Raw genomic sequence first — 453,376 nt, 5'->3', positions numbered from 1 at the left:
GACGACAACGTGCTGGGTGAGATCGGCAACGGCTGGCATCAGGTGACCGCCGAGTTGTCGTTCGAGCGCAGCGGTCCCGAGCGGATCCTGAGCACCGCAGCGCTGCTGACCGCGCTGATCCGGGTACTGGCCAGCCAGGACGACGTGGACGACCACACCGCGGCGGCCGTCGGTGATCTGGTGGCTCGGCTCATCTCGCTGCGTCAGCTGTCGGTGTCGGTGGCGCGCGAACTGGCCGAAGGTAAGGCCCCGGTGAACGAGGCGGCACTGGTCAAGGACCTGGGCACCCGATTCGAGCAGGAGTCGGCGGAGTTGGCCGCCGACCTGTTCTCCTACGTCGATTCGGGCGTGCCGGGGCGCGATCAGGTCGCAGCACTGCTGGACGTCGCACGACTGCACACGCCACTGTTCACCCTCCGGGGCGGGACCAACGAGGTGCTGCGCGGCGTCGTGGCCCGAGGGATGGGGTTGAGGTGATGAGCGCTTGCGCGAAGAACGGATGGCACCGATGAAAGCTCTGACCGGCGGGGTGTTCGCAACATCGCACAGCACAGACGATTTCGCTGAACTGCGGCAGCTCGCCGAAGATATCGGCACCCGCAGTTTCGATGAACGCATCGGCCACCGGTCGCTGCCCGACGCCTTCGACACCACCGCCTGGCGGCACCTGGAGGAAGCGGGGCTGACCCGCCTGACCAGCGATCCCGAATCAGGCGGCAGCCCAAGGGAACTCGCGTTGGTCCTGCGCGCCCTGGCGCGGCACGCGGTGACGGTGCCGGTGGCCGAAACCGACGTGCTCGCCGGCTGGCTGGCCGCTACGGCCGGGCTGACGGTGCCCGGCGACGGCCCGCTCACCGTCGCCCTGGGCGATCACGGGGTGTCGGCGATCACCGGTGTGCCGTACGCGTCCGAGGCCGGCGCCGTGGTGTTCGCATTGCGCGACGGCTCAGCACTGCGGGTGGCCGTCGCGCACCCGGGTGAACTGACCATCACCGCAGGACACAATGTCGGCGGTGAAGCCCGCGACACCGTGACCGTGCCCGAGCTCGACTTCGTGACCGTGGACGCCGCGGCCGAACTGGAGCGGCGCGGGGCCTGGGCGCGCTGCGTACAGGCCCTCGGTGCGCTCGACGCGGCGGTCGAGAACTCGGTGACCCACACCCGTGACCGCGAACAGTTCGGCCGGCCGCTGAGCGCCTTCCAGTCGGTGCAGCATGCCCTGGCCTCGATGGCCGGTGAGGTCGAAAGGGCACGTGCAGCAGCCGAACTCGCGGTCGCGGCCGTCGCCCAGCACGGGTTCGACAGCCCGCAGGCCGAGTATGCGGTGACGGTGGCCAAGGTGGTCCTGGGCCGCGTCGTCCCGACCGTCGTCACCGCGGCGCACCAACTGCACGGAGCAATCGGCGTCACCATTGAGCATCGGCTATGGCTGGCCACGATGCGGGCACGCAGCTGGATCGACGAATTCGGTGATACCGCAACCTATGCCCGCCGACTGGGTCGGATAACGCTGGCGGCAGCCCGGGACGGCGATCCGTGGGACGTGGTGGTCAGCGGCTGGGCCGGCTAGCGATCAGCTGCCGGTCCAGTTCGGTGTGCGCTTCTCGGCGAACGCGAGCGCACCTTCCTTGGCGTCGTTGGAGGCGAACACGGGCGCGAAGAGCTTGGCTTGATTCTTCCACTGGTCCTCGGGCGACCAGCCCCGCGACTCAGTGATGATCTGCTTGGTGACGGCCACCGCCAACGGACCGTTGACGGTGATCCGCTCGGCGAGCGCGATCGCTGCTTCCAGCGCGTGACCCGGCTCGGCCAGTACGTTGACCAGTCCCAGCTCGTGAGCACGTTCGGCGGGCAGGTTATCTCCGGTCAACGCCAACTCCATGGCGATCTGGTAGGGGATGCGCTGGGGCAGGCGCAGCAGACCGCCGCCACCGGCAACCAGTCCACGCTTGACCTCAGGAATGCCGAAGGCCGAGTTGTTGGCCGCGACGATGAGGTCGGTGGCCAGTGCGAGCTCGGTGCCGCCGGCCAACGCATAGCCCTCGACAGCCGCGATCAGTGGCTTGACCGGGGGGCGTTCGGTGAAGCCCAGGCCGCGGCCCTCGGCCACGACATTCTCACCGCGAACGAAGGCCTTGAGGTCCATGCCTGCGCAGAACGTACCGCCGGCACCGGTGACGATGCCCACGGATAACCCAGGATCGTCGTCGAGCTGGTCCATGGCAGCCGCCAGACCATTGCTCACGGCACCATTCACGGCGTTCTTGGCCTTCGGCCGGTTGATGGTGATGATCAGGATGCGGCCGCTCTGCTCTACGAGGACGGCGGGCTCTTCGGTAATGGCGTTATCGCTCATGCCGCTGATGGTAACCAGCGGGATTCACGCGTCGCACTCAGGGCGGTACGATCGGAAACTAGAACACGTTCCATTTCCTCCAGGAGGCCGGTATGGGCGCGCGCGAGGCGACCCGCGGCGACACCGCGAAGTGGGATCCTCAGCTGGTCGAGCGCACCATGTCGGTCCTTCGGCCGTTCCTGCGGCTCTACCACCGCAGCGAGGTCCGCGGCTTGGAGTCGTTCCCGCACGGCGGCGCCCTGGTGGTCAGCAACCACTCCGGCGGCCTGTTCGCCATGGATGTGCCGATATTCGCGCTCGGGTTCTACGACACCTTCGGCTACGACCGGCCGGTCTACACGCTCAGCCACGACATGCTGATGACCGGTCCGACCGCCGACTTCTTCATCCGCAACGGATTCATCCGCGCCAACGCCGCCAACGCCGAGCAGGCGTTGCGTTCCGGCGGCGTGGTGGTGGTGTTCCCTGGCGGTGACTACGACGTCTACCGGCCGACGTTGCAGGAGAACAGGATCGACTTCGACGGCCGGACTGGGTACGTCAAGGCAGCCCTCAACGCCGGGGTGCCGATCGTTCCCGCTGTCGCCATCGGCGGTCAGGAGAGCCAGCTGTACCTGTCCCGCGGCACCGGGCTCGCCAAGCTGCTGCGCCTGGACAAGATCCTGCGCAGCAAGGTGCTGCCCATCTCGTTCGGCTTCCCGTTCGGGTTGAGTGCCGTGCTGCCGGTCAACGTGCCGCTGCCCACCAAGATCGTCACCCAGGTGCTCGAACCGATCGACATCGCCGAGCAGTTCGGTGCCGAACCCGACATCGACGCCGTCGATGCGTACGTCCGCCGCGTCATGCAGCAGGCTCTCGACGAGCTTGCCAAAGAACGCCGGCTGCCGGTGATCGGCTGATGAACCCCCTGCCGCGGCTCACCGCCGTGGGTGCCGCTGTCACCACGCTGGCCAGGGCCGGGTTCCTGACACCGATGCGCCCGGACCGGACGCTGCGGATGATCGCGGCCGCCCGTGACGAAGGTCTCTCCATCACAACGGGTTTCGCCACCGCGGCAGCGCGGTACCCGGACCGCCCCGGCCTGATCGACGAACTCGGGACGTTGACCTGGCGGGAGCTCGACGCCGACTCCCATGCCCTGGCCGCCGCGCTGCAGCATCTACCGGGCGGCACACCGCAGGTGGTGGGGGTGATGTGCCGCAACCACCGCGGCTTCGTCGAAGCACTGATCGCGACCACCCGCATCGGCGCCGACGTGCTGCTGCTCAACACGGCCTTCGCCGGTCCCGCGCTGGCCGAGGTGGTCAACCGCGAAGGCGTCGACACCGTCATCTACGACGAGGAGTTCAGCGCCTCGGTGGACCAGGCCCTGGCCAACCAACCGGCCGCGCGGCGCATCCTGGCCTGGACCGACACCGCCACCGACGCCCCCACTGTCGAGGCGCTCGTCACCACCCACCGCGGCCAGCGCGCGGCGAAGGCAACCCGCACCAGCAAGCTGATCCTGCTGACGTCAGGAACCACCGGAACACCCAAGGGCGCCAAACACTCCGGCGGCGGGGCGAGCAATCTGGTGGCGATCCTGCGCCGCACCCCATGGCGCCTGGGTGAGACGACGGTGGTGGTGGCGCCGATGTTCCACGCGTGGGGGTTCTCCCAACTCGTGTTCGCCTCCGCGATGGCGTGCACCGTGGTGACCCGGCGAAAGTTCGACCCCGAGGCCACCTTGGCGCTGGTCGACGAGCACCGGGCCACCGGGCTGTGCGTGGTGCCGGTGATGTTCGACCGCATCATGGACCTGCCCGAGGAGGTGCTCGACCGCTACAGCGGCCGTACCCTGCGGTTCGCCGCCTGCTCGGGCTCCCGGATGCGCCCCGACGTGGTGATCGCCTTCATGGACCGGTTCGGCGACGTCATCTACAACAACTACAACGCCACCGAGGCGGGCATGATCGCGACCGCCACACCGCGGGACCTGCGGGCCGCCCCCGACACCGCGGGCACCCCGGCCGTGAGCACCGAGATCCGGATCTACGACGCCGAGTTCAACGAGGTACCCGCCGGAACCGTGGGCCGGATATTCGTCAAGAACGACACCCAGTTCGACGGCTATACCTCGGGCACCACCAAGGACTTTCGCGACGGCTACATGTCGTCGGGCGATTTGGGCCGGGTGGACGCAGCCGGGCGGTTGTTCGTCGTGGGGCGCGACGACGAGATGATCGTCTCCGGCGGCGAGAACGTCTACCCGATCGAGGTCGAGAAGACCTTGACCACCCATCCCGAGGTGGCCGAGGCCACCGTGCTCGGCGTCGACGATCAGCAGTACGGGCAGCGGCTGGTGGCGTTCGTGGTGCTCACCGAAGCCGCCGTCGCCACCCCCGATGACCTGAAAGCGCACGTCCGGGAGAACCTGGCCAACTACAAAGTCCCGCGGGAGATCACCATCCTGACCGAGCTGCCTCGCGGCAGCACTGGCAAGATTCTACGTAATGAACTCCTCGCCCTCCGCACGCCTGATCGCTGAGCTTCGCCGACCGCGGCCGCTGCTGCGCTCGATCGTCGAACTGGCCAATGCCGCCAACGGATTTCGCCCTTTGGCCCGCCGGGGCTACCCGACTCTGGCGGTATTCTGGGTTGGCTGGCCCACCTCGGAGTTGCCGGCGTTCTACGCCGCCGGGTCGATGCTCGACGCCGCGCGCCGCGGACTGCGCGGCGACTTCCGTGGCCGGCGCGGCCTGGTGGCGCTGGGGCTGACCGCGCTGTCCTGGGGGTTCCTGGCCGCGATCCAGCGCCGCAACCTCACCACCCCGCGCCCGGTACTGCGCGCGGCCTTGGTGGACGGTCTCGGCGAAGACTTCGCCGATGTCCTGGACACCCTGCCGACCACACCGTCGCCGACGGGGCGCCCGACGGCGTGGCGCACCACCTGGTCGCGCCGAAAGTTCGTGGAGAAGACCAATATCGTCACCTACGGGCCGCACGGGCGAGCCAACCTGGCCGACGTGTGGCGCCGCCGCGATCTGCCCACGGACGGTAAGGCTCCGGTGCTGCTGGAGGTGCCGGGCGGCGCGTGGGCACTGGGCTGGCGCCGCCCGCAGGCCTACCCGCTGATGAGCCATCTGGCCGACCGCGGCTGGATCTGCGTGGCGATGAACTATCGGGTCAGCCCCGCCCACACCTGGCCGGACCACATCGTGGACGTCAAGCGGGCGTTGGCCTGGGTCAAAGACCACATCGCCGAATACGGTGGCGACCCGAATTTCGTTGCGATCACCGGTGGTTCGGCCGGCGGTCATCTGGCTGCGCTGGCGGCCCTGACCCAGAACGATCCGCAGTACCAACCGGGTTTCGAAAGCGCCGACACCTCGGTGGTGGCCGCCGTACCGGTCTACGGGCGCTACGACTGGTACACCACCCGCGGTAGCGGACGCCGCGAGTTCATCGGCTACCTCGAGCGGCTGGTGGTCAAGCGCCAGTTCAGCCGATTCCGCGACATCTATGTCGACGCCTCCCCGATCCGCCGGTTGCGTCCTGATGCCCCGCCGTTCTTCATCCTGCACGGCGAGCATGACTCGCTGATCCCCGTGGTTGAGGCCCGCGAGTTCGTCGAGGAACTGCGCACGGTGTCCCAGTCGCAGGTGCTCTACGCCGAGCTGCCCGGCGCTCAGCATGCGTTCGACATCTTCTCCACGCCCCGGGCACACAGCTCCGCCGAGGCGGTCGGCCAGTTCCTGTCGTGGGTGTATGCCAGCCGGATGCCGAAGGGGGACAATACCGATGCGTGAGCGTCTCCGGCAGGTGCGGCGCATCAGTGTCCGGCGAATCCTCGGCTTCGGCGCGGTGCTCGCCATCATCGTCGCCGCCAGCGTCAGCGGCTTCCTGGTCAGCAACAGCAACACCGACCAGGTGACCGACTTCGGTGACTTCGACAACCCGAACCGGGTCGAGGTCACCGCCTGGATCACCAAGATCGACACCGCCGGCCAGGCCTACTCGATGACCGTCACCGATGTCCGCCCGTTTGGCTCACTGGCCGACGACTCAGGTAATTTCGCCAAGGACGCCACGCTGTTCACCAACGCAGTCGGCAATTGGCGCGACCCGATCAAGGCCGGTGACTCCGCACCCGATGTCGAACAGCGCATGTTCATGACCGGGCATGTCACCAATTACCCCTTCGACCGGTATCAGTCGACGATGGAGCTGCACGTCATCGACGGCGACGGCACCGAACTACCGACCGCCGTCACGGTGATGAACACCGATTTGTTCTTCCAGATCGACACCGCCAAGGCCACCTCCTCGAGCGGCGGCACGCTGATCCGGCTCGGCATCCACCGCAGCGCACCGACCCTGGTGTTCGCGGTGTTCATCATGGTGCTGATGCTCGGTCTGTCGGCCGCCGCGGTGGCAGCCGCCTTTTACGTCCTGCACTGGCGGCGGGGGTTGATCTTCCCGGCGTGTTCGATGATGGCCGCCATCCTGTTCGCCCTGATCCCGCTGCGCAATGCGGTTCCCGGCAGCCCACCGATCGGCTCGATCATCGACTTCGGATCGTTTTTCATCGCCGAGGCCATCATCTCGATCTCGCTGATCACCAGCGTGCTCCTGGGGTTCCGCCATCAGCTGAGCATCGAACGTACCGACACCACCGAATCGATCGACGAACCCGGGGAGGCCCACAGCCAGACCCCCGCCGCCGAGGCCGATGACCCCGACACAGTGGTCCCGGCCTGACGTCAGGCCTGCGCCATTGCCGACTCGACCACGGTCAATTCGTCGGAAAGCCCTGCCGCCAAACGTGTTTGCGCGAACGCCGTCAACATCGCGTCGGTGATCTCATGGGGATCGCCGACGGTGGCCCCATCGGTGAGCACCGAGATGTTGAGCTGGTCGACGTAACTCCACACCGTGATGTTCACACCGCTGCCCGCTGTCAACGGACCCACCGAGTAGATCTCGGTCACCTGCGCTCCGCCGACCCTGCCGCGCTGGCGCGGCCCGGGCACATTGGAGATCGGCAGGTTCATCACCTTGTTCTGACCGTCCTTGGCCGACAACCTCTTGAACAACGCCTCGGCAGGTGCAGGCGGAAGATATGCCGCCCACCGGCTGATGAGTTCCGGCCCGACCAGCTGGTGTGCTTCCTTGGCGGTGACGGCCGCGTCGTGGGTGTGGCGCACCCGTTCCAGCGGGTCGTCGATCTCGACCGGCAGCGCCACCATCATCCCGGTGAAATAGTTGCCCGACACCCGATCCGGATCGAAGTTGAAACTGACCGGCACCGAGGCCAGCAGCGGATGGTCGGCGACACCGTCGTAGCGCAGCAGCAGAGTCCGTAGCGCACCTGCGGCGGTGGCCAGCACGATGTCGTTGATCGTCACACCAAGGTGCTTGCTGGTCTCCTTTACCTCAGCCAACGCCAAAGTTGCTGTTGCAAAACGTCGTTCGGGCGTCAACACATGGTTGAGGAAAGACGGCGGCGGAGTGAACGGCATGGTGAGTTCGGGCGAGAGCTTGCGCGAGCTACGCCGGACGCGAGCCAGACCGTCGGCGGTGTACTTGATCGTGGCAGGCACCCGCGCGATCTGGCGCAGGTGGTCGGCGAAGGCCGACCGGATGAGCTCGCCACGCTGGGGTTGGGGGTCGGTGCGGTAGGCCTGGCCCGGGTCCGGACCCTGTTGCAGATCCATGCCGCGCGCCATCAGATTGCCCGATGCCACGCCGTCGGCCAGTGCGTGATGGATCTTGCCCACCACCGCGATACGGCCGTTGGCCAGCCCCTCGACGAAGTACATCTCCCACAACGGCCGGCGGCGATCCAGCGGCGTGCTGGCGATCTGCCCGATCGCCTCGTCCAGCTGGCGGCGTCCGCCCGGCTGCGCGACCCGCCAACCCCTGATGTGGTAGTCGAGGTCGACGTCGCAGTGCTCCCGCCACATCGGGTGGTGGAACTTGAACGGAATGTCCACCAGCTGGTAGCGGAACGGGTCGAGCTTGTAGAGCCGCCCCCGCAACACCTCGCGGAACTCGTCCACGCCGAAGGTCCGGCCGCCGAGATCCTCCAACTCGATGACCGCCACCTTGAGGGTGTGCATGTGAACGTTGGGGGCCTCGCTGTACAACAGCACCGCGTCCCAGCCGCTGAGCCTTTTCACCGCTGCACCTCCACACCGGACAATCTCGGCGACCGCTCAGATGACCTCTCGGGCAGCCATCCTGGTTCGGTCACGGTGAATGTGGTTGAGGAACAAGCCGATTGCGGTGGCCGCCGAGCCGGTCCGGGCACCGTCGACCATGTCGAAACCATGCCCGGCACCGGGCAGCTCGACGTAACTCACCGGGGATCGCGAGACCGCACGCAGCCGCTCGACGAATCCGCGGGCCTGGTCGACCGGAATGACCGTGTCGGCCGATCCGTGCAGCACCAGGAACGGCGGCGCCTCGGAGTGCACCCGCGCGATCGGTGAGGCACTGCGGAAAACCTCACCGTGCTGGTCGAGCCGCTTGTTGACTACCACCCGCTCCAGGAACTCGACGAACCGGATCCGTTCGTCGGTGGACCTGTCCTCCCAGTCGTAGCGGCCGTAGATCCCGACGACGGCGTCGACCGAAGTGTCCGAACCCTCCGGTAGGTGTGCCTGATAGTGCGGGTCGTCGATGGACAGACCGGCGAGCGCGGCCAGGTGGCCACCCGCCGACGCACCGGCCACCGCAACGAAATCCCGATCGCCGCCGAAACGGTCGACGTTGGCCCTGGCCCAGGCGATGGCGGTCTTCACGTCGTGGATGTGGTTGGGCCACGGGTGGTGTGGGGCCACCCGGTAGTCGATCGACAGGCACACCCAGCCCTTGGCGGCCAGATGCGCCATCAGCGCGTACCCCTGCAGCATGCGGGTACCGAGCACCCAGGCGCCACCGGGGATGAACAGCAGCACGGGCGCGGGCTCGACAGGCAGGTGCTTGCGCCGCCACACGTCGAGCCGCTGCGCCGGATGGTTGCCGTAGCGCACCCCGGAGCGGTAGAGCAGCTTGCGATGCTCGAAGGCCTTCCACAGCGGTGGCATCCGGTCCGGTGCCGGCCAGTCGATCTGCAGATCCTCGGCAGCCACCACACCGCGCAGCCCGGCGTCGGACACCTCGTGGGTACTCACCCGCTGCGACTTTCGGGTTTGCCCGGCTCCCGGGGCCAGCCAGGACCGGGCGGTCGACTGCATGAAGTCCGGCAGATGGCGGTAGCCCCAGACACTCATCGCGGTCGCGGCGCCCAGCGGTTCGAGGTGCCGCCCGATCACCGGCAACTGGGCGGTGGCCACACTCATCGCCAAGGCGTAGTCGGCGGGCCCGGCTTCGAGCATCCAGCTCAGCCGGTCCCACGGTCGTCCCGTCATGGCGCGAGCGTACCCGCAACTCCCCGGCCGGAAACGGTAATCACACCGAACCGTTCATCTTTGCTGCCGCCGGCCATCCGGCCGCCAGGTCCGTGTGGTCCCTTGGCTTACCCAGCACGGGGGTGTTTGCCGCGATTGGTGATTCCGAGCCGCAGGAGGCCCGCTGCTGGCCTACACTTTCGGTCGACCCCCGGGAGGTCCAGATGGCCACAGCTGCCGACACCGTTTACGTCGGCGGTGACATCGTCACCGTCGACGACACCAACCCTTCGGCGCAGGCGCTGGCGGTACGCGACGGACGCATCGTCGCGGTCGGCGGCCATGACGAAGTGCTGGCAGGCCAGCAGGGACCCGACACCCGGGTGGTCGATCTGGCCGGTGCGACGCTGCTGCCGGGGTTCCTGGACCCGCACAGCCACTACATCAACTCCCTGACGGTGGCCAACCAGGTCAACGTCTTCTCACCACCGGCCGGCCCCGGTGCCGACGTCGGGGCGATCATCCAGGAGCTCAAGAAGTTCCGGGACTCGCAGCGGATACCGCGTGACGAGATGATCGTGGCCTACGGCTACGACGACACGCTGATGCCGGGCGGGCGAGCCCTGCACAAGGAAGATCTCGACGCCGAGTTCCCGGACAACCCGGTGGTGGTGGGCCATGTGTCGATGCACGGAGCGGTGCTCAACTCCGCGGCGATGCAGATGTTCGGCATCACCGCAGACACCCCCACACCGCCCGGCGGGGTGATCGTCCGCAAGCCGGGATCGACCGAACCGGATGGCCTGGTGATGGAGACGGCATTCCTGCCGATCTTCGCCGCCATGCCCAAACCCACTGCTGCACAGGAAATCTCTTGGAGTCGAGCCGGTCAGCTGCTGTACGCCGCCGCGGGTATCACCACCGCACACGAAGGCGCCACCCATGCCGCCGATGTGGAGCTGATCTACCGGGCCGCCGAAGGCGGTGCGAATCTGATCGACGTCGTCGCCTACCCGTTCATCCTGGAACTCGACGAGGTGCTACGCAGCCATCCGCCACAAGAGTTCGGCCGCTACCGCAACCGGGTCAAGCTCGGCGGGGTGAAGGTGACGCTGGACGGCTCACCGCAAGGGCGCACCGCCTACTTCAGCACGCCGTACCTGACCGACGGCCCGGACGGTCAGCACAACTGGCGCGGTGAGCTCGGGTTCTCCCAGGACACCGTCAACGGGTGGTTCAAACAGGTCTACGACCTGGGGCTTCCGTTGGATATACACGCCAACGGCGACGCCGCCATCGACGTCGCACTGGCCGCCCACGAGTTCGCCGCCGCCGACGACCTGCGCCGCGACCGGCTGACGGTGATGGTGCACTCCCAGTTCGTACGGCGCGACCAACTGCAGCGTTATGTCGACTACCGGATCATCCCGTCGTTCTTCACCTCACACGCCTTCTATTTCGGTGATGCCCACGTCCAGTTGCGCGGCCCTGAGCAGGCGCACTTCCTGTCCCCGATGCGGGCGGCGATCGATCTCGGATTGCAGCCCACCAACCACACCGACTTCGTGGTGACGCCGCTGGATCAGATGTTCGTGGTCTGGACGGCAGTCAACCGGGTATCGCGCAGCGGGGCGCTCATCGGTGGCGATCAGCGGGTCACCCCGCTGGAGGCGATCAAGGCCATCACGATCAACGCCGCCCGCCAGTACCGCGAGGCCGACCAGAAGGGCTCGCTGGAAGTCGGCAAGCTCGCCGATCTGGTTGTGCTGGAAGACAATCCGCTGACCGTGGATCCGATGGCCATCAAGGACATCGGTGTGGTGGAGACCGTCAAGGAGGGGCAGACCGTCTACCGCGCCGCTACGGCGTGAGCAGCACTTTGACGTGCTCGCCGGAGCGGGAGGCGACGGCCGCATAGCCCTCGGCAGCGCGATCCAGCGGCAGCCGGGTGGTGAAGATGCCGTCGACGGCGAGGCGGCCGTTCTGCAGCAGCGGGATCAGTTCGGGCCAGGTCTGCTGCACCGGCGCGGTGGTCCAGCGCACGGTCAGGCCGCGCACCAGGGACGCCAGCGCCGGGAACGGGTACGGGTTGAGATTGTGCACCCCGATCACCGAGACCGTGCCGCCGGCGCGCACCGTCGCGATCGAATCGTCCAGCGAGGTGTCACTGGCCACCGCGTCGATCACCGAGTCGGCCCCCAGGCCCCCGGTGGCCGCCATGACAGCGGACAGAGCGGGCGGCGGAAGCGGTATCGCACCCAGAGCCGCAGCCCGGTCCCGGCGTTCCTGAACCGGGTCGACAGCGAAAACTTGTGCGGCACCGAGGAATAGCGCGCTGCGCACCGCACACAGACCCACCGCGCCCAGCCCGACCACCACCGCGGTGCCACCCAACGGGATATCGGCCCGCTTGGCGCCCGCCCACCCGGTCGACAGATTGTCGGTGAGCAGCAGAGCCTGTTCGGTGCCGATGCCCTCGGGTATGCGCAGCAGTTGGAAGTCCGCGGCCGGGACGGCCAGCAGTTCGGCCTGGGCACCGCCGAGACCGCCGGAGCCGAAAATCTGCGGGCCCGACACACACCGGGTCGGGTCCTTGGTGGCGCAGCCGATGCAGCCGCCGCATCCCGCTACCGAGGACACCAGGACCTGGTCACCGACCTTGACCGTCCGCACATCCGGGCCGACCTCGACCACGGTGCCGACCGCTTCGTGACCGAGCGAGACGGGCGCGAACAACGGGTAATCCCCCTCGTAGAAATGCAGGTCCGAGCCGCAGATCGCGGTCGCGCTGACCTGGACGATCGCAGCGTCCGGTCCGGGAAGCACCGGGTCGGGCCAGGTGTCCACCCGCACCGACCCGGGGGTCTCGATGAGCACCGCGCGCATGGGAGTCTCCTAGTTCCTCACGACGAACTTCGACCAGTCGGGTTCGCGGACGGCGCCCCAGAACACCGGCAGCCGCCAGGGACTCACGGTGTGGATTTCGCCGTCGGCGTTCTTGAAGTACGAGTGCTTGATCGACGGGTGCGCCCACACCATGGTCTTGATCTCGGCCTGGTGGCGGCGATGCCAGTCGTCGGTGGCCTCGGTGGTGGGCTCGATGGAATGCAGGTGCTTGCCGATCAGCTCGGCCAGGAGCAGGTTGACGTAGCGCATCTGCAGTTCGGAGTTGAAGATCAGGCTTCCACCGTGCGCCAGATGGTTGCCGGGGCCGTAGAGCATGAAGAAGTTAGGGAAGCCCGGGACGGTGACGCCCAGATAGCCCACCGGACGGGACCCCCACGTTGTGCGCAGGTCCACCCCGTCGCGGCCGGTGATGGTCAGCGGATACAACACCTCGGTGGCCCGAAAACCGGTGGCGTACACGATGACGTCCACGTCGTGGGTGACACCGTCGGCGGTGACGACTGCGGTCGGGGTGATCCGTTCGATCGGGGTGCGAACCAGCTCGACGTCGGCGCGGCGCAGGGTCTTCAGCCAGGTTCCGTTGTCCTGCAGGGTGCGCTTGCCGGTGGCCGGATAGTCCGGCAGCACCTTGGCCAGTAGCTCGTCGTCTCCGTCGACCTGGGTGGTGATCCAGTCGCTGAACATCAGCCGGGCCATCGCGTTGATCTCACTGACCGCGTAATCGGGGTCATCGGGATGGGTGTAGCCGGGATCCGAACGTGCTGCGTCCAAACCCTTGTCGGCACCGGGCCACATCAGGATGAACCGGTACCAGCGGCCGTAGAACGGGAGGTGGTCCATCGCCCAGCGCACGCCTTCGGGAACGCTGTCGTGGTACATCGGGTTGGGGAACATCCACTGCGCGGTGCGCTGGAACACCGTCAGATGCTCGACGGTATCGGCGATCGCGGGGGCGATCTGGAATCCGCTGGCACCGGCCCCGATCAGGGCGACCCGCTTGCCGGCGAGGTCGACGGTGTGATCCCAGGCCGCCGAGTGGAACGCCGGGCCCGCGAAGGTATCTGCGCCCTCGATGTCGGGGATCTGTGGCCGGTTGAGTTGTCCGACCGCGGTGATCACCGCGCGGGCCCGCAGCTGCGACTCGGCACCGTCGGGGCCACGGACCGTCACCAGCCAGCTGCCGTCGGCGTCGTTCCAGACTGCCGAGACCACCTCGGTCTCCCAGCGTACGTTGTCGTTGAGCGCATGCCGATCGAGCACCGACTCGAAGTAGGCACGCAACTCCGGCTGTTCGGCGAAGTAGTGCGACCAGTTGTTGGACGGCTCGAAGCTGTAGCAGTAGAAGTGATTGGCCACATCGACGCGCGCGCCGGGATAGCTGTTCTCCCACCATGTTCCGCCAGGACCGGCGTTCTTCTCGATCACGGTGAACCCGATGTTGGCCTGCTTGAGCCGGATCGCCGCGAGCAGACCCGACTCCCCGCAGCCGATCACGACGACCGGGAAGTCGGCGGTGGCGGCGGGATCCAGTGCGGCGGGGCGCCGCGGGTCGACGCCCTCGAGGTCCATCTCCTCGAGAACCATCGGCTGGTATTCGGCGTCGACGTGTTCGCACGCCGCCCAGTCGAGCATCTCGCCGATCAGCTCGGAGCTCAGCGGCACCGGGCCCGGGCAGCCGCGGTCGCGGTAGTCGGCGATCACGGGCAGGGCCAGCGCGCGGGCCTTGGCCTTGTCCTCCTCGGACATGAAGCCCTGCACCTCGTTGAGGAACAACCCGGCCTGGTGGAACTCGCGGATGTAGCGCGGATCGCCGGTGATGTGCACCAGCGACAGCAGCAGGGTGGGAATGCTGACCTGCTCCAACGCCGCGGCGATCTCCTCGTCGGACGACGTGAACGGTTGGCCGGCATAGGGATTGCGGGTCATACCGGGTCCTCTCACCGCCTCCGCAATTACGCTACGCGGAGTTCCGTAATAGCGGACCTCACGATACGTCGCGGCCCACCGGCGAGCAAGGGCCGTCTCACCCGGGGGCAGCCGCGACGGCGTTGCGACCGCGGGCCATACTCGACAGGTGTCCAACACTGACATCCATCACGAACTGCGCAGTGCCGCGCGGTTCGTCCCCCGCAAGCTCATCTCCGGCCTGACGACGCCCGCCCTGCGCAGGATCACCGGGCTGATGCGCGTCGACAACGACGGTGTCGAGGTGCTGACCCTGCCCTCGGGTGTCGGGGTGCGGCTCTACCGGCCCGCCGGCGCCACGACCACCACCGGTGCGCTGCTATGGATTCACGGCGGCGGCTACGTCATCGGGACCGCCGCCCAGGACGACGCGCTGTGCCGCCGGTTCGTCGCCGCGCTGGGGATCACGGTGGCCTCCGTCGACTACCGGCTGGCCCCCGAGCATCCCTACCCGGCGCCGCTGCAGGACTGCTACACCGCGCTGACCTGGCTGGCCGACCTGCCCGGCGCCGATCGCGACCGCATCGCGATCGGCGGGGCGAGCGCCGGCGGCGGCCTGACGGCGGCCCTGGCACTGCTGGCCCGCGACCGCGGCGAGGTCGCCCCCGTGTTCCAGGTGCTGGTGTATCCGATGCTCGACGACCGCACTGTGGGCGAGCACCTGCACGACCCCGGTCACCGGTTGTGGAACGCCACCAGCAACCGCTACGGCTGGCAGTCCTACCTCGGCGGCGCCGACCCGCAGATCGCCGTCCCCGCCCGCCGTGCCGACCTGGCCGGTCTGCCCCCGGCCTGGCTGGGCGTCGGCACCCTGGACCTGTTCCACGATGAGGATCTCGCCTACGCGCAACGGCTGCAGGACGCCGGTGTGCCGTGCGAGGTGCATGTGGTGCCCGGAGCCTTCCACGGTTTCGACGGGATCGCCCCCAAGGCGTCGATCTCGCGGGCGTTCTTCGACAGCCAGTGCGCCAGCCTGCGGCCGCATCTCTCATGAGCACCGTGACCCCCACACTGAGCACCGAACAGCGCGACCTCGGCGAGGCGGTGGCCGACCTGCTGGCCAAACGCTCACCGGAGAGCGAAGTACGGCGACTGATGGCCGACGATCGCGGTCATGACCCGGCCGTGTGGGCCGAGCTTGCCGCGATGGGCATCCCGGGGCTGGTGATCCCCGAGGAGTTCGGCGGTGCTGGGGCTGGTGCCGCCGAACTCGGGGTGGTGTCCGAACAGATGGGCGCCGCGCTGCTGTGCGCCCCCTTCCTATCCTCGGTGCTGACGGCGAACCTGCTTGTCGCCCTGGGCGATTCGGAAGAGAACTCCGACGCGCTGCCCAGGATCGCCACCGGGGAGCTGATCGCCACCGTGGCGCACGCTGAGCCAGGTCACGCCCGGCCGCCTGCCGAGTCGGCCACCACCGCGACGGCGAATGGCGCGTCCTGGCGATTGTCCGGCGCCAAGACGTACGTGCTCGACGCCACCGCCGCACAGCGCTTCTACGTCCTGGCCGGCACCGGGATCTTCGCCGTCGACCACGATGCGCCCGGCCTGGCGGTCAGCCCGCTGACCACCGTCGACCAGACCCGCAAGCAGGGCAGGCTGACACTGGATCAGACACCGGCCCGACTGGTCGGATCCATCGACAGCGGTTCTGCCGCACTGGACGACGCACTGGACCGCAGCTCGATCGCACTCCTCGGTGAGCAGGCCGGTGCCTCGATCCGCGTGACGCAGATGGCCGCCGACTACGCCAGGACACGGTTCCAGTTCGGTCGCGCGATCGGCAGTTTCCAGGCCATCAAGCACCTGTGCGCCGACATGCTGCTGGAGGCGCAGTCCGCGCTGTCGGCGGCCCGCCACGTGGCAGCGGCCTTCGACGCCGCAGATACCCACCGGATCGCCGATCTGGCTCTGGCACAGGCGTTCTGCTCTGATGCGTTCGTGTTCACCGCGGCCACCAACATCCAGGTACATGGGGGCATCGGGTTCACCTGGGAACACCCGGCCCACCTCTACCTGCGGCGGGCACGCACCGACGCCCAGATCTTCGGCGACCCGGCCTGGCATCGGGAACGTTACATCCGGCTACGGGAGGCGCAGTGATGACCGACGACGAGGTGCGCGACGACATCCGCGCCTGGCTGGCGGCGAACTGGGATCCGGCGATGGCGCGCGGCGACTGGGCGCAGCTGGTCTTCGCGGCCGGACTGGCCGTGCCCAGCTGGGAACCGCAGTGGTGGGGCCGCGGCTTCACCGATCGCCAATCACGGATCGTCGCAGCCGAATTCGCCGCCGTTGGCGCGCCGGGGACGGGTCATGACCGGTCCAATCTGTTCGCCACCACGCTGCACGACCTGGGTACCGAGGAGCAGAAGCACCGGCTGATCCCGCCGTCGATCCGCGGCGAGAGCAAGTGGTGCCTGCTGTACTCCGAGCCGGGCGCCGGATCGGATCTGGCCGGCCTGCGAACCAGGGCCGACCGCGATGGCGACGAGTGGGTGGTCAACGGTCAGAAGGTGTGGACGTCGTTCGCGAAGTCCGCCGACTACGGCCTGCTGGTCGCGCGAACCGACTGGGATGTGCCCAAGCACAACGGAATCAGCTTCTTCATGTTCCCGATGCGCCAGCCCGGGGTGGAGATCAGGCCGATCCACCAGATTACCGGCGAGTCCGAGTTCAACGAGGTCTTCATCACCGGCGCACGCGTACCCGACGCGAACCTGGTGGGTGAGCCGGGCGGCGGCTGGTCAGTGCTGCAGGTGGCGCTGGCCTACGAGCGCCGCCTGATGGGCGACCTGGCCCGGACCTCCCGCTCGGCCAAGAAGCCGCAGGCCGACAACGACAGCCTGATCGGGATGGCACGCCAAGCCGGCACTCTCAGCGATGCGCACATCCGCCAGGAGATCGCCAGGGTCGAGGGCTACGCGGCGGTCAACCGGTGGAACACCCAGCGCGCCAAGGCGACCAGTGACCGCGCCGAGGCCGCGACCCTGCTGGCGCTGGGCAAGATCGCGATGTCACGGATCCTGCACGAGACCGCACGGGTGCAGACCGAGATCGTCGGCCCGGAGTCGATGCTGAGCGGACCCGACCACCCGATCGGTGACGCTGTGACGTTCCGCGCGCTGAACGCCTACTTCACCTCGATCGGCGGGGGCACCGACCAGATCCAGCGCAATATTGTCGGCGAGCGGGTGCTGGGTTTGCCCAAGGAGCCCGAGCCATACCGCAGCACCGCGTTCCGGGATCTGCCGACTAGCTCCTGACTTCGTAGAGCCGGCCGCCGATGACGGTGGCGGTGACGAGGTCGGCGTCGAGTGCGGCCAGGACCTCGCCCGGCGGGGCGGCCAGTACGCACAGGTCGGCCGGCTGTCCGGGCTCGATGGTGCGGGGTCTGTCCGGCTGGTCGGCATGCCCGCAGAACATCGCCAAAGCCGCTGCGGGCGTGACACATTCGCTGGAGTTCAGCACCGCCCCGGCGCCGGTGGTGCGGTGCACCGCCGCCCGCATCGCCGCCCACGGATCGGCACCGCCGAACGGCAGATCGGTCGACAGCGCCACCCGCACCCCGGCGCTGCGCAGTGAGGCCAGTCGCCACAGGCCGGGCTGGTCGTGCGCCGCGACGTCGACCAGGTACTGATCGCCGCGTTCGGCCACGAAGTTCGGCTGGGTGACCACCACCGCATCGAGCCGGGCAAGATCCTGCAGGCTCTCGACAGGTACCACCGCGGCGTGCTCGATGCGGTCACCGGGACGGCACCCGGCAGCCTCCAGCGCGGCCAGTGTCACCACGAGTTGGCTTGCCGTCACACAGTGCACGGCCACCGGCCCCTCCCGGTGCCGGGCCGCGATCCAGTCGGTCAGCTCGTCGAGGTCGAGTGAGTCGTCGTGCAGGATCCGCTTACCGGGGGCCAGCCAGTGCACGTGCTGGCGCAGTTCGCCGTGCCCGTGGGCCTGCGTGAGCGCGACGACGGCGTCGGCGTCGAGATCGGGTGTCGCGTCGGTGACGCCGGTGACACCGTAGGACGTGAGCCGTTGACTCAGCGGGGTCAGCGGGGTGTCACGGCGGGCGACGGCCTGCGACCAATCGTCATAGCTGCGCAGCCTGCCGTCGGGATGGTCCGGCATGCCGACGGTGGCCAGGCCGGCGGAGTTCAGCATCCACAACACCCCGCTGCGATGCTGGATGCGCACCGGAACCGCGGGCAGCAGTTCGTCGAGCACCGTGCGGTCCAGCGGCCCGGCCACCGACTCGTGATAGCCGACGGCCCGGATCCAGCCGTCGGAGCCGACGGTGGCCGCCGCCAGTGCCGCGCCCAGCCCGGCCCGGCCCGACACGTGCGCATGGTCGACCTGGACGGAGTCCAGCGCCGCGGCCGCGGCCCGCAGGTGGACGTGGTGGTCGTGCAGGCCGGGGATGAGGGTGCCGCCCGCGGCGTCGAACACCGACTCATGCGGCCGCGGTGCCAACGACGGGCTGACCGCATCGATCCGGTCGCTGATGCGGATGTCGACGGCGCGACCGTCTAGCAAGGTGGCGCGCTGAATCAGCATGGCGCAACGCCCTTCTGGGCCACCAGAGCGTCGACGCGGGCATTGTCATCCCCGAGCCCGGCAGCCGGCGGTGCCGGCGGCGGTGGCTGCGGCGGCGCGGCCTCGCAGCCACCCGCGGGCTCGGCGGGCAGCGCGGCATACGTGGCGGCCACCTGGGACATCACCACCTCGATGAGCTCACCCCCGCCCCGCGACAGCGAATCTGACACTGCCACAGCAGTTTCCAGACCGGTGAGGGGGTCGGCAATGGCGTCACCACAGAACACCGGCCCGGTGCCGCTGGCGCCCACCAGCCCACCGGCCACGGCGGCGTCGTCCCCGAAGGCGACCCGCGGCGAGTCGGCACCATGGCCGGTGATGCGCACCCAGACCCGTCCCGGTGGCCCCGCCAGGGCGTGCGGGCTCAGTCCCCGGCGTGCGAGCGCCCCGGGCCGGGATCCTTCGATCACCACGTCCGCGGCCGCCAACAGCGCCTTCAGCCGAGCGGCGTCACGGTCGAAATCGATGGCATACGAGAGCTTTCCCTGGTTGATCCAGTCGTAGAAGAGTCGATCCCCGGCCCGGGTGCCATCAGGGCGGTGCGGGCTCTCCACCTTCACCACGGTGGCACCGGCACTGGCCATCAACTGTCCGCACAGCGGGCCTGCCCACATCGAGGTGAGGTCGGCGACCAGCAGGCCGGCCGCGGCCCGCGGCGATGACGCAGGGCCGAGCGGGGTGTTTCGCGGCGGGCCGGGCGCCGTCTCACCGAGGCGGGCTACCGGCAGGTCGAGCAGGACGGCGCGCTCGAGCACGGCGTCGCTGGCGTGGGTGCGGGCCCATTCGGTGACGGTGGTCCACGGGTCGGTGGGAACGTCGTCAGCCTCGACGAGTGCGGGGACGGCTCCGATGTCGTCGGGGCGCGACAAGGTCAATGCACACCACCCGTCGGCGGTGGGCAGCAACCGGGTCGCGCCACCGGCCGAGGTGCGGCCCGCGCGATGCAATCCCCGCAGCGCGGCGCGGCCGGTGAGCAGGCAGCCCGCATCGACGCGCAGTCGCCAGGCCGCCGACAGTCTGGCGGCCAGACTCTCGGCGCGGGTGGCCACCGCCGCCCGGGAGTGGTCGGGCGGTCCGTCGGCGAACCCCGTGAGCCAGGCCAGCCCGCTGGCGGCCCAGCCGGTCGAGGAGTCGTTCACCGACTCATTGTCCCGCCCCGCCCCCTTTTCGCCCCGCCCCGCTTCGCCGAAACCGACGAACGGGTGCACAACTGCGAGAGCCGACGTGCACAACGTCGATCTCGGCGTCGGACCTCAGAAGTGCAGCGCGCGAAACCGCCAGTCCAAGACCTGCCGATCCTCGCCGCCGGCGGCCACCGCATAGACCACCGATCGCAGCCGCAGGATGCCTCCCCGCTCACCGGGCAACTCTTCGGCCGCTTCGACGTGCAGATCGCTGTAGAGCGTGTCACCTTCGTGGACCGGCCCGGTGTGGTCGCACGACTCCCAGTCCAGCACCGTGGCGAGGTTCGGCAGCAACCGGGTTGCCTGGGCGAGCGCCAACCCGATGGTGTGACCGCCATAGACCAACCGCTGGCCGCCGACACGCGAATCATGATGTGTTGCAGCAATATTCAACGACAGGCGGGCAAGTTCGGGGGCAGAGCTGACGACGTCTCCGGTACTGCGCAGCACCGATCCGGCGATATCGGGGTAGAAGTGCGGCCCGGGCACCCGCTCGCGGAAGGCCACCGCGTTCCAGTCGGCGGTCGGGTCGGGCGGGGACGCCAGATCTGCGCCGATCTTCGACAAATCGTCGGCATGTCCGGTGTCGGACGCATCGGGGCTCAGCGGCAGCATGGCGCAGCGGTAGAAGTCCAGCACCAGCCGGCCGATCTGGTCGATGGTGGTCATCCGCAGCGCTGCCAGACCTGTCAATGGCCGCCCCGGTTTGACGCTGTTCTGCCGCAGCCCGACCACCTCGGTGCGGGTGAACAGGGTGTCACCGATGACCGGATACCGATAGAAGGTGAGCCCGCGGTAGAACAGGTTGGCCTTGACCCGCTGCGTCACCAGCGTGCTCTGGCCAATGGCCACGTCACACACCAGCGCCGGGTGTGCCAGCGGTCCGGTGGCCCCGACGACGGCGTGCGCGAGTTCGGCATCCAACGACAGGCGCATCCGGTCACCGAGGATGGCTTGGTGGGAGGCCGCCGCACCGGACGTCAGCGTCATCGACGGCGCCCAGTCGAACACCTGACCCACCACGAGGTCGTCGAAATAGGGGCCGCCCGCCTCGCCTGCGCCAATATGGCCGTACAAAGTCACAGTCGCACATGCTGGCAGTTCTGCGCGCGGCATGTCAATATGGCCGTACATTTCGAGGCAATGGAGCGTATCCCGATGACAACCCTCAGCGATGAAGAGACGATGCTCGTGGACACGGTGCGGGCGTTCGTCGACCGCGACGTCAAGCCCGCCGTCCGCGACATCGAACACGCCAACACCTACCCCGAGGCGTGGATCGAGCAGATGAAGCAGATCGGCATCTACGGCCTGGCGGTCAGCGAGGAATACGGCGGCTCTCCGGTGTCGATGCCCTGCTATGTCGAGGTCACCCAGGAACTGGCCCGCGGCTGGATGAGCCTGGCCGGCGCAATGGGCGGGCACACCGTAGTAGCCAAACTGCTGGAGATCTTCGGTACCGAGGAGCAGAAGCGCGCGTACCTACCGAGGATGGCGACCGGTGACCTGCGGGCGACCATGGCGCTGACCGAGCCCGGCGGGGGTTCCGATCTGCAGGCCATGACGTGTGTGGCCCGCCGCGACGGCGACCACCTGGTGATCAACGGCGCCAAGACCTGGATCAGCAACGCCCGTCGCTCAGGGCTGATCGCTCTGCTGTGCAAGACCGATCCGCAGGCCAAGCCGCGTCACACCGGGATCTCGGTGGTCCTCGTCGAATCACCCACCGACGGTCTGACGGTCTCCAAAGACCTGCCCAAGCTCGGCTACAAGGGTGTCGAGTCTTGCGAGTTGGTGTTCGAGGACTGCCGGGTGCCCGCGTCGGCGATCCTCGGTGGTGAGCCGGGTAAGGGCTTCGCCCAGATGATGAAAGGCCTTGAGACCGGCCGCATTCAGGTCGCTGCCCGCGCCCTCGGAGTGGCCACCGCCGCACTCGAGGACGCGCTTGCCTATGCACAGGACCGCGAGAGCTTTGGGCAGCCGATCTGGAAACACCAGGCGATCGGCCACTACCTCGCGGATATGGCCACCAAGCTGACAGCGGCCCGCCAGCTGACCCGCCACGCTGCCGAGCAGTACGACAGCGGGCAGCGCTGCGATATGGAGGCCGGCATGGCCAAGCTGTTCGCCTCCGAGGTCGCCATGGAGATCGCGTTGAATGCCGTGCGCATCCACGGCGGCTACGGCTACTCGACGGAGTACGACGTCGAGCGCTACTTTCGTGACGCACCGCTGATGATCGTCGGCGAGGGCACCAACGAGATCCAGCGCAACGTCATCGCCGGGCAGCTGGTGGCCCGCGGAGGCATTTGATGCCGACATCAGACGGGCGAGGCATCTGATGCCGACATCAGACGGGCGAGGCATCTGATGCCGACATCAGACGGGCGAGGCATGTGATGCCGACATCAGACGTGGGAGGCATGTGATGCCATGAAACCCGAACCGGCGTATCAGGTTTTGCGGAGACGGTTGCGTGAGGACATCGCTGCCGGGGCCTATCCCGACGGTGTCCGGCTGCCCACCGAGTCTGAACTGGTCGCCGAGTACGGGGTGTCCCGCCAAACCGTGCGTCGCGCGTTCCAGGACCTGGTCGCCGATGGCGTGGTGTACCGGGTACCCGGGCGGGGCACCTACGCCACCGGCCGGGGATACTTGCGCCAGCTGGGTTCGATCGAGGACCTGATGAATCTGTCTCAGGACACCACTATGGAAGTGCTGCAGGGCCTTTCGCGGCGGGTCGATGTCAACGCGGCAAGCCGACTGGGCCTGGACCACGACGTGGTCTACACCGTGGTGTTCCGCCGTTTCCACGACGGTGTCCCGTTCGTGCTCACCACGGTGCACCTGCCCGAGCCGGTGGCCCGCCTGGTCCTCGACTCCCCCGCGTTGATCACTGGAGCTGTCGGCACCAACACCGTCATCGGGGTCCTGGAACCCCACCTCGGTGAGCCGATCGACCAAGCAGCACAGCTGATCACGGTCGCACCGGCTGAACAGTCGGTGGCCGACGCGGTGGGTTGCGACCCGGGCCATGCCATGCTTCGGGTCGACCGGCTCTACTCCGATACCAGTGGCACTCCGGTCGAGTTGTCGGTGAGCCATTTCCTGCCCGAGCAGTACACCTATCGGGTCACCCTGCGGCGCTCGAGCTAGTTGCTGTGCGGTGGAGGGTGGGCCTGAAAGGGTTGGTACCACCACCATTGGGCGCGTTCGCCGGTCGGGCCGGGGTAGGACGGGACATCCGGTGGCGGTCGGGTGGGTGTGTGGGCAATCGGCGCCTCGGTGAGGGGATCGCCGTCGCTGTCGGTGATGACGAGCTGGTCGGCGGGGCCGGTGATGGTGATGGTGCCGTTGTGGTGGGCGCGGTGGTGAAACGGACACAGCAGGACCAGGTTCGACAGCTCGGTGGGTCCGCCGTGTTCCCAGTGCACGATGTGGTGGGCGTGCAGGCCGCGGGTGCTGTTGCAGCCGGGTACCGCGCAGGCCCGGTCGCGGTGTTCCAGCGCGCGGCGCAGCCGGCGGTCGACGGTGCGGGTGGCCCGCCCGGCCCCGATGGGCCGGCCGTCGCGTTCGAACCAGACTTCGCAGGTGGCATCACAGGTCAGGTAGTGGCGCTCGGCATCGGGCAGCAGCGGACCGAGATGCAGTGCGGCGGCGGACTTGTCGATGTCGAGGTGCACGACGACGGTGCTGTGCTGGCCGTGCGGGCGGCGGGTAGCTTGCGCGTCCCAGCTGTCGGTGACCAGTTGCAGGAAGGCGTCGACAGTGGTGGGCAATGGCGGTGTGTCGGGTGTCGTGGTGGGGTGGTCGCGCGTCCACTCGCTGACCAGGGCGTCGAGGTGCGCCTTAAGGGCGGTATCGAACGTCGCGGCTTCGTCGTGGGGCAGGGTGATACGCCAGCTGGTGGTGGTGTCGGTACTGGTGGTGGTAATGCTGCGTTGGGGCTGCGGCCGGGGATCGGGGTCGGGTCGGGGTTCGAGGCGGATCGCGGTGCGCAACTGGTGGACGGTGGCGACCGCGGCCAGCTCGGCGTAGTGCTCATCGGAACCCTCACCTGCACCGGCGGCGATGACGGCGACCTGATCCAGCGACAGCCGGCCCTGCTGCAATTCGGTCACGCAGCGGGGGAAGTCCTGACTGCGGTGAGCCACGGTGGCGATCGCGTGGGCGTTGGCTGATGTCGCCCCCAGTTTCCAGGCCACCAGCGCGGCCACCGAGCGCGCCCCGGTCGCACCCCACAACTCCTCGCGCTCGACCTCGGCCACGATATCCACGATCCGCCCGTCGATCGCATTGCGCTGACCAGCCAACTCCGAGAGCTCCGCAAACAGCGCCTCAAGACGCTGCTGGGGTGTGGTCACCACCATCGACGAGGACATGACCACATCCTCGCATCACCCACCGACAAGTTTGTGCGACCGACCGTCAGGCAGAGATCTCGTCGACCAGACCCCAGTTCAGCGCGGTCACCGGCTCGATGGTGCGGCCGGAGAGCACCAAATAGGCTGTGCGCCAACGGCCGATCCGACGGGTGACACTCAGCGTTCCGCCAGCACCCGGCAGTAAACCCAATTCCAGTTCCGGCAGTCCGAGGACCGCATCGGGATGGCAGGCCACCCAGCCGCAGAAGGCCGCCATCTCCAATCCGCTACCCAACACCTGGCCGTGTATCTCGGCCCGGCAGGCCCGCCCGAGGCGGCGAGTCAGCTCGTCGAGCGCCAGCGCCGGGCTGTGCCGGGTCCGCGCCAGGTGTGCACTCGCCGGATCGTCGAAGGCGCCGAACTCAGCCAGATCGCCACCGCTACAGAACGACGGGCCGTTGCCGCCGAACACCACTTCGTCGACGGTGTCGTCCAGCAGCGCCACCGTCAGAGCCTCCAACAGCAGCGCCCGGGCGTCGGTGGAGAACGCGTTGTGCCGTTGCACCCGGTTGAAGCGGATGTGCAGGGTGGATCCGGTTCGCTCGGCCACCACCGGATCCGGTATCGCAGGCACCTGCTTCGGACCACGTTCGACGAGCCACCGGGCGAACTCTGGGCCGGACTGCAGCGTCGAGTAGGCCAGTGATTCGGTGACGATCGCCGGGAACGCCGGTCCGTCGACGTCGACCGCGCGCAGGACGTCGTCACAGACCGCACTGGCATGCGGCCAGCGGCGACAGCGCTGCTCCAGCTCGGCCACGGTGTCGGCGATCGAGTCGACCGCCACGAACCGGCGATCCTCGTGTTCACGATCGGTGAGCGCGAATGTGGCTATGTCAAGCCAGAATTCAGACTCCGGTGTGGCGGATTCGCCCACCGCGACCACCACTCCGGGTACCCCCGCCGGCCCGATCGGGGGTGGGTCTGCCAGGTCGACGAGCAGCATATGACCCGGGCGCTTACCCGGTGGTTGCCGGCGTCGAGTACTTGGTGATCAGCTCCTGCTTGTACAGCTTGCCGGTATCGGTGCGGGGCAGCTGCGGCTCGAAGGAGATCGACCGCGGGCATTTGTAGTGCGCCAGCCGGTCACGCAGCCAGGACAGCAACTCCTCGGCCAGCTCGTCGGAGGCTTCGGCGTGGTCGACGAGTTGGACCACCCCTTTCACGCTCTGTCCCATCTCGTCGTCCGGGATGCCGAACACCGCGGCGTCCATCACCTTGGGATGGATGACGAGCATGTTCTCGGCCTCCTGCGGGTAGATGTTGACGCCGCCGGAGATGATCATGTGGTGGCGGCGGTCGGTGAGGAACAGGTAGCCGTCCTCGTCGACATAGCCGATGTCGCCGACGGTCATCCAGCCCTTCGGGTGACGCGACGACGCCGTCTTCTCGGCATCGTTGAGGTACTCGAAGGTGTTCTGGCTCTCGAAGTAGATCTCGCCCGGTTCCCCCGCGGGCAACTCGTTGCCCTCGTCGTCGAGGATGTGCAGGTTGCCCACCATCGGCTTGCCCACCGACCCGGGGTGTGCCAGCCACTCCTGCGCGCTGATCAGCGTCGAGCCGATGGCCTCCGAGGAGGCGTAGTACTCGTCGACGATCGGGCCCCACCAGTCGATCATCTGCTTCTTGACCTCGACCGGGCAGGGCGCGGCCGCGTGCATCACCCGCTCGAGGCTCGACAGGTCGTAGGAATTCCGCACGCTCTCAGGCAGTTTGAGCATTCGGGTGAACATCACCGGCACGAACTGGCCATGCGTGACCCGGTGTCGCGCAATGGCATCCAGAGTGCCCTCGGCATCGAACTTCTCCATGACGACCACCGGGACACCGGCTGCCTGCATCGTCATCGACCATACCGACGGCGCGGTGTGGTACAGCGGCGCAGGGCTCAGATACACGCCGTTGGGGTTCATCCAGAACGAGACCAGCATGGTCATCAAACCGGGCGCCTCGGCTGGTGGCAGGTGTGAAAGTTCCCGCTTGATCCCCTTGGGCCGGCCCGTCGTCCCCGACGAGTACTGCAGCAGGTCACCCTCGATCTCGTCGACGATGGGGGTAGTCGGTTGGCCGACAACACATTCCGGGTAGCGGAGCCACCCGTCGACGTCGTCGTTGATGACGATCAACAGCTCCGGCAGACCCTTGGGCAGGTGCTCGCCGAGCCCCGCGAGCACCGGCCGCAGCGCGGCCGATCCCACAATGGCCTTGGCCGCGCTGTTGTCGATGATGTAGGCGGCCTCCGCCGCGGTGAGGTGCGTGTTGATCGGCACGTAGTAGAGGCCGCTACGACGGGCCGCCCACATCACGGTGTGGAAGTGCTCGTTGTTCTCCAGAAGGATGGCCACCGAGTCGCCTTCACGCAGGCCGGCCTGACGGAACAGGTGGGCCAGCTGATTGGCGCGCGCCTCCATCTCACCGAACGTGACGACCGTCCCGGACGGATAGAGGATGACGGCGGGCTTGTCCGGGTTGGCTTCGGCGTGCTCACGGATCTGCATGCGTGCACTTTACGGCAGCCATTTTTGACGGGTGTCGACTGGTGTTCAGGAGAAGGTGACCGTGCCGTCGTCGAGGCTGTAGTAGCCGGTGACCACCTTCAGCTTGCCGGCGTCCAGGGCCGGTTTGAGCTCCTTGGATTGCAGGATCTGATCGCGGGACTGATCGGCGTTGGCCTTGATGGCGCTGGTCAGCAGATCGGGACCGGAGTTCTTCTCCGCGATAGCGACCGCCGGGGTGATCGCGGTGACCAGCGCTTCGATATCACCGTGCGGCAGGGTGTGCGTCTGCAGCGACTCCAGGGTCGCCGACACCGCGCCACAGTTCTGGTGAGCCAGCACGACGATCAGCGGGGAGCCCAGATGCCCGACCGCGTACTCGATGCTGCCCATACCCGCCGGGTCGACGATATTGCCCGCCACCCGCACCACGAACAGGTCCCCAAGCCCCTGGTCGAAGACGACCTCGGGTGGTAGCCGGGAATCCGAGCAGCTCAGCACGATCGCATACGGCGACTGCGCCTTCGACAACGCCAACCGGGCGTCGGGATTCTGGTCGGGATGCATCATCCGGGACTCGACGAACCGCAGATTGCCCTGTTTGAGCTCGGTCAGCGCCATATCCGCGTCGGAGATGTTGGCCCGGGGCGACTCGGTGGCGAACGTCGGCGAGGCCGGCACCGTCACCGTCGTCGTACTCGCCGTCTGGGTGGACGACCCGCACGCACTCAATGCGGCGGCCGCCACCGACGCGCCGGCCACCCCGAACCAGGCTCGCCTGGACAATCCGTTGTTCACGATCAGCACCCTCCTCGACCGACTTCGCCATGAGGTTAGCGTGGCAAAGCCGAATCGAAGGGTGATTCACCCCGCGAACGGCGCCCGAACCGTGGCCAACAGGTGTTTCCGGTTGATCACCAGACCAGCGACCGCCAGGATGCCGTACACGCCGCAAAGAATCATGCGGCCGTGGGTGGAGGTGATGGGGAACTGAATCATGAACAGCGCCAACAACATCCACGCGGTGTTCCGGTGGAAACGCAGAGCCAGGATCAGCGCGATACCCATCATCGTCTGGGTAGCGGTCAGCAGCACCTCTTCGATCTGACGGCCGTCGAGCACCAGAGCGGTGCCGCCACCGCCGGCCATGTACGCGATCGGCAGCGAGCCGACCAGCAAGGTCCATTGGTTGACCTTCGACGAGATCAGGGTGGCGATGGCCGCCGTGCCCTTTCCGCGGGCGGCGAAGATGATCGCGATGATGAACTCCGGCGCCTCGGACGCCAACGGGGCCAGCCACTGCACCAGGAGGAAACGATCCACCCCGAGCTGGGTACCCGCGCCGATCATGCTCTCCGCGAAGGGTTCCGCGCACGCCAGGATCACCCCGGCAGCGATCACGAACAGAGCGACCACGGTGGTCCGCCGGGCGCGGTCGGGAAGCGCTCCGACGGCCGCGGCGGTGCCGATGAGGTCAGGCTCCTCGACATCCCCGCGGGTCAGCTTGTAGAGGTAGAAGCCGAACCAGGCCAGCAGGGCGATGCCCAGGGTGAGCGTGATGCGGCCGGTGGCCGGAATGATGAATGCCGCGATACCGGCGATCAGCAGGAAGCCCAGTTCGACGCGATTGCCCGGCTCCAGCATCAGCGTGGTGGTCTTTTTACCCGTCACGCGCCGGGCGACATACAGACTCACCAACACCACAACGGGCCAGCCGATGCCCATCAAGAGCCGGTTGGATCCGGTCATATTGGCCGCGGCGTACTGGGTGTACTCGGCATGCTGCCCGGCGGTGAAGGCGTAATACAGGTCGACGGCGTACTCCGGGAGCACGGCGATCAGGGCCAGCACCGCGATCGCGAAGCCGCCGGAGACGTCGACCTGCGCCGCCTCGGCGGCCCAGGCCAGCACGAAACTGGCGGCGACGACCGCGGCGCCGTAGATCACCAGCGAGAGGACCGGTTCCAGATGCAGGCCGCCGAACCGGACGACCATCGCGGGCGCGATCAATGCGGCGGTGAGCAGGAAAGACCGCAGCAGAACGCTGCGTGGCGAGCGAGTCGGGGTATCCCGGTTGGAGGACAGGATGCTGGTCATGGCGGTTCCTCGGCTCAGGCGACCCGAGGCGACGCAGCGCGAGACTTCGGGTCGACATAGACATGTCGGCCGAAGGTCTCGCTCGCCGGATCAGAACCCGGTGGATGACCGGGCGGCACTGCCGCCAGTATGTCGACCATCCGCTCTGTGTGGCCTGCCGGCCACCAGAGGAACTACTCCCCTTCGCTGACGCCAAGACTAGCCCACCCACCGCGGCCCGGCAACTTCACAACCCTGGCAAATAACTGATCTGCAGCGGTCGAAAGACCTGATCAGGGCGCTGAAACTAAAGTTTTCGGCTACCCTCAACCGACTCGTCTGCAAACCCCTCCCGAAGAGCAGCAAGCCCCGGCACGCCGTGGCGTCCGGGGCTTGCTGCTCTTCGGTCGGATCAGTCCGCTTCGGCCAGACGCTGCTTGAGCGCCTCGAACTCGTCCTTCACGCCGGTGGGCAGCTTCTCGCCGATGAACTCGAACCACTCCTCGATCTGCGGCAGCTCCGCCCGCCATTCGTCGGCGTTGACCTTCAGCGCGTCGAGCACGTCAGCCTCGTCAACATCCAGACCGGACAGGTCCAGATCCTCGACGCCGGGCACGATGCCGATCGGCGTCGACTTGCCGTTCGCCTTGCCCTCGACCCGGTCGACGACCCACTTCAGCACACGGCTGTTCTCGCCGAAGCCCGGCCACAGGAAGCGGCCGTCGTCACCGCGACGGAACCAGTTGACGAAGAAGATCTTCGGCATCTTCGACTCGTCGGCATTCTTGCCCAGGTCCAGCCAGTGCTGGCAGTAGTCGCCGGCGTTGTAGCCGAGGAACGGCAGCATGGCCATCGGGTCGCGGCGGATCGCACCCACCTTGCCCTCGGCGGCGGCGGTCTGCTCGCTGCCCAGCGTGGCACCGATGAACACCCCGTGCTGCCAGTCGCGAGCCTGGGTCACCAGCGGCACCGTGGTCTTGCGGCGGCCGCCGAACAGGATTGCCGAGATCGGCACGCCCTGCGGATCGTCCCACTCGGGTGCCAGCGTCGGGCACTGCGACATCGGCGTGCAGTAGCGCGAGTTCGGATGGGCGGCCGGGGTGCCGGATTCCGGCGTCCAGTCGTTGCCCTTCCAGTCGATGAGGTGCTCGGGCTCGCCCTCGAGGCCTTCCCACCACACCCCACCATCGTCTGTCATCGCAACGTTGGTGAAGACGGTGTTGCCGGCGGCGATGGTCTTCATCGCGTTCGGGTTGGAGCTCCAGTTGGTGCCGGGCGCGACACCGAAGAAGCCGAACTCGGGGTTGACGGCGTAGAGCTGGCCGTCCTTGCCGAACCGCATCCAGGCGATGTCGTCACCGAGGGTCTCGGCACGCCAGCCGGGGATGGTCGGCTGCAGCATCGCGAGGTTGGTCTTGCCGCACGCAGACGGGAATGCCGCGGCGATGTAGTACGCCTTGTTCTCCGGGGAGATCAGCTTGAGGATCAGCATGTGCTCGGCCAGCCAGCCCTCGTCGCGCGCCATCACCGAGGCGATGCGCAGCGAGTAGCACTTCTTGCCCAGCAGCGCGTTGCCGCCGTAACCCGAACCGTAGCTCCAGATCTCGCGGGTCTCGGGGAAGTGGGAGATGTACTTGGTGTCGTTGCACGGCCACGGCACGTCGGCCTGGCCGTCCTCCAACGGAGCGCCCAGCGAGTGCAGCGCCTTGACGAAGAATCCGTCGTCGCCCATCTTCTCCAGCGCGGCCGCGCCCATCCGCGTCATCGTCCGCATGGAGACCACCACGTACTCCGAGTCGGTGATCTCGACACCGAGCTTCGGATCGTCGGCACCGAGCGGGCCCATGCAGAACGGCACCACGTACATGGTGCGACCGCGCATGCAGCCGCGGTACAGATCCGACATCAGGCTGCGCATCTCGGCCGGGGCCATCCAGTTGTTGGTGGGCCCGGCGTCGATCTCATGCTCGGAACAGATGAAGGTGCGGGACTCGACGCGCGCGACGTCGGAGGGTTCCGAACGCGCGAGGTAGGAGCTGGGCTCCTCGGAATCGCTCAACGGGATGAAGGTGCCGGCCTCGACCAGCTGCGCGGCCAGCCGCTGATACTCCTCCTCGGAACCGTCGGCGAACACCACTCGGTCGGGCTGTGTCAGTTCAGCGACTTCCTGGACCCAGGCCAGCAGGCCTGCGTGCTTGGTCGGTGCAGTATCCAGACCGGGAATGGTCGCTGAGGTCATCGGTATCTCCTGCTGAGGTTTCTTGCCAGGATGCAGGCCTTATGCCGCAATAGCGGAGACTTTCGTCCCTACAAGAAGGTTAACGCGGGTGAGATACCCACGGTTAATCCGGATTATGTCCGATCACTCACAGGAACGATTCAGAACGTCCCATTATCGATCAGTTCATCGATTCAGTACTGCCGCCGGCCGCCCAGCTCGGCTGCCACGACGGCGGACGCCCTCCTGATCGCCGGCCGTCGCCGATCCCGCTCGGCGACGGCATGCGCCCGCGCCAGGGCATGGGCGCGAATCTCCCGGTCGACGGCGGCAACGGCCTTCTCCACGTCGGCTGCCCGCTGCGCGTCGCGCCCGGCGGCCGCAGAGCTCAGCACGGCGTCGGCGGCCAGTACCCGGGTGACGACCCGCTCCTCCAACGCGGCCCGCAGCCCGGCAACCACCTCGGTCACCCACCTGTCGAGCAGGGCGCGGTCATGTAGCAGCCCCCGGATACCCACCACCCATACCGCAAGAGCGACGCCGAGCAGGGCGGCACCCGCGGCCCCGGCTGCCGCCCACTGCGGGGCCACCCCGGCGAAGAACCGGCTGACCGTGAGCGCGACCCCGAGGCCGAACCCCGCACCGAGCAGTGTCGTCAACCGGGTCTCCAAACGCCGCGACCGCAGCGGCGGCGGGGCCACCTCGACCACCGGGACGGGATCTGCCGGCAGCTCGACAGGAAGATCCAGCTCGCGGCTGACGTCGAGGAGATCCCGCGTGATGCCCTCGTCGACCTCACCCACCACCTCATCGACCCGGGTGCGGACGTAGTCGACGAACGGTGCGCGCTGCCGTCGGCCCAGTGCCGCGACGTCCTCCTGCAACTCCGTGCGCACCGAGGCACACCGGTTGCGGGCGAAATAGCTCAGCTGAACCCGGGCCTGCTGGACCTGGCTGCGCAGGGCGACCGCGTGCCCGGTCTTGTCGATTCGCCGCTGGCGCAGGAGCTCAGACCGCTGTTCGCGCAGCGCGGCCAGCAGGGCCTCCCGGCCCGCGCCGTCGGCTGCACGGTCGAGCCGTCCGGCCAACGACGCCAGTCGACTATCCCAGGCGCGCAATCGATTTCGCCGATCCAGGTTTGGATCGGCAAGGGCCTCACCGAGGGCCGCAACGAGGTCATCGACAACGGGTTCGCCGAGTTGCGGCGCGGCCGCGGCACCCACCCACGCGACATCGCGGTAGCGCGATGCATGGGCGGCCAGCAGCCCGCGGTTGGTCTCGAGCACCTCACGCCACGTGCGGTGCACATCGATCTTGGAGACCACTGGAATCACCGTGTCGGTATCGGCGGCAGCGGCATCGAGAAGTTCGCAATCCGATCCGGTCAGCGGAGCGGTCGCCGAGACCACGAACACCACCACGGCCGGGGCCTGTCCGGGACCGAGGTCAGCGGCTTCGACGACGGTGTGCGAGGGCAGCCGGCGGCGCAGCGCATCGGCGACACTCGTGCTGCCCGCCAGCCAGGGGCCGGTAACCAGCACGACGTCACGGCGGGTGATCGCCGGCGCGGGCAGGTCGGGATCGACCGCCCACACCAGGGAGTCGACATCGTCACTCACGCGGGTGCCCGATGTCGCCGGCCCGGCGGCTCCGGGATCCCGCCCGCGCGCTCCCACAACCGCAAGCTGCCGCGCACGATGTCCGCACTGCAGCTCCGGTGCAGTTGGGACACCGGGCCGCATCCGTAGCGCTGCCAGCTGACCGCGCGGCGCAACAGTGCCGGCGCGGTGGCGGCCTCGTCCACCCGAAGGCCGTCGGCCTCCACCACGGCGATCGCCGCGGCCATCCGAGCGGCGACCACCGCGTCGTCACCGCACCGGTCCGCGGGAATCCCGTCGAGGAGGCGGCGATAACGACCGGCCGCCGCCAGCCGGGTCACCGTCGTCACCACATCCTCGACGGCACTGGCCTGCCGCAGCACCGCACGGATCCCGGCCGCGTCGGCACCGTCACGCAGCGCCCGCACGGCGTGGGCGATACCGAACAGGTCCAGCGCGGCCAGCAGCCGGGCACGATCATCGGCGGACACGCGGTGGACACCGGCCACGAAGCCGTCGGTGCTGCCCAGGTTCGCCGGTTCGGTGGTCAGCACCTGCAGCGCCGCCAGCGCGCGAGCATCCAGCACTGCGTCGTCGAGGGCGGCCAACGCCGAAAGACCTGCCAACGGCAGCAGCGGCACGCCGACCGACTCCTGCTGCGCGCAGCGCCGGGCGGCCGCCGCGACCGGGCCGTCGCCGCCGAACCCCGTCAGATCCGCCTTGTTGAGCACCGCGACACAGGGCCGGCGCCGCGCAGCCAGGAACGTCCGGTCCTCGGGTTTGAGCGTCTCGGCCACCACATAGACCTCGACGTCGGGCACCTGATCGGTCGACACCACTTCGAGACCTGCTGCCACCAGGACGCGCGAGACGGTCCGGCGACCACATCCGGGGCGGCCGAACACGGCCACCCGCGCCGCCCCATCGCCGTCGCCCGCCATGCCGGTCATGGTGGCATCAGCACGACTATGGCGCGAGCCACTACCAGGCGTAGGCAACTGTTGGGTATCAATCTGCACCACGGTGCGGGTACACCCCGGTTTATGAGCGACGATGGACGGATGCATGCGCAGGGTGGCTCAGCCGCGCCCGAAACCCTCGGGCCGGCGCACGGCTATCCCCGGATCACCAGCTTCCGCAACCGCCGTTCCAGCCTGACCGAAACCCAGCAGGAGTTGTGGGACCAGCGTTGGCCGGAGGTCGGCACCCAGGCCAGATACGGTGACGAGCCCGCCGGGCTGCTCGACACCGCGGCCTGGTTCGGCCGCCAGGCACCCGTGGTGCTCGAGATCGGCTGCGGAACCGGAACCTCCACCCTGGCGATGGCGAAAGACGAACCGCAGCTCGACGTCGTGGCCGTCGAGGTGTACCGCCGTGGACTCGCACAGCTGCTCAGCGCGATCGACCGGGAGAACGTCACCAACATCAGACTCGTCCGCGGTGACGGCGTCGAGGTCCTGGAGAACATGGTCGAGCCCGGCACGCTGACCGGGGTGCGGGTGTTCTTCCCGGACCCCTGGCCGAAATCGCGCCACCACAAGCGCCGGCTGCTCAAGACCGAGACCGTGGCGCTCATCGCCGACCGACTGCGCCCGGGCGGAGTGCTGCACGCCGCTACCGATCACGCCGGGTACGCCGAACAGATCGCCGAGGTCGGTGACGCCGAACCGCTGCTTCGCCGCGCCGAACCCGGCGAACTGTTGCCGATCTCGGTGCAGCGACCGACCACCAAGTACGAGGGCAAGGCCCACGACGCGGGCAGCGCCGTCAGCGAGCTGATCTGGGTGAAACGGCCATGAGTGTGATGGAAGACACCGCGGGGGTTCCGGACGCGGACCTGCCACTGCCCGGCAGCGACGAGACGGCGCCGGCTCCCCGGCGGGTGCTGCTGGTGTGGGACGCCCCCAACCTCGACATGGGGCTGGGGTCCATCCTGGGCGGCCGGCCGACGGCGGCGCACCGGCCCCGCTTCGATGCGCTGGGCCGCTGGTTGCTTGCCAGGACCAGCGAACTGGCCGCCGGATCCCCGGAAATCGCGGTGGAGCCCGAGGCCACGGTGTTCACCAACATCGCGCCGGGCAGCGCCGACGTCGTTCGCCCGTGGGTGGAAGCGCTACGCAATGTCGGATTCGCGGTCTTCGCCAAACCGAAGATCGACGAGGACAGCGACGTCGACAGCGACATGCTCGCCCACATCGCGCTGCGCCGCAGTGAGGGTCTGGCGGCCGTCCTGGTCGCCTCCGCCGATGGCCAGGCCTTCCGGGCGCCTCTGGAAGACATCGCCCGGTCCGGCATCGAGGTCTCGGTGCTCGGATTTCGCGAACATGCGAGCTGGGCATTAGCGTCGGATACCTTGGAGTTCGTCGACCTGGAGGACATCCCTGGTGTTTTCCGGGAGCCGCTGCCGCGAATCGGCCTAGATTCGCTACCAGAACAAGGGGCGTGGCTACAGCCGTTCCGGCCGCTGTCCTCGCTGTTGACATCGCGGGTCTGAGTAGGAGAACCCGATGCGCAGGTCGCAGAAGACTTAGTTAGGAGATTACGTGTTCGCCTGGTGGGGTCGGACTGTGTATCGCTACCGATACATCGTGATCGCAGTCATGGTCGCGCTGTGCCTGGGTGGCGGCGTCTACGGCGCCAGCCTCGGCAAGCACGTCACGCAGAGTGGTTTCTACGACACCGGTAGCCAGTCGGTGCAGGCGTCGCTGCTCAGCGACGAGGCCTACGGCCGTGATCGCACCAGCCACGTCGTGGCGATCCTGACCCCGCCGAACGGCGAGAAGGTCACCGATCCGGCGTGGCAGCAGAAGATGGTGTCCGAGCTCGACGCGGTGGTCAAGGACAACTCCGATCAGATCGTCAGCTGGGTCGGCTGGCTGCGCGCCCCCACCAGCACGTCCGAGACCGTCCAGCAGATGAAGACCGCGGATCTGCGGCACACCTTCGTCAGCATCCCGCTCAAGGGCGATGACGACGACACCATTCTGAAGAACTACCAGGCCGTCGAGCCCGCGCTGAAGAAGATCAACGGCGGCGACATCCAGCTCGCCGGGCTCAACCCGCTGGCCAGTGAGCTCACCGGCACGATCGGTACGGACCAGAAGCGAGCCGAGATCGCGATCGTCCCCTTGGTGGCGGTCGTGCTGTTCTTCGTGTTCGGCGGTGCGGTCGCGGCGTCGCTGCCTGCCATCGTCGGTGGTCTGACGATCGCCGGGGCACTGGGAATCCTGCGGCTGACCGCGGAGTTCGGCCCGGTCCATTTCTTCGCCCAGCCGGTCGTCACGATGATGGGCTTCGGCATCGCGATCGACTACGGCCTATTCATCGTCAGCCGGTTCCGAGAAGAGATCGCCGAGGGCTACGACACCCCGGCCGCGGTACGCCGCACCGTGATGACCTCCGGCCGCACGGTGGCCTTCTCCGCGGTCATCATCGTCGCGTCGTCACTGCCGCTGCTGTTGATTCCGCTCGGCTTCCTCAAGTCCATCACCTACGCGATCATCGCCTCGGTGCTGCTGGCGGCCTTCCTGTCCATCACCGTGCTGCCCGCGACGCTGGGCATTCTCGGGCGCAACGTCGACGCGCTGGGCGTGCGCACCCTGCTGCGGGTGCCGTTCCTGGCGAACTGGACCTTCTCCCGCAAGATCATCGACTGGTTCGCGGAGAAGACGCAAAAGACCAAGACCCGCGAGGAAGTCGAGCGCGGGTTCTGGGGCCGGCTGGTCAACGTGGTGATGAAGCGCCCGATCGCGTTCGCTGTGCCGATTCTGATCGCGATGGTGCTGTTGATCATTCCGCTGGGCCAACTCGCCCTGGGCGGCATGAGCGAGAAGTACCTGCCACCCGACAATCCGGTGCGCCAGGCGCAGGAGCAGTTCGACAAGTTGTTCCCCGGCTTCCGCACCGAACCTCTGACGCTGGTGATCCGCAGCGACGACGGCAAACCCGTCACCGATCAACAGCTCGCGGATATCCGCGCCAAGGCCGAGACGATCCCCGGGTTCACCGGTTCGGACGACCCGGCTTCGATGTGGCAGGAACGGTCGGCCCAGTCCGACGGGTCCAAGAACCCGTCCGTCCGGGTGCTGCAGAACGGCCTGGTCAACAGTGGTGATGCCGCGAAGAAGATCGACGAACTACGCGCGCTGACACCACCGCACGGCACGCAGGTCTACGTCGGCGGCACGCCCGCGCTGGCGCAGGACAGCATCCACAGCCTGTTCTCCAACCTGCCTCTGATGGTGCTGATCCTGGTCATCACCACCACCATCCTGATGTTCCTGGCGTTCGGGTCGATCGTGCTGCCGATCAAGGCCGCGTTGATGAGTGCGCTGACCCTGGGGTCAACCATGGGCATCCTGAGCTGGATGTTCATCGACGGCCACGGGGCGGGGCTGATGAACTACACCCCGCAACCCCTGTTCGCGCCGATGATCGGCCTGATCATCGCGATCATCTGGGGTCTGTCGACCGACTACGAGGTGTTCCTGGTGTCCCGCATGGTGGAAGCCCGCGAACGCGGGATGTCCACCGCCGAGGCCATCCGGATCGGCACCGCCACCACCGGCCGGCTCATCACCGGTGCCGCACTGGTGCTGGCCGTGGTCGCCGGGGCGTTCGCGTTCTCCGACCTGGTGATGATGAAGTACCTGGCGTTCGGTCTGCTGATCGCGCTGCTGCTGGACGCGACGGTGGTCCGGATGTTCCTGGTGCCGGCGATCATGAAGCTGCTCGGTGACGACTGCTGGTGGGCGCCGCGCTGGATGAAACGCCTGCAGGTCAAGATCGGCCTCGGCGAGACACACCTGCCCGACGAGCGCAAGCGCCCCGTCGTGCGGGAACCGGCAGAAGCACTGGTGGGCGCGGGAGCACCGGTGCCGACCCGCTCAGCTCCCGATCCGACCCATCCGGACGGCCGGGCGGCTCCCCGGGCGGTGGGACGCAGCGACTATCAGGCTCCGCCCGCGCCGCAGGAGGCTCCGTCGGCTGCCGGTACGGCCCGGCTGGCCGACCCGCAGGGCGTACCGGCCAACGAGGCTCCGACCACCCGGTTCGCGGTGGCCAAGAACGCCGTTCGCTCGGCGATGAACAATGCCACCGCCGCGGCGCGGTCCAACCGGCCCGTGCCGCCGCCGGCACCGGACCGCGAGATCGAGTCGTGGCTCGGCGAGCTGCGCGGCAAGACCCCGCCTGCCCCGGCCACCCCGCAGCCCTCGGCCGAGCCGACGAGAGCCCTGTCGACCCCCGAGGACGCCACCACGGCCATTCCCGCCAAGGCGATCCCCCGGGATTCGGATTCCGCCGACGACGTTCCGGCGTCGATCTCGGCGGAGGAGACCCGCGCGATCCCGATCAGCCGCCCCGAGTCAGGTGACTCCGAGGTGGCCACCGAGAAGCTCAACGCCCGCGGCAAGAAGGAGGGCGAGGATCGCCCCCGTCGCGGCGGTGGGGTCAGCGCAGCCGACCTGCTGCGCCGCGAGGGCCGGCTCTAACCCCATTCCCGCCCAAACCGACGTTTGGGCGGGAAAGACCAAGTGGCGCACGCCATTTCGTCGATCTCGGCGAGCCCAAGTTGGTGAAGCTCCGTGCGTCTCAGTCGGTGGAGCTCGGCGGTACTTCGTCCGGTTTGGCCGCGATCACCACCGCATCGTCGGCGTCCTCGAGTTCGGCGGCCTCCTGCTCGGGATCGTCCGCGATCAGCACCCGGATGGCGCTGTTGAGGAACGCCACCAGCGGGACGGACAGCAGCGCGCCGACGATGCCGGCCAGCACACCGCCTGCGGTGATAGCCAACACGATCGCCAGTGGATGGATCGCGACGGCGCGGCCCATCACGAACGGCTGCAGGATGTGCGCCTCCAACTGCTGGACCGCGACGATCAACCCGAGTGTGATGAGGGCGTAGACGAAGCCCTTGGCGAGCAGGGCGACGATGACGGCCAGCAGACCGCTGACCACCGCACCGACCAGCGGAATGAAGGCGCCCAGGAACACCAGCGAGGCCAGCGGCAGAGCCAACGGGACACCCATGATGGCCAGGCCGGTGCCGATGCCGACGGCGTCGACCAATGCCACCAGGAACGTGGCCCGCACATAGCCGATCAGCGAGCCGAAGCCCGCCTTACCTGCCGCTCGCACCCGTTCCCGGGGTCCGCGGGGCACGATTCGGGTGACGAACTCATAGATGTTGCGTCCACCGTGCAGCAGGAAGATCAGTGTGAACAACACCAGGAACGCGCCGGTGATGATCTCGGTCAGGGTGGCAGCGGTGGACAGCGCCCCCGTGGTGAGCTTCTCCTGGTTGTCCCGCAGCGCCTTGATCGCGGTGTTGCCCGCGTTGTCGATCTGTTCGCGGCTGAGGTGCGCGGGCCCCTCGATGAGCCAGTTGCGCAGGCTGTCGATGCTGCGGGTGACCTGTTCGACCAGGCTCGGCAGGCCCGAAACGAATTGGCTGACAACGAAAGTCAGGATGCCACCGAAAATCCCGAACCCGCCCAGGATCACCAACGCCACCGCACCGCCGCGCGGCGCACCACGCCGATCCAGCCAGTCCACCACCGGCAACATCAGTGCGGCCACCATCGTGGCCAGGGCCACCGGCACGATGATCACCTGGAGTTCGGCGACCAGCCACAGCAGTACCGCGATCACGCCGCCGATCACCAGCAGGCGCCACGACCAGGCCGCGGCCTGGCGGATCAGCGGGTCGACCGCGTCGTCGTCTGAAGTTGGGCTCGCCGGCATGCGGCCAGCCTAATGGTCGACGGAGTCGGCGCCCGCGCAAACCGAACCGGCTCGACGATCGACGGAGTTATAGACGCCGGGGAAAATTAGACCTATAGTCCGTTTTGCCGGGGGGCGAGGTCAGACCGTCGGTGTCCGGGTTGAAGTGGATCCCAAACGGGGGGGGAATTGGTTGATGGATACTGCTGTCTCGAGAACCGCCCATGTCGGTGGGCGTCGTGGTGGCCCGACGAAGAGCGGCATGCAGCTAAGCCGAGTCGAGTATGGCCTTGCGGCACTTCACAAGTCGTACGCATGGACCTGGCTCGGCGCGTCGGCGGTTGCCCTCGGGGTCGGCGCCGCCGTCGCCTCGATGCCGGTGGCATCGGCCGACAGCGCCGGGGCGGGCGGGTCCAAAGGGCCGTCGGCATCGAGCAGCTCGTCCACGGCCGGTCCGTCCAGGGCGACCGGAGGTGCGGCATCGCCGAAAACAGCCCAGAAGGCACGCTCTGCGAACAGCGATCCGAGTACACCCGCAAAGCGGACGGCCACCTCGGGTAAGAAGGCGACCGAGGTAGCCGCGAGCGCCGCTGCCACCACGAGTGCCGACTCGGCGATCGTGACATCGAAGCCCGCAGCTGCCTCGGCGACCGCCAAGCTCTCGACGTTCACCGCCCCCACACCCGAGAGCATCATCCGGATCTTTGTCGGCGACGGGACGGCGGCGAACCCCAATGCCGGAATTCTCGCCGGCAACGGCTACTCCTGGACCGCAGAGACCTGCGCGGCGGGCACGGCCTGCAATGGCGGCAACAGCGGAGTTTTCGGCAACGGCGGCAACGGTTTCAACGGCGGCAACGGCGGCAGCGCCGGCTGGTTCGGTGACGGCGGAGCCGGCGGCGCCGGGGTCGCCACCGTCAACGGCGGCGCAGGCGGCAACGGCGGCCGCGGCGGTCTGATCGCCGGTAACGGCGGCGCGGGCGGCGCTGGAGCCCAGGTCGAGGCGGGGTCGACGGGAGGCCGGGGTGGTTCGGCCGGCCTGGCCGGCAACGGTGGTGTCGGCGGCGACGGCGGCCGGTCGACCGGGTCCTACCACGGTGGGAACGGCGGCCGCGGCGGCAACGGCGGGGTGTTCCTGGGCGATGGCGCCGACGGCGGAGCCGGTGGTGCCGCGATCCAGAACGGGCAGACCGGCGGTGCCGGCGGCAACGGCGGTGACACCGGACTGTTCACGATCTGGGGCACCAATGGCACCGGTGGCGCCAGCGCCGGACATGGCGGGGCCGGCGGCGGCGGCAGCTTCGGCGGCCGTGGCGGTGACGGCGGCAACGGCGGCCTGTTCTCCCTGCTGGCCTTCGGCGGTAACGGCGGCGCAGGCGGCAACAGCCCGACCAAGGGCGTCACCGCCACCGACCACGGCGGCAACGGCGGCAACGGCGGACACGGAGGGTTGTGGGCCGGCAGTGGCGGCAACGGGGGCAACGGCGGAATCGGCGGCGGTGACGGTGGAGACGGCGGCAACGTAGGTCTGCTGTCGGTGTTCGGTGCCGGTGGCGACGGTGGCGCCGGTGGACTGGGCCAGGACGGCTACGTCGGAATTAACGGCGCCGATCCCGGCAAGGTCCCCGGCAACTCCATCAACGGCACCGCAGGTTCCCCCGGTGGCGCGGGCGGCTCGGGCGGTCGCGGCGGCAACGGCAGCTGGATCCTCGGTTCCGGCGGCAATGGCGGCAGTGGCGGCCCCGGCGGTGACGGCGGTCAGGGCGGAACCGGCTACTCACCCAGCCCGGACAGCATCGCCCCCGGACTGCTCGGCGGAAACGGCGGAGACGGCGGCGCCGGTGGCCCCGGCGGGGCAAGCGGCGGCGCGCCAGGTACCGGAGCAGTGTTCTTCGTCTTCACCGCCAACGGCGAGGCCGGCGGCAGCGGCGCCGGCGGCAAGGGCGGTAAGGGCGGTAACGGCGGAAACGGCCTCACGTCGACCGATGAGACGGTCGGCGGCAACGGCGGAAACGCCGGCAACGGCGGCCCGGGCGCGGCCGGCGGCCAAGGATCCGACGGCGGCAACGGGGGCGCCGGAGGTACCGGCGGCACCGGTGCATACGGCACCGCTCAGGGTGGCAACGGCGGCAACGGCGGCAATGGCGGAACCGCCGGCGACGGTGGCGCCGGCGGCCAGGGCGGTATCGGTGGATCCGCCGGCGGTGGCGGCACCGGTGGCAACAGCACCGTCACCGCGGGTAACGGTGGCGCCGGCGGCAACGGGGGCGCCGGCGGAAACGGCGGGGCCGGCGGGCAGGGCGGTGCAGCGGGTGAGGGCGCCGACGGCGGCACACCCAACGGGGTGACCGGTGCGAACGGCGGGCGCGGCGCCAACGGGTCTCCCACGGCGGGTGCGGTCACGGCAGCAGCATCAGCGGCGGCCGCCAGTCCGGGATCGGTATCGGCGTCGGTATCGGCATGGGCACATTCCCTCGCGGCGGGGCCGGCGGCGTTCCTGTCCGAGATCGGCCGTCAGATCGGCTACATCTTCTTCAACCGCGCTCCCAGCCTGACCTTCGACGTCGGCGGCCAAGGCACCGGGCCGAACAAGCAGATCGTCGTCACCGCAAACGGTTTCGGCAACAACGGCTACCCGGTGACCTACACCGTCACCGAGCAGCCGAAGTACGGCACGGTCGTCGCGGGTGAGCAGCCAGGCACGTTCATCTACACCGCGAACGACGCGCTGATCAATCCCGGCATCACCGACTCGTTCACGGTGAGCGTCGACAACGGGACCCAGGCGCAGCTGCCCGGGATCGCCGGAATGATCCAGGGACTGCTGCACTCCCTGGCCATCATGGTCGGCGCAGCGAAGCCCGACACCATCGCGGACACGGTCAACGTCACGGTCGCCGGCACCGGGGTGTACGGCAATGCTCAGCAGGCCAAGCAGTTCTGGGTGAGCCAGAGCTACTCCAACTGCCAGATGCAGGCCGCGGCAGCCGCGGTCATGCAGGCCCTCGGACTGACGCCCCCGGCAGATATCGAGGAGCAGTGGGTCACCTGGGCCAAGACCACCGACAGCGTGGCGCGGCCCGGCGACAAGATGTACCTCGACGCCAACACCGATATCGGTGTTGCGACCGAGGACGCCATCGCGCTGATGGAGCAGCACTACAACGTGACCGCGACCCGCACGCTGTACGACGCCACGCAGGCCGGCGGTCAGGTGGCGCTGCGCGATCTCCAGGCCGCACTAGCCGAGGGCAAGGCGGCGATGATCGCTTATCCGGTCGCGATCGTCTGGACCGGGGCCGGCGTCGGATTCGTTCCGCAGGCGGACACCAGCTACACCCAGGCCGATCACGCAGCAGTGGTGACCGAGGTCGACCTTGCGAACGGACTGGTGTACGTCAATGACAGCTCCATGACCGACAACCCGCCGGCGGGCACCACCCCGCGGCCGAATGTCGGCCAGGGCAAGGCCCTCCCGATCGGCGTGTTCATGGCAGGGTGGCAGGTCGCCAACTACGACCTGACGATCGTGTCGGCCAAGACACCGACCACGTAGTCACCCCAACCGCAGACCCGACATCCCGCGACGGTATCCGTCGCGGGATGTCGTGCACCGTTACCCTGAACTGCGATGTCCTACGACGCGCCGGTCGACGCCGCCCGCGAGGAACACGAACCCACGGCCCGCGGGAAGTGGTGGTGGGTCCGGTGGGCGGTGCTGGGCCTGGCGCTGATCGTGCTGGCCGTGGAGGCCTCCCTGGTGTGGGACCAACTGGCCAAGGCGTGGATGAGCCTGCTGTCGGCCAACTGGTGGTGGGTGCTGGCCGCGGTGGCGGCCGCGGTGTTGTCGATGCACAGCTTCGCTCAGATTCAGCGCACCCTGCTGCGCTCGGCCGGGGTGATCGTTCACCAGTGGCGTTCGGAGGCGGCGTTCTACGCAGGTAACGCGCTGAGCACCACCATGCCCGGTGGCCCGGTGCTGTCGGCGACCTTCGTCTACCGTCAGCAGCGGTCCTGGGGCGCCTCGCCGGTGGTGGCGTCCTGGCAGTTGGTGATGTCGGGCGCGCTGCAGGTCGTCGGGCTGGCGCTGCTCGGCCTCGGCGGTGCATTCCTGTTGGGCGCCAAGAACAATCCGTTCTCGCTGCTGTTCACCCTCGGCGGGTTCGTCGCACTGCTGCTGCTCGCCCAGGCGGTGGCGACGCGTCCCGAACTGATCGACGGAATCGGCGTGCGGGTGCTGGGCTGGGTGAACTCGGTGCGGGCCAAGCCGCCGGAAACCGGCCTGCGCAAGTGGCGCGAGACCCTGGCCCAGCTGGAGTCGGTGAGCCTGAACCGTCGTGAACTGGGGGTGGCGTTCAGCTGGTCCCTGTTCAACTGGGTCGCCGATGTCGCCTGCCTGGCCTTCGCGGCGTACGCCGCCGGCGGCACACCGTCACTGGCCGGCCTCACGGTCGCCTACGCGGCGGCCCGCGCGGTCGGGTCGATCCCGCTGATGCCCGGCGGGCTGCTGGTGGTGGAAGCCGTCCTGGTCCCCGGTCTGGTCTCCAGCGGCATGACGCTGCCCGACGCCATCTCGGCGATGCTGATCTACCGGCTGGTCAGCTGGATTTTCATCTCAGCGATCGGCTGGGTGGTGTTCTTCTTCATGTTCCGCACCGAAGGCGCGCTCGACCCCGACCCCGTCTTCGACGAACTCGCCGCTGCCGACGACTCCGCCGAGCAGCGCCGCCCCACCGACCCGACCGACACCGCCCTACAGGGGCCGCTACCACCCCCTGATCCCGGGACCGACGACGACCGCCTTCGCTGACCAGACCTGTGTTTGAATTCAACAATGCAGCAACGGGGCCGGGTGGTGTGCGCTGCGATCAGCATGGCCACGCTGGTGGCCCTGACGTCTTGCACCGATACCACCCGGACGACGGTCACCGTGCCGACGACGCCAACGGGGACCGCGGCACGCACCTCGGCGGTCAAGCAGCCCGCGGCCTTCACTCCGGTCACCGGCTCGGTGATCGCGGCCCCGGTCCCGGTACGGGCCACCGACGGCAAGACCCATCTGGCCTATGAACTCGCGCTGACCAACATGCTCGGCCAGGAGGTCACCGTCAATTCAGTGGACGTCATGGGCGCCGACCGCACGCTGCTGTCGCTGGCCGGTGACTCGCTCGGTTACTGGATGCGGGTGGCGGGCAACCCCGGCGCACCGACCACCAAGGTCGGCCCCGGGCAGAGCGCCCTGATCTGGATCGATGTGTCGATCGACTCGGCGGCCGGCAGTGCGGTACCCGGCGAACTGACTCACACGCTGTCGGTCTCGGTGGCCAACCCGTCGCCACCCCTGCTGCCGCCGACCCTGCGCGAGTCGCTGGCGCCGACACCGGTACAAGACCGCAAAGCGGTCGCGATCGCGCCACCGCTGGCCGGCCCGAACTGGCTGGACGGCAACAGCTGCTGCGCGATGACCGACCATCGGATGGCCGTCAACCCACTCAACGGTGGACTGTGGGTCGCCGAACGGTTCGCCGTCGACTACGTGCAGTTGCAGCCGGACGCGCGGATGCTCGTCGGCGATCCGACCAAGCTGTCGAGCTATCCCTATTACGGCGCGGCGATCCACGCGGTGTCCGACGGACCGGTGGTCGCGGTGGTCGACGGCCTGCCCGACCAGGTGCCCGGCAAGAACCCCACCGGTCTGACGTTGGACCAGTACGGCGGCAACTACATCGTCCAGGACATCGGCGGCGGGAACTACGCGTTCTACGCGCACCTGAAGCCCGGCAGTGTTCGGGTCAAGGTCGGCGAGGCGTTGACCTCCGGGCAGACGATCGCCGAGCTGGGTAACAGCGGCAATTCCAGTGCGCCACATCTGCATTTCCATGTGATGAGCACCCCCGACCCACTGTTGTCCGATGGACTTCCGTTCGTACTCAACGGATTCCGGTTGGTCAATCGAGTGGCATCGGCCGCCGACATCGATCCCCTGCTGGCCGGCCAGCCTGCGGTGCTGCAGCCTGGTTTCGAACCCTCTCAACAAGCCTCCGTCGGCCCACTGGTACTGGATGTGATGACGTATGGAAACTCGTAGCGAAAGCCGTTCCACCGCAGCAGCTTTGGCGGCAGATGTGCTTCTGGTCGTGGTGTTCTGCACGATCGGCCGGCGTAGTCACGCCGAAGGGCTGACGGTCAGTGGCATCGCCGAAACAGCATGGCCGTTCCTGTCCGGCACGCTGGTCGGCTGGCTGTTGGCGCGGGCGTGGCGGGCGCCGACCGCTGTTGCGCCAACCGGTGTGATCGTCTGGGTCTCGACCGTTGTCGTCGGAATGTTGTTGCGCAAGGCCAGTTCCCAAGGCGTCGCCGTCAGCTTCATCGTGGTGGCCTCTGTGGTCACCGCGCTGTTCCTGCTGGGCTGGCGCGCCATCGCGGTGCTGGTCGGCAAGCGCCGCGGCTAGGAGGCCCGGTCCGCCGTGGTGACGGGTTGCGCCGTCGTCGACACTGTCAGGGTCGCGCGCAATCCGCCCAACGGTCCGTCGGACAACGCGATTCCGCCGCCGTGCAGCGCAGCCTGCTGAGCGACCAGCGCCAATCCGAGGCCTGACCCACCCACGGCCGCGGTGCTTCCCCGGGAGAAGCGCCCCAGCACGGCGTCATGCTCCTCGGCGGGCAGGCCGCGGCCGTTGTCGTCGACGGTGATGACCAGATCCGGTTCGCGGCGGCGCGCGGTGAGCACGATGCGGGTCGCTTGACCGTGCGTAACGGCGTTGCGCACCAGATTGTCCACTGCCAGGCGCAATCCCGCGGGCCATCCCCAGATGGTGCCGGCGTCGTCGGCCTCCACCGTGATGTCGACCGCGGTATCGGCGCGCATGTTCTCCCGGGCCACCCGGTCGAGCATCTCGGCGACGTCGATCAGTTCGCGATCCTCTTCGCGGGCCAACTGCCCGGATGCCAGCTGCCCCAGGGCGGTGATGATGGCCTCCACCCGGCGCTGCGCCCGGGACAGGTCGGCCACGACTTCCGCGCGTTCCTCGGCAGGCAGATCGTGGATACGCAGGGTGTCCAGATCGGCCCGCATCGCGGTCAGCGGGGTCCGCAACTCGTGCGCGGCGTTGGCGGCGAAATCCTGGGCGGCCTGCAGCGAATTCGTGGTTGCCACTTGGGCATCGGCGAGCCGGCGCAGCATCTGGGCCATGGCCTCCGACAGGTCCTCGGCTTCCTTGGCACCGTGCACGGGCTCCATCTGCTCGGTGCCCTTGCCGAGCCGGCGGGTCTGCTCGGTGAGCCGGCGCAGCGGGCGTACCGCGGGGCCGGCCAGCAGCCAGCCCAGACCGGCCGCCACCAGCAGCGCGATGGAGCCGACGAGGATGTACATCGGAATTCGCGCGCGGCTCAGCAGGATGTTGTCCTCGCGGATGGCGATCGAGACCAAGACGCCGCCGGCCTGCTCGACCGGCACGGTTCGCACCCGGTAGTCCACCCCGTTGACGTCGACGGTGGCGGTGCCCGGCGGTAGCGGCGGCAGTTGGAAGCCGCGCTGGAACATCACCTGTCCGGTGGAGCGGGACCGTCCCGTGGTCAGGACACCGTGCTTGGGGTCCTGGAGTTGCTCAGGGTACATGCTGGCGTCGACGATCGATTCCAGACGCTTGTCCAGTTGTGCCGCATCGTTGTTCGCGAGCACGAAGGAGGTCAGAACGGCCAGCAGCGCCACCACGATCGCGGCGGCCAAGGTGGCGGCGATCGCCACCCTGGTGCGCAGGGACGTGCTACGTCCGGGCCACCTCACGGCCTCACGGCTCCGCCCGGAGCACGTACCCGATCCCGCGGACGGTCTGGATCACCCGCGGCACCCCGTCGCGTTCGAGCTTGCGCCGCAGATAACTGATGAACACGTCGGCGACATTCGTGTCGACGTCGAAGTCGTAGCCCCACACCAGTTCGAGCAACCGTTGCCGGGACAACACCACGCCCGCGTTCTCGGCGAGCACCGCCAGCAGATCGAATTCCCGCTTGGTGAGCTCGACCCGGTCGCCGTGGACGAACACCAGCCGGCGGGCGGTGTCGATGGTCAGCGGCCCGATGGTGACCGCGTCGGATCCCTCGGCGGAATGACCGGCCCGGCGCAGCAGAGCGTGCAGCCGGGCCACCAGCTCACCCAGATCGAAGGGTTTGGTCAGATAGTCGTCGGCGCCGGCCTCCAGACCGGCGATCCGGTCGTTGACCGTGTCGCGGGCCGAGAGCACACAGATCGGGATGTCGTTGCCCAGCGCTCGCAGCGCCGTCACCACGGCTACCCCGTCGAGCTCGGGCATCTGGACGTCGAGAACCAATGCGTCGTGATTCTCGGTCGACAACAGCCGCAACGCCTCCTTACCGGTGGCGGCGACCCGAACGTCGAAACCGGAATGCCGCAATCCGCGTGCGACGGAGGTTCGTACGTCCGGATCGTCGTCGACCATCAGGACGGTGCGGCCTGCACCTTCCGGCACGGACTGCTGCGCTACCCGCACCGCGACTTAGTTGGCGGGCAGATCAGGGCCACCGCCACAGCGGTTCTTCAGGTCTACCAGCGGCTGGCGGATGCCCTGCAGATCAGCCTTCACCGAAGGGTTGTAGTCCAGGTACTTCTGGACCTCGCTGCGGATGGTGTCGCGCGGGGCGCCCTCGAGGCCGGTGAAGAAGGCGTTCACATCCGGGTGGGTGAACAGGTAGGCCGAGGTCGCGGCCGAGACGCCGGCGGACACTCCGGCCAGGTCAGCGGCGGTGCAGTTGGGCGGCGGATCAGCCAACGCCGAGGGAGCCGTGCCGACCAGCATCGCACCGGCGACAGCGCCCATGCCGATCGTTCCGACCATCGCGCGACGGGCCAGACGGGCATTACGCAACATTCTCGGACTCCTTTGAGGGTTGAGCGAGGCCGTATCAGTACCGGCTACCACTGCAGGAAGCTAAGCAGAAACCCTGCCGACTTTCCCGTCTTGAGCTTAACCAATCGTGAGAATGTGCGTCGGGCACGACGCAGCGAGGTCGTGGACGCGCCGCCGGGGCCCGGTCAGCGGGTGCTCGACGCCGCCGGGCCGGGCAGCGGCCCAGCGCCCACCGGCACCGCCGACACCGCCGATGTGGCGGGCGTGACCGCGACCGCCTGCGCGGGGGTCGCGCCGCCGGATTGGGCGGTCTGCATCAGTCCGAGCAGTTGGGGCAGGCTGACCGGCAGCTTGCACTGGGTGGACAGACCGGTCAGCGGTTGCTGGATGGCCTGCAGATCCTTGGCGGCCTGCGGATTGGCGTCGAAGTAGCTCTTGAGCGCGACCAGGGTCTGGGGGCCGGCCTGTTGCTGGGAGATGGTGGTCAGCGCCTGGTTGGTCTGCGGGTGCGCGTCCAGGTAGCTGCCGGTGTTGTTAGCGACGGCGCCGACGGTCTTGGCGATCTGGCTGGCTGCGCACGGGTCGGGAGCCGCAGTGGCCGACGTCGGCATCGTCGCCAACAGCGCACCGGCGCCGAGCGCACCGAGAGCGAGCACGCTGCCCAAGCCTCGGCGGACACCGACGGGCGAAGCGGGGATGGGCCAGGGCATGTGGGGCTCCTCACGGTTCGACGATCCGCGCTGCCGTGAACATGTCACGACCGCGGTACTCCCCGACCCGGTACTCGGCCACCGCACATCCTGCCATCGGGCGGGCACGGCAGCCACTTCGCCCGCCCCGGCCGACCTGTCAGACAGGTCTCGATCCAGCCAATTCTGGATTTCACGGCAGGTCACCGCATAGCTGCCTGCGGTAGGCTCGCAGCCACGAAACCCGGGGAGAATGCGGGGAGATCGCCATCCAGCAGTTCATGATGCGTCTGAGCAGCACCCTGCGCAGATTCCGCTGGCTGGTCTTTACAGGGTGGCTGTTGGCCCTGGCGCCGGCCATCTATCTGGCGCTGACTCAGTCCCACCAGCTCACCGGCGGCGGTTTCGACGTCGCCGGGTCGCAATCCCTGCACGTCCAATACCAACTCGAGGACCACTTCCCCGACCAGGGCGCCTCCCCGCTGGCGCTGGTGGCCGCGCCCCGCGCCGACGCGTCCTACGAGGACATGAACAAGGCGGTCGCCCAGCTCGAGGCCGCTGCCAAACAGGTGCCCAGCGTCGCGCTGGTGCCCAATCCTGCCCAGCCCGCACCCGCGCCGGACAAGCCCTACGTCGTCTCGCTGCGGCTCGACTTCAACAACACCGGTGCCGTGGACGTCGCGCGGCAGCTGCGCCAGAAGATCGGGGTCCAGGGTGACCAGCCCGGACAGACCGCGAACGGCCGGGTCCGGCTCTACGTCATCGGCCAGGGCGCGCTCGGTGCGGCGGCCCAGACCACCACCAAGCACGACATCGCCGAGGCCGAGCGCTGGAATCTTCCGATCGTCCTGATCGTGTTGCTGGCGGTGTTCGGGTCGCTCGCCGCCGCCGCGATCCCGCTGGCGCTGGCCGTCGTCACCGTGGTGGTCACCATGGGTGTGGTCTACGCCCTGTCCACGATCACGTCGATGTCGGTGTTCGTCACCTCGACGGTGTCGATGTTCGGCATCGCCCTGGCGGTGGACTATTCGCTGTTCATCCTGATGCGCTTCCGCGAGGAATTGCGCGCGGGCCGCGACCCCCAGCAGGCGGCTGATGCCGCGATGGCGACCTCCGGCCTGGCGGTGGTGCTGTCGGGTCTGACGGTGATCGCCTCCCTGACCGGCATCTACCTGATCGACACCCCGATCCTGCGCTCGATGGCCACCGGCGCGATCCTGGCGGTCGCCGTCGCAGTGCTCACGTCCACCACCCTCATCCCGGCGGTGCTGGCTACCTTCGGCCGGTCGGCGGCCCGGCGTTCACCGATACTGCAGTGGTCGCGCCGGATGGATGCCACCCAGTCCCGGTTCTGGACCCGCTGGGTGGGTGAGGTCATGCGCCGGCCGTGGTTGTCGGCGTTGGCGGCCACCGCGGCATTGCTGCTGATGGCCGCGCCGGCGTTCTCGATGGTGCTGGGCAACAGCATGCAGCGGCAGTTCCCGTCCTCGCACGAGATCCGCGGCGGGGTGGCGGCGGCGGCCGAGGCGCTCGGCCCCGGCGCGCTGGGTCCGGTTCGGGTGCTGGCCACCTTCCCCGGCGGCGGTGCCTCCGAGCCCCAGCACGCGGCCGCTATCGAGGCCATCAGCGGCGAGATGGGCCGGGCGCCCAACATCGTGTCGGTCTCCCCGCCGGTGTTCTCCGACGACAATCGCAGCGCGTTGATCTCGGCGGTGCTGTCGGTGGATCCGGAGGATCTGGGTGCCCGCACCACCATCGACTGGATGCGCACGCACCTGCCGTCGGTGCCGGCGGCGGCCGGGGCGCAGATCGACGTGGGCGGGCCGACCGCACTGATCAAGGACTTCGACGACCAGGTCTCCCAGAAGCAACCACTGGTTCTGGTCTTCGTCGCCCTGATCGCGTTCGTGATGCTGCTGATCTCCATCCGGTCGGTGTTCCTGGCGTTGAAGGGCGTCCTGATGACCGTGCTCTCGGTGGCCGCGGCCTACGGCAGCCTGGTGATGGTCTTCCAGTGGGGCTGGCTGGAGGGGCTGGGCTTCGAGCAGATCACCTCGATCGACAGCACCATCCCGCCGCTGGTCCTGGCCATGACGTTCGGCCTGTCGATGGACTATGAGATCTTCCTGCTGACCCGGATCCGGGAGCGCTATCTGCAGTCCGGTGACACCCGCGATGCCGTGGCCTACGGGGTGGCCACCAGCGCCCGCACCATCACCAGCGCGGCGCTGATCATGATCGCTGTGTTCATCGGGTTCGCGTTCGCCGGTATGCCGCTGGTCGCCGAGCTGGGAGTGGCGTGCGCGGTCGCGATCGCGGTCGATGCCACGGTGGTGCGGCTCATCCTGGTGCCGGCGCTGATGGCGATGTTCGACCAGTGGAACTGGTGGCTGCCGGGGTGGCTGGCCCGGATCCTGCCGTCGGTGGATTTCGAGAAGCCGCTGCCCAAGGTGGACCTGGGCGATCTGGTGGTGATTCCCGACGACATCTCGGCGCTGGTGGCGCCGTCGGCCGATCTGAAGATGGTGGTCAAGGGCGCCGCCCGGCTCAAGGACCTGGCGCCCGACGCCATCTGCGTCGCCGACCCGATGGCCTTCACCGGCTGCGGCGCGCTGGGCGGCGAGCTGGCCGGGCGGGTGCGGGGCAGCGACGACGCCACCCGCCAGGGTCCGCAGCGCATCCCGGCCGCCGGCACCGCCACCGTCGAGCGCAAACCGATCCGGTCCTACCTGGCCACCAGGACCGCCGCGCCGCGCCCGGTGCACCCCGTCACGATGTGGCGCGGACGGCTCGCCATCGCACTGGAGGCGCTGGAGACCGACGCCGACACCGTCCACCCCGGGGTGGCGCGGCGCAGCCCGGTCGAGACCACGAACGTTCAGCTCCCCACCGGTGACCGGCTGCAGATCCCGACCTGCGCGGAGACGCTGCGGCTGCAGGCGTTCCTGATCCTGTGCCGCAACACCCGCGCCGACTTCGCCGACTTCGCCGATCTGGTCGATGCGATGGATCACCAGGCCGCCGCGGTGGTACTCGCCGGGATGGACCGGTATTACTGTTCACAGCGTTCTGAGCAACAATGGATGGCAACCCAGTTGGTGCGCACGCTCGCCGACCCCGCTCCGTCCGATGACGGCGAACGCTGGGCAGGCGACGAGGGCACCGCCGAATGGGAGAAGGTCAGGCAGCGTTGCCTTTCGGTGGCAGTGGCGATCCTGGAGGAGGCGAGGTGACGGTGGCAGCGGATTCCCGCCCCGGCGCCGTTCCCACGCCCGGTGCGCCCGGAGCGTTCGACGACCGGCCCGTTGAGTTCTGGCCGACGGCGTCGATCCGCGCGGCGCTGGAGAACGGGGACATCACGGTCTGGCAGCGCATCGTGGTCGCGGTCAAGCGCGACCCGTTCGGCCGCACCGCCCGGCAGGTGGAAGAGGTGCTGGAAACCGCCCAGCCGTACGGCATCTCGAAGGCCCTCTCCGAGGTTCTGGTGCGGGCCCGCAATCACCTGGAAGCCAACGAACGCGCCGAGGCGGCCCGCCACGTGCGGCTGCTGCTGGACCGGTCCGGGCTCACCGAGCCGGAGTTCGCCTCCCGTATCGGTGTCGCACCTGCCGATCTGACCACCTACCTCGATGCCAGCGTCAGCCCGCCGGCATCGCTGATGATCCGCATGCGCAGGCTATCGGACCGGTTCGCCAAGATGCGAGCCCAGCGAGCCAACGGCGATAGCTGACGCGGCAGTGTGGTCCAACCCGGATTCGGCTGCGCTGCAACAGATTCTGCGATCCACTCGCACCGTTGCCGTGGTGGGCGCATCCAGTAACCCTGCTCGGCCCAGCTACGGCGTGTACGACTATCTGGCGCGTCGCAGCCACTACGAGCTGTTCGCCGTGAACCCGACGATCACCGCCGTCGGCGCCGCGGCCGCCTATCCCCGGCTGGCCGACCTGCCGGTGGTACCGGACATGGTCGACGTTTTCCGTCGCGCCGAGGAACTGCCCGCCGTGCTGGCCGACACGCTGGCGCTGGATCCCCGCCCGAAATACCTATGGCTGCAACAGGGATTGTGGGACGAGGACCTCGCGCGCGCCGCCGAGGCGGCGGGCCTGCAGGTCGTGATGGACCGCTGCCTGAAGGTGGACTACGCCCAGCTCATCGGGAGTTGATCGGGGCGACGTCGAGCACCAGCCACGTGCCGTTCTGCTTGGCCAGTCCGACCCGCAGTGACAGCACCGCGGTATCCGGTGGCTGCCCGGGCTGGGTCTGTGTCCCGCGCATCACCACCGCGACACTAGCCGCCTCGGGGCCGAGCGCTTCCAGTCCGGCCGAGATCGTCTGCGCCTGCGCGGTGACGTTGCGTTTGGCCAGATCCGCTGTGGCCTTTGCGAATTCGTTGCGATAGGCCTCAGCTCGCTCAGGTGCCATGAACGAGGCCGCGCGGTCGATCGAGGCTGTCGGCGCACCCGGGGTGAACGTCGCGGTGGCCTCGGCGACGGCGGTGGCAATCCGCACCACGTCGGCGGTGTCGCTGCGGAAGTCCCGATCGGGCACCGTCCAGCGGGTGTATCCGACGGCCAAGGCCGCCACCACCGTCGCGGCCGCCAGGGCGACCACCGCCAGACGCAGGCCGGGCCCGTCGTCGTCGGTGCCGACAGTCACCGAATCCCGCCGGTAGAGAACGGCATTGACGACGACACCCTGCACGATGAGCAGGCACAGCATCGAGCAGACCGACACCCACCACAGCGGCCAGCCCAGCACGACGCCGATCGCGAGCAGAGCGGCGATGGCCGTCAGCGGCGCCAGGATATCGAAGGCCAGCACCCTGGCCAGGTTCCTCATCGCAGCGACTCCAGCCGCGAGATCATCAGTTTGCCGTCGACGTCGGACACGCCGAGGCGCAGGTTCCACCGCACCGTGGTCGGCTTGTTACCGGCATTTTCACTCACCGAGGTCGCAATCACGATGACGTTGTCGGTGCGCTGGACCAACTCGGGCGGCAGTGGCTGGTCTGGCGGACGCGGCCCGCCCGCCGGATCGAGCGTGTGGTGGACGGCCTCGATCGACACCGACTCGATCTGGCCGGTGGTGCGCGCCTGCAGCGTCTGCATCACTTTGCGGTACGGGGCCATGGCGGCTTCGAAGTCGGAGTTCAGCCCTCCGACGGTGCCGTCGTGCAATTTCTGCAGGCTGGCGTCGACGTTGTCGACGTTCATGTTGATCAGCACGCCGGTCCAGTCCGCGGCCGCAGCCAGCACCCGGGTCTGATAGCCGCGCTCGTCGGTGGCGCTGCGGTGATCCGACCAGACCACAGCGCCGAGTACGACCGCGACGACACCGAGCACCGCCAGTACCGCCGAGGCGATGCCGTAGCCGGAGAACACCCGGGCGGTGGTCGCCCCGCGTTGCGACGTCGTCTGGTCGGCCTCGGGCATGCAGGGCAGGCTACCGGGCCTGGCTGCGGGGGTGTGAGCGGCCACACGATGGCGCCGACGAGGGTCGTCGAGGTCTGGTAAGGATGGTTGGGTGACGGTAGAAACTCTGCGCTCGGGCATCGACCTGTCCCATGTCGAATCGGACGTGCGTCCCCAGGACGACCTGTTCGGCCACGTCAACGGCCGCTGGCTCACCGGCTACGCCATCCCGGCCGACCGCGCCACCGACGGTGCGTTCCGCTCGCTGTACGACCGCGCCGAGGAGCAGGTCCGCGAGCTGATCACCGAGGCGGCGGAATCAGGCAGCCAGCCGGATACCGACGAGCAGCGGATCGGCGACCTGTACGCGAGCTTCCTCGACGAGGACACCATCGCCAGCCGCGGGGTGACGCCCCTGCTCGAGGAACTGGCGGCCATCGACGCGGCCGCCGACCCGGGGGCGCTGTCCGCGGTGATCGGTGCGCTGCAGCGAAGCGGTGTGGGTGGCGGGGTCGGCGCGTATGTCGACACCGATTCCAAGAACTCCTCGCGCTACCTGGTGCACCTGACCCAGTCCGGGCTGGGCCTGCCCGACGAGTCCTACTACCGCGACGAGCAGCACGCGGCCATCCTCGGCGCCTACCCGGCGCATATCGCGGCCATGTTCGCGCTGGTGTACGGCGGCAGCGCGGTGGACCACTCCCCAGCTGCCGCGCGGATCGTGGCACTGGAAACCAGGATCGCCGCGGCGCACTGGGATGTGGTCAAGCGGCGCGACGCCGACCTGACCTACAACCTGCGCCGGTTCGCCGACCTGCCCGACAGTGCGCCCGGTTTCGACTGGGCCGGCTGGATCGCAGGCCTGGGCAGCACCCCGGATGCGGTGGCCGAGTTGGTGATCCGCCAGCCCGACTATCTGACGGCCTTCGCACAGCTGTGGTCGGAAGCGGACTTCGCGGACTGGAAGGACTGGGCCCGCTGGCGGTTGATCCACGCCCGGGCCGCGGTGCTCAGCACCGCCCTGGTGGAGGAGGATTTCAGCTTCTACGGCCGCACGCTCAGCGGCACCGAGCAGATCCGGGATCGCTGGAAGCGCGCGGTGTCGCTGGTGGAGGGCATCATGGGCGATGCCGTCGGCCGGTTGTATGTCGAACGGCATTTCCCGCCGGACGCCAAGTCCCGGATGGACGAGCTGGTGGCCAACCTGCGCGAGGCCTACCGGGTCAGCATCAACGACCTGGAGTGGATGACGCCGCAGACCCGGCAGCGGGCGCTGGCCAAGTTGGACAAGTTCACCGCCAAGATCGGCTACCCGAAGAAGTGGCGTGACTACTCGTCGCTGGTGATCGATCGAAGTGACCTGTACGGCAATGTGATTCGTGGTGCCCAGGTGGCCTCGGACCGCGAGCTCGCCAAGCTCGGCGGCCCGGTGGACCGCGACGAATGGTTCATGACCCCGCAGACCGTCAACGCCTACTACAACCCCGGGATGAACGAGATCGTCTTCCCGGCGGCGATCCTGCAGCCGCCGTTCTTCGACGCCGAGGCCGACGACGCCGCCAACTACGGCGGCATCGGTGCGGTGATCGGGCACGAGATCGGGCATGGCTTCGACGACCAGGGCGCCAAGTACGACGGCGACGGCAACCTGGTCGACTGGTGGACCGATGAGGACCGGGCCGAATTCGGTGCGCGGACAAAGAAACTCATCGAACAGTACGACGGCTATGTGCCCCGCGAACTCGACGGTGATGCCCACGTCAATGGTGCGTTCACGGTCGGTGAGAACATCGGCGACCTGGGCGGCCTCTCGATCGCTCTGCTGGCCTACCAGCTGTCGCTGGGCGGCAAGGAAGCCCCGGTGATCGACGGACTGACCGGGGTGCAGCGGGTGCTGTTCGGCTGGGCTCAGGTGTGGCGGACGAAGTCCCGCGAGGCCGAGGCGCTTCGGCGGCTGGCGATCGACCCGCACTCGCCGCCGGAGTTCCGCTGCAACGGCGTGGTGCGCAATATCGACGCGTTCTACGAGGCGTTCGAGGTTGATCCCGACGACGCGCTCTATCTGGATCCCGACCGTCGCGTCCGAATCTGGAACTGACGCATGGACGCCTGGGACGCCATCCGCGCGCGGCGCAACGTGCGCAGCTACACCGAGGAGCCGATCCCGGACGCCGACATCGAGCGGATTCTCGAGGCCGGCCGGCGATCACCGTCGGCCCGGAACAACCAGCACTGGGATTTTGTGATCGTCACCGATCCCGCAGCGCTACACGAGCTTTCGACGGTGTGGGTGGGTGCCGGCCACATCGCCGGGGCACGCGCGGCGATCGCTCTGGTCATTCCGGATCCACCCGACGAGCGCAGCAAGCTCATGGACCAGTACGACCTGGGTCAGGCCACCATGGCGATGTCGATCGCGGCCACCGAATTGGGTGTCGGCACCGGGCACTCCGCGGTCGGCGACCAGGACAAGGCGCGGGCCATCCTCGCGGTACCCGACGATCGTCAGGTGGCCTATCTGCTCGGGCTGGGTTATCCGGCCGATCGGCCGCTGGCCCCGATCCGCAAGCCGGACCGCCGGCCGTTCGACGAGGTGGTCCACCGCGGCCGCTGGTGAGTCGGCGCCGGTCAGGCGCGGACAGCGGCTTCCCGGTTGGCGGCGTCGACGATCGACCGCAGTAGGCCCGGCAGGACCGCGTCCACCTCGTCGGCCCGCAGCCGCTGCTGGATGAGCCCGCCGCAGGCCCGGCGCTCGAGCACCCCGGCCTCCCGCAGGATCTTGAAATGATGGGTGGCGGTCGACTTGTTGATGCCGTCGTAGAGAGCGCTGCATTTCAGTGGCACGCCGGCATTGAACAGCCGCCGGACCATTTCCAGCCGGATCGGGTCCTGGAGCGCCGCCAGCACCTGCGGAAGGCCCGCAACGGGATGGCACTCCGGCTCGAGTGCCTCGGGTTCACCCACGTTGTGTCCTCCGCCACGCCAGGTTTGATGCTTATCGAACCCAGCGTACTGTAGACCGAGTTCGATGATCATCAAACATACCTGGGAGTGGACATGACGTGCCTCGGCGAATCACCGACCACCCACGTCGAAGCTCAGCGGTGGGCCTACCCGCTGCTGCTCGTCCTGTCTGGGGTCGCCCTGGGCGTCTCCGGTCTGCCGGCACCGCTCTACGGCATCTACGAGGCCAACTGGCACCTGTCGCCACTGGCCACCACCATCGTCTTCGCGGTTTACGCATTCGCCGCGCTGGCCGCGGTGCTGGTCTCCGGGCGGATCTCCGACGTGGTGGGCCGCAAGCCGGTGCTCCTGGGCGCACTGGTCGCCCTCATCATCGGGTTGGGCATCTTCCTGGTCGCCGACAGCATCGGGATGCTCCTGCTGGCCCGCACCATCCATGGCGCCGCCGTCGGTTCCATCGTGGTGGCCGGTGCGGCCGCACTGCTGGACCTGCGCCCCCAGCACGGCGTCCGGTCCGGCCAGCTCAGCGGGGTGAGTTTCAACATCGGTATGACCGTGGCGATCGTCGGCTCCTCGCTGCTCGCCCAGTACGTGGCACATCCATTGCGCACCCCGTATGCGGTGGTCGCTGTGGTCTGCGCGATCGTGGGCGTGGGTGTGGTGGCACTCCGGGAAACCCACGCCGATCGTACCGGCGGCCGGATCCGGATCAGCAAACCCTCTGTGCCCCAAGCAATTCGGGAAGACTTCTGGTTCGCCGCGCTGGGCGCGATGGCATCCTGGTCGGTGCTCGGGGTGTTGCTCAGCCTGTACCCGTCGCTGGCCGCCCAGCAGACCCACATCCACAACCTGGTGTTCGGCGGCGGAGTCGTCGGGGTGACGGCGTTCTCCGCGGCGATGGCCCAACTGGTGGCCACCCGGTTGCCGGCCCGCCATTCGGCGGTGATCGGCGATGTCGGGATGGCCGTCGCGCTGCTGGTGACGATCCCGGTGCTGATCACCCATCGCTGGCCGCTGGTGTTCGTGGCGGCCGCGCTACTGGGTGCGACCTTCGGCCTGGGCTTCGGCGGATCGTTGCGCCACCTGTCCGACGTGGTGCCCTCCGACCGCCGCGGCGAAACGATGTCGGCGTTCTACCTGCTGGCCTACACCGCGATGGCGCTGCCGACGATCGCCGCCGGCTGGGCAGCCACCCGATGGGCGCTGGCCGATGTGTTTCCCTGGTTCGCCGTGATCGTGGCGGCGGCGTGTCTGGCCGCGGCGGGCGTCGGGATGGTCAGTCTGCGCCGTCGCACCTAACCCGTCACCACCCGCCCGCCCACCACAGTGTGGACGGGCAACAGGTCGCGAAGCTCGTCGATGGTGGCGGTGGTCGGATCGACGTCCCAGACAGTCAGATCCGCCAGCCGCCCCACCGTGAGCGAGCCCCGCAGCGCAGCCTCGCCCGTCAGTGCTGCGGCATTGACGGTGTGCAGCCTGATCGCCTCGTCGACGGTGATGGCGTGCTCGGCGCCGCGTACCCCCGTGACCGTCTGGCGAGTCACCATGCCCCACACCGAGTGCATGGCTCCGTAGTGCCCGACCGGGTAGTCCGAACCGGCGGTGACCAGCGCGCCCTGGTCGATCCACTGCCGGGCCGGGAACAAGGCGTCCACCCGCTCGGGGCCCCAGTAGGTGTCCTCGATGCGGGCGGTGTCATGCAGCAGCGGGTGCTGAATTGTCACCGGAATTCCCAATTCGACAGCGCGCGAACGCAATCCGTCATCGGCGAAGCCACCGTGTTCGAGGACGAGCATATGGGGTGGCAGCCCGGGATGGCGGTCGAGCAGCGCGGCGTACAGGTCTAGCAGTGTCTCCACCGAACGGTCGCCGTAGGCGTGGGTGCCGATCCGCCAGCCGCGGCGCAGCACCCGGTCCATTGCCTCGAGCAGTTCGGCGGGATCCCAGGTCAGATGGCCGAAGAACGAAGGGTCGCAGGCATACGGTTCCCGGGTGGCCGCCGCCTCGATGCCCCCGTCGAAGAGGAACTTCACTCCCCACACCGACAACCAGGGATCGGCGCGATACCGCCACTGCTCCATCTCGTCGAGCAGGGCGTCGACGTCATCGGCCCGGGTCATCATTGCGGTGGCGATGAGCGCCCGCACCCGGACCCGCAGAGCACCCTGCTCCGATGCCTGCCGAAGCACGTCGAGGTCGGCGAGCGAGACCATGCAGTCTCGCACCACGCCGATGCCATGGTCTGCGTAATCCCCAGTGGCGCAGCGAAACCCCTCAATCCGATCGGCGACGCTGGGGCTGGGTTGCAGGCGCAGGACCGGGGTGCAGGCATTGTCCTGCAGCCAGCCGTCGAGACGCCCGTCGTCGGCCCGTCCGATCTTGCCACCGACGGGGTCTGGAGTGTGTTCGTCGATACCGGCCAACTCCAGCGCGCGATGGTTGACCACGATGTTGTGTCCACCGCGCATCACCAGCACTGGATGGTCCACGGTGGCGGCGTCGAGCTCATCTGCGGTGGGGAACCGGCGCTCGGCCAGGTTGATCTCCTGCCAGTTCGCCGTGCTGCGAATCCACTGTCCCGGCGGCGTCTGCCGAGCGCGCTCGCGGATCAGCTCGACGAACTCGGGGATGTCACCCGCCAGGTGCACCGGCACGTCTGCCGCACTCGAGGCGGCGAGCACCAGGTGGGTGTGGGTGTCGTCGAACGCCGGAAGCACCACTGCCCCGGGACGGTCGATCACCACCGTGTCAGGCCCCGCCAGTGGGTCGAGGTCGGCACGGTGTGCGGCCAGCGCGACGATCCGGTCGCCCTTGACGGCGAGTGCCGACACAGCGGGCTGCCCCGGCACCAGGGTGTGCACCGTGGCAACGCTCACGATCAGATCCGCTGTCATGGACATATTTCACCCTCTGCTGGTCGGCGCCGGCGTGGTGATCTCGCCGATCAGCCAGGGCAGCGCGTCGGAGAACGCCCGCTCGGCGAACTGCCAGGTGTGGTAGCTGATGATGCGGTGCACCTCGCAGGTGATGCCCACACTGCGCGCCACCCCGCACAGGTCGTCGGCCGCACCGGCTTCGTCGGAATCGTGGAACTCATCGTGGCCGCCGAATCCCAGCGGCGCGTCGGACTGCGGCCGGTGGGATCCCCCGAAGGACGAGGTGCCGTCGGCCGGCTTGACGGTGTCCTCGAACCACCCGGCGACGCCCTCGTACGGTCCGTGCTTCTGCATGACGGTGCGTGGATCGAACCGGTCCCACGCGGCGGCGTCGCCGCCGTAGAGCCGATCGATCGTCTGGTCCTTGGTACCCGAGGTGGGGCCGTGATCACCGGCGATGTCCTCGAACGTGCTGAACAGATCGGGGTGCATGACGGTCAAATCGATAGCGCAGGTACCGCCCATCGACCAGCCCACCACCGCCCAGTTCGCAGCTCGGTCGGAGGCACCGAAGGTGTCGACGACGTAGGGCCGGACGTCCTTGGTGAGATGGTCGGCGGCGTTGCCGCGTGGGCCGTCGACGCACTCGGTGTCATTGTTGAAGCGTCCACCGGAGTCGACGAACGCGAAGATCGGTGCCTGCCCACCATGACTACTGGTGTACCGGTCGATGATCGGTAGGGCGTTGCCGGTGCGAATCCAGTCGGCGGGGGTGTTGAACTCACCGGCGATCATCATGATCACCGGCAGCTTGGGTGGGGTCGGTCCGGCGAACCACGCCGGCGGCAGATACACGTACTCATTGCGGTGCGCGAATCCGCTTGCCTGCGAGCCGGTGTCGATCTCGACCAGCTTGCCGCTGGTTTGCACCGTATTACGCAGGCCGGGCAACTCCGCCGCGTCGATCTGGTTCGGCAGCGGGCCGGCAGTCAGGGCACCCCAGGCGGTCTGGACGCTCGGGTAGTAGCCCACCCACTGATTCAGCGCGATCAGCGCCGACATCGCCGTCAGGGGAACAGCCAGTACCGACAGCCCGCGCCGCCACCAGGAACTACCCCGCCACCCCACCACGGCCACGGCCACACTGGCCACGAAAAGGCCCGTCCAGATCCATAACTGGAGTGGTGCGGGATCCGATGCCAGGCCTTCAGAGTTGACCAGCGTGCGCGCCGCCAGGGCACCGATCACCCCGACCAGCACACACAGTGGTAGCCACAGCAGCCGCCACCGGCGGGTACGCCACCCGACCACGGCGACCAGCGCGAGCAGTGCGACGGCGTCGATGGTCAGCGGCAGCCAGCCGCCCAGCAACGAGATCCCATGGGTGTACTGGCTGAAGTCGGGCGCGGGAAGCTGTGGCAGAGGTGTCGGGTCGGCCGGCGGCGGCTGCGGCGACGGAGTTGGCGGCACATCACAATTGTGAAGTCCGTTGCTGTGTACCAGCTTCGAGGATCAGGTGGCCTCAGGCCAGCTGCCACTGCCAATCGTCGGCACCGTCGGGGGTGTTGTAGAGACCGACGGAGTTCTTGACCACGATCGGGTCACCGCTGCCGAAGTTGTCGTAGAACCATTTCGCGTTGTCCGGGCTCAGGTTGATGCAGCCGTGGCTGACGTTGCGCTTGCCCTGGTCGGCCACCGACCACGGCGCGCTGTGCACGAATGCGCCGCTGTTGTCGATCCGCACGGCCCACTGCACCTTGAGCTTGTACCCCTGCGGGGAATCGACCGGAACGCCGTAGGTCGACGAGTCCATGATGATGTCCGGGAACTTCTCCAGCACGTAGTAGGTGCCGTTCTTGGTCTCGTGCTTGCCGTCCGGCTTGCCCATCGACACCGGCATGGTCTGCACCACAGCGCCGTTCTTGGTGATGGTCATCTGGTGGGTCTTGTCGTCGACGGTGGCCACCAGGGCATCACCGACCCGGAAGCTGGACTTGGCACCGCTGGCGTCGATGTTGACCACGGTGTTGGCCGGCCAGAACGAGTACGGCCGCCAGCGCACCTGGGTGTCGGTGGTCCAGTAGAACGCACCGGGCACCGAGGGCACCGAGGAGATGTGGATGGCGGACTCCGCGAGTGGCCGGTTGGCGATCGGTCGCGCGAAGTTGATGATGATCGGCTTGGCCACACCCACGACAGCGCCGTTGACCGGGTTGAACGACGGCGGAGCGAACACCGGGTCACCGGTGTAGGGCAGCGGGTTCTGGCCCTTGACGGTGCCCGCGGGCGCGGCCTGGGCGGTAGCGGCCGGATCGGTTGCCGGCGGCAGCGCCAGCGGATCGACGGGCGGGGCCAGCGCCGGATCGGCAGGCGGAATCGCCGGATCCGGCGCCGGGGGCGCGTTGACCACGGCGGGGTCGACGGGCGCCTGGTCCGGATCGGCCAGCGCCGACCCGCTGCCCAGACTGATTCCGGCAGCCACCCCGACCACGCACAGCGTGGCCGCAACGGCCGCCTTCACCCGCAACGCCATACCAAACTCCTCAGATCAGGACTCAAGCCCAGTGTCGCACAGCACGCTGGGTGGCCAACCTTGCGTCGCGGGCCAGCGAACATCCCTGCCGGCCCGGTCGACGCGCTGAACTGTGCCGATCGTCGCTCCCGGGGCGAGCAGCGTTACTTTTCGCTGGTGGTCGGGCTAACTGCGAAGAGCCCTCGGCTCAGCACCACGGCCAGCAGCGCGCCGAGGATCAGCGCTGCCGACGCAGTCACCATGGCGACGATCCCGGCGTTCTGGAAAATCAGCCCACCCGCCAGCGATCCAGCCATGATGCCCACCTGGAACGAGGCGACGTAGAGCCCCGAGGCGCCGTCGGGATCCTGCGGGCTGTGCCGCATGGCCGCCGATTGCAGCATCGGTGGCATCGCGGTAGCTGCTGCACCCCAGACCACGATGACGGCACTGCCGGCCAGCATCGTCCCCACCGTGTTCCGGTCGGCCATGCCCAAGGCGGCAAGTGCGACGAACACCAGGCTCAGCACAGCCAGACAGCCCACGACAGCGGCCTTGGGCCGGCGGTCCCCCGGCCCGGCGAGCAGCGCCATGGCGGTGAGTCCGGCGATTCCGTAGCCCGCCAGCAACCACGCCAGATGTGGACCGTGGACGCCGACCACGTCACGAATGATCGCCACGATGAAGGTGTAGGAGATGAAGTGGCCGGTGACCCCCACCAGCGTCAGCAGGCTCAGCGCCAGCAGCCGGCCGTTGCGGTGGTGGCGGATCCCTCCTGCGTACAGCTGGGCACCGCCAGTCGTCGCCATCGGCGGCAGCACCAGCCGTGCCGCCACCGCCACCACCACCGCGGCAGCGGCCAGCGCCCCGACGGCAAGCCGCCAGCCCCATAGCTCGCTCATCGCGGCGGTCAATGGACTTCCCACCACCAGGGCCAGCCCGGTACCGACGTACACGGCCATGGTGGCGCGTCCGGCATAGCTCGCCGGAACCAGACGCACCCCGATCGGGGCGATCACCGACCACATCAGTCCGTGGGTCAGCGCACACAGGATCCGACCGGCCGCCAGCACCGCGAAGGTGGGGGCCAGCGCCGAGATCACCTGGGAGACGGCCAGTGATGCCAGCGTGAACAGCAGGGCTCGCCGCCGGGGCCAGGCGGCAGTCCAGCGCACCAGGGGCAAGGTGGCGACGGCGGCAACCAACGCGTAGCTGGCGAGCAACGTACCGACCACGGCCTCGCTGACATCGAGGTCGCGGGCGATCGAGGACAGTGCGCCCACCGGCGTGATCTCGGCGGTGACGTAGACGAAGGCCGCGGCGGCGAGGACCGCCAGGGCCAGGGTGACCCTAGGTGTCCAGGGAGTCGCCCGCGGTCGCGCCCCCCGGGGCCCGCGCGTGCGTTGGGGCATCGAGGGCACGGCCTCACGGTATCGGCTGCCGACGCCAAACCCGGTGAGCGCACTCGGCGTTGCCTGCGTCGATGCGACCGGAAGGTCAGCCGGTAGCGCTCAGGACCGCACCAGGCGAGCGATCGCGGCCGAGGCCTCGGCCAGCTTCTTGTCCGCCTCGTCGCCGCCCTCGGCGACCGCGTGGCTCACACAGTGGCCCAGGTGCTCGTCGAGCAGGCCGAGGGCCACCGACTGCAACGCACTGTTGACGGCACTGATCTGGGTCAGGATGTCGATGCAGTACTTGTCTTCGTCGATCATCTTCGCGATGCCACGAACCTGGCCCTCGATCCGGCGCAGCCGCTTGGCGTAGTTGTCCTTGGCTGCCGAATAGCCATGCGCGCCAGTCATTTACCCTCCCAGCATCTTCTTCATCTGGTCGATCTCAGCCTGCTGAGCGGTGACGATGCTCTTGGCCATGCTGATCATGTCGGCGCTGCGGCCCTTGGCGATCTCGGTGTTGGCCATCTCGATGGCCCCCTGATGGTGGCTGATCATCGACTGCAGCCACAGGGTGTCGAACTCCTGGCCCTTGAGGCTGCCGAGCCTGGCCATCGTGGCGTCGTCGACCATGCCCGGCATGCTCATGCCACCGTGGTCGGGCATGGTGTGCGGATCGACGTCCCACTGCAGCAGCAGTGCCTGCATCGCGGTGATCTCGGGCTGCTGTTCACCGGAGATCGTCGCGGCCAGCTGGGTCACCGCCGGGTTGGTCGACCGGTCGGGGACCATCGCGGCCAGCTTCACCGCCTGCTCGTGATGAGGGATCATCATCTGCGCGAACATCACGTCATCGTCGCTGTGTGCGGCAACCTCCTCGGTGGTGCTGGCGGCCGAGGAGGAGTGCCCAGCGTGGTCGGCGCCGCCGCTACAGGCGGACAGCGTGACGGCGGCGGCGAACGCGGCAAGGCCCGCGGCGATGCGGGTGCAGGTGGACGTCATGGCACCCACCGTACCCGATACCCTCCCGGGGTATCGATAAGGATTTTGTGGCCACCCCCCACCACGGCATACTTGACCGGTGAGCGAAACGCCTGATCTCAAGCCCCGCAGCCGCGACGTCACCGACGGACTGGAGAAGGCCGCAGCCCGCGGCATGCTGCGCGCGGTAGGCCTGGGCGACGACGACTTCGCCAAGCCGCAGATCGGGGTGGCGTCGTCGTGGAACGAGATCACCCCGTGCAACCTCTCGCTGGACCGGCTGGCCAAAGCGGTCAAGGAAGGCGTGTTCGAGGCCGGCGGGTATCCGCTGGAGTTCGGCACCATCTCGGTGTCCGACGGCATCTCGATGGGCCACGAGGGTATGCACTTCTCCCTGGTGTCGCGCGAGGTCATCGCAGACAGCGTCGAGACCGTCATGCAGGCCGAGCGTCTCGACGGCTCTGTGCTGCTGGCCGGCTGCGACAAGTCGCTGCCCGGCATGCTGATGGCCGCCGCCCGCTTGGATCTGGCGGCGGTCTTCCTGTACGCCGGTTCGATCCTGCCGGGCAGGGCCAAGCTGTCCGACGGCACCGAGATGGACGTGACCATCATCGACGCGTTCGAGGCGGTCGGCGCCTGTGCCCGTGGCCTGATGCCCCGGGAGGACGTCGACGCCATCGAGCGTGCGATCTGTCCGGGTGAGGGCGCCTGCGGTGGCATGTACACCGCCAACACCATGGCCAGTGCCGCCGAGGCGCTGGGTATGTCGCTGCCCGGCAGCGCCGCCCCGCCGGCCACCGATCGGCGCCGCGACGGGTATGCCCGGGCCAGCGGTCGCGCCGTGATCGAGTTGCTGCGCCGCGGCATCACCGCCCGAGACATCCTCACCAAGGAGGCGTTCGAGAACGCGATCGCCGTGGTGATGGCGTTCGGCGGCTCCACCAATGCCGTGCTGCACCTGCTGGCCATCGCCCACGAGGCCGGCGTGAAGCTGTCGCTGGAGGACTTCACCCGGGTCGGCGCCAAGGTGCCGCACCTGGCCGACGTCAAGCCGTTCGGCAAGCACGTGATGTTCGACGTCGACCGCATCGGCGGCGTCCCGGTGGTGATGAAGGCTCTGCTGGATGCCGGCCTGCTGCACGGCGATGTGTTGACGGTGACCGGAAAGACCATGGCCGAGAACCTGTCCGGCATCAACCCGCCGGACCCCGACGGCAAGGTGCTGCGGGCCCTGAGCAACCCGATCCACCCGACCGGCGGCATCACCATCCTGCACGGGTCGCTGGCCCCCGAGGGTGCGGTGGTCAAGTCGGCCGGCTTCGACTCCGATGTGTTCGAGGGCACTGCACGGGTTTTCGACGGCGAGCGCGCCGCGATGGATGCACTGGAGGACGGCACCATCACCAAGGGTGATGTGGTCGTCATCCGCTACGAGGGCCCCAAGGGCGGCCCGGGCATGCGGGAGATGCTGGCCATCACCGGTGCCATCAAGGGCGCCGGCCTGGGCAAGGACGTGCTGCTGCTCACCGACGGCCGGTTCTCCGGCGGCACCACCGGGCTGTGCGTGGGGCACGTGGCGCCCGAGGCCGTCGACGCCGGCCCCATCGCCTTCGTCGCCGACGGCGACCGGATCCGGCTCGACGTGGCCAACAAGACCCTCGACGTGCTGGTCGATCCGGCCGAATTGGATTCGCGCAAGGCCGGATTCACTCCCCCGGCACCCCGCTACACCACCGGCGTGCTGGCCAAGTACCGCAAGCTGGTCGGCTCCGCCGCCGGTGGGGCCGTCTGCGGCTAGGCCGCGTCGGAGCCCGCCGACCGCTTGGACCCGCCCACGCTCTTGTGGGTCGACCCGCTCGAGGAGTCCGCTGAACCCTGCGCCGACTTCTTGCCCGGCTTGGCGGCCTTGGTGCTCCCGGTCGAGGGTGCCGGAGTTGGTGCCTTGGTGTCGGTGGTCGTCGAGGGCTTGGTGTCATCCGACGGTTCGGCGGTGTCGTTGGAGGTCGCTTTGACCTCCGGGGTGGATGGTTCGACGGCCGGTGCCGGTGTGGTCACCGGGGTGGCGGCGGCGGTGGTGGCCTGCTGGTCGGCGTAGCTGATGCCCAGATGGTTGCCGTCGACGACGAGTGTCGGCGCGGGCTTGCCGAAGCGCAGGATCGGGAACGCATCCTGGAAGCCGACGACCAAGGCGCGCAACACATCTCCAGGCACCTGCGCCCATTCCTGGGCGGTCAGCGGGGCCTGCGACAGGAACGGTGTGTAAACGTTGGAGGTGGTGAAGGAGCGGGTGTACAGACCACCGCTGGTGGGCGTCTGGACGTCGGTGTAGCCGGTGTTGACCAGGATGGTCAGGGCCGGCTGCAACGCGTCGGCCAGCGGTGTGCCCAGGTTGAGCGGGAAGCCGAGGGCCTTGGTGACGGCGTTGATGATCCGCACCGGCAGGCGAAGCGGCTCGAGCAGTGGCAGGTCTTTGGGCAGCAGGGTGCCGTACCAGGCCTGACCGTCGGAGATGGGCAGGATGCCTGCACTCAGCCTGCTGAGAATGCCCAGCGTTCCGGCGATGTTGACACCCGCGGTCGTCAGATCCAAACCCTTGAGATCCACCCCGCCGAGCAGGTTGGTCGGAATCGCGGCCAACGCTGTGTTCAGCAGCGAGAAGGGGTTCAGTGTCGCTGGGAAGTCCGACAGCGGATCATAGGCCCAGGTCAGGTCGAGGGTGGCCGTGTTGAGCCGGATCCCCGGTGTCGAACTGTTGTCCGAGGTGTACACACCGGCGTCCGGAACCGAGGTGTCGACGCCGAACAGATTCAGCACGGGACCGAAGCGGCTCATGATTCCGCCGTTGGGCCGCAACAGGTTCCGCACGAATAACAGCGCCTGGCTGGTCATGTTGGTCGGCTGCACCATCGGGCAGTTGTTCGGGTTGAGCTGCAGGCAGGGCGGCCGGGTCTGCCGCTCCTTGGCCGGCGCGACGAAGGGGTCGTAGCCGGCCGGGGTGTTGCCCTGCACACTGGCGATCTCATTGCGGTAGGCCGTGATGAGGTTCACCGCTCCGGTACCCACACCGAGCGTTGCCGGGAATTCGTTGGGCGTCGAGCAGGTTCCGCCTGTCTTGCACACCACCCGGTCGTAGGTATAGGCACCGGTGATCACATTGGCCAGCCCCCGCTTGAGGAAGCCCAGCGAGTTCACGGTGTCGTAGAGGGCCTGCGGGTTGTTGTCGACGGGACCGTCGAGCACCAGGGTCAGGTTGATCTGCCCGACGACCGGCGTGGAGGGGTCGGTGACCTGGATCGGTCCGATGCTGGCCACCCCGAGGCCCGCCAGGATGCTGGCCAGCGGGCCGGTGGTGTAGACGTCCTGCAGGATGTCCACCGAGGTCGGGTTCGGGTCATCAGCCAGGGCCGTCGGGGCGGTGGGCCCCAGGGCCAGCGCCGCGGCCGTCCCCGTGGCGATCCCGACCATCGCCAGCTTGGCCGCCACCTTCGTCGAACGTCCCGACAGTGTGCCGATAAACGCGGTAGCTGACATATCCCGACCCCTAACGCCAATTTCTCAGGCTCTGCTCAGGAAGATAGCCCTCGATAACTACCGGCGGGTCAATTTGGCCACGGTGGGTCGCAACTGGTGACTATTGGCCCGTGAACTGCGCATGAACCGCAGCGAGGAAACCTGCCAGGTGGTTCATCTCCTGGGCACAGTGCACCATCAGGTCGCGCGGGTCCGGCAGTTGCCGCGCCGCTACCGGGCGAATCACCCGGTCGGTCAGCCGATTGCCACCCCGCACCGCAATGTGGCGCCCACCCATCCAGAATCGCGATCTCATCTCACTGCCGTCCGCCGTCGGCCGGATGTAGTGCACGAACCAGCCCACGTCGACCGGCAATTCGGCGGAGCCGAGCCGCGCACACACCGCGATGCCGTCACCGAGCGACGCCTCGTCGATACCGAGCCGCACCGGTTCGACGAACGTGATCGCCCCCTTGGTGAAGGCCGAGCCGAGGTACTCCTGGATGAGTGACGTCCGGCCGACATAGCTGCCATCCGGGCCGCCGTCGGACCAGCGTGCGCTGACGTGGGCCCGCGGATGCCACAGCTTGTACCGCCGCGAGTCGCTGCCATGCCAGGCGAACCACCAGGTCCACATCTGCGGGGTGACCCCGGGCATGTCGGTGCGCGCCGAAGCCTGGATCCCGCCGTCGCGCAGGAACCCGTATCCGTTCTCGGTCTGCTGATATCCGGGCTCGAGAAGGGTTGTCGCGGAATCGAAATCGAGCAATGCCTCGTGCGCCTGCGGGCCGTGCTCCAGCGCGGTCACGATATGGGCCGGAAGCGGGGCCATGTCGGGGTTGAAGAATTTCCCCCAGGCCGTGTTCGCGTCGCCGGGGCGGTAGCCGAGATAGTCCTGGCCCATCAGAGGCGTCCCATCCAGCTGTGGAACCGTCCTTCGGGGTCGTATTGGGCGCGCACCCGGTCGAGCCTGGCCATGTTCTGGTCGGTGACGAACCTGGCGGGCCGCTGGCCGAGGTTCTCATCGGCCAGTTGCACACCGGTCTGCAGGTGCTCCATGTTCGCCATGTTGGAACGTGCCCAGTCCGAATACTTGTCGTCGTCAGCGGCGTCCTTCCACACCGTGTAGAGAGCCAGATAGATCTCGTCCTCGAGGCTGTAGGCCATATCCTGGCGCTGCGGCGATGGCCCCCAATTCAGCCAGAGGAAGTGCGCCGGGTGCGGCGGCATGGTCTCGAAGATGTGCCGGATGCCGGGCAGTAGGTCCTCGGCCGGCGCCGAGGTCCACATGTTGTCGGTGGCGTACCGGTAGCCGGTCGGGTAGTTGCTCATCACGCCTTCGTAAGCGGTGGGCAGATCAATCGGGGCGTACGGGACAGCGATGGTCGCCTTGTCGAGTACCGGGCAGGTCTGCAGGATCGCCAGCGCCTCGATCGCCTCGGCCTCGTCATCGGCGAACACCGGTGACGCGACGGTGATGCCCGGTGTGCTCAGGCCCAGGGCCGGAATCTCCCGGGCGGCCAGCATCTGGAACTCCACCCGGCGGTCCACCTCGGCGCTGATCGAGCGCGCCCAGGTGTAGACCTCGTCGACGTAGTCGGTCGGGTACACGTAGATGGCGTTGCCGCACACCGCCGGCTTGGGATAGAGCTTCAGGTGGAATGCCGTCACCACCGCGAAGAATCCCGGCCCTGAACCCCTTGCCGCCCAATACAAGTCGGCGTGATTCTCGGCGTCGATGTAGATCTGCTCGCCGTCGGCGGTCACCACGTCCAAGCCCAGGACGCTTTCGCACGCCGGTCCCCACACCCGGCTGTTCCAGCCATAGCCACCCTGCAATAGGTAGCCGCCGATCCGCACGCCCTTGCAGTGTCCGGCCGGGAAGAACAGATTCAGCTCGTCGAGTTCGGCGGCCAGGATGCTGCCGCCCTTGCCCGGCCCGACTACCGCGCGCCGACTGCCTGCATCGACGACGCAGCTGTCGAGCCTGCTGACGTCGAGCAGGACACCACCGTCGCGGACGTGATTACCGGCCCAGCTGTGCCCGCCGGAGCGGACCCCGATTTTGTGTCCGTGGGCTCTGGCATAGCGCACGGTGGCCACGACGTCGTTGGCGTCGACGGCCTGGACGACGAGATCGGGGAACCGCTGTGGTGTTCGGGCGTTCCACACCGTGGCGCAGCGCGCGGCCTCGTAGCCGTCGTCACCGCGGAAGAAATGCCGCCCGTCCGGTAGTGACCCCACGAACTTCTCCTCGTGATTCGTAATGCGGATCTGTAAGATCCGATATGCGGCACGATACCGTGGATGTGAGTCGTTGGGGAAGGGACTGCGCATGACTGATTCGCAGGTGTCCGCTGTGGATGCCGGCCGGCCGGCCACCGCCCGGGACGACGGGATCCAGGTGCTGCGCCGCGCCGCGGCCGCCCTCGACGAGATCGCGACGGCACCGGGCCGGTTACGCCTGGTCGACCTGCACACCCGGCTCGGCCTGGCCAAGTCGACCACCCGCCGACTGTTGGTTGGGCTGACGGAGATCGGGTTCGCCGCCGTCGACGAGGACGGCCGCATCATCCTCGGTGACCGCCTGCTGGGCCTGGCCAGCGCCAACGCCGCCCACATCGCCGCCGCGTTCCGCTCGACGCTGGAACGGGTGGCCGAGGACACCGGCGAGACCGTGGACCTGTCGATCTACCGCGGCGGGCAGATGCTGTTCGTCGACCAGATCGAATCACCGCACCGGCTGCGGGCGGTGTCGGCCGTCGGCGCGCGGTTTCCGCTGTTCGACACCGCCAACGGCAAGGCGGCACTGGCCCTGCTGGACGACGCCGAGCTCGGCCAGGTACTCGAACCGCTCACCGCCGGGCGGGCCGCCCGGTTGCGCACCGAGATCGGCGAGATCCGCACCGGCCGAATCGCATTCGACCGTGACGAACACACCGAAGGTATCTCGGCGGCCGGGGTGGCCGGCAGGGCCGCGGGCGGCAATATCGTCGCCATCTCGGTGCCGGCCCCCACTGATCGTTTCGTCGCCCATCAGACTCGCATCGTGGCCGCGCTGCGCGACGCCCTGGACTCACCGGCCTGGCTCGGCTGATCTGCGGGCTTGCCAGCGAGTCTGCACCGGGGGCAGAGTGAGCTTCGTGAGCCGCACCGCATTGCGAATCTGCCCGATCTGCGAGGCCACCTGCGGGTTGGTCCTGACCGTCGATGACGACGCGGGGCGGATCGACTCCGCCCGCGGGGACCGTGATGACGTCTTCAGCCACGGTTTCATCTGCCCCAAGGGAGCCAGTTTCCCGGAACTGGACAACGACCCGGACCGGCTGCGGGCCCCCCTGGTGCGCCGCGACGGCGAACTGGTCGAGGCCTCCTGGGACGAGGCGTTCGCCGCCGCTGCCGAAGGACTGCAGCGCGTCATCGCGGCCAGTGGGTCGCCGTCGGTAGCGGTGTATCTCGGTAATCCCAGCGCGCACACCATCGCGGGCTCGCTCTATGCCCCTGGTGTGGTGAAGTCGCTGGGCACCAAGCAGGTGTATTCGGCGAGCACCCTGGACCAGATGCCCAAGCACGTCTCCTGCGGTTACCTCTTCGGCAATCCGGTGGCCTTCACCATCCCCGATCTGGACCGCACCGACTACCTGGTCATCATCGGTGGAAACCCGTTGGTGTCCAACGGTTCTCTGGCCACCGCGGCTGACTTCCCCGGAAAGCTCAAGGCACTGCACAAGCGCGGCGGGCGCCTGGTGGTGATCGATCCGTCGCGGACCAGGACCGCCGAACTCGCCGACCGTCATCTCGCGGTACGTCCGGGCACCGACGCTGCACTGCTGTTCGCGGTCGTCAACGTGCTGTTCGACGAGGATCTGGTGGAGCTGGGCCGCCTGACCGACCATGTCACCGGTGTCGAGCAGGTGCGGGCCGCCGCAGCCGACTTCCCGCCGGAGGCCGTCGCCGCGCACTGCGGTATCCCCGCCGAAGACATCCGCACGCTGGCCCGCGAGATCGCCGCTGCGCCGAGTGCCGCGGTGTACGGCCGCATCGGCACCTCCACGGTCGAGTTCGGCACCCTGACCAGTTGGCTGGTCGACGTCGTCAACATCCTGACCGGCAATCTGGACCGGGCCGGCGGTGTCATGTTCGCCAGCCCGTCGATCGGCTCGGCACCCCGGCCGCCGCGACCGGGCCGCGGGTTCGCCACCGGCCGCTGGCGCAGCAGGGTGTCCGGCCACCCCGAGGTGCTCTCGGAGATGCCGGCGGTGGCACTGGCCGAAGAGATCGAGACCCCCGGCCAGGGGCAGGTGCGCGCGGTCATCACCATCGCGGGCAACCCGGTGCTGTCGGCACCTGACGGCCCCCGGTTGAGCGAGGCGTTGGACACCGTCGACTTCATGCTGTCGGTCGATCCCTACCTCAACGAGACCACCCGGCACGCCGATGTCATCCTGCCGCCCCCACCGCCTACTCGCACAGCGCATTTCGACGTGGCACTCAGTGGCGCCGTGGTACGCAACAATGCGCGCTATTCGCCGCCGGTGTTCGCTCTGGAAGACGGCAGGCCCGACGAATGCGAGATCCTGGCCCGGCTGGCGCTGATCGTCCTGGGGATGGGGCCGGCCGCCGATCCGTCGCTGGTCGACGACCAGGTGATCGGTGCGACCCTCGGCAAGGAGGTCAACGACCCGCACTCACCGGTGTCCGGCCGGTCGGTGGAGGAGTTGACGGCGATGCTGCCCGCCGGCCCCGGTTACGAGCGGCGGCTGGACATGATGCTGCGGCTCGGGCCGTTCGGCGACGGGTTCGGCGCCACCCCGGACGGGCTGACGTTGCAGAAGCTCAAGGACGCCCCGCACGGCGTCGACCTGGGAGCGCTGACGCCGCGGGTCCCGGAGGTTCTCCGAACCGCCTCGGGCACCATCGAATTGGCGCCCGAGCAGATTCTGGCCGAGGCTCCGCGCCTGCACGCGTCGCTGACCTCGGAGCCTGGCTTCCTGCTCATCGGACGGCGCCATCTGCGCTCCAACAACAGCTGGATGCACAACCTGCCCGCTTTGTCGGGCGGCACCAATCGCTGCACCCTGCAGATCCACCCCGACGATGCGGCCCGGCTCGGGCTGGAGGACACCGCGGTGGTCACCGGACCCGGCGGCAAGCTCGAGGTGCCGGTGGAGATCACCGACGCGATCCGGCCCGGTGTGGTGTCGTTGCCGCACGGCTGGGGACATGACGAACCAGGTACCCGGTTGTCGGTGGCCGCCCAGTCGCCGGGGGTGAACGTCAACGCGCTCAACGACGGCACCCTGCTCGATCCGCTGTCCGGCACCGCCGTCCTCAACGCACTGCCGGTCGAGGTCTCCCGAGCGGGCTAGTAGAGGACGCGCCGGATGTTGTCCTCGCAGTAGCGCTCTTCGAGCTGGGCGTCGGTCCAGTCGGTCCGCACCGCCTTGGCCATCTGAGCCACACTCGGCAGAGCGGTCGGGTTCCAGGTCTCCGGCTTCCAGGCGTCGGACCGCAGGAATGCTTTCGGGCAATGGAAGAACACTTCCTCGATGTCGATCTCCAGCACCAGCAACGGCCGCTTACCCTGCACGACCATCGTGTCGAAGTAGTCGGCGTCAGCCAGGATGCGGGCCCGACCGTTGATCCGCAGGGTGTCGCCGCGGCCGGGGATCACGAACAGCGTTCCGACCTGCGGGCGCTGCAGCACGTTGAGATAGCCGTCCACGCGCCGGTTGCCGGGGCGTTCCGGGATGGCAATCCTATGGTCGTCGATCACGTGGACGAAGCCCGCCGGATCGCCCTTGGGCGAGACGTCGACACGGCCGTGCTGATCGGTCGTCGCGACGAACACCAGCGGCGAATGTGCCAGCCAGTCCCGCTGTACCGGCGAGAGCCGGTCCTTGACCTTGTTCGCGACATACTGGTCGGGCTCACCGATGATCGCTCGGAGTTCGGCGACGGTGGTGATCTCCTGGGGCATGGCTCGATTGTGCCCGCTGCGCCGGTATTGCGGTCGGCCACCTCGCGGTAGCCGTCCGCGGCGGCGCGGCGCTACTTCACCAGCGCGATGGCGAATCCGTCCCAGCCCTTGAGGCCGACCGTCTGGATGGCGGCGGTGTCCAGCTGCGGATGTCTGCCCATCATCTCGAGCATGTCGCGGACCGCACGGGCCTGCAGATCCTCGACCGCCGGATCCAGGATGCGGCCGTTGCGGATGACGTTGTCGACGACGATGACGGTGCCGGGCCTGCCGAGGTCGACGGCCCACTGCACATAGGCGCTGTTGTTCTCCTTGTCGGCGTCGATGAACACCAGATCGAAGTCACCGGTCAGGCCCGGCAGCGTATCCAGCGCGGCGCCGACGACGACCTCCACCCGGTCGGCGACCCCGGCGCGGTCCAGGTTGCGGCGGGCGACCTCGGCGTGGCGGGGCTCGTACTCCAGGGTGACGACGCTGCCTTCGGCACCGACGCCGCGGGCCAGACAGATGGTGCTGTATCCGCCGAGCGTCCCGATCTCCAGCACGCGGCGGGCCCCGCTGATGCGCACCAACAGGTACAGCAGGTGTGCGGTCTGCGGCGAGACCTCGATGGGCGGTAGGCCGGCGGCGTTCGTGTCGGCCAGCGCCGCGGCCAGCGCCGGATCCTGGTCGAGCAGCGCCCGATCCAGCAGGGTGTCGACGGGCTGCCAGTCCTGGGGGCCGATCGATGCGCTCACGCCGACCACCGTATCGGGTCCGGCCCGCCTCAGCGCACCCCCTCCTTGGCGTAGACCACCCGCAGCACGTGGCCGACCTCCGGCCCCATCACCACGGCGGCCAGTTCGCAGAACGTCGCGACGAACCCGGGACCGTGCGCCGGACCGCCGCTGTCGTCGAGGTGGTGGGCGATCTCGTGCAGTAGGACCAGTTCGCGCATCGCCCAATCCGCGGTGGTGCGGTCCGGAACGGCGATTGTGGCTGTGCCGTCGCGCTTTTCGTAGTGGGCGGCCGTCGCGGCCCGGCGGGGCCGCACCCGCAGCGGCTCCGGCCGCGGCCATCGGGCCGTCACCGCGGGCAGGGCGAGCACGTCGTCGACGTAGCGCTGGGCGGATTCGATGGAGCCGAACTTGCCCTCCGGCGGCAGGGTCAGCTGGGTCCCGAAGAACTCGATGGCACGTGAACTGTGTTCGGCGGCCCGGTCGAAGAGCGTCCGGACGAACTCCTCGGCGGCGTAGACGAGGGCGCGTTGGCTGTCCCGGATGCTCACCACGGCAGCCGGCGGCGCGCCTTCGGCAGTTCGGGACTGGATCCCAGCCGGGCATTGCGGCCGGCGCGGTCACCGGCCCGCCGCGCCGCAGACGAATAGCCTGCCGACGCCCGGCTGGCCTGCCAGGTGCCGCGCGCCTGGGAGGTCTGACGGTAGTGGTCGCGCAGCTCGACTTCCTTGTTGCGCAACGCAAGTGCGGTCCCCGGTGCGGTCTTGTGGTCCTTGGTGGCCTCCCGCTTGGCGTCCTCACGGGCTTCGGCCAGCCGCTGCCCGACCCGGGCGCCGAATGCGAGCTGGAAGTTCAGCCGCGCGGTGATGGTGGGCGTGGGCTTGTGCGCCCCGCTGGACAGGTAGAGGTCGCACGCGCGCACCATCTGCACCACCAGGCTGGCGTAGAGGGTATGGCTGGCGTCGATGTCCTCCGGGAACCCGTAGGCGTAGACGAAGGTGGAATTGGAGGCCACGTCACAACGCACGTCGTTGGCCGCGGCGATCCCGGCGAACAATTGGACGTAGGTGCGCAGACCGCGGCTGCCGGGCTCGCCGATGGTGATGGTCCGCTGGATGGGCACCTGCGCGGCGGTCCGGGATGCCGAGTGTGCCCGTGCCACAGCAAGATCGATCGATGTGGCGGTGGCCAGCCGCTGCGCGGCGGCCATGAAGGCCTCGGCCTCGTGCGCGTTGTCGGTACCTTCGGCCTGGCGCAGCAGCGCGGCGATCCGCGCGAGCATCTTGTCTTCGGTCATGACGGTGAACCTAGGCGCGAGCTACGACGGGTCACGCCCGGTGACGCCGCGCGAGGCGGGCCCTGCGGGCGGTACTCCCCAGACCGGAATTCGTGCACAGGGCAACACTAGTCGGCTACTTGGTGACGAACTGGTCGAGCGCGGCCGTCAGTTGTGCCGACAGCGGGCCGCCCTTGGCGTAATTGCCGACGTTGTCGCTCGGGTCGTCGCGCAGCACGTGGTTGACGCCCTTGAGCCGCACGAACTGCAGCGCGGTGTGGGCCAGGGCATCGGCCAGCGGTTGCATGTCCGCGCAGTTCGCCTGCGCGTCGGAGTCCGAACAGGTCAGCAGTACCGGGGTGCCCGCGGGAATCGTGGCCGCCAGCGCCAGCGGATCGATCGCATCGGCTTCGGCCACCGCTTTGACGTTGTCGGGGTTGAGGATCGCGGACAGACCCTCGGGCAGCTTGGCCGGCACAATGCCCGCGGTGCGGGTCTGGTTGACCGCCGCGTTCCATGCGGCGATCACCTGGTCGGCCTGCTGTTGGGTCTTCCGGCCGCTCTTGACCTCGGCCGCCATATCGCCCTTGACGCGGTCGGTGATCAGGTCGAGGTAGCGGCCGCCGAGCGGCTGCAGCAGCCCCAGCGCGTGGATCTTGGGTGCACCGTCAGAGGTGTCGTCGGCCAGCGTCATCGCGTGCACGGTGCCTTCGCCGAGGCCATAGACCGAGATGCGGTTCTTGTCGGTCCCGGACTGGCCGGCCAGGAAGCGCACCGCGGCCTTGGCCCCCGCGGAATAGATCGCACTGCCCACATCGGCCGGGTGCCCGGCGTAGGGACCCAGCCCCGTCTGCCCGGTGCCGACCTTGTCGTAACGCAGCGAGGCCACCCCGTGGTCGGACAGGTACTCGGCGAGCTGGCGCATGTTGCCGATGGGGCCGGCCACATTGTTGTCACCGTTGCGGTCGGTGCGTCCGCTCTCGGAGATCAGCAGCGCGGCCGGGGCGGCCCCGCTGCCATGCTGGTGACGGTAGGTGCCGTGCAGGGTCAGACCGTCGGCGGTGAAGGTCACCTCGTCCTCGACCCAAGCGTGCCCGGTGGAGTTCGACGAACACCCGGCGACCAGCGCCAGCGCCGCCACCGCCAGCGCCACCCGGCGCAGCAGCCTCACAGCCGGGCCTCGATCCAGGCGGTGACGTCGTCGAGCACCCGCTCGCGCTCGGGTTCGTTGAAGACCTCGTGATAGAGCTCGGGATAGACCTTGAGGTGGACGTCGGCCGAGCCGACACAATCCACCAGCAGCTCACTGCCATCGGCGGGCACCAGCTTGTCCTGGGCGCCGTGCACCACCAGCAGCGGGGCGGTGATGCCGCGGGCCCGCTGCGGCATGGTCTCGCCGACCTTCACCAGTGCCTTGGCGATACCGGCCGGAATCTTGCCGTGCCACACCAGCGGGTCGGCGTTGTAGGCCGCCACCACCGCCGGATCGCGGGAGACGGCGTTGGCATCGAGCTGTTCGACGGGCAGGTTCGGCAGCAGTGAGCCGACGGCCTTGCCCAGGAACACCTTTGCGGGCGGCACGTCCTTGTGGGCGGCGACGGCGGGCCCGGACAGCACCATCAGGTCGTACTCGCCGGCGTGCTCGACACCGTAGGTGAACACGATGCCACCGCCCATGCTGTGGCCCAGCGCCACCCGCTTCACTCCGGGCACCTCGGCCGCCGCGGTCTTGGCCAGGGTATCGAAGTCGCCGGTGTACTCGTCGATCGAACGGACCTGCACCCGCTTGCCGCCGGAGCGGCCGTGGCCGCGGTGGTCCAGGGCGTAGGTGACCAGACCGGCCTGTCCGAAGCGCTGGGCGACGTGGTCGTAGCGGCGGGCGTGTTCGCCGAGGCCGTGGGAGAGCACCACCACGCCGCGGGGCTCGACATCGGGTGTCCACACGTCGTAAACGATCCGGACACCGCCGACCCCGTCGAATGTCCGCTCGGTGCGGGTTGTGACCATCAGGGCAGCGTAGCGGGGCGCCGATCGGCGGTCCCGACGGCTGTCGGGGGTGGTGCGTAAGCTCGGGATCGTGAGCGTGCTCGCACGAAGTCTTGACGAGTCCGACGACGACTTCCTGGCCCAGGCCGAGCCGTATCGGCGGGAGTTGCTGGCGCACTGCTACCGGATGACGGGGTCGTTGCACGACGCCGAGGACCTGGTGCAGGAGACGTTCCTGCGGGCCTGGAAGGCCTACGACAAGTTCGAGGGCAAGTCCTCGGTACGCACCTGGCTGCACCGCATCGCCACCAACACCTGCCTGACGGCGCTGGAAGGGCGGCAGCGCCGGCCGCTGCCCACCGGCCTGGGGGCACCGAGTTCCAACCCGACCGACGAGCTCGTCGAGCGCGCGGAGGTGCCCTGGCTGGAGCCGCTCCCGGACCCGGCCAACGACCCATCCGAAATCGTCGGTTCCCGCGAGTCGATCCGACTGGCGTTCGTCGCCGCACTGCAGCATCTGTCCCCACGGCAGCGGGCGGTTTTGGTGCTGCGTGACGTTCTGCAGTGGCGGGCCGCGGAGGTCGCCGAGGCCATCGGGAGTTCGACGCCGGCGGTCAACAGCCTGCTCCAGCGGGCCCGCGCCCAGCTCGACGCCGTCGGCCCGAGCGAAGACGACCAGCTGTCGGCGCCGGAGTCACCGGAGGCCCGTGAGCAGCTGGCCCGCTATATCGCGGCGTTCGAGGATTACGACATCGAGCGCCTGGTCACGATGTTCACCGACGAGGCCATCTGGGAGATGCCGCCGTTCGTCGGCTGGTACCAGGGCGGCCCGGCGATCGGCGATCTGATCCACCACAACTGCCCGGCCAGCGGAGCTGGGGACATGCGGCTTTTGCCGCTGACGGCCAACGGCCAGCCGGCGGCCGCCATGTACATGCGCCTGCCCGACACCGGCGGCCGGCACGTGCCGTTCCAACTGCACGTGCTCGAACTGCGCCCGGGTGGGGTGTCCCATGTCGTGGCATTCCTCGACACCAGCCTGTTCGCGAAGTTCGGCCTCCCCGAGGTGCTGTAGCCGCGAAAGCGCTACAGCTGCAACGACTCCTGGGCCTTGCGCAAGGTGGCTGCCGAGGCCTGCAAACCCAGTAGCTCGTTGACGGCCAGCGGCACCTGCAGCACGTCGCCCGCTCCGGCCGCCGAGATCAGCGTCGGTAACGACAACGCGACATCGGTGATCTCGTAGGTGCCCCGCTGCACCGTGGACACCGGCAGGACCCGATGCTGGTTGCCCAGTACCGCCTCGATGATGCGCGCGGTGGACAGCCCGATCGCCAGGTTCGTCGCCCCCTTACCCTCGATGATCTCGTAGGCGGCGTTGACCACCTCTGCCGAGATCCGGGCCCGGATGGTCTCGTCGAACACCGGAGCACCCTGGGCGCGGAACTGCTCGGCGGGCACCCCGCCGATCGACACACTCGACCACAGCGAGATCTCGGAGTCGCCGTGCTCGCCCACGATGAAGCCGTGCACGTTGCCCACCGCGACCCCGGCCCGCTGGCCGATCAGAAAGCGAAAGCGGCTGGAGTCCAACACCGTTCCCGATCCGAAGATCCGCCCGGGCGGTGCGTCCACCGCCTTCGCGGCGGCAAAGGTGACGATGTCCACCGGGTTGGTGACGAAGACGATCACCGCTCGCGGGGACTGCTCCAGGAGTTGTGGCGTGAGCTGTTGGGCCATGGCCACATTGGTGGCCGCCAACTCCAGCCTGCTCTGGCCCGGGTGCTGTTTGGCCCCGGCGGTCACCACCACGATCGCCGAGCCGGCGGTGACGTCCACCTGGTCGGCGCCGGTGACCGTGCAGTGCGGGACGAACTGGCTGCCGTGGTTGAGGTCGAGGACCTCGGCGCGCACCTTCTTGAGGTTGGTGTCGTAGAGCGCCAGCGCACCGGCCGAGCCGCGGATCAGACAGGCGTAGGCGATCGCGGTGCCCACACTTCCCATTCCGACGATCGACACCTTGCCCGCGGGATGTTCAGTCACCCCGTCATTGTTCGTGTCTTCACCACGAGTGGCCACTTGCGGCACGGAATTCCGCGGAAGACGTGTCACAAGTGGCCACTGGCGGGACGTGCCGTCAGTCGATGCCGACGATCTCCTGCGCGATCGCGGCCACCCGGGTCTGAGCCGCCGAGACCACCCGCTGACGCGCCTTGTTCGCCTCTTCGTAGGCGATGATTACCCGCAGGTCCGCCGGATCGGTGAGGTCCTTGACCGCCGCGATCGCCTCGTTGAGGTTCAGCTCGTCATACCCGTCGATCGGAAGCTCCTCGGGCTCGAGCACACCGGTGGCGGCGCGCATCGAGTGCAGCGCGTCGGCGGCCCCGTCCGCTCCCTCGCGTCGGGTGACCCGCTCAGCCGTCTCCAGGGCGGCGTCGCGCGAGGCCGCGGCGGCCTTGACCGCCACCTCACCGGCGTGCGCCCCACGGCTGATCAGTTCGTCGACGGCGGGCCGCGCACCGCGCAGGGTGTGCAGCGCGCGGTCGGCACCGCGGACCGAGGAGATCAGCGGCCAGTTGGCCATCCGTACCGCCAGCCCGGTGATCACCTGGATGGGGGTGCGGCGCAGCGCGGCGGGGCCACCGAGGGCGTCCTCGGCCAGCACCGTGGTGAGCCAGTCGACGGTCGCCGAGTGGGCGGTGATCAGCCGATCGGCGAGCGCCTCGACATCGGAGCGCTTGGCCGCAACGGCCAAGGCCTTGATATAGCGCGCCCGGTCGAGCAGCTGGCCCTCCAGCGCGAGGTCGCCCAGCAGGGCCTCGTCGAAGGGCTGGGCCTGTTCGGTCAGCGCCTTGACCGCCGCGGCGGCCCGGCCGAAGAACGGGCCGATGACGTCGGGGAAGCCGCCGAGGTCGCGGATGGCGCCCTCGATGGCCTCGGCCCGCTGGCGGCCGTTGTCCGCGTTCTGGCTGAGTTCGCGACGGACCGCCTCGGTACGGGCCTGGGCGACGCGCGTCTCGGCGATCTGGATCTCGGTATTGGTCAGGTCGAGTGCTGCGCGCAACTGCGCGAGCAGTGTGGTGTCGGGCATGCTCATTGTGGGTTCTCCCCTCATGCGTTGACGGATCGAGTCGGCGCGGGGTCTGCACCTACTAGGCCTCTACCCGATCGTTGCGGCGGCTACGCGCGTTTGCAGGGGGTCACAGTTGAATTACGGGATACGTCACGATTTCCTAAGGGACAACACGGATTGTTAAGCGCCCTTAGGGGAATTCGGTTGCCGTGACGGTGCACTCACCCGTCGCCGGCAAAACTGCGGTCAACATCACCGGCAGGTCTGTAACGCCGACAGCTGCACCGGTGATCGCAAAACGCACCGGGTTTTGCTGCAAAACCTCAGGGGTACTTTGGCTTTCAGGACGGGGGAAGAGCAACCGATTCGCGAATCGGAGGAAGAAGTGATCATGAAGTTCAACGGTATTTCGCCGGTCAACAAGACCGCGGCCGTGTGTACCGGTGTCGTGGCGGGGGGCCTGGCGGTGGCGATGCTGAGCGCGCCGATGGCGTCGGCGGCACCGGATTGCAGTGGCGCCGGGGTTGCCAACACCGTCAGTTCCGTGACGGGTTCGGCCCAGCAGTATCTGGCCACCCATCCCGGTGCCGGGCAGGTACTGACGGCGGCGGCCGGCCAGCCCCGGGCGCAGGCCGCGGCGAATGTGCGCGGTTATTTCACCGCCAACCCGCAGGAGTATTACGAGTTGCGCGGCATCCTGGCCCCGATCGGTGAGGTCCAGCGTGCCTGCAATGTCACGGTGTTATCGCCGGATCTGTCGTCGGCCTACAACGAGTTCATGGCCGGCTGACCAGCCACCGGACGGTCCGCCGCCACGGCATCTGCCGTGGCGGTGGATTGCCTCAGGACGCCAACCTGGCCAGCACCGTACGGGTCAGTTCGTCGAAGGCCCGCAGCTGGCTCGGGCTCATGCCGTCGAAGACCACCGATCGCACCAGCTCCACGTGTCCGGCTGCGGCTGTGGCCAGTGCGCGCCGGCCCGTGGCGGTGATGTCGACGACGGCACCGCGGCGGTCCTGGTCGCTGCCCTGGCGGTCGATCAGGCCGCGGGTTCGCATCCGGGTGAGCTGGTGGGAGAGCCGGCTCTGCTCCCACCCCAGTTCGCCGACCAGCTCGTAGACGCGCAGCGGGCCCTGTTCGGACAGTGCCACCAGCACGTCGTAGTCGGCCAGCGACAGTCCGCAGTCCGCCTGCAGCTGGCGGTTCATCGCCGTCTGCAACCCCGTGACCATGGCCAGGTAGTTGCGCCAGACCTGCTGTTGGACCCCGCTCAGCCAGCGCTGCGTCATGTCCACCAGCCTAGCGGAATAGATGACATGTCATACATGTTGTCGAGGGCATCGCCGGCCACCTAGGCTGGCAACGACCCAAGGGGTGATGACATGGCCGCGACAGTCGACATCAGACGTGCCGCCGACCGCGCCGCGACGAAGATCTCGTGGCTGGACTCGAAGCACTCGTTCTCCTTCGCCGACCATTACGACCCGGCGAATACCCACCACGGGCTGCTGCTGGTGAACAACGATGACATCGTCAAACCGGGTACTGGATTTGATACCCATCCGCACCGGGACATGGAGATCGTGACCTGGGTGCTGCAGGGCTCGCTGGTGCATCAGGACTCGACGGGGCACTCGGGTGTCATCTACCCCGGCCTGGCACAACGGATGTCGGCCGGCCGCGGCATCCTGCACTCGGAGAAGAACGACTCGTGGACACTCACCGGCGACGAAAGCCACAGCGAGCCGGTGCATTTCGTTCAGATGTGGGTGGTACCTGACGAGTCGGGCGTGACACCCGGCTACCAGCAGCTCGAGATCGACGACGAACTGCTGCGCGGCGGGCTGGTGACCATCGCCTCCGGAATGCCCGAGCACCGCGACGAGACCGCCATCGGCATCCGCAACCGCTACGCCGCCCTGCACGGCGCACGGCTGCAGGCCGGCGACTCGGTACAGCTGCCCGAAGCCCCGTATCTGCACCTGTTCGTGCCGCGCGGGACCGTGACGCTGGAAGGTGCCGGCGAACTCACCGACGGCGACGCGGTGCGCTTCACCTCATCGGGCGGCCAACGCGTCACCGCCACGGCTCCCGCCGAGATCCTCGTGTGGGAGATGCATGCCGGCTTGGCGGGCTAGCCTGCGCTGCGCCGCCGCCCTAGCGGTGGCGCTGAGCTGTGGCTGTGCCCCACCGGCGCCGCCCGCGCCGAGCGCGTCAGCGCCGGCCGGGTTGGCGCCGGTCACCGTCACGGTGCCTGCCGACTTTTCGCAGGCACCGTTGGACGTGCCTCGCCAGGCCCTCATTCCCCAGGGCTGGACCATGTCGGTGTGGGCCCGGATCCCGAAGGCTCGATTGGCGGTCTGGGCGCTCGACGGCTCACTCCTCGTCTCTGTCCCCTCCGACGGTTCGGTGCTGCGCCTGGCTCCCGAGGGTCCGCGGGCCCGGACGACAACCCTGTTGGACGGCCTGAACCAGCCACACGGTCTGGTCTTCGACGGCGCGACTCTGGTTGTGGCTGAAAGCAATCAGATCGACACGTTCCACTACGCCGAAGGGGCCGCCACCGACCGCCGCATCATCGCTGCAGATTTGCCCGACGACCGGAGCCCGGAACTCGGCGGGTCCTACGCCCATGCACTCAAGAGTGTGGCCGTCGGTGGTGACGGCGCGGTGTACTTCTCGATCGGCTCGACGGGCAACATCTCGGCCCAGGACCGCACGGCCACCCCGCCGCGGGCGACGATCATGCGGATCCCGCCCGGCGGTGGCGCCCCGGCAGTCTTCGCGACCGGGGTGCGCAACGGCACGGGTCTGGCTGTGGCACCGGATGGTTCGGTGTGGACGGCGGTGAACAACCGCGACAATGTGGCTGACCCCCGACCGGGACCGGATTATGGTCAGGTCATCGCCGGCTACGTCGGCGACCATCCGCCGGAGTCGATCGCCAGATTGTCTGCCGGGCGCGAACTCGGCTGGCCCTACTGCAATCCCGACGTCGACGGTGCACCGCGGTTCGTTCGCGACGTCCAGACCAACGCCGACGGTGGTCGCCTCGACTGCGCGGCCGTGGCGCCGGTGGAGCAGAATCTGGGGGCGCATTCCGCACCGTTGGGGCTGAGCTTCGTCGACGGCACCCTACCGGCGCCGTACGGCAGTGGCGCGCTCATCGGGGTGCACGGCTCCTGGAACCGCACTGTGCCGCGCGCCCCCGAGGTGTCGTTCTTCGGTTGGCGTGGAGCCACTTTGGGACCGCAACAGACCCTGGTGGGTGGATTCCAGGACGACGCAGGCGACCGGTGGGGGCGCCCGGTGGCGGCCGTCGCCGGACCCGACGGCGCGGTGTACATCACCGATGATTACGCCGGTGCGGTGTACCGGCTCGCGCCGCCGGGCCGATGACCAGTTAGCGGTGAACCTGGTCGCGCCGTCCCGTCACCGCAAGGTAGATCGCGATCAACACCACCGCGACCACGATACCCACCAGGAACGGGATGATGGCGAAACCGCCGTTGGAGTTGGAGTATCCGACCTGGTAGCTGATCCAGGATCCCAGGAACGATCCCACCACTCCCAGCAGGATCGTCATGATGATGCCGATGTTCTGTTTGCCGGGCATCACCAGTCGCGCCAGGGCGCCGACGATCAAGCCGACGACGATGGCTCCGATAATCGTTCCGATCATTGCTGCTCCTCGGGTTCGGACGGCCCCAGGCGGGATCCGCGCGAAGCACGGGTTCCCATTCCCGGGAATCGATAACCTCCCGGCATCACGGAATCGCGCATCAGCAAAGACCCGCGACCCTGTTGTGACAGCCCCGGGCCCGAACCGTCATGCGATTGTTACGAAAGTTGACTGTGTGGTTGCTGTGGCTAAAGTGAATGTTGCTGTAGTCGATGTCACTCACCGAAAGGGCAACTGTGCCAACCCCAGTCGCCACTGCTCGGCGTCTCGCCGCCAGCGTCATGGCGACGATCGCGTGCCTGACGCTGGCCGCCACCACCGGCGCCCCCGTCGCGGCCGCCGACGGCCGTGACCAGCTGGCCCAGGCAATCGCGACCACCCGGGGCAGCTACCTGGTCTACAACTTCGGCAGCGGCTACCCGGCACCGATGCTCAATGCCGCGGGCAACTGGTACGAGATGACCAACGGCGGTCATCTGATGACCATCAAGTCCGCGTCCCAGCGCCTCACTCCCCGGCTGCTCGTCGATACCCACAGCGGTTACCAGGCGCGCTGCGAGAGCACGGCGGGTGCTCGGACTCGTGAGGGATTGGTGCAGGCATCCGAGACCTATTCCCCATTGCAGGCCTGGCAGGTACTCGGTCAGCCGACCATTGCGATCAACGCGAATTTCTTTGACGTCCGTTCCCAGCAGGCCGGCTCGTGGAAGACGACGGGGTGCAGTTCCCCGCTGGGCGCCTACGTCGACAACACCCGCGGGCAGGGCCGCGCCAACGCGGCCGTCACCGGCACCATCGCCTACGCCGGCAAGCAGGCGCTGTCGGGCGGCGACGAAGTGTGGACAGCGCTGACCACCATGATCCTGCCGGTGGCCGGGGCTCCGTTCGTCGTAACGCCCAAGGCGCCCAACGACTATGACGCGGCCACCCCGGTGGTCCAGGGGTTGATGGACAAGGGCACCCGGTTCGTTGCGGTCAGTGGCCTCAAACTGCTGGCACCCGGTGATACCGGGCAGATGAACGACCCGGGCCCGAGCGCCGCGCGCACCGCTCTGGCGTATGCCCGCGACAAGGACGAGATGTACATCTTCCAGGGCGGAAGCTATACGCCCGACCAGATTCAGGATCTCTTCCGCGGCCTAGGCAGCGACACCGCGATCCTCCTTGACGGCGGCGGGTCCTCGGCGATCGTGCTGCGCCGTGACACCGGTGGGATGTGGGCCGGTGCCGGTGTGCCGAAGGGCTCCTGCGACACCGTGCAGGTGCTGTGCGACTCGCGTGAGCGTGCCCTGCCGAGCTGGTTGGCGTTCAACTAACGGACCGCGGGCGACGGCCGTTTTTGTCGGTGGCCGCTGCCATGATGAGGCCATGTCTTCGACGGCAGCGGCGGTGAGTCCCAGCGAGCGTCTCGACGTGCTGTTCGGGGAGTTGGCGGAGCTGGCCGGTCAGCGCAATGCGATCGACGGGCGCATCGTCGAGATCGTCGCCGAGCTGGATCGCGACGAGCTCTGTGGCGCCACCGGAGCGCGCTCGGTGCCGGCGTTGGTGGCCTGGAAGCTTGGATCGTCATCGGCCAACGCCCACGCGATGTGTGCTGTGGCCCAACGATTGCCGGAATTTCCCCGCTGTGCACAAGGCATGCGCGAGGGGCGGCTCTCGCTCGATCAGGTGAGCGTCATCGCTGCGCGGGCCAGCGCCGGCTCCGATGAGCACTACGCGCAGCTGGCCGCGGTCGCGACGGTCCACCAGCTGCGCACCGCGATCCGACTCGAACCCCGACCTGAACCAAAATCCCCCGCTGCGCCCGAGCGTTCGATCACCAGCACCAGCGACGAGTGGGGCAGCTGCTGGCGAATCCGGCTGCCCCATGACGAGGCTGCGATGTTGGCTGCCGCTGTGCAGTCGCATCTGGACGCGATGGTCGGCGAATGGAGGCGCGACCACAGCACCACCGCGTCAGCGGGTTCACCGCCGCCGACCACGGTTGACGCGTTCCTGCGTCTGGTGGCCGACGGTTGGGACGCCGAGTCGGCTCGCCGCCCGCACGGGCAGCACACCACCGTGGTGGTGCATCTCGACGTCAAGGATCAAATCGCCGCATTGCATCTGGGTCCCCTGCTCAGCGAAGCCGATCGCCGGTACCTGACGTGCGACGCCACCTGTGAGGTGTGGTTCGAAAGGGACGGTGTGGTTGTCGGCGCCGGCCGGGCGACCCGCACGGTCAATCGGCGGCTTCGTCGGGCACTCGAACACCGCGACCGGTGCTGCGCGGTGCCGGGGTGCAGCTGCACCCGCGGCCTGCATGCGCACCACATCCGGCACTGGGAAGACGGCGGCCCCACCGAACTGACCAATCTGGTATTGCTCTGCCCGTATCACCATCGAGCCCACCATCGCGGGTTGATCACCATCACCGGGCCCGCCGACTGCCTCGTCGTCACCGATCACGCCGGCCGGGAGTTGACAGGAGGATCACTGGCCCGCCCACCCGAACATGGGCCGCCGGTTGTCCCGCCGTGTCCCGGACCGACTGGCGAGCGTGCTGACTGGTGGTGGTATCAGCCGTTCGAGCCACAGCCACAGCCGCCGCCGTCGGTGAACTAGTGTTGCCTCTGCACTGAAAACGTCTCGCCGACAGGGGTTGTCAGCGCCGCGCCCCGGTCAGGCGGTCCCCGATCCCGTCGCCCGCGGGCCGTAGCGGAAGACCGCCAGACTGGTCGCCACCACCGCCGCCGTCAGGCCGATCACCGGTGCCACCATGAACCGGGACAACGTGGCACCGACCGCCGCACCGGCCAGCATCGTGAATACCACGCTGAGGCGCAGCTTTTCACGTTCACCCCGTCCGCCGGCCAGCCGGCTCTCACTGCCGATACCGACGATCGTCGAGGTGAGCACCGTCGTGCTGAGTTCCTGGATGCCGAACTGGCGGGCAGCGGCGTTCTGGGCACCGAAGGTGATCGCCAGGCCGGCGATCAACACCAGCTTGCCGTTGTCGTGATAGTCCAAGACACCGGTGCCGGCGAGAACCGCCAACACCGTCAACAGCACCACCTCGGTGCCCAGGGCGGCAGTGAGCCAGACCCGCACCTCGTAGTCGAGATGACGGGCGAAGCGCCCGCCGATGACGGTGCCCAGCACGAAGCTCGCGAATGAGATGACGGCGGCGGTCATGTCGACGCCGGAATGCGGCACGAACCAGAAGCCCAGGAAGATCACGTTGCCGGTCATGTTCGCGACGAACACATGTCCGAGCGCGAGCACGCTGATGGCGTCGATCATTCCGGTGCCGAATGTCAGCAGTAGCAGGGCGACGACGGTGGCACGTTCGGAGACGGGTGAGGCGACGGCCATCAGGCAAGTATCGCCGTCAGATCTGTGGTGTGAGATCCAGGGATGTCACCGTGGTCATCTTGTTCACCAGCCAGTCGCCGCCCTTGCGGGTCAGCTGCAGTCGGTAGGACAGGTAGCGCATCGACGGGATGTTCTTGCTGAGCGGACTCGTCGACGTGGTGTTCGTGTAGACCAGCGCGGTGGCCTCGTCGCCACGCAGCGACTCGACGGCCGTCCCCACCACCTGCGTGGTGTTGGTGACCTTGGCCTGCTTGTTGGTCGGAACGATCGCGTCGACGTATTTGCGGTACTGGTCCTGGAAATCCCCGGAGAGAAACTTCGCCGAGCGGTCCGGCAACCTGTCCATGTCATCCGGGGTGTAGGTCCACAGCGTGGTGATGGCCTCGGCCGCAGTCCTTGCGATGTCGAGTTTGGTGGCCACGGCCGCGCGATCGGCGAGATACGGCTGCACGGCGGCACCGGCGAACGCGCCGGCACCGACGAACAGCGCGGCGGCGATTCCAACGATAATCCCAGCCCCCTTGCCCGCCACCCTCTTTCGAGGCGCGGACGGCTCGTCGGCGACGGTGTCTTCGATGGCGGGGTACTCACCGAAGAAGTCCTTGGCTGGCGCCTCGTCGGACGCCTGGTCGGTCAGATCACCTGCAGCAGGTTGCTGATCTTCCACTGCTGTCCTTCCTTGGTCGCGGTGACCACCCACCGGCTGCCGTTCTCGATCTTCTTGCCGTCGGGCATGGTGGTGGTCGTGGTCGCGGCGACGACGACGTCGGCGCTGCCATCGGAGTTCCATCGTTCGATTCCGAGATCCTGGACGCTGCCGGCCGTCGGCTCCGCCCTGGCCACCTGGATGACGATCTCGTTCATTTTCTCCTGGTACAGCTTGGCGAACTGCCCGGTGCCCTGTGCCAGCACCTTGTTGGCATAGTCGTTGGCGTGGAACGGATCTGGCGAGGTGTAGTCGGTGACGAACCCGCGCACGAAGCTCAGCACGGCCACGTCCCGCACCGCATCGTGGCGCTGGGTCTGCCGATCCACCAGCATCAGGGCGCTGGCGGTGATCGCCCCGATGATCGCCACCGCCACCAATCCGCTCACCAGCGCCAGCACCCAGCGGCGCGGTCGCGGCGCCGGTATCCCGAAGACGCTGTCGCTGCCCGGTTCGACCTTGCGGCGCGGACTCATCGGCCCTGCCCCTGGCCGGTGGGATTCGGTTTGGCCAGCACCGAGATGTTGGACACCCGCCAGCGGCCGTCGGCGGCCTTCTCGAAGGTGGCCCGCACCGTCGCGGTGATCAGCCGTTGCTTGGGCGCCGCGCCGCGCTGCCCCTGCATCAGCAGTAGCATCACCGCGGAATTCGGCGTATTCGTGAGGACGGCGCTATTGGTGACCCAGTAGTCGTTGTCGACGGGACCCGCCTTGCGGACCGCATCCTGCTGGGCGACCAGTTGCGGCCGATAGGCGTCGGTCACCAGGTCGCGGGCGCGGGCGAAGTCGGCGTCTACGCTGGCCGCGTCGTAGCTGAGCATGTTCTCGACGATCTTGGGTCCCTGGGCGGCGATCTGCGCCCGGGCGGTGTCGGTCGCATGGTCGTGGCGGTACACCGTCAGATAGTTCAGCCCCGCAGCGGTCAACGCGATGACGGCCGCACCGGTCAGCACGGCGCCGGCCAGCCACCGGCGGTCGGGGCGCTCCCCCATGACACGGCGCACCTCGGTACGGGTCAGGAAGTCGGCGAAGGTTCGGCCGCGCGAGTCCCACAGCGGCCACAGCCAGCCCACGAAGACCGGAACGGTGTCGAGCAGATGAGCGATATCGCGCAGCAGCAGTCGCCACGGTCCCACCCGGGCGCCGGTCCGGGTGACGATCGTGATCCCGAACAGCGAGCGGCCCAACGTGGTGCCCCGCAGCGAGGGCAGCACCCAACGGTTGATCGCCGCCGCGAGGAAGACCAGCCCTGCGGCGCTGACCGTCAGCCACCACAGCCAGCCGCGCAGCGGAGCCGACCAAGCGACGAGCATCAAGGTTGCCAGCACGCCGACGGGAACCAGCACGTCGACGCCGAAGGCGCCGGCCCGCGCGCCCCATCCGGCCTTCTGCACGGCTGGTACGTCGGCGAGCGTGTCGAGGAACTCGGCGCTGACCTCGATATCGTCGCCGTCGGTCACCGTCACTTACTCACCTGGGCGAGATCGGCGATCTTGTAGGTCCCGTTGTCGGGCATCATCTTCACCCGCAGCCGGTAGCCCTGCTCCTGGCCCTGGGCTTCGGTGTTGGAAACCTTCACCCGAAGGGCCACAAGCACATCCATCGACCCGTCGTCATTGTGGCGTTCCACCGCGGCACGCATGTTGGACACCTGGACCTGAACCTTGGCGGCCTGGTAGGCGTCGACCAGCAACCCGCTGTACAGCGTGGCCTGCGCGCCGAATCCGCCGGTGGCGCACTCGATGATCTTGCGCTGGCTGGCTTCCATCGCGCTGGCGTCCGGGGCCTGCGTGGCCGTCACGCAGTCCACCGCCGCAGCGACGGCAGCCTGCTCGGCCCGCGCAGTGGCGACACTGCTCTGGTGGGACCGCAGGGCGAAGTACCCGCCGGTCGCCACACCGGCGGCCGCGATCAGGAGAACAACGCTGACCGCGACCAGCCAGCCTCGACTGGCCAGCCGGGACGCCTGCGGTGGCGCCGCCTCAGCGAAATATGATTCCGCCGCCTGCGAGGCCTCGTCGTCGCCGGTGGCCGATTGCGACGACTCCTCAGCCTCGCTGCGCTCGGCATCGTCGCCCGGCGGGGGGGTCAGCCGGCCGGAGCCAGCATCTCCTTCCATCCGTCGTCTCCTGTACTGCTCGAGTTCTTGACGCTGTACTTCACACCGTCAGGACCGACCAACTCACCGCTCTGCGGGTTATAGACGGCCGCGTTGCCGGCTGCCGGCGTGTAGGTGCACGGATTGGGTTGCTGTCCGTTGCATTGGACCGTCCCCGTCCCCGGCGGTGTCAGCGGGTCGCTGGTGACGGGGTTGGCCGACGGGGGCGGCAGCAGGTCCGCCGGCAACGGGTTCATCCCGTTGTTGATCGTCGGTGCCGGTATCACCGTACCCGGGTTCACCGGCTGGTCGCATCGAGCGGCCGGCGCCGGGCAGGTCAGCACCTGGTTGGGGTCGCCGTACCAGGGGTTGGTGCCCAGCGGCGTGTAGGGCTCGTTGCTGCGGCACTCCTCTGGCGTCGCGGCCCGCTTACCCGGGACGTCGACGCAGGGGAAGTTCCGCGCGCCGCGCACCACGTTCGCCGGGGTGTCCTTGGGGATCTTGCAGTACAGCCCGTTCTCCACCGGCTTGCGCGACAGATCCGCCGGGGCACGCCACTGGCTGGCCGGCAGGAAGCCGGTCAGACACGGCGGCGGCTGGTTGATCGTGAGCGCGAAGTCCAGCGCGGCCTGGTGCGGATACGGTGCCGACACCGCCTGGGCCACCGAGGCGCCCTGCGGCAGCAGCACCAGCGCCTGCTCCACGCCCTTGTTGTAGCGCTTGAGCATGTCCAGGATGATCTCGAGGTTCGCCAGCGTCTGGGGCAGCGCCTCTCGGACATCGCTGAACACCGCGGTCACCGCATCGGCGGTCGGGCCGGCCTGACTCAGCCCACTGCGCAACGCCTGATCCTGCGCAGCGGTCTGCGAGGCGATGGAGTTCAGGTTGGCCGCCCACTGCGAAATCGCACTGGAGGAGTTCACCTGGCTGTCCACCACCGGCGCCGAGTTCGCGATGATGTCGTTGACGTCGGCGATGTTCGTCTTGAAATCACCGACGATCGCCTGCGTGCCGTCGACCAACCGCTGCAGCGACGGGCCCAAACCGCCCACCGCCAAGGCGGTTTCGTTGAGCAGCACCGGAATCTTGTCGGCAGGCAACGCGGCCAGGCCCTTGTTCGCCGCGTCCAGCGCCGGCCCGATCTCCTGCGGGACGGTGCTCTTGGTGATCGTCTGTCCCGCCGCGAAGTACTTTCCGGCGTTGCCGCTGTCCGACACCAGATCCAGGTACTGCTCGCCGACCGCCGACACCGAATGGACATTGGCGGAGGCATCGAGCGGGATCTTGTACTTGTCGCTGATGCTCATCGTCGCGCGGACACCGGTCTCGGTGGGCTCGACGTTGGTCACCCGGCCGATCGTGACACCGCGATAGGTGACGTTGGCGGTGGCGTACAGGCCGCCTGAGGACGGCAGGTCGGCCTTCAGCGTGTACTGCCCGACACCGGCCAGCGTCGGCAGGCGCAGGAAATACACGCCGAGCACCAGCAGTGCGACCACGGTCAGCACGCCGAAGATGACGAGCTGCGTCTTGATGAAGCGGGTCAACATCTACTCGTCACCCCTCACTCGCCGCGCTCGACATACGGTCCACCCTCAGCCATGTTCGGGTGCGGCGTGAACCGCACATCCGGGATCATCGTCTGCGGGTCGCGACCCCACGCCTGCTCGAGAGCACGCAGCATTCCGGAGACACCGGTACCGGTCAGGAATGCATTGTCGATCGAGGACAACGTCAGGTCGAACGTGGCCGAGGTGTTGATGTAGTCACCCCGGATCACCTTCGGGATGTTGTCCACCGGGTACGGCGCGGTGATCACCAGCTTGAGCGCATCGAGCATGTACGGCCCGGCCTTGCCCAGCTGCTTGAGCGGCCGCTGCAGCATCTGCAGGTTGGTGTCGAGATCAGCCCGTGCCGCCGACAGCGTGTTGGCGGTGACATTGCTGAACCGGCCCAACGCTTCGACGGCGCCGGTCAGCTTGTCCCGGGAATCCGCGAAATACTTGATCAGCGGCGGGAATTCGGTCAACACCCGATCCAGGGTGTTGTTACGGCTCGCCACGATCTGCAACAGCTCGTTGGTCGAGTCGATGGCCCGGGTCAGGTCCTCGCGCTGCGCGTTGAGCTGCTGGGTGAAGGTGTCCAGCTTGCCCAGGAAGTCGCGGATCTGGTCGGCGTTGCCCGACAGGATGTTGGCGACCTCGGTCTGGATCACTTCCAGGTTCGGGATACCGCCGCCGCGCAGCACGGTGGCGATGCTGGCCAGGGTGCGCTCGGTGGTGGGGAACGATTGCGAGTTCTTCAGCGGGATGGTCGCACCGTTGCGCAGCGGCTCCGGCGACGGATCGGGCGGCGTATCCAGCTCGACATGCTGAGTACCCAGCAAGCTCGTCTGCCCGATGCGCGCAATCGCGTTGGCGGGCAACTTGACTCCCGGCTGCAGATCCAGTGTCAGCGTCGGGATCCAGTTCTTCAGCTCGATCGACTTCACCGATCCGACGAAGACGTCAGCCACCCGGACGCGGCTGTTGACGTTGAGCGCCAACGTATCCGGCATCTGCACGTAGACCGTCATCTTGTCTTTGCCGCTGCCGGGGCCACCGGGCAGCGGCACGTTGGCGATACCGCGCCAACCGCAGGACGTCAGCACCAGTGCCGTGACGATCAGCACCAGAGCGCGCCAACCGTACCGGCGCGTCGAACTCATCAGCGCGCTCACTGTCCGCCCCCCATCTCAGCGGGCAGCGCCGGGCCGGCCGGAGCCGGGGCCGCGGGACCCGGTGCGGGACCGTTGATCTGCTGCGAAACCGGCAGCGGTCCGGGGATGACACCCGGCGCAGGCGCCGGTGGCGGCGGCGCACCGGGGTACCACGGCGGCGGCAGCGGGTTGTACTCGCTGTAGGAGTTCGGCGGGGCGCCACCGGGCGGGCCGGCAGGGGGGATCGACGTCGGGTCGGGTCCGCCCATCAACGCCGCCAACGAGTCCGGGGTAAGCATGTTGGCGGTGAACGCCTGCACGTCGACACCCTGCATACCGGGGGCCACGATCCAGCCGGCCTCGTGGTTGCCGTGCGAGAACAGCGTGTCACGCGACCAGATACCGGGCACCGTCGTGTCCTTGTACCCCGGCGGGGGCTGCAGCCGCGGCTCGGAGTAGGCGATGTACTTCGGCAGCGTCTCCGCTGTCGAGAACTGGTTCACACCGAACGGCGGAAAGTTGAACTTGATCGCGTCGAGGATCGGCGCGAGGTACTGCGCGCACATCTCCGACGAATCCTGGTAGCCCAACCGGCTGCCCGCCTGGATCGCGCTGCAGAGGAACTGCATCGGGTTGGCGAAGCTGGCCACCGTCGGGATCGCGACCAGGGCCCCATGCGTCGGGTGATAGATGTTCTGCAGGTTGGCCGCCAGCGTCGGGTACACGTGTAGCACCGTCTCGATGCCGTTGCGGGCGTCGGGCTGCATCAATGCGTTGGTGGTGTCGGCAAGGTTGTTGATGTCCTTGCTCAGCACAGAACCGTTGTCGTTGACGAACTTTCGGGCCGTCGTCAGCAACGAGTTGATGTCGCGGACCGCGTTGGCCACTTCCTGGTCGCTGCCGGTGAACGAGTTCGTGAACGTGGCCAGATCGGAATTGAGTGCCACCAACTGCTGGTCGCTCTTGTGCAGCGCATTGACGAACAGCGCCAGGCTCTTGAGGACGGCGAAGAAGTCACCGCGGCCCTCGTTCAACGCGGTCACCGCGTCGGACAGCGCCCGGAAGGTCTTGTTGATCTGCTCGCCCTTGCCCTCCAGCCCGTTGGCGAAGGACTCGAGTGCATCACCGAACGGGCCCTTGGGCTGGTCCTTGGTCGGGCCCAAAGTGGTTACCAGTTCGGAGATCTGGTTGCGCAAGTCGTCCCACTCCACCGGCACCTGGGTGCGCTCGATGGGGATCACCGCGTTGTCGGCGAGCACCGGACCGCCGGTGTAGGCCGGCGCCAGCTGGATCACCCGCGAGGCCACCAGGCTCGGGTTCAGGATCGTCGCGGTGGCGTCGGCGGGCACCTTGTACTTGTTCGCGTAGTGGAAGGTGACCTTCATCTTGTCGCCGGCCGGCTCGATCTTGTCGATGTTGCCGACCTTGACGCCCATGATCTGGATGCGGTCGCCCGGGTAGAGCGCCAGCGCCTCGGAGAAGTACGCCACCACCGTGTTGGTGGTCATCTTCTTGTAGAGCTGCCAGCCCACCAACGCCCCGACCAGGCCGAGGATCACCGCGAGGGTTCCGATGATGACCGACATCCGGGACATCTTCGGCAAGCCCAGGTTGCGCACGTTGAACACTGTCGACATCGCTTAGGCTCCCCCTCCCTGATCGACGGGCGCCAGGTCACCGACCGGCGGCACCTGCGGACCCGGTCCCGGCGGCGGGATCGGGCCGACGAGCGCGTTCGGCGGCGGGGCGTATCCCGGAATATCGGTCGCCGGTCCCGGTGTCGGGGACACCGGCACGGTGCGCGCCCCCGGCGGTCCCGGCGCCAGCGGCGCGGCGGGCACGCCCTGTAGGGCCGGCGAGAGCTCGCCAGGGAAGGCAGCACTTGGAACGCCCGGGCTGTACCCCGCGGCGGGGTTGGGTGCCGAGATCGGCACGTCGGCCGACGGGTACCCCGGTCCGCCGAACGGTCCCTGGGTCAGGCCGGCGCATGGCAGCGGGTTGCCGGTGGTCGGGATGCCGTCCGGAGGTGGGGTGTACGAGCACGGCGAACCAGGGCCGACCGCGGGGCCCGGATGGTCGGGGGTGCCCTCCAGCGGGGTCGGCGCCGGCGGCGGTGCGCCGTTGGGTTGACGCTGGCCGTTGGGGTCGGGGAACCGGAAGGCCGGCAGACCCGCGTTGCGCCAGAACTCCTCGGGATCGATGCCCCGCTTCTTGAATGCGGCGTCCACCCACGGCTGCAGGATCTGGTAGGGCACCAGGTTGACCACCAGAACCTTGAAGTAGGGCCCCGAACCGATGGCTTCGGCCAGCGCACCCATGAACTTGGCCGCGGTGATGAACACGTCGGCCAGGTCGTTCTTGTGCTTGGCCAGCTGGGTGCTGATCGTATCCAGCTGTGTCAGAACATGATTCAGGTTCGGGTTGTCGTTGACGAACCCGGTGAACTGCTGCGAGATCTTCGAGATGTTGGTCAGCAGATAGTCGATGGCGCGACCACGCTCGTTGACCGCGGCCAGCAGGCTCTGAGCGTTGACAGCCAGACGGTTGATCTGCTCGCTGCGGTTGCCGAGTACGGCGGCCACCTTGTTGGCGTTGGCCAGCAGCTGCTTGAACTGCTCGTCGCGCTTGCCGATGGTGTCGGAGAAGCGGGCCACCCCGTCGAGTGCGGCACTCAGATGCGGATAGGTCTGATCGATGGTCTCCGACAACACGTTCAGCGACTGCTTGACGGTCTGCAGATCCCAGCCCTGGGCGGCCTTGGTGACGTCGAAGACCGCGTCGTAGATCTGGTAGGGCGTGGTGGTCTGGCCCACCGGCAGGACACCGCGCGGCTTGAGGACCTTGTCGCCGCGCGGTTCGACCTCGATGGCCCGCTTACCCAGGATCGTCTCGGTGCGGATGGCCATCCTGCTGTCCGTCCCGATCTGCATGTTGCCCAACGAGAATCCGACCAACACGTGATCGCCTTCGATGGCCAACGACTTGACGGAGCCGACTTCCATACCGGCGATCCGCACCTTGTCGCCGGGGTTGATCCCGGCCGAGTCGGTGAACTGGCCGTAGTAGGTCGGCTGCGCGAACAACTGCGGGATGCTGGCGAAGCTCTGACCGACTCCGACCACCAGCACCACGATCAGGATGCCGGCCAGGCCGTTCTTGATCCGGTTCGGTGTCTCTAGCGTCCTCATTGCGGGGTGCACCTACCCGTCGGCTGCTGGGTGATCTTCACGGTGCGTACCGGGCCGCCCGGTTGCAGGCCGTTGAGCTTGAGGTTGATGTCGCACAGGTAGAAGTTGAAGAAGTCACCGTAGATACCGCCGGCGCGGCCGATGATCTTGATCGCCTCCGGCAGCTTGGTGAGCAGATCGTCCAGCTTGGCCTGGTCGTCGACCAGCGGCTGCTGCACGGTCTCGATCTTGGCGATGGTGTCCTTGAGCAGCGGACGGTCGTCGGCGAGCAGATCGCCTAGCGTTCCCGAGGCATTGCTGATGTCGGCGATGGAGTTGGCCAGCGGATCGGACCGGTTCTTCAGCCCGGTGATCAGCACCTCCAGGTTGTTGACCGTCTGGTCGAATTCCTTCTCGTGCTTGACGGTCGTGGCCAGCACCGTGTTCAGGTTGTTGATGACGTCGCCGATCGCCTGGTCCCGGTCGGCCAGCGCCGAGGTCAACTGGGCGGTCTGGTCCAGGATGTCGTTGATGGTGCCGCCCTGGCCCTGGAAGACGGTGACCAACGACGACGCGATGGTGTTCACCTTCTCCGGATCCAGCGCCTTGAAGAGCGGCTTGAAGCCACCGATCAACGCATCGAGGTCCAGGGCCGGTTGGGTGCGCGAGACCGGGATGAACCCGCCGGCCGGCAGCACGCGGTCGGCCCCTTCGCCGGTGCCGCGCTCGAGGTTGACGTAGCGGTTGCCGATCAGGTCCTGGTAGCGGATCTGGGCGGTGGTGGACTGGTACAGCGGCAGCGTCCGGTCCACGTTGAGGGTGACCAGGACCCGGCGGCCACCGTCGACCAGCTTGATGTTGGAGACCTTGCCCACCTCGACGCCGCCGGCGCGGACGAACTCACCGTCGCGCAGACCGCTGGCATTGGTGAACTCCGCGGTGTACGGCGTGGTCCGGTCGAACCGGAACTGCCCGAAAACCACCACGATGATCGCGGTGAACAGCAGCAGCACGAACGAGAATGCTGCGAGTTTGACTGCGGTGCCGGTGATTTTCATGGGTTGATCGTGTTCTCCCCGACTTGGCGTCCCCAGACGTACTCGGTGAGGATCGGCTGACCCAACTCGAAGTGGTTGTACGGGGCCAGCGAGGCGCCGTCGTCGACAACCAGGTACGGCGCAGGCCAGAAGTTACGGTTCACCTCTTGCCAGCAGCCGGGTGCACCGCCCGGACCGCCGTGCCCGTTGACCCGCGGCAGGTTGTCGGGGTACACGTACGGGTTCGGTGCGCCGAGGAACTCGGTGACGGTGTTGAGTGAATACCCGTTGCCGCCAAAGGAATCCAGGGCCAACGGCAGCGCGAGAGCCTCATTGCGGATCTGGCAGTACAGCTGCGGGCTGTACTTGTCGAGCACCGTGGTGGTGGGTACCAGGTCGGCTTGGCCACGGACGAAATACGGTGCACCACGCTCGAATACGTCGCCGCCGGTGTTACCGAACCCGGTCGCCGCCAGCAGCGCGGCGTCGAGATCGCCCTGCTGCTGGTTGAGGCTGCGGGCGGTGGTCACCGAGTTGTCCAGGAAGTTCCAGAAGTCCGGGCTTGCCTTGGTGTAGACGTCGGCCAGATTCGCCAATTGCCGGATGTTGGAACGGATCTGCGGCATCTGCGGGTTGATGTCGTCGAGGATCGCATTGCCGGCCAGGATCGACTGGCCGAACTTGGTGCCCAGACCGTTGAGCGACTCGGCCGCAGCACTGAGGGTGAGGTTCAGCTTGACTGGATCGACCTTCTCCGAAATCGAGGTCAGCGTTTCGAACAAGGTGTTGAACTCGGTGGTCACGTGGGTGACGTCGATGACGTCGGAGCTCGAGATGCGGGCCTTGCTCGGGTCTTTCGGACTGGTGAAGGCCACGTACTTGTTGCCGAACACCGTGCTGGCCTTGATCTGGGCATCGACATTGGCCGGGATCAGCTTGACGAACCGGGGCTGTACCTCGAGGTTCAGCTTGGCCCGCTGCTCGCCGTTCTCGTTGACGGCCGAGATCGAGGTGACCCGGCCGACCTCCACCCCGTTGTAGGTGACCTTCGACCCGGGATCCATCACCAGACCGGCCCGGTCGGAGATCATCGTCAGTTCTGTCTTGGGGGTCAGCTTGCCGCGGAACTGCGCGTAGATCAGCGCGGCCAGCAGCGCGGCGATGACGAGGAAGACGATCCCCGCGAGCTTGATCGGGGGGCGGCGCGAATCGTTCAACGGATGTGACGGCATGGCGCTACACCGTCAGGTTGAAGTTCGGGTTGGTGCCGTAGAGCGCCAACGAGGCCAACAGGACGACGGTCGCCACCGCGACCAGGGAGGCCCGCATCGAAACACCCACGGCCTCACCGACACCCACCGGACCGCCGCTGGCGTTGTAGCCGAAGTAGCAGTGGTTGATCATCACGAACACCGCGATGATGATGGCCACCACGAACGACCAGAACACGTCGTCCGGCCGCAGGAACGTGCGGAAGTAGTGGTCGTAGGTACCGGTGGACTGGCCGTAGAACACGGTCGTGGTCAATTGTGCGGCCAGGAACGACAGCAGCAGCGCCATGGCGTACAGCGGGATGATCACCACGATGCCGGCCAGGATGCGCGTCGACACCAGGTAGCTGATCGACTTGATGCCCATCACCTCGAGGGCGTCGATCTCCTCGGCGATGCGCATGGCGCCCAGTTCGGCGGTGGCGCCGGCGCCGACCGTGGCCGCCAGCGCGTGGCCCGACACCAGGGGCGCGACCACGCGGACGTTGACCAGCGCGGCCACGAAGCCGGTGAACGCCTCGACACCGATGTTGCCCAGCGATGCATAACCCTGGATGGCGATGAGGGAGCCGCCCGAGAGGGTGACGAATCCGACGATGGCGATGGTGCCGCCGATCACCGCCATGGCGCCGGTGCCCATGCCGATCTCGGCGATCAGCCGCAGGGTGGCGCGCCGGTAGTAGCGCAGCGCATGCGGGATCTGGCCGACCGCGGTCACGGTGAACCACGCGACCTTGCCGACGTTTTCGGCGAACCGCCCGGGTGCCGAGGCCCATTTGGTGGCGGAGCTGTATGCGCGGGGGTAGCGGCTGCGCAGCACTGCCGATGTACTCATCTCAACGCCCCGTTCCGAACCGGACACCGATGGTCGTGAGCACGACGTTCACGGCGAACAATGCGACGACCGACAGCACCAGCGTCTCGTTCACCGCGGTGCCCAGGCCCTTGGCGCCGCCGGACACCGTCAGGCCGCGATAGCACCCGACCAGGCCGGCGATGAGGCCGAAGGTGAGGGCCTTGACGATCGAGATGACCACCTCCGGCAGCCCGGTGATCAGGGTGAGCGTGGAGACGTAGGCGCCGGCCGAGATGTTCTGCATGTAGACGCCGAAGATGAAGCCACCCACCAGGCCGACCGCGATGACCGCGCCGTTGAGCAGAACCGCCACAAAGGTGGAGGCCACCACGCGGGGCAGCACCAGGCGGTGAATCGGGTCGATACCGAGCACCTCGAGGGCGTCGATCTCCTCGCGGATGGTGCGGGCTCCGAGGTCGGCGCAGATGGCCGTCGACCCGGCACCCGCGACCACCAGCACGGTGACGATCGGGCCGAGCTGGGTGACCGCGGCCAGCGCCGCACCCGCACCGGAGACGTCAGCCGCGCCGAACTCGACCAGCAGAATGTTGATGGTGAAGATGATCAGGATCGTGTTGGGGACGGCCACCGCAATGGTCGGCAGGAACGTCACCCGGAACTGGAACCACGCCTGAATGATGAATTCGCGCCATTCGAAAGGCCATTTGGTGGTGGCCTTCGCCGTGAGCACGCACATCCGGAAGAAGCCGCCGACGGCGGTGAGCGGGGCCCGCAGCCGGTCCTGAACGTAGGCCGACACCCCTGTCGATGTCGTCACCGGGAGACCCGCTCTACGACAACAGGTTCGTCGTCACGGCACAACGGCAGCATGCCTGGCACAAACCCTCCTCGCCCCGACCCGCAACCGGTGACCAGTGCCTCCCTACTCATGAGTAGTAAGGCGGACCACAGGAATGTACCCGATGACAAGCGGGGAGTGGACCGCATCGGCACTATTAGCCCCCCGTCGTCATTTATCGGAATCTTTCGCATCGGTAAACGTGTCATCGGTCAGCCGGGATTTGCTGTATCCGAATCGGTTTCGCCGACGCTGTCACCACCGCCCCTGGCGCCGAACCGGATTCGCAGTTCGGTCTTGAGAACCTTACCGGCCGGATTGCGGGGTAACGCGTCAACGATTTCCACCGCCTTCGGATGCTTGTAGCGGGCCAGGCGGTCGTTGAGGAAGTCGGTGAGATCAGCCAGCCGGAGCTCGGCTGCCGAGATCGCGGCGACCGCCACCGGAACCTCGCCCCACTTCGGGTGCGGCCGGCCGATGACGGCGACTTCGACGATCGCCGGGTGGGCTGCGAGGGCGTTCTCCACTTCCGCGCAGTAGATGTTCTCGCCGCCGGAGATGATCATGTCCTTCTTGCGGTCGACGACCCAGACGTAGCCTTCGTCGTCCATCCGGACCAGATCGCCGGAGTGGAACCAGCCCCCGGCGAACGCCTCGGCCGTCGCCTGCGGGTTGTTCCAATAGCCGGCCATCAGGGTGGGGGCGCGGTAGACGATCTCCCCGACCTCGCCGACGGGGACGTCGTTCATGTCCTCGTCGACGACCCGTGCGGCAACGGTCGGGATGACCTTGCCCACCGAGCCCAGCTTCCGGATGGCATCCTCGCCCAGCAGCATGCAGGTGACCGGTGACATCTCGGTCTGGCCGAAGGCGGCCAGGATCTTGCTGTCCGGGAACGTCTCGGCCATCTGGCGAAGCAGGGTGTCCGAGGCGGGGGCGGCGCCCCAGGACAAGGTCCGCAGCCGGACGTCGCGCGGAGCGGCCTGCTGCGCGGCGCACACCGCCTGCCACTGCGCCGGGACCAGGAAGATGCCGGTGACCTTCTCGGCAGCCAGGACGTCCAGCAGCTCCCCCGGATCGAATCCGCCCAGCGGGTGGATGACCGTCGGGGTGCCCAGCAGCAGTCCACCCAGCATGTTGCCGATACCGGCGATGTGGAACAGCGGGACGCCGATGAAGCCGACGTCGTGGTTGATGTCGGGGCCGGTGGTGTACATCGACGTCATCGCCTGGCCGGTGAGATTGGCGTGGGTCAGCACCGCGCCCTTGGGGCGTCCGGTAGTGCCCGAGGTGTACATGATCAAGGCGGGGTGGTCGTTGGGGATGTCGACGGCCGCGGCCGGCTCCCCGACTTCGGCGACCAGGTCCTCGTAGCCCAGGACGTCGGCCTCGGTCGCGGCCCCGGCCACGATGACGGTGGCCAGTTCCGGCGCCAGGTTACGGACGGCCCTGGCGACATCGGCCAATACCGGTTCGGTGACGACAACGGCCGCTGCACAGTCCTGGACCAGGAACGCTAGTTCGGGCGGGGTGAGGCGGAAATTCACCGGCACCGCGATGGCGCCGAGCTGGTTGGCGGCCAGGGTGACTTCGACGAACTCGGGCCGGTTGAGCATGAGGATCATGACCCGGTCCCCGAAGCGGACTCCGCGCCGGCACAGGGCACCAGCCAGGCCGCTGACCCGCTGCTCCAACTGGACCCAGGTGGTGGTCTTGCCCATGAACCGGATGGCAGTGGCGTCGGGCTGCATGAGGGCGTGCCGCGCCAGCTGGTTCGTCCAATTCAGGCGCCGGGACAGATACGGCTGCTCAGTGGCCTGCTCAGTGGTCGTGGTCAACTGTGTGGTCACCTCGTCCTCTGCTGTCCTGAAGTTCCGTTTCGCCCGGCGTGAACGTCGGGTGAACGCCGTATCGAAGAGGCCGACTATCGTTATATTTGATCAAATCTGATGTCGTCCGCGTCACACTATTGGTTACGCGCCGCCCACACAAGTCCGCGGAGGTCACGTGAACGCACCGACTTCCGCAGTACGGTCACGGCGCCGTTCACAACTGGCAGATGAAGTCGCCCAACACCTTCGCGACGCGATCATGACGGGCACGCTGCGGCCGGGAACCTTCATCCGGCTCGACGAGACGGCCGCCCAACTCGGGGTGAGCATCACCCCGGTGCGGGAGGCATTGCTGACGCTGCGCGGTGAGGGGATGGTGCAACTCGAACCCCGCCGCGGTTACGTGGTGGTACCGCTGACCAGGCAGGACATCACCGACATCTTCTGGCTGCAGGCAACCATCGCCAGGGAGCTGGCCGCTACGGCGATCGAACGGCTCACCACCGAGCAGATCGACGAGCTCGACGAGGCCAACACGCGCCTGGCACAAGCGATCGCCGACGGTGACCCGGCAGCCATCACCGCTGCCGAGTTCGCCTTCCACCGGTTGTTCAACCGATCCACCGGACGAGTCAAATTGTCCTGGTTCCTGCTGCACGTCGCGCGCTACATGCCGCCGCTGGTCTACGTCACCGACCCCACCTGGGGGCACGACACCGTGCACAACCACCAGCAGCTGATCACCGCACTGCGCCGCGGTGATCGCGACACGGTGGTACAGATCATCGAGGACGAGTTCGCCGATGCCGTCAATCGACTGGTCGAACAGCTGGAGAGCAGCGGGATCTGGCGCTGAGCGGCGTCAGCCGGCGGCGAGTTGCTCGGCGCGATCCTTGAGGTTGGCGGCCAGGTGCTCGAGCACGTCGCTGGTCAGCTTCTTGACCATCATGGCGGGCACCGGCATCGAGGTCTCGACGTCGAGGTCGACGGTCAGCAGGCTGGCCGGCCCCATCCCGACCACCGAGAACAGCTGATCCTGCTTGGTGAACACGTCACCCTGCTGCAGCACCGTCTGGATCTGACCGTCGCCCGGGTAGTAGACGGCCTGGATGAAGGTGCTCTCGTGGCCCTGGATGACGGTGTCGATGCGCAGCTGGCTGGGGCGCCCGTCGTCGTAGCGAGCCAGGATGTAGACGGCCTTGACCTCGTCGTTCCATTGCGGATAGGCCTCGAAGTCGGCCACGATGCCCAGGATCGAAGCGGCGTCGGCATTGACCTCTAGGGTTTTGGAGACGAGCGGCATCGGCCGATCATATCCAGCTCAGACGCTCGCTCTAGCCGCGCGCCTTGCCTGCTGCGGTGTGGTTCTCCGGCGCGCCCAGTGGTGACTCCACCCGGGCCTTCTCGTCCCGGATCAGGCCACGCAGCAGCGCGGTGCTGAATTCAGCGGCGATCTCCTGTGCGCTGCGCCGGCCGTCGGGCCGCAGCCAGCGGTAAGCCCCCAGCGTCATGCCGATGTAGCCCAGCGCCACCACGTGGGAGTCGCAGTCGTAGAACTCGCCACTGGCGATACCGCGCTCGATCACCCCGGTGACATGCTCGAAGACCTGGTTCTCCTTCTCCCGGACTTCGGCGACCTGCTCGTCGGTGAACCACTCGGAGATGTAGGGCTGCTCCTGGAAGTACACCGCCGCACCCTCGGGGTCCTCGGCGATGTTGGTCAGCAGGCGCACCGTGTATTGGTAGAGCGCCTCGCGGGCGGTCCAGGACGGGTCGTCGTGGACGGCGACCAGGGTTCGCTGCGCGGCCCGTTGATAGATGTCGAACAAGATCAGCGACTTGCTGGCGTAATAGTGATAGACGGTGGCCTTGTTCAGGCCCACCACATCGGCGACATCGTCCATCCGGGTGCCGTGGTAGCCCCGCGCGGCAAAGAGCTTGGTGGCGACGGCCAGCAGCTCTTCGCGCCGGGTCATCCCGTTCTCGGGTGGCATGGTGTCCTCGCTTGTTCCTACTCCGACCGCGGCCGGCTATCTATCAACTAGTTGGACAGTTTAGGCAATGCCCCTGACCTGTGTTGCAGCACGGCCCATCGGGCTACACTGCCGGACAGGCGGAGCACGGTGCCGCAGTGAAACGGTGGTACCGGTGCGGAAAGGTTCAGGTATGGATCCGAATCCTGATTACGACGCGAGTGACGAGGTCGAGTACTTCTTCAGCTGGCTGCCGTGGGCGCTGCGCGGCGTCTACCCACCGCCCGCCTACCCGCCGGTGTAACTGGAACCTCGTGAATTCCTGCCGCCTGCCTTGACGGCCGGCCTGCGGGCGATGATCGCCCGCGATCCCCACGAACCGCACCGTGCGGCAAGCTCGCTGGAATTGCTGTTCGACCTGGTGTTCGTCGTCGCCGTGTCCCAGGCTTCCGGCGCCCTGCACCACCTCTGGGAAGAGCAGCACTTCGGGCACGGCTTGGTCGCCTACGCGATGGTGTTCTTCGCCATCTTCAATGCCTGGCTGAACTTCACCTGGTTCTCCAGTGCCTTCGACACCGACGACTGGCTGTACCGCTTCGCCACCTTCGTGCAGATGGCCGGCGCGCTGACGATCGCCGCCGGAGCCCAACGGGCCATGGTGGACAACGACTTTCGGGCGATCGTCGTCGGCTACGTGATCATGCGCGTGGCGGCGGCCGCGCAATGGACGCGGGCGGCCATCAGCGATAAGCAGTCCCGCGGCACCTGTGTGCGCTACGCCGTCGGGATCGTGGTGGTCCAGTCGCTGTGGGTGACCTGGTCGATCACCGGCGGCCCGGTCTGGCTGTTCGCGGTGCTCGCGGTGGCGGACCTCTCGGTGTCACCGATCGCCGAACACTATCGGCCCACCGCGTTCCATCACCACCACATCGCCGAGCGCTACGGACTGTTCACCCTGATCGTTCTCGGGGAATCCATTCTCGCCAGCGCGAATTCGATCATCGGAAGCCTGTCGGACACCGATGCACGAAGCGGCCTCATCGCCTGCGCGGCGTGCTCGCTGGTCATCGTGGCGGCCATGTGGTGGATCTACTTCGACCGCCCGCAGCACGACCAGCTGATGACGTTTCGCAGAGCCTTCTTCTGGGGCTACCTGCATTACTTCATCTTCGCCGCGGCGGCCGCGTTCTCAGCCGGGGTTGAGGTCGCGGTGGCCGAGAACCTCGGCGAGAGTCGCCTGCCGCACGGCCTCGCCGGGTTGACGTTGACGATCCCGCTGGCGGTCTTCATCCTGGCCACCTGGCTGGTGCTCGACGCGGTACGCCGGGACACGGTGCAGGCGATCGGGACGCTGGCGCTGACCGCGGCGATGGTCGCCACCGCGTTACTGCCCTACCCACCGGCTGGGGCGGCGGCCGTTATGGTCGCGTCGGCCGCACTGGTCAGCTGGCGCCACCGGATCCAAGACGGCGTCCGCAACGGTGCCGAGAATGGTGTCGAAAACCGCTAAGCCGCGGCTGCTTTCACGGCCCGTCCCACTTCCGAGCGCAACCGGGTGTACTCCGGTGAGCGCCGCAGCTCATCGGGATCGACGCCGCTACGCGGTAGATCGACCGGCAGATCCAGTGCCACCTGACCCGGACGGCGGGTCAGCACCACGATCCTGGAACCCAGGAACGCTGCCTCGTCGGCGCTGTGCGTGACGAACACCGTCGTGCGTCCCGACTCGGCGCTGACCTGACGGACGTCCTCCTGCAGACGTTCGCGGGTCAGGGCGTCCAGCGCGGCGAACGGCTCGTCGAGCAGCAGCAGGGAGGTTTCGGGGCGTTCGGAGGCCAGTGCCCTGGCGATCGCCACCCGCTGCTGCTGGCCGCCGCTGATCTCCCAGATCTTGCGGTCACCGATGGCTTCCAGCCCGACCCGGTGCAGCAGTTCGTCGCGCCGTTGCGCCCGGCGTTCCCGCGGCGTGCCCGAATACTTCAGCGCCAGTTCGATATTGCCGCCGACCGAGCGCCACGGGAACAGCCGGGGCTGCTGGAAGACCACGCCCGCGGTCTTCCCGGGCACCGGCTGCCGGCCGGATACCGTCAACTCGCCCTCGGTGGGCGACTCGAAACCGGCGATCAGCCGAAGCAGTGTGCTCTTGCCGCAGCCCGAGGCACCGACGAGCACCAGGAAGGACCCGGGTTCGACGGCGAGGTCGATCGGGCCCAGCGCCGTCGTCGTGCCGTATCGGTGCTGGACACCACTGATGTGGATGCCGCCGTCGGTGTGAGCGGCCGACGGGGCGGGTGCCTGGGCACCGGCCACCGTCTCACTTGGTGATGACATCCGGTAACCCCTGGGTGTAGATGGCGTCCTGGAATGTCTTGAGCGGTGCGGCAGCCGGGATCTGCTTCTGCTCGGCGAGGAACTGCGAGGCGCTCTCCAGGTTGGCCGCCACGTTGCCCGGGTTGCCCTGGGTGCCCAGCCACTGCGGCGATGCCACCTCTTGCGGGGTCAGGTACACGCCCTGCTTGAGCTGTCCCTCGACGTCGGCGGGCGACAGCCCGATCTCGGCGCCGATGGCCTTGGCCGCCGCGGCCGGGTCGTCATGGATCACGGTCAGCGCCCGAGCCTGCTGCTTGCGCCAGACGTCGACGACCTCGGGGTGATCTTTGGCGAACGAGTTGGCCACCGCGGCGAGGTCGAGGGTCGGCTTGCCGTCCTTGGCCAGCTGGCGGCTGGTGATCAAGTCCTTGCCGCTCTTGCGCAGCTGGTCCAATGTGGGCAGCCAGGTGTAGGCCGCCGCGATATCACCGCGCTCCCAGGCCGCCAGGATCGCCTGCGGCTGCAGGTCGATCAACTGAACGTCGCTGGGCGACAAGCCATTCTGGGCCAGTGCGGCCAGCAGACTGTAGTGCGCGGTGGACGCGAACGGGGTGGCCACCCGCTTGCCCTTGAGATCGGCGATCGAGTTGATGCCGCTGCCGTTGCGGGCGACCAGCGCCTCGTTGTCGCCGGCGACGTCGAGGACGAAGGCCACGCTGTAGGGAATGTTGAGCGGGGCGGACAGACCACGCGCGACCGGGCTGGAGCCCAGGGCGCCGAAGTCGAGCTCCTTGGCGATGAACGCGGTGTTCACGTCGGCGCCGGAGTCGAACTTGATCCACTTGATGTTGTAGTCCGGCAACGCGTCTTCCAGCCACCGGTTGTTCTTGACGATCAGGTCTCCGCTGGGGAAGGTCTGGTACCCGATGCGCAGCGTCGGCTTGCCCGCATCGTTCTTGCCGTGATCGACCGAGCATCCCGCCATCCCGATCATGGTGATCGCGGCGAGTGCGACGGCGGCAATTCTCCTCAGCTTCATACCTTTCCTCTCCAGGGGACGGCGCGACGCTCGACCGAGCGCAGCAGACCGTCGATCACCAAACCCGAGATGCCGATGGCGAAGATGCCCACGAGCACCACGGGAGTGTTGTTGTAATTGCTGGCGTCCTTGACCAGGCCGCCGATACCGGGGATTCCGTTGAACAATTCGGCGGCAACCACCGACGAGTAGGCCATGCCGACCGCAAGGCGGATGCCGGTGAAGGTCTCCGGCAGAGCGGACGGGATGACAATGTCGCGCACCACGTCACGCCGTGATGCGCCGAGCGCCCGGGCAGCCTCGACCAGGCTCACCGGCACGGCCACCACGGCCGCGGTGGTCGCGACTGCTGCAGGTGGGAGCGCGGCCAGCGCCAGCAGCGTGATCTTGGGTGCCTCGTCGATACCGAGCCAGATCACCAGCAGGAAGAAGTAGGCCAACGGCGGCAGCGCCCGCAGGAAGGTCAGCCACGGCTCCAGCACGCTGCGCACCCAGGGGATCGAGCCCATGGCCAGGCCGAGCAGGACACCGACCGCAACGCCGATGACCACGCCGACGAACACCCGGCGCAGGGTCATATAGAGGTGCTCCCACAGCAGATACCCCGCATAGCCGCGGACGCCATCATGGGTGGTGGAGACGTCGATGAAGGCGTGCCACACCGTGCTCGGATAGGGGACGAACGTCTGGTTCCAGATCTCACTGGCCGCGGCGAGTTGCCAGACCACGAAGAACACCAGCACCGACAGCAGGGGCAGCCCCGCCCGTTTGGCCACGCCCAGCCACCTGGCCGAGGACTGCGGATCAGCAGCGGCCGGCCGAGCCCCGCCATCAGGGGTCACGTCAACGAACACAGACACCCGGACACTGTGACGACGAACTCACAGGATGGGAATGGCTGGGCTCAGCGCGAGTGAAAGTCCGCGCAGCCCGGCGGCTAGGCTCACCACCTTGTGACTGAATGGACGACCACCGCCGCGCGGCCCGATCCGGCGCGACTGCGGCTGGACAGCTACCCCGTCATCGACACAGTCCAGGTTCGCTACGCCGATCTCGACACCAACGGCCATGCCAACAACCTGGCGCTGGAGTCGATGCACGAGAACGCGCGAGCTCTGATGAACCGCCTCCTGTTCCCCGACGCCTATAACGTCACCACCCGCGAGTTCCGGCTGGTGAACTCTCAGAACGCCGTCCATTTCCTGGCCGAGGTGCACTGGCCGGCACTGGTCACCACCGGAGCCGGAGTGGGGCGGATCGGGCGAACATCCTTCGTGCAGTCCACCGCGCTGTTCGTCAATGACGCCTGTGTCGGTGTGGCTGACACCGTGCTGGTGCTGCTGGGAGACGACGGCCCGGTGCCATTCACCGACGACGACCGCGCCAAGCTGGCGACCCTGTCTCTCGGTTCGCCGAGATTGACGTAATGGCTTGAACTACTTGACTTTCCGCGCCCGTTCGTCGGTTTCGGCGCAGACGGGCGGCTTCACAGCTGGTTCGGTGGTTCCGCCTCGGGCATCGTGACCACCGTGGTGGCCCCGCCGCCACCGGTGTGGGCGAATCGGACCGAACCGCCCATCTCCTCGATCCCGACCACCAACGACGCCAGCCCGATGTGGCCGTCGGCCACCTTGCTCTCCAGCACCGAAGGGTCGAAGCCCACTCCGTCGTCGACCACCCGCAGTACGACGGCACCGGCCACCCGGTGCACATCCACCTGTACCCGGCTCGCGCGAGAGTGCTTGTGCGCGTTGGACAGAAGCTCGCGCGCGGCTCGGTAGAGCAGGGCCTGGGCGCGAGGCTTGCCGACCTCGTCGATCTCGCAGTCGAAGGTGACGTCCCAGCGTTGCTCGTACTGCCGCACCAACTCCCGCAGGGCGGGGCCCAGCCCGACCTGGGCCAGTACCTGCGGGTGCAGGGTGGTGACGGTGTCGCGCAGCAGGGTGACCGTTTCGCGCAGCGCGGCATCGACCCGATCGAACCCCTCCCCGGTGGGGTTGTCCCGCAGATCCTCGAGGTCCAGACGCGCCGCCAGCAGGTTCTGCAACGGACCGTCGTGCAACTGTTCGGACAGTTGCCGGTTGTTGCGTTCATCGGCCTGCATCGATTCGGCCACCAGCCGCCTGCGTACGTCCAGCAGGGCACGCACCCGGGACCGTCGCTTCGACAAGACATAGCACAGCGCGGTGGTCGCCGCGGCGAGCCAGAGCAAGCAGCCGACCTGAACGTAGACGACATTGGGCAGGCCCACGGTGTCGTCGCGCTTGGAGTAGACGATCCAGGCGAGCAGGTAGCCGCCAGCGGCGCTCAACCCCAGTGCCGCAGTGAGTTCGGGACGGTCCAGGAAGGCGACCGTGATCGGCACCAGGAAGAACACCGGTAGCAGCCACACCGTCGCCCCGCCGGAGACCAGACACAGCACCAGCACCACGAGGACGTCGACGGCGGTCGAGGCCACCCCGAACCACCACCGGATCGGGATACGCAGGACGACCACCAGCCACACCACCGCGAAGGCCGCGTAGAGCAGCAGCACAGCGCCGTACACGTCGGGCAGCCAGTGTTCGACGTCCTGGATGTAGACCAGCAGCGCCATCAGGACGATCAACGGCAGACGCAGGACTGCGGCGACCCGGACCGGCTCGGTGGTCAGGTAATCGAGCATCTGGGCGACCCCGCGCGGCACGTTACTCCAGGAGTCCGCGGCGCATCGCCTCAGCGACCGCGGCGGCCCGGTCGCTGACGCCCAGTTTCTCGTAGAGGCGCTGGACGTGGGTCTTGACCGTCGAGGGCGCCAGGAACAGTTCCTCGGCGATCGAGGGGATGCTGCGCCCGTGGGCGATCATGCCGAGCACTTCGCGTTCCCGCGCGCTGAGCGCGGGGCCCGAAGGTTCGGCGCGGCGACGGATCTCCACGGCCAGACCCGAGGCCAGGCGCGGCGCGAGCACGTCACGGCCCTTGGCGCAGTCGAGCACGGCATTGACGATTTCCGAGCGTGTCGAGTCCTTGGGCAGGTAACCCGCGGCCCCCTGCTGCAGGGCGTGGTAGACGATCTCGGCTTCGTCGTGCGCAGAGACCAGAAGCACCCGGGTAGCCAGTTCGTCGCGGACCACCGCCGCGGCCACCTCGGCACCGTCCATCCCCGGCATCTGATAGTCCAGCAGCGCCACATCGGGCTGGTGCTCCTTGATCAGCGACAGCGCCGACGGGCCGTCCTCGGCCTCGGCGATCACCTCGATCTCACCGCTGCCGCCGAGAGCCCGGACTAGGCCGTCGCGGAACAGTGGGTGATCGTCACCGACGACAACGCGCACCTTGCGGTTCTGGGACATGGCGAGAGCTTCGCACAGGTTCCCCCGATCGGGGGACAAACACTTCATCACCCGAAGGGCCCGGTCGGCGGACAGACCGCGGAGCGTGGCCGGGCGATAGTCGAATCACAGCCGAGAACGCCCGGCACCGACAGCAAGGGAGACGGACATGGACCGCACATTCGCTCGCAGCTTCGCCACCGTCCTGGCCGGGCCCACGCTCGCGATGGGCGTCCTGGCCAGCGCTCTTGTCATCGACACACCGGCGGCCGCCGACACCATGGGCCTGAGTACCAGCGCTGCCGGCACCCCGTCGACCCCGACGCACCTGGTCACCCTCACCATCTGACCCGAAAGGCCACACGACCATGAACCGCAGCACCAAAATCCGCCTCGCCACCTTCCTCGCCGCGCCCGTCGCAGCCTGTGGAATCTTCACCGGAACGTTCATCTCCGGCCAGAGCCACTCGACCAACCTGGCCGACTACGGCGCCGCCGGCACCGCGCACATCGGCATGGAAGCCGCCCAGGGCGCCGGTGTGCGCCATCAGCACAACGGCGGGGAGGAGTGATACCTCAGTGCCCGCAAGCACCCGCGAGCACCCGCGCACACCGAATGCCATCAGCCACAAACAATTACACGAAACGAGCGAAGAAATGACACTGACCATCACACATCCGGCCATTCGGTTCCTGGCCGCACCCGTCGTTGGTGCGGTGATCCTCGGCGGCGCTGCACTGGGCCTGGCGAGTGTCGCCGCGGCCGAGACCGGCGGGTCGACATCGACCAGCGCGGACTCCGGGCGGGGCCCCGGCGGCGGTATCAAGTCACCTGCGCAGCGGCCGCCCGCATCGCCTGCCCGGGGTGGCGGAGAGTCCGCACCGCCCGTGCCCGGTCCGAGCGCACCCATCAAGCCGAAGTCCGTCGCTCCGGCCTCGCCCACCGACCCGGCCGCCAGCACGCAGCGCGGCATCAAGGTCGGCGCGGTCCCGTCACCGATGCCCACCACGATCGACTCCAACGGTGTGCCGATTCCGGTCGGCCTGACGCCGGTCGAGGTACCCGCGCCGGTCGAACACAGCCCCGTGGAGAACTCCCCGACCTCGGCCAAGGTAGGTCCCGGCGGGACCGGACTGACACCGGTCAAGCCCCCAGCCCCGTCGACCGTCGGATAGGAGGTGGTGACATAGCGACCTTGACCCCACACCCGGCGAGGCCCTTCCTTTGGTCATGAGGGAGGGCCTCGCCGGTGCGTTGACGCGTGTCATATCGTGGCGGCATGGATTTCGCCATGTCCGCCAAGGCGGCCGATTACCACAAGCGCGTCACCGAGTTCATGGTCGAACACGTCTTTCCCGCCGAGAAGTCCTACGACGAGTACCGCACCGCGGCCGGCCCGCACGATTTCACCGTTCCCCCGGTGGTCGAGGAGCTCAAGAAGCTGGCCAAGGCGCAAGGGTTGTGGAACCTGTTCCTGCCGCCGGAGTCCGGGCTGACCAACCTCGAGTACGCACCGCTGGCCGAACTCACCGGCTGGAGCACCGAGATCGCCCCCGAGGTGTTCAACTGCGCCGCCCCCGACACCGGCAACATGGAGACCCTTCACCTGTTCGCCACCGAGGAGCAGCGCCGGCAGTGGCTCGAACCGCTGCTGGCCGGCGAGATCCGCAGCGCCTTCTCGATGACCGAACCAGCGGTGGCCTCCAGCGACGCCCGCAACATCCAGACCGCGATCACCCGCGACGGTGACGACTACATCATCAACGGCCGCAAGTGGTGGACATCGGGCGCCAACGACCCGCGCTGCAAGATCCTGATCGTCATGGGCCGCACCAACCCCGATGCCGCCTCCCATCAGCAGCAGTCGATGATCCTGGTGCCGGTGGACACCCCCGGGGTCAACATCCTGCGCTCGACGTCGGTGTTCGGCTGGCAGGACCAGCACGGCCATGCCGAGGTCGTCTACGACAACGTCCGGGTACCGGCGTCCAATCTGCTCGCCGAGGAAGGCATGGGCTTCGCGATCGCCCAGGCGCGGCTGGGTCCCGGCCGTATCCACCACTGTATGCGTGCGATCGGGGTGGCCGAACGGGCACTGGCACTCATGACCGAGCGCGCCCGCACCCGCATCGCCTTCGGTAAGCCGCTGGCTGAGCAGGGCGTGGTCCAGCAGCAGATCGCATTGTCGCGCAACGAGATCGACCAGGCTCGGCTGCTGTGCCAGAAAGCGGCCTGGACCATCGACCAGCACGGCAACAAGGAAGCACGCAACCTCGTCGCCCAGATCAAGGCCGTCGCACCGCAGATGGCCTGCAACGTCATCGACCGCGCGATCCAGGTACATGGTGGCGGCGGCGTCAGCGACGACTTCCCGCTGGCCCGGATGTACGGCTGGCAGCGAGCGATGCGGATCTTCGACGGGCCCGACGAGGTCCATATGCGCAGCATCGCCCGAGCTGAAATCGGCGCTGAGCCAAGCGCTTTGGCTGCAGCGGTGACCAAAGGGTGAGCGCCGCGCAGCTGTCCGGCGCGTGGAACTTCCGCGACGTCGCCGAGAACACGGGAATCCGGCCGGGCTTGTTCTTCCGGTCCAGTGAGATCAGCAGGCTCGACGACGCAGGACGAGATGCCTTGCGTAGCTTGGGCATCACCGATGTCGCCGACCTGCGATCACCGGTCGAGGTGGAACGCCGCGGCCCGGGCGCGGTACCCCAGGACGTGACGGTACACCTGCTGCCCTTCCCAGATCTGTCCCATGCGCCCACGACAGCGCCGCACGAGACGGCGTGGGAGAAGATCATGGGCGAGGCCACCCCGGACGACGACGTCATCGCCGCCGGGGAGAAGTGGATGAACGACGAGTATGCGCGCTTCGCCACGCTGGCCGGCGCACGTCGTGCCGTGCACAGGATCGCGACACTGCTGGCCGACAACCGGCCGGTGCTGGTGCACTGCTTCGCCGGCAAGGACCGCACCGGATTCTCCATCGCGGTCGTGCTGGAGGCCATCGGCGTTCCGCGCGATGCCATCGTGACGGACTTCCTGCGCAGCAATGACGCGGTGGGCCGGCTTCGGGATCGGATCATGGAGTCGGTGCGCAGCCGCGAGGGCATGACACCGGAAGTGGCGGCCTTCGCCGAGTCGCGGCTGCCCGACGGTGTGCTCGGCGTCAAGGAGGAGTACCTCGCCACGGCGCGACACGTCATCGACGAGGAGTACGGCGGGCTGCCGGGTTATCTGGAAGCCGCCGAGGTCAGCGCCGACGATCTGGCTCGGCTGCGCTCGGCGCTACTGGGTTAACACCAGACCGGCTACCCACACGGCGGTGGCCAGCAGAGCTCCGGCGAGTTCGACGCCCACCGACAACAGTGCACCCTTCACGGCGTGCACGGTGGCAGCCCAGGCCCGGATGTGGTCCCGGCGCTGGACCAGTTCGGCGAGGTAGACGCCAAGGACGAAGCCCAGCAGCAGCCCAGCCACCGGGACCACGAAGAACCCGATGATGCCCCCGACGGCGCCCACGGTCAACGTCCACCCGCCGACATCGGCGGCCCGCATCCGGCGCACCGGCCAGATGTATTTGATCAGCAGGCTGGCCCCGATGATCGCGGCGACCACCGCCAGCACCACCCACGACACCAGGGTTCGTTCGACAACCGCCCATACCACGATGGCGGCGAGTACCAGCAGCGTGCCGGGGAGCAGCGGCACGATGATGCCGACCAGGCCGACGGCGATGGCCAGCCCGACCACAACGACGCCACTGACGCTCACCCGACCGAGCCTAGGGCCATATCGCCTCGCTTCCCCGGACGCCTGTCCTAGGCTCAGGCCGCCGGGGTACTGCGTCCACGGGTGAACGCCGCCATTTCATACACTGGCGTTTTCCGCCCGGCCTCGCCCACGACCAACCAGATCGGATCGCATCGATGCTCATCGGGATTCCACGCGAGTCTCTAGCGGGGGAGACGCGCGTCGCCGCCACGCCACAAACCGTCGGACAGCTCATCAAACTCGGCTATGCCGTACTGGTCGAATCCGGTGCAGGTGTCGCGGCGAGCTTCTCCGACGAGGCATTCGTCGAGGCCGGGGCCGGTATCGGGACCGCGGCCGAGGCGCTCGGCGCCGATATCGTCCTCAAGGTCAACGCGCCCACCAGTGCCGAGATCGCCGCACTGCGCGACGGTGCGACATTGATCAGCCTGATCTCCCCCGCCCTGAAACCCGAGCTCGTCGAAGAACTGGCCACCCGCCCGATCACGGTGCTGGCCATGGACGCGGTACCGCGGATCTCGCGAGCCCAGTCCCTGGACGTGCTGTCCTCGATGGCCAACATCGCCGGGTACCGCGCCGTCGTGGAGGCCGCGCACGCCTTCGGCAGGTTCTTCACCGGCCAGGTGACCGCGGCGGGCAAGGTTCCGCCGGCCAAGGTACTGGTGGTCGGCGCTGGTGTGGCCGGCCTGGCGGCGATCGGCGCCGCCGGCAGCCTCGGCGCCATCGTGCGCGCCACCGACCCGCGTCCCGAGGTCGCCGATCAGGTCAAATCCCTTGGTGGAGAATATCTTTCCATCGAATCCCCCGAGACCGAGGTTTCGGCCACCGGCTACGCCAAGGAGATGGGTGACGACTACAAGGCCCGCGAGGCGCAGCTGTACGCCGAGCAGTCCCAGGATGTCGACATCATCATCACGACGGCGTTGATCCCGGGCCGGCCGGCACCGCGCATCATCACCGCCGACATGGTCGCCTCGATGAAGTCGGGCAGTGTCATCGTCGATATGGCCGCCGCCAACGGCGGCAACGTCGAGGGCACCGTCAAGGACCAGGCCGTCGTCACCGACAACGGCGTGACCATCATCGGCTACACCGACCTGGCCGGCCGGCTGCCCGCCCAGGCATCGCAGCTCTACGGCACCAACCTGGTCAACCTCCTCAAATTGCTGACCCCGGAGAAGGACGGCACGCTGGTGCTCGATTTCGACGACATCGTGCAGCGCTCGGTCACCGTGGTCCGCGACGGCGAGACCACCTGGCCACCACCACCGGTACAGGTATCCGCCGCCCCGGCGCCGGCCGCGAGCGCCGCTCCGGCAGTGCAGCACGCCAAACAACCGATGACGATGGGCCGCCGGCTCGGCCTCACGTTCGGCGCCGCCGCCGTGCTGTTCCTGCTGATCGCGTTGTCCCCGGCCGCCCTGCAGGTGCACCTGACGGTCTTCGCACTGGCGATCGTGATCGGCTATTACGTCATCGGCCACGTGCACCACGCCCTGCACACCCCGCTGATGTCGGTGACCAACGCCATCTCGGGCATCATCGTCGTCGGCGCGCTGCTGCAGATCGGCCACGGTGACGTCATCGTCACGACATTGGCGGCCGTGGCCATCCTGCTTGCCAGTATCAACATCTTCGGTGGCTTCGCGGTGACGCGTCGCATGCTCGCGATGTTCTCGAGGAGTTGAGTTGTTTACATTAGAGACGGCCGCCACCGCGGCCTACGTCGTCGCGGCCCTGCTGTTCATCCTGGCGCTGGCCGGGCTGTCGAAGCACGAAACATCGCGGGCCGGAAACACATTCGGCATGGCCGGCATGGTGGTCGCGCTGGTCGCCACCATTGCGCTGGCCCTGGCCCGCCATATCGAACCGCTCGGTCTGGGCCTGCTGATCGGCGCCATGGCCATCGGTGCCGCGATCGGATTGTGGCGTGCCCGCGTCGTCGAGATGACCGGTATGCCCGAACTGATCGCGCTGCTGCACAGCTTCGTCGGCCTGGCCGCGGTGTTGGTCGGCTGGAACGGCTACCTGCACGTCGAACATGATCTGGGCGGCGCCGAGGCCGCGGCCCTCGACAGTCAGGGCATGCTCGGCATCCATTCCGCCGAGGTCTTCATCGGCGTGTTCATCGGCGCCGTGACCTTCACCGGATCGATCGTCGCCAACCTGAAACTGTCCGCGCGCATCAAATCGACGCCGCTGATGTTGCCGGGCAAGAACTTTCTCAATGTCGGCGCACTGGTGTTGTTCGTCGCGTTCACCGTCTGGTTCGTCATCGAACCCCAGCTGTGGCTGCTCGTCGTCGTCACGGTGCTGGCGCTGCTGCTGGGCTGGCATCTGGTCGCCTCGATCGGCGGTGGCGACATGCCCGTCGTGGTGTCGATGCTCAACAGCTATTCCGGTTGGGCTGCAGCAGCTTCAGGCTTCCTGCTGTCCAACGATCTGTTGATCGTCACCGGCGCCCTGGTCGGATCTTCGGGTGCCTACCTGTCGTACATCATGTGCAAAGCGATGAACCGGTCGTTCATCTCGGTCATCGCCGGCGGCTTCGGCATCGAAGCAGGGCCGGCCGAGGACAAGGACTACGGCGAACACCGCGAGATCACCGCCGAGGGAGCCGCCGAACTCTTGGCGTCGGCCAGTTCAGTGATCATCACCCCCGGCTACGGCATGGCGGTGGCCCAGGCCCAGTACGGCGTGGCCGAGCTGACCCGCAAACTGCGCGAGCGGGGTGTCACGGTGCGCTTCGGTATCCACCCCGTCGCCGGTCGGCTGCCCGGACACATGAACGTGCTGTTGGCAGAGGCCAAGGTGCCCTACGACATCGTGCTCGAAATGGACGAGATCAACGACGATTTCGACGACACCTCGGTGGTGCTGGTGATCGGTGCCAACGACACGGTGAACCCGGCGGCGTCGGAAGATCCGGGCAGTCCGATCGCCGGCATGCCGGTGCTGACGGTATGGAACGCCGAAAACGTCATCGTGTTCAAACGGTCCATGGCCTCCGGTTACGCCGGCGTGCAGAATCCGCTGTTCTTCCGCGAGAACACCCAGATGCTGTTCGGCGATGCGCGAGACAGAGTCGACGACATCAACGCCGCGCTATAAGACCGTGCGGTGAGCCGCCGCGTCCCGACGTGGTCGGTGCCGATGTTCTTCATCGTCGGCGCGGTGTCGCAGTATGTCGGTGCCGCGCTGGCGGTGTTCCTGTTCACCACGGCCGACCCTGCCGCGGTGGCGTGGCTACGCGCAGCGGGAGCCGCCGTCGTGCTACTCGTGTGGCGCAGACCGTGGCGTCAGCGCTGGACGCGCCGCGGGCTCGGCATCGCCGCCGGTTTCGGGGTTGTCACCGTCGGAATGAATGTGGCGTTCTTCGAGGCGATTTCACGTATCCCGCTCGGTACCGCGGTAGCGATCGAATTCATCGGACCCGTCGCGGTGGCGACGCTCGGCACGCGGCGCCCCCGTGATGTCCTGGCCGTCGTACTCGCGGCAGGCGGGGTGGCGCTCCTGGCCGGAGTACAGACTGGTGCCGACACGGTCGGGGTGGTCTTCGCCCTGGCCGCCGCGGCGTTGTGGGCGGGGTACATCGTGCTCGGCAAGCGGGTCGCCGAGGGGGGTTCGGGGCTGGGTTCCCTGGCCATCGGGATGGCTGTCGCGGCCGTGCTGCTGGCGGCTCCCCTATTGGCCGGTCAGCTGCACACCGATGCACGCGTGCTTGCCGATCCCCGGACCTGGTTGGTGGGACTTGGAGTCGGCGTGCTGTCCACGGCCGTGCCCTACGGGCTCGATCAGTTCGTCCTGACGCTCATCCCCCGGGCCCGCTTCGCCTTGCTTCTGGCCCTGCTGCCCGCCACCGCCGCCGGTATCGGCGCGGTCATGCTGCATCAGTGGCCCACACGTACCGAACTCGCGGGCATCGCCTTGGTCATGACGGCGCTGGTCATCAGTGCGCAAGACTCGGTTGCCGAGGACACCGGAAACTAGAGTCTGTCGGCCAAGTCGTGGAGATCCGTTGCGACGACGTCGAATTCGCCGGACTCGAACGCCACCCGATGGCGCCCCGGTTGTCCCCATTCCAGCGGCCGGTCGACATAGGCGGTCCGCAGCCCGGCGTCGCGGGCGGCCCGCAGGTCGCTCGGATGCGCCGCCACCAGCATGGCCTCATCGGGTGCGACGTCCAGCATCTGCGCGCAGCCCAGATAGGCCTCGGGATCGGGCTTGTAGTGACCGAAGATCTCGGCCGACAGCACGCAATCCCACGGCAGGCCCGCGTGTTTGGCCATATCGGTCAGCAGCGAGACGTTGCCGTTCGACAGCGTGGTGATGGTGAAACGTTCCTTGAGCCGGTGCAGGCCCTTCACGGCGTCGGGCCACGGAGCCAGCCGATGCCACGCACGGTTGAGATGGTCGACGTCGTCCTCGTCGGCTTGGATTTCGACGTCGCGGAGCAACTCGTCGAGGATTCTGCGGTGCAGATCATCCAGCCGGGTCCATGGCAGCTCACCGCGCCGGACCAGGTCCATCGCCGGGCCATAGCCGGCCCGCCAACTGTCGGCAAAGCTCGACCAATCTCGTTGCACGCCTTGGCGATTGCCGAAGCGTTCGAGCTCGCCGATGATGCTGGAGCGCCAGTCGACGACGGTGCCGAACACGTCGAAGGCCAGCACGCGGATCATCGACGACCCCGCGTGCCGGCCCACGACGCCGACATCACTCAGCCGAGTGTGAAGGAGGCGTGCTCGGCCGCCGACAGGTCGTCGATCTCCGACCAGTTCGCCGCGACGTCGTCGACGCTGGGCACATGGTCGAAGGTGACGCCCTCGTTCTGGAACAGCGCGGCGCGCTGCACCTTGCCACCGCCGACGATGAACACCGAGCCGGAGTCCGGCACCTCTTCGGTGCACAGGTAGCCGACCACCGGCGCAACATATTCGGGGGTGAGCTTCTTGAACACCTCGGGAGGCAGGATGTCCTCGGTCATCCGAGTGGCGGCGATCGGTGCCAGGGCGTTGGCCTTGATGTTGTACTTGGCACCCTCCTGGGCCAGCGTATTGATCAGGCCGACCAGGCCGAGCTTGGCGGCGCTGTAGTTGGCCTGACCGAAGTTGCCGAACAGGCCGCTGGTGGAGGTGGCGACGACGATGCGGCCGTAGCTCTGCTCGCGGAAGTGCGGCCAGGCGGCCCGGATCACGTTGTAGCCGCCGTAGAGATGGACCTTCAGCACCGAATCCCAGTTCTCGAACGGCATCTTGTGGAAGGTGCCGTCGCGCAGGATGCCCGCGTTGCTGACGATGCCGTCGATCTTGCCGAACTCCTCGAGCGCGGTCTTGACGATGTTCTCGCCGCCCTCGGGCTCGGCGACGGAGTCGTAGTTGGCGACCGCGCGGCCACCGGCGTCCTTGATCTCCTGGACGACCTGGTCGGCCATGTTGTGGCCGGCGCCGGTTCCGTCGCGCGCGCCGCCGAGGTCATTCACCACGACGCTGGCACCTTCGCGGGCCAGTGTCAGCGCGTACTCACGACCCAGACCACCACCGGCTCCGGTGACGACGATGACACGATCTGCAACTCCGGGCATGAGCTTCCCTTCTCCGGCGATTGGTAGCCCGGCCATCGTAACCAACCAGGCGGTTGGTGTTCGGGCCGGTCTCGGCCGCCGATTGCGCCGTTGGTCAGGCGCTACGTTCGGCGACGACGAAAGTGGCGAACTCGTTCGTGGTGATCTCGATGGGCAGGTCCGTCCAGCGTCCCAGCCGCTTCATCTCTTCGATCGACGGCACCCCGGAGGCTTTCCAGCCGTGCTGGGTGAGCCAGTCCGTCAGCTCGGCCCGGTGCGGATCGTTGTAGGTCAGATCGCTGATGTCGATCTTGCGCTCGATGCCGAGCTGATCGGCGATCTTCTCGAAGCGGCCGCGGAATTCCTGCCGCCGGCTCTCGTCCTGGTGCTGGACCGCCTCGGCGGAGACCCGGCTTCCCGGTGCGCTCAGGGCGGTGATCTGTTCGAAGAGCCGGTCCTGGGCATCGGCCGGCAGGTACATCAGCAGGCCCTCGGCCAGCCATGCGGTCGGCTGGGCCGGGTCGAACCCGCGCTCTCGCAGCGCCGCCGGCCAGTCCTGGCGCAAATCGATCGGTACCTCGTGCAGCACAGCGGCGGGTTGGACCCCGTGGGCGGCCAGCGTCTGCGCCTTGTACTCGAGGACCTTGGGCTGGTCGAGTTCGAAGACGTGGGTGCCCGCCGGCCAGTTCAGCCGGTAGGCGCGCGAATCCAGGCCCGAGGCCAGGATCACGACCTGCCGGATACCCGACGCGGCAGCCTCGGTGAAGAACCGGTCGAAGAAGTGCGTGCGCACGGCCTGGTAGTTGCCCATGTGGGCAAACATCGTCGCGGCCTCGGCATCGGCGGCAGCCAGCCGCTCGGCCATGGACTCGTCCAGCATCGATTCCCACATGCCGGTGCCGGCCCCGCTGACCAGGATCCTGGCGTAGGGGTCGTTGATCAGCGCGTCGGGTCGCTCGCTCTCACCGGCTCTGGCGGCGGCCACCATCACGGCGGTCGATCCGACGCTGGTGGCGATATCCCAGGTGTCGTTGTCGGAGCGCAGGTTACTCATGGAGTTCGTTCCCTTCGGACAGCATCATCCCAGTTCAAAACGGGTATAACCAATGCTACCGAAGGGTTCGGCCGACTCAGGAACAGTGCGTGTGGGGCTCACGCACGATCGGCGACACGCCACATCTGCCCGTCGAGCAGGTTCAGGAACTGGTCCATGATCGCGACCAATCGATCCTGGTCGCCCACGAACCCGGCATAGAAGCCCAGCCCCCACATCACCGCCATCAGCATCTCGGCGGCCGAGGGCACGTCGATGTCCGGACGGATCTCGCCGGCCTCGATCGCATCCTTGATCGCCGAGGTGACGAACCCGCGGGTGAAGTTCATCGAGTCGTTGTCATCCTGGTTGAGGTCGGGATGACGCTGCGATTCCAGCACCGAAGTCACCAGGAACGCCGCGACCGAACGGTCCTGACCCTGGGCGGCCACGGCCGCCCGGATGAACGCGCGCAGCCGGTCGGGCAGGGTGCCCTCCCGCTGCGAATACGTGACGGCGGACTCGACGAGCAGCGCGTTGGTCTGCTCGACGACCTCTTGATAGAGCAGACGCTTGCTGGCGAAGTAATGGTTGATAGCGGGGCGGGTCAGATCCGCGCGAATAGCGATTGCCTGGAAGGTGGCAGCGTCATACCCCAGTTCGCTGAACACCTCTCGGGCGGCGCGCAGGATGCGCTCGCGCGTTTCCGCCGCCTTAGCTGCGGGCGGTCTTCCTGGACCCCGACTTGCTGTATGCGGCACAGTCAAATTGTGCCATAAGTAACGCCGTCAATTGATGGTCGGCGTCATTTGTTTGAGGCTTTCACATGAGATTTATGCTCAAAATCGGTCGCATTCTTGAAAGTTGTTGGTACGCTTGCCAATTCAGATGACCATTACGGGCATACGGTCCGATATTCATAAATTACTTACCTCGATGTCGGTTTCCCCGGCATGCCTGTGCCGCACGAGAATTCGCTATCGAGAGCTAATTCTGGCGTCAATTCCCGATAGCCTGCGTCAGCGAGCACCGGTGCAAGTTTGCCAGGAACGTCATTCAGCGAGAAAAGGTCACATGACCTTTCGCATGATCTTCTTCGCCCGCTCGCTGTACGGCGGATACATCAGCCCCGGATCCGGCTTTGCCGGCTTGGCCAGCACCGCCCGCCGGTGGCTGAGCGTCTCGAAGCCCCACTTGCCGTGATAGGCACCTATTCCACTGGCGCCGACCCCACCGAACGGGAGCTGCGGCACCAGGCAATGGACCGCGACGTGGTTGATCACCGCGCCACCCGACGGCATCCGGTCCACCAGGTCACGGGCCTGCCGGGTGTTGGCCGTGAACACATACAGCGCCAACGGCTTGGGCCGGGAGTTGACGAACTCGACAGCGGCCTGCGGGGAGTCGACGGACAGGATCGGCAGGATCGGCCCGAAGATCTCGTCCGACATCACCGGGTCGTCCGTTGGCGGGTCGACAACCACCGTCGGTTCGATGCTCAGCGCCGACCGATCGGACCCGCCGCCGGTCACGACCTTGCCACTGGTCGCGCTGATCAGCGATACCAGACGATCGAACTGGCGCTCATTGACGATCCGCAGTGACGGGTCCTGTTCACCGGCCCGGAACTTCGCGATCGTGGCGACGATCTTGTCGGCAAGCTGGGCGGCGATCTTGCGGTCGGCCAGCACATAGTCCGGCGCGATGCAGGTCTGCCCCGAATTGAGCATCTTCGTCCAGGCGATGCGGCGTGCGGTGACGTCCAGATCCGCGTCGTCCAGCACCACCACCGGGCTCTTGCCACCCAGCTCCAGCGTCACCGGCGTCAGCGTCGGGGCCGCCGCCGCCATGATCTTGCGGCCGATTTCGGTTCCACCGGTGAACAGCGCATGATCGAAGCCCTGGGCCATCAGCGCCTGAGTGGTGCCCGCATCGCCCTCGACCACCCGGATGGCGTCGGTGTCCAAGTACTGCGGAACCAAGCGGGCGATCAGCTCGGAGGTGGCCGGCGCCAGTTCGGAAGGCTTGATGACCGTGGCGTTGCCTGCCGCGATCGCCGCGACCAACGGGGCCATGCACAGGTAGAAGGGGTAGTTCCACGGGCCGATCACCAGGATCACCCCGAGCGGGTCGTACTGCACCCAGGCGCGGCCGGGAAGCTGGGCCAACGGAAGGCCCTGGCGCTTGGGCTTGACCCACTTCTTGAGGTGCTTGCGGGCGAAGGCAGCCTCGGCCTTGGTCGAGCCGATATCGCCGAGCCACGCGTCGAACGCGGGCCTGCCCAAGTCCCGGGCCAGGGCCTCGGCGATCTCGGGCTCACGCTCGTCACACATCCGCTCGATCGCCGCGAGCTGCGCGGAACGCCACGACAGCCCTCGGGTGCGGCCGCTGTTGAACACCCGGCGCACATCGGCCAGGACACCGGCGGCGTCGCCTTCGGTGGCGGGGTCACTCGTGATCTGGACAGTCATGCCGTCTCCTCGACTAGATCCTTGCTCACAAGCTTGCCCCATCATCGGGTGGACGCAACACCCCACTCAATCAACTCCGGGTATCAACTCGATCGTCGCGGCCATACCACCGGCGGGTGGCAACTATCGTGTCCAGAATGGCCACCGTCGCCACCCGCGAGGCGTACTTCGAGATCGGCCTCGAAGTGCTGGCCGACCGTGGCTTCGGCGGACTGAAGCTGGCCGAGGTGTGCAACCGGCTCGGCGTCACGACCGGCTCGTTCTATCACTACTTCGCCAGCTGGCCGGCCTACAGCCGGGAATTGATCGCCTACTGGGTGCAGGACCGCACCGTGCGGATGGCCGAGGCGTTCGGCGTGGTCGACGATCCGCGGGAGCGAATGCAGGTGATCATCCGGGCGGTGCTGTCGCTGCCGCACGGGGCCGAGGCGGCGATCCGGTCGTGGAGTTCGGTGGACCCCGAGGTCTACAAGGTGCAGGTCGAAGTGGACAAGGAGCGCTTCCGGGTGTGCTTCGACTACGCCATGGACATCGTCGGCGACGCCCGGCAAGCCGAGGTCTTCGCCGACTGGTGCGTCTACCTGCTGGTCGGCTACGAGCAGGCGACGCTCCCCAGGGACCCTCGCATCTACGAGTGGATCAGCAATCAGATGCTCGACGCGCTGGACTCCGGGAAATTCAGCACCGTCCCGCCGCAATGACTCAGGTGAATGCAGCCGAGCAGGCCGGCCCGTCGGCCGACAACCACGTCTTCGCGGTGTTGCGTGAGCGGCTCTACGGAGCGATCTCGTGTCTGGCCACACTGGCGGTCCTGGCCCGCTACACCACCGGTGACACCAGCGCGTGGGCCCGCCTCCTCGACGTCGCCGTCGCCACCGGCGGTTTGTGGGCCGCCAGCCTGTTCGCCGACTTCGTCGCGCACCTCGGGGTGTACGAAGGCCGGCCGAGCCGACGGGAAGTCGGGGCCATGCTGCAGGCTTCCGGGCAGATCCTGCAGGCCGCGGTCATCCCCGCCGGAATTCTGGCGGCGGCCGGCTTTGGCCTGCTGAAGACCTATACCGCGATGTGGGTGGCGATGTGGGCCATCGTCGCCGAACTGGGACTGATCGCCCTGTTCGCCGTCCGCAAGACCCAATTACATTGGTGGCAAAAGCTTTTGACGGGGGTCCTGCTCGCCTCATTCGGCGCTGTCGTGGTCGTGATCAAGATGCTCGCACACTGACCGCGCGCACGTTCTACGATCCAGCCATGTGGACGCCGGCTGCCCTGTGGAGCCGGATGGTCAGGCGGATCCGGACCCGCGATCCGGAGAACGACGGTGCTCGACGCGCACTGCGGGCCGCCATCGTCATCCCGATCGCGGCCGCGGTCAGCTTCACCGTCGGTGGTGGCTCCCAGGCCCCGCTGTTCACGATCTTCGGTTCGATCGCCCTACTGATCGTGGTGGATTTTCCCGGCAACGTGAACGCCCGCGCGCTGGCCTACACCGGCCTGGGCTTCAACGGCGCGGTGTTGATCAGTATGGGGACGTTGGCCGCCCAGATCCCCTGGCTGGCGATCTGCCTGACGTTCGTCATCGGTGCGCTGGTGAGCTTCTCGGGGCTGATCAGCGAGATCGTCGCGGCCGGCCAGCGCGCGACGCTGCTGACGTTCGTGCTGCCGATCTGCACTCCGGCGGGCCCGCTCGGGGAACGGCTGCTGGGATGGGCCATCGCGCTGGCCATCTGCGTGCCCGCCGCACTGTTCCTGTTCCCTCCGCGCCACCACGGTGACCTACGCCGGCACGCCGGTGCGGTGTGCCGGGTGCTTGCCGATCGGATCGAGGGCAGTGTCGACGGTGCCGCGGTCACCACGGCGATGGACGCGTTGCGCGGGAACTTCCTGGGCGCCGCCTTCCGGCCGGTGGCCCTGACCGCCGGCAGCCGCGCGCTGGTCCGCGTGGTCGACGACCTGCAGTGGCTCAGTGACCGGGTCACCGGGGACACCGGGCGCCTGCTCGGCCCGATCGCCGCGCCGTCGGTGGCGGCACTGCGGTGTTGCGCGGCGGTACTGGAGATCTCGCGGCCGGCCGATCGCGCCACCGCCCGGGCGGACCTCGATCGGGCGGTGGCCGTCAACCGGCTGATCGCGATCACCAGCTACCGCGACGACATCGACGATCTCCTCGCCGAGCCCGACGACGACGCCGCCGTGGAGCTGGGCCGCACGCTGCTCAGCCGGCGCACGATCGGCGCCACCGTCGGCGTCACCGGGCGGCTCATCGCCAGCGCCGCAGCCGCCGACGCCCGCCCGGTCTGGGCCCGGGTGCTGGGCACGCAGCTGCCGGAAACCGGTGTGTCCGATCGGCTTTACTCCGCGGCAGCCTCGGTCACCTCGCTGACCAGTGGCTCACTGCTCACCGGGGCGGTGACGGTCCGCAACAGCCTGCGAACCGGGCTGGGCTTGGCGTTGGCGGTGCTGGTGACGTTCATCTTCCCGGTCGAGCACGGATTGTGGGTGGTCCTCGGCGCACTGTCGGTGCTGCGCAGCAGCGCCCTGACCACCGGTACCAGCGTGGTGCGCGCCGTCGCGGGCACGCTGGTCGGCTTCGTGTTGGGTGCCGCTGTCATCGGAGTGCTCGGCGTCGACCCTGCCGTGATGTGGATGTTGTTGCCGGTGGTGGCATTCGGGTCGGCGTATGTGCCCGAGATCGGCTCGTTCGCCGCCAGCCAGGCAGCCTTCACGATGATGGTGCTGATCGTGTTCAACCTCATCGTCCCGACCGGATGGAAGGTGGGCCTGATCCGGGTCGAGGACATCGTCGTCGGCGCGATGGTCGGTGCGCTGGTCTCGATCCTGCTCTGGCCGCGCGGCGCGACGGCCCAGATCCAGTCCGTCATCGACGCCGCGTGCTCGGTGGGAGCGCGGTACCTGACGGCCGCCGTCCGCCGCGTTACCCGCGGCGCCTTCGAGGCGTCCGAGGACTTGGTCGGAGCCCTGAGCTACGAGACGATCACCGCCAGCCGGACATTGGATGACACTGTGCGCCATTATCTTTCCGAGAGCGGCGGGCAGACCGACTCGCGGGCGCCGGTGGTGCACGCGTCCAACCGGGCGTTTCGGCTGCGCGCGGCGGCCGACCTGATCGCCGACATCGTGCCACCGCCGCTGGGGGTGTACCCGCGCACCCGGGAGGTGCTCGAGACCCATACCGCCACCGTGTGCGCCCGCCTGGACGGTAGCGACCCCACCGCGACGCTGCCACCGATCAGCGACGCATTCGTGCGGGCTCTGCGCGCCGAGGCCGGCTCCGGCGACCTCGCGGTGTCGGCGGCCCTCCCGCTGGTGACCGCGGCGGCCAGCATCGGCGAGCTCGAGTTGACCTACCCACCTGCGCTGGCCGCCGAGCCGGCACCCGCGTAGCCAGGTGCTACCCGCGGCCGGCCCGGTGCGGCATCAGAGCGCCGGGCGGGACCACCCCGAACCGGCCGGCGTTGAAATCCTCGAGCGCCTCGATGATCTCCGACTTGGAGTTCATCACGAACGGCCCATAGTGGAACACCGGCTCTCGAATCGGCTTGCCGCCCAACAGAAGGACCTCCATCGCCGGTCGATTCGCATCCTGGTCTGAATCAGCCGCCACCGTGATGCGGTCACCCTTGCCCAGCACCGCGAGTTGCCCCTGCTGGATCGGGCGGCTGGAGGTTCCGACCGTGCCCCGACCCGAGAGCACGTAGACCAGCGCATTGAAGTCGCTGGGCCATCCCAGGTTCAACTGGGCACCTGCCTCGATAGTGCTGTGCACCAACGTGATCGGGGTGTGCGTCACGCCGGGTCCGGCCCAGCCGTCGATATCGCCCGCGATCAATCGGATCAGTGCCCCGCCGTCGGCCGACGACAACAGCCGCACGGCGCCACCCTCGATCGACTGGTAGCGCGGTTCGGCGAACTTGTCGCTGCGGGGCAGGTTCACCCACAGCTGGATTCCGTGGAACAGGCCACCGCTTTCGACGAGTTCGGCAGGTGGCGTCTCGATATGCAAGATGCCGGCTCCCGCGGTCATCCACTGGGTCGCACCGTCGGAGATCAAGCCGCCACCGCCGTGCGAGTCCTGGTGGGCGAAGCGGCCGTCGATCATGTAGGTGACGGTTTCGAAGCCGCGGTGCGGGTGCCAGTCGGTGCCCCGGGGCTCACCCGGGGAGTACTCGACCTCGCCCATCTGGTCCATGTGGATGAAGGGGTCGAGGTCGGCGGCGCTCACGCCGGCGAACGCGCGGACGACGGGGAAGCCTTCACCCTCGAATCCGCGCGGCCCGGTGGTGATCGATCGGACCGGTCGTTCGGTGTCGGCCGGGCCGGCCGCGCTCACCCGGGGCAGGGACAACGTGTCTGCGGTAACTGCTGGCATGACTGACTTAACCGGACCACGGTCCGATTAATTCCGTCAGCCCAATACCTCCAGGGCAACGGCTCGCGCTTCGGCTGCGCTCGCGGTGCCCAGCACCGCCGCCGCGGCATCCCGGCACTGCTGCAGCGTGACCGTGGCCAGCTTCGCGCCGACGCCGGTGACCGCGGCGGCGGCCGCCGAGAGCGACGTGACACCCAGGCCGGTGAGCACACAGGCCAGCAGCGGATCGGCGGCGGCTTCACCACAGACCCCGACCGGCTTGCCCGCGGCGGCACCTGCCTTGGCGGTGTGGGCCACCAGGGCGATGACGCCGGGCTGCCACGGGTCGGTCAGCGTGGCCAGCTCGGCCGACATCCGGTCGGCGGCCATCGTGTACTGGGCCAGATCATTGGTGCCGATCGAGAGGAACTCGACGTGCTCGAGAATCCGGTCGGCCAGCAGTGCCGCGGCGGGCACCTCGATCATCACGCCGGGCACCAGGTTTCGTTCCCGCGCCCGCTCGGCGAAGTGCTTGGCCTCGTCCGGGGTCGCGATCATCGGCGCCATCACCCACGGTGAGTTGCCCGAGTTCGCGGCGGCCGCGGCGATGCCGTCGAGCTGGCGTTCCAGAACCTCCGGATTGAGTGCGGCAATCCGGATGCCGCGCACCCCAAGGGCCGGGTTGGCCTCGTCAGGATGTCCGACGAACTTCAACGGCTTGTCCGAACCGGCGTCCAGCGTGCGGATCACGACCTTGCAACCGGCGAAGGCGTCGAGCACCTCACCGTAGATCGCGGCCTGCTCGTCGACCGTCGGCTCGGTGTCGCGATTGAGGAAGCACAGTTCGGTGCGGAACAACCCGATCCCCTCGGCCGGGGTCTCCCGCGCCGCGCGGGCCGCCGAACCGTCCTGGACGTTGGCCAGGATCGCGATGGGATGGCCGTCGGCGGTCGCACCGGGGCCGGACCAGCCCGCCATCGCGGCGGTCGCCGCGTCGGCCGCCTCGACAGCGGCGGCTGCTTCGGCCGGGTCCGGGGACAGGGTCACGGTTCCCCGGATGCCGTCGATCAACACCGGGGTGCCCGGCGCCACGTCGTCGAGACCACTGACCGCCACCACGCACGGGATGCCCAGCTGGCGGGCGATGATCGCGGTGTGGCTGGTGGGCCCGCCCAGGGTGGTGGCCAGACCGACCACCAGGGTGGGGTCGAGCCCCGCGGTGTCGGCGGGAGCCAGATCCTCGGCGCACAGGATCGAGGGCTGCGCCGGGGCGGGCACGCCCGGCTCGGGCAGGCCGCTCAGCTCGGCGATCACCCGGTCGCGGATATCACGCAGGTCGGTCACCCGCTCGGCCATCAGCCCACCGAGCTGGGTGAACAGCTCGACGAATTGGGTGACCGCCTCCGCGGTGGCGCGCACCGCGGGCATCCCTTCCTTGATCCGCTTCTCCGCCGCGCCCAGCCAGGCCCGATCCTGGGCCAGCGTCGCGGTGGCCGCCAGCACTTCGGAGGCCGATCCGGTGGCGGCCGCGGCGCGCTCACGCAACCGGTCAGCCACCGCTGCCGCAGCGGTGGTGAACCGGGCCGCCTCGGCGTCCCGCTCGCCGTCGGGAAGCTGGCCGCCCGGGTCCAGATCGTCGATCGCAGGTAGCCGACCAGGGCGAATGACCGGCGCGAAGCGCACCCCCGGGACCACCGGGACACCAGTCAGAACAGCGCCCGCGGGGGCGTCGAGTGAAACAGACCGGGAAGAGACTGACATGTGAACCAGATTACAACAAACCGTTGACAAGTCAACACGAACGGGGGTAAAACAACACAAAGCAACATAAACTATGGCTCAGATCCCACACAAACGGAGAATCGTGTACCCCGAAGAACGTCAGCAGGCCATCGCGGCCAGGGTGCTGTCGCAAGGGCGGGCATCGGTCGCCGAACTGGCCCAGGCCTACGACGTCACCACCGAGACGGTGCGTCGCGACCTGGCCGCCCTGGACCGGGCCGGGCTGGTACGCCGCGTTCACGGCGGCGCCGTCCCGATCCGCGCCCTGCATGTGGTGGAACCCGGCGTCGACGAGCGGGAGGTCACCCGAGCCGACTACAAGGAGTCCATCGCCCGGGCCGCGGCCGAATTCCTCCCGCTGCCCGGTGCCAGCGTGCTGTTCGACGCAGGCACCACCACCGCCCGGGTGGCCGGCATGCTGCCCCCCGACCGCGAACTGGTGGTGGTGACCAATTCCGTACCCATCGCGGCGAGGCTGGCCACCATGCCGTCGATCACCCTGCAGTTGTTGGGCGGGCGCGTGCGCGGACTGACCCAGGCCGCCGTTGGCGAACAGGCCCTGCGGGCGCTGGACACCCTGCGGGTGGACATCGCGTTCATCGGCACCAACGGCATCAGCGTGCGCCACGGTCTGTCCACCCCGGACAGCGATGAGGCGGCCGTCAAGCGGGCCATGGTCCGATGCGCGAATTATGTTGTAGTGGTTGCTGATTCATCGAAAGTCGGGCGCGAGGAGTTCGTCAGCTTCGCCCCCATCGGCAGCGTCGACGCCCTGGTCACCGACGCCGAGATCAGCGCCGCCGACCGAAAAGAGTTGTCCGAGCATGGCGTCGAGGTCGTGCTGGCAGGAGGGGAAGCATGATCGTCACCGTCACTCCCAACCCGAGCATCGACCGCACCCTCACGCTGCCCACCGAGCTGGTCCGCGGCGCGGTGCACCGAGTGCGTTCGGTGTCCAGCGAACCGGGCGGCAAGGGGGTCAATGTCGCCCGCGCGCTGACCCTTGCCGGACTGGACACCGTGGCCGTGCTCCCCGCGGCCGAACATGATCCGATCATCACGGCGCTGCGCGCCAGTGGCGTGCCGTTCTACGCGGTACCCATCGAGGGCGCAGTGCGCACCAACCTGACGATCACCGAATCCGACGGCACCACAACAAAGATCAACGAACCCGGCGCGGTGATCGACGAGCAGGCACTGGCCGCCCTGAGCCGGGCCGTCCTGGAACGGGCGGCTTCGGCACGCTGGGTGGTGCTGTCCGGCTCACTGCCTCCGGGTATGCCCGATCACTGGTATGCCGACGTGGTGGCCGAGCTGAAGGCCTTCGACTGCAAGGTCGCGGTGGACACCTCCGACGCGCCGCTGGCCGCGCTGGCCGCCGCCTTCGACCGGGCCGCCCCGGATCTGATCAAGCCGAACTCCGAGGAGCTCGCCGGGTTGGCCGGAGTCGATGCGCATGCCCTGGAAGATGCTCTGGTGCAAGGCAATCCCGACCCCGTGGTCGACGCCGCTCACCGGTTGATCGAACGCGGCGCCAGGACCGTGCTGGCCACCCTCGGCGCAGCCGGCGCGGTGCTGGTCAACGAGACCGGTAGCTGGCTGGCCACCCCTCCCCCGATCACGCCCAGGAGCACCGTCGGCGCCGGTGACTCCTCCCTCGCAGGCTACGTGCGCGCCGACGTCGGCGGAGCCCAGGCCCCGCAACGACTGCAGATGGCCGTCGCCTACGGCAGCGGCGCGGCCGCCCTGCCCGGGTCGGCGCTGCCCTCCCCCGCGCAGATCGACCTCGACGACGTCGCGGTCACCTCGATCGCCCCCTACCCCACTTCGCCCGCCCGCCCTTAGACACAGACAGAAGGCATAGAACAAATGACCAACCCCGTGTCCATCATCAGCACCGACCTGGTGCTTCTCGACGTCGACGCCGGCAGCGACAAAGAGGCGGTCATCGATCGGCTCGCCGGTCTACTCGCCGGCAGTGGGCGGGTCAGCGACCGCGAGACGCTCAAGGCCGCGGCCCTGGCGCGCGAAGCCCAGTCGGCTACCGGACTGCCTGGCGGGATCGCCATCCCACACTGCCGGTCGGCCGCGGTCGGTAGCCCGTCGATCGGGTTTGCCCGGCTCTCCCCGAAGGTCGACTTCGGCGCCCCGGACGGACCGGCCGACCTGGTGTTCCTGATCGCCGCACCCGACGGTGCCGGCGCCGAGCACATGAAACTGCTGTCCAGCCTGGCCCGCGCCCTGGTGCGCCCGGACTTCGTCGCCTCGCTGCGCGCAGCCGCCTCGGCCGACGACGTGGTCGCGCTCGTCGACGCGGTGGTCAACCCCGACGGAGCCTCGGCACCGGCCCCAGCCCCGGCCACCGCACCCACCCCGAAACCCGCTGCGGCTGCGGCCAAGTCGATCGTCGCGATCACCGCATGTCCCACCGGCATCGCGCACACCTACATGGCCGCCGATGCGCTCAAGCTGGCCGCCGAGCGAGCCGGGGTCAACCTGGTGGTCGAAACTCAGGGCTCCTCCGGCAGCACTCCGGTGGGTGCGGACACCATCGCGAAAGCCGATGCCGTCATCTTCGCCACCGACGTCGGAGTCAAGGACCGTCCCCGCTTCGCGGGTAAGCCGGTGATCGCCTCCGGAGTCAAGCGGGCCATCAACGAGCCGGACAAGATGATCGCCGAAGCCGTTGCCGCATCTGATAATCCGAACGCCCCCAAGGTCGAGGGCAGCGCGGCGGCGGCCGACAGCGGGGCGCCGTCCGGCGACGTCGGCTGGGGCACCCGGACCCGGCAGATCCTGCTGACCGGTGTCAGCTACATGATCCCGTTCGTGGCGGCCGGCGGCCTGCTGATCGCGCTCGGCTTCCTGTTCGCCGGCTACGACATCGCCAACAAGCCCGAGGGCAAGACCGATTCACTGGCGCACATCATCGCCACCACCAACTCGCTGACCAACCTGCCCGCCGGCGGCTTCACCCAGTACCTGGGCGCGGTGCTGTTCACCCTCGGCGGACTGGCCTTCGGATTCCTGGTACCAGCGCTGGCCGGCTACATCTCGTTCGCCATCGCCGACCGGCCCGGCATCGCACCGGGATTCACCGCGGGCGCGGTGGCGGTGTTCGTCGGCGGCGGCTTCATCGGCGGTATCGTCGGCGGCCTGATCGCCGGGTTCGCCGCATTGTGGATCAGCGGTTGGAAGGTGCCGCAGTGGTTCCGCGGACTCATGCCGGTGGTGATCATTCCGCTGTTGGCCTCGCTGATCGTCGGCCTGCTGATGTTCTTCCTGCTCGGACGCCCGCTGGCCGCCATCACCTCGGGTCTGACGAACTGGCTCAACAGCCTGACCGGGGCGTCGGTGATCCTGCTCGGTGTGATCCTGGGCCTGATGATGTGCTTCGACCTCGGTGGCCCGGTCAACAAGGCGGCCTACGCGTTCGCCACCGCCGGACTCAACGTCGCCGACCCGGCCTCGCTGCGCATCATGGCCGCGGTGATGGCCGCCGGCATGGTGCCGCCGCTGGCGATGGCGCTGGCCACCACGATCCGACCGGGGCTGTTCAGCGAGCCGGAGCGGGAGAACGGTCGCGCGGCCTGGCTGCTGGGTGCCTCGTTCATCTCCGAGGGTGCCATCCCGTTCGCCGCGGCCGACCCGCTACGGGTCATCCCCTCGATGATGGCCGGCGGCGCGGTCACCGGAGCGCTCATCATGGCCTTCGACGTCACGCTGAAGGCTCCGCACGGGGGCATCTTCGTGTTCTTCGCGATCGGCAACCTACTGTGGTTCCTGGTGGCGCTGGCTGCGGGCACCGTGGTCGGTGCGCTGGCCGTGGTCGGGGCCAAGCAGTTCGCCAGCCCGAAGTCCGAGCACGACGCCGACGCCGCCCTGGCTGCGGCCTGACACGGCCTGACCGATCGCCCAAACCGACGTCTGGGCGCCGATGTTCGAGTAAACATCTCCATAACGTCGAGTTCGACACAACCGAAGGGGAGTTCATGCACACCAAGACCGTCATCGTCGGCTCGGCGATCGGACTGCACGCCCGGCCCGCGGCGATCATCTCCGAAGCCGTCGTCAAGGCCGGTGTTCCGGTGTCGCTGTCACTGGACGGCGGTGAGCCGGTGGACGCCGGTTCGGCGCTGATGATCATGACGCTGGGTGCCGGCAACGGTGCCCAGGTCACCGTGGCCTCCGAGGACGAGGCGACGTGCGCGGCGATCGCCGAACTGGTGTCCCAGGACCTCGACGCCTGACCTGCAGCGGCCCGGGTCTCGCCTGTCGCGAGCCCGGGCCGTGTCATATCCGCACGGTTCAGGCCAGACCCTTGAGCATCAGGTTCCAGTACAGGAATGGCAGACCGTACTTCTTGAGGTACCAGTAGGCGCGGTGCGGCGTGACCGGATCGAAGCCGGGGAACGACGGCTTGAGGTTCAAGTCGTAGTCGAACTCGGCCAGCAGCATGTCATGCGAGGACGTCACGATCGGGCATGACGAATATCCATCGTACGAGCCCGGCAGCGGGCGCCCGTCGAGGACGGCGTCGATGTTGTCCACCACCACCGGAGCCTGCTTGCGCACGGCCGCACCGGTCTTGGCGTTCGGTGCGGACGCGACGTCACCAAGTGCGAACACGTTGGGGTAGTGCACCTGCTGCAGGGTGTACTTGTCGACCTCGACGTAGCCGGCAGCATCGCCGGTGGACAGCGGGCTGCGCTTGATCCAGTCCGGCGCGGACTGGCGCGGCACGACGTGCAGTACGTCGTAGGGCAGCATGGTGTCGCTGCCGCTGGGGCCCACCGCGGACACCGTCACCTTGCGGGCGTCGGCGTCCACCGCCGTCAGCTCCGATTCGGTGTGCAGCGTGATCCCGTAGTCGGCGATCACCCTATCCAGGCTGTCGGCGATGCCCGGAATCCCGAAGATCCGCGGACCGGGCACCACGAGGTGGACGTCGATATCGCCGAGCATCCCCTGCCGACGCCAGTAGTCCGATGCCAGGTAGGCGATCTTCTGGCCTGCGCCAGCGCATTTCACCCCGCCGGTGGGCATGGTGAAGACCGCGGTGCCCGACCGGGTGTTGCGGATGAACTCCCACGTCTTGGGCGCCAGATCGAACCGGTAGTTCGACGACACGCCGTCCTTGCCGAGCGTGCCCGCCAAACCATCGGTGGCCTGCCAGTCCAGTTGGATACCGGGAGCCACCACCAGGACGTCATACTCGTAGGTCGATCCGTCCGAGCAGGTGACGGTGTTGTTGTCGGGGTCGAAGCTGTCAGCCGCCTTATGAATCCAGTTGGCGCCCTTGGGTATCACCGAGGACTCGGCCCGCTCGGTGGAAGCCGCCTTGGCCTGACCACCCCCGACAAGCGTCCACAGGGGCTGGTAGTAGTGCTTGTCCGACGGCTCGATGATCGCCACATCGGTGTACCCCTTGCGCAGCAGGCGCGCGGCTACCGTGATGCCGGCGGTACCGCCGCCGACGATCAGGACCTGATGTTTGGCTGTCGTGCTCATGAAGTATCTCGTTATCTCTCAGGCGTTTTCGCTCAGGCGTTCTGGACTGCTTCTTCCCAGGCGCCGTAGCCACCCAGGACATCACTGACATCGGCGAAGCCCCGTTGGCGCAGCAGGCTCGCCGCGACCGACGAGCGGTAGCCACCGGCGCAGTACACGACGGTCGGCTTGCGCGGGTCGAGTTCACCGATCCGGTCCGGCAGCTGACCGACCGGGATGTTGATCGCGCCGGGGATCATCCCGGCCGCCGCCTCGCCCGGGTTGCGGACATCGACGATCTGCAACTCGGGCACGTCGGCCATCCGCTCCCCCATGGCGTTGGTGGTCAGTCGTGATGCGACCTGGACCTCACCCGGGTTGTCCAGCATCACCTGGTACGGATCAGTGAGGTAGCCGACCACCCGGTCGAAACCGATTCGGGCCAAGCGGTTCTTGCCCTCCAACTCCAGCCCCGGCTCGGTCAGCAGAACGATGTCGACGTCGGGCTTGACCACCGAACCGGCGAACTCGGCGTAGCGGCCAGCCAGTCCGATATTGATCGCCGCCTCGAGGTGGCCGAGCGCGAACTCTTCCGGCGAGCGGCCGTCGATCAGCATCGCCCCGGCCCCCAATGCCGCCTTGACCTGGTCGTAGGTCATCGGTGCGGGCACGGCGGTCTCGTCCAGCAGGTCGCGGTCCTTGCGATTGAGGATCGCGTCGTAGACGAAGTACCCGGGTGCCGGCGGCTGCCCTTCGGTGACCATCGCCATGAAGGTCGCCTTGTCCGAGGCACGCAGGGCGTAGTTGGTCCTACGCTGCTCGCCCATGGTGGACCACAGTTCGGTCGACAGGTTCTTGCCGCAGGCCGATCCGGCCCCGTGCGCGGGATAGACCCGGGTGGTGTCGGGCAGCGGCATGAGCTTCTGGTGCAGGGAGTCGTAGAGCTTGTCGGCCAGCTCCTCACGGGTGAAGCCGATGGACGCCAACAGATCTGGGCGACCGACATCGCCGATGAACAGGGTGTCGCCGGTCAGCACACCATAGGGCAGCACATCGTCGGCATGTTCATAGATGACGATGCTCAGCGACTCCGGGGTGTGGCCGGGGGTGTGCCGGAACTCCAGCGCGACATCGCCGAGCGAGTAACGCTGGCCGTCCTGCACGCCCATGAAGTCGAACTCGGGCTGCGCCACCGATGAGTAGACGATCTTCGCGCCGGTGGCCCCGGCCAGTTCCAGATGACCGGACAGGAAGTCGGCGTGGAAGTGCGTCTCGATGACGAGTTCGATCGTCATGCCGAGTTCCGCTGCGTCGGAGAGGTATTCGGACACGTCACGCTGCGGGTCGACCACGACGGCCCGGCCGGTGGTCTCGTCCCCGATCAGGTAGGACGCATGTGACAGGCAGTCCAGGTAGTACTGGTTGAACTTCATTTCGGTGTTCCTTTCCGGAGTTCGGTGGGTGTGTCAGGCCAGCGCGAGAAACAACTTCTCGAGCTCACCTTCGGTCAGTGGGGTCTTGTCGCCGGTGTCGGCTCCGGTGGCGCACTGGCGCAGCCCGGTGGCGACCATCTTGAAGCCCGCCCGGTCGAGGGCCTTGGATACCGCCGCCAGCTGGATGACGATGTCCTTGCACTCGCGGCCGTCCTCGATCATCGAGATCACCCCGGCCAGCTGGCCCTGGGCCCGGCGCAGGCGGTGCAGCACATCGGTACTGCCGGTCTGGTGGTCGGTCATCATGGTCTCCTGGTTCGTGGTGGGCTCGCTCATGCCGCCACCGTCCTGCGCGAGTGGCCGATGATGCGGCGCAGCGGGCAGGCCGCGTAGTGGGTGCAGGCGAACATGACCGCCGCGGCAACTAGAGTTAGTGCAGCGCAGACCAACCCGACGGCCGGATGGATCTCCTCACCGAGGATCACCGAGGCCATGGCGAGGACGAACCAGCCGAATCCCTTGCGGAGCAGTTCCGGGTCGACTCGGCCGGCGAACCTGGCACCGATCAGGGCCCCGGTGACCGCGGCCGCGGTGACCATCCCGGCCAGCGGCCAGTTGACCTGGACGCTGGACAGGTAGCCGGCGAACCCGGCAGCGGAGTTCATCGCGATGATCACCAGCGACGTGCCGACGGCGACCGGCATCGGCAGACCGCCCAGCAGCACAAGAGCGGGCACCAGCAGAAAGCCACCGCCGGCACCGATCAACCCGGTCACCAGGCCGACGCCCAGTCCCACCGCAGCGATCTTGGCCAGCGGCAGGGTGGGATGCGACGAGGTTCCGGCGGCGTTCTTGCGGCCGCGCAGCATGGCGATCGCGGTGGCGACCATCATGACCGCGAATCCGATCAGCAGAACGGTGCCGGGGATGAACGCGGCGATATGGCCGCCCGCGTACGCGCCTGCCATCGCGGTGGTTCCGAACAGCACGGCGGTGCGCCACTGGACCCGGCCGGCCCGGGCATGTGAGAACGCTCCCACCAGGCTGGTGGTGCCGACCACCAGCAGCGACGTGGCGATAGCCTGCTTGGCTTCCATTCCGGCGACGTAGGCCAGCAGCGGCACGGTCAGGATCGATCCCCCGCCGCCCAGCAATCCCAGGGAAATGCCGACGAAAACCGCCAGAACGACTGTCGCGATGACCATCGTGGTCGCCTCCCGGAATGCCGTGTCATATACCCTTGGGGGTATCGGTCTCTCCCACGATAGATACCTAAGGGGGTATATTCAAGTGATATCAGTCATACCCATGGGGGTACCGGACGACAAGGGTCTTTGGTCCCCGTGCAGGGGACTGGGACCGGAGCACTGAAGAAAGGCCGATTGCCCAAGTAACATGCCGCTATGGCCGCGGCGGACCTCACCAGCGACAGCACGGCCCTCGGAAGGCTGGGCGCCTTCCTCCGCAACTCGGGCTATCTGCGCAAGTGGCTCATCCTCGGGATCGCGATCGGCATCATCGCCGGGCTCGGGGCGGTCGTGTTCTATCTGGCGCTGGAGTACACCGGCCAGTTCCTCATCGGCTACCTCGGCGGCTACCAGAAGCCGCAGGCCATGGAGGCCGGCGGGGGCACCGGGTCCAGCGGTTTCGTCCGGCCGTGGGCCATCCCGCTGATCGTCTTCGGCGGCGCACTGGTGTCGGCCCTCCTGGTCGCCAAGTTCGCCCCCGAGGCCGAGGGCCACGGCACCGACAGCGCCATCGAAGCCGTGCACACCGACCCGCGGTCCATCCGCAGCCGCGCGGTCGTGGTCAAGCTGCTCTCCAGTGCACTGACCATCGGCTCCGGCGGCTCGGGCGGGCGGGAAGGCCCGACCGCCCAGATCTCGGCCGGCTTCGGCTCGCTGCTAACCCGAGTCTTCAACCTGTCCGACGACGACGGTCGGGTCGCGGTGTCGCTGGGGATCGGCTCGGGTATCGGCGCCATCTTCGGCGCACCCTTGGGCGGCGCGGTACTGGCGGCCTCGATCGTCTATCGGGAAGACTTCGACTACAAGGCCCTGGTGCCGGGATTCCTGTGTTCCGGAACCGCCTACGCCATCTACGGATCGATCATGGGCTTCGCCCCGATGTTCGGCTATGTCGAGCCCGACTATCGCTTCGACCCAGCCCAACTGGTGTGGTTCGCCGTCATCGGAATCGCCTCTGCGGCAATCGGTTACCTCTACGCCAGGATCTTCTACGGAACCGTGTCACTGACCCGGCGGCTACCCGGCGGGAAGGTCGTCAAGCCGGCGATCGGTGGCCTGCTGGTAGGCCTGCTCGCGCTGGTGATCCCCCAGGTTCTGGCCAGCGGATACGGCTGGGTGCAGATCGCCACCACCCGCGAAGGGCTGATGACGATTCCGCTGTGGATCGTCCTGGTGCTGCCGATCGCGAAGATCGTGGCGACGTCGCTGTCGATCGGCACCGGCGGATCCGGCGGCATCTTCGGCCCGGGCATCGTCATCGGCGCATTCGTCGGCGCGGCGATCTGGCGGCTGGCCGACCTGGCCGGCGCCCCTGCGCTTCCCGCCGGTCCTGCGGTGTTCGTGATCGCCGCGATGATGGCCTGTTTCGGCAGCGTGGCGCACGCACCCCTGGCGGTGATGATCATGGTCGCCGAGATGACCGGCTCCTTCTCGGTCATTCCGGGTGCGATGGTGGCCGTGGGTGTGGCGTATCTGATCATCTGCCGCACACCGGTATCGATCTATCAGGCGCAGCGGCTCAACCGCGAAACCGCCGCCGCCGAGCGGGTGACGATCTCGTCGCCGGAAGTCCTGCGCACCCCCGACGACGACTCGCAGAAGTAGGCCGCGGCACTTCGCAACCGTAGTTCCACCAGAGAAAGGCTCACTGTGCCCAGATCCCGCAGTTCGCATGCCGTATCACTCACCGAGGGTGAGATCGTCGAGGAGAACGACCTCGGTTCCATCCGCCGGGTCACCGCCGACAACTTCCCGATCCTGCGCGGGCTGTCCATCAAGCGGGTGGTGATCAACCCCGGTGCGATGCGCACCCCGCACTGGCATGCCAATGCCAACGAGCTGACTTACTGCGTCTCGGGTACCGCATTGGTCTCGGTCCTGGACAGCTACAGCAAGTTCTCCTCGTTCGTCGTGACCGAGGGCGAGATGTTCCACATCGACTCCGGCTCGCTACACCACATCGAGAACATCGGTGAGGACGTCGCGGAGTTCATCATCGCGTTCCGCAATGAACGCCCCGAGGACTTCGGGCTGTTCTCGGCGTTCGGCGCGATGACCGATGCGGTACTGGGCAACACCTACGATCTGGACGCCGCCGACTTCACCAAGATCCGGCGCAGCACCACCGATCGTCTGCTGGCCAAACGCACCGGCGACGCCGTCGTCCCGTCCACCGCGTATTTCGGCGACCCGCACAAGTTTTCGCTCGAGGCACAGTCGCCCGCGATCAGCGCGGCCGTGGGCTCGGCACATCTGGCCAGGGTGCAGTACTGGCCGGCACTGAAGGATCTGTCGATGTACTCGCTGCGGATCCGCGAGGACGGGATGCGCGAACCGCACTGGCATCCGATCACCGCTGAGATGGGCTACGTCCGAAGCGGATCCGCCCGGATGACGGTGATGGGGCCCGACGGGGAACTCGACACCTGGTATCTGAACCAGGGCGACGTGTACTTCATCCCCCGCGCCTACCCGCATCACATCGAGGTCATCGACTGCCCCGGCTGGCACTTCCTCATCTTCTTCGACCAGCCGATGCCAGGGGACATCGGCTACCGCGCCTCGATCAGCGCCTACTCCCGCGAGGTGCTGGCCGCGACATTCAACGTCCACATCGACGATCTGCCGAACTTCCCGTTCACCAATACCGACCCGCTGATCGTCACCCGCAACAACCCGGTGGACGAGCACGCCCTCGGAGAGCACTGATCACAGCGGGAAGATCACCTTCTCAGCACGATTCAGCAAACACACGTGCGATGAGCGGTACTTGCGTGTCATTCTCACTGCACTCACTGCGCACAGGCGCAGAGCGACAGTAGGGGTTCACCATGGCAGCTCCAACGATGGCACACCGGCTGGCGGCCGAGTTCGTCGGGACGTTCTGGTTGGTTCTCGGAGGTTGCGGCGCAGCCGTTTTCGCGGCTGACCCGGCCGAGGACAAGTCCGTTGGCATCGGTTTCCTCGGCGTGTCACTGGCATTCGGTCTGACCGTGCTGACCGGCGTGTACGCCTTCGGCGTGATCTCCGGCGGCCACTTCAACCCTGCCGTCACGCTGGGTGCCGCACTGGCCAAACGAGTGGAGTGGAAGGCACTGCCCGCCTACTGGATCACCCAGGTCCTCGGCGGTCTGGTGGCCGGTGCCGTCATCTACCTGATCGCCAAGGGCAAGCCCGGGTTCACCGCGACCGGCCACCTGGCCGCCAACGGCTACGGTGATCATTCACCGTTCGGCTATTCGCTTGCCGCCGTGGCGATTACCGAAATTCTCCTGACGTTCATCTTCCTGCTGGTCATCCTCGGCGCCACCGACAACCGGGCCCCGAAGGGCTTTGCCGGGCTGGCAATCGGGTTGACGCTGACCCTGATCCACCTGATCTCCATCCCGATCTCGAACACCTCGGTGAACCCGGCCCGCTCCACCGGTGTCGCGTTCTTCAACGGCGACGGCGCACCCGCCCAGCTCTGGGTGTTCTGGTTGGCACCACTGGTCGGCGCGGCCATCGCCGGAGTGCTGTACCCGCTATTGTTCGGCCACGGCGAAGAACTCGCCGACCGGCCGGTGCGCGACGACGCACTGGAACGCTGAGCCACATCGCAAAAGCCCCGCACCGAATGGTGCGGGGCTTTTACGACCAGCCGGTCAGCGTGCGGCGCCGGCCGCGCCCTTCTCGGTGGACGTGCCTTCGTGGGCCAGTGTCCCGCCAGCGTTCTCCAGGTGCGCGCGCACGAACCACTGGAACTTCTCCAGTTCGGCGGCATGGCCGATCAGGATGTCCTGGGTGACCGGATCCAGCTCCTCGGTGGTCGAGATGCCCTTGCGGACGTCTTCGATCACCCCGTCATAGACCAGGTCGAGGGCGGCCAGATGAGCCTGTACGGTGTCGCGGCCCACCGAGTAGTCGTCCCACGTGCGGTCCTTGAGGATCGCACCGGGTGTTCCCTGCGGCGAGGCACCCAAGGTGGCGATCCGCTCGGCGACCTCATCGGCGTAGCCACGGACCAGCTCCACCTGCGGATCGATCATCTCGTGCACCCCGATGAAGTTGGGGCCCACCACATTCCAGTGCACGTGCTTGAGGGTCAGGTGCAGGTCGTTGTAGGTGCTGAGCTGCTTCTGCAGCAGGTCGGCGACCTTACGGCCCTGCTCTTCGGTCATACCGGGAACGGTGAACTTCGAACCCATGTGTCGCTCCTTCGTCATCGCTGTCGCAGCGACGCATACCCGGGTTCGCGGCGAGGTAATCACCTCGGCCGGCGGCGTCACAAATTGCTGATGTGCTGCACGGGCAGCCGCGCGCCGCGACGCGGTTCGTAGGCCAGACCACTGACCTCCAGCAGTCGGACCGCCCGGTAGCGATGTGGCCGAACCGGTTCCAGCAACTCCACCATCTGCGTGTCGTCGACGGGGCGCCCGATCAATGTCCAGCCGATCATCTTGGACATGTGGTAGTCGCCGATCGACAGGGCGTCGGCATCCCCGAACGCTCGCTGGGCGGTCTCTGCCGCCGTCCACACCCCGACACCGGGCAGCGAGGTCAACGCCTCGCGGGCATCGATGGCCGTGCGATCGGCCAGTCGCTCCAGGGCATCGGCGCGCTGCGCGCATCCGTTCACCGTGCGGGCCCGGCCGGGGTCGACGTTGGCGCGGTGGAATTCCCACGACGGGATTCGCCGCCACACCTCGGCCGACGGCGGCACCCGCATCCGCTCGGGCGCCGGTCCCGGCGCCGGCGTGCCGAACTTCGTCACCAGCAACCGCCAGGCGCGGAAGGCGTCGGCGCCGGGCACCCGCTGCTCGAGGACGGCCGGGACGAGGGCCTCCAGCACCCGGCCGGTGCGGCCCAACCGCAGGTGCGGTACCCGCTGCGCGGCAGCGGCGATGACCGGATGGTGTGGGGTGAAGTCACGGGCGTCATCCTCGGCACCGAGCAGCGCTGGCAGCGCCTCGACGAATTCCTCGGCACCGGCACCCCACGCCTGGCAGCTGACCGCATCGGCAGCCGCCCGCATGATGCGCGCCGTCACCGGACCGCTGGACTGCAGACTGGTGCGCCAGATCGCCCGCTCGGCATCGACTTGATAGCAGGGGTCGCCGGGGCCGCGGCGCTGCGGGGCCAGCGTGTGACCCGGGCTGACCGGTCCGGGGAATCGGACGGTGCGCTCGACGGCCAGCACCGTCAGTCGGGGTCGACGGTGATATCGGCCTTGTTCGGGTAGAAGGCCAGATGACCGGCGATCGCCGACACCGCGGGGTAGGGCTGCTCGTAGACCCAGACCGCGTCCTCGACCGTGAGGTTGCCGACCGTCACATTGTAGTAGCCGGCGTCACCCTTGAACGGACAGTGGGTTCGGCTTTCACTGCGGTCCAACACCTTTGGGTCCACATCGCTGATAGGGATGTACTGCACGACAGGGTAGGACGCTTCCTGTAGACCGAGTGCGGCGCGGGTGTCCGCGACCAGTTCACCGTTGACCCGAACCCGGACCCGACCGGCGGTAGGGGTGATCGTGATCGGGTGCTCGGCCGTCGGCTCTCTCATTCTTCGAGTATGCGCCGCCCGGGGCTGCCTGCGTGGCGGTTACGGACGACGGGCGATGGCATCGGCCACGACCGCAATGGGCGATGTCGTGGAGCGCCCGCTTTCCTCGTGCCGGTCGGCCACCTTGTAGGCCGTATACATGCCGCGCACACCGATCCAGCGCAGCGGCTCGGGCTCCCAGGTCTTCGAGTGGTGACCTACCCATGGCAGCGCGGTCAGCGGGGTGGACCGTTTGAGCACGAGATCGGCCAGCGTACGGCCGGCCAGATTGGTGGCAGTCACACCGTGACCGACGTATCCTCCGGCCTCACCGAGCCCGGTGATCGGGTCGAAGTTGACACCAGCAGACCAGTCCCGCGGAACTCCGAGTACACCGCACCAGCCGTGGGCGATCGGCACCCCGCGAGTCTGCGGCAGCGCGGTGTTGAGCACGCCGGTCAGATAGTCGATGGTGCCCTGGCCTACCGCGCCGTCCTTGTCGATCCGGGATGCGTACCGGTAGGGCACCGCGCGACCGCCGATGGCGATCCGGTCATCAGCGGTGCGCTGGGCGTAGAAGAAGCCGTGCGCCAGGTCGCCCAACGTCTCGCGGCCCTCCCAGCCGATCTGCGCCCAGATGTCCGCCGCGATCGGCTCGGTGGCGATCATGGCGCTGTTCATCGGTAGCCAGCGCCGGCGCAGTCCGGCCATCCGGGCGGTGAACCCTTCGGTGGCCCGCAACACGATCGGGGCGCGGACCACGCCCAGAGCGGTCTGGGCACGCCCTTGCTCGATGGTCAGCACCGGCGTCTGCTCGTAGATGACGACGCCGAGGCGTTCGACCACAGCGGCGAGTCCGCGAACCAGTTTGGCGGGCTGGATCCGGGCGCAGTGCGGGTTGAACGAGCCCTGAACCACACCGTCGACCCGGATGCGCTGCGCCGCTTCGGCACCGGTCAGCAGCTCGATGCCCTCGGTGCCCCACTCCCGGTCCTCCTCGACCTCGGCGCGCAGCCGGCGGGCCTGGGCGGGGTTACGAGCCACCTCGAGGTTGCCGCCCTTGACGATGTCGGCGTCGATGTTCTCCGCGGTGGTGACAGCGATGACCTCGTCGACGGCGCGGTTGAGCTCCTGCTGCCAGGCCACGACACTGGGCCGGCCGTACTTCTTGGCCAGCAATCCCCGATGGCCGGGCGCCAGGCCACCGAGCCAGCCGCCGTTGCGGCCGGACGCACCGAAGCCGGCGAACCGGGCCTCCAGGATGGTGATCCGCAGCGAAGGGTCGGCCTTCTTCAAGTAGTAGGCGGTCCACAGACCGGTATAACCGGCGCCGACGATGCAGACGTCGGCGTCACGGTCACCGGGCAGCGGAGGGCGGGGCTGGGGAAGTTCGGAATACCAGTGCGAGACGGCGCCGTTGATCGTGGCCATGAGCGTCAATCCTGTCAGCCCGGGCTGCGCACGTCTAATGACTTAGCTGCGCCCAGGAAGGCCCACTACAGTGTGGCAACGTTGCCAGCCCAAAGACCGGAGTGTTCACCGATGACCTACGCACGCCGCATGCTTGCGGTCACCTCGGCCGCCGTCCTGGCGACGTTGGGGGTGCTGTACGCCCCGGCCGGACCGTCGCGAGCCGATGATCCGCTGCCGCTGCCACCGGTCACGTTGACCACGACCTCGGGCGCTCCGTTGCAGAACGGCGGCACCTACGGCGTGGGCATCGTCGTCGTGGCGCACTTCGCCGGCCCGGTGGATCACGCCGCAGCCGAACAGGCGCTGGCGGTCACCACCGCACCCGAGACAGCGGGAGCCTGGCACTGGGTGAACGACCGCACCGCGCACTGGCGTCCGCCGCAGTACTACGCGCCCGGCACCGGCGTCACGGTCGGTGCCGTCGACGCCCCGCTGGTGAACTTCACCATCGGCGCCTCCCACGTCTCGATCGCCGACGACACCACCAAGCAGGTCACCGTCTTCGACGGCGGCACCCTGGTGCGCACCATGCCGACCTCGATGGGCCGCGGCGGCACCGAGAAGGTCGGCGACAAGACGCTGAGCTTCTGGACCCAGCCCGGCACCTACACCGTGCTCGACAAGAGCAACCCGGTGATCATGGACTCCTCCACCTACGGGCTGCCGATCAACAACCACCTGGGCTACAAGGAGTCGATCGCCTACGCCGTGCGGATCAGCACCGACGGCGTCTACCTCCACGAGCTCGACGCCACGGTATGGGCACAGGGCAACACCGACACCAGCCACGGCTGCCTGAACCTCAACGGCGACAACGCCAAATGGTTCTACAACTTCTCGGTGCCCGGCGACGTCGTCGAAGTCCGCCATACCGGCGGGCAGCCGCTGCAGCTGTGGCAGAACGGCGACTGGAGTGTGCCGTGGGATCAGTGGGCCAACTGACTCACTGAACCACCAACTGCCCGTGCATCATCGGGTGGTACTTGCAGTGGTAGGCATAGCTGCCCGGTGCGCTCGGCGCGGTGAACGTGATCGTCCCGCTGCCGTCCACCTCGGCGTCGAATGCGCCACCGCTATCCGCGGTGACGCTGTGTTCGGCACTGTCGTTGTTGACCACGGTCACGGTCGCGCCGGGGGCCACGGTCAGCGGCGGGCCGAATCGCATGCCGGAGATCGTGATGGTGGGTCCCGTGGCGGCCGCAGCGGTGGAGCCGGCCGACGTCGCTGAGGACGCCGGCAGCGTCGAGGTCGTGGTGCTGCCTGACGAGCAGGCCGTGACGAAGAGCAGCAGAGCGAAGACGAGGGCGGTGAGTCGTGTCATACGCGCGACACGAAGTGACACCCGTGCCGGTTCAGTCCGCCCGCGCGGCTTTGGCCTGCCGCTTGGCCTCGCGTAGGCCGACCCAGAACCGGGCGGCTTCGCGTACGGATTCCTCCACCGGCCGGGGCTGCCAGCCGAGCTCGCGAACGGCCTTGCTGTGGTCCACCGGCCCCTCGGCGCGCATCAGCCGCAGCGACGCCAGCGACAGCCGTTCGTCGGTGCCTTTGAGTGCGCCCTTGATGGTGCCGATCGTGGCCAGCGCGTAGGCGACCGGTAGCGCAATGGTCCGGCCCGGCGGCGCGACGCCGGCCTCCTGCGCGGCGATGCGGGCGACGTCGGCGTTGCTGATCAGCTTCTCCGAGATCAGGTAGCGCTCGCCGACGCGGCCGTGTTCGGCGGCCAGGATCATGGCACGTGCGGCGTCGTCGACACCCACAGCCTCCAGATCGATGCCGCCCATGACGAACGGCAGCTTCCCGAACGCCGCCCCGGCGATGATCGCTCCGTGCGGGGTGCGCCCCCAGTCCCCGGCGCCGTAGGTGGTGGAGACACACATGGCGATGGCGGGCAGGCCGTGCTCGCGGGCGTAGCGCAGAACGAGTTCCTCGGCCTGCACGCGGGAGCGGACGTAGGGGGTCAGGCCGCGGTCGACGATCAGGTCGGACTCGCTGACCACCCGACCGCGACGGCGGCCGACGGTGACGTAGCTGCTGGTGAAGATGAAGCGGTGCAGGTTCGCGTCCTTGGCGATCTCCAGCACATTGCGGGTGCCTTCGACATTGGTGCGGAACAGCGGCGCCGGGTCGCGCAGCCAACCGCGGGCGTCGACCACGCAGTAGTACACGTCATCACACCCGGCCATCGCCGCCCGCAGGGTGTCGTCGTCCCAGATGTCGCCGACGAACCGCTGCACATCGAGGTCGTCGATGGCGATGGTGTTGGCGTTCTCCCGGACCATGACGCGCACCTGGTGTCCGTCGGCCACCAGCTGACGGGTGACGTGCGAGCCGAGAAAGCCATTGGCTCCGATGACCAACTTGGGCGCGCTCACTTCTTGCCCCCGTACTGCTCGAACCAGGCGGCGGCTTCGTCGTCCAGGGTGCCGAGTTGCTTGGCCTTCTTGCACCACGCGATCCCGGCCTGGACGAACTTCAGCGGGTTGTAGATGTCCTCCTGCCGTGACCACAGACCGTCACCGGCGTAGGTGATGATCGAGATGTTGGTGGCGGTGATGATCGTGCCGTCGCCGGGATCGCGCATCGGGTTGTCCAGCTCGCAGATGATCCGGCCGGTGTCCTCGTCGATCACCGACCACAGCGACGGAAAGTCGGTCATGTAGCTGCCCGGAAACGTGCCCATCGTCTTGGTGATCCAGGCCCGCACCTCGGCACGGCCCTTCATGGTGCCCATCGCATGCTCGATGTAGTCCACGTCGGGGGTGTAGTGCCCGACCCAGGCGTCCCAGTCGCGGGAGCGGGCGGCCCGGTCCACGGTGTCCTCGAAGGTTGCGAAAGCGTGGGTCAGTTCTGCACGGGAGAATCGCGGCACAACACCAAACTAGAACAAGTTCTAGTGGACATGTGGCGAACCGTCCTGATTCCGGCGGTTGCGGTCCTTGGCGACGTACAGCTCCGCGTCGGCCTGTGCATACAGCGCGGCGATGTCGGCGCTGCCGCCGGGCTGCGATGCCAGCCCGATGCTCGCATCAGGGGTCCGTTGACGAGCTTCGGCGACGAACCGTTGCGCCGACGAGGCGTCGCGGTCGGCGATACATGCGGCGAACTCGTCGCCGCCGAGGCGCGCCAGCACCGCATTCTTCGGCACCAGCTCACGCCATTGGCGCGCCCGGTTGACGAGGTGCTCGTCGCCCGCCAAATGCCCGAACGTGTCGTTGATCTGCTTGAAGCCGTCGAGGTCCAGCACGATGACCGAGATCGTCGACTTCGGTGACCGCAGACGCGTCAGCAGATCCCGGGTGGCGATCTCCCACCCGGCCCGATTGAGCACACCGGTGAGCGGGTCGGTGCAGGCACTGGTCACCAGGGCCCGCATCACAAGCCCGAACGACTCCCCTGCTCCGACGATGGCGACGACCCAAATCAGGTAATCGATACCCAGTTTGCGGCCCGGGGAGACGGCCAGGGCCACCACGGCGGCCACGGTGAGAAAGCCGATCAGTACCCATGCACGCCGGGGTGGGTAGAAGGCTCGCAGGTACATGGCCAGGAACATCGGCGCGATCAGGCAGGCAAGTTCGGCAGCGATCGAGATGTGGAACGCCATCACCACCGGCGTAGCCAGAATGGCAGCCCAGGTGGCCGGCGCCGGCGTGTTCGGCTTGATGGCCAGCCAAGCGAGCGCCGCGATACCCAGCACGATGGCAACCACGCCACCAATCGGATTCGCATACGTCAGCTCTGGATGCAGCGGCCAGATGGTGAACACCACGCCATAGACGTAGAGGAAAGTCGTGAGGCTCAAGTAGATCCGCAACAACCGGATCTGCTGTACGCCGTGAAAGTCACCGCCCGACGAGCCGAGCAGCTTTACCCGATACACGGGGTTGCGCTTCTCGCGGGCGTGGGAGGGCAGATCGGGCAAAGCCGCATCGCGTCAGACTCCCCTGCTCAGAACCGGCCACGTTGCCGACTGTCCATTGTGGCATCGCAGCTTTCAGGTCGCAGCGTCAGTTCTGACGGATGTGTGACGCAGGAACTATCTGACCAACCATGGCGGTTGATACGGGCATGGCGTTTGACTATCACCGCAACCCCGACGCCGTGAACGCGCTGTCTCCCGAGCAGTACCGGGTGACACAGCGCAACGGTACCGAGCGGCCCTTCACCGGCGAGTACTGGGACAACCACGACCCGGGCATCTACGTCGACGTCGTCTCCGGCGAACCGCTGTTCGCCTCGGTGGACAAGTTCGACAGCGGATCAGGCTGGCCAAGCTTCACCAAACCGATCGAGCAGTCCAACGTGGTGACCAAGCGGGACTTCACGCTGCTGATGCCGCGCACCGAGGTGCGCTCGGCGCACGGCAACAGCCACCTCGGTCACGTCTTCAAGGACGGTCCCCGCGCGGCGGGAGGGTTGCGCTACTGCATCAACTCGGCTTCGCTGAGATTCATCGGCCTCGACGACCTCGAGGCGCAGGGCTATGGCGACTACCGGCGGCTGTTCACGACCGCCGAATCGAAGGGAGACGATGTGACTGACACGAAGACCGCGATCCTGGCGGGCGGCTGCTTCTGGGGCATGCAGGACCTGATCCGCAAGCAGCCGGGCGTGGTGTCCACCCGGGTCGGGTATACCGGCGGCCAGAACGACCACCCGACCTACCGCAACCACCCAGGACACGCCGAGGCGGTCGAGATCGTCTACGACCCGGCCCAGACGGATTTCCGGGCGCTGCTGGAGTTCTTCTTCCAGATCCACGATCCGAGCACGAAGAACCGGCAGGGTAATGACGTCGGCACCAGCTATCGCTCGGCCATCTTCTATCTGGACGACGAGCAGAAGCAGGTCGCGCTCGACACCATCGCCGACGTCGACGCATCCGGACTGTGGCCGGGCAAGGTGGTTACCGAGGTGACGCCCGCAGTGGACTTCTGGGAGGCCGAGCCCGAGCATCAGGACTACCTGGTGCACTACCCCAACGGCTACACCTGCCACTTCCCGCGGCCGGGCTGGAAGCTGCCCAAGCGGGCGCAGGTCTAGCGTCGAAGCCCGCCTCGAGTGTGCGGTTTCATCCGCAACACGCCGCCGCGGGCGTATCGGGACGCACATTCGAGGCGTTAGACCCCAGCGGCCTCAGCGGCGGTAGACGACCACCCGGCCGCCCCGTTTGGGGACATAGGCAACGCCGCGGTTGCGCCACTTCTCACCCGGAGCATCGGTGGTCTGGATGGTGAAGTGGCGCAACACTGTTCGCAGCACTACATCCATCTCCATGGTGGCGAACGCCGCACCGATACACCGCCGCGTACCACCGCCGAACGGCACCCACGCGAAGGTGTTCGGCTTGGCATCGAGGAAGCGCTGCGGGTCGAACCGAGCAGGATCGGGAAAAATCTCTGGGTTCTCGTGCAGTTGACTGAGGCTGACCATGATCGAAAAGCCTTGCGGGATGCGCCATTCACCGAGTTCGTAGCTCGGGGCCATGACGTGGCGGCCGGAGAAGTCGATCACCGTGCGGTTGCGCTGCACCTCGAACAAGGTGGCCTGCCGATAGCTGTTGTCGTCGGTGGCGGCCTCGGCGACAAGCTGCCGCAGCACCTCCGGATGCCGGGAGATCCGCTCGAACGCCCACGACAGCGTGGACCCGGTGGTCTCGTGGCCGGCAGCCAACAGCGTCAGCAGCTCGTCGCCGATCTCGCTGCGGGTCATCGGCGAGCCGTCTTCGTAGGTGCTGCGCAGGAACAGCGTCAGGACGTCGTCCCGGTTCTCGAATCCCGGGTCCTGCCTTGCGCGGGTGATCAGGGTGTCGACCAGGCCCTCGTACTCGCGGCGGTACTCGGCGAGCCTGCCCCACGGGGTGAACCGCCACTCCTTGGCCGGGGCGGGCATGACCGCCAGCCGGGAGCCCAGTGTCACCCACTTCGGCAGCAGCGCCCGCAGCTGCTCGAACTCCGCACCCCCGGCACCGAAGATCGCCCGGATGATGACATTGAGGCTGATGCGCATCAACGGCTCGAGGGTTTCGAACTCTGCGCCCTCGGGCCACGACGCGATCTCGCGCAGCGTCTCTTCCTCGACGATCCGCTCGTAGGCCCTGATGCTCTTGCCGTGAAACGGCGGGGTAAGCAGCTTGCGGCGCACCCGGTGGGCGGTCCCGTCCAGACCGAACACCGAACCGGGGCCCAGCAGCCGGCTGAGGTTGGGCTGGATGTTGTAGAGCAGCTCGGGGCTAGTGGTGAAGATCTGTTTGGTCAGCGCCGGGTCGGAGACCACGACGGTCGGGCCGAACACCGGAACGTCCAGGGTGAAGCAGCGCCCGTACCGGCGGGTCAGCCACTGGACCGATGGCCGCCGCTGGGTCAGAAAAGCCGTCTTGAGCAGGGGGTTTGGAATGCCCGGCCGGGGCGGCAGCTTCGGTTCCGCAGTACTGGGAACGTCGACGGTGGGCGCTTCGCTCATGACTGTCCGGCCTCCCGGGATGGCGTGGTACTGCGTTGTACCACTGGCTTGTCGGGTACGGTACTCGTTGGTACCAACCCTGACAAGTACCTGTGCGGTGAAAGGAGTCCAGGTGAGCGCGCCCGCTGCCGAGGCCTCCCCGGACTCCGCGCGCGACGGCGGGTTCCGTAGACGCCTGCTCGACGGCCTGGCCGTGTCGATCGACGAGCGCGGCTACCGGGACAGCACCGTCGCCGACATCGTTCGCCATGCCCGCACGTCCAAGCGCACGTTCTACGACCAGTTCGCCACCAAGGAAGAGTGCTTCGCCGAACTGCTGATGGACAACAGCGCCCAGATCGTCGCCACGATCCGCAAGGCGGTGGTGCCGGATGCGCCGTGGCACATCCAGATCCGTCAGGCCGTGGTGGCCTACGTGGACACGATCGAGGCCAGCACGGCCATCACCCTGAGCTGGATCCGGGAACTGCCCGCACTCGGTGAGAGCGCGCGACCGACACTGCGCCGCGGGTTCGGCGGGTTGGTGACGATGATCGTCGACCTGACCGCCAACAGCGGGTTCCGCGACGCGGGCATCGACCCGGTGTCCCCGGAGGCCGCAGTCATCCTGGTGGGCGGCCTGCGCGAGCTCACCGCCCAGACGGTGGAGGACGGCCACCCGGTCAGGACCATCCTCGAACCGGCCGTCGCCGCGTCGATGGCGATCCTCGGTCCCAAACCTAAGGTTTGAGAAGGACTTTGACCATACCGTCGGCCTTCTTTTGGAAGGTTTCGTAGGCCTGCGGCGCATCCTCGAGTGGCAGCCGGTGGGTGGCGAAGGTGTCCACCCCGAGCGGGTCTCCATCGGTGAGCAGCCCCATGATGTCCGGGATCCAGCGCTTGACGTTGGCCTGTCCCATCCGTAGCTGGATCTGCTTGTCGAACAACACCATCATGTTGATCGGATCGGCCGCACCGCCATACACCCCGGACAGCGAGATCGTGCCGCCGCGGCGCACCAGGGCGATCGCAGTGTGCAGAGCGGCCAGCCGGTCCATCCCGGCGTTCCGCATCACCGCGCGGCCCACCGGCGCCGGCAGAAAACCGGCCGCGGTCTGGGCGAACTCCGCGACCGGCGACCCGTGGGCTTCCATCCCGACCGCATCGAGCACTGCGTCGGCTCCGCGACCGTCGGTGTGGGACAGCACGCGGTCGACGAGATCATCTCTGCGGGCATCGATCACGTCATCGCAGTAGGGGCGGGCCCGATCCAGGCGGTCGGACACCAGGTCCACGCCGATGACGCGGTATCGGTTGCGGTGCGCGGCAATTCGGCATGCCATCGACCCGATCGGGCCCAAGCCCAGGACCACCAGGGTGCCGCCGTCGGGGACCGCGGCGTAGTCCAGACCCTGCCAGGCGGTGGGCAGCACGTCGGACAGGTAGACATAGCGGTCGTCAGGCCCGTCAGCCGGCACCTTGATATGGGTGTAGTTGGCGTGCGGTACCCGGAGGTATTCAGCCTGACCGCCGGCGACTTCGCCGTAGAGCTTGGAGTAGCCGAACAGTGCAGCACCGGTGCCCTGGTCACGGTTCTGCGTTGTCTCACACTGACTTTGAAGTCCGTGACCGCACATGAAGCAGTGCCCGCAGGAGATGTTGAACGGGATCACCACCCGGTCGCCCACGGTAAGCTGGTCAACGTCGGCGCCCACCTCCTCGACCACGCCCATCGCCTCGTGTCCGAGGATGTCACCGGGCGACATGAAGGCCCCGAGTACCTCGTAGAGATGCAGATCAGAGCCGCAGATATTGGTACTGGTCACGCGAATGATCGCGTCGGTCGGCTCCTTGATCTGGGGGTCGGGCACGGTGTCCACCGAAACGTTGCGTCGGCCGTGCCAGATCACTGCGCGCATGTACTGCCTCCTCGAATCGGGTCGGAGGCCGCATGCCCGTTGGGTCTGTTCTCAAACCTTGGGCAGGACGAACGCGAATGGGCGCCCGAAGCCGAGCCCGTGCACCCGCCCGGCACGGATGTCGTCGATCGGCACCGACACCAGGGCGCCGCTGGACGGCTCGTAGCACCGCATCGCCGGGCCCCGGATCTCGGTCAGCAGCACCCAGTGCCGCGGCAACGCCGAGCCGAGCAGCATCGCCACCGGCCAGCCGGCCGTGACCGCGTCACACACCACGGGCACGGTCTGCGGACCCGCCGGGCGCCATCGGTAGCGCACGCCGCGGGCGGCACTGTGCGCGGTCATCGCGCGCGCCATACCGGCCGGGGTGGTGCCCAGTGCCCTGGGCCACACCGTGTTCACCATGCGATGCACCCGGGCCTGCTCGGCGTCGAACCACCGCTGCGGGTGCCCCGATCGCAGCGGAGCGCCGTACGCATCGTCGATCAGCGCACCGGCCATCACCGCCACACTCGGTCCGCACGTGACGCCGTCGCGCTGCCGCGGCCACATGTCAGTCCGGTGGCGGGAAACCGCCGGTGGCCACCGGTCCCCAGGTCTGCGGCGTCACCCTGATCAAGCACTTGCCCTGGTCCACCATCGCCTGGCGGTACTGCGCCCAGTCCGGGTGCTCCCCGGCCACGGCACGGAAGTAGTCGACCAACGGCTCGACGGCGTCCGGCAGATCGATGACCTCCGCGGCCCCGTCGAGCTGGACGTAGGGCCCGTCGAACTCGTCGGAGAGCACCACCACGCCGGCGCGTCCGGAGCGGCGGATGTTGACCGCCTTGGCCCGCCGCGGATAGCTGGCGATCACCACCCGGCCCTGGTCATCGAGCCCGCCGGTCACCGGCGAGGCCTGCAACGATCCGTCGGCGCGGAAGGTGATCAGCACCATGCGGTGGCGCGGACGGATGAACTCCAGCATCTGCTGGCGGTCCACGGCATCCGCCGTCGCGTACTTGCGCGCCATATCCGCCACTCTAACCACGAGACCGGACCGGGGGCGTAGTTTGTCACTCGACTGGAGGAAGGACTACCGATGGTTGCGACGATGCGGGCGGAACGGTTCTACGCCGATACGAAAGCTGTTGTTCTGGAAGATGTTCCGATCCCGGAGCCGGGCGAGGGCGAGGTACTGGTCAAGGTCGCCTTCTGCGGCATCTGCCACTCCGACCTCAGCCTGATCAACGGCACTTTCCCGGCCCAGCGCCCGGTGGTCACCCAGGGGCACGAGGCCTCGGGGACCATCGCCAAGCTCGGGCCCGGCGTCACCGGCTGGTCCGAGGGAGATCGGGTGGTGCTCGCCGCCGGGCGGCCGTGCCTGCAATGCCCGAACTGCCGGCGCGGGGACCTGGCCAATTGCCAGTGGATCCAGCTGATGGCCTTCGCCTACGACGGCGCGTGGGCCGAGTACACGATCGCCCAGGCGGCGGGACTGACCCGCGTTCCCGACAATGTCCCGCTGGATCAGGCCGCGATCCTGGCCGACGCGGTCTCGACACCGTTCGGCGCGGTGGTACACACCGGCAAGGTGCGCGTCGGTGAGTCGGTCGGAGTGTGGGGTGTCGGCGGGGTCGGCACTCACATCGTGCAGCTGGCCCGCCTCGTCGGGGCGGTGCCGGTGATCGCCGTCGACATCAACCCGGTGGTCCGCGAGCGCGCCCTGGAACTGGGTGCCGACTATGCGTTCGACTCCCGCGACCCGGAATTCAAGGACAAGCTGGCCGCGGCCACCGGCGGACGCAAGCTCGACGTGGCGTTCGACGCCGTCGGGCTGAAGGTGACCTTCGAACAGGCGCTGGACGCGCTCACCGTCGGCGGCCGCCTGGTCGGAGTCGGGATGAGCGCCGAGTCGCCCACGGTGGGGCCGACGTCGATGTTCGGGCTCAGTCAGAAGCAGGTCCTCGGCCACCTCGGCTATCAGAACGCCGATATCGAGACGCTGGCCGCCCTGGTATCGCGGGGCAGGCTCGATCTGAGCCGGTCGGTCAGCCAGGTCATTGCGCTCGAGGACATCCACGAGGGCATCCGGGCACTCGAGCATGCCGAGGGCAATCCGATCCGGATCGTGGTGGCGCCTTGAACAGACATGTGACGGGCAGCGCTGCAGAGGCGGCGAGCGCCTGCGCTCAGCTGTAGCAGGGGCCGCCTCCTGGCGGGCTGCAGGACGCCGGACCCAATTCGATCCAGCTCAGGTCCATCCACGGCGGGGACAACCAGGTGCGATCCGCTTCGATCACGAAGCGCAACGGCCCGCGCTCACAGTAGGTCCGGCCGTCCGGCGTCGCAGCGCAGGTGGTGCCCTCATGAGTGACCGAACTGCGCGGTGCGAGAACCTGGACGGCCGCAGTGGCAGGAAATCTCACGTCCATCGACCAGTCGTAGTGCACCGCACGGTCACCGTCGATCCAACCGATGTGACTCACCCCCGGCGGTGCGCCAGGGATGTTGCCTGCGCAGCCGAAACTACCGAGCCCCCAGATTCCGCAGTTCTGTCCGGTGGGGGCGATGAACCAGATGCCGCCGGGCTGAGCGAACTGCAGGGGGTCGAGTTTGTCGTAGTACCGAATGTCGGGGTAGGGGCTGGCGCCCGGATCCTGTTGATTTGGTTCGGCGCCCGCAATCGGGGTGCCTGCCACCCCCGCCACCAGTGTGCCGACGAGAGCAACCGCGGCACTCCAGGCCGCCATCGGTGGTGGGCGCAACCTCGCCCGTATTCCCAACATCGTCGGTGAACTCCTAGGTGATTCTCGACGTGTTGCCATAGCAGGCTGCATCGCCGATGTCGAGCGTGTTCTGACAGAAAACCTTGCCCTGGTAGATGACTCGCACGCTGACCCATCGATTGGGTCTGGCGTCGGGACGCCAGTCGGCGCGAACCTGCGCGCCGTAGGGAGGCGCTGACTGCGGGTCCGGCATGGTGACGTCGAGCCGCCACGGAAGCGGCGCGTTGGTGATCGCCACCCGGCCCTGGGCGTCCTGGTATTCGATGTTCGCGACGCCGATCGAATCGGAGACCACTTCATAGGTGACGGACCCCCCAGCCTGAGCGCAGGGCGCGGTGAGCGATGCCGCGGCGACCGCGGCCAAGAAGACGGCCACCGTCCGCGCCGGGCGGCCTACCCGCATCACGGTCCCACCAGGACCGCGGTGACGAGGGTGTAGCCCGAGTCCGCGTCGTAGATCATGCTGGTTCCCATCCGGTTGTAGCTGCAATCCGGGATAGCGGCGAACCCCTGTACGAGCAGTCCCTTGATGGCGTCAGCCGGGCTCTGCGCAGCACCCAGCAAGGCGAATGTCTTACTGGCCGGGATTCCAAGGTCTTTCACGATGGCATCCGGGTGCTGTGCATCGGCTGGCACCGTATCGGCGTGCTGGGCCAGGTAGTCCCTGGTCGACCGATTGATGATGTCCGCCGCGTGCGCCACCTGCTGGTCCGGACCGAACTGCCCACACGGCGTACCTGCTCGCGCCGACATCAGAGCCTGGTCGAGGACTGTGCCGGGATCGGCATGTGCCGGTCCACCGGCCAGAGCCAGGCCGGACGCCGCCAGCCCTAGAGCGAGCGCAACGCGCCGACCGAGGCCGCAGCTGGTGCCGGCTCGGGTCTTCATCATCGGATCACCCTCGTCGGTGTGGGGCGGCCTCACGTCTGACCACAGACGTCGGAACGGTTGATCTTGCTGCCCCAGTGTTGTGCCCGCAGGAACGATGGCCCGGAGAACCAGGTCGGCTGGTGCGCTTTCAAGCCGTTGCTGACATTCGAGAGTTGTTGCCACAGACCGTAGAACGCATCGCCCTGGTAGATGGGGAAGTACATGTCACCCGCATGGTCGTAGCTCTGGGTCAGTGCCTGGGCGCGGGGCGCCAGGTAGTCCAGGGACTGATCGATATTGCCCAGGACGATCTGCAGGTCGCCGGGAACCGCACCGGCGTTGAAGTCGCCGTTGTTGCGAATGATGGTGTTGTTCAGCCGTTCGATCTGCAGTTTCAACACCCTGTATTGCTGATTGAACCACTGGCACATCTCCCCTTCGGCGGTGATGTCCGCGGGGGTGACGTATTGGCGCGATTGATCGAACGGAAACGGGAACTGCGGTTGCCAATTGTCGGCCACCGGGACGACGACCGGCAGCGGAACCGGCGCAGGTGACTCGCCCCAGGGGTCGTCGTCGGCGCCCGCCACACCCGACGACGCGAGCGCCGGGCCCAGCACGAGGACGACCAGCGTGACGAGCCAAGCCGGTATCGTCCGGCCACCCGGGCGGCCCGGGTCTCGATTCACAGCAGACATGGGCGTCGTTACTTCCCCAGCGCCGAATCGATCCCGCCGACGTCGGTGATCTCCCAGTTCTTGTTGCTGTCAAGCGTCACGCTGTACGTCGCGGTCGACTGCAGGCCTTCGGGAGCCTGGACCGTCTTGGTCAGGACGCTGACGAAAGAGTCCACCACGTAAACGCCACCGGCATCCGAACGAACCTTGGCGGCCAGCGGGCGCGCGCTGGACTTCCACTGCAGCGGCGCCAAAATCTGCTCCATCGAATCGGCGGCCTTGCTCAGCTTGTCCTTCAGCTCGGGCGAAGTCCCGTTGACCAGCTTCACTTTCCAGCCGTTGAAGTCCTGGAAGTCCATCTGGGCGGCACTCACCGCGTAGGTGATCGCGAGCTCTTCTGCGTGGGTGCGGTCTGCGGCCGCTTTGGATTGCGCATCGAGCTTGTGCTGGGCACCGATGTAGAGCCAGGCGAGCACACCGACCGCAGCGACCAGCACGGCGACCACGAGGCCTACAACGGCGCCGCGCAGCGAGATCGATAGCCGCCGGCCGCCGCCTTCTGGCCGGCTGGTTGCGGCGGGCTCGACAGCCGGCTCGGGAGTGGGTGCCGACTCACTGTCCTGGTCGGCGGGTGACGGGGTGTCGACCCGGTCTTCGATATCGGTCGTTGACATGGGATTTCCTTCAATCTGTCTGGTCTGCAGTCATTTTCGGCGTTATTGGTCGGGAACTTTGACGTGTAGCGTGATCGCACCGTCCTCGGGGATGCCCGCGAGTACGTTCGACAGCATCTGCCCGGTATCGATGTTCATCAGGGCGCCGCCGATACCCTGGAACTGCGGGGTGAGCGCCTGGGTGAGCACCTTGATGTCTCCCCCGCGGCTGTCCAGGAAGTCCTGAATGCGCTGCAGGAACTTGCCGAACAACTTCATGTTGCGTGGGTTGTCCCACACCACGGTGCTCATCATCGAATGGAAGGTTGCGCCGAGTGAGTCGCCTGCACTGCCCACCTCGGGACCCAGCCGGGCCAATGTCGGGCCGACCCAGCCGGCGTTCTGCAGCAGAGTCTGGGCGTTGCCCAGTACCCGCTGGCCGTCGCCATTCATGCTGCCCACCATCTGATTGAGCAGCTGGCTGGCGCGAACCAGATTCGGCAACGTCTCCTCTGGGTCCGGCAAGGCCTCATCGGCCTCCTTGGTGATGCTCGAGAGTTGTTGCGGGTCTGACTGATTCAGGACCCTGACAACGCTGGTCGCCAGCTCCGAGATCGACGGCGGCACGACCACCCGTTCGGTCGAGATCCGTTGGCCGTTGGTGAGCATCGGACCGGAGTCGGTATGCGGTATCAAGCCGATGTAGGTCTCCCCGAGAGCGGAGAGGTTGTCCAACCGGATATCGCTGTCCACCGGAACACGCTGCCGCCCATCCACATAGAAGTCGACGGTGGCCTGGCCCAGGGTGGTTTCGACCTTGGTCACCTTGCCGACGCTCACGCCACGCAGCAGCACGTTGGATCCGACGACCAGACCCTTGACATCCGGGACGTCCATCGACAGGTTTGTCCGGTTGTCCGGTGACCGGAAGTGGAGATGGAGCGATGCCAGATAAGCAGCGGCGATCGCGATAATGAGCCCCATGGCGCCGAACGACAGGGCGTTCTTGACGGCTCTCATGGCATCGCTCCGATGACCCGCATGACGTCCTGGATGTTGTCGATCATCTCCTTGCCGTCGGGTCCGGTGATCGAGGTGATGTTGATCGCCGGATTCTTGTCCACCGGCAGAAAGTCCTCGTAGAACAACCTGCGCCAAGCCGGACCCTCGGCCTCGAAGTTCCACTTGCTCTGCTGCACCGCACCGAGTGCGTCGGCCAGCGAGTTCAGCAACGGCACCAGCCAGAAGCCGCCACTGTAGATACTGCCGATCGAGGGGAGAACGGTGCCGATGTAGGAGCCGGTCTGAGAACCTCTATCGAAGCCCAGCATGCCGTCCGGGCTCAACCAGTACTTGTATTCGGGCAGATGCGCGATGACCGCGGCGACGGTGTTCGACGTACCCTGTAGCCAGGTATCCACCGTGTCGATGTTGTTGCGCAGATCGGCCAGATCCGTGGTCACCCGGCTGGTCATCGCGCGCAGGTCTTCTCTGCGTTGTGGCGTGACGTTGTTGAGCCCGATGATGGTGTTCTGGATCCGCTGAATCGACCCGCTGCCAACGAAGTTCGCGAGATTGGCAATGGTGTCCTCGAGTTGCGGTGGAGACGTGGTCTGAGAAAGGGGTACTCTCGCGCCGGGACCGATCGCCGGAGTGCCGGTACCCTGCTCACCTTGCGGGCGCTCCAAGGCCAGGTACGTGTCACCGAGCACCGTCGACTGCTGCAAGGTCGCATGTACGTCTGAGGGCACGGAGACGCCGGAGTCGATACGCGCCGTTACATCGACGTGATCAGCCCTCAGATCGACGTGGTTGACGACTCCGACCGTGGTGCCGTCCTGGACGACCTTTGCACGGTCCGGCAGGTTGAGCACATTGGCGAATTCCAGGATGACGTCGTAGCCGCGGTCCCTGTTCTGGCCTGGCTGCGGCAGTGCATTGACGTTGAGCGCGGCGCAGGAGGTCAACACCAACGCCGCCGCCACGCCCAGGGCCGTACGCCTGATGAGGGTTGCTGTACTGATCATTTGCGGCTCGCTTGCATCACGACGTACTGCAGCAACGAGATGTCGACTGCGTAGGGTTGGCCGTTGACGTCGGCGCAACTGCCCGGCATCTGCGCGTTCATCAAGCCGCACAGCGCCAGTCCGTCGTGCGACTGCACCCGGAACATTGGCGGCCGGTAGGCGATGTTGAACGGACTGAACTGGTGGGCGTTGTAGTGGTTGGCGATGGTGTTGATCCACCACGGAACCGGGTTGAACTCGGCCGCAAGGGCGTTCGCGTGCGGGCTGAGCTTTCTGGTGGCGTCACTGACGGTGTCCAGAGTCAATTGGGTCTCATCTCCCAGCCGGGATTCCAGGACCGACACCATCTCGATGACGGCGGACAACGTTCCCAGCGGTGCCTTCCCGCGTGCGTCGCCTAGCCGGGCGGCACCGTCCATCGCCTTGTCGAGATCCGGCGTCGTGGTCACACCGTCGAGGAGTACCTCTTTCATCGGGCCCCGCATCTCAGTCAACGAGGTGGTCAGCTCGGCCAGATTCTGCACGATCGACCCTATGTCACCAATCGCGCGGTCCGGATTGTCCACCAGCGCAGATACTTTCGTTACCAGTGCGCCGGTGCGTGCGCCATTGCCCTGCGCCAGCCGGTTGACTCCGGCGATAGTGTCACCGATGTTGCTCGACCCGTCCGGATTGATCGCCTTGAGGAAGGTGTCAGCCGAGCCGATGACTTCTGACAGCGACTTCGGCGACATCGACCGTTGCAGCGGCACACAGCCATTCGGCTCCAGCTTGGGCCCGCTCCTGTAGTTACCGACCAGTTCCAGCGAGCGGTCCGCGACGATCGACGGCGACCGGATCACGGCCTTCACATCGGCGGGCAAGGAACGGTTCTCGGTGACGGTGAAGTCCACCCGGACGTCGGTGGCGTGCGGGGTGATCGAGGTGACCGTCCCGATCGGGTAGCCCATCTGGGTGACCGGATTGCCCACGTAGAGGCCGACGGTATCCGGCATGACGGCGCAGTAGTCCGTCGCCGCAGGACGGGCAGCTGAACCGCAGGAGGACGCCGCTGCGGCGGTCAGCGCCGCAAGCACTAGTGCGGCGGTCCCGTTACAGATTCTTCGAAAAGCGCTGTACACCATCAGCATACGCTCCCCGGAACCGGGATGCACAGATCGGTCGCCAACAGTTCTGGCTTAGCGTTCTGCGCATCAAGAACTCGTTCGATCTTGTCTCGCACCCGCCGCAGTCGAGGAATGATCCGGCTGTTGTTGTCCACCCACCGGCGGAACCTGTCCTGCCAGTCCCGCACCTTCTGGATGAACTCCTCGCGATTGTTCACCCAGAACTTCGACAACGGTGCCAGGACGGACTCGCCGATGTCGCCCATGCCGGCAAGTGCTGCGCCGAAACCCTTGCCGTACACCGTAAGTGTCTGCTCGATGATCGAAATCTTTGACACCAGCTCTTGGAGTCGGCCCCGGTAGGCGCTCAGGGCTTGGATGTACTCATCGGACATGTCGAGGATCTGGGTGATCTGCCCGCGTTGCCGATCGATCGTGTCGGCAAGGGCATTGCCGGCATCGATCACGGTCGATAGCGTCTCGGTGTTGGTCCCGCTCAGGCCTGCCTGGATCTGATCCAGCGACTGCCGGATCGGGCGCGGATTGATCTCCTGGGTGACTTTCGTCGAGTCGGTCAGCGCCCGCATCAGGTTGTAGGGAGTTTTGACTCGGCCTGCGGGGATCGGGTTTTCGCCCAGTGGCCGATCGCCAAGCGGGATCAGGTCGACGTAGTAGCCCCCGACGATAGTCAGCATGCGGATGTCGACCTGGGACTGGTCGCCGACGAAGGTGTTCTTGTCGACGGAAGCTTGCACTCTGATCCGATCCTGCTCCAGAGACAGCGAGGTGATCTTGCCAACCGGGATGCCCGCCACTCGCACACTGTCACCGGATCGCACCGACGCGGCATCGTTGGTGTAGAACACCACCTGCCGGTCACCGGGTGGCCTGATGTAGACGTAGCCGGCGACTATTGCCGTCACCATGAGCATCGACAGCGCTATGACGCCCCAAATCAGGGGGTTGTGAATCCATTTCACCGATTGCACAGGATCACCCGTTGCCCGTTGAGGAGTACGTCCAGGGATTGTGGTAGCTGAGCAGGACCGTGGCTACACGGCAGCGGTTGATCAGGCGGCGCCGGATCGGAGATGTTATCCCACACGACCGGAACACGCTTGAATGCATCGGAGTAGTCGTCGAAGACGGTGATGGCGCGGTCCAACCCGTGATCGATGTCCGCCCCACCCGCCTTGCTGAATCCGGCGTTCTCCAGCAGCCGAACAGCGGCCTCGGTGAAGCCGGGTCCGTAGAGCTGCGATTTACGGAACTCGTCGAGCACCTTCAGTGCCGAGTCGATCGGGCGATTGGCCCACTCGATAATCTGGATCACGTCTTTGGAGTGACCGCCGAAGGTGTCGGCGATGGCGGACAGGTTCTGCATGAGGGTGGCGACCACCTCTTGCCGGTTGGCAGTGAACTCGGTGAGTTTGTGGATGCTGTCCAGCATCGGTCCGAGGCCGGATCCGTCACCGGAGAGGAAGTTCGCCGCATTGTCGGTGAACGTGTCGATGTCTTGCGGGCTCAGCGTGGCCATGACGGGCTGCAGTCCGTTGAACAGCGTGGTGATGTCGAAGGACGGCCGAGTCATGGCGAGCGGGACCTCGGTTATCGTCTTCGTGCCCGGCCCCGACTCCACTGGCGCGGATACGTCGATATAGCGCAAACCGGTCAATGCCTGGTATTTCACCGCCATCCGGGTGGCCGGCGCGACCGCGTACCGCTTGTCCATGCTCAGGTTAACGACAGCAATGGTCTGACCGGATTCCCGTGATAGCGAGAGGGATTCGACCTTGCCGACCCGGACACCACGAACGCGTACGTCGGAGTCGACATGCAGACCGGAGACGTCGAGGAATTTGGCGGTGTACTGCTCCGTCTGCGCGGCGACCGGTTGTCGGAGCACATTGACGACGAGGATGAACACCACTGCGGCGAGCGCGGCACTCACGGCGAACCGCCAGAGGGCGCCCATGGGCTTCATTACTGTCCTCCCATCGCGTTGATCGGGGCCTGCACACCGGGGAGGTTGTCGAGCACTAGGTGCACCTGCAGAGCGCGCTGCTCGGGGGAACCCGCGTAGAGCTTCTCGAACCGGGTGCGAAGTTCGACCATCGTGTCGGCCATCCCGGCCGGGGCGATGAGCCCAGGCACCGTGTCGCTGAGTGTCTTGACCAAGCCCACCGCCGGCCGCAGATCACCGGGGTGTGAGGACAGCAGCTTTCCGACCGCTCCGAAGAACGAGTTCGCCAACAGGTCCAGCGTCGCACGCGACCTCGTCTGCCAGAATTCCTCTGACTGGCGCTGTCCGGGCCGAATCCCGGAATCCGGGCTCGGCAGACCGTACTCGCCGCTGACGTTGAACGTGACGAAACCGCCTGCGACACCGTACCCGTGGCCGGCGCGGGTTGCACCGTCGACGAAAGACGGGAAGGCAACCGCGATCCCGGCGGTGTTGCGCAGCAGTTGCTCGGTGCTGACTGTCTGGACCTTGGTGACCGCCTCGGAGACCGTCACTACGGTCTCGAGCAGCGGGTTGAGGGCGTCGGTGTAGCGGGTCGCACGGTTGATGACGCTGATGAGTTCCGGGGTGACGACGCCACTGGTGACCTCACCGAGACGGGCGAGAAGCGCCTGGAGGGTGAAGTTTCCACGCGGTGTCGGCTGAATCCGTGATCCGTTGCGCAGCGCACTTCCACCGTCACCGGGGATCAGATTGACTGCGGTGACGCCGAAGTAGTTGGCCGGCCGGAAGTCGACGTCGACCTTGTCGGTGAGCCCGGATGTGGGGCGGGCCTGCAGATCGGCGACCAACTGGACCCCGCCTTGCGGAAGGCTGGAAACCGTCGATACCCGCCCGACCGTGACGCCGTGCATGACCACCGGGGTACCGGCAGCAACGCCCTGGCCGACATAGGGCAATCCGATGGTAACCGAATAGTGGGCGGCCTTGTCGTCCTGCCGGAACGGGTTGATGGCCACCATCGCGCAGACGAGGGCGATGCAGACCGCGCCGATCAACCCGATGATCGTGAGGCGACGAGTTTCGTCGTCGGCCGTCATCCGGAACAACATGCTCTCCTCCTAACCCGTGAAGACGAACTGAGGGCGAAGACCCCAGAGCAGGACTGTGGCCGTGAAATCGAGCACCATGATCGTCACCAGGCTCGCGCGGATGGCACGTCCCGATGCCTCGCCCACACCGACCGGTCCACCGGAAGCGAAAAACCCGTAGTAGCAGTGGATGATGGTGACCGCCGTGCAGTACAGCGCCGCTTTGGCCAACGAGTAAGCCAGATCGGTCGGCGTGAGGAACTGGACGAAATAGTGGTTGTACGTGCCGCCGGGCTGTCCGTAGAACTTCTGGATGATGGTACTCGCGGTGACGAAGCTGACGACCAGCGTCAACAGATATCCGGGAATGACGCAGAGCAGTCCGCCGATCACCCTCGTCCCGACCACGAAGGGAATGGCCCGCAACCCCATGGCTTCGGTCGCGTCGATCTCGTCGGAGATTCGCATGGAGCCGATCTCGGCCGTCATCCGGCATCCCGCTTGTGAGGCGAACGCCACGCCGGCAACCAGAGGCGCCATCTCTCGAACATTTCCCCATCCGCCGATGATGCCGGTGAGTGATCCGAGTCCGATCAGATTGAGTGTGGCAAAGGATTCGATGGAAACGATTGCGCCGACCGTGATTCCGAGGATGGCCAGGACGCTGATCACGCCGCCGTCGACGACGATCGATCCGCGTCCCCAGGCAAGGTTGTTCATCACCTGCAGGGTCTCGCGCCGGTACTTGCGCACGGTGATCGGCAGCAGCCAGAACGTCTGGCCGATAAAGGTGAGCCACTGGCCCGTGGTGCGAAATGGCTTCCCTAGCAACATACTTTGTTTGGCGAGTTCGCCGCGGTATTTCGAGGGGACTGCGGCTCGGTCCCGGGTCGCGGTCATGTCAGGCCACCGCCATCGGGAAGAACATCGTCTGTAACTGGGTGATCGCCAGATTCACCACGACGATGAGCAGGACGTTGAGCACCACCGAGGCGTTGACCGCATCGGCGACGCCACGGGGCCCGCCTTTGGCCTCCATCCCCCGTTGCGAGGAGACCACCGCGACGATCCCGGCGAACACCAGGCCCTTGCCCATCGTGAACCAAACGTCGACCATCTTCGCGAACGCGCCAAAGGAGAGCCAGAAGCTGCCCGGAGTAACCCCGTTGACGACGGTAGCGATCACGAACGCCGCTCCGACCCCCATCGCGATAACGATCACGACCAGGATCGGTGTGATGAGAAGCAGAGCCAGGAAGCGAGGAACGACGAGCCGGCGGACAGGATCGACGCCGAGGGTTCGCAGCGCATCGAGTTCCTCGCGGATCGCACGCGCGCCGAAGTCGGAGGCGATCGCCGCGGCGGCGGCTCCGCCCATCAGTAGGCCCGCAGTAACGGGGGCGCCCTGCCGCAGGACCGCGACACCGGTGGCGGAGCCGACCAGCGAATTGGCCCCCACCTCGTTCACCAGTCCCGAAAGCTGCACTGCGACCATCGCTCCGAATGGGATCGCCATCAGCACCGCCGGCAACGCCGTGACCTTCAGCAAGGTCCATGCCTGAGTGATCAATTCACCGAACGGCAGCTTCAACGTGAATGTGTCGACGATCGAGTACCGCACGATCGACGCCGCCAGCATCACTGCACGGCCGGTCGTCGCCGCGCTCTTGACCGGAACCGCGACCAGTCCTGACAGCAGCCGCGCCAGCCGCCCACGTCCCCGGGCTTGGCGAGCCTGAGGCGCCGAGGTGCCCACCAATGGGGGATCGAGCACCGCGACGGATCCGGTCTCATCCCGCCCCTGGCGCCGATCTTCGAAGTGATTGGTCAAGTTTTTCATCCTCCGCCACAGGCGAACCCGGGCATGGTCGTGATGTTCGTGCGCCCGAATCACGCGGGCAGCCTGCTCGTCTAGAGGGCAATCTCCGGGCGGTCGCCGAACCGGACGCGCATGGGCTCACTACGCCTGCCCGGCGTGAGCATGTGCCAACGAAGCGGAACGGACACATGAACGCCGAGCGCAACAGTGCCCGTGAAGCGGTCTGTCACCGCGCCGGGGGCCGGTTGTCGACTCATGTGAGGCACCTTCCTATGCGTGCGAGACGGATGCAGCCGCGCCGGTCAGGGCGGGCACCCATGGGCCAGGTCACTGCATGGCCGCGATTGTGGGCTGACTCACGTTAACACGCTATCCAGACAATGTGTATGCAAAATCTAAAATAGATTAAGTGGGCGGACGCGTAATCTCGTGCGGGTGATCCAACCCCGTCGGACAGCTGGGCGCCATGACAATGGCGAGCCCGACAGCGGTGAAGTGGTCGAACAGATTCTCTCGGCCACGCTGCGGCTGATGCAGGACCAGATGTTCGACGACATCAGTGTCGCCAACATCATCTCCGAAGCCCAGCTGTCTCGGACGACGTTCTACTTCTACTTCGCCTCGAAATTCACCGTGCTGCGGACACTGCTGGAGCGGGCGGTGGACGACATCTTCGAACGAGTACAGCCCTTCCTGGCCCAGTCCGAGGGCGATACGCCCATGGAGGCACTCCAGCGCAGCCTCAGCTCGGTGACGGTGGCATGGCATCGTCACCGCCCGGTGCTGCGCGAGATTGCGCACCACTGGCACTCCGATCCCGAACTCCACACGCTGTGGCTGGACGTGGTCGAGCGGTTCGTCAGCTCTGGAGCTGAGGTCATCGACCGCCAGCGAGAGGCGGGCCAGATCACCTCGACAGAGCCGTCGAGAAATCTGGCCACCATCCTCTTCTGGAGTACCGAACGAATCCTCTACATCGCGGGCCTCGGCATTGAACCCATGCTGAGGGACGAAGAGGCAGCATTGGGTTTGCTGGAGACGTTGTGGCGCGGGATGCTCTATGGCTGACCATCACGGCTCGTCGCCGAGCGCGGCCACTGACACGAGCAAAGCTCCCCCGCCGCCCGGCAGCACGCGCATTCTGCTGGGCGACAATCCCTTCGACGTCGCACCGACCCTCGACTTGCTCCACGAGGTCCGCATGGACGTGCCATCCTGGAGCGAGACCCAGTTCTTCCAGGTGTGGAGCCCGGACAGCAGCGCCGGGGTCTTCGTTCACACCGGCCGTTGGCCCGGCGACCTCGACCTGTGGTGGGCGCAGGTGATCGCCATGCTGCCCGATGGCACCCTGCTGGTCGACCGGTCCTGGGGCCGAGCCGTCGACAGCAGCGGCCCTGCCACCGGCAATCTCCGTGTCCACTGCCAGCAGCCACTGAAGAACTGGCGAATTCGCTTCGATGGCGCCGGGGAGCCCAGCGACCTGGCCACGATGGCAGGCGGGCCCATCGGCAGCACTCACGCCAGGGCCTTCAGCTTTGACATCGAGCTTCAAGCGATCGCACCGGTCTGGGATATGCACGGCGCGCTGGGTATCCATGATGTGGGCTGGGCATCGCGCCACCACACCCAGGGCATGAGATCCCGCGGGGTACTACAGGTCGAGGGCCTGAACCCGATCGAGCTCAGCGGTGTGGGTTGCCGGGACCATTCAAGTGGGCCCAGAATTCTCACCGACGTCGGCGGCCTGCAGTTCTTCGTCGTCGTCTTCCCGGAAAGCGGCCGGGTGGCAAATGGTTTGGTCAATTGGCGGCGGTCGGGGGAAGTGGCGCATCGGGTGTACACGATTCAGCAAGCCGGCCGCTGCGAGATCGGCTTCGACGTGTCGGTCACCGGACTTGCCGAGTTGAGCACCCACGCACCCCATAACGTCGTCGTGGAGATGCGGGGTGCGTCGTCCCATCTCTACCGGGCGCAGTGGCTGCACGGTTACACCCTCACCCTGCTGGAACCGAATCTGAACGTCAACGGTGCCGTCGTCGACGCCCAGGACGATCCGCTGTTCATCACACAGGGGGCATTCCGGGTTGTCGCCGATGACGGCGAGATCGGTTGGGGCGTCGTCGAGCGGGACTACCGGCGGTCGATGCTCCCGGCACCCCAGCCGCGCTGACACTGCGGGATCACCGACACGCCGCTACAGCTCCGTGGCTGCTTCGTAGGCGCGGATGAGCCTGCGTAGAGCTGTGCGGTAACGAGTTCCAGCGTCCTGTTCGACGAAGTGCCGCTGGACATGGTGCAGCGCTGGCAGTGCCTGCTCACGGTCGCCGAATTCGCGCCTCCGATAGACCTCATGGAGTCGTTGTGACTGGCCGGGGAGAGCCGCCCCCAGGGTGAACTGGGCCAGCACCACCATCGCCTCGGCTGCCAGATCCGCAGGAAGGCCGCCGTCGACCAGAAGAGCAACCACATTGTCTGCATGCGTGTGGAATTGACGTTCGGCAACGACCTGAGTGGCCACAATCGTCGCGACGGCCGGAGAGGCCACCAACAGCTCGTACATGTTCGTGAGGAAGTCGAACAGCGACGTCTGCCACGCGCCGTCGCGGGCCGGCGGTGCCAGAGTCGCCAGCGCAGTGTCGGCCACCAATTCGAGCACCTGCTCTTTGTCGGACACATGCCGATACAACGCCCGCGGCGTGCACCCCAGCCGGTCGGCCAGCCCGCGCATGGAGACGGCATCCAGACCATCGGTGTCAGCGATGGAGCGAGCCTCCGCAACGATCGCGTCCAACGACAGGAAGTTACGGTAGCCACGCTCGGTCGACTCACTCATGCGGCGGCTCCGGAATACAGGTCAGTTAGGCTGGCTTCACAGTGCCACCTCACTGTCGCGCGAGACAAATCCAGTCGGATCCGGTGGCGCGAGTACAGTGACGCAGCCGGACGCGCCGTCGACTCGAAGGAGATCACCGGTGCGCAGAATCGAGGTGCCGTCGTGCGTCCCGATGACGCAGGGAATCCCCATCTCACGGGCGACAATAGCCCCGTGCGACGACGTCGAACCGATGTCGATCACTGCACCGGCTGCCAAGTAGAACGCCGATGCCCACGAGGGATCGGTGGTACGGCAGACCAGGATCTCCCCCGGCTCCAGATCGTCGAGGTCCTCAGCACTGGCCAGGACTCGCGCCCGTCCTTCGACGACACCGTGGGCCGCCCCGATCCCCGTCACCGAGGTCGCGCCGGATCGACCGCGCTGTGCCCGCACGACGGGAGTCGGTGGCCCCACCCACGCATCGGGTACGTCGATCTGTTCGTATGCGGCCCGCAGTTCGCGCCGCGCAGCCACCCGCGCGCGGGCGTCGGCGGGTGGCACGCCGCGAATCTCGTCGATGGTCAGATAGAAGACATCCTCGACCACACCGATGGCCCCGCATGCCACAAGTTGCCGACCACGCACCCGGCAGGCCGCACGAGCACCATCAAATGCCTTGGCCAACGCTGCCTTTCCCTCTTCGCGCAGCGGAATGAACACCGCGCCCAGCCGCACCAGCAAGCGACCCAGCGGACGCTTCCACGGCGGCAAGGCCGCCAGCAGTTCCTGCTCGGCTGCTTCGCGCGCACGCCCGCGTGCTGCCGAGGCTGCCGCCGGGTCATCCCGGCCGGGTGCATTCCGGTACTTGTCGAGCAGTCGAGACACCAGCTCCGGCTGTTCACGCCAGGATGGATTGGAGACCTCGATCTCACCGGCGCAACGGAATCCGTAGTCGGCGAGGAAATCCTCGAGGGTGGCCCTGCCCTGCGCTACGTCGACGAGCGAGGTGACCAGACTGGTCTCGACCATGTTCCCGTAGCCGGTTGACAGTTCCAGATGAAGCCCCGGCCTGCCGATCGACTCCGCCATTGCCGACAGCGCATCGAAGATACCCTGCGCGACGAATGTTGCGCAGACGTGCACCCGCATCGCGTACTCGAGCATCTCCAGCGCTTGCGCGAACTGCGCGTCGATAGGCCGCTTCGCGCCGATCGAAGACGTTGCCATCCGCCACCACGTGTCCACCTCCTCGGCCATCGTGGCCAACCGCCGTGGAAGCCGGGCGACGGCCACGGGCGCCTTGGCCGCGATGAACGGGTACCTCCTGCGCGACGATGCGCCGGCGGCGTCGGTGCGCGACGAGCCGAAGATCTGCTCCTCGAAGGCCGCGCCCGAACGACCGGGAATCAGATCGCTCATCCGACGAAAGTAGTTGATGCTGGCCGTATATCGACCGAAGAACACCGTTGACGACGATTCCGCAGGCGTATCGGCCGTCTTGACGTCGACGCGCCGCAGTACACCCAGATCGTGGAATGTGCCGTTGACGGCACGATCACTGACCGGCAACCACAGAGTGGCTCCGAGCGGACTCATGACGCCCTGGTAGTTCTCCCGTGTGTTGATCGTCGACCACGCGTCGTGCGGCCCGGACTCACGATGCATCGGATTCGGTGAGAACAGATCGACCGTCATCAGACGCCTACCGCCTGCCGCCGCCAAACCTCCAACAGCCTGGCATTCTGGCCGGGTGTGCTTCCGTAGGTGGCGATTTCGTCAGCGCCGGCGTGCGCGAACTCGCGCAGCTTGGCGGCGCACTGCTGGACAGTGCCCAACGCACACGTGGCGTTCATCCAGTCATCCGGCACCAGTTGGGCGGCGTCCATCAGTTGGATGCGATGCAGTGCGGTGTCGATCAGTTCGTCGGTGGTGTCGTGCGCCCGGGTGAGGAACTGCCGAAGCCGGTTCACCGGTTCCTGGCTCCAGCCGTTGACGCGGATCAGTGCTGCGCCGTATTCCGGCGCCTGCAAATAAGTGACGGCTCTCGCATGGGCCAGGGCGCGAGTCTCGGCCTCGCTCAGATCGGGAGCGGTCACCACACACTGGACAATGCGCAGCGAGGCGGGGTCGCGTCCGATCACCTCGCACGCATGGCGCAGCCTACCCACCGAGCTGGCGGTGGCTTCAGGTGTCATCATCGGTGGCAGGATGACTCCGTCGAAGGCTTTCGCCACGGCCGCAGCAGCTTTCGGCAGTCCGAAGGTACCGTAGAAGATCTTGGGGGCCGGACCGTGATAGATGTCCCCGAGCTTGATCTGCTCGTGGCGCCCCGCCGGGCCGTCATAGCTCACCACCTCGCCGGCCCACAGGCGACGCAGGATGTCGACGTAGTCGACGATGCCATCGAAACCGGCGGTCTGCAGCCCTTCGTGGCGCAGGTACGCATGATCGCCACGGCCAAGCCCGAGCAGGAATCGCGGACCGGCGGCGGCCTGCATGGTCGCACCGAAAGCCGCCATGTGGAGCACGTGTCGACGGGCGGGTGACACCAGCCCGGTACCCAGACCGATCCGCTCGGTGCGCGCACCGATCGCACCGAGGACAACACCGGCTTCCTTGAGGTTCCAGCGTTCGGAAAGGTAGACGTTTGCGAACCCGAGCTTCTCGGCCTCGACGCCGTCGTCGATACCCTGCCGCACCGTGCGGGCGGCGGTCTCGTTGGCGAGGACTTCCGGCAGCTCTGACACCACGCGCCCGGCGATGACGTAGGCGCCGAGATCTGGTGACCTGCTCTCGTTCTGAGTCATGGCTGCTGACCGTTCAGGTTCAGGGCCACATGTGGGGCATCCTCGAGAACCTCGACCGTCCCGTTGTCGCCGTCGACCTTGACGAACTGGCCGTCGGCGATCGTACGGCTACCCGTCTCGGTGCCGCACACGCAGGGAATGCCGAGTTCGCGGGCGACGATCGGGCCGTGGCTGAGTAGACCGCCGTGATCGGTCACGACGGCACCCGCCACCATGAACAGCGGTACCCATGCCGGGTCCGTGGTTTCACATACGAGGATGTCGCCGTCGTCGAGTTCGACCTCGTCGGGGTCGCTGACGATCCGGGCTCGTCCGGTGGCCACACCGCCGCTGGCGGCCACCCCGGAGATCACCTCACCAACACGGAGCCGGGTCGACGAGGCACCTGCGAGTGAGACGATCTCCGGTGAGCCCGTCCACGATTTGGGCAGGCGCAGTGACTGGCGGACACGGTACCGGGACGCGCGGGCGACTACGAGTTCCGTTTTGTCCCCGCTGATCCCGTCCATCAGGTCGCGATAGCTCAGATGGAACACGTCTTCGGGCTCGGGGATCACCCCCCGGTCGACGAGGAGGGTGCCCATCCGGCGGGACGTCGCCCGCGCCACGTCGAACGCGATCAGATAGCCGGCCTTCCCCTGTTCACGCAGGGCAAGGTAGCGCGTGGCGATCTTCACCAGCGCGCCAACCGCTACTCGCTTGGCCGTCGACATCCCGGCAGTGAGCTGACTCAGCGCTTCTTCGCGTCGCGCGGCCTGCGCGGCGCTGCGGACGCGGGGTGCGCGTGCGCTGTCTGGCGGGATCGCACGGTAGTCGGCCATCCGCGCAAGGATCGGACTGGGGTCCTCACGCCATGTCACACCGGAGATCTGACCCTCATTGGGGCCGTGATAGCCGTGCCGGTCGGTGAATTCGCGCAGCGTGACCATGCCATGGGCCAAGGCCCACAGGTCGTGGGCGACTTCGTTCTCGTCGGTGCCCACACCAGAAAGCAGCGCGGCCTCCAGTCCATCATGGCCGGCCGCCTTCGCGATATCGGCGACCTTCTCAGCCAGCGACGAGCTGAGCATCGCCACGCCCATGTGGATGCTCATGATGTCCTCGAACCGTTTCCTGGCGTCGGCAAGGGCGGCGCGGCACTCGTACTGATCGTAACGATGTACTGCCCTCAGTCGGTCGAGCCGCCAGCGCCTCAGCTCGGCGAACATAGCGTCGTGTCGGGTGGGGGTTCGCAGTGCCCAGCGCGGCGCCTTGGCCAGTATGTAGGGGTACCGCTCGCGCGTGTTCTCGTCGACAGTTCCCTCCCGGACGAAACCGAACAATTGCTGCTCGACCGCACTCGCAGTGGTTCCGGGCATGCGGTTGGCGATGTCACGGAACTTGTTGATATTGCCTGCTCCCCAACCGTCGAAGACCGACCAGAAGCAGTCTTCGACGGTATGGGGCACCAGCAGCTCGTCGGCCGAGTACACCCCGAGGTCGAAGAACATTCGGCGAAACGCCATCTCCATCGGTGCGAACACGAAGCTCATACCCAAAGTGGTGAAGACACCCGGAAACGCCTCCGCGACATTGCCGGTGGTCCAGGTGAGCTCACTGTCGGGATCCACCGTGTCGAGACAGTCCAGCATGGATTCGACGGTCGTCACGACCGGTCTCCTTGCTCGGCTGCTCGCTGTTCCATCAGTGCAACGAGACCCCCTGCAGTATCGGCACTTCCGATGCTGTCGCGCAGCCATCCTTCGAAGGTGGCGAGGTCGTCGTCATCGGCAGCGAGGGAGGGCTGCACCGGGAGTTCCCCCAGGTACACCGTGCCGGTGTCGGCATCGACGGTAACGACCTCGCCGGCTAGGGCGGTGACGGAATCGGGTCCGCAACCCACCACGCAGGGCACAGCCATCTCACGGCACACCACCGCGGCGTGCGAGGTCGATCCGCCGATTTCGGTCAACACCGCGACCGAGACCGACATCGCAGCCACGTCGTCGGGATCGGTGGTCTGCCGTGCCAGCACCACCGGCCGGCCATCATCGGCGAGGGCCTCTGCTTCGTCGGAGTCGGTGACCACCACGCCGGTGGCTATCCCGGGACAGGCTGGCTTCCCTGCGGCAACGGCGCTGCCGGCGTGGCTGGGATCCAGCGACGGACGAAGCAGTGCGCGAACCTGATCCAGGGTCAGGCGATCCAGTGCATCGCTTCGGGTGATGAGCTGTTCACGCTCCAGTTGAACAGCGAAGCGAAGCGCCGCCTGGGGCGACCGCTTGGCCGCCCGCGACTGCAGCAACCACAACCGGCCGGACTGCACGGTGAACTCGATGTCCTGGACGTCGCGGCCGTGGCGTTCCAGTACTGCCGCAGCAGCAAGGAGATCCCGATGGACCTCGGGAAGAACGTCGCGAAGATCATCGAGATGGCGCGCATCGTGTCGACCCGAGACCACGTCCTCACCCTGCCCACGCGGCAGCCACTCGCCATAGGGTTCCGGCCTGCCACTCAGCGGGTCCCTGGTGAACAGGACACCCGTGCCGGACGCGTCATCAAGATTTCCGAACACCATGGCCTGAACGGTGACTGCGGTACCGCCCTGCTCGGTGAGCCCGCGCGCACGTCGGTAGGACTGGGCGCGCTTGGAGTTCCACGAATCGAGCACCGCTCGTACAGCGAGTTCCAATTGCAACCACGGTGATTCGGGAGCCGGTGCACCGACTACCTTCGCGAACTGTTCTTCGAACCTGCGGCGGGTGTCGGAAGCGTAGGCCGCATCTGACGTCTCGTCGGCGAGCACCCGCTCGATTGCCGCGTTGATGCCGAGATTCAGGATGGTGTCCATCATTCCCGGCATCGAGTGGGCCGCACCCGACCGTACCGACACCAGCAACGGCTGCTCGACGGATCCGAAGCGACGTCCGGTGTGTTTTTCCAGAATCGCCATCGCAGAGGCGATCTCGTCAAGAAGTCCGCCCGGCAACTCACGGTCGTTCTCGTAGTACTGCCGGCACACGTCGGTGGTGATAACGAACGCCGGGGGGACGGGGATACCGAGGGACATCATGTGCTGGATGCTCCAGGCCTTCCCGCCGGCTTGCTCCCTGGTCAGCTGACCGGAGCCACGGAGTGCGTGGACGCGATTGGTGGTCTCGGCGAGAGCGCTCATTCGGCCCGACCCGCTGCCGCCTCTTCGGCACGGGACAGCCCGGCCAGGCCGATCAGTTCCTCGTGAAGCTCGAACCACACCGTGTGGTAGCTGTCGGCCAGCGGCTTGGCGAACCACGAGTGGTCGCCGTCGGCGATGCGGGCCAACGCCGACCCGAACCGTCCGGGATAGTGCGACAGTCGAGGAGCGACCTCGACGATCCGCGCCAACAGGGGTTGGAAATCCCTGTCCAGCCAACCCAGATCGACGATCACGGCCTGGTCGTACTCGGCGTCAGTGTGATCATTCGGAGTATCGGCGGTCCTGAGCTGCCAGCGCGTCATCAGCGATTTCAGAGCGCTGTTGTGCTTGTCGAACTCGTGATACAGCCGCTCCAATGCCACCTGGTCGATGCTCGCGCGTTCCACGGCGAGCAGCTCTTCCAGCTGCGCGCGCCCGGCGGGCGTCAGCTTGAGGCGCCCACGCAGTTCCTCTGCCAGCTCGGCCCCGGTCAACCCCTCGACGATGTCCTGGACACTGTCGGTCCCCAAGCCGGTGGCGGCGGTCAGCTCCGCAACCGGGACCCGCCCCTTTAAACGCAGTGCCTGAAGTACCCGAAGCCGGTCGGCAGTCATGGCCGTCCTCCTTACTGTCTCGATCCGAATTGGTGAAATACGCTGGTGGGTCAGAAGACCCGATGCACAATGCCCTGTTCGACGAAACCCGCTCCACGGGCGTTCGCACAGTCGAGCGTCATGAAGTCGTCGTAGGTGCCGAAAGCCGGACCGTCGGTGTCCCGGCCCATCGGGACGAAGAAGCCCGCCCTGCGGGAACTCATTTCGATGATCTCGACGCGACCGTCGGCAAGCGTGAGGGTGCTGGACAGGAACTGCGCCGCCGCGTTGCGCCTGAACTTGATGTCGGTGATCAGCACGGCCCCCGAGCCGTCCACCCAGTATCCGTCGGACCGCAGGTCGCCGTTGGTACCCAGAAACTTCATCGCCGAGACGAAAGTGCTGTCGATAACGCACACCAGACCGGCGTACTCGAGCCATTGCGCGGATTCATCGCGGAAACCCCAGGTGCGGTCCCGCATCCCGGTGGCGTTCACCGTCCAGCTTCGCCCGCCGGAATCGATCGTCCCCTTGAGTGTGCAGGCCTGTTGGAAGTGCTGCAGGGGCTTTCCCGGCACCAGCGGAGGGATCAGGTCGTTGAGGCTGAAATCAGCAGGTGTCCACAGCGGCGCATTGCCGAGTCGGGCGCTGACGTCCGGGTGATCGACGGTGATCGTTCCGTCCAGGCCGAAGGAAATCGATTCGCTGTCAAAGGATCCGACGGGGAGTTCTTCGATCACCTCGATGTTCTGGCCCTGCAGATACACCGAGAATCGCGCGCGGCGCGCCTTGGCGTCATTGGGTGACGTCGAGACATGGAAGCTGCCATAGACCTCCCCGTCGACATCCCAGAACGACAGGTAGGCATTGTCTTTCCAGGTCGGCTCGCCGGGTCCGGCCCCATCGGCATGCACGGCGGTGGACAGCGGTCCCCAGGCCTGGACGCCGCCCGCGTACTCGGAAGGGGAGCTGATGGTGCTCGTCACTGTGATGACTCCTTGCTGGTTGTGGATTGCGGATTTCGTTCGATGAGTTCGACGGTCCCTGTCGAACCGTCGACGCGGATGATGTCCCCAGTACGCAGTGCGCTGGTGCCCGACCCGGTGTTCATCACACACGGGATGCCCAATTCCCTTGCCACAACTGCGGCATGGCTCATCAGGCCACCGATGTCGACCACCAGCGCCGAACTGAGGAACATCAACGACACCCATGACGGGTCGGTGGTATGCGCGATGAGGATGTCGCCGTCCTCGATGTCGGCATCCGCGGGGTCGGTGACCACGACCGCCCTGCCTTCTGCGACACCCGCGCAGGCGCCGATCCCGGAGAGGGCGTCGACGTCCGCGGACTGCCCGGTATCGACGATCTGTGGCTCGGGCTGACCGGTCCAGGCGCTGGGAAGTGTCATCGCCTGGTAGCGCCCACGGAGCGCCCTGCGTTCGGACACCACCGCCTGCAAGTCGGTCGCGTTGTCGCCGACCGCCGCACCTGTCAGCTCCTCGACTGTCAGGAAGAAGGCATCATCAGGTTCTGCCAACCGCCCGGCCTCGACCAGGATGGACCCGATCCGGCGGGCAGAGGCACGTAATACGTCCAGGCACTGCAGGTAGGCCACCTTCCCGGTGCCCCGCAACGGAATGACCCGCCGGGCGATGGCCAGGACGGCGCGGGCCCGGGCCCGCCCGATCGGCCCGAAGGCTGCCAGCAGGGCTCGTTCGGCCGCGTCCCGCTCCCGCCGGTGCGAGGCAGCGTCGGCATCGGGCGACTCCGAGTCGGGCCTGGCCCGGTAGCGGTCCAGCAATGCCTGCACAGCCGACGGCTCTTCGCGCCACACGCGGGTCGCGAGCTCGCCCTCACCCGGGCCGTGGTATCCGTGCCTGCCGAGGAACTCGTCGATCGTGAGTGCCCCACGCGAGGTGGCCCACAAGTCGGCCAGAACGGCACCCTCCTCGTGCGGAGCGCCCCGCAGCAGCACCGCGGGATCAACCCCAGCGGTCGCACACACGGTGGCCAACTGCTCCTGCACTGGCTGGATGGTGGTGGCCGAGATGACGGCCTGGGCTGCGAGTGCGTCGAAGAACCGGTCGCGGGCATCGGCACCGAGCCGTTGTGCAGCAACCAATTCCAACTGCGGCATCCGGCTCACGGCGGTTCGCCACCAAGCGTCGGTCTCGGTCCGGAGCCGCCGGATCCGGCGGCCGATGGTGGCCAGCGTTCGGGGATAGTGGACAACGATGTGCGGCAGCCGCCGCTTGGACGGTCGGCTCTGGAAGTCGGGCGGGACGAACCCGAAGAAGTCACGCGCGAGCGCCTCCCCCGACTGCCCGGGAATCAGGTCGCCGATCTCGCAGAGAAAATCGACGCGTACGGCCATCCGGCCGCAGAAGGTGTTGGTGATGCGCTGACTGTCGTCTTCTGGGATGGTGCCGCGAGCTGCGGGCAGCGCTCCCATCGCGACGAAAGGCTGCCGCAGACCCAGCTCGCTGGCAGGCACCCACACGCTTGCGCACAACGGGGTCATGACGCCCGGCACAGCTTCGGCGAGGTTGATGGAGCTCCACGTCGCGGTGGCCGGCGACCACCCGTGCAGCACGTTGGACTCGATGTGATGCAGTGCCGCATCCGGTGTCATCGAGACTCCAATCACGTTTCGAATTTAGAATAAAATCGAAGTATACGATGTGGACATGCCTGCGGCAAGCATCTTGTCTTGCCTGCTCATAGGTGCAATTTGCGGTCAGGGCACGCTGCGCGCATCGGCCAGACAGCACACACCGCCCGCAGTGACTAGGCTGGCGCCTTTCCGGCATGAGGAGGCGACATGTCCGCCGAGGCGCCCTCACCCGCCGCGCCCCAGGGCCCGGCCGGCCACATCCGGCTGACCTCACACAGCGGCGCCGACGACGCGCCGCCGATCCAGTGGGGCGCATCGACCGGAACCGAACGGGGTCCGCTGGTCGGTACGACTACCAACCGCCGCCACCGCAACGTGATCGGGGCACACAGTGGTTCCTACGGCGTATACCGCGCTCTGGCGGTGGCCGCCGGTGCGCTGTCGCGCGAGCATCGGGCCGACCTGACCAACACCGCACCGACCGACGTCATCGGGCCGTACCCGCAATGGAGCAGGCCGGGTGCGATCGTCAGCCTGGACCCGTGGGGCGCCATGGTCGCCGACGTGTTCTCCGCAGAGCTGGCCGCCGGCCACGACATTCGGCCGACCATCGCCGTCACCAAAGCCCATGTGATCCTTCCCGAGATCACCGAGGCGATCGACCGAGGACGCCTGCACCCCGACGGCCGGGTGCTGCTGCCCGGCGGGGCTGCCCTGGTCACCAAGGCCGCGATCGAGCCCGTGTGGTACCTACCTGGGGTCGCCGAGCGCTTCGGATGCAGCGAGGCGCACCTGCGCCGGACGCTGTTCGAGGAGACCGGCGGCATGTACCCGGAACTGGTGACACGCTCGGACCTGGAGGTCTTCCTTCCGCCGATCGGCGGCCAGACCATCTACATCTTCGGCGCACCAAGGGATTTGGCAGATCCGAGCGTGGAGCTCACTGCGCGTGTACACGACGAGTGCAACGGGTCGGATGTGTTCGGTTCCGACATCTGCACCTGCCGGCCGTATCTGACGCATGCGATCGAGGAGTGCATCCTCGGCGCTCAACGCGGCGGCGTAGGGCTGATCTCCTACTCCCGCAAGGAAGGCCGCGCACTCGGTGAGGTGACGAAGTTCCTGGTCTACAACGCCCGTAAACGGCAGGAGGGCGGCGACACCGCCGAAGGATACTTCGCCCGCACCGAATGTGTTGCGGGAGTGCAGGACATGCGTTTCCAGGAGCTGATGCCCGACGTCCTGCACTGGCTGGGGATCACCCGCATCCACCGGCTGGTGTCGATGAGCAATATGAAGTACGACGCGATTATCGGCGCCGGGATCGAGGTGGGTGAACGGGTCAACATTCCCGACGAACTCATCCCGCCCGATGCGCGCGTGGAGATCGACGCGAAGATGGCCGCCGGGTACTTCACTCCCGGCCCGGTGCCCGACGCGGACGAACTGAAGAAGCCCAAGGGGCGGGGACTGCACGGGTGAGGTCGGCAACCGAGGTCGATACTCCGGCGGGAGCGGCGGCAGCACTGCTCAGCACAACAGCCGTTCGGGAGCGGGCGCGACAGCTGACCGAGCGGGCCCGCGCGGGTGAATCCGCGTGGTTCACCATCGACGACGACGCCCTGGCCGCCGCGGCCACTGAGGTCGCCGACGTGACCCGCGGCAGCTATCCAGACCTGCAGATCCCGTTGCACAGCCGGTGGCGGCACATCCAATCGGCAGGTGTGGACCGCAAGGCGGCTCTCGACGGGATGCTGGCCGGCCTCGACGCCCGGGCCAGGGCTCGCGCGCTGGTCGACCTCACCGTGGTCAGCGTGCTCCTCGACGCCGGCGCGGGGCCAGCCTGGAGCTACCACGAGCCGCAGACGGGCCTGCGACTGAGCCGATCGGAAGGGCTGGGAGTGGCCAGCTTTCACGCCTTCATCGACGGCATGTTCTCCAGCGACCCCGACGACCCGCTGCGAGTCGACGCCCGCGGCCTGGCCGGGTTGACCGAACAGCGATTGGCAGAGGCATTCCAGGTCGACCGCGACAACCCGCTGGTGGGCCTCGGTGGCCGGGCGGCGTTGCTGCACCGGCTGGGCCAGGCGCTGACGAGTGCGCCGGCCATCTTCGGCGCCGACGGCCGCCCGGGTGGGCTGGTCACCGCATTGTGCCCGTCCGGCCACCACCGCGTCGCCGCCCACGACATCCTCGCTGCGGTGCTGACCCTGCTGGGTGGAATATGGCCCAGCGGCAACAAGATCGGTGATGTTCCGGTGGGTGACTGCTGGCGGCATGCCGCTGTGACCGGTCCCGGCCTCACCGCCGGCTGGGTGCCGTTCCACAAGCTGTCGCAGTGGCTCACCTATTCGCTGCTGGAGCCGTTCGAGTGGTCGGGTGTGACGGTGACCGGCCTCGACGAGCTGACCGGCCTGCCGGAGTACCGAAACGGTGGGCTTTTCCTCGACACCGGGGTGCTGCGCCTGCGGGATGCTGCGGCTGCACACCGAAGTTACCGCGCAGCAGACGAATTGGTGGTCGAGTGGCGGGCCTTGACGGTCATCCTTCTCGATGAACTGGCACCACTGGTCCGCGCCCGCCTTGGCGTCGATGCCGAACAGATGCCGCTGGCGTGCGTCCTGGAAGGTGGCAGTTGGGCAGCGGGCCGCGCACTGGCGCAACGGTTACGTGATGGCTTGCCGCCGCTGACAGTCGTCAGTGACGGCACGGTGTTCTAGGGGCAGACCATGCACAACGTCCATGTTGTCGACCACCCGCTGGTGCAGCACAAGCTGACGCTGATGCGACGAAAAGAAACTTCCACCAACACATTCCGGCGGCTGGCCAATGAGATCTCCACCCTGATGGCCTACGAGGTACTGCGCGACACCCCCACTCAGCAGATCGCCGTCCACACCCCGCTGGAAACCACCACAGGCACCGTGATCGACGGCAAGAAGCTGGTGTTCGTCTCGATCCTGCGGGCCGGGACCGGAGTGCTGGACGGGATGCTGACGGTGGTGCCGGGTGCCCGGATCGGGCACATCGGGTTGTATCGGGACCCGAAGACCCTGGTCGCTGTGGAGTACTACTTCAAGATGCCCAGCGATCTGCATGAGCGCGAAGTCGTCGTGGTGGATCCGATGCTGGCCACCGGGAACTCGGCGGTCGCGGCGGTGGACCGGCTCAAGGAGTTCGCACCGCGCTCGATCAAGTTCGTCTGTCTGCTCACCTGCCCGGAGGGCATCGCCGCACTGCAGCTCGCCCATCCCGATGTGCCGATCTACACCGCCGCGGTGGACCGGGCGCTCGACGAGCACGGCTATATCGTGCCGGGACTCGGGGATGCCGGCGATAGGTTGTTCGGTACCAAGTGAATCACCAGCTGCCATGCGCCATTCAAGTGGATGTAACCCGACCGCCCTAGCTTCGCGGCATGTCGCAGATGGATCGACGCACGCTGATGCGTGCCGTGGCGCTCGCCGTCGTCGCCGCCGGTACCCGCTGTGCGCCGGCCAATGCCAGCCCACCGCCGCCGCCGACCGGACGGGTGCCGCAAGGCATCGTCAACCGACTTCCCGGCGACGGCAATCAGCTCGCCCTGACCATCGATGACGGCACCAACACCGCGGTCGTCGCCGCGTTCGCACAGTTCTGCCGCGACAGCGGGGCTCGGCTGACGTTCTTTCCCAACGGTGTCAATCCGTCGTGGACGGTCAACGCCCCCGCGCTGCGGCCGATGGTCGATTCCGGCCAGATCGTGCTCGGCAACCACACCTGGAGCCACCCCAACCTGACCCGGGTGGGAGCGGGCGCGGTGGCCGATCAGATCCAGCGCAACGCCGACTTCCTGCGCAACACCTACGGTGTCGACGGCAGACCGTTCTTCCGGCCGCCCTATGGTGCGCGCACCCCGGACATCGACGGCATCGCCGGCGATCTCGGCTACCCGACGATCACGTTGTGGAGTGCAACCATCGGCGATTCCAAGCCGGTCGACGAGCAGCAGCTGATCGGTTTCGCCCAGCAGTCGTTCCAGCCGCAACAGATCGTGCTGGGCCATGCCAATCTGCCGCCGGTAACGCACACCTACGCCCAGCTGCTCGACATCATCAATCAGCGTGGGCTGCAGACCGTCACCCTCGCCGACGTCTTCGCATGACCGGCAGCACCCACAGCGTTCCTTCAGCAAACCGACAGTCACAGATGGATCAATGGTGATGTGACAACGACGTTTACCGCCGCAGTGGAGCATGACGACGCCGCGGTGGTACCCGCACCGGTCCGAGCGTCGCGATCAGAACGAGCCGGCCTGGCGGCGCTGCTGTTGGGCACCGCTGTGCTCTACCTGTGGCATATCACCGTCAACGGGATGGCCAACCAGTTCTATGCGGGTGCCGCGCTGGCCGGCTCCAGGAACTGGAAGGCCCTGCTGTTCGGGTCCCTGGATCCGGCGAACTTCATCACCGTCGACAAGCCGCCCGTGTCGCAATGGGTGATGGGCGCCTCGGGTCAGCTGTTCGGGTTCAGCAGCGCGAGCATGCTGGTGCCCGAGGCGCTGATGGCGGTGGCCGCGGTATGGCTGGTCTACGCGTCGGTCGGCCGGGTCTGCGGTCCGCGGGCCGGCCTACTGGCGGGTGCCGTGCTCGCGCTGACCCCGGTGGCGGCGTTGATGTTCCGGTTCAACAACCCCGATGCCGCCATGGTTCTGCTCATGACGGCAGCGGCGTACTGCACGGTGCGCGCGCTCGAGCGGGCCAGCGGCCGCTGGCTGGCGTGGGCCGGGGTGGCGCTGGGATTCGCGTTCCTGGCCAAGATGCTCGAAGGCCTTCTCCTGGTGCCCGCGGTGGCACTGGCGTATCTGGTCGCGGCACCCACGGACCTACCGCGTCGGGTCCTGCACCTGGTGGGCTCGGCCGTTGCGTGCATCGTCTCGGCGGGCTGGTTCGTCGTGCTGACGCTGGTGTGGCCGGCCTCCGCGCGGCCCTACCTCGCCGGATCGACCGACAACAGCTTCATGAACCTGGTGCTGGGCTACAACGGATTCGCCCGGGTAGCGGGCCGCAACCACGACATCTTCGGGGCCCCGGATCCGCTCGGCTCCTCGGCCGGTGATCAGCTTCAAAGGACCCACCTGGGCGGCTTCGGCGGCCAGCAGGAAGGGCTGGGCAGGTTGTTCTCGGGGGAGTTCGGCTTCGAGATCGGCTGGCTTGTCCCGACCGCGCTGCTGTCCATCGTGCTGGTACTGATCTCGCGCGGCCGGGTACCGCGCACCGACCCGGTCCGCGCCGCGACGCTGTTGTTCGGCGGCTGGCTGGTGATCAACGGGCTGGTGCTCAGTTACATGAAGGGGATGGTCCACCCGTACTACTGCTTGTCGCTGGCCCCTGCGGTGGCCGCCATGATCGGCATCGGCGCCCACGAGATGTGGGCCCGCCGATCCGGTCTGCTCGGCCGGCTGGGCCTGGCGGCGCTGATCCTGGTGACCGGTGTCTGGAGCTGGTGGCTTCTGGGCCGAAATCCGGCCTGGTTGCCCGCACTGCGGTGGACGGTCCTCGGTGCGGCGGTGCTGGCCGCGGCGGCACTGGCCTTTTCGGCGCGGTCGCGGCGACGGGTGGCCATGGTGTCGGCCGCAGTAGCGGCCGGGGCGCTGCTGGCCGGTCCGGCCGCCTACGCAGTGGCCACCATCGGCACCGCCCACCACGGCGGCAGCCCGACGGTCGGGCCCCCGCGACCGGAGACCGCAGCCATGTCTAAGGCGTTCGGCGGGCCAGTCGAAAACCCGCGGCTGGCATCGCTGCTGCGTGCCACCACCACCAGGTGGTCGGCGGCGGTCATCGGATCGTCACCGGCCGCCGGTCTCGAATTGTCCAGCGGCACAGCGGTGATGGCGATCGGTGGATTCACCGGTCACGACCCGGTCCCGACACTGCACCAGTTCCAGTCCGACGTCACAGCCGGATTGGTTCGTTATTACGTCGTCGAGAAGGATTGGCGGGGCCGGCCCAACAATTGGCCGCAACCCGGTAAGCACGCGGCCATCACCGACTGGGTCACCGCGACGTTCCCGGTGACCCACGTCGGTGATGCCGATGTCTACGACCTGTCCCGGACGAAGTAGTCAGGCGGCCCGCGCCAGTTCGGTCGCGGCGTTGCGTACCCGTTCCGGCACAGCCAATTTCACGATCTTGCGCACCACGGTCGCGAACTGCTTGGGCAACGGCCCGGCGTTGTACGGCACACCGTAGCGGCGGCAGACTTCACGCACCTCCGGGGCGACCTCGGCGTAACGCCTGGCCGGCAGATCGGGGAACAGGTGGTGCTCGATCTGGTGTGACAGGTTGCCCGACAGGATGTGGAACAGCTTGCCACCGGTCAGATTGGCCGAACCCAGCACCTGGCGGAAGTACCACTGCCCACGGGACTCGTTGCGGGTCTCCTCGATGGAGAATTCCTGGGTGCCCTCGGGGAAGTGCCCGCAGAAGATGATGGCGTAGGACCACACGTTGCGCATCAGGTTGGCGGTCATGTTACCGGCGAACACGAACGGCGCGAACGGCCCGGCCAGAAGCGGGAAGGCGACGTAGTCCTTGAGTGTCTGCCGTCGGGTCTTGCGCCAGATCTCCTGCAGCACTTCCCGTTTGTCGGCCATCGAGATCTCGCCGGCCCGAATCCGGTCGGCTTCCAGTTCGTGCAGTGCCACCCCGTACTGGAACAGCACCATCAACAGGAAGGCGTACAGCGGGTTGCCCAGGTAGTACGGCCGCCACGGCTGGTCGGGGCTCATCCGCAGGATTCCGTAACCGATGTCGCGGTCCATGCCGACGATGTTGGTGTAGGTGTGGTGGGAAAAGTTGTGCGAATGCCGCCACTGGTTGGCCGGGCATGCGGTGTCCCACTCGAAGGTGCGGCCGCACAGGGCCGGATCACCGGTCCACTCGTACTGCCCGTGCATGACGTTGTGGCCGATCTCCATGTTGTCGAGGATCTTCGACAGGCCCAGTAGCGCGGTGCCCGCCAGCCAGGCCGGCGGAAAGATGCCGGCGAACAACAGTGCGCGGCCCGCGATCTCCATACCGCGCTGGGCCTTGATGACACGGCGGATGTAGTCGACGTCGGCCTGGCCGAGGTCGGCGATCACCCGGTCGCGGATCGCGTCGAGTTCCCGGCCGAAGGCGTCGGCCTGCTCCGGTGTGAGCGTGATGTGTGGCTGAGTCATGGTTGTCCCCTTTCGGTTTACAGGGCCAGTTCGACGTCACCGACGGGCACGGACACGCAGATCTGCACGTCCTCCTCGTCAGCGGTCGACACTGCGCCGGTGGTCAGGTTGCGCACCGCGCCGCGGTGCTTTCGCAGGGTGCAGGTATGGCAGATGCCCATCCGGCATCCGCTCTTGGGCGTCAGGCCGGCCTCCTCGGCCTGCTCGAGCAGCGGACGTCCGTCGTCGGGACTCTCGATTCCGCTGTCGCGGAAGGTGATCCGTCCGCCCGACGGAGCCTCAGGGACGACGAACGGGGTCGGGACGAAGCTCTCGGTGTGCACCGGGGAGCCGGCCGGGGCACAAACACCGCGGACGGCCTCGATGAGCGCCGGCGGTCCGCAGACGAACACCGCGTCCGGATCGGGCATCGCGATCCGAAGATGGTCGTCGTCGAAATGCCCGGTCAGCTCACCACCCGGTGAGCGGGTGTAACCGTGCAGCACCCGGAACGGCACGGCCGCCAGCTCGTCGCGGTAGTCGGCGTCGGCCGGCGTGGGCGCGTAGTGGATGAAGGCGACCTCACCGTCGAACCCTTCGGCGTGCAGGGTGCGCAGCATGGACATCACCGGGGTGATACCGCTGCCACCGGACACCAGCAGGATCCGGTGCGGCCGCTGCTCGGGCAGGACGAAGTCGCCGGCCGGGGCGGAGAGCTCCACCACCATGCCGGGCCGGGCCCGGCGGAACAGGTGCTCGGAGACCACCCCGCCGTCGTGGCGGCCGATGGTGAGTTCGATCAGTGCCGAGCCCTCGGCATTGGCGGGCGAGTAGCAGCGGGTGTGACGCCGGCCGTCGATCTCGACGGACAGGTTGACGTACTGGCCGGCTCGGTGGCCGACGACGGCTTCGTTCGGAGCGAGGACGAGGGTGACGCTACGCGGTGTGGACCGGCGCACGTCGACGACCTTGGCCCGCGCGTCGGTGGTCCAGGTGGGGTCCACCAGCTCGGTGTACCGGTCCACGCCATGCGGCCCGGTGAGCAGATCGACCAGCGGCGAACGGAGCACCTTCTTGGTCAGTGTTTCAGTGAACATATGTACACCGTGAATGCTGAAACCCCACGTCGTCAAGGGATCGAGCCAGTCTGTGGTAGGGTTCACACCAGTGAACAGTCGTACGCCGAAATCTCGGCACGAGCGGTCGTCACGCAGTTCGGCGAAGGGAACCCCCTCCCGCGAGGAACGCAAGGAGGCCACTCGCCGGGCCATCATCGATGCCGCGCTGAAGCTGCTCGACGAGCGCAGCTTCAGCGGTTTGAGCCTGCGCGAGGTCACCCGCGAGGCGGGGATCGTGCCGGCGGCGTTCTACCGCCACTTCGACTCGATGGACGCCCTCGGGCTGGTGTTGATCGACGAGTCGTTCCGCACCCTGCGGGAGATGCTGCGCAGCGGGCGCGCCGGAAAACTGGACCCCAATCGCGTGATCGAGTCGACCGTGGAGATCCTGGTCGCCGGGGTCACCGACCGACGCGAGCACTGGCGGTTCATCGGCCGGGAGCGGTCCAGTGGCGTCACCGTCCTGCGCTACGCGATCCGCACCGAGATCCGGCTGATCACTTCGGAACTGGCCACCGACCTGGCCCGGTTCCCGGGTCTGAACACCTGGAGCACCGAGGATCTCAACATCCTGGCCAGTCTGTTCGTGAACGCCATGATCATCATCGCCGAGGCGATCGAGGACGCCGCCGACCAGGCCGCGCTGGAGGAGATCAAGCGCACCGCGGTCAAGCAGCTGCGGATGATCGTGGTCGGCGTGGCCGGCTGGCGCAGCGACCCCGACGGCGACGCGGAGCGGCCCGCCGAGACTGACCCTGTGCAGGAGAACCCCCACCCGCCTTCGCCGTGAGGTCAGCCTCGACGCGTCGACCTACCGCTGTGGTGCGGCCGTCGGCTTGATCGGCGCCGGTAGCGCGGAGTGACCCATCAGGTAGCGGTCCACCGCCGCGGCAGCAGCGCGCCCCTCGGCGATCGCCCAGACGATCAGCGACTGGCCGCGGCCCATGTCACCGGCAACGTAGACACCCTTCACCGAGGTCTCGAAGTCCTTGCCGCGCGCCACATTTCCGCGCGCGTCAAGTTCCACCCCGAGATCGGTGAGCAGGCCCGGCCGCTCCGGCCCGACGAAGCCCATGGCCAGCAGCACCAAGTCGGCCTCCAGCTCGAAGTCGGTCCCGTCGACCTTCTCGAACTTACCGTCCTTCATCACCACTTCGTGGGCGCGCAGGCCGGTGACCTTGCCCTCGTTGCCGAGGAACTTCTCGGTGTTCACCGAGAAGACGCGCTCGCCACCTTCTTCGTGGGCCGAGGACACCCGGAACATCAGCGGGTAGGTCGGCCACGGGGTCGACGCGGCGCGGCTCTCCGGCGGGCGCGGCATGATCTCGAACTGGTGGATACTGGTCGCACCCTGCCGGTGGGCCGTGCCCAGGCAGTCCGCACCGGTGTCGCCACCGCCGATGATGATGACCTTCTTGCCCTTGGCCGTGATCGGCGGCTGACCGTCCTCGTCGAGCACCGGGTCGCCGTGCTGAACCTTGTTGGCCCAGGGCAGGTACTCCATCGCCTGGTAGATGCCCTCGAACTGGCGGCCCGGGATCGGCAGGTCCCGCCAGGCGGTTGCCCCGCCGGCCAGGACGACGGCGTCGTACTCACCCTGTAGCTGCTCGACGGTGATGTCGACGCCGACGTTGACGCCGGCCTGGAAGGTGGTGCCCTCAGCCTCCATCTGCGCCAGCCGGCGGTCGATGTGGCGCTTTTCCATCTTGAACTCGGGGATGCCGTAGCGCAGCAGCCCGCCGATGCGGTCGGCACGTTCGAAGACGGTGACGTCGTGGCCGGCCCGGGTCAATTGCTGGGCAGCCGCCAGCCCGGCAGGACCGGAGCCGACGACGGCGACCTTCTTGCCGGTGATGACATGCGGGGGCATCGGGACGACCCAGCCCTCGTCGAAGGCGTTGTCGATGATTTCGACTTCAACCTGCTTGATGGTCACCGGATCCTGGTTGATGCCCAGCACGCAGGAGGCCTCACACGGCGCGGGACATAGCCGGCCGGTGAATTCCGGGAAGTTGTTGGTGGCGTGCAGCCGCTCGATCGCATCGCGCCACCGATCCCGGTAAACCAGGTCGTTCCACTCCGGGATCAGGTTTCCTAGCGGACAACCGTTGTGGCAGAACGGAATCCCGCAGTCCATGCAGCGCGAGGCCTGGTGCTCCAGGGTGTCATGGGAGAAGTCCTCGTAGACCTCTTTCCAGTCCTTGAGACGCAGGTCCACCGGGCGCCGGGTCGGCAGTTCGCGGTGGGTGTACTTCAGGAAGCCGCTCGGGTCAGCCATGAGCCGCCGCCATGATCGCCTGGTCGACATCCTCGCCGGCGGCTTCCGCCGCCGCGATGGCCTGCAGCACGGACTTGTAATCCCGCGGCATCACTTTCACGAAGTTCCCTACCTGTCCGGACCAGTCGGCCAGAATGCGCTGGCCGACAGCCGAATCGGTGGCTTCGGTGTGCGCGGCGACGATGGCGCGCAGCCACTCGATGTCGGAGTCGTCGAATTCGTCGAGGTCCACCATCTCGGTGTTGAGGTTGGCGGGCAGCTTGCCCTCCGGGTCGTAGACGTAGGCAACGCCACCGGACATGCCGGCCGCGAAGTTGCGTCCCGTCTCACCGAGGATGACCACCCGGCCGCCGGTCATGTACTCGCAGCCGTGGTCACCCACACCCTCCACCACCGCGTGGGCGCCGGAGTTGCGCACCGCGAACCGTTCGCCGACGGTGCCGCGGATGAAGGCGGTACCACTGGTGGCACCGAACAGGATCACGTTGCCGCCGATGATGTTCTCTTCGGCCACATAGTCACTGGGCACACCCTCGGCCGGCCGCAGCACGATCCGGCCGCCCGACAGGCCCTTGCCCACGTAGTCATTGGCGTCGCCGTAGACCCGCAGGGTGATGCCCTTGGGCACGAACGCCCCGAAGCTGTTGCCTGCCGAACCGGTGAACGTGATGTCGATGGTGCCGTCAGGAAGACCCTGGGCGCCATAGGCTTTCGTCAGCTCGTGGCCCAACATCGTGCCCACGGTGCGGTTGGTGTTGGCGATCGTCGTCGCGAACGCCACCGGCGTACCCGAATCGAGTGCTTCGCGGCTCATCACGATCAGCTGCTGGTCCAACGCCTTGTCCAGACCGTGGTCCTGGCGCGAGCTGCAGTACAGATCCTGGTTCATGAAGGCCGAATCCGGTTCGTGCAGAACCGGAGTCAGATCCAGCTTGCGGGCCTTCCAATGCTCGGCGGCCTGCGTGGTGTCCAGCGCACCGACCTGGCCGACCATCTCGTTGACGGTACGGAAGCCGAGCTGGGCCATCAGTTCGCGGACTTCTTCGGCGATGAACATCATGAAGTTCTCCACGAACTCCGGCTTGCCGTTGAAGCGCTCGCGCAGCAGCGGATTCTGGGTGGCCACACCCACCGGGCAGGTGTCGAGGTGGCAGACCCGCATCATGATGCAGCCCGACACCACCAGCGGCGCGGTCGCGAAGCCGAACTCCTCGGCACCGAGCAGCGCGGCGATCACCACATCGCGGCCGGTCTTGAGCTGACCGTCGACCTGCACCACGATCCGGTCGCGAAGACCGTTGAGCAGCAAGGTCTGCTGGGTCTCGGCCAGGCCGAGCTCCCACGGTGCGCCGGCATGCTTCATCGACGTCAGCGGCGTCGCACCGGTGCCGCCGTCGTGGCCTGAGATCAGGACCACGTCGGCGTGCGCCTTGGACACGCCGGCCGCGACCGTGCCCACCCCGTTCTCGGAGACCAGCTTCACGTGGACGCGGGCCTGCGGGTTGGCGTTCTTCAGGTCGTGGATCAGCTGCGCCAGATCCTCGATCGAGTAGATGTCGTGGTGCGGCGGCGGCGAGATCAGGCCAACGCCCGGCGTCGAATGCCTGACCTCGGCCACCCACGGATACACCTTGTGACCCGGAAGCTGGCCGCCCTCGCCCGGTTTGGCACCCTGGGCCATCTTGATCTGGATGTCGGTGCAGTTGCTCAGGTAATGCGACGTGACACCGAACCGGCCGGAGGCCACCTGCTTGATGGCGCTTCGCCGCCAGTCACCGTTCGGGTCGTGCTCGAACCGGCTGGTGGCCTCGCCACCCTCACCGGAGTTCGACCGGGCACCCAGGCGGTTCATCGCGATCGCCAGCGTCTCGTGGGCTTCGGCCGAGATCGAGCCGTAGCTCATCGCGCCGGTGGAGAAGCGCTTGACGATCTCACTGGCCGGCTCCACCTCGTCGATCGAAATCGGCTGGCGCACACCTTCTTTGAACTTCAACAGGCCACGCAGCGAGGCCATCCGCTCACTCTGGTCATCGACCAGCTTGGTGTACTCCTTGAAGATGGAGTACTGCCCGGTGCGGGTGGAGTGCTGCAGCTTGAACACCGTGTCCGGGTTGAACAGGTGGTACTCGCCCTCACGGCGCCACTGGTATTCACCGCCGACCTCGAGCTCGCGGTGCGCGCGCTCGTCGGGACGGTCGAGGTAAGCCAGCTGGTGGCGGGTGGCGACGTCGGCGGCGATGTCGTCGAGGTCGATACCGCCGACCGGGCAGCTCAATCCGGTGAAGTACTCGTCGAGCACGCCCTGCGAGATGCCGATGGCCTGGAACAGCTGCGAGCCGGTGTAGGAGGCCAGGGTGGAGATGCCCATCTTGGACATCACCTTCAGCACGCCCTTGCCAGCCGCCTTGACGTAGTTGGCGATCGCCTTGTCGCGGTCGATGCCCTCGATCACGCCTCTGTCGATCATGTCGCTGATCGACTCGAACGCCATGTACGGGTTGATCGCGGCGGCACCGAAGCTCACCAGCGCGGCCATGTGGTGCACCTCGCGGACGTCGCCGGCTTCAGCGACCAGACCGACCTGGGTGCGGGTCCGGGTGCGGACCAGGTGGTGATGGATGGCCGAGACGGCCAGCAACGACGGGATCGGTGCCAGGTTCTCGTTGGACTCGCGGTCGGAGATGATCAGGACCTTCGCACCGTCGGCGATGGCCTTCGACGCTGCGTCACGAATGTCGTCGAGCGCCCGACGCAGACCCTCACCACCCTTGGCCACCGGGTACAGACATCGGATGACCGCCGAGCGCATGCCGTGCTTGCGACCGCGGACCTCGTTGTCGGGGTCGAGGTTGATCAGCTTGGCCAGCTCGTGGTTACGCAGGATCGGCTGCGGCAGCACGATCTGGTGGCAGGACTCCGCCGTCGGGTTGAGCAGGTTGCCTTCGGGACCGACGGTGCCCTTCAGGCTGGTGACGACCTCTTCGCGGATCGCGTCCAGCGGCGGGTTGGTGACCTGGGCGAACAGCTGCTGGAAATAGTCGAACAGCATCCGCGGGCGCGCCGAGAGCACCGCGACCGGGGTGTCGGTGCCCATCGAGCCGATCGGTTCGGCACCGGTGCGCGCCATCGGCGCCACCAGCAGGTTGAGCTCCTCGTAGGTGTAGCCGAACGCCTGCTGGCGCAGCACCACCCGGTGGTGCGGCATCCGCACGTACGGGCCTTGCGGCAGGTCGTCGAGGTGGAACAGCTGCTCGTCGAGCCACTGCTGGTACGGCTGCGCGGCGGCCAGTTCGGATTTGATCTCCTCGTCGGAGACGATGCGGCCCTGCGCGGTGTCGACCAGGAACATCCGGCCGGGCTGCAGGCGCATCTTCTTGACCACCGTGGCCGGATCCAGGTCGAGCACACCGGCTTCCGAGGCCATCACCACCAGGCCGTCCTCGGTGATCCAGATGCGCGAGGGGCGCAGGCCGTTGCGGTCGAGCACGGCGCCGACGACGGTGCCGTCGGAGAAGCAGACCGAGGCCGGTCCGTCCCATGGCTCCATCAGGGAGCCGTGGTACCGGTAGAACGCCCGACGGGCCGGGTCCATCGATTCGTTGCGCTCCCAGGCCTCCGGGATCATCATCAGCACCGCGTGCGCCAGGCTTCGACCGCCGAGGTGCAGCAGTTCGAGAACCTCGTCGAATCGGGCGGTGTCCGAGGCGCCGGGGGTACAGATCGGGAAGATCTTCTCGACGTCGGTGCCGAATATGTCGGTCTTGATCAGTGCCTCGCGGGCGCGCATCCAGTTCTCGTTGCCGGTGACGGTGTTGATCTCACCGTTGTGGGCGACGCGGCGGAACGGATGGGCCAGCGGCCAGGACGGGAACGTATTGGTGGAGAACCGCGAATGGACAATGCCCAGAGCGCTTTCCATCCGATCGTCTTGCAGGTCCAGGTAGAAGGCCTTGAGCTGCGGGGTGGTCAGCATGCCCTTGTAGACGAAGGTCTGACCGGAAAGGCTTGGGAAGTAGACAGTTTCGCGTCCGGGGCCGTCCTGGCCGGGCCCCTTGGAACCCAGCTCGTGTTCGGCGCGCTTGCGGATCACGTAGGCCTTGCGTTCCAGGTCCATTCCGGAGGCGCCGCCGATGAACACCTGGCGGAAGGTCGGCATGGCGTCGCGCGACAGCGCGCCCAGCGAGGTGTCGTCGGTGGGCACGTCGCGCCAGCCCAGCACCTGCAGGCCCTCGGCCTCGACGATCTTCTCGACGGCCTCACACGCGGTCGCCGCGTCGCGGGCGGACTGCGGCAGGAAGGCGATACCGGTGGCGTAGGAACCCTCGGCGGGCAGATCGAAGTCGACGACGGCGCGCAGGAAAGAGTCCGGAACCTGCAGCAGGATGCCCGCGCCGTCACCGCTGTGCGGCTCGGCACCGGCGGCACCGCGGTGTTCGAGGTTCAGCAGGGCGGTGATCGCCTTGTCCACGATGTCGCGGCTGCGCCGGCCGTGGATGTCCACCACCATGGCGACACCGCACGCATCGTGTTCAAATGCGGGGTTGTACAGCCCGACACTCCTGGGCATTCGCACCTGACCCTTCACAAGCATTATTTGCGCGACAAGATCGTCAAACGTCGCCGCGCCCCGTCAGGGGGTCCTCCGTGCGTCGGTGAACGGCGGCCCTACTGTGGTGTCAACAAGTTGTAAAACGATATGACAAACACGCCCTGACATGCCAACTTAGTAGAACCTAAGTTGCTGTTGGCCGCCTTATTGGCCGACTTTCGGGCGTAGTGCGCTCACAGCGACGGAATCCGTCGTCTACGTCGCGTTTTGACGGCCAGTTGCCCCGCACGGATGGTCTACCGCTGCCGAGGTCGTCAATTGCTCAGCCACCCGATTGTTTGCTGTGAATGCGGGGCCGCGGGGCCGCCGGTGCCAAACACCACACGTGGTCTCCCATCTGTGCTGGTCATGACGGCAAAGTGGCTCGATCCGGGATTTTGCACAAAATCTGGGTGGATTCTTAAGAACACCTGGACGCCGACCTGGGGAATTGCGCGGGTAGTGATACTGAAGCAGTCCCTGAGCACACGAGAGAGACGATGACCGACCGCGACGATGTCGACCGCGAACGCTTCCGGCAGGCTCCCCCACCGGGCCCTGCGGGTGCCACCCGACCGCCGATTCCGTCCGGACCGCCGACGGTGCAGATCCCCCGGATCGATCCGCGCTCGGCCCCGTCTCGTCCCGATCTGGCGCAGCCGCCCTATCCGCCGCTGCCGGCGCCGGTGGCTCGCCAGGCCGCCAGGCCGAAGCCGGGTCGGGGCTGGCGGCGTGCCGTGCATTCCGCGACGTTCGGCCTGGTGAATCCCGGGCCGTCGCGCACCGAACGGCGCGCGGCCGCCATGGAGGCCATGGTCGCCGCACCGTTGCGGGGTCACTACAAGATCGGTGTGCTGGGCAAGGGCGGTGTCGGCAAGACCACGGTGTCCGCCAGCGTGGGTTCGGTACTGGCCGAATTGCGCCGCGGGGACCGGGTGGTCGCGGTCGACGCCGACACCGCGTTCGGCAGGCTGGGCAGCCGGATCGACCCGCGCGCCGACGGTTCCTACTGGGAACTGGCGAAGAACAAGAACCTGCAGTCCTTCGCCGAGGTGCTCACCCGGATGGGCAGCAACTCGGCGGGACTGTTTGTGCTGGCCGGTGAAAGTGGCAGCCGGCGCGGCATTCTCGATCCCGCGATCTACCGCGAGGCCACGATGCGTCTGGATCGCCACTTCACCATCTCCATCGTGGATTGCGGGTCCACGATGGATGCGCCGGTGACGCAGGAGGCGCTGCGCGACATGGACGCGCTGATCGTGGTGTCCTCGCCATGGCCCGACGGGGCGTCGGCTGCCGCGCAGACCATGGAATGGCTTGCCCACCACGGCAAGACAGGTCTGCTGCAGCGCTCGGTGGTGGTGCTCAACGACTCCGACGGCCACTCCGACAGGCGCACCCACGGGACGCTCGCCCAGCAGTTCCGGTCCCGCGGCCAGGCGGTGGTGGAGGTCCCGTTCGATCCGGGCCTGCGTCCGGGCGGGGTGATCAACAGCACCACCGAGATGTCCGTCCCGACCCGGCAGGCGTTCGTGGAAGTGGCCGCCGTGCTCGCCCAGTTCTTCGCCACCCTTGCGCATCGTGGACCCGACGTCCGCTAACTGGATCGGCCCGGGCACCCGTGTCGACGGGTACGTCGTCGAAGGGGTCATCGGATCGGCGGGTATGGGCACGGTGTGCGTTGCCCGGCAGTGGGATTCGCGTCGAATCGTCGCTCTCAAGGTGCTCAACGCCGAGGTTTCGGCGGATCCGGCCTACCGCCGCCGGTTCATCGAGGAGGCTCGGTGGGCGCAGTCGCTGCACCACCGCAACATCGTGGCGGTCTATGGCCATGGCGAGACCACTGACGGCATCCTGTGGATGGCGATGCACTATGTCCCCGGCACGGACGCCGACCGGGAGTTGCGGGCCGGACGCATGCCACCGCAGCGGACGCTGCACATCATCGGCGAGGTGGCCACCGCACTGGACCACGCACACGCCCATGGGGTGGTGCACGGCGACGTCAAACCACCGAATTTCCTTCTGGGCCAGGGCGAGCGGGTGCTACTCGCCGATTTCGGCCTGGCCCGCAGCACCGATGACCGCACACCGGCGGGCCGGCACGGCACGGTGCTGGCCAGCGCCGCGTACGCCTCGCCGGAGATGCTGCGCGGGCTGGTCGTGGACCGCCGCGCGGATGTGTACTCGCTGGGTGCCGCGCTGTTCCGGCTGCTGACGGGTAAGCCGCCGTTCTTCGACGCGGCGTCCAAAGATGCTGTGGTGCAGGCACACCTGCGCTCCGAGGTGCCGCGGGTGACGCAGTATGCGCCGTGGCTTCCGGCGGCGGCCAACGAGGTGATTGCCACCGCGATGGCCAAGGACCCGGCGGATCGCTACCGTAGCGCCGGCGAACTGGCCCACGCCGCGCTCAGTCTGCGCTGACCAGGTTCAGAGTTCCACCGGCACATGCTTTTCCGCGCAGGCGGCCAGTACCGCGGCGGTGATGTCCTGGGTCCGCAGGGTCTCCAGATCCTCCACGGTCACCGAGCCCCGGTTGGTCCGGTTCTGGGCTGCCACCCGGGAGTCACGCAGCCGCTCGGCGCGCTCGACCACGTTGCGGGCGAACCGGCCGTTCTGCATGACGTCGATCCCGTGGGTTCCGTCAGGTGCCAGGTAGGCCCGAAGATTGCGGCAGGCCGTGTTGAGTGCGTCCCGGGCGGCGGGGTCGATCACGGTGGCACGGGGCGTGCCGTAGCGCACCGCGATTTCGACGATCTCGTCCGGACTGTAGGACTCGAACCGCAGCTTGCGGTTGAACCGACCGGCCAAACCCGGGTTTACCGTGAGGAATTCGTCGACTTCCTTCTCGTATCCGGCGCCGATGAAGCAGAAGTCGAAGCGATGCACCTCGAGGGCCACCAGCAGTTGGTTGACGGCTTCCATCCCGATCATGTCCGGCCGGCCGTCGTGATGCCGCTCGACCAAGGAGTAGAACTCATCCATGAAAAGGATCCGGCCGAGCGAACGACTAATCAGCTCATTGGTTTTCGGTCCTGACGACCCGATGTGTTCACCGCAGAAGTCGGCGCGCTTGACCTCGATGATCTCGGGATGCCGGACGATGCCCAGCCCGGCATAGATCTTGCCCAATGCCTCTGCGGTGGTGGTCTTTCCGGTACCGGGCGGGCCTACGAGCAGCATGTGGTTGGTCTGGTTGGTCACTGGCAGACCATGGGCCAGCCGGAGCGCCCGCACCTCGATCTGGTCTTCCAGTTCGGCGACCGCACGCTTGACCTCGGACAGACCCACCTGGTTGTTGAGCAGCGCACGACCCTCGGCGAGCAGTTCGGCGCGACGCTCGGCGTTCTCCTCCTCGGCGCGCTCCTGCTCGGACTGTTCGGTGCTGACGTCCCACTTGTTGCTGCGGCTGTTGATGGTGTCCTCGTCGGTGACCACCAACTGCAGTCGCGGGTCGGCCAGCGCCTGCTTGGCCGGTTCGATCAGGACACCGTTGATAGTGGCCTTCGACAGCCAGATCTGCGCCTTGTCCTCTTCGGCCAGCTGGCGGTGGGCCATCCCCCGCGCGTAGGCGAGATCGGCAGCGATCAAGGGGAATTCGAGCGGATCGATCGCGGTGACGGCGGTGTCGAGCAGGCTGTGCCGCCTGGCTTCGGCGGCCCCGGAACGATCGGACCGGAGCTCGACCCGGTCAGCCCAGTCCAGGGCAACCCGCGCCTGGCCCAGGTGGGCGGCGGCATGGGCGGCCAGTGCGTTGGTTCCGGCTGTCACCGCCGACATGATGATGGCCTGCGGGGGAAGGACTTTGGCGGCCTCGGCGATCACGTCGGGCCAGCGCTGGGTGGCGAACATCAGATAGGCACGGATGTACTGCTGCCACTGATGGTTCTCCCAGCTGTCGAGCAACGCCGTGTCCGCGAGCACGGCTTCGGCCTTGTCGAACTGCTTGTCGTCGATCAGTGCGCTGGCCAGTGCCAGCCCCGCATGCGAGGCCTCGGTGACGGTGATGGACAGGTAGGGACCGGCTTTGATCGGCGCGGCGAGCCGGACGCCCAGCCGGTTACATTCCCGATGCAGCCGGGCACCGTAGGCGTACAGCTGCTGCAGGGTATCCAGGGCGTCATCGCCGGCAGCGATCCGGCCCAGCCAGGCGTCGGCCATCGACGGGTCGGTGGCGGTGGCCTCACGGAACGAGCGCAGCGCGGTGCCCGGGTCAGCGTCCAGTGCGGTCATCGCCTGGTCGAACAGGCGGCGAGCGGCGGCGGTCGAAGTGCTGCTGGTCATCGGCTAGTCCGCCGGTTCCAGTTCGGCGGACCGCAGGCTCGTTGGTTCGTTGGACACGTAACGGTTTTCAGCACGGAACAACTCGACCTCGACGTAGTGAACCTGCCCGGCGGCGCTGACCTCCACCATGGCTGGCCCGGTCTGGGTGATGACGACGTCGGCCGACCCGCGGGGTGCCTCCCCGGGGGGACCGATCGAGATCACGGTGTTGGGCCGCGGAGCGGGCGACACCGTTCCGTCCACCACGCTGACGGTGGTACCCGACATCGGCCTTGGCTGGTCGCTGACCGCGATGTGCGGCATGCGCACGCTGTCCCACCGGGCCAGATCGCGGGTATGCACGGTGATTCGGTCGCCGGCACCGGCGGTCCGCACGACGATCCGTTTGGCGATGGCATCCTCGGCGGCGATGTGGACCCGGCTGAACTCGCCGGGGTCACCCATCGGCAACAACAGCCGATCACCGGCGGCGACCTTGCCCAGCAGCACACCGGACGGGCCGACGGGCAGCACAAGGCTGGTCGGGAGGCGGCCGCGGGTGATACCGCGAAGTTCGGGGCGCGGCCCGCACATGTTGGCGGCGACAGCGGCGGCCTGTTCACCGGGTAGCGTTCTGAGGGTGACACTCGGCGGGGCGGTGGGCGGTTGCGCGCTGCGGACCGTGATGGTGGCCGTTGCGGTGCCGTTCGGGAAAAGGGTGATGTTCTGGATGATCCCGTCCGCGCGTAGCGACCAGGCCTGCGCCAGCACGTCGGCGCTGATGTCCCGGGGCTGGTAGGCGTACGTGGTCAGCCATCCGCCGTCACTGCGCGCCGAATGCCAGCGCTGGTTGTGCGGTTCCAGGGCGCTTCGCCCGAGGCGGCGCTCCAGCTCGACCATATCGGTGGCCGTGGCCACCTTGGCCCGAATCCCGTTGCAGCGCAGACCCGCTGCGATGCGCTGTGCCGCGGCGAGAGCGGCGGTACCGACGGTGGTGCGCCACTGCAGGGGATCGGCGTTCGCCAGCGCGCCGAGCCGGATCACCAGCCAGGTCTCACGCTGACCGGCGTAAGGCGAAGTACCGATCAGGGTGTCATATACGCGGGGGTAGTCACCGGTGCTGCGCCGCCGCGACCCCGCGCTGACCACGCTCAGCGATTCGATGGTCAACCCCAGGCTCTGGTGCATGGCGGGAAGCAGTTCGGTGACGTCGACCGTATTGCGGGTTTCGGTCGACGTCGATCCGGTGAACGTCGTCGGGGCATGGGCCTTGCCGAGCAGCTGGACGGCGACGATTGCAACGCCATCCTGGAAGCGCACCCCACCGCCGGAGCGGTCGTTGGCCACCGTCACCGGTTCGGCCAGACCGATCGGCCGGTTGCGCCGAAGATACAGCGACGCCCACGACCACAGCGGCTGGCGCCGCCACGGGATGGCGAACAGGATCAAACCGATAGCCAAACCGATTCCGGCGCCGAGGAATCCACCGACGATCCAGCCGAGGAATCCGAACAGCAGCACCGCGACGATCACAGCGAGTTGCACAGTCTGGCGTCTCATCGGGCCCGCCTCGCCCGGCCGATGATCGCGGCCAGCAGAACGGCTGCCACGACCGCACCTGCGAAGCCCAGCGCCACATTCCTGGCCCGGTGGTCCGGGATGGCCGGCGGTGCCGGTGGTGGCACCACCCGGGTCTTCGATCCGGGGGCCAGAGCGTCGCCCGGCGGCACGTTGAAGGTCAGTGCCGCAACGGGGTCCACCACGCCGTAACCGACCTGGTTGTCGACGCCGCGCGGCGGATTGTGGGCGGTCTGCAGGATCCGGTGGATCACCTGGTTGGCGGTCAGGTTCGGGTACTTGGCGCGCACGAGTGCGGCGACGCCGCTGACGTAGGCGGCCGAGAAACTGGTGCCCCAGAACGGCATGTTCTTCTCACCGGGTCGCACCGGCGGGTACGCGTTGACGGGGCCACCGGTCTGCGGCGACAGGCCCATGATGCCGACCCCGGGGGCTGCAGCGGCGACCCACGGACCGGCCAGACTCTTGGTGATCGGGGCCCCGGCATTGTCGACGGCCCCGACCGAGAGGACGTAATCGGAGAACCAGGACGGCGACGACACCGTCCTGACCTGATGCCAGTCGCGGGGGTCGTTGGTGTCCAGTGGATCGAACGACGGGTTCTGCGCGCACCCGTCCTCGCCCTCGTTACCGGCGGCCGCGACGATCACCGCGTCCTTGACCGTCGCGGCATACCAGACCGCCGCACCGAGTGCCCGCTGGTCGAGCGGGTCAGCCGCCGGGACGCAGGCCGTGACACTGATGTTGATGACCTTGGCGCCCATGTTGGCGGCGTGCACGATCGCGCTGGCCAGCGTGGCCACGGTGCCGGCTTTCCTGCGCGCGTCGTTGTCACCCGGCGACGGGTTCTCCGGCTCGTAGGCGCGCGAGGACTGCCGAATCGAGATGATCGTGGCGTGCGGCGCCACCCCAGCCACACCGTCGGGCGCACCGGGCGCCGGCGGAGGAACCTCGGGATCATCCGGACCACCGGGGTCGACATCGCCCGGGCCGTTGGACGGCTGGTCCGGGGGTGGCGGGGGTTCGGCGGGTGGCGGCGGTGGGGGTGCCGGCTTGGTCTCGGTGACCGTCACCGGGGTCGGTGGCGGTGGCGGCGCCGGTGGTGCTGGCGGCGCTCCCGGTGGCGGGGGCGCCCCGTTGACCGGGGGTGGCCCGGCAGGCGGCGGGAACGCCGGGGTGGCGGGCATGGGTGCGGGCATGGGACTGCCTTGCGGCGCAGCGGCAATCAGCGAGGCGACGATGGTGCCATGGGAATCGCAGTCCATCAGGCCGTCACCGCCCATGATGTAGTCACCGCCGGGCACGACGGGCAACCGCGGATTGGGATTCACCCCGGTGTCGATGACCGCGACCGTGACGCCGTTGCCCGTCGAGTACTTCCACGCCTTGCTGACGTTGAGCATGGTGAAACCGGGGGCAGGCAGCGACACGTTCGGATCGGCCACGGTGATGGTGCGAGCACAGATGTTGCTCTGCCGCATCGGCTGGTCGGGCCGCGGGGGGCCGTCCGGCGGGACGAGGGAGGGATCTACCGACGGCGGTGGAATAGCTTGGGCTGAAGGAACATTCGCGACGATACCAGTGAGCATGATGACCATCGCCGTGGCGGCGATCCGCTGGCCCCGGGGCGCATTCATCGCATCCGGACCCAGGTGAACAGTCCACCGATCCACGCGGCCAGCGGGAAAGCTGCCACGATCGCTGCCAGTTCCAGCCACTCGGCCAGCATCCGGACCAGCGGGGTGAACCGGGTCACCGGCACCAGCAGCGCGGCGGCCAGTCCGGCGCCGGCGAAGGCGATCAGAACCAGTGCACCCCAGAGCAGGGCGGCGCTCGAATCAGCAGGTGCGGCCAGCACGTAGCGTGCCACTCCGACGCAGAATGCCGCTGCGCCTCCGCATACCAGTGCCACCGCCTGGCGCTTGTCGGCGAAGGCGCGGCCCCGGCTGATGAAGATGAGCACGAACAGTGCGGCCAGCACGGCGGCGGCGGCACTCTTCGGCTGTCCCGGCATCAGCGTTGCCCACACCGCGGCAGGCAGGACGAGGGCTGCGGCCACACAGATACCGGTGAGCACCCCGTTGGCGCGGACTGCGGCGGCGGTGATGACCTCGCCGCGCGGTGTGGTGTCCGGGTTCGGCTCGTCCTCGGCGTCCTCGTCGACGGGGGTCACGGTGTCGACCGGCAGACCATCGCTGCGGCGGAACAGATCCCGTCCGGTGATGGAACCGAAGTGCGGCGGCCGGATTCGGGCCGCCCACAGTGCGAACGTCGGACCCAGCGTGAGCAGCAGGAGCAGCCCGATCAGCGTCAGCATGCCCAGCCACTGGCCGGGGATGGGGCGCCACATCCGGGCGAGGGCGACCAGACCGGCCACCGCGCAGAGCGTCACGATGGTGGCCGCGACGGTGACGTGCCGCTGGGTCATCGCGACGACCGCGCAACTGAGCACCGCCACTGCCAGTCCCGCGATGAAGACGTGGGCCGCACCGACCCCGCCGGGGGCAGCCGCGGCGAAGCCGACGGCGAGCAGGGGAACTGTGAGCCAACCGAATCCGCTGAGCAGATCGCTACGGGCCGGCCACCAGCGCCATACCGAGAGCGTTCCGACGGCGAACAGAACACCGATCACCCCGGTGACAACGGCCGGGATCAGGGATTCACTGTGCAGCCGGGTGTGCACCGCCAGCCCCAGCACCGTCAGCGCGATCATCGCGACAACGGCCAGCGCAGTATGGGCGGCGGTTTCAGCCGTCACCGGAGCGAACAGCCGCTTGCCCACCCGAGCCAGCCCGGTGGACAGCGACTCGTATTGCGGCTCGAAGGAGTCGCCCTCCTGCGCCGGTACCAGCACCAGCGTGGCGCCGTCCTCGACACCCAGTTCGTCGAGGGTCTTGGTGACGTCGAGCCGAGTGCCGTTGGCCCGGTGCAGTTCGTAGGCGACGCCGGGGTCCAGTGCCGTGACACCGCGTCGCTTCAGATCCTCGTTGAGCAGCTCGACGACGTTGTCGATGAACACCTCGACGGGTACGGAAGCCGGATACACCTGGGAGACAAGGTGTTCGCCGGAGATGACCGCGATGGCACAGCGGGCCGGAAACGAGACCTTCGCCATCAGCGGGGCCTGTCGGCGTCCGGAATGTACTTGTCGGCCAGGGCCGCGGTGATCTCGAAGAGCCGCAGCCGGGTGTTCTTCTGCAGTTCGTGCTGGGTGTCGATGATGCCGCCCTTGGCCAGATGCGCGTCATAGGGCATGAATTCGACGGTGGCACCGGACTGGCCGAATCGCTCGGTGAGGTAGGCCCGGGCGTCCTTGTCGTAGTTGTTGCGGCTGTCGTTGAGGATCACCATGCTGCGTGACACCAACTCGTGGTAACCCATCGACCGCAACAGGTCAATCGCGCGGGTGACCGGCAGCGAGGTGTCAGCGGTGAGACCGGAGACGAACACCAGGGTGTCGCAGGCGTCGAAGACCGCCTTCATCACCGGGTGTTCGAGGTCATCGGAGGTGTCGACGAGGATCACGTTGTGCGTCCTGCGCAGCCGGGACAGCACACCGGTGAACATGGCCGGCACCAGCGGCCGAGGCTGATCCGACACTCGGTTTCCAGCCAACACGTCCAGGCCGATCTGGTTCTGCCCCAGGTGTTCCCGGATGTCGGCATAGCCCTGTACGTCGGTGTCGTTGAGCACTGCCGAGTAGTCGCCGGGGGGCGCCTCGTCGATGCGGCCTGCCAACGTGCCGAATCCGGGCGCGGCGTCGATGGCCACCACGTTCTCGGGGCGGCATTCGCGGAAGATCGCACCGACACTCGCGGTCATCGTGGTCTTGCCGACACCGCCCTTGCCGGAGACGAACCCGATCACATACTGCTTGCGGATGTGTCGGCGGATGCGCTCCCGAAGCTCGCGGTAGTGCCGCTCGGCCGGTGATTCACCGAGGTTGATCGTCTTGAACGAGATGGTGTACAAGAACTTTCGCCAGCCCGAACCGGGCGGGATCTTGCGCGGTGCCACCATGTCGGAGATCCGCAGGGTCCCGGATACCGAATCCTGCTGACGGTGCTGGCCGCCGAAGGGATCCCGGCGCTGCGGTTCGCGGGGGTCAGCGGAATGCCCCGGCTCATTCCAGGGATTCGTCACTAGACAACCTTTCTGTGGGAGTACCACTCGTCCTCGGCCGGCAGCCGACGGACCATTTTCTGCACCGCTGTGGCGATGTTGCCCGCTGAGCCGGGGCTGACGATCATCCACGACTGACCGCCGCGGCTGACATGCTCGGACACCAACCGGCCCTGCGGGGTGTCGATGATGGTGACGGCGCCCTGCTCGATGTGGGAGCGGGCCGGACCGTCGGACGCGCCGGCCTGAATGGCAACCACCGAAGCCTGCGCCGAACGGTCGGTGTCCGCGGCCAGGGTCAAGGTGGAGATCTGATCGCTGTCGAGCCGCTTGTCCATCAAATAGGCGCGCAAACTGGCCCGATCATGCACGGATGCAAGCAGTTCCGCGGTGTCCAGTGTGACGGGCCGCAGCGATGCGGGCTTGAGCTCGCCGCACAGCTGCTCGATCTGGGAGTTGATCAGCACGCCGGCCGACTCCTCGGAGGTCGCGGTGCCGGCACTGCTGAGGCGCACCAGGATGCCGGTGCGCTCCAGCACGACCCACCACTGGGCGAAACGGGCGAGCAGCACCCGCTCCGGTTCGGTCTCGTGGGCGGGCGTCTGGGCGTAGACGAGCAGGGCGACGTCACGGCGGGAGAGCACGGTGAGCCACTCCAGCACCGCATCGTCCACCCCGCCGGCATCGGTGATCACACCGGCAGCCCGCAGTTCGTCGGCGACCGGGTGGGCCAGCGCCATCTGTTCGGTCTCGACGCTGGGCAGGTGCGGCCGCAGGCCGAGTTCGGGTGCCAGCACCTCGATACCGGATAGCACCTGCAGCACCCACAGGCCGTCCACTGTCGTCGTCAACATAGCTTTCCCCAACGCAGACAGCAGGGGCGCACCGAGCGTGCGCCCCCACCGGCTGACAGTTGTCCGGTTAGAAGAGGTTGCCCATCATGAGGTCGGTCTGATGGGCGCTGTCGTTCACGCTGCTGATGGTCGAGCCGTGCTGGTTCATGGTCTCGATGAGGCCCTGCAGGCCCTGCAGCATCTGCATCTGCGCCTCGTGGAACGAGGTCGCCGCGCTGCCCTGGAAGAAATCGGCAATCGCATTGGTGCGCTGCTGGATATCGTCGTGAATCTCCATCAGCTGAGCCGAGCGGGATCCGACCTCGGAGGCGAAGTCAGCGACGCCGCCGTGGTTATAAGTGATGTTGTCCGACATGGGAGATGTCCTTCCGTGAGAGGTCTGGGGGTCAGGCGTTGGCGGCGAAGCTGGTGAGGCTGTGAGCGGCGTCGGCCTCGTGCTGCTCCATCATCGAGGCGGCCTGGCTCAGGCCGTGGGCCAGCCGGGTGCCGCCGGTGATGGTCTGCTGGAGGTCGTGGTTGATCTGGGCGGCGGTATTGACCGACGCCAGCTGCGCCTGCCCTCCCCAGACCGCCGAGCCGATGCCCTCGTGGCTGGACAGATAGCCATTGGCGATGGCGGTGGCGTGCTCGAGTGCGGACTCGATGGCCTGCTGGGTGCTGCGCAGCACCTCCGGTGTGACGACGAGTGTCATGGTCTAGTTCCCTTTCGGTGACGTTTTGCTGATGATCGGACCCCTGGCGGGGATGTGGATGAGTATCGAGCGCTGGCGAACGGCTGTCACTTCACCCTCTGGCAAACGATGACGGTCGCACCCCCTTGACCCAGTTCATTAGCTATACCGCGAATCACGTTGATCGTCCCGTTCCAGGACTATGCGGGCGCGGCCCACTTCCTCTTTGCTGTCTTCGCCCTTGCCGTGGCCGAGCATGCCGGCGTGGGCCGGTGACATCGGCATTGCCGAGCCGCCCATGCCCGCTGAGGTGGGTCCGCGCAGTTCTGCGGAGCTGAGCAACCCGGTCTTGAGTGACGTGGGCCTGCCGGCATTCTCGGGGGCAAAGCTGCTGGTCGGCCGGGTGTAGCTGGTGAGTCCGGCACCGGGGAACCCGCCGCCACCACCACCGCCACCACCTGCGGCGCCGCCGGCTCCGCCCCCGAAGCTTGGCGCGCCCGCTTTGACGAGTTCGGCGGCCGGCATCGCCGCGTCTCCGGCCTTCATCCCGTTGAACATGCCGCCGAGGGAACCCATCATCGACTGCGGCAGGCTCGAGAGTCCCTGGAAGGCCTGCATCGGGGCCTGGAACATGCCCATCAGCGGCTGCATGGCACCCATCGCGGCCTGCATGGGTTGCATCATCATCGAGCTCATCTGACCCATGTCGCCAGCAGCCGAAGCCGGTGCAGCGGCCGTCTGGCCGGCCATCTGGGTGACCTGCCCGGTGCCCTGCGTTGCGGCCTGCATACCGGTGGTTCCGGCGGCTTGGGCTACTGCGGCCGCTGCCGTGGCCGGCGCGGCGGGTGATGCTCCCAGCGGTGCAAGCGGCGGCGGGACGGCCAGCGCCGCCACCAGCGCGGCCAACGCGGCGCCGTAGGTCGCACCGGCGCCGGCATTGTGCGGCCAGTGCTCGCCGAAGTACTCGGTGTCCAGCGCCACGATGGCCGGGGTCAGCGCACCAAGGACGGCCGGGTTCGCCGCGACGTCGGCGGCCTGCTCGGTGCGATTGGCGATCGACACCTCGGCCGGGATCATCGACGAGACCGCGGTCTCGTAAGCCGCGACCGCACTGGCCGCGATCGGCGGCTTCTCCTGCACCCAACCGGCCAACAGCTGCAGCGCGGTATTGAGACCCGTAACCGCACTCATGGAACTCGTACCGCCAACGCCCTCGAAGTTCAGCGCCGTCACCGCCGTATTCAGCTGGGACAGCGAAAACGACAGTTCATGGCTGACCATCAGGGCCTGCCACGCCGCACCGTTGGCCATGGTCGTCGACGTGCCAGCCGCCCCCGGCCCGACGAGCCGCAGGTAGTTGGTTTCAGGCGAAAATGTCGGCCAGGCGTCTGCCATCGTGTCGCCTACCCCCCCAGCAGACTATTGTTGAGGACATCAGTCGCGTCGTAGGTGGCTGCCGCAAGATTCTGTGAACCGGCAAACATCCCGCGGTTGGCCAGGTGCTCGCTGGCGGTGCCGATGTAGGACGCGCCCGCGGCATTGAGCGCCGCGGCGAACTGCACGGAATCCAGGTCGGCTCCCATCGGCATCACACCGACCAGTGCCTCCGAGGCTGCCGAGGTGGCGGAGCCCATTTCGGCGCTGATACCCGTCTCGGTGGCCGCCGACGTGCCGACTACGGCGGAGTTGACGTTCATGACCATGTTGCTCTCCTCCTGGTAATTACAGGGCGCACCTGCAATATCCTCGTATTGTAGAGTGTGCTGGCGGCCTATGTCGACTTATGCTCACAGGTCTCACAGCTAACACGCGGATGTCATTCAGTCCGGTGTTCCGACCAGCACTCCTTCCATCACTCCGTCCGTGGTCACCAGCAGGCCGCGACCCGGCGGAAGTTGCTGAGCGCTGGTACGGCCGAACACCTTGACGGTCTGCGGGTCGTTGTCCATGAACAACGTTGGCGCCCGCGAGCCGGTGAGCTTCTGCAGGAACGGGCTCATCGCTGACACACCCGCCCAGTTGCCCGGCAGCCGGGCGGCGATCACGTGCAAACCGATCTCCCGGCTGCGTTCGATCAGCGGCCACAGCGGCGCCGTAGCAGCAGGCTTGCCGACGGCCGCGGTGGTGCGCAATTCCTGCTCGTCGTCGATCAGCACGTAGTGCTGTGGCCCGGTCCAGGTGGACCTGGTGAGCAGTTCCTCCTGGCTCAAGCCCGACGGAGGAAGCCGGTCGCGCATCATCTCGGCCAGTTCGGCCAGCACCGCGTCGATATCGTCGGGGGTGTAGGCATAGGCGCGAACATGTGGTCCCCGGACCTTGCCGATCAGGCTGGTCTTTGGGTCGATGATGGTGATCTGCGCCTGTTCCGGCGACAGCCGTGCAGCGATCGACTGGCCGAACGCGGCCAGCGTGCTGGTCTTGCCGCACCCCTGGCGGCCGACGACCAACAGGTTGGGAGCCAGGCGGCTCGGCAGCGCCACCGACTGCAGGGCGCTCTCCCCCATCGCGAACGGGATGTCGAGCGCGTCGCTGTCGGCGGTCGCAGCGTAGGCCGCAACGATCTCACGCAGCGCGATGCGCTCAGGCAGCCGAGCCAACGTCTCGACCTTGCCGGCGCCGGTCTGGGCGGCGATGATCGAACCGATCTGGCGCGTGCTCACCCGCGCGCCATCGGGCCCGACGATCTCCGGCACGCCGACCAGAAGCTCCTGGCCCAGGCGGGTGACGCCGAAGCCGGGCCGGTCCAGTGTCTGTCGGGCGGCACGGCGATGATCCATTCCGGTCCCCATCTGGGTTTCGTCCGGATTGCTCAGTCGCAGTTGAATTCTCGCGTTGGCGACGTTCAGCAGGGCCTGCTTCTGCCCCACCAGCCAACCACTGGCACTGGTGGCCACGTGGACCCCGTAGGACAGCCCCTGGCGGGCGATGGCGATCGCACGATCGCCCATCGCGTTGTCCTTGTCGTAGAGGTCACCGAAGTTGTCGATCACCAGGAAGACGTCACCGAACTTGTCCTCGAGGTCGGTACCGCCGCCACCGCCCGCGCCGAAGCGCCGCTCACGGAACTCCGAGATGTCGATCTGGTAGCGCTTGAACGAGGCCTCGCGGGCTCGGATGATCCCCTCTATGGTGGCCAGTGTGCGCGACACACCCTCGGTGTCGGTCAGGCTGACCACGCCGGCCACATGCGGCAACTCTTCGACCGGGTACAGCGAAGCGCCCATGCAGAAGAACGTCACCCGCTCCGGCCGGTACATCAGTGCCGCGGACGTCATCAGGGTCATCAACGTCGTGGACTTACCGCGCTGCGCGGTGGCCACCACCATGATGTTGTCCATCTCCGCATCGATCACGTGCACCCGCTGGGCATGGTCTTCGGGGTAATCCTCGATACCGACCGGGAACACCAGTCCCGGGTTCTGCCCGTAATCCGTCCACCACGGCTTGCCACGCCACCGTTGCACCAGCGCGTCCGCGGTCTCGCTGACCTCCAGCGGAGGCAACCAGATCTGGTGCGGTGCCCGGGCGGGATGGGAGACCAGCGACTCGCGGATCACGTCGAGCAGCTTCTTCTTCTTGAAACCGTCTGCGTGATAGACGAATTCGTCGGGCTCCTCCGGCGCGTCAGCCGACTCCAGCGCTGCGCTGTCCTCCACCGACAACGGTTGGTACTCCCAGGTCAGCGGTCGCGGCTGGGTGAAGCTGACGTCGACGGTCGTGTCGGTGGCCACCTGCTTCTTGGGCACCACGAACGGCGCCGAGACGTAGAAGCAGCGGAACTGTTCCAGGTCGCGTGGTCCGACCTTGAGCAGGGCGTAACCATTCTGCTTGGACGGCAGGTGCAGCGCGGCATCGCTGCCGATGACATCGCGTGAGTCCTCGGCGGTCTCGGCACGCAAAGCGACGCGGAAGGCGATGTTGCTCTTGGCCTTGCTCAACGAGGACAGGTCCAGGCGCTGACCGCCGAGGGTAAAGAAGACGTTGCAGCCGCGCCCTTCCTGACCGATGTGGATCACCAGATCGATCCACTCCGGATGGTTGTGGAACAACTCCAGGTATTCGTCGATGATGACGAGCAGGATCGGCACCGGCTCCAGATCCCGGCCGGCCAGCCGCATCTCTTCGTATTCGTTGGCATCGCGCGCCCCGGCATCCTTGAAAAGCCGATACCTGCGGGCAATTTCGCCGTCGATGGCCTTGCGCATCCGTTCGGCCAGGTGGCGGTCGTCCTTGCCCAGGTTGGACAACGAACCCGCGACGTGCGGCAGGCCTTCGAGGTCCTGGGCCGCCGACTCGAACTTCATGTCGACGAAGATGACGTTGAAGGTCTCCGGCGAGTGGGTCAGCGCGATCCCGTTGCACAGCGACAAGAAGTACTCGGATTTACCCGAACCCGACGTGCCGATCACCACCGAGTGGAAGCCAAAGCCACCGAAGTCCTTGGCGCGCAGGATCACATGCTGCAATTCGCCGCCCGGCTTGACGCCGACCGGGATCATCGCCCACCGCGGGTCGCCGCGGCCGCGGCTTTCTGCCCACAGCCGGTCGACGTCGAGTTTGCGCGGATCGTTGATTCCCAAGGCACGCAAGAGCTCACCGCCTTGGCTGTCCGTCTCGGACAGCTCTCCTGCGGTCATCGGCGACCACCGGGCCACGGCACGGGCATAGCGGTCGGCGGTGCTCTCGGCGAGCATGTCGGCAACGGCGTAGAAGGACTTCCGGTGGTTCAGGCGGCCTTCACGTAATTCGAAACGTTCGTCGTCGTCGGAGAACCCGACGCCGATACCAGGCCGGGTGGCCAAGCGCAGCACCGTGATACCGGCCATGCCCTTCTGCCCGGTGACGCCTTCCCACTGCTCGGGGGTGCCGACGTTGTCGTCGACGATCACCCAGTGCGGGCCCAGCGCGGATCCGGCAGCGGCCGCCTCCATCGGTGAGAGCATGGTGGTCGGGCTCGAACCGCTCGGCGGGGTCCACGGCCCGCGGCCCTTGCGGTGCAGCTCCGAATCGAGCGCGTCTTCGAGTTCGGTCGGCGAGGTGAACACCAGCCGGCGCATGCCGCAGGCGTCGAACATCTCGTCGTGTTGGTTATGCGGCAACCACACCAGCCACGACCACAGTTCAGGGTGACGGGTGACCACCATCAGCTTGATGTCACTCGGGCTGTGGTAGACCGCCAGCGAGCACAGCACCGCACGCATGAAGGCATGGAGTTCGGCGGGATCCTCACCGACAAAGCTGAAGCCCGGCTTGGAACGCAAGCTCAGTACCTTGCCGATACCGCGAATCTTGCTCTGCTCCAATATGAAGTCGCGCAATGCGCGTCCGGTCACCGGTTCGAGCTCCTCGCCCACCGGGACCTCCGGCCACTGCAGCGACACCGCCGAGTCGGCGGTGGACTGCACGCCGATGCCGAGACGGACATCGAGGAAGTCCGGATCGGCCGGACGACGTTCCCACATCCGCGGGCCGCCGATGATCGTGTCGAGCTCCTGGGGATCGCCGTGCACGAACAGCTGGCTGCGGCGCTGCTCCTGGGCCGCGCGCTGGACTTCGTCGCGGTCCTCGTCGAGCTGGCGCAGGTACATCCGGCGCTGCTTCTCCTGCTCGCCCCAGCTGATCCGGCGGCCACGGCCGAACCGGCCGCTGAACATCAGGGCACCGAACCCCACCAGTCCGATGAGGGGGAAGAAGCCGGACTGCAACGAACGGACACCGGAGGTGTACATCACGACGAGCGTGCCGATGATGCCGACCAGAAGGGCGGGCAACGCGATCATCAGCAGGATGTTGCGTGGTTCCCGTTCCGGCAGAGCCAGCGGCGGCGCCACCACCACGCGGGCCGGGGGCACACTCGGCGCAGCCACCCGCGTGCTGCGGACAAATCCCCTCTTCGACACCGCGCTACCCTCCCGCGTTCTGTTGATTGGCAGCGACCGGAGCGACCGCCCCGACCGCGTCGATGGTGTCGCGGGCCAGCAGTGCGCTGGCCCGGTCGATCGCCGGCCCGGGCGCGAAGGTCCGCAGGATCGGCCAGGGCGCCTGCACGGCACGGCCGGGGTCCAGCCCGAGGGCCTGCAGTGTGCTCTGGTCCCACTCGATGCCGTACCGAACACCCTGCGGAGACACCCAGAACAGGCTCTCGCGTGTATCGGAGGTGATGACACCGGAGGTGGAGGCGACGAAGTTCGCCGCACCCGGCAGGATCAGGGTCTGGTTGGCCTCGAACGATTCCGGGTCGTTGGCGTCGCGCACCAGTCGCACGATGTGTGAATCCAGCGCCTGCGGTGTGGGCAATCCGCGCCCGCTGAAGAACGTCACCGTGGCCTGCCGGTCGGTGGTCTGCTTCTTCCAGCCGACACACGTCACGGGATCCGCGTCGGTGTCGACGAAATCCAGCTTCCCGCCGGGGTAGAAATCAACGTTGAGGACGCTGACTTCGGGGATGTTGACGAGTTTGTCCGGTGAGATCAGCTGCGGGCTGGTGGCTCCCTGGCTGTCTGCGGTCCGCAGCAGATCGGCCACAAAACCGGTGATCTTCTGGACGCCGTTGGGCAGCAGCACATAGAAGCCGCTGACCGCTCCGTTGGCATCCTTGGTCTCCAAGACCCGGCCCACCACCGAGTCCGGCAGCCAGCGCGACGGTGAACCTGCTTCGGGAATGACCGGCACGACCAGTGGTTCGGTGGCAGGCATCGCGTCGAAGAGGGCATTGGACAGCTGGATCGGGCGGGTGGTGCCCGGATCCAGCCCCAGGTTGAAGGTCACCGACCGGTCCGCCGGATCGATCTGGGTCCGTTGGCCATTCCAGATCAGGTAAGTGCTGTCACCGTGGGTGGCCAGAATCGCCTCATTGCTCTTCATCGCATCGGCGCGGTCGCCCGGCGACAGTTCGCCGGCGATGGCCGTCACCACCGGGGGCTGCCCACTGCCGCGCGTCGGGGCGGTATCGCACAGCGACCAGGCCGAGATCGAGTTGGCCGCGATACTCAAGTCGTCGGGGATGCCCGGGATACCGATCATCGGGCCGGTCGGATACTTCGCGATCTCCTTGGCATTGACCCACGTCGGTGCCGCCGAATTCCCAGTCGCCAGCCGAGCGGATGTCAGGTTCTGCGCCGGGTAGAGCCGGCCGTCGATCTTGGCGTACAGCGCGCCGGTGTCGCGATTGCCGATGATGGCGGACTGTCCCACCAGACCGGCCGGCTTCATGAAGTGCAGCAGCGCCATCCATCCGCACCCGATCAGCACGAAGACGAGCGACAACGCCACCGCGGCCTGCTGCTTGCGGTCGTCATGCTTCATCCGCACCGAGAACCGCGTGATCGCGGCCCGCAATCTGCGGTTGTAGAACAGGTGGCCCGAGTTCTGATCCCGGTTCGACAGATTCAGCGGCACAGCAGCGGTCCTCTCGCCAGCAACCGGATAGCGATCTGGGCGAACAGATGTGCAACGCTCATCGCAGGCCGCCGCCGTATCGGATCTGGTTGTCCGCCTCGGCCTCTTCACGCAGCGCAGCGAACGCCAGGTTCAGGCGCTCGCTCAGCTCGCCGTGGGTGTACTCGGTGGTGACTGCGGGGTGCAGAGTCAGCTCGACAAGTTTGCCGTCGGCGTTGACCACCGCATGGACGTCACCGAGGTCCACGCTGAACGTGACGCCCTCCGCCTGCGCAACGAGGGCTTCCCATCGGTCTGCCGCCTCACTGAGTTCACGCAGAACCGCCTCGACGAGATCCTTCTCGGCAAGGTCGTCACCACTACCATCCCGGGGCACGTTCCCAGTATGTCGGGTGTCACTACCTGCGTCAATTCACCTTCACAGCACGCCGCCCAGGGACTACGGATTTAGTCCCAGCAACCTCACGGCGCCCCATCCGTCACGTCTGCTCACTCCACTGGCTCCGCGAAGGCGCGTTCAGCGCCTCGAACCAGGCATAGTGATAGTTGGCCGAGACCTCGTCACCGACGGCGATTGCCTCGGTGGCGGCCAGCAACAGGCAGTTGCTCAGCAACGCCGCATCCACGTCGGGATACTGCGCGAGCAGCTGATAGCGGGCGGTGTCGGAATGCACCTTCAGCACATCCACCTCGGCCTCGACCACACCGGTTCGGGCGGCACCCGCCCTTGCCAGGGTGTGGACGATTCGTGGCAAACCATCGCGCCAGTGCGTCGCCTCGCCCAGTTTCCAGCCGAGATCGTCGACCTCGGCCAGCCGCCGGGCCCTGGGTGAGACGGCAACAGGACGCCCGCGTGCCGGGGTGAACGGATCGCCAGGGTGATAGACGGCCGAACGGACGACCTCGCCCAGCAGGTCACCCACCCGTCCACCGCGGGTGGCGGGCGCCAGCAGGTCAACGCCATCGGGTAGCTCGATCCCGGACGGGATCCAGCCATGCGCAAGATCGGTGACCACAACGGTCGTGCCGTCGGCGCGGTCCCCGACGGCCCAGCGCAGTCCCGGTTCCTGACGCGCCACGAACTCGAGAAGCCCGGCCAGTCGCTGCTCGTCAGTTTCGGCCTCGGTGACCTCGTAGGGCGTGGGTTCGGCCGCAGGCACCGGTTCGGGCTCCGGTGCAGGCGGCGCGATCTCGGGCGCGGACTCCTCGACGGCGGCGGCTTCCTCGCTGAAGTCGATCAGCTCAGTGGCGTCGAAAGTGGGCTGCGGTAGTGGCGGCGGTTGCGGCGCGGCCGTCAAGCTGGCGTACTCGACACCGAAAACCGAAGCCTCGTTGCGCAATTGGCGCACCGTGGACTCCACCCGCAACACCGCGAAGGCGCGCGCCACATTGATGATGCGGGCCTCTTCGGCCCGGCGGGCATCCTCGGAGTAGCCGGCGAACTGCACGGCGCGCAAGCGCTCGTTGGCCGAGTTCGCGATGCGCTGCAGATCGTTCTTCAGGTACTCGGCGACCACCGCCGTCTCGCGGGTGACGGTTTCCAGTTCGGCGGGCCACAGGCCGCCGATCACCCACGGAGTGCAGTCGGCGGGAGTGTCGAAGGTCGGGATGGACAGCGCCTGACGCGTCGCCTTGCGCAGGCGCTGACGTGCCGAGTTCCGGCCGAACTTAGCCACGCCAAAAGCCTACCGTCGATCGCTGCCCTGTCAGTTCAGCAGTGATCGACCACACCGCATCGTGCGGCGCAGTACCGCATGAAGCCCGTCGCCGGGCCACTTCTCCGCGGGTTCGATCGGCGCCGAGCCCCGCTCAATCGTGCTGCAGCCCTTACAGACTCAGGTGTTGGGACACCGAGACCGCGAAACGCCCCGCCGGCCGATGGCTGGCGGGGCGTTTGCTGGTCAACTCGAAGCTAGCAGGGCACCGCGGCACCGGTCGGAGCGAAGCACAGGCACGGCTCGCCTGCCGGGGTGTAGTACGGCTGGCCATCGGGGGTGTAGCAAGGCTGCTCGCCGATGAACGCGGGCGCCAAGGGATACCCCGGCGGGATCGCGTAGACGACGGGGTTCACCCCGACCGGACCGACAACACCGCCGACACCAACCGGTCCGGCGGGTCCCACGACGGGTCCTCCAGGACCGACCGGGCCACACACACCACGGCAGTCGGCCTGTGCCCCCGACGCCGTCATAAGCGAGCCCCCCGACAGTGCCGCCGCAACGAGCAACGCTGTTGCAAACTTCTTCATGCTCCGCTCCGCTCTTCTCGTGATCAGGACAGAACCTGCGTGATGCAGGCGAGCAATCCTATTCGCAGGGTCCACTGACTTGCCAGCGAGCACGTGCGACCGCTATCGCAGCGGCCGGTTCTCGCGCACTCCTTTGTAGATGCCACGGCGGACGATCCAGGGCATCAGCACCCGATCGATCGACCAGGCCGGAAAACGGAATGCAGAACCGTTGGGCGCGAACACTTCCAAGCCGTCGGGCTGGATCCCGAGCACCGAACCCCAACGCCGCTTGGGCGGGTGATAGGTCTTGCACGCGCCGCCCTCGAGTTCGGCGCGCACGTTATGAGCCAGCAGCCCGTCCGCACGCGCCCGCGCCGAGGCCCGCATCGGGTCCGAGGCCGCCACGTCGCCGATGGCGAACACCCGCTGGTGGCCGCACACCCGCAGTTCGGGGGTGACCTTGACGAACCCGCCCTCGTCGAGCAGCTCGGGCGGCAGCCAGCCGGTGTTGGGCGTCACCTTGCCGATCGCCCAGATGACCGCGTCGGCTTGGGCCGGGGGCTGCCCGGTGCTCCACTGCACCGGCGCATCGGTGATCTCGGCACCGGTGAACCCGTCGGGCAGCACCGCGCGATGCCCGGGGTGAAGTCCGACACCACGCTCAACAAGCTTGCGCTGCACACTTTCCCACGTCTTCGGATGATGTTCGGCCAGTGCGGTGTCCCGCGGGTAGTACAGGTCGATCCTCTTGTCGGGCCACACCGTCGCCAGATTGCCCGCGGCACTCACCGCCGCCGCACCACCGCCGACCACGATCACCGATCGCGCGGCCCCCAGCCGCTCGTGGGTGGCTCGCAGCTCGGCGGCGATCTCCTCCGGAGTCTGTACGGTCGGCCTGCGCCAGAACCCGTTGCTCACGCCGGTCGAGATCACCAGGGCGTCGTACGGTTCGGTGACCGCGGTGCCATCGGGAGCCTGGGCATGCACGACGCGGTGTTCGAAGTCCACCCCGGTGAGGGTCGCCTGCACGGTGCGTACCCGGTCCAGCCCGCGGAAGTTCTCGAACGGGATCCAGTTGTCCCGTGCCCAGTCCCGCGGCCGGGACACCCGCAAGCCGAGCTCCTGGCCACTGACCAACGCGGGTTTCACCGAGATGCCCACCACATCGGCGTGCCGGGACAACTTGATCGCCGTGAGCAGCCCGCTGTCTCCGAGACCGGCGATGACGACCCGGGGCCGGCTCACGCCACGGCCTTGCGGGGTGGGCGTGGGATGAGCTTGGGCACGGTGTCGATGACGGCCTGGTAGTGCGGTCGCCGTTGCAGGCTGCGCTTTTCCATCAACGGGATACTGGCCCCCAGGAACATCGCGACCATCGCCACCACACCGACGAACAGCCACCACCAGTCGGCCGGGGACGCGGCAACGCCGAACAGCGCCATCGACAGCCAGAAGCCGATCTCACCAAGGTAATTCGGGTGCCGAGACCACGCCCACACCCCCTGATCCATCACGGCGCCGGGCTGTTTGGCGGCGACGAAGCGGTGCATCTGGACATCGGCGACCAGTTCCAGCGTCACCGCCGCAACACCGACGACCAGCGCCACCCAGCTCAGCCACACCAGCCCGTCACCCGCAGTGGTGACCGCGACGTAGACCGGAAGCATGCCCAGGAATACCTGCACGGTCGGCACCAGGTGGATGCCGAAGAGGTCGGCCACGAACTCCCAGCGCCCGGCGCCGTCGCGCAGCAGCGGGTAGCGCCAGTCCTCGTGGTGCAGGCCAGGAAAGCCGTACACCCAGTTGCCGGTCAGCCGCACCGCCCAATACATGACGACGATGGTGGCCAGCCAGCACCGCAGCGAGTCCAGCCCGAGCGGACCTGCGGCCCACCAGTAGATCAACAGCAGCGGCGGGATCACGCTCCAGAACGCGTCGTAGAAGCTGGAGTTCCGGTAGATCCGGCTGAACACGAAGATCACCAGGGTGGCCAGCACATCGGCGACGAAGGCGTCCAGCAGCAGACTGCCCGTCGACGGGCCCCCCAGCAGCCACGCCGCACCGAGCGCGACGGCGACCACATAGGCCGCGGTGACCAGCAGGAGTGAATGCGTCTTGCTTCGATGCACCGTCACGCAGCAGCCTCCTTCGAAACCGGCGGCCAGAAATGTAACACGTTCTAATTTACCGGGTCGATAGTCGGCGGCAAGGTCCGCGGCAGTAACCCCACGGCGGTCCGGGAACCCCATCTGCGCCGTAGGGTTACTGTCGGCGGCAACGATCGGCCGAACGGCGCGTTAGAAGCCGCAGTCAGCGGGTACCGCAGCGCTATGACGGCCGAAGCCCCACCGCGAGAACTCTCCGCGCATCGCCCGTTCCCGGCTCGTCTGGCCGGCCACGGACACCTCGTCTACAAGCTGCTGACCACCACCGATCACAAGCTGATCGGCATCATGTACTGCGTCGCCTGCTTCCTCTTCTTCTATGCCGGCGGCTTGATGGCCTTGTTCATCCGCTCCGAACTCGCGCTGCCTGGTCTGCAGTTCCTGTCCAACGAGCAGTACAACCAGCTGTTCACCATGCACGGCACGGCGATGCTGCTCTTCTATGCCACCCCGATCGTGTTCGGCTTCGCCAACCTGGTGCTGCCGCTGCAGATCGGTGCACCCGATGTCGCGTTTCCCCGACTGAATGCATTGTCGTTCTGGCTATTCGTCTTCGGTGCGCTGATCGCGCTGTCCGGTTTCATCACCCCCGGCGGTGCGGCCGACTTCGGCTGGACCGCCTACACCCCGTTGTCGGATGCTATGCACTCACCGGGTGCCGGTGGGGACCTGTGGATCCTCGGCTTGGGTGTCGGCGGTCTGGGCACCATCCTGGGCGCGGTCAACATGATCACCACCGTGGTGTGCATGCGCTGCCCCGGCATGACGATGTTCCGGATGCCGATCTTCACCTGGAACATCTTCGTCACGTCGATCCTGGTGATCATGGTGTTCCCGCTGCTGACCGCGGCGCTGTTCGCCCTGGCCGCCGACCGCCATCTGGGCGCGCACGTCTACGACCCGGCCAACGGCGGAGCCATCCTCTGGCAGCACCTGTTCTGGTTCTTCGGCCACCCCGAGGTGTACATCATCGCGCTGCCGTTCTTCGGCATTGTGACCGAGATCTTTCCGGTGTTCTCCCGCAAGCCGATCTTCGGCTACACCACGCTGATCTACGCCACCATGGGTATCGCTGCCCTCTCGGTGGCGGTGTGGGCGCATCACATGTTCGTCACGGGAGCCGTTCTGCTGCCGTTCTTCTCGTTCATGACCTATCTGATCGCGGTGCCGACGGGGATCAAGTTCTTCAACTGGATCGGCACGATGTGGAAGGGCCGGCTGACATTCGAGACGCCGATGCTGTTCTCCCTCGGCTTCATCGTGACGTTCCTGGCCGGCGGGCTCACCGGGGTGCTGCTGGCCAGTCCGCCGCTGGACTTCCACGTCAGCGATAGCTACTTCGTGGTGGCGCACTTCCACTACGTGCTGTTCGGCACCATCGTGTTCGCCACCTACGCCGGCATCTACTTCTGGTTCCCGAAGATGACCGGCCGCCTGCTCGACGAGCGGCTCGGCAAGCTGCACTTCTGGCTGACCTTCATCGGCTTCCACACCACGTTCCTGATCCAGCATTGGCTCGGCAACGAAGGGATGCCACGGCGTTATGCCGACTACCTGCCCTCCGACGGATTCACCACGGCCAACATCATCTCCACCATCGGCGCCTTCATCCTGGGCATCTCGGTCCTGCCGTTCACCTGGAACGTGTTCAAGAGTTGGCGCTACGGCGAAGTCGTGGCCGTCGACGATCCGTGGGGTTACGGCAACTCGCTGGAGTGGGCCACCTCCTGCCCGCCGCCGCGGCACAACTTCACCGAACTGCCCCGGATCCGTTCGGAGCGGCCCGCTTTCGAGCTGCACTACCCGCACATGTCCCAGCGGATGCGCGACGAGGCGCATATCGGGCGACATGCCACCGCGCTGGAATCACCCGAGGGCTTCGGACCGCGCACCGAAGCCCAGCGCTGAGCCCAGCATCCAGCCAGGGTCCTGGCCATGAAGCGCGTCGGCTGGGTGCTGGCCGCCCTGATCGGCGTCGCCCCCGCAGGAGTGGCGCACGCTGACGACCTCTACCAGTTCCAGTCTCCGTCGGGGAGCAGTGCGGAGTCGGGCATCACCTGCACCGATTCGAGTAGCGGACACTTCTTCCGGCTGTCCCGCCAGTCGTACGAACTGCACTAGTTGACACCTGCCAACCAGCGCTGGATCGGCGTTCCCTATCGTGTCGACATGAGCACCGTCGCTGATGCCGACCGGGTCGCGGACCTGGCCCGGCAGGTCGTGGCCGACCACGACCCCAAGAAGGTCCCGATCCCCGAATTCCTCGGCGCCTGCTACGACGCTGGTCTGTCCTGGATCCACTTCCCCGAAGGCCTTGGTGGCCTTGGCCTGTCCCGTGGTTTGCAGGCGGTGGCCGACCGGATCCTGCAGGGAGCGGGCGGTCCGGTGCCGCTGGGCCTGAACCCGATGGGTTACGGCATGGCCGCACCGACCGTGCGCGAGCACGCCCAGAGCGATGAGCTCAAGAAGGACTTGCTGCGCCCGCTGGCCACTACCGAGCACATCTGGTGCCAGCTGTTCTCCGAGCCGGGTGCGGGCTCCGACCTGGCCGGGCTGGCCACTTCGGCCGTACCCGACGGTGACGAGTGGGTGATCAACGGTCAGAAGGTGTGGACCAGCCTGGCTCACCGCGCACGGTGGGGTCTGCTGCTGGCTCGCACCGATCCCGACGCGCCCAAGCACAAGGGCCTGACCTACTTCGTGCTCGATATGCAGGCTCCCGGCGTCGAGACCCGGCCGCTGCGCCAATTGACCGGTCAGGCCGAGTTCAACGAGGTCTACATCACCGACGCGCGCATCCCGGACAGCCACCGATTGGGTGCCGTCGGTGACGGCTGGCGGGTGGCGATGACCACCCTGATGAACGAGCGCAGCGCACTGGGCGGCAGCGGCAGCCGTCGCGGTGACGGCACCATCGCCGAGGCGGTCTCGTTGTGGGCCTCGCGACCGGACCTGCAGACGTCCGTGTCGCGGGACAAGCTGACCCAGCTGTGGTTGCGTTCGGAGGCCCAGCGGCTGACTTCGGAGCGCTCGCGGGCCTCGGCCACCGTTGGCGGACCGGGGCCGGAAGCCTCGATCGGCAAGATGGTGGGGGCCGAACTCAACCAGCAGATCTACCAATGGTGCATGGATTTCCTTGGGCCAGAAGGCATTCTGTATCACAGCTACGCCATGCACGGCGCCAACCGGGAAGGCGACTGGCGGGGTCCGATCCAGCAGCGGTTCCTGCGCAGCCGCGCCAACACCATCGAAGGCGGCACGTCGGAGGTGATGCGCAATATTCTCGGCGAGCGTGTCCTCGGCCTGCCCGGAGACCTGCGTGCCGACGCCGGCATGCCGTGGAAGGAAGTGCCCCGTGGCTGAGAAGCTTGCGGATCAGTCCATCAGCGTGGCCAGTTCTGAATTCCGCTTCACTGACGAGCAACGCGAACTGCGCGCCGCGGTACGCAAATTCTGCGCCGACAATTTCGACGAGGCGATCGTGCGGCGGCTGATGGAAGCCGACATTCGGTTCGACCCGACGGTGTGGCACCGCTTGGGATCCGAGCTCGGGGTGCTGGGTCTGTCGGTGCCCGAGGCCGACGGCGGCGTCGGCGGCACACTGGTCGACCAGGCGGTCGCGGTCGAGGAATTCGGTGCCACCCTGGCCTGCGGGCCGTTCTTCGGCACCGTGTTCCTGGCCATCCCGGCCTTGGTGGCCGCACCGGCCGGCGAGGTGCGCGACGCCCTTCTGGCCGATCTCGTCGAGGGCACCACGACGGCGGCCTTTGCCGTTGCCGATTCCGCGGGGGCATTCGATCCGGCGACGGTGACCGTCACCGTCAGTGGCGATTCCATCACGGGCAAGGTGGAGCGCGTTGTCGACGCCGGTTCGGCCGACGAAATCCTGGTCGCTGCAACCGGTTCCGACGGCCTTGGCCTCTACGCGGTGGACGCCACCGCTGCCGGGGTAACTCGCACCGCTCTGGTCACGATGGACCTGACCCGTCCGCAGGCCACCGTCACCTTCGAGGGCGCCCCGGCTCGGCAGGTGGCGGGCCCGGACGAAGCGGAGCGGGTGATCGGCCATGCGCTGCACGTCGGCGCCGCACTGCTGGCCGTCGAGCAGGTCGGAGCCGCCCAGCACCTGCTGGACCTCTCCGTCGAGTACGCCAAGTCGCGTCTGCAGTTCGGCAGGCAGATCGGCTCGTTCCAGGCGATCAAGCACAAGCTGGCCGACATGCTCGTCGACCTCGAGCACGCCCGGTCCACCTCGTATCACGCGGTGTGGGCACTCAGTGACGGCTCTGACGATCCGGCCTTGGCAACCAGCATCGCCCAGGCGACCGCATCGGCGGCGTTCAGCCGGATCGCTGCGGACACCATTCAGGTGCACGGCGGTATCGGGTTCACCTGGGAACACCAGGCGCACTTGTACTTCAAGCGGGCCGCCACCGACGCCGCGCTGCTGGGCACCGCCGAACAACATCGGTCACGGGTGGCCGACCTGGTACTCGACACCGCCGTGGCCGATCCGGACATCGCGCGGGTGGCCAACGGTCTGCCGGCCTAGCTCGACGGGTGCTCAGCGGAACCGGGTGAGGTAGGTCTTCTCATCCCATGTCGACAGGAAGGTCGTCGCCGCCTCGTACCCACGGCGGTAGAGGGCGTCGATCTCTGGCTGGGTGATGTCGAAGTCGAGGACCCCGGTCCCGCTCGAATCGACGCGGACGGTCCGCGCGCTGACCCAAGGGAGGTTCAGGTAGGCCTGATCGCGCCCGACCAGCACGGTGGTGATGACGTCCTCGAGCAGGCTGGGCCCGCCGAACAGCTGCAGCGGCGCCAGCGCGGGGATCACCATGTGGTTGTTCTCTGGAAGGTTGGGCAGCAGCGTCACACCGAAGGTAGGCCAGCGCGGCTTCTTTCCGTCGCAGCGGTCCAGGGAGTCGATCGGATAGTTGGACAGCAGCCCGCCGTCGACGAGTGTGGACATCCGGCCCACGGCGCTTGTCAGGGTGACCGGACGGAACACGAACGGGATCGACATCGACGCCCGCACCGCATCGGCCACCAGCTGCTCGTCGGGGTCCAGTCCGTAGACCCGCTGGTAATCCCAGGGCAGCCGGACCAGTTGGCCGGTGGTCACGTCAGCCGCGGTGACGACCAACCGGTAGCGCTGCTCCTCAGGCAGCTGGTCGTCGTCGAGTCTGAGGTCGGCGAACGTCCGCACCCCGAGGGTGGCGAGTTGGTCGGCAACGAAGCTGCGCGCGTAGTTGCCCTGGTACAGCCCGCTGCCCTGCAGGATCGCCCAGGAGGCGCCGACGAGCGGCAGCCGTTGCACCGGGCCCGGATCGCGGAATTTGCGATAGTCCAGGCTCAGCGCCAGATCGGCGACCTCCTGCGGGGACATCTGATCGTTCTTGGCGGCAGCGGCCACCAACGCGCCGACGATCGAGCCGGCCGACGATCCGGCCACCCGCTGCGGGCGGTAACCGGCCTCCATGAGCTTGACGACTGCGCCCACCAGGCCGATGCCCTTGACGCCGCCGCCAGCTAGGACGAGGTCGACCGGCTTGGTCCGCGAAATGGCCATCAGGATCCCCTCTGCCAAACGATCGCATCCGAGTGTCCCCTTCCGGACCGACACCGAAACACGGCGAGACGCCCTGCGGCCCTTCTGCCGCAGCAACTCCCCGCTAGGGGCAGGTCACCTGAATCTCAAACGACTCGGTGATCTGCTTGTCGGGATTGTCCTTGTCGTAGCCGATTGCCGTGCCCTTGATCTCGTAGTTGTTGCCATCCTTGGTCGCCTTCGCCTCCACGCCGGCCGCATGCTCCTGGAAGCTCAGGCTTACCCCGTCCACCCTGCCGATACCCACGGATTGGACATTGGAGGCGTCCTGCGACATCGCGATGGCGATGGTTGCGGTGGGCTGCGAGATGACGATGTTGGTGGTCTCTGCCGAGGTCGTACAGGACAGCTGGCCTTTGAAGTCCTCAGACTTTCCGTCGATCGTGAGCCTCGCGCCACCCGCGACGGCCTGGGTTTCGGTGGGCGTTCCGCTGCTTTGCCCGGGCGGGGCCGGTGCCGCAGAGGCGGGCGTCGTCGTGATCATCGACGAACTTGAGGATGGATGTGCCGATTTCGTTCCGGAACAGCCGGTCAACCCGAATGCCACCACGACGGTACCGATCGCGGCAATCCGGGCACAGTGGCTAATACCCGCCCCCGTGAAGAACTGCGGGCTCATTCGGAGGGCTCCAACTCTTCGTCAGCGCCCGCGTATCTCTCCTCGCCGGTCATGTGTGCTCCTCCAAGTGCTTGTGCCCCAACCGGTCAGGCTACCGGCAACTATGAATGCCGGACGCTAGGTGCGCGTCCGTTCCGGCCGATGAGCAGGTGCTACGGTGCAATCCAGGGTTGGAAGGAATGCGAGTCGGTCACATGACATTCGATGATGCGGACACCATCGAGTCCACTAACGACTCCAGCGGAGAACGCAACCGGCTCATTGCTGCGGCCAGACAGGTGATGGAGCGCAATGGCTGGTGGGGGTTCAAGGTGGAGAACGTTCTCAAACAGTCCGGCTTGTCGACCCGAAGCTTCTATCGACACTTCGAGAAGAAGAGTGATCTGCTGATGGCGGTGCTGGATGAGGAGCTCGCGGAGCTGGCGGTCCGGCTCCGGCGCGCCACCGCAGGAGCACCTACCCACACCGGCAAAGTGCGCGCCTACCTGACCACCACCATCGACTTCGCCTACAGTCCGGACTTCGCCGACCGCTCGTCGCTGCTGGCATCGCTGTGGCGCGAACTGATCGACGAATATCCCGAAGCGATCGAGCACTGCACGGAGAAACTGATCGCACCCCTTTCCGAGATCATGGTGGCCGGCCACGACGCCGGTGAGCTGGAATCCGAAGACCCCTTGGGAGATTCGCGCGCTGTCTTTTACATGCTCTGGAGTATCACCGCCGATCAAGCCGCGTTGGGTAGCCGGTCGACGCGTGCGGAGGTCGAGGACATGGCCCTCGGATTCGTCACACGGGCGATCGGCATTCGGCCGAACTAGTTCTCTCCCTTGCCATACACCGCAACCACGACGCTGCGGTCGACACTGTTCTCCGACCACACCCCGAAATCGACGTTCGAGCAGTCGGTCATGATCGTGTAGTAGTCAGGACGGTAGTACCACTGGTTGATGATCTGCAGATTGTTGATCGCCAGCGCCGGATTGATAGCGACGGTCTCCGAAACCACGCCGGTGTATCCGGCATTGCGGGCCCGGTCCTGAACCGTCGAACCGTCCGAACCGGTGTCGCCATCCAGTGTGTGGTTGTTGAGGACGTCGTCGGTGTGCCATTGGGCAGCAAGCCGCAGTTTCGGACTCACGTTCAGATCGGTGACACAACCCACGTCACGCCGAAGCTTGTAGATATCCGCCCAGACCATCTTGTTCAGCCGGGTGTTGTCTGCTTGCGCGGCTGGCTGCGGCGTGACGCCGAGGCCAACGGCTAGTAGCGCAGGGACTGCGATGATGCGGCGCAGGCGGTTTGGGACAGCCATGGTTCTCCTCAGATGGGGTCGAAGGCCGAGATGAGCCAGCGGCCGCCGACCCTGTCCAGCGTGACGCGGACACTCGAGTTGGTGTTGGTCGGAGCGCCGTCGCCGACGATGGTGGTCTGGTTGACGAAGACCAGGACCACCGCATGTCCGTGGCCGGCCGATACCTCCGCCGCTCCGGGCACGGTGGCGACGGCGGTGATCTGCCTTCTCTTCGCATCCGGGATCACCGTGTCTTTCGTCAACGCGGCATAGGCGGCTCGGAACGAACCGGTGAGGCGGTCGGTAGCCTTGTCGAGGTCCTGGTCCACCGTGGCAGGTTGATACGACAGCAAGGCGGTCGTCGCCTCCGCCGCAGCTACAACGGCGGTCTGCCCCGAAGCGTCGTCGGGACCCAGCCACTTCAGTATTCCGACCACAACCGCCAACGCGAACGCCAGAAGCGGCAGCGCGAGGTACGCGGATCCACGGCGTACCGCCGCGTGATCACGGGTCATGGCGGGCGCGGGAATGGCCTTCGCTTCGACGCCGGTATCCGAAATGAGTTCGACACCAGCGGGGTCCACGCTATCGATGGCCCCACTGGGTAGCCGGTGGCGGCCCTTCACCATCGTCACGAGATCATCTCCACATTGGAGACTTTGAACCCTGCACCCGTCCTCGAGACGTAGACCCTCATGCGCCAGCTCTTCACACGTTGATCCGATGATCCATCGCGTGTCGTCGTTACCTTCACTGCGACAATGACTTTGGCCTGTTCACCAGCTACCGACTCCACCGCCGCCTCAACGATCTGGCCAACTGATGTGGACTTGGTCCGCAGCACTTCCTCGACGAACGGTGGAGATCGCCGCTCGAAGTCTGCCCGGAAACTGCCGGTCGACGCGGCGAGGATCCGTTGTACGTCGGCCTCCACCCGGGTGTATTCCACGCTGGTGAGATCAAGGGCAGCTTGTCGTCCGGCTTCCAGGAAGGCAGTTCGTTCGAGTACCTGCCGATGTTCTTGGTCGGCTCGGTGCGCCAGCCATCCATCGAGCGCGAGGAGCACGGTGACCGCGATCAGGCCCGCCGTGAGTCCGAGTCGAACCGGCGAGCCGACGATCGCGTGCCACCAACGCGTTTGCTGGACCACGTTGTCCTTCGTGCCCGGCTCGTCGGTCTCATGGATCGTCACTGCGGCGGGACCAGCATCCCCTGCCACGTATTGTCCTTGTGCTGTTGGGTTTCCAGTCCGTCTTGGGTATAGACCTTCCCGTCAGGCCCGATGTATGCCCCGGTGGCGGGGTCGTACTGGGCGACGGCCAGCGCGGGCGGCGGGACCGGCGGCACGTTCTGGGGTGGCGTACCCAGCGGTGTCTGAGGCACGGGCTGCCCGGTGGTCGTGGCGTTGGGATCGCCCTTCCAGTTGTTGCCGTCGTTGAGTGGCACGTAGTTCTCGTCGCTCTCGCACATGGCGGCCGTAGGTGCGCGTTTACCAGGCTTGGTCTCACACGGGGCGTTACGCAGACCGCGAACGTCCTGCGAGGCGTCTTGCGGAATTCGGCAGTAGATGTCGCCGTCGGGCCGCTCTGGGGCATCGGTCATCGCCGGACTGCGGCGCTGGGAGGCCGGCAGGTAGCCGGTGACACAGGGGGGCGGCACGTTGATGTTGGAGTTGAAGTCGAGGAAGCCGCCTGCTAGCGGATGGGGGTTGTTGAGATTGGGCACCACGGTAGCGCCGATCTGTGCGATCGCCTGTGGAATGAGCACCAAGAGCTGCTCCACACCCGCATGGTAAGTGACGAGAACCTTGTTGACACTGACCAGATTCGCCAGCAGGACCGGCAACGTGGGTTTGACACGCTCGATCAGCTGGCGTCCCTCGTCAGCGGCGGCCGCGCCCTTGTCGAGCACTCCGGCCACCGCGGCATCGTTGTCGCGGAGTCCGCCGGTGATGTCGGCCATGTGCGCTGCCCACGCCTGGATATCGCTGCCGGAGTCGACCTGTGAATTCAGCAACGGGCCCGACTGATCGATCAAGGTCGTGAGGTCGTCGAGATGGGACCGGGCGTCGATAGCCAATTGCGTCGTGCCGTTCACCAATCGGGACAGCTCCGGCCCCAGGCCACCGAATGCGATGTAAGACTCGTCGACGGCGGTCTTCAACGAGTCGTGCGGAATCGCGTTGAGGCTGCGAGTGGTGTCGTCGAGCAGCGTGTCGGTGTCCACTGGGACGGTGGTGTCCTTCATGTGGATGACGTCACCGTTCTTCAGCGGCGCCGACTTGGTGTTGCGGGGAACCAAGGAGAGGAATTGCTCCCCGAGTGCCGAGAAACTGTGCACCTCGGCGACCAGGTCGGACGGGATCTTCGCGCCGTCTTCCAACGACAGCACCGCCGCAACGTGGCCGCTGTCCGTCAACCCGACGGACTCGACGCGACCCACCGTGGTTCCGGCGTAGAGCACGTTGCCAGCCGGGTACAGGCCCGCGGCCCTGGCGAGCTCGACCGTGACCTTGTAGCGTCCCACTCCGAACATCGCGGGCAACTTGACGTAGCCCAGGAAGAGGAACGCCGCGGCGACCGCGGAGACCACGGCGAACACCGCCAGCTGCAACTTGATTCGTCTACTCAGGTTCATGTCACGGTCCCTGATCGAGGTGATAGGGAGCCACCAGCGGATTCCCCGACGTGTACGGGCTGGGCAACACGCCCATGGTGCGGCCCCATTGCATCTCCAGTTGGGTCAGATCACCCTCGAACCTGGTGCCGGTGAGCAGTCCGGCGTCCAAGCGGCTCAAGGTCAGGTCGAAGATCGCGGTGAGGTTTCCGTAGTCGCCGCGGAACCAGTTGGCCAGCGTCTCGACCGGGAACGGATAGGTCGCCAACCCGCTCAGACTGCGAGTCATCGCCGGCCCAGCGTCGGCGAGAGCCTTGAGCACTGGCGGCAATTCGTGGAGTTCGGCGACCAGATTCTCCTTGGACAGGTTTATCGCATTGGCCGCGACAGCACTGAACTTGCCGAGCTTGTCCAAGGCGTCGGTGAGGTTGGCCCGCTGTTCCTTCAACACTGCCAACGCATTCGGGATGGTGGTCAATGCCCTGTCCAGGATCGGCTTCTGGGCAGCGAACTTCCCGACGACTCTGTTCAGACTCTCGTTGGCAGCGATGATGTCGTCGGTCTGGTTGTTCACATTTGCGATGAACGTGTCCAACTGTTCGATGAGGCTGCGGGTGTCCTGCTCGCGGCCACGAAACGCGGCCGAGAACGTCTGGACGATGTCCTGCAACTGGCCGACCCCGCCACCGTTGAGCAGAAGTGACACCGACGCCAGCGTCTGTTCGACCGTCGGATAGCTGCTGGCCCGGGCTAGCGGAATGAACGAGCCATTCTGCAATCGGCCTTCAGGCGCAACATCTTTCGGAGGAGCCAGTTCGATGTGGGTAGAACCCAACAGGCTGCTCTGGCCGAGTTTCGCGGTCGCGTTGGCGGGAAGGTCCACGTCACCGTCGATGGACATGGTGACCAGCGCGTGCCAGCCCTTGAGTTCGATGTCGGTGATGGTGCCGACGTTCACATCGCCGACCCGAACGCGCGAGTTGCGCTGAATACTGGTCAGGTCGGGCATCTCGGCACGCACGGTGATCGAGCCCGGGCCGGTGCCCTTGACGCCGGGCAGTGGCAGCGAGTTGAGCCCCCTCCAACCGCAGCCGCTCAGGAGAGCCAACGTGGTCAACGCCGTCAGCACGGTGCCGACCGCCCGTCGCAATGCACGGGATGTCACGACCCACCACCTCCAGTCGGGATCATCAGACCCGCCAGACCGGCATCCGGATTCGTGTTCACCGACTCGGCGGGCAACGGCGGACCGACAGGGGCATTCGCCGTCGGGATGCCGACCGGCGAAGCACCAGCAGGAGTCGGATTTGCGGGCGGCACGTAGTCCGGGCGCAGCCAATCCTCGCTGTAGGTCACCTCATTGGGACGGGCACTCTCGCCCACCAGGAAGTTCTCGCCGATCGGACCGAGGAAGTTGTACTGCCGGTTCTTCACAATGGGCGCCAGGTACTGGACGCACAGCTTCGCCGACTGCTCGGCTCCGAGCCGCGACGCCGCCTGGATGGCACCGCACAGGAAGCTGATCGGATTGCTGAAGTTGGCGCCGGCCAACGCACCGGTAATGGCGTCGGCGCTGGGTTGGTAGACATTGGCGAAGTTGGCGATCATCAACGGGAACGCATGCAGCGCCTGCTTGACATCACCGGAGCTGTCATTGATCGCGGTCGTGATGGCCGTCAGTTTGTCCGTGGTGATGCCGAGCGTTTCCCGGTTGTCGCGGACAAAGCTGGTGACATCCCCGACCGCACCGTTCAGGTCGGCCATCGCACGGCCGACCTCACCGGGATCATTCGACAGGGTTGCGCTGACAGCAGCGAAGTTCTCGTTCAGCTCCCGCAGCAGTTCGCTGCTGTCGTGCAGACCCGACACCAGAGCGGACAGGTTCTTCACCGTCCCGAACAGATCCGAGGAATGGTCACCCAGAATCGACACAGATTGCGACAGCTTCTGCAGCGCGTCGCGAATGTTCGGGCCCTGGCCGCGAAGGTTGTCCGCCACCGAGTTCACGAACTCACCAGCGGTCGACACTCCGCCCGGCTGGGTTGGCTGCAACGTGGTGTTGAGCCGGTCCAGCTGCGCGCGCAGATCATCCCACTCGACCGGCATCGCGGTGCGCTGCTGAGGGATCACCGCATGGTTCTGCAGGGTGGGCCCAGTGGTGTAGACGGGGCTGAGTTCCAGTGCGCGGGCCGAGATTACCGATGGGGACAACACCAATGCCTGCACGTCCGCAGGCAGCTTGTACTTGCTGTCCACCCAGAAGTTGATCTTCGCTCGATCCGGCTCCGGGTCGATCGATTCGATCTCGCCGACCTTCACACCCAGGATGCGGACATCGTCGCCGGGATAGATTCCCTTGCTGTTCTCGAAGTAGGCGGAGATCCGGGTCTTGCCGGCCCCGGTGACCGAACGGAATGTCACTACCGCACCGATGGTCACCAGGGCCACCAAGGCAAGGGCCAGCGCGATCTTCAGGCCTCGGGTCTTCGTCATGAGCCCGCCCCCTGTCCTTGCCCGGCTTCACCGGGGGCCGGTACCTGGACCGGCGCGGGTGTCGGTGAGGGCACTGCGGGATCAGTGCCGGCGCCCGTTGGCGGACTGGGCGGCCCGGGGGGTGGACCTCCCGGAGGCCCGGGTGGCACCGGTTCGCGGTACGGATAGCAGCCCGGGCCGGGCAGCGGGACGCCAGGCGGCCCACAGGGCTGATCTCCTGGCTTGCCAGTGATGGCATCCGGCACGGTGAGGCGCGGGTCGCCACCCTGACCGGTCCGCGGGAACGGCAGCGGCAGCGGGGGGGTGCCCGGTTGGCCGACCTGCGGGTCGCTGGCCTGATCGGGCAGCAGCGTGTTGGGATCCAGCCCCAGATCGGAGAAGGCAGCGTCGATGAACGGCTGGATGAACTGTCCGGGCATCAGATTCGCAAGGTAGGCATTGAAGAACGGTCCGGAACTGACCGACTCGCCCAGTGACATGGCGAACTTGTTGAGCCGGTGCAGGGACAGCTGGATACGTTCCTTCCGGTTGGCAATGATCCCTAGGAAGCCGTTGAGCTTCTGCAGCGCCGGCCCCAACGTCTGTCGGTTCTCGCCGACGAACGCGGTCAGCTCCTTCGACAACCTGGAGATGTTGCCGGACACTTCGTCCAGCGCGTCGCTCTGGTTGCGCAGTGCACCGAGGAGAGCATTGCTACTGTGCACGAGCGAGACGATCTGGTCTGTTCGATCCGCCAACACCTTGGTGGACTTCTCGGCATTGGCGAGCAGGCTGCGCAGCTCGTCGTCGCGACGGTTCAGCGTCTCGGAGAACCGCGAAAGACCCTGCACGGCAACCTGAACCTGCGGCGCAGTCTTGGAGAACGTCTCGGCCAGAGCAGACAGCGACTGTGACAACTGTTCGGTGTCGGTTCCCTTCACCGTGGTGGCGAGGTCGCTGAGCGCGTCGGTCAACACATAGGGCGACGTGGTTCGCTCGACCGGGATAGGACCGCTCAGCACCCCGTCACCGCGCGGCAGAACCTGCAGAATCTTGGCTCCCAGAACACTTTTCGTCTTGATCTCCGCCTCGCTACGGTCGCCGAGGCGGACATCCCTGTCGATCTTGAACGTCACGAGGACCTTTGGACCGTCCAACGCCACGTCGGTGACTTCGCCGACCTTGTAGCCGGACACCTGCACGGCTGCCTTCGGCAACAGCCCACCGACCTGTTCGAAGTACGCGGAGTACTCGCGGGTGGGATTGAACAGCGGGATCTGGCGAAACGTCAGGGCGATCAGGACTGCCGCCACGGTCAAGCCAATGCCGATGGCGCCCACGACGATGGGATTGCGCTCGGAGAAGAACTTCATTTCGGCGTGCACCGTCCCGTCGACTGGCTGGCCACCTTGATGTACACCGGTTCACCGCCCTTGCCGTTGACCTTCAGCAAGAGATCACAGAGATAGAAGCTGAAGTAGTCGCCATAGAGGCCCTGGCGACCGAGCAGCCGGTAGTTCTCCGGCATCTGATTGATGATGTTGTCCAGGTAGGCATAATCGGCAACGGCAAGCGTGCCGACCCGGTCACCCTGCTTGAGGGTGTCGTTGAGCGGAGTCTTGGCCTGCCCCAACAGATCTGCGATGCTTCCCGTGGCAGCATTGATGTGGGCGAGGCCGTTGCTGATGTCGCTGCGCCGATCACCGAGGGCTTGCACGAGCTGGGACAGCGACGTGACCGCTTTGTCGACCTGCTGGGACTGGTCGCCGGTGGAGGTGAGCACCGTATTGAGGTTGCTGATCACCTGACCGATGAGTTCGCCCCGGTCGGCCAGAGTATTGGTCAGCGACGCGGTCTGCGTCATGATCGACGCGATGGTGTCGCCCTCCCCTTGGAAGGCTCCGATCAGCTGGCCCGTCAGCTGGTTGATCTGCTGCGGATCCAGTGCCCGGAACAGTGGACGAAGACCACCAGAGACGGAATCCAGATCCAATGCCGGGTCGGTGTTGGCGACCGGAATGGTGCTGCCGCTGGGTAATACCCTCGTCCCGCCGGCGCCCTCTTCCAGCGCGAGATATCGACGGCCACCGAGGTCCTCCCAGCGGACTGCAGCCCGGCTTCCCTGCGTGAGGACGACATTCTTGTCCGCGGTGAACTGGACATCGACGATGCCGTCGGGCTGGATCTTGATCTGGTTGACCTTACCCACCTCGACGCCTGCGACCCGGACGAAGTTGCCCTCTTCCAAGTTGCTGACGTTGGCGAACTTCGCTGTGTAGGAATTGCGCTCGTCGAACCGCAGGTTCGCGAACACTGCCAGCAGAGCGAAGATGCACAGCGCACCGACAACTGCGAAGACCACAGAACGCCACAGTGCGCCAGCCACGTTCTGTGTCACGTCATCAGCTCCTTCATGTCATCAGCCGTCATCGAATCGGTACCGGCGCGATCGAGGTCGGGGACGGCAATGTCACCGGCGGGGGTGGCGCTGAGAACACCGGCGGCGCCTGGTCGGGTGGGATCTTGCCCGGCGCCACCGGGGTACCGGGCACCGGCACCGGCGGCGGAGTGCCGGCGTCGGGGATGCCTGGCCACAACGAGACACCACCGGGCCCATACAGCGGGGCACCATATGGCGGTAGTCCAGGTCCATTGACCGGCCCCGGGGCTGGACCGGGCAGGCAGTGCCGGATGCTGGGCGGCTCCGGAACCGCTCTGGTAACCGGAAGATAGTCACGCCAGCAGTTCTCGCCGATACCGGGATTGGGCCGGATGTCGACACCGGTTCCGTAGCCGGTATTCGTCACCAGGGCGCGAACCGGGAACATCTTGGAGGGATCCGGCAGCGAGCCGCAACTCGGCTTGCCACCTGGGCCGCCCTTGGCCCCGGTGATCGGCAGGTTGTCGGGATACTTGTAGGCGTCGTCCCCGAGAAGGATCGTCGAGTCGACGATCTGGGAGTAGCCGTTACCGCCGTTGTCGTGGTAACCGCCGTGGTCCAGCCACCACTTCACACCCACCAAGGTGCACGTCAGCACGGGGCTGTACTTGAGCAACAGAGACGTTGTCGGCTCCAGCGTGTTGACCGCGTCGACAAAGTTCTGCTGATTCGGTGCCAGCACGTCGATTCCGGACTGGGCGAGGCCGATCGTGTTCAGCAGCAACGAATCCAATGCATCTGAGTGCTTCTCGATCGTCGCACTGATCGTCGAGGACGCGTCAAGTACCGAGACGAGATTGTCCGCGGCACCGGCGTAGATGTCACTGACACTCTTCACCGACTGCCAGTCCTGGCGCATCGTATCGCTGCGCGGGTTGAGCGCGAGCAGCACCTGGTTGGCATCGGTGATCGCCTCACCAATACGTTCGCCCTTCCCGCGAACACCCTGCGAGAGCGCGGTGAGTACCGCATTGAGCTTCATCGGATCGATCTGGTCGACGAGACCGCGCAGGCTTTCCAGCACGGTGTTGATCTCCGTCGTCACGTTCTTCGACTTCAAGACCGCACCGGCTGACAGTCGCTGCACGCTCGGGTGCTCGGGGTAGATCAGGTCGACGTACTTCGAGCCGAAGGCCGTGGTGGCGCGGATCTGTGCCCCCACATTAGCCGGGATGTACTTGGCCTGGTCGGCATCGATCTCCAGCTTGATGCTGGACGGAGCATTACCGCGACCGAGTCCCACCACGGTTCCCACCTGGACACCGTTCAGCATGACCTTGCTGTCGGTCTGCATTCCCAGGCCGGTGCGGTCAGACGTCACGGTGACCGGGATACGTGATTTGAACGCGCCGACATACATCGACACCGAGAGCGTCATCGCGCCAAGAATGAGCGCGATGAGGATCAACGCCCACCACGCCGGGCGGAGGCTGCGTTCGCCGGGTCTGGATTGCATCGTCATGACGCCAGGTGGAAGCTGCCGGACTTGCCGTAGAGGGCTATAGCAGTCAAGACCACCACGAACACCACCGAGATGAGGGACGCCCGGACCGCGCGCCCGACGGCCTCACCCACGCCCGCCGGGCCTCCGGAAGCGTTGTACCCGTAGTAGGTGTGGATCAACATCACGACCACTGCCAGGATCAGGACCTGGGCGAAGGAACGTAGGACGTCGCCGGGTATGAGGAACGTCGTGAAGTAATGGTCATATACGCCGGAGGACTGCCCATAGAGCAGGGTGGTACCGAACCTTGCGGCCAGGAATGCCATCAGTACCGCGATGCAGTACAGCGGACCGACCACCAGCAGACCCGCAATGACCCGGGTCGAGGCCAAGTAGGCAATCGATCGAATACCCATCACCTCAAGGGCATCGATCTCCTCGGAGATGCGCATCGCGCCCATCTGGGCGGTCGCGCCCGCTCCGATAGTGGCCGCCAGTGCGATCCCGGCGTTGACCGGAGCGACGATTCGCACATTGATGTAGGCCGACACGAAACCCGTGAGCGCCTCCACACCGATCCCGGAGAGCTGGTTGTATCCCTGAACCGCGATCAATGCGCCCGCGGCCATGGTAAGGAATCCGACAACGACGACGGTGCCGCCGATGAGAGCCAAAGCCCCTGTGCCCATGCTCATCTGTGCAATGAGCCGAACAATCTCCTCCTTGTAGCTCGTGACCGCCACACCCATCGACCGCAACGTGGTGGCGTAGAACTCCGCTTGTCGGCCCACCTGGTTCCACTGTTGGTTCAATGCATCGAAAGCTCTTGTCGCTCGGCCAAATCGGCGGCTCGGCGTCCCGGTGATCATCGACTACCGCCGAACTGGACCGCGGTGACCAACAGGTTGATGACGAACAGCGCCATGAAGGAGTAGATGACCGTCTCGTTCACCGCACTACCGACGCCCGCAGGTCCACCACCGACGGAGATGCCCTTGTAACACCCGATGAGGCTGGCGGTGACCCCGAACAATGCCGACTTCACCATGATGACGACGATGTCGGTCGTGTCGGTGAGGGCGCCGATCAGGCCGGCGAACGCACCGGGGGTTGCACCCTGGACGAAGATCGAGAAGAAATACGACCCGATGACCGTGGCCACCGAGACGATTCCGGAGAGCAGCAGCGACACCAATCCTGTTGCCAGCACCCTGGGTACTACCAGCCGATGGATGGGGTTGATGCCCAGGACTCGCATCGCGTCGAGTTCCTCGCGAATCGTGCGGGCTCCGAGGTCAGCGCAGATGGCTGTGGCGGCGGCTCCAGAGATCACCAGCACGGTGATGATCGGGCCCAGCTGTGCCAGCGTGATGCCGGTGGCTGCGCCGGCGAAGTCGACGGCACCGAAGTCGACCAATAGGACATTGAAGGTGAATGCCGACAACACGGTGAACGGAACCGCCATCAGCACGGCCGGCACCAAGGACACCCGCGTGACGAACCAGAACTGAAGAATCAGCTCCCCCCACTGAAATGGGGGCTTGAAAAGCAAGAGCACGGTGTCGAGCGTCATCGCATAGAACTCGCCCACTCCGCGAATGGGTTTGACGAGCCCGCTAGTTGCCACCATCGGACACCTCCGGCCGTTGGCTGTCGCCGATGACGAGAATCAAAGCGGTCCTCCAGTGCTATCAAGATTGGCAGCCGTCAGCATAGGAACAGGTTCGGCACAGCCGGTATGGCTTTTCACAGAACACCGTTTTCGGGCGAGACCATTGGCGCGCAGCAGAATCGAGCGACAATCGCAAGCGGAAATGCCATTCTGCGGGCAGCTTTGGAATCGTGCTGCCGCTGGTGTCGACAGCTCGGTAGCATCCGGTGCGAGGAGGATCCGGGCTCTGGTGATCGGCTCCGCGAGCGCGGCGGTATTGCTGCTGCGAGGAGAGGAACAATGATGCGAAGTCTTGCCGTGATCAGTGGCGCCGTTGTGGCAATGCTCATCTCGTCGGTCCCGTACGCAACGGCCGCGCCAGACGACGGCGGCCAGTGCACGTTTGTGGTCTCCACACCACAGTCCGCGGCTTTGCCGGGTCCCGGCGGCGCAGAGGGCGTCACGGCGACGCTCACCTGGACGTCCTGCACCGGCCTGGCCACCCCCGCCTACGCTGAGGTCTGCATCTCGACTCCAACCAGCAACGGGCGTTGCACGAAGACGGTGGGCTGGGACTCTCCGCAGGCGATCATCCCGACCCAGAATTCCAAGGGTGCGTTCACAGCTCATGCCCGTGGCTGCTACCGGACTCCGTCCAGTGTCATCGTGGTCTGTGACACTGCCGACCAGAGCGTCACCCTGTGAGCAGGATGCAGTGATTCGCACTGCAGCATGCGCTGCGCTCACAGCGCAGTGTTGTGACCGCCGGCTGATTGCCGAAAACTGTTGTGACATTGACTGAATCACTGGCAACATCATCGGTACGTAGTGAGTAGTAGCGTTCCGCCCAGGTAACCACCACCCGCGGCGACGACGGCAACTTCGGGTTCACTGGGTACCTGACGCTCCCCCGCAGCGCCCTGCAATTGCAGGCATGCCTCGTGTAGGTGACCGAAGCCGTGTAGCCGACCGGCCGACAGCTGACCACCGCTGGTGTTCAGCGGCAGCGGACCGTCACGTCGAATGTTCGCGCCACCGGCCACGAATGCGCCTGACTCGCCCTTGTCGCACAGACCCAGCGCCTCCAGCCAGATAAGCGTGAGGATGGAGAAGCCATCGTAGAGCTGTGCGATGTCGACGTCCGCTGGCTTGAGAGACGTTCTGCGCCAGAGGCTTTGCGCGGCATCATGGGCAGACATCGACGTCAGGTCTTGGTATTGGTCCCAGAACGGCCGCCCATGCAGGGCCGATCCGACGGCGTCAATCCGGACTGGTGTACGACGCAGGTCGGGCGCGACGTCGGCAGCCGAAACGATGACAGCGGTCGATCCATCGACCGGGATATCACAATCGAAGAGACACAACGGTTCGCTGATCATCCGAGCGCCCAGGTAGTCGTCGATCGTCATCGGCTCCCGCAGGATCGCCTTCGGATTGAGGGCGGCATTCGCACGTTGCGTCATCGCCAGACCGGCGACCTGCTCGCGGGTGGTCCCGTACTCGTGGAAATGCCGGGTCGCCAGCAAAGCTGCCCAATTGGAGGCTGACACCGCCCCGAACGGGAGAAACCACTGGTGTGACTCGTCGACGCGGCCCTGGCCGTTGGCGGCCACAGATCCCTGCCGGCCAGCGGCCTGTGCCGTGCTCTCCCACAGCGTCCGGAAGCACAGCACGTGCCGGGCAAGGCCTGCTCGGACGGCGGCCACCGCATTGATCACCGCACCCAGCTGCCCTGCGGTTTCGGCTCCGCCACTGAACCATTCGAGCTGCAGGCCGAGGGCATCCTTGACGTCCCATATTCCGCTGCCGGACAGGCCCGGGGCAGGTGAATGGGTGCCGGGCCAGGTGGACAACCCATCGATGTCGGCCACCGTGAGTCCCGCGTCGGCAAGGGCTTCGAAGGCCGCCTGCACCGTCAAAGACAGGGCAGAACGTCCCAATCTGCGGCCGACATCGGACTGGCCGATACCACTGATGACAACTCCCGCCGATCCAGTGCTCATATCGCGGCGCCCTCGGGTCGGAACAGCGGCAGCCACACGTCACCGGCAGGCTCGAAGACGACTTCGACGCGCATACCGATGTGAACCGCTTCGGGCTCGATCTCTACGAGCCGTGTCGAGACCCGGAGTTCGGGATCATCGTCGAGGCCGACCACTGCGATGATGTACGGCGGAGGTAGGTTCGGCAGCCACTGCTGCCGATTAACGGTGTACGTCAACACTTCTCCGTGGCCCGAGGATGGACGCGGGCCGACATCGGTCGACGAACAGAACCTGCACACGGGTACCGGTGGGTGCAGCCAGCGCGAACATCCGCCGCACCGATTGATCAGCAGCTGCCCGTCGCTGCCACCAGTCCAGAACGCCGTGTTGTCGCTGTCCAGGACGGGCAGCGGAGCTGAGGGGTCAGGCATCGATGCGGACCGGGAGGTCGATGGCACGTGAAATCAAGCGCATGACACAGCGTGTCACCTCAGTCCGTGATGCGTTGGGCAAGTCCAGCACATTGCCGCGGATCATGTAGACGATCGCGCGAGCGTCGGCCACCGGATCGACGCAGCGAAGTTCGCCACTGTCGCGGCCCTGTGCGAGCGCGGCTGCCAACGGAGCCGACAGCGCGGCGATGCACCGCTCGAATACGTCGGGATGGTCGTTCATCACCGCCCGCCAATTGAGCTTGTCGACCAGGAAGCCACCGACGGAACGGAACTGCGCGGCTCGGTCGAGTTCCGCTGTGACGTAATTCCACACCTGTTCCGCTGCGGTCTGGCCACGACTGGTTTCGGCCTGCAGGTGTTCCGCCAGCTCGTGGATCTCGCGTTCGAGGAGAGCGACCACCAGTTCGTCCTTGCCGCGAAAGTGGCGGTAGAAGCTGTAAGTCGACAACCGAGCCTGCTGGCACACGTTGCGAACTTTGAAGTCACAGCGAGCGCTGCGAATGAGCACTTGTTGCGAGGCTTCGATGAGAGCCTGTCGTTCGTCTGTTTTAGTCATGGCTCCGATCCACAGTTCGGCGATGGTGGCGGGATGGCCGGGCTCGGCCAGTCCCTGCCGGAGTCGGCTCGTACACGTGGGGCCGGCATCCCGAGTTTCGACCGCGGGGTCGCACAAGGGACCCGGTGGACTCTGAAGGTCGATCGCCAGGAGTCAACGCAGTCGGACAGTCTCCCAAGCCGGGTCCCACCTTTCTGTCAACCAAGTGGTCATTCCCCCGGTGTCCAGCGGTACTATAACAGTCAATTGGTTAAGCAGTTGTATGTTTTTTGGGGAGGCCCAGGGCTCCTCTTTGCCGGATCACAAACCCGGGCTCACCTGGCCTTGGCCGACTTGATTGCTCGACCTCCCCGGGAAGGTCGAGCGGTCCCTGCGCGCCAAGACCGCCCAGAGAAACAAATATATAGTTTACTGTTTGGCTGTGTCTATCGAAGCCGCACACACTTGGAGTCCGGCTACCGACTCAACGCTGATTGCTTGGTTCGCGCTACCGACCCACTGAGGATGTGAGATGCCGCTACCAGATCTGGTCCTTGTCCACGGCGGCCAGCATGCGGGCGACTGTTGGGATCTCACGGTCGCCGAACTGCACCGCCTGGAGCCAGCACTGCGTGTCCTGGCAGTGGACCTGCCCGGCCGCAGTTCTAAGCCGGGTGACCTGACCACCGCCACCATCAGCGGCTGGGTGGACTCCGTTGTCGCCGACATCGAGGATGCAGGTTTCAGTGAGGTCATCATCGCCGGCCACTCAATGGCGGGGGTGACGGTCCCTGGCGTGGTGGCCCGGCTCGGCGCTTCGCGCGTTCGCGAAATGGTTCTGGTGGCAGCGTTCGTCCCGCGTCAAGGTGAAGCGATCACCGACACGCTGAGCGGTCCGCTGGGATGGCTCGCTCGCCGCAGCGCGAGAAAGGCCAGAACGCTGAGCATCCCGACTGCGCTCGCACGCTACGCGTTCTGCAATGGGATGACCCGTGAGCAGCGCGAGTTCGCCATAGCGCGGCTCTACCCCGACACCGTATCGCTGGCCGTCGAACCGGTTGACCGTCGCGACCTTCCGACGACCGTCTCCCGCACCTGGGTCCTCACCACTCGCGACCGCGCCCTCTCTACCGCGTGCCAGCAGCGCAGCATCGACGCACTGGGTGGAGTGAACACCATCGTCGAAGTCGACTCCTGTCATGACGTGATGATCAGCGACCCGAATCGCATTGCGCAGATTCTTCTCGACCGGTGCCTCCGATACGAGACACCGGTCGGCTGAGCGGACCGTCGGCACGGCTCAGTAGACGGTCCAACCGTCACCGCGTCTCCCGGCTCCGTCACTCATGGGCACTCGCGGCCACACGACCTCGCTCCTGGGTCTCGATCGGCGCACCGCCGTCGACATCGCCATGACGCGTTGACAATCCAAAAAGACCCACGAAAGGGAGAATCGCCCCACTCAATGGCTACCGGCGGCCGCAAATCCCGACCCTATGTCGTCGAAGAACTCGATCCAAGCGTTTCAATCAGCCGAAATCGTGTAGTGGAATGCCCGTCCGGTGACGTTCCGATTGGCCAACGGAACCCCAAGACATCCCGGATGAACCTTTTTACCAACCGCACCTCGAACATCGACCACCTCGGCAACTACCCACGTCAGTGTCGAAGCACGCCTTGGGGAGTCGCCTGCGCATCTCGGCGAGCACGCGCGGCCGAGTCCCCGGTTGGCTGACTGCCCAGCGGATGAATACAACTGCTCCTAGTCGCGGCAACAGGGGGTGGAATGGTCCGTGGAGGCCACTCGGAGCCTCGAAGATGACCTTGGTCACTGAGTGGAATATAAGCGGCCGCGCGGGGGCCCGTTCAGCTAATCTGCAAATAGTTAGTTGATTATCGTGACCGGTGGAAGGGTCGATATGGAGCTCACCAGCCTTCGCGAACCGAAGATGGCGGATCGCGTGGCTACCGTGCTGCGCAGGATGTTCATCCGCGGCGAGATCGCCGAGGGGACGATGCTACCGCCGGAGTCAGAGCTGATGGAGCGATTCGGCGTGTCACGACCGACGCTACGCGAGGCATTCCGGGTTCTCGAGTCGGAATCGCTGATCGTCGTGCAGCGTGGTGCGCGTGGCGGCGCCCGAGTGACCCGTCCGCGACGCGAGACGCTCGCTCGTTACGCCGGACTCATTCTCGAGTACGAAGGAGTGACGCTCAAGGATGTCTACGACGCGCGCCGCGAAATCGAAACACCCATGGTCGTGCGGTTGGCCAAGCAACGGAATGCAGCAGTCATCGCCGAGCTGGAGCAGATCGTCGAAGCCGAGGAGCAGTTGAAGCCGGGCAGCGACATCGCGGCCCAGCTGACCGATTTCCACGTCGCTATCGCACGGCTATCCGGCAACAAGACCCTGCAGACAATCAGCGACATGTTGCACCACATCATCGTCAACGCGAACCGCTCACTTCAGCCCACCGAAGGTCCTCGCGCCGACCAAGCCATCCGCCGATCGGCCAAGACGCACCGGATGGCGCTCGAGCTGATCAAAGCCGGGGATGCAGAGAAGGCCGGCCAGCTCTGGGAGAAACATCTGCGGAAGACAGAGGAATTCGTGCTCTCGAGCTCCGACCTGGACACGGTCGTCGATCTGCTCGAATAGCAAACTGGATCAGGTCGACTGTTCGACCGGCCGGACCACCGCACATTGACGATGACAGTCAACTGCCATAACGTCTGCCAGGTGGCCAAGAACGTGCTTGTCGTTTTGAGCAATCCGATCGCCGGCGAAGACGCCGCCTACAACGAGTGGTACGACACCAAGGGTGTTCCTCAGGTTCTTGCGGTACCGGGAGTAGTTGCGGCGCAACGCTACACGATCTCGGAGGTCAAGGTTGCCGAAGGCCAGCAGCTGCCCGCCGCGCTACCACCCCCGACGCACCGGTACCTGGTCATTTACGAACTTGACCGAGAGCCCGACCAGGTGATGCAGGAATTCCTTGCCCGGTCGCAGGCAGGCCAAATGCCCCTTGGTGAGGCGCTGGACCGGGACACCGTCTCTCTCACCGGTTGGACACCGGTCGGCGAGCGCCGGTTGGCGTGACTTCCCGCGCACAGCGACAATCAAGATCAGCGAACAACGAACAACGCCAACAGCTCTCGCCAGCCAATGAACCGGTGCACAGAGTGCACGGCCCCTTTCGTTCCGTGGTCGACTCGGTACCATGAGGCATTACTGATTGCCCTCCCCGACAAGGATGACCATGGCAAGCGACAATGAATCAACCACCGTCCCGGCCCGCGAGAAGCTCGACGAAGACGACCACGATCTCTTGACCTACGGCGAGGCAGGCGAGCGGCTTCGTCTGGAGATCGCCGCAGCCGAGCGTCACATCGCATCCCTGGAGCAGACCGGCTCACCAACCGAGGTCCAGAAAGCTCGAGCCCGGCTGGCGGCGCTGCGCGCAGCGACAACCCGCAATTCGGTCCACACCATCAACGACGAGAACTTTGAAAAGTTCTTCGGCTACCCAGGCAAAGCCAAGCGAAATCTGCCCAACGCCGACCGGACGTAATCACTGATTCGAGACAGGCGCCCTTGTATAGGGCGACAATTATACATTTTACTAATTGCACGGCTGGGTGGTAGAACTGCTCCATGCCACTGGTCAAGCCCTTCCGCATTGCGGTTCCCGACGCCGAACTCGATGATCTGAAGCTGCGCCTGAGCCGAACCCGTTGGCCCGAGGCCGAATGCGTCGATGACTGGAGCCAGGGCATACCACTTGCCTACACCCGCGAACTCGCTGAGTATTGGGCAGACGGATACGACTGGCGCGCGCGGGAGGCCGCGTTGAATAGATTCGATCACTACACCACCGAGATCGACGGCCTCGACATCCATTTCATCCACCAGCGCTCCTCGCGAGAGGACGCCTTTCCCATTGTGATCACCCACGGCTGGCCTGGATCAATCGTCGAGTTCCACAAGGTGATCGAACCACTGACGGAATTGGGATTCCACGTGGTGTGCCCGTCGCTGCCCGGTTTCGGCTTCTCTGGCAAACCCAGCGAGACCGGCTGGGGCGTCGAGAAGATTGCCGGCGCGTGGGATACCTTGATGAACCGCCTTGGGTATGACCGTTACGGTGCGCAGGGGGGCGACTGGGGCGCCAGCGTCACCACACACATGGGCCGCTTGAACGGCGGCTGTGTGGCCATCCATCTCAACCTGCCGATCGGCTTCCCACCCGCGGACATGGGCCAGCCCACCGACGAAGAGCAACAGTCGCTGGAAAGCATCGCCTACTACCAACGTTGGGACGCGGGATACTCGACGCAACAGGCAACCAGACCGCAAACCCTCGGCTACTCCCTCGTGGACTCGCCGGTCGGGCAGCTAGCCTGGATCGTCGAGAAGTTCTGGAGGTGGACGGACTGCGCCGGTCACCCGGAGAATGTGTTGACCCGCGACGAGATGCTCGACAACGTGATGCTCTACTGGCTCACCGCGTCAGCGGCTTCTTCGGCTCGCCTCTACTGGGAAAGCTTCTTCTCGACCTTCGGGGCCGACGTCGCGCGGGTGGAGGTGCCCACCGGTATTGCGTCATTCCCCAAGGAGTTGTTCCAGACTCCCCGGCATTGGTGTGAACCCAACTACAACATCACGCACTGGACGTCCATGCCGCGCGGCGGCCACTTCGCGGCATTCGAGCAGCCCGAGCTGTTCGTCGATGACGTGGCATCGTTCTTCGCTCCGCTGCAAGAGAGCTGACACCTACTACGTCTACGTCGACCCGTTCACCGAGGCTGGTCCGGCTGACCCGACCATCCGCGAACAAGACCCACCTGGGTCGCGGAGGCGACGAAGTTGCCGCGCTCGTCGAACAATCGGCCAGTGCAGAAGGCCCGGCCTTCCGAGGCGCTGGGCGACACCTGATCGAAACGAAGCCACTGGTCAACCCGGAAGGGCCGGTGAAACCAGAGGCAATGATCGAGGGTGAACGCCATCATGTCGCGATGGGGTTTGATGCCGTGCGGCACAAAGGCGTTCGACAACAGAGTCAGGTCGGCCACGCATATCGCGATGGCACTGTGGAGTGCTTGTGGCCCTTCCACCGGCTTCGACGTCCGCGCCCATAGCCGAGCCAGCGCACCTTCTCCAGTTGCACTGCCAGGCTTCACATCTGGGTACCAGTCGATATCCAACGAAGACCAGCCGCGATAGAAGTCCGGCCATTCCTGGGGGAATGGCCGCATTTCTGCCGCTCCCTGTGATGGGCCGTCGACCGCCTCTACCGTCAGTTGGTGTTCCGGGCCCGATTCCGGTGCGTGGAACGAAGCCTGCACAGAGAGGAGTCGCCGCCCCTGCTGCTCGGCGATGACCCGACGGTCGGAGAACGATCCCGAATCGCGGAGCCGCTCGACATGAAACTCGATCGGTGGTCCGATCAGTCCCGCAGAGAAGAAGTGCGATTGAACAGAGTATGGGACAAGCCGTTCCGCTACCGTGCTGGCCGCTGCCATCAAACCCTGAGCTGCCGCCTGCCCGCCGAATACCCGGGGCATCCCGATGTCGGGCGTCGAGCCCAGATACTGGTCGATTCCGGCGCCGCGGACACTGAGCAGATCGATCAAGGAGTCGACCGAGGCGACCATCAGTGACTCACCCGCGACACCGGGATCGACCGGCTCAGTGCTGTTTTCGTCAGGCGCACGATCGGGTGTGCCACCTACAGCAAGACCGACTTGATCTTGAGGTCGATGATCTGGTCCTCGTCGTAGCCCAGTTCGGCGAGTACTTCATCGGTGTGCTCGCCGTGCCCCGGGGCGCACGTGAGTTCCAACGGCGTCTCGTCGAATTGAACCGGGCTGCCTGCCAGGGCGAATTCGTTGCCATTGGCATCAGTCGTGCGGGGCAGGTATCCGTTGGCGATCACCTGAGGGTCGGCGTGGATCTCGTGCGCGGTGCGCATCACGTCCCACACGCCCTCGAAACCGGCGAAGGACTTCTCCCAATGGGCGAGATCCTCCGTAGCGAAGATCGCCCTCAGCTCGGCAATGCATTCCCTTCGATTCTCGAAACGCTTTGGCGCAGTGGCGAATCGATCATCCGATGTCAGATCAGGCCGCCCCAGGCGCGCACAGAAGTCAGACCAGAATCGGTCTGCCTGCAGAAGCACAAACGCGATGAACCGGCCGTCCCGGGTCTTATAGAGGTTGACGGCGGGGTTGGGCATCTCTTCGAGTGAGAACTTGGGAACATCTCGACCCGTGACCCCGGCACCTACGATGTTGGGACCGAGTTGCCAGATGGCGGCGCTGAGTAGGGACACGTCGACAACCGACGGCTCGCCCGTACGCTCACGCTTGACCAACGCTCCGGCGATTCCGGCGGCGATCGTCAGGCCGCCATAGACGTCACCAAACGCCGGCAGTTGGAGTGGCGGATAGGATCCATCAGTGGCGGCGTAGCCGTCACCGATCCCTCCCCGAGCCCAATACGCGGCGAGGTCGAAGCCACCCTGGTTCGCCGCCTCGCCCTTTGTTCCGTAACCGTGCCCGCGGGCATAGATGATCTTCGGGTTGCGCGCACGGACCTGGTCCACGTCAATTCCCATGCGGCGCCGCGAGTCGGGCAGCAGGTTGGTGAGGAAGACATCCGCCGACTCGATCAGCTTCATCAACACCTCCCGCCCCTCGGGACTGGAGGTGTCCAATCCGATGCTGCGCTTGCCGCGATTCGGTTGCTCAACGAAGTGGTTCACGCCACCGGCTCCGGCCACGATGCCCGAGTTGATCAGTCCCCGTTGCGGATCGCCAGTCTCAGGGTGTTCGACTTTGATGACGTCGGCGCCCCAATCGGCGAGTACCGCACCTGCTGCCGGAACAAATGTCCATGCGGCGAGTTCGACGACGCGAATCCCGCTCAGTACATCGGTCATGCGGTGGTGTATCCAATCGTCTTGGTGTGGAGGTGTTGTTCGAAGCCTTCGTGACCGTTCTGCCGACCGACGCCGCTCATCTTGTAGCCGCCGAACGGTGCATCTGCGCCATAGAACATGGCACCGTTGAGGTTCATTGTCCCGGTGCGGATTCGCCGGGCCACCGACATCGCCCGGTCGGGCGAACCCATGACTGCGCCTGAGAGACCGTAGCTGGAATTATTCGCCAGCTCGATGAGAGCCTCATCGCCTCCGTCATACGGAGTCACGGTGATCACCGGGCCGAAGATCTCTTCTTGGAACAAGCGGTGGCTCGCGTCGACATCGGCGAACACGGTCGGCGCTACGAAGTAGCCGCGATCGAGCTGCTGCGGCTTGCCGCCGCCGACTGTCACGCGGCCCCCTTGCTGCTTGCCGATCTCGATGTAGTTCAGCACGCGGTCACGTTGCTTGGCCGAGACCAACGGGCCGCAGAACGTTGTGGGATCAGTGGGGTCTCCGACTGGGATCGCCGCAAACATCGCTGTGGCGACCTCGACCGCCTGGTCGTAGGCCTGTCGCGGCACCAGCATTCGGGTGGTCAATCCGCAGCCTTGGCCGGAATGGATCAGCGCTCCAATGCAGCCGGGTAGTGCCGCATCCATATCGGCGTCGTCGAGGACCATGTATGCCGACTTGCCGCCGAGCTCGAGCAGGGTGCGCTTCATGGTGTCGGCGCTCAATCTCTGAAGCAGCGTGCCGACCGCCGTCGAGCCGGTGAAGGACACCATGTCCACACGCGGGTCAGTGGCCAGCAGTTGAGCGACACCATTGTCGGACGTGGGAACGACGTTGAAGACGCCCGCTGGGATGTCGGTCTTTTCGGCAACGATACGGCCCCAGCGCAGTCCGCTCCATGGGGTCTCGATGGCGGGTTTGAGCACCATGGTGTTGCCGGTCGCGAGGATCTGAGCAACTTTGTTGCTGATGATCTCGAACGGGAAGTTCCAAGGGGTGATGGCCCCCACCACACCGAGTGCCTCTTTGACGACCTTGCGTCGATAGGGTGCACCCAGTAACGCCCCGTCGGGCAGCGCGCGCTCCCAAGGGAATTCGGAGATGTAGTGCGCCGGCCACCTGATGCTGTCGGCAATCGGCCAGTCCAGATGAGCAATGTAGGTCGACGACAGCGGCGCACCGACCTCGGCGACCAATTCGGCACGGATGTCTTCCTTTTCCTCCTGCAGCGCTTCGTGAAGCTGCAGGAGACAGTGCCGGCGGAACTCGTGATTGGTCGACCAGTCCGTCGTGTCGAACGCGCGCCGAGCCGCGGCGATGGCCGACTCCATATCCTCTGCGCCGCCGTCGGTGACGACACCGAGGAGCTCCTCAGTAGCCGGGTTGATGTTCTCTGCGGTGCGCCCGGTCGGCGACTCCCGCAACTCCCCATCGATGTAGAGGCGGGTCTCCGCGTTGGACTGGACGGTCGAGGTGGGAATCGACGAGGTCGTCATGGAAGATCCTCCCGAGGTGGCTGTATCGGCCTCACTGTACGCCACTATAGTTAACTATTAATCTAATTTGGCGCAAGAGTGGATACGCGAAGTTGACGACGGCGCGACGCTATCATTCTAACTCTGCACAGATTTTCTGGCGGCTACCTGACTCCACGGAGGGACGTACCGATGGTCCCCTGTTCAATCACCGAAGAGCTCGAGTCTGCGGCATTGAACCGTCCTGACAGTCGGCTGCTGGTCGAGCCAACCGGCACGGTGCTGACGAACACTGAGGTGGCCAGTCTGTCAGCGGCAGCAGCAGACTGGCTGGCAGCGCATGGTGTCGAAAGCACCATGACCGTCGCCTGGCAGCTGCCAAGTCATTGCGCCGCAGCGGTTCTGATGCTGGCGCTTTCACGAAGCGTATCCGTCCAGGCGCCGGTGCTGCATCTGTTCCGCAAACGGGAGGTCGCGGCCGCACTCGAGATCGCCCACGCCGACGTGTTGATCGTCGATGAATCGACGAAGCACAACGCGCCACCAGGTACACGGGTGATTCAGCTTCCGCCGGACTTCCTCGATGTTGTCCGTTCAATGCCGGCGAACCAAGCAACATCAACGGCAAAGAGTTTCCCTCCAGAGCAGCCCCGATGGGTCTTCTTCACATCGGGAACCAGCGGCCAACCGAAAGGAGTGCAGCACAGCGATAAGTCGCTCTTGACGGCAGCGCGGGGCTACGTGAAGTCACTCGGCCTGGGATCGGTGCCCAACGACGTAGGGACCATCAACTTTCCCATCGCACATGTGGGAGGCATCTTCTATCTCTCGTGCGCCCTGATCGGTGAGTTTCCCGTGTTGTTGCTACCGCGGATCGAGTCCGACATCGCTGACGTGCTTGCCGCCAATCGGGTGACGTTTACCGGCTCAAGCACGGCGTTCTACCAGATGCTGCTTTCCGCTCAGCTCGCATCGGATGGCGACGCTCCGATCATCCCTACGCTTCGCATGCTGATCGGTGGTGGTGCGCCCTGCCCACCGGAGCTACACGAAAAGATCAGACATGTTCTGGGGGTGCCCGTTCTGCATGGCTACGGCATGACGGAAGCCCCAACGGTGACGGCGATCCAGCCGTCAGACACCTTTGAACAGCGGTCGAACACGGCGGGCTTGCCCGTTCCCGGTGCCGAGGTGCGCATCGCCTCGACAGGAGAGGTCGAAGTGCGCGGTGATGTCCTGACACCGGGCTATGTCGATCGCGAGCAATGGATCGCGACGGTCACCCAAGAGGGCTGGCTCCGAACCGGCGACACGGGGTTCCTTCGGTCCGACGGCAGGCTGGTGATCACAGGCCGGTTGAAGGACTTGATCATTCGCAAAGGTGAGAATATTGCCCCAGCCGAGATCGAGAACGAGCTGCTGGCTCACCCGTTGATCGACACCGTTGCCGTTCTCGGCCTACCGGACGAAGCGCGCGGCGAGGTCGTATGCGCGGTTGTTCAGCGTTCCGCCAATCATCCCGACGTCACACTCGACGAGATATGCCGATTCCTCGACGAGCGGGGATTCATGAAGCAGAAGTGGCCCGAGCGGTTACACGTGGTCGACGAGCTTCCACTCACAGGCTTGGGCAAGGTGTCGAAGCGCGAACTCGCTCAGCAGCTGACAACCTGAATCGCCGATACGCCAACCGAAGTCACGTCACCGCCAGTGGTCCACCTTCTGCCACGCCACGCACAAGATCGATCGCCAATCCCAACTCCTCGGCCAGCGCAACCGCCGCCGTGACGTCCTTGCGTAGATACGGCGTCGCGCGCCGCTCGAAGGGAGCGAGACCGCCGACCTGCAGCACACGCTGAAGGGCTGTGCTGCTTGCACTGCATGCGCTCAAGGCGGTGAGCAAGGACTGCTCGTCCAATCCCCACGCTGCTCCGGCCGCAGCGGTTGCCGCGAGCAATTGCGAATTGGCTGCGAACAGAAGGTTATTGAGCAGCTTGACCGTCAACGCACTCCCGAGTGCGCCGGTCTCGATTATGGGGTCGGCGTAGGCGTTCACGATGTCCCGCACCACAGAGACAGCACCGGACTCACCGCCCACCAATACCGTCAACTTGCCCTGACCGATATCTTCCGGGCCCCCGCTGACCGGACCGTCGACCATATGCACCTGGGGTGCGCAACGAGCCATCTCAGCGACAAGCGCCGGACTACCCGTCGTATGCGAAACGACGACTGCGCCCTCGCCCAGATGCGCAAGGAAGCCTGCCGCGCCAAAAGCCGTCGCCCGCAGCTGCAGATCCGAGAACAGACACAGGATCAACACATCGCTGGTTATCGCCAGCTCCTTGAGCGAGCGAGTCAGACGCGCCCCGCGCGCGATGTAAGGCGCACACACCTCAGGCCGACGGGCATAGAGAACGATCTCGTGCTGACCACGATCGAGCAGCCGCGACACCATCGGGCCGCCCATTTGACCAATCCCGAAGAAACCGACGCGCGTCATCTCACGCCCTCAATCGGAGTCATGACGCTGGCCGGTCTGTCGCGCCGAATGGTGGTCGAGGCGCCCCGGCCGTTGAACAAAGGCAACGCCCAGAGCCGCCTCAACCCGCATTCAGCATCTTCTTCAGCAGCTAGACGGCCGCGACTTTCGCGTCAGCCGGCCGCGGGAAGTTCAGCATGCGGCGCGCGTTGTCCTCGACGATGAGAGCACATTCGTCATCGGGCACCGTGGCGAGCACCTCAGCCGCCCGCTTGCGTGAGTTGGGCCAGTTCGAATCCGAGTGCGGGAAGTCGATTTCCAGGCAAATTCGGTCGATTCCGATCGCGTGGCGATTGGACAATCCGTGCTCGTCATCGATGAAGCAACCCCAGAAGTGGGAACGGAACAGCTCCGAAGGGCGCGAGTCGAAGTCGATCGCCTGGTAGTAGCGGTGCCGTTCCCAGACGTAGTCGGCACGCTCCAAGATGTAGGGCACCCAACCGATGCCGCCCTCGGACAGTGAGAACTGAAGATTCGGGAACTTCTGCAGCTTGCCGGAGAACAACAGGTCGACGGTAGACCACATCAGATTGGTCGCAAAGATGGTGATTGCCACCGCGAAGGGGGCCGCGATCTGCTGGGTTGCCAGGTCGTCCTGGAAGGTGGAGGTCTTGGTGAACGAGAACCCGGGCACATAGCCGCCTGCCCCGAAGTGCAGCGACACCGGCATGCCAGCGTCCGAGCAAACCTGCCATAGATCGTCCCAGTGATCTGAGTGGAACGACGGCAGACCCAATGGCACCGGGCTGTCGGGGAAGGACACCGTCCTCACTCCCTTGGCGGCCAAGCGCTCAGCCTCGGCTACAGACGCGTCGATGTCCCAGATCGGGAGGATGCCAAGTGGAATGAAGCGATCAGGCGCCGCCGCACACCACTCGTCAACGTGGAAGTCGTTCCACGCTTTGACAGACAGCAGGGCCAAGTCGCGATCCTTGCCCCGATAGAACGTTCCACCCGCGAACCCTGGGAACGAAGGGAAGCACAGGGCCGCCTGAACGCCGTCGAGATCCATGTCCGCGACCCGCGCTACCGGGTCGTAGCAGCCGGGGATCATGTCTTCGTAGCGCACCGGATCGGTGCCCCACTCCTCCGGCGGCTTCCCCGCCACCGCGTTCAGACCGATCGTCGGGTACAACGTGTTGTCGTATGACCACAGATGCTGGCCGTCCACCTCGACGATCCTGGGGCCTGCCTCACGAAACTTCTCCGGCAAGCGGTCCTGCCAGACTCGGGGATGCTCGATGAGGTGGTCATCGACTGACACGATCTGATGGGTGTCTTGTAAAGGCATCCTTGGCTCCTTACGCCTCTGGCAGAGGGGGATGTGATTGTTGACTCATCCAGGATTCTACTCCTGGCAAGATTCTATAATTTCTTTGAATCTTATTCCGAGCCGCCGCCGCGATCAAGCACCTTCTCGCTGAAGCGACGGCCGACATCGGTCGACGTGGGTAGCGGGTCAGCGGACGGTGAAGCCCGCATCAACGGGGAGAGTGATACCCGTGACGTACTGGGCCTTGTCACTGACGAGCCACTCGACGGCATCGGCGATGTCCTCGGGCTGCAGAATCTGGACCGGCAGGGCGTTCTGCATCGCCATGATCTCGGGGCTGCCGCTCTCGACCATTTTGGCCAATGCGTCATTCATCGTCATGCCACTGGCCACGCCGGTCGGATGGATGGTGTTGACCCTGATGTTGTGGGGGGCCAGATCCAGCGCTAACACCTGCATGAGTCCGACGATGCCGCGCTTTGAGGCGGTGTACGCCTGGGCACCGGTCTTATGGGTACCTGTGCCTTTGAGGCCGGCGGAGGAACTGGTGATGACGATCGAACCGCCGCGCCCACCGTCGATCATGGGCTGACGAGCGAGGAAGCAGGTGTTCCAGACGCCGGTCAAGTTGGTGTTGATGATGTCGTTCCAGGTGGCGATCGGATCTTCATCTTCGCCGTAGCGCACTATTCCGGCGTTGGCGATGGCAATGTCGAGGCGACCGAAATGCGCAAGCCCGTCATCGAGGACCGCCTTCAGCGCCGCCTGGTCGGCGACGTCGGCCACGCCGGTCACGATCTTGGCGCCCTCGGCCTCCACGAGATCCCGGGTCTCGTCGAGGTCGGCTCGAGTCGCGTTCGGGTAGTCCATGGTCGGAATGTCCCGACAGATGTCTACCGCAATGATGTTGACACCGCGGCTAGCGAGCCGAACCGCGTGAGCGCGCCCCTGCCCGCGCGCTGCACCGGTGATCAACGCGACTTTGCCACTGAAGAAGTCGGACATGGCAATGCTCCCATTCGTCATCGAAAAGGTGTGAACAGCAGAGCTACGGCCGTAGCGGCCGGAACCGCTTCTTTGAACACGCCGCAATTGCCGGCACGCACGTAGCTCCCTTCGGCAAGGAGCACAGGTGCTGACATATCAGCCACCAGACGGCCGGCGCGTACGTTAAACGATCCTGTCAACACGACGACACTGTCCGATGATCTGTCTCCCAAACGACAAACTAGGCAAGAGTGTCGGTCGAGTCAAGGTTGGGTTCGAAGTCTGGGAAAGGTTGAATGGACGGTATGGGGACACGGACCGTAGCGCGGACCCCCGCCTGGGGCGCGGATCTGCCGACTAGTGACGACCAGGCGCGCGACCGCCTGCTAGACGCGGCGGAGGCGTGTTACGCAGAGCGCGGGCTGGACGCCACGAAGATGACCCACATAGCGAACAAGGCAGGGGTCCATCGCAGCACCGTGTACAGCTATTTCCCGAATCGCGATGCGGTGCTGGCCGAGTGCTTCCTGCGGGCAGTGACAGCAGTGCTCGACGCGACGCAGCGCTGTTGGGAAACCGATGAGCCGTTCGCAGACCAATTGGTGAGTAGCTGCATGGTTGGCATTGCGGCAGCGCGGGAGTCACCGACGATGCGAATGTTCACCTTCGACGACAAATTGGGTCGCACCTACCACGCCGCTTCGGCATCCGAGAAATGGCAGAGCCGTTTGAGAGAGGTACTCGGCGAGCGATTCGCCGACGCCGCGGCACGAGGGGACGTCCGCGACGATGTGGCCCCGGAGACGATGGCCTACTGGGTGGCTCGCATCTGTTTCAGCCTCATGGCCGAGCCCGGGCCAGCCGAGTACGGCGGTGACGAGGGGTTGCTCCGCGCCTTTCTGCCGGGAGCGTTCTCGCCGCGGTGACGGTATGCCGCCGAGCCTCAGCTGGCGGGCAGCAGGCCATACAGCGCGGCGGCGTCCGCGACGCCGCGCAACAAGTCGTTGAGGTGGGTACACGTCGACGTCCCGCGGAACTCGCGCCGCACGCGGTGGTGCAGTTGATCGAGCCTCATTCCGATGAGCCGAGTCGCGCTGGCGACGGCGCCCGGACATTCCTGCCAGGGTAGTACGCGGGCCACCGCCTGCGCGCTCACGATTGTCTGGGTATCGGACTCCACGACGGCCGTGACCGTGTACTCGTGGATGATGGTCTCGATGCCGTCGGCGCGAACGTAGGTGTCGCGGAACATCGCATCGATTTCCATCTCTGAGGCCCCGTTGCGTTTCACGTCAAGTCGCCGCCGACGACGCATCCCGTGGACGGGTAGCGCCGACATGTCATGCCACGCCAACGGGTCGTCGGGGTCCTCGAGTCGCGGTGCCGGCGGTCCAGTCACAACAGCAGGGACCCCGGACTCAAATGACGTCATGAGCAGTCCGCCGGTCACGAAACCCGCACATTGGTCTGCGACCGGGAGGTAGCCCGACGTGGCGCCGTTCCCGAGCGCGCCGGACGCCGACAATGCATGCCCAGAGATCAGGGTGGCGACCGGGACGTCATCGAGCAGCGCATAGCGCAGGTCGCGGTGCTCGCTCAACTCCGGAGCTGCCTTGTCGACCGCGGCCCGGAATCCGCCCATCGCCGGAGCGCCGACCAAATCCATTCCTGCGACCACGGGTTCGACGTCGATCTGCCGAACTACGCGGGTGAGCTTCTCGACCGCCACGCGCATGCTGGCCTGGCCTATCTCAACAGCCATACCGTCATGCGTAGTCATCAGGTCCCGTGCCCGTCCAGAGAGATACACCGGATCAAGGGAGCCCGCATCACGTGTCATGTCTATCGAGGTTGTGCGCCGAATCGAGCCGGGGCAACGTGCCGGCGTGCTCGTCGTCGGTTCGTGAATGCCGTGCAGCGGATGCATCCCGGCATCTGGTAAGCCCAACTCAATAGCGCTCATGGGACGTCACGGCTCACTGTGGCGAACTCGGCCGCAACGCACCCTGCATTGCCGCACTTGCCGATTGGCAATTCACCACCAGTTCGCATGAGCACCTCTTTGCTGTGAGCCTGTTTGCTGTGAATCGCTCAGATTCGTCATTGCAACCGAAAATCGAGTGTAGCTTCGAATGCCCTCTCGCGAGCACGCCGCCGCGAACCGCGGGCTTCGGTCTACCCCGTCGCCATATTTCGCTATTCCTATAAACGTATTGATATATCTTGGTATGGTCGCTGAGGCGTCGTTCAGCTTCGGCGCATGGCGGATCACCGTGGCCGATGCGCACTGTCTGCACATCCGGCGGAAAGGAAACATAATCGTGGGTTTGCTCGACGGTCGGGTTGTCTTTATCACCGGTGCGGCACGCGGTCAGGGCCGCTCGCACGCAGTCACTCTCGCAGAAGAAGGCGCGAACATCGTCGCCGTGGACGTTTGTCACGACATCGACGGCGTTCCGTACAAGTTGGGCACGTGGGAGGACCTCGAAGAGACCGCTCGCCTTGTGGAGAAGACCGGCCGCGAGATTCACTTCGAAGCGGCCGATGTTCGGGACAAGTCGGCCCTGCAGGCAGTATTCGATGCGGGGGTCCGCCAGTTCGGCTATGTCGACACGGTGTTGGCCAATGCCGGGCTCATCCTCTCCAACCCCGACGAAGTCGATGCACCGGAAGCCCTGCGCCTGGGTATCGACGTCATGCAGATCGGTGTCTGGAATACCTTCCAGGTAGCCATCCCGCACCTCAAGGAGCGTGGCAAGGGCGGACATTTGATCGCGACCAGCTCGATGGCAGCCCTGCTGGACATGACCGACGGCGGCGGCGGTTCTGATGCCTATCTGATGACGAAGGTGGCGGTTGTCGCACTAGTCAGGGCATATGCCAATATGCTTGCACCACACAGGATTCGGGTTAACGCGGTTGCGCCGACCAATTGCGCGACACCGATGGTGCTGGAGAACCCGGCACTGTTCAAGATGATCGAGCAGACGCCACACATGGCCAATGCCATGCAGACAGCGTTGCCTGACTTCCCGATGATCGAGCCCAAGGACGTCAGCAACGCCATCCTTTTCCTCCTGTCCGACCTCGGCCGAACGTTCACCGGCAGTCTCCTCAAGGTCGACGCGGGCATGGACGTCCGCCGCTAGCCAAGAAACCCTGCCCGGGTTTGGGCAGGATTCCAGCGAGGGCTGTTCGGGACTCGGTGACCGCCCTCGCTGGAATCCTTACTGGCCCTTGTCGAAAGGTGCTGTCGGTGCGCGGCGTCGGACTGGCTCCGCCCACAGGAGCGCGCCTCCTGCGAAGTTGCTGACCCTGGCGCGGCGCTCGCACCGCCGATGACCCCAAAGTCACCGGCGATTCGTATGTTCAGGGGTGCTGCGCCGCGGGAACTGATCCGCCTACGAGAACCACTCTGCCTTCATATCAACAGTCGTACTGTCGAGGGATTCCAGCAACTCCAGCTGCGGATCTACCCGGGGAAGCTCGTAGCGATAGAAGAACCGGCCCGCTTGGACCTTTCCTGCGTAGAAATCAGTGTCCCGGGACGAGCTGACGAGCAACAGCTCCAGCCATATCCAGGCGATCACCAAGTGGCCGAACGCCTCGAGGTAGATTGCGCTGTTGGCAAGCGCCAGTTCACGATCCGCTTCACCGACCAGTTTGGCGGTTACCTCGATCAAACGGGTCCACCGCCCACCCAGTTGGCCGGCAATATGCGCGAGTTCCTCACCACGAGCGGTCGCAGTGTCGATCGTCTTGGCGATGCGGTCGGACAACAAAGCAAGACTTGCACCGTCGTGCTGAGTCACCTTGCGGCCGAGCAGGTCGAGACTCTGAATGCCGTGTGTGCCCTCGTGGATGGGATTCAAGCGGTTATCGCGGTAGTGCTGCTCCACGTCATAGTCACGGGTATATCCGTACCCTCCGTGTACCTGGATGGCGAGATCATTGGCCGCAAGACACCACTGCGAGGGCCAACTCTTGGCAATCGGCGTCAGCACGTCAAGCAGCAGCGTCGCTTCGGCGGACTCCTTCTTGTCCGCACCGCTGGAGCGGACGTCGACGAGGTTCGCACAGTACAGCGCAAGAGCCAAGGCGCCTTCGACATAGGACTTTTGGGTCAGCAGCATGCGGCGGACGTCGGCATGCTCGATGATGGGAACCGGCTTGTCGTCAACGCCCTTGCGAGCCGCGGCCCGGCCCTGCAGCCGCTCGCTCGCGTACCGCACCGACTTGAGGTAACCGGTATATCCCAGTGCGACGGCACCGATACCGACGCCGAGCCGTGCCTCGTTCATCATGTGGAACATGTACGAGATACCGGCATTGGGTTGACCCACAAGGTAACCCACTGCGCCGGCCGACCCGTACGGACGGTGGGTACCGTCGCCGAAGTTCAGGACGGTGTTCGTTGTGCCGCGGTAGCCCATCTTGTGATTGAGTCCACCCAGTGCGACGTCGTTACGTTCGCCAATCGCCGCATCGTCGTCGACGAGGAACTTGGGCACGACGAACAGCGACAGCCCCTTGACCCCCGCCGGCGCCCCGGCGATGCGCGCGAGGACCAGATGCACGATGTTCTCGGTGATCTCGTGCTCACCGCCCGAGATCCACATTTTGCTGCCGAAAAGTCGGTAATGGCCCCCATCGGTCAGCTCGGCACGAGTGGTGATGTCGGCGAGCGACGATCCCGCTTGCGGCTCGGAGAGACACATGGTGCCCGAAAACCGGCCGGCGAGCATCGGTTTGACGAATAGCTCGTGATCACGAGTGCTGCCATAGGTGGCCAGCAGGTTGGCATTGGCCATGGTGAGCATGAGATAGGCGGCTGTGCTGACATTCGCGGCGTGGAACCAGGCGAAGCCCGCATTTGCCACGGTGACCGGCAGCTGCGCACCGCCGAGTTCGTAGTCCATGCTCATTCCGATGAGGTCTGCGGCCGCGAAGGCCTCGAACGCTCGCTTCACCTCGGGATTGACGTGCACGCGGCTTCCGTCGAAGGTCGGCTCCCGGGTGTCATTGAGCTTGTTGTGTGGTGCGAAGTACTTCTCGGCCAGTTGTTCGCAGAGGTCGAGCACCCCGTCGAATGTCTCCCTGCTGTGGTCGGAGTAGCGGGCACGCTGCGTCAGGTCTTCGACACCGAGCCAGTCATAGAGCAGGAAGTCGATATCTCGCCGTGAAAGGATGTCGTTGGGCATGAAAGCTCCCTGATGTTGGATGGTGACGGCACATCGCCCGGCGTCGGCTCTGGGACGACGACGCGCCGGTCAGCGGACTTAGACTGTTGAGTCAGGTGCTGTCAGCTTCTGACGCCATTGTTCTCGCAGCGCGAACTTCTGGACTTTGCCGGTGCCGTTCTTCGGCAGCGGCTCGAACACCATCCGCTTCGGCACCTTGAATCCGCCGATCTGGGCACGGACGTGTTGTTCGATGGCCGCCTGGTCGGGGGTGGCTCCGGGATGCAGGGTGATGTGCGCGACCGGAACCTCGCCCCAGCGGTCGTCGGGGATGGCGATGACGGCGACTTCCAGCACCGACTCGTGCGAAGCGATGGCGTTCTCGACTTCGATCGACGAGATGTTCTCGCCCCCGGAAATGATGATGTCCTTACTCCGGTCTCGGAGCTCCAAGTAGCCGTCCTCGTGGAGCACGCCGAGATCACCGGTGCGGAACCACCCGTCGGGCACGGCAGCCGCTGTCGCGTCGAGATCTTTGTAATAGCCGGCCATCACGTTGTTTCCGCGAATCGCAACTTCGCCGATCGACTGCCCATCTGCGGGAACGTCGGCGCCATCGGCATCGACGACACGAATGGGCTGGGAGACGATGTTGCAGACCCCTTGCCTGGCCTTGAGCCGGGCTCGGCGCGGCGGATCGAGGTCGTCCCAGGACTTCTGCCATTCGCAGATGACGGCAGGTCCGTAGGTCTCAGTGAGACCGTAGAGGTGGACGACATCGATGTTCAGTTCGGCGAGGCGGGCCAGGATGGTGGGGGTCGGCGGGGCGCCGCCGGTCCCGACGAGCAGCTTGTGTCCGTCATTCAGGCGGTGGGCTGCCTCGCTGTAGGCGATGGACGTCAGGACGGTGGGCGCGCCGTTGAGATGGGTGATGCCCTCCTCGTCGATCAACCGCCAAATCTGTGCGTGATCCACCGCCCGCAAACAGACATGGGTGCCACCGACGGCGGTTACCGCCCAGGTGAAGCACCAGCCGTTGCAGTGGAACATCGGTAGTGTCCACAGCATTCGCGTATTGCTGTCCAGCCCCATCTGGGATGCCATCGCGACCGATTGCAGGTAAGCGCCCCGGTGGTGATACATGACACCCTTGGGCTTGCCGGTGGTTCCACTCGTGTAGTTGAGCGACAGCAGGGCGTTCTCGTCGGTGATCGGCTGCGTCCCAGGCTCCGCGGCGACAAGCAGCCGCTCGTATTCGTCAGCCTCGCCCCCGCATCGCACCAGCTTCACCCGTCCGGCGACCAGGTCCGCAACCGAGTGGGCGAGGTTCGACAGCGAGTCGTCGTAGATGAGCACGGAAGCTTCCGCGTGCTCGATGATCCAGGCGAGCTCAGGTGCGGACAATCGGATGTTGAGGGTGAGCAGAGGTGAACCCGACCAGGGCACACCGTAGTGCGACTCGAGCAACATGTAGCTGTTCGGAGCGAGGATCGCCACCGGGTTGCCGCCGGCCGCAGCGGTGAGCGCACCGGCCAACCGCGTGCTCCGGTCGAGCAGTTCGCGATAGCTGAATGTCCGCTCACCGTCGATGACGGCGGTCTTGTCACCGTAAACCGCGGCAGCGCGGCGCAGGAAGCCGACTGGCGTCAGGGGTTCGAACCAGAATTCGCTGGGCATAGCGTCAGAGGTTCACACCGGAATCCACTGGACCAAGTGCTTTGGCGATCTGCTCGTGGAAGTGGATCAAACCGGGCTCGTTCTGGCCGAGTACCACTGCGTCGAGGCTGCCGCGCTCCAAACCTTCCTGGATCTTCTTGCACATGGGGAAGTCTTCCTGGCCGGTGACCTGCATGAGGATGTCCAGATTGAGGATCCACTTCTTGATCGTGTCGTCGTTGGGCGGTTCGGGCGCATAGATGCTCGTCTCCACCACCGCATTGCCGGGCGTCTCGTGCGGGAAGATCCGCCACACTTCGAAATGGTCGAGCTGGTGCACAACAAGGGTATTGGGGAAGACGAAGTAATGGATTGTCGCGTGCGGCGGGAACTGCCAGGTGCTCCGGTCCTCACCGATGTCGTCGATCGTCTTTCGGATTCCGATAAGCCGGCAATGCTCGTTGTAGGCGTCGAACAGCTGCGGGTGGGAGTGGTAGAGCCGAGAGATGGTCGTGCTGTGCAGCGAAAAGACGTGGTACGCCTCGAGGAACGTATCGATGACCATCTTCCAGTTGCAGTTCTGGATCGCTTTGCGTGTTTCGACATGGTGGAAACCTGCCAGCCCGAAACTGTCGAGGTCCTCGCTCAACCGACCCAGGCGGGAATCGGCATCGACAGGGCCACCCTCGAGTTGAGCGAAGATCAACCCGTGCGCCTCATCGGACGAGACCTCCTTCAAGCCGAAGGACTCGCCAGGCACATCGAAGAAGTCTTTGGCGATCGGCTTGCGTATCACCTCGCCGTCCAACGAGTACAACCAAGCGTGGAACGGGCAGCTCAGGTTCCGCGCCCCGCTCCGGCGGCAGTCGGGCTCGACCAGCGGCGCACCCCGATGCCGGCACGCGTTGACAAAGACCCTGGCGCGGCCATCCTTGGCTCGGGTCACCAGCAGCGGCACGCCATCGATGTGCGTCGCGAGGACTGACCCGACATCCGGAACATCGGCCGTCAAGCACACCACGATGGGCTGGCGGCGGAACAGCAGCTCACGTTCCAGCTCCAGTTGCTCAGGTGAGGTGTACTCACTGGCGGACAACATGAGGGGCCCGTCGCTCAGTTGCGTCGACTTCTCACCCGCGAACTTGCGGTAACGCTCAATGAGTTCGTGTTGGACTGCGACCTGCATTGTTACGATCCCTGACCTCTCGAGCCTGCCATTGCCAACTTTCTATATATGAGTAGATTCTAGCGGCAGCTCCGTTCTGAGGCAAGCGCGGCGATCTCAGGCGCGTATCCCAGCTCCGTAACACCCCTTGGTCGCCATTCCCTATCCTGTCGGAAATGAACAAGGCGGTGGTGGGACGCTTTCACGTCCGCGCCACCGCCCTGCCTAGAGCCTTTCCCGCTGTCCCAGCAGGTCGCAGTCAGCGTCCGAAATAGACGTCGACCCAGGTCCGCCCATTGCCGGGCACATCGCTCGGCGAAGCCGGCTTGCCACCCGTGGGGATCGGAGTGCCATTCCCCGGAGTGGTGCACTTGTTCTCCGGACCGCAGAGCGAGTTCGTCAGATGCGTTGGGTAGACCGCCGACGCATCGTTGTCGTTCTGCAGGCTGATGCCGATCATGACGATGTTGTAGCTCACGTAGCAGATGTTGGTCACCGCACCCAGGGCCAGGATCTGCAGCAGGACCTTCGTCTTGTAGGACACGTTGAGACGATCAACGCCGCGCTCGACGACCGAGTGTCCACGGTCGTCCAGGTAGAACCGGAGCACCATGAGCGGCGCCCACCCGAAGCCGCCCCAGACGAGCGCTTCGTAGATCGGGAACTGATGAGATGTCCCCTGCCACAACGTGAGCCAACCCACGGTGTTGAAGTAGGCGATGTTGTGACCGAAGCACAGAACACTCTCGATGAGGAGGTCCATGACAGCCATGAAGCCGACCGACCACAGGATGATCCCGAGCTTGCCGGTCTCCGGCCAGCGCTTCATCACGAACTTGCGCAGGAAGCCGCATCCGAGCATGCACAGTGCCGCACTCCACATGAACCCGATACCGATCGCGGCCGTGGGCTCGGGCATCAGGTTGGCCCGCGGCGAGACCCACCCCGGCACATCGGTCGTCCACGAGCCGAAGTTGATCATCAAGGAGGTGTAGGAGAACGTCGGCACGACGTAATTGAGCACCGGATCCCACTGAACGAGCATCACGTAAGCGATCATGAGCATTAGATCGAACGTGACGCGCCGTTCCCTGATGCATCTGCGGATCACGAAGAAGAGCGCCACGCCGACGGCAACGAGAGCAGCCACCTGCGCGCCGATGTTGAACGCGATCTCTCCGCTTGTCGGCTCGTCCTTGCCCAGCGGGGTCGGCGTTGCGCGACCGCCGAGAATCCAGCTCCCGGCAATGTATGCCGCGGACACCATGAACAAAGCGCCGATCGTCGCCCACACCAGGATGGGGGTTGACGTCCGCACCCGCGGCGCTTTCCTGACTGTCTCCGGGCCGCTGAGCTGCGGCTCGACCTCCAGTGTGGCCACGATCACCTCCGTGTGATTAGTTAAACAAATAACTGCAAAAAGTAACGTAGCGCACACACCCTCCGAATGGAAGTCAGAATCTGGTCACGAGCTGAAAATTGAGCCGTCCCGCCGACTGCCGGTCACAGCGCTCGAACAGCCCCGTTGATCAATTTTCTATAGCGTGGTAGATTCTGACCCGAATCTAGGCACCGGAGCAGTACGCAGATCTTGACCCCCTGCATTGGCGCCTGACCTTCGTCGAACGGCGTACCCATGACCTCGTCAGTCGTGAGCTCACAAGGCAGCCCCACCGGTCTGAGCGCTGCGCGTCCCTTTCGAGTAGCGCTGGTGGTCTCTGAGAATGAGCGCGCGGCACTGACCGGTGTACAGCAGAACCAACGCGACTCGCTGCGAGGCGCTGATGACCGAGTATTCGTGGGACCAACGAACGTGGTGGCTGCCAACGACCTGCGGCAAGCCAAGAAGAGGGTCGACGACGAGCGTGCGGCGCGGTATGCCCTCGGCCGCCGCCAACGTCCGATTCTGTTGGCCGTCAACGCCTGTATCGAAGTCGACAACGCGGCGGCGTGCCGGCGGATGGCCAACGGGACTGACGCGACCGGAGACGGGCTCTCCTACACGGGCACGGCCCGCGGATTGGCCGGGTTGGTCTTCGACATCGATCACCTGAACCTCGCCGATGGACTCGTGGTGCGGTCCCCCGGGGGGTGGACTGTGCAGGCCTATGCCACACTCACCGAGGAGTTGAACAAGCGCGGCTACCAGTTACTGGTGATGGTCGTCGACGCCCACAAGTCCTGGGTATCACAGCGAAAGGCCTCTTAGGCAACTAGTTCGACAGTCCGCTCCAGGAAACGAACCGCCGGCCTCCTGATTGGTGTATCAAAGTTCGAGAAGCGTTCGGCGCCAGAGGCTTCGCACTCCAAATGGCATGCTTGCAACGAGAAGAGACGAGCCGTTCCGAAAGGGCGATCATGGAACTGGAAACCCTGCTGTATGAGCTCCACGGTCATGTCGCGACCGTCACGCTGAATCGACCCGAGCGGCTGAACTGCTTCAATCAGCAGATGTGCGAGGACTTCTCGCGAGTTTGGCAGCATATCCGAATGGATGACGAGGTGCGGGCCGTCGTGGTGCGCGCTGCAGGTGAGCGCGCGTTCTGCACCGGCGTGGATACCAACGACACGCTGGAAATGGTGTCGCGGCCGAATCTGTGGAGCCGTGAAGACCCCGGCAGCTACCTGTCCCCCAAAGCGAATCAGGTATGGAAGCCCGTCATCTGTGCGGTACAAGGGATGGCAGCTGGTGGCGCTTTTTACCTTCTCAACGAGTCAGACATCATCATCTGCTCGGACGACGCGACCTTCTTCGATCCCCATGTCAGCTACGGACTTGCGGCCGTACTCGAACCGGTTGGGCTCGCTGCCAGGATCCCGCTGGGCGAGGTGCTGCGGATTGCGCTGATGGGACTCAACGAGCGAGTATCGGCCAATCGTGCGTTGCAAGTGGGCTTGGTATCGGAAGTGACAGCCCGCGAGGAGCTTTGGTCACGTGCGGACGAGATCGCTCATCAGATCGCGGCCAACGAACCACTGGCGGTGCAGGGCACCGTGAAGGCGATCTGGGACTCACTCGACGTCGGACGTACCGATGCGATTCGCAACGGCGTGCACTACACCCAGTTGGGCAACGGCGTGGAGACCGTGAAGGTGAATCGCAGCGGTGCCGAGAAGCCGCGGTGGAGGTTGCGGTGATCCTGCGCCTCAGCGAAAGTCTGAGCCACCGTCCACGTTGAGATCCGCGCCGGTGGTGAACGAGTTCAGGCGCGAGCCCAGCAACGCGATCATCGGCGCGATCTCCTCGGGATGGCCGGCCCTGCCAAGGTAGCCCAGCGCGTCTCCGAAGACATCCTCGAGGACGGCGCCGACTTCCTCGGCCGTGCGCGGCCGAGGCGCTTCGGGATGCAGCTCATCGATGGCTTCGGGATGCAGCTCATCGATGAAGGTGGCGACCTGCTCAGTCATGAAGGTCCCTGGCGAGACGGTATTGACCAGGATGCCCTCCGGAGCGAGTGTCTGCGAGAGGTTCTTGGTCATACTCGTCAAGGCAGCCTTGGCAGCGGTATACGCGATCAGCGTTGGAGATTGCCGTTGCACGGAGTGCGCGGAAATGTTGACGATTCGCGCCCAGTCGGCAGATCTCAGCAGCGGGAGCGCGGCACGACAGGTCCGTACCGCGCTGAGCAGAATCAACTCCAGCGCCGTCGTCCAGTGGTCATCGGAAAGCTCCTCGAACACAGCCATCAGCCCGAGGCCCGGACCGACGGTGTTGATCAAGACATTGCAACTGTCCCAACGAGATTCGATCTCGCTGAAGGCCGCCTGAACACTGTCAGCGTTCGCGAGGTCGGTCGGCACTGCGAGCACCTCGCGGCTACCCGCCGCACGGAGTTCGTCCGCCACCTGCTCGAGCTTTGCACGGCTGCGCGCGAGAACGGCCAGCCGCGCTCCCTCTCGCGCATAGACGTTCGCCGTCGCCAGTCCCATGCCTGCCGTGGCCCCGGTGACGATCACCCGCGCGTCCTTCACGCCCAAATCCATGCGTAACTCCTCCTCGAACGGGCCGGGGCACACCACGACGACCGTGGGAAGCGCCCGGTGCTGGGGCGGCGTGCACGCAGCGGCCAGTGCCCATGAATAGTTATACAGTTTACTGCTAGCGGGTTGGCTCGCAATCAGATCGAGCGCCTCGGCGATCGACCGAGCCGGACTCGGCGCTAGGTGCCGGTCTGGGCCAAGTGATCCCCGGTGGTGATTCCGTCGAAAAGCGCTGAGATGAGAAGGTTGGCAACCTTTTCCGGTGATCGCTTTGCTCGTTCTGGCCATTCGACGGTCCAGTTCAACGATCCGAGGATGAGGAGCCTCAGGGTCTGTAGGTCGAGATCGTCCCTAATCTCGCCGGCGTCGCGGGCGTCGCGCAGCAGTCCGTCCCAGAGCTGGCCGTAGGGCCGCTGGTCAACGCGGACGTGGCGGGCGCGGATTTCGTCGGGAAGCTGGCCGACAACTCGAGCGTTTGCCGCGGTGTAGTCGACAGCCTCGATAACCGCTTCGGCGTGGGCGTGAATCGCCGCGGTAAGACGCGCGGTCGCAGACGCATCCTCGCCAAGTGCGTCAATGGCTGCGACGACATGCTCGTGGGTCTTTTGCAGGCCCACCCGCAGCATCTCGGCAACGAGGGTGTCTTTGGAATCGAAGTAGTAGTACAGGCTGCCCTGCTTGACGTCGGCTGCCTCCGCAATGTCGGTGAGGCGCGTGGCGGCATATCCGCTCTTACTGAAGACCCGGGCCGCGGAATCAAGTATTCGGGCACGCGTCCGAGCGGACTTAGCGAATGGCGCCCGCGCCCGCTTCTTCGTCGTCACCGTCCGAGTATACGAGAGTCCACAGGTTGGTCGGGGGGCTCGGTCTCGCTCCTACGTGCGATCAACGGACTCGGCCACGTTGGTCGGCGGCGACATCTGAGGACACAGCACACCACCTGTATTCTGCCGACGAACAGAAATTGACTGATGTCCACGACGGTGGGGAGTACAAGGTGCGGTTGAACGATTCGGTAGCGGTGGTAACCGGGGGTGCTTCCGGCCTGGGACTGGCGGCTGCCGCTGCGTTGCACGACCGCGGCGCCACCGTCGTGATCGCCGATCTTCCGACGTCGGCCGGGCCGACAGTGGCGGCCGACCTCGGAAGAGATGTGCTGTTCGCGCCCGCGGACGTCTGCGACGAGGCAGCCGTCGAAGCGGCACTGGACATTGCGCAGTCGGTGGGCGAGTTGCGGGTCGTAGTGAATTGCGCCGGAGTCGGCATTTCTCGCCGGGTGCTCAGCAGGGCTGGCGCCCACTCGACCGCGGACTTCACCAGGGTGATTGGCGTCAACTTGATCGGCACGTTCAACGTCGTGCGCTCGGCCGCCGCCCGGATGACCACCAACACGCTCGACGGCGGCGAGCGGGGAGTCATCGTGAACACCGCATCGATTGCCGCCTACGACGGCCAGATCGGCCAGGTCGCCTATTCTGCGTCGAAGGGCGGAGTCGCGGCGATGACGCTGCCGCTCGCCCGCGATCTGGCGAGCCATGCCGTCCGGGTGATGGCCATCGCACCCGGCCTCTTCGAGACGCCCTTGCTCGGCGTGCTACCCGAGGCGGCACTCAATGCGATGACCAGCGTCATACCTCATCCACAACGCTTGGGCCGCCCCGAGGAATTCGGCCGGCTCGTCGTACACATCGCCGAGAACCCGATGCTCAACGGCGAGGTCGTGCGCTTGGACGCTGCGCTCAGGATGCCTGCCCGCTAAGCCGAAAGACAAAGGCCGGGGCCTCAACTGGATTTCGGCAGTCCGAGATGACGTTCAGCCACGATGTTCCGGTTGATCTCAGTGGTGCCGCCGCGGATGGTGCACAGCGGCGCATGCCGTCCCTCATACTCGATCCAACCATCTGCGGCCGCACCGTGTTCGCCGAACCGGAGCAAACCTGCTGCCCCGGCCCGCTGCTGGAACCAGTGGGCGGACTTTTGGTAGGCCGTGGTTGCGAACAACTTGGTCATCGCACCTTCCACGACCGGCAACCCACCGCTCGCGGCCAGCCAGGCCGACCGCTGTGTGAGGAGCTTCGCGACTTCGTTGTCGATCGCGGTCTGGGCCATCTGCTCCCGGATGGCGGGGTCGCGCACGGCGCCGCTGGCTTCGGCCCACTGCCGGAAATGCCGCAACAGCGGAACACCACTGTTCGTCTCACCGACCACACCGCGCTCGAAAGCCAGTCCGACGCCCATCGCTTTCCACCCGTCGTTCACTGCGCCGAGGACCCATTCGTCGCCGACGCGGACATCGTCGAAGAACGTCGCGTTGGTGCGCTCTGATCCGATCGTCCACACCGGTTCCACCGAGATGCCAGGGGTATCCATCGGAAGGACGAACATGGTCAGACCGCGGTGCTTCGGCACGGTCGGATCAGTGCGGGTGAGCAGCATGATCCAATCGGCTTCGTGCGCCATCGTGGTCCACATCTTGGACCCGTTGATCACCCACTGGTCGCCGTCCCGCACCGCGCGCGTCTTCGCCGAGGCCACGTCGCTTCCGCTCCCCGGCTCGCTGTAGCCAAGGCAGGCATAGGACTTCGCGGACAGAAGCGAGGTCAGGATGCGCTCCCGCTGCGAGTCGGACCCCAGCCGGTTCACCATCGCTGCGACGATCAGCATCACCGAGAGTGCGTCGTAGGGCACCGACGCCTTTTCCAGCTCGTTGAAAAGGATCCAGAGTTCGATCGGATCGCCCTTGCCCAACCCCGGCACGGTGCGTTCCAGCAACCCGCGCTCGGCAAGCTCCTGATACAGGGCCGGGCAGGCGAACGTGCCGGTGCGGTGGTGCTCGCTCTGGCGATCCGGCGTGTACGTCAGCGCGATGACGTCCTTGATCTCCTGACGAAATGCCGTCGCTTCAGCGGAGAGATTGAAGTCCATTGGCGTTACCTCTGGCTCGTTGTGATGTCGCTAGAGACTGTCCCGAACAACCGATCCGCCAGCAGCTGGTACTGAACGGTGGGGTCGCCAAGAACAAGCGGCCAGCCGCGCGCCCGGCGGTAGTACAAACCGATGTCGTACTCATCGGCAAACCCGTAGCCACCGTGGTAGTGCAGCACCCGGTCGGTTGCCTTCGCGGCGACCTCGGTAGCGAAGAGATAAGCCATCAAAGCAAGCGTTTCCGGATCGTTGACCTCGGCGTCATCGACGTCATCGGTCCTCGGCGCGGCCGGATCGGACGTATCCATGGCCCATGCCGCCTTGAAAGCGAGCAGTCGGGCGCCGTCGATGATCCCCGGCAAATCGGCCAATCCGTGTTGGACGGCTTGGAACGTACCGATCGGCTGTCCGAATTGCTCGCGCGACTTGACGTAACTGACTCCGATGTCGAGGCTCTTGGCGGCGATGCCGACGAGCGAGGCAGCGGTCAGCACTCGCCACTCGGACAGTGCGCGTGACCATACCGATCCGTCACCCACCTTCGCTGCCGTCGCTCGGTCGAAGGTGCGGAAGGCCACCGGCATGCATGCGTGGTTTGCCGGTGCCGCCCCGGGAGGTTCGGCAGACACAGCCACCGTGGCATTGTCGGATGTGCCGACGACGGTGTGTGCGACCGCACCGGCGGGGATGAGTCCCCAGTCAAGGTCACCGGTCGCGGGCTGCAGCGCGATCGTGGCGATCTGGCGCCCAGCGATCAGGTCGGCGGGAGGCTGTGGCATGGTCCGCAGGGCCACCACGTGCTCGATGATGGGAACCGGCGCGGCAAATCGTCCGGCACACTCTGCCAGGACGACCAAGTCGGCCATACCGGCTCCCCCGCCGCCGTGCTCTGTCGCGACGCCCATCGCCGGGGCTTCCAGCGCACACAGCTTGGACCACAGCTCCGGGTCGAAGCCGAGGGGCTCAGCCCGTCGGACGACGAGTGGTTCCGAGGTCTTCGCGAAGAACTCGGAGAACAGCTCTTCAACTGCCCGCTGGTCGTCGCTGAGATTGACGTTCAACGCACCGAGCCGTTCGCGGCGACAGCGGTGACGGGGGTTCCGGCAGACCGCTTGCGGGGCAGGGCGGTGATCGTCGAGCGGTCGAAGGACGAAGTTCCTTCGATGACCATGGCCTGTCGAAGTTCGAGAATCGGAAGCGACGACAACGCCGACATCACCCGAGACCCGTTCGGGGCATCCTTCCACGGCGGCGAGGCCAACTCGAGTTCGGCGTCACCCACCTTGACCGAGGTGATCTGCGAACGCATCTCGCAACGAGTCACCTCGTCGACACCAGGGCTGTTGACGACAGGTGGCATGTACCGGGCACAGAACGCGTAGCCGATGCTGCCCACCTTGGCGATCTTCCCGAGTACAGCGTCGTCGACCGGTTTCACGTTGCGAATCGCACCACGCGCCAACAGCGTTCCGTACTCGGTCATTTCCCAAGATAGGTCGCCGGACTCCTCTCGGATCGGGGTGAAGTCCGCGGCAAGCTTGCCGAAGCCCGAGAACTCGCGGCCCACCGTCAGCGGCCGAACCTGGTCCACCCACATCACCGGCCAGAAGTTTCCCTTGGTCGGCCCGTCCTCGCCGTTGTGGCTCACGCTGATACCGACGCACAACTCTTCATAGCCATGGCCGGCGAGGTAGTCGACCTGGTCGAAGGTTCGCCTACTGAAGATCACCGTGGGCTTTTCGGGGAGGTCGAGCTCGGCCGGCACCAGCGGCCGCACCGCAGCGGGGTCGGTGACGAAGGTGATGTCGAGCGCTCGGAGCCAGCCCCACTGTGAAACCTGCGGAAGCTCTGTCGGCCCGAACACGATCGGCATCTCGTACCGCTCTCCCGGGTGACACGTGAATCCCTCACTGGCTGCAGACATCGCTTGCTTCCCTTCGTGGCCGTGGGCAAAATCTACCGAACGTTCGATAATGTTACAAGGGTGCCGAGACCGGCTTCCTAGCAGAATCTGTTCAACTATAGAATCTAATAATATGGCGTGGACAGCGCCCGTCGGCAAGACCTCGATCAAGGAGACCCATGGACGTCGACATTGTTGTTGCGAATAACGTCGATTCCCTGGCCGCGGCGAAGACGGCGGAAGCCGCCGGCTATCGCGGTGTGTGGATGCCCGAGATGAAGCACGATCCGTTTCCGCTTCTGGCCATGTGCGCACAGAACACCAGCACGGTCGGCCTCGGCACCAACATCGCCGTCGCATTCGCTCGCAATCCCATGACCACAGCACTGCTCGCGAACGACTTGCAGCTCTATTCCGAAGGTCGCTTCATGTTGGGCCTGGGCTCGCAGGTGAAGGCTCATATCAACCGCCGGTTCTGCATGCCCTGGTCGGCTCCTGCCGAACGGATGCGCGACTACGTCCTGGCCGTCCGATCGATCTGGGCCAGCTGGCGAACCGGCGAGCAGCTTCAGTACGAGGGCGAATTTTACCGACACACGCTCATGACGTCCTTCTTCGATCCGGGGCCCAACCCGTACGGCAATCCGCCGGTGCTCCTGGCCGGCGTCGGCCCAAAGATGTCACGAGTTGCGGGCGAGGTCGCAGACGGCTTTCTGGTGCACAGCTTCACCACCGAGCGCTATCTCAGGTCCGTCACCGTCCCGGCGCTTCTCGAGGGCCGGGCAGCCGCGGGCGCAGACAACTTGGACGGCTTCCAGATCAGTGCAGCGATCTTCGTCGTCACGGGTGAGACCGCGGCTGATCGCGCGGCCGCCGATGCGGCAGTGCGGAGCCGCATCGCGTTCTACGCATCCACCCCGGCCTACCTGCCCGTGCTGCAAACCCACGGCTGGGACGGCGTCGGCGAGGAGCTGCGGTCGATGATCAAGGCTGACCGTTGGGGCCAATTGGGTGAGGTCATCGATGACGAGATGCTCGAAGCCTTCGCCGTCGTCGCTGATCCGCCCGACGTGGCGGCCGCGTTGACGAAGAGGTTCGGTTCCGTGTTGAGCCGCGTCGCGCTGGCTTCCCCCTATCCGACCACGGACGGACTCTGGCGGCCGATCGTCGAGGAACTGCGCGAATGGCAGCCGGCCTGACTGGATGTATCTCGGCACCACCGAGCGCGGCTTGGTGGCCGGGAACCCCAGCGGTTCAGCCGTTTTTGACGCTCGCCGTTGGTGCACGCCCAACCCGTACGCCAACGACCCTGCAGAACAATTGGACAGTTCACTGTCGCACCATGCGCACACCCAGGAGTGCCATCGCACGATCGAACGTGCCTGGGGCGCAGGCACGGGGTGACCCGAGAAGCTAGGTGGATGTCCTGCTAATGTGACAGTCGTATGCCACAAATCGCAGGGAGAACGGATGACCAACGCCATCAATGCAAGTGAGCTGCGACCGCCGGAGGGCGACTGGCTCGGTACGCCGTACCTTCGGTTCGAGCGTGACGGCGCCCTCGCGATAGTCACACTCGACCGTCCACATGCGCGCAACGCGATGACTGCGGCGATGTACTTCGGTATCCGCTACGCGGTCTCCCGGGTCGCCGCAGACGACACCTTGGCTGGTCTGCTGATCACGGGCACCGGCGACGTCTTCGCCCCCGGTGGCGATCTCGGACACCGCGCCGAGGACAACTGGATGGAACTGACTTCTGCGCTCGGAATGGATGTCACCCCCTTCGAAGCGCTGCGCCAGTCACCCAAGCCGGTGGTGTCCGCCGTCAATGGCCTGGCGCAGGGCGGCGGACTGCAGATCGCGATGTGCAGTGACATGGCGGTGGTCAGCGAGCGCGCGACTTTCCGCGTGCCGGAGCTGTACCGCGGCATTGCTGACACCTACTACAGTCAGATGCTCGCACGGATCATCGGACCGGTTCGCACGCGTGACCTGATGTTCACCGGACGGGTGTTGTCGGCCCAGGAGGCGCTGGAATGGGGGATGGTCTCCCGAGTCGTTCGGCATGATGACCTACTGACCACCGCGCGCGAAATACTCGCTCAATGTTGTCGAACCGCACCGCAGGCACGTGCGGTGGTCAAAGCGAATCTTGACAGCTACATGGGACTGTACGACCGGATCAACATGTTCCAGAGTGTCCTGGGAACCGAAGCGCGAGAAGGCTTCGCCGCATTCAAGGAGAAGCGGTCACCGGAATGGGTCCACCCCGCGCTCCGCATCGACGGGCGGCTGTGAGCGCACGGGGCTGTCGGCCCCTACTTCAATAACATTGGTAGCGTGGCGAACTCCTGGCGAATCAGATCATCCAGACTGAGAACGCCGCCGGCCAGCCACTTACTTATGGCGCTCTCCAGCAGGCTCATCCCCACCGCGGCGAGCATCGCGCACTCGGCATCAGGGGCCGTCAGCCCACGCCGGCTCGCGATCACGTCCGAGACTGTCGCGGCAGTCGCTCGAGAAATCTTGCGCTCGCGGCCCAGGAGAACCAGCGACGACTCGACGGCTTGGTAGTACTGGGCGATCCTCTTCCGGATGCGCTTGAGTGATGGAGCCAGTATCGCGAACGATTCACCCATCGCTTCGTAGTCGGACAAAGTGTCTTCCCGACCCAGGTACACGGCCCTGAAGGCACTGATGAAGTCGTACCCGCCGAAAAACAGCACCGACTCCTTGGTCGGAAAGTAGCGGAAAAAGGTTCTCGGCGACACACCGGCTGCGGCCGCGATCTCCTCAGTCGTGGTCTCGTCGTATCCGTGCACGCTGAAGAGGTTCAACGCTGCGTCAATGAGTGCGGCCTTTGTTTGGGCGGCGTGCTCAGAGCGCGGTGAGCGATCACCTCTCGGCATGCCGTCCTCCTTGCACTCCCACGCGTCGTGCTGAGGCTACAACGCTGAGTCGATTGGGGACCAGCAGCCTAGTTCCGGCAACGTCGGCGATGTCGGTGCCGGAAGAGCCGGCGCCTCCGCCAGATCGGTGCGCGCCGCGACGCTGATCAGCAGCGGTGGCTCTCGGTGATCGGGCCGCTCCAGACCTGACCGCAGCGACGTCGGCACTCGCCAGGAGCATCCCGTTATGGCAGTTATGTGCCATAAGTAGACGCAGACCAAACCGATCTATCCTTCGGCAAGTGGCAGATAAAGCGGTCAAGCCTGAGTCAACCAGCCATTGACACTATGACAGAGAACTGCCATAGTGCGGGGGAGCCCGCCGCAGAGCTACGAAGGGATCGTGCCGATGGCCAAGAACCTCTTCCTGGTGTTGACCAATCCCATTGAAGGCCAGGACGACGCCTTCAATGAGTGGTACGACTCTCGCCATGTGCCCGAGGTGCTAGCCCTACCCGGAGTGGTGGCCGCCCAGCGCTACGTCATCTCAGAGGTCAAGGTGGCCGAAGAGGAGCTACCGGCTCCGCTGCCACCGCCCTCGCACCGATACCTGGTGGTATACGAGTTGGATCGTGAACCCGACCAAGTCATGGCCGAGTGGCTCAATGCAGTCGTCGCCGGAACACTGACCCTGGGAGAGACGTTGGATCTCAGCACGGTGTCCGTCTCGGGCTGGACTCCGCACGGTGAGCGCAGGCGAGCCGGCGACTGAGACCGCGCGGCATCGACGAACAGGCGCGCAACTCACTCGCCGCCCGTTGACTGCCTCGCATGTGTACCTCCGTGCTGACGGGTCGACCACGGGTCTGTTTGTACTTTCAATCGGACGATCGATTCTGCTTCCTATGGCAGACAACTCGTTATACATTTGACAGATACCGGTAGCGGTCTGGTCCGTCACCCGGACGCGAACTCAGCGGTACCTTGACCAGCAATCTGCTGGTGGCGCTGGCGTTCGCGGCAGACACCGCAAGGCGGCGGTACCGCGCACACCACTGCCGAGCTCAACACGAGTAAGGACACATGACGATTCAATCCCCTCAGCACCACGGGTCCGCGATCACGAACCACCATCCCGTGTCCGCGATCGTCGATGACTACCACCCCGTCGGTGATGAACTCGACATCCTGTTGGGAGCATGGCGGGCGCGTCTACCGGTGCTTCTCAAGGGTCCGACCGGGTGCGGCAAGACGAAGTTGGTGGAAAGTGCGGCACGTCGCCTGGGGTTGGAACTGGTGACGGTGTCGTGCCACGAAGACATGCTGGCCGCAGATCTGGTGGGACGCTATCTCCTCGAGGGATCGGATACCGTCTGGCAGGACGGGCCCCTGACGACCGCGGTACGCCGGGGCGCCATGTGTTACCTCGACGAGATCGTCGAGGCACGCGTCGACGCGACGGTCGTCATCCACTCTCTTGCCGACCACCGGCGCCAGTTGTTCATCGACCGGCTCAATGAACAACTCGACGCCCCAGACTCATTCATGCTCATCGTGTCCTACAACCCGGGCTATCAGACCTTGCTCAAGGACCTCAAGCCCTCGACGCGTCAGCGCTTCGTTGCCGTGGAGCTCGACTTCGCGCCGCCAGAACTCGAACAACAGATCGTCAAAGAGCAGTCCGGTGCCCCTGACGAGGCCGTCGCGGCTCTGGTGCGACTAGGACAGGCAGTACGACACCTGAACGAGCCGAGCATGTCGGAGATGGTGTCGACTCGAGCACTGATCGCCGCAGCGAGGTTGCATGTGAGCGGGTTGGGGCTCAATCGCGCCGCCAGGAGCGCCATCGCGGCCATGCTGACCGACGACGCGACCGTGACGAGGTCCATCGCGGAACTCATCGATGCCTACATCTCCTGATCAACCGACGTTGGCCGGCCTGGAAATGCTGGCGCGCGCGGTTTCAGGACGCCTGGTGTGTGTCAAGGACACGGCGGGTCACGACGACGGCGTCTACACGTTCGGAAACACCATCACCGTCGACGGCGAACAACTCACCACGATGACCCGCGCTCAAGTGGTCCTCCAAGCGGCGATGTACGGAGCTGGTTCCTTCCAACCGGCGGTGTTGCGCCACCTCATCGGACGCTCCGGCGCCTGCGAGCGATACTGTGCGATGGAAGGACTGCGCGCGCTCACCCTGACCGGGGATAGATGGCCGCCGTTCGTCGCAGCACTGACAGCCGCGGTGACGGAGGTGCCCAGCACGGGTTCGGCCGAAGAGTCGATGCGTATGGCATTGGCACACAACCAGATTCCCGCCGCCCCGGAGTTCTTCGGTCGCATCAAACCCGCACGTGCGGTATTGGTATCGGCGGCGCGCACCGGCCGTGACCACAAGGAGGACGTCAAGACCCGAGACGACCCGGACGGTGCCGAGGGCGAGGACCCCGACGCCGACAGCGATGAGGCCAAATCCCTCGATCTGCTGAGCAATCCGTTGATGCCGAACCACCCCGTGGCGAGGATGATCCAGAGTCTGTTCAAGCACTCTGGCGGTAAGTCCGCAGATGCGACGTCACAAGCCGGCGGTGGAACGCCAGTGGCCAGACCAAGCTTACGACCCAGCGAGGGCCGCAAAGTCAGTGTCGGCCGCCGGATCGCCATGGCCGCCAACCGCTTGGTCTTCGGCACTCACAGAGGTGATGCTCGTTATCCGGAATGGGACCAGAGTGCCCAGCGGTACCGACACAACTGGGTCACCGTGCACGAACTGGAGCCGTGGAATCCCGACGGCTTTCGGGACAACACAACCCTGGCCCAGATCGGGTTGCTTGATACGCCCGCGACGCTTACGCGCAGTCTCGCCCGGCACGTCCTGGGGATTGCGCCACACGGGCGCAGCGAGTTCGGCGAACAACTGCACACCGACGGCGTCGTGGACCTTGCGTATTGGCGCCGAAGCGGTTCCGGAACTGCACCATTGCCGTTCATCGGCAAGAAGCGACAACGACCTGGCGTCGCCGCGTTGGTCCTGCTGGACGTCAGCAGCTCCACCCTGGACACTACCGGGGATACTGAAGGGCAGACCGGTTCGGTCTTCGATCAACACCTCAAGTTGTCCTACCGCATCACAGCCGCACTCGATGGTCTGGGCGTCCCGGTTGGTTTCTATGCGTTCCGCAGCTGGGGACGCGAGATGGTCCATGTGCTGCCGGTCAAGAGCTTTCGAGAACGCGTCTCGGCGTTGACCATCGAACGAGTCGGTCACCTGAATCCGGCGGGGTTCACTCGAATCGGCGGCGCCATCCGCCATTGCACCTCAATCCTGGAACGCCAGGCCGAGGGGATGAAGCGGGTGGTCATCCTGGTTTCCGACGGCCACCCTTACGATGACGGCTACGACGGCACCCAAGCCGCGGGCGACACTCGACATGCGATGAGCGAGGCCCGCTTGCGGGGAGTCGGTTTCGTATGCGTTGGGGTTACAGCCCCTAGTGGCAACGGATCTCAGGTTCAGCGTGAGGCACTGGACTCGGCGTCCGCACTGCATGTGGCGAGCATCAGCGGGATCGAACACCAGCTCGGCACGCTGATACGCCAAGCACTGGCTGACGCTCGGCGTCGTGGTGATCATGCCGCTTCCAACGTTCCGGCGTGACGCTTCGCCGGTTGGGCCTTGTCGGCACTTTCGACTATGAGTTAGATTCAGACCGGTACGTGACGTGACATCCGACACACCCGCGGGCGGCTAAGGGGCGTAATGACGAACACCGATGCAATTCCACGGATCGACACCGACAGCCTGCCCATGGCCATCGCGCGCGACGAGGCCTGGCGGGCAACCCAAGTGGCCCCGGTGATCGCGGTCGCCGACGGATACGCGGTGACCACCCGGCGCGGTGCCGAAGAAGTCCTCAAGCACCCCGAGCCGTTCTCCTCGGCCAAGGCATTCGACATGCTGCAGAGTCCCGTGCCGTTGGTTCCGATCGCCTTCGACCCACCCACCCAGACGCGCTACAGACAGATCCTGCAGCCGTTCTTCAGTCCGCGCGTCATCAAGCCGATGGAAGCTCACCTGCGTCAGCAATTCATCGCTCTGGTCGACCCGATCGCGCAACGCGGCCATTGCGATTTCGTGAGTGAAGTCGCCCAGGTCTTCCCGATCCAAGCATTCCTTACGTTCTTCGGATTACCGCTGGAGATGCGCCACCAGTTCTGGGAGTGGAAGAACGCGGTGCTCGACCTCTCGTCGGCCGGTTTCGCTGCCGAGGGAGACGCCACGCAAGAGGGCATCCGCAAGGCTCTCGAGATGTACACCTACTTCACCGAGCTGATTCCGCAGCGTCGCCGTCAGGGCGGTGAGGACGTCTTGAGCCAGATACTGGCTAAACAGCCACCGGACGACCTCACCGACAGTGAAGCCGTCGGCCTGTGCTTCTTGTTCGTTCTCGCCGGCTTGGACACCGTGACCGACACGCTGGGTTGCGGGATGCAGCGGCTTGCCGAGCATCCCGACAAGAGACAAGCAATCGTCGACGATCCAGCTCTGATTCCCGCAGCGGTCGAAGAGCTGCTGCGACTGGATCCGCCGGCCCCATTCATCCCGAGGGTCAGCTCCACCGAGGCCGACATCGACACAGTGCGGCTCGGCGCCGAGACACGAGTATCTACCTACCTCGGCGCGGTCAATCGGGATCCGGCGGTATTCGCCAATCCACACGAGATCGACTTCCACCGTACGGACAACCCGCACATCAGCTTTGGGCTAGGGCCACACCGCTGTCTGGGATCGCACCTGGCCAGACTGGAGTTGGCCATCGCATACCAGGAGTGGCACAAGCGGATCCCGCACTACCGCATCAAGCCCGGCGCCACACCGATGGTGCCGTGGCCCCACGGGACCATCGGACTCGAATCGCTTCATCTGGAGTTCGACAAGGCACCGTCGTGAAGCTCAGACTCGACAGCGCGAGCTGCACCGGCCACGGACTGTGCTACTCGGTTGCTCAGCATCTCATCACCGATGACGAGCACGGCTACGGGCAGCTCTCCACTGACGGAGAGGTGCCCGCGAGCCGTCTCGCCGAGGCGCGCGCGGCCGTGGCCAACTGCCCTGAGCGCGCCATTAGCTTGGTGGAGGATTCGAAGGCATGACGCCCCCAGCAACCGACGCAGCCTCGACTCCCACACCCAGCCGCCGTAGCAGCAGGGTTCTGCGGCTGGGACTGCAGATCCCGAACTTCTCCTATGGCGGATCCGTTTCCGAGCTCTACCCAGCCGTCCTCGCCCAGGCGCAAGAGGCCGAAGCAGCCGGATTCGATGCAGTGTTGTTAATGGATCACTTCTACCAGCTCCCGCATCTGGGAGCTCTCGACGAGCCGATGCTTGAGGCCTACACCGCGCTCGGGGGGCTGGCGACGACCACGCGGCGGGTGCGCTTGGGCACCCTCGTCACGGGTAACTCATACCGCAACCCTGCCCTGCTCGCGAAGTCGGTGAGCACCCTCGACGTAATGAGCGGCGGTCGTGGATTTCTGGGCATCGGCACGGGTTGGTTCGAGCTCGAACACCGGCAACTCGGCTTCGAGTTCGGCACCCTCGCAGACCGTTTCGACCGCCTCGAGGAGGCCCTACAGATCATTTCCCCGATGCTGCGCGGGGACCGACCGACATTCAAAGGCCGCTGGTATAGCGTCGAATCCGCGTTGAACAATCCGCGGATCCGTGACGACATGCCCATCGTCATCGGCGGCAGCGGTGAGCGGAAGACATTCGCACTGGCTGCCCGCTACGCCGACCACCTCAATGTCATCGCGCCGTTCGATCGGCTGCCAGGCAAAGTGGAAGCCATCATGCGACGGTGTGCGGAATACGATCGCGATCCTGCCACCCTTGAAACAAGTGCTCTGATTCAACTTGTCGTTACCGACGCGCCGAGCGCGGCCGACGCATTCGCACTGGACTCCCGCGTAGCGGTGGGTACCCTCGCCGCGATCGCCGAGCAGATCCAGCGCCACGTCATCGACGCCGGCATCGGCGGCCTGGTGGTCAACCTGCCGTCACACGGCTATACGCCGGGCCTGATCACAGCGGTGGGTGAGGTGCTCGCTCCCCTGGTTGGTAACTGACGCGGGAGATCAAGACACGGGTCAATCGGCGCCGTGCGCCGCCGGGTCTGCCTGGTAGGCAGGTTCGATGGTGACGCCGAACGAACGTGCCGCGAAGGCAACCATGTGATAGTGCCCGACCACCATCGGCACCTCAATCAACTGCTCCTGATCGTAGTGCGCCGACAGAACGGACCAGGTCGAGGCCGAAATCTCGCACTCGTCGTGGAGTTCGTCAGCGCTTCTCACCAACGCCGACTCGAGTTCCGTCCAACCATCAGCGTCGGCACCGGCCCGGACGCGGGCGACCTCTTCAGAGGTCAACCCTGCATCCGCGGCAAACACCAGGTGATGCGCCCATTCGTAGGCGGCCCCGCAGCGATCCGCGGTGCGTAGGATCAGCAGCTCGCGATCACGGGGAGACAGCTTTCCGCTGAGCAGACCGCCACACAACGGCAGCCAACGTCGAAACAGCCTCTGATGTCGAACCAGGGTCGTGAACAGATTGAGGTCACGCCCTGGTCCGACCTTGTCGAGCATGTCGTTCGTCGCCTGATCGCGCTCTTCGACCGGAAGCGGCGCGATGCGCGGTTCAGCGTGGCTGTCTCCGGCCGAGGCCGAGGCCTCAGGCATGCGCCTGCACGGCAACAGGCGGGAACGCCCGCTCAGGATCGATGCTCTTGAGTCGAGGCAGCACCTTCTCCGCGAACAACTTCTGGTTGGCGGTGGCGATTTCAGGGCTCATGCCGGCAAATGACAGCACCGCCGTCATGCCGACACCATCGATGCGCCGAACGTGGTCGGTGAGCTGCTCGACGACCTGGTCCGGGGTGCCGTAAACCTGCAGCTCGGCAAGGAATTTCACGAAGTTGTCGGCGCCGTGCTTTTCGATGTTGCTGGCGAACTTGCCGTAGTACTCGTAACCCGGGACCTTGGCCAAGCCGGCGTTGCTGAACTCGTACCAGTCGAATGTCGACTTGGCATAACGGTAGTGGTACTCCTCGTGCAATTCCTGCGCGGCGGCCTCGGACTCGTGCACGGTCACGAAGGACATCAGCAGCGGCTTGGGCGGCTCATAGCCGTTCAGCTCGACGAATCGGTCGTTGTACTTCTTGACATCGGCAACCGTGACATCCCAGGGCTTTTGAGCGATCACCATGATGCCCACGCCAAGCTGGGCGACGATGTCCATGGACTCAGGTGACACCGAAGATGCGTAGGTGCGGTTACGGATGGGCGAGAGCGGCTGGGGCCGCAGCTGAACAGGCGACTGCTTCCACAGCTCGCCGTCAGACTCGATCACTCCGGTATCGAAAGCATTCAGGATGCCTGCCGCATACTCCTGGAAACGCTGGCGTGACTCGCCCATGTTGAGCCGGAACGCTTCGAATTCGTGGCGGCCCAGGCCGCGTCCGATCCCCAGCAGAACGCGGCCGTTCGACAGGTGGTCAAGCACCGAGATTTCTTCGGCGACCCGCAGGGGCTCGTGCCAAGGAAGCACCACAACCGAGGACCCGAGCCGGACGTGCTGGGTCTTGGCGGCCAGGTATGTCAAGAGCTGCAGCACATTCGGCGATACGTCGTAGCCACCGAAGTGATGCTCGGCGATCCACAACGATTCGAAGCCGAGCGGCTCCGCCTGTTCTGCAAGCGCGATCTCGTGCTTGTACAGCGATGAGTCGGAACGATCCTCGTTGGGGTTCTGGAAGAAGACGCTCTTGCCAACGTGCATGTGCTTGACCTATCTGAAGTTCGATTGACGAGTAGATTCTACCATTAAGTAGAATCTTGTCTACGGAGGTTGTTTGCTAACTCGGTTGCCCTGTGGACTTACGCCTCCGGACGGAAGCTCCAGTCCGCTCCACCGCCAACTCGCCGGCAAGGACATCCTCGCCGGCGAGTTCCGGCATTCTCAGACCAGTTCCAGGATGGTCGCGTTCGCCTGACCGCCACCTTCACACATCGACTGCAGCCCGTATCTGATGTTGTTGGCCCGCATGTGGTGGATCATGGTGGTCAGCAGCCGGGCGCCCGAGCCCCCGAGAGGATGGCCCAGAGCGATCGCGCCGCCGTTCGGGTTCAACAGCTTCTCGTCCGCCCCGATCTCGATCTGCCAGCCCATCGGTACCGGTGCGAATGCCTCGTTGATCTCGAACACCCCGATGTCGCGGACATCGAGGCCGGACTTGCGAAGTGCCTTCTGGGTAGCCGGAATGGGTGCGCTGAGCATCATCACCGGGTCGGCGCCGGCCAACACCGCGGTGTGGACACGGGCGATCGGCGTGCAGCCGAGTTCCTTGGCCTTCTCACCCGACATGACCAACAGCGCCGCCGATCCGTCGGAGATCTGCGAAGCGTTGCCGGCGTGAATGACGCCGTCTTCCTTGAAGGCCGGCTTGAGACCAGCGAGCGTCTCTACCGAAGTACCACGGCGGATACCTTCATCGACTGACACCACAGACCCGTCAGCGCGGCGGATGGGCACGATCTGGTCGTCAAAGACGTGTGAATCCTGTGCGGCAGCGGCCTTCTGGTGCGACTGAGTCGCGAACTCATCGAGCTGGGTTCGACTCAGTCCCCACCGCTCGGCCATCATCTCCGCTCCCACACCCTGGTTGGGGAGTCCGTAGCGGGCCTGAAACCGCTCCGGGAAGGGGCCGGCACCGTACTCGGCCGCTGAGCCGATCTTGACCTGGGACATCGACTCCACTCCACCGGCGACAACGACGTCGTACTGACCGGCGATCACGCCCGCAGCGGCGAAGTGCAGGCTCTGCTGGCTGGATCCGCACTGCCGGTCCACCGTGACGCCGGTGACGGACTCCGGCCACCCGGCGGTGAGTGCCGCAGTACGCGCGATATCACTGGACTGTTCACCGATCTGTCCGACGCAGCCCCAGACCACGTCGTCGACGACGGCCGGATCGATCCCGGCCCGGTCCACCAGCGCGGCAAGCACCTGCGCGGAAAGCTCGGCGGGGTGGACAGCGGAGAGTCCGCCGTTGCGCTTACCGACGGGCGACCGGACCGCCTCTACGATGTATGCGTCGACCATGTGATTGGTTCCCTTCTTCTTCTATGCACCGTCCAGGACGCAAGCCCGGAAGCAGTTATGGAAAGTAATCTGCGATAACGGATCCGGCTGATCCGATGTGGCAGCTGGCTAGAACTTGTAGGCGCCCGACAGCAGGTACTTGGCAATGGTGCGCCGCTGGACTTCTGGCGGCCCCTCGCTGATCCGCGACACGCGTGTGGTGTGCCAGCCATTGATCATCGCCGCTTCATTGCTCAGCCCGATGCCGCCCATAATCTGCATCGACCGGTCGTAGACGCGGTACATCGCCTCGGCGACGAGAGCGTGACTCATGGCCGACTCGAACCGCGCTTGATCCCCGGCATCGTGCTTGCGCGCGACGTCGAGCGATGCCAACCGGGAGGTGTAGATGTCAATGCAGTTGTCGGCCAGCATGTTTTGGACGGACTGATGCTCGCTGAGGGTCTTGCCGAACGTCTTACGCACCTTGGCGTATTCGGCGGCCTTATCGTTCGCCCACCGGCCCAGACCGATCAGTCGAGCAAGCTTCGTCATCTTGAGCAGGCCAGAGCCCTCCATCGCGACCCGGAAGCCTTCGCCGACCTCACCGAGCCGGTAGTGATCGGGGATGCGGACGTCGTTGAAGGTGAGGATGGCTTCCTCGCCGCCGACTTCGTCGAACACCTTGACAATCGAATACAGGTCGTAGCCGGGTACGTCGGTGGGGACATAGAAGCCCGTCAGACCACCCTTGCGAGCAGCGAAGCGTTCGCGGTCGGTGATGGCGAACGTGATCAAGAAGTCGGCGGTGGGCGCCCAGGAAGCCCACTGCTTCGTACCGTTGAGCACCCAATGGTCACCGTCACGGACGGCAGTGGTGGTCATCATCCAGGCGTCGGAGCCCGCGTCAGGTTCCGACATCGCAAATGATCCCTGAACCTCGCCGCGCATGAGCTTGGGCACCAAGTCGGTCTTCAGAGCGTCCGATGCGTAGGTCCACAAGGCCGTCGGACCCGTGCTGGCGTGGGCGAGCACCTGAAACGCAAGCTGCGTCTGCGGTGAGCCGTACCGGTGGCACAGCGCCTCGAACACCTCGAAATACAGTTCAGCGCTGAGTCCGCCGCCACCGAGTTCAGCGGGGCAGAACATCGTATAGAAGCCCGCCTCGGCAGAAGCCATCCGCGCGGCCCTGCGGGCCTGGACAACCTCCTCGGCAAGGCGCCCATCCTCGCGCCAGTACAGCCGCGGATCGTGGAGAGCCGCCTCGATGGGCTGCTGAATCTTCGCGACCTCTCGGTCGATGAAGGCGAAGAGCGCTTCACACACCTCTTTGGCACCTGGTGCTACCGGCTCGACGTCGTGATCGATTGTCACGGCCACCTAATCACTCCCTTTGAATACCTTGGTCTGGCCCATTTCGGGCCAGACCAAGGCGAGTCCCTAATCCTGAAGACAGTCTTCGATGTTGACGTGGTAGAGACGCGCGGCATTCTCGTAGAAGATCTTGCGGCATGCGTCCATCGGCAACTCCCTGACCGTCTCGTCTACCACGTCGCGCGGTGACATGGCGGTTGATGCAGGTCCCGGGGACAGGCTCGTGGGGTGCGGGTAGTCGGTCTCGAACATCAGGTTGTCGGCGTACGCCGCACCCATGTGTCGCACAGTCTCACGCTCGAACCAGTAGGTGGTGTAGATCTGCTTGCGGAAGTAGTGGCTGGGAAGTTCGCGGTCCGGATAGGCCTTGGCAGCGCCGGAGTTCTTCCAGTTCCAGTCCGCGCTCTCGATGAGATACGGGATCCAGCCGAATCCACTCTCGATGTTGACAAAGTTCAAGGTCGGGTACTTGTGACAGACACCGGACAGCAGCAACTCAGAGACGTTCTCGCAGAGTCCCATCAATGACATCGTGGTCTCCTGCGCGTAGTCGGCAGGCCCTTGGACATCCTTGATCATGCGCACCCAGTCCTCTTCGGTCTGAGACTGGTAGCCCACGTGGAAGTTGACAGAGAGTTCACGCTCCTCGGCGGCCTTCAGGATGGGCGCCCAGTGGTCGTCGCGCAGGCGCGGCAGACCGAGCTTGTAGGGCTTGGCCATGAAGATGATGCCGCGGTGACCGTTGTCATGGCACCGGTTCATCTCCTTGACCGCCTCGTCCAGATCCCAGAAGGGCAGCGTGGTGAGGCAGACGAACCGTTCGGGAGCCACTGACGCGAACTCGGTCAGGAAGTCGTTGTACGCACGGATGCAATCCAAGACAAGCTCGGGCTCGTTGTAGCCCATGAATGCGTCCATCGAGAACGCCAGCAGGTTGGGGTAGGGGACCTCAGCGGCGATCCTCATCGAATCCATCCGCTTGACACGCTCCTTGGCGTCGAACGCAGCCGGCTCAGCCAGCTCTGCCGTCGGAGGATGCTTGGGCGGATACTCGTGCCATCCCGCCATCGCATAGCCCGAGACGCCGGAAAGCCGTCGGCCGCCGATAATCCAGATGTCTTCGCCGCGACGCTCGTCGAACACCACTCGAGGGGCGAGTTCGCTCCACTTCGAAGGCAGCCGGGACGTCCACAGGTCCGGGGGTTCACTCAGATGGGTATCGGTATCGATGATCGGTAGCACTGGGGCGCTCAATTGAGCAACCTCCTCTTTAGCCAGGCAACTGCAGCAGCGCGACGACTTTCTACTAACCAGTCGAAAGTAGCATTCGTATGAGCCGAAGCGCAATAAGCACCCGGCGTCCCGCTTGCCGGCCCGGCGCCACCCACCCGGAGGCAGGTCACCGATCGCCATCCCATCAGCCGCTCGGGCGAAAGCGGTCCGCTGTGACCACAAGGGAGTCTATTCCACGAATTCGATCGTGTGATAGATTCTGTCGGAAGACCGAATTGTGCCTAAGGTTGCCATGACTGCTCCCTCGTTCGATAACAGACTGCTGCGAGACGTATTCGGCTGTCACCCCTCAGGAATCGTTTTCGTCGGCGCGACAGTCGATTCCGATCCGTGCGGGATGGCGGTCAGTACTTTCACGCCCGTCTCACTCGACCCGCCGCTGGTCTCAGTGTGCGTGCAGAACACGTCATCGACGTGGCCGCGCCTCAGCAACTGCAGCCACCTCGGCATCAGCGTGCTGAGCTACGGTCACAGCGACGCTGTGCCCTCACTGTCAGCGAAAACGGGCGATCGCTTCACCGGCGTCACGGTCCAGTCCTCCGCGAACGGCGCCGTTTTCCTGGGCGGGTGCAGTGTGTGGATCGAGACGGTCATCCACCAGGTCGTCGAAGCCGGGGACCACAGCATCGTCATCCTGCGGATCACCGATATCACCCAGCATGACAACGTGCAACCAATCATCTTCTATCGCAGCCGCTGCCACGGGCTTGCCGCCGTCGAAGCGTGATGCACCCTTAGTCCGCCGTTCGGCGTTATCAGGAAGGAATATCCATGCCAGGAGTGCAGGACCGTGTCATCGTGGTCACCGGAGCCGGAGGCGGCCTGGGACGTGAGTATGCGCTGACTCTCGCCCGTGAGGGGGCCAGCGTTGTAGTCAATGATCTCGGCGGAGCGCGCGACGGCTCCGGCGCGGGAAAGAACATGGCCGACGAGGTGGTCGACGAGATCCGGCGCAGTGGTGGCCGGGCAGTGGCGAATTACGACAGCGTGGCTGAGACGGCCGGTGCCGAGAACATCATCAAGACAGCGCTCGACGAATTCGGAAGGGTCGACGGCGTCGTCAGCAATGCAGGCATCCTGCGTGACGGCACGTTCCACAAGATGACGTTCGACAACTGGGACGCCGTGCAGAAGGTGCACCTTTACGGCGGGTACAACGTCATCCGCGCCGCGTGGCCGCATTTCCGCGAGCAGCACTTCGGACGCATCGTCGTCGCGACGTCGACCAGCGGCCTGTTCGGCAACTTCGGCCAGGCCAACTACAGCGCCGCCAAGCTCGGCCTCGTCGGACTTATCAATACGCTGGCACAAGAGGGGGCCAAATACGACATTCTGGCCAACGCGGTGGCGCCCATCGCCGCGACGCGCATGACGCAGGACATTATGACGCCGGACGCTTTCGAGCGCTTGGCGCCGCAACATGTCGCACCTGTGGTGGGCTACCTCATGACGGAGGAAAACGCTGACAGCGCTTCGGTATTCATTGTCGGTGGCGGCAAGGTTCAGCGAGCAGTCCTCTTCCAGACCGACGGTGTGACCTTCCCCGGGAATGCCCCGACCATCGAGGAGATCGCGGCGAAGTGGGCCGAGATCACCGATGTGTCGGCGGCCAAACTGGCCACATTCGACGTCGCCGCAATCTAGACGCCCGAAACCGAAAGTGCCGCCACACCCATGGGTGTGGCGGCACTTTCGCGTGTTATGCCGCTTTGTTACGTCACCGTGTTATGCCTCGTAGCCGTCGGTGCCTGCTCGCGCCATCACCACGCGGCCAACAACCGACCGCGCCGACATCTTCAGCAGGCACTCAACCAGTGTCGCCACGTCATCGGCCGGGATCATCTGTTCGGGAAGTATGCGTCCCCGCACCCACTCCGACATGTCGGTGTCAACGTAGGCAGGTGCGATCGCCGTAGCGGATACCCCGGTGCCTGATTCCTCGGCATTCAGCGTGTCCACCAGTGAGGCGATCGCCGCCTTCGACGCACCGTACGCAGCTAGTTGGGCTTCTGCGTATATCGCGGTGATCGACGAGAGCACGACGATCTTCGCACCTTCGGAAGGATGCCGAACAACCGCCGACCGGAGCAGCGGCAGGGCTTCCTGAATCAGGACGAACGGGCTGCGAAAGTTGACGGCAATGGTCTTGTCGAGCCGCTTGAGCGGGTAGTCGGCGATCAGTCCTGCCGTACCGACGCCGGCATTGAGTATCAATGCCGACATATCACCGTACTCGTCGCGGTGTCGCTGGATCAGACTGACGGGAGCGTCCGGGTCAGCCATGTCTGCGGAGACGGAGAGTACGGCGGGAGAGCCCAATTCACGAAGCTCCTTACCCACGGCGGCCAGTGTTTCCTCGTTGCGGGCCGTGATGGTGAGCGCCATGTTCCGCTCGGCCAGCCGCCGCGCGATAGCCAGTCCGATCCCACGAGAAGCCCCGGTGACAAGCGCAGACCGCGGCTGCGCGCCGGCCGCCATCAGGCCCGACTCTGGGACGGCTCGAACGCTGCGTCGATCTTTCGGAATCGGCGCGCGACCGGCTCGCGGCACTCTCCGTGGGTGAACAGGTAGAGCTGATCAGTACCGATTGCATCGACGACGATCTTCGCGGCGTCGTCGGGCGACACGATACGACCCGCGAATCCGGGATCGTCGAAATCGACATCGGATCCGGCGTTCGGGCCGCCGAGATGAGACGGCCGATTGCGATGGGAGTGTTCGATGTTGGTGCCGACCTTCATCGGACACAGCACACTGACGTTCACCGGCGATTTGCGTAGCTCGCGATGCAGAGTCTCGGCGAGTGCCACGACACCGTACTTGGTGACCGAATAGGGTCCCAGGCCCTCATTGGTGACGACACCGGCGAACGACGCCGTGAAGACGATGTGTGCATCCCGGCCGGACTGCACGATCGCCGGCAGAAAGGCTTCGACCCCATGGATGGGACCCCAGAGATTCACCCCGATCATCCACTCCCAGTCCTCATGTGTCGCATCGACAAGCGGACCGGTGGCCCCCACGCCGGCGTTGAGGAACAAGATGTCGATGGCGCCGAAGCGCTCGTTGGCAAGCTCTGCCAGAGTCTCGACATCGGCCCGCTTGGAGACGTCGGTGCGGACCAGCAACACCTCAGTGTCGGCGGGCATCCCCGCTGCTGCTGTTTCCAAGGCCGCCTGCTCAATGTCAGCCAGCACGAGCTTGCAACCTCGATCTGCTAGCCGTCGCGCCGTAGCAAGACCGATGCCACTAGCTCCGCCCGTGATGACGGCTACCTTGCCACTCAACGGATCACTCGGGCTCATGTCCTGAAAACCATCCTTCGCTGGGTCCGTGCACAGACGCTGGGCGATCACGATCGCTCCAGACACGCATCGGGAGATCGGTACTGTCCATACTTTCTATAGAGCAGTAGATTCTAGCGCAGACCGGCTCGCCACCACAACGATTCCCGGATGCTCACGTGGGTCAGGCGATGACGCCTTCTACCTTGAGTTCACCGAAAGTAACGTCGTCGACCCCGATCTCACGAAGGATGGCGTCGGTGTGTTCGGCGAATTTCGGCGCCCGCTTGGACGGAACGGTCGGGGTGTCGAAGCGAACAGGACTCGCGACCAGCTTTCGCCGAACACCCAGTGCATCAACGACTTCGACGACGCCGCCGTTGGCAACGAGGTCCTCGTCATTGGCGAGGTCCCAGCTGTCCTGCCATACCGCCCAGGCACCGCTGCACCCGTTGAGACGTCGCTCGCACTCGTCGAGCGGAAGCCGCCCGATCAGATCAGCGACGATCCGGCATGCCTGGTCGATGTTCTCGGCGATGCCGTCCATCGTGGCGAAGCGCGCGTCCGCCGCAGCTTCCAGACCGCCCATGCACGTGCAGAACTCCGACCAGTACGCCACTGGGTCGAGCATGGCCAACTGGATGAACCGGCCGTCACTGGTGCGGTAGCTCGCGACGAGTGGATTCCCGGGGAACGGGGTGTCGAGTTCCACCTTCGGCAAATGGCCACCGCTCATCAGCGCCATGTTCACATCGAATTGCGTCGCCCATGCCCCGACGCCCAGTAGCGACACGTCGATGACCGATGGCTGTCCTGACATCTGGCGCCGGAAGAGCGCGGCAGCCACCCCGCCCGCGATAGCCAACCCGCCGATGTTGTCGCCGTAGGCACCGGTCGGCATATAAGTAGGCCGGTCGGCAAGGCACGGTGTCGCCCCGTCGGCACTTCCGCCCCTGGCCCAAAATGCCGTGGCGTCATATCCAGGTCGGTTCCGGCCAGGACCGTGGCCACCGTAGCCAGTACCCACGACGTAGATGATGTCAGGATTGATGCGCCGGATATCGTCGACATCGATGCGCAGCTTTGATCGCACCACCGGCAGGTAGTTGGTGAGTACGACATCGCTGCGTCGTACCAACTCCTCCAGAATCGGTCGCGCCAGGGGCGATGTCAGACCGAGCCCGATACTGCGTTTACCGCGATTCGGTGCCTCCATATGCGGCGTGAAGGAGTCCGACTGCTCTGACGACTGGCCTTGAGACGCGGTGAACAGGGTCCGTAGAGCGTCACCTGTGACCGGATTCTCGACCTTGATGACGTCCGCGCCCCAGTCGGCGAGTATGGCGCCCGCTGATGGCACGAAGGTGAATTGAGCTATCTCCAGTACCCGCACGCCCGCCAGGGGTTTATCCATGTCGACACCCTCTTGATCTCGATCAATTGGCCGCAGATGCCTATGGCAACGTCACTACGACTGGTGCAGTCCTCAGAGACCGAGGTCGCGCCCGATCAGGTCCTTCATGATCTCGGTCGTTCCGCCGAGGATTGTCTGGATACGCACATCCGCGTAGTCGTTGGTGACCCGGTACTCCCTCATGTAGCCGTAGCCGCCGTGGAGCTGCACGCAGTTGTCGACGACCTTCTTGGCGACTTCTGTGCACCACCACTTGGCCTTCGCGGCTTCAACCGCCGTCAGGTCGTTCTCGACGACCGCCAACAGGCACCGATCGAGGTACTGCTCGGAAACGTCTAGTTCGGTATCCATCTCGGCCAGCAGGAATCGGTTGTGCTGGAAGCTGCCGATCGACTGACCGAACGCCTTGCGATCAATCGCGTACTGCAGCGTCTGACGCCAGGTCTCGCGGGCCCCGGCGATCGCGCCGATCGCGATCGACAGGCGCTCCGACGGCAGGTTGTGCATCAGATGATAGAAGCCCCGGCCCTCTTCACCCAATACGTTGGTCACCGGCACCCGAACGTTCTCGAAATGCAGTTCGGCGGTGTCGTGGGTGGGCAAACCCAGCTTGTCGAGCTTGCGACCTCTGATGAAGCCCGGCATATCGCGTTCAACAACCAGCAGCGAGAACCCCCGGTGGCCGGCTGTGGGGTCGGTCCGCGTCACCACCACGACCAGATCCGCGTTGATACCCGAGGAAATGAAGGTCTTTGACCCATTCAGGACCCATTCGTCGCCTTCGCGCACCGCCGAGGTACGAATCCCTGCGAGGTCACTGCCTGCACCCGGCTCGGTCATCCCAATGGCGACGATTGTCTCTCCGCTGATGATCCCGGGCAGCCAGCGCTGCTTCTGCTCGTCGGTTGCGAGCGACTTGAAATATGGTCCTACGACGTCATTTTGAAGCGTCAGGGCAGGGACACGGGTACCGAACTTGGACAGTTCCTCGTTGATCACCGCGTTGAAACGGAAGTCGTCGACACCGCCGCCGCCGTACTCCTCGGGCATGTTGAACCCGATCAGGCCGTACTTACCAGCAGCAATGTACGCCGATCGATCGACGAGGCGCTGCCTTTCCCACTCATCGGCGTACGGCGCGACTTCGCGCTCGATGAAGGACTTGGTCGTGGCACGGAGCTGCTCGTGCTCGGCATCAAAGACGTAGCGTTTCACTTAGTAGCCTCCGCGCTTCATGAATCGACTCGCTATGCGGGTTAGCGTTCTTCGTAGCTGGCCCGCTAGCGGAATTTTCGGTTTCGAAGCAGATTATACTAGCGAGTCGAATTTGCCTAGACCTGCTTACAGACTCTCGCGGCAAGACGTAGGACCTGGCACCGAACACCGCATCCCTCGCCCCACAGAGTGGCCGCCGCGTGCGGTATCATGCCGATATCGATAACTGTTTCGCTATATTGTCAGCTGGCGATCCGCGGGCGGTGCATATCGGCTCGGTGGCGTGGCACAGTACACGCGCCAAGGTTTTCTACACATCGGCGGCGTCGGAGGATCGGTATGGAGGTCAACGGCCTTCGATCAGCCAAGTTGGCTGATCGACTGGGGGCCGGGATGATTCGTCGTGTCGCCGCCGAGCGATCGTCCGCAAGCCCGGCAAGAAGCGTTCAACAAACCTCCGTGGGCTGTCATACGGTACCCGAGCGAGCAACTGAGTGGGACCACTCAACTCGGTCTACGAGCAGGCGTCGAGGAGTCTTTCAGTGAGTGTTGCATTACTTTTGGAGATGGCCGCCTCGGATAGCGAACGCCTGGCGGTGGTCTGCGACGACCAGCGGTTGACGGTGGGTCAACTCGACGCCTTGGCCAGCGGTGGTGCGGGTGTGATCAGCGGGACCAAGGCGAGCAGTGTGGTGTACGTCGGAACCGGCGGACTCATGCTTCCGCTGCTGATCTTCGCCTCGGCCCGTGCAGCCAGGCCGTTCGCCCCGTTGAACTATCGCCTGTCGGGTGAGGCGCTGGCCGAGCTGATCGACCGCATGCCGGCACCGCTGATCGTGTTCGACGCTGAATATGCCGATGTTGTGCAGGATTTGAACGCAAGCAGCATTGAATCCGGCCAGTTCGTGGCCGCCGCCAGAGATGCCGAACCGGTCTCCGAGTATCCCGACACAGATGACGTCGCCGTCGTACTGTTCACATCCGGAACCACCTCACGGCCCAAAGCCGTCGAGCTGTCTCATAACAACCTCACCAGCTACGTGACCGGGACCGTCGAATTTGCCTCCGCCGAACCCGGCGACACTGCCCTGATCTGCGTTCCGCCGTATCACATCGCCGGCGTCGGGGCAGCGCTGTCAAACCTCTACGCGGGCCGAAAGATGGTCTACCTGCGCAAGTTCGATGCCACGGAGTGGATCCGGCTAGCCGTCGCCGAGGCGGTCACCAGCGCGACAGTCGTCCCCACCATGCTTGATCGCATCATCGCCGAGCTCAATGTTCATCCCACGCCGTTGCCCGCCCTGCGCACGCTGGCTTACGGGGGCTCCAAGGTCGGCCTTCCGCTAGTGCGCACAGCGCTGGAACTGCTGCCCGAAGTGGGCTTCGTCAACGCCTACGGGCTGACTGAAACCAGCTCCACCATCGCGGTTCTCACGCCTGAGGACCATCGCGCCGCACACGGCGCGGACGATGAGGCCGCCCGCAAGCGACTGGGCTCCGTCGGGCAGCCGGTCCCCGGTATCGAGTTGCAGATCCGGGCCGAGGACGGCACCATTCTGGGGCCCGAGGAAGTCGGTGAGCTGTACGTGCGGGGTGATCAAGTGTCGGGTAAGTACGCCGGCATCGGTTCGGTACTCGACGAAGACGGCTGGTTCCCCACCAAGGATGTCGCTTATCTGGACTCCGAGGGCTACCTGTTCATCGGCGGACGCTCCGACGACACCATCATCCGCGGCGGGGAGAACATCGCGCCCGCCGAGGTGGAGGACGTACTCGTCGAGCACCCGCACGTCCACGATGTGGCGGTTGTCGGAGTCGAGGACGCCGAGTGGGGCCAGATCATGGTGGCAGTCGTCGTGCCTGTCGCTGACGCCAACCCCGACCCCGAAGAACTTCGTGCCCACGTACGTCAGCACCTTCGCGGCTCACGCACACCTGATCGGGTGGTGTTCCGGCAGGAACTGCCGACCACGCCGACCGGCAAGGTGTTGCGCCGCCAGTTGGTCGATGAACTCGCGGCGCCGACACCCATTCAATGAACCAAGGAGGAAGAACATGATCAAGACCGGTACCCGACTGCAGAGCCAAGTGTGCGACACCCAGGTGATCGTCGTGCGGTCCTCGGATGCACTCGAAGACCTGCGAGCCGGTGGCGCTCCGATGATTCCCTTGGACGCTGAACCGGCTGGCGGGGTCGACATCGATCCGGCCTTCTCGGGTGGCACGGTCATGGGCAAGCGCTATGTCGATGACAGCGGAGCCGAACTCCTGGTCACCAAAGCCGGTGCTGGAAGCCTCAGTGTGGGGACGACACTGCTGGAGCAGAAGACCGCCAAACCCTTGCCGGCCAGCGACTAGCGTCGCGGCCGTCCAGCGCGATTCCTCGTCGAGTTGACCGCGCGTTCGGAGCAGATCGCCCACGCATCGCACCGTGCCGTGCTCGGCGAATGGCAGCTGAAACCACGTCGCATCGGGCTACGGTCCTCGGCGGCCGCCGGTGGACAGCCAAAGACCGATCAAATGCTGCCACCTGGACTAAACCGGCGATGGGTCCGCGTTGTGAAGGGCAGGCCGGTCGAGAAGGTCCCCCGGCCATCGAGGAAGAGGGAAACACAGTGAAGAAGTTCGCAATCACCAGCGTCATCGCCAGCGGGCTCGTCGCCGCCGCTCTGAGCATTGCCGCGCCGGCACAGGCTGATCTTGGCCACAACGAGTGGGTCAATCAGATCGGGCAGGCCGCGTCCGCGCCTCAGGTGGACACGACGGTGCACGGCAGCCGCTGATCGACACCGCATCACCAGAGGGGCACCCCATCGGGGTGCCCCTCTTGTCGTCTGGCCGGACCCGGAACGGACACGAACGGACATGGAATCGGGCGGAGAGGCCGCATGTGGGTAGCCTCTCCACCCGACGTTCTTCAGGTGGCGATCACTCGGCGTGGTGCCACTGGTGGTGGTGATGGGAACGGCTGCCGGGGGCGTCCGTCCCGAGGTTCTGGTGCGGGAAGCTCTCGTGGTGAGCCGGCTGGCTCATGTTGGCGCCGTTGTCAACGCTACCGGTGGCCGCATTGCTGGCACCGGCGGCGCCGATCGCGAACAGCGCGGGTGCGGCGGTCAGCATCGCTCCGGCGGCCAGGCGCTTCATCCAGATGGTGGTCATGTCTATCTCCCTTGTTGAGGTCTTCAGCTCGTCGCTGTTGATACAAGAGTCGCTGACCAGCGCCGTTGGCTCGTCGGCCAAACCAACGAAGTAGTCGATGATGCAGATGTCCCCCAAATGGTGGACAAAGGTTGTCCCCCGATCGGGGGACAAAGTGGTTAGGCGAGAACGGCGTCGATGGCCCGATAGATGCGCTGCTCGCTCACCGGGCGGGCGGTGCCGAGCTGCTGTGCCCACAGGCTGACCCGGAACTCCTCGATCATCCTGGCGATGTCACGGACATCGGAACCGGCCGCCCGCGCGGGTGAAAGCGCTTGCACCAGTTCGGCATACGCATCAGCGACGGCGTGCACGCGGGCCATCCGGTCCTGGTCGGCGGCCAATGCGTGCGGCAGCCGTTCGAGGCGGCGGACGATCGCGGTCAGATACCGCGCCAGATCTGCCAGATGTGTCGCGCCGGTGGCGGTGACGAACCGCGCGGGGAGCAGCCCGTCGAGTTGCGCACGGATATCGGTGATCGCCTGAGCGTGCGCCGGGAGCGGCCGGTCCGGGATCGCCACCTGCACCTCGTGCAGGGCGGCGAGTACCTTCTCGACCCGGGCGACCACTTCACCGGTGGCCTGGGCCAACCGACCTTTCACCCGGTCGGTCAGCGCACCGAATTCCGACTTGGTCCAGGCCGGCGAGGTGGCCAGCACGTCGACGGCAGCATCGGCGCAGTCGTCGAGCAGGGCGGCCAGCGATCCGTCGGGATTGGCGCCGAGCACCAGCCGGGTCCGCGGATCCAGGCTCTTCTCCAGCGACTTGACCGGTGAGGGCACCGACAGCCGCACCAACCGCCGCAACCCCGCGGCCATCGCCGGATCGCGCTCGGCGGCGGTGGCGAAGATCCGGATGTCGACACCCGCGCCGCCATCGACGAATCCGGGATAACCCTTGACCAGATGGCCACCGACGGTGCGTTCGACGGTGCGCGGCAAGTCCTCGAGGTCCTCGGGCCAGCCCCGCAGCCCGGAGCGCTCCAGGTCGATGCCCACACTCTGGGCGACGGCGCGACGAGCCGATCCGGCGAGCGTGTCCTGCAGGCCGCCCAGGTCCTTACCTCGGGCCACCTCGGTTCCGTCCGAACCCTGCACGGCGAACGTCACCCGCAGATGGGCCGGCAGCTTGTCGAGGTCGAACGCTGTGATGGGCACCAAAACCCCGGTGCGGCGGTGCAATTCGCGCTGCAGCGCCTCCAGCAGCGGTTCCTGACCCGGCGTGATCGCCGACAGTACCGCGCGCGCGGTATCCGGAGCGGGAACAAAGTTGCGCCGGAGGTCTTTCGGCAACGACCGGATCAGGGCAGTCACCAGTTCCTCACGCAGGGCAGGCACCTGCCAGCCGAACTCGTCGCCACCGAGTCGGGCCAGCACCTCGACGGGAATGTGCACCGTCACCCCGTCGTCGGCGGCCCCGGGCTCGAACCGATAGGTCAGCGGCAGCGCCAGATCACCGGCTTGCCACACGTCGGGGCGGTCGGTGTCGGCGTCGTCGACGCGAAGCAGGTCGTCGCGGGTGAACGTCAGAAGGTCCGGGGTGCGGTGCCGCTGCTTCTTCCACCAGCCGTCGAAGTGGCGGGCCGAGACCACGTCGGCCGGAATCCGCTTGTCGTAGAACGCAAAGATCTCGTCGTCATCGACCAGCAGGTCGCGGCGGCGGGCGCGCTCCTCGATCTCGGCCAACTCCGCACGCAGCGCGGTGTTGTCGCGGAAAAAGTGGTGGCGCGTCTGCCACTCCCCCTGGACCAGGGCGTGCCGGATGAACAGTTCCCGGGACACCACGGGATCGACGTCGGCATAGCCGACCCGTCGGCGCACCACCAACGGCAGGCCGTAGAGGGTGACCCGCTCGTAGGCCATCACCGCACCACGCTTGGCATCCCAGTGCGGTTCGCTGTAGGTGCGCTGCACCAGGTCTCCGGCGACGTGTTCCACGGTCTCGGGCTCGATGCGCGCCGCGACACGGCCGAACAGGCGGCTGGTCTCCACCAGATCGGCCACCACGATCCAGCGCGGCGGCCGCTTGGTCAGTACCGAACCGGGCGCCAACACGAACTTGGAGTTGCGCGCCCCGGCGTACTCCCGGGTCTCGCCTTCCCGCAGGCCCACATGCGACAGCAGGCCCGCCACCAGGGCGGCGTGCACCCGCGACGGGTCTGCGGGTTCGTCGTCGGCGGATTCCCGGATCCCGATGTCCCGGGCGATGCTGCGCAGTTGACCGGTGAGGTCCTGCCACTCCCGGATGCGCAGGTAATGCAGGAACTCCTCCCGGCACATCCGTCGGAAAGCATTGCCCGACAACGACTTGCGCTGTTCCCCGAGATAGCGCCACAGGTTCAGGAACGACACGAAGTCGGAGTGCTCGTCGGCGAAGCGGGCGTGTTTCTGCCGCGCGGCGTCCTCCCGGTCGGCCGGGCGCTCACGCGGGTCGGGGATGGACAGCGCGGCGGCGAGCACCAGCACCTCGCGCACACATCCTTCGCTGTCGGCCTGCAGGATCATTCGGCCCAGCCGTGGGTCGACGGGCAGCTGGGCCAGCCGGCGGCCGGTGTCGGTGATGGCCCCCGAGGCGTCGAACGCGCCGAGTTCCTGGAGCAGTTGCACCCCGTCGCGGATGCTGCGCTGATCCGGTGGATCGAGGAAGGGAAAGTTCTCGATATCACCGAGTTGCAGCGCCGCCATCTGGAGGATCACCGCGGCGAGGTTGGTGCGCAGGATCTCCGGGTCGGTGTAGCGGGGCCGAGCCTCGAAATCGGACTGCGAGTACAGCCGGATGCAGACGCCGGGTGCGGTACGGCCGGACCGCCCCGCCCGTTGCGCCGCCGAGGCCTGCGAGATGGGTTCGATCGGCAGGCGCTGCACCTTGGTGCGCCTGCTGTAGCGGGAGATCCGCGCGGTACCGGGGTCGACGACGTAACGCACGCCGGGTACCGTCAGCGACGTCTCGGCGACGTTGGTCGCCAGCACGATTCGCCTCCCGGTGTGCGGCTGGAACACCCGTTGCTGATCGGCGGTCGGCAGGCGCGCATACAGCGGCAGCACTTCGGTCGGCTTCCGCGGATCATTGAGTAAGCCGCGCAACGCTTCTGCGGTGTCGCGGATCTCGCGCTCACCGGACAGGAACACCAGCACATCGCCGGGCGGTTCGGCTTCCAGTTCGATGATGGCGTCGACGATCGCCTCCGTCTGGTCCCGCATCTCGGTCCGCACGATCTCGTGATCCGGATCATCGGGGTCGTCGTCCTCTTCGGTGGCGACAGCGACTTCCAAAGGGCGGTAACGGATTTCGACCGGATAGGTGCGCCCGGATACTTCGACGATGGGCGCCCCGGAGAAGTGTGCGGCGAACCGTTCCGGTTCGATGGTCGCCGAGGTGACGATCACCTTCAGGTCGGGGCGGCGTGGCAGCAATTCACGCAGGTAGCCCAGCAGGAAGTCGATATTGAGGCTGCGCTCGTGGGCCTCGTCGAGGATCAGGGTGTCGTAGCGCAGCAGCCTTCGGTCGCGCTGGATCTCGGCGAGCAGGATGCCGTCGGTCATCAACTTCACCAGCGTGCGATCGCTGGCCTGATCGGTGAAGCGGACGGTATAGCCGATGGCGTCGCCCAGCGGGGTGCCGAGTTCGTCGGCGATGCGCTGGGCCACGGTGCGGGCGGCCAGCCGGCGCGGCTGGGTGTGCCCGATGGTGCCGCGCACCCCGCGGCCCAGTTCCAGGCAGATCTTGGGCAGCTGGGTGGTCTTGCCCGACCCGGTCTCACCTGCCACCACCACCACCTGGTGGTCGCTGATGGCCTTGGCCAGCTCACCGCGACGCTCGCTGACCGGAAGGTCCGGGTAAGTGATGTCGGGCACGGCCGCCAGCCGGGTCGCCACCAGCGCCTCAGCGGCCGCGACCTGCTCGGCGATCTGCCCGATCTTCTCCGGGGTGACATCGCGCAGCGACTTCAGCCTGCGCCCAAGCCGCGCTGCGTCCCGAATCGTGACCCCGTCCAGCCGAGCACGAAGCTCGCGCAGCTCGCGACGCTCGTCGCCGGACCGTTCGGACACTCGCGCCAGGATATGCGTAGGCTCGAAACCAAATGACCATTGCCATCGTCGTGGGTCTATTGGTGGTGGGCCTCGGCATCGTGGCCAGCCAGCTCTTTCGACTCAAAGACTGGCTCAACCGGCAACCACCGCCCCCGCCCGCCGACCAGCCGGCCGACGACACCGACCGGTGAGCGAGCTTCCGCACGCGGTCCGAACCATGGCCGGCCGCGGGCCGCAGTGGGCGTCATGGGTGGCCACGTTGCCCACACTCAGCCGCGAAGCGGTCGCCCAGTGGCGGCTGCGCATCGACGGGCCGGCCGGCTACGGCTACTGCTCACTGGTGGTTCCGGTACGCACCTCCGACGGAGCGGCAGCGGTGCTCAAGATCGGCTTTCCCGACGACGAGTCCGAGCATGAACACCTGGCCCTGCGTCGGTGGGGCGGCGACGGCGCGGTGCGGCTGCTCAGCGCCGACCCCCACCGCCGGGCGCTGCTGCTCGAGCGGCTGGAACCCACCGACTTGCGCGCCGTCTCCGACATCGAGGCGTGCGAGGTGGTGGGCCGCCTGTACCGCCACCTCCATGTCCCGGCCATGCCGCAGCTGCGGACGCTGGAGTCCTACCTACACCGCTGGAACGCCGAGCTGGCAGCGCTGCCCCGCAGTGCCCCGATCCCGCACCGGCTGGTCGAGCAGGCCCTGGCACTCAGCACCGACCTGACCGCCGGCCCCGCCCCGTCGCGCGTCATCCATACCGACCTGCACTACGCGAATGTACTTGCTGCACAACGGGAACCATGGCTGGCGATCGACCCGAAACCGATCAACGGCGACCCGCACTACGAGATCGCCCCGATGCTGTGGAATCGATGGGGCGAGTTGGCCGGTGACGTCCGCGACGGTGTGCTGCGCCGGTTCTACACCCTGATCGACGCGGCGGGCTTCGACGAGGCCCGGGCCCGTGCGTGGGTACTGGTGCGGATGGTGCACAACGCCATGTGGGCACTACAGGACGGCCCGCACGCCGAACCGGGCTGGCTGACCACCTGTATCGCGCTGGCCAAGGCCGTCCAGTCGTGATTTCGGCGCTCAACGCGGCGGGTCGCCACGCCACATGAAGCTGTTGACGTACTTGCCCATGTCCTGCGCGATCTGCAGGTTGGCAGCCGACGGTGGGCCCGGCCCGAAATCGGGCCCGAACTGGTGGAACGGTCCGACGGCGCCCGCTACCAGGGCCAGATCGTTCTTCACCGCGACGATGAGGATGATGCGCAGACGGTCGGAGTCGTTGACAGTGCCCTTGGGCCAGTCGTCGGCGACCTCGCCGTAGCCCGGCTGATAACCGAGGATCGCGTTGGGCAGCTCGTAGGCCGTGACGGCGTCCGGGTACTTGTCGGCCAGCAGATCATCGGCCACCTGCTTGGCATCGCGCCCCCGCGCCGGTTCGCTGAACAACCGCAATGTGCCGCCGTCGCCGCCGTTCCAGTCCGCGGTGATGCCGGTCGGATCCTTGGTGACGGTGTAGGCGGTCTCCGATGCGGGATAGGACACCGAGAACGACCCGTCCGGTGCGAAATACCGCGGATTGGTCGCCACCGGCAACCCGGTGGGCGGCCCGCCGCAGTCCGGTGGACAGATGTAGCGGGCCGGCCCGGTACTGATCTGCGTCGCCAGCACGCTCAGCGCCATCATCGCCAGCACCAGCAGGATCACCCAGGTCCCCACGGTGGCGAAGTAGGCGGGGCCGCGCAGCCGCCGGGCTCGGTAGCGGCCCCGGGGCACGGCGTACCCGGAGAACGATTCCTGGGGTTCCTCGACGTCGACGGTCACTGGCTCAGCCACCCATCGACTTGAGGATGAGCAGGTCCTTCATCAAGTTCTCGATGTTCGGGCTGCCCAGGCCGGTGATCATGTCGTAGCCCGGCAGCACCGGGGTGACGGCGTTGGCGCCGAGGGAGATGTCCCGGAATGCCGGCAGGCCGTATCCGTGGGAGAGCTCGTACAGCAGCGGATTCAGGTCGCCGAGTTGGGCCAGACCGCGGTCGGCGAGGAACTGGTTCATCATCGCGGCCAGGCCCGCCCAGATCGGCGTGGACTGCGAGGTGCCACCGCCGACGAGAACCTGTCCCTTGAACACGAATTTCACCCCGGTGAACGGGTCGGCGACGGCCGCGATGTCCGGAACCAGGCGGCGGTCGTGTGGTCCGGCCTGCTCGTGAATGTCCTGCCATGCCGGGCGCCCGAACAGCCGCGAGACGCCACCCCCGCTGCCCTGCGTGAGAGGCACGTCGTACCAGCCTTGTTCGGCCAGCCATTTGCCCTGGGCATCGGTGGACAGGGTGGTACCGCCCACCGATGTCATCTCGGGCAGTGACGCGACAGCATCGACGCCGATGTCGTCGGGACTCGGGGTGTCCGACCAGTCATGGCCGCCTTTGCATTCCAGACCGGCCAGGTCTCCGCTGGCGTCGAACGCCGTGGTGCCGTTGCGGTGGGCGCGGGCCAGCGCTGAGCGTACGGGGGCCAAATCGGCCCGGGTCATGATCCGGTCGCAGCCCCAGCCGATCGAGAAGCTCCACACCGCGCCGGGGTAACGCCGGTCGATCGACTCCATCAGCCCTCCGAGCTTGACGTAGGGCGCATCGCCCTCGACCGTCGATCGAGCGTTGACCAGGACGATCTTGGCCGAGGGTGCGATGGCGTGGATCAGCTGGATGTCCATGGTGGCCTCACCGCGCTTCTGGGCGGGCATGCCGCCCACCACCTCCGGGGTGAACCGGGGCAGCGAGAACCAGTCGGCGAAGCTGTCCATGTCGCTCTGTTCGAACCCGTCGAAGGCGAATACCGCGACGGTGCGGCCCGCGCCGGTGTAGCCACTGGCGGCCAAGCCGTCGGCGTTGTAGGCCGTCAGCAATTCGGTGGGCATCAGACCACCGTCGGGCACGTCGAGCGGCGGCGTCGGCGGGATGCCCTCGTGATAGGGCGTGTAGCCGAGGATCCGGCCCAGTTCGAGGACCTCACGGCCGAGTTCGCCGGGGACCGCCGGCTGCTGGGGGGAGGCGTAGAACACTGTGCCGTCCTTGCCCCGATAGTCGTGCACGGCCACGTCCAGCGCTGCGGCCACCCGTCGCGGCGGGCCGGCCACGGTTGCCCACGGATCGCCGTCGCGCCAGTGCACCGCCAGCCCATGTTGTCGGGCCCACGACGTCAACCCCACCGGGCTGGTCGGTTCGCGCAGTTCGACGGTCAGCTGCACCCGATCCGAGCGGGCCGGCCCGAGATCGGCGAACTGAGCCAGCAGCCTCGCGTACGGACCGCCGATGATGTTGAACGGCAACGGCGGACTGACCCGGTCCGCGACCAGGACAGCCACGGCCATCACCAGCACGATGAGCAGTGGCGTCCTCCCCAGCGTGCGGGCACGCCGTGCGCTCATGACCCCAGCATCACCGGTCGGCCCGGTGAGAACAAGTCGACGGACCGCGCGTCCCCTAATGTGTGCGCAGGCAACCGGAGAATTCGGGGAGGAAGGACGCTGTGATCAAACACATCCCGGCACTGTGGGCAGTGGTCATGGCGGCGGTGCTGACCGCGGGCTGCGGCGGAAGTCAGACACCTGCGGTGTCGTCCACGTCGCAGGCGGAGGCGAGCACCACCAGCGCCGCGCCGCCCAAGCCGGCGAAACCCACTGCGGCCGAGGACGAGCCGGGCCAGATGGTGGTGACCTACGAGGACGCCACGACTCCTGAAGCGATCAAGGGCCGAGACCTGATGGAGCGCACCCACTTTCTGGACCAGCTGGCCGCCGATGTCACCCGGTCCTTCCGGCTGCCGTTCGACGTCCCGGTGGTCGGCTCCCAATGCGGTGAAGCCAACGACTTCTGGGACCCCAACGACAAGAAGCTGGTCATGTGTTACGAGGACGTCGATGAGAGCATCCGCGTCTTCACCCAGGCGAACGACCCCGATCCCGACGACACCGCCCGGCGCATCGGGATCGCCTCGTTCTTCCACGAGCTGGGTCACATGCTGATCGACATCTACGACCTGCCCACGACCGGCCGTGAAGAGGATGTGGCCGACCAGCTTGCGGCGTTCGAGCTGCTGTCGCCCAATGACGACGGCAAGGTCGACGCGGACTACGTTCAGGCCGCCAGGGACACCGCCCGCGAGTACAACGTGCTCAGCGCCGAAGGCGGCGAACTGGAAAAGGAGGCGTTCGCCGACGTGCACACGCTCAACCAGGCCCGCGCCTACAACTTCGAATGCTGGATCTACGGCTCCGATCCGAAGGCCAACGCCGACCTGGTCGAGGACGGATCACTCCCCGAGGACCGCGCCGGGGGGTGCGAGGAGGAGTGGGAACAGCTCAGCCGGGGCTGGACCACCCTGCTGGAGCCGCACGTGCGCTGATGTCCGCGCTTGATCCCCCGCCGAACCGGGTACCCCAAGGTCACTTGAGGTTCTCCGTCGAGGAGGTGGACGATGAGGAAACTCAGCTCCCTGGTGATCTGCACGATCGCCGCCGCGGGTATCGGGCTGACGGCGGCGCCGGTGGCCAGTGCGGGTTGCCAGGGATTGTGGACGCCGTGGGGTGGCGGGCAGCGGTGCGACAGCCCGATAGACCCGAACGGATTCTTCCAGCGCTGCGATTCCGGCGGCGCATTCGGGTTTGCGACACCCCCGATGTGCTACCAGGTCGACGCGAACAACCTGGGCAACAATGCGCCCTGGATAGCGCCCTGACTCAGACGGGGATGGTCAGCTGGCTGCGGATCAGCGGCGCGATCTTCTCTGCCAGATAGGCGTGGCCGGCGTCGTTGGGGTGCACGCCGTCGGGCCCGATGAGGTCGGGCCTGCCGACGAACCAGCCTTCGGCGAGTGGATCGATGAAGGTGGCCCCGACTCCCCTGGCCTGGATGCGCAGGTTGTCCCGGATAGCCAGCACCACGTCGGGCGGGTCGGCGGTGGGCCACGGCGGTCCGATCACCAGGAACTTGGCCGACGGCGCGACGCGGCGGGCGATCTGGAAAGTCTCGCCGACCAGAACGGGGAACCGCGCCTGGTCGACGGGTTGGTCGTTGCGTGAGCCGAAGAAGACCACCAGCGCATCGTCACGTTTGACGGCTCTGATGGTGAGGTCCTCGAAGACGTTGCCATGGTTGCCCCGGATGCCGTAACCGGCGCCGCCCTCGGCGGCCACGTCGGGCTCGACCTTGAAACCTTGGGCGGCCAGCAGCTGCCAGGTCTGCGCGGTCCAGGATTGGGGTCCGCGGCCGCCTTCGTCGGTGCCGGTGGTGTAGGAATCACCGATCACCGCGACCCGGTCTTCCGCGGTGCCCCGATTGAGGAGTTGGTAGTCGCGCGTCTGCGGCGAGTAGCCGACGACGGCACCGGCCACCACAGCGGCCGAGACCGCCGCGGCTGCGGCCCGAGCAAGTGTATCCCTCAGGGACAAAGACACCTCACTGATTCGCGCCCCGACCGTCACAGTGTAGAGCCGCCCCACCAGGACCGCCCGGCAACGCGCCGCGAGACGGGCCGTAAGACGTTGGCGCACAGCCGAGCTCGGCGCAGATCTGACTCAACCCGCCCGCGCCGACCGGTGCGGGCGGTTGTCGATCGAGGACACCCTGGTGGCCGGATCGGGCGGCAGTTCGGCGCGAACGGTCTTGACGTCGCGGAAGTCGACCATCCGTCGCATCCAGCGGCGCGCCGGTTCCTCCACGCCGTGGTAGAGCAGCGCCGCAGCACCGATGGCAGCCGCGATCAACGCGACCACGACGATCTTGGCGACCACCTTGGTGAAGTCGAGTTGGTACTCGGCCACCGCCCAGTTCCACGCCGTGTGCACGAGTTCATGAACCATGTACAGGCTGAACGAGATCTGCCCGCCGTAGACCAGCAGCCGCGTCGACAGCAGCGCGGGCAGGCTGCCGACTCCGACCGCCAGCGTGACCACCAGCGGCATGAACAACATGTCGACCACACCGCCGGGATCGATCATCCCGTTCACCGGATGGTCGTCGTAGTAGTAGAGGATTCCCACGATCGCGGCGGTCAGCAGCACCGCGCCATAGCCGGCCGCGCGTCGGCTGCGATCGGAGGGCCGCAGCCTGCGCACCGCGGCACACGCCAGTGCCCCGGCCAGGAACTGGGCCACGATCCGCGGCAGCCAGCTCCACGGCGTATAGAAGTGCCCGCTGGCCAGCAGCAAGATGGTGGGCGGCAGCGAGGCGACGAACGCCAGGAACAGCAGTGCGCGGGCCCGCGTCACCGTCGCCATCCGGAAGATCACCAGGATCATGAGGCCGAACAGCAGGTAGGCCAGCCACTCGGCACTGATCGACCACGCCGGACCGTCCCAGCTGGTTCCGTCGAAGAAGGGCTCGAACCACAACTGGACCATGAACAACTGCCGCACGTAGCTGATCGCGGTGAGCTTCTCCACATCCGGCGAGGGCACGGTGCCGACGTGCAGCGTGAAGATGATCCACAGCGCGGCGATGTGCATGGTCACCAGGTAGACCGGCCATACCCGGGACAGCCGCAGCCACAGGAAGTGCAGCGTCGCGCGGGTCGACCAGGTGGGTCCCATCCGCTCCAGGTAGTTCCAGGTCAGCACGAATCCGCTGAGGATGAAGAACAGGTCGACGCCCTGGGCTCCGGCGTTGAGCAGTGGAGCGAGATCTTCCTGCAGGCGCGGCGAAGCGTTCCAGATCAGCGGACGGAAGTGGAACAGCACCACCCACAGGGCCGCGACGATGCGGAGGCCGGTCAGCGCCTTGATCTCTCCGGTTCGCACGCCACCCATTTCCGAATTCCTGCTGATTTTCCGCCGATTTCGGCGCCACACCGGCACCCGACCGACTGTCCGCCTCCCCGCTGTCCTGCCGCCGGCGACGGGGGTGAGTTTATCAGCGCGCACCCGCGGGCCCCGGTTTCACAAGCCTGTGTGGTCGCTGAAAGACGGGTTCGGCAGAACGACGAAATCCGCTCGCGGACGGTCCTACGCTGTCGCCATGCAGCGCCTCTCCGGCCTCGATGCGGCGTTCTGGTGGGCCGACACACCGACGTGTCCGATGCACATCGGCGCCCTCGGAGTCTGCGATCCGAGCGGTGTCACCGGGTTCAGTTTCGACGCCGTCCGCGAGCTCATCACGGCCCGGTTGCCGGAGCTACCGCTGCTTCGCCACCGGGTCGCCGGTGCCAGGCACGGACTGGACCGGCCATGGCTTGTCGAGGATTCCGAACTGGACCTCGACTACCACCTCCGGCGGGTAGCCCTGCCGGCACCGGGTGGCCGCCAGGAACTCGAAGTGCTGCTGGGCCGGTTGATGTCCTATCCGCTGGACAAGACGCGGCCGCTGTGGGAGCTCTGGTTCATCGAAGGGCTCGACGGTGGCCGGGTGGCTTACCTGACCAAGATGCACCACGCGATCGTCGACGGGGTGTCCGGCGCCGGGCTCAGCGAGATCCTGCTCGACGTAACCCCCGTTCCCCGGCCGCCGGCGGCCACCGCCGAGGACAGCGGCGCCCGTCTGCCCGGGGTGCAGCGGCGGGCGCTGGGCGCGCTGTTCAACCTGGCGGTGATGACGCCCTACCGAGTCGCCCGGGTGGTGCAGCAGACCGTCACCGGGCAGTTGGCGGCCCGCTCGGTGACCAACAAACCGCCCAACTTCTTCGAGGCACCGGCGACCCGATTCAACACCCAATTGTCCGCGCGGCGCCGGGTCACCTCGACGACCCTGCCGCTGGATCGGGTCAAGGCTGTCAAGGATGTGTTCGGCGTCAAGGTCAATGACGTTGTGCTGGCGACGATTTCAGGCGCACTGCGGCGGTATCTGCTGGAGCGCGGCGAGCTGCCCGACCGCCCGCTGGTGGCTCAGATCCCGGTGTCCACGCACGCCGAGGCTTCCACCGCAGGCAATCAGATCACCTCCACGACCGTGAGTCTGGCCACCGATGTCGAGGACCCTGCCGACCGCATCGCTGCGATCTACGAGAGCTCGCAGGGCGCTAAGGAAATGGCCCGTACCCTGTCGGACCACCAGATCGTCGGGCTGACCGAGACGACGCCGCCCGGGCTACTCGGTTTGGCGATCCGGGCCTACTCGGCTGCTCATCTCGGCGACCGGATGGTGCCGATCAACCTGGTGGTGTCGAACGTCCCGGGGCCGGACTTCCCGCTGTATCTGGCCGGTGCGCCGGTCGAGCGACTGGTGCCGATCGGTCCGCTGATGCTGGACGTCGGGCTCAACATCACCTGCTTCAGCTATCGCGGCGCCCTGGATTTCGGTCTGTCCAGCACACCGGAGATCGCGGGCGACCTCGAGGAGATCTCCGACGCCCTCGGCCCGGCCTTACGCGAACTCGAGGTGGCCGCGGGTCTGGTACCGGTGTCCTGAGGCTCAGCCGTTCTGCGCGAATCCCCAGCAGGTGCCCTGGTGTTCCAGGTTGCAGGGCACGCCGTTGACTGCCGGGATCTGATTGGGCGCGATGTTGGTGGTGACGTCACCCGGGTTGATGACCTGGGGCGGCCCGCCACCGGACTGGCCCGCGGTGCACACCCCGGGGAAACGGGTCGGCACCGTGCCGGTCGGGCAGTCCGCCGATGCGGGTGCGGCAAAGGCCACCGAGCCGAGGGCAAGCGACACCGCGCCCAATCCGATGACCACTCGCTGCTTCACAGACTCTCGATTCCGCTTCCGGGGCCGTCCGAGGCCCACCCCAAACCTAATCACGTTATCGGCTTCGCAGCCACCCCCGTTACCCGCCGTGACCCGCCGTGACAGTGGTCAGGCAGCCGGAGGCACGGGCTGGACGACCTGCGGCAGTGCGATCGACGGCACGCCCGTCCCGCCGAGCGTGTTGAGCGTGCCCGAGGCCTGGTTGGCGGTGTTCAGCAGTTGCAGGAGCGGCCCGAAGTTCCCGTTGGCCAGCTGCGTCATGGCGGCGGGGCATTGGGACTGGATGGCCTGCTCCGCGACGAATCCGGTGATCTGGGACGCGAGCCCACCGTGGCCGCTGGCCTGCGTGGCGCCCGACACCAGGTTGCCCCCCGGCTTCACCAGAAGCGGGCACACCTGTTGACCGATCTGTTCGATTAACGCGGTTATCGGCCCACCGTTTCCCACACCGACGGTGCTCAGCACACCGGTGAGGTTGGTCGGGTCGGCGTGGGCCTGAGCCGGCCAGATCGTGGCGGCGACCACGACCCCGGCGGTGACAGCGACTATCTCGAGACTGGAAGCGCCCATGTGGTTCCCTCATCTGGCTCGGTCGGCTCAGAATCAAGAGCCACAAACATCACTTTGGTAACGATGAGCCCCTTGAGTCACGGCGAGGACACAGCGCGATAAAGCTTTGAAACGTAAGCGTTTCTCTTATGTGATCGAAGCCCGGCGGCTGCTACAGCGCATCGTTGATCTCGTTCTTGAGCACCTCGGCCTGGGTTCCGAAGACGGCCTGCACACTGTTTCCCACCTCGATGACGCCGGCCGCACCCAGGGCGCGCAATCGATCCTGATCCACCTTGGCCGGGTCGTCGACCTCCATCCGCAGCCGGGTGATGCAGGCGTCCACACTGCGCAGGTTCTCCCGGCCGCCGAATGCGGCGATCAACTGCTCGGCTCGGGTCGCCGCGGGCGCAGGCGCGGTGGCCACCGACGTACCGGCGGAGACCGCCGTGACGGAATCGGTGCCGTCGCCGAGGTTGGCCTGTTCCTCGGCGTCGAACTCGGTCTGCGGTTCCCGGCCCGGGGTGCGCATGTTCCACTTCGTGATCGCGAACCGGAACAACAGGTAGTAGACGACGAAGAACACCAAGCCCATCACGATCAACAGCGGAATGTTCTTGGCTGCCGGCGCGGTGCCGTAGAGCAGAAGGTCGATCAAGCCCGCGGAGAACGAGAATCCGAGGTGGATGTCGAGCAGGTAGGCGATCGCCAGCGACAGTCCGGTGAGCACGGCATGCACGATGTAGAGCGGGAACGCGACGAACATGAAGGCGAATTCGAGCGGTTCGGTGACACCGGTGAGGAACGCGGTCAACGCCGCAGCCGACAGGATGCCGAACGCCACCTTGCGTTGTTTCTTGTTCGCGACGTGGATCATCGCCAGCGCGGCGGCCGGCAGACCGAACATCAGGATCGGGTAGAAGCCCGAGGTGAGCAGCCCCGCGCTGGGGTCGCCGGCCGCGAAGCGGGTCAGCTCACCGGTCACCACCTTGCCGTCCGCAGTGGGATAGCTGCCGTAGATGAACCAGACGTAGGAGTTCAGAATGTGGTGCAGGCCAAGGGGAATCAGCATCCGGTTGGCAAAGCCGTAGACGAACGCGCCCAGCGCACCCGCACCACCGATGAACTTGCCGAGCCCGGTCAGCCCGGCGTCGAAGATCGGATAGAAGTAGCTCATCGCGAACGCCACCACCAGTGCGGTCAGCGAGACGACGATGGGCACGAACCGCCGGCCCCCGAAGAAGCCGAGGTACGACGGGAGCGTGATGGTGTGGTAGCGGTCGAACAACCACGCGGTCAACAGGCCGATCACGATGCCACCGAACACGCTGTAATTGATCTGGGCCTGATCTCCGGCCTTGTCGAGTTGTCCGGCGAGCACGAACGGCGACATCGTCTTGAACACCGCCTGCATCACCAGGTAGCCGACCGCAGCCGACAGTGCGGTGGAGCCGTCGGCCTTGCGGGCGAAGCCGATGGCCACACCGACCGCGAACAGCAACGGCAGGTTGGTGAACAACGCCCCGCCCGCCGCGCTCATCGCCTGGAAGAACGGCCCGATCACCGGCGCCTTGATGCGGCCCAGCAGGTCGTCCTGGCCCAGCCGCAGCAGGATGCCCGCGGCCGGCAGGACGGCGATCGGCAGCATCAAGCTCTTACCGAGCCGCTGCAGCTGTGCGAAGCCGGGGATCCGCAATGCTGACTTCTGTTGTGCCCCTGCCTTTTTGGCTGCCTCACTCATGACCGGCCGACCTCCCTATATCGCAGCTCAGCGGAAGCTTAGACCACCCGGGCCGCACGTGAGAGGGTGTTTCGGCCACGGCGGGCAGCCCCGGGTCTCTATTCTTTGAACACCCGAGCCGAAGGAGTCACCGTGAGCAGCACGCCCGTCCTCGCGCCGGTCAGTGGACGCGCCGTCGCCCTCACCGACGTCCCCGATCCGGTGTTCTCCCAAGGAATGGTCGGGTACGGTGCGGCCGTCGACCCACCCCGCGAGGTGGTCGACGCGGTTGCGCCGGTCGCGGGCCGCGTCCTGAAGTTGATGCCGCACGCGTACGTCATCATGACCACGGACGATGTCGGCGTCCTGGTGCATCTGGGGCTGGATACCGTCGCACTCCAGGGTGCGGGGTTTCGCCCGCACATCGCCGAGGGCGACATGGTGACCGCCGGCCAGCCGGTGATCAGCTACGACGTGCCGTCGATCGTTGCCGCGGGCTTGAACCCGATCGTTGCGGTGGTTGTGATGGACGAACGCGAGCCGGGCAATGTGGTGCCCGGTCAAGCCGTCGCAGATGCATCCGAGATTTCCTCTGCTGCAGTCCTTTTCATGGCGAATCGCTAGGGGCCGGCGGTGGAGGTCATCATCACCGAGGACACCGCCCAGATCGGCGTGCTCGCCGCCGACGCCATCGAGACGCTGCTGCGCCGCAAGCCCGGCGCGGTGCTGGGCCTGGCCACCGGGTCCTCTCCCCTGGTCATCTATGACGAACTGGCCGCCCGCTGCGATGCGGGCCGGATCTCGTTTCGCCAGGCCCGCGGGTTCACCCTCGACGAGTACGTCGGCCTGCCCGCCGACCATCCCGAGCGCTATCGCACCGTCATCGACTCGGTGTTGGTCTCGCGGGTGGACTTCGCCCCAGGCGCGGTCGACGGCCCGGACGGCCTGGCCACCGACATCCCGGCCGCCTGCGCGGCCTACGAGGCCGCGATCACCGCAGCCGGCGGGGTGGACCTGCAGATCCTGGGCATCGGCACCGACGGCCACATCGGTTTCAACGAGCCGGGATCGTCGCTGGCGTCGCGCACCCGGATCAAAACGCTGACCCGGCAGACCCGCATCGACAACGCCCGCTTCTTCGGCGGCGACGTCGACCTGGTGCCGACCCATTGCCTGACCCAGGGGCTCGGCACGATCATGGCCGCCCGCCACGTGATCCTGGTGGCCACCGGCCGCACCAAGGCCGAGGCGGTGCACCAGTTGGTGGAGGGGCCGGTCAGCGCGATGTGGCCGGCCACCATCCTGCAGCACCACCCCCACGTCACGGTGCTGCTCGACGGCGCCGCGGCACGCCGCCTGCAGCTCGCCGACTATTACCGGGAGACCTACCGGTCCAAACCGGATTGGCAGGGCATCTGAGTGCTGCTGACCGCCGAGACGGTACTGACCGGCCGGGAGTTGTTGCGGCCCGGCTGGATTGGGGTCTCCGGGACGACGGTGACCGATGTCGGTGCCGGTCCCCCGCCACGGCGGGCCGACCGGGATCTGGGTGCGGCGACCGTGGTTCCCGGGTTCGTCGACACCCACGTACACGGCGGCGGCGGGTCGGAGTTCTCGGCCGCCGATAGTGCCGCCACACGCGCGGCGGTGGACCTGCATCACCGGCACGGCACCACGACGGTGGTGGCATCACTGGTCAGTGCCGCACCCGCCGAGCTGCTGCAGCAGGTGGTGGTCCTGGCGGGGCAGGTACACGACGGCACCATCGCCGGGATCCATCTGGAAGGGCCGTGGCTGGCGGCGGGGCGCTGCGGCGCCCACGACCCTGCGCTGCTTCGCGACCCCGATGACGAACTGGACCGGGTTCTCGCCGCCGGGGACGGCACGATCCGGATGGTGACGTTGGCGCCGGAGCGCGCCGGGGCACTCACGGCGATCGAACGGATCGTGGCTGCCGGCGCGGTGGCCGCCGTGGGCCACACCGACGCCAGCTACGAACAGACCAGGGCCGCGATCGAGGCGGGTGCCACGGTGGGTACCCACCTGTTCAACGCGATGCGCCCGATCCACCACCGCGAACCCGGGCCGGTGATCGCCCTGCTGGAGGATTCGCGGGTGACCGTGGAGCTGATCACCGACGGTGTCCACGTCGACGGCGCCCTCTACCGGCACGTGGTGCGCAGCGCCGGCCCTGATCGCGTCACGCTGATCACCGATGCCATGGCCGCCGCGGGGATGGCCGACGGCGCCTACCGGATCGGCCGGCTGGAGGTGACGGTCGCGGGCGGCATCGCCACATTGACCGGTACCTCGACCATCGCCGGCAGCACCGCCACGATGGACCGGGTCTTCCGATTCGCCGTCGAGCACAGCGGGCTGCCCCGCGACCGCGCTCTGCAGGAGGCCGTGGCGGCGACGTCGGTGAATCCGGCACGCGCCCTGGGCCTTCCGGTGCCGGAATTGGAAGCGGGGGCGCGCGCCGATCTGGTGGTACTGGACACGAACCTCGGGGTGAGCGGGGTGATGCTCGCCGGCGCATGGCTCTGACGTGCTCTAGAACTGGTGTTCGAGGAACTTGTCGGACCCCTGGTGCAGGGTGGCGGTATCACCGACGACAGGGGAAGCCATGTGCTGGATGTGCGACCACCCGGGCAGCACCGTCGCCGACTATCTGGACGTCGTTCGCGGGAAGATCGACAAGCGGGGCTGGGCCGTCCAGTACGTGGAGGACCTGCGAATGCCGTTCGCCTACACCGCGGGCATGACGGCGTACGGGCTGCCCGAACTGTTGATGACCAACGTGTCACCGGCCCGCGCAGCCCGGGTTCTCAACCGGTCGGCACAACTCCAACTCGCCGGTCGGGCCCTCTCTCCCGGCCAACAGCTGCGCCTGCCGGACGGACCCCTGGCCGAGATCGTGGAGGTCGACCACCCGGAGGTACACCTGCCGGTGGCGGTGGCGATCCACGGGCCGATTCGCGCCCTCCAACTGGTGTGGGCCGACGGCCGGGGCAGATGGCCGTGGGCACCGGACTTCTGCGATCAGGAGAGCAGGCAACCGGTGCTCGGGATGCGCTGGCCGCTGCGTCCCGACGTTTCACGATGTTGAACACGTTGCCGTCCAGAGCCCGATAGCCGGCATTGCGCGCCTCTCGGCGGGGGGTCTCGAGGTGGGTCGAGCCGTCAGCCACAACCTGGCAGATCCAATTGCATTGTCTGTCAGTTTGTTTGACGTGGGCGCAGTGCTGTCGCGCGGCTGTGAGACGATACAGCCACGCTCACGATCGGGGGGACCATGGCCGGACGGATTGTCATAGTCGACAGCGCCACGGCGATGACGCTCGCGCAGGTTCTGCCGGTCCTGCTGTTGACGTTCGCGGTGGAATTGCGCCGTACGCAACGCCATCACGCGTTGTCACGGTTGCAGTTGGGATTGTTCTTCGCGGGATTCGGTCTGGTCGAGACCGTCCTGGTGCTCTCGATCGACGGCGCGCTCTACCCGTTCCAGTGGTTCGACATCGCTTCGGCGCTGATCATCTTCGCGCTGCTGGCGCTGATCTTCCGGCTGTCGCTGTCGGATCCGACGGATACCGACGACGGTCCCTAACCGTCGGCGCGTGCGCCCTGATCGAAGTTGATCACCTCACCGCGGTTGATCGACACCCAGTCGCGGGCCTCGAGATAGGGCCGGAAGGTGGTGCTGATCAGTTCGCCGTCGGCGGTGGTCTTGGGCCGCTGCAGCTCATAGAGGTGGGGGAACTCCGTCCACGCGACCACCGCATCCCAGAGCCGCACCGCCGCGGCACCGGTGGGCGGGTCGATCAGCACCGGTCCGAACAGGCACTGCCCGTCGGGGAAGAACAGCGTCGGCACACCGTATCCGTCGGCATCGACGACCCGCCGGTGATCGGCCAGCACCTCGTCGTTGGTGGTCGGGTCGGCGATCGCCGCGTCGACCAGAGCGGGGTCAAAACCCAACTCCGTCAACAGATGTCGTGCGACGGCCCGCTCGTGCGGCTTGTGGCCTTCCTCGTGCAGGGCCCGCCCCGCGCGTTCGTACCAGGCGTCCAGCGCCGCCATCGACTGTCGGCGCAGCAGCGCCCCGATGCGCATCATCGACCAGCCGTAGGACCATTCGCGTTCCCACGGGTGCTTCTTGCCCTCCTGCCGGTTGATCTCCTCGAGGCTGAAGAACCGCCAGTTGACCTTCAGGCCAGTCTGGTCGCGGACCTCCCGGATCCACTTCGACGTCTGATAGGCGTATGGGCACATGACGTCAAAGTGGAAGTCCACCGAGTGCGGAAGGCCGGTCACATCGTGAACCGCAGGTTGCGGGCGGCCCGGTCGCCGATCTCGTCGTCGCCGGTCCAGCTGACCGCGCCGGAGTCGATCTGGGTCTGCGGGTCGATTCGGCCGCAGGCCAGCTGGATGAAGGTCGTCGAGTCGGTCGTCAGCGTGGTGTCGGGGGCGTCGAGATGCTCGACGCGCTGAGCCCGGCCGTCGACACGGACGTTGATGTCGCGCTTGACCGGCCCGGTCAGCTGGATCGCCAGGCTCTTGCCCTCGGGCAGTCCGATCTTCTTGCCGACGATGTAGCCGATCGAGCCCTCCACCTCGGCCAGTGACATTTCGGCGGTCAGGGTGCCGTCGTCGGTGCTGCGTCCCAGCGGTGTGGTGATGTCCCGTTCGTGCACCCAGAAGTCGAAGACCCGGATCTCCAGGAATCGTCCGTAGGTGCCGGGGCCGACCGGCATCCACGACGAGCGTTGCAGATCGGCGTCGGTCAGCGCGGCGAGGTCGCCTCGGCGCCGGTCGTAGACGGCGTGGACCTTGTCCACCAGGACTGCGGTGTCTTCGGTTCCGGCCAGGAACTCCGCAGCCTTCTCGAACGGTGGTGGGGTGGTGGTGTCCTCGGGCAACCAGCCGGCCATGACCGCCTCGATGCTCGTGACGTGCTTGACGACATCGGCGACGTTCCACTCCGGACACAGCGACTGCGTTGTCCACTCCGCGTCGCGCAGGCCGGCGCACAACGCCTCGAACTGCGAATAGCTGCTGCGCAGCGCGGCGCGGATGTCGTCCAGAGATCTCATGTGTCCACCTCATCCGTTGGTCGAGCCTCTTGGCAGAAGCTACTCCGGGCGCTCCGCCGGGTCATCACCGATCGGGACCGATTGAGGTAGTGCCCGCACCAGTGCCGGACGTTTCACGAGATGCCGGCGCGAGGCGCGCGCCACGGGAGCGGCGCTCAGCCGGCGGCGTTGGGCAGCAACGGCGGACAATTACCGGCCGCGTCGGTGGCGAGCTCGAAATGCCACAGCTCATTGGCGTAGATCCGGCACAGCCCGAACCGGGCGCCGTTGGCGATCAGCCACTGGTCGGCTCCCACACCGCCCACGTCCACGGCTTGGCCGATGACGTGTTTGGACCCCGCCGGGGTCTGCACGTACTGGCGGGCGGCGGCCAGGCTGCCGTACGTCGCCACCGCGTCGTCGAGCAGGCGCTGCTGGAACTCCGGCGATCGCCACCCCGAGGTGATCGTCATGGTGACGCCATCCGCGGCCGCGGCGGTGGTGGCCGCCTGGATGGCATCGAGCAGCGCCGGGTCCAGCCGTCCGATCGCCGGGTTCCCGACGTCGAATGCGGTGAGTACCTGGCCGTCGGCCAGCGAGCCGTCACCCGAGGAGACGGTGCCGGGATCGGTCGTTACGGTGTTGTCCACCAACATGATCCGGGGCTGCGCGGGGACGGTAGTGAGCCCCGCGGCGACGGCTGCCGTCGCCGCGAGGCTCAGCAGTCCGGCGAATGTGGTGCGGATCGGCATGCGTTGCGGTCCTAGGCCAGCAACAACTCGACGAACCCGCCCAGCCGCTCGTCGACGTACTCCAGCGGCTCGGCGCCACCGGCCGCGGTGATGATGGCACCGAGCAATGTCCAGTGCAGCACTTCCACCAGGTCGGGCCAGGCTCCGTAGCCCAGCGCCACCTCGATGCGGCGGGACAGCTCGGCTTCGATCTCCCGTCGCACCCGGGTCACCCCGGCGGCGGACGACATCACCGCGTTGGCGCATGCCGAACCGAGCAACGGCTGGTCGGCCATGAGCGTCAGCAACACATGCAGCTCCCCGATGACCCGCTCGCGGGGGGAGCTGAGGCGGGCGGACCCCAGCGGCGCATCGGCGAGCCGGGCCAGCGAGATCTCGGCGAGCATGGCTTCCACGGTCAGGAACCGGCCCGCAAGCTGCTCGTAAGGGACCCCGGCGCGCAGCGCGACGCGCCGCAGTGTCAGGGCCGTCGCGGGCAGTTCAGCCAGCAGCGAGTCGACTGGCTGGGCGAGTCGCCGCGGGTCAAGGTCCGCTGTGAAGCCCTTTTTGGTCCAGGCGGTCACGTCGTCACCATGCACGGTTCGACACGTTACCAACGGTTCCGGCGCCACATTCGGGTGCGGCGAGCGGGCCGGATAGGCGACACTCGATGCGATGTCTTCTCTGCGGATGGTCCCGGTGGTGGCGGCGATGCTGGCGGTCGGCCTCGCCGGTTGCGGCGATCCGCCGACCACGCCGCTTGCCTCGGCGGTCACCGCCCACGCGGCCACCAGCACGCCGGCGGCCGTCGCACTGGCCTCGACGACGGCGGTGCCGGCCACCCTGGTAGGTGTCCAGCCGCAGCTGGCCACCGATCCCGCGCAGATCGGCGCGGACCTGGTGTCCGACGAACGCGCACTGCGCGATCCGGCCACACCGGAGGATGCACTGGCCGCGGCGGCACACCGCGAGCAGGTGGCATACCGCGCGATCGGCCGGCACCCGGAATGGGACTCGATCATCCGGCCCCAGATCCCGCCCGACCTTCTCGGCTTTTACGACCACAACGTCGAGGCTCGGCGTCAGCTCGCGGCGATGGCCGTCCCGCACGACACCCTGCCGGCCTGGCGTATCCAGCCGCCGCCGGCACCCGACGAGCTGATGGGCGACTACCGGGAAGCCGAGTCGGCGACCGGCGTCGGTTGGAACTACCTGGCGGCGATCAACTTCATCGAGACCCGGTTCGGCAGCATCGACGGAACCAGCACCGCGGGCGCGCAGGGTCCCATGCAGTTCCTGCCGTCGACATTCGCCGGTTACGGCGACGGCGGCGACATCCACGCCCCGCATGACAGCATCATGGCCGCGGGCCGCTACCTGGCCGCCAACGATTTCGGCACCAATCCCAACGGGGCGATCTTCCGCTACAACCACGCCGACCAGTACGTGGCCGCGGTCAACCAGTACGCCGCCGCGATGGCCGAGGACCCGGCGGCCTTCGGGATCTATCACCGCTGGAACGTGTACTACTTCTCCACTGCTGGAGATGTGTTGCTGCCCATTGGTTTTGATCAGTCCAAGCGCATCCCGGTGGCCGACTACCTGGCTGGCCACCCTCAGTAACCACTCACCTGCCCGGGCCGCGGACCCGCCACACCACCCGGTAGGAGCCCTGCACCGGCACCCAGCCGAACTGGCGGGAGTCGACGACACCGGGCGCCTGCGGATTGTCCGACGCCGCCTCGAAACGATCGCCGCGTACCGCGGCCACCCGTTTGACCAGCCACCGCGACGGCTTGGTGGGGTCGGGGAAGACCCGGATCTGACCGACCCTGGCCCGACTGCCGCGCAGCGCAAGCAGGCCGTCACCTGGGTTCAGGGTGGGCCGCATCGAGTCCTCGACCACGACAAACCGGCGCACGGGCCGGCACACAAGGTGATGCCTGAGCCCATGGTTGTCGCGCACCCTGAAAGGGTAAGTTAGGCGCATGCTGCAACGACTTTTCGCCAACGCCACCGAAGCCCATGCCCACTGCGATCTGTACTGCGGCGTCTATGACCCCGCCCAGGCCAAGATCGAAGCGCTCTCCTGCCTGAAGACGCTCCAGAAGTACCACGATTCCGATGACGACCACTTCAAGACCCGCGCGATCATCATCAAGGAGCAGCGCGCCGAAGAGGTCAAGCATCACCTGACGGTGCTGTGGGCCGACTTCTTCACCAAGGAGCACTTCGAGCAGTTCCCCAACCTGCACCAACTGTTCTGGGACGGCGTCCACGGTGCCGGCGACGTGAAGAAGTCGCTGGACGTCGCCGTCGCCGAGAAGCTGCTCGAGACGATCGACAAGATTTCCGACATCTTCTGGCAGACCGAGAAGGCCAAGGGCATGGGGGTCTACCCGCCGGCCAAGTAACGGCTTCCCTTCGTCAGTCGAGGCCAGGCCCCACCCGGGGCCTGGCCTCAGTCATGTCCACCTCCGCGGTTATTGACGCGCGGTACAGTGCGTCGCGGGGTGCGGACCGGAGGGGTCGACATGGTGGCTGGTGAGACCGCTGGACGATGGCGCTGGGTGCAGGTGGGGATGCTGGCGGCCGGTCTGGGCGCGGCCGTTCTCGGTGGCGCCGCAGTGGCACACGCCGCCCCCGGTGATGGCGGCGATCAGCACTCCTCGGTGAGTAACTCCCACGGCAGCAGCGCCCGGTCGGCGGCCAAGACCGCCCGCGCCGCCGGGCCGTCGGCGACTCGGCGACCCGCGTCGGCACGCACCGTCTCAGCCCCGGCCGGCGCTTCCACAGCCAGTCCCGGCGCGGACCGGAGCACAGGGGCCTCGGCGCGCACCATCACCACCTCGCCCACGGCGTCCACGACCGCGCCGGCGGCCCAGCAGTCCGCCTCGGTGGCCGGCGGATTCGTCGGCCCGGTGCGGGCGGCGATCATCGCCGCGCAGGCCTACATCTACGGCTATCCGCTCATGGAGTACGAGCGGGTGCGGCAGACCACCGAGAGCCTCAACACGATCTACTCGCTGACCAGCTTCGCCAACCCCGATGTCGACCCGATCTGGAAGGCGATCGGCGGCGGCAAGCGGCCCAACACCGATACGTTCTACTCGCTGGCCGAGCTGGACCTGTCAGGCGGCCCGGTCGTGTTGTCGATCCCCGATATGGGTGACCGCTACTTCAGTTTTCAGCTGACCGACCCGTACACCAACGTGGTGGGCTATATCGGTTCGCGGACAACAGGTTCCGGCCCCGGCAAGTATGCGCTGGTGTGGTCGGGCGGCCCGCAGGGCGATATTCCTCCCGACGCCCAGGTGGTCCAGGTGCCCTACAGCAGCATCCTGATGCTGGGCCGTACCCTGGCCGGTGATGCCGCCGACCAGCAGCAGGCGATCGCGCTGATCGACCAGTACTCGCTGACCCCGACCGGAGGTAGCGCCCCGAGTGGGACGCAACCGAAGCCCGGGCTGGCCTATCTGGATGCGATCAGCGCCGCAATGGCGGCCAATCCCCCGCCTGCCCGCGATGCCCCTGCACTGGCCACGCTGGCCCGCATCGGCGTGGGCCCCGGGCTGACGGTGGCCGGCTCGAATCTGGGTCCGGTCGCCCGGCTTGCCGCCGACCTTGCGGTCAAGGCAACAGCGGCGCTGCTTCCCGCATTGGCGAACCTGACCCAGCTGGTATCGGCGGTCCAGCACCAGGGCTGGGCCATCCCCGATTCGTCGATCGGCAACTTCGGTACCAACTACCTGCTGCGCGCGGGCGTCGCCCAGGTCGGACTGATCGCCAACACCCCCGACGAGGCGATGTACTCCTCGGCGCTGCTGGACTCACGGCTGCTGCCGCTCAACGGATGCAGCTCGTACGAGCTGCATTTCGCGCCCGGCAAGGCTCCGCCGTCGGATGCGTTCTGGTCGGTGACCGTCTACGACGGCGACGGCAATCTGGTGCAGAATCCGGAGAACCGGTACAGCATCAGCAGCAGCAGGCCTGACGAACTGGTGACCCGTCCGGACGGCTCGATCGACATCATCTTCTCGACCACCGATCCCGGCGATCCCACCGCGAACTGGCTGCCGATCCCGGCGGGATCGTTCGGGGTGTATCTGCGCAATTACGTTCCGCAGCAGGCAGCGCTGGACGGCAGCTGGACGCCACCGGGTATCCAACGGCTCTGACCCGGGCTATTTCCAGGCGAACAGCGGTTGTTCGAGTTCATCGACCGGATCGTGGCGACCTTCCAGGCACAGCCACCGCAGTTGTAGCAACACCGCCCCGGTGGGTGCGTGGATCAAGTCATTGCCCAACGGGATCTGCACCACCGGACGTGGGCTCTCGGCGATGCTGACGAACCTCGGCGAATCCTCGCGTTGCAGTTGATGCAGACCAACCCGGTACACCGCGACAACCTCGTCGGGCGCGGGTTTGGGGTCCAAGCGGCCGCCGCCCCAGATCACCACCGGCGTGATGACGTACCCGGACCGGGTCGGATAGTCGTCGAGCAACCCCAACACCGAGGATTCCGGCAGGCTGACCCCGACCTCTTCGTCGAGTTCGCGCAGGGCAGCGTCGATGGCGGTCTCGCCGGCGTCGAGGCGGCCACCGGGCAGCGCCCACTGCGCGGCGTGCGCCCGCAGCCGGGATGCCCTGCGGCACAGGAAGAACGCCGCGCCACCGGAGACGTCGACCATCCGGCCGTCGAGGCCGTCGCCCATCGGCCTGCCGTCGATCCAGTCGTCGACGTCGGCCGGGTCCACCCTGTCCTCGCCGGCCTCGGAATCGACCAGGACGACGGCGACTGCCGCGTGCCGCTTGGTCGGATCGATCACCGTCCGTCGTTGATGACCGCCGAGGTGGCCGCGAATCCGGTCCCGTAACGCCTGGTCGTAAGTGATCGCCACGCTACGACGATAGGCGGGGCCGTTCCGAGGGAACGCCCCCGCCTCTGTCGACAAGCCTTCTACCGGGTCAGAACGTGGGGACGAACACTCCGTTGATCCACACGCCCCAGTGGTTCCAGCCCGAGTCCCACACCTGCTTGTTGCCGGCCGCCCAGGACGGCGGGACCGGTTGCGGCGGCGCCCACGCCGGCGGGCTGCCGACACTGGGTCCGGCCGGCGGTGCCGGCGGTGGAGGCATCGAGCCTTCGGCCGTTGCCGTGGCGAGTCCGGCTCCCATGGCACCTGCGGTCAGTGCGCCCGCAACCACGGCGCCGGCCAGGATCTCTTTCAACCTCATGCGGATGAAACTCCCATCTGGGTCGGTCCAATGTGCCTTCAGAACGAGTAATAACCACAACCGCGATCGGTAAACCCCCGTCCTGTCGGGGCGAACTCAGCCCCCGGTCAATGCCACCGGTGCGGCCGGTGCGGCGCCGGCCCTCGTCACCAGGGTGTACAGGGGTGCCCCCCACGCGTGAGGACCGCTCGCCGCGGGCGCATAGGCGGTGTGGATGGCGATCGCGCTGTCCGACACCGTGGTGGAATCCGCGTCGTAGTCACACACCGGGTCGCCGACGTCGCACACGCTGATGGTGCGTGCACCGACAGCCGGCGGCAGCACCGAGGTGTTGGCCGAGGCCAGCAACGAGTGTTCCTGGGCGACGCCCTTGCCCCGGCTGGGTGCGATCGCGGTAGAGCCGAGGTTGACCGTCGTATCGGCAGGCAATCGGTCACCGTCGGCGATGAGCAGGGCGGCGGCCAGGTTCGGGTTGTCGGCCAGGGCGTAGAGGTTGCGGTGCACCACCATCGCACCCTGGGAGTAGCCGGCCAGCACCACCTTGGTGTCCGGGCAGCGCTGGGTGAACGCGGTGAACTGCTTGGCGACGGCGTCGGTCCCGTCGCCCACACTGCCGAGGAAGTCGAGCCAGCCGCTCAGGCCGCCCTTGATCGGCACCGGGGCGGCCGGATACTGAACCGACTCGGCATCGATGCTCCTGCCACTGGCCAGCAGTTCGCTGCGCAGTTGCAGGTAGGACTGATAGACCACGTCGCCCATGCCGCCGTTGGCAGCCAGGGCGACGCCGTCCCGTTGGCCCGAGCCAGCGGCCCCGATCCAGTGGTAATCGGCACACGACGATGCCGCGGCCGCGGTACCGGTGGCCAGGCCGGACAGTCCGAATACGGCGGCCAGCACAGCCGATCCCAGAGCGCGAAACACGAGAAGATCCCTCCACTACAGTCAGCAGGTTGATCGCGGCGCGCCGGTCAGCCGTTACCGAATGCCACACCATGTGGCCAGCGCCGCACCGAGCGCAGCATCGGGTCCTTCGCCCACCCAGGCGACGTGGCCGTCCGAGCGGATCAGGACGGATTCGGCGGCAGGCACGTCTGACAGGCCCGGAAGTTCCCATCGGCCAACGTATTCGGCATCGACGATCCGCAGCCGGCCGTAGTCGGGGACGGCGCCGAACCGGCCCGCCACACCCAGGTTCAGCAGCACCGGGCGCGCGGTGTGCAGCAGGGTCGACACCCGGACCGGTCCGCCGGCGGTCTGCAGGTCCAGATCCGGCATCCGCCGCCCCAGCAGTGGGTGTGCGTCGCCCAGGTCGTAGCGGATGTCCAGGCCCGACATCCTGGCCCCGAGGCGGGTACGCGGCTCGGTCATCTCCAGCAGCTCGGCGATCGTCTCGCGCAATGCCTGACTGCGGTCATCGGGCCGCAGCAGCACGCTTTGGGCCAGGATGTTGCGCAGCACCGCTGAACCGACGGGGTGGCGTTCGTCGTGATAGCTGTCCAGCAGATCGGGTGACGAGACGCCGTCGAGTACCTGCCCCAGTTTCCAGCCGAGGTTGACGGCGTCCTGCACGCCGGTGTTGAGCCCTTGCCCGCCCACCGGATGGTGAACGTGGGCCGCATCCCCCGCGAGCAGCACCCGTCCGGCCCGATACGCACTGGCCTGGCGGGCCATGTCGGTGAAGCGGGACACCGAGGTGGGGCTGTGCACCCCGAAGTCGGTGTCGTAGACGTCAATCAACCCGGCCCGCAGGTCATCCAGGGTCGCCTCCCCGCTGCCGAGTTCACGCTCGGTCACCATGACCCGCACCGGCCCGTCGTCCAGCCGGCTCAGTCCATGGATCCCGAGAGCGTCGTGCCGGACACCCCACGGCGGCTCGTCGGTCACCTCGACCTCGGCGATCAGATAACTCGTGGTGGGCTCGGACCCCTCGAACGCGATCCCGGCCGACTTGCGCACCACGCTGCGCCCACCGTCGCAGCCCACGACGTAGCAGCCGGCGACCGCGGCGCCGTCGGCCAGCCTCACCAGGACCCGGTCGTCGTCCTGACCCAAACCGGTGGCCTCCAGGCCCCGGCGAATCGGCACGCCGAGCTCTTCGACCCACTGCGCCAGGATGCGTTCGATGTTGCTCTGCCACAACGCCAACCCGTACGGGTGCCGGGTCGGAAGATCGCTGATGTCCAGTCGGATCTGGGCGAACCCCGCAACCTGTGCGGTGTAGCCGGCCGACAGGAAGCGGTCGGCAACACCGCGCTGATCGAGGATCTCGAGAGTCCTGGCGTGCAGGCCGCCCGCCCGCGAGCCCACCAACTCCTGCCCCTGCCTGCGCTCCACGATCGCGGCGTCAACGCCGGCCAGTGCCAACTCCGCAGCCAACATCAAACCCGTCGGACCTGCGCCGACGACGACCACCTGATGCTCACACAATTGACGCACGCGTTTGTCCCATCGCTGAATTGACTTTCAGGACAGTGAGTTTGCGCCCGCCACCGGGTCTTGCCGCAAGCCCCCCACTGCGCTATACCTTGAAAGGGGCGGGGGTTACCTATTGGCGCGGGGCGTGCTTCTCGTCCAGCAGGGTCCGGGCCACCCACTCGACGCGCGCCAGCGAGTCCGCCAACGTCAGCCGCCCGACGAGTAGCCCGCCCAATGCGCCACTGAGTGCCGTGTTCAAACCAAAGCTGACGTTCGAAATCGCCTCGGGGGCAAGGCCGTCCAGTAGGCGGTTGAACATCTCCGCATTGTTGCGCTCCATCTGCTCGATGATGGGTTTCACCTCCGGGTCGGTGGAGGCCATCATCTGCAACATCAACGCCGTCATCTGGGGATTACGGGCGAATGCCCGCTGCGCGCGCTGCAGGTAGTCGAGCACGCCCGGCAGCGGATCCGTGCCCGGTGCGGCGCCGGACTGCATACGGCGGGTCAGCCGCCGCTGCCAGTCCTCGAGTGCGGCCGCCAGCAGGTTCTCCTTGGAACTGAAGTAGCGGTACACGGTCGCCAGTGCCACCCCGGAGCGTTGGGCGACGTCGCGCATCTGGACTGCGTCGGCACCCACCTCGCCGATCAGGCCGATCACCTCTTCGATGACCTTGGCCCGTCGCACCAGCTGGTCGCTGGTCATGTCGGCCAGCGCGACCACATCGGTCTGCGCACGGGCGCCACGAGCGCGGCCGCGCGGGGATTCCTCGGCGGGCGCGATGTCGGTGACAGGGGTGTCGACGATGCCGCCTCCTCAAGAACAACCTTCTGACACTGGCATCGGCAATCCTACGACAGACTGCCACGTCGGCCCAGTTCTCCCAGCTCTGCCGTATTGCCATTCGCCCCCTGTGGTAGAACGATGTTTCAGTAGACCAACCCTGATCGGAGCGCGCATGGCCGGACCTGTCGGTCTCCCGGTAATCGACACGATGATCGGATTTCCTCATGAGGGCTTCGATCAGTACGACTTCATCCGCCGGCAGACCAAGGACCGCGAGTCCAAGGAGAACTTCGAGTTCCCGGTCGAGTACATGTTCAAAGACGTCCCCAAGGACCTGCCCACCGACGACCCCGTGTCACTGCTGCTGGCGCAGATGGATCGGTTCGGCATCGAGAAAGCCGTCGTCGGCGTCAGCGACCCGTCCGCGGACAAGGCACTCAAGCTCTTCGGCGACCGTTTCGTCCCGTCCGGAGCGGTCTCGGACCCCAACGACGTCATGGGATCGGTGGCCGCGATCCGCCGGGAGTACGAGCAATACGGCATCCGGGCCACGTCGGTGTTCCCGTCCGGAACCTTCCCACAAGTGCCCATCGACGACCCGAAGATGTACCCGATCTACGCCACCTGCGTCGAACTGGGCATCCCGATCTTCGTGTGCGCCGGAGTACCGGGTCCGCGAATCCCGTTCAAACCGCAGGAAGTCTCGCGCATCGACATCGTGATGTTCGATTTCCCCGACCTGGTGTTCGTCACCCGGCACGGCTGCGAACCATGGGAGGACCTGGCCGTCAAGCTGATGCTGAAGTGGCCGAATCTGTACTACTCGACCTCGGCGTTCGCCCCGAAGTACTACCCGAAGGCGATCATCGACTACGCGAACTCCCGCGGTGCCGACAAAGTCCTCTACGCGGGCTACTTCCCAATGGGCCTGTCACTGGAGCGGATCTTCCGCGATCTGCCTAACGTCCCCTTCAAGGACGAAGTCTGGCCGAAGTTCCTGTACGGCAATGCCGCCCGCATCCTCGGTCTGGAGAATTAAGGTCCGATGACTCTGTCAACCGGCACGGCAATCACCACCGAGCAGGAGCAACTGGCCGACGCGGTCACCCAGTTCGCCGCCCGGCACTCACCCGTCGACAAGACCCGCGCCGCGTTCGATTCGATCGCGGCCGGTGAACTCCCCACCTGGTGGGAGGAGTTCGCCGCCAACGGTTTCCACGCGGTGCACCTCGCCGAGGAGGTCGGCGGCCAGGGCGGAACCCTGGCCGATATGGCCTGCGTCATCGAGGCCGCGGCCGCAGCGTTGCTGCCGGGTCCGCTGCTGAGTACCGCGACCGCCAGCGCGGTGGCCAGCCTCGCCGGTGCCGAGGCCGCCGCGCTGCTGGCCGAACTGGCCGAGGGCGCCACCGGCGCAGTGGTACTGCCCGAGCATTCGTCGGTGCACGCGGTGCGCGACGGCGACAGCTGGCGCCTCAACGGCTCCACCGCCTCGATCCTGGGAATCTGTGCCGCGCAGCGCATTCTTGTGGCCGCTCATGCCGGCGAGGGCGCCGAGCCCTGGTTCGTGCTGGACACCGGCACGGCCGCCGGGCTGAGCGTCGAGCAGCAACGCGGTACGGATCTGACCACCGATGTGGGCGTCCTGCATCTCACCGATCACCGCGTCACCGAAACCGCCGTGCTGTCCAGCATTCCCACCGAGCGGGCCCGCTGCGTCGTAGTGGCACTGGCGGCCAGCGCCGCCGCCGGGACGGTGCGGCGAAGCGTCGAGATGGCCGTGGAGTTCATCCGCACCCGCGAGCAGTTCGGCAAGCCCGTCGGATCCTTTCAGGCACTGCAGCATAAAGCCGCAGTGCTGCTGGTGAATTCGGAGATGGCATCGGCCGCGGCCTGGGACGCGGTGCGCGCCGTCGATGAGTCGCTGGAGCAGCACCGGCTGGCCGCCGCCTCGGCCGCGGTGATGGCGTTGGCCACCGGTGCTGACCTGACCCTCGACGCGCTGCTGATGTTCGGTGCCATCGGCTACACCTGGGAGCACGACGTCCACCTGTACTGGCGGCGCGCCACCAGCCTGGCGGCCGCACTGGGTCCCACCACGCACTGGGAACGTGATGCCGGCGAGCTGGCGCGGACGATCAAGCGCTCCACGGTAATTCATCTCGGCGATGTGGAATCGGAGTTCCGCGCCCGGGTCGCGGCGGTGCTCGACGAGGCGGCAGAACTGCGCAACGAGACGCCGACCGACGACCGCCGGGCGCCCGGACTCGCCTACGGCTCGCAGCGGGATCTGCTGGTCGAGGCCGGACTGGTGGCCCCGCACCTGCCGCCGCCCTGGGGTGTGGGAGCTTCACCGGTGCAGCAGGTGATCCTCACCGAGGAATTCGACAAGCGGCCGGACATCGTGCGACCGTCGCTGAACATCGCCGAGTGGATCCTGCCGACGATTCTCGAACGAGGCACCCGGGCGCAGCGTGAGCGATTCGCCGGACCGATGTTGCGGGGCACCGAACGCTGGTGCCAGCTGTTCAGCGAACCCGGTGCCGGGTCCGACCTGGCGGCGCTGAGCACCCGCGCCCAGAAAGTCGACGGCGGCTGGCTGATCAACGGCCACAAGATCTGGACGTCCTCGGCGCATGTCGCCCAGTACGGCGCACTGTTGGCGCGGACCGATCCCGACGCCCCCAAGCACCGCGGTATCAGCTACTTCCTGATCGACATGGCTTCGCCTGGCCTGCAGGTCTCGCCGATCCAGCAGGCCAGCGGGCACGCGGATTTCAACGAGTGCTTCTTCAGCGACGTCTTCGTTCCTGACGACATGCTGGTCGGTGAACCGGGTGAGGGCTGGGAACTGGCGATGGGAACGGTGGCCGTCGAGCGGACGGCGATCGGCAACTACGTCAACATCGACCGTTCGGCCGCACTGCGGCACCTAGCGGCCACGCCCGGCCCCGACCACGATGCCACGGTGCGCGCGCTCGGGCAGATCGAGGCCCACACCACCGCGATCAAGGCCATGGTGCTGCGTGAGACGCTGCGTCTGGTGGAAGGCCAGAACGCCGGGCCGGCATCCAGCATCGCCAAGTACGCGATGGTGCTGCTGCTGCGCCGCGCCGCCACCGCCATTCTGGGTCTGACCGGACGGTTGGCGATGCTGGAGCGCTCCGACCCGCCAGTCGTCGAACCCTATTTCGACATGCCCTCGGAGTTGATCGGCGGTGGCACCGCCGAGATCCAGCTGACCATCATCGCCTCGATGATTCTCGGGCTGCCCCGCAAGTAGACCGTCCGTCGCACGAAAAGGAGCCCCGCGATGACGACTCAACTCCCCTTCCAGTTCTTCGACTGCGACAACCACTATTACGAGGCGCAGGACGCGTTCACCCGCTACATCGAGCCCCAGTTCAAGAAGAGGGCCATCCAGTGGGCCCAACTCGACGGCAGGCAGCGCCTGATCGTCGGCGGCCGGGTCAACCGCTTCATCCCGAACCCGACGTTCGATCCGGTCGGCAAGCCGGGCGCCCTCGACGAATACTTCCGCGGCCGCAATCCCCGTGGCGCCGACCTCAATTCGCTGTTCGGTGAACTGGAACCGATCCGGCCCGAGTACCGCGACCGCGACGCCAGGCTGGCGGCGATGGACCAGCAGGGCATGCAGGGCTGCATCATGCTGCCCACCCTGGGTGTGGGTATGGAGCAGGCGCTGTTGCCGGACATCGACGCTGCCGTCGCCACCTTCAAGGCGTTCAACCGCTGGCTCGACGACGACTGGGGCTTCGCGTACCAGGAGCGGATCTTCACCGCGCCCTACATCACGATGTGCAAGCCCGACAACGCGGTTCGCGAACTCGAGTGGGCGCTGGAGCGCGACGCCCGGTTCATCGTGATGATCCCCGGTCCCATCACCACCGAGATCGGTATGCGACCGCCAGGCGATCCGATGTTCGACGAGTTCTGGCAGCTCGCCAACGATTCGGGCATCACGGTGTGCTACCACTCCGGCGAAACGTACTACTCGAAGTTCATGCCGGCCTGGGGTGAACCCGACTACATGATGTCGTTCCAGGCATTGCTCGGATTCCGAACCCTGTTCTCCGGCGACGCCATTCAGGACACCTTCGCCAATCACCTGCACAACGGCCTGTTCCTGCGGTTCCCGAATCTGCGGATGGCCTGCATCGAGAGTGGCTCGGCGTGGGTGTTCCACCTGTTCGAGAAGCTGACCAAGTCCTACGGGCAGATCCCCTTCATCTACCAGGAGGATCCGCGGGAGACCTTCAAGCGCCATGTGTGGGTGTCGCCGTTCTACGAGGACGAACTCGCCAGCCTGCTCAAACTGATCGGTGTCGAGCACATCCTGATGGGCTCGGACTACCCGCACGTCGAGGGCCTGGCCGAGCCCGCCGCCTACATCAAAGATCTGGAGAACTTCGACTACACCCCCGAGCAGTGCCGGAAAGTGATGCGCGACAACGGACTCGAACTGTCCGTGCGCCGACCGGTGTGAACGTCGCCAAGACCGCCCTGGTCGCGATGCTGTTGGAGGCCGGTGAGGAGAACGCCGCGGTCCTGCTGGCCCGCTCGTCGCTGCCCGACGAACTCGATACCAGCCGCGACCTCGGCACCCTGCTGACGTTCGGTCTGGATCGCGAACAACTCGACACGGTGGCCCGGCTGGCGGTCGGTGCCATCGAGGCCGATGACGTCAACTCCCGCCGGCGCCGTGACGAGCTGCAGAAGACGATCTCGCAGCGCTGGGCCGAGCTGGTGGACCGCTGGCAGGCCTAGCGCAGCCTCACGCGTTGCGGGCCTCGGCGTCGCGGTGCGGCACGATCTCGATACTGCCGGCCGTCAGCTGCTGGGCGCACTGGTCGCAGACCAGGCTCGGCACGAACTCCGCACCACAGCTGTGCACCTGCAGCAGCGCAGGGCCTTCCGGGGACAGATAGGTCGACTCGGCCCAGTCGATCGCGGTGGCGACCACCGGATAGAACGCCAACCCCTTGGGGGTGAGGTGGTATTCCGACCAGTCCGACCGGACGGGATGGGCGGCGGCCTGCAGCACCCCGATGGTGCAGAAGACCTTGAGGCGATCGGCGATCACCGCGGCCGGCGCATCCAGGCGGCTCTGGAAGTCGCCGAACCGTCGGGTGCCCAGCAGCGCGGCGCCGATGATGGCCGCGGCGTGGCGGTTTCCGAAGATCGCCATGGTCTGCGGGAAGAAGCTCGCCTGATCCGACGTGCCGGACCGCAGCCGCCTGCGGGTGACGGCTCGGGGCACCGAGCGCTGCCAGCCCCCGCTGGTCCCCCAGGTTGCCGTGATCGAGCCGACATCGGCGGCGGTGTCGCAGTCGGCGCAGTGCAGTTGCGGCGCGAAGTCCCGTCCACAGCGCCGGTGCCGCATTACCGGCAGGGTGCCGACATGCTCGCCGACCCAGGTGCGTTCCCAATGCCAGATCGACACCAGCACCGGCCACAGGCCGCGGCAGGCCGGGGTGGGAACGTAGCCGGCCCGCAGCGGCTGCTGCTGGTAGATCTGGCGCTCGAGCAGGCCGTCGACCACCAGGGTTTGCAGGCGTGCAGTCAGCACCGCATTGGAGATCGGCAATGTGGCGAAGTCGCTGAATCGTGTTGCCCCCAGCAGTGATTCGCGTACGATCAGCAGCGTCCACTCGTCACCCAGCAGGGCGAGCATCCGCCCGACGGCGTTGGTGCCGCCCGATTCGAGCTGGAACGGTGACGGCTCGCTCACTGCCGGAGTTCGGCGGCGGGAACCCAGGTGGAGTGGGTACCGCTGCAGATCCGCTCCGGCAGGCGCAGCTTGCAGACCGGCCCGTCGCTGAGCCGGGCGGCGTCGAACACCAGGCAGTAGGAGGCATCGTCGTTCATGTCGACGGTGAAGGTGACCAGGTATCCGTCGTCCTCACCGGTGGAGCCGACACGCGGCGCCATCGGCGTCTCACTGCCGAAGACACCCGGGCCGAAGGAGATTCGCTCCTCGGAGCCGGTCTTGAGGTCATGCTTGACCAGGCCGTCGAACAGGAACAATCCCGGCTCCCCCGTGGCCGCGTAGATGTAGCGGTAGTCCTTGGTCGCGATATCGGGATTGACCATGCCGAACTCGGTGAAGCCGTCGCTGAGTTGCTCTTCGGTGGCTTTGCCGGTGGTCGGGTTGAACCGCCAGCGATGCAGCCGGGACTCGAAGCCGTCCAGGGCCAGCCAGCGAAATGCGGCGTCCTCCAACGACGTCGCCCCCTTGGTCGACGGCGACGGGTTGTGCTGGAAGAACCCGTCGAGCACGATCTCGTCGCCGTCCTCGAAGGCATTGGTGAAGTGCAGGACGTAGGTGGGATCGGTCTCGAACCACATCACCTTCGACAGGTCCCCGCGGCGGGGCACCACGGCGAACCGCGACGGCATATCGCGGTAGAACCGCGGTAGATGCAGGCCGTGTTGCAACAGCTCTGGATCCCAGAACAGCGGGAAGTCGTTGAGGATCACGTAGTTTTCGGTGTAGGCCATGTCGTGCGGCATGCGCGGGCCGGGCAGCTCCACGTCCGTCAGATGCATCAGGTTGCCGTCTTTGTCCACCGCGCCGTAACGCAGGTAGGGCGCTTCCTTGCTGTAGCTGAAGAACAGCAGCTCGCCGGTGACCGGGTCGGCCTTGGGGTGCGCGGAGACGCCCCAGTCGGGAATCGCACCGTTCCAGGTCTGCTTGCCGAGCGTATCGGCGGTTCGGGGATCGACCCGATACAGGTCGCCACACATGAAGAAACTCGTCAGGGCCTCGCCGCGGTGCACCACCACATCGGTGCTCGACGCGTCCTTCATCCGGGTACGTGCGCCCCAGCCGGTGGTGGCGACGGCGTCGCCCGGCGACTCGATGAAGCCCGCCCACAACGACTTGCCTGCCTCGTTGTCCGCCAGGAAGCCGTCGGTGCGGACGAACTTGTTGTGGTAGGTCGCCTTGCCGTTGGCGAAGGCGATGCTGTGGATCATGCCGTCACCGTCGAACGGGTGGTAATGACTGATCGGCGGGTGCAGCGGGTTCTCGGTGTTGCGCAGGTACACGCCCTCGAGGTCGTCGGGCACCGCGCCTGCCACGACCTCGACATCCTCGACGCGCCACTCGTTGCGCTGCGGACGCCACGGACCGGTGCGGTAGGGGTGGTCGTCATCGGCCGGCAGGGTCGAGGCGAACGTGGTCAGCAGTTCGGCGCGCATGCCGTCACGCTATGTTTAGCAGAGTCACTCTGTCAATTGAATCTTACGAGCGTGCGCTTGCTGCTCGCGTACGCGGCGTGTCACCGCGCAGACGCGCACGCTCGCGGGGCTGGCGGTGGGCTCGGAGCAACTAGCGGGCCAGATCCCACTGCCCGAAGTCCGGTGCGAGGACGTCGTCGACGTCGACGTGCACGCCGTCGATCACCGCACCGGGGTCGGTCGCGGTGACGACCTCCCGCTGGAACAGCACCGCCGCCGGCTCGCGCTGCCCCGCCGACCACGCCCGGGTCTGCCACGCCCAGCGAAAGCCAGGGCTGCTGGACTGGCCCACGACGCCGTCGGCAATCGCCCATCCGCACTGGTCCCGGCCGCCGTAGATTCCGGTGCGCGCGACACCGAGGACGGAGTTGATGCCCTGAAACCACTTGATGCCGAGGCTCTTCCACGTCCCGGCATCGATCGGCTCGTCGACACTGAAGAATATCGGCGCCGAGTCCGGCCCGCCCGCTGCGGCGTGCAGCCGTAACGCCGTCTGCGCGTCGGCCACGCCACCGTCATAACCCCGGGTGAAGTCCGACGGCGAATTCACCCAGCCCGGCTTGCCGAACTGATAGCAGCTGACCACCTGCAGACCCAGTGCCCGCAGCCCTTCGGCGAACTCACGGGTGACCGGCTTGAAATCGAAGGTGGCTCCGGGCCGCAACTCCGAGACGTACACCAGCGCGCCGCCGAACCCGGCGGCCTTGATCTGTTCGGGGGTGACCAGTCGTTCGGCGAAGTCGATGAGCTGGATGCCCTCGGCGTTGGCCCGCGGCATGGCGCTCCCGGCAGCCACGGTCGCGGCACCGGCCAACGCCAGTTTGAAGGCGTCACGCCGCGCGATCGACAGACTCACAGCTAGGAACCTGCCGTGATCAGTGACGGGTCCCCCACCCCGATGGTGATGCGCGGGTCGGCGGCCGGGTCCAGCCAGCCCAGGATCGAGCGCATCTCGTCGCGGCCGATGGCCACGCACCCCCAGGTGGGGTTGCCGTCGGTGACGTGCAGGAAGATGCCGGCCACCTTGCCCGGGATGCGCTGCGGGTTGGATGCGATGTTCACCGCGTAGTCGTAGACCGGCCCTGAGTCATACAGGTTCTCCGCGATCCCCGACGGCTTGGCCGCGCTGCGCACATGGGTGTTGTACGTCGGCGATTTGGCGTCCTCGTCCCACCAATCATCTTGGGCGGCTTGGAAATACGGCAACTTGGTACCGGGGTCGGGTAGGCGACCGAAAGCCTGATCGAACCCGAAGGTTCCCTCCGGGGTGCGGTAGACACCGTCGGCCGGTGCACCGACCCCCAGCTCACCGACCTTGGCCGGCGTCGGTCCGAGCACGACCTTCCATTCCGAGCCCACTCGCTGGTAGGCGGTCAGGGTGCCGGTCGTCGCGCTGGCCTTGGGCACCCCGACCACGATCCATTGGGCGGGCTGGTCAGCTGCCGCGGGCGGGGCCAACGGCACACTGAGGGCCGCAAGTCCCACCGCCGCGCCGAGCGCCGCAAGTCTTCTGGAAAGTCTCACAGTGGGCCTATGGTATCCGGCAGATGAACCCCGGCCGCAGCCTGAAAGAGCTTCGTTACCAGAGGGTTATTCGATAGTCTCCGGCGAATGTGAGGAGAGGAGGGGGACGTGGATCCACTCCTGTTCTCCTGCCTCGTGCTGGTCGGCATCGTGCTGGCAACCGCGTTGGGGTTCCGGCTGCATCGGGTCCGGTTGTTCGCGGCCCCCGACGAACAGTCCCAATCCTCGATGCGGATCGCCCTGGGGCTCACCTCGACGCTGACTGCGGTCGTGCTCGGCCTGGTCGCCGCGTCCGCCATGAACGACTACGAGCGGTCCAACGCGATGATCTCCGGCCTGGCGATCGACGCCCTGACCCTGGACAACATCCTGGTCAGCTATGGGCCCGACGCCGCGCCGATCCGCCAGCAGGTCAGAGAAGGCTTGCAGCGCAGGGTGGAGACCATCGAGTCACCGGACAAGTACGACGCATCCGATGCCCGGACGATGGCCGGGGAGCGAGGTGCCGGCGGCGGGGTGGAATCGATCTACGCCTCGATCGTGGCACTCAAACCCGGCACCGAGCTGCAGGAGAACCTGCGCAACCGAGCGCTGGACATGGTGGGCGGGGACGTCGCTTTCGGGGAGGGCAACATCGCCCAGAAGCGCTGGTTGTTCTCGGTCCGACCGGCGACGCTGCCCACCGTGTTCCTGGTGGTCGTCGTCCTCTGGATGCTCTTGGAGTTCTTCACCTTTGGGCTACTCTCGCCTCGGTCGCCTGCTGTCTACATCTCCATCGCTGCCGCAGCCATCGTGATGACCACCGCCATTTTCCTGATCATGGAACTCGACAACCCGCTCGGCGGGCATTTCCAGGTGTCGGTCGAGCCACTGCAGCGGGCCATAGCGCTGATCGGCCGCTGAGGGCTAGCGATCAAGCCGAGCCGCTCACACCGTCTGCCAGACTCGGGGCATGCACCTGATCGACGTCGATGACATCCGGGCCGCTGCCGGGCTGATCCGTGGTTCGGTGGTGCGGACGCCGTTGTTGGCGGCACTGTGGGGTGACCCCGATCGGCCACTGTGGATCAAACCGGAAAGCCTCCAGCCGATCGGGGCGTTCAAGGTGCGCGGGGCGTTCAACGCCATCGGCCGCCTGGGGGCTGCCGCCAAAAGCCATGGGGTGGTGACCTATTCCAGTGGCAACCACGCCCAGGCGGTGGCGTACGCGTCGGCGTTGTCGGGGATCACTGCCCACATCGTGATGCCGGAGGAAACGCCGGCCATCAAGGTGGACGCGACCCGCCGCCTGGGTGCCCAGGTGGTGTTGTGCGCCCCGGGCCAACGGGAGACGGTGGCCGAGGAGTTGGTGGCGACCACCGGAGGAGTGCTGATCCCACCGTTCGACCACCCGGATGTGATCGCCGGCCAGGGGACGGTGGGATTGGAGATCGCCGAGGACCTACCGGACGTGGCCAATGTCCTGGTGCCGGTCAGCGGCGGCGGGCTGGCCTCCGGTGTCGGGACGGCGATCAAGGCATTGTGCCCGGCCGCCAGGGTGTTCGGGGTCGAGCCGCAGCTGGCCGCCGACACCGCCGAAGGCATGCGGCTGGGGCACCGGGTGGACTGGTCGATCGAGGATCGCAACCGCACACTGGCCGACGGGTTGCGATCGCAGCCCTCGGAACTCACGTTCGCGCATCTGCAGCGGGTGCTCGACGACGCGCTCACCGTGACCGAGGAGCAGATCCTCGACGCGGTGGCCGAACTGGCCCACCGGGCACATCTGGTCGCCGAACCCAGCGGCGCGGTGGCGCTGGCCGCCTACCGCAACGTCACGCTGCCGCCCGGGCCCACCGTGGTGGTGCTGTCGGGGGGCAATATCGAGCCGACGCTGCTGGCGGCGGCGTTGTCGCGCTAGATCCCGGCGTTGCGGGCGAGGTTGATCGCGTACTGATTGATGAAGCGTCCGGCGCCGGGTTCGCCGCGGCCGCAGGAACCGTCGGACTCCCCGGGGCGCTTGACCCACAGGAACGCGTCGATGTGGCCGTTACCGGTGTCGGTCGTCGGACGGACGCCAAGTGCGCGCCCGCTCGGGTTGCACCAATACATCGAGTCGCCCTCGACGGGACCGGCGCCGTTACGCGAGGTGTCGATGACGTAGTGCGCGCCGCCGGTCTGAGCCGAGATGGCGTCGCCGTAACCGATCTCCTCGCCGGTGGTGAAGAAGTTGGCGGTGTTGAGGCTGAAGCCGCGGGTCTTTCCCACGCCGACCTGGTTGAGACGGGCGGCCATCTCGTCGGCGTTGACCCAGCGCGAGTGGCCGGCGTCGACGTAGACGGCGGTGGCCGGGTTGGCGGTGAGGGTGTCGACGGCGTAGCGGATCAGATCGAACCGTTCCTGGCGCGCACTGCCGGACAGGCAGTCGGCCATGGCCAGGGCGTCGGGTTCGAGGATGATCGCGGCCGGCCCCGAGCCGATCGCCGCGGCGACGCTGTTGATCCAGCCCCGGTAGGCGTCGGCCGAACCGAACCCGCCGGCGGCGAAGTTGCCACAGTCGCGATTCGGGATGCCGTAGAGCGCGAGCAGTGGCATGGCGCCAGCAGCCTGGGCGGTGCTGATGTACTTGGCGTCGACCGACGGCGTGGACAGCTGGTCCATCCAGTAGGCCTGCGGGGTGTTGGCGATGTAGGCCAGTTCCGGGTTCGACGGGTCAGCGTTGGACGCTCGCATGGCCGCCGAGTTGGGGTTGACGTACAGCGGCAGGCCGGCCAGCGGGTTGGCCTCGTCGGCCAGCAGGGCCCACGACCGATCCCCGACGTGCGGCGGACCGGCGACCACGGCGGTGAAGACCACGGCCGTGGCCATGAGAAGCGGGACGATCCATCGCGCGACTGCACCGGCAGCTGAGGACATCACGCCATGGAACGTAACGGGGTCCGTCAATATGCGCCAATTCGGGTCGCGCCGGACGACACACACCCGAGTACCACCGGACCCACCCGTCACACTGGCCACCGGAGCGCCGGCGCGACCGGCGAAGGTACGGTCAGTTCTGACTAGAAATGTAGGCTCTCCGCCATGAGTGGGGCAGCAGGGCATCGACCAAATGCCCGGCGCCGAGCCGACAGTAACGCGACCATTCTGCAGGCGGCGGTCCAAGCTCTCGTCGAACACGGATACAGCGGCGCATCGACGATCATGGTCCAGGAGCTCGCCGGAGTATCGCGCGGCCGGCTTCTGCACTACTTCCCCTCGCGTGATGCCCTGCTCGTCGCCGCCGCGCAGCACGTGGCTCGCGTTCGGATCGAGGAGATGGAGCGCGGCTTCGATACCGTGCCCACGGAGTCGGCCGGTGGCGTCGACCGGATCGACCAGGCAGTGGATCTGCTCTGGAGCACGTTCCGCCAGCCCTATTTCTGGGCCGCGATGGAGCTGTGGATGGCGGCCCGCACCACCGAGAGCCTGCGCGACGAACTGGTCGACAACGAGCGCCGCCTCGGTCGGACCATCGAGCATGTGATCGCCACGATGTTCGGCCCCGTCCACAGCAGCCACCCCGATTTCGCCGACGTCCGCGAACTGTTGTTCACCAGCATGCGCGGGGTCGCTCTCACCTACGCGCTCGATCGCCGCGATCCGGGCTCCGATCCCCACCTGGAACTCTGGCGCACGCTGGCCCGCCGGGCGCTCACAGCCGGTACCAGATAGCAGTCAGTACTGACTGTTATTGTTCGGTCATGACAGCCCCCGCCCTTCCGCCCCGTACCCAGGACCGGATGACGCATGACCTCTGGCTTCCCGACGAGATCGTGGAACTGCGCACCGAGGCCAGGGCCGCGGTCGAGAAGGCCGTCCTGCCTCATGCCCGCGACATCGGGCACCGGCGCGAGTCGGTCGACAGCTTTCCCTGGACCGCGTTCCGCGGCCTGGCCGACCAGGGCATGTTCGCCGTGCCCTTCGGCGCCGACTACGGCCGCGGGCTGCAACACCCGATGCTCGGCACCTGCACGGTGGCCGAAGAGATCGCCTACCACTCGTCCTCACTGGCCGGCGTTTACGACGGTCAGTGCATCCTGGTGCCGCAGACGCTGCAGTTCGCGACCGAGGAACTGCGTGCCCGGCTGATCCCGGAACTGGTCAGCGGGCGGGTCGCGTTCTCCTTCGCCACCACCGAGCCGGAGACCAGTTCGGATTTGACGGCGCAGCGGCTTCAGACCGTCGCCGAGGAGACCGCCGACGGATTCGTGGTCAACGGCCGCAAACGCTGGATCACCAATAGTGTTGTCGCCGGATGGGTTTCGGTGCTGGTGCGGGCAGGAGCCGACAGTGACCGCGCCACGATGCTACTGGTGGATCTGTCGTCGCCCGGCGTGCGGATCGGCACACCGGACATCAAGATGGGGCACCGCGGCCAGATCACCGCCGACATCATCTTCTCCGACGTGCACGTCCCGCGCGCCAACCTGCTGGGCAGCGTGGGCGGTGGCATGTCCGTAGCGTTGTCCGCCCTGGTCCGGGGCCGCATCGGTATCGGCGCCGCCGGCGTCGGGGTCGCCCAGGCGGCCCTCGACCTCGCGGTCCATCGGCTGCGGACCCGGCAGGTTTTCGGCGGCCCACTCGGCGCCATGCAGCACTGGCAGTTCGTCATGGCGCAGCGGGCCACCGAGATCGAGTGTGCACGCACCCTCTATCAGAAGGCGGCCACCCTGATCGACCGCGGTGACCGCAGTGCCGAACCCGAGGCTGCGATGGCCAAGGCATACGGCACCAAGCTGGCCAACGACCTTGTTCGCGAGGCCATTCAGATCCACGGCGCACTCGGCTTCGCCCAGCAGGTCGGCGAGACAGGCGAATCGGTCCGGCTCGAGGAGATGTACCGGGACGCCAAGATCCTCGAGATCTTCGAGGGCGCCAATGAACTGCAGCAGTGGATCATCGCCCGCCAGCTCATCGGCCGCGACGTCACGGGCTAGGGACCTCGAGCGGGCACCCCGCCACTGCGGTCCGATATCCCTTCAGGGATACGAACACTCCCCCTTCGGCCTCTGACCTCGGCTCATTGCGGCTGATTGCATGGTGATCACCATCACGTCGAGCAGCAGGAGTGGTCTGAGCCATGGGTTTCTTCGCCGATCAAGCAGAGATAGACGAATACATCGGCGGGGTGTTCCGCGACGCCGGTGATCATCCGGAATCGGGGCCGAAGCTCAAGGCGGCCAACATCGTGATGCGGGTGATCTATACCGACCCCGATTGCGAGATGACGATCGCCCTGCGACCGGACTATCAGGTGATCGCCGGCCCGACCGACCTCAAGCCCGATGTGACCCTGCTGATGCGCGGCGACACCGGCGATCAGTTCTGGCGGGGTGACTACAACCTCGCGATCGGTCTGGCCAAGGGGCAGGTGAAGGCCAAGGGCCCGGTCAACAAGATTCTCAAGCTGGTTCCGCTGACCAAGCCGATGTTCCCGATGTACCGGGAACGAGTGGCCAAGAAGGACGCCACGATCAATGGCTGACGCGATGAGGGCGGTCGTTCTGCGGGCGCCGCACACCGTCGAGGTCGCCGAGGTCCCGATCCCGCGGATCACCGAACCCGGCGACATCCTGCTCAAGGTCGAACACACCGCGATCTGCGGAACGGACCTGCACCCTTATGAAGGCCGCCTGGAAGTCGAAGCGGACATCGTGCTCGGCCACGAGTTCCTGGGCACCGTGGTCGCCGCGGGTGAGGCGGTGAGCCAATTCGCCGAAGGCGATCGGGTCGTCAGCTCGTGTGTGATCAGTTGCGGTTCCTGTTATCAATGCCGACGCCACCAGCCCGGGAACTGCGCCGGCTCGCGGATCTTCGGTCTGGGCCTGGCACTCGGTGATCTGGCCGGCGGCCAGGCAGAGTATGTCGTCGTCCCCCACGCCGACCTCAATGCCCGCAGGATTCCCGAGCTCGGGTCGGCCGAGGACACCCGGTTCGCCGAGGACATCCTGTTCGCCGGCGACATCATGACCACCGGCTACGAGGCGGTCGCCCGGTCCATGCGCCCCGGTGACACCGTCGCCGTGATCGGCGCCGGACCGGTGGGCCTGTGTGCCGCTATGGCCGCCCATGCTCTGGGCGCGGGCCAGGTGATCGTCGTCGACAAGGTCGCCGCCCGGCTCAAGGAGGCCGAGAACCTCGGCGCTATCGCCGTCAACGCCGACGAGACCACACCGGCGGACGCCGTGCTGGACCTGACCGAATGGCGGGGTGCCGACGTCGTGGTCGACGCGGTCGGCCACGAATCGGCGCTGCTGTCGGCGATCACCCTGGTGCGGGCCGGCGGAACGCTGTCGATTCCCGGTGTCTACACCGAGGACGCCATCACGATGCCGTTCGGCGAGCTGTACCTCAAGGGCGTCACGGTCGAGATGGGCGTCTCCCACATCACCGAGTACATCGACGAGGTGCTGGCACTGACGGCGGCCCGCAAGCTGACCCCGAGCTCGATCATCTCGCACCGGATGGGCCTGTCCGACGCTGCCGAGGCCTATCGCATGTTCGCGGACCGGGAAGCCACCAAGATCGTGCTGAGCCCGGAGAACTGAGATGACAACTGTTGAGGTGAAACACTATTCGATGCGGATCGGCGGTGCCGACATCGACTCCGCAGATCGCATGCCGATCGTCGACCCGAGCACCGGTGATGTCATCGCCACTGTCGCGCGCGGTGACTCGAGCCATATCGATGCCGCTGTCGCTGCCGCCAAGGCCAGCTTCGAGGCCGGTGTGTGGCGGTCGAAGACACCGCAGGAACGGGCGGCGATCATGCGGCGAATCGCCGCTGCAGCCAACGATGTGGCGGAAGACCTGGTCGAGCTGGAACTGAGCGCCAACGGGGCTACGGTGCGGCAGGCCACCGGATTCCACATCGGATATGCGTTGGCGCACTTCACCTATTTCGCTGACCTCGCCGAGACCTACCACTGGCAGCGGCCCGCCCCGATCTCGAATTTTCCCGCGCTCGGACAGGCGGTCGTGCACCGCGAACCGATCGGTGTGGTGGGGGCGATCGCACCGTGGAACTTCCCGCTGCTGCTCACCTTGTGGAAGGTGGGTCCGGCGCTCGCGGCGGGCAACAGCGTGGTGGTCAAGCCGGATGAGCACACCCCATTGTCGATCCTCGCGTTCGCCCGGATCGCGGAGGAGAACGGCTTGCCGCCCGGGGTAATCAACGTGGTACCGGGCGACGGACCCGACGCCGGCGCCAGATTGGCCAGCCATCCCGACGTCGGCAAGATCGCCTTCACCGGATCCACCGCAGTGGGCCGGGAGATCATGCGACTGGCAGCCGACACCGTCAAGCAGGTCACCCTCGAACTCGGCGGCAAGGGCCCCTCGATCGTGCTCGACGACGCCGACCTCGACCACGCTGCCGACGGGGTGTTGTACGGCTGCTTCGTCTACTCGGGACAGGTGTGCGAATCCGGAACGCGCGCTTTGATTCCCGCTCATCTGCACGACGAGTTCGTCGAGCGGTTGGTCACCCGTGCCGCGACGATCCAGCAAGGGCCCACCCGGGACTGGGAAACCGATATGGGCCCGGTGATCGACGGGCGGCAACAGGCCCGGATCTTGCACTACATCCGGGAGGCGGTTGCCCACGGGGCACAGGTAGCGCTGGGCGGCCAGGCGCTGGACGAGCCCGGATTCTGGGTGCAGCCAACGATCCTGACCGGCGTGACCAACACCATGCGAATTGCCCGCGAGGAGGTCTTCGGTCCGGTGCTGGTGGTCATTGCCTACGACGGCGACGACGCCGCGGCTTCGATCGCCAACGACTCGGAATATGGTCTGGCAGCCAGCATCTGGAGTTCGGACAACGCCCGAGCGCTCGACCTCGCCGAGCGCATCCAGTGCGGGAGTGTCTGGATCAACGACGCCCACCAGATCAACTGCCAGGTGCCCTTCGGGGGATACAAGCAGAGCGGCGTGGGCCGCGAGCTCGGACCTGATGCACTCGACGCCTACACCGAAGTGAAGACGGTCCATCTGGACCTGTCCGGTGATCGTGGGGCAAAGCCCTACGACATCCTGCTCACCCACGCCGATTAGCCCTGGAGACAACCGATGACGACAGCCGAAGGCGAACTGTTCGCCGCCGATCTCGATTGGGACGACGACGATTCCGTCGACGTGCCGCCTACCAACGAGGTGGCCGGAACGCGCCCGTACGACCCGATCAACGTCAGCAGCGACGCGTTCTGGTCCATCGATCTTCCCGACCGGGAACCGATCTTCGCCGAGCTGCGCCGCGACCGGCCGGTGAGCTGGCAGCCGCCGATCGAGACGGCCGTCTCACCGGATCCCGACGATCCGGGTTACTGGGCGGTGGTGCGGCACGCCGACATCGTCGAGATCAGCCAGAACAACGACGTTTTCGTGTCGCGCTACGGTGTCATGTTCGACATGCTGCCGCCGGTGTTCCTGGAGATGGCCATGTCGTTCCTGGCCATGGACAACCCCCAGCATCACAAGATCCGCCGACTGGTGAGTTCGGTGTTCACACCGCGCCAGGTCCGGCGCATCGAGGGCGACATCGCCTCGCGTTCGCAGCGCATCGTGGCCGCCGCGGTGGCCAAGGCTCGAGACGGTGAACCCGTCGACTTCGTCGCCGACCTCGCCCGGCACCTGCCCACCGAGATGTTCGGTGACATGTTCGGCTTCCCCGAGGAGATGCGGGCCGCGGTGGTGCATGCCGCCGACGAGACGCAGGCCTGGGCTGATCCGGTGCTGCTGGCCGGCCGCGACCCGGCCGAGGTCCAGGTCGAGGCGGCGCTGCGTATCCACGACATGACCGAGGGCCTCATCGAGTTGCGCCGGGAGAAACCGGAGGACGATCTCCTCAGCGCCCTGGTGCACGCCGAAGTCGACGGGGAACGTCTGTCGGAGTTCGAGATCGGCGCCACCATGGTGTTGTTCTCGGTGGCCGCCAACGACACCACACGCCACACGACCAGCCTCGCCGCCAAGGCGCTCAACGACTTTCCCGATCAGCGACAGTGGCTGTGGGAGGACTTCGACGGCCGGATCGGTGTCGCGGTCGAAGAGTTCCTGCGCTGGGGCTCGGTGGTGCAGAACTTCCGCCGTACCTGTGTCACCCCGTACGAGCTGGGCGGCCAGCAGATTCTCCCCGGCGACAAGGTCGTGATGATGTACGCCTCGGGCAATCGAGATGAAGCGGTGTTCGACGAGCCCAACCGCTTCAACCTCGACCGGCGGCCCAATCCGCATATGGCCTTCGGTGGGGGTGGCATCCACTTCTGCCTCGGCAGCCAGCTCGCCAAGGTGATGCTGCGCTCGGTGTTCCGCGAGATCCGCTCACAGATGCCCGACTTCACCACCGGCGAACCGGAACTGGTCCGCACCAACTTCATTCGTGGTGTTCTCAGCATGCCCTTCGATCCGGGGCCGCTGCGGTGAGCCGCTGCCGAGTGACCATCGATCCGCAGCGGTGCTCGGGCATCGGGCTCTGCGAGGCCGCCAAACCCGACTTGTTCGAGGTCGGGGACGACGGCCACGCCCGGCTGATCCGCGCCGTCGCGGGCACCGACGCGCTCACAGAGCTCGAAGACGTTGCCGCGCAATGCCCGACGCAGTCGGTCTCCGTGCAGCTGATCGACTGAGTATCAGTTCCGATCGGACTGGTACAGCAGCGACACCGCCTCGACCCTGTTCTCGGCGCCGAGCTTACGCAGGATCCTCTTGACGTGCTGTTTGACGGTCCCCTCGGCGATGAACAGCTTGGCGGCGATCGCCGAGTTGGTTCGGCCCTGGGCCATGTGCTCGAGTATCTGGGTCTCCCGCGCGGTCAGCGCGTCTCGCACCCCGCGGACCGCCGAGCGGGCCGCGCGGGCCGAGACCGCACCGTCGGACCGCTGGTCGCCGCTATTATCGAGGGTGAACTCCTGGGGCGCCGAGGTGGTTTCACGGCAATCGTCGACGGCCGACTGCATCATCGCACTCAGTGTCCCGAGCTGGTCGACGGCACGCGCCCTGCTGAAGGCGAACGCCACACCCTTGGCATAGCACGCCAACAGATCACAGTCGCTGTCGTCGGTGTCTCGGCCCTGGCGGTAGCGGTCGCCATGCAGCAACGCGACTACCCGGCCGCCGGCCAGCACGGGAGCCGCGACATAGGAGGTCGATCGCGAGGCGTCGGCGATCGGCCGGTGCACCCGCGAGTCGTGCTGGACGTCGCGCACCATCCTGGCTTCGCGACGCCGGACGATCTCGGTCTCGTGCAGACCCGGCACGAGCGGCTGCGGCTGCTCCTGGCCCGCCCGGTTGATTTCGGCGGCCCACTGCGGATCGTCCGGTACGCAGACCGACTGCGATACCCACAGGCCGTCGACGATCCGCGAGAAGATCGCCCGGTCGAAACCCAGCTCCGGGACCAGGCGCGGCGCCAGCTCCATCAGTTCCGGGATGTGGCATGGCGCGGACTCCAGCTGGTCGAGCACCGCGCCGAGACGCCGCGAGGTCTCGCGCGACCGGAGCAGGGCGGCGTCGCTGCGCGCCAGGTCCCGCATCGCCGCCAGGATCGCCGCGGCTGCCGGCTTCTCGGCCAGGGCATCAGCGAGGGTGGCCCAGCCGTCCTCCATGACTGCCCGGGCGTCGGCCGGACCAGGCTGCCAGGTGGGATCGTCGGGCTCGACGATGCTGCGCAATGCATCGAGCAAGTGCGCCAACCGCTCGCCTGCATCGATGTGATCCACCACACAAGAGTAGATGCCGTCCGCCGAACGGACGAGTGTTTGCCGTGGCAGCTCAGGTATGGGCATCGGCTCTGCCGGCTGTCCCCGCAGGTTAGGGTGCACTGGTCGGCATCCCCAGCAGCCCGACCGGAAAGTTGAGCACATCCATGACTGCACCAGCAGAGACATCTGCACTGGCGGCCCGGGTCGGCCACTACTACCAGATGGCCGGTACCTACCTGGTCGGCCGCGAGAAGCTGCGCGAATACGCGCGGGCCGTGCAGGACTACAACCCCGCGCACTGGGACGTCGCCGCTGCCGCGGAACTGGGCTATTCGGATGTCATCGCACCGCTGACGTTCACCTCGGCACCGGGCATGCAATGCAACCGCAGGATGTTCGAAGAGATCGTCGTCGGCTACGACACCTATCTCCAGACCGAAGAGGTCTTCGAGCAGCACCGCCCGATCGTCGCCGGCGATGAACTGCACATCGACGTCGAGCTGACCGACGTGCGCCGGACTGCGGGCCGGGACTTCATCACCGTCACCAACACCTTCACCGATGCGGCCGGCGAGCGGGTGCACACCCTGCACACCACCGTCGTCGGCGTCACCGGCGAGGACATCGATGCCGGGGTCAAGGAAGCCGTGCAGAAGGCCATGATGCACGACATGAACATCCTCGACATCCCGGGAGCCGACGCCGCGTACGAGAAGGAAATGCGCCCCGCGGGCGAGATCCGGATCTCCGACGGCGGGCTGACTCGCACCCCGGGTACCCCGTCCTTCGATTCGTTGAAGGTCGGTGACGAACTTCCGGTGCATCACACCCGGCTCTCGCGCGGCGACCTGGTCAACTATGCCGGGGTTGCCGGTGACGCCAACCCGATCCACTGGGACGAGGACATCGCCAAGCTGGCCGGCCTGCCCGACGTCATCGCCCACGGCATGCTGACCATGGGGCTGGGTGCCGGCTTCGCGTCGTCGTGGACCGGCGATCCCGGGGCGGTGACCCGCTATGCGGTGCGGCTGTCGCAACCGGCCATCGTGTCGGCCAAGGAAGGTGCCGACATCGAGTTCAGCGGCAAGATCAAGTCGCTGGATCCGGCGACCCGCAGCGGTGTGCTCCTGGTGGCCGCCAAGTCCGACGGCAAGAAGATCTTCGGACTGGCAACGCTGAACGTCCGCTTCAGCTGACGTTTGCGCGTCAGCCGCGCGGCCACACGATCATCGGGACCGGCAGCGCACGCATGATCTTGCTGGCCGAGTGACCGAGGAACAGCCGCTTGGGCTGGGCCAGCCGGCTGGACCCGACCAGAACCACCTCGCTGTCCTCGAAGTCCAGTTCGAGCACCGCGTCCTCAAGCGAATGTCCATGGCCGACAACGCTTGTCACCGACTCTGCGGGTAGCGTTTCGGTGGCCTTCTCGACCAGTCCGGCGGCATGCTGGCGGGCCAGCTCCGACCACTCCTGACGGCGTTCCTCGCTGCCGCCCTCACCCACGGCGATCAGCGACATCAGGCGCAACGGCACCTTCCATTCAGCCGCCAGACGGACCGCGTTGTCGAACAGGCTCTCGTTGCCGGGCCGCATCCCGATGGCACAGGTGATGCGGGTAATGCGTTGCTGCGGCTCGTATTCCGCCGGTGCCAGCGCGACCGGCACCTCGGAGGCGTGCAGCAGGGCATCGGCCAGGCTTCCCAGCCCGAACCGGCCGCGCACCCGGTGGTAGGTGCCGACCACGATCAGAGCTGCCTCGCCCTGATCGGGATCGGTCGCCGCGTCGAGCAGACCTTCGGCGATGGAGTCAGCCCTGCGCAGATGTGCCTCGGCCTGCACACCGGACGGGACGTGAGCCAGACCGTCCTCGAGCCACTCCCGGCCCTGCTCCTCGACTTCGGCGTTGAACGCCTGATCCGGTGAGTACCGGTGGAAGGTCGGGGCGTCACTGGGCAAAACCGAGACCAGATCCAGTGTGGCACCTGAGGACCGGGCCAGGGATGCCGCGAGATTGACGCCGTCCACACCACGTTGGCGAGGGCCATAACCGACGACGTACCGCATACTTCGTGACGCTAACACGCATAATCAACCGTGGTGTGCGACTGCGAGAAGGTTCGGCTCCGATAACGTGCGTCGCCAAAGCACACCAGCGCAGCCGACGTTGTGATAGGCCACAACGTAGGGATTCCGACGAGATGATGGCGGGGCGAAGATGAGTCAGGTTGCCTCCGGGGCGAAGGGCACCACGACGCTGGCACGCACGCTCGGGTTGTGGGCGATCGTTGGGCTGGGTCTGGGTTACATGACCCCGACGGTCGTGTTCGACACCTTCGGCATCGTCTCGACGGAGACGGGCAACGTGGTGCCGACCGCGTACCTGCTGGCCTTGGTGGTCATGATGTTCACCGCCATCAGCTACGGCCGGATGACCCAGATCTTCCCCTCGGCCGGGTCGGCCTACACCTACACCTCCGAGACCATCAGTCCCAACCTCGGCTTCCTGATCGGCTGGGCGGCACTGCTGGACTACCTGCTGCTGCCCTTGGTCAACGCGCTCATCATCCGCAGCTATCTGTACTCGTTCTTCCCCGAGGCGCCGGCCTGGATCTGGGTGGTGGTCTACGTCGCGGTCATCACCGGGATGTGCCTGTTCAGCATGACCAACACCTCGCGGGTGAACATGATCCTGGTGGTGTTCGAAGTCGTCCTCATCGGGGTGTTCCTGGTGCTGGCCGCGAAATCACTGATCGACGGTATGGGCAACGGCACGCTGTTCTCCACACAGCCGCTGTGGCACGAGGGGGTGCACCTGAATCTGGTGATCACGGGTGCGACGATCGTGGCCTTCTCGTTCATCGGCTTCGACGCAATCACGATGTACACCGAGGAAGCCAAGGACGCCTCCATCGTCCCGAAGGCGATCCTGCTGGCCCTGCTGATCGGTGGCGCAATCTTCTTCGTATCGGCCTTCTTCACCCAGTCGTTGTTCCCGGACGTCTCGAACTTCAGCCAGGAATCCCTGGAGAACAGCGCCCTGCCCGAGATCGCCTTCAATGTCGGCGGGCACCTGTTCAAGATCCTGCTGACCTCGGCGGCCTTCGCGGCCACGGTGGCCTCCAGCCTCGCCTCCCACGCGTCGGTGTCACGGCTGCTCTACGTCATGGGCCGCAACGGGCGCGGACCGATCGGGCGCTTCTTCGGCTACCTACACCCGAGCTTCCAAACCCCGGCCTACGCCATCGTCTTCGTCGGCCTGGTGTCCTTGCTGGCGATCGCGTTCACCCTGGACTTCGTGGCGTCGTTGATCAACTTCGGCGCGCTGGTGGCTTTCACCTTCGTCAATCTCACGGTGATCGTCTACTTCGCCTACCGCCGCAAGGAGTTCCGCGGCGGCAAGCAGATCCTGCGCAACATCGTGCTGCCTGCCATCGGCGTGGCACTCACCGTCGTTCTGTGGCTGTATCTGTCGGCCGATTCCACCCGCTACGGCCTGATCTGGTTCGGCATCGGGATCGTCGTGCTGCTGTGGCTGACCCGCTTGTTCCGCCGGCCGCTGACGATCAACATGGGCGACCCGGAGGACTGAACCGACGAAGGCTCACCACACCCAGACGGACATGTCGTCCGGTGGGTAGCGGTCGCAGATCGCGGTGGTGCGCGCCGCGACCCCCTTGTTGTTGAAGAAGATCTTGGCCCAGTTCGGCCAGTTCCAGGCCAACTGCTCGTAGAAGGCGTTGGTGGCCGTGTCCTCCGAGTAGGCCCGTCTGCCAGCGTAATCCATCGAGAAGAACCAATGGATCCGATCCTGGGCCGCCTGTTGTACGTCGGGTGACTTGTTGTTGTAGTCGGTCATATACCGCTCGTAGTAGACCGGTTCGACGTCGCGCGCCGCCGCCAGAATCTGTTCGGCGGTGCACGAGGTCCGCAGGATGTGGTTGGGGATCGGATAGTCGTCGGTGGCGTCGGCCCTACTGACCGCCGCTATGGCAACCCCGATCGCGAAGGTCAGGGCGAGCAGCACGGCCAGCACACCGATCTTGTGCATGGCATCGTGCAGTCGGCTAGCGGGCCGCATCGGTGATCCGGGCGAACTGTTCCGGGCAATAGGTTCGTACGGCTGCGGCCAGGAACTGCCAGGCCTGTTCGGTCGTGGTGCCTGGTGCAAGGTTGTTGTGGACGAAGACTGCAGAGGCATTGGCATCCTTGTCGATTCCGCGGTCGGCACGTTTGCAGGTGATCTTGCCGATCCAGGCGTTGTAGTCCCGCTGGCCGTAGATGCCGTAGGTGTGCAACTCGGCGGCAAAGTCGGTGTCCGGGTCGGCGGCTGCAGGAGCGGCCAGCAGCATCGACACCACGGGTACTGTCAGGAGCACTTTCCACGACCTCATACGGGAACTCCTACCGCCGGATCGGTCTGGACCGCGGGCACTTTCGGCCACGGTGACGGTATCGGCCGCACCCTGATCCGCTGCGGCCACCAATACCACCGGCCCAACAGGGTGGCGACCGCCGGCGTCGTGAACGTCCGCACGATCAAGGTGTCGAAGATCAGCCCGAGACCGATCGTCGTGCCGACCTGTCCGATGACGCGCAATTCGCTGACGGCCATCGTGATCATGGTGAACGCGAACAGCAGGGCCGCCGCGGTGACCACCGAACCGCTGCCACCGAGAGTGCGAATGATGCCTGTCCTGACCCCCGCTCCAACTTCTTCCTTGAGTCGCGAGACCACCAGGAGGTTGTAGTCGGCACCGACGGCCAGCTGAATGATCATTGCCATCGGGAGCACCATCCAGTGCAGTTCCAGCCCGAGCACGTGCTGCCACAGCAGGACTGAGATGCCGAAGGATGCGCACAGTGACATCGCCACGGCACCGACGATCACGCCGGCGGCGATGATGGCCCTGGTGATGATGAGCATGATCAGGAAGATCAAGCCCAGCGCGGCAATGCCGGCGATCATCAGGTCGTACTTGGTGCCGTCGGCCATGTCCTTGAAGGTCGCCGCGGTCCCGCCGAGGTAGATTCGCGATCCCTCCAGCGGGGTGCCCTTCAGGGCTTCCTTGGCCGCCTGCTTGATGGCGTCGACCTTCTCGATCCCCTCCGGCGACAACGGGTCACCCTCATGGGCGATGATGAACCGCACCGCATTGCCGTTCGGCGAGATGAACTGCTTGATGCCGCGCTTGAAGTCATCGTTCTCGAACGCATCCGGCGGCAGATAGAACGAGTCGTCGTTCTTGGCTGCGTCGAATGCCTGGCCCATCGCTTCGGAGTTCTGTTGCATCTCGGTCATCTGCTGCTGCATGCCGTTCTGCGTCTGGTAGACGGTGAGCATCATCTGCTTCATCGACTTCATCGTGTCGATCATCGTCGGCATCAGCGCAACCATCTGCGGCATGAGCGCATTGAGCCGCTCCATGTCCGGGATCAGAGACTGGATGCTGTCGGTCATGGTGTCGATGCCGTCGAGCGCGTCGAAGATCGACCGCAACGCCGAGCAGACCGGGATGTCGTAGCAGTGCGGCTCCCAGTAGAAGTAGTTGCGCAGGGGGCGGAAGAAGTCGTCGAACGCCGCCAGTTGATCACGGACCTGGGCCAGCGTGATCGACATGTCCTTCATCTTGGTCACCATGTTGCTGGTGGTCTGCGCCATCTGGACGGTGATGGACTGCATCTTCTCCATCGAGTCGATGTTGGTTTGCATGTCGTTGGCCTGCTTGAGCATGTCAGCCGTCCGATCGCCCTGGTACTGCTCGTTGAGCTTGTTCAGCAGGCCCTGTTGAGATAGCGCGTAGGGGATGGTGGTGTGCTCGATGGGTTGGCCGTCCGGACGCGTAATCGTCTGCACCCGACCAATTCCCGGTACCCGGAACACCGCCTTGGCCACTTTGTCGATGACCAGGAAGTCCGCTGGGTTCCGCAGGTCATGATCCGTTTCGATCATCAGGATCTCCGGGTTGAGCCGCGACGGCGAGAAGTGCCGCTCGGCCGCCGCGTAGCCCTGGCTGGACGGGATGCTGTCGGGTAGATACTTGCGATCGTTGTAGCTGGTCTTGTAGCTGGGCAGCGCAATCAGTCCGATCAATGAGATCGCCAGCGTCGCAATCAAAATCGGGCCGGGCCATCGCACGACCGCGGTGCCGACCTTGCGCCAGACCCGGGATCGCAGCGCACGCTTGGGGTCGAGCAGACCGAATTTGCCGGCCACCACCACCAGCGCGGGCGTGAAGGTCATGGCCAAGGTGACCATGACGATCATGCCGATGGCCAGCGGAACCCCCAGCGTCTGGAAGTACGGCAAGCGGGTGAAGCTCAGGCAGAAGGTGGCACCGGCGATCGTCAGACCGGACCCGACGATCACGTGGGCCGTGGTGCCGAACATGGTGTAGTAGGCGGACTCTCGATCTTCGCCGAGGCTGCGGGCTTCCTGGTAACGGCCGATCAGGAAGATCGCGTAGTCGACGGCAATCGCGATGGCCAGTGTCACGACCAGGCTGGTGGCGAAGGTCGAGAGCCCGATGATGTTGTGGTAGCCCAAGAAGGCGATGGCTCCGCGGACGGTCGAGACGCTCAGTCCGAGCATCGCCATGATCAGCAGGGTGGTGGCAATCGAGCGGAAGTAGAACAGCAGGAAGACCAGGATGACCACCATGGTCAGGGCCTCGACCGAATGCATGCTGCTGTGGCCGATCTCCTGCTGCTCGGACGCTAGTGCGGCACCACCGGTGACGTACGCCTTGACGCCCGGCGGTGCCGGGGTTTGGTCGATGATCCGGTGCACCGCTGCCACCGAATCGTTGGCTTTCGCCTCGCCCTGGTTGCCCACCAGGTTCACCTGGGCGTAGGCGGCCTTGCCATCACCGCTCTGGACACCGGAGGCAGTCAGCGGGTCGCTCCAGAAATCCTGGACGTGCTCGACGTGGGCGGTATCGGCCCGCAGGGCCGCAATGAGTTTCGCGTAGTAGTCCCGGGCCTCCTGGCCCAGTTTGTCCTTGCCTTCGAGCACGATCATCGCCGAGCTGTCCGAGCTGTATTCCTCGAACACCTGGCCGATCTTCTGCAGCGCCACTGCGGCCGGTGCGCCCTTGGGGCTCATCGACACCGAGCGCATCTCGCCGACCTTCTCCAGCTGCGGCACCGAGACGTTGAGGAACACGGCCAGCGCGATCCAAGCGAGGATGATCGGGACGGCGAGTTTGCGCATGACCAGGGCAATGCGGCCGAAGTGTGCGCTCTGGTACCTCGGCACGGGGATTTCCTCGGTCGCCGCGTCGGTCACGGCGTCCGCCCGATGGGCGCTCATGCCGACTTCACAATGCAGTAGGTCTGGGCGTTGTAGCCGTCGACGGTCCGTTCGACGCGGAGCTTCTCGTCGACGTAGACCCGGCAGCCGAGTTCGTCGGCATTGCCCTGCGCGACCAGCGTTGCCGACACCGAAGCGTCCGTGGTCGACAGCGTCAGCGACCACGGCAGCGGGACGCTGCTGGCGCGCTGGGGCATCGCATCGAGGTCGATGTAGTTGACATCGGCAACTGCCCCCGGTGGTCCGAACACTTCGTAGCGGACGACCTTCGGCGTGAACCTCTTGGCGTCACCGGCGAAGTTCGTCGGCGCCACCATGACGGGGTCGGAACCGAAGATCCCCCGGATGCGGCCGACGGCGATGCCTCCGACGACGACGACGATCACCATCACCAAAGGCAGCCATGCCCGTTTGAGCAGTCCCATCCCGACCTCTTCCCGCACCGGCCTATTCGGCGCTCGCATATGCCGTACGACTGGCTCAACTTATACTGTCGGTATAACTATTCTCAATGTCAGAGTATGAGTTGTGAGCGGCGCAACGAGAAACTCCCGTAGTGGCGGAGGTCATAGCTGGGGAGTGGGTAGCCTGCACGTAGAGGAGGGTTCGGATGGCAAAGCCGGTGGCTGCCCGCGGGTTCGCGCGCGAGCGCGTGCTGGAGGCTGCCCTGGAGCTTTTCGCCCAGCACGGCGTGCGGGGGACCTCGATCCAGATGATCGCTGCGCGCCTGGGTGTCACCAAAGCCTCTGTCTACTACCAGTTTTCGTCCAAGGACGACATCGCCCTCGCGGTCGCCCAACCGCTCTTCGACGACATCGCCCACATTCGCCGCATCGCCGACATGCTGCCTTCGGCGCAGGCGCGTCGTGACATCGCGTTCAGCGGCCTGATCGATCTGGTCATCCGGCACCGTGCCGTCGCACACGTCTTCTACGGCGACCCGGTGATCCACGAACTGCTCGACACCCACGCCGATCTGCGCGAGGCCGTCGATGCGTTCACCAACCTGCTGCTGGGCCCGCAGACCGACGACACCGAGCTGGTCGCGATGACCTTGCTGATCGCGGGTGTCTACGGTTGCGCCGCCGACTCACGGCTCGGCGCCCTCAGTGAGAACGAGCTGCGGGACAAGCTCCAAGAGGTCGTCAAGAAGTTCACCGCGGCACTCTGAGCCGCACTGGCCCGAGCGCCCGGGTCAGCGCACCGTGACGTGAACGTGGTTGAAGTGGTTGGCCACGCGCCACATGGTGTAGGACACCCCGAACCGTTCGGACTGGCTCTGCACGTCGGCGTTGATCGCATCACCGAGCGCCATATCCGAGCCGATCATGATGTCGATGGCATGCCCGCTCGGGTGGTCCGGCAGCGGATCGGCACGCACCCCGCCGATGGACTGCACTCCCGGGTACGTCGCGATGATGTACGCCGCGAGCGTCCGGGCGTTGGGAACCAAGCCGTTCATCCCGACGGTCGGGATCGCTCCCCCGGGACCCAGCAGCGCCTGCTGCGCCTCGGGCAGCGAGTAGTAGGTGGCCCGGACCAGCCTGACCTGGGTGTCGAGCTCGGATTGCTTGGTCTGCAGATCGGCGCGTAACGCCGTGGCGGCGTCGGCAGCCGTTTTTGCGGCGGCCGCCGATTCGGCCGACGCCGCCTGAAGGGTCTCGGCCCGCCGGTTGGCCTCCCGGAACGCCCGCAGGTGTGCGGACAGGTCGTCGGTGATCGCCCGCTGGAAAGCGAGCTGGTCGATGAGCAGCTGCGGCGAGGCTGCGCTGAGCAGGGCACTCGCACTGTCCGTGCGCCCACCCACATAGATCGCGGCGGCCGCCTTGTCCACGACCTCTTGGTAACCGGCGAGCTGAACTCTGGTGGCTTCCAGTGCGGCGAGGTCGTCGGCGTGCGTCCGGTCCGCCTCGGCCTGCACCTGCAGCTTCTTGTCGAGATCCAGTTGTGCGGCCGCAACGGTCTCCATCATCTGCTGGGCCTGCTTGGTCAGATCGTTGAGTTTGGCGAGGTCGTCCACCTCGGGCTCGGCGACGGCGGTGCCTGCCGACACCACGCACAACGTCGTCACGATCGCGATCAACATCGTGATCAACACAGAAGGCGGGTGAAACTTCACGACTGCGCATCCCCTGACTGCCGTCGACGTCGTGGACGTCGTACTGCCGGCTCACGTGCCTCAGGTCTCGGCAAGGTTACGAAACGCTGTGGATGTTGTCCAACCGCAGGCGATTACCGGACTACGAGTACCGGACAGTCGGCGTGGTGAACGAGGTTCTGGCTGACCGATCCCAGGATGGTGTCGGCCCATCGGCCGCGGCCGTGGCTGCCGACGACCACCAACTGCGCTTCCCGAGACAGTTCATTGAGGCCCTTGGCGGGGCTGGTGTCCTGGAAAAGCGTGGTCACATGGGCATTCGGGTGCTGCCGGAGCAACGGTTCCACCATGTCGTCGACCCGCTGGCGCTGTTGGCTTTCCAGGACCTGCAGCAGCGGCCAGTCCATGTTTCCCTCGCCGCCGAGATCACCCATCCCCACCGCCGCGTCGAGTTCCCACATGTGCGCCAACGTCAGTTGGGCGTGCAGGGTGCGGGCGATGTCGAATGCCTCGGCCAGGGCACGGCTCGAGGCGTCCGAGTCATCGACGCCGACGACGACGGGCAGTGGCTTACCGGTCCGCTTGGCGACCGGAGCTCGCCAGACCAGCACCGGACACTGCGCCCGATGGGTGATCCGTACGACGTGTCCGCCGAGTATCGGCGGGTCAGAGGAACCCGAGCCGACGGCAAGCAAACGGGACGATTCCGAGCTGTCTGCCAGCGCCGAGGCCACCGCTCCCCTGATCGCGGTGGTGCGGACCTCCAGATCGGGATGCGTGGCACGGACGGCCGCTGTTGCGTCGGACAGGGCCTGTTCACCGTTGGTACGGCCGGAGCTCACGTCCAGCCGCGACGTCGCGTGCACCAGTTCGAGCGCGAGGCCGCGCGCGACGGCGAACTCCGCGGCCCACTGTGCGGCGCCCAGGGCGGTGTCGGAGCCGTCTATTCCGACGGCGACGGGCCGTGAGTTGGGCTCGGTGGTCATCCGTCGAGACTATTGCGGCCGTCGGCCGCGCCTACAGTGTGGCGATGACTACTTCGGGTTTCACCGTGCCGGCCGACGGTGTGCTCATCGCCGACGGCGGTCTGGCCACCGAACTCGACGCCCGCGGCCACGACCTGTCCGACGATCTGTGGTCGGCGCGGCTGCTCGCCGAAGCGCCCGACGAGATCGTCGCGGTCCATGAGTCGTTCTTTCGCGCCGGGGCCCAGTTCGCGACCACGGCCAGCTACCAGGCGTCCTTCGAGGGTTTCGCCCGGCAGGGAATCGACCGGGCGCAGGCCGAGCGTCTGATGCGCAGCAGCATCGAGTTGGCCGCCTCCGCACGCGACGCGGCCGCACCCTCGGGGTGGGTGGCGGCGTCGGTCGGACCGTACGGGGCGATGCTCGCCCACGGCGAAGAGTACGTCGGGCGTTACGGGCTGACCGTTGCCGAGCTGACCGATTGGCACCGGCCGCGGCTGGAGGTCCTGCTCGCCGCGGCGCCCGACGTCCTGGCGCTGGAGACCATCCCCGACAGCGACGAAGCCCAGGCAGTGGTCGGGTTGGTGCACGAGTACCAGGCGCCGGCGTGGCTGAGCTACACCATCGACGGTGACCGGACCCGCGCCGGACAGCCTTTGGACGAGGCATTCGCCGTCGCCGCCGGGGTGCCCGAGATCGTCGCGGTCGGGGTCAACTGCTGTGCACCCGCCGACGTCCTGGGCGCGGTCACCACCGCTCACCGAGTGACCGGTAAGCCGGTGATCGTCTACCCCAACAGCGGTGAGGTCTGGGACGGGGAGAACCGGGTGTGGATCGGCAACCCTGGCCTCGACACGGCACAGGCGGCCTCCTGGGTGGCTGCCGGAGCTCGGATCGTCGGCGGCTGCTGCCGGGTACGGCCGGCCGATATCGCGGCGATGGCGACGACGATCGGGACGACGATCGGCGACTTTCCCTCAGCGTGATCGGGATGACCTCACGCCACATGGTCAGCCTGTAGTTTCTTTACGCGCCCGCAAACAATGCGGCGGACGAGGTAGCGAGAGGGTCGGCGTGTTCACAGGACAAAACAACGGGCAGCGCTGGTGGCAGACCGCAGCAGTCGTCGCCGTCGCCGCAAGCCTGGCGTTGTCGGGCTGCTCCAAGAGCCCCGAGTCGACGTCGGGCACCTCGGCCGGACCGACCAACTCGACCACCACCGTCGCACCGCAGAAGGTCGAGGACATCGCCGCGACCGTGCCCGAGAACATCCGGAAGTCCGGCAAGCTCGTCGTCGGCGTGACCATCCCCTACACCCCGAACGAGTTCAAGGACTCCGACGGCAAGATCGTCGGCTTCGACGTGGATCTGATCAACGCTGTCGCCGGGGTCCTCGGTCTGACCCCCGACTACCGCGAATCCGACTTCGCCAAGATCATCCCGTCCATCGAGGGCGGCACCTTCGACGTCGGCATGTCGTCGTTCACCGACACCAAGGAACGCGAGCAGCAGGTGGACTTCGTCACCTACTTCTCGGCAGGTAGCCAGTGGGCGCAGAAGGCCGGTGCGGGCATCGACCCGAACAACGCCTGCGGCAAGAAGGTGTCGGCGATGGCGGCCAGCACCCAGGTGACCGACGAGCTGCCGGCCAAGAGCAAGGCGTGCGTCGCCGCCGGTAAGCCCGAGATCCAGATCCTCACCTTCGACGGCCAAGACGCCGTCACCAACGCCGTCGTGCTCGGGCAAGCCGACGCCATGTCGGCGGACTCCCCGGTCACCGCGTGGGCGATCAAGCAGAGCAAGGGCAAGTTGGAGTCAGCCGGCCCGGTGTTCGACTCGGCCCCCTACGGCTGGCCCGTGAAGAAGGGCTCACCGCTGGCGCAGTCACTGCAGAAGGCGCTGGAGCACCTGATCGCCAGCGGCGACTACAAGACCATCGTGTCGAACTGGGGTCTCGAGGAAGGCGCCATCGCCAAGCCCGTCATCAACGGGGCGATCAACTAGGGCGCGTAACAGGGCTCGGTACCGGGGGTGTAGTACGGCAGGCCGGTCGGCGAGATGCAGGGCTGCTCGCCGGGGAATGCCGGGACCAGTGAGTAGGCATAGGTTTCGGGGAATCCGTAGCGAACCCAGTCCCCCGCGACTGCGTCAGCCGTTCCGACGGCCACCGCGCCGGCCACGGCGTCACCGGCGATGCCCGGGGTGCAGCCGCCGACGGTGACATGCCGGCCGCCGACGTCGCCGCACACGTCGGCTTGGGCAGTCGGGGTAATGGCCGCGGGCACTGCCGAGAGGGCAGCCAGGCTCAACAGGATCGTTGCAGTTCTCTTCGACATGCCGCGATTATCGCGGACAAATTGACGCCCGTTACAGCGTTTGGTGATGACTTCCGCCGTTGTGGGCAGTCTGCATGTGAACGGAACTACTTCGGCGCCAGGAGGTCCCCATGCGTCCACTGCGGTATTCCATCAACGTCACGCTGGACGGGTGTTGCGACCACCGAGCCGGCATCGCGGACGAGGAAATCCACCGGCGCGCCGCCGAGCATCTGCGCCGCGCCGACGCACTTCTGTTCGGCCGGGTGACCTACCAGATGATGGAAGCGGCCTGGCGGTTACCGCTGCAGTCCCCGATGCCGGACTGGACGTTGCCATTCGCCAACACGATCGACGCGGCCAGAAAATATGTCGTCTCCTCGACACTGGATCAGGTCGACTGGAACGCCGAACTCGTCGAGGGTGATCTGGGTGAGGCGGTGCGCGAGCTTAAATCCCAACCGGGTGAGGGGCTCTACGTCGGCGGAGTGCTGCTGCCGCTGACGTTGGCGGAGATGGGGTTGATCGATGAATACGAGATCATCGTGCATCCTCGGTTCTGGGGTCGCGGACCAGCGTTGTTCGCCGGGCTGGCCCAGCCCCTGGACCTCGAGCTCGTCGACCGCTTCGAGTACGCGTCGGGCGCGGTGGCGTTGTGCTACGTACCGAAGCGTTAGGCGCGCAGTGCCTTGGCCAGTTCGCCGAAGGCGTCCACCCACTTGCCCATGTCAGCATCGGTGTGCGCCAACGACACCAGCCACTGATCGTCCATCCCCGGCGGGGTCAGCACACCACGGTTGATGCCCCACAGCCAGCCCAGCTCGGCGACCTCGAAGTCGGTGCTCAGCTTGTAGTCGCGGTAATTGCGGATCGGGGTCGGCGACCAGGTGATGGCGCCCTTGACACCGAAACCGACTGTGTGAGCTGGCAACTCGTATTCGCGGATGATGGCGTCCATCGCCTCCATCGCGTTGTCGTTGACCTGCTCGGCCGACGCCAGCGCCTGCGGGGTGGCGATCTCGTCGACCGCGGCGGCCGCGGCCATACATAACGGGTTGCCGTTGTAGGTGCCGAAGTGGGCCATCCGGTTGTCGACGACGACCTGCATGACTTCGGCCGTGCCGCCGAAGGCCGCCAGCGGCAGGCCGCCACCGATCGACTTGGCCAGCGTGATCAGGTCCGGCTTGACGCCCAGCCGCGAAGCCGCACCGCTGGCGCCGGCAGTCAGGCCGGTCTTGACCTCGTCGAAGATCAGCAGCACATGGTGGGCATCGCACAGAGCACGGACACCGGCGAGGTACCCGGCATCGGGCAACACGATGCCGAGGTTCTCGATCACCGGCTCCATCACGACGCAGGCGACGTCCTTGCCATGGGCGGCCAGCGCCCGTTCCATCTGGCCGAGGTCGTTGTAGGCCACCGTGTGCACCACGCCTGGCTCGACGTCGAACGGCACCTGCGGAATCGGGTTGTCCGCGGGACCGATGTCGGCCAGATCGGGCTTGACCGACACCGACAGCCCGTCGTAGCCGCCGTGGTAGCCGCCCTCGATCTTGATGATCGCCTTGCGGCCGGTGTAGGCCCGCGCCGTACGGACCGCATACATCGTCGACTCGGTGCCGGAGTTGGTGAACCGCAACATGTCCAGACCGAAACGCTGCTTGAACTTCTCGGCGACATCGGTCGAGACCGGTGACGGCGTCACGAACAGCGTGCCGATGTCGTCCAGGCTTTCCTTGACCTTGGCGACCACCGTGGGGTTGAGGTGGCCGACGAGCATGGCGCCGAACCCCATCGACAAGTCCAGGACCTGGCGGTCGTCACAGTCGGTGACGTAGGCGCCGCGCGCGGATTTGACGCCCATCGGGTAGGGATCCCAGTACTGGAAGCTGCTGGTCACACCCAGCGGCAGGGTCTTGCTGGAGCGGGCCGCGTGGTCGGCCGAGCCCGTGGTCGTGGCGGTATAGCGCTCCCACTCCTTGGCCATCAGCGCCGAAACCCGGGCCGGGTCGAGCGGGGTGTAGGAAGTGGGAAGCTGTCGCCAGCCGGCGGGATCGTGGGCAGGAAACGCCGTAGCCGCGTCTGTCGTTTGGCTCATCCGAAAAAACCACCTTCACCAGTCGTACGTCCTCGCGGAAGCCTAACCCGACCAGGCTGCCTACCCGGCGGCTTCACGCTCTTCCCCGCAGGCATGGGGAATGCGGCCTTCCCATGGCACCTGGCTAGCCGGTGCTCAAGACGGCCTGCTGGAAATGGCGGCACGCCAGCAGGGCGAGCTCGACGTCGATGCGGTCATCGACGATGGGTCGCCCCCTGCGTTCGACCGCCTTGGCCACGCGGTAGCGCACCGAGTTGGGGTGCAACATGAGCTGTTCAGCGGCGGCCGTGTAGCTCGAACCGCGCTGCAGGAAGACCTGCAATGTTTCCCGCAGGCGTGCATCGGATTCGGTGTCAGCCGCCAACGGGCCCAGAGTGTCATGCACCCATCGACTGGTGTTGGCGATGTTCTCGCTCAGCAGAGCCGCGACGGCAACACCCGGATCGCCGGCGGTGGTGATGCGTGGCGAGGACGGCGCCGCGGCGGCGACCCGGCGGGCATCGCACGCCCGATGGTGCGACCTGCGGAAGCCGGCCAATCCACCGTCGACGGTACCCAGCGCAAGGTGTATTGCGGGATAAGTATTTTCGGCGAGAGCGCGGACCGCACCGACGGGGTCGGACAGGCCCGGGTGGATCGGCAGCCAAGCCCACGCGCTGACTCTGTCTTCGGCCATGAACAGCGGGGTTCCGTGCAGGTGCAACGCCTCGGCCGCCGCGCGGGTGAAGCGCTCCAAGCGCAGTAGCTCATCTCCGGCGAGGCCGCCCTCGTCGGTCCACCCGATCAAGGCCAGATGCATACCGCGCAGCGGATAGCCCAGGGCGCGCTCGGCACTGTCGAGATCGATGTCGTCGTCGTTGTCGAGCAACTCCCGAATCCGCACGGCACGAACGCTGTTGCGGTGTTCCAGCCAGCGCTCACGTTCCGTCTCGTAGGTGTCGGTCACCTGCTGGGAGATCCAGTCGATGTATTCGAACGACGTGGTGGAGATCGCGTCGTAGACCAGCAGGCCGAGGTCCTGTTCGAGGTCGATGTCGCGAATCTCTTTGAGGACTCGCGCCAGCATCTCCTGCTGCCCCAGCCGATAGGCGCGCACCAGGGCACTTACGGCAATTCCGTGCTGCGCCACCCGCCGGGCGTACTCGAGTGCCGCCGTCGGCGGTTCGACGCGTTCGATGTCGATTCCGTAGCGGATCACGGTCAGCACCGTCTCGACGTTGCCGGCGACACTGGAGCGCAGCAGCTCGAGCAACTGCGGGTCGGTGCGCAACTCCCCGATGTCGGTGATAATCCGGCGCTGGATCAGCCCGACGGGCTCGGCGAGGTTCTCCAGGAGCCGGTCGACGACGAGCGCGACGGTGGTCGTAACGTCCCCGTTGTATCCGGAATCCACCATGCGGCTCAGGATAGACCCGGGATAGGGGCGCAGCTCGGTGTCCTTTTGTATTCTCGATACAAGTCAGGGCCCGTTCTTCGTCGGCCCGGAACGGTGTGGGCGCCATCACAGGTTCGTAGTCTGTGTGACCATGCATCTTCACTCCCTGCCGGACCGCCGGGCCCAGTCAGCACCAACGGCACCGTGCCTGGCCGACGACGAATCGGTCCTGAACAACGCCGAGTTCTTCGACGCCGTTGCGGCCGCCGCAGGAGTGCTGCACGCCAGCGGGGTCGCCCCCGGGGATGTCGTCGCGGTGATGCTGGCCAATCGGGTCGAGCTCGTCGTGACGCTGTTTGCGGCCTGGCGACTGGGCGCAGCGGTGACCCCGCTCAATCCGGGGCTCTCAGCAGACGAAGTGGCCTACCAGGTCACCGATGCCGACGCCAAAGTCCTGGTCGCGCAGACCTCGCCGGCCGGGGTGGGCGCAGCGCTGGTGACGCCGTCGGAGCTGCGCGGCAGCCGTGGCCCCGTCCCGATAGCCCCCGCCACCGAGCAGAGTCTGGCGCTGGTGATCTACACCAGCGGAACGACGGGCCGCCCGAAGGGCGTCATGCTCGATCACGCGAACCTCAATGCGATGTGCCGGTCGGTGATCGAAGCCGATGACCTGACCTCCGCCGACAGCAGCCTGCTGATCCTGCCTCTGTTCCACGTCAACGGGATCGTCGTCGGGACACTCGCACCGCTGATCGCCGGTGGCCACGTCACCATCGCGGGCCGGTTCGACCCGGCCACGTTCTTCGCGCGGGTGCGCCAAGCACGGCCGACGTACTTCTCCGCCGTCCCGACCATCTACACGATGCTCCTCGGCCTGCCCGACGACCCGTCCGTCGACACCACCAGCCTGCGCTTCGCGGTGTGCGGCGCAGCGCCTGCCAGCGCGGAACTACTGGAGCGTTTCGAGACGCGCTACGGCGTGCCGATCGTGGAGGGCTACGGGTTGTCCGAGGCCACCTGTGCGAGCGCGGCGAACCCGCTGCATGGAAAGCGCAAGCCCGGCACCGTCGGGCTGCCCCTGCCCGGTCAGCAGATCAGGATCGCCGACTCCGCCGGAAACACACTGCCCGCCAAGGAAATCGGCGAAGTGCAGATCGCCGGACCGACCGTGATGCGCGGCTATCTCAACCGGCCCGAGGAGACCGCGAAGACCGTCGTCGACGGTTGGCTGCACACCGGTGACGTGGGCTACCTCGACGAGGACGGCTATCTCGTTCTCGTCGACCGGGCCAAGGACATGATCATCCGGGGTGGAGAGAACATCTACCCCAAGGAGATCGAGACCGTCGCCTACCGGCTACCCGAGGTCGCCGAGGCGGCCGTCGTCGGCCGGCCTCATCCGCTCTACGGCGAGGTACCGGTGTTGTATCTCGCGGCTGCCGCCGGACATCAGGTGGATCCCCACCACGTCGGTGAGCACCTGGCCACATCGCTGGCGAAATACAAACGGCCGGTGCAGATCACCGTGCTCGACACACTGCCGAAAAACGCCGTCGGCAAGATCGACAAACCCGCGATCCGCAGATTCGACTCAGCCGTCCAGCCGGCCTGATCACCGGAAAGAAAGACCCGACATGAGCTTCACACAACCTGACCTCCCTGCCGTCGATCCGCACGAGTTCCTCGCCAAACCGCTCCTCGAGCGCATCCGCATCCTCAGCACCAATTGGGTGGAACACGGATTCGGCACGCCGCTGATGGTTTCGGTCATCTACATCGTGAAGGTGACGGTCCTCTATGCACTCGGCGGCGTCGTCATCGCCACCGCCACCTCCGGACTGCCGGCTTTCTGGCACGTTTCACAATGGTGGGACCAGCCGATCGTCTATCAGAAGTTGATCCTGTGGACCGTGCTCCTGGAGTCCGCCGGACTCGGCGGCTCGTGGGGCCCACTAGCGGGCAAGGTCAAGCCGATGACCGGCGGCGTCCAGTTCTGGCTACGCCGCGGCACCATCCGGCTGCGCCCCTGGGCGTGGGTGCCCTTCACCTCCGGTAACCGGCGCAGCTGGGTGGACACCGGCTTGTACGCGGCCATGCTGCTGTCGCTGGCGGTCGCGCTGCTGAGCCCCGGTCGGCTCACCCCGTCCTTGCTGGATCGCTTGCCGGACAACACCTCCGGCCTGGTGAGCCCCACCCTGCTCATCGCCCCGATCGGGCTTCTGATCCTCGTCGGATTGCGCGACAAGGTGATCTTCCTGGCCGCGCGTGGCGAACAGTATCTGCCGGCGCTGGCGTTCTTCGCGGTGCTGCCCTTCACCGACATGATCGTGGCGCTCAAGCTGCTGATCGTGGTGGTCTGGGTCGGTGCCGGGGTATCGAAGTTCGGCCGTCACTTCGCCCGTGTCATCCCACCGATGACGAGCAACAGTCCGACGGTCGCCAAGCTGCTCTGGTTCAAGCGCGCCATGTACCGGGACCCGCAGAACGATCTTCAGCCCTCCCGACTCGCCGAATTCATGGGACACGTGCTGGGAACCGCCGTCGAGATCGTCACTCCCCTGGTGCTTCTGTTCTCGCACAACAGAAGTCTGACGGTGGCCGGCATCGTGCTGATAGTGGGTCTGCACTTCTACATCATCTCGGCATTCCCGCTGGCGGTGCCGCTGGAATGGAATGTGTTGTTCTCCTTCGCCGCAGTATTCCTCTTCCTGGGCTTCCCCGCCTGGGCGGGCTATGCAGTCGGGGACATGTCCTCGCCGTGGTTGACCTTCGCCATCGTGGCCGCACTCGTCTTCTTCCCGATCCTGGGGAACTTCCGCCCCGACAAGGTGTCGTTCCTGCCCTCGATGCGCCAATACGCGGGCAACTGGGCCTGCAGTGTCTGGGCCTTCGCGCCGGGCGCAGAAGCCAAGCTCGACAGGGTGAAGCGGATGTCGACAAATCAGCTCGACCAGTTCGTCGCCTACGGCTACGAACCGGAATGGGCGGCCGTCACGATGACTCAGCCGGTGACCTTCCGGGCTATGCACGCCCAGGGCCGCGGATTGGTCTCGGTGTTGGTCAAGCACCTGCCCGATATCGACATCCGGGATGTGCGGGAGGGTGAATGGGTGTGCAATTCGCTGATCGGTTGGAACTTCGGCGACGGCCACCTGCACAACGACTACATGATCGCCGCCGTGCAGGAGCAGGTCGGATACGAACCCGGCGAACTGGTGGTGGCCTGGGTCGAATCCCAGGCCTGGGGCACCTCGGTCCAGCACTACAAGCTGATCGACGCAGCACTCGGGGTCATCGAGACCGGAACGTGGAAAGTCGCCGACGTCGCCGAGGCGCAGCCCTGGCTGCCGGATGGTCCCGTCCCCACCACGGTCACGTGGTCGGTGGCCCGAGACGGTCGGGGGGCCATGGCGTGACGGTGGCGACCGTCGTCGGCAGCGGGCCCAACGGGCTCGCTGCCGCCGTCACGCTCGCGCGAGCCGGTCTGACAGTCACGGTCCTGGAGGCCGCAGACGAGATCGGCGGTGGTACAAGAAGTTTCGAAGCGATCGTGCCCGGTCTTCTCCACGACCACTGCTCGGCCATCCATCCGATGGCCGTGGGCTCACCGTTTGTCGCGGACCACGATCTGGAACGCTACGGTCTGCGGTGGCGCTTGCCAGACGTCGACTGCGCCCACCCACTCGACGACGGACGGGCGGGCGTGCTGCTGCGGTCGGTCGACGCCACCGCCGCGGGACTCGGCCGTGACGGTCGGGTGTGGAAGACGCTGTTCGACCGTCCGGTCGACCACTTCGATGCGTTGTCCGCCGACATCATGGGACCGCTGGTGCGGATCCCGAAGCATCCGGTGGAACTGGCCCGGTTCGGCGCACCGACGGTCCTGCCGGCCACCGTATTGGCACGCGCCTTCCGCTCGCCGGCTGCTCGGGCACTGTTCGGCGGCGTCGCCGCCCACGCGTTTCGTCCACTGCACCTGCCGATGACCTCGGCAATCGGCGTCGGCATCCTGACCGCCGGTCACCGCCACGGCTGGGCCGTCGCCGAGGGCGGCTCCCGGTCCATCACGGTTGCAATGGCGGCGCTGCTACGCGACCTGGGCGGCACCATCGAGACGGGAGTCCGGGTTCGGAGCCGGTCCGATCTACCACCCTCGCCGGTCACCATCTTCGACCTGGCACCGGAAGCCGTGGCTGACATTATGGGAGATTTTCTCCCCCAGCGAGTTTCGCGCGCCTACCGCAGATTCCGGCGGGGCCCGGGCGCATTCAAGGTCGACTTCGCCGTCGAGGGCGGCGTCCCCTGGACCAACGCGGCCGCCCGCCGGGCCGGCACCGTGCACCTCGGGGGCACCTTCGCCGAGATCGCCGCGACCGAGCGTGCGGTCAACGCGGGCCGCATGCCGCAGCGTCCCTTCGTCCTGGTGGGCCAGCAGTATCTCGCGGATCCGCAACGATCCGCGGGCAACATCCACCCGGTGTGGAGTTACGCGCACGTGCCCAACGGCTACCCCGGTGACGCCACCGGGGCGGTCATCGCCCAGATCGAACGTTTCGCACCCGGATTCCGCGACCGGGTGGTCGGGCACCTCGCGCAGTCCACCTCAGCGATGGCGGAATTCAACTCCAACTTCGGCGGAGGAGACATCCTCACCGGAGCTAAGGACATCAGGCAGCTCACGTTCGGTCCGCGAATAACCCTGTCGCCCTATGCAACTGGGGCACCGGGCTATTACATCTGCTCGGCGGCCACGCCACCGGGACCCGGCGCACACGGGATGTGCGGCCAGCACGCCGCCCAGACCGCGCTACGCCAGTTACACAACCACTGAGACAATCACCGGGAGTTGGACAAGCAATGCTGGGTAAGACGCGGCCATGGTCACTGGCCGGCAAGACGGTCCTGATCACCGGAGCGGCGCGCGGGATAGGCGCCGAAACCGCTCGCCGACTGCACGCACAGGGCGCCTACGTCAGCCTGGTCGGCATCGAGCCGCATCTGTTGGCCGACCTGACCGACGATCTGGGTGAGCGAGCGGAGTACTTTCACGCCGATGTCACCGACAGCTCGGACCTGGCCGCGGCCGCCGCGGCCACGGCTGCGAGGTTCGGCGGAATCGACGTGGTGATCGCCAATGCCGGGGTGGCGCCGCCGACGACCACCGTGTCCGAGATCGACCCGGCCGCCTTCGAACGCACCCTGGACATCAATCTGATGGGCGTCTGGCGCACGGTCCACGCCACGCTGCCCTACGTCATCGAAAGCCGCGGGCACATCACGCTCATCGCCTCGATCTACGCGTTCCTCAACGGCGCCCTCAACGCCTCCTACGCCATGAGCAAGGCCGGCGTGGAACAGTTCGGCCGGGCGCTGCGGGTGGAACTCGCCGGCAGCGGCGCCACCGCGGGCGTGGCCTACTTCGGGTTCGTCGATACCGACATGGTCAGTCACGCCTTCGCCCAACCTGCCGCGGCGGCGCTGCGCGCGGCCCTGCCGGCATTCCTCACCAAGCCAATCCCACTCGGCGATGCGGTCGACAAGCTCGTCGCCGGTATCGAACATCGTCGAGGACGGGTCACCGCACCGGCGTGGGTGTCACCCGCCTTCTTCGGTCGCGGACCGGGAGTGCTGCTCGACGGATACCTGATGCGCAGCAGGAAGGTCAGGGAGGCCACCCGGGTCGCCACCATCAGCGCGGCACATGGCTAGCGAACGCGCCCGGCGAATTTCGCGGTTCGGCGACGATGCCGGTTATCGCTTCTCGGATTGGGTGGGCACGGTTGGCCTGGCCCAGGACATCAGCCGGGGACCCCGGCTGGAGGCCAACGCGGGTCTGGATCGGGAAAGATGGCTCGTGGTGGCCATGAACGTCGACCTCGACAGGGAGGATCCGCGGTTCACCCGCGTCTCGGTCGACGCCGTAGATCTGCAGGCCCTCGACGTCGATTCGGTGTCCGGCGGCTTCCTGGACATCCTGGCTGCGGCCAACGGCCACGGATCACTACCCGTCACGCGCATCGAGTTGGCCGGGGCGACACTGGCAGACGTCCTGCAGCACATGACCGGTGGTCACATGCGGGTGACGGTCACGGGACTGGACGCCGAGCTCGATGTGGTGGCGACTCGGCAACATCACTTCTCCTCAGCAGACTCGGCCCAGCGTTCCCCGTGAACGGCCGCTAGCACTACCCGTTGGTGGGCAGGGGCCGCATGAGCGCCGGGAGGACGAGGTGGCGGCGCATGCGCCAGTTCGACTCGCGGAACAGCGCTGCCATCGCCGCGGTGGTGCCGCCGATATCGTCGCGTGCGGTCAGATAGGCCCAGCGATGGGCTTCGGGCAGGGTGAAGAACTGCTCGAAGAAGGTCGGAACCTCATCCGGCGGCATGCGTAGCAGTGCCTCCAGCCCGATGCGCCGGACGCGGTGAATCACTTTCGCGGCGGGCGACCAGACGGTGGCGTCGGCTGCCTGCAGCGCCCGGACCGGATCAGGCAGGTTCTCGGCGATCACCCGCGCCACCTGCGGTGCGAGCCGAAGGGACGCGGCCACACTGAACCCGGTGGCGGGATGGATCAGCGGTGCTGCCGCACCGAATCCGAGCACCCCGGCACCGCAGTGGCGAGGGTGGTCGACTCGGAACGAAACCTTTTCGCTGCGGACATCTTTCGGCACCGCGATGCCGTGGTGGGCCAGCCTAGCCTCGAGCCGGCGACGCAGGGTTGCCAACGGTAACCCCGGCCGGCGCGCCAGCGAGGTTTCTTCGACGAGGATCCGGCCGCCGCCCAGCGGGACGACGTAGAGGAACGTCGGCCACCCGTCCTCACCATGACTGGCACGCCAATCCATGAAGAGCGCGTCACCGCCGGCGACCAGCGGTGCGACCGCATCCTGGTCGAGGATCACGCCGTAGGCCGTCTGTTCGGCCGGCAACCGTCGCGATGGTGCCGGATCCAGCGGGCGCCATCGGCCGGCGGCATCGATGACCACCGCGGCCTTGATAGTCGATCCGTCGGCCAATGCCACGGTGCCGGGTTCCGGTGAACCGACGGCGCGTCCGGTGTAGACGGTGACGCCGGTGAACTGGTCGGCGAGGTGAGCACGCAACGCCTCCACGTCGAGGACGACGTACTCCCACCCCAGCCGGTGCTCGGTCAGCGCGATCGCGCGACCCGAAGCCCGCGCTGCGACGACGGAATCGGGCAGGTCGGCGGGGAGTTCGGGGCTCCACATTCCATAGGTCGCCACCCACGGCCGGTCCGGATTGGGGTCGACGAGCCCGACGTCGAGGCCGAGCCGGCCGCACGCGGCCGCCACGGCCATACCCGCGGGACCGGCCCCGACCACCACGACGTCCATGGGTTCCATGGTGGCAGGTGATCCGCGGCCGATCGATGACATCTCTGAGACGGCCGGGCGGCCAGGGCAGCCTGAGCCGTCACCCGGCAGCGACTGGTCGACCGATGAATTCGACCCCGGCATTGATTGCCGGGCGGTGCCGCAGAATTCGGTAATGCGCCAGCCGGCCGAGGCCTCGCGTGGTGTGGAGCTGCGCACCCGGCCATACCGTGGCCAGCCGCTCACTGGCCGCATACGGACTGTCCGGATCATCCGGATCGTGAATCAGAAGCAGCTGCGGATAGCCGGCTCGTCGACCGGTCCACGTCAAGTTCGTCTCATGCAGCGGCATGCCGATCCGAGCCTCCAAACGGCGCTGCAAACCTGCCCGGATCCGACGGCCAAAGCCGTGACGGGCAGCGAAAAGATCCAGATAGAGCGGGAATTCGCCCATGGGCGCCACCAGGACCAAGCGTCCGACCTGCGCGCCCCGCGCCGCTGCAAGGACGGTTGAGTTTGCCCCGAGCGAGTGGGCCACCACCGCGTGCGCCGGCCCGTGGACCTCGATCATGGCTGTGATCGCGTCGGCACACTCGATGGCGGTGGTCCGACCCGGCGCGAGCGCACCGGGATCCGATTCGTTGTGACTGGGCAAGTCGAACGCGATAACCCGATATCCAGCTGTCACAAGGGGTTTGACGAACACTGCCAGATGCGCGCGTTGACCACCCCAACCATGTACCAGGTAGATCGGGGGGCCCTCGCCCCACTGCTCCCCGGCAACCCGATGCCCGTCCCAGAACGCCTCGGTCGCTGTACCCGGTGGCACGCCCGGTGGCATCCGCAGGCTCGACTCGAGTACCGGCGGGGTGCACCACAGCTCGACGGCCCACCGGGCCCCCAGGGCGGGAACCGTCCGCTCCAAGCCCCAGAACATCCGGCGCACCCGCGGCTCGACCGGCGGAAGGATGCCGGAGCCGGCAATATCCAGCGGTGGTAAGTCTGCGGATCCGAGCTCCGTCACGTCCGCCAATTGTAGGGGGCCACCGGTTCTGGCCCCATCTGCGCAGCTCCAGGCACCGGGGACGGCCCCTCGGTACACAGCCGCCACACTCGCCGGGTACCCCAGTCCTCGCCGGCACAGGTATGCCGCACTGGCCGCGGTCCCCAGCACCGATCCCGGCCGGAAATTGCCGCAAACTTCAGATTGTCAGCAATCGGCAATCCTGCTATCGTCCCTTGCACGGTTCGCGGGACAACGTCGACTTTCGCGTACTGACGTTGGCAGGCAGCTTCGGCACCGACCGAGAAGGGAATTCGCGCAGTGGTTTCGGCCCTTCCGGGTCGACGCGAGTGAGGGAGCGCTGACATGCCAGCGGCCATCGTCGATGTGCGGGAATGCTCATCGCGAGCTCACCTGACGCATGGAGCGCGCATCGCTCACCCATTGGTGGCGTTCACGCTCGATTACTTTGTAGATGGCATGAAATGATTGGGAGGCAACATCTTTCGATGATTGGCATCTCCATGCAGCCGGGCGAAGCGCTTCCTCTGGCAACCGCTGGGCAGCCCGCGCGACGTGCCGGCTGCTTGTTACAGATACTTTACAAGCACGAAACACGTTGTGTCAAAACTGAATTCCACTCGACCGGTCCGAATACGCACGGACTCGCAGTCCAGTCATCAAATCCGTTTCACGACAGGAGTTTTGAATGCTGAAGTCGAAGCATGTCGCCGCACTCTTCACCGCGGGCGCTCTGGTACTGACAAGCACCGCCTGTAGCGGCGGTAAGAGCGCGTCCTCCGGCGCCGGTAGTTCCCCGGATGTCATCCGCACCCCGATCGTCGCGGAGCTGGCGCCCCTGGACCCAGATGTCTACTACCAATCCGACGGTCTGCTGATCATGACCTCGACCTATCAGGGCCTGATCAAGTACGAGAACGGATCCCCCAAGCTCGCACCTCAGCTCGCCACCAGTTGGCAAGTGTCTCCGGATGGTCTGACCTACACCTTCAAGCTGCGCGACGGCGTCAAGTTCTCCGACGGCACCCCGTTCGACTCGGCCGCAGCCAAGGCCTCGTTCCAGCGGCGCATCGACATGGCAGCCGGGCCAAGCTACATGCTGGCCGAAGTCGCCGACATGCAGACGCCGGATCCTCTGACCTTCGTTGTCACACTGAAGAAGCCGGTGGCCGCATTCCTGGACTACCTCGCGTCGCCCTACGGGCCGATGATGTCCAGCCCGACTGCCGTCACGCAGCATGCCGCGGGCAACGACCACGCCGCCGCATGGCTCGGTTCCCACAGCGCGGGCACCGGTCCGTACGAGTTGACCAGCGTCGTGCCCTCGAGCAAGTACACGATGACGGCGAACAAGTACTACTGGGGTACGCCGCCCCAGATCAAGACGGTGGAGATCCCGATCATCGCCGATCCCGCGGTACAGCGCCTCCAACTGGAGAACGGCCAGCTCGACATGGTGCTGCACGGCTTGACGAAGTCGGACTACCAGGCACTGGCGAGCGGGCCCAACACCGAGGTGGTACACGAGAAGGCGTTGGTCAAGGCGCTGATGATGGTGAACCCGGACTCGCCTGTCCTCGGCTCGCCCGCCGCCCGCGCCGCACTCAACGAGGCCTTCGATCGGGCAGCGATCACCAAGACCGTGTTCGGCGAGCAGGCGACACCGTCCACTCAGTTCTACCCCAACGGCATGCTGCCGGACGGCGCGGTGTCCGACACCCCGCCGCTGGACCCGGCCAAGCTCGCCGCCATCGGCAGCAAGGGTGGCTCGGTGGTGATCGGCTATCAGGCCGGTGACAACACGGTACGGGCGTTGACCAATCAGGTGCAGATCGCGTTGCAGAACGCCGGCTTCACCGCAACGATCCGTGACGTGCCGTCATCGCAGTTCTTCGCGCTCGGCGATCAGCCTGCCCAGCGGCCCGACCTGCTGGTCACGCTCTTCAATCCCGATGCGGCACATCCGGATACCTGGTCGCGGATCTACCAGTACACCAATGCGCCGGTGAACCTGCTGCGGTGTTCGGTGCCCGAGGCCGACAAGCTGCTCGACGAAGGCAGCGAAGAGCCCGATCCCGCCAAGTCGCAGAGCCTCTACGTCGCCGCCGGCAAGACCTATCGTGATTCCAACTGCTGGATCAACTTCGCCGACGTCTATGACACCTTCGCCGCGCGCAAGGGTTACAGCGGATGGCAGCACCAGCCGCCGTGGCAGTGGGATACCGACTTCGCCAGCCTGACCTACAAGGCGCCGAGCTAACTCGGCGCGGCGCCGGACGCCAGGCCATCGAAACCGTGACCCTGTCCCACCCTGGGCCTACCCGCCGCGAAAGTGTGACCGCCATGATGAGTCATGACTCCGACGACCTGCGCGTGAACACCGGGGCTGACGACGTGAACCCGACGAACGTCGCGGTCAGAGATCTGCGGGTGCGCCTTACCCGCAATGGCCGCGAAGCCGAGGTTCTGCGCGGCGTCGACTTCACCATCGGCCGGGGTGAGATCATCGGCCTGGTTGGTGAATCGGGTTCCGGCAAGAGCGTTTTCGGCAACACCCTGCTGGGACTGCTGCCCGAGTCGGCCCGGCCGGAGCTGACGGGCTCGGCGGTGGTGGCCGGCACCGACATGGTCTCGGCATCGGCGGCTGCGCGTCGCCGATGCCGAGCCGGGCACCTCGGAGCGGTGTTCCAGGATCCGATGACCTCACTCGACCCGACCATGAAGGTTGGCGATCAGGTCGCCGAGGCGGCGGGTTCGCGTGAGGCGGCCGTGGCGCTGCTGCGGGAAGTCCAGATTCCCGATCCAGAGCAGCGCATGCATCGCTATCCCCATGAGCTGTCCGGTGGCCTGCGGCAGCGGGTGATGATCGCGATGGCGGTGGCGCGCAGGCCTTCCCTGGTGATCGCCGACGAGCCGACCACGGCCCTCGACGTGACCGTGCAGGCGCAGGTGCTCGCACTGCTGGCGCGGCTGCGTGACGAACTCGGCTGCAGCATCCTGCTGATCACCCACGATCTCGGGGTAGCCGCGCAGATCAGCACACGGCTCGCCGTGATGTACGCCGGGCGCATCGTCGAAGAGGGACCCACCCACGAGGTGTTGAACTCTCCGTCGCACCCCTACACCGTCAGTCTGTTGCGTTCCCGGCTGTCGCTGGACACCCGGCGGGATCGCCCGCTCCCGGCACTTGCCGGTGGCGCCCCTGACCCGGCCAACCTCCCGGCCGGCTGCGCGTTCGCGCCGCGCTGCGCGCTTGTGCACGAGACCTGTCACGGTCAGATTCCGAACCTGTTGGTGCTCAACGAGGCTCACCGTGTCGCCTGCTATGCCGATGCCGCAGCGGTGGCGGACCGGGCTCGGGCCGACCTAGCCGCGGACACCGATCAGGGCGAGGACGTCCCGACGCCTTCCGCAACCACGCAGGCTGCTCCCATCGTGGCGGCCCGCAACCTCGAAGTGGCATTCCGCCAGCGGCGTCAACGCGGCCGGCGCCGGGCACCCTTCCGGGCGCTGCGCGGCGTCGATCTGGACCTCGTCGGCGGGGAATGCCTGGCCATCGTCGGCGAGTCCGGTTCGGGCAAGTCGACCCTGCTGCGCGTGCTGGCAGGTCTGACTCCGTACACCGGACAACTCGAGCGCGATATCTCCACGCCCACTCAAATGGTGTTCCAGGACAGCGGGTCTTCGCTGACTCCTTGGTTGACGGTCGGTTCCATGCTCCGCGAACGCCTCCGCCACCACGGCGTGAACGCAGCGGAATGCAAGGCACAGTCGTACGCAGCCCTGGAGCGCACCGGACTCCCGCACAGCGTGTACGACGCCCGTCCACACGAGCTGTCCGGCGGTCAGCGACAGCGCGTCGCCCTGGCCCGCGCGACGGTAGTCCCGCCGTCGATCCTGTTGTGCGACGAACCCACCAGCGCGCTGGACGTGTCATTGGCCGCGACCGTGTTGAACCTGATCGCCGAACTGCGCCGCCAGTTCGCCATCACCGTCGTCTTCGTCACCCATGACCTCGCCGTCGCCCGCGTGGTGGCCGACCGGGTGGCCGTGATGTATCTCGGTCGCATCGTCGAGATCGGTGCCGCCGAGGACATCATCCGCGATCCCCAGCATCCTTATACGCAGGCGTTGATCGCGTCCGTCCCCCACGTCGGCGCCTGCGCACCTCCGGTGCGCGGTGAACCCGCCTCCCCGACCTCACCGCCCGACGGGTGCGAGTACCACCCCCGCTGCCCCGTCGCTTCCGAGGCCTGTTCCGACCCCGCCCTCGAGTTGCGGTTGGGATTGCCGCCGAGTTGGGAATCGTTGCCCGACCGCGCCACCCGTCGGGTGGCCTGTCTTCACCCCGGAGCACAGTGATGGCCGTAGCCGCAGCAGTGATCGACACACCCATCCGCACCAGGACCGGACGCAACTCCCGCACCCTCAACCGGGTCGGCGCCTACGTGGCGGTGGGCGCATTCGCCATCGTGACCGTGGTCGCCGTCCTGGCCCCGGTACTCGCCCCGTACACCGCGGCTCAGATCGCCGGGGATCCGGCATTGCCGCCAGGTAGTCCGGGCCATCTTCTTGGCACCGACAACAACGGACGAGACCTGCTCAGCCGCACCCTGTTCGGTATCCAGACCAGCTGGCTGTCGGCACTGGCAATCGTGGCCATCGGCCTGGCGATCGGCGGCCTCATCGGACTGGTCGCCGGCGCCGCCGGGGGGCGCATCGACACCGTCCTCATGCGCATCACCGACGGCTTCCTGGCATTGCCTGCGCCGGTGCTCGCGGTCGCCATCGTCGCGGCGCTGGGCCCAGGCCTGTTCCACACTCTGATCGCCGTATCGATCGTGTGGTGGCCCTACTACACCCGCATCGTCCGCGGCGAGGTGGTCGCGCTGGCCGCCCGACCGCACGTCGAGGCCGCGAAACTGGCCGGCGCAGGACCGGTTTCGGTGGTCGTCCGGCATCTGTTGCCCGGTGCGCTGCCGTCCTCGGTGGTGGCGGCCAGCCAGGACGTCGGGAACGTGATCCTCACCCTGGCCGCGCTGTCGTTCCTGGGTCTGGGCGCGCCGGCTCCCGCCGCCGAGCTTGGTGCTGACACCGCACGCAACATGTCCGAGCTGCTGAACAACTGGTGGATCCCGGTGGTGCCCGGTGTCGCGGTCGGACTTCTGTCGCTGATCGCCACGATCAGCGGCGACGGCATCAACACCCTCATCCGCCGGCGCTAAGGAGCCACGTGTTCGCCCTCATTCTCAAACGCATCGGCGCGGCTGCGCTGATCATGGCGATCCTGAGCGCAGTCCTGTTCTGGCTGCAACGATTCGCCGCCGCCGATCCGCTACGCAGCCGGTACGGGGCCGGCGCCAGCCAGGCCGTGCTCGAGGCTGCTCGCCAACGCCTGGGACTCAACGATCCCCTACCGGTGCAGTACGCACGCTACGTCGGGGGCATCCTGCACGGCGATCTCGGCATGTCCATCCGAACCGGTCGGCCCGTAGAAGCCGATCTCGGAATGTTCCTTCCTGCTACTGCCGAGCTCACCATCGTCGCCTTCGCCATGGCACTCGTGCTCGCCAGCATCTTTGCCGTGGCTTCCGCATTGCGGTGGCCGGGCGGCCGGGCGCTGCGAGCGCTGCTCACCGTCAGCGGGGCCATTCCTTCTTTCCTGGTCGCCATCGCCGGCATCCTGCTGTTCTACAAGCACCTGGGCTGGTTGCCGGCAACCGGGCGCACCGACATGTCGGATGCGCCGACCGGACCGACCGGGATGCTGACCATCGACGCGGTGCTGGCCGGCCGATTCGACGTCTTCTCCGACGCCTGGCTGCATCTGGTGCTGCCCGCCACGGTGCTGGCACTGGGCCCTGCGCTGGCGATCGGCCGAGTCCTTCGATCCTCGATCCTGGTGACACTCGCGGGCGATCACGTGCGCACGGCCCGGTCCCTGGGCCTGCGCGAGGTGAAAGTCATGACACGCCACGTCCTGCGCAACGCCGTCGGGCCCGCGCTGTCCATGGCGGGTCTGCAACTGGGCTTGATGTTCGCCGCGGTACTGGTGGTCGAGACTGTCTTCGCCTGGCCTGGGCTCGGTCAGTACGTGGCACTGAGCATTCCGGTGGACGACTTCCCCGCGACCGCAGGCGTGGTCCTGGTCCTGGCGGCCGGATACGTCGCCATCAACACCGTGGTCGACATCCTGCAAGCCGCCGCTGATCCTCGAATCGTGCTGTGACACAGCACTAGCGCCGGCACCGCTGGTTGCGCCGCCGGCCACGCGGTCGGCGACGATGGCTCAGTAACTGGGTCGACCGTACCGTTCATGCGGTAGATGGACGTTGAAAACTGATGTTAATAACTTCTTTTGTTAGCGCTTGCGGCTTCTGCTACCCGCGCATAACCTGATCGAACGTTCCAGTTTTACAGAAGGACCTCCCGCCGTGTCTTCTCCGCAGTCCTCGTCGAACCCGGTAGCGGTCATCACGGGTGCCGGCAGCGCTACCGGAATCGGTCATGCCACCGCGCTGGCCATCGCCGAGACACACTCGCTCGTGGTGTGCGCCACGACGCAGCGCATCGAGGACCGCGTGGCCGAATTGCGCGACGCCGGGGCACACGCCACCGGTTTCGTCGGGGACCTGAGCCGTCCCGACGAGGCAGCCCGACTCATCGAGGAGACGCTGGCCTGGGGCGGGCGGCTCGACGCTCTGGTCAACAACGCCGGCATGGTCGCCACGAGCGGCGGCGAGGAACAGACCGCAATCGGGGAGACCACCGATGAGGTGTGGCGCGCAACGCTCGCCCGCAATCTCGACACCGCGTTCTTCGTCACCCGCGCGGCGCTGAAACCGATGCTGGCCCAGGGGTTCGGCCGGATCGTCACCGTCGGATCGCTGTCCGGATCGGTGATGGCCTACCGGGGTGACGCGGCATACCACGCCGCCAAGTCCGCCGTTGTCGGCCTCACCCGATCGGTGGCCGTCGACCACGCCCGCCGCGGCGTCACCGCGAATGTGGTTGCACCCGGGTGGATCGCGACCGGGTCGTCATCCGGCTACGAGCGAGAGCAGGGCCTCGCATGTCCTATCGGGCGCCCTGGCCGGCCCGACGAAGTTGCGGCACTGGTCGCCTTCCTGATCTCGCCCGCGGCCTCCTACATCACCGGCCAGGTGCTGGTGGTCGACGGTGGCAACTCGATCGCCGAGGAACGCGGTAGCGCGCCGGGAGTCACCCCGTGACTGCCATGACCGTCGCCGTCGCCGTCGGAGCCGAGCTGGCGGCCAGCAGGTGGGGAATCGACTCACCCATCAGCGAGCTCGGCAGTACCCAGGACTGCGTCCTGCGTCTCGACGGCGCCGGCGATGCCCGCGCGATCATGAAACTGTCTCTCAGCGAACGTATCGACGAGGGCGCACTGGATGCCGAAGCCGCCGCGCTGCACCTGCTCGACGAGGCGGTTCCGTGGCTGGCAGTTCCGCTACTACGGCCGGGAGCCGATGGCAACGTCCTGCAGAGTCACGGTCGGTGGACCGCGCGGGTGATGTCGTGCGTCGACGGTGCAGCACTGCAACGAGCTCCGCACTGGCCGCCATCGGCGCTGCGGTCGCTGGGGCGGGTCGCGGGCCAGATATCCCGAGCCCTAGCGGATTTCAGCCACGTCGGGCTGCGCCACTGGCTCGAGTGGGATCCGCGCCACGCGGTAGTCGTGGTCGAGCGACTGCTGCCCGAAATGGTGGACGAGTCAACCCGGACTTTGCTGAGCAGCGCACTGGACGCTCTCACCGAACACCTGCCCGCGGCCGAGGCCGCGGCACTACCCGAACAAGCCGTACACCTGGACCTCACCGACCGAAATGTGCTGGGCGAGTTCGAGGCCGACGGCGCGTTCTATCCGGTGGGCGTCATCGACTTCGGCGACATGGTGCGGACGTGGCGAGCCAGCGAACTGGCCGTCAGCATCCATGCCGCGCTGGGGCGCTACCTGGACGATCCCCTGGCGGCCGCCGCGCCGGTTGTCGATGGTTTCGTGGCCCAGCAGCCCATCACCGAGGTCGAGGCCGACCACCTCTGGACACTCGTGCTCGCCCGGGCGGCGGTGTGTGTGGCCATCGAAAGCACCGAAGCGGCAGATTGTCCCGACAACACCCACGTTCGGGATACCGCGGATCTTGACACCGCTGTCCTGCGGGCGGCCCTGGCGGTTCCGCATCCTCTCGCGCGCGCCGTGCTTCGCGAGCGCAGCGGTCTGCCGGCCTGGCCTGTCGACATCCTCGCGGAGATCACCCACTCGAGCCCCGCCATGATCGTCGATCGGGAGCCCCTTGCCGTCGTCTCTCCGTGGCAGGGAATCACCCTCGACTGCGACAAAGCCGACCACCCTGCGCCGGAGGCGATGGACCTGGGCGTCGCCGTCACCGTCGTAGAAGGCACCGCCGTGCGGGCACCGCTGGACGGCGCGGTCGCCGCCGTCGGTCCGAACTGGCTGACGTTGGACATCCCGCTGCGCACCTCGTCGGTTCACCTGCATCTCGCCGGGGCTCGACCGACGTGCTCGGTGGGCGACATCGTGGCCCGCGGACAACAGGTCGCCGAAGTCCCCGGGCACGCCGGCCCGATCACGGTGCAGCTCGCGGCAGCACCCGGCCTGCCACGGCGGGGCCGCGCGCGGGAACGCGCCGCGTGGACCGCACTGTGCCCGGATCCTGCCGCCCTGGTTGGCATTTCGATTAGTCATCCGGAGGACGCGGACGCCGCTCTCGAAGCGCGTGGTCGGCACGTGGCGGCCGCGCAGAAGCTGTACTACCGCACCCCACCGCAGATCGTGCGAGCACGTGGCCAGTGGATGTTCGATGACACCGGTAGGCGCTATCTCGACATGGTCAACAACGTCGCGATCATCGGGCATTCACACCCCCGCGTGACGGCGGCGGCCACCCAGCAGCTCGCCCTGTTGAATACCAATTCGCGGTTCCTCTACCCGGCCATAGCCCAGTATGCCGATCGGATCGCCGCGACACTGCCCGAGGAGCTGGGCCGCATCTTCCTGGTGAACTCGGGCAGCGAGGCACTGGAAGTCGCACTACAACTGGCCCGCCGGTTCACCACCCGACGTGACGTCGTGGTGCACGAAGGCGCGTACCACGGCTGGACCACCGAGGTTTTCGAGCTGTGCACCATGCCCGGCGATCGACCCAACTGGCGCCACGAACTGGCGCCGTGGGTACACGTCGCCGATGCCCCCGACTGGTACCGGGGCGGGCATGGCCGCAGCAGCGCCCCCTACCTGGCCTCACTGTCCGCCGCGTGCGTCCGGGCGCAGTCCAACGGAGGCCTTGCCGCGTTTGTCCACGAGCCCATCCTGGGTAGCCGGGGCGGAATCATCCCGCCACCCGGCTATCTGGCCGACGCCTACACCGCCGTGCGATCCCACGGCGGCCTGGCGATCGCCGACGAGGTCCAGGTTGGATATGGCCGCACAGGAAAAACATTCTGGGCGTTCGAGAGCCAGCATGTAGTTCCCGATATCGTGGTCGCCGCCAAAGCGGCGGGCAACGGTCACCCGATTGGCTTCGTCGCCTGCCGACCCGAGATCGCCGACGCGTTCGCCGAGCAGGGCTCGTTCTTCTCCACCCCGGGGGGAAGCCCGGTCTCCTGCAGCATCGGCAGCGCCGTGCTCGACGTCATCGCCGATGAAGGCCTCCGGGACAACGCCGACACGATCGGCGAGCACCTTTCCACCCAGCTCGCAAACCTGGCCTCCCGCCACCCCGAGATCGGTGCACTCTACGGGCGTGGCCTCTACCAGGGCATCGACCTGGTGTACGGGGACGGGTCACGCCGGCCGTTGCCCGCCGCTGACGTCGACGCCATCTGCGAGCGGTTGCTGGAGCTGGGCTGCATCGTGGCGCCGACAGGCCTGCTCGGCAATGTCCTGAAGATCAAACCGCCACTGTGTCTGACCCGTTCGGACGCCGACCGCTTCATCGACGCCATCGACCAGGTGCTGAGCGAGCGCCAGGCGTACCGCGAGCTCACCCCCACTCCCTCGGTCCGCCACGACTGGATCTGCGGCGCCTGAACGCATCGCGTCGTCGATCCCAACCCGCACAGACGAAAGGCCTCACCGTGACCACCGACGCAACGCAGACGATCCCTGTCGTCACCAACCCTCGGCATGTCGGCCACCGCCCAAAGGTGGAAGTGCAGTGCGGTCGCCCCATCCCCGCGTTCGACACCGTCGCCCGGATGAAAGCCGTCGAGGACGCGCTGGCATCTCACCCCGGCGTGGAATTCCTTCCACCTCAGGAGGATCCGGCGCTGGGTTCGGTGATCCGCCGGGTGCACGACGCCGACCTCGTCGACTTCCTGGCTCGGGCCTGGGAGGATCTCCCGGCTCCCGATGACGACTTCGAGCTCGTGTTCGCCGACACGTTCTTGCACCCCGGCCTGCACGCCCCGGGAACAACCCCGATCACACCCGAACACCCCGGTGCATTTGGAAAGTACTGCTTCGACACCATCACCGGTATCGGCCCCGACACCTACGACTCGGCAATCGGTTCAGTCGCCGCCGTCATCACCGCAGCCGGTCATACCCTGGCGGGCAGCCCACTCACCCTGGCGCTGAGCCGTCCTCCCGGCCATCACAGCTCGGCCGACGCGTTCGGCGGCGGGACCTACCTCAACAACGTCGCCATCGGCGCGCAGTGGCTCCGCGACCAGGGCGCCGCCAAGGTCGCCATCGTCGATGTCGACTTCCACCACGGAAACGGAACCCAGGCGATCTTCTACGATCGAGCGGACGTGTTCTTCACCTCACTGCACGGCCACCCGCAGCGGTGCTTCCCGTTCTACACCGGATACGCCAACGAGACGGGTACGGGTGCGGGGCTCGGCGCGACGATGAACATTCCGCTTCCCGAAGGCGTTCAGGGACCGGACTATTTGATCGGGCTGGACCAGGCCCTGACGGCCGTCGCCGCTCAAACCCCGGACATCATCATGGTGTCGCTGGGCTTCGACACCTATCGCACCGATCCTGCCGGTGATGCCCAGTTGACCACCGAGGACTACTTCGCCGTCGGACAAGCCATGCGCGAGGTGGGCATCCCGCTTCTGGCCATACTGGAGGGCGGATACTCGGTAGACGATCTCGGCGCCAACATCTACGCGTGGGTGAACGGCGCTGCCGGCGGGACAAGTCCCTCGTAACGAAGGCCAGCACCATCACCAGCAACAGCCCCGCGGGCGATCTACCCGACCTCCCGTCGAGAACACCGCCGAGTCGGCGCGGTGTGGCTCGAAAGAACGCGATCATCGACGCCGCACTGGTGGTCGTCGGCGAGGTCGGCATCGCGGGCCTGTCGATGCGGGTCGTCGCAGCCCAGGCAGGCATTCCGCTCGCTGCTGTCGGTTACTACTTCACCGGCAAGGACGACCTGATCAACGCTGCGTTCGAACGGCACGTCCAGCGTGAGACGGCCCGCGTCACCCGGGCGATCACCCGCATGGGTGACAGCCCAGGTCCCGCGGATCTGGCGGATCGGCTGACCGACTTCGTGGTCACCGGTCTCACGGCAGCCCGCCATCAGTTGTTGGCCGAGTACGAGTTCACCATCGAAGCGGTGCGACGCCCGGTACTGGCGGAGGCATCGGCAGCGTGGCAGGCCATTCTCGGCGCGCAGTTGCAGGCGGTGGTGGAATCGTTGGGGTCACCGCGCCCCAAGGCGGATGCCAGGCTCATCCTGTCAGTCCTGGCCGGCCTCGAAATCGACCATCTATCAACGCCTGTCGAGGTGGCTCAGGCGCAGATGATTTCAGACGTGCTGCACCGCTTGCTGTCTGTTCTCGCACTCACCTGGACGCCAGGTCAGCAGGACGGCAGAAACGGTTCGTAACCCGGAGCGACCAGTGGCCATGGGCGGTACCGTTCCCAGACTTCGGCAAGCGCGATCAACCACAGGTCGCTGCCCCGCGGACCGACCACCTGAAGTCCGAAGGGCACCCCGTCGACGTAGCCGGCCGGCACGTTGAGTGCGGGATGGCCGGTGAGATTCATTGCCGCGGTGTTGAACAGATCGATCGGCATCAAACCGCCCGTGTCCCCGGTGGACCCGCCGACCGGATAAGGCGCTGCGGTCACCGTCGGGGTCAACAGCAGGTTGCCCTCCGCCAACAACTGATCAAGAACCAGTACGCAGTCATTGCGGGCCTGCCGCGCAGCCAGGTATTCCTCCAACGTGACCCCGAGACCCTGATCCACCCAGGCCAGCACCCGGGTGTCGAGAAGCCGCCGCCCCGTGCGCAACAGGTCGGAACCGACGCTGTAGACATCTTCGGCCGCATAGATGGTCGCCCAGATCTCGTCGGCCGCCGCAGGCAGGACTCCGGGCGGCAACCAGTGGGCCTGTCGGTCGACAGCCCTCGCGAAATCCCCCACGGCACTGGTGAATACGTCCTCGACATCGGCGGCCACCGGCTGCTGGCCGGCAACGCGGGTGGTCGCGAACACCTTTCCCAGCGGCCGGGTCGTCCAGCCCGGATCCGGGCCATAGACGCAGGACGGGTCGCCGTACGCCGGCCCGGCGCCAAGCTGCGCCAACAGCCGCAGATCGGCGACCGTGCTGGCCATCGGCCCCGCGCAGGACAGTTCGACAGGCAGGCGGGCGGGACGTGCGCCGACCACACCACTGGTCGGCTTCAGGCCGAGCAGACCGCACAGTGCCGCGGGTATGCGCACCGAGCCGCCACCGTCGGTACCGGTGGCCACCGGGATGAGCCCGGCGGCGAGCGCGGCAGCCGACCCCCCGCTGGAGCCGCCGGGCGAAATCCCGCGCCGCCAAGGATTGTGCGTCGCGCCGAAGACCAGGTTGTCGCTGATCGCCTCCATGGCGAATTCGGACAGATTGGTCTTGCCGACGATGACGGCGTCCGCGGCTCTCAACCGAGCTACCTGTCGGTCATCAGTGAGCGCCGGACCGGCGCCGGCGTGCAGCTTCGATCCGTGGGTCGTGGGCAGGCCAGCCACATCCATGTTGTCCTTGACGAGCACCGGCACGCCGGCGAGCATGCCGAGGGTGTCACCACGAGTCCGCTTGCGGTCGATGTCGTCGGCAGCGGCACGCGCAGCGTCCGCATCGATGCACACGACGGCATTGAGGTCGGCGCTTGCGGCAGTGCGGTGCAGGGCCAGCTCGACCAAGCGGCTCGACGTTAGGTCCCGACGCTGCTGAGCCCGCGACAACGCACCAAGGATGCCCTGCTCACGCAGATCCGGCATATGCTGCGCCCGGCCGGTTCACCCCGACGCTTCGTCGGGCTGACGCTTGGTGAAGTCCGCGATCACGGTTTCGTTGTGGAATTCCAATGCCCGATGGGCGGCGTCGAGGTCTCCCCGCTCGGCGGCCTCCAGAATGTCGGAGTGCCAGGTATCCATGTCGGGATGGTCGACATGCCCGAACAGCATGTAGCGCATGCACATTCGCGTCTCCACCGCCACCGTGTCAAAGGCGTGGATCAATCTGCGGCTACCCGAGGCGTAGACGAGTTCGCGGTGGAACATCAGGTCGAGCTCGTCGGCGCTCTCCCAGTCCTGGGCGAGCAGACTCTTGCGGTACCGGCCCAAGATCTCCCACAGGTGCGAGAACGTCTGCGGTCGCGGATTGCGAACCAGTTCGGTCACCGCCGCGGCCTCCACCGCCCCCCGCAAACGGTAGATGTCGCGGACGTCCTCGTCGGAGAGGATCGGCACGAAGACCCCACGATTGCGCTCGGAGACCAACAGGCCCTGTTCGGTGAGCCGTTTCAGCGCTTCACGCACCGGACCCCGCGATACCTGGAACGCAGCGGCGATCGACGCCTCGGTGAGCTGTTCACCGGGGGTGAATCGGCCCTGCCCCAAGAGATCTCGAAGACGATCGGCGATCACCGCCGTGATGTCCACGGGCTCGATAGGGTTGACGTCGGCAAGCGCCCGCTTGGTTGCCATGGACCTCCATCCTCGTTCTGCGGCCCTGTGCGCCCTCGGCTGCCATCGGGCGTAGTGAGGCGAACACGGATCATACCGCAGCTCAGTGTTACTCTACAGATTGTGGACAATCTGCCATCCTGAAAGGCGCCCATGACCACCTCAGCAGTCGCCGTCGTCACTGGGGCCACCTCAGGCATCGGCACCGAGATCGCCCGCCGCCTCCACGCGGACGGGTTGCGCGTCGTCCTGGTCGGCAGATCCGCAGAACGCGGAACCGCACTGCAGGCCGAACTCGGCGAGCGGGCAACCTTCCTCGCCCACGACCTCACCGCCGACGACGCCGCCGATCTGGTCGTCACCGGCACGCTGGAGCGGTTCGGATCTCTCGACGTGGTGGTGAACAATGCCGCCGTCGACCACACCGGTGACCTGCTGTCGGTGCCCGTCGAGGAGATCCGCAGCACCTTCGAGACCAATGTCGTCGCCGCCATCAGGTTGCTTCAGGCCGGCGCCCGTGCCATGGCCGACGGTAACGGCGGCTCCATCATCAACATCAGCTCCCGGCTGGCGAGCGCAGGAGTAGCCGGCATGGCGATCTACAGCGCCTCGAAGGGGGCTCTGGAAGCGCTGACGCGCTCGGCTGCGATCGAACTGGCGCCGTTGGGGATTCGCGTCAACGCCGTGGCACCCGGCCTGACCCGCACACCGTTGTACGACGATTGGATGGCGACGCTGCCCGACCCGGAACAGGCCGCGCGGGATCAGGTGGCCAGTATCCCCATGGGCAGGATCGCCGAACCCGCCGATGTCGCAGCGGCGGTGTCCTATCTGGCCTCACCCGATGCGCGATACATCACCGGCATCTCACTGCCCGTCGAGGGCGGCTTCCTGGCCCGCTAACGCCCGCGCCGTCCCGATGGACGAGTTGTGGCGACAGGCCCAGCAGGCTACTCTTTGTCGATTGTTCACAATCTACGGAGTGGGATGGTAACGAGATCGTCCGCTTCCCCGGTTCATATCCCCCACCTCACGAAAGAGAAGTGACATGAGCTCAGACAGCACCGGCTCACCCTTTGTCGGTCCGCCCGATTCGGAGGCCATGCCGCGCTTCGCCGGTCTGACGACCTTTGCCCGGCTGCCGCGCGCAGAGGACGTGTCCCATGTCGACGTCGGTGTGTTGGGCGTCCCGTTCGACGCCGGGGTGACGTACCGGCCGGGCGCGCGATTCGGGCCGTCGGCGGTCCGTGAGGCCAGCCGACTCCTGCAGGGCTACAACCAGTTCCAGGATGTCTCACCCTTCAAGGTGCAGCAGGTGGCCGACCTCGGCGACGTCAATGCCAACCCGTTCAACATCGAAGAGGCGCTGACCGCCATCGAACGGCGCGCCAACGAACTCGCCGACGCCGGTACCCGGGTGGTCACCATCGGTGGTGACCACACCATCGCACTACCCATGTTGCGAGCCGTATCCAGAGTCCACGGACAGGTCGCACTGCTGCACTTCGACGCACACCTCGATACCTGGGATACCTACTTCGGCCAGCCCTATACCCATGGCACGCCGTTCCGGCGCGCCCACGAGGAAGGGCTGCTGAGTCGAGAGCACCTGTCACACGTCGGTATTCGCGCCAATCTGCATCAGCAGGCAGACCTTGCCAACGATGCGGAACTCGGATTCGGGATCATCTCTACGGTCGACGTGGCCGAGCGCGGCATCGCCGAGATCGTCGGCGGGCTGAAGGAACGTATCGGCGATGTCCCGGTGTACGTCTCGATCGACATCGACGTCCTGGACCCCGCCCATGCGCCCGGTACCGGCACGCCGGAAGCAGGTGGGCTGACGTCACTGGACATGATCCGGATGCTGCGCGGAATCGCCGACCTCAACATCGTCGGAGCCGATGTCGTCGAAGTGTCCCCCAGCTATGACTGGGCGCAGCTGACCGGGTTGGCCGCCTCGTCGCTGATCTACGAGCTGATCAGCATCTTCGGCACCAAGGCCAAGGGCCACAACTGATGCCGGCACACACCGGAGGAGCCCGCCTGCACCTCACCGTCGACTCCGAAACCGGTGCCGCCGAAGTCGATGTCGATGTGCACTCTGTCTACAACTTCGGCTACGCCGCCAGGGACACCTCCGGCGTTGCCACACACATCGCCGAGCTCCGGGAATTGGGACTGCCCGCACCCACCCGGCTGCCCGCCATCTTCCGGATCCCGCCCGAACGTGCCCAACACACCACCGGACTTCCCGTCTGCGGTGACGACACCTACGGCGAAGTCGAATTCGCACTGATCAACACCCACAGTGGCTGGCTGGTCACCATCGCCTCGGACCACACCGACCTCGACATCGAGAAGGTGGACATGGCCAAGGCCAAGGCAGCCTGTCCCGACGTCATCGGCGACGCCGCATGGCGACTCGACGAAGTGGCCGGACACTGGGACGACTGCGAGCTTCGGCTATGGGGACGCACCGCCGACGGCGCCGAACATCTGATTCAAGCCGGTACGGTGGGGCATCTGCTGGAGCCGGCGGACATGCAACGAATCCTCGCCGAACGCAGCGGGCGTGAGCCTGGTCCCGGGACCGTCATCCTGTCCGGGACCATCGACGGCGCACCGACACCGGGAATGTGCTCCTGGCGCGCGACATTGGCAGATCCGCACCGGGGGCGGACCCTCTCGCTCGACTACACAGTCATCGCCCTCAGTCCGGAGATCTGAACCCGCTGCGAGCCGGGCTCATCCTCGAAAGGATCGGCTACTCATGTCCACCCCCCGCCGCCTCGACGGGCCCGCGCTGTGGCCCGCGCAGGCACACGTTCCCTCAGTTCTCGGTCGGCAGTTGGTGATCGACCGCGGCGCGGGTTCCTACATCTGGACCACCGACGGGCGGCGCCTGTTCGACGGCACCGCCGGGCTGTGGCATGCCAACGTCGGCCACGGCCGGCACGAGTTGGCGCGGGTGGCCGCCGAGCAGATGCAACGGCTGGAGACCTACCACATCTTCGGCCGCTTCGTGAACGACAAGGCGCTGGCCCTCGGGGAGCGGCTGGCCGCGATGTCACCCATCCCGGACGCCAAAGTCATTCTCAACTCGGGAGGGGCGGACTCGATCGAGGTCGCCTGCAAACTGGCCCGGCGGCACTGGCAGCGCGAGGGCAGGTCGACCAAGACGATCGTCCTCAGCCGCGAATACGCCTATCACGGTCTGCACGCCTTCGGCACGAGCATCGCAGGGCTGGACTTCAATCGCGAGGGCTACGGCACCGAGTCGCTGGTGCCCGAGACCGCGCGGATCCCGCTGCATGATCTCGATGCCGCGGCGGCCGTGATCGCCGACATCGGAGCGGAGAACATCGCCGCGCTGGTGACCGAGCCCGTTCTCGGAACCGGGGGCGTGCATCCACCGCGGGAGGGGTATCTGGCCGGGCTGGCTGCGCTCTGTCGTGACAATGACATCCTGTTGATCTTCGATGAGGTCATCACCGGATTCGGCCGTACCGGAACGATGTTCGCCGCCGAACGCTTTGGCGTCACACCCGACCTGCTGACCTTCGCCAAGGGCGTCACATCGGGGTATGCGCCGCTCGGCGGTGTCCTGGTCAGCCAGCAGATCTGGCAGCCCTTCTATCTCGACGAGCGAAACACTCCGATCTTCCGGCACGGAGCAACCTACGCGGGCCACGCCACCGCGGCCGCGGTCGCACTGGCCAACCTCGACATTCTCGATCGCGAAGGGCTGCTCGAGCGCGTCAAAGAACTCGAGGCGCAGCTGGCCGAGGGGCTGGCACGGCTGGATGTCACCCGACCGTCGGTCTCCGAGGTCCGGGTGTGCGGCCTACTGGCCGGGGTGGCTCTCACCGACGACTACGACGCCGTCGCGGTGACCGACGCCCTGCTCGACCGGGGCTTCGTGGCGCGGCCGTTGCGGGGCAACACCGTCCAGCTGAGTCCGCCCTTCATCACCACTGACGCGGAGCTGGCCGAGCTCATCGGCGCCCTCGACGACACCCTGGCCGAACAGGAGCAGAAATGACGACAACGGCCGCGCCACAGAGACATCCGGACCCCGAACGGCTGGCGGCCGCACAGGCGGTGCTGGACGATCTGCCCTCGGCATGGGCCAGATCGACCTTCACTGTGCACGATCCGGCCACCGAAGAAATGATCGCGGCAGTCCCCGACGCCAGTGTGGAACAGGCCCTCGATGCGGTGGCCCAGGCGGACGAGGCCGGACGGCAGTGGGCGGGTAGCCCGCTGCGCGCCCGCGCCGACGTGCTGCGCAGCTGGTATGAGCGGCTGCTGGAAAGTGGCGAGGAGCTTGCGCTGCTGATCACCCACGAGATGGGTAAACCGTTGGCCGAGGCGCGCGCCGAGGTGGCTTACGGAGCCGATTTCGTCCGGTGGTATTCGGAGGAGGCGGTGCGTCCGCACGGCGATTCCCGCGACCTCCCGGCCGGCGGGGCACAGCTGTTGACCCGGCGCTCACCGGTCGGGCTCTCGGTACTCATCACGCCGTGGAACTTTCCGCTGGCCATGGCGACCCGCAAGATCGCACCCGCGCTGGCCGCCGGGTGTCCCGTCATCATCAAGCCCGCCGCCCTGACCCCGCTGACGACGATCCTCGCGGTCGAATTGGCCAGGCAGGCCGGCGTTCCCGAGGGTCTGGTCAAGGTGGTGACCACGTCGTCGGCGTCGGCCTTCTCCGAGGCGGTGCTGCGCGATCCCCGAGTACGCAAGGTGTCGTTCACCGGCTCGACCTCGGTAGGCAGCGCGCTCATGCGCCTCGCGGCGGACAATGTGCTGCGGTCGTCGATGGAGTTGGGCGGGAACGCCCCACTGCTCGTCTTCGACGACGCGGACCTCGACAGGGCGGTCAATGGCGCCTTCGCCGCCAAGATGCGCAACGGCGGTCAGTCCTGCATCGCCGCCAATCGCATGTTCGTGCAGGACGGCATTGCCGACGCCTTCCTGGAAGGGCTGACCGAGAAGATGTCTGCCCTCGTTGTCGGAAACGGCCTGAACGACGGCATCGGTATGGGTCCGCTGATCGACGACCGCGCGGTCGCCACGATGTCGCGACTGGTTGCCGATGCGACGGCGCGGGGCGCCATCGTGGAGACGGGTGGAGTCGAGTTCGACGGCGCCGGTCACTTTTTCGCACCCACCGTGCTCAGCAACGTGCCCAACGATGCCGAGGTGGCCCAGACGGAGATCTTCGGGCCGATCGCCGCGGTTCAGCGATTCCGCGACGAGGACGAGGCCCTCGCCCTGGCCAACGCCACCGAATTGGGCCTTGCCGGTTACGTCTTCACCGAGAGTCTCGACAGGGCACTCAATGTCGCGGATCGGCTCGAGACCGGCATTGTCGGAATCAACCAGGGCGTACCGTCGAACGCCGCCGCACCGTTCGGCGGGATCAAGCAGTCCGGGCTGGGCCGCGAAGGCAGCGCCGAAGGCCTCGAGGAATACCAGAACATCCGGTTCTACAACATCGCTCGCCGCGCCACCCGCTGAGTGCTGAGGCCTGCAGCCGTGGCGCGTGATCAGCGCGTGTGGAAGCCGCGTTCGACGACGGCGGCCAGCAGGTCGACGTAGCCGTCGAGGTCATCGACGACGGAGCGCGGCGGCGGGGTGTAGTTCAGGGCGCGGTGCACCACCGGGCTCAGCGCGTACGCGCCGGCGGTGAGCAGCGTCAGCGCCGCGAAGGCGCGCTGATGCCCAGCGGCAAGTTCGTCGAGCGCTGCCTCGGGCTCGCGACCGGCGCACACCTCGACCGCCGCGGCGAAGTCATCCACCAGATCCGGGCGGTATCGCAGCACCTGATCGATCAGCGTGTCGACAACGCCGGCCTGCGTCGCCGACGGCATTGTCTCCGTCGGCGGGATCAGAACGTCTGCCAGCCGCGCGTAGGCACCTCGCTGCTCGATGGTCAGCATCATGACTCTCCTACGACCAAACCTGTTGCGCGGAGGACGTTTCAGCGAGACGACGGGACGCGCGCAGCGCGATGGCCATGATCGTCGCCGTCGGGTTCACTCCGGTCGACGTCACGAAGACGCTTCCGTCGATGATGTACAGGTTCGGCACGTCGTGCGCGCGGCAATAGCCGTCCACCACCGACGTGGCCGGATCGGATCCCATTCGCGCCGTACCGAGCAGATGCCAGCCACTGTCTCGTACCACCGGGATCGTGTCGAGCGACGTCGCCCCGGCTGCCAGGTGAGCCTCGCTCATCCGGGCCAGGTGGAAGTCGATCATCCGCCTGCTGTTCTCACTGAGGGTGTAGCGCACCTTCGGAGCGGGGATGCCATCGGAGTCGGTTGCTGTGGGGTGCAGCACGATCTGGTTGTGTTCCTCGGGAAGATCCTCGATGGTCACACCCCATTCGGTGTAGCGGCCGAACCGGTTCAATCGCTGATGGAACGACGGACCCATAGTGTCCCGCCAATCCCGGCCCGGCTCCCAGCTGACATGCCTGAGCATCCCCGGTGCCGACATCAGGTTCCACTTGCCCCCGCGCACGAATCCGCGATCGGCGTCACTCTCGTAGAACTGCATCGACTGCAGCGACTGCCCAGTGGGGCCCAGGTGGCTCTCGAGGTCGTCGTCGTAGGTGCCGTAGACCGACGCCAGGGGGTGAATCATGAGGCGCTTGCCCACCAGTCCCGACGAGTTCGCCAGGCCGTCCGGGAAGCGCGCCGACGCGGAATTGAGCAGCAGTCGCGGGGTCCCAATTCCGTTGGCGGCCAGCATGGTGACGCTCGCGGACTGATGCTGGAGCCGGCCGTCACGGTCGACGTACTCCGCGCCGGAGACCAGCCCGGCGCCGTCCACGGTCAACCTACTCACCCGCGCCCCGGTGACCAGCACCGCCCCCGCCGCGATCGCCTCGCGCCAGTGGGTGAGGTCCGTCGTGGCCTTCGCCCCGGTCGGACAACCGGTTTCGCAGGTGCCGTAACGCTGGCATGCGAGACGGTGTTTGAACCCACGCGAGGCGATGGCGTTGGGTCCTGGCCACCAATGCCAGCCGAGTTTGTCCATACCCTTGGCGGCCACCAGCCCGTACTTGCCGATCGGCAGCGGCGGCATGGGAAAGGTGTGCTCGTCGGGATACGCCGGATCGCCGGCAAGTCCCGAGACCCCGACGACGTACGTCAGCTCGTCATAGAACGGCCGCAGATCCTCGTAGGTGAGTGGCCAGTCGTCGGCGACCCCGTCCAGAGACTTGACCCGGAAGTCCGACGGCAGGGCGCGAACCCAGTGTCCCGCATAGAGAATCGTGCTACCGCCGACGCCGTTGAACATCAACGGCTCGATGGGGCTCTCGCTGGCATCGACGGGATAGTCACTGCGGTGCGCGCGCACGTTGGGGCTGAAGTTCCAGTGCTTCAGCCGCGACAACTCCCATTGCGGCTTGCCGCTGGGAAAGTCGTCTGGAATGGTCCAGTCACCCTGCTCCAGGCAGACGACGTGAAAGCCGCGGGTGGCCAATTCGAGTGCGGCGACGCTCCCCGACGCGCCAGCGCCCACGATCAGCACGTCGGCGCAGTCCCGTGCAGCGGTCATCAGCGCCCCCGTCGTCTCGAGAACACGGACACGCGGGCCAGGCCGATGGAGAAACGTCGGCACAATTCCAGATTGTCAACAATCTTGGTGATGCTACCAACCCTGCTGCATGTCCACAAGACAGGCCGGGTGTCACCCCCCGCTCGCCGCATGCCGTGCGGCATTCCCGTTGCCTCACCGGGACAACGGCTCCAGGACCCCGCTGTCGACGCCCGCTCCCGCGTGGCCACCTCGGAGCGCGCCCTGCGGGCTGGCCCACTGCGGCATCTTGTAGATTGTCGACATTCGTGGCGAGAACGGAGTACGCATGACGCTGAGTACAGGAACACCGTCCGGGTTGTCCGGCGGGGTGATCGTGACGGGCGCCGCGCAAGGTATCGGCGAGCGCATCGCGCGTACCTTGCACGCCCGCGGATACCAGGTCTTCCTGGCCGACATCCAGACCGAGAAGGTGGCGGCTGTGGCCGATGACCTCGGCGTCGGGTGGAGCCCGGTCGACATCTGCGACCCGGACAAGACCACGCAGATGGTCGAGAGCGCCATCGCGGCAATGGGCCGCGTCGGTGCCCTGGTCAACGTCGCCGGCATCGACGGTCCTTACCGGGCCAGCGACAAGGTCGACCCCGAGCACTGGCGCACCATCATCGATGCCGACCTCTCCGGCCCGTGGTGGTGCATTCAGAGCGTGCTGCCACATATGCTCGCCCAGGGTGGGGGGCGCATCGTGTCCATTGCCTCGATTGCGGGAGTCATTCCGTGCGAGGGGATTTCGGTGGCCTACGCCGCGGCCAAAGCCGGCGTGATCGGAATGACCATGTCGCTGGCACAAGATCTCGAATCACGCGGAATACTGGTCAATTCCATCGCGCCGGGCGTTATCGGCACCACCGGTGAGCCGATGCCCCCGGGCGAACTCGAGAAGTATCGCGAAGACTTCGCGCTCGGCGAGGGCGGTCCCCAACCGGTGGCCGACGCAGTCGACTACCTGCTGAGCGACAGCGGACGCTGGATCAGCGGAACCGTGATGAACGTGACCGGAGGCTTCTGGCGGGGACGCTGACCAGGCATCAGGACCGCAACGTGGGACAGCCGAGTTGCTCTGCAACAGAGCGGATTCCGTCTGCCGCCGCGTCATGGGTCGTGGTGTGATCGGTGACGATGTGTAACCCGTAGCCGTCTTCGAGCATCGCCAACGTCGTCGCCACGAGGTCATCGCCCAGAACCGGGGCGAAGACTCCACTGCGCCGACCGGCCGACACAATGCCGTGGTAGGTGGCGAACTGGCGCCGATCGAGTTCCTGCACCAACTGTTCATGCAGCGCAGAGGAACCCGCCATCACATCGAGCTCGTAGAGCAGACGCATCAGCGCATCGTCAGGTCCGCTCGGCAGGCCCATCGTGATGGCGACATCGAGAGCCCGGCGCGGATCCTCGATCCCCGAGATCTCCCTATCCCGTTCGTCGCAGAACCGGGCGACGCCCGCGGCGTGCGCCTCGACCAGAAGGGAGTCCAGGTCGTCGTAGTAGTACAGGACGGCACCACGGGTCAGCCCCGCGCGTTTGGCGACATCGGTCAGCGACAGGGCCCGAAGCCCGAGGTCGCCACCGGCGGCATAGGTGGCCTCGATCAGCGCTTCACGCCGTGCCCGTTGATCGCGATGTCGTGCCATCGGTTGACAGTAACGCAAGCGCGTGCCAGCCTTTATCAATTCTTTGACTCGGATGTCAAAGAATTGAAGACCGCTTGAGCTCAAAGGAGCTGGCCGATGTCCGAATCACTCGACACCGCATCAACCGGCGAAGGCGAACTGCCCGCCGCCACGACCGGTAGCTACAACAATGAACTGGCGCGGTCCCTGGGCGTCGGCGGCAATGTCATGCTCACCCTGTCGTCGATCTCGCCGGCGGCGAGTGTCTTCATCCTCGGGGGCGCGGCAATCACCTCGTACGGCACAGGAGTCTTTTGGGGCTTTCTGCTCGGCGGTGTGATCAGTCTGTTGATCGCGCTCTGTTACGCCGAACTGGGCTCCCGCCATCCCATTGCCGGAGCCGACTACGCGCTGGTGGCACGCACTCTCGGCCCTGCCGCGGGCGTCGCCGTGTTCTTCATCGGTCTCATCTCGCTGCCACTGCTGCAGGCGATCTTCGCCCTCGGTGTGGCCGACTATCTCGGGGTAGCCATCTCCGGAGCCGACCCGCTCGTCACCGCCTTGGTCGTGACCGTGCTGGCCACCGTCATCGCGTGCTTCAACATCCGTACCAACGCCTGGGTGACGGGCAGCTTCCTATTCGTCGAGATGGCGTCGTTGACGCTGCTGACCGTCCTCGGCGTGATCCACATCGAGCGTCCGGTCTCGGCAATCCTTGTGCCGCAGGCACTCGACACCTCGACCGGCAACCTGGCTCCGATCGGAATCGCGGGCCTGGTGCTCGTGATCACCCAGGGCGTGCTGGCCCAGTACGGCTACGGTGGCGCGATCTATTTCTCCGAAGAGACGAAGAACCCCCGCCGTAACGTCGCACGCGCCGTCCTGTGGGCCGCTGTCATCACCGTCGTCGTCGAGGTAATACCCTTGGCGGCAATACTTCTCGGATCCGATTCACTGACCGATCTGATCGGAGCGGATCTTCCGGTCAAGGAATTCCTTGAGCAGCGGGCCGGCTCGGCGATCACGATGTTCGTCCTGCTCTCCATGGCGCTGGCCATCCTCAACGCCAACATCGCCCTGGGCCTGCAGGCGGGACGCCTGCTGTTCTCCGCAGCTCGCGACCAAGCGATGCCGGCCGTCATCGCCAAACCGCTTGCCCGGATCTCTGATTCGGTTCACATGCCGCGCGTCGCGACGATTGTGATGGGTGTGTTGTCGGGGTTGGCCTGCTTTGTGCCGATGACGATTCTCGTCAATGCCACCGGCGCCACCACGGCGTTCAGCTTCGCCTTCATCGCACTGGCCGCCATCGTGGTGCGCAGGCAGCGCACCAAGGTCCCGTTGGACCTCTACCGGATGCCGCTATGGCCGGTGCCTGCGCTGCTGGCGCTCGCGGCAATCGCAGGCATCATCATCATCGGCGTGTTTGATCCCAACCAGTGGGTTAGCCTGGGCATCGCCGCGGGCATCGTGGCGGTCGGGTTCCTGTACCACTTCGCCTACCTTCGTTCACGCAACGAGACGCATCTGCTGCTGCTGGACGCTGCCGAGGCTGACGACTGAACTTTGCCGAGCTGACCACTCGCGATGATGAACGTCCAGCAGATCGAGGGTGATTGGGACTGGCGGGTGTCACTCCAGACAAGGGCGCAGGAGCGACAAAAAGTCCCGCGCAAGGGCGAACTCGGAGACGTCGGGGTCATCGTGGTGCGCCTGCAACGCGACCCGGAATGCGCTGATCACCACCGACGACAGGAAGTCAGCGGTCGGATCGTCCGGTTGCATATCGAGGCGGGCCGCGAGCAACGGCCGAAGCGCACGTTGGGAGTCGGCGTGGATACGCAGCCAGGTCGGCTCGAGTTGGGGTGAATTGGGCAGCGTGAGAAGGAATTCCCGGTAGCGCTCGGAGAACTCACCGTCGGCGGCCAGGGTGAACGCGTCCACGAGGCTCTCGATCAGGGGAGCGTCCGGATCGGTGTCGGCGAACGCCTGGATGCAGGTGCGCCAAATGTTGTCCAGGATGGGAGCGATCGCATCCGCCTTGGTGCGGAAGTACCGATGAAAGGTGCGGATAGATACTCCCGCGGCCGCGGCAATGGCCTCGACGGTGGTGTTGTCGAAACCGTTGGCAGCGAACATCGCCAAGGCAACCGTGGAGATCTCCAACTCGGTGGCCTGCCTGCGGCGGTGTCGTAGGTCACCTACCTCTGCCATGCCGCAATAATACATATCAGGTCATACTGGCACAATCTGCCATCTTGACTTACTGTGCAGTTGTGGATGTGGCGAGCCGACGAGCCCCGCGTCCACAGAACGGCCTGGCACCCAGTCGCCAGGCATCGGATAGCAACAGGAGGACTGACTCATGAAGCGAGTGCTTGGCAAGGTCGCACTGGTCACAGGCGCGGCACGCGGACAGGGTCGAGCGGAGGCAGTCAAGCTCGCGGAGGAGGGCGCTGACGTCATCATCACCGATATCTGCGCACAACCCACCGCGACGGACTATCCCTCCGCCACCATCGAGGACCTCGCCGAGACCGCCCGCCTGGTGGAGAAAACGGGTCAGCGCGTCGTGCACTCCGTCGCCGACGTCCGCGACCTGGCTGCGCTGGAAAACCTTGTCCGCAACGGGGTTTCAGAACTGGGTCGACTCGACATCGTGGTGGCCAATGCCGGGATCGTCAGCTGGGGCCGGTTCTGGGAGATGGAACCACAGGCCTGGCAGGACATGATCGACATCAATCTCACCGGCGTCTACAACACCTTGCGTGCGGCAGCACCGGTGATGATCGACGCCGGCAATGGTGGATCGATCATCGCCACCAGCTCGGTGGCCGGCATCAAGTCGCTACCGGGACAGGCGCATTACAGCGCTGCCAAACATGGTGTTGTCGGCTTGGCGAAGTCAGCCGCGATCGAGCTGGCGCCCTACCGAATCAGGGTCAACACCGTCCATCCCTGGGGGGTGAACACGCCCATGGGCCAGATGGGCGCGGACGCACAGAAAGTCTTCACCGACAACCCGTCGTTCGGCGCGGCGATGGGCCAGTACTGGTTCGACCCGCCGATCTCCGAGCCAGAAGACATCGCCAACGTCGTGCTGTTCCTGGCCAGCGATGAATCCCGGACGATCACCGGCAGCCAGATCACCCCGGACCACGGCGCCACCAAGATCTGATTCACCCACTCCCACATCGGCTACCAAGAAGGACAGGTCTGTCATGGCCAATGCATGGTTCGAAACCGTCACCGAAGCTCAGCGCCGCGCACAGCGCCGGTTACCGCGCTCGGTGTACTCCTCACTGATCGCCGGCGCGCAGGGCGGCTCCACCGTCACCGACAACGAAAGAGCCTTTACTGAGCTGGGTTTCGCCCCGCACGTGATCGGCGTCCAAGCCGAGCGCGACTTGACGACAACGGTGTTGGGACAACAGATCTCCATGCCGGTTCTGATCTCCCCGACCGGGGTGCAGGCCGTCGATCCCGACGGCGAGGTTGCGGTGGCCCGTGCAGCCGCGTCGCGCGGGATCGCCATGGGGCTGTCCAGCTTCGCCTCCAAACCGATGGAGGAGGTGATCGCAGCCAACAGCAAGACGCTCTTCCAGCTCTACTGGCTGGGCTCACGCGAGGACATCCTGGCCAGAGCCATGCGCGCCAAGGACGCTGGCGCAACGGGATTGATCGTCACCACCGACTGGGTGTTCAACGTCGGGCGGGATTGGGGCAGCCCCGAGATACCGGAACGGGTCAATCTGAAGGCGCTGATGAAACTGGCGCCCGAGATCGCCGTGCGACCGCGGTACGCATTGCGGTGGGTACACGGCGGGAAAGTCACCATCCCCGATCTGACCGTGCCGAACATCAACGGTAGACACGAGACAGCACCGACGTTCTTCGAGGCTTACGGCCAATGGATGGAAACCCCGCCGCCTACCTGGGATGACCTCAAATGGTTGCGCGAACAGTGGGACGGACCGTTCATGGTCAAGGGAATCACGCGGATCGACGATGCCAAGCGGGCTGTCGACATCGGTGCCACGGCGATCTCGGTGTCCAACCATGGCGGAAACAACCTCGATGGGACGCCTGCGACGATCCGGGCGCTGGGGCCAGTCGCCGACGCGGTGGGACACCAGGTCGAAGTCTTGCTCGACGGCGGCGTCCGCCGGGGCAGCGACGTCGTCAAAGCGCTGGGCTTGGGTGCGCGCGCGGTGATGATCGGCCGTGCGTACCTGTGGGGCCTGGCCGCGAACGGCCAAGCAGGAGTGGAGAACGTGCTGGACTTGCTACGGATGGGCATCGACTCGACGCTGATGGGGCTCAGCCTTCGCAGCGTCCGCGAGGTGACCCGTGAACACCTACTAGTCCCAACGGGTTTCGAGGCTGCGTTAGGAACGGTTGCCTGAACTCAACCCCCGTTCCACCGGAAACGGCCGGCGCTGACCTAGCTCCAGCGGCCCAGCTACAACCTGAAGGATCCGAATTGTGAATGTCCTCATCGTTTCTGCCCATCCGGATTCGCACTCCTTGACCAATTCCCTGCGGGACGTGGCTGCCGAACAGCTCCGATCCGACGGGCACGAGGTCAAGATCAGCGATCTGTACGCGATGGGCTGGAAGTCCGCTCACGATCGCGACGATTTCACCGGGCAGAGCGCCGATGAACCGTTGCCGCTGCCCTTTGCATCAATGGCGGCGATGAACGATCGCGCCTTTGCGCCGGACATCCTGGAAGAGCAGGACAAGGTGCTGTGGGCAGACGCACTCATTCTTGCGTTTCCCTTGTGGTGGGGGTCGATGCCGGCCATTCTCAAAGGCTGGATCGACCGGGTCTGGACCGCCGGCATCGGCTATCAGCCCGATGGCGCACGCTACGGCGCGGGGCGGATGGTCGGCAAGCGCGCAATGCTCATGGTGATGGTCGGCGGAGTTCCGTCCTACTACAGCGCCCGGGGCGTTCATGGACCGCTCGACGACCTGCTGTTCCCGGTCAATCACGGGATGTTGTTCTATCCCGGCTTCGACGTTCTGGCGCCCTATGTGCTGTACCGGGCCGGCAGGATCGACCGGGAGTACTTCCTGGCGGCGGCGCACGAGGTTCGCGGCAGGATGAACAGGCTCTTCACCGACGAGCCGATCCCCTACCGGCCGCAAGCCGACGATTACACCGCGGTCACGTTCGAACTGACCGAGGAGATTGCGGCTACCGCGCCTCCCGGTTTCGCCGCCCATATCCGATCTGAGCAATGACGCTCACCGCGGCTGGCCGAGTAGCTTGCCTGCCGCATCGACCAAGTCTTCCTTGAGGTTTCGGCTTGTCGATACCCCACCAGATGCGTAGGCGCCGTTGATGACGAGCGCCAGCTGCGAACCCGCGCGATCGGGCTCGGCGGCACCGAGACGGCCACACAGTCCGATCAGCCGGGTTTGCATCTCGGACTTGTGGCGGGCGGCAACTCTGCGGCCTGGATGCTCATCGTCGGGAAATTCCGTCAACAGATTCAGAAAAGGACACCCGCGAAAATCCCGACGCGCAATTCGCTTCGCGATCCCGGATAGCAACGCCTCCAGCAGTGCATGGGGATCCTGGGCGTACCGCTCCTCGAGGCCGTCCCACCACTGCCAATATGCCTGATCCTGCCCGGAGGCAAAGGCTGCGATCAAAGCATCCTTGGACTCGAACTGGCGGTACAGGCTCGTCTTTGACACGCCGGCGCGCTCCGCGACGGTGTCGACGCCGATCGCGCGGATGCCTTCGCGGTAGAAGAGCTCACCGGCGGTGGCCAGGATGCGTTCGCGGGCCGTCGGTTCACCCTTTGGCGGCGCTCCACGCCGCGGGCGGCCCGTCGCCTCCATATCGCTGCACCCTCCCTCATTGTCCGATTGACAAAGTAACAGACCAGTACCCTATATTAAGTGGCGTACAGGTCAGTAACTTTATTCGGGTACACGTGCCCTGGTGCCCATCGTCCGCAACTGGCGCATGCGGACGTGACGGATCGGCTTGGCGCTGTGTGAAGCAAAGGTGTGACGCATGAACCTTGTCGACGATATGGCACCAGGACTCTCCGGTCTTGAATTCCTGCAGGCAATGATCGCCACGGGTGGCCGCACGCCCATCGGCGACACCCTTGACTTCACGCTGACGGAGGCCGGCGACGGTTGGGTGGTATTCGCCGCACAGCCGAGCCTGAAGGCCTACAACCCGATTGGCACCGTGCACGGCGGTTACGCGGCGACACTGCTCGACTCCGCGTGCGGCTGCGCCGTTCACACCAGACTGTCTGCGGAACATACTTACACCACACTGGAATTGAAGGTCGCCTACCGCAAGGCCATCGTGGCGGATACCGGTCTGCTACGGGTCGAGGGACGTGCACAGCAGGTCGGCCGGCGAGCAGCGTTCGCGGAGGCCGACATCAAGGATTCCGCCGGCCGCATCCTGGCAACTGCAACCTCGACGCTCTTGGTCATGGACCGAGTCGCACCGGACGAACCTCACTAGCGCTGCGCTGCGGGAATCTCTATCCGAGTCGCCGCACTGCTGGCCCGTCGCTCCAGGAAGATCCGTGCGCGCTGCCCGTGACGGCGGACATCTTCCTCGGACACACCGAGCACCCGAAGGGAAGCGTTGGCGAACTCGACCGGCAGTGCGTCGCGATATGCACCCGGCTCGGTGGCCCACATGCCCACCAACGACTCGACGATGCGAAACGGCAATTCCGCTGCAGCAGGGTGCACGTCGCTATCGGCGATGATGCTTTGACTGAGCGCCAGGTAGTGCCACCGCAACCTGTCATGTCCGGTCCAGAACGGGGCCAGGCCGGGGGTGCGCAACTCAGGCTGCAGGTACAAGGTTCCGAGATTCCACCGGCGGTTGAGCAGACGGTCCCCGTCGAAGGTCGCAAGCGCGTGCAGGTGGGCTGCCGGGGCCAGCGTCGGCGTCGCGCGCAGCAGCTCCGGGATCAGGTCCAGGGTTGGTGTCACCGTCTGACTCAGCAGCGCGCACGCGATGTCGTCCTTGGTCTTGAAGTGGTGATACAGCGACGCCTGCCGGATCCCGACCTCGTCGGCGATCGCCCTGGTGGAGGTACCGGCGTAACCCAACGTGGTGAACAGGTGAGCCGCTGCGTCCAAGATGGCGTCGCGTCCGTTCACTCCGCGCCGTCGCGCTGTCGGTGTAGCAGCCTTCTCCTCTGTCGCCATTGCCTCATCTTGCCCACCGCGCCGCGGCTTCCCTAGCAACTGGCTAACCTGTCACACGACAGGTACATCCGCAATAAAGACGTAACGCAGCACGTCAGCTTCGTTGCGCAGGTGTCACGGTTGGCCTGCGCTTTTGCGGCAAACTGTCAGTCGATAGTTTGACCATCCGCTGGCCGTGCGCGCCGATGCCACCTCAACCGGGCATACGACAGGCTGGCGACAGATACCTGGGAAGAGCAGCGTGAGACCCGCATTCGTAGCAGCGCTGAAGGCTGTCGAGCCTTCCGTCGTCGATCTATTGGTTCGTCTTGTGCGGTGCCCGTCGATCACCTCTGACGCCGCAGCCGTCGAATCGGCATTGACTGTCCTGTCTGATTACTTGAGCGAGTCGCAGATCGAGGTCGGCGTGTCCAGATCGGCGGCGGGCGTGCCGACCTTGCGGGCACATCTGGCCGGCCCGCGCGAGGGTGTCAACATCCTGCTGCAGGGGCACATCGATGTCGTGCCCACCGATGACGGATGGCACCGGGACCCGTTCGGTGCCCAGATCGACGGCGGACATCTGCACGGCCGGGGTGCCTGCGACATGAAGGCCGGCCTGGCCTGCTTCGCGGGAGTTCTGCGGGCCCTGGCATCCAGCGGTGGCCTCGAAGAAGGCAGTGTGACACTGCTCGTCGACGTGGACGAGGAGACGGGTAGCGATCACGGTCTGATCCCCTACATCGCCGAACACGCTCTGTCCGAATTCGATTGGGCGATCTGCGGGGAGCCCTCCGGGCTGCAGCCATTCCTCGGCAACCGCGGTCTGCTGTGGGTGGGCATCACGGTCGAGGGAGCCGCCGCACATGCGGGGATCCCCGGCGCCGGTCTGAACCCGGTCCCGGTGGCGGCCGAACTGGTGACCCATCTCCAGAATCGCGACCGGCGTACCGCCGGCTCGCCGACCGGATCCGCTCCATTCACCGTCACGACCTTTCATGCTGGCACAGTGCCGAATTCGATCGCCGACAAAGCGACATTCACCGTCGACCGTCGCCTACAACCGCACGACTCCACCAGCGACATCCTCAGTGACCTCACCAATGCCATCGAACGGGTCGCCGCGCGCCACCCGAGGTTCGGCATCACCGCAGAGGTCATCAAGCGGTGGCCGCCGTGCCTGCTGGACGAGGACAGCGACCTGGCCCGGGCGGCCCACCAGGCAACCCAATCCGTCACGGGCCACGCATCATTCGGTTTCGACCAGGCGTGCAACGACGCGTCGTTCCTGAGCGAGGCGGGTGTGCCGACCCTGATCTGGGGACCCGGCGACCCCGCCCTTGCCCACACCTCGGAAGAACGGGTCGCCCTCACCGAAGTCACCCACGCCATCCACGGCTATGGACTGGCCATCGACGCTCTCACTTCTGCCCAGAATCGGAGTACATGAATGTTGCACACATCAGCAGTCGGCCCTAGTCGGGCCGTCGGTGGCCGGTCTCGATGACCGGTATCGCCGACTTCATCGATGACGTTCCGGCCATCGACAGCCACGCGCACGTGGGACTGTGGGACGATCGACAGGCCGATGTGGCGTTGAGCCATGAGGACTTGCGATTGCTCTTTCCCCGCGGCATGTTGCTGTCCGTCACGTCGCCCGACGAGCAGATCGCCATGGGCGACGATCCCGGACTCGAAGGGCGGTATCAGCCGGAGTTGGAGCGGTGGGCGCACGCCCGGGGGAAGCTGCTATTACGAACTGCTGCAGGACCGCGCTTATGAAACACTTTATGGCCGTGGGGATCTCGCGAGCCTGGTGGACGGCCAACGCAGCAAGTCGATGGTCGAACTCTACGACGACTGTATCGGCCGGGCGGGCCTGGCAGCGGTCATGGTCAATGTGCCGGAATGGCCGGCCGCCTATTCGAAGTATCCGCGGCTGCGGTGGGTGCCCTACCTCGACCAGTTCATCTACGCAGGCCACAATGACCGCGAGAAGTCCCGGGGCGGACTTCACACCGGGACCATCGGGCTCTACGAAGGCGCCTTGCAGGAGACGTTGCGCGGTGCCGGCCGCCCACTCGACGAGATGACCCTCGCCGATGTGCTCGAGCTTGCCGATGCCACCATCAGCCAGTGGCGGGCCGCCGGCATCGGCGCGGGCAAGATCAACTGCGCCTACGTGCGCAGCCTCACCTTCGACGACGTGCCGTCGGCGCAGGCGCAGCGGGTCTGGGACACACCCGCACACCTGCGGACGCCGGCTGACTCGAAGGCACTGCAGGACCACATTGCCCGTTTCGTCGTGAAGTCCTGCGCCACCCATGACCTGCCGATCCAGATTCACGCCGCCGTCGGTGACGCACCCGGTCTGCTGTGGACCAACGCCTCACCGGTGAACCTCGAGCCGCTGTTCGCCGATCCCGCACTCGGCCGCCCGAAGATCATCGTGCTGCACGGCGGATTCCCGGCCAACACGCTGGTCGGTTGGTACGCGGCCACCTACGCCAACGTGTACGTCGACTATTCCTGGCTTCCGATGCTCTCAGGGGTGGTCCTGGATCGATGCCTCGACGAATGGCTCGACTATGTGCCGCACAACAAGATCCTCTTCGGCACCGATGCGTGGTCGCCCGAGCTGTTCTACGCCGGCACCCGCGCAGCACGCGACATCCTCGGCCGCGTGCTCGAGCGCCGGGTGTCGGACCGGCGGTACACCTCCGCTCTCGCAGAGACGGTCGCCGACGCCATTCTCGCCGCCAACTCACGGTCGCTGTACCGGGTGGACGGCTGATCCGTCTGGGCCGACGCAGCCGCGTCCGGTCGCCGCAACGCCCCGCGGGCATGCGGCCTCAGCTGCGGATACACAAGAAAGTCGGACCGGCGATCTACCATTCCACCGGCGCCTACCCGATGGAAAGGACGAGACGTGAGCTACACCGCCGCTGACATCACCGAGCTCGACGATGTCCAGCACACCCGCCTGCGGCCGGCGGTCAACCTCGGTCTGGACGTCCTGAACACGGCGCTGCGCGAGCTGATCGACAACGCGGTGGAGGAGGTGGCCGACCCCAGCCATGGCGGGTCGACCGTGACGATCACCCTGCACGCCGACGGTTCGGTCAGTGTGGCCGACGACGGACGCGGCCTGCCTGTCGACACCGACCCCGCCACCGGGAAGAACGGCATCGTCAAGACCTTGGGCACCGCCCGCGCCGGCGGGAAGTTCTCCGCGCACGCCGACGCGACCAGTACCGGGGCTGGCCTGAACGGGATCGGCGCTGCGGCGGCGGTCTTCATCTCCGCCCGCACCGACGTCACGGTCCGGCGCGCCGGGAAGACCTATCTGCAGAGCTTCGGGGGTGGTTACCCCGGCGTGTTCGAAGGTAACGACTTCGACCCGAACGCGCCGTTCACCAGGGCGGACACCCAGAAGCTTCGTGGCGTCGGCAACCGCAAGCCCGACGCGCAGGGCACAGAAGTGCGCATCCTGTTCGACCCGGCCGTCGTGCCGGATTCCACCCTGAGCATCGGCGAGGTGCTGCTGCGCGCTCACGCGGCCGCGCGGATGTCCCCCGGTGTGCACCTGGTCGTCGTCGACGAGGGCTGGCCCGGCGAGGAGGTTGCGCCGGCACTGTTGGAGCCGTTCGACGGTCCCTGGGGTACCGACACGCTGCTGGACCTGATGTGCACCGCGGCCGGCGCCCCCGCGCCGGCGGTTCGGGCCGTCGTGGAGGGCCGCGGTGAATACACCACCGGTCGTGGCCCGACACCGTTTCGCTGGTCGCTGACCGCAGGTCCGGCCGAGCCGGCGACGGTGGCGGCGTTCTGCAACACCGTGCGTACGCCCGGCGGCGGCTCACACCTGACCGCGGCCATGAAGGGATTGTCCGAAGCCCTGGCTGACCGGGCGTCCCGAATCCGCGACCTGGGTCTGGCCAAGGGTGAAGAAGGCCCTGAGGCACAGGATTTCGCGGCGGTCACCGCCCTTGCGGTGGACACCCGGGCGCCCGACGTGTCGTGGGATTCCCAGGCCAAGACCGCGGTGTCGTCGCGCTCGCTGAACCTGGCGATGGCACCGGACGTGGCCCGCAGCGTCACCATCTGGGCCGCCAACCCGGCCAACGGTGACGCGGTCTCGCTGTGGACCAAGCTGGCGCTCGAATTCGCCAGGGCGCGGCGCAGCGCCGAAGGCGCCAAGGCGCGCTCGCGCGCCGCGTCGAAGGCCAAGGGCCTCGGCACCAATCTGTCGCTGCCGCCGAAACTGTTGCCCAGCAGGGAAACCGGCCGCGGTTCGGGGGCCGAGCTGTTCCTCTGCGAGGGCGACTCGGCACTGGGCACCATCAAGGCCGCGCGCGACGCCACCTTCCAGGCCGCGTTCCCGCTGAAGGGTAAGCCGCCCAATGTCTACGGCTTCGCCCTGAGCAAGGCCCGCGCCAAGGACGAATTCGATTCGATCGAGCGCATTCTGGGCTGTGGCGTCCGGGACAACTGCGATCCCGAACAGTGCCGATATGACCGGATCCTGTTCGCCTCCGACGCCGACCCCGACGGCGGCAACATCAACTCGAGCCTGATCTCGATGTTCCTGGACTTCTACCGGCCGCTCGTCGAGGCCGGGATGGTCTACGTCACGCTGCCGCCGCTGTTCGTGGTGAAGAACGGTGACGAGCGGATCTACTGTCAGGACGAGTCCGAACGGGACGCGGCGGTGGCGCAGTTGAAGGCCACCTCCAAGAAGCGGATCGAAGTGCAGCGCAACAAGGGTCTCGGCGAGATGGACGCCGATGACTTCTGGAACACCGTGCTGGATCCCCAGCGGCGCACGGTGATTCGCGTCCACCTCGATGACAGCGAGATGAAGCTGCATCACACATTGTTCGGTGGGCCGCCCGAGGGCCGTCGCACGTGGATGGCCGATGTGGCCTCCCGCGTCGACACCTCCGCGCTGGACCTCGACTAGGAGTACTTCGTGACCGCGACCTTGGACATCCCCGAACAGAACCCCGACCTGGTGCTCGACCAGAGCGCCGACGACTACTGGAATCACTACCAACTGACCTTCGCGCTGTACAGCGTCAGCGACCGTGCCATCCCGTCGGCATTCGACGGGCTCAAACCCGGCCAGCGGCGCTTGCTCTACCAGATGCACGACTCGAAGCTGCTGCCCGGAAACAAGCCGCAGAAATCGTCGAAGGTCTGTTCGGCGGTCACCGGTAACCTGCACCCGCACGGCGGCGCCTCGATGTACGGAGCCGCCGCGCTGATGGCTGCGGAGTTCCAGCGCGTGAAAGTGATTGACGGACAGGGTGCTTTCCCCCGTATACAGGGTGACATCCCGGCCGCCGACCGCTACACCGAGATGCGGTTGTCGGCACCCGGTGCGGCGCTGACCGCCGAACTCGACGATCACGCCGTCCCGATGGTTCCCACGTTCGACGGGGAATGGACCGAACCCACGATGCTGCCGGCGCAGTGGCCGGTGCTGCTGTGCAACGGTGCCGTCGGTATCGCCGAGGGCTGGGCCACCAAGGTGCCTGCCCACAATCCGCGCGAAGTGATGGCCGCCTGCCGGGCACTGCTGAAGACCCCGAACATGACCGACGACAGATTGGTGAAGCTGATTCCCGGACCCGACTGGGGATGCGGCGCCACCGTCGTGGGAACCGCGGGCCTACGAGAGTACATCACCACCGGTCGGGGTGCGTTCACCGTGCGCGGCACGATCCACATCGACGGCAAGAACTGCGTCATCACCGAGCTTCCGCCTGGTGTTGCGAGCAACACTGTGCAGGAACGGATTCGGGCGTTGGTCGAGTCCGGCGAGATGTCCGGTGTCGCCGATATGTCGGATCTCACCGACCGTCGCAACGGGCTGCGCATCGTGGTGACCGCCAAGCGTGGCCACAGCGCCGAGGACATCCGCGACCAACTGCTGGCGCTGACTCCGCTGGAGTCCACCTTCGCCGCCAGCCTGGTGGCCCTCGACGAGAACCGGGTGCCCCGCTGGTGGTCGGTCCGTGAACTGATCGCGGCGTTCCTGACACTGCGGGATTCGGTGGTGCTGCACCGAAGCGAGTACCGGCTGGAGAAGGTCACCGCCCGCCGGCACCTGGTCGCCGGCCTGATGACCATCCATCTGGACATCGATGCTGCCGTTGCGGTGATCCGCGGCTCCGACACCGTCGACGAGGCCCGCCAGGGGCTGCAGGAGCGGTTCAAGATCGACGCCGTGCAGGCTGATTATGTTCTGGCACTGCAACTTCGACGGCTGACCAAGCTGGACGTGATCGAACTGCGGGCTGAGGCGGAGAAGCTGGACGCCGAGTTCGCCGAGCTGACCGAGCTGGTGTCCAATCCCGAGGCCCGCCGCGCGGTGATCGACCAGGAGCTCGTCGAGACCGCAAAGTTGTTCAAGGGGCCGGAATTCGATCGACGGACCGTCCTGGACGCCGAGGCCACCCCGGTGAGCTCGAGCCAGGACGAGGACGGGCCTCGCGAGCGCAAGGTCAACACTGCCTGGCGCCTCGATGACCGCGGCGTGTTCTCCGACAGCCACGGTGAGTTGCTCACCTCCGGTCTCGGCTGGGCGGTATGGACCGACGGCCGGGTGAAGTTCACCACCGGCAACGGTCTGCCGTTCAAGATCCGCGACATCCCGGTGGCACCGGACATCACCGGGCTGGTGCGTTCGGGAGTGCTCCCACCGGGCTACCACCTGGCGCTGGTGACCCGGCGCGGCAAGATTCTGCGGATCGACCCGGCTGCGGTGAATCCGCAGGGCGCGGCAGGCAACGGCGTTGCCGGGGTGAAGCTGGCCGGGGACGGAGACGAGGTGATCGCCGCCCTGCCGGTGTCGTGCGGTAACGGCGAGGCGATCCTGTCGCTGGCGGAGAAGAGCTGGAAGGTCACTGAAGTCGCCGACATTCCGGTGAAGGGCCGTGGCGGCGCCGGCGTCGGCTTCCATCCGTTCATCAAGGGTGAGGATGCGCTGCTGGCGGCGTCGATCTCGACCAGCGGCTACGTACGCGGCACCCGGGCGGTGCGCGCGGAGAACCGCGCCAAGGCATCGATCAAGGGATCGGGAAGCGACGTCACGCCGGCGAGCTAACCGGTGAAGCCCTCCCCGGACGTCGACCGGTCGTGGTGGGTGTAGGTCGAGGGGCTCTGGCGGTCGCGGGCGATCTTGTCCAGCATGGCAATTCGCTCGCGTGCGGCCGCCCCGCTCTTCTTCCTGCGCTCGCGGATCGGGTTCGACCACGGCAGGGCGTCGGCAATCATGGCGATGCCGACGTTCACGCGCGTGATGTGCTCGAAGTAGCGCGCTCGGCGTTCAAAGTTGTAGCCCAATGTCTCGAAGAGCGTGCCGGCCACCATGGCTTCGATCTGCTGGTACCCGAACACCACGCCAGCAGGGGCCAGGGCGATGCTGGCCGTGATCTGGTTGGCATACCGGGAGACGATGTTGCGCACCCAATCCGGAAGCGCCTCGGTCAAGGTGGTCAGGTGTGCGGGGCCGGCGATGGCGTCTACCAGCTCGGCACGCCACGGCGACGGGTTGCCGCCCCTGGCCAGAACATAATTCAGGGACTTGATGAGTTCGAGGCCGTTCCCGGAGTGCAGCAACTCGGGAGCTCCCCACAGGCGACCGGAGAACGACGAGTATTCGGCGAGATCCTCGAGCTCATGCGGCGACAGCGTGCGCCCGAACGCGTGGTCGACGAGACGTCCGAGCAGCATGCCGCTGCCGAAGCCCAGCAGCGAGGTCACCGGAATGGGTTCCCCGAACTTCAGATAGACGTCATCCCCCCATTTCCGGCGCAGCCCGCGGCTGGCCAACGCGTGCATGAGCCGGACCCGCACCACATCCTGGAAAGCCTGCGAGTTCCGGTCGAAGATGTCCGGCAGCGTGAAAGCCGCGAACACTCGCGCGGTCTCGATGAAGCGGCGCGGGCCGTCGTCGGCGAAGCGACCCGTGGCGCCGGTGGCCGCGGAGATGTCACCCGTCATCGCGGTCTCGTAGAACGCCCACGAACGGATGATCGTGGTGGCGGCCCAGGTGCTCGACATCGCCAGCATCCGGCCTCGCTCGGCAGATTCGAGGTCGAACTGTGCCGGGAGCTGGTCCAGATGATCGAAGAGGTCGACGAATTCTTGCGGTGGGTCATCGAGAGTGCCGATGCCCTGGGTCAACGCCTGTTCGAACAGTGCCCGGCCCTGCTCGGGTCCGAGACGCTCGAACGCGTCTACCGCGCCGATCATGTATTCGTCGCGCTGCCAGAAGTAGTCGTCGCGCAGCCGGGTGAGGTCGCTGGGTTCGACCTCTTTGTCGATGTCGATCCACTCTCCGAACAGGAATTCGCGCATCCGGCGCCATTGGTCGGCGAAGTGGTCGCGGCCGGGCGGGATCGGCCGCAACGGCCGCTCAGGATGGTCTCGGCGGTTGAAGTCGACGTTCTCGACAAGAAGGTCCGGACGCTCACCAGTCACAGTCATGAGGCGACCCCATCTCGGAATTCGTGGGCACTGCCTCGACGGTATCGCGGATAGGGCTATTTGGGAACGAAGGTTTCCGGTTTTCCGGCTGAGGTTTCACCGCCGAGGTCGACCGCGCCTTAGACTTCGCTTAATTTTCTCTTATCTTTCTTATTTTCCGTGTATCGTCGACGTTGCCAGTACGGACGAAACGTCCGTCCTCGCGCGACGAAGGGTGCCGCGATGGCCGAAAGACGCTCGCACGCAGTGGTTCTCGGATCTGGCTTCGCCGGCCTGTTGGCTTCCCGGGTGCTCTCGGAGTTCTACGAGTCGGTGACGGTAGTAGAGCGCGACGTCCTGCCAGACCGTCCGGAACATCGCAAGGGAGTGCCCCAGGGTCGCCATCTGCACAACTTCCTCAGTCGCGGCACGCAGCTGCTCGGTGAACTCTTCCCGGGAATCCTGACGGAGCTTGCCACGGCCGGGGCCACGGTCGACGAGGGCGACGACTTGTCGCGGCTGTATGTCCGCAGCTTCGGCTACGAGTTGACTCCCTCGGGCAAGCTGGCCGATCCCCAACCCTTGGCGGCCTATCAGGCGAGCCGCCCGTTTGTCGAGTTCCACGTGCGTCGCCGACTCACCGGGCTGGCGAATGTCACGATCCTCGACAACCACACCATGGTCGAGCCGCTGATGGCAGCCAACACCATCGTAGGCGCACGAATTGTGAACAACGCCAACGGTATCGCTGGCGACCATGGCGCCGACCTAGTGGTCGATGCGACCGGTCGGGCCTCGCGCGCCCACCTTTTCCTGGAAGGTCGCGGCTACGGTCCGGTACCCCAGGACCGGCTCCCCGCGAACTGGGGATACTCCAGCCACCTCCTGCGCGTGGCACCCGGGCGCATCCGCGAGCGACTGGCGTTCGTCAACCAGAGCGGCTCGGCCCCGGGCGCGGTGCTGATGGCCTACGAACACGGCACCTGGATGTTGGCGATTTCCCGCTCAGCCGTGAGCGGACCGCCACCACGGACGTTGGCCGAAATGCTGACAATCGCCGATGATCTCTTGCCACCTGCCATCAGCACCGCCCTTCACACGGCCGAGCCACTGGGGCAGATCGCGATGTCGCGGGCAACAGCTGCGCGGTGGCGCCGCTATGACCAAGTCCCCCGGTTGCCCACCGGCCTGCTCGTGCTGGGTGACGCGCTGTGCACGCTCAATCCGCTGTACGGCCAGGGGATGACGATGGCAGGTCTGCAGGCGCTCGCACTCCGTGACTGTCTGACTGGCAGTGCCGCCGGTCTGATGGACCGCTTCTATCGGGCGGCCGCCGACCAGATGGCACCGGTGTGGGCGGCGAACAAGGCCAGTGAACGGCTTGCCCCGGTGAACCCGACAATTCGGCGCCGCGCGCGCAATGCGCTCCAGCGGGCGGCACTGGCAGCGGCCACGGTGGACATCGGCGTCGCCGAACGGCTGCTGCGCGTCCGCGGCTTGATCGACCCGCCCGAACGATTGCAAGACCCGGCACTGTTTGCTCAGATCCTGACAACCCACCTACGCCATCCCGGGCTTGTCCGTCAATGGACAAAGGCGTGAAGCCGCTGCGGGTATGGCGCCTCCGCTGTTGCCGCGCAACAGATGCGGGACCGCCGCATTCACGGCCAAGCTTTCCGAATTTCGATTCTCGGATAACGGTGGGTGCCTAAACTCCGCTGGTGCCGATCGGATCGCAGCTGAAGTTCATCCGGATGTTTGCGCCAACCATGGTTGGGGGCTTCTCCGCCGACGCGGCGCGCAGGATCACCCGCAGGGTACGACGCCGACCCATCCCAGCCGGTGTTGCGATCACCGATTTCGATCCGCTCGATCACGAGATGGCCGCAGATCCCTACCGCTACTACCCGGAGCTGCTGTCCGGGCCATCGGTCCACTTCAACCAGAGTCGGGACATGTTCATCCTCAGCCACTACGAGGATGTGCGGGCGGCAGCACGAGCTTCTGACGTCTTGTCGAGCGCTGATGGCGTCACGTTCATCCGCATGAGGGCGGACTCCATGCTGACTGTTGATCCGCCACGGCATACCGCAATGCGCAAGCAAGCCCAGCCCGCGTTCACCCGCGGCGCGCTCCAGTCCTGGCAGACGATGATCGAGCAACTGTGCGTCGAACACACGGCGGCTCTTTTCCGCGGCGAGTCAGTCGATGTCGTCAAGACTCTGGCCGAGCCATTGCCTACGGCGATCATTGCGCACATTCTCGGCATTGCCGGTGACGACCTCGCCGCGTTCAAAGACTGGTCGAACGAGACGGTTCGCTTGGCATCGGCGAATGTATCGCCTGCCGGGCTCCGGCAGGCGGCCGCCGGGATGCGCGCTATCGGGCTCTTCCACGAGTACTTCACCGGCAAGCTCGAGCGAGGTGAATTGCTCGATGAAGACACGGTTTTGGGTCGTCTCGTGGCCAACGCGCACGAGGGCCGGCTCAGCAATGACGAGCTGTTCTTCTTCTCCACCCTGCTGCTGCTTGCCGGTAACGAGACCACCACGAACATGTTGGGCACACTGTTTCTCACGCTATCGGCCAACCCGGACCAACTGCGTCTCCTCCAGACTCGCCCCGAGCTCATTCCGAGCGCTGTGGAAGAGCAACTGCGCTACTACTCGCCCATCCAGGGTCTCTACCGGACCGCGCGCTCGGATTACGTCGTCGGCAATGTGACGATCCCGGCTGGGTCGCGGGTGTTGCTGCTGTGGGGTGCCGCCAATCGTGACCCACGTCAGTTCGAGGACCCGGACGAGTTCCGCGTCGAACGCAACCCCACCGGACACGTCGCATTCGGGTCTGGAATACATCTGTGCCTGGGCGCTCACCTGGCGCGCTTGGAGGGCCACACCGTGCTGCGAGAGATCGTCGACAATGTCGACGCCATCGAGATACTCGGCCAGCCACACTGGCGGACAAACCCCACCCTGCGAGGGCTGGAACGGCTGAACGTCCGGTTGACGCGTCGTCAATCAGCTCCCCACCTTGCCGCCTTGGCGGACGCACCCACCTAACCAATTCCCAGCGACCACCGGCTAACAACCGCGGCCCGTTTCCTACGCACAGCGATCTCATGAGTGGCCCCAAGCGCCATCCAAGTTCCCACCGCGACGGTAGACCCATGCATCTCACTCCTTCGGCGTCGCCGCTGCAACGGCGCTCCTCCGGCGTGCTCGTCGCTGGTCTTGTCGCGATCTCCGTCGCCGCATGCGGGTCGTCCGCCGCCCCTCCGGCGCCCCAGGCATCGGCGACCAGCAGTGCATCATCGAACTCCGCACCGACCGCTAAGAGCGGCAAGGACCACGCCGCCGGTCTGATCGAATCCGTCAGCGGCACCACCGCATCGGTGCAGAAGCGGGACGGCACAGTCACGGTGGGCTTCTCAGCGAGCACCAAGGTCTGGGAGACCGACCCCGCTGCCGTCACCGACGTCACCGTGGGCAGCTGTGTGAGCGTACGACCAGAGCATGGCGGGGCACCGGGCCCGAATGGCTCGTTGACGGCAGCGGTGGTGCAGATCGTCCCAGCGAAGAACAGCGGGTGCTTCGTCAGCGCCCAGCCGTCGACGGCATCGGCGCCCGCCTCCGGCTCGCCGGGGCCGACCGGCCCGGTACGTGGAACGGTGAGCTCGATCGGAGGTAACTCCTTGATCATCAACGCCTCTGGCGCTCCGACACCGACCACCGTCGCCCTCGCCAGCAACACGACCTATGCCAAGCGGGTGCCCGCCAACATCCAGGCGATCGCCCAAGGCAAGTGCATCACCGCGCGAGGGACCACCGACAGTAGCGGGACCCTGCAGGCCGACATGATCGCGCTACACCCCGCCGACAACGGAAAGTGCCCCGGAAGTCGCCGGTAGCACCGCGCGCCTTGGGTGAGTGCGGTCTGCGATCGATGGCGGCAGCGGGGTTACCGCATCGACGCTTCCGTATGATCGCCCCGTCCAGCCATCGGTCCGAACAACCGCAGGAGCAACCTTCCATGCCGACCTTCATGGTGATCGCCACGTTCGACCCCGAAACCGATCTGCCCCAGATGAAATCTGTCATTGCCGAAGAGGTCGCGCAGGTGAAGGTGCTCCAAGGCGAGGGTCGACTGACCTCCCTGCACATCTCGTCCGCGCGGGGCACGGTGTTCCTCGGGATCCTCGCCGAGGACGCCGCCGAAGCGCAGGCCACGGTCCAGACCCTGCCGATGGCGAAGTGGTGGGCGATCGACGTCTATCCGACGGACCAACCGCCGGCCTAGTTGCTAGGCCTGGCCCGCCGTCGGGTTCGAGTAATCCCACGACCGCGTTCTGACCGGAGTCACGCGGATATAGGCGGCACCCGGTCTGGGAGCGGTGGGCCAGTCGGCCTCGGGCACGCCGCGGGCGCGGGCCCCTTGCCTGGCGAGCTCAAGTGCTTCACCCGGTTCGCGGACGATGCGGGCGCGACCTTGGATCATCACGCCACGGATATCTGCCATCGTGGACCCGTCTTCGAGCATGATGCTCACGTTCGGGTTGCTTTCGATGTTGGCCACTTTTCGGGTGCCATCACGCACACCCAGGATGACGTCGCGGTCGAGGCGGAAGTATCCGAGTGGGACGGAGTGCGGGAACCCGTCCGAGTCGATGGTGCTCAGGACCGCCCACCCCGGGCGGCTGTCGAGATACGCGGCAACTTCGTCGTCACTGAGTTTCCTTGGCATGGCGATAGTTTAGTTTCTCAGCTCACACTGTCGATGGCACGGACGACGAGCCGGAACGGGCCTTCCTGCTTGTCGAGGATGTAGATCCCGACCCGATTGATGGTCGACGGGTCGAGCGGGGGTGCCGGTACGGGATCGAGGAACCTGCCCACCGCTTCGAAGTTATCCACGGGCAGGTCGTACTTCTGAAGGACGCCGGTCCTGGTGGGGAAGCGCTGGATGTAGGACCAGGGCTGCCCGGTCTCCACCTTGAGCACGTAGGTCTTGCCGTCGCCCAATGCCGCGATACGCAGCGCTGCCGCGCCGGCAGCTCCCACCCCGATCGCGGGATCGACCAGACCACGGGCCGAGGCGAATCCGCCGTTGTTGTCCAGCGAAATGGTGCCCGAGAAGACCAGGCCACCGTCGCCATAGGTGACCGTCGAGGTCGACCGGCCGCCCATGACAGGATCGTTCACCGTTGTCCAGGTGGATACTGCGGCGGGATCACCGAAACCGACGAGGACGGACTCGTCCGCCCGGGCTAACCCCGTGCTCCCGAACGACAGGATCACTGCCGTCAGGAAGATGCTCGCCAGCGCTGTCCGCGGCCGCCACCGGTGTCGAAGACTCCCCATTTAGCAAATGTAGGGACGCGGGCCGCGCTGGAGAACACCGTCGGGATTACGAAATCAGAACCACGAGCCCGGCAGTGGGTGGCCGTGCCACCTCGCCTGGGAATTCGGCGGGGTCTAGCGTGGACGGAGTGGGTCTGTTCAGTCATGAGGAGTTCCGGGACCCGGCCGCAGCCGTTGGTGGCGGCTCTGGCGGTGGAGCTGTCGAGCGAGCCCGGCGTACCGAAATGGGCGAGTACCAGGTGGATGAACCTGTGGTGGTGGGTCCGGGGTTGGCGCCTGAGGACGGTTCGTGCGGTCAGTTCACTGTGCAGTTTCACGTGTCCACGTCAATGCTGCTCGGGCTGAAACGTATTGCGGATGTACGTGGGGTGAGCGTCCCGGAGGTATGCCGGCAGGTGATGGGTGTGTTTGTCGCCCAGCAGGAGGGTGAGCTGGGCGCACTGCTCGAAGCCGAGGCCGAGGCGGCTCACTACCGGCCGAGTGTGGGTGAGGCGTAGTCCCGCTCGCGTCAGTACGCCTCAAGGTCGATCTCGAACAGCGACACCGGCCCGAGGATCACACCGTTCTCCTCGACGTAGCGGTCCCACAGCTCGAGCAAGTCGGCCAGTTTGTCGGGTCGGGCAGCGGCCAGGTCGTGGATCTCGCCCGGGTCGCGGGACAGGTCATAGAGCTGCCAGGTGCCCGGGCCGTAGGGCGGGGGTAGCTGCAGCGCCTTCCAGTCACCCTGCCGAATTGCGCGGCGGCCGAACAACTCCCACCCGGTGCCGGTGTCGCTGTCGTGTACGGCGTCCGCCTCTCCGGACAGATAGGGCACCATCGACCGGCCGCGCATCGGCTCCACTTCCCTGCCCCGGTACTCGGTACCGGGATGCTCGGCGCCGGCCAGCTCCAGCACCGTCGGGGCGATGTCCATGACGGTGGTGAACGCCGTGCCGATCTCGCCCTGGCGGGCAAAGCCCGGCCAGCTGACGAAGCCCACCACCCGGATTCCGCCCTCGGTGGTGAAGGCCTTGTGCAGCCGCGACGGTGCGGTGGCCGCCTGCGCCCAGCGCGGGCCGTACCAGGCCCAGGAGGTGGGAGCGCCGAGGTTGTCCACGCTGTTGTCACAGTGCTTGGCGACGAACGCTTCGATTTCGGGGCCGCGCAGCGGCATGGCCTCGACGATCGTGCCTTCCGCGCCGTTGTCCGACAGGAAGATGACGACCGTGTTGTCGAGCTCGCCGGTGCCCTCGAGGTAGTCGATCACCCGTCCGATGTTGGCGTCCATGTTGTCCACCATGGCGGCGTAGACCTCCATGTTGCGGGCGGAGACGGCGCGCTCCGCGTCGGTCATGTCCGTCCATTCGGGGGCGCCGTCGGCGACCACCGGGTGCGGCTCGACGTCGGGTGGGCACAGGCTCAGCCGGGTGAGCGCCGCCAACCGCTCCTCGCGCAGTGCGTCGGGCCCGGCGTCGTAGCGGCCGTGGTAGGCGGCGATGGTCTCGTGCGGCGCGTGCAGCGGCCAGTGCGGCGCCTGGAAGGGCAGGTAGGCGAAGAAGGGTTGGTCCCCGGCGTCTTGGGGACGCTCGCGCAGGTACCGCAGCAGCGTGTCGGTGTAGGCATCCGAGGAGTAGAAGTCCTCACCCACCGTGACGAACTGATCGTCTTCGGTGAACATCGTCGGCACCGCAGAGCGCCCGCCGCCCCCGCGGGTGCCGTAGTGGCTGGCACCGGCCGGCAACAGCGCGAAGGAACGGTCGAATCCCCGCGCCCACGGCGACCTGTCGATCGTGTCGCCCAGATGCCACTTGCCCGACATCAACGTCAGGTAGCCGGCGTCGCGCAACAGTTCGGGCAGCGCCACGACCCGGTCGTTCAGATACCCCTCATAGCCGGGGGCGCCCTCGAACTCCGGGGCGGCCATCTCGAGCATCGTGCCGATCCCGGCGACGTGGTGATCGGTTCCGGTCAGCAGCATCGCCCGCGTCGGCGAACAGGCCGGAGCGGAATGGAAATCGGTGAACCTGATGCCCGCGTTGGCGAGGCGATCCAGGTTGGGCGTGTTGATCTCACCGCCGAAGGCGCCGATGTCGGAGAACCCGAGGTCATCGGCGACGATGACCAGAAAGTTGGGACGCGTCACGCTGAAGCATCCTGTCACGGACCGCCCCTAGACCCCGCCGGCGCTGAGACAATGCTGCTTCGGGGCACCCCGCATCGTGCCCCGAGCTACCGCGCGGGGCCGGGTCTGGATGCAGCTCGAACGGATGGGCCTGCGTCACAACCAGTTCCGAGGAACCAGGCAGCCGCGGCACAGACCCGAGGCGTCCGCTACTCCGTCGAGCGGAAATACGGTTCGACCGTGCCGCTGAGCTTGACGACCATGGGATTGCCGCGGCGATCCTTCGCGGTGGGAACTTCCACACGCACCCAACCCTCGGCCACGTCGTACTCGTGGACGTTGGTCTTCTCGACGCCATTGAAGCGAATACCCACATCGCGCAGCAGCACCTCTTCGTTGTAGAAGGGGCTTCGCGGGTCGATGGAGAGGTGATTGGGCGGAACGTCTGCGCTCTGGTCCTCGGGCATGATGGCTTTCGTGTGAAGGCTTCTTAGCGGCTTGGGCGGGTTGTAGAGAATCTACGCGGCGCCGCTCAGCCGGTGACGAATAGGTCTGGGTAGAGCACCGCGGGGTGGCCGAGTTGGCAAACCGACGCGCAGCACTCAAACCACCCTGTTGTGCAGGCGGCCTCGGTGAGGCGAGTCGCAAAGTCCATCGGTCCTCGTCGACTGGATCAGAAGGTGAGCACCGGCCGACCACGAACGCCGCCGGCCTCAATCAGCCGGTGCGCGTGAGCGACGTCTTCGGCGGGCATGGTTGCAGCGACGCGCAGGCTGAGCTGACCGGACTCGGCCAAATCCCGCAGTTCGTTGAGGGCTTTGGTATCCCGCAGGCCGGAGTGGACGAACACCGGATACCAGCGGATCCCACGATCGGTGGCGCCGGTGAAGCCGCGCACGGTAGCGATCGCTCCGCCGTCGGCGACCGCCGCGGTCACAGCGTCGTCGAGCAGGGCGGCGTCGATGACGCCGTCGACGCCACCGGGACGGAGTTCGCGAACGTTGTCCACGAACGAATCTCCGCGTGGCACGACGGTGTCGGCGCCAAGTGCGGTGACCAAGTCCTCGTCGGACTGGGCGGCGTCGGCGAGCACTGTCAGCCCAGCCGATTTCCCCAGTTGCACCGCGTAGCCTCCGACCGCTCCGGCGGCGCCGGTGACCAACAATGTCGCGCCGGGCGGCAATGCCAGCGCATCGAGAGCAAGGCGCGCCGTCATGGCGTTCATCAACAACGTCGAGGCCGCGGCAGCGTCGGCTCCGCGCGGAGCCGCGACCACCGATTCGGCGGGTGCGACGACGTATTCAGCTTGCGCACCCTGCTTGAGCTTGGGCTCCAGCAAGGCGATCACCGGCATGCCCACGGCCAGTTCTGGTCGAACGCCATCGCCCATCTGATCGATGGTGCCTGCGGCATCCCAGCCGACGATGTAGACGTCGGAGGGCGGAAACATCTTCGGGCTCGACTGGGCAATCCTGCCCCGCCTGGCCTCGACGTCGGACGGGTTGACGTCGGCGGCGGCGACCTTGATCCGCACCTCTCCCGGGCCGGCCTGCGGCTCTGGGAGCTCGAGAACCTTCATTACGTCAGGACCACCGAATTCGGTGAAACCTATCGCCCTCATACCTACTCCACGTTCGCCGTGCGTTAACCCTGAACATCCCTGTCCCAGTTGTCCGTCGAGGCTACCCCCAGCGCTATACTCGATACAAATGAGTCCCAGTGACGATGGGCAGCAAGCGGCCGCCGTGGTTACCGAGTCCTCCTGGCGGCGCCCGCGAGGAACGTCAGGCCCGCCACGCGACCCCGAACGCGACGTACGGATCCTGACCGCGGCACTCGAGCTGCTGCTCGAAGGTGGCTATCCGGCGTTGACGATGGACAAGGCAGCTGCCAGGGCCCGCGTTGGCAAGGCCACCGTGTATCGGCGGTGGCAGTCACGCGCCGAGCTGGCCGCCGATACTCTGGAATTTGTAGGTCTTACCGAACAGCCTGTGCCGCTGGCGGATTCAGAGTCACTTCGTGATGACCTCATCGAGACGATCCGACAGATCATCGGGCCGCCCGAATCGGCACGGCAGAGCCTCGTGGGCGCGCTCATCGAAACCGCCCGCCACGAGCCGCAGCTCTGCCATGTCATTCGACAGCGTTTCATCACCCGCCTCCAAGGATCACTCGAAGAGGTGCTGGCCAGAGCGAGCGACCAGCACGAGTTGCCGTCCCGGGGGCACGGCAGCGGAATGGACGTCGCTGCGGCGGTGGCGTTGGTGGTGCATTGGGAACTCATCGGCGAACGGCCGCTAGATCGAGCTGCGATCGCCGTCATCGTTGACCGCGTGCTGCTGCCGCTCGCCCGGTCGACGGGCCGTCCGGCTGGTTAAGGGGATCGGCTGGGGCCGAACAGCACTGGTGTGTGAGCTTCTCTGAGCATCGAGCTAGGGTGCTGTCGCGTGTGGAGACGACCCATACGCTCTACAGCACCGCGACTTCCCGAACTTGGCGTCACAGGTGACGGGCAGCTGATTGACCGCCTGCGGCCGCTGGCGCGAGCAGCAGGTGTCCTGGATCGGATCAGCGTCGTCTACATCGAAGGTGATGTGCGCCGAGACGCGCACATCGGCGCGGCGCTCGACACTGTCTACGAAATCGGTTCCATCACCAAGACCATGACGTCAGCGCTGTTCGCAGACGTTGTGGAGTCGGGTTTGGTCAGGACCGACGCCAGGTTGGGAAGCCTGCTCGAACTTGGGAGTAGTCCTGCGGCCTGCACCACCCTCGAGGAGCTGGCGAGTCATCGTTCCGGGCTTCCGCGGATTGCCAGCGGTCTGCGTGATCGCACTAGCGCGGTCATCGCCGTCCTGCGTCACCGCAACCCGTACACCGTCGACCTGTCGCGTCTGCTAGCCCGAGCTGAGGCCGCGAAGATCGTTGCTAGAGGCCAGTTTTCGTACTCCAACCTCGGTGCAGCTCTGCTCGGCCAAGCGCTTGCGGCCCGCGTTGGAGTCGGCTACCCCGACCTACTGGACCGGCAACTCTTCACCCGCCTCGGTATGACGCGGTCCACCACCCCGTTGACCAGCGCTGACCTACCTTCCGAGGCACCCTACGGGTGGAGTGCGCACGGCAGGGCCGAGCAGCCCTGGACATTGGGTGCCTACGCCCCCGCCGGTGGGGTGCGCTCAACACCAGCTGACATGACTCACTACGTCCACGCTTTGCTCGACTCCACCGCACCTGGCTTAGCCGCACTCGAACCCCGATGGAAAGCTCACGGCCAGAGCAGGATTGGCTATGCGTGGTTCACCGATCAGATCGATGGATCGGAAGTCACCTGGCACAACGGCACAACGGGAGGCTTTTCGAGCATGCTGGCTCTCGATCGCAAACGTGCTGCGGCGGTGATTGTTCTTGCCAACACAGCCGTCGCCGTCGATACCGTTGCACTACGCCTACTGCTAGAAGACCTCTAACCGACCTCTGGCAGTGCGGCCGACTGCATTGCTCCGATCAATCAGTGACGTGGCATTCTCGACGCCACGCTGGCACGTAGTCGTGATGTGGTGATTCAATACATGACCCGCTTGCGAACGTGATGGAGGCGCACAATGGCCGAGCCGGAGGAGCCGAGCCAGAAGCCCGGGGCGTACACGCGGCTGCTGGCATTTCTTTATGGTCGCGGCCTCATCTGGAAGGCCGCAAAGGTTCACTACTGGGTGACGGCAGTTGCCTCAACCTGCGGCGCTTGGTGGTTGCTCACCGCCGCAGCCGAAGTTACCGGCATTGCGATATCGGTGCGAATCGTGATGGCAATGGTGCTCGGGGTGTTTGCGGTCTCCTTTGTCGCCTTGGCGAGGAGCGTTGACCGCCTGCCACCAGACGATGACGACAGCGAACGAGATGCGTAGACAGAGCGATTGGACTTTGTCCAAGGCTCTGGCTTCCGCCAGCCGTTGACGACGACCATCTGTCCCTACCGGTGATGATGTCACGCCAGCGGACGGATCACATTGTGCGACAACCCATATCGGTGCGCTATTCATTCGCCGCCAATAGTGTCGACGCGATCGTGGCGAGGGTCTTGACCGCGGCCGCGGCGTCCCGCTGATACTGCGCGTGCACGATGGCGCCGTCGACTGCCACGCCGAGCGCTTGTGCCGTTCGAGTCCGGTTCACACCCGGCGGAAGTGTCGCTTTGATGGCCGCGACCATATCGGCCTTATGCCGCACGGTGATGGCGTAGACCTCGGGCAAATCAGCGCCGATCTCGTTGACGCTGTTGATAAAAGCGCACCCGCGGAACGAGTCCGCGGTCAGCCATTCTTCGATCGCGGACACCACTGCGGGCCGGCGACGATTGCCAGCAACGTGGCGATCGAGCGCATCGACAAACCAATCCATCCAACGCCGGTGGCGCAAATCCAAGAACGCCAGGATAAGAGCGTCCTTGCTCGGAAAGTGACGGTAGAACGTCACCTTGGTGACGCCGGCCTCGGCTATCACCTTGTCGACGCCGGTGGCCCGAATCCCCTCGCGATAAAAGAGCCGGTACGCGGTGGCCAGTATCCGTTCCCGAGCCGGGAGAGCCGGCACGTCGATCTGCGGATCCAGAGTATCGGCGATGCTCATACCGACATTGTAGACAACTCTGTCCACAGAGCGGCGGCGCAATGTAGACAGGTTCGTCTACATGCAGTACGGTGAGGTTTATGTAGACAACTTCGTCTACATAGCCCGCAAGCCCGATCTACTACCGAGGAAGACACCGACTATGGCCATGAATTCTGCAAACATTGTCAAACCGCCAGTTCCGCCCTTCACTGATGGCTCCGCCACGCTGAAGGTCCGGCTGGCTGAAGACGCCTGGAACAGCCGGGACCCGCAGCGCATCGCGCAGGCCTACTCGGTCGACAGCGTGTGGCGAAACCGGTCGGTGTTCGTGACAGGCCGCACGCAGATCATCGAGTTCTTGAGTGACAAATGGGACCGCGAACACGAGTACCGCCTCATCAAGGAACTGTGGGCGCAAAGTGAAGACCGCATTGCGGTGCGGTTCGCGTACGAATACCACGACGATTCGGGCCAATGGTTCCGCGCCTACGGCAACGAGAACTGGCTATACAACGAGGACGGTCTGATGACACACCGGCACGCCAGCATCAACGATGTGCGGATTGAGGAAGGGCAGCGCATGTTCTTCTGGGATCGCAATGAGCCACGCCCAGTGGACCATCCGGGCTTGTCTGAACTCGGTCTGTGACTGTCTTCTCTCGGCTGGCCGCCCCGCAGCATTCGAAAAGCCGCACGTACCGGTTCGCGCCAGTTGGAGAGGCGGTGTGAGTCGGCTCGGTGACGACCAACCTATTCCGGCGACGCTGTCATAGCGCGGCAAACGAGCCATCGCGGCTCGCCTCCATCGGTGAGCGCCGCCCAAACACCGGCAACGGAGCGCAGAGTTGCCCGCCGGTCACGGATGTGGGGCGATGAAGGCGACTTCCTGCGCGACCGACGCCACCAGAGCACCAGCGCGGGTACGTACGTCGCCCCTGATGAACGCTCGCGAGTCGCGCGCAATCGGCGAGAGCAGATCGAGAATCAACCACTCGTCGACCCGCGCCGGACGATGGAACCACAGGCTGTGGTCGATGCTGGCTCCCAGCAGGGCGGTGCCGGACACGACATCCTCCCAGGCGATATCGGTTGGGAAGAAGACCGGCTCGAACATCGGCAGGTCCGTGGCGAAAGTCAGTGCAGCGGCGTCCGATCCGCGGAGATCACGCGGGTACTCGGGAGCCCGCAACCAGACTCGATTACGGGGATTCCTGTCGTGATGATTGCGGGCAGCGAGCCAGGGCGCGCGGTCGGCGTAGCGCAGATCCACCGGCCATTCCGCAGCACCGTTAGGCGGCACGTCCCGCCCGAAACGCGCACGTAGCGATTCCCCTCGGGTGGGTAGCGACGCCGGAGCTCGCACTGCTTCGACGGCTGACTGCTCACTGGCGCAGTCGTACTCCGGGGTCGGGACCGTACCCGCCCCGGGTATGAGATGGAACGACACCGTGGCGGTGGCGAGTACCCGTCCGTCCTGCTCGGCCGTGACGGCGCGCGTGGACATCGACTTGGACTCGCGCTGTCGATCGACGCGATAGGCGACGGGTTTGGAGTTGTCACCGCCTCTGAGGAACGACGTGTGGATCGAGTGCGCAACACGCGCCCGGTCGACGGTCTGTGCGGCGGCCAGCAGACACTGCGCCGCCACCTGCCCACCGTAAAGCCGAGCGAAGGCGGATGTGGTCGGGCCCGCGAAGTACATGTCGCCGCCGAGCGCCTCCACCGAGAAGACGCTCGCCCACCAGTCGGCGATGACGTTCAGCGAACCGAGGCGCCCGCGTCGACGGGGAACACCGCCCCGGTGACGTAGCGGGCTTCGTCGGACACCAGCCAAGCGATGGCGTTCGAGACGTCCTCAGGTTCGATGAGTTGCACGGGCAGTGCGTTCGACATCGACTCGAACAGTTCGGGGAACTGTTCGGCCGACCCGAGGAACGCGTCGTTGACGACCATCTGGGTGTTTGCGCCGGTCGGATGGATCGTGTTAACCCGAATGTTGCTCCCGGACAACGCATTTGCGTAAGACCTCATGAGGCCGATAACGCCGTGCTTCGCGGCCGTGTAGCCGAGCAGCCCGTAGGTGTTGGTTCGCAACGAGCGAGCCGTCCCCTTGAGCCCGGCAACCGAACTGGTGATGACGATCGATCCGCCCTCATTCTGCTCGACGAGGGTCGGTACCGCGGCTTCGAGGGTGTAGACGACGCCGGTCAGCATCACGTCGATGCTGTCGTGCCAGGCCGACACGCGTGTCGATGTCGGTCCGACGATAGGCATGATGCCTGCGTTGGCCAGCACGATGTCAACTCGGCCGAACTCGGCGAGGCCTTCCTGGAACGCCTTCTCGACGGCGATCTGATCGCGAACGTCGGCCTTGCGGGCGACGATCTTCCGCCCGAGCGATTCCACCTGTCGAACGGTTTCGGCCAGGTCGTCTTCGGTGGCCAGCGGGTAGGGAGCGGAGTCGATCTGCTCGCAGATGTCGAAGGTGATGATGTCCGCGCCGTCCCGTGCCAACCTCAGCGCATGTGTGCGCCCTTGACCGCGCGCACCACCGCTGATGAAGGCCACTTTGCCGTCTAGGGTTCCCATTTCGCTCCTCGTTTGTCGAGTCGACAGACCTCTTCGGGGCCGCCGGAATACTGTTCCAATTGTTGGTTGTGTTAACTCGTTGGACGGTGTCCGGGGACGTCAGCCCGCGGTCGGACCAGGGACTCCCCTGTTTACGTGAACGGCCTGAAGCTCCGTGTACGCGTACAGGCCCCACGGGCCGTTCTCCACGCCGAGCCCGCTGTGCTTCAAACCTCCGAACGGCACGGTGGGCGCCAGGCTGGCGTGCGTGTTGATCCAGGTCGTGCCGACGTCCAAACGCTCCGCGATGTCCTGCCCGCGCTCCACGTCCGCAGTCCAGACGCTGCCGCCCAGGCCGAAGGTGGAACGGTTGACTCGCGACACGGCGTCATCGACGTCGTCGTAGGCGATGATCGGCAGCGCCGGACCAAACTGCTCCTCATCGACGAGCGGCGTTCCGTCCTCGATGTCGCAAACGATGGTCGGTTCGTAGAAATACCCCGGCCGATCAATCCTCGTTCCGCCCGTCGCAGCCTTGGCGCCGCCCGCAAGCGCGTGGTCCACCAGCCCGGACACACTTTCGAACTGCGGCAGCGTCGCGAGAGGGCCGAGCTGGGTCGCCGGGTCGGCCGGATCTCCGACCACGGTGCCGCGCGCGACGTCGGCGAGCGCCTCGACCGCATCGGCGTAGAGGGCCCGCGGCACGTAGACCCGCTTGATCAGGGCGCACGCTTGACCGTTATTGAAGAAGGCCGACCAGAACAGGCCGGGGGCGATCTCAGTGAGGTCGACGTCCTCGAGCAGGATTGCGGCGTCGTTTCCGCCGAGCTCGAGGGTGACCCGCTTCAGGTCCGCAGCAGCGGCGACGTTCACGGCGGTACCGCCGGCGACGCTGCCGGTGAAGCTGATTTTGCGGGGGACGGGATGCTCAACGATCCACCGGCCGACGTCATCTCCGCCGCTGACAATGTTCAGAACCCCCGGAGGAAGGATGTCGCGCAGGATCTCCCCGACGCGCAGGGTGCTCAGAGGGGTGAAGGGAGAGGGCTTCAATACCACGGTGTTGCCCGCGCGCAGCGCAGGAGCGATCTTGAAGAAGGCAAGCCCGATCGGCATGTTCCACGGGGTGATGGCGCCGACGACCCCGAGCGGTCGGCGGACGACCTCGACTCGGGCCTTCTCGTCGTCTTGAAGCACCTCACGGGAAAGTTCCAGCCCCGCGTAGTAGCCGAGCCACCCGGCGGCCACCGGTGCTTCGAAGGCTGCGAACTGTGTGGTTTTTCCCGACTCCTCGGCCAGAATGCCGGTGAGCTCCCCGGCCGCCTCGGCGATGGCGGCAGACGCCTCCAGCAGCTTGGCCCGACGAAGGCCCTCATCGGCCCGCCAACCGGGGTATGCCGCGAGAGCGGCCTCGAAGGCCTCATCTACCTGCGCCTTGCTGGCAGACGGCGCCTTGGCGAAGGGGGCGCCCGTCGCCGGATTGATGACGTCGAACTCGCTGAACGTGGCAGCAGACCGCCCGTTGATCGTCTGCGTTGGCATCGGGAACTCCTCGGCAATAGTGTGACCCGGCATACTTCCGATTACCGTACAGTGTTGGTTTCTGACTGGCCAGTGCCCTGCGGCGAGAATGCAGCGCCAGGGCGCGCAAGACCCATGGAGGCTCGCATGTCCGTATTCACCACATCCGACGAACTAACGGAATTCGTCACGCCATTCCTGGAGCAGATCGTCGCGGATCCCGATCTGCGACCGAAGTTCGTCGCGGGGGACACCTCGTTCAAAGTGCAGTACACCGGACCCGACGCATTGTTCCTGCTCGACTGCACAGTGGACCCTCCTGTCGTGTACGCGGGAGAGGAGGCAGCCGCGCGTGAATCGGAGCTCAAGCTGTCGATGTCCGCAGATGACGGCCACAAGTTCTGGCTCGGCGCTCTGAATGTGCCCATGGCACTCGCCCGGAAGAAGGTCAAGGTGGAGGGACCGGTCGGCAAGCTACTCAAACTGCTTCCCGCGATCACCCCGGCGTTCGAGCAGTACCAGACCTACACCGCGACAAAGGGATACCCGGTCAAATGACCCGCTTACGAGTCCGCTACAGGTCGCGCAATGGCTCGGCTCTCGGCCACGCCTCATGACGTACGTGATCACGCAGCCCTGCTGCAACGACGCCTCGTGTGTCGAAGTGTGCCCGGTGAACTGCATACATCCGACGCCCGAAGAGGCTCCGTTCATGAAAACGGAGATGCTGTTCATCGACCCGAACACGTGTATCGATTGCGCGGCATGCGTATACGAGTGCCCGGTCGACGCGATCAAGGCCGAGGACGAGCTCGACGACGACACCGAGCCGTACCTCGCGTTGAACGCCGCGTATTACGACCGCTATCCCATCGAACCCGGCACACCGGCGCGTCCGCCGACCCAGCGGCGTACGGTTGAGGCCGCCGGGCTGAGGGTAGCCCTGGTGGGGTCGGGCCCAGCCGCCTGGTACGCGGCGGCAGAGCTGCTCGAACAACCCGGGGTCATGGTCAACATGTTCGATCGTCTGCCGACCCCCTACGGTTTGATCCGAGCCGGGGTAGCACCGGACCATCCCAGCACGAAATCCGTTACGGACGTGTTCCGTTCGTTGGGCAACAAACCGGGGTTGGCTCTTCACCTCGGGGTCGAGGTCGGCATGCACCTGACCCCGGAGGAATTGGCCGAGCACCACAACGCGGTGATCTATGCCATCGGTGCGCCGGGGGACAGAAAACTCGGTGTGCCGGGCGAGGATTTGCCCGGGTCGCATTCTGCGACTGACTTCGTCGCCTGGTACAACGGGCATCCGGATTACCGCCATCTGCAGTTCGACCTGGGCTGCGAGCGGGCCGTCATCGTCGGCAACGGCAACGTGGCTTTGGACGTGGCGCGCATCATCCTGTCGGATCCCGACGAGTTGGACACCACCGATATCGCGCCGCACGCCGTCGAGGCGTTGCGGCACAGCAAGATCGAAGAAGTGGTCATCCTGAGCCGTCGAGGCGTGGCGCAGGCCGCGTACACCAATCCGGAGTTCCTAGCCTTGATGAAGCGCAAGGACATTGACGTGGTGGCCGATCCTGCCGAGGCCCAGCTCGATGAGGTGAGCGCCCACTTGATCGAGAGCGAGGGCGCCGACCCGTCGGTGGGCGTGAAGGTCAAGCTCGCTCAGGAGGCGGCGGCAACGGCGCCCGTCGCCAACAAGAGGATCGTCTTCCGATACCTTCGCTCGCCGGAAGCGATTCTGGGTGACGAGAGCGTCGACGCCGTCCGGGTAGTCCGCAACGAGCTCGTGGCATGCGCCGACGGGTCGGTGATCGCGAAGCCTACGAGCGACACCGAGGTCATCGAGACTGGCCTGGTCCTGCGTTCGGTGGGATACCACGGTCGAGGGCTCGCGGGGGTGCCGTTTGACGAAACCCGAGGTGTCATACCGAATTCCGAGGGGCGGGTGCTCACCGGGCCAGACGGCGACGTCGTCGCCGGGCAGTACGTCGCCGGATGGATCAAGCGAGGACCGTCCGGGGTGATCGGGACGAACAAGCGGTGCGCCGCGGAGACCGTGGCGCACGTCCTCGACGACTTCGAGCGAGGACGGCTTCACGAGGTGACCACTGCGCCGGACGCCATCGGCGCGCTGGTGCGGATGCGGCAACCCGACGTGGTCGACTACCAGGGCTGGATGGTCCTCGACAGGGCGGAGGTCAGCGCTGGTGCCCGCCACGGCCGACTTCGGCTGAAGTTCACTGACGTCGACGAGATGTTCGCCGTGGTGCGGAAGAGCAGAAGCTCTTGATTCTTGGGTTCACCGAACAGTGTTTGGTATTCTCACAAGGTTCTCGCTGGGTCGCAATCCCGCTCGTCGAGTCGCACCCGGCCGCCCCCCGGAGGAGTCGTCATGGATCAGTTCGACCACCATTCGCCCGAGTTCGCCGAGAGCTGGCGTGAGCAGTACGCAGGGCTTCGCGCTGCTTGCCCTATGGCGCACAGCGAGAAGCACGGCGGCTTCTTCGTAGCCACCGACTACCAAGCGATTCAACAGATCCTGCACGATCCGCAGAATTTCGTTTGCGGGCGGGACTTGGACCTCGGCGACGGCCGGATCGCCTCCGGCGGCGTCACCGTCCCCACCAACGCCGTTCGGATGGGCATGATGGAGATGGATCCGCCGAGATCGCAAGCGCTCAGGAAGATCATCAGCGGGCGATTCACCAAGCGGGCCGTCCAGGAATACCAGCCTCGGATGCAGCAACTGGTGTCCTGGTGCATCGACAAGGTGATCGAGAGCGGGTCGATCGACTTCGTCGACGACATCGCCAATCCGTTGCCGGCGTTGATCACCCTCGACTACCTCGGATTGCCTCTCGACCGGTGGGAGTTCTACGCCACCACCCTGCACAAGGCCGCCTACCGGGAAAAGGGTTCGGGCCGCGCCGTCGCGTCGATGCTCGATGACATTCGCGCCACCGTTCGGGAGCGCCGCGCGCACCCCCTGGACGACGGCAGCGTGCTCGAGCAGCTTCTGAGCGGCGAAGAGAACGGTGAACCCATCTCCGAGGACCTCGCCGTCGAGTTGATCTTCATGCTCCTCAACGGCGGCATCGACACTACGACCGCGCTGATCGCCAACAGCTTCCTCTACTTCGACGATCACCGCGACCAGTGGGAATGGCTCGCCGAAGACCACTCGCGCCTTCCGGCTGCGGTTGATGAGCTCATCCGCTACACCAGTCCGAGCACGGGTGTGGCCCGCACGGTGGCACAGCCGGTCGAGGTCGCCGGAGTTCGACTCGACATCGGTGACCGGGTCCTGCTGGCACTCGGCTCTGCCAACGCCGACGACCAGGTCTTCGACAATCCGAATGAGGTTCAGCTCGATCGGGCTCCTAACCGCCACCTGTCGTTCGGATCCGGCGTGCACCGTTGCCTCGGAGCCTTCGTCGCTCCAGCCGAGATGGCCTTGCTCCTCCAGGAGGTGCTCAACCGTATGCCGGACTACCGGATCGACCGTGAGAAGGTCGTCGCATATCCGACTATCCCCCTGGTCAACGGCTACATCGCCATGCCCGCGACCTTCACACCTGGCGAGAAGGTCGTGGCCGGTGTCCTGGCCGACGATCTTCCGATACAACTCGGGACGTCGGCGGCCAGTCGATGACCGCTACGACACCGATCAACGGCGGCGCGCTGGAAGGGCTTCGCGTGCTCGAGGCTGGCCACATCATCGGCGGCCCGTTCTGCGGACACCTCTTCGCCGACCACGGCGCCGAGGTGATCAAACTCGAACCGCCGGGTGTCGGTGATCCCATGCGGACGTGGGGCGGCCTGTACAAGGGCATAGGCTTGTACTGGTCGATCATCGGCCGCGGGAAGAAGTCGGTCGAACTGGACCTTCGCAGTAGCGAAGGCCAGCGGATCTTTCGCGAGCTGGCGAGAACCGCCGATGTCGTCGTGGAGAACTTCCGACCCGGCACCATGGAACGCTGGGGACTCGGTCCCGAAAACCTCGCCGAGATCAATCCGGGTCTGATCATGGTGCGCATCACCGGATTCGGTCAGAGCGGGCCGTACCGCGATCAAGCCGGGTTCGGTTCCGTCGCCGAGGCGATGAGCGGATTTCGGCATCTGTCCGGTGAGCCAGGACGGCCGCCAGTGCGTGTGGGCATCTCGCTCGGTGACGCCTTGGCAGCCACGCAGGGGTTCATCGGAGCGTTGATGGCGCTCTGGGCGCGAGACCGGAAGAACGGATCGGGACTCGGGCAGATCATTGATGTCGCTCTGTACGAGGCGATGTGGATGTACATGGAGTCGACCGTGGCCGAGTACGTGAAGCTGGGACGCATACGCCAGCCGAGCGGACCTCTACTGCCGGGCATCGCGCCGTCGAACGTATATCCCACGGCGGACGGTCAGTGGATAATCGTTGGCGCCAATCAAGATTCGGTGTTCACAAGGCTCGCCGAGGCCATGGACCGACCCGATTGGGTCGCGCCAGGTTCGCCCTACCTCAGTCACGTAGGACGGGGTGCGGCCCAGGTGGAACTCGACGCCGCGATATCCGCTTGGACCGTGACGCTGAGCAGCGATGCTGCCCTCAGATGCCTCTCCGAGCACGGGATACCGGCAGGACGCATCTACAAGGCCGACGACATCGCCGGCGATCCGCATTACGCCGCGCGGGACATGATCATCGACGTGCCAGAGCCGGGGCTAGGAGACGAAACGGTGCCCATGCCGGGAGTGGTTCCCAAGCTCAGCGCGACCCCCGGCCGGGTCGTCCGCGGTGCGCCGCTCCTCGGCGAGCACAATGCCGAAATACTGCGCCAGCTAGAGGATCTGGCAAGCGAGTCGCCCTGACGCTCGGCGCTGGCCCCACGCTCAGCGCTCGATGCGGATAGCGGTCTCCGGGCACGCCACTGCAGCCTCCTCCGCGTCGTCGACGAGATGCTCCGGCACCTCGTCGACGATGACGATGCCGTTGCCCGCGTCATCCATGTCGAAGACGTCGGGGCAGATGGTGACACAGCGACCATGGCCCTGACAGAGGTGGTTATCGATGATCGCCTTCATGAGGCACCCTTCCGTGAACTCGGGACCGAGCGAATTCGGATTGCACCACTGTTGGGGTGCAACCGCAGCGCACGTTTGCCTGTGCAGTTTAGCAAACCATGTTTGGTTATCGGGATACGAAATCGGCCTCGCGCCCTTTTCGCGCCCGTCATTGATGAACCAAACGACGATGGTTTACTCTCGTATACGCGTGCGGCGCGTCGCACAGACGCGCGTGAAAGCGACGAAGGAGCATCGACCGTGTCGACTGAGCCCAGTGTGAATCCCGAGGACATCCTCGACCGTTTCGACATGTGGAATCCCGAGCACGAGCGGGTGAAGTGGGACGTCTTCGCCCATGCTCGGGCCACTTGTCCGGTCGCGCACACGTCGGCTGACGGAGGCGGACAGTACGTCGTGACGCGGTACGAGGAAGTGCGAAAGGTTCTCGAGGATCCGACGACTTTCTCCTCTACGGGGGTGAACCCGAGAGGCGCGTCTCCGGTGTCGCTCAACCCGCTGGATGCCGACCCGCCTTTCCAGACCGAACTGCGCAAACTGCTCAACCCGCTGTTCACCAGGAACTTCCTCCTGCAGTACGAACCCGAGATGCGCAGCGAGGCACGGGCGCTTATCGAGCAGTTCATCGACAAGGGCGAGTTCGACTTCATCACTGAGTTCGCCGCACCCTTCGTGGCCAACGCGCTGGCGAAAGTCGCTTTCAACGAGCAGGATCCGCAGAAGATGCGGGAGGCGGGTGACATCGTCGTCCGCGCGGGCATCGAAGCGTCCGACGAGTCGTTCTTCGACCTCGCCGTTCTGGCCGGCCAGTATCTAGCCGATCGTGAGGACAACCCGGTCGAGCGCAACGACGTGATCAATGCGCTCATCAACGGCACCGTCGGTGCTGACGCACGGCCGCTCACCGAGGACGAGCGATTGGGTGTGCTCACTGTGCTGTTCCTCGGCGGTCTCGACACCACACGTGGCGCAATGGGCTCCATCGCCTACCACGTGGCCGTGCAACCGGAGCTGGAGGCCCGCCTTCGCGACCCCCGTTGGGTGCGGCAGGATCTCGACGAGTTCATCCGGTTGGAGTCGCCGGTCGGCTGCCTCGGACGACGCGTGACCAAGGACGTTGAACTGGGCGGCGTCAAGATCAGCGCCGGCGAGCAGCTGCTGGTCCGATTCGATTCCGCCAATCGCGACGAAAACCAGTTCGTCGACGCCGACACGTTGAACTTCGACGTACGCAGGGCGGGCAACATGGGATTCGGACTAGGAATCCACCGCTGCCTGGGTTCGCACTTCGCCCGCCTCCAGATCGCCGTCGCGTTCGATGAACTCTTCACACAGATTACGAACCTGCGCTTCATCGACCCGACGGAGCCCGTGCACTGGGCGCCCGGTATAGCCAACGGACCCGAAAGACTGCGCCTGGCATTCGACCGTTACGAGGGTGAGAGCTGATCGACTGCGGCTCGTTCCAGCGAAGGGATCCGTGAACGGCCCCCGCACCCTGTACACGGGAGCGGGGGTTGTTTACGACTACGCGCCTCGACTGGGTACCACCGGGACGCTCGCGGCTGTGCGAGTCGGCCAGAACGTTTCAGCGCCGCCACCCGCCACGGTACGGACGCAGGCGGTCGCCAGTACCTGTCGGGTGAACAGGACCAGAGCGATCGTGGCGAGGCCGGCGGCGTAGCTGACGAACGTCGACGCGTCGGCGTCGAGAGCGGCCCAGACCGGCCACGCGATGGCGGCGTACACCGCGAATGTGGCCATCGGTTTGGCGATGGGAATCGCGTACGCGTAGCGGCGGTCGCCTAGTGAACTCAGCAGCAGAACGACGGCCGCCGCGGCGAAGGGCAGTTCGCCGTTGGCGAAGATGTACCAGCCAGGGAGGGGGAACCAATCGGCCTCCCAGAACGGCTGATTGCCGAAGTATGTGTAGACGCCTCCGACGTACAGAATCGGCAGCTCGAGAACCGCATCCATCACGCAGAACACCGCGTACAACCACCACATGTCACGCACGCTGGCGCCCGCCCGCAACCGATGCAGGATGTACACGGTCTGGCCACCGATGAACCAGAAGTAGACCGGGAACATCCACACCGGGACGCTGTGCCCGAACAAGCTCACGAAAGTCCACTGGTTCACGGTTGCGTGCCAGATGAATCCGAGCCGGTCGAAGAACGGTTCGGCGATGATGGACAGGCCGCCGCCCAGCAGCACCAGCAGCGCGATACGGGCCTCGCCGCGGTCCCAGCGGCGCCACACCCATGCGGTGAGGCCGATTGCCACGGCGAAGTGAAGCAGGGTGAACACCCACTGGGCGGTCGGATTCATCACCATCGTCGTCGGGGCACCTGGCGCATGACGGTCCATGCTGCGGTCTCCTCTGTTAGCGGGTGGCGACTGGTGTTGCCGTGGAGAATCGAGACCCCTCGAGATGGGCGCGGAGATCGGAGACGAAACCGGCGTAGAGCGCCTGGAAGGCGCTCGCCATTGCATCTCGCGAAGCGCCGTCGGCATCGAACGACGAGTGCCACTGGAGAAACGTCGCGCCGGTCTCGGTGATCGGCGCCAACTCGACCGACCCGACGAAGCCGTCGACCGGAAACGGACAGCCCTCCGGAAAGTCGTACGCGAGCCGACGGGCCACGTCGTCGAACATCAGAAGTCGCTCGGCAACGGTGCGACCGTCAGCGAGTGTCAGCCGTCGCACCGAGCCGACCGAGCCGCGGCCGCCCCCCTCGGCGACACTGGCGGTGATCATGCCGACCCACCGATCGATTCCGTGGAAATCGCCGATCACCTCCCACACGACCTCCACTGGGTGATCGATGACCGCGCTGAACGTCGCTCTCGCCAAAGGCCGGGCCTCCCAATCACAGAACCGTCGCGGGATTGACCGCACGGAGCACGGCCACATGAGACACCGAAAGCAGTCCGTGTGCTCGGGCGAAGACCTCCGCCTCGGCACCGGTCATCCGCGGGCCGGCGTCCTGCACCAACTGACTGCGCAGTGCGGCCGGAAATCCGCCGGCGGCGCAGAGATACAGCGCGGTCGCGATCGGGTCGGCCGCGCCAGAACGGTAAGCCCGCCGCGGCACTCGCAGAGGGATCACGTGGCCGGGCCGCGTGAAGTCCGCATGTGCCGACTCGGGATCGGCCAGCAATCGGGCGGTGTGCGCGCGATCCGTCGCGGAGATACCGGTGCCGATACCCTCCGCAGCGTCCACGGCGACACCGTGATGGGGCGTGCGCCAGTCCTCGTCATTGTCGACCACTGAGGGAATACGCAGGCGATTACAGCGGCTCTCGGGCAATGCGACCGCGATGAACCCGCCGGTGTACCGAACGAAAAAAGCCATCTGCGCCGTGGTGACCAGGGCCGCGGCCATCACGAGATCCGCACCACCATCCTCGGCGAAATCATCGAAGAGGACGATGCACTCCCCGCGGCTGATCGAATCGGCCGCCGTCTTGACGACAGCGTCGTCGATGGTCACGTGGCGTCGCGCCCGTCAGATCGCGGCGGCTGCGCTGTCGATGTCGCGTTCGGCTTGCTTACGCGCCTTGGCATTGGGCGATTTGTGCACGATTCCCTCATACTCGGGCACGCTGGCCGGCGTGTTGTCGGCCATCAACTCGATGGCTTCGAGCTTGTCTTCGAGTGTCAGCGGCGCAGTGTCGAACGTGAACTCGACCAGAGTGCCGTCGGGATCCCGGGTGTAGATCGAGTGGATGAACTCGTGCTTCACCTCGACGGCGTGGTACCCGAGGTCGAGCCAACGTTGCTTGTGCGCCTCGAGTTGGCCGATGTCGTGGCAGTCGAAGGCGAGGTGGTTGACCCAATAGGGCAGACCGACACCGACCGACAACCCGCCCTTCCAATCCTCGTCCTGGAGCCCGGCGTCTTTGAGCCCGCGCAGATCCCATATTGCGAAGAAGCCGTCTTCGTCACCGTTGGAGTAGAAGATGTGCTTCGTCCAGCCGCCGTCGGGAGCCTGTCGCTTGACCACCTTGCGCAGCTCGAATCCCATGGCCTTGGTGTAGAACTCGTGCGCCTTGTCGACGTCCTTTACCGCAATCGCGACGTGATGGAACATTTCGGCCTCCATGGAGTCAGCAGCTTGTGCTTTCGCACGCTACCAAACGACGTATGGTTTTTCCAGCACTTCAGCTACCAGGCTCCGATCGCACCAGCTGGAGTTCCTGTACTGCGGAGGCCACGTGCCGGCCCTGTGATGACTGGAGGCTGAGTGAGAAGAACGCCCGGTTTCCGAAAACACTGGCGGAGGTCTCGGTTGCGAGAATCCAGTCGTCGGCTCTGAAGCAGCGGTGTATCCACATGGCGTACGTCAGTGGACGCCAGCCCTGCAACAGAGGGCTTCCCTCACCCACGGTGTACGCGTTGATGGCCAGCAGATTCCGGGTGATCAGCGGATCGACGCACAGGGCGAGCGCCGCGCTGTGCAGCAGCAGATCATCGGGGAGCTCATCGACGAACCGGAACCACGACCGGACGGGAGCGCCGAGCCCCGACGCCCTCTCCGGCAGCGGAACCCAGTCGATGGGACGAACGTCGACCGGCAGTGTCGTTGATCCGACGGCGTCGGCATGGACAGCCAAGGTATGGGGGTCGGGGGCATCCCCGATGCCGTACAGATGCGGGTGATGTCTTCCTGTCGGCGGATCCTCGAAAGCGGCGGTCGCGCTGGCCAACTGGCGACTTCCCTGGCGGATAGCCAGCGACCTCCACGAGGACGACTCGCGTTCCTCCCGATTGCCGATGTCGGTCGAAACCTCGCCGGACCGCAACGCCGGGTCCTGGAAGTTGACCGATACCGTGTGAATCCATCGGTTGAAACCGACATCGCGGCCCGCGTCGATGACAGCGCGCGCTGCGATGATTCCCGCACAGAACACCCGCGTCGGGTCTGCGTTCACGGCGGAATGTTCTGGGGTACGCCCGTTCTCGGCGGCGACCAGGTCGGCCAAAAGGGGATCGAGTGCGAAGCGCGCACGCTGCGCCGTGGTCTGCGGGAGCAAGGAGTACGTCCCCGGATCCGCTCGGGCCTCGCTGGAACGAAGACTCATCGCGATATCGTTCAGCCGACCACCGCAATGACTCGGGCGGCGGCAGCTTCGGCTGAAGATGCGCATCCGTTGGTACTCGACGCGCTGAGGTAGTCGCCGGCCAGCTGTACCCGCGAGCCGCGGTCGATCCTGCGCACGAATTCGCCGACGTAGCTGTACATCCCGGGGAAACTGCGGATCGTCGCGGGTTGCCATCGATCGATGCGGGAGAACTCGACGTTGTTCGACGTTCCCGGCAGCACTTTGTCGATTCCCCTGAGCATCTCGGTTGCCAGCGCCTCGTCGGACACGTGCTCGCGGGCTCGCGACCAGTCTTCTAGCCAGTAGGTGCTCGCCAATCCCTTTCCAGCGGGTGCCGCGTCACTGTAGTTGTGCGGTAGAACGACCGCGCACAGGCCCTTTTCCAACGATGCGGGAACCGGGATAACCATGGCGGATTCATCGGGCCGGGACTTGAGCGCGAAATGGCCGGCGTACACGGTGGCGTACTCGAAGTGATCGGTGATGATCTCGCGCTGCCGGGGGTCGAGCTGGTCGAACAGACCCGGGACGGTCTTGGCGTCAGTGGCGATGACGCAGGCATCCGCGGTGATCGATTGTTCAGAACCGTCGAGCGAGTATGTGATCGCGACGTCATCGTCCCGCTCCTCGACTCGGGCGACTTCTGCGTGATAGCGCACGTCGAGACATTTGGCGAGGGCACCCGTGAGGAAGCCGATCCCGCCCTGATACCGCAGGAAACCCGAGCCGATGAAGTTTACCGCTGCGAAGAAGAAGTCGACGATCGACAGCCTGTCGGTTTCGTTGCAGTACAGTGCTCTCAGCATCGGATTGACCAGGAACTCCTCCAGTTCGGGAGTGAGTCGGCGATCGCAGTACTCCGCTGCGGACTCGACGTCGAACGGTGCTGAGGCACCGAGGTTCTCGTAGCTCAGATACTTCTTCATGCGAATGCCGTCGATCACCAGGTTCCGTGCCTTCAAGCGAGCCTTCACCGACAGCAGGTCGGTTCGCGCTCCGTCGATCACCATTGCGGTGCCAGTTGAGCGGATATGCTTGAGCTCGCCGTCGCGGGGGATCGCCAGCATGCCGGTGACGTCGCTGACCGTACTGCCGAGGCCGACATCGTTGATCAGTCTGCGCAGGTTCGCGTACGACGACGGGAGGATGTTGGCTGCGCGGTTCACCGTGAAGCCGTTCACGTTCAGGCTGCTCATCTTGCCGCCGACCTCGGCCGACCGTTCCAGGACTGTGACGGCGTAACCGCGTTGGTGCAGCCGGAAGCCGGCGGTCAGCCCGGAGATACCGCCACCGACGACGACCGCCGACTTCTGTCGGTAAGTGCTTGTCATTTCCCGCCTTTCGCTATCCGCATGCGACTTCATGACATGGCTCGCAGTAGTGCTGTGACCCGTGCCGCCGCGCCCTCTCCCGCCGCAACGCTGGCATTGACGCTCGTCTGCGCGTGGTAGTCACCGGCGAGTTGGATGCGCCGGTCGAACCTGCTCCGCGCGGCGAAGTCGCGTAAGCCGACGAACGTTCCCGGACGGCTCGCCACCACGGCCGGCGACCAGCGGGCGACGTGACTGGCGCACACGTCAGCAGCCCAGCCGGGGCGCAGCCCGTTGACCGCTTGAACGGTCAAGTCGCACAGTTCGTCGTCATCGGCCTGCCAATGACGGCGCGACCAATCCCGCATCCAGAACGCGGTCAGGATCCCGGCTCCCGGCGGCACTCGTCCTGGAGCGAGGTTGTGACCGAGTCCGATCACCGGCAAGTCGGGGTTGAGGTCCCGCGGTATCAACACCATGGACGCCGGCTCGGGCGGAGCGGTTCCGACGCCCAGACTCACCACGATCGACTCGGAGTAATCCAGATCGCTTAGATAGCGAGCTCTGTCGACGTCGAGACCCTTGTGTATCTCGAGCACGTCGGCGGCCGAGACGGCGAGAACGGCCGCGTCGAATCGTTCGCGATGCACCACAGCGGTGCCGTCGGACCACACGACCTCGACGCCATCGGAGTCCTCGGTGGCGGTTTCCACGGTTGCACTCAGGTGCACCTCAAGATCGCGGGCCGCACGTTCGATGAAGAATCCGACTCCCTCTGGGTGAGTCCACAGCCAGCCGGCCACCAGGAGACTCTTGATCGCAGCGAACAGATCAACCACCGAGGTCTGTTCGGGTTCCACCAGCAGCAGAGCCCTGGTCAGCGGTGCGATCAACTTCTCGCGCACTTCGGGGCTGTAGTGCCGGTCGACGTACTGCCGGACCGTTTGGTCGTCGAATCCCGCTGCGGTGGAGAGGTCCTCGTAGTTGATTGCGGAGTACATTCGTGCGAGGTCGAAACCCAACCGCCACAACGATAACTTGGAACGCGTCCCGAGCGCGGAGAACGACGCGAAGGAAAGGGGCGCCCGTCGCGCCACCCTGCTCACCGAGCCGTTGTCCAGCACGCCGACGACAGCGCCTCGGCTGACGAGCTCGCGGTCGGCGCCCAGGCTGGCGATCATCCTGCGCACGTGCTCGTTGCTCGACGGCAGAGCGCCCGCACCGATGTCGAACCCGAACCCATCGCGCCACACCGTGCGCGCGCGACCGCCTATGGCCGAATATGCCTCGAAGACAACGGGATTCAGGCCCGCCCTCCGCAGGCGATGAGCGGCTGAGATTCCTGCGGCGCCACCCCCGACCACCGCGACTCGTCCGCGGACCCTGGGCTCGACGGCTGTACGTCCGGCAATGGTGTCGGGCATTGCGCACCCCTCTTCCGCGGTCGGCGAACAGGGGTCGACGACTCCAAAGGTTCCAAACGACGTTAGATTAGCATGGTCCCCAGGCGCCGCCCGTCGTTACGTGGAATTCGGTCCATCGGTGACGACGCCAGCCGGCAGCCACCGCGCCTGGCGTTCCTTGATGGCTTCCTCAACACCCCTGACAATGCTGGCGGTGACGACGTCGAACATCTCCTCGGACGTCAATCCGCGGTCGCGGAGAGCCTTGGCCAACACCGGATAGTCCTCGCTGCTCTGAAGCGCAGCTTGGTCATCCAACGACGGGGCGCCCTTCGTCTCGTGTAGCGCGCTACCTATCGCGATGAGTTCCAAGGACTCGATGAGCGGCATGACCGCAGCGCTCGGAACCCCTTCGCCGATCAGATGAGCCGCTGAGGTCTCCAGTTCCCTGGGACCGACGTCGATGCTGCGTTTCGCCACGATCACCTGAATGAGCTCCGGATGGGCGAGAAGCGCGGCGCGTAAGCGCTTGGCGTTGTTCGGCAACCACTCCCGCCACGACCCCGCACCGACATCCGGGGCGCGAACCTCAGCCAGTGCCAGCTGCGCGGCTCCGGTGACGATGGCATCCTTGTTCTCGAAGTGGTGATACAGCGAGGCACCGTTGACACCCAGTTCGTCTGCGAGACGCCGGATGCTCAACGCACCCAGCCCCTCTTCGTCGATGATCTTGAGGGCCGTCTCGAGCGAACGCCGCCGCGAGATCAGTGCTTCCTTGGGCCTAGCCATTTTCGTGCACCCTCGACGGTTGTGTGGGTCGGTCCATTGCAGTGACCCTACGACCACAGATTGTTAAGGCCATCGTTCGAGATAACCATATAGTGTGGGTTTTGTGTTCGCTAAGTAAGTCGAAGGACGCGGCGAGTCCACAACTTCGCCCTCGTGGCGCGGTCTCGCTTCAGGCCGACCACGCCTCGGCGATCACTTTCGTCCACCCAACTGTCTAAAGCCGTAGCCAGGCCGTCCCCACCGGTTGATTGTTGTGATCAGCGGTCTGGCCAGCAGCAGATGCCGCTCACATGCTGAACCTACTCAGTAGGGCGTCTACGCACGCTTCTTGACAGCGTCACGTTCAAACGTTGTATGGTTTAGGCCACCGGGGGCTCAGTCTTGTGACCCGAGCCACAGGATAGCGAGTTGCTACGGCGAGGAGCATGTCAGTGAACGCACGGAATCAACGTCTGTGTATCTGGAGCGGCGCAGTGATGATCGCTGTCATGCTGACGGGACTCCTGGTCGCCGGCTTCCTCCCCCTGCCCCGGCCGTCGATGAGCGCCGCCGAGGTCGCCGCACTAATCTCCAGCAACACGGTACGTATCCAGATCGGCTTGATCATTATCGCCGCGGGCGCCGTATTCCTGGCCCCGTTCATCACGGAGATCACCGTGCAGATGCGGCGCATCGAGGGACCACAATCGCCGCTGGCCTGGCTGCAACTCGGCTTGGGAATCCTGTTCGTGTTCGAGTTCATCCTCCCGTGCTTCATCGGCCTCGCCGCCACCTACCGCCCCCAGAGGTCGCCCGAGATCACGCAGGCCCTCTTCGACCTATGTTGGCTGCTCTTCGTCGGCGTGGTCAGCACTGCGGTGATGCAATGCCTGGCAGTTGCGGTGGTCATACTCGGAGACAAGCGCACTCCGCCCCTGTTTCCCCGTTGGGTGGGCTGGTTCAACGTCTGGGCCGCTCTGACATTCGGATTTGGCGGCTTGGTCGCGTTGTTCAAGCGCGGCCCGCTGGCATGGAACGGCGTGCTCGCCTTCTGGATTCCGCTGTCCGTCTTCGGAGCGTGGTTCGGAGTCATGATCTGGGCACTACTTCAAGCCGCCGCCAGGCCGCAGCGGGACTACGACGAAAGCGCGGAGCTCCCTGGCGAGTCACCGACGCCGACGCTCAGCACCATCTGAGCCGACCTTGGGTTGGCCGTGACGGGATCGGCCCCCTTGCCCGGGGGGCACCGATTGCCCGGCCGGTAACCGAACTGTGTTTGATATAATCGGCGTGCCGGAGCCACCGGTGGGGACAGAGGGCGTGATGAGCAGCATGTTGCAACCAGGAAGCGATCCAGCGCCGCTAAGTGGTGTTCGCGTGCTCGATCTCAGCGCGCTCGGTCCCGGACCGTTCTGCTCGATGATCCTGGCGGACTTCGGCGCCGACGTGATCGCGGTAGAGCGCCCTGGTCCTCCAGCAGCGTTCGATCCGGCCGTCAACCTCGCGCGCGGGAAACGGTCGGCTGTCGTCGATCTCCGAAATCCCCGTGGAGCCGAGGTGATCGCGCAACTCGCCGACTGCTGCGACGTTCTACTGGAGAGCAATCGTCCGGGAACGATGGAGCGCAGGGGTCTCGGTCCTGACGTTCTCTGCGCTCGAAACCCTCGACTCGTCTACACCAGGCTCACCGGGTGGGGGCAGACAGGCCCCTACAGCGCCCGCGCCGGCCACGACATCAACTACACCGCGGTCTCCGGATCGTTGGGCGTGATCGGCGAGTCGGCGCCCGTACCACCACTTGCTCTGGTCGGCGACTTGGCTGGTGGCTCACTGACAGCGGCATTCGGAATCATGCTCGCCCTGTTCGAACGTACGAGGACGGGCAGGGGGCAAGTTATCGACGCGGCCATCGCAGACGGCTCGGCGTTGCTCAACATCCCCCAGCTCGGTGAGTTCAACGCCGGGCTGTGGGGTGGTCGGGGATCGCACCTGCTGTCCGGCGCCGCGCCGTTCTACACCGTTTATGCCTGCGCCGACGGTCGTTATTTCGCGGTTGGCGCGCTGGAGCCCAAGTTCTACGTGCAGTTCCTCGCTGCCATCGGTCTCGACGACGTGAGCCCCGGTGACCAAATGGATTCGGCGCGCTGGCCGGCGCTGCGCGCCCGTATCGCCGAGCTGTTCGCCGCCAAGCCGCGGTCGCATTGGACTGCGGTCTTTGCCGACACCGACGGATGCGGATCGCCCGTCTTGGAGCTCGACGAACTGGCCGACGACCCGCATTTGCGTGACCGTGGGACGGTTTTCACGCGCGACGACGGCACGCTGACGGCTGCGCCGGCGCCGAGGCTCTCGCGTACCCCGGGGCGTACACGACCAGGTAACCCTGCCCGTGGGGCCGACACCCGAATTGTTCTGCGCGAGTCCGGCTTCGATGACAAGCAAATAGACGAACTGGCGGAATCGGGAGCCGTCGCGATCTTGGATCGGATCTGAGGCGATAGGCGCACTGTCGTCGATCGACGGACTGTGCTGGCTGCGTAAGCAGCCCTACCCGAAGAGGTATACGCTACCCAATACGACAAGTACTGCCGCACAGTAGGTTTCGAATATCAATCGAAGTGCGACCGGAGCGTCCCGCAGTTCCATGAAGTACATACCGACCAGTCGGACCTTGACCACTGCCACGACAATGATCACCAGGCTCGCCGAAACATGGTTTCCGCCGCTGCCCAGTGCGTGGTCGCTGCCGAGCACCCATGACACGATCGTCAGAACCGCGAGGAATGACCACGTCAGCGAAGCACGCGAGAAAACTACTGTTCGCTTCATTCAGCGCACCAGGAAGACGATGGGGAAGATGATCAACCACAGCAGGTCGACCATGTGCCAGAAGCACGCGCCCCCCTCGAAGAACTTGATCCGAGCAGGAGGCGGCGCGGGTTTGCGTGAAAGCCCCGTCAAAACCAGCAGGACTACCAAACCTATGATGACGTGTAGCAGGTGAAAGCCCGTGAGCACGAAGTAGTATGTGAAGAACTCATTGGTGGCAGGCGTCACTCCTGCTGAGAGCTTCTCGTGATACTCGAGCATCTTGACAGCTACGAAGCAGGCGCCCACCGCGAACCCCGCTGCCGTCAATCTCGGCGTCAGATGCCGCCACCGCTCTGTGCGAAACACGTTGGTTGCCAACACCACAAGCAAAGAACTCGTGAGGAGTATCAACGTGTTCGCAGCGCCCATGCTTCGGTTCAGTGCGTCCTGTGATTGCGCAAATAGATCCCGCTGCCCGCCGCGCGCGCTCAGGTACGCCGTGCACAATGCCGCGAAGACGAACATGTCACCGAAGATGAGAACCCAGATGCCGGCCTCTCCGGGGATGTAGCCGGCAAGCGCAGAGTTGTGGTCGGCGAGGTTCCGGTTTACCTCGGTACTCGAGTTCATCAGTCCTCATCTCACAGCCGTATTGGAGTTTGTGACCGGTCATCGATCCCGGCGAGGACCCGCTCGTAAGACTCCACTAGGCAGTTCACGTCCTATCAGGCTTTGCGCCAGACGGGCTGCGTCGATGGCCTTGTCGAGATCGATTCCGGTGGCGACATCCATATCACGGCACAGATTCACGAGCTCCTCGGTGGCGACGTTGCCGCTCGCGCCCGGCGCGAACGGGCAGCCTCCGAGGCCGCCGATCGAGGAGTCGATGTCGGTGATACCGATCTGCATGGCAGCGAGAATCGTTGCGAGAGCTGCGCCGCGGGTGTTGTGCATGTGCAGCCCGACTGGCACGTCGGGGTGTGCGAGTCGGATGGGTTGGGCGAGGTCGACCATCCTGCGAGGTGTTGTGGTACCGATGGTGTCGCCGAGACACAGGACATCGGCACCGCCGTCGACGGCGCGGGCGGCGAGATCGATGACGCGGTCAGGCGGTGTCGGGCCGTCGAAGGGACAGTCCCAGGCCACCGCGAAGATCACCTCCAGGGTGCCTCCGGCGGAGTGAACCGCTTTCGCGATCTCAGGGACAAGCGCAATCGACTCCTCCGTACTCCGACGGACATTCGCCATCGAGTGCCCGTCGGCGGCCGACACGACGTACTCGAGGTTGGCCATTCCGGCGTCCAGCGCCCTGGCCGCTCCACCCACGCTGGCGACCAGCGCCGAGAACACGACGTCGGAGTACCGGTGCACCGCCGAAGCGACCTCGGCTGCGTCGGCCAATGCCGGTACGGCGCTCGGCGAGACGAAAGCCGTTGCCTCGATCCTCCGCACACCCGTGGCCACGAGCGCGTCGAGCAACTCGAGTTTGGCCGCTGTCGAAATGGGCTTCTCGATCTGCAGCCCATCACGCAAGCCGACCTCGCGAATCGAAATCTGTGCCGGCAGTGCGGGAAAGGAGCCGATGTCCGCGTGCTTCAGGTGGGGCGCGTTCATCGCACACATTCCAGAATCGTGGCGTTCACGTGACCTCTGCCCTCGCCGATCGTCTGCGATCCGAGATCGATCTCGTCGTCCCGCTCATGGTCGGTGAGCTGCATGTGTGCGAAGGGGTCAGCGGTATTGGCCGGTGCAAGCGCGCCGTTGCACTTGACCACCCGACTACGGACCGCTTCGGCGATCACCACATCAGACATGAATCTCGAATCGTTGATGGCGCTGTGGCGTTGCCACCGGGTCGCTCAAGGCAGTTGCGGGATAACGTCCGAACTGATGAGCTCCACCATGTCGCGCAACTCTGCGGCTGGCTGCCCGCCCATGTCGATCGACAGCAGATTGACGTCGGCGCTGAGCATCTCTGACACCGTCCCGAGTCGGTCGACCACCTCCGCGGGGCTGCCCACGATGGCCGGCCCCTTGGTGCTGAGGAATTCGAAGTCGAAGGGCTTCTTGATGAATGGAGGCGGATTCGGGTTGACGCGCGTGATGATGACGGTCATCAGATCGAAGTACGCCTTGTACCGCGGCATCCAGCGCTCGCGTGCCCGCTGGCTCGACTTGTCCACATTCAGGTGCCAGCAGGCGCCGATGCGTGGTTTGCGCGTATGGCCGTAGGACGCGAACTTCTCGAGGTAGGTGTCGACCACAGGACGGAACATCGACGGATTTCCGAATGCGCTGGGTAGCATCAAGTCCAAGCCCAGGCGCGCCGCGAGTTCCAGCGTGGACTCCGAGGCACCACCGCCGATCCACAACGGAAGCACCCTTTCCGGCGGGGGTTGCAGCTCGAACGCATCCAGGGGTGCGCGATGACCGCCCTGAGTTGTCACCGGCTTGCCGCTCCACAGATTCAGGAGCAGCTCGATGTTCTCCTCGAACAGCTCATGCGAATCATCGGGATCCTGACCGAAGACGGTGTAGGTCGATGTGAAGAAGTTGCCGCGCCCGGCGACGACCTCCACTCGGCCGTTGTTCAGCGCGTCGAGGGTGGAATAGTCCTCCGCGGCGCGGACCGGGTCCAGGTTCGCTACCAGGGTCACCGCAGTGCTGAGCTTGATGTTGGTGGTGCGCTCACCGATTGCGGCGAGAATCACCGGGGGGGCCGAGTAGATATACTCCAGGCCGTGGTGTTCGCCAACATGGACACCTTCGAAACCGCCCTGGTCAGCCACCACCGCTGCCTCCACGATGGCGCGATGGCGTTCGGCGGCGCTTTCGCGAACACCGGTAACCGGATCGGTGACCTGGTCGCCCAGGGTCATCAGACTTACTGACATAACGTGCCTCCCTACAGAACGGTGCGAAGCTATAACTAAAAGTTAGCGAACAGTGTTTGGTTAATCAAGCCCGTGCTCAGGAGCTCGGCGATTGCGGGTCGCGCCCACCAGCCAAATAACCGGATCTTGTACCGTCGACGAACGTCCCACGCGCGTCGCGGGCTTCGCCGGACATATTCAGCTCGAGGGTGTAGCTGATCTCCTGCCGATAGGCGGTGCGCAGGTCCCGCCCGATGCTGTTCGAGATGGCCGCCTTCAGCCCGCGAATCACGTTGTTGCGCTTCGCCGCGATGGTACCGGCGAGAGTCCGCGCTGCGGCGGCGAGGTCCTCTTGCGGCACCAGTCGCAGCACGCTGCCGTAGCTCGCCAACTCCTCGGAGTAAAAGGGTTCGCAGGTGAACATCGCGGCCCGTAATCGCTTGTCTGGCAGCAACCCGATGGCTTGGATGGCTCCGCTCGTCGCACCGTTGTCGGCTTCTGCCAAGACGAAGGTCGTCCCGGGAGCCGCCAGCAGGATGTCGCAGACTCCCGCGACCAGGACACCGAGGCCGATGCAGTAGCCATGGATCGCGCCGATCACCGGGATGGGGCACTCGCTGATCGCGAGGGTGAGATCCAGCGAGCCGTGGACCTGTCCCAGGATGCCGTCATGCCCCGGCAGGCGCTGCACTTCCTTCACGTCGCCGCCACCGCAGAATCCCGGCCCCTCACCCCGGATGATCACGGCGTGCACGCGGGCGTCGGAGGTGTACCCACGCAGTCGACTCACCAGTTGCCTGATGTCTTCCAGGCCGAGAGCGTTGACGGGTGGGTTGGCGATTACGAGTTCGGCGACGCCGTCGACGCCAATGGATTCTCGAATCATGCGCGCTCAGACACCGCCGTACTGCACTCGAAGCGCCGGACGGGACACCTTGCCGGTGGCATTTCGGGGCAGATCGGGCGTAATCGCCAGTGCCTTGGGCAGTTTGAACCTGGCGAGGCGTTCGGCGGCGAACAGATTGAGCTCCTCGAGCGTCGGCGGCTGATCGCCGGCCGGGACGACAACGGCCAGGCCGACCTCCCCCCACTTGTCATCCGCGATCCCCAGAACGGCGACGTCGGCGACTTTGGGATGCACGGCGAGAACGCGTTCGATCTCGGCGGGGTACACGTTCTCCCCACCGGACTTATACATCTCCTTGACGCGTCCGGCGAGGTAGTAGAACCCGTCCGCATCGCGGCGCGCTGCGTCACCGGTTCGGTACCAGTCGTCGGTGAAGTAGTCGGACTTCTCTTTCCCCCAGTACCCCACCGTGACGCTGGGGCCACGCAACCAGATCTCGCCGGTCGCACCCTCGGGGACGTCGTTGCCCTCGGAGTCGACGAGGCGGATCTCGGTGTGGCGGGCTTTGCGGCCGGTCGAGCCGTTTTTCGCCTTCTCCAACCACCTGGCGGGATCGTCAACGGCCGTGGCCATCGGACCGTGTTCCGTCCCTCCGTACTGGGGCTGCAGCGCGACCCCCCGGTCCGCCCACAGCTGAAGGAGATCCGGTTCGGCTATCGCCCCTGCCACGATGAACGTTCGCGCATGCGAGAAGTCGACGCTGGCGAAGTCCGGCTCGGCAGCGAGACCTCGGTACATGAGTGGGATGGCGGCGAAGTGCGTGACGGGCACCTTCGATGCCGTCAAAGCGCGAAGAACGGCCGCCGGAACGAAGCGGCGCATAGTGGTCACCGCGCCGCCGAAGTACAGGATCGGGTTGGCCATCACGGTGAGTCCACCGGCGTGGAACAGCGGCATCGGATTGAGCTGGTGGTTGCCCGGCTCCGCGTAGCGCGTGGTGTGGGCGGTGTTGATGGCTTGCCACACCAGGGTGCCGTGTGTCGACAGAACGCCCTTCGGCTTTCCCGCGGTCCCGGAGGTGTAGAGAAGGTGCGTCGGATCGTCGAAGGTCAGCGCCCCGGAGGCGCCCAGGTAGCGTGCTGATGCGATCTCGTCCTCGTAGCTCGCTTCGGAGGAAGCGTCGGCACCCCAGGTGAGCCTCGCCGAGATTCCGGACTTCTCGGCGACGGCGGACGCCACGCCCGCCCACTCACCGTCGTGGACGATGATCGCGGGGTCGGCGTCGAGGACGATGTCGGAGATCTCTGCCACCGCCAGGCGCCAATTGAGGGGCATGAACAGCGCGCCCAGACGCATTGCGGCGAACTGCGTTTCGAACACCCGAGGATCGTTCTCCGCGATCAGGGCAACGCGATCACCCTTCTTGACGCCGTGCTCGCGGAGCACCCTGGCGAGGCGTCCGACGCGAGAGTCCAGCTCGGCCCAGGTGGTGCTCGTGCCGTCCTCTGCGTTTGCGAGTGCCAGCGCACCGGGTCTGTGTCGTGCGTTGTAGTCGACCCAGTCGTGAGCCGCGAACGTCATCTGCCCTCCTCCTCGAGTGACCATCCAGCGAAGCTGTCAAACAACGTTGGGTCAACGCCCGGGCCCACACCCGTAGAAGCGCGCACGCGGCTCACGACCGTGACATCTCGATGTGCGGTGCGAACCGTCCGTAGCCGCCCTGGCAGAACACGAGTGGCAACGATCCGGCCGTATGGTCGAACGCCATCACCCGACCCACGACGAAGTAGTGGTCTCCGACATCGGTGACGCTCTCGAACCGGCAGTCGATCCAGGCGGCCGTGCCCTCGAGACGCGGAGCGCCTGACGGCGCAGCGGACCACCGCACGCCGGCGAACTTGTCACCGCCGCGGACCGCGAAGGCACGACACACGTCGCCCTGATCTGCTGCCAGAACATTGACGCAGAAGGACGCTGCCGTGCGAATGCGCGGGAAGCTACTCGAGCCCCGGCCGGGCAGGAACGCGACCAGTGCTGGATCGAGTGACACCGACGTGAAGGTGCCGACGGCCATTCCGGCGGGCACACCGTCGGCGTCGATGGCCGTGATCACCGAGACGCCCGTGGGGTAGTGACCGAGCGCCGACCGCAGCCGGGTCGGGTCGATGGCGGTCGCAACGTACTCTGAGTTCTCAGTCACGACGCGGTCCGCTCGATATGCGCAGCCACGTACACGCCGGAGGAATCCAGCCAGCCCCTCAAGCGGGCGAATTCGATCATCGCGTCGAAACGACTGTCCCAATCGGAGATGGAGGCGCGTGGCCGAGCCGCTGCGCGCAGCGGTACGACGGCGAACGACACGTGCCCGGCCTCACCAATACGGTCAAGGTGCGCGCGTCGCAGCGCCGCTCCGGCTTGGGAATCGTCTTGTCCGTCGGCGATGACATGGAGCCGACCGAGGTCTTTGACCTCCTCGACACGGCAGTCATGGGGGGTGACGACGACGATCATCGGAGTTCCTCTTCAGTTCGGCTTCGGGCGCACGGCCGGGGTTCGCAACCCGCCGCGTACGAAAAGACTTTATCAAACACCGTTTGCTTTTGAAACGGCCATCGCGGGCCGGTCCGACGATGCAGGCCGGCAATGTGGGCGACACACCGCACCCGTCGGACGCGTGGCGGTTCGGAGTCATGCGGTTCGGTGAATTCGGTTCCGCCGATGCGCTTAGTCGGGGAACGACTCTCGGTCGGGGCAGATGAACTGCGTCGCCCGGGTGGAGAAGAGCAGCGCTTGATCGATCGTCCAATCGGGATGCTCCGACCGGACCTTTTTCGCGGCGTCCCAGAGCGCACCGCCGTCCGGCGGCTTCATGAATCGGCAGATGTCGTACCCGTCTTGGATCGCCGCTTGGCCGTCGATCTTGAGGCCATCCATTCCGAGCTGCTTGAGGAACTCATAGGTGTTTGCCGGGGTGGCCTGTGCCTGCGCCGCCAGCACGATCGTCATTGGTACAACGGCGGCCGCCGCGAGTGTCTTCCACATGGCAGCTGATGTAGGGCCGTTCATCGCCCTGCCGTGTCGAAACAGGCTTGTACGACAACGTAATTCGGTCACGCTGCCGACTGGCTCACGGTACAGACCTGGTGCGGGGCGTTGCGATCTCACGATTGGTCACCACCTTGCTATGGGAATATTCGGGTCAACAGATGCCCCTGATTCAGGGCCGGATGCGGTCGGCGAACTGGGGGCAGTACGTGTTGACGGCCAGGACGAAGAACTGGTGGGCTTTGCTCGGTGGGTTGATCCTCGTGTAACGCGCGATGCGGGCCTCGATTTCGTCGGGATCCCGATTGCGGACGAGGAAGTAACACGCCGACTCCGCCTGGCTCACCAAGTTGTCGTAAGCCTGTGGGAAGCCCATCGCCTGGACGTCCCGCACGAAATCAGCATCATCTGCCTGCGCAATGGGCGAGTAGAGCAACACGACCGTCGCTCCGATCGTGACGCAACTGGTCGCAATGACGCGCTTCCGCATGAGATCTCCGTTCCGTGGGAGCCGAGCCGAGTCCAGGACGGGTCCGTCACGGACACAGGTAGAGAAGAGCCAACTGGGTGATTGCGGGAGACTGGAAGGTGACCGGATAGCCGACTTGACCCGCGTCTCGCTTCTCGCAGACGTATCTGCCCCTCACGAGTAGCTCACCGTCGCTCCGGAAGGCCGCGGGGTCGTGCTTGGCGGCGAAGATCTGACGCAATTGATCAAGGTACTGGATCTCGCCGGGTGTCAGCGGGGTCAACGGTTCGGCATGAGCAATTGGACAGGCGGCAATGCTGACGACGGCCGCGAACGCTCCGACCGTCCACTTCGTTCGGCTGTTCACGAGTCTTCCTTTCGACTGCTCGTTCGTTCTCCGACTTGAACGTTCGTTGGATCGCGGTGATGACTTCTCACGGCGGCGCGAGCCAGGTACGGGTTGGCGTGACGAAGAATCTGAAAGGACCTCGCTGGCAATACGTGCTGGAATCGGACATGGTCGCGCATCGGGTCCCGTTGTATTCGATGTAGTTTCGCGGCGGAAGGTCGCGCTCCGCGCTCCCCGGCGGGAACTGAAGGCCCAGTGCCCAGTCGTAGCGGGGCACTATCTGTCCGGTGATCCACCCGATGTTCGTCGTGCCAGGCGGGGCGCCGCGGATGTCACCCGTGCAGCCGAAGCTTCCGCGGTCCCAGATGCCACAGTTCAGCCCGAGCGGAGTCGAGAACCACACGCCACCTGAACTGCTGGTGAAGTAGTCGTCGTACTTCACCTTGTCATAGGTGTTGATAATGAGGTTGGTCGTCGGAAACGGGCTGGCCGGGTCGCCCGTGTCGGGCTCCGCGTGCACCGCCGGCGGCACGGCTAGGAACATTCCGCTTAGACACGCGGGTACAGCCAGCAAGCGGCCCAGCCGACGCGCGGCGCTGCTGCCACGTCGCCCGGTCACGGCAGATTGCCCGGCGACGATTCGTTCTCCGCGGTATGCGCCACACTGCCGTAGCAGGTGACATTCCCGATGTCGAGAATGCTCTCACAGAGCACGTCGTCGCCCCTCATGATGCGGACCGTGACGAAATGTCCCTGTAGGACTCGTCCGACGGTGGCGGCCGTCCGGAAGTTGGGTCGCCAGTCGGCTCGCAATTCTGCTCCGTCACTGGTCGGACTCGTGGCATTGACCACTGGCACGGATAGTGTCCAGGGCAACAGCACGTTCTCGATCAGGTGCTTACCAGAGCTGTCACGGTATTCGACGCCCGCCAGCTGTCCGACCGAGTCGGAGAAGATGTCGTACCGCACGGTGTCCTCAGCGTGAGCCGCCGGTGCGCCTGCCACGCCGACGAGACAGAGCGCCACCGCGACCGCCGTCGCTGGATATCGCTTCAATATCGCTCCTTCAGCATCCGATGAACGAAAAACCCTTGATGCGAGCGGGTTTCACTCAACCAACCAAAACCGCCGTGATGAGAACCACGTCCTTCTTGGCGTTGTACGCCGTGGCAACTCCGTAGGCGTTCAGTGAACAATCCGGGAGAACCGCGAAGCCCTGCAGCAACGCCGCCTTGATCGACATCCCGGCGCTCGTCGCGGAGCCTGACAGTATCCTCGCCTTGCTGGCGCCGACATAGCCGCGATCCTTCAACAGTGGCAGCGCGTCACTCTCGGGAACAGCACGGGACGCGAAGTCGATGTATCGGTCCGTGCTGTCGTTGATGTCGAATGCCACCTGGTCGATCAACGGGTCCGAACGGATCGGTCCGCATGCCGGTGGCCGCGCCGCTTGAATCGCAGCCCGCCAACTGTCGGTAACGTCTGCAGACGCCACGGGAGCGAGGACGACACCGGCGACCCACAATGTCGTTGCGGCCAAGGCTGTTCCGAGTCGGCTCCGACGGCGAACGGCGTCGCGGCCGTACCCGAGCTGCGGCCCGCCCAACCTATGCCGTCGAGTCACCGTCGTTCCTCCGTATCGCATCCGCGGTCAGCCTTCGCACACATGTGAACGGTGTATGTCGGAGCCCCAGCGCTTCGCCTTCTGCACCGACGGACCGGTGAACCAGTCGGGTTGATGCGCCAGAATGCCGTTGTTGACGTTGGACAGCTGTTCCCAGAGCTTGAAGAACGCCTCGCCCTCGTAGACCGCGAAGTAGTGATCGCCGAACGGGTTCTGCGGCTGGCTCAGCGCCTGGGCACGCGGTCCGAGGAAATCGACGGCCTGGCTGATGTTCGTGGTGACGATGTCAACCTGTTGCTGAACGTTTCCCACGGTGTAGTCGTAGTCGTCGCCGGTGCGATCATCGATTCGGTTGGTCTGCAGTCTGTCGATCTGAAACCGTAGCGTGGCGTACTGGGCGTTGTACCACTGACACATTTCGCTCATCGCCGTGATGTCGGCGGGAGTGACCATGTTCCGCGTCTGATCGTAGGGATACGGGAATTTGGGCTGCCACGATGACGCTCTCGGCACTACCACGGGTAGCGGCGTGATCTCCTGACTGTCCGACGGCGGCTGCGGAAGCGGAACGGGGATATTGGGATCGATCGCGGGCTCGGCACCCGCCGCCGATACCGATATGAGAACCATCGCCGACCACAGCGCCGCGCATGCCAGTGCACCCGCTCCTCGTCGAAGCTCGCCTCTCATCGCCACCACGGCCCCATCTCCTTCAGCGCTCGCACGTACTACTTCGCCCCCATGGCGGAGCCGATGCCCCCGACATCAGTGATCAGCCAGTTGTTGTTGCTGTCGATGGTGGTGCTGTAGGTCGCCGTCGACTGCAGCGCCTCCGGTGCCTGCACGGTCTTGGTCTGGACGCTGACGAAACTGTCCACCACGTAGATGCCGCCGTTCCTCGACCTGACCTTGGCCACCAGGGGCTGTGCTGTCGAACTCCACTGCAACGGCACGAGGACCTGCTCCATGTCGGTCCCTGCCTCGGAGAGCTTCTTGCTGAGCTCGGGCGATGTTCCCGCCACCAGCTTGACCTTCCAACCCTGTAGGTCCTTGAAGTTCATCGTCGCGGCGTTCACCGCGTAGTCGAGGGCTGTCTTCTCGGCTCGCGCATCGTTGGCCGCCTGGATGGCGTGAGCCGAGAGTTGTTGTCGCGCATCGACATAGAGCCAGCCCAGCACCGCCGTCGCGGCCACCAGCACCACGATCAGTCCGCCGAGGATCAGGCCCCGAAGACTGATCGACACCGACTTCGATCCACGGCTCGACTTCACTTGGTCGGTCGAACTGTCCGCGGTCGACCCGGCTGACTGGTCGACACTGGATGTCGACGTCCCCTCGTCGGCGGTCGTGTCCGACTCGTTCGTGGCGGCGGTCGAGTCGTGCCGTTCCTGCACTTCGGTTTCATTGATCGTCATATTCGAGCCTCTCTTGGTGTGTACCTTTAGCTGCCGCTCGCCAGGGTCACGGCCTGACCCGGAGCGTGATCATGCCGTCAGCCGGCACCTGGTTGAGGAAGTTGTCCAGGATCTGCCCGGTGTCGAAGTTCATCAGCGTCGCCGCGATGGTGTTGAGTTTCGGCTGAAACGCCTCACCCAGAACTTTCAGGTCACCGCCGTTGGCGTCCAGCAAGCCCTGCACGCGATCCACGAGAGCCTTGAGCTGCTTGAAGTTGCCCGGGCTGTAATCGCCCGTGAAGATTATGGGCAGATGCTTGAAGAAGTCCTGGAAGTACACGGTGGTCGCCGACAGGTTGGGGGTGAACGCGGTGAGATCCGGGTTGATCCACTCCGAGTTGCGGATCAGCGTCCCGAAGTTGCCCAGAAGCACGCGTCCTGCTCCGTTCAGATCGTTGAGCATGTTGTTGAACAGAGCGCTGGTCCGCGACAGGTTGGGAAGCACGCGCACCGGGTCGGGGAAGGCGGCATCGGCCTCGGCGATGATGCGTTGCAGAGCGCCAGGTTCCAGTTGGTTGAGGATTCGCGTGGCGGTCGTCGCCAGCTCGGAGACCGACGCCGGTGCCACCACCGAGTCGGTCGAGATGTGCTGGTTGTCCTTGAGGACCGGTCCGTCGTCGCTGAGCGGTACCAGTTCGATGTAGGACTCGCCGAGCGCCGACAGGTTCTGCAGTTCCACCCGGGTGTCGACGGGGATTTTGAACTCGCCATCGACCCAGAAGTCGATGGATGCCGCGCTGACGCCCGTACTGGTCCTGGTCACCTTGCCGACGGGCACGCCGCGCAGGAGCACGTTCGAGTCGGGAACGAGGCCGTTGATCTCCGGCACGCTCATGGACAGGTTGGTTCGGTGGTCCGGCGGGCTCACGCGCAGCCCGAGCGATCCGAGGTAGACCAGCACGATGGCGATGATCACGACGAAGGCCAGATAGGAGGCGATGTCTTTCGGCTTGATCGCGTTCACGGCGTAGCCCCTAGAATTCGCAGCACTTCTTGGACATTGCCCGATAGCTCGCGACCGTCGGGACCGATGATCGACTTGATGTTGATGGCGGGGTACTTCTCAGTTGCCAGGAACATCTCGTTGAAGATCTTGGTGTACTTCGGTATCTCCGATTCGCCGGCGACCTTCGACTGCTCGGTCGCACCAACAGAATCCGCCAGCGAGTTGAGGAAGGGGACCAACCAGTACCCACCAAGGGTGATGCTGCCAATGCCGGGGAGAATGGTGCCCACATAGTTCCCGACCCTGGTGAAGTTCTTGGCCCCCTGCTGGCCCATCGGTGAGGCCAAGTACTGCAGGTCCGGAATGCGATCGTTCGCGACCGCCGCGGTCCCCGCCAGCCCGTCGAGCACCTGATCGGCCGAATCCAGGTTATTGGCCAGCGCGGAGAGATCCGTCTTGATGCGACCGGTCAGAACCCTGATCTCGTCGCTCGGCGGTGAGATCCTGTTCAAGCGGATGACCGTGTTCTGGACTTTTTGAATCGACCCGCTGGAGAGGAAGTTCGCCAGGCTGGCGATGGTGTCCTCCAACTGCGGCGGAGACGTCGTCTGAGTCATCGGAATCGCGGCGCCGGCCCGCAGTGGCGGCGCTTGCGGGGTGCCCGGTGGGGTCGACGTTGCGCTTGCCGTCGGTCGCTCCAGCGCCACGTAGATATCGCCCAGAACCGTCGCCTGTTGGAGCACCGCGTGGATGTCGGACGGAACGACGACACCCTTGGCCATCCGCGCCGTCACGTCCACCTCACTTTTGGTGAGAGCCACGTGGGACACCACTCCGACGGTCACCCCATCCAGCACTACCTTCGCCCGCTCGGGCAGATTGAGAACGCTTTCGAACTGCATCACCAGGTCATATCCGTCGCTGTAGGACGGACCCGGATTCGGCAAGGCGTCCACGCTGAGGGCCGCGCAGGACGAGACCGAGACGGCGGCGACCGTCGCGACGGTGGCGGCGATCAGCCGGCTACGCACAGTCGTCGACTTCACTTTCGCGCCGCCTCGGCTAGCACGTATTGAAGCAACGCGACGTCGACCGCGTAGGGCGTTCCTTTGACGTTTGCGCAGCTACCGGGGAGGGACGCATTCATGATGTTGCATGCGGCCACACCCTCTGGCGCGCGGAGGCGGTACGTCGGAGGCCTGTAGTGGAGCGTGAAGTCGTGATTGTTGGATAAGTTGATCAGGCCGTTGATGATGCGCGGCGCCACGTTGAGCAGGCTCGCGTAGTACGGGGCACGGGGGGTAGCTTTTCTGATGGCTACCGACACCGCATCGAGCAACTGCTGCACCTGCGGACCCAGTTCCCTCTCTATGGCGGCTGCCGCAGCGATGATGTTGATGATGCCCTCGAACGAGTCGTCGGCACCGCGCAGGGTTGCGTGTAATTCGGCCCCGACGGGGGACGCGAGGTTATCGAACACCTGCTTGGTTGATGGGTTGAGGTCGTTGAGAGTGCCGAGCAGTTGCCCGAGGTTGCGGGTGATGGCGGCCACGTCGCCGATGGCCTGGTCGGGTGAGTCCAACACCGACGACGTGGTGTTCAACAGGGTGTTGATGTTCGCCCCCTGACTGCGAGCTGCCGCGTCAATACCCTCCACCAGCCCGTTGACGTTGTTCGAGCCCGCCGGATTGATCGAATTGAGGAAGTTGGTCGATGCGCCGATGACTTCGGAGAGGGTCTTGGGCGTCAGCGACCGGTCGAGGGGAATGCAGTTCCCCGGGGACAGGTGATCGCTCTTCTCGTAGTCGCCGACGAGTTCCAGTGCCCTGTCGGCCAGGATCGCGGTCGACCTGGTCACCGCCTTGGCATCCGCCGGAATGGTCTGTCCGTTTGCGATCTTGAAGTTGACCCGGACCGACTGAGCAGACGGAATGATGGACGCAACCTCGCCGATGGGATAGCCGAGGTGGGTCACCGGGTTGCCGACGTACAGCCCGACGCTGTCGGGCATCGTCGCGCAGTAGTAGGCCGCGGACGTATCGATGTGTTGCGAACAGGAGGACCCGCCGAGTACGGCCATAACGGCCAGGGACCCCGGCAGCAGCCGCCGCAACCCGTGTGAGAACGGTATAGGCATCAGCAGGCACTTCCCGGAGTCGGTACGCAGAGGTCGGTCGCCAACAGCCCCGGTGGCGCGTTCTGCGCGTTCAGAACGCGGTCGAACAGATTCTGCGTGCGCTTGAGCGCCCGAATTGTGAGCCCGTTGCGCTCAACGAACAGTCGGCCGCGGTACAGGAAGTCCCGAACCTTTTCGATGAACTCCAGTTGGTGGGCGTCGTAGGAATCGCCGAGGGGCTTCAGGGCGAGCGTGACGTCGGCGAGCCCCTGCAGGGTCTGGGAGAAGCCCTTGTCGTAGATCTCCAGCGTCTGGGTGGTGATCGAGAGTTTTCTCACGAGCGACGCGAGGTTGTCTCGGTAGCCGTTGAGAGATTTCACGTATTCGTCCGACAGGTTCAGGATGTTGGTTACCTGGCCCCGTTGCCGTTCGACCGTTGACATCAACGTATTGCCGGCGTCGATTGTCGCGGCGATCACCTGAACGTTGGTTCCCGACAAGCCCGTTGAGATTTGGTTCAGAGATTCGTTGATGGGCTTGGTGTTGACGTTCTGGGTGATCTTGGTGGTGTCCACGAGTGTTTGGATGAGGCTGTAGGGCATGGTCACTCGCGACAGCGGAATGGCCTCCGAGCCCAACGGAGCGTTGCCGATCGACGTCACGTTCACGTAGTAGCCACCCACGATGGTGAGCATCCGCACGTCCACCTGCGATTGATCGCCGACGAAGGCCGTCTCGTCGATCTTCGCAGTGACGAGCACCTGTTTCGGCTCCAGTTTCAGGCGGGAGACCGTCCCCACCTTGATCCCGGCCATCCGCACTTCGTCTCCGATGCGGATCGCGTTCGCGTCGTCGGTGTAGAACGACAGAAGCCGTCCCTTCCCCGGCGGGTTCTCGTGGATGTACGCCAGGGCCAAGGCCACGATGACAGCCACCGCGATCGCGGTCACGCCCCAGGCCAGGGGGCTTCGCAGCACCCTGCTCGATCTCAGCGATTGCACAGCACCACCCGCTGTCCGTTCAGCAACACGTCCATCGTCTCCGGTAGTTGAAAGTTGCCGCGCGAGCACGGCTCCACGGTCGTTCCGTCGTCGACCGGTGGCGGGATGTTCTCGTCGACCACCGGCACCAGCTTCAATGCGTCGAAGAAGTTGTCGAGGTTGCTGAACGCCCTGTCCAGCGAGTCATCGACGTTGATGCCGTTCCGGAATCCGGCGTTGTGCAGCAGTCGGACCACCGGATCGAAGAAGTCCTTGCTGTACAGGTAGTCCTTGCGGAACTCGTCCAGGATCTTGTTGACGGAGTCGATGTTCTGATTCAGCAGATCGATGATGTGGATGAAATTCTGCGACTTGCCGCCGATGGCGGTGGCGACGTTGGACAGGTTCTGGATCAGAGTCGAGATCACCTGCTGACGATTTGTCACGAACTCGGTCAGCTTCCGGATGCTGTCCAGGAGCGGCGCCAGCCCGCTTCCGTCGCCGGTGAGGAAGGTCGCCGCATTGTTGGTGAAGGTGTTGATCTCCTCGGGGCTCAAGGTCGCCAGTACCGGTTGCAGACCGTTGAACAGGGCCGTCACATCGAATGACGGTTGCGTCATCGACGTGGGGACCTGCGTGATGAGATCCCCGTCGCGGTATCCCTCGGCGGGGTTCATGACGTCCATGTAGCGCACGCCGGTGAGGGCCTGGTACTTGATGGCCAGCCGGGTGTCCCGCACGATCCCGTACTTGGTATCCAGAGTGAATTTGACCTGCGCGACGTTCTGTCCATC

At 66.3% G+C, this 453,376-nt stretch carries 435 protein-coding genes and 3 pseudogenes (2 of these 438 running past the window's edge); 177 read left to right on the top strand and 261 right to left on the bottom strand.

Features of this window, described 5'->3' with window-relative positions:
• Both G6N35_RS21600 and G6N35_RS21595 read left to right on the top strand, forming a co-directional pair.
• A protein-coding gene (locus G6N35_RS21600) for an acyl-CoA dehydrogenase family protein (protein ID WP_163806083.1) crosses the window boundary here: on the top strand, nt 1-477 show its end. 723 nt of this gene lie to the left of the window's left edge; 477 of the gene's 1,200 nt are visible here — the last part of the coding sequence; its start codon lies beyond the left edge, outside the window; it ends in the stop codon at nt 475-477.
• A gap of 31 nt (nt 478-508) precedes the next feature.
• Complete coding sequence (locus G6N35_RS21595; protein WP_163806082.1) at nt 509-1,570, top strand: acyl-CoA dehydrogenase family protein; 1,062 nt, start codon at nt 509-511, stop codon at nt 1,568-1,570.
• Nucleotides 1,571-1,573: 3 nt separating this feature from the next.
• Here the strand turns inward: G6N35_RS21595 and G6N35_RS21590 are convergent, their stop codons facing one another.
• Nucleotides 1,574-2,365 (bottom strand): crotonase/enoyl-CoA hydratase family protein, encoded by a 792-nt coding sequence (locus G6N35_RS21590; RefSeq protein WP_163807853.1) that lies wholly within the window; start codon nt 2,363-2,365, stop codon nt 1,574-1,576.
• Nucleotides 2,366-2,448: 83 nt separating this feature from the next.
• Here G6N35_RS21590 and G6N35_RS21585 point away from each other — a divergent pair, with 83 nt between their 5' ends.
• Genes G6N35_RS21585 through G6N35_RS21570 form a run of 4 tightly spaced genes read left to right on the top strand, consistent with a single transcriptional unit; the run spans nt 2,449 to nt 7,096 of the window.
• The gene (locus tag G6N35_RS21585; protein WP_163806081.1) at nt 2,449-3,255 is read left to right on the top strand and encodes a 1-acyl-sn-glycerol-3-phosphate acyltransferase; all 807 of its coding nucleotides are present in this window, start codon (nt 2,449-2,451) and stop codon (nt 3,253-3,255) included.
• Nucleotides 3,255-4,883, top strand: a complete 1,629-nt coding sequence (gene fadD12 / locus G6N35_RS21580) for an acyl-CoA ligase FadD12 (RefSeq protein ID WP_163806080.1) — start codon at nt 3,255-3,257, stop codon at nt 4,881-4,883. The genes G6N35_RS21585 and fadD12 overlap by 1 nt, the downstream gene beginning before the upstream one ends.
• Entirely contained in the window at nt 4,849-6,144 is a 1,296-nt protein-coding gene (locus tag G6N35_RS21575; RefSeq protein ID WP_163806079.1) for an alpha/beta hydrolase, read from the top strand. Before fadD12 ends, G6N35_RS21575 begins: the two co-directional genes overlap by 35 nt.
• Nucleotides 6,137-7,096 (top strand): DUF8686 domain-containing protein, encoded by a 960-nt coding sequence (locus G6N35_RS21570; RefSeq protein ID WP_246224453.1) that lies wholly within the window; start codon nt 6,137-6,139, stop codon nt 7,094-7,096. The genes G6N35_RS21575 and G6N35_RS21570 overlap by 8 nt, the downstream gene beginning before the upstream one ends.
• 2 nt (nt 7,097-7,098) lie before the next feature.
• Here G6N35_RS21570 and G6N35_RS21565 read toward each other — a convergent pair whose 3' ends face one another.
• Both G6N35_RS21565 and G6N35_RS21560 read right to left on the bottom strand, forming a co-directional pair.
• Nucleotides 7,099-8,517, bottom strand: coding sequence for a WS/DGAT/MGAT family O-acyltransferase (locus tag G6N35_RS21565; protein ID WP_163806078.1), 1,419 nt, complete (start codon nt 8,515-8,517; stop codon nt 7,099-7,101).
• A gap of 36 nt (nt 8,518-8,553) precedes the next feature.
• Nucleotides 8,554-9,750 (bottom strand): alpha/beta hydrolase, encoded by a 1,197-nt coding sequence (locus tag G6N35_RS21560; protein ID WP_163806077.1) that lies wholly within the window; start codon nt 9,748-9,750, stop codon nt 8,554-8,556.
• 203 nt (nt 9,751-9,953) lie between these two features.
• Here G6N35_RS21560 and G6N35_RS21555 point away from each other — a divergent pair, with 203 nt between their 5' ends.
• Nucleotides 9,954-11,600: an amidohydrolase gene (locus G6N35_RS21555; protein ID WP_163806076.1), complete on the top strand. Its 1,647-nt coding sequence runs from the start codon at nt 9,954-9,956 to the stop codon at nt 11,598-11,600.
• Here G6N35_RS21555 and G6N35_RS21550 read toward each other — a convergent pair.
• Both G6N35_RS21550 and G6N35_RS21545 read right to left on the bottom strand, forming a co-directional pair.
• On the bottom strand, nt 11,590-12,615 hold the full coding sequence (locus G6N35_RS21550) for an alcohol dehydrogenase catalytic domain-containing protein (protein ID WP_163806075.1): 1,026 nt from the start codon (nt 12,613-12,615) through the stop codon (nt 11,590-11,592). The two genes, G6N35_RS21555 and G6N35_RS21550, sit on opposite strands and share 11 nt — an antisense overlap.
• Nucleotides 12,616-12,624: 9 nt before the next feature.
• Nucleotides 12,625-14,562, bottom strand: coding sequence for a flavin-containing monooxygenase (locus tag G6N35_RS21545; protein ID WP_163806074.1), 1,938 nt, complete (start codon nt 14,560-14,562; stop codon nt 12,625-12,627).
• A 148-nt stretch (nt 14,563-14,710) separates the two neighbouring features.
• Between G6N35_RS21545 and G6N35_RS21540 the strand changes: the two genes are divergently transcribed.
• Genes G6N35_RS21540 through G6N35_RS21530 form a run of 3 tightly spaced genes read left to right on the top strand, consistent with a single transcriptional unit; the run spans nt 14,711 to nt 17,864 of the window.
• The gene (locus tag G6N35_RS21540; protein WP_163806073.1) at nt 14,711-15,595 is read left to right on the top strand and encodes an alpha/beta hydrolase; all 885 of its coding nucleotides are present in this window, start codon (nt 14,711-14,713) and stop codon (nt 15,593-15,595) included.
• Nucleotides 15,592-16,701 carry an acyl-CoA dehydrogenase family protein gene (locus G6N35_RS21535; protein ID WP_163806072.1) on the top strand — a complete coding sequence of 370 codons (1,110 nt, stop codon included), beginning with the start codon at nt 15,592-15,594 and terminating at the stop codon, nt 16,699-16,701. The genes G6N35_RS21540 and G6N35_RS21535 overlap by 4 nt, the downstream gene beginning before the upstream one ends.
• Nucleotides 16,701-17,864, top strand: coding sequence for an acyl-CoA dehydrogenase family protein (locus G6N35_RS21530; protein ID WP_163806071.1), 1,164 nt, complete (start codon nt 16,701-16,703; stop codon nt 17,862-17,864). The genes G6N35_RS21535 and G6N35_RS21530 overlap by 1 nt, the downstream gene beginning before the upstream one ends.
• Here G6N35_RS21530 and G6N35_RS21525 read toward each other — a convergent pair.
• The 3 genes from G6N35_RS21525 to G6N35_RS21515 form a co-directional block, all read right to left on the bottom strand.
• Nucleotides 17,854-19,152: an amidohydrolase family protein gene (locus G6N35_RS21525; protein WP_163806070.1), complete on the bottom strand. Its 1,299-nt coding sequence runs from the start codon at nt 19,150-19,152 to the stop codon at nt 17,854-17,856. The genes G6N35_RS21530 and G6N35_RS21525 overlap by 11 nt on opposite strands.
• Entirely contained in the window at nt 19,146-20,330 is a 1,185-nt protein-coding gene (locus G6N35_RS21520; RefSeq protein WP_163806069.1) for a CoA transferase, read from the bottom strand. The genes G6N35_RS21525 and G6N35_RS21520 overlap by 7 nt, the downstream gene beginning before the upstream one ends.
• 114 nt (nt 20,331-20,444) lie before the next feature.
• Complete coding sequence (locus G6N35_RS21515) at nt 20,445-21,458, bottom strand: MaoC family dehydratase (RefSeq protein WP_179967404.1); 1,014 nt, start codon at nt 21,456-21,458, stop codon at nt 20,445-20,447.
• A gap of 75 nt (nt 21,459-21,533) precedes the next feature.
• On the opposite strand from G6N35_RS21515, the gene G6N35_RS21510 reads away from it, so the two are divergent.
• Both G6N35_RS21510 and G6N35_RS21505 read left to right on the top strand, forming a co-directional pair.
• A complete protein-coding gene (locus tag G6N35_RS21510; RefSeq protein ID WP_163806068.1) occupies nt 21,534-22,688 on the top strand; it encodes an acyl-CoA dehydrogenase family protein in 1,155 nt (384 codons plus the stop codon).
• Nucleotides 22,689-22,808: 120 nt separating this feature from the next.
• Nucleotides 22,809-23,531: a GntR family transcriptional regulator gene (locus G6N35_RS21505; protein WP_163806067.1), complete on the top strand. Its 723-nt coding sequence runs from the start codon at nt 22,809-22,811 to the stop codon at nt 23,529-23,531.
• On the opposite strand, the gene G6N35_RS21500 is transcribed toward G6N35_RS21505, so the two are convergent.
• The 8 genes from G6N35_RS21500 to G6N35_RS21465 form a co-directional block, all read right to left on the bottom strand.
• Nucleotides 23,528-24,757 (bottom strand): HNH endonuclease signature motif containing protein, encoded by a 1,230-nt coding sequence (locus G6N35_RS21500; protein ID WP_163806066.1) that lies wholly within the window; start codon nt 24,755-24,757, stop codon nt 23,528-23,530. The genes G6N35_RS21505 and G6N35_RS21500 overlap by 4 nt on opposite strands.
• Nucleotides 24,758-24,803: 46 nt before the next feature.
• Nucleotides 24,804-25,745 carry an enoyl-CoA hydratase/isomerase family protein gene (locus tag G6N35_RS21495; RefSeq protein WP_163806065.1) on the bottom strand — a complete coding sequence of 314 codons (942 nt, stop codon included), beginning with the start codon at nt 25,743-25,745 and terminating at the stop codon, nt 24,804-24,806.
• Nucleotides 25,746-25,758: 13 nt separating this feature from the next.
• Nucleotides 25,759-27,297, bottom strand: a complete 1,539-nt coding sequence (gene fadD4 / locus G6N35_RS21490) for a fatty-acid--CoA ligase FadD4 (protein ID WP_163806064.1) — start codon at nt 27,295-27,297, stop codon at nt 25,759-25,761.
• Nucleotides 27,298-27,342: 45 nt separating this feature from the next.
• Complete coding sequence (locus tag G6N35_RS21485; protein ID WP_163806063.1) at nt 27,343-28,092, bottom strand: carbonic anhydrase; 750 nt, start codon at nt 28,090-28,092, stop codon at nt 27,343-27,345.
• 66 nt (nt 28,093-28,158) lie between these two features.
• Nucleotides 28,159-29,391: a calcium:cation antiporter family protein gene (locus G6N35_RS21480; protein WP_163806062.1), complete on the bottom strand. Its 1,233-nt coding sequence runs from the start codon at nt 29,389-29,391 to the stop codon at nt 28,159-28,161.
• Nucleotides 29,392-29,782: 391 nt separating this feature from the next.
• Nucleotides 29,783-31,609: a phosphoenolpyruvate carboxykinase (GTP) gene (locus tag G6N35_RS21475; protein ID WP_163806061.1), complete on the bottom strand. Its 1,827-nt coding sequence runs from the start codon at nt 31,607-31,609 to the stop codon at nt 29,783-29,785.
• Between the two features lie 173 nt (nt 31,610-31,782).
• A complete protein-coding gene (locus G6N35_RS21470; protein ID WP_163806060.1) occupies nt 31,783-33,207 on the bottom strand; it encodes a hypothetical protein in 1,425 nt (474 codons plus the stop codon).
• Entirely contained in the window at nt 33,204-34,127 is a 924-nt protein-coding gene (locus G6N35_RS21465; RefSeq protein ID WP_179967403.1) for a hypothetical protein, read from the bottom strand. The genes G6N35_RS21470 and G6N35_RS21465 overlap by 4 nt, the downstream gene beginning before the upstream one ends.
• 102 nt (nt 34,128-34,229) lie before the next feature.
• Here G6N35_RS21465 and trmB point away from each other — a divergent pair, with 102 nt between their 5' ends.
• The 3 genes from trmB to G6N35_RS21450 are packed head-to-tail and all read left to right on the top strand — an operon-like array spanning nt 34,230 to nt 38,678.
• Nucleotides 34,230-34,985, top strand: coding sequence for a tRNA (guanosine(46)-N7)-methyltransferase TrmB (gene trmB, locus G6N35_RS21460; RefSeq protein WP_179967402.1), 756 nt, complete (start codon nt 34,230-34,232; stop codon nt 34,983-34,985).
• Nucleotides 34,982-35,680, top strand: a complete 699-nt coding sequence (locus G6N35_RS21455) for an NYN domain-containing protein (protein WP_179967401.1) — start codon at nt 34,982-34,984, stop codon at nt 35,678-35,680. Before trmB ends, G6N35_RS21455 begins: the two co-directional genes overlap by 4 nt.
• A gap of 49 nt (nt 35,681-35,729) precedes the next feature.
• The gene (locus G6N35_RS21450) at nt 35,730-38,678 is read left to right on the top strand and encodes a trehalose monomycolate exporter MmpL3 (protein WP_163806057.1); all 2,949 of its coding nucleotides are present in this window, start codon (nt 35,730-35,732) and stop codon (nt 38,676-38,678) included.
• Nucleotides 38,679-38,778: 100 nt separating this feature from the next.
• Here G6N35_RS21450 and G6N35_RS21445 read toward each other — a convergent pair whose 3' ends face one another.
• A complete protein-coding gene (locus G6N35_RS21445) occupies nt 38,779-39,930 on the bottom strand; it encodes an AI-2E family transporter (protein ID WP_163806056.1) in 1,152 nt (383 codons plus the stop codon).
• Nucleotides 39,931-40,209: 279 nt separating this feature from the next.
• On the bottom strand, nt 40,210-40,581 hold the full coding sequence (locus tag G6N35_RS21440) for a hypothetical protein (protein ID WP_163806055.1): 372 nt from the start codon (nt 40,579-40,581) through the stop codon (nt 40,210-40,212).
• On the opposite strand from G6N35_RS21440, the gene G6N35_RS27660 reads away from it, so the two are divergent.
• The 4 genes from G6N35_RS27660 (at nt 40,529) to G6N35_RS21420 (ending at nt 46,361) form a co-directional block, all read left to right on the top strand.
• On the top strand, nt 40,529-43,465 hold the full coding sequence (locus G6N35_RS27660; RefSeq protein WP_163806054.1) for a hypothetical protein: 2,937 nt from the start codon (nt 40,529-40,531) through the stop codon (nt 43,463-43,465). The genes G6N35_RS21440 and G6N35_RS27660 overlap by 53 nt on opposite strands.
• Before the next feature lie 75 nt (nt 43,466-43,540).
• A complete protein-coding gene (locus G6N35_RS21430) occupies nt 43,541-44,719 on the top strand; it encodes a lysylphosphatidylglycerol synthase transmembrane domain-containing protein (RefSeq protein ID WP_163806053.1) in 1,179 nt (392 codons plus the stop codon).
• Between the two features lie 24 nt (nt 44,720-44,743).
• Nucleotides 44,744-45,997, top strand: a complete 1,254-nt coding sequence (locus G6N35_RS21425) for a M23 family metallopeptidase (RefSeq protein WP_246224452.1) — start codon at nt 44,744-44,746, stop codon at nt 45,995-45,997.
• Entirely contained in the window at nt 45,984-46,361 is a 378-nt protein-coding gene (locus tag G6N35_RS21420) for a DUF3054 domain-containing protein (protein ID WP_163806052.1), read from the top strand. The genes G6N35_RS21425 and G6N35_RS21420 overlap by 14 nt, the downstream gene beginning before the upstream one ends.
• On the opposite strand, the gene G6N35_RS21415 is transcribed toward G6N35_RS21420, so the two are convergent.
• From G6N35_RS21415 to G6N35_RS21400, 4 genes are all read right to left on the bottom strand, one after another.
• A complete protein-coding gene (locus G6N35_RS21415) occupies nt 46,358-47,695 on the bottom strand; it encodes a HAMP domain-containing sensor histidine kinase (protein ID WP_163806051.1) in 1,338 nt (445 codons plus the stop codon). The two genes, G6N35_RS21420 and G6N35_RS21415, sit on opposite strands and share 4 nt — an antisense overlap.
• Before the next feature lie 4 nt (nt 47,696-47,699).
• Nucleotides 47,700-48,368: a response regulator transcription factor gene (locus G6N35_RS21410; RefSeq protein ID WP_179967487.1), complete on the bottom strand. Its 669-nt coding sequence runs from the start codon at nt 48,366-48,368 to the stop codon at nt 47,700-47,702.
• Nucleotides 48,369-48,425: 57 nt separating this feature from the next.
• Entirely contained in the window at nt 48,426-48,797 is a 372-nt protein-coding gene (locus tag G6N35_RS21405; RefSeq protein WP_163806049.1) for a heme-binding protein, read from the bottom strand.
• Nucleotides 48,798-48,961: 164 nt separating this feature from the next.
• Nucleotides 48,962-49,486, bottom strand: a complete 525-nt coding sequence (locus G6N35_RS21400) for a hemophore (RefSeq protein ID WP_163806048.1) — start codon at nt 49,484-49,486, stop codon at nt 48,962-48,964.
• Nucleotides 49,487-49,746: 260 nt separating this feature from the next.
• Between G6N35_RS21400 and G6N35_RS21395 the strand changes: the two genes are divergently transcribed.
• From G6N35_RS21395 to G6N35_RS21385, 3 genes are read left to right on the top strand one after another with little or no spacing between them, the layout of a single operon-like run.
• Complete coding sequence (locus tag G6N35_RS21395; protein ID WP_163806047.1) at nt 49,747-52,698, top strand: MMPL family transporter; 2,952 nt, start codon at nt 49,747-49,749, stop codon at nt 52,696-52,698.
• Nucleotides 52,695-53,195 (top strand): XRE family transcriptional regulator, encoded by a 501-nt coding sequence (locus G6N35_RS21390; protein ID WP_163806046.1) that lies wholly within the window; start codon nt 52,695-52,697, stop codon nt 53,193-53,195. Before G6N35_RS21395 ends, G6N35_RS21390 begins: the two co-directional genes overlap by 4 nt.
• A gap of 7 nt (nt 53,196-53,202) precedes the next feature.
• A complete protein-coding gene (locus G6N35_RS21385; protein ID WP_163806045.1) occupies nt 53,203-53,628 on the top strand; it encodes a CoA-binding protein in 426 nt (141 codons plus the stop codon).
• On the opposite strand, the gene G6N35_RS21380 is transcribed toward G6N35_RS21385, so the two are convergent.
• Nucleotides 53,615-54,304, bottom strand: coding sequence for a hypothetical protein (locus tag G6N35_RS21380; RefSeq protein WP_163806044.1), 690 nt, complete (start codon nt 54,302-54,304; stop codon nt 53,615-53,617). The two genes, G6N35_RS21385 and G6N35_RS21380, sit on opposite strands and share 14 nt — an antisense overlap.
• Entirely contained in the window at nt 54,301-54,897 is a 597-nt protein-coding gene (locus G6N35_RS21375; RefSeq protein ID WP_163806043.1) for a hypothetical protein, read from the bottom strand. Before G6N35_RS21375 ends, G6N35_RS21380 begins: the two co-directional genes overlap by 4 nt.
• A gap of 91 nt (nt 54,898-54,988) precedes the next feature.
• Between G6N35_RS21375 and G6N35_RS21370 the strand changes: the two genes are divergently transcribed.
• Together G6N35_RS21370 and G6N35_RS21365 are read left to right on the top strand one after the other, a co-directional pair.
• On the top strand, nt 54,989-56,974 hold the full coding sequence (locus tag G6N35_RS21370; protein ID WP_163806042.1) for a M13 family metallopeptidase: 1,986 nt from the start codon (nt 54,989-54,991) through the stop codon (nt 56,972-56,974).
• A 3-nt stretch (nt 56,975-56,977) separates the two neighbouring features.
• On the top strand, nt 56,978-57,493 hold the full coding sequence (locus tag G6N35_RS21365) for a nitroreductase family protein (RefSeq protein ID WP_163806041.1): 516 nt from the start codon (nt 56,978-56,980) through the stop codon (nt 57,491-57,493).
• A gap of 11 nt (nt 57,494-57,504) precedes the next feature.
• On the opposite strand, the gene G6N35_RS21360 is transcribed toward G6N35_RS21365, so the two are convergent.
• Nucleotides 57,505-57,840, bottom strand: a complete 336-nt coding sequence (locus G6N35_RS21360; protein WP_246224451.1) for an ArsR/SmtB family transcription factor — start codon at nt 57,838-57,840, stop codon at nt 57,505-57,507.
• 93 nt (nt 57,841-57,933) lie between these two features.
• Here G6N35_RS21360 and G6N35_RS21355 point away from each other — a divergent pair, with 93 nt between their 5' ends.
• Complete coding sequence (locus G6N35_RS21355; RefSeq protein ID WP_163806039.1) at nt 57,934-59,139, top strand: MFS transporter; 1,206 nt, start codon at nt 57,934-57,936, stop codon at nt 59,137-59,139.
• Here the strand turns inward: G6N35_RS21355 and G6N35_RS21350 are convergent.
• The 6 genes from G6N35_RS21350 to G6N35_RS21325 form a co-directional block, all read right to left on the bottom strand.
• A complete protein-coding gene (locus G6N35_RS21350; protein ID WP_163806038.1) occupies nt 59,136-60,734 on the bottom strand; it encodes an amidohydrolase in 1,599 nt (532 codons plus the stop codon). The genes G6N35_RS21355 and G6N35_RS21350 overlap by 4 nt on opposite strands.
• Before the next feature lie 9 nt (nt 60,735-60,743).
• Nucleotides 60,744-62,186 (bottom strand): alpha/beta hydrolase, encoded by a 1,443-nt coding sequence (locus G6N35_RS21345; protein WP_163806037.1) that lies wholly within the window; start codon nt 62,184-62,186, stop codon nt 60,744-60,746.
• A 52-nt stretch (nt 62,187-62,238) separates the two neighbouring features.
• Nucleotides 62,239-63,249 carry a L,D-transpeptidase gene (locus G6N35_RS21340; RefSeq protein WP_163806036.1) on the bottom strand — a complete coding sequence of 337 codons (1,011 nt, stop codon included), beginning with the start codon at nt 63,247-63,249 and terminating at the stop codon, nt 62,239-62,241.
• 143 nt (nt 63,250-63,392) lie between these two features.
• The gene (locus G6N35_RS21335) at nt 63,393-64,640 is read right to left on the bottom strand and encodes an MFS transporter (RefSeq protein WP_163807848.1); all 1,248 of its coding nucleotides are present in this window, start codon (nt 64,638-64,640) and stop codon (nt 63,393-63,395) included.
• Nucleotides 64,641-64,739: 99 nt separating this feature from the next.
• The gene (gene ricR / locus G6N35_RS21330; protein WP_163806035.1) at nt 64,740-65,030 is read right to left on the bottom strand and encodes a copper-sensing transcriptional repressor RicR; all 291 of its coding nucleotides are present in this window, start codon (nt 65,028-65,030) and stop codon (nt 64,740-64,742) included.
• Complete coding sequence (locus tag G6N35_RS21325; protein ID WP_163806034.1) at nt 65,031-65,621, bottom strand: DUF305 domain-containing protein; 591 nt, start codon at nt 65,619-65,621, stop codon at nt 65,031-65,033.
• Between the two features lie 79 nt (nt 65,622-65,700).
• Here G6N35_RS21325 and ilvD point away from each other — a divergent pair, with 79 nt between their 5' ends.
• Complete coding sequence (gene ilvD / locus G6N35_RS21320; RefSeq protein ID WP_163806033.1) at nt 65,701-67,398, top strand: dihydroxy-acid dehydratase; 1,698 nt, start codon at nt 65,701-65,703, stop codon at nt 67,396-67,398.
• Here ilvD and G6N35_RS21315 read toward each other — a convergent pair.
• From G6N35_RS21315 to G6N35_RS21305, 3 genes are all read right to left on the bottom strand, one after another.
• Nucleotides 67,395-69,131, bottom strand: coding sequence for an alpha/beta hydrolase family protein (locus tag G6N35_RS21315; RefSeq protein WP_163806032.1), 1,737 nt, complete (start codon nt 69,129-69,131; stop codon nt 67,395-67,397). The two genes, ilvD and G6N35_RS21315, sit on opposite strands and share 4 nt — an antisense overlap.
• Before the next feature lie 100 nt (nt 69,132-69,231).
• Nucleotides 69,232-70,014 carry a DAPG hydrolase family protein gene (locus G6N35_RS21310; protein WP_163806031.1) on the bottom strand — a complete coding sequence of 261 codons (783 nt, stop codon included), beginning with the start codon at nt 70,012-70,014 and terminating at the stop codon, nt 69,232-69,234.
• The gene (locus tag G6N35_RS21305) at nt 70,014-71,354 is read right to left on the bottom strand and encodes an FAD-binding oxidoreductase (protein ID WP_163806030.1); all 1,341 of its coding nucleotides are present in this window, start codon (nt 71,352-71,354) and stop codon (nt 70,014-70,016) included. The genes G6N35_RS21310 and G6N35_RS21305 overlap by 1 nt, the downstream gene beginning before the upstream one ends.
• A 91-nt stretch (nt 71,355-71,445) precedes the next feature.
• Here G6N35_RS21305 and G6N35_RS21300 point away from each other — a divergent pair, with 91 nt between their 5' ends.
• Together G6N35_RS21300 and G6N35_RS21295 are read left to right on the top strand one after the other, a co-directional pair.
• A complete protein-coding gene (locus G6N35_RS21300) occupies nt 71,446-72,207 on the top strand; it encodes an IclR family transcriptional regulator (protein ID WP_163806029.1) in 762 nt (253 codons plus the stop codon).
• A gap of 46 nt (nt 72,208-72,253) precedes the next feature.
• Nucleotides 72,254-74,479 carry a molybdopterin oxidoreductase family protein gene (locus G6N35_RS21295; RefSeq protein WP_163806028.1) on the top strand — a complete coding sequence of 742 codons (2,226 nt, stop codon included), beginning with the start codon at nt 72,254-72,256 and terminating at the stop codon, nt 74,477-74,479.
• On the opposite strand, the gene G6N35_RS21290 is transcribed toward G6N35_RS21295, so the two are convergent.
• The 6 genes from G6N35_RS21290 to G6N35_RS21265 all read right to left on the bottom strand — a co-directional run bounded on the left by G6N35_RS21290 (nt 74,476) and on the right by G6N35_RS21265 (nt 79,089).
• Complete coding sequence (locus G6N35_RS21290; protein ID WP_163806027.1) at nt 74,476-75,090, bottom strand: pyridoxamine 5'-phosphate oxidase family protein; 615 nt, start codon at nt 75,088-75,090, stop codon at nt 74,476-74,478. The two genes, G6N35_RS21295 and G6N35_RS21290, sit on opposite strands and share 4 nt — an antisense overlap.
• Nucleotides 75,091-75,161: 71 nt before the next feature.
• Nucleotides 75,162-75,815, bottom strand: coding sequence for an O-methyltransferase (locus G6N35_RS21285; RefSeq protein WP_163807847.1), 654 nt, complete (start codon nt 75,813-75,815; stop codon nt 75,162-75,164).
• Between the two features lie 41 nt (nt 75,816-75,856).
• Nucleotides 75,857-76,357 carry a TIGR04338 family metallohydrolase gene (locus G6N35_RS21280; RefSeq protein ID WP_163806026.1) on the bottom strand — a complete coding sequence of 167 codons (501 nt, stop codon included), beginning with the start codon at nt 76,355-76,357 and terminating at the stop codon, nt 75,857-75,859.
• Entirely contained in the window at nt 76,354-77,103 is a 750-nt protein-coding gene (locus tag G6N35_RS21275; protein WP_163806025.1) for a DUF2786 domain-containing protein, read from the bottom strand. Before G6N35_RS21275 ends, G6N35_RS21280 begins: the two co-directional genes overlap by 4 nt.
• Nucleotides 77,104-77,218: 115 nt before the next feature.
• On the bottom strand, nt 77,219-78,253 hold the full coding sequence (locus G6N35_RS21270) for an alpha/beta hydrolase (protein WP_179967400.1): 1,035 nt from the start codon (nt 78,251-78,253) through the stop codon (nt 77,219-77,221).
• Nucleotides 78,250-79,089, bottom strand: a complete 840-nt coding sequence (locus G6N35_RS21265) for an alpha/beta hydrolase (RefSeq protein WP_163806024.1) — start codon at nt 79,087-79,089, stop codon at nt 78,250-78,252. The genes G6N35_RS21270 and G6N35_RS21265 overlap by 4 nt, the downstream gene beginning before the upstream one ends.
• Before the next feature lie 70 nt (nt 79,090-79,159).
• On the opposite strand from G6N35_RS21265, the gene G6N35_RS21260 reads away from it, so the two are divergent.
• A complete protein-coding gene (locus tag G6N35_RS21260; protein WP_163806023.1) occupies nt 79,160-80,143 on the top strand; it encodes a sigma-70 family RNA polymerase sigma factor in 984 nt (327 codons plus the stop codon).
• 11 nt (nt 80,144-80,154) lie between these two features.
• On the opposite strand, the gene G6N35_RS21255 is transcribed toward G6N35_RS21260, so the two are convergent.
• Together G6N35_RS21255 and G6N35_RS21250 are read right to left on the bottom strand one after the other, a co-directional pair.
• A complete protein-coding gene (locus G6N35_RS21255; RefSeq protein ID WP_281357034.1) occupies nt 80,155-81,108 on the bottom strand; it encodes an L-lactate dehydrogenase in 954 nt (317 codons plus the stop codon).
• Between the two features lie 94 nt (nt 81,109-81,202).
• Complete coding sequence (locus G6N35_RS21250; protein WP_163806022.1) at nt 81,203-82,162, bottom strand: ferritin-like domain-containing protein; 960 nt, start codon at nt 82,160-82,162, stop codon at nt 81,203-81,205.
• Between the two features lie 367 nt (nt 82,163-82,529).
• Here G6N35_RS21250 and G6N35_RS21245 point away from each other — a divergent pair, with 367 nt between their 5' ends.
• Nucleotides 82,530-82,928: a heme-binding protein gene (locus G6N35_RS21245; RefSeq protein WP_163806021.1), complete on the top strand. Its 399-nt coding sequence runs from the start codon at nt 82,530-82,532 to the stop codon at nt 82,926-82,928.
• Nucleotides 82,929-82,980: 52 nt separating this feature from the next.
• On the opposite strand, the gene G6N35_RS21240 is transcribed toward G6N35_RS21245, so the two are convergent.
• Nucleotides 82,981-83,427 carry a MarR family winged helix-turn-helix transcriptional regulator gene (locus G6N35_RS21240; protein WP_163806020.1) on the bottom strand — a complete coding sequence of 149 codons (447 nt, stop codon included), beginning with the start codon at nt 83,425-83,427 and terminating at the stop codon, nt 82,981-82,983.
• 93 nt (nt 83,428-83,520) lie between these two features.
• Between G6N35_RS21240 and G6N35_RS21235 the strand changes: the two genes are divergently transcribed.
• Nucleotides 83,521-84,276: a pirin family protein gene (locus G6N35_RS21235; RefSeq protein ID WP_163806019.1), complete on the top strand. Its 756-nt coding sequence runs from the start codon at nt 83,521-83,523 to the stop codon at nt 84,274-84,276.
• Nucleotides 84,257-85,537: a PQQ-dependent sugar dehydrogenase gene (locus tag G6N35_RS21230; RefSeq protein WP_163806018.1), complete on the top strand. Its 1,281-nt coding sequence runs from the start codon at nt 84,257-84,259 to the stop codon at nt 85,535-85,537. The genes G6N35_RS21235 and G6N35_RS21230 overlap by 20 nt, the downstream gene beginning before the upstream one ends.
• A 4-nt stretch (nt 85,538-85,541) precedes the next feature.
• Here G6N35_RS21230 and G6N35_RS21225 read toward each other — a convergent pair whose 3' ends face one another.
• Nucleotides 85,542-85,820, bottom strand: a complete 279-nt coding sequence (locus tag G6N35_RS21225) for a GlsB/YeaQ/YmgE family stress response membrane protein (protein WP_163806017.1) — start codon at nt 85,818-85,820, stop codon at nt 85,542-85,544.
• Between the two features lie 212 nt (nt 85,821-86,032).
• Here G6N35_RS21225 and G6N35_RS21220 point away from each other — a divergent pair, with 212 nt between their 5' ends.
• Nucleotides 86,033-87,136 carry a phosphodiester glycosidase family protein gene (locus tag G6N35_RS21220; RefSeq protein ID WP_163806016.1) on the top strand — a complete coding sequence of 368 codons (1,104 nt, stop codon included), beginning with the start codon at nt 86,033-86,035 and terminating at the stop codon, nt 87,134-87,136.
• Between the two features lie 52 nt (nt 87,137-87,188).
• Nucleotides 87,189-88,424 carry an HNH endonuclease signature motif containing protein gene (locus tag G6N35_RS21215; RefSeq protein WP_163806015.1) on the top strand — a complete coding sequence of 412 codons (1,236 nt, stop codon included), beginning with the start codon at nt 87,189-87,191 and terminating at the stop codon, nt 88,422-88,424.
• A 57-nt stretch (nt 88,425-88,481) separates the two neighbouring features.
• Here the strand turns inward: G6N35_RS21215 and G6N35_RS21210 are convergent, their stop codons facing one another.
• The 14 genes from G6N35_RS21210 to fadD5 form a co-directional block, all read right to left on the bottom strand.
• Nucleotides 88,482-89,174 carry a YoaK family protein gene (locus G6N35_RS21210; RefSeq protein WP_163806014.1) on the bottom strand — a complete coding sequence of 231 codons (693 nt, stop codon included), beginning with the start codon at nt 89,172-89,174 and terminating at the stop codon, nt 88,482-88,484.
• Nucleotides 89,175-89,190: 16 nt separating this feature from the next.
• The gene (locus tag G6N35_RS21205) at nt 89,191-89,841 is read right to left on the bottom strand and encodes an Mce protein (RefSeq protein ID WP_407664571.1); all 651 of its coding nucleotides are present in this window, start codon (nt 89,839-89,841) and stop codon (nt 89,191-89,193) included.
• Nucleotides 89,808-90,356, bottom strand: coding sequence for an Rv1363c family protein (locus G6N35_RS21200; RefSeq protein WP_163806013.1), 549 nt, complete (start codon nt 90,354-90,356; stop codon nt 89,808-89,810). The genes G6N35_RS21205 and G6N35_RS21200 overlap by 34 nt, the downstream gene beginning before the upstream one ends.
• Nucleotides 90,353-91,339 carry an RDD family protein gene (locus tag G6N35_RS21195; RefSeq protein WP_407664634.1) on the bottom strand — a complete coding sequence of 329 codons (987 nt, stop codon included), beginning with the start codon at nt 91,337-91,339 and terminating at the stop codon, nt 90,353-90,355. The genes G6N35_RS21200 and G6N35_RS21195 overlap by 4 nt, the downstream gene beginning before the upstream one ends.
• 2 nt (nt 91,340-91,341) lie before the next feature.
• Nucleotides 91,342-91,998, bottom strand: coding sequence for an Rv1363c family protein (locus G6N35_RS21190; protein WP_163806012.1), 657 nt, complete (start codon nt 91,996-91,998; stop codon nt 91,342-91,344).
• Nucleotides 91,968-93,527 carry an MCE family protein gene (locus tag G6N35_RS21185; RefSeq protein ID WP_163806011.1) on the bottom strand — a complete coding sequence of 520 codons (1,560 nt, stop codon included), beginning with the start codon at nt 93,525-93,527 and terminating at the stop codon, nt 91,968-91,970. The genes G6N35_RS21190 and G6N35_RS21185 overlap by 31 nt, the downstream gene beginning before the upstream one ends.
• Nucleotides 93,528-93,541: 14 nt before the next feature.
• A complete protein-coding gene (locus G6N35_RS21180) occupies nt 93,542-94,684 on the bottom strand; it encodes a virulence factor Mce family protein (RefSeq protein WP_163806010.1) in 1,143 nt (380 codons plus the stop codon).
• 8 nt (nt 94,685-94,692) lie between these two features.
• On the bottom strand, nt 94,693-96,312 hold the full coding sequence (locus G6N35_RS21175) for a virulence factor Mce family protein (protein ID WP_163806009.1): 1,620 nt from the start codon (nt 96,310-96,312) through the stop codon (nt 94,693-94,695).
• A 3-nt stretch (nt 96,313-96,315) separates the two neighbouring features.
• Nucleotides 96,316-97,863 (bottom strand): MCE family protein, encoded by a 1,548-nt coding sequence (locus G6N35_RS21170; protein WP_163806008.1) that lies wholly within the window; start codon nt 97,861-97,863, stop codon nt 96,316-96,318.
• Nucleotides 97,860-98,900, bottom strand: coding sequence for a virulence factor Mce family protein (locus tag G6N35_RS21165; protein WP_163806007.1), 1,041 nt, complete (start codon nt 98,898-98,900; stop codon nt 97,860-97,862). Before G6N35_RS21165 ends, G6N35_RS21170 begins: the two co-directional genes overlap by 4 nt.
• Nucleotides 98,897-100,111, bottom strand: a complete 1,215-nt coding sequence (locus tag G6N35_RS21160; RefSeq protein WP_163806006.1) for an MCE family protein — start codon at nt 100,109-100,111, stop codon at nt 98,897-98,899. The genes G6N35_RS21165 and G6N35_RS21160 overlap by 4 nt, the downstream gene beginning before the upstream one ends.
• 4 nt (nt 100,112-100,115) lie before the next feature.
• Nucleotides 100,116-100,985, bottom strand: coding sequence for an MlaE family ABC transporter permease (locus tag G6N35_RS21155; RefSeq protein WP_163806005.1), 870 nt, complete (start codon nt 100,983-100,985; stop codon nt 100,116-100,118).
• A 1-nt stretch (nt 100,986) separates the two neighbouring features.
• On the bottom strand, nt 100,987-101,784 hold the full coding sequence (locus G6N35_RS21150; RefSeq protein WP_163806004.1) for an MlaE family ABC transporter permease: 798 nt from the start codon (nt 101,782-101,784) through the stop codon (nt 100,987-100,989).
• A 233-nt stretch (nt 101,785-102,017) separates the two neighbouring features.
• Nucleotides 102,018-103,643: a fatty-acid--CoA ligase FadD5 gene (gene fadD5 / locus G6N35_RS21145; protein ID WP_281357033.1), complete on the bottom strand. Its 1,626-nt coding sequence runs from the start codon at nt 103,641-103,643 to the stop codon at nt 102,018-102,020.
• A 169-nt stretch (nt 103,644-103,812) separates the two neighbouring features.
• Here fadD5 and G6N35_RS21140 point away from each other — a divergent pair, with 169 nt between their 5' ends.
• Complete coding sequence (locus G6N35_RS21140; RefSeq protein WP_163806002.1) at nt 103,813-104,493, top strand: GntR family transcriptional regulator; 681 nt, start codon at nt 103,813-103,815, stop codon at nt 104,491-104,493.
• A 6-nt stretch (nt 104,494-104,499) separates the two neighbouring features.
• Here the strand turns inward: G6N35_RS21140 and G6N35_RS21135 are convergent, their stop codons facing one another.
• Nucleotides 104,500-104,940: an SRPBCC family protein gene (locus tag G6N35_RS21135; RefSeq protein WP_163806001.1), complete on the bottom strand. Its 441-nt coding sequence runs from the start codon at nt 104,938-104,940 to the stop codon at nt 104,500-104,502.
• Between the two features lie 31 nt (nt 104,941-104,971).
• The gene (locus G6N35_RS21130) at nt 104,972-105,631 is read right to left on the bottom strand and encodes a TetR/AcrR family transcriptional regulator (protein ID WP_163806000.1); all 660 of its coding nucleotides are present in this window, start codon (nt 105,629-105,631) and stop codon (nt 104,972-104,974) included.
• A 175-nt stretch (nt 105,632-105,806) separates the two neighbouring features.
• Here G6N35_RS21130 and G6N35_RS27425 point away from each other — a divergent pair.
• Both G6N35_RS27425 and G6N35_RS21125 read left to right on the top strand, forming a co-directional pair.
• A pseudogene (locus tag G6N35_RS27425) lies at nt 105,807-105,914 on the top strand (hypothetical protein); the annotation flags it as partial.
• 30 nt (nt 105,915-105,944) lie between these two features.
• Nucleotides 105,945-107,120, top strand: a complete 1,176-nt coding sequence (locus G6N35_RS21125) for a low temperature requirement protein A (RefSeq protein ID WP_163805999.1) — start codon at nt 105,945-105,947, stop codon at nt 107,118-107,120.
• Here the strand turns inward: G6N35_RS21125 and G6N35_RS21120 are convergent.
• From G6N35_RS21120 to G6N35_RS21110, 3 genes are read right to left on the bottom strand one after another with little or no spacing between them, the layout of a single operon-like run.
• Nucleotides 107,117-107,941 (bottom strand): ABC transporter ATP-binding protein, encoded by an 825-nt coding sequence (locus G6N35_RS21120; RefSeq protein WP_163805998.1) that lies wholly within the window; start codon nt 107,939-107,941, stop codon nt 107,117-107,119. The genes G6N35_RS21125 and G6N35_RS21120 overlap by 4 nt on opposite strands.
• On the bottom strand, nt 107,925-108,959 hold the full coding sequence (locus G6N35_RS21115; RefSeq protein WP_163805997.1) for a taurine ABC transporter substrate-binding protein: 1,035 nt from the start codon (nt 108,957-108,959) through the stop codon (nt 107,925-107,927). The genes G6N35_RS21120 and G6N35_RS21115 overlap by 17 nt, the downstream gene beginning before the upstream one ends.
• A complete protein-coding gene (locus tag G6N35_RS21110; protein WP_163805996.1) occupies nt 108,956-109,819 on the bottom strand; it encodes an ABC transporter permease in 864 nt (287 codons plus the stop codon). The genes G6N35_RS21115 and G6N35_RS21110 overlap by 4 nt, the downstream gene beginning before the upstream one ends.
• Nucleotides 109,820-109,912: 93 nt before the next feature.
• Between G6N35_RS21110 and G6N35_RS21105 the strand changes: the two genes are divergently transcribed.
• Nucleotides 109,913-110,386, top strand: a complete 474-nt coding sequence (locus G6N35_RS21105) for an acyl-CoA thioesterase (RefSeq protein ID WP_163805995.1) — start codon at nt 109,913-109,915, stop codon at nt 110,384-110,386.
• Nucleotides 110,387-110,445: 59 nt separating this feature from the next.
• Here G6N35_RS21105 and G6N35_RS21100 read toward each other — a convergent pair whose 3' ends face one another.
• Nucleotides 110,446-111,624 carry a sensor histidine kinase gene (locus G6N35_RS21100; protein WP_163807843.1) on the bottom strand — a complete coding sequence of 393 codons (1,179 nt, stop codon included), beginning with the start codon at nt 111,622-111,624 and terminating at the stop codon, nt 110,446-110,448.
• A gap of 22 nt (nt 111,625-111,646) precedes the next feature.
• Complete coding sequence (locus tag G6N35_RS21095) at nt 111,647-112,291, bottom strand: response regulator (RefSeq protein WP_163805994.1); 645 nt, start codon at nt 112,289-112,291, stop codon at nt 111,647-111,649.
• Between the two features lie 148 nt (nt 112,292-112,439).
• On the opposite strand from G6N35_RS21095, the gene G6N35_RS21090 reads away from it, so the two are divergent.
• The 5 genes from G6N35_RS21090 to G6N35_RS21070 all read left to right on the top strand — a co-directional run bounded on the left by G6N35_RS21090 (nt 112,440) and on the right by G6N35_RS21070 (nt 115,571).
• Nucleotides 112,440-112,619 (top strand): hypothetical protein, encoded by a 180-nt coding sequence (locus G6N35_RS21090; RefSeq protein ID WP_163805993.1) that lies wholly within the window; start codon nt 112,440-112,442, stop codon nt 112,617-112,619.
• Between the two features lie 19 nt (nt 112,620-112,638).
• A complete protein-coding gene (locus G6N35_RS21085; protein ID WP_163805992.1) occupies nt 112,639-112,842 on the top strand; it encodes a hypothetical protein in 204 nt (67 codons plus the stop codon).
• An 85-nt stretch (nt 112,843-112,927) separates the two neighbouring features.
• Nucleotides 112,928-113,446: a hypothetical protein gene (locus G6N35_RS21080; RefSeq protein ID WP_163805991.1), complete on the top strand. Its 519-nt coding sequence runs from the start codon at nt 112,928-112,930 to the stop codon at nt 113,444-113,446.
• 116 nt (nt 113,447-113,562) lie between these two features.
• Nucleotides 113,563-114,780: an acyl-CoA dehydrogenase family protein gene (locus tag G6N35_RS21075; RefSeq protein WP_163807842.1), complete on the top strand. Its 1,218-nt coding sequence runs from the start codon at nt 113,563-113,565 to the stop codon at nt 114,778-114,780.
• Nucleotides 114,777-115,571, top strand: coding sequence for a tyrosine-protein phosphatase (locus G6N35_RS21070; RefSeq protein WP_163805990.1), 795 nt, complete (start codon nt 114,777-114,779; stop codon nt 115,569-115,571). The genes G6N35_RS21075 and G6N35_RS21070 overlap by 4 nt, the downstream gene beginning before the upstream one ends.
• Here G6N35_RS21070 and G6N35_RS21065 read toward each other — a convergent pair.
• Nucleotides 115,560-116,045, bottom strand: a complete 486-nt coding sequence (locus tag G6N35_RS21065; RefSeq protein WP_163805989.1) for a DUF456 domain-containing protein — start codon at nt 116,043-116,045, stop codon at nt 115,560-115,562. The two genes, G6N35_RS21070 and G6N35_RS21065, sit on opposite strands and share 12 nt — an antisense overlap.
• 155 nt (nt 116,046-116,200) lie before the next feature.
• On the opposite strand from G6N35_RS21065, the gene G6N35_RS21060 reads away from it, so the two are divergent.
• The 3 genes from G6N35_RS21060 to G6N35_RS21050 are packed head-to-tail and all read left to right on the top strand — an operon-like array spanning nt 116,201 to nt 120,035.
• The gene (locus G6N35_RS21060) at nt 116,201-117,733 is read left to right on the top strand and encodes a Re/Si-specific NAD(P)(+) transhydrogenase subunit alpha (protein ID WP_163805988.1); all 1,533 of its coding nucleotides are present in this window, start codon (nt 116,201-116,203) and stop codon (nt 117,731-117,733) included.
• A 1-nt stretch (nt 117,734) separates the two neighbouring features.
• Nucleotides 117,735-119,156 (top strand): Re/Si-specific NAD(P)(+) transhydrogenase subunit beta, encoded by a 1,422-nt coding sequence (gene pntB / locus G6N35_RS21055; protein WP_163805987.1) that lies wholly within the window; start codon nt 117,735-117,737, stop codon nt 119,154-119,156.
• 9 nt (nt 119,157-119,165) lie between these two features.
• On the top strand, nt 119,166-120,035 hold the full coding sequence (locus G6N35_RS21050; RefSeq protein WP_322790628.1) for an EamA family transporter: 870 nt from the start codon (nt 119,166-119,168) through the stop codon (nt 120,033-120,035).
• On the opposite strand, the gene G6N35_RS21045 is transcribed toward G6N35_RS21050, so the two are convergent.
• The 5 genes from G6N35_RS21045 to G6N35_RS21025 all read right to left on the bottom strand — a co-directional run bounded on the left by G6N35_RS21045 (nt 120,032) and on the right by G6N35_RS21025 (nt 125,112).
• The gene (locus G6N35_RS21045) at nt 120,032-120,727 is read right to left on the bottom strand and encodes a haloacid dehalogenase type II (RefSeq protein ID WP_163807840.1); all 696 of its coding nucleotides are present in this window, start codon (nt 120,725-120,727) and stop codon (nt 120,032-120,034) included. The two genes, G6N35_RS21050 and G6N35_RS21045, sit on opposite strands and share 4 nt — an antisense overlap.
• 38 nt (nt 120,728-120,765) lie before the next feature.
• A complete protein-coding gene (locus tag G6N35_RS21040; protein ID WP_163805986.1) occupies nt 120,766-121,629 on the bottom strand; it encodes an SDR family oxidoreductase in 864 nt (287 codons plus the stop codon).
• A 94-nt stretch (nt 121,630-121,723) separates the two neighbouring features.
• Nucleotides 121,724-122,662 (bottom strand): class I SAM-dependent methyltransferase, encoded by a 939-nt coding sequence (locus tag G6N35_RS21035; RefSeq protein WP_163805985.1) that lies wholly within the window; start codon nt 122,660-122,662, stop codon nt 121,724-121,726.
• Between the two features lie 98 nt (nt 122,663-122,760).
• On the bottom strand, nt 122,761-123,402 hold the full coding sequence (locus tag G6N35_RS21030) for a TetR/AcrR family transcriptional regulator (RefSeq protein WP_163805984.1): 642 nt from the start codon (nt 123,400-123,402) through the stop codon (nt 122,761-122,763).
• Nucleotides 123,403-123,711: 309 nt separating this feature from the next.
• Nucleotides 123,712-125,112, bottom strand: a complete 1,401-nt coding sequence (locus tag G6N35_RS21025) for an aldehyde dehydrogenase family protein (RefSeq protein ID WP_163805983.1) — start codon at nt 125,110-125,112, stop codon at nt 123,712-123,714.
• Between the two features lie 137 nt (nt 125,113-125,249).
• On the opposite strand from G6N35_RS21025, the gene G6N35_RS21020 reads away from it, so the two are divergent.
• From G6N35_RS21020 to G6N35_RS21010, 3 genes are read left to right on the top strand one after another with little or no spacing between them, the layout of a single operon-like run.
• The gene (locus tag G6N35_RS21020; protein WP_163805982.1) at nt 125,250-125,813 is read left to right on the top strand and encodes a TetR/AcrR family transcriptional regulator; all 564 of its coding nucleotides are present in this window, start codon (nt 125,250-125,252) and stop codon (nt 125,811-125,813) included.
• Nucleotides 125,810-126,334: a hypothetical protein gene (locus G6N35_RS21015; RefSeq protein WP_163805981.1), complete on the top strand. Its 525-nt coding sequence runs from the start codon at nt 125,810-125,812 to the stop codon at nt 126,332-126,334. Before G6N35_RS21020 ends, G6N35_RS21015 begins: the two co-directional genes overlap by 4 nt.
• Before the next feature lie 26 nt (nt 126,335-126,360).
• A complete protein-coding gene (locus tag G6N35_RS21010) occupies nt 126,361-128,514 on the top strand; it encodes an FUSC family protein (protein ID WP_163805980.1) in 2,154 nt (717 codons plus the stop codon).
• Nucleotides 128,515-128,521: 7 nt separating this feature from the next.
• Here G6N35_RS21010 and G6N35_RS21005 read toward each other — a convergent pair whose 3' ends face one another.
• Both G6N35_RS21005 and ptsP read right to left on the bottom strand, forming a co-directional pair.
• Nucleotides 128,522-129,499, bottom strand: a complete 978-nt coding sequence (locus G6N35_RS21005; RefSeq protein WP_163805979.1) for a pirin family protein — start codon at nt 129,497-129,499, stop codon at nt 128,522-128,524.
• Between the two features lie 36 nt (nt 129,500-129,535).
• On the bottom strand, nt 129,536-131,239 hold the full coding sequence (gene ptsP / locus G6N35_RS21000) for a phosphoenolpyruvate--protein phosphotransferase (RefSeq protein ID WP_179967399.1): 1,704 nt from the start codon (nt 131,237-131,239) through the stop codon (nt 129,536-129,538).
• Between the two features lie 103 nt (nt 131,240-131,342).
• Between ptsP and G6N35_RS20995 the strand changes: the two genes are divergently transcribed.
• The 4 genes from G6N35_RS20995 (at nt 131,343) to G6N35_RS20980 (ending at nt 135,510) form a co-directional block, all read left to right on the top strand.
• Nucleotides 131,343-132,122, top strand: coding sequence for a DeoR/GlpR family DNA-binding transcription regulator (locus tag G6N35_RS20995; RefSeq protein WP_163805977.1), 780 nt, complete (start codon nt 131,343-131,345; stop codon nt 132,120-132,122).
• Nucleotides 132,119-133,105 (top strand): 1-phosphofructokinase, encoded by a 987-nt coding sequence (gene pfkB, locus G6N35_RS20990; RefSeq protein ID WP_163805976.1) that lies wholly within the window; start codon nt 132,119-132,121, stop codon nt 133,103-133,105. The genes G6N35_RS20995 and pfkB overlap by 4 nt, the downstream gene beginning before the upstream one ends.
• A 24-nt stretch (nt 133,106-133,129) precedes the next feature.
• A complete protein-coding gene (locus G6N35_RS20985) occupies nt 133,130-135,157 on the top strand; it encodes a PTS fructose transporter subunit IIABC (RefSeq protein ID WP_163805975.1) in 2,028 nt (675 codons plus the stop codon).
• Nucleotides 135,158-135,252: 95 nt separating this feature from the next.
• The gene (locus G6N35_RS20980) at nt 135,253-135,510 is read left to right on the top strand and encodes an HPr family phosphocarrier protein (RefSeq protein WP_163805974.1); all 258 of its coding nucleotides are present in this window, start codon (nt 135,253-135,255) and stop codon (nt 135,508-135,510) included.
• Between the two features lie 58 nt (nt 135,511-135,568).
• On the opposite strand, the gene G6N35_RS20975 is transcribed toward G6N35_RS20980, so the two are convergent.
• Genes G6N35_RS20975 through G6N35_RS20960 form a run of 4 tightly spaced genes read right to left on the bottom strand, consistent with a single transcriptional unit; the run spans nt 135,569 to nt 139,388 of the window.
• Nucleotides 135,569-136,771 carry an NAD(P)/FAD-dependent oxidoreductase gene (locus G6N35_RS20975; protein ID WP_163805973.1) on the bottom strand — a complete coding sequence of 401 codons (1,203 nt, stop codon included), beginning with the start codon at nt 136,769-136,771 and terminating at the stop codon, nt 135,569-135,571.
• A 32-nt stretch (nt 136,772-136,803) separates the two neighbouring features.
• Nucleotides 136,804-138,183, bottom strand: a complete 1,380-nt coding sequence (locus G6N35_RS20970) for an MBL fold metallo-hydrolase (RefSeq protein WP_163805972.1) — start codon at nt 138,181-138,183, stop codon at nt 136,804-136,806.
• 33 nt (nt 138,184-138,216) lie between these two features.
• Nucleotides 138,217-138,486 (bottom strand): metal-sensitive transcriptional regulator, encoded by a 270-nt coding sequence (locus G6N35_RS20965; protein ID WP_163807839.1) that lies wholly within the window; start codon nt 138,484-138,486, stop codon nt 138,217-138,219.
• Between the two features lie 29 nt (nt 138,487-138,515).
• Nucleotides 138,516-139,388: a sulfite exporter TauE/SafE family protein gene (locus G6N35_RS20960; protein ID WP_163805971.1), complete on the bottom strand. Its 873-nt coding sequence runs from the start codon at nt 139,386-139,388 to the stop codon at nt 138,516-138,518.
• Between the two features lie 198 nt (nt 139,389-139,586).
• Between G6N35_RS20960 and G6N35_RS20955 the strand changes: the two genes are divergently transcribed.
• The 3 genes from G6N35_RS20955 (at nt 139,587) to aqpZ (ending at nt 143,020) form a co-directional block, all read left to right on the top strand.
• Nucleotides 139,587-141,035 (top strand): chloride channel protein, encoded by a 1,449-nt coding sequence (locus tag G6N35_RS20955; protein WP_163805970.1) that lies wholly within the window; start codon nt 139,587-139,589, stop codon nt 141,033-141,035.
• Nucleotides 141,036-141,080: 45 nt separating this feature from the next.
• The gene (locus G6N35_RS20950) at nt 141,081-142,139 is read left to right on the top strand and encodes a cupin domain-containing protein (protein WP_163805969.1); all 1,059 of its coding nucleotides are present in this window, start codon (nt 141,081-141,083) and stop codon (nt 142,137-142,139) included.
• A 122-nt stretch (nt 142,140-142,261) separates the two neighbouring features.
• Nucleotides 142,262-143,020: an aquaporin Z gene (gene aqpZ / locus G6N35_RS20945; RefSeq protein ID WP_163805968.1), complete on the top strand. Its 759-nt coding sequence runs from the start codon at nt 142,262-142,264 to the stop codon at nt 143,018-143,020.
• Between the two features lie 54 nt (nt 143,021-143,074).
• Here aqpZ and G6N35_RS20940 read toward each other — a convergent pair whose 3' ends face one another.
• The 4 genes from G6N35_RS20940 to G6N35_RS20925 all read right to left on the bottom strand — a co-directional run bounded on the left by G6N35_RS20940 (nt 143,075) and on the right by G6N35_RS20925 (nt 146,384).
• The gene (locus tag G6N35_RS20940) at nt 143,075-143,617 is read right to left on the bottom strand and encodes a Dps family protein (protein ID WP_163805967.1); all 543 of its coding nucleotides are present in this window, start codon (nt 143,615-143,617) and stop codon (nt 143,075-143,077) included.
• A gap of 77 nt (nt 143,618-143,694) precedes the next feature.
• Nucleotides 143,695-144,606 carry a DNA-3-methyladenine glycosylase family protein gene (locus tag G6N35_RS20935; RefSeq protein ID WP_163807838.1) on the bottom strand — a complete coding sequence of 304 codons (912 nt, stop codon included), beginning with the start codon at nt 144,604-144,606 and terminating at the stop codon, nt 143,695-143,697.
• A 5-nt stretch (nt 144,607-144,611) separates the two neighbouring features.
• A complete protein-coding gene (locus tag G6N35_RS20930) occupies nt 144,612-144,974 on the bottom strand; it encodes a DUF427 domain-containing protein (protein ID WP_163805966.1) in 363 nt (120 codons plus the stop codon).
• A gap of 39 nt (nt 144,975-145,013) precedes the next feature.
• The gene (locus tag G6N35_RS20925; RefSeq protein WP_163805965.1) at nt 145,014-146,384 is read right to left on the bottom strand and encodes an NAD(P)/FAD-dependent oxidoreductase; all 1,371 of its coding nucleotides are present in this window, start codon (nt 146,382-146,384) and stop codon (nt 145,014-145,016) included.
• Nucleotides 146,385-146,612: 228 nt separating this feature from the next.
• On the opposite strand from G6N35_RS20925, the pseudogene G6N35_RS20920 reads away from it, so the two are divergent.
• Nucleotides 146,613-147,368, top strand: a pseudogene (locus G6N35_RS20920) (L,D-transpeptidase); the annotation flags it as partial.
• Between the two features lies 1 nt (nt 147,369).
• On the opposite strand, the gene G6N35_RS20915 reads toward G6N35_RS20920, so the two are convergent.
• The 4 genes from G6N35_RS20915 to G6N35_RS20900 are packed head-to-tail and all read right to left on the bottom strand — an operon-like array spanning nt 147,370 to nt 150,348.
• The gene (locus G6N35_RS20915) at nt 147,370-147,747 is read right to left on the bottom strand and encodes a cupredoxin domain-containing protein (RefSeq protein WP_163805963.1); all 378 of its coding nucleotides are present in this window, start codon (nt 147,745-147,747) and stop codon (nt 147,370-147,372) included.
• A gap of 31 nt (nt 147,748-147,778) precedes the next feature.
• Nucleotides 147,779-148,798 (bottom strand): NAD-dependent epimerase/dehydratase family protein, encoded by a 1,020-nt coding sequence (locus G6N35_RS20910; protein ID WP_246224446.1) that lies wholly within the window; start codon nt 148,796-148,798, stop codon nt 147,779-147,781.
• A complete protein-coding gene (locus G6N35_RS20905) occupies nt 148,795-149,295 on the bottom strand; it encodes a nuclear transport factor 2 family protein (RefSeq protein WP_163805962.1) in 501 nt (166 codons plus the stop codon). The genes G6N35_RS20910 and G6N35_RS20905 overlap by 4 nt, the downstream gene beginning before the upstream one ends.
• A gap of 21 nt (nt 149,296-149,316) precedes the next feature.
• The gene (locus tag G6N35_RS20900) at nt 149,317-150,348 is read right to left on the bottom strand and encodes a GGDEF domain-containing protein (RefSeq protein ID WP_246224445.1); all 1,032 of its coding nucleotides are present in this window, start codon (nt 150,346-150,348) and stop codon (nt 149,317-149,319) included.
• A 128-nt stretch (nt 150,349-150,476) separates the two neighbouring features.
• Here G6N35_RS20900 and G6N35_RS20895 point away from each other — a divergent pair, with 128 nt between their 5' ends.
• Nucleotides 150,477-151,469: a bifunctional methionine sulfoxide reductase B/A protein gene (locus G6N35_RS20895; protein ID WP_322790627.1), complete on the top strand. Its 993-nt coding sequence runs from the start codon at nt 150,477-150,479 to the stop codon at nt 151,467-151,469.
• Nucleotides 151,470-151,562: 93 nt separating this feature from the next.
• Here G6N35_RS20895 and G6N35_RS20890 read toward each other — a convergent pair whose 3' ends face one another.
• Entirely contained in the window at nt 151,563-152,888 is a 1,326-nt protein-coding gene (locus G6N35_RS20890; protein ID WP_163805960.1) for a cytochrome P450, read from the bottom strand.
• Nucleotides 152,889-153,000: 112 nt separating this feature from the next.
• Between G6N35_RS20890 and G6N35_RS20885 the strand changes: the two genes are divergently transcribed.
• Nucleotides 153,001-153,618, top strand: coding sequence for a TetR/AcrR family transcriptional regulator (locus tag G6N35_RS20885; RefSeq protein ID WP_246224444.1), 618 nt, complete (start codon nt 153,001-153,003; stop codon nt 153,616-153,618).
• Here the strand turns inward: G6N35_RS20885 and G6N35_RS20880 are convergent.
• From G6N35_RS20880 to G6N35_RS20870, 3 genes are read right to left on the bottom strand one after another with little or no spacing between them, the layout of a single operon-like run.
• Nucleotides 153,608-154,786, bottom strand: a complete 1,179-nt coding sequence (locus G6N35_RS20880; RefSeq protein WP_163805959.1) for an alcohol dehydrogenase catalytic domain-containing protein — start codon at nt 154,784-154,786, stop codon at nt 153,608-153,610. The two genes, G6N35_RS20885 and G6N35_RS20880, sit on opposite strands and share 11 nt — an antisense overlap.
• Before the next feature lie 51 nt (nt 154,787-154,837).
• Nucleotides 154,838-155,287 carry a hypothetical protein gene (locus G6N35_RS20875; RefSeq protein WP_246224443.1) on the bottom strand — a complete coding sequence of 150 codons (450 nt, stop codon included), beginning with the start codon at nt 155,285-155,287 and terminating at the stop codon, nt 154,838-154,840.
• Nucleotides 155,288-155,339: 52 nt separating this feature from the next.
• Nucleotides 155,340-155,798 (bottom strand): PPOX class F420-dependent oxidoreductase, encoded by a 459-nt coding sequence (locus G6N35_RS20870; protein WP_163805957.1) that lies wholly within the window; start codon nt 155,796-155,798, stop codon nt 155,340-155,342.
• A 69-nt stretch (nt 155,799-155,867) separates the two neighbouring features.
• On the opposite strand from G6N35_RS20870, the gene G6N35_RS20865 reads away from it, so the two are divergent.
• Complete coding sequence (locus G6N35_RS20865; protein ID WP_163805956.1) at nt 155,868-156,911, top strand: zinc-binding dehydrogenase; 1,044 nt, start codon at nt 155,868-155,870, stop codon at nt 156,909-156,911.
• Nucleotides 156,912-156,957: 46 nt separating this feature from the next.
• Here the strand turns inward: G6N35_RS20865 and G6N35_RS20860 are convergent, their stop codons facing one another.
• From G6N35_RS20860 to G6N35_RS20800, 13 genes are all read right to left on the bottom strand, one after another.
• On the bottom strand, nt 156,958-157,554 hold the full coding sequence (locus G6N35_RS20860) for a hypothetical protein (RefSeq protein ID WP_246224442.1): 597 nt from the start codon (nt 157,552-157,554) through the stop codon (nt 156,958-156,960).
• A gap of 13 nt (nt 157,555-157,567) precedes the next feature.
• Entirely contained in the window at nt 157,568-157,918 is a 351-nt protein-coding gene (locus tag G6N35_RS20855; RefSeq protein ID WP_246224441.1) for an MmpS family transport accessory protein, read from the bottom strand.
• Nucleotides 157,919-157,956: 38 nt separating this feature from the next.
• Nucleotides 157,957-158,445, bottom strand: a complete 489-nt coding sequence (locus tag G6N35_RS20850) for a hypothetical protein (RefSeq protein WP_246224440.1) — start codon at nt 158,443-158,445, stop codon at nt 157,957-157,959.
• A 29-nt stretch (nt 158,446-158,474) separates the two neighbouring features.
• Nucleotides 158,475-159,122, bottom strand: a complete 648-nt coding sequence (locus G6N35_RS20845; protein WP_246224439.1) for a hypothetical protein — start codon at nt 159,120-159,122, stop codon at nt 158,475-158,477.
• 8 nt (nt 159,123-159,130) lie between these two features.
• Nucleotides 159,131-159,775, bottom strand: a complete 645-nt coding sequence (locus G6N35_RS20840; protein WP_246224438.1) for a hypothetical protein — start codon at nt 159,773-159,775, stop codon at nt 159,131-159,133.
• A 42-nt stretch (nt 159,776-159,817) separates the two neighbouring features.
• Nucleotides 159,818-160,774, bottom strand: coding sequence for an MlaD family protein (locus G6N35_RS20835; RefSeq protein WP_163805954.1), 957 nt, complete (start codon nt 160,772-160,774; stop codon nt 159,818-159,820).
• Complete coding sequence (locus G6N35_RS20830) at nt 160,771-161,781, bottom strand: MlaD family protein (protein WP_163805953.1); 1,011 nt, start codon at nt 161,779-161,781, stop codon at nt 160,771-160,773. Before G6N35_RS20830 ends, G6N35_RS20835 begins: the two co-directional genes overlap by 4 nt.
• Complete coding sequence (locus tag G6N35_RS20825) at nt 161,778-162,905, bottom strand: MlaD family protein (protein WP_163807832.1); 1,128 nt, start codon at nt 162,903-162,905, stop codon at nt 161,778-161,780. The genes G6N35_RS20830 and G6N35_RS20825 overlap by 4 nt, the downstream gene beginning before the upstream one ends.
• The gene (locus G6N35_RS20820; RefSeq protein ID WP_407664570.1) at nt 162,905-163,867 is read right to left on the bottom strand and encodes an MlaD family protein; all 963 of its coding nucleotides are present in this window, start codon (nt 163,865-163,867) and stop codon (nt 162,905-162,907) included. The genes G6N35_RS20825 and G6N35_RS20820 overlap by 1 nt, the downstream gene beginning before the upstream one ends.
• Nucleotides 163,864-164,871 (bottom strand): MlaD family protein, encoded by a 1,008-nt coding sequence (locus G6N35_RS20815; protein ID WP_163805952.1) that lies wholly within the window; start codon nt 164,869-164,871, stop codon nt 163,864-163,866. Before G6N35_RS20815 ends, G6N35_RS20820 begins: the two co-directional genes overlap by 4 nt.
• Nucleotides 164,871-165,950, bottom strand: coding sequence for an MlaD family protein (locus G6N35_RS20810; protein ID WP_163807830.1), 1,080 nt, complete (start codon nt 165,948-165,950; stop codon nt 164,871-164,873). The genes G6N35_RS20815 and G6N35_RS20810 overlap by 1 nt, the downstream gene beginning before the upstream one ends.
• Nucleotides 165,951-165,971: 21 nt before the next feature.
• A complete protein-coding gene (locus tag G6N35_RS20805; RefSeq protein WP_246224675.1) occupies nt 165,972-166,775 on the bottom strand; it encodes an MlaE family ABC transporter permease in 804 nt (267 codons plus the stop codon).
• Nucleotides 166,776-166,842: 67 nt separating this feature from the next.
• Complete coding sequence (locus G6N35_RS20800) at nt 166,843-167,649, bottom strand: MlaE family ABC transporter permease (protein ID WP_246224674.1); 807 nt, start codon at nt 167,647-167,649, stop codon at nt 166,843-166,845.
• 549 nt (nt 167,650-168,198) lie between these two features.
• Here G6N35_RS20800 and G6N35_RS20795 point away from each other — a divergent pair.
• Nucleotides 168,199-168,828: a TetR/AcrR family transcriptional regulator gene (locus G6N35_RS20795; protein ID WP_407664633.1), complete on the top strand. Its 630-nt coding sequence runs from the start codon at nt 168,199-168,201 to the stop codon at nt 168,826-168,828.
• On the top strand, nt 168,821-169,930 hold the full coding sequence (locus G6N35_RS20790; RefSeq protein ID WP_246224429.1) for a DUF7064 domain-containing protein: 1,110 nt from the start codon (nt 168,821-168,823) through the stop codon (nt 169,928-169,930). Before G6N35_RS20795 ends, G6N35_RS20790 begins: the two co-directional genes overlap by 8 nt.
• A 24-nt stretch (nt 169,931-169,954) precedes the next feature.
• Here the strand turns inward: G6N35_RS20790 and G6N35_RS20785 are convergent, their stop codons facing one another.
• From G6N35_RS20785 to G6N35_RS20750, 8 genes are read right to left on the bottom strand one after another with little or no spacing between them, the layout of a single operon-like run.
• Nucleotides 169,955-170,593, bottom strand: a complete 639-nt coding sequence (locus tag G6N35_RS20785) for a TetR/AcrR family transcriptional regulator C-terminal domain-containing protein (RefSeq protein WP_163805950.1) — start codon at nt 170,591-170,593, stop codon at nt 169,955-169,957.
• A 36-nt stretch (nt 170,594-170,629) separates the two neighbouring features.
• Nucleotides 170,630-172,270 carry a PEP-utilizing enzyme gene (locus G6N35_RS20780; RefSeq protein WP_163805949.1) on the bottom strand — a complete coding sequence of 547 codons (1,641 nt, stop codon included), beginning with the start codon at nt 172,268-172,270 and terminating at the stop codon, nt 170,630-170,632.
• Nucleotides 172,270-173,382 (bottom strand): TIGR03857 family LLM class F420-dependent oxidoreductase, encoded by a 1,113-nt coding sequence (locus G6N35_RS20775; RefSeq protein WP_163805948.1) that lies wholly within the window; start codon nt 173,380-173,382, stop codon nt 172,270-172,272. The genes G6N35_RS20780 and G6N35_RS20775 overlap by 1 nt, the downstream gene beginning before the upstream one ends.
• Nucleotides 173,379-175,031 carry a PEP-utilizing enzyme gene (locus G6N35_RS20770; protein ID WP_246224427.1) on the bottom strand — a complete coding sequence of 551 codons (1,653 nt, stop codon included), beginning with the start codon at nt 175,029-175,031 and terminating at the stop codon, nt 173,379-173,381. The genes G6N35_RS20775 and G6N35_RS20770 overlap by 4 nt, the downstream gene beginning before the upstream one ends.
• The gene (locus tag G6N35_RS20765; protein WP_163805947.1) at nt 175,028-176,536 is read right to left on the bottom strand and encodes a pyruvate, phosphate dikinase; all 1,509 of its coding nucleotides are present in this window, start codon (nt 176,534-176,536) and stop codon (nt 175,028-175,030) included. The genes G6N35_RS20770 and G6N35_RS20765 overlap by 4 nt, the downstream gene beginning before the upstream one ends.
• Entirely contained in the window at nt 176,533-177,150 is a 618-nt protein-coding gene (locus G6N35_RS20760; RefSeq protein WP_163805946.1) for a hypothetical protein, read from the bottom strand. The genes G6N35_RS20765 and G6N35_RS20760 overlap by 4 nt, the downstream gene beginning before the upstream one ends.
• A 50-nt stretch (nt 177,151-177,200) precedes the next feature.
• Nucleotides 177,201-178,115 (bottom strand): DUF7064 domain-containing protein, encoded by a 915-nt coding sequence (locus G6N35_RS20755; RefSeq protein WP_163805945.1) that lies wholly within the window; start codon nt 178,113-178,115, stop codon nt 177,201-177,203.
• Nucleotides 178,112-179,626: a PEP-utilizing enzyme gene (locus tag G6N35_RS20750; protein WP_163807825.1), complete on the bottom strand. Its 1,515-nt coding sequence runs from the start codon at nt 179,624-179,626 to the stop codon at nt 178,112-178,114. The genes G6N35_RS20755 and G6N35_RS20750 overlap by 4 nt, the downstream gene beginning before the upstream one ends.
• Nucleotides 179,627-179,953: 327 nt before the next feature.
• Here G6N35_RS20750 and G6N35_RS20745 point away from each other — a divergent pair, with 327 nt between their 5' ends.
• From G6N35_RS20745 to G6N35_RS20725, 5 genes are read left to right on the top strand one after another with little or no spacing between them, the layout of a single operon-like run.
• Nucleotides 179,954-181,228, top strand: coding sequence for a GTP cyclohydrolase II (locus G6N35_RS20745; protein ID WP_163805944.1), 1,275 nt, complete (start codon nt 179,954-179,956; stop codon nt 181,226-181,228).
• Complete coding sequence (locus G6N35_RS20740) at nt 181,225-182,466, top strand: URC4/urg3 family protein (protein WP_163805943.1); 1,242 nt, start codon at nt 181,225-181,227, stop codon at nt 182,464-182,466. The genes G6N35_RS20745 and G6N35_RS20740 overlap by 4 nt, the downstream gene beginning before the upstream one ends.
• 9 nt (nt 182,467-182,475) lie before the next feature.
• Nucleotides 182,476-183,105, top strand: a complete 630-nt coding sequence (gene upp, locus G6N35_RS20735; RefSeq protein WP_163805942.1) for a uracil phosphoribosyltransferase — start codon at nt 182,476-182,478, stop codon at nt 183,103-183,105.
• A 59-nt stretch (nt 183,106-183,164) separates the two neighbouring features.
• Entirely contained in the window at nt 183,165-183,890 is a 726-nt protein-coding gene (locus tag G6N35_RS20730; protein ID WP_163805941.1) for a polysaccharide deacetylase family protein, read from the top strand.
• 60 nt (nt 183,891-183,950) lie between these two features.
• A complete protein-coding gene (locus tag G6N35_RS20725; protein ID WP_407664569.1) occupies nt 183,951-185,849 on the top strand; it encodes an ArnT family glycosyltransferase in 1,899 nt (632 codons plus the stop codon).
• Here G6N35_RS20725 and G6N35_RS20720 read toward each other — a convergent pair whose 3' ends face one another.
• Both G6N35_RS20720 and G6N35_RS20715 read right to left on the bottom strand, forming a co-directional pair.
• Entirely contained in the window at nt 185,850-186,947 is a 1,098-nt protein-coding gene (locus tag G6N35_RS20720) for a fatty acid desaturase family protein (protein WP_163805940.1), read from the bottom strand.
• Nucleotides 186,948-186,964: 17 nt separating this feature from the next.
• Complete coding sequence (locus tag G6N35_RS20715) at nt 186,965-188,023, bottom strand: ferredoxin reductase (RefSeq protein ID WP_163805939.1); 1,059 nt, start codon at nt 188,021-188,023, stop codon at nt 186,965-186,967.
• A 70-nt stretch (nt 188,024-188,093) separates the two neighbouring features.
• On the opposite strand from G6N35_RS20715, the gene G6N35_RS20710 reads away from it, so the two are divergent.
• Nucleotides 188,094-188,834 carry a TetR family transcriptional regulator gene (locus G6N35_RS20710; RefSeq protein ID WP_170313142.1) on the top strand — a complete coding sequence of 247 codons (741 nt, stop codon included), beginning with the start codon at nt 188,094-188,096 and terminating at the stop codon, nt 188,832-188,834.
• 21 nt (nt 188,835-188,855) lie between these two features.
• Here the strand turns inward: G6N35_RS20710 and G6N35_RS20705 are convergent, their stop codons facing one another.
• Together G6N35_RS20705 and gltB are read right to left on the bottom strand one after the other, a co-directional pair.
• On the bottom strand, nt 188,856-190,322 hold the full coding sequence (locus G6N35_RS20705; RefSeq protein WP_163805937.1) for a glutamate synthase subunit beta: 1,467 nt from the start codon (nt 190,320-190,322) through the stop codon (nt 188,856-188,858).
• On the bottom strand, nt 190,315-194,889 hold the full coding sequence (gltB, locus tag G6N35_RS20700; RefSeq protein WP_163805936.1) for a glutamate synthase large subunit: 4,575 nt from the start codon (nt 194,887-194,889) through the stop codon (nt 190,315-190,317). Before gltB ends, G6N35_RS20705 begins: the two co-directional genes overlap by 8 nt.
• Before the next feature lie 521 nt (nt 194,890-195,410).
• Here gltB and G6N35_RS20695 point away from each other — a divergent pair.
• Together G6N35_RS20695 and G6N35_RS20690 are read left to right on the top strand one after the other, a co-directional pair.
• The gene (locus tag G6N35_RS20695; protein ID WP_163805935.1) at nt 195,411-196,511 is read left to right on the top strand and encodes a MinD/ParA family ATP-binding protein; all 1,101 of its coding nucleotides are present in this window, start codon (nt 195,411-195,413) and stop codon (nt 196,509-196,511) included.
• Entirely contained in the window at nt 196,492-197,334 is an 843-nt protein-coding gene (locus tag G6N35_RS20690; protein ID WP_163805934.1) for a serine/threonine-protein kinase, read from the top strand. The genes G6N35_RS20695 and G6N35_RS20690 overlap by 20 nt, the downstream gene beginning before the upstream one ends.
• A 6-nt stretch (nt 197,335-197,340) precedes the next feature.
• Here G6N35_RS20690 and eccA read toward each other — a convergent pair whose 3' ends face one another.
• From eccA to G6N35_RS20605, 17 genes are all read right to left on the bottom strand, one after another.
• Complete coding sequence (eccA, locus tag G6N35_RS20685; RefSeq protein ID WP_163805933.1) at nt 197,341-199,194, bottom strand: type VII secretion AAA-ATPase EccA; 1,854 nt, start codon at nt 199,192-199,194, stop codon at nt 197,341-197,343.
• 3 nt (nt 199,195-199,197) lie between these two features.
• A complete protein-coding gene (eccE, locus tag G6N35_RS20680) occupies nt 199,198-200,733 on the bottom strand; it encodes a type VII secretion protein EccE (RefSeq protein WP_163805932.1) in 1,536 nt (511 codons plus the stop codon).
• Nucleotides 200,730-202,388, bottom strand: a complete 1,659-nt coding sequence (mycP, locus tag G6N35_RS20675; RefSeq protein WP_163805931.1) for a type VII secretion-associated serine protease mycosin — start codon at nt 202,386-202,388, stop codon at nt 200,730-200,732. Before mycP ends, eccE begins: the two co-directional genes overlap by 4 nt.
• On the bottom strand, nt 202,385-203,866 hold the full coding sequence (gene eccD, locus G6N35_RS20670) for a type VII secretion integral membrane protein EccD (protein ID WP_163805930.1): 1,482 nt from the start codon (nt 203,864-203,866) through the stop codon (nt 202,385-202,387). Before eccD ends, mycP begins: the two co-directional genes overlap by 4 nt.
• On the bottom strand, nt 203,866-204,894 hold the full coding sequence (locus G6N35_RS20665) for a CpaE/TadZ family protein (RefSeq protein WP_163805929.1): 1,029 nt from the start codon (nt 204,892-204,894) through the stop codon (nt 203,866-203,868). Before G6N35_RS20665 ends, eccD begins: the two co-directional genes overlap by 1 nt.
• Nucleotides 204,894-205,727 carry an ESX secretion-associated protein EspG gene (locus G6N35_RS20660; protein ID WP_163805928.1) on the bottom strand — a complete coding sequence of 278 codons (834 nt, stop codon included), beginning with the start codon at nt 205,725-205,727 and terminating at the stop codon, nt 204,894-204,896. Before G6N35_RS20660 ends, G6N35_RS20665 begins: the two co-directional genes overlap by 1 nt.
• Before the next feature lie 67 nt (nt 205,728-205,794).
• Nucleotides 205,795-206,082: a WXG100 family type VII secretion target gene (locus G6N35_RS20655; protein WP_163805927.1), complete on the bottom strand. Its 288-nt coding sequence runs from the start codon at nt 206,080-206,082 to the stop codon at nt 205,795-205,797.
• 31 nt (nt 206,083-206,113) lie between these two features.
• Nucleotides 206,114-206,419, bottom strand: a complete 306-nt coding sequence (locus tag G6N35_RS20650; RefSeq protein ID WP_163805926.1) for a WXG100 family type VII secretion target — start codon at nt 206,417-206,419, stop codon at nt 206,114-206,116.
• 138 nt (nt 206,420-206,557) lie between these two features.
• The gene (locus G6N35_RS20645) at nt 206,558-207,793 is read right to left on the bottom strand and encodes a PPE domain-containing protein (protein ID WP_163805925.1); all 1,236 of its coding nucleotides are present in this window, start codon (nt 207,791-207,793) and stop codon (nt 206,558-206,560) included.
• An 8-nt stretch (nt 207,794-207,801) separates the two neighbouring features.
• Nucleotides 207,802-208,101: a PE domain-containing protein gene (locus tag G6N35_RS20640; protein ID WP_163805924.1), complete on the bottom strand. Its 300-nt coding sequence runs from the start codon at nt 208,099-208,101 to the stop codon at nt 207,802-207,804.
• A 117-nt stretch (nt 208,102-208,218) separates the two neighbouring features.
• Nucleotides 208,219-212,298: a type VII secretion protein EccCa gene (eccCa, locus tag G6N35_RS20635; protein WP_407664567.1), complete on the bottom strand. Its 4,080-nt coding sequence runs from the start codon at nt 212,296-212,298 to the stop codon at nt 208,219-208,221.
• A gap of 4 nt (nt 212,299-212,302) precedes the next feature.
• Nucleotides 212,303-213,796 (bottom strand): type VII secretion protein EccB, encoded by a 1,494-nt coding sequence (eccB, locus tag G6N35_RS20630; RefSeq protein WP_163805922.1) that lies wholly within the window; start codon nt 213,794-213,796, stop codon nt 212,303-212,305.
• 58 nt (nt 213,797-213,854) lie between these two features.
• Complete coding sequence (locus G6N35_RS20625) at nt 213,855-214,172, bottom strand: DUF2710 family protein (RefSeq protein WP_163805921.1); 318 nt, start codon at nt 214,170-214,172, stop codon at nt 213,855-213,857.
• Nucleotides 214,173-214,275: 103 nt separating this feature from the next.
• Nucleotides 214,276-215,472, bottom strand: a complete 1,197-nt coding sequence (locus tag G6N35_RS20620; protein ID WP_163805920.1) for a DUF5631 domain-containing protein — start codon at nt 215,470-215,472, stop codon at nt 214,276-214,278.
• 236 nt (nt 215,473-215,708) lie between these two features.
• Complete coding sequence (locus G6N35_RS20615; RefSeq protein ID WP_163805919.1) at nt 215,709-215,918, bottom strand: hypothetical protein; 210 nt, start codon at nt 215,916-215,918, stop codon at nt 215,709-215,711.
• 228 nt (nt 215,919-216,146) lie between these two features.
• Nucleotides 216,147-217,271 (bottom strand): FAD-dependent oxidoreductase, encoded by a 1,125-nt coding sequence (locus tag G6N35_RS20610; RefSeq protein WP_163805918.1) that lies wholly within the window; start codon nt 217,269-217,271, stop codon nt 216,147-216,149.
• A complete protein-coding gene (locus G6N35_RS20605; RefSeq protein ID WP_407664566.1) occupies nt 217,268-218,161 on the bottom strand; it encodes a DUF1295 domain-containing protein in 894 nt (297 codons plus the stop codon). The genes G6N35_RS20610 and G6N35_RS20605 overlap by 4 nt, the downstream gene beginning before the upstream one ends.
• A gap of 195 nt (nt 218,162-218,356) precedes the next feature.
• Here G6N35_RS20605 and ctaD point away from each other — a divergent pair, with 195 nt between their 5' ends.
• The 4 genes from ctaD to G6N35_RS20585 are packed head-to-tail and all read left to right on the top strand — an operon-like array spanning nt 218,357 to nt 222,743.
• Complete coding sequence (ctaD, locus tag G6N35_RS20600) at nt 218,357-220,099, top strand: aa3-type cytochrome oxidase subunit I (protein ID WP_163805917.1); 1,743 nt, start codon at nt 218,357-218,359, stop codon at nt 220,097-220,099.
• Between the two features lie 27 nt (nt 220,100-220,126).
• Nucleotides 220,127-220,312, top strand: coding sequence for a hypothetical protein (locus tag G6N35_RS20595; RefSeq protein ID WP_163805916.1), 186 nt, complete (start codon nt 220,127-220,129; stop codon nt 220,310-220,312).
• A 48-nt stretch (nt 220,313-220,360) separates the two neighbouring features.
• Complete coding sequence (locus tag G6N35_RS20590; protein ID WP_163805915.1) at nt 220,361-221,554, top strand: acyl-CoA dehydrogenase family protein; 1,194 nt, start codon at nt 220,361-220,363, stop codon at nt 221,552-221,554.
• Nucleotides 221,547-222,743: an acyl-CoA dehydrogenase family protein gene (locus G6N35_RS20585; RefSeq protein ID WP_179967397.1), complete on the top strand. Its 1,197-nt coding sequence runs from the start codon at nt 221,547-221,549 to the stop codon at nt 222,741-222,743. The genes G6N35_RS20590 and G6N35_RS20585 overlap by 8 nt, the downstream gene beginning before the upstream one ends.
• A gap of 12 nt (nt 222,744-222,755) precedes the next feature.
• Here G6N35_RS20585 and G6N35_RS20580 read toward each other — a convergent pair whose 3' ends face one another.
• A complete protein-coding gene (locus tag G6N35_RS20580; protein WP_163805914.1) occupies nt 222,756-223,763 on the bottom strand; it encodes a patatin-like phospholipase family protein in 1,008 nt (335 codons plus the stop codon).
• 103 nt (nt 223,764-223,866) lie between these two features.
• Nucleotides 223,867-224,421, bottom strand: coding sequence for a lipoprotein LpqH (locus G6N35_RS20575; RefSeq protein WP_163805913.1), 555 nt, complete (start codon nt 224,419-224,421; stop codon nt 223,867-223,869).
• A gap of 194 nt (nt 224,422-224,615) precedes the next feature.
• On the opposite strand from G6N35_RS20575, the gene G6N35_RS20570 reads away from it, so the two are divergent.
• Complete coding sequence (locus G6N35_RS20570; RefSeq protein WP_163805912.1) at nt 224,616-225,242, top strand: TetR/AcrR family transcriptional regulator; 627 nt, start codon at nt 224,616-224,618, stop codon at nt 225,240-225,242.
• Here the strand turns inward: G6N35_RS20570 and G6N35_RS20565 are convergent.
• Genes G6N35_RS20565 through G6N35_RS20515 form a run of 11 tightly spaced genes read right to left on the bottom strand, consistent with a single transcriptional unit; the run spans nt 225,239 to nt 236,317 of the window.
• Nucleotides 225,239-225,736 (bottom strand): CAP domain-containing protein, encoded by a 498-nt coding sequence (locus G6N35_RS20565; protein ID WP_179967396.1) that lies wholly within the window; start codon nt 225,734-225,736, stop codon nt 225,239-225,241. The two genes, G6N35_RS20570 and G6N35_RS20565, sit on opposite strands and share 4 nt — an antisense overlap.
• Before the next feature lie 8 nt (nt 225,737-225,744).
• Nucleotides 225,745-226,344 carry a hypothetical protein gene (locus tag G6N35_RS20560; RefSeq protein WP_246224670.1) on the bottom strand — a complete coding sequence of 200 codons (600 nt, stop codon included), beginning with the start codon at nt 226,342-226,344 and terminating at the stop codon, nt 225,745-225,747.
• Nucleotides 226,345-226,346: 2 nt separating this feature from the next.
• On the bottom strand, nt 226,347-226,907 hold the full coding sequence (locus G6N35_RS20555; protein ID WP_163805911.1) for an Rv1363c family protein: 561 nt from the start codon (nt 226,905-226,907) through the stop codon (nt 226,347-226,349).
• Nucleotides 226,904-228,352 (bottom strand): MCE family protein, encoded by a 1,449-nt coding sequence (locus tag G6N35_RS20550; protein WP_163805910.1) that lies wholly within the window; start codon nt 228,350-228,352, stop codon nt 226,904-226,906. Before G6N35_RS20550 ends, G6N35_RS20555 begins: the two co-directional genes overlap by 4 nt.
• Nucleotide 228,353: 1 nt before the next feature.
• Entirely contained in the window at nt 228,354-229,496 is a 1,143-nt protein-coding gene (locus G6N35_RS20545) for an MCE family protein (RefSeq protein ID WP_407664564.1), read from the bottom strand.
• Nucleotides 229,493-230,824, bottom strand: a complete 1,332-nt coding sequence (locus tag G6N35_RS20540; RefSeq protein ID WP_163805909.1) for an MCE family protein — start codon at nt 230,822-230,824, stop codon at nt 229,493-229,495. Before G6N35_RS20540 ends, G6N35_RS20545 begins: the two co-directional genes overlap by 4 nt.
• A complete protein-coding gene (locus tag G6N35_RS20535; protein ID WP_163805908.1) occupies nt 230,821-232,176 on the bottom strand; it encodes an MCE family protein in 1,356 nt (451 codons plus the stop codon). The genes G6N35_RS20540 and G6N35_RS20535 overlap by 4 nt, the downstream gene beginning before the upstream one ends.
• Nucleotides 232,173-233,201 (bottom strand): MCE family protein, encoded by a 1,029-nt coding sequence (locus G6N35_RS20530; RefSeq protein ID WP_163805907.1) that lies wholly within the window; start codon nt 233,199-233,201, stop codon nt 232,173-232,175. Before G6N35_RS20530 ends, G6N35_RS20535 begins: the two co-directional genes overlap by 4 nt.
• 28 nt (nt 233,202-233,229) lie before the next feature.
• Nucleotides 233,230-234,699 carry an MCE family protein gene (locus G6N35_RS20525; protein WP_163807818.1) on the bottom strand — a complete coding sequence of 490 codons (1,470 nt, stop codon included), beginning with the start codon at nt 234,697-234,699 and terminating at the stop codon, nt 233,230-233,232.
• Between the two features lie 2 nt (nt 234,700-234,701).
• Entirely contained in the window at nt 234,702-235,556 is an 855-nt protein-coding gene (locus G6N35_RS20520; protein ID WP_163805906.1) for an ABC transporter permease, read from the bottom strand.
• Nucleotides 235,553-236,317: an MlaE family ABC transporter permease gene (locus G6N35_RS20515; RefSeq protein ID WP_163805905.1), complete on the bottom strand. Its 765-nt coding sequence runs from the start codon at nt 236,315-236,317 to the stop codon at nt 235,553-235,555. Before G6N35_RS20515 ends, G6N35_RS20520 begins: the two co-directional genes overlap by 4 nt.
• Nucleotides 236,318-236,638: 321 nt before the next feature.
• Here G6N35_RS20515 and G6N35_RS20510 point away from each other — a divergent pair, with 321 nt between their 5' ends.
• A complete protein-coding gene (locus G6N35_RS20510) occupies nt 236,639-237,043 on the top strand; it encodes a hypothetical protein (protein WP_163805904.1) in 405 nt (134 codons plus the stop codon).
• A gap of 110 nt (nt 237,044-237,153) precedes the next feature.
• On the opposite strand, the gene G6N35_RS20505 is transcribed toward G6N35_RS20510, so the two are convergent.
• The 4 genes and pseudogenes from G6N35_RS20505 to G6N35_RS20500 form a co-directional block, all read right to left on the bottom strand.
• Complete coding sequence (locus tag G6N35_RS20505; RefSeq protein WP_246224425.1) at nt 237,154-238,341, bottom strand: thiolase family protein; 1,188 nt, start codon at nt 238,339-238,341, stop codon at nt 237,154-237,156.
• Nucleotides 238,338-238,559, bottom strand: coding sequence for a Zn-ribbon domain-containing OB-fold protein (locus G6N35_RS27420; RefSeq protein ID WP_246224663.1), 222 nt, complete (start codon nt 238,557-238,559; stop codon nt 238,338-238,340). Before G6N35_RS27420 ends, G6N35_RS20505 begins: the two co-directional genes overlap by 4 nt.
• A gap of 84 nt (nt 238,560-238,643) precedes the next feature.
• Nucleotides 238,644-238,754 (bottom strand): annotated as a pseudogene (locus G6N35_RS27415) (DNA-binding protein); the annotation flags it as partial.
• A complete protein-coding gene (locus G6N35_RS20500; RefSeq protein WP_163805903.1) occupies nt 238,747-239,451 on the bottom strand; it encodes a TetR/AcrR family transcriptional regulator in 705 nt (234 codons plus the stop codon). The gene G6N35_RS20500 and the pseudogene G6N35_RS27415, both read right to left, overlap by 8 nt.
• A 394-nt stretch (nt 239,452-239,845) precedes the next feature.
• Here G6N35_RS20500 and G6N35_RS20495 point away from each other — a divergent pair, with 394 nt between their 5' ends.
• The 5 genes from G6N35_RS20495 to G6N35_RS20475 all read left to right on the top strand — a co-directional run bounded on the left by G6N35_RS20495 (nt 239,846) and on the right by G6N35_RS20475 (nt 244,085).
• On the top strand, nt 239,846-240,595 hold the full coding sequence (locus G6N35_RS20495; protein ID WP_163805902.1) for an alpha/beta fold hydrolase: 750 nt from the start codon (nt 239,846-239,848) through the stop codon (nt 240,593-240,595).
• Between the two features lie 637 nt (nt 240,596-241,232).
• Nucleotides 241,233-241,973 carry a FadR/GntR family transcriptional regulator gene (locus tag G6N35_RS20490; RefSeq protein ID WP_163807817.1) on the top strand — a complete coding sequence of 247 codons (741 nt, stop codon included), beginning with the start codon at nt 241,233-241,235 and terminating at the stop codon, nt 241,971-241,973.
• 81 nt (nt 241,974-242,054) lie between these two features.
• Nucleotides 242,055-242,414 (top strand): hypothetical protein, encoded by a 360-nt coding sequence (locus G6N35_RS20485; RefSeq protein WP_163805901.1) that lies wholly within the window; start codon nt 242,055-242,057, stop codon nt 242,412-242,414.
• Between the two features lie 154 nt (nt 242,415-242,568).
• On the top strand, nt 242,569-242,886 hold the full coding sequence (locus tag G6N35_RS20480) for an acyl-CoA synthetase (RefSeq protein ID WP_163805900.1): 318 nt from the start codon (nt 242,569-242,571) through the stop codon (nt 242,884-242,886).
• A gap of 83 nt (nt 242,887-242,969) precedes the next feature.
• Nucleotides 242,970-244,085 carry an epoxide hydrolase family protein gene (locus G6N35_RS20475; protein ID WP_163805899.1) on the top strand — a complete coding sequence of 372 codons (1,116 nt, stop codon included), beginning with the start codon at nt 242,970-242,972 and terminating at the stop codon, nt 244,083-244,085.
• A 26-nt stretch (nt 244,086-244,111) separates the two neighbouring features.
• Here the strand turns inward: G6N35_RS20475 and G6N35_RS20470 are convergent, their stop codons facing one another.
• The 3 genes from G6N35_RS20470 to G6N35_RS20460 all read right to left on the bottom strand — a co-directional run bounded on the left by G6N35_RS20470 (nt 244,112) and on the right by G6N35_RS20460 (nt 247,748).
• The gene (locus G6N35_RS20470) at nt 244,112-244,969 is read right to left on the bottom strand and encodes an acyl-CoA thioesterase (RefSeq protein ID WP_163805898.1); all 858 of its coding nucleotides are present in this window, start codon (nt 244,967-244,969) and stop codon (nt 244,112-244,114) included.
• A 74-nt stretch (nt 244,970-245,043) separates the two neighbouring features.
• Nucleotides 245,044-246,255 carry a CaiB/BaiF CoA transferase family protein gene (locus tag G6N35_RS20465; RefSeq protein ID WP_163805897.1) on the bottom strand — a complete coding sequence of 404 codons (1,212 nt, stop codon included), beginning with the start codon at nt 246,253-246,255 and terminating at the stop codon, nt 245,044-245,046.
• Nucleotides 246,252-247,748, bottom strand: a complete 1,497-nt coding sequence (locus G6N35_RS20460) for an aldehyde dehydrogenase family protein (RefSeq protein WP_163805896.1) — start codon at nt 247,746-247,748, stop codon at nt 246,252-246,254. Before G6N35_RS20460 ends, G6N35_RS20465 begins: the two co-directional genes overlap by 4 nt.
• 171 nt (nt 247,749-247,919) lie before the next feature.
• Here G6N35_RS20460 and G6N35_RS20455 point away from each other — a divergent pair, with 171 nt between their 5' ends.
• On the top strand, nt 247,920-249,401 hold the full coding sequence (locus G6N35_RS20455) for a class I adenylate-forming enzyme family protein (RefSeq protein WP_163805895.1): 1,482 nt from the start codon (nt 247,920-247,922) through the stop codon (nt 249,399-249,401).
• Nucleotides 249,402-249,423: 22 nt separating this feature from the next.
• Here the strand turns inward: G6N35_RS20455 and G6N35_RS20450 are convergent, their stop codons facing one another.
• From G6N35_RS20450 to G6N35_RS20440, 3 genes are all read right to left on the bottom strand, one after another.
• A complete protein-coding gene (locus G6N35_RS20450; protein WP_163805894.1) occupies nt 249,424-250,230 on the bottom strand; it encodes an NAD(P)-dependent oxidoreductase in 807 nt (268 codons plus the stop codon).
• 130 nt (nt 250,231-250,360) lie between these two features.
• Nucleotides 250,361-251,560, bottom strand: coding sequence for an amidohydrolase family protein (locus tag G6N35_RS20445; protein ID WP_163805893.1), 1,200 nt, complete (start codon nt 251,558-251,560; stop codon nt 250,361-250,363).
• A 168-nt stretch (nt 251,561-251,728) separates the two neighbouring features.
• Nucleotides 251,729-252,547 (bottom strand): mycofactocin-coupled SDR family oxidoreductase, encoded by an 819-nt coding sequence (locus G6N35_RS20440; RefSeq protein WP_163805892.1) that lies wholly within the window; start codon nt 252,545-252,547, stop codon nt 251,729-251,731.
• Between the two features lie 278 nt (nt 252,548-252,825).
• Here G6N35_RS20440 and G6N35_RS20435 point away from each other — a divergent pair, with 278 nt between their 5' ends.
• Complete coding sequence (locus G6N35_RS20435; RefSeq protein ID WP_163805891.1) at nt 252,826-253,455, top strand: TetR/AcrR family transcriptional regulator; 630 nt, start codon at nt 252,826-252,828, stop codon at nt 253,453-253,455.
• 17 nt (nt 253,456-253,472) lie between these two features.
• On the opposite strand, the gene G6N35_RS20430 is transcribed toward G6N35_RS20435, so the two are convergent.
• On the bottom strand, nt 253,473-254,492 hold the full coding sequence (locus tag G6N35_RS20430) for a DUF2889 domain-containing protein (protein ID WP_179967395.1): 1,020 nt from the start codon (nt 254,490-254,492) through the stop codon (nt 253,473-253,475).
• 358 nt (nt 254,493-254,850) lie between these two features.
• Here G6N35_RS20430 and G6N35_RS20425 point away from each other — a divergent pair, with 358 nt between their 5' ends.
• A complete protein-coding gene (locus G6N35_RS20425; protein ID WP_163807816.1) occupies nt 254,851-255,678 on the top strand; it encodes a mycofactocin-coupled SDR family oxidoreductase in 828 nt (275 codons plus the stop codon).
• 252 nt (nt 255,679-255,930) lie between these two features.
• Here G6N35_RS20425 and G6N35_RS20420 read toward each other — a convergent pair whose 3' ends face one another.
• The 4 genes from G6N35_RS20420 to G6N35_RS20405 all read right to left on the bottom strand — a co-directional run bounded on the left by G6N35_RS20420 (nt 255,931) and on the right by G6N35_RS20405 (nt 261,911).
• Nucleotides 255,931-257,730, bottom strand: a complete 1,800-nt coding sequence (locus tag G6N35_RS20420) for an acyl-CoA dehydrogenase (protein WP_163805889.1) — start codon at nt 257,728-257,730, stop codon at nt 255,931-255,933.
• A gap of 78 nt (nt 257,731-257,808) precedes the next feature.
• Entirely contained in the window at nt 257,809-259,386 is a 1,578-nt protein-coding gene (locus G6N35_RS20415; RefSeq protein WP_163805888.1) for an AMP-binding protein, read from the bottom strand.
• Nucleotides 259,387-259,390: 4 nt separating this feature from the next.
• On the bottom strand, nt 259,391-260,551 hold the full coding sequence (locus tag G6N35_RS20410; RefSeq protein WP_163805887.1) for an aromatic ring-hydroxylating oxygenase subunit alpha: 1,161 nt from the start codon (nt 260,549-260,551) through the stop codon (nt 259,391-259,393).
• 238 nt (nt 260,552-260,789) lie between these two features.
• A complete protein-coding gene (locus G6N35_RS20405) occupies nt 260,790-261,911 on the bottom strand; it encodes a spirocyclase AveC family protein (protein WP_163805886.1) in 1,122 nt (373 codons plus the stop codon).
• Between the two features lie 417 nt (nt 261,912-262,328).
• Between G6N35_RS20405 and G6N35_RS20400 the strand changes: the two genes are divergently transcribed.
• Together G6N35_RS20400 and G6N35_RS20395 are read left to right on the top strand one after the other, a co-directional pair.
• A complete protein-coding gene (locus G6N35_RS20400) occupies nt 262,329-262,739 on the top strand; it encodes a hypothetical protein (protein WP_220098519.1) in 411 nt (136 codons plus the stop codon).
• 149 nt (nt 262,740-262,888) lie between these two features.
• Nucleotides 262,889-263,668 (top strand): enoyl-CoA hydratase/isomerase family protein, encoded by a 780-nt coding sequence (locus tag G6N35_RS20395; RefSeq protein WP_179967394.1) that lies wholly within the window; start codon nt 262,889-262,891, stop codon nt 263,666-263,668.
• 9 nt (nt 263,669-263,677) lie between these two features.
• Here G6N35_RS20395 and G6N35_RS20390 read toward each other — a convergent pair whose 3' ends face one another.
• Nucleotides 263,678-264,514, bottom strand: coding sequence for an SDR family NAD(P)-dependent oxidoreductase (locus G6N35_RS20390; protein WP_163805884.1), 837 nt, complete (start codon nt 264,512-264,514; stop codon nt 263,678-263,680).
• Nucleotides 264,515-264,690: 176 nt separating this feature from the next.
• Nucleotides 264,691-265,335 carry a TetR family transcriptional regulator gene (locus G6N35_RS20385; RefSeq protein ID WP_163805883.1) on the bottom strand — a complete coding sequence of 215 codons (645 nt, stop codon included), beginning with the start codon at nt 265,333-265,335 and terminating at the stop codon, nt 264,691-264,693.
• Nucleotides 265,336-265,508: 173 nt separating this feature from the next.
• Here G6N35_RS20385 and G6N35_RS20380 point away from each other — a divergent pair, with 173 nt between their 5' ends.
• Nucleotides 265,509-266,270 carry an SDR family NAD(P)-dependent oxidoreductase gene (locus G6N35_RS20380; protein ID WP_163805882.1) on the top strand — a complete coding sequence of 254 codons (762 nt, stop codon included), beginning with the start codon at nt 265,509-265,511 and terminating at the stop codon, nt 266,268-266,270.
• A 23-nt stretch (nt 266,271-266,293) separates the two neighbouring features.
• Here the strand turns inward: G6N35_RS20380 and G6N35_RS20375 are convergent, their stop codons facing one another.
• From G6N35_RS20375 to G6N35_RS20365, 3 genes are read right to left on the bottom strand one after another with little or no spacing between them, the layout of a single operon-like run.
• On the bottom strand, nt 266,294-267,436 hold the full coding sequence (locus tag G6N35_RS20375; RefSeq protein WP_163805881.1) for an acyl-CoA dehydrogenase family protein: 1,143 nt from the start codon (nt 267,434-267,436) through the stop codon (nt 266,294-266,296).
• A gap of 5 nt (nt 267,437-267,441) precedes the next feature.
• Nucleotides 267,442-268,497, bottom strand: coding sequence for an acyl-CoA dehydrogenase family protein (locus G6N35_RS20370; protein ID WP_163805880.1), 1,056 nt, complete (start codon nt 268,495-268,497; stop codon nt 267,442-267,444).
• On the bottom strand, nt 268,494-269,360 hold the full coding sequence (locus G6N35_RS20365) for an acetoacetate decarboxylase family protein (RefSeq protein WP_220098518.1): 867 nt from the start codon (nt 269,358-269,360) through the stop codon (nt 268,494-268,496). The genes G6N35_RS20370 and G6N35_RS20365 overlap by 4 nt, the downstream gene beginning before the upstream one ends.
• A 158-nt stretch (nt 269,361-269,518) precedes the next feature.
• Here G6N35_RS20365 and G6N35_RS20360 point away from each other — a divergent pair, with 158 nt between their 5' ends.
• Together G6N35_RS20360 and G6N35_RS20355 are read left to right on the top strand one after the other, a co-directional pair.
• On the top strand, nt 269,519-270,538 hold the full coding sequence (locus G6N35_RS20360) for a TIGR03617 family F420-dependent LLM class oxidoreductase (RefSeq protein ID WP_163805878.1): 1,020 nt from the start codon (nt 269,519-269,521) through the stop codon (nt 270,536-270,538).
• 271 nt (nt 270,539-270,809) lie between these two features.
• A complete protein-coding gene (locus tag G6N35_RS20355; protein WP_163805877.1) occupies nt 270,810-271,640 on the top strand; it encodes an enoyl-CoA hydratase/isomerase family protein in 831 nt (276 codons plus the stop codon).
• Nucleotides 271,641-271,660: 20 nt separating this feature from the next.
• Here the strand turns inward: G6N35_RS20355 and G6N35_RS20350 are convergent, their stop codons facing one another.
• On the bottom strand, nt 271,661-272,251 hold the full coding sequence (locus tag G6N35_RS20350) for a TetR/AcrR family transcriptional regulator (protein WP_163805876.1): 591 nt from the start codon (nt 272,249-272,251) through the stop codon (nt 271,661-271,663).
• Nucleotides 272,252-272,639: 388 nt separating this feature from the next.
• Here G6N35_RS20350 and G6N35_RS20345 point away from each other — a divergent pair, with 388 nt between their 5' ends.
• The 6 genes from G6N35_RS20345 to G6N35_RS20320 all read left to right on the top strand — a co-directional run bounded on the left by G6N35_RS20345 (nt 272,640) and on the right by G6N35_RS20320 (nt 278,361).
• Entirely contained in the window at nt 272,640-273,002 is a 363-nt protein-coding gene (locus tag G6N35_RS20345; protein ID WP_163805875.1) for a DUF4286 family protein, read from the top strand.
• A 311-nt stretch (nt 273,003-273,313) separates the two neighbouring features.
• Complete coding sequence (locus tag G6N35_RS20340) at nt 273,314-274,150, top strand: CbbQ/NirQ/NorQ/GpvN family protein (protein WP_163805874.1); 837 nt, start codon at nt 273,314-273,316, stop codon at nt 274,148-274,150.
• Complete coding sequence (locus tag G6N35_RS20335; protein ID WP_163805873.1) at nt 274,134-275,891, top strand: VWA domain-containing protein; 1,758 nt, start codon at nt 274,134-274,136, stop codon at nt 275,889-275,891. Before G6N35_RS20340 ends, G6N35_RS20335 begins: the two co-directional genes overlap by 17 nt.
• Nucleotides 275,892-275,993: 102 nt before the next feature.
• On the top strand, nt 275,994-277,184 hold the full coding sequence (locus G6N35_RS20330) for a cytochrome P450 (RefSeq protein WP_163805872.1): 1,191 nt from the start codon (nt 275,994-275,996) through the stop codon (nt 277,182-277,184).
• Nucleotides 277,181-277,387 carry a ferredoxin gene (locus tag G6N35_RS20325; protein ID WP_163805871.1) on the top strand — a complete coding sequence of 69 codons (207 nt, stop codon included), beginning with the start codon at nt 277,181-277,183 and terminating at the stop codon, nt 277,385-277,387. The genes G6N35_RS20330 and G6N35_RS20325 overlap by 4 nt, the downstream gene beginning before the upstream one ends.
• A complete protein-coding gene (locus G6N35_RS20320) occupies nt 277,384-278,361 on the top strand; it encodes an LLM class F420-dependent oxidoreductase (protein ID WP_163805870.1) in 978 nt (325 codons plus the stop codon). Before G6N35_RS20325 ends, G6N35_RS20320 begins: the two co-directional genes overlap by 4 nt.
• Nucleotides 278,362-278,382: 21 nt before the next feature.
• Here G6N35_RS20320 and G6N35_RS20315 read toward each other — a convergent pair whose 3' ends face one another.
• The 5 genes from G6N35_RS20315 to G6N35_RS20295 form a co-directional block, all read right to left on the bottom strand.
• Nucleotides 278,383-278,973 carry a carboxymuconolactone decarboxylase family protein gene (locus G6N35_RS20315; protein ID WP_163805869.1) on the bottom strand — a complete coding sequence of 197 codons (591 nt, stop codon included), beginning with the start codon at nt 278,971-278,973 and terminating at the stop codon, nt 278,383-278,385.
• Nucleotides 278,966-280,072 carry an LLM class flavin-dependent oxidoreductase gene (locus G6N35_RS20310; protein WP_163805868.1) on the bottom strand — a complete coding sequence of 369 codons (1,107 nt, stop codon included), beginning with the start codon at nt 280,070-280,072 and terminating at the stop codon, nt 278,966-278,968. The genes G6N35_RS20315 and G6N35_RS20310 overlap by 8 nt, the downstream gene beginning before the upstream one ends.
• 180 nt (nt 280,073-280,252) lie before the next feature.
• On the bottom strand, nt 280,253-281,395 hold the full coding sequence (locus tag G6N35_RS20305) for a thiolase family protein (protein WP_163805867.1): 1,143 nt from the start codon (nt 281,393-281,395) through the stop codon (nt 280,253-280,255).
• A gap of 108 nt (nt 281,396-281,503) precedes the next feature.
• Nucleotides 281,504-282,754 (bottom strand): acyl-CoA dehydrogenase family protein, encoded by a 1,251-nt coding sequence (locus G6N35_RS20300; RefSeq protein WP_163805866.1) that lies wholly within the window; start codon nt 282,752-282,754, stop codon nt 281,504-281,506.
• 60 nt (nt 282,755-282,814) lie between these two features.
• Nucleotides 282,815-284,002, bottom strand: coding sequence for an amidohydrolase family protein (locus tag G6N35_RS20295; RefSeq protein WP_163805865.1), 1,188 nt, complete (start codon nt 284,000-284,002; stop codon nt 282,815-282,817).
• 271 nt (nt 284,003-284,273) lie between these two features.
• Between G6N35_RS20295 and G6N35_RS20290 the strand changes: the two genes are divergently transcribed.
• The gene (locus G6N35_RS20290) at nt 284,274-284,768 is read left to right on the top strand and encodes a flavin reductase family protein (RefSeq protein ID WP_163805864.1); all 495 of its coding nucleotides are present in this window, start codon (nt 284,274-284,276) and stop codon (nt 284,766-284,768) included.
• Nucleotides 284,769-284,812: 44 nt separating this feature from the next.
• Nucleotides 284,813-285,685 carry an SDR family oxidoreductase gene (locus G6N35_RS20285; protein ID WP_163805863.1) on the top strand — a complete coding sequence of 291 codons (873 nt, stop codon included), beginning with the start codon at nt 284,813-284,815 and terminating at the stop codon, nt 285,683-285,685.
• An 81-nt stretch (nt 285,686-285,766) separates the two neighbouring features.
• Here G6N35_RS20285 and G6N35_RS20280 read toward each other — a convergent pair whose 3' ends face one another.
• From G6N35_RS20280 to G6N35_RS20265, 4 genes are all read right to left on the bottom strand, one after another.
• Nucleotides 285,767-286,519 carry an SDR family NAD(P)-dependent oxidoreductase gene (locus G6N35_RS20280; RefSeq protein WP_163805862.1) on the bottom strand — a complete coding sequence of 251 codons (753 nt, stop codon included), beginning with the start codon at nt 286,517-286,519 and terminating at the stop codon, nt 285,767-285,769.
• Nucleotides 286,519-287,397 (bottom strand): SDR family NAD(P)-dependent oxidoreductase, encoded by an 879-nt coding sequence (locus tag G6N35_RS20275; protein ID WP_163805861.1) that lies wholly within the window; start codon nt 287,395-287,397, stop codon nt 286,519-286,521. Before G6N35_RS20275 ends, G6N35_RS20280 begins: the two co-directional genes overlap by 1 nt.
• Before the next feature lie 112 nt (nt 287,398-287,509).
• Nucleotides 287,510-288,739: a CaiB/BaiF CoA transferase family protein gene (locus G6N35_RS20270; RefSeq protein WP_163805860.1), complete on the bottom strand. Its 1,230-nt coding sequence runs from the start codon at nt 288,737-288,739 to the stop codon at nt 287,510-287,512.
• 72 nt (nt 288,740-288,811) lie between these two features.
• Complete coding sequence (locus tag G6N35_RS20265) at nt 288,812-289,954, bottom strand: acyl-CoA dehydrogenase family protein (protein WP_163805859.1); 1,143 nt, start codon at nt 289,952-289,954, stop codon at nt 288,812-288,814.
• A 542-nt stretch (nt 289,955-290,496) separates the two neighbouring features.
• Between G6N35_RS20265 and G6N35_RS20260 the strand changes: the two genes are divergently transcribed.
• The 3 genes from G6N35_RS20260 to G6N35_RS26965 all read left to right on the top strand — a co-directional run bounded on the left by G6N35_RS20260 (nt 290,497) and on the right by G6N35_RS26965 (nt 292,737).
• On the top strand, nt 290,497-291,993 hold the full coding sequence (locus G6N35_RS20260; protein WP_163805858.1) for a class I adenylate-forming enzyme family protein: 1,497 nt from the start codon (nt 290,497-290,499) through the stop codon (nt 291,991-291,993).
• Between the two features lie 16 nt (nt 291,994-292,009).
• A complete protein-coding gene (locus tag G6N35_RS20255) occupies nt 292,010-292,312 on the top strand; it encodes a hypothetical protein (RefSeq protein ID WP_163805857.1) in 303 nt (100 codons plus the stop codon).
• A gap of 257 nt (nt 292,313-292,569) precedes the next feature.
• Nucleotides 292,570-292,737 carry a hypothetical protein gene (locus G6N35_RS26965; protein WP_170313141.1) on the top strand — a complete coding sequence of 56 codons (168 nt, stop codon included), beginning with the start codon at nt 292,570-292,572 and terminating at the stop codon, nt 292,735-292,737.
• A 145-nt stretch (nt 292,738-292,882) separates the two neighbouring features.
• On the opposite strand, the gene G6N35_RS20250 is transcribed toward G6N35_RS26965, so the two are convergent.
• Together G6N35_RS20250 and hrpA are read right to left on the bottom strand one after the other, a co-directional pair.
• Nucleotides 292,883-293,113, bottom strand: coding sequence for a hypothetical protein (locus G6N35_RS20250; protein WP_163805856.1), 231 nt, complete (start codon nt 293,111-293,113; stop codon nt 292,883-292,885).
• Between the two features lie 158 nt (nt 293,114-293,271).
• On the bottom strand, nt 293,272-297,210 hold the full coding sequence (gene hrpA, locus G6N35_RS20245; protein WP_163807814.1) for an ATP-dependent RNA helicase HrpA: 3,939 nt from the start codon (nt 297,208-297,210) through the stop codon (nt 293,272-293,274).
• A 23-nt stretch (nt 297,211-297,233) separates the two neighbouring features.
• Between hrpA and G6N35_RS26960 the strand changes: the two genes are divergently transcribed.
• Entirely contained in the window at nt 297,234-297,374 is a 141-nt protein-coding gene (locus G6N35_RS26960; protein WP_170313140.1) for a hypothetical protein, read from the top strand.
• The gene (locus G6N35_RS20240; protein WP_163805855.1) at nt 297,371-298,261 is read left to right on the top strand and encodes an aminoglycoside phosphotransferase family protein; all 891 of its coding nucleotides are present in this window, start codon (nt 297,371-297,373) and stop codon (nt 298,259-298,261) included. Before G6N35_RS26960 ends, G6N35_RS20240 begins: the two co-directional genes overlap by 4 nt.
• Nucleotides 298,262-298,270: 9 nt before the next feature.
• Here G6N35_RS20240 and G6N35_RS20235 read toward each other — a convergent pair whose 3' ends face one another.
• Together G6N35_RS20235 and G6N35_RS20230 are read right to left on the bottom strand one after the other, a co-directional pair.
• Complete coding sequence (locus G6N35_RS20235) at nt 298,271-299,023, bottom strand: hypothetical protein (RefSeq protein ID WP_246224422.1); 753 nt, start codon at nt 299,021-299,023, stop codon at nt 298,271-298,273.
• On the bottom strand, nt 299,016-300,617 hold the full coding sequence (locus tag G6N35_RS20230; protein ID WP_163805854.1) for a S53 family peptidase: 1,602 nt from the start codon (nt 300,615-300,617) through the stop codon (nt 299,016-299,018). Before G6N35_RS20230 ends, G6N35_RS20235 begins: the two co-directional genes overlap by 8 nt.
• A 137-nt stretch (nt 300,618-300,754) precedes the next feature.
• Here G6N35_RS20230 and G6N35_RS20225 point away from each other — a divergent pair, with 137 nt between their 5' ends.
• On the top strand, nt 300,755-301,594 hold the full coding sequence (locus G6N35_RS20225; RefSeq protein WP_163807812.1) for a DUF4344 domain-containing metallopeptidase: 840 nt from the start codon (nt 300,755-300,757) through the stop codon (nt 301,592-301,594).
• Between the two features lie 72 nt (nt 301,595-301,666).
• On the top strand, nt 301,667-301,927 hold the full coding sequence (locus G6N35_RS20220; RefSeq protein WP_163805853.1) for a hypothetical protein: 261 nt from the start codon (nt 301,667-301,669) through the stop codon (nt 301,925-301,927).
• A gap of 1 nt (nt 301,928) precedes the next feature.
• On the opposite strand, the gene G6N35_RS20215 is transcribed toward G6N35_RS20220, so the two are convergent.
• Nucleotides 301,929-302,639 (bottom strand): Rv0518 family GDSL lipase, encoded by a 711-nt coding sequence (locus tag G6N35_RS20215; protein WP_163805852.1) that lies wholly within the window; start codon nt 302,637-302,639, stop codon nt 301,929-301,931.
• A 126-nt stretch (nt 302,640-302,765) separates the two neighbouring features.
• Entirely contained in the window at nt 302,766-303,995 is a 1,230-nt protein-coding gene (locus tag G6N35_RS20210; protein WP_163805851.1) for an acyltransferase family protein, read from the bottom strand.
• A 208-nt stretch (nt 303,996-304,203) separates the two neighbouring features.
• Here G6N35_RS20210 and G6N35_RS20205 point away from each other — a divergent pair, with 208 nt between their 5' ends.
• Nucleotides 304,204-305,589 carry a WS/DGAT/MGAT family O-acyltransferase gene (locus G6N35_RS20205; RefSeq protein WP_163805850.1) on the top strand — a complete coding sequence of 462 codons (1,386 nt, stop codon included), beginning with the start codon at nt 304,204-304,206 and terminating at the stop codon, nt 305,587-305,589.
• Between the two features lie 3 nt (nt 305,590-305,592).
• On the opposite strand, the gene G6N35_RS20200 is transcribed toward G6N35_RS20205, so the two are convergent.
• From G6N35_RS20200 to G6N35_RS20190, 3 genes are all read right to left on the bottom strand, one after another.
• A complete protein-coding gene (locus tag G6N35_RS20200; protein ID WP_179967393.1) occupies nt 305,593-305,871 on the bottom strand; it encodes a hypothetical protein in 279 nt (92 codons plus the stop codon).
• A 108-nt stretch (nt 305,872-305,979) separates the two neighbouring features.
• Nucleotides 305,980-306,441, bottom strand: coding sequence for a DUF732 domain-containing protein (locus G6N35_RS20195; protein ID WP_163805848.1), 462 nt, complete (start codon nt 306,439-306,441; stop codon nt 305,980-305,982).
• Nucleotides 306,442-306,592: 151 nt separating this feature from the next.
• Nucleotides 306,593-308,161, bottom strand: coding sequence for a PTS transporter subunit EIIC (locus tag G6N35_RS20190; RefSeq protein ID WP_163805847.1), 1,569 nt, complete (start codon nt 308,159-308,161; stop codon nt 306,593-306,595).
• Between the two features lie 132 nt (nt 308,162-308,293).
• On the opposite strand from G6N35_RS20190, the gene G6N35_RS20185 reads away from it, so the two are divergent.
• The 5 genes from G6N35_RS20185 (at nt 308,294) to G6N35_RS20165 (ending at nt 311,747) form a co-directional block, all read left to right on the top strand.
• Nucleotides 308,294-308,764, top strand: a complete 471-nt coding sequence (locus G6N35_RS20185) for a PTS sugar transporter subunit IIA (protein WP_163805846.1) — start codon at nt 308,294-308,296, stop codon at nt 308,762-308,764.
• 9 nt (nt 308,765-308,773) lie between these two features.
• Nucleotides 308,774-309,559, top strand: a complete 786-nt coding sequence (nagB, locus tag G6N35_RS20180; protein WP_163805845.1) for a glucosamine-6-phosphate deaminase — start codon at nt 308,774-308,776, stop codon at nt 309,557-309,559.
• A complete protein-coding gene (gene nagA, locus G6N35_RS20175) occupies nt 309,560-310,687 on the top strand; it encodes an N-acetylglucosamine-6-phosphate deacetylase (RefSeq protein WP_163805844.1) in 1,128 nt (375 codons plus the stop codon).
• Between the two features lie 88 nt (nt 310,688-310,775).
• A complete protein-coding gene (locus G6N35_RS20170) occupies nt 310,776-311,249 on the top strand; it encodes a DUF4262 domain-containing protein (protein WP_322790625.1) in 474 nt (157 codons plus the stop codon).
• Nucleotides 311,250-311,435: 186 nt separating this feature from the next.
• Complete coding sequence (locus G6N35_RS20165) at nt 311,436-311,747, top strand: hypothetical protein (protein WP_163805843.1); 312 nt, start codon at nt 311,436-311,438, stop codon at nt 311,745-311,747.
• Here the strand turns inward: G6N35_RS20165 and G6N35_RS20160 are convergent.
• The 4 genes from G6N35_RS20160 to G6N35_RS20145 form a co-directional block, all read right to left on the bottom strand.
• Nucleotides 311,744-312,454 (bottom strand): mycothiol-dependent nitroreductase Rv2466c family protein, encoded by a 711-nt coding sequence (locus G6N35_RS20160; RefSeq protein ID WP_163805842.1) that lies wholly within the window; start codon nt 312,452-312,454, stop codon nt 311,744-311,746. The two genes, G6N35_RS20165 and G6N35_RS20160, sit on opposite strands and share 4 nt — an antisense overlap.
• Complete coding sequence (locus tag G6N35_RS20155; protein ID WP_163805841.1) at nt 312,451-313,233, bottom strand: maleylpyruvate isomerase N-terminal domain-containing protein; 783 nt, start codon at nt 313,231-313,233, stop codon at nt 312,451-312,453. The genes G6N35_RS20160 and G6N35_RS20155 overlap by 4 nt, the downstream gene beginning before the upstream one ends.
• Before the next feature lie 155 nt (nt 313,234-313,388).
• Nucleotides 313,389-313,964, bottom strand: a complete 576-nt coding sequence (locus G6N35_RS20150; RefSeq protein ID WP_163805840.1) for a M15 family metallopeptidase — start codon at nt 313,962-313,964, stop codon at nt 313,389-313,391.
• 11 nt (nt 313,965-313,975) lie between these two features.
• Nucleotides 313,976-314,542: a hypothetical protein gene (locus tag G6N35_RS20145; RefSeq protein WP_163805839.1), complete on the bottom strand. Its 567-nt coding sequence runs from the start codon at nt 314,540-314,542 to the stop codon at nt 313,976-313,978.
• A gap of 76 nt (nt 314,543-314,618) precedes the next feature.
• Here G6N35_RS20145 and G6N35_RS20140 point away from each other — a divergent pair, with 76 nt between their 5' ends.
• Nucleotides 314,619-315,566, top strand: coding sequence for a lytic transglycosylase domain-containing protein (locus G6N35_RS20140; RefSeq protein ID WP_163805838.1), 948 nt, complete (start codon nt 314,619-314,621; stop codon nt 315,564-315,566).
• A gap of 4 nt (nt 315,567-315,570) precedes the next feature.
• On the opposite strand, the gene G6N35_RS20135 is transcribed toward G6N35_RS20140, so the two are convergent.
• Nucleotides 315,571-315,909, bottom strand: coding sequence for a S26 family signal peptidase (locus G6N35_RS20135; RefSeq protein WP_322790624.1), 339 nt, complete (start codon nt 315,907-315,909; stop codon nt 315,571-315,573).
• 22 nt (nt 315,910-315,931) lie between these two features.
• Here G6N35_RS20135 and sodN point away from each other — a divergent pair, with 22 nt between their 5' ends.
• Together sodN and G6N35_RS20125 are read left to right on the top strand one after the other, a co-directional pair.
• Nucleotides 315,932-316,357, top strand: coding sequence for a superoxide dismutase, Ni (gene sodN / locus G6N35_RS20130; RefSeq protein WP_163805836.1), 426 nt, complete (start codon nt 315,932-315,934; stop codon nt 316,355-316,357).
• 99 nt (nt 316,358-316,456) lie between these two features.
• Nucleotides 316,457-318,121, top strand: coding sequence for a DUF1254 domain-containing protein (locus G6N35_RS20125; protein WP_220098516.1), 1,665 nt, complete (start codon nt 316,457-316,459; stop codon nt 318,119-318,121).
• Between the two features lie 6 nt (nt 318,122-318,127).
• Here G6N35_RS20125 and G6N35_RS20120 read toward each other — a convergent pair whose 3' ends face one another.
• The 5 genes from G6N35_RS20120 to G6N35_RS20100 form a co-directional block, all read right to left on the bottom strand.
• Nucleotides 318,128-318,844: an NUDIX hydrolase gene (locus G6N35_RS20120; protein WP_163805834.1), complete on the bottom strand. Its 717-nt coding sequence runs from the start codon at nt 318,842-318,844 to the stop codon at nt 318,128-318,130.
• Nucleotides 318,845-318,911: 67 nt separating this feature from the next.
• Nucleotides 318,912-319,181, bottom strand: a complete 270-nt coding sequence (locus tag G6N35_RS20115; protein ID WP_163805833.1) for a hypothetical protein — start codon at nt 319,179-319,181, stop codon at nt 318,912-318,914.
• Nucleotides 319,182-319,277: 96 nt separating this feature from the next.
• On the bottom strand, nt 319,278-320,102 hold the full coding sequence (locus G6N35_RS20110) for a cutinase family protein (protein ID WP_163805832.1): 825 nt from the start codon (nt 320,100-320,102) through the stop codon (nt 319,278-319,280).
• 54 nt (nt 320,103-320,156) lie between these two features.
• A complete protein-coding gene (locus tag G6N35_RS20105; protein ID WP_179967484.1) occupies nt 320,157-321,608 on the bottom strand; it encodes an FAD-dependent monooxygenase in 1,452 nt (483 codons plus the stop codon).
• A gap of 118 nt (nt 321,609-321,726) precedes the next feature.
• Complete coding sequence (locus tag G6N35_RS20100; protein ID WP_163805831.1) at nt 321,727-322,302, bottom strand: TetR family transcriptional regulator; 576 nt, start codon at nt 322,300-322,302, stop codon at nt 321,727-321,729.
• Here G6N35_RS20100 and G6N35_RS20095 point away from each other — a divergent pair.
• From G6N35_RS20095 to G6N35_RS20080, 4 genes are read left to right on the top strand one after another with little or no spacing between them, the layout of a single operon-like run.
• Nucleotides 322,265-323,422 (top strand): amidohydrolase family protein, encoded by a 1,158-nt coding sequence (locus G6N35_RS20095; RefSeq protein ID WP_322790623.1) that lies wholly within the window; start codon nt 322,265-322,267, stop codon nt 323,420-323,422. The two genes, G6N35_RS20100 and G6N35_RS20095, sit on opposite strands and share 38 nt — an antisense overlap.
• 6 nt (nt 323,423-323,428) lie before the next feature.
• Entirely contained in the window at nt 323,429-325,663 is a 2,235-nt protein-coding gene (locus G6N35_RS20090) for an acyl-CoA dehydrogenase family protein (protein ID WP_163805829.1), read from the top strand.
• A gap of 30 nt (nt 325,664-325,693) precedes the next feature.
• The gene (locus G6N35_RS20085; protein WP_163805828.1) at nt 325,694-326,887 is read left to right on the top strand and encodes an amidohydrolase family protein; all 1,194 of its coding nucleotides are present in this window, start codon (nt 325,694-325,696) and stop codon (nt 326,885-326,887) included.
• Complete coding sequence (locus G6N35_RS20080; RefSeq protein WP_163805827.1) at nt 326,884-327,168, top strand: hypothetical protein; 285 nt, start codon at nt 326,884-326,886, stop codon at nt 327,166-327,168. The genes G6N35_RS20085 and G6N35_RS20080 overlap by 4 nt, the downstream gene beginning before the upstream one ends.
• A gap of 7 nt (nt 327,169-327,175) precedes the next feature.
• Here G6N35_RS20080 and G6N35_RS20075 read toward each other — a convergent pair whose 3' ends face one another.
• The 4 genes from G6N35_RS20075 to G6N35_RS20060 all read right to left on the bottom strand — a co-directional run bounded on the left by G6N35_RS20075 (nt 327,176) and on the right by G6N35_RS20060 (nt 331,167).
• The gene (locus G6N35_RS20075) at nt 327,176-328,075 is read right to left on the bottom strand and encodes a winged helix-turn-helix transcriptional regulator (protein ID WP_163807809.1); all 900 of its coding nucleotides are present in this window, start codon (nt 328,073-328,075) and stop codon (nt 327,176-327,178) included.
• Nucleotides 328,076-328,128: 53 nt separating this feature from the next.
• Nucleotides 328,129-329,604, bottom strand: a complete 1,476-nt coding sequence (locus G6N35_RS20070) for a carotenoid oxygenase family protein (RefSeq protein ID WP_163805826.1) — start codon at nt 329,602-329,604, stop codon at nt 328,129-328,131.
• Between the two features lie 130 nt (nt 329,605-329,734).
• A complete protein-coding gene (locus G6N35_RS20065) occupies nt 329,735-330,421 on the bottom strand; it encodes a DUF1906 domain-containing protein (protein ID WP_246224657.1) in 687 nt (228 codons plus the stop codon).
• Between the two features lie 80 nt (nt 330,422-330,501).
• The gene (locus G6N35_RS20060) at nt 330,502-331,167 is read right to left on the bottom strand and encodes a L,D-transpeptidase family protein (RefSeq protein WP_163805824.1); all 666 of its coding nucleotides are present in this window, start codon (nt 331,165-331,167) and stop codon (nt 330,502-330,504) included.
• 108 nt (nt 331,168-331,275) lie between these two features.
• Here G6N35_RS20060 and G6N35_RS20055 point away from each other — a divergent pair, with 108 nt between their 5' ends.
• On the top strand, nt 331,276-332,070 hold the full coding sequence (locus G6N35_RS20055; RefSeq protein WP_163805823.1) for a bestrophin-like domain: 795 nt from the start codon (nt 331,276-331,278) through the stop codon (nt 332,068-332,070).
• A gap of 49 nt (nt 332,071-332,119) precedes the next feature.
• On the top strand, nt 332,120-333,067 hold the full coding sequence (locus G6N35_RS20050) for a threonine ammonia-lyase (RefSeq protein ID WP_163805822.1): 948 nt from the start codon (nt 332,120-332,122) through the stop codon (nt 333,065-333,067).
• Here the strand turns inward: G6N35_RS20050 and G6N35_RS20045 are convergent.
• A complete protein-coding gene (locus G6N35_RS20045) occupies nt 333,064-334,062 on the bottom strand; it encodes a glycoside hydrolase family 6 protein (RefSeq protein WP_163805821.1) in 999 nt (332 codons plus the stop codon). The genes G6N35_RS20050 and G6N35_RS20045 overlap by 4 nt on opposite strands.
• Nucleotides 334,063-334,227: 165 nt before the next feature.
• On the opposite strand from G6N35_RS20045, the gene G6N35_RS20040 reads away from it, so the two are divergent.
• From G6N35_RS20040 to G6N35_RS20010, 7 genes are all read left to right on the top strand, one after another.
• Nucleotides 334,228-334,857 carry a TetR/AcrR family transcriptional regulator gene (locus G6N35_RS20040; protein WP_163805820.1) on the top strand — a complete coding sequence of 210 codons (630 nt, stop codon included), beginning with the start codon at nt 334,228-334,230 and terminating at the stop codon, nt 334,855-334,857.
• 29 nt (nt 334,858-334,886) lie between these two features.
• Nucleotides 334,887-336,122: an acyl-CoA dehydrogenase family protein gene (locus G6N35_RS20035; RefSeq protein ID WP_170313139.1), complete on the top strand. Its 1,236-nt coding sequence runs from the start codon at nt 334,887-334,889 to the stop codon at nt 336,120-336,122.
• Between the two features lie 143 nt (nt 336,123-336,265).
• Nucleotides 336,266-336,670 (top strand): hypothetical protein, encoded by a 405-nt coding sequence (locus tag G6N35_RS20030; protein ID WP_163805819.1) that lies wholly within the window; start codon nt 336,266-336,268, stop codon nt 336,668-336,670.
• Nucleotides 336,663-337,733, top strand: a complete 1,071-nt coding sequence (locus G6N35_RS20025) for an alcohol dehydrogenase catalytic domain-containing protein (protein WP_163805818.1) — start codon at nt 336,663-336,665, stop codon at nt 337,731-337,733. The genes G6N35_RS20030 and G6N35_RS20025 overlap by 8 nt, the downstream gene beginning before the upstream one ends.
• 1 nt (nt 337,734) lies before the next feature.
• A complete protein-coding gene (locus G6N35_RS20020) occupies nt 337,735-339,240 on the top strand; it encodes an aldehyde dehydrogenase family protein (protein ID WP_163805817.1) in 1,506 nt (501 codons plus the stop codon).
• Nucleotides 339,241-339,255: 15 nt separating this feature from the next.
• Complete coding sequence (locus G6N35_RS20015; protein ID WP_163805816.1) at nt 339,256-340,608, top strand: cytochrome P450; 1,353 nt, start codon at nt 339,256-339,258, stop codon at nt 340,606-340,608.
• 11 nt (nt 340,609-340,619) lie between these two features.
• Nucleotides 340,620-340,811: a ferredoxin gene (locus G6N35_RS20010; protein WP_163805815.1), complete on the top strand. Its 192-nt coding sequence runs from the start codon at nt 340,620-340,622 to the stop codon at nt 340,809-340,811.
• 3 nt (nt 340,812-340,814) lie between these two features.
• Here the strand turns inward: G6N35_RS20010 and G6N35_RS20005 are convergent, their stop codons facing one another.
• Nucleotides 340,815-341,903 (bottom strand): LuxR C-terminal-related transcriptional regulator, encoded by a 1,089-nt coding sequence (locus G6N35_RS20005; protein WP_163805814.1) that lies wholly within the window; start codon nt 341,901-341,903, stop codon nt 340,815-340,817.
• Between the two features lie 146 nt (nt 341,904-342,049).
• Between G6N35_RS20005 and G6N35_RS20000 the strand changes: the two genes are divergently transcribed.
• Nucleotides 342,050-343,081, top strand: coding sequence for a fused (3R)-hydroxyacyl-ACP dehydratase subunits HadA/HadB (locus tag G6N35_RS20000; protein ID WP_163805813.1), 1,032 nt, complete (start codon nt 342,050-342,052; stop codon nt 343,079-343,081).
• 10 nt (nt 343,082-343,091) lie between these two features.
• Here G6N35_RS20000 and G6N35_RS19995 read toward each other — a convergent pair whose 3' ends face one another.
• Nucleotides 343,092-343,949: a universal stress protein gene (locus tag G6N35_RS19995; RefSeq protein WP_163805812.1), complete on the bottom strand. Its 858-nt coding sequence runs from the start codon at nt 343,947-343,949 to the stop codon at nt 343,092-343,094.
• A gap of 151 nt (nt 343,950-344,100) precedes the next feature.
• Between G6N35_RS19995 and G6N35_RS19990 the strand changes: the two genes are divergently transcribed.
• Nucleotides 344,101-345,474 (top strand): APC family permease, encoded by a 1,374-nt coding sequence (locus G6N35_RS19990; RefSeq protein WP_163805811.1) that lies wholly within the window; start codon nt 344,101-344,103, stop codon nt 345,472-345,474.
• A 12-nt stretch (nt 345,475-345,486) separates the two neighbouring features.
• On the opposite strand, the gene G6N35_RS19985 is transcribed toward G6N35_RS19990, so the two are convergent.
• From G6N35_RS19985 to G6N35_RS19970, 4 genes are read right to left on the bottom strand one after another with little or no spacing between them, the layout of a single operon-like run.
• Nucleotides 345,487-345,963: a DUF5078 domain-containing protein gene (locus G6N35_RS19985; protein ID WP_407664563.1), complete on the bottom strand. Its 477-nt coding sequence runs from the start codon at nt 345,961-345,963 to the stop codon at nt 345,487-345,489.
• Complete coding sequence (locus G6N35_RS19980) at nt 345,950-346,276, bottom strand: DUF732 domain-containing protein (RefSeq protein WP_163805810.1); 327 nt, start codon at nt 346,274-346,276, stop codon at nt 345,950-345,952. Before G6N35_RS19980 ends, G6N35_RS19985 begins: the two co-directional genes overlap by 14 nt.
• On the bottom strand, nt 346,273-349,194 hold the full coding sequence (locus G6N35_RS19975) for an MMPL/RND family transporter (RefSeq protein WP_163805809.1): 2,922 nt from the start codon (nt 349,192-349,194) through the stop codon (nt 346,273-346,275). The genes G6N35_RS19980 and G6N35_RS19975 overlap by 4 nt, the downstream gene beginning before the upstream one ends.
• Entirely contained in the window at nt 349,191-349,619 is a 429-nt protein-coding gene (locus tag G6N35_RS19970; RefSeq protein WP_163807806.1) for an MmpS family transport accessory protein, read from the bottom strand. Before G6N35_RS19970 ends, G6N35_RS19975 begins: the two co-directional genes overlap by 4 nt.
• Nucleotides 349,620-349,804: 185 nt before the next feature.
• On the opposite strand from G6N35_RS19970, the gene G6N35_RS19965 reads away from it, so the two are divergent.
• On the top strand, nt 349,805-350,365 hold the full coding sequence (locus tag G6N35_RS19965) for a TetR/AcrR family transcriptional regulator (protein ID WP_163805808.1): 561 nt from the start codon (nt 349,805-349,807) through the stop codon (nt 350,363-350,365).
• A 24-nt stretch (nt 350,366-350,389) separates the two neighbouring features.
• On the opposite strand, the gene G6N35_RS19960 is transcribed toward G6N35_RS19965, so the two are convergent.
• Together G6N35_RS19960 and G6N35_RS19955 are read right to left on the bottom strand one after the other, a co-directional pair.
• Nucleotides 350,390-351,280, bottom strand: a complete 891-nt coding sequence (locus tag G6N35_RS19960) for a VldE C-terminal domain-containing protein (RefSeq protein WP_220098514.1) — start codon at nt 351,278-351,280, stop codon at nt 350,390-350,392.
• Nucleotides 351,281-351,426: 146 nt separating this feature from the next.
• Nucleotides 351,427-352,278, bottom strand: a complete 852-nt coding sequence (locus G6N35_RS19955) for a universal stress protein (RefSeq protein ID WP_163805806.1) — start codon at nt 352,276-352,278, stop codon at nt 351,427-351,429.
• 44 nt (nt 352,279-352,322) lie between these two features.
• Here G6N35_RS19955 and mmuM point away from each other — a divergent pair, with 44 nt between their 5' ends.
• Both mmuM and G6N35_RS19945 read left to right on the top strand, forming a co-directional pair.
• The gene (gene mmuM / locus G6N35_RS19950) at nt 352,323-353,243 is read left to right on the top strand and encodes a homocysteine S-methyltransferase (RefSeq protein WP_163805805.1); all 921 of its coding nucleotides are present in this window, start codon (nt 352,323-352,325) and stop codon (nt 353,241-353,243) included.
• A gap of 88 nt (nt 353,244-353,331) precedes the next feature.
• A complete protein-coding gene (locus tag G6N35_RS19945; RefSeq protein ID WP_163805804.1) occupies nt 353,332-354,261 on the top strand; it encodes an ABC transporter substrate-binding protein in 930 nt (309 codons plus the stop codon).
• On the opposite strand, the gene G6N35_RS19940 is transcribed toward G6N35_RS19945, so the two are convergent.
• The gene (locus tag G6N35_RS19940) at nt 354,258-354,593 is read right to left on the bottom strand and encodes a hypothetical protein (RefSeq protein WP_163805803.1); all 336 of its coding nucleotides are present in this window, start codon (nt 354,591-354,593) and stop codon (nt 354,258-354,260) included. The two genes, G6N35_RS19945 and G6N35_RS19940, sit on opposite strands and share 4 nt — an antisense overlap.
• A gap of 110 nt (nt 354,594-354,703) precedes the next feature.
• Here G6N35_RS19940 and G6N35_RS19935 point away from each other — a divergent pair, with 110 nt between their 5' ends.
• The gene (locus tag G6N35_RS19935) at nt 354,704-355,249 is read left to right on the top strand and encodes a dihydrofolate reductase family protein (RefSeq protein WP_163805802.1); all 546 of its coding nucleotides are present in this window, start codon (nt 354,704-354,706) and stop codon (nt 355,247-355,249) included.
• On the opposite strand, the gene G6N35_RS19930 is transcribed toward G6N35_RS19935, so the two are convergent.
• A complete protein-coding gene (locus G6N35_RS19930; RefSeq protein ID WP_163805801.1) occupies nt 355,246-356,670 on the bottom strand; it encodes an aspartate aminotransferase family protein in 1,425 nt (474 codons plus the stop codon). The genes G6N35_RS19935 and G6N35_RS19930 overlap by 4 nt on opposite strands.
• A gap of 124 nt (nt 356,671-356,794) precedes the next feature.
• Nucleotides 356,795-358,066 (bottom strand): PucR family transcriptional regulator, encoded by a 1,272-nt coding sequence (locus G6N35_RS19925; protein WP_179967392.1) that lies wholly within the window; start codon nt 358,064-358,066, stop codon nt 356,795-356,797.
• A gap of 130 nt (nt 358,067-358,196) precedes the next feature.
• Between G6N35_RS19925 and G6N35_RS19920 the strand changes: the two genes are divergently transcribed.
• Genes G6N35_RS19920 through G6N35_RS19900 form a run of 5 tightly spaced genes read left to right on the top strand, consistent with a single transcriptional unit; the run spans nt 358,197 to nt 364,217 of the window.
• The gene (locus G6N35_RS19920) at nt 358,197-359,657 is read left to right on the top strand and encodes a class I adenylate-forming enzyme family protein (protein ID WP_163805800.1); all 1,461 of its coding nucleotides are present in this window, start codon (nt 358,197-358,199) and stop codon (nt 359,655-359,657) included.
• Between the two features lie 22 nt (nt 359,658-359,679).
• Nucleotides 359,680-361,461, top strand: coding sequence for a DUF3556 domain-containing protein (locus G6N35_RS19915; protein ID WP_163805799.1), 1,782 nt, complete (start codon nt 359,680-359,682; stop codon nt 361,459-361,461).
• A complete protein-coding gene (locus G6N35_RS19910; protein WP_163805798.1) occupies nt 361,458-362,876 on the top strand; it encodes a phytoene desaturase family protein in 1,419 nt (472 codons plus the stop codon). The genes G6N35_RS19915 and G6N35_RS19910 overlap by 4 nt, the downstream gene beginning before the upstream one ends.
• 26 nt (nt 362,877-362,902) lie before the next feature.
• Nucleotides 362,903-363,754: a short-chain dehydrogenase/reductase gene (locus tag G6N35_RS19905; protein WP_163805797.1), complete on the top strand. Its 852-nt coding sequence runs from the start codon at nt 362,903-362,905 to the stop codon at nt 363,752-363,754.
• Nucleotides 363,747-364,217 (top strand): hypothetical protein, encoded by a 471-nt coding sequence (locus G6N35_RS19900; protein WP_163805796.1) that lies wholly within the window; start codon nt 363,747-363,749, stop codon nt 364,215-364,217. Before G6N35_RS19905 ends, G6N35_RS19900 begins: the two co-directional genes overlap by 8 nt.
• Before the next feature lie 13 nt (nt 364,218-364,230).
• Here G6N35_RS19900 and G6N35_RS19895 read toward each other — a convergent pair whose 3' ends face one another.
• Entirely contained in the window at nt 364,231-365,400 is a 1,170-nt protein-coding gene (locus G6N35_RS19895; RefSeq protein ID WP_246224421.1) for a lycopene cyclase family protein, read from the bottom strand.
• A gap of 79 nt (nt 365,401-365,479) precedes the next feature.
• Nucleotides 365,480-366,403, bottom strand: a complete 924-nt coding sequence (locus G6N35_RS19890; RefSeq protein WP_246224419.1) for an alpha/beta fold hydrolase — start codon at nt 366,401-366,403, stop codon at nt 365,480-365,482.
• Nucleotides 366,404-367,091: 688 nt separating this feature from the next.
• Here G6N35_RS19890 and G6N35_RS19885 point away from each other — a divergent pair.
• The 8 genes from G6N35_RS19885 (at nt 367,092) to G6N35_RS19850 (ending at nt 378,294) form a co-directional block, all read left to right on the top strand.
• Entirely contained in the window at nt 367,092-368,663 is a 1,572-nt protein-coding gene (locus tag G6N35_RS19885; RefSeq protein ID WP_163805794.1) for an ABC transporter substrate-binding protein, read from the top strand.
• An 83-nt stretch (nt 368,664-368,746) separates the two neighbouring features.
• A complete protein-coding gene (locus G6N35_RS19880) occupies nt 368,747-370,765 on the top strand; it encodes a dipeptide ABC transporter ATP-binding protein (protein WP_246224417.1) in 2,019 nt (672 codons plus the stop codon).
• Nucleotides 370,765-371,628, top strand: a complete 864-nt coding sequence (locus tag G6N35_RS19875) for an ABC transporter permease (protein WP_163805793.1) — start codon at nt 370,765-370,767, stop codon at nt 371,626-371,628. Before G6N35_RS19880 ends, G6N35_RS19875 begins: the two co-directional genes overlap by 1 nt.
• A gap of 8 nt (nt 371,629-371,636) precedes the next feature.
• Nucleotides 371,637-372,632: an ABC transporter permease gene (locus G6N35_RS19870; RefSeq protein WP_220098513.1), complete on the top strand. Its 996-nt coding sequence runs from the start codon at nt 371,637-371,639 to the stop codon at nt 372,630-372,632.
• 205 nt (nt 372,633-372,837) lie between these two features.
• Complete coding sequence (locus G6N35_RS19865) at nt 372,838-373,635, top strand: SDR family NAD(P)-dependent oxidoreductase (protein WP_163805792.1); 798 nt, start codon at nt 372,838-372,840, stop codon at nt 373,633-373,635.
• Between the two features lie 5 nt (nt 373,636-373,640).
• The gene (locus tag G6N35_RS19860; RefSeq protein WP_246224653.1) at nt 373,641-376,475 is read left to right on the top strand and encodes an aminotransferase class III-fold pyridoxal phosphate-dependent enzyme; all 2,835 of its coding nucleotides are present in this window, start codon (nt 373,641-373,643) and stop codon (nt 376,473-376,475) included.
• A gap of 47 nt (nt 376,476-376,522) precedes the next feature.
• Nucleotides 376,523-377,608, top strand: coding sequence for a histone deacetylase family protein (locus tag G6N35_RS19855; protein ID WP_163805790.1), 1,086 nt, complete (start codon nt 376,523-376,525; stop codon nt 377,606-377,608).
• Entirely contained in the window at nt 377,569-378,294 is a 726-nt protein-coding gene (locus G6N35_RS19850) for a TetR/AcrR family transcriptional regulator (protein ID WP_322790622.1), read from the top strand. Before G6N35_RS19855 ends, G6N35_RS19850 begins: the two co-directional genes overlap by 40 nt.
• Here the strand turns inward: G6N35_RS19850 and G6N35_RS19845 are convergent.
• Both G6N35_RS19845 and G6N35_RS19840 read right to left on the bottom strand, forming a co-directional pair.
• Nucleotides 378,267-379,598, bottom strand: coding sequence for an amidase (locus G6N35_RS19845; protein ID WP_163805788.1), 1,332 nt, complete (start codon nt 379,596-379,598; stop codon nt 378,267-378,269). The genes G6N35_RS19850 and G6N35_RS19845 overlap by 28 nt on opposite strands.
• Nucleotides 379,599-379,694: 96 nt before the next feature.
• Nucleotides 379,695-380,384, bottom strand: coding sequence for a GntR family transcriptional regulator (locus G6N35_RS19840; protein WP_163805787.1), 690 nt, complete (start codon nt 380,382-380,384; stop codon nt 379,695-379,697).
• A gap of 132 nt (nt 380,385-380,516) precedes the next feature.
• Between G6N35_RS19840 and G6N35_RS19835 the strand changes: the two genes are divergently transcribed.
• The 5 genes from G6N35_RS19835 (at nt 380,517) to G6N35_RS19815 (ending at nt 385,889) form a co-directional block, all read left to right on the top strand.
• Complete coding sequence (locus tag G6N35_RS19835) at nt 380,517-381,266, top strand: SDR family NAD(P)-dependent oxidoreductase (RefSeq protein ID WP_163805786.1); 750 nt, start codon at nt 380,517-380,519, stop codon at nt 381,264-381,266.
• Nucleotides 381,267-381,411: 145 nt separating this feature from the next.
• Nucleotides 381,412-382,383, top strand: coding sequence for an agmatinase (gene speB, locus G6N35_RS19830; RefSeq protein ID WP_163805785.1), 972 nt, complete (start codon nt 381,412-381,414; stop codon nt 382,381-382,383).
• Complete coding sequence (locus G6N35_RS19825) at nt 382,383-383,093, top strand: DUF2848 family protein (RefSeq protein WP_163805784.1); 711 nt, start codon at nt 382,383-382,385, stop codon at nt 383,091-383,093. Before speB ends, G6N35_RS19825 begins: the two co-directional genes overlap by 1 nt.
• A 43-nt stretch (nt 383,094-383,136) precedes the next feature.
• The gene (locus tag G6N35_RS19820) at nt 383,137-384,408 is read left to right on the top strand and encodes an aminotransferase family protein (protein WP_163805783.1); all 1,272 of its coding nucleotides are present in this window, start codon (nt 383,137-383,139) and stop codon (nt 384,406-384,408) included.
• Nucleotides 384,405-385,889 (top strand): NAD-dependent succinate-semialdehyde dehydrogenase, encoded by a 1,485-nt coding sequence (locus tag G6N35_RS19815; RefSeq protein ID WP_163805782.1) that lies wholly within the window; start codon nt 384,405-384,407, stop codon nt 385,887-385,889. The genes G6N35_RS19820 and G6N35_RS19815 overlap by 4 nt, the downstream gene beginning before the upstream one ends.
• Nucleotides 385,890-385,918: 29 nt before the next feature.
• Here G6N35_RS19815 and G6N35_RS19810 read toward each other — a convergent pair whose 3' ends face one another.
• From G6N35_RS19810 to G6N35_RS27655, 3 genes are all read right to left on the bottom strand, one after another.
• Complete coding sequence (locus G6N35_RS19810) at nt 385,919-386,314, bottom strand: gluconate 2-dehydrogenase subunit 3 family protein (RefSeq protein WP_163805781.1); 396 nt, start codon at nt 386,312-386,314, stop codon at nt 385,919-385,921.
• Nucleotides 386,315-386,321: 7 nt separating this feature from the next.
• Nucleotides 386,322-387,941: a GMC family oxidoreductase gene (locus G6N35_RS19805; protein WP_163805780.1), complete on the bottom strand. Its 1,620-nt coding sequence runs from the start codon at nt 387,939-387,941 to the stop codon at nt 386,322-386,324.
• A gap of 174 nt (nt 387,942-388,115) precedes the next feature.
• The gene (locus G6N35_RS27655) at nt 388,116-388,250 is read right to left on the bottom strand and encodes a hypothetical protein (protein WP_281357029.1); all 135 of its coding nucleotides are present in this window, start codon (nt 388,248-388,250) and stop codon (nt 388,116-388,118) included.
• Between G6N35_RS27655 and G6N35_RS19800 the strand changes: the two genes are divergently transcribed.
• The gene (locus tag G6N35_RS19800) at nt 388,249-389,001 is read left to right on the top strand and encodes an SDR family NAD(P)-dependent oxidoreductase (protein ID WP_163805779.1); all 753 of its coding nucleotides are present in this window, start codon (nt 388,249-388,251) and stop codon (nt 388,999-389,001) included. The two genes, G6N35_RS27655 and G6N35_RS19800, sit on opposite strands and share 2 nt — an antisense overlap.
• Before the next feature lie 7 nt (nt 389,002-389,008).
• Here the strand turns inward: G6N35_RS19800 and G6N35_RS19795 are convergent, their stop codons facing one another.
• Entirely contained in the window at nt 389,009-389,611 is a 603-nt protein-coding gene (locus tag G6N35_RS19795; RefSeq protein ID WP_163805778.1) for a TetR/AcrR family transcriptional regulator, read from the bottom strand.
• Between the two features lie 96 nt (nt 389,612-389,707).
• Between G6N35_RS19795 and G6N35_RS19790 the strand changes: the two genes are divergently transcribed.
• On the top strand, nt 389,708-391,153 hold the full coding sequence (locus tag G6N35_RS19790; protein ID WP_163805777.1) for an APC family permease: 1,446 nt from the start codon (nt 389,708-389,710) through the stop codon (nt 391,151-391,153).
• Nucleotides 391,154-391,222: 69 nt separating this feature from the next.
• Here the strand turns inward: G6N35_RS19790 and G6N35_RS19785 are convergent, their stop codons facing one another.
• The gene (locus G6N35_RS19785; protein ID WP_163805776.1) at nt 391,223-391,804 is read right to left on the bottom strand and encodes a TetR family transcriptional regulator; all 582 of its coding nucleotides are present in this window, start codon (nt 391,802-391,804) and stop codon (nt 391,223-391,225) included.
• 151 nt (nt 391,805-391,955) lie between these two features.
• Here G6N35_RS19785 and G6N35_RS19780 point away from each other — a divergent pair, with 151 nt between their 5' ends.
• The 3 genes from G6N35_RS19780 to G6N35_RS19770 all read left to right on the top strand — a co-directional run bounded on the left by G6N35_RS19780 (nt 391,956) and on the right by G6N35_RS19770 (nt 394,840).
• Nucleotides 391,956-392,768, top strand: coding sequence for a mycofactocin-coupled SDR family oxidoreductase (locus G6N35_RS19780; RefSeq protein ID WP_163805775.1), 813 nt, complete (start codon nt 391,956-391,958; stop codon nt 392,766-392,768).
• Between the two features lie 43 nt (nt 392,769-392,811).
• Nucleotides 392,812-393,996 carry a pre-mycofactocin synthase MftD gene (gene mftD / locus G6N35_RS19775; RefSeq protein ID WP_163805774.1) on the top strand — a complete coding sequence of 395 codons (1,185 nt, stop codon included), beginning with the start codon at nt 392,812-392,814 and terminating at the stop codon, nt 393,994-393,996.
• A gap of 79 nt (nt 393,997-394,075) precedes the next feature.
• Nucleotides 394,076-394,840 (top strand): NAD(P)H-dependent oxidoreductase, encoded by a 765-nt coding sequence (locus G6N35_RS19770; RefSeq protein WP_163805773.1) that lies wholly within the window; start codon nt 394,076-394,078, stop codon nt 394,838-394,840.
• 3 nt (nt 394,841-394,843) lie between these two features.
• On the opposite strand, the gene G6N35_RS19765 is transcribed toward G6N35_RS19770, so the two are convergent.
• Complete coding sequence (locus G6N35_RS19765) at nt 394,844-395,446, bottom strand: TetR/AcrR family transcriptional regulator (RefSeq protein WP_163805772.1); 603 nt, start codon at nt 395,444-395,446, stop codon at nt 394,844-394,846.
• A gap of 178 nt (nt 395,447-395,624) precedes the next feature.
• Here G6N35_RS19765 and G6N35_RS19760 point away from each other — a divergent pair, with 178 nt between their 5' ends.
• On the top strand, nt 395,625-396,095 hold the full coding sequence (locus tag G6N35_RS19760; RefSeq protein ID WP_163805771.1) for a PaaI family thioesterase: 471 nt from the start codon (nt 395,625-395,627) through the stop codon (nt 396,093-396,095).
• Here G6N35_RS19760 and G6N35_RS19755 read toward each other — a convergent pair.
• Nucleotides 396,092-396,796, bottom strand: a complete 705-nt coding sequence (locus G6N35_RS19755; RefSeq protein ID WP_163805770.1) for a TetR/AcrR family transcriptional regulator — start codon at nt 396,794-396,796, stop codon at nt 396,092-396,094. The genes G6N35_RS19760 and G6N35_RS19755 overlap by 4 nt on opposite strands.
• 379 nt (nt 396,797-397,175) lie before the next feature.
• Between G6N35_RS19755 and G6N35_RS19750 the strand changes: the two genes are divergently transcribed.
• The 5 genes from G6N35_RS19750 to G6N35_RS19730 all read left to right on the top strand — a co-directional run bounded on the left by G6N35_RS19750 (nt 397,176) and on the right by G6N35_RS19730 (nt 403,886).
• Nucleotides 397,176-398,225, top strand: coding sequence for a M20 family metallopeptidase (locus G6N35_RS19750; protein ID WP_163805769.1), 1,050 nt, complete (start codon nt 397,176-397,178; stop codon nt 398,223-398,225).
• Nucleotides 398,226-398,278: 53 nt separating this feature from the next.
• Nucleotides 398,279-398,557 carry a hypothetical protein gene (locus G6N35_RS19745; protein ID WP_163805768.1) on the top strand — a complete coding sequence of 93 codons (279 nt, stop codon included), beginning with the start codon at nt 398,279-398,281 and terminating at the stop codon, nt 398,555-398,557.
• 58 nt (nt 398,558-398,615) lie between these two features.
• On the top strand, nt 398,616-399,569 hold the full coding sequence (locus tag G6N35_RS19740) for an amidohydrolase family protein (RefSeq protein ID WP_163805767.1): 954 nt from the start codon (nt 398,616-398,618) through the stop codon (nt 399,567-399,569).
• 135 nt (nt 399,570-399,704) lie between these two features.
• Nucleotides 399,705-401,738, top strand: coding sequence for a toprim domain-containing protein (locus G6N35_RS19735; RefSeq protein WP_163805766.1), 2,034 nt, complete (start codon nt 399,705-399,707; stop codon nt 401,736-401,738).
• Nucleotides 401,739-401,747: 9 nt separating this feature from the next.
• Entirely contained in the window at nt 401,748-403,886 is a 2,139-nt protein-coding gene (locus tag G6N35_RS19730) for a DNA gyrase subunit A (protein ID WP_163805765.1), read from the top strand.
• On the opposite strand, the gene G6N35_RS19725 is transcribed toward G6N35_RS19730, so the two are convergent.
• Nucleotides 403,883-405,271: an oxygenase MpaB family protein gene (locus G6N35_RS19725; RefSeq protein WP_163805764.1), complete on the bottom strand. Its 1,389-nt coding sequence runs from the start codon at nt 405,269-405,271 to the stop codon at nt 403,883-403,885. The two genes, G6N35_RS19730 and G6N35_RS19725, sit on opposite strands and share 4 nt — an antisense overlap.
• 222 nt (nt 405,272-405,493) lie before the next feature.
• On the opposite strand from G6N35_RS19725, the gene G6N35_RS19720 reads away from it, so the two are divergent.
• The 4 genes from G6N35_RS19720 (at nt 405,494) to G6N35_RS19705 (ending at nt 409,549) form a co-directional block, all read left to right on the top strand.
• Nucleotides 405,494-406,852 (top strand): FAD-dependent oxidoreductase, encoded by a 1,359-nt coding sequence (locus G6N35_RS19720; protein WP_163805763.1) that lies wholly within the window; start codon nt 405,494-405,496, stop codon nt 406,850-406,852.
• A gap of 119 nt (nt 406,853-406,971) precedes the next feature.
• Nucleotides 406,972-408,312 carry a cytochrome P450 gene (locus G6N35_RS19715; protein WP_246224416.1) on the top strand — a complete coding sequence of 447 codons (1,341 nt, stop codon included), beginning with the start codon at nt 406,972-406,974 and terminating at the stop codon, nt 408,310-408,312.
• 107 nt (nt 408,313-408,419) lie between these two features.
• Nucleotides 408,420-409,160 (top strand): DUF5666 domain-containing protein, encoded by a 741-nt coding sequence (locus G6N35_RS19710; RefSeq protein ID WP_163805762.1) that lies wholly within the window; start codon nt 408,420-408,422, stop codon nt 409,158-409,160.
• Nucleotides 409,161-409,282: 122 nt separating this feature from the next.
• Nucleotides 409,283-409,549 carry a muconolactone Delta-isomerase family protein gene (locus G6N35_RS19705; protein ID WP_163805761.1) on the top strand — a complete coding sequence of 89 codons (267 nt, stop codon included), beginning with the start codon at nt 409,283-409,285 and terminating at the stop codon, nt 409,547-409,549.
• A gap of 3 nt (nt 409,550-409,552) precedes the next feature.
• Here G6N35_RS19705 and G6N35_RS19700 read toward each other — a convergent pair whose 3' ends face one another.
• A complete protein-coding gene (locus tag G6N35_RS19700; RefSeq protein ID WP_163805760.1) occupies nt 409,553-409,993 on the bottom strand; it encodes a pyridoxamine 5'-phosphate oxidase family protein in 441 nt (146 codons plus the stop codon).
• Between the two features lie 17 nt (nt 409,994-410,010).
• Nucleotides 410,011-410,610, bottom strand: coding sequence for a CIA30 family protein (locus G6N35_RS19695; protein WP_163805759.1), 600 nt, complete (start codon nt 410,608-410,610; stop codon nt 410,011-410,013).
• A gap of 128 nt (nt 410,611-410,738) precedes the next feature.
• On the opposite strand from G6N35_RS19695, the gene G6N35_RS19690 reads away from it, so the two are divergent.
• A complete protein-coding gene (locus G6N35_RS19690; RefSeq protein ID WP_246224415.1) occupies nt 410,739-411,107 on the top strand; it encodes a hypothetical protein in 369 nt (122 codons plus the stop codon).
• A gap of 11 nt (nt 411,108-411,118) precedes the next feature.
• Here G6N35_RS19690 and G6N35_RS19685 read toward each other — a convergent pair whose 3' ends face one another.
• The 3 genes from G6N35_RS19685 to G6N35_RS19675 form a co-directional block, all read right to left on the bottom strand.
• Nucleotides 411,119-412,732 (bottom strand): arylsulfatase, encoded by a 1,614-nt coding sequence (locus G6N35_RS19685; protein ID WP_163805757.1) that lies wholly within the window; start codon nt 412,730-412,732, stop codon nt 411,119-411,121.
• Between the two features lie 188 nt (nt 412,733-412,920).
• Complete coding sequence (locus G6N35_RS19680) at nt 412,921-413,178, bottom strand: DUF3297 family protein (protein WP_163805756.1); 258 nt, start codon at nt 413,176-413,178, stop codon at nt 412,921-412,923.
• Between the two features lie 206 nt (nt 413,179-413,384).
• Nucleotides 413,385-414,290 carry a zinc-binding dehydrogenase gene (locus G6N35_RS19675; protein WP_322790621.1) on the bottom strand — a complete coding sequence of 302 codons (906 nt, stop codon included), beginning with the start codon at nt 414,288-414,290 and terminating at the stop codon, nt 413,385-413,387.
• A 130-nt stretch (nt 414,291-414,420) separates the two neighbouring features.
• Here G6N35_RS19675 and G6N35_RS19670 point away from each other — a divergent pair, with 130 nt between their 5' ends.
• The 3 genes from G6N35_RS19670 to G6N35_RS19660 all read left to right on the top strand — a co-directional run bounded on the left by G6N35_RS19670 (nt 414,421) and on the right by G6N35_RS19660 (nt 416,613).
• On the top strand, nt 414,421-415,089 hold the full coding sequence (locus G6N35_RS19670) for a TetR/AcrR family transcriptional regulator (protein ID WP_163805754.1): 669 nt from the start codon (nt 414,421-414,423) through the stop codon (nt 415,087-415,089).
• A gap of 216 nt (nt 415,090-415,305) precedes the next feature.
• Entirely contained in the window at nt 415,306-416,178 is an 873-nt protein-coding gene (locus G6N35_RS19665) for a serine hydrolase domain-containing protein (RefSeq protein WP_163805753.1), read from the top strand.
• Between the two features lie 135 nt (nt 416,179-416,313).
• Entirely contained in the window at nt 416,314-416,613 is a 300-nt protein-coding gene (locus tag G6N35_RS19660; protein ID WP_163805752.1) for a hypothetical protein, read from the top strand.
• A gap of 127 nt (nt 416,614-416,740) precedes the next feature.
• Here G6N35_RS19660 and G6N35_RS19655 read toward each other — a convergent pair whose 3' ends face one another.
• The gene (locus G6N35_RS19655; protein ID WP_163805751.1) at nt 416,741-417,334 is read right to left on the bottom strand and encodes a TetR/AcrR family transcriptional regulator; all 594 of its coding nucleotides are present in this window, start codon (nt 417,332-417,334) and stop codon (nt 416,741-416,743) included.
• A 148-nt stretch (nt 417,335-417,482) separates the two neighbouring features.
• Here G6N35_RS19655 and G6N35_RS19650 point away from each other — a divergent pair, with 148 nt between their 5' ends.
• Nucleotides 417,483-417,965, top strand: coding sequence for a nuclear transport factor 2 family protein (locus tag G6N35_RS19650; protein WP_163807800.1), 483 nt, complete (start codon nt 417,483-417,485; stop codon nt 417,963-417,965).
• A 207-nt stretch (nt 417,966-418,172) separates the two neighbouring features.
• Here the strand turns inward: G6N35_RS19650 and G6N35_RS19645 are convergent, their stop codons facing one another.
• The 3 genes from G6N35_RS19645 to G6N35_RS19635 form a co-directional block, all read right to left on the bottom strand.
• The gene (locus tag G6N35_RS19645; protein WP_163805750.1) at nt 418,173-419,039 is read right to left on the bottom strand and encodes an acyl-CoA thioesterase; all 867 of its coding nucleotides are present in this window, start codon (nt 419,037-419,039) and stop codon (nt 418,173-418,175) included.
• 35 nt (nt 419,040-419,074) lie between these two features.
• A complete protein-coding gene (locus G6N35_RS19640) occupies nt 419,075-419,905 on the bottom strand; it encodes a mycofactocin-coupled SDR family oxidoreductase (RefSeq protein ID WP_163805749.1) in 831 nt (276 codons plus the stop codon).
• Between the two features lie 99 nt (nt 419,906-420,004).
• Nucleotides 420,005-421,426, bottom strand: a complete 1,422-nt coding sequence (locus G6N35_RS19635; protein WP_163805748.1) for an aldehyde dehydrogenase family protein — start codon at nt 421,424-421,426, stop codon at nt 420,005-420,007.
• Between the two features lie 126 nt (nt 421,427-421,552).
• Between G6N35_RS19635 and G6N35_RS19630 the strand changes: the two genes are divergently transcribed.
• The 4 genes from G6N35_RS19630 (at nt 421,553) to G6N35_RS19615 (ending at nt 426,265) form a co-directional block, all read left to right on the top strand.
• Entirely contained in the window at nt 421,553-421,963 is a 411-nt protein-coding gene (locus G6N35_RS19630) for an SCP2 sterol-binding domain-containing protein (protein ID WP_163805747.1), read from the top strand.
• A 55-nt stretch (nt 421,964-422,018) separates the two neighbouring features.
• Nucleotides 422,019-423,704, top strand: a complete 1,686-nt coding sequence (locus tag G6N35_RS19625; protein ID WP_163805746.1) for an FAD-dependent oxidoreductase — start codon at nt 422,019-422,021, stop codon at nt 423,702-423,704.
• Nucleotides 423,705-423,806: 102 nt separating this feature from the next.
• Nucleotides 423,807-425,066 carry a cytochrome P450 gene (locus G6N35_RS19620; protein ID WP_163805745.1) on the top strand — a complete coding sequence of 420 codons (1,260 nt, stop codon included), beginning with the start codon at nt 423,807-423,809 and terminating at the stop codon, nt 425,064-425,066.
• Nucleotides 425,063-426,265 (top strand): CaiB/BaiF CoA transferase family protein, encoded by a 1,203-nt coding sequence (locus G6N35_RS19615; protein ID WP_163805744.1) that lies wholly within the window; start codon nt 425,063-425,065, stop codon nt 426,263-426,265. The genes G6N35_RS19620 and G6N35_RS19615 overlap by 4 nt, the downstream gene beginning before the upstream one ends.
• A gap of 21 nt (nt 426,266-426,286) precedes the next feature.
• Here G6N35_RS19615 and G6N35_RS19610 read toward each other — a convergent pair whose 3' ends face one another.
• Nucleotides 426,287-426,478: a ferredoxin gene (locus tag G6N35_RS19610; protein ID WP_163805743.1), complete on the bottom strand. Its 192-nt coding sequence runs from the start codon at nt 426,476-426,478 to the stop codon at nt 426,287-426,289.
• Nucleotides 426,479-426,580: 102 nt separating this feature from the next.
• Between G6N35_RS19610 and G6N35_RS19605 the strand changes: the two genes are divergently transcribed.
• A complete protein-coding gene (locus G6N35_RS19605) occupies nt 426,581-427,927 on the top strand; it encodes a cytochrome P450 (protein WP_246224414.1) in 1,347 nt (448 codons plus the stop codon).
• A gap of 78 nt (nt 427,928-428,005) precedes the next feature.
• Here the strand turns inward: G6N35_RS19605 and G6N35_RS19600 are convergent, their stop codons facing one another.
• From G6N35_RS19600 to G6N35_RS27650, 8 genes are all read right to left on the bottom strand, one after another.
• Nucleotides 428,006-428,848: a hypothetical protein gene (locus G6N35_RS19600; RefSeq protein ID WP_163805742.1), complete on the bottom strand. Its 843-nt coding sequence runs from the start codon at nt 428,846-428,848 to the stop codon at nt 428,006-428,008.
• 16 nt (nt 428,849-428,864) lie between these two features.
• Nucleotides 428,865-429,335, bottom strand: a complete 471-nt coding sequence (locus G6N35_RS19595; protein ID WP_163805741.1) for an SRPBCC family protein — start codon at nt 429,333-429,335, stop codon at nt 428,865-428,867.
• Nucleotides 429,336-429,351: 16 nt separating this feature from the next.
• Nucleotides 429,352-429,975: a 3,4-dihydroxy-2-butanone-4-phosphate synthase gene (locus G6N35_RS19590; RefSeq protein ID WP_163805740.1), complete on the bottom strand. Its 624-nt coding sequence runs from the start codon at nt 429,973-429,975 to the stop codon at nt 429,352-429,354.
• Nucleotides 429,976-429,990: 15 nt separating this feature from the next.
• On the bottom strand, nt 429,991-430,587 hold the full coding sequence (locus G6N35_RS19585; protein ID WP_220098512.1) for a VOC family protein: 597 nt from the start codon (nt 430,585-430,587) through the stop codon (nt 429,991-429,993).
• A gap of 58 nt (nt 430,588-430,645) precedes the next feature.
• On the bottom strand, nt 430,646-431,566 hold the full coding sequence (locus tag G6N35_RS19580) for an acyl-CoA thioesterase (protein ID WP_163805738.1): 921 nt from the start codon (nt 431,564-431,566) through the stop codon (nt 430,646-430,648).
• Between the two features lie 11 nt (nt 431,567-431,577).
• Nucleotides 431,578-432,918, bottom strand: coding sequence for a protoporphyrinogen/coproporphyrinogen oxidase (locus tag G6N35_RS19575; protein WP_163805737.1), 1,341 nt, complete (start codon nt 432,916-432,918; stop codon nt 431,578-431,580).
• A 29-nt stretch (nt 432,919-432,947) separates the two neighbouring features.
• Nucleotides 432,948-434,321: a protoporphyrinogen/coproporphyrinogen oxidase gene (locus G6N35_RS19570; RefSeq protein WP_163805736.1), complete on the bottom strand. Its 1,374-nt coding sequence runs from the start codon at nt 434,319-434,321 to the stop codon at nt 432,948-432,950.
• Nucleotides 434,322-434,417: 96 nt separating this feature from the next.
• Nucleotides 434,418-435,089: a TetR family transcriptional regulator gene (locus G6N35_RS27650; RefSeq protein ID WP_163805735.1), complete on the bottom strand. Its 672-nt coding sequence runs from the start codon at nt 435,087-435,089 to the stop codon at nt 434,418-434,420.
• A 488-nt stretch (nt 435,090-435,577) separates the two neighbouring features.
• On the opposite strand from G6N35_RS27650, the gene G6N35_RS19560 reads away from it, so the two are divergent.
• Nucleotides 435,578-436,264 (top strand): hypothetical protein, encoded by a 687-nt coding sequence (locus tag G6N35_RS19560; protein WP_163805734.1) that lies wholly within the window; start codon nt 435,578-435,580, stop codon nt 436,262-436,264.
• A gap of 127 nt (nt 436,265-436,391) precedes the next feature.
• Nucleotides 436,392-437,561: a CaiB/BaiF CoA transferase family protein gene (locus G6N35_RS19555; RefSeq protein WP_322790620.1), complete on the top strand. Its 1,170-nt coding sequence runs from the start codon at nt 436,392-436,394 to the stop codon at nt 437,559-437,561.
• 54 nt (nt 437,562-437,615) lie between these two features.
• Here the strand turns inward: G6N35_RS19555 and G6N35_RS19550 are convergent, their stop codons facing one another.
• The 22 genes from G6N35_RS19550 to G6N35_RS19445 form a co-directional block, all read right to left on the bottom strand.
• Nucleotides 437,616-437,897 (bottom strand): cytochrome C oxidase subunit IV family protein, encoded by a 282-nt coding sequence (locus G6N35_RS19550; protein WP_163805732.1) that lies wholly within the window; start codon nt 437,895-437,897, stop codon nt 437,616-437,618.
• Entirely contained in the window at nt 437,898-438,509 is a 612-nt protein-coding gene (locus G6N35_RS19545) for a cytochrome c oxidase subunit 3 (protein WP_163805731.1), read from the bottom strand.
• 39 nt (nt 438,510-438,548) lie between these two features.
• Nucleotides 438,549-439,493, bottom strand: a complete 945-nt coding sequence (locus G6N35_RS19540) for a hydroxymethylglutaryl-CoA lyase (protein ID WP_163805730.1) — start codon at nt 439,491-439,493, stop codon at nt 438,549-438,551.
• Nucleotides 439,490-439,693, bottom strand: a complete 204-nt coding sequence (locus G6N35_RS19535) for a hypothetical protein (RefSeq protein ID WP_163805729.1) — start codon at nt 439,691-439,693, stop codon at nt 439,490-439,492. Before G6N35_RS19535 ends, G6N35_RS19540 begins: the two co-directional genes overlap by 4 nt.
• Before the next feature lie 45 nt (nt 439,694-439,738).
• The gene (locus tag G6N35_RS19530; protein WP_163805728.1) at nt 439,739-440,773 is read right to left on the bottom strand and encodes an LLM class flavin-dependent oxidoreductase; all 1,035 of its coding nucleotides are present in this window, start codon (nt 440,771-440,773) and stop codon (nt 439,739-439,741) included.
• A gap of 76 nt (nt 440,774-440,849) precedes the next feature.
• Nucleotides 440,850-441,638, bottom strand: a complete 789-nt coding sequence (locus G6N35_RS19525) for an enoyl-CoA hydratase-related protein (RefSeq protein ID WP_163805727.1) — start codon at nt 441,636-441,638, stop codon at nt 440,850-440,852.
• A gap of 6 nt (nt 441,639-441,644) precedes the next feature.
• Entirely contained in the window at nt 441,645-443,180 is a 1,536-nt protein-coding gene (locus tag G6N35_RS19520) for an AMP-binding protein (protein ID WP_163805726.1), read from the bottom strand.
• Between the two features lie 91 nt (nt 443,181-443,271).
• Nucleotides 443,272-443,799: a flavin reductase family protein gene (locus tag G6N35_RS19515; RefSeq protein ID WP_163805725.1), complete on the bottom strand. Its 528-nt coding sequence runs from the start codon at nt 443,797-443,799 to the stop codon at nt 443,272-443,274.
• Entirely contained in the window at nt 443,796-444,110 is a 315-nt protein-coding gene (locus G6N35_RS19510; RefSeq protein ID WP_163805724.1) for a hypothetical protein, read from the bottom strand. The genes G6N35_RS19515 and G6N35_RS19510 overlap by 4 nt, the downstream gene beginning before the upstream one ends.
• A gap of 213 nt (nt 444,111-444,323) precedes the next feature.
• The gene (locus G6N35_RS19505) at nt 444,324-444,605 is read right to left on the bottom strand and encodes a DUF732 domain-containing protein (protein ID WP_163805723.1); all 282 of its coding nucleotides are present in this window, start codon (nt 444,603-444,605) and stop codon (nt 444,324-444,326) included.
• A gap of 211 nt (nt 444,606-444,816) precedes the next feature.
• The gene (locus G6N35_RS19500) at nt 444,817-445,134 is read right to left on the bottom strand and encodes a DUF732 domain-containing protein (protein ID WP_163805722.1); all 318 of its coding nucleotides are present in this window, start codon (nt 445,132-445,134) and stop codon (nt 444,817-444,819) included.
• Between the two features lie 46 nt (nt 445,135-445,180).
• Entirely contained in the window at nt 445,181-445,480 is a 300-nt protein-coding gene (locus G6N35_RS19495; RefSeq protein WP_246224401.1) for a hypothetical protein, read from the bottom strand.
• Nucleotides 445,481-445,547: 67 nt separating this feature from the next.
• Nucleotides 445,548-445,994, bottom strand: a complete 447-nt coding sequence (locus G6N35_RS19490; RefSeq protein ID WP_246224399.1) for a hypothetical protein — start codon at nt 445,992-445,994, stop codon at nt 445,548-445,550.
• A gap of 83 nt (nt 445,995-446,077) precedes the next feature.
• A complete protein-coding gene (locus G6N35_RS19485) occupies nt 446,078-446,518 on the bottom strand; it encodes a hypothetical protein (protein ID WP_163805720.1) in 441 nt (146 codons plus the stop codon).
• Nucleotides 446,519-446,573: 55 nt separating this feature from the next.
• Complete coding sequence (locus tag G6N35_RS19480; protein ID WP_163805719.1) at nt 446,574-446,858, bottom strand: hypothetical protein; 285 nt, start codon at nt 446,856-446,858, stop codon at nt 446,574-446,576.
• Nucleotides 446,859-447,113: 255 nt separating this feature from the next.
• On the bottom strand, nt 447,114-447,776 hold the full coding sequence (locus G6N35_RS19475; protein WP_163807797.1) for a hypothetical protein: 663 nt from the start codon (nt 447,774-447,776) through the stop codon (nt 447,114-447,116).
• A 38-nt stretch (nt 447,777-447,814) separates the two neighbouring features.
• Nucleotides 447,815-448,501, bottom strand: coding sequence for a hypothetical protein (locus G6N35_RS19470; RefSeq protein ID WP_163805718.1), 687 nt, complete (start codon nt 448,499-448,501; stop codon nt 447,815-447,817).
• A gap of 46 nt (nt 448,502-448,547) precedes the next feature.
• Nucleotides 448,548-449,504 (bottom strand): MlaD family protein, encoded by a 957-nt coding sequence (locus G6N35_RS19465; protein ID WP_163805717.1) that lies wholly within the window; start codon nt 449,502-449,504, stop codon nt 448,548-448,550.
• Nucleotides 449,501-450,532: an MlaD family protein gene (locus G6N35_RS19460; RefSeq protein WP_163805716.1), complete on the bottom strand. Its 1,032-nt coding sequence runs from the start codon at nt 450,530-450,532 to the stop codon at nt 449,501-449,503. The genes G6N35_RS19465 and G6N35_RS19460 overlap by 4 nt, the downstream gene beginning before the upstream one ends.
• A complete protein-coding gene (locus G6N35_RS19455; protein ID WP_246224397.1) occupies nt 450,529-451,497 on the bottom strand; it encodes an MlaD family protein in 969 nt (322 codons plus the stop codon). Before G6N35_RS19455 ends, G6N35_RS19460 begins: the two co-directional genes overlap by 4 nt.
• Before the next feature lie 125 nt (nt 451,498-451,622).
• Nucleotides 451,623-452,552, bottom strand: a complete 930-nt coding sequence (locus G6N35_RS19450; protein WP_407664562.1) for an MlaD family protein — start codon at nt 452,550-452,552, stop codon at nt 451,623-451,625.
• Between the two features lie 38 nt (nt 452,553-452,590).
• Nucleotides 452,591-453,376, bottom strand: the 3' portion of a protein-coding gene (locus tag G6N35_RS19445; protein ID WP_163805714.1) for an MlaD family protein. 219 nt of this gene lie beyond the right edge of the window; 786 of the gene's 1,005 nt are visible here — the last part of the coding sequence; the start codon falls outside the window, past its right edge; it ends in the stop codon at nt 452,591-452,593.

The sequence above is a fragment of the Mycolicibacterium anyangense genome (genome assembly GCF_010731855.1).
GTDB lineage: Bacteria > Actinomycetota > Actinomycetes > Mycobacteriales > Mycobacteriaceae > Mycobacterium > Mycobacterium anyangense.
The sequence above is the reverse complement of the archived record's forward strand: the minus strand, read 5'-3'. Positions and strand labels throughout refer to the sequence as shown.

What these genes read in the sequence shown, in the direction of transcription:
- G6N35_RS21335 (WP_163807848.1), bottom strand. Translation starts at nt 64,640, where the DNA reads ATGCCCCAACGCACGCGCGGGCCCCGGGGGGCGCGACCGCGGGCGACT.
- G6N35_RS20660 (WP_163805928.1), bottom strand. Translation starts at nt 205,727, where the DNA reads ATGTTGACGACGACAGTGGACGGCCTGTGGGTGCTGCAGGTGCTATCC.
- G6N35_RS21300 (WP_163806029.1), top strand. Translation starts at nt 71,446, where the DNA reads ATGACTGATTCGCAGGTGTCCGCTGTGGATGCCGGCCGGCCGGCCACC.
- G6N35_RS19930 (WP_163805801.1), bottom strand. Translation starts at nt 356,670, where the DNA reads ATGAGCCAAACGACAGACGCGGCTACGGCGTTTCCTGCCCACGATCCC.
- G6N35_RS21170 (WP_163806008.1), bottom strand. Translation starts at nt 97,863, where the DNA reads ATGAGGACGCTAGAGACACCGAACCGGATCAAGAACGGCCTGGCCGGC.
- G6N35_RS20575 (WP_163805913.1), bottom strand. Translation starts at nt 224,421, where the DNA reads ATGAGCCCGCAGTTCTTCACGGGGGCGGGTATTAGCCACTGTGCCCGG.
- mycP (WP_163805931.1), bottom strand. Translation starts at nt 202,388, where the DNA reads ATGAATGCGCCCCGGGGCCAGCGGATCGCCGCCACGGCGATGGTCATC.
- ricR (WP_163806035.1), bottom strand. Translation starts at nt 65,030, where the DNA reads ATGACTGGCGCGCATGGCTATTCGGCAGCCAAGGACAACTACGCCAAG.
- G6N35_RS20195 (WP_163805848.1), bottom strand. Translation starts at nt 306,441, where the DNA reads ATGGGCGCTTCCAGTCTCGAGATAGTCGCTGTCACCGCCGGGGTCGTG.
- G6N35_RS19570 (WP_163805736.1), bottom strand. Translation starts at nt 434,321, where the DNA reads ATGCCCGACACCATTGCCGGACGTACAGCCGTCGAGCCCAGGGTCCGC.
- G6N35_RS21130 (WP_163806000.1), bottom strand. Translation starts at nt 105,631, where the DNA reads ATGCCACCCGAGAACGGGATGACCCGGCGCGAAGAGCTGCTGGCCGTC.
- G6N35_RS19705 (WP_163805761.1), top strand. Translation starts at nt 409,283, where the DNA reads ATGCCGACCTTCATGGTGATCGCCACGTTCGACCCCGAAACCGATCTG.
- G6N35_RS19530 (WP_163805728.1), bottom strand. Translation starts at nt 440,773, where the DNA reads ATGTCAGTAAGTCTGATGACCCTGGGCGACCAGGTCACCGATCCGGTT.
- G6N35_RS21220 (WP_163806016.1), top strand. Translation starts at nt 86,033, where the DNA reads ATGTCACTCACCGAAAGGGCAACTGTGCCAACCCCAGTCGCCACTGCT.
- gltB (WP_163805936.1), bottom strand. Translation starts at nt 194,889, where the DNA reads ATGCCCAGGAGTGTCGGGCTGTACAACCCCGCATTTGAACACGATGCG.
- G6N35_RS20250 (WP_163805856.1), bottom strand. Translation starts at nt 293,113, where the DNA reads ATGACCACCATCTGGATGAAGCGCCTGGCCGCCGGAGCGATGCTGACC.
- G6N35_RS20090 (WP_163805829.1), top strand. Translation starts at nt 323,429, where the DNA reads ATGACTCTGTCAACCGGCACGGCAATCACCACCGAGCAGGAGCAACTG.
- G6N35_RS19520 (WP_163805726.1), bottom strand. Translation starts at nt 443,180, where the DNA reads ATGACGTTCGCGGCTCACGACTGGGTCGACTACAACGCACGACACAGA.
- ctaD (WP_163805917.1), top strand. Translation starts at nt 218,357, where the DNA reads ATGACGGCCGAAGCCCCACCGCGAGAACTCTCCGCGCATCGCCCGTTC.
- G6N35_RS20865 (WP_163805956.1), top strand. Translation starts at nt 155,868, where the DNA reads ATGGTTGCGACGATGCGGGCGGAACGGTTCTACGCCGATACGAAAGCT.
- G6N35_RS20645 (WP_163805925.1), bottom strand. Translation starts at nt 207,793, where the DNA reads ATGGCAGACGCCTGGCCGACATTTTCGCCTGAAACCAACTACCTGCGG.
- G6N35_RS20930 (WP_163805966.1), bottom strand. Translation starts at nt 144,974, where the DNA reads ATGAGAGAGCCGACGGCCGAGCACCCGATCACGATCACCCCTACCGCC.
- G6N35_RS21505 (WP_163806067.1), top strand. Translation starts at nt 22,809, where the DNA reads ATGAAACCCGAACCGGCGTATCAGGTTTTGCGGAGACGGTTGCGTGAG.
- G6N35_RS21500 (WP_163806066.1), bottom strand. Translation starts at nt 24,757, where the DNA reads ATGTCCTCGTCGATGGTGGTGACCACACCCCAGCAGCGTCTTGAGGCG.
- G6N35_RS20455 (WP_163805895.1), top strand. Translation starts at nt 247,920, where the DNA reads ATGGTCCCCTGTTCAATCACCGAAGAGCTCGAGTCTGCGGCATTGAAC.
- G6N35_RS19475 (WP_163807797.1), bottom strand. Translation starts at nt 447,776, where the DNA reads ATGAGAGGCGAGCTTCGACGAGGAGCGGGTGCACTGGCATGCGCGGCG.
- G6N35_RS20420 (WP_163805889.1), bottom strand. Translation starts at nt 257,730, where the DNA reads ATGCCCAACGACATCCTTTCACGGCGAGATATCGACTTCCTGCTCTAT.
- G6N35_RS19550 (WP_163805732.1), bottom strand. Translation starts at nt 437,897, where the DNA reads ATGAAGCGAACAGTAGTTTTCTCGCGTGCTTCGCTGACGTGGTCATTC.
- G6N35_RS19575 (WP_163805737.1), bottom strand. Translation starts at nt 432,918, where the DNA reads ATGACAAGCACTTACCGACAGAAGTCGGCGGTCGTCGTCGGTGGCGGT.
- G6N35_RS20045 (WP_163805821.1), bottom strand. Translation starts at nt 334,062, where the DNA reads ATGTCCTCAGCTGCCGGTGCAGTCGCGCGATGGATCGTCCCGCTTCTC.
- G6N35_RS20745 (WP_163805944.1), top strand. Translation starts at nt 179,954, where the DNA reads ATGTCCGCCGAGGCGCCCTCACCCGCCGCGCCCCAGGGCCCGGCCGGC.
- G6N35_RS19975 (WP_163805809.1), bottom strand. Translation starts at nt 349,194, where the DNA reads ATGAGCGCCCATCGGGCGGACGCCGTGACCGACGCGGCGACCGAGGAA.
- G6N35_RS21545 (WP_163806074.1), bottom strand. Translation starts at nt 14,562, where the DNA reads ATGACCCGCAATCCCTATGCCGGCCAACCGTTCACGTCGTCCGACGAG.
- G6N35_RS19880 (WP_246224417.1), top strand. Translation starts at nt 368,747, where the DNA reads ATGATGAGTCATGACTCCGACGACCTGCGCGTGAACACCGGGGCTGAC.
- G6N35_RS20525 (WP_163807818.1), bottom strand. Translation starts at nt 234,699, where the DNA reads ATGCAATCCAGACCCGGCGAACGCAGCCTCCGCCCGGCGTGGTGGGCG.
- G6N35_RS20100 (WP_163805831.1), bottom strand. Translation starts at nt 322,302, where the DNA reads ATGACCAGCGACCAGCTGGTGCGACGGGCCAAGGTCATCGAAGAGGTG.
- G6N35_RS20775 (WP_163805948.1), bottom strand. Translation starts at nt 173,382, where the DNA reads ATGACTCAGAACGAGAGCAGGTCACCAGATCTCGGCGCCTACGTCATC.
- G6N35_RS21100 (WP_163807843.1), bottom strand. Translation starts at nt 111,624, where the DNA reads ATGCTCGATTACCTGACCACCGAGCCGGTCCGGGTCGCCGCAGTCCTG.
- G6N35_RS21250 (WP_163806022.1), bottom strand. Translation starts at nt 82,162, where the DNA reads ATGAGCATGCCCGACACCACACTGCTCGCGCAGTTGCGCGCAGCACTC.
- G6N35_RS20805 (WP_246224675.1), bottom strand. Translation starts at nt 166,775, where the DNA reads ATGTTGCTAGGGAAGCCATTTCGCACCACGGGCCAGTGGCTCACCTTT.
- G6N35_RS20975 (WP_163805973.1), bottom strand. Translation starts at nt 136,771, where the DNA reads ATGAGCACGACAGCCAAACATCAGGTCCTGATCGTCGGCGGCGGTACC.
- G6N35_RS20155 (WP_163805841.1), bottom strand. Translation starts at nt 313,233, where the DNA reads ATGAGATCTCTGGACGACATCCGCGCCGCGCTGCGCAGCAGCTATTCG.
- G6N35_RS20015 (WP_163805816.1), top strand. Translation starts at nt 339,256, where the DNA reads ATGACGACAGCCGAAGGCGAACTGTTCGCCGCCGATCTCGATTGGGAC.
- G6N35_RS19990 (WP_163805811.1), top strand. Translation starts at nt 344,101, where the DNA reads ATGAGTCAGGTTGCCTCCGGGGCGAAGGGCACCACGACGCTGGCACGC.
- G6N35_RS21120 (WP_163805998.1), bottom strand. Translation starts at nt 107,941, where the DNA reads ATGTCATCACCAAGTGAGACGGTGGCCGGTGCCCAGGCACCCGCCCCG.
- G6N35_RS21245 (WP_163806021.1), top strand. Translation starts at nt 82,530, where the DNA reads ATGAAGTTCAACGGTATTTCGCCGGTCAACAAGACCGCGGCCGTGTGT.
- G6N35_RS21555 (WP_163806076.1), top strand. Translation starts at nt 9,954, where the DNA reads ATGGCCACAGCTGCCGACACCGTTTACGTCGGCGGTGACATCGTCACC.
- G6N35_RS19780 (WP_163805775.1), top strand. Translation starts at nt 391,956, where the DNA reads ATGAAGCGAGTGCTTGGCAAGGTCGCACTGGTCACAGGCGCGGCACGC.
- G6N35_RS20505 (WP_246224425.1), bottom strand. Translation starts at nt 238,341, where the DNA reads ATGAGCACTGGATCGGCGGGAGTTGTCATCAGTGGTATCGGCCAGTCC.
- G6N35_RS19755 (WP_163805770.1), bottom strand. Translation starts at nt 396,796, where the DNA reads ATGGCGACAGAGGAGAAGGCTGCTACACCGACAGCGCGACGGCGCGGA.
- G6N35_RS21495 (WP_163806065.1), bottom strand. Translation starts at nt 25,745, where the DNA reads ATGCTGCTCGTCGACCTGGCAGACCCACCCCCGATCGGGCCGGCGGGG.
- G6N35_RS19875 (WP_163805793.1), top strand. Translation starts at nt 370,765, where the DNA reads ATGGCCGTAGCCGCAGCAGTGATCGACACACCCATCCGCACCAGGACC.
- G6N35_RS20410 (WP_163805887.1), bottom strand. Translation starts at nt 260,551, where the DNA reads ATGCAGGTCGCAGTCCAACACGAACTCATTGAGCGTTACCGCAAGTTC.
- G6N35_RS21275 (WP_163806025.1), bottom strand. Translation starts at nt 77,103, where the DNA reads ATGACCGAAGACAAGATGCTCGCGCGGATCGCCGCGCTGCTGCGCCAG.
- G6N35_RS19525 (WP_163805727.1), bottom strand. Translation starts at nt 441,638, where the DNA reads ATGATTCGAGAATCCATTGGCGTCGACGGCGTCGCCGAACTCGTAATC.
- G6N35_RS21190 (WP_163806012.1), bottom strand. Translation starts at nt 91,998, where the DNA reads ATGGAAGGAGATGCTGGCTCCGGCCGGCTGACCCCCCCGCCGGGCGAC.
- G6N35_RS19675 (WP_322790621.1), bottom strand. Translation starts at nt 414,290, where the DNA reads ATGAAGGTTCTCGAGCTCCCAGAGCCGCAGGCCGGCCCGGGAGAGGTG.
- G6N35_RS20780 (WP_163805949.1), bottom strand. Translation starts at nt 172,270, where the DNA reads ATGACGGTCGATCTGTTCTCACCGAATCCGATGCATCGTGAGTCCGGG.
- G6N35_RS19920 (WP_163805800.1), top strand. Translation starts at nt 358,197, where the DNA reads ATGCATCTTCACTCCCTGCCGGACCGCCGGGCCCAGTCAGCACCAACG.
- G6N35_RS20395 (WP_179967394.1), top strand. Translation starts at nt 262,889, where the DNA reads ATGGAACTGGAAACCCTGCTGTATGAGCTCCACGGTCATGTCGCGACC.
- G6N35_RS19790 (WP_163805777.1), top strand. Translation starts at nt 389,708, where the DNA reads ATGTCCGAATCACTCGACACCGCATCAACCGGCGAAGGCGAACTGCCC.
- G6N35_RS20335 (WP_163805873.1), top strand. Translation starts at nt 274,134, where the DNA reads ATGCCTACATCTCCTGATCAACCGACGTTGGCCGGCCTGGAAATGCTG.
- G6N35_RS19935 (WP_163805802.1), top strand. Translation starts at nt 354,704, where the DNA reads ATGCGTCCACTGCGGTATTCCATCAACGTCACGCTGGACGGGTGTTGC.
- eccE (WP_163805932.1), bottom strand. Translation starts at nt 200,733, where the DNA reads ATGAGACGCCAGACTGTGCAACTCGCTGTGATCGTCGCGGTGCTGCTG.
- G6N35_RS19785 (WP_163805776.1), bottom strand. Translation starts at nt 391,804, where the DNA reads ATGGCAGAGGTAGGTGACCTACGACACCGCCGCAGGCAGGCCACCGAG.
- G6N35_RS20480 (WP_163805900.1), top strand. Translation starts at nt 242,569, where the DNA reads ATGACCATGGCAAGCGACAATGAATCAACCACCGTCCCGGCCCGCGAG.
- G6N35_RS20340 (WP_163805874.1), top strand. Translation starts at nt 273,314, where the DNA reads ATGACGATTCAATCCCCTCAGCACCACGGGTCCGCGATCACGAACCAC.
- G6N35_RS19835 (WP_163805786.1), top strand. Translation starts at nt 380,517, where the DNA reads ATGACCACCTCAGCAGTCGCCGTCGTCACTGGGGCCACCTCAGGCATC.
- G6N35_RS21040 (WP_163805986.1), bottom strand. Translation starts at nt 121,629, where the DNA reads ATGCCCGGAGTTGCAGATCGTGTCATCGTCGTCACCGGAGCCGGTGGT.
- G6N35_RS21410 (WP_179967487.1), bottom strand. Translation starts at nt 48,368, where the DNA reads ATGGTCGACGACGATCCGGACGTACGAACCTCCGTCGCACGCGGATTG.
- G6N35_RS19560 (WP_163805734.1), top strand. Translation starts at nt 435,578, where the DNA reads ATGCTGACGGGACTCCTGGTCGCCGGCTTCCTCCCCCTGCCCCGGCCG.
- G6N35_RS20290 (WP_163805864.1), top strand. Translation starts at nt 284,274, where the DNA reads ATGACTGCTCCCTCGTTCGATAACAGACTGCTGCGAGACGTATTCGGC.
- G6N35_RS21090 (WP_163805993.1), top strand. Translation starts at nt 112,440, where the DNA reads ATGGACCGCACATTCGCTCGCAGCTTCGCCACCGTCCTGGCCGGGCCC.
- G6N35_RS19720 (WP_163805763.1), top strand. Translation starts at nt 405,494, where the DNA reads ATGGCCGAAAGACGCTCGCACGCAGTGGTTCTCGGATCTGGCTTCGCC.
- G6N35_RS19680 (WP_163805756.1), bottom strand. Translation starts at nt 413,178, where the DNA reads ATGCCCGAGGACCAGAGCGCAGACGTTCCGCCCAATCACCTCTCCATC.
- G6N35_RS21005 (WP_163805979.1), bottom strand. Translation starts at nt 129,499, where the DNA reads ATGCCAGCAGTTACCGCAGACACGTTGTCCCTGCCCCGGGTGAGCGCG.
- G6N35_RS20330 (WP_163805872.1), top strand. Translation starts at nt 275,994, where the DNA reads ATGACGAACACCGATGCAATTCCACGGATCGACACCGACAGCCTGCCC.
- G6N35_RS19655 (WP_163805751.1), bottom strand. Translation starts at nt 417,334, where the DNA reads ATGAGCATCGCCGATACTCTGGATCCGCAGATCGACGTGCCGGCTCTC.
- fadD4 (WP_163806064.1), bottom strand. Translation starts at nt 27,297, where the DNA reads ATGCAGATCCGTGAGCACGCCGAAGCCAACCCGGACAAGCCCGCCGTC.
- G6N35_RS20270 (WP_163805860.1), bottom strand. Translation starts at nt 288,739, where the DNA reads ATGGATAAACCCCTGGCGGGCGTGCGGGTACTGGAGATAGCTCAATTC.
- speB (WP_163805785.1), top strand. Translation starts at nt 381,412, where the DNA reads ATGAGCTCAGACAGCACCGGCTCACCCTTTGTCGGTCCGCCCGATTCG.
- G6N35_RS19905 (WP_163805797.1), top strand. Translation starts at nt 362,903, where the DNA reads ATGCTGGGTAAGACGCGGCCATGGTCACTGGCCGGCAAGACGGTCCTG.
- G6N35_RS21160 (WP_163806006.1), bottom strand. Translation starts at nt 100,111, where the DNA reads ATGCCGTCACATCCGTTGAACGATTCGCGCCGCCCCCCGATCAAGCTC.
- G6N35_RS20790 (WP_246224429.1), top strand. Translation starts at nt 168,821, where the DNA reads ATGGCTGACCATCACGGCTCGTCGCCGAGCGCGGCCACTGACACGAGC.
- G6N35_RS20955 (WP_163805970.1), top strand. Translation starts at nt 139,587, where the DNA reads ATGGCCGCGGCGGACCTCACCAGCGACAGCACGGCCCTCGGAAGGCTG.
- G6N35_RS20230 (WP_163805854.1), bottom strand. Translation starts at nt 300,617, where the DNA reads ATGAGCGCACGGCGTGCCCGCACGCTGGGGAGGACGCCACTGCTCATC.
- G6N35_RS20570 (WP_163805912.1), top strand. Translation starts at nt 224,616, where the DNA reads ATGACATTCGATGATGCGGACACCATCGAGTCCACTAACGACTCCAGC.
- G6N35_RS20210 (WP_163805851.1), bottom strand. Translation starts at nt 303,995, where the DNA reads ATGGGTGGCGTGCGAACCGGAGAGATCAAGGCGCTGACCGGCCTCCGC.
- eccA (WP_163805933.1), bottom strand. Translation starts at nt 199,194, where the DNA reads ATGACCAGCAGCACTTCGACCGCCGCCGCTCGCCGCCTGTTCGACCAG.
- G6N35_RS21045 (WP_163807840.1), bottom strand. Translation starts at nt 120,727, where the DNA reads ATGATCCGCGTGCTGGCCTTCGACGTGTTCGGCACCGTCGTCGACTGG.
- G6N35_RS21475 (WP_163806061.1), bottom strand. Translation starts at nt 31,609, where the DNA reads ATGACCTCAGCGACCATTCCCGGTCTGGATACTGCACCGACCAAGCAC.
- G6N35_RS19825 (WP_163805784.1), top strand. Translation starts at nt 382,383, where the DNA reads ATGCCGGCACACACCGGAGGAGCCCGCCTGCACCTCACCGTCGACTCC.
- G6N35_RS20165 (WP_163805843.1), top strand. Translation starts at nt 311,436, where the DNA reads ATGGCCGGACGGATTGTCATAGTCGACAGCGCCACGGCGATGACGCTC.
- G6N35_RS21365 (WP_163806041.1), top strand. Translation starts at nt 56,978, where the DNA reads ATGGACGCCTGGGACGCCATCCGCGCGCGGCGCAACGTGCGCAGCTAC.
- G6N35_RS20435 (WP_163805891.1), top strand. Translation starts at nt 252,826, where the DNA reads ATGGACGGTATGGGGACACGGACCGTAGCGCGGACCCCCGCCTGGGGC.
- G6N35_RS26960 (WP_170313140.1), top strand. Translation starts at nt 297,234, where the DNA reads ATGACCATTGCCATCGTCGTGGGTCTATTGGTGGTGGGCCTCGGCATC.
- G6N35_RS19805 (WP_163805780.1), bottom strand. Translation starts at nt 387,941, where the DNA reads ATGACCGCTGCACGGGACTGCGCCGACGTGCTGATCGTGGGCGCTGGC.
- G6N35_RS20030 (WP_163805819.1), top strand. Translation starts at nt 336,266, where the DNA reads ATGGGTTTCTTCGCCGATCAAGCAGAGATAGACGAATACATCGGCGGG.
- G6N35_RS19470 (WP_163805718.1), bottom strand. Translation starts at nt 448,501, where the DNA reads ATGACGATCAATGAAACCGAAGTGCAGGAACGGCACGACTCGACCGCC.
- G6N35_RS21465 (WP_179967403.1), bottom strand. Translation starts at nt 34,127, where the DNA reads ATGGCGGGCGACGGCGATGGGGCGGCGCGGGTGGCCGTGTTCGGCCGC.
- G6N35_RS21455 (WP_179967401.1), top strand. Translation starts at nt 34,982, where the DNA reads ATGAGTGTGATGGAAGACACCGCGGGGGTTCCGGACGCGGACCTGCCA.
- G6N35_RS20705 (WP_163805937.1), bottom strand. Translation starts at nt 190,322, where the DNA reads ATGGCTGACCCGAGCGGCTTCCTGAAGTACACCCACCGCGAACTGCCG.
- G6N35_RS19455 (WP_246224397.1), bottom strand. Translation starts at nt 451,497, where the DNA reads ATGCCCGACAGCGTCGGGCTGTACGTCGGCAACCCGGTGACCCACCTC.
- G6N35_RS19985 (WP_407664563.1), bottom strand. Translation starts at nt 345,963, where the DNA reads ATGCGGCCCGCTAGCCGACTGCACGATGCCATGCACAAGATCGGTGTG.
- G6N35_RS20540 (WP_163805909.1), bottom strand. Translation starts at nt 230,824, where the DNA reads ATGACGAAGACCCGAGGCCTGAAGATCGCGCTGGCCCTTGCCTTGGTG.
- G6N35_RS21510 (WP_163806068.1), top strand. Translation starts at nt 21,534, where the DNA reads ATGACAACCCTCAGCGATGAAGAGACGATGCTCGTGGACACGGTGCGG.
- G6N35_RS20115 (WP_163805833.1), bottom strand. Translation starts at nt 319,181, where the DNA reads ATGAGGTTGAAAGAGATCCTGGCCGGCGCCGTGGTTGCGGGCGCACTG.
- G6N35_RS21265 (WP_163806024.1), bottom strand. Translation starts at nt 79,089, where the DNA reads ATGGTCACAACCCGCACCGAGCGGACATTCGACGGGGTCGGCGGTGTC.
- G6N35_RS21425 (WP_246224452.1), top strand. Translation starts at nt 44,744, where the DNA reads ATGCAGCAACGGGGCCGGGTGGTGTGCGCTGCGATCAGCATGGCCACG.
- G6N35_RS20580 (WP_163805914.1), bottom strand. Translation starts at nt 223,763, where the DNA reads ATGGCCATTTCGCGGACCAAGCCGGTCGACCTCGTCCTAGCTGGCGGC.
- G6N35_RS19980 (WP_163805810.1), bottom strand. Translation starts at nt 346,276, where the DNA reads ATGAGGTCGTGGAAAGTGCTCCTGACAGTACCCGTGGTGTCGATGCTG.
- G6N35_RS19895 (WP_246224421.1), bottom strand. Translation starts at nt 365,400, where the DNA reads ATGGACGTCGTGGTGGTCGGGGCCGGTCCCGCGGGTATGGCCGTGGCG.
- G6N35_RS20205 (WP_163805850.1), top strand. Translation starts at nt 304,204, where the DNA reads ATGCAGCGCCTCTCCGGCCTCGATGCGGCGTTCTGGTGGGCCGACACA.
- G6N35_RS21375 (WP_163806043.1), bottom strand. Translation starts at nt 54,897, where the DNA reads ATGCCCGAGGCCGACCAGACGACGTCGCAACGCGGGGCGACCACCGCC.
- G6N35_RS20035 (WP_170313139.1), top strand. Translation starts at nt 334,887, where the DNA reads ATGACAGCCCCCGCCCTTCCGCCCCGTACCCAGGACCGGATGACGCAT.
- G6N35_RS20070 (WP_163805826.1), bottom strand. Translation starts at nt 329,604, where the DNA reads ATGCGCGCCGAACTGCTGACCACGTTCGCCTCGACCCTGCCGGCCGAT.
- G6N35_RS20190 (WP_163805847.1), bottom strand. Translation starts at nt 308,161, where the DNA reads ATGAGTGAGGCAGCCAAAAAGGCAGGGGCACAACAGAAGTCAGCATTG.
- G6N35_RS19970 (WP_163807806.1), bottom strand. Translation starts at nt 349,619, where the DNA reads ATGGGACTGCTCAAACGGGCATGGCTGCCTTTGGTGATGGTGATCGTC.
- G6N35_RS19540 (WP_163805730.1), bottom strand. Translation starts at nt 439,493, where the DNA reads ATGAACGCGCCCCACCTGAAGCACGCGGACATCGGCTCCTTTCCCGCA.
- G6N35_RS20285 (WP_163805863.1), top strand. Translation starts at nt 284,813, where the DNA reads ATGCCAGGAGTGCAGGACCGTGTCATCGTGGTCACCGGAGCCGGAGGC.
- G6N35_RS19620 (WP_163805745.1), top strand. Translation starts at nt 423,807, where the DNA reads ATGGATCAGTTCGACCACCATTCGCCCGAGTTCGCCGAGAGCTGGCGT.
- G6N35_RS21010 (WP_163805980.1), top strand. Translation starts at nt 126,361, where the DNA reads ATGTGGACGCCGGCTGCCCTGTGGAGCCGGATGGTCAGGCGGATCCGG.
- G6N35_RS20375 (WP_163805881.1), bottom strand. Translation starts at nt 267,436, where the DNA reads ATGGACTTCAATCTCTCCGCTGAAGCGACGGCATTTCGTCAGGAGATC.
- G6N35_RS20550 (WP_163805910.1), bottom strand. Translation starts at nt 228,352, where the DNA reads ATGAACCTGAGTAGACGAATCAAGTTGCAGCTGGCGGTGTTCGCCGTG.
- G6N35_RS20140 (WP_163805838.1), top strand. Translation starts at nt 314,619, where the DNA reads ATGTCTTCTCTGCGGATGGTCCCGGTGGTGGCGGCGATGCTGGCGGTC.
- G6N35_RS21155 (WP_163806005.1), bottom strand. Translation starts at nt 100,985, where the DNA reads ATGAGTACATCGGCAGTGCTGCGCAGCCGCTACCCCCGCGCATACAGC.
- G6N35_RS20985 (WP_163805975.1), top strand. Translation starts at nt 133,130, where the DNA reads ATGACCAACCCCGTGTCCATCATCAGCACCGACCTGGTGCTTCTCGAC.
- G6N35_RS19650 (WP_163807800.1), top strand. Translation starts at nt 417,483, where the DNA reads ATGAATTCTGCAAACATTGTCAAACCGCCAGTTCCGCCCTTCACTGAT.
- G6N35_RS20825 (WP_163807832.1), bottom strand. Translation starts at nt 162,905, where the DNA reads ATGGTGTACAGCGCTTTTCGAAGAATCTGTAACGGGACCGCCGCACTA.
- G6N35_RS19885 (WP_163805794.1), top strand. Translation starts at nt 367,092, where the DNA reads ATGCTGAAGTCGAAGCATGTCGCCGCACTCTTCACCGCGGGCGCTCTG.
- G6N35_RS19710 (WP_163805762.1), top strand. Translation starts at nt 408,420, where the DNA reads ATGCATCTCACTCCTTCGGCGTCGCCGCTGCAACGGCGCTCCTCCGGC.
- G6N35_RS20305 (WP_163805867.1), bottom strand. Translation starts at nt 281,395, where the DNA reads ATGGTCGACGCATACATCGTAGAGGCGGTCCGGTCGCCCGTCGGTAAG.
- G6N35_RS20650 (WP_163805926.1), bottom strand. Translation starts at nt 206,419, where the DNA reads ATGACACTCGTCGTCACACCGGAGGTGCTGCGCAGCACCCAGCAGGCC.
- G6N35_RS19840 (WP_163805787.1), bottom strand. Translation starts at nt 380,384, where the DNA reads ATGGCAACCAAGCGGGCGCTTGCCGACGTCAACCCTATCGAGCCCGTG.
- G6N35_RS21115 (WP_163805997.1), bottom strand. Translation starts at nt 108,959, where the DNA reads ATGAAGCTGAGGAGAATTGCCGCCGTCGCACTCGCCGCGATCACCATG.
- G6N35_RS20965 (WP_163807839.1), bottom strand. Translation starts at nt 138,486, where the DNA reads ATGACCGACCACCAGACCGGCAGTACCGATGTGCTGCACCGCCTGCGC.
- G6N35_RS21525 (WP_163806070.1), bottom strand. Translation starts at nt 19,152, where the DNA reads ATGCTGATTCAGCGCGCCACCTTGCTAGACGGTCGCGCCGTCGACATC.
- G6N35_RS20255 (WP_163805857.1), top strand. Translation starts at nt 292,010, where the DNA reads ATGATCAAGACCGGTACCCGACTGCAGAGCCAAGTGTGCGACACCCAG.
- G6N35_RS21530 (WP_163806071.1), top strand. Translation starts at nt 16,701, where the DNA reads ATGACCGACGACGAGGTGCGCGACGACATCCGCGCCTGGCTGGCGGCG.
- G6N35_RS20000 (WP_163805813.1), top strand. Translation starts at nt 342,050, where the DNA reads ATGACTGCACCAGCAGAGACATCTGCACTGGCGGCCCGGGTCGGCCAC.
- G6N35_RS21060 (WP_163805988.1), top strand. Translation starts at nt 116,201, where the DNA reads ATGCTCATCGGGATTCCACGCGAGTCTCTAGCGGGGGAGACGCGCGTC.
- G6N35_RS19810 (WP_163805781.1), bottom strand. Translation starts at nt 386,314, where the DNA reads ATGATGCTGACCATCGAGCAGCGAGGTGCCTACGCGCGGCTGGCAGAC.
- G6N35_RS20465 (WP_163805897.1), bottom strand. Translation starts at nt 246,255, where the DNA reads ATGACCGATGTACTGAGCGGGATTCGCGTCGTCGAACTCGCCGCATGG.
- G6N35_RS21035 (WP_163805985.1), bottom strand. Translation starts at nt 122,662, where the DNA reads ATGAGTAACCTGCGCTCCGACAACGACACCTGGGATATCGCCACCAGC.
- G6N35_RS21185 (WP_163806011.1), bottom strand. Translation starts at nt 93,527, where the DNA reads ATGTTGACCCGCTTCATCAAGACGCAGCTCGTCATCTTCGGCGTGCTG.
- G6N35_RS19695 (WP_163805759.1), bottom strand. Translation starts at nt 410,610, where the DNA reads ATGGGGAGTCTTCGACACCGGTGGCGGCCGCGGACAGCGCTGGCGAGC.
- G6N35_RS20225 (WP_163807812.1), top strand. Translation starts at nt 300,755, where the DNA reads ATGGCGGCGGTGCTGACCGCGGGCTGCGGCGGAAGTCAGACACCTGCG.
- G6N35_RS21570 (WP_246224453.1), top strand. Translation starts at nt 6,137, where the DNA reads ATGCGTGAGCGTCTCCGGCAGGTGCGGCGCATCAGTGTCCGGCGAATC.
- G6N35_RS20845 (WP_246224439.1), bottom strand. Translation starts at nt 159,122, where the DNA reads ATGTCTGCTGTGAATCGAGACCCGGGCCGCCCGGGTGGCCGGACGATA.
- G6N35_RS21595 (WP_163806082.1), top strand. Translation starts at nt 509, where the DNA reads ATGAAAGCTCTGACCGGCGGGGTGTTCGCAACATCGCACAGCACAGAC.
- G6N35_RS21310 (WP_163806031.1), bottom strand. Translation starts at nt 70,014, where the DNA reads ATGGGCCAGGACTATCTCGGCTACCGCCCCGGCGACGCGAACACGGCC.
- G6N35_RS20640 (WP_163805924.1), bottom strand. Translation starts at nt 208,101, where the DNA reads ATGGTCATGAACGTCAACTCCGCCGTAGTCGGCACGTCGGCGGCCACC.
- G6N35_RS21480 (WP_163806062.1), bottom strand. Translation starts at nt 29,391, where the DNA reads ATGACCAGCATCCTGTCCTCCAACCGGGATACCCCGACTCGCTCGCCA.
- G6N35_RS19700 (WP_163805760.1), bottom strand. Translation starts at nt 409,993, where the DNA reads ATGCCAAGGAAACTCAGTGACGACGAAGTTGCCGCGTATCTCGACAGC.
- G6N35_RS21165 (WP_163806007.1), bottom strand. Translation starts at nt 98,900, where the DNA reads ATGAAAATCACCGGCACCGCAGTCAAACTCGCAGCATTCTCGTTCGTG.
- G6N35_RS21325 (WP_163806034.1), bottom strand. Translation starts at nt 65,621, where the DNA reads ATGACGTCCACCTGCACCCGCATCGCCGCGGGCCTTGCCGCGTTCGCC.
- G6N35_RS20095 (WP_322790623.1), top strand. Translation starts at nt 322,265, where the DNA reads ATGACCTTGGCCCGTCGCACCAGCTGGTCGCTGGTCATGTCGGCCAGC.
- G6N35_RS20510 (WP_163805904.1), top strand. Translation starts at nt 236,639, where the DNA reads ATGATGCGAAGTCTTGCCGTGATCAGTGGCGCCGTTGTGGCAATGCTC.
- G6N35_RS21215 (WP_163806015.1), top strand. Translation starts at nt 87,189, where the DNA reads ATGTCTTCGACGGCAGCGGCGGTGAGTCCCAGCGAGCGTCTCGACGTG.
- G6N35_RS20520 (WP_163805906.1), bottom strand. Translation starts at nt 235,556, where the DNA reads ATGATCACCGGGACGCCGAGCCGCCGATTTGGCCGAGCGACAAGAGCT.
- G6N35_RS20170 (WP_322790625.1), top strand. Translation starts at nt 310,776, where the DNA reads ATGTGCGACCACCCGGGCAGCACCGTCGCCGACTATCTGGACGTCGTT.
- G6N35_RS20915 (WP_163805963.1), bottom strand. Translation starts at nt 147,747, where the DNA reads ATGACACGACTCACCGCCCTCGTCTTCGCTCTGCTGCTCTTCGTCACG.
- G6N35_RS20830 (WP_163805953.1), bottom strand. Translation starts at nt 161,781, where the DNA reads ATGATCAGTACAGCAACCCTCATCAGGCGTACGGCCCTGGGCGTGGCG.
- G6N35_RS20440 (WP_163805892.1), bottom strand. Translation starts at nt 252,547, where the DNA reads ATGTCCGACTTCTTCAGTGGCAAAGTCGCGTTGATCACCGGTGCAGCG.
- G6N35_RS21395 (WP_163806047.1), top strand. Translation starts at nt 49,747, where the DNA reads ATGATGCGTCTGAGCAGCACCCTGCGCAGATTCCGCTGGCTGGTCTTT.
- G6N35_RS19795 (WP_163805778.1), bottom strand. Translation starts at nt 389,611, where the DNA reads ATGGCACGACATCGCGATCAACGGGCACGGCGTGAAGCGCTGATCGAG.
- G6N35_RS20390 (WP_163805884.1), bottom strand. Translation starts at nt 264,514, where the DNA reads ATGGATTTGGGCGTGAAGGACGCGCGGGTGATCGTCACCGGGGCCACG.
- G6N35_RS21175 (WP_163806009.1), bottom strand. Translation starts at nt 96,312, where the DNA reads ATGTCGACAGTGTTCAACGTGCGCAACCTGGGCTTGCCGAAGATGTCC.
- G6N35_RS20040 (WP_163805820.1), top strand. Translation starts at nt 334,228, where the DNA reads ATGAGTGGGGCAGCAGGGCATCGACCAAATGCCCGGCGCCGAGCCGAC.
- G6N35_RS20470 (WP_163805898.1), bottom strand. Translation starts at nt 244,969, where the DNA reads ATGGTCGCCTCGGTCGACTCCTTGATCGATCTGCTCAGTGTCCGCGGC.
- G6N35_RS21585 (WP_163806081.1), top strand. Translation starts at nt 2,449, where the DNA reads ATGGGCGCGCGCGAGGCGACCCGCGGCGACACCGCGAAGTGGGATCCT.
- G6N35_RS21200 (WP_163806013.1), bottom strand. Translation starts at nt 90,356, where the DNA reads ATGAGTCCGCGCCGCAAGGTCGAACCGGGCAGCGACAGCGTCTTCGGG.
- G6N35_RS19670 (WP_163805754.1), top strand. Translation starts at nt 414,421, where the DNA reads ATGAGTCCCAGTGACGATGGGCAGCAAGCGGCCGCCGTGGTTACCGAG.
- G6N35_RS20445 (WP_163805893.1), bottom strand. Translation starts at nt 251,560, where the DNA reads ATGCCTTTACAAGACACCCATCAGATCGTGTCAGTCGATGACCACCTC.
- G6N35_RS19610 (WP_163805743.1), bottom strand. Translation starts at nt 426,478, where the DNA reads ATGAAGGCGATCATCGATAACCACCTCTGTCAGGGCCATGGTCGCTGT.
- G6N35_RS21225 (WP_163806017.1), bottom strand. Translation starts at nt 85,820, where the DNA reads ATGATCGGAACGATTATCGGAGCCATCGTCGTCGGCTTGATCGTCGGC.
- G6N35_RS20970 (WP_163805972.1), bottom strand. Translation starts at nt 138,183, where the DNA reads ATGAAGTTCAACCAGTACTACCTGGACTGCCTGTCACATGCGTCCTAC.
- G6N35_RS21290 (WP_163806027.1), bottom strand. Translation starts at nt 75,090, where the DNA reads ATGCCCCAGGAGATCACCACCGTCGCCGAACTCCGAGCGATCATCGGT.
- G6N35_RS21560 (WP_163806077.1), bottom strand. Translation starts at nt 9,750, where the DNA reads ATGACGGGACGACCGTGGGACCGGCTGAGCTGGATGCTCGAAGCCGGG.
- G6N35_RS19535 (WP_163805729.1), bottom strand. Translation starts at nt 439,693, where the DNA reads ATGTCTGATGTGGTGATCGCCGAAGCGGTCCGTAGTCGGGTGGTCAAG.
- G6N35_RS19545 (WP_163805731.1), bottom strand. Translation starts at nt 438,509, where the DNA reads ATGAACTCGAGTACCGAGGTAAACCGGAACCTCGCCGACCACAACTCT.
- G6N35_RS21075 (WP_163807842.1), top strand. Translation starts at nt 113,563, where the DNA reads ATGTCCGCCAAGGCGGCCGATTACCACAAGCGCGTCACCGAGTTCATG.
- aqpZ (WP_163805968.1), top strand. Translation starts at nt 142,262, where the DNA reads ATGGCAGCTCCAACGATGGCACACCGGCTGGCGGCCGAGTTCGTCGGG.
- fadD12 (WP_163806080.1), top strand. Translation starts at nt 3,255, where the DNA reads ATGAACCCCCTGCCGCGGCTCACCGCCGTGGGTGCCGCTGTCACCACG.
- G6N35_RS20940 (WP_163805967.1), bottom strand. Translation starts at nt 143,617, where the DNA reads ATGGGTTCGAAGTTCACCGTTCCCGGTATGACCGAAGAGCAGGGCCGT.
- G6N35_RS27650 (WP_163805735.1), bottom strand. Translation starts at nt 435,089, where the DNA reads ATGGCTAGGCCCAAGGAAGCACTGATCTCGCGGCGGCGTTCGCTCGAG.
- G6N35_RS20875 (WP_246224443.1), bottom strand. Translation starts at nt 155,287, where the DNA reads ATGGCCGGTGCGCTGATCGACGATGCGTACGGCGCTCCGCTGCGATCG.
- G6N35_RS20535 (WP_163805908.1), bottom strand. Translation starts at nt 232,176, where the DNA reads ATGAAGTTCTTCTCCGAGCGCAATCCCATCGTCGTGGGCGCCATCGGC.
- G6N35_RS21350 (WP_163806038.1), bottom strand. Translation starts at nt 60,734, where the DNA reads ATGACAGCGGATCTGATCGTGAGCGTTGCCACGGTGCACACCCTGGTG.
- G6N35_RS20475 (WP_163805899.1), top strand. Translation starts at nt 242,970, where the DNA reads ATGCCACTGGTCAAGCCCTTCCGCATTGCGGTTCCCGACGCCGAACTC.
- G6N35_RS20655 (WP_163805927.1), bottom strand. Translation starts at nt 206,082, where the DNA reads ATGTCGGACAACATCACTTATAACCACGGCGGCGTCGCTGACTTCGCC.
- G6N35_RS19625 (WP_163805746.1), top strand. Translation starts at nt 422,019, where the DNA reads ATGACGTACGTGATCACGCAGCCCTGCTGCAACGACGCCTCGTGTGTC.
- G6N35_RS20450 (WP_163805894.1), bottom strand. Translation starts at nt 250,230, where the DNA reads ATGACGCGCGTCGGTTTCTTCGGGATTGGTCAAATGGGCGGCCCGATG.
- G6N35_RS19580 (WP_163805738.1), bottom strand. Translation starts at nt 431,566, where the DNA reads ATGAGTCTTCGTTCCAGCGAGGCCCGAGCGGATCCGGGGACGTACTCC.
- G6N35_RS19925 (WP_179967392.1), bottom strand. Translation starts at nt 358,066, where the DNA reads ATGGTGGATTCCGGATACAACGGGGACGTTACGACCACCGTCGCGCTC.
- G6N35_RS20050 (WP_163805822.1), top strand. Translation starts at nt 332,120, where the DNA reads ATGCACCTGATCGACGTCGATGACATCCGGGCCGCTGCCGGGCTGATC.
- G6N35_RS20730 (WP_163805941.1), top strand. Translation starts at nt 183,165, where the DNA reads ATGTCGCAGATGGATCGACGCACGCTGATGCGTGCCGTGGCGCTCGCC.
- G6N35_RS21400 (WP_163806048.1), bottom strand. Translation starts at nt 49,486, where the DNA reads ATGCCCTGGCCCATCCCCGCTTCGCCCGTCGGTGTCCGCCGAGGCTTG.
- G6N35_RS20565 (WP_179967396.1), bottom strand. Translation starts at nt 225,736, where the DNA reads ATGGCTGTCCCAAACCGCCTGCGCCGCATCATCGCAGTCCCTGCGCTA.
- G6N35_RS20890 (WP_163805960.1), bottom strand. Translation starts at nt 152,888, where the DNA reads ATGAGCGAAGCGCCCACCGTCGACGTTCCCAGTACTGCGGAACCGAAG.
- G6N35_RS21235 (WP_163806019.1), top strand. Translation starts at nt 83,521, where the DNA reads ATGGCCGCGACAGTCGACATCAGACGTGCCGCCGACCGCGCCGCGACG.
- mftD (WP_163805774.1), top strand. Translation starts at nt 392,812, where the DNA reads ATGGCCAATGCATGGTTCGAAACCGTCACCGAAGCTCAGCGCCGCGCA.
- G6N35_RS19760 (WP_163805771.1), top strand. Translation starts at nt 395,625, where the DNA reads ATGAACCTTGTCGACGATATGGCACCAGGACTCTCCGGTCTTGAATTC.
- G6N35_RS19660 (WP_163805752.1), top strand. Translation starts at nt 416,314, where the DNA reads ATGGCCGAGCCGGAGGAGCCGAGCCAGAAGCCCGGGGCGTACACGCGG.
- G6N35_RS20595 (WP_163805916.1), top strand. Translation starts at nt 220,127, where the DNA reads ATGAAGCGCGTCGGCTGGGTGCTGGCCGCCCTGATCGGCGTCGCCCCC.
- G6N35_RS21445 (WP_163806056.1), bottom strand. Translation starts at nt 39,930, where the DNA reads ATGCCGGCGAGCCCAACTTCAGACGACGACGCGGTCGACCCGCTGATC.
- eccD (WP_163805930.1), bottom strand. Translation starts at nt 203,866, where the DNA reads ATGGCGAAGGTCTCGTTTCCGGCCCGCTGTGCCATCGCGGTCATCTCC.
- G6N35_RS21180 (WP_163806010.1), bottom strand. Translation starts at nt 94,684, where the DNA reads ATGAGTTCGACGCGCCGGTACGGTTGGCGCGCTCTGGTGCTGATCGTC.
- G6N35_RS21095 (WP_163805994.1), bottom strand. Translation starts at nt 112,291, where the DNA reads ATGTCCCAGAACCGCAAGGTGCGCGTTGTCGTCGGTGACGATCACCCA.
- G6N35_RS19740 (WP_163805767.1), top strand. Translation starts at nt 398,616, where the DNA reads ATGGTCGAACTCTACGACGACTGTATCGGCCGGGCGGGCCTGGCAGCG.
- G6N35_RS19555 (WP_322790620.1), top strand. Translation starts at nt 436,392, where the DNA reads ATGAGCAGCATGTTGCAACCAGGAAGCGATCCAGCGCCGCTAAGTGGT.
- G6N35_RS19615 (WP_163805744.1), top strand. Translation starts at nt 425,063, where the DNA reads ATGACCGCTACGACACCGATCAACGGCGGCGCGCTGGAAGGGCTTCGC.
- G6N35_RS20980 (WP_163805974.1), top strand. Translation starts at nt 135,253, where the DNA reads ATGCACACCAAGACCGTCATCGTCGGCTCGGCGATCGGACTGCACGCC.
- G6N35_RS19940 (WP_163805803.1), bottom strand. Translation starts at nt 354,593, where the DNA reads ATGTCGAAGAGAACTGCAACGATCCTGTTGAGCCTGGCTGCCCTCTCG.
- G6N35_RS20355 (WP_163805877.1), top strand. Translation starts at nt 270,810, where the DNA reads ATGACCAACGCCATCAATGCAAGTGAGCTGCGACCGCCGGAGGGCGAC.
- G6N35_RS20310 (WP_163805868.1), bottom strand. Translation starts at nt 280,072, where the DNA reads ATGCACGTTGGCAAGAGCGTCTTCTTCCAGAACCCCAACGAGGATCGT.
- G6N35_RS20150 (WP_163805840.1), bottom strand. Translation starts at nt 313,964, where the DNA reads ATGCCGATCCGCACCACATTCGCCGGACTGCTGAGCCTCGCGGCGACG.
- G6N35_RS20490 (WP_163807817.1), top strand. Translation starts at nt 241,233, where the DNA reads ATGGAGCTCACCAGCCTTCGCGAACCGAAGATGGCGGATCGCGTGGCT.
- sodN (WP_163805836.1), top strand. Translation starts at nt 315,932, where the DNA reads ATGCTGCAACGACTTTTCGCCAACGCCACCGAAGCCCATGCCCACTGC.
- G6N35_RS19965 (WP_163805808.1), top strand. Translation starts at nt 349,805, where the DNA reads ATGGCAAAGCCGGTGGCTGCCCGCGGGTTCGCGCGCGAGCGCGTGCTG.
- G6N35_RS21020 (WP_163805982.1), top strand. Translation starts at nt 125,250, where the DNA reads ATGGCCACCGTCGCCACCCGCGAGGCGTACTTCGAGATCGGCCTCGAA.
- G6N35_RS21210 (WP_163806014.1), bottom strand. Translation starts at nt 89,174, where the DNA reads ATGGCCGTCGCCTCACCCGTCTCCGAACGTGCCACCGTCGTCGCCCTG.
- G6N35_RS21550 (WP_163806075.1), bottom strand. Translation starts at nt 12,615, where the DNA reads ATGCGCGCGGTGCTCATCGAGACCCCCGGGTCGGTGCGGGTGGACACC.
- G6N35_RS20360 (WP_163805878.1), top strand. Translation starts at nt 269,519, where the DNA reads ATGGACGTCGACATTGTTGTTGCGAATAACGTCGATTCCCTGGCCGCG.
- G6N35_RS20590 (WP_163805915.1), top strand. Translation starts at nt 220,361, where the DNA reads ATGAGCACCGTCGCTGATGCCGACCGGGTCGCGGACCTGGCCCGGCAG.
- G6N35_RS19955 (WP_163805806.1), bottom strand. Translation starts at nt 352,278, where the DNA reads ATGACCACCGAGCCCAACTCACGGCCCGTCGCCGTCGGAATAGACGGC.
- ptsP (WP_179967399.1), bottom strand. Translation starts at nt 131,239, where the DNA reads ATGTCAGTCTCTTCCCGGTCTGTTTCACTCGACGCCCCCGCGGGCGCT.
- G6N35_RS21240 (WP_163806020.1), bottom strand. Translation starts at nt 83,427, where the DNA reads ATGACGCAGCGCTGGCTGAGCGGGGTCCAACAGCAGGTCTGGCGCAAC.
- G6N35_RS20810 (WP_163807830.1), bottom strand. Translation starts at nt 165,950, where the DNA reads ATGACGGCCGACGACGAAACTCGTCGCCTCACGATCATCGGGTTGATC.
- G6N35_RS20430 (WP_179967395.1), bottom strand. Translation starts at nt 254,492, where the DNA reads ATGAGCGCTATTGAGTTGGGCTTACCAGATGCCGGGATGCATCCGCTG.
- G6N35_RS20785 (WP_163805950.1), bottom strand. Translation starts at nt 170,593, where the DNA reads ATGAGTGAGTCGACCGAGCGTGGCTACCGTAACTTCCTGTCGTTGGAC.
- G6N35_RS21135 (WP_163806001.1), bottom strand. Translation starts at nt 104,940, where the DNA reads ATGCCGCTCGTCTCCAAAACCCTAGAGGTCAATGCCGACGCCGCTTCG.
- G6N35_RS19510 (WP_163805724.1), bottom strand. Translation starts at nt 444,110, where the DNA reads ATGATCGTCGTCGTCACCCCCCATGACTGCCGTGTCGAGGAGGTCAAA.
- pfkB (WP_163805976.1), top strand. Translation starts at nt 132,119, where the DNA reads ATGATCGTCACCGTCACTCCCAACCCGAGCATCGACCGCACCCTCACG.
- G6N35_RS19505 (WP_163805723.1), bottom strand. Translation starts at nt 444,605, where the DNA reads ATGACGATCGTGCTGGCGGCGCAGGCACAGGCCACCCCGGCAAACACC.
- G6N35_RS20715 (WP_163805939.1), bottom strand. Translation starts at nt 188,023, where the DNA reads ATGTTCACTGAAACACTGACCAAGAAGGTGCTCCGTTCGCCGCTGGTC.
- G6N35_RS19995 (WP_163805812.1), bottom strand. Translation starts at nt 343,949, where the DNA reads ATGCGGTACGTCGTCGGTTATGGCCCTCGCCAACGTGGTGTGGACGGC.
- G6N35_RS19900 (WP_163805796.1), top strand. Translation starts at nt 363,747, where the DNA reads ATGGCTAGCGAACGCGCCCGGCGAATTTCGCGGTTCGGCGACGATGCC.
- G6N35_RS20870 (WP_163805957.1), bottom strand. Translation starts at nt 155,798, where the DNA reads ATGGCGCGCAAGTACGCGACGGCGGATGCCGTGGACCGCCAGCAGATG.
- mmuM (WP_163805805.1), top strand. Translation starts at nt 352,323, where the DNA reads ATGACTACTTCGGGTTTCACCGTGCCGGCCGACGGTGTGCTCATCGCC.
- G6N35_RS20220 (WP_163805853.1), top strand. Translation starts at nt 301,667, where the DNA reads ATGAGGAAACTCAGCTCCCTGGTGATCTGCACGATCGCCGCCGCGGGT.
- G6N35_RS20960 (WP_163805971.1), bottom strand. Translation starts at nt 139,388, where the DNA reads ATGGTCATCGCGACAGTCGTTCTGGCGGTTTTCGTCGGCATTTCCCTG.
- G6N35_RS19635 (WP_163805748.1), bottom strand. Translation starts at nt 421,426, where the DNA reads ATGCCAACGCAGACGATCAACGGGCGGTCTGCTGCCACGTTCAGCGAG.
- G6N35_RS20460 (WP_163805896.1), bottom strand. Translation starts at nt 247,748, where the DNA reads ATGACGACCTCGTCGATTCCCACCTCGACCGTCCAGTCCAACGCGGAG.
- G6N35_RS21355 (WP_163806039.1), top strand. Translation starts at nt 57,934, where the DNA reads ATGACGTGCCTCGGCGAATCACCGACCACCCACGTCGAAGCTCAGCGG.
- G6N35_RS27655 (WP_281357029.1), bottom strand. Translation starts at nt 388,250, where the DNA reads ATGCGTACTCCGTTCTCGCCACGAATGTCGACAATCTACAAGATGCCG.
- G6N35_RS20495 (WP_163805902.1), top strand. Translation starts at nt 239,846, where the DNA reads ATGCCGCTACCAGATCTGGTCCTTGTCCACGGCGGCCAGCATGCGGGC.
- G6N35_RS21430 (WP_163806053.1), top strand. Translation starts at nt 43,541, where the DNA reads ATGTCCTACGACGCGCCGGTCGACGCCGCCCGCGAGGAACACGAACCC.
- G6N35_RS20280 (WP_163805862.1), bottom strand. Translation starts at nt 286,519, where the DNA reads ATGGCGGCCGGCGCGCAGCCGCGGTCTGCGCTTGTCACCGGGGCTTCT.
- G6N35_RS21315 (WP_163806032.1), bottom strand. Translation starts at nt 69,131, where the DNA reads ATGTCAGCTACCGCGTTTATCGGCACACTGTCGGGACGTTCGACGAAG.
- G6N35_RS21085 (WP_163805992.1), top strand. Translation starts at nt 112,639, where the DNA reads ATGAACCGCAGCACCAAAATCCGCCTCGCCACCTTCCTCGCCGCGCCC.
- G6N35_RS19820 (WP_163805783.1), top strand. Translation starts at nt 383,137, where the DNA reads ATGTCCACCCCCCGCCGCCTCGACGGGCCCGCGCTGTGGCCCGCGCAG.
- G6N35_RS21405 (WP_163806049.1), bottom strand. Translation starts at nt 48,797, where the DNA reads ATGTTGCGTAATGCCCGTCTGGCCCGTCGCGCGATGGTCGGAACGATC.
- G6N35_RS21340 (WP_163806036.1), bottom strand. Translation starts at nt 63,249, where the DNA reads ATGGCGTTGCGGGTGAAGGCGGCCGTTGCGGCCACGCTGTGCGTGGTC.
- G6N35_RS21080 (WP_163805991.1), top strand. Translation starts at nt 112,928, where the DNA reads ATGACACTGACCATCACACATCCGGCCATTCGGTTCCTGGCCGCACCC.
- G6N35_RS20065 (WP_246224657.1), bottom strand. Translation starts at nt 330,421, where the DNA reads ATGCCGCGGGCCAACGCCGAGGGCATCCAGCTCATCGACTTCGCCGAA.
- G6N35_RS20320 (WP_163805870.1), top strand. Translation starts at nt 277,384, where the DNA reads ATGACGCCCCCAGCAACCGACGCAGCCTCGACTCCCACACCCAGCCGC.
- G6N35_RS19800 (WP_163805779.1), top strand. Translation starts at nt 388,249, where the DNA reads ATGACGCTGAGTACAGGAACACCGTCCGGGTTGTCCGGCGGGGTGATC.
- G6N35_RS20880 (WP_163805959.1), bottom strand. Translation starts at nt 154,786, where the DNA reads ATGCGCGCAGTGATCTGGCACGGCCGACGCAACGTTTCGGTGGACACC.
- G6N35_RS19630 (WP_163805747.1), top strand. Translation starts at nt 421,553, where the DNA reads ATGTCCGTATTCACCACATCCGACGAACTAACGGAATTCGTCACGCCA.
- G6N35_RS20760 (WP_163805946.1), bottom strand. Translation starts at nt 177,150, where the DNA reads ATGACTGCCGACCGGCTTCGGGTACTTCAGGCACTGCGTTTAAAGGGG.
- G6N35_RS20365 (WP_220098518.1), bottom strand. Translation starts at nt 269,360, where the DNA reads ATGTCTGCAGCCAGTGAGGGATTCACGTGTCACCCGGGAGAGCGGTAC.
- G6N35_RS19960 (WP_220098514.1), bottom strand. Translation starts at nt 351,280, where the DNA reads ATGTTGATCGCGATCGTGACGACGTTGTGCGTGGTGTCGGCAGGCACC.
- G6N35_RS21420 (WP_163806052.1), top strand. Translation starts at nt 45,984, where the DNA reads ATGGAAACTCGTAGCGAAAGCCGTTCCACCGCAGCAGCTTTGGCGGCA.
- G6N35_RS20815 (WP_163805952.1), bottom strand. Translation starts at nt 164,871, where the DNA reads ATGAAGCCCATGGGCGCCCTCTGGCGGTTCGCCGTGAGTGCCGCGCTC.
- G6N35_RS21535 (WP_163806072.1), top strand. Translation starts at nt 15,592, where the DNA reads ATGAGCACCGTGACCCCCACACTGAGCACCGAACAGCGCGACCTCGGC.
- G6N35_RS20345 (WP_163805875.1), top strand. Translation starts at nt 272,640, where the DNA reads ATGGCCAAGAACCTCTTCCTGGTGTTGACCAATCCCATTGAAGGCCAG.
- G6N35_RS21575 (WP_163806079.1), top strand. Translation starts at nt 4,849, where the DNA reads ATGAACTCCTCGCCCTCCGCACGCCTGATCGCTGAGCTTCGCCGACCG.
- G6N35_RS20835 (WP_163805954.1), bottom strand. Translation starts at nt 160,774, where the DNA reads ATGAGAGCCGTCAAGAACGCCCTGTCGTTCGGCGCCATGGGGCTCATT.
- G6N35_RS19585 (WP_220098512.1), bottom strand. Translation starts at nt 430,587, where the DNA reads ATGGAGGCCGAAATGTTCCATCACGTCGCGATTGCGGTAAAGGACGTC.
- G6N35_RS19725 (WP_163805764.1), bottom strand. Translation starts at nt 405,271, where the DNA reads ATGACTGTGACTGGTGAGCGTCCGGACCTTCTTGTCGAGAACGTCGAC.
- G6N35_RS19915 (WP_163805799.1), top strand. Translation starts at nt 359,680, where the DNA reads ATGAGCTTCACACAACCTGACCTCCCTGCCGTCGATCCGCACGAGTTC.
- G6N35_RS20350 (WP_163805876.1), bottom strand. Translation starts at nt 272,251, where the DNA reads ATGCCGAGAGGTGATCGCTCACCGCGCTCTGAGCACGCCGCCCAAACA.
- G6N35_RS20695 (WP_163805935.1), top strand. Translation starts at nt 195,411, where the DNA reads ATGACCGACCGCGACGATGTCGACCGCGAACGCTTCCGGCAGGCTCCC.
- G6N35_RS20075 (WP_163807809.1), bottom strand. Translation starts at nt 328,075, where the DNA reads ATGCTCGCCCTGCTGGGTGACGAGTGGACGCTGCTGATCGTACGCGAA.
- G6N35_RS20020 (WP_163805817.1), top strand. Translation starts at nt 337,735, where the DNA reads ATGACAACTGTTGAGGTGAAACACTATTCGATGCGGATCGGCGGTGCC.
- G6N35_RS20315 (WP_163805869.1), bottom strand. Translation starts at nt 278,973, where the DNA reads ATGCCTGAGGCCTCGGCCTCGGCCGGAGACAGCCACGCTGAACCGCGC.
- G6N35_RS20025 (WP_163805818.1), top strand. Translation starts at nt 336,663, where the DNA reads ATGGCTGACGCGATGAGGGCGGTCGTTCTGCGGGCGCCGCACACCGTC.
- G6N35_RS19860 (WP_246224653.1), top strand. Translation starts at nt 373,641, where the DNA reads ATGACCGTCGCCGTCGCCGTCGGAGCCGAGCTGGCGGCCAGCAGGTGG.
- G6N35_RS21230 (WP_163806018.1), top strand. Translation starts at nt 84,257, where the DNA reads ATGCCGGCTTGGCGGGCTAGCCTGCGCTGCGCCGCCGCCCTAGCGGTG.
- upp (WP_163805942.1), top strand. Translation starts at nt 182,476, where the DNA reads ATGCACAACGTCCATGTTGTCGACCACCCGCTGGTGCAGCACAAGCTG.
- G6N35_RS21015 (WP_163805981.1), top strand. Translation starts at nt 125,810, where the DNA reads ATGACTCAGGTGAATGCAGCCGAGCAGGCCGGCCCGTCGGCCGACAAC.
- G6N35_RS19745 (WP_163805768.1), top strand. Translation starts at nt 398,279, where the DNA reads ATGACCGGTATCGCCGACTTCATCGATGACGTTCCGGCCATCGACAGC.
- G6N35_RS20515 (WP_163805905.1), bottom strand. Translation starts at nt 236,317, where the DNA reads ATGGTGGCAACTAGCGGGCTCGTCAAACCCATTCGCGGAGTGGGCGAG.
- G6N35_RS20895 (WP_322790627.1), top strand. Translation starts at nt 150,477, where the DNA reads ATGGCGGTTGATACGGGCATGGCGTTTGACTATCACCGCAACCCCGAC.
- G6N35_RS20860 (WP_246224442.1), bottom strand. Translation starts at nt 157,554, where the DNA reads ATGTTGGGAATACGGGCGAGGTTGCGCCCACCACCGATGGCGGCCTGG.
- G6N35_RS19815 (WP_163805782.1), top strand. Translation starts at nt 384,405, where the DNA reads ATGACGACAACGGCCGCGCCACAGAGACATCCGGACCCCGAACGGCTG.
- G6N35_RS20415 (WP_163805888.1), bottom strand. Translation starts at nt 259,386, where the DNA reads ATGCCCAGCGAATTCTGGTTCGAACCCCTGACGCCAGTCGGCTTCCTG.
- G6N35_RS21025 (WP_163805983.1), bottom strand. Translation starts at nt 125,112, where the DNA reads ATGACTGTCCAGATCACGAGTGACCCCGCCACCGAAGGCGACGCCGCC.
- G6N35_RS20560 (WP_246224670.1), bottom strand. Translation starts at nt 226,344, where the DNA reads ATGGTGAAGGGCCGCCACCGGCTACCCAGTGGGGCCATCGATAGCGTG.
- G6N35_RS19640 (WP_163805749.1), bottom strand. Translation starts at nt 419,905, where the DNA reads ATGGGAACCCTAGACGGCAAAGTGGCCTTCATCAGCGGTGGTGCGCGC.
- G6N35_RS20765 (WP_163805947.1), bottom strand. Translation starts at nt 176,536, where the DNA reads ATGAGCGCTCTCGCCGAGACCACCAATCGCGTCCACGCACTCCGTGGC.
- trmB (WP_179967402.1), top strand. Translation starts at nt 34,230, where the DNA reads ATGAGCGACGATGGACGGATGCATGCGCAGGGTGGCTCAGCCGCGCCC.
- G6N35_RS20850 (WP_246224440.1), bottom strand. Translation starts at nt 158,445, where the DNA reads ATGATGAAGACCCGAGCCGGCACCAGCTGCGGCCTCGGTCGGCGCGTT.
- G6N35_RS21380 (WP_163806044.1), bottom strand. Translation starts at nt 54,304, where the DNA reads ATGAGGAACCTGGCCAGGGTGCTGGCCTTCGATATCCTGGCGCCGCTG.
- G6N35_RS20840 (WP_246224438.1), bottom strand. Translation starts at nt 159,775, where the DNA reads ATGTCAACGACCGATATCGAAGACCGGGTCGACACCCCGTCACCCGCC.
- G6N35_RS20925 (WP_163805965.1), bottom strand. Translation starts at nt 146,384, where the DNA reads ATGGCCACGATCAACGGCGCCGTCTCGCACTGGTATTCCGAACTTCCC.
- G6N35_RS19600 (WP_163805742.1), bottom strand. Translation starts at nt 428,848, where the DNA reads ATGGACCGTCATGCGCCAGGTGCCCCGACGACGATGGTGATGAATCCG.
- G6N35_RS20720 (WP_163805940.1), bottom strand. Translation starts at nt 186,947, where the DNA reads ATGACTCAGCCACACATCACGCTCACACCGGAGCAGGCCGACGCCTTC.
- G6N35_RS19765 (WP_163805772.1), bottom strand. Translation starts at nt 395,446, where the DNA reads ATGGAGGCGACGGGCCGCCCGCGGCGTGGAGCGCCGCCAAAGGGTGAA.
- G6N35_RS19500 (WP_163805722.1), bottom strand. Translation starts at nt 445,134, where the DNA reads ATGCGGAAGCGCGTCATTGCGACCAGTTGCGTCACGATCGGAGCGACG.
- G6N35_RS20085 (WP_163805828.1), top strand. Translation starts at nt 325,694, where the DNA reads ATGACGACTCAACTCCCCTTCCAGTTCTTCGACTGCGACAACCACTAT.